General features: G+C 47.7%; 393 protein-coding genes, 7 tRNA genes, 1 pseudogene and 1 riboswitch (2 of these 402 running past the window's edge). Of the genes and pseudogenes, 232 read left to right on the top strand and 169 right to left on the bottom strand.

Translation table 11 applies throughout. The annotated features are described in order from the left end of the window. Both LZD49_RS14835 and LZD49_RS14830 read right to left on the bottom strand, forming a co-directional pair. Positions 1–944: the 5' portion of an aspartate-semialdehyde dehydrogenase gene (locus LZD49_RS14835; protein ID WP_234668347.1), read on the bottom strand. Its footprint begins 67 nt before the window's first position; the window shows 944 of its 1,011 coding nt (coding positions 1–944); the start codon lies at positions 942–944; its stop codon lies off the left edge, out of view. A gap of 187 nt (positions 945–1,131) precedes the next feature. Continuing rightward, on the bottom strand, positions 1,132–1,716 hold the full coding sequence (locus LZD49_RS14830; RefSeq protein WP_234668346.1) for a 5-formyltetrahydrofolate cyclo-ligase: 585 nt from the start codon (positions 1,714–1,716) through the stop codon (positions 1,132–1,134). A gap of 108 nt (positions 1,717–1,824) precedes the next feature. On the opposite strand from LZD49_RS14830, the gene LZD49_RS14825 reads away from it, so the two are divergent. The 4 genes from LZD49_RS14825 (at position 1,825) to LZD49_RS14815 (ending at position 4,893) form a co-directional block, all read left to right on the top strand. Next, positions 1,825–3,036 carry an NADP-dependent isocitrate dehydrogenase gene (locus LZD49_RS14825; RefSeq protein WP_234668345.1) on the top strand — a complete coding sequence of 404 codons (1,212 nt, stop codon included), beginning with the start codon at positions 1,825–1,827 and terminating at the stop codon, positions 3,034–3,036. Between the two features lie 114 nt (positions 3,037–3,150). After that, complete coding sequence (locus LZD49_RS14820; RefSeq protein WP_234668344.1) at positions 3,151–4,398, top strand: outer membrane protein assembly factor; 1,248 nt, start codon at positions 3,151–3,153, stop codon at positions 4,396–4,398. Positions 4,399–4,426: 28 nt separating this feature from the next. Further along, the gene (locus LZD49_RS36065) at positions 4,427–4,684 is read left to right on the top strand and encodes a type II toxin-antitoxin system RelE family toxin (RefSeq protein WP_409021322.1); all 258 of its coding nucleotides are present in this window, start codon (positions 4,427–4,429) and stop codon (positions 4,682–4,684) included. Then, positions 4,684–4,893 (top strand): prevent-host-death family protein, encoded by a 210-nt coding sequence (locus tag LZD49_RS14815; RefSeq protein ID WP_234668343.1) that lies wholly within the window; start codon positions 4,684–4,686, stop codon positions 4,891–4,893. The genes LZD49_RS36065 and LZD49_RS14815 overlap by 1 nt, the downstream gene beginning before the upstream one ends. Before the next feature lie 19 nt (positions 4,894–4,912). Here LZD49_RS14815 and LZD49_RS14810 read toward each other — a convergent pair whose 3' ends face one another. Continuing rightward, on the bottom strand, positions 4,913–6,439 hold the full coding sequence (locus LZD49_RS14810; protein ID WP_234668342.1) for an RtcB family protein: 1,527 nt from the start codon (positions 6,437–6,439) through the stop codon (positions 4,913–4,915). A 181-nt stretch (positions 6,440–6,620) separates the two neighbouring features. Between LZD49_RS14810 and LZD49_RS14805 the strand changes: the two genes are divergently transcribed. Further along, on the top strand, positions 6,621–7,850 hold the full coding sequence (locus tag LZD49_RS14805; RefSeq protein WP_234668341.1) for a pyridoxal phosphate-dependent aminotransferase: 1,230 nt from the start codon (positions 6,621–6,623) through the stop codon (positions 7,848–7,850). 150 nt (positions 7,851–8,000) lie between these two features. After that, a complete protein-coding gene (locus LZD49_RS14800) occupies positions 8,001–9,077 on the top strand; it encodes a ferredoxin--NADP reductase (RefSeq protein ID WP_234668340.1) in 1,077 nt (358 codons plus the stop codon). A gap of 60 nt (positions 9,078–9,137) precedes the next feature. On the opposite strand, the gene LZD49_RS14795 is transcribed toward LZD49_RS14800, so the two are convergent. The 10 genes from LZD49_RS14795 to lipB form a co-directional block, all read right to left on the bottom strand. Further along, positions 9,138–11,021, bottom strand: a complete 1,884-nt coding sequence (locus LZD49_RS14795; protein WP_234668339.1) for a M56 family metallopeptidase — start codon at positions 11,019–11,021, stop codon at positions 9,138–9,140. 2 nt (positions 11,022–11,023) lie between these two features. Continuing rightward, on the bottom strand, positions 11,024–11,398 hold the full coding sequence (locus LZD49_RS14790; protein ID WP_234668338.1) for a BlaI/MecI/CopY family transcriptional regulator: 375 nt from the start codon (positions 11,396–11,398) through the stop codon (positions 11,024–11,026). Between the two features lie 183 nt (positions 11,399–11,581). After that, entirely contained in the window at positions 11,582–12,706 is a 1,125-nt protein-coding gene (dnaN, locus tag LZD49_RS14785; protein ID WP_234668337.1) for a DNA polymerase III subunit beta, read from the bottom strand. A gap of 106 nt (positions 12,707–12,812) precedes the next feature. Continuing rightward, positions 12,813–14,465: a gliding motility-associated ABC transporter substrate-binding protein GldG gene (gene gldG, locus LZD49_RS14780; RefSeq protein WP_234668336.1), complete on the bottom strand. Its 1,653-nt coding sequence runs from the start codon at positions 14,463–14,465 to the stop codon at positions 12,813–12,815. Positions 14,466–14,578: 113 nt separating this feature from the next. Beyond that, positions 14,579–15,478 (bottom strand): DUF1080 domain-containing protein, encoded by a 900-nt coding sequence (locus tag LZD49_RS14775; RefSeq protein ID WP_234668335.1) that lies wholly within the window; start codon positions 15,476–15,478, stop codon positions 14,579–14,581. Positions 15,479–15,564: 86 nt separating this feature from the next. After that, entirely contained in the window at positions 15,565–15,696 is a 132-nt protein-coding gene (locus LZD49_RS14770; protein ID WP_234668334.1) for a GxxExxY protein, read from the bottom strand. Between the two features lie 54 nt (positions 15,697–15,750). Continuing rightward, positions 15,751–18,129 (bottom strand): ribonuclease R, encoded by a 2,379-nt coding sequence (gene rnr, locus LZD49_RS14765; protein WP_234668333.1) that lies wholly within the window; start codon positions 18,127–18,129, stop codon positions 15,751–15,753. 111 nt (positions 18,130–18,240) lie between these two features. Continuing rightward, on the bottom strand, positions 18,241–18,975 hold the full coding sequence (locus LZD49_RS14760; protein ID WP_234668332.1) for a 3'-5' exonuclease: 735 nt from the start codon (positions 18,973–18,975) through the stop codon (positions 18,241–18,243). A 260-nt stretch (positions 18,976–19,235) separates the two neighbouring features. Further along, positions 19,236–19,649 (bottom strand): hypothetical protein, encoded by a 414-nt coding sequence (locus tag LZD49_RS14755; protein WP_234668331.1) that lies wholly within the window; start codon positions 19,647–19,649, stop codon positions 19,236–19,238. 2 nt (positions 19,650–19,651) lie between these two features. Then, the gene (gene lipB, locus LZD49_RS14750) at positions 19,652–20,371 is read right to left on the bottom strand and encodes a lipoyl(octanoyl) transferase LipB (RefSeq protein ID WP_234668330.1); all 720 of its coding nucleotides are present in this window, start codon (positions 20,369–20,371) and stop codon (positions 19,652–19,654) included. A 182-nt stretch (positions 20,372–20,553) separates the two neighbouring features. On the opposite strand from lipB, the gene LZD49_RS14745 reads away from it, so the two are divergent. From LZD49_RS14745 to LZD49_RS14675, 15 genes and pseudogenes are all read left to right on the top strand, one after another. Beyond that, the gene (locus LZD49_RS14745; protein WP_234668329.1) at positions 20,554–20,784 is read left to right on the top strand and encodes a hypothetical protein; all 231 of its coding nucleotides are present in this window, start codon (positions 20,554–20,556) and stop codon (positions 20,782–20,784) included. Further along, positions 20,750–21,082 (top strand): hypothetical protein, encoded by a 333-nt coding sequence (locus tag LZD49_RS14740; RefSeq protein WP_234668328.1) that lies wholly within the window; start codon positions 20,750–20,752, stop codon positions 21,080–21,082. Before LZD49_RS14745 ends, LZD49_RS14740 begins: the two co-directional genes overlap by 35 nt. 24 nt (positions 21,083–21,106) lie before the next feature. Then, positions 21,107–21,466, top strand: a complete 360-nt coding sequence (locus LZD49_RS14735) for a YraN family protein (protein ID WP_234668327.1) — start codon at positions 21,107–21,109, stop codon at positions 21,464–21,466. An 80-nt stretch (positions 21,467–21,546) separates the two neighbouring features. After that, positions 21,547–22,407, top strand: a pseudogene (locus LZD49_RS14730) (sugar phosphate isomerase/epimerase family protein). A gap of 46 nt (positions 22,408–22,453) precedes the next feature. Next, complete coding sequence (locus LZD49_RS14725; protein ID WP_234668326.1) at positions 22,454–25,363, top strand: PVC-type heme-binding CxxCH protein; 2,910 nt, start codon at positions 22,454–22,456, stop codon at positions 25,361–25,363. 106 nt (positions 25,364–25,469) lie between these two features. After that, complete coding sequence (locus tag LZD49_RS14720; RefSeq protein ID WP_234668325.1) at positions 25,470–26,057, top strand: sigma-70 family RNA polymerase sigma factor; 588 nt, start codon at positions 25,470–25,472, stop codon at positions 26,055–26,057. A gap of 163 nt (positions 26,058–26,220) precedes the next feature. Continuing rightward, complete coding sequence (locus LZD49_RS14715) at positions 26,221–27,288, top strand: FecR family protein (RefSeq protein WP_234668324.1); 1,068 nt, start codon at positions 26,221–26,223, stop codon at positions 27,286–27,288. 164 nt (positions 27,289–27,452) lie between these two features. Further along, positions 27,453–30,890, top strand: coding sequence for a TonB-dependent receptor (locus LZD49_RS14710; protein WP_234668323.1), 3,438 nt, complete (start codon positions 27,453–27,455; stop codon positions 30,888–30,890). Positions 30,891–30,924: 34 nt separating this feature from the next. Next, the gene (locus LZD49_RS14705; protein WP_234668322.1) at positions 30,925–32,520 is read left to right on the top strand and encodes a RagB/SusD family nutrient uptake outer membrane protein; all 1,596 of its coding nucleotides are present in this window, start codon (positions 30,925–30,927) and stop codon (positions 32,518–32,520) included. A 250-nt stretch (positions 32,521–32,770) separates the two neighbouring features. Then, entirely contained in the window at positions 32,771–35,530 is a 2,760-nt protein-coding gene (locus LZD49_RS14700; protein ID WP_234668321.1) for a DUF1553 domain-containing protein, read from the top strand. Positions 35,531–35,707: 177 nt separating this feature from the next. Continuing rightward, on the top strand, positions 35,708–37,186 hold the full coding sequence (locus LZD49_RS14695) for a DUF1501 domain-containing protein (RefSeq protein ID WP_234668320.1): 1,479 nt from the start codon (positions 35,708–35,710) through the stop codon (positions 37,184–37,186). Positions 37,187–37,216: 30 nt separating this feature from the next. Further along, positions 37,217–37,537, top strand: coding sequence for an L-rhamnose mutarotase (gene rhaM, locus LZD49_RS14690; RefSeq protein WP_234668319.1), 321 nt, complete (start codon positions 37,217–37,219; stop codon positions 37,535–37,537). A 48-nt stretch (positions 37,538–37,585) separates the two neighbouring features. Then, positions 37,586–39,091, top strand: a complete 1,506-nt coding sequence (locus LZD49_RS14685) for a c-type cytochrome domain-containing protein (RefSeq protein WP_234668318.1) — start codon at positions 37,586–37,588, stop codon at positions 39,089–39,091. Positions 39,092–39,124: 33 nt separating this feature from the next. After that, positions 39,125–40,045 (top strand): sugar phosphate isomerase/epimerase, encoded by a 921-nt coding sequence (locus LZD49_RS14680; RefSeq protein WP_234668317.1) that lies wholly within the window; start codon positions 39,125–39,127, stop codon positions 40,043–40,045. A gap of 72 nt (positions 40,046–40,117) precedes the next feature. Beyond that, positions 40,118–40,564, top strand: a complete 447-nt coding sequence (locus tag LZD49_RS14675; RefSeq protein WP_234668316.1) for a barstar family protein — start codon at positions 40,118–40,120, stop codon at positions 40,562–40,564. A gap of 94 nt (positions 40,565–40,658) precedes the next feature. Here LZD49_RS14675 and pnuC read toward each other — a convergent pair whose 3' ends face one another. After that, entirely contained in the window at positions 40,659–41,267 is a 609-nt protein-coding gene (gene pnuC / locus LZD49_RS14670) for a nicotinamide riboside transporter PnuC (RefSeq protein WP_234668315.1), read from the bottom strand. 205 nt (positions 41,268–41,472) lie between these two features. Here pnuC and mfd point away from each other — a divergent pair, with 205 nt between their 5' ends. Then, positions 41,473–44,820 carry a transcription-repair coupling factor gene (mfd, locus tag LZD49_RS14665; protein ID WP_234668314.1) on the top strand — a complete coding sequence of 1,116 codons (3,348 nt, stop codon included), beginning with the start codon at positions 41,473–41,475 and terminating at the stop codon, positions 44,818–44,820. 131 nt (positions 44,821–44,951) lie between these two features. Further along, positions 44,952–46,208, top strand: a complete 1,257-nt coding sequence (locus tag LZD49_RS14660; protein ID WP_409021326.1) for an SUMF1/EgtB/PvdO family nonheme iron enzyme — start codon at positions 44,952–44,954, stop codon at positions 46,206–46,208. Between the two features lie 57 nt (positions 46,209–46,265). On the opposite strand, the gene LZD49_RS14655 is transcribed toward LZD49_RS14660, so the two are convergent. Continuing rightward, a complete protein-coding gene (locus LZD49_RS14655) occupies positions 46,266–46,958 on the bottom strand; it encodes a ComF family protein (protein ID WP_234668312.1) in 693 nt (230 codons plus the stop codon). Between the two features lie 70 nt (positions 46,959–47,028). Between LZD49_RS14655 and LZD49_RS14650 the strand changes: the two genes are divergently transcribed. Beyond that, entirely contained in the window at positions 47,029–48,390 is a 1,362-nt protein-coding gene (locus tag LZD49_RS14650; protein WP_234668311.1) for a dihydroorotase, read from the top strand. Here LZD49_RS14650 and LZD49_RS14645 read toward each other — a convergent pair. From LZD49_RS14645 to LZD49_RS14635, 3 genes are all read right to left on the bottom strand, one after another. Next, positions 48,373–48,798 carry a (deoxy)nucleoside triphosphate pyrophosphohydrolase gene (locus tag LZD49_RS14645; RefSeq protein ID WP_234668310.1) on the bottom strand — a complete coding sequence of 142 codons (426 nt, stop codon included), beginning with the start codon at positions 48,796–48,798 and terminating at the stop codon, positions 48,373–48,375. The genes LZD49_RS14650 and LZD49_RS14645 overlap by 18 nt on opposite strands. Before the next feature lie 88 nt (positions 48,799–48,886). After that, positions 48,887–49,912 carry a Holliday junction branch migration DNA helicase RuvB gene (gene ruvB, locus LZD49_RS14640; RefSeq protein ID WP_234668309.1) on the bottom strand — a complete coding sequence of 342 codons (1,026 nt, stop codon included), beginning with the start codon at positions 49,910–49,912 and terminating at the stop codon, positions 48,887–48,889. A gap of 100 nt (positions 49,913–50,012) precedes the next feature. Then, positions 50,013–52,832, bottom strand: a complete 2,820-nt coding sequence (locus LZD49_RS14635) for a PKD domain-containing protein (protein ID WP_234668308.1) — start codon at positions 52,830–52,832, stop codon at positions 50,013–50,015. A gap of 279 nt (positions 52,833–53,111) precedes the next feature. Here LZD49_RS14635 and LZD49_RS14630 point away from each other — a divergent pair, with 279 nt between their 5' ends. The 3 genes from LZD49_RS14630 (at position 53,112) to LZD49_RS14620 (ending at position 56,137) form a co-directional block, all read left to right on the top strand. Continuing rightward, a complete protein-coding gene (locus LZD49_RS14630) occupies positions 53,112–54,143 on the top strand; it encodes a type IX secretion system membrane protein PorP/SprF (protein WP_234668307.1) in 1,032 nt (343 codons plus the stop codon). Positions 54,144–54,242: 99 nt separating this feature from the next. Further along, complete coding sequence (locus tag LZD49_RS14625) at positions 54,243–55,031, top strand: NIPSNAP family protein (protein WP_234668306.1); 789 nt, start codon at positions 54,243–54,245, stop codon at positions 55,029–55,031. 95 nt (positions 55,032–55,126) lie between these two features. Next, a complete protein-coding gene (locus LZD49_RS14620; protein ID WP_234668305.1) occupies positions 55,127–56,137 on the top strand; it encodes a zinc-binding dehydrogenase in 1,011 nt (336 codons plus the stop codon). A gap of 3 nt (positions 56,138–56,140) precedes the next feature. On the opposite strand, the gene murQ is transcribed toward LZD49_RS14620, so the two are convergent. After that, complete coding sequence (gene murQ, locus LZD49_RS14615) at positions 56,141–56,941, bottom strand: N-acetylmuramic acid 6-phosphate etherase (protein WP_234668413.1); 801 nt, start codon at positions 56,939–56,941, stop codon at positions 56,141–56,143. Positions 56,942–57,267: 326 nt separating this feature from the next. Between murQ and ilvD the strand changes: the two genes are divergently transcribed. The 15 genes from ilvD (at position 57,268) to LZD49_RS14540 (ending at position 72,930) form a co-directional block, all read left to right on the top strand. Further along, positions 57,268–58,953 (top strand): dihydroxy-acid dehydratase, encoded by a 1,686-nt coding sequence (gene ilvD, locus LZD49_RS14610; protein WP_234668304.1) that lies wholly within the window; start codon positions 57,268–57,270, stop codon positions 58,951–58,953. Between the two features lie 12 nt (positions 58,954–58,965). After that, on the top strand, positions 58,966–59,118 hold the full coding sequence (locus LZD49_RS14605; RefSeq protein ID WP_234668303.1) for a hypothetical protein: 153 nt from the start codon (positions 58,966–58,968) through the stop codon (positions 59,116–59,118). A 49-nt stretch (positions 59,119–59,167) separates the two neighbouring features. Beyond that, positions 59,168–60,928, top strand: a complete 1,761-nt coding sequence (gene ilvB / locus LZD49_RS14600) for a biosynthetic-type acetolactate synthase large subunit (RefSeq protein ID WP_234668302.1) — start codon at positions 59,168–59,170, stop codon at positions 60,926–60,928. 19 nt (positions 60,929–60,947) lie between these two features. Then, positions 60,948–61,481 (top strand): acetolactate synthase small subunit, encoded by a 534-nt coding sequence (gene ilvN, locus LZD49_RS14595; RefSeq protein WP_234668301.1) that lies wholly within the window; start codon positions 60,948–60,950, stop codon positions 61,479–61,481. A 64-nt stretch (positions 61,482–61,545) separates the two neighbouring features. Beyond that, a complete protein-coding gene (ilvC, locus tag LZD49_RS14590) occupies positions 61,546–62,592 on the top strand; it encodes a ketol-acid reductoisomerase (protein WP_234668300.1) in 1,047 nt (348 codons plus the stop codon). An 80-nt stretch (positions 62,593–62,672) separates the two neighbouring features. Further along, positions 62,673–63,929 carry a threonine ammonia-lyase gene (gene ilvA / locus LZD49_RS14585; RefSeq protein ID WP_234668299.1) on the top strand — a complete coding sequence of 419 codons (1,257 nt, stop codon included), beginning with the start codon at positions 62,673–62,675 and terminating at the stop codon, positions 63,927–63,929. Positions 63,930–63,948: 19 nt separating this feature from the next. Continuing rightward, positions 63,949–65,112 (top strand): hypothetical protein, encoded by a 1,164-nt coding sequence (locus tag LZD49_RS14580; protein WP_234668298.1) that lies wholly within the window; start codon positions 63,949–63,951, stop codon positions 65,110–65,112. 16 nt (positions 65,113–65,128) lie between these two features. Beyond that, entirely contained in the window at positions 65,129–65,977 is an 849-nt protein-coding gene (locus LZD49_RS14575) for a response regulator transcription factor (RefSeq protein ID WP_234668297.1), read from the top strand. A gap of 57 nt (positions 65,978–66,034) precedes the next feature. Then, on the top strand, positions 66,035–66,241 hold the full coding sequence (locus LZD49_RS14570; RefSeq protein WP_234668296.1) for a hypothetical protein: 207 nt from the start codon (positions 66,035–66,037) through the stop codon (positions 66,239–66,241). Beyond that, on the top strand, positions 66,231–66,536 hold the full coding sequence (locus LZD49_RS14565) for a type II toxin-antitoxin system RelE/ParE family toxin (RefSeq protein ID WP_234668295.1): 306 nt from the start codon (positions 66,231–66,233) through the stop codon (positions 66,534–66,536). The genes LZD49_RS14570 and LZD49_RS14565 overlap by 11 nt, the downstream gene beginning before the upstream one ends. A gap of 180 nt (positions 66,537–66,716) precedes the next feature. Continuing rightward, positions 66,717–68,129 (top strand): 3-isopropylmalate dehydratase large subunit, encoded by a 1,413-nt coding sequence (gene leuC, locus LZD49_RS14560; protein ID WP_234668294.1) that lies wholly within the window; start codon positions 66,717–66,719, stop codon positions 68,127–68,129. A 16-nt stretch (positions 68,130–68,145) separates the two neighbouring features. Further along, positions 68,146–68,742: a 3-isopropylmalate dehydratase small subunit gene (gene leuD, locus LZD49_RS14555; RefSeq protein ID WP_234668293.1), complete on the top strand. Its 597-nt coding sequence runs from the start codon at positions 68,146–68,148 to the stop codon at positions 68,740–68,742. An 81-nt stretch (positions 68,743–68,823) separates the two neighbouring features. Further along, positions 68,824–70,392, top strand: coding sequence for an alpha-isopropylmalate synthase regulatory domain-containing protein (locus LZD49_RS14550; RefSeq protein WP_234668292.1), 1,569 nt, complete (start codon positions 68,824–68,826; stop codon positions 70,390–70,392). A gap of 50 nt (positions 70,393–70,442) precedes the next feature. After that, positions 70,443–71,513: a 3-isopropylmalate dehydrogenase gene (gene leuB, locus LZD49_RS14545; RefSeq protein WP_234668291.1), complete on the top strand. Its 1,071-nt coding sequence runs from the start codon at positions 70,443–70,445 to the stop codon at positions 71,511–71,513. A gap of 262 nt (positions 71,514–71,775) precedes the next feature. Further along, positions 71,776–72,930 carry a 2-isopropylmalate synthase gene (locus tag LZD49_RS14540; RefSeq protein WP_234668290.1) on the top strand — a complete coding sequence of 385 codons (1,155 nt, stop codon included), beginning with the start codon at positions 71,776–71,778 and terminating at the stop codon, positions 72,928–72,930. A gap of 141 nt (positions 72,931–73,071) precedes the next feature. Here the strand turns inward: LZD49_RS14540 and purU are convergent, their stop codons facing one another. Next, complete coding sequence (purU, locus tag LZD49_RS14535) at positions 73,072–73,905, bottom strand: formyltetrahydrofolate deformylase (protein WP_255721016.1); 834 nt, start codon at positions 73,903–73,905, stop codon at positions 73,072–73,074. Positions 73,906–74,049: 144 nt separating this feature from the next. Here purU and LZD49_RS14530 point away from each other — a divergent pair, with 144 nt between their 5' ends. Then, the gene (locus tag LZD49_RS14530) at positions 74,050–74,535 is read left to right on the top strand and encodes a GAF domain-containing protein (protein ID WP_234668289.1); all 486 of its coding nucleotides are present in this window, start codon (positions 74,050–74,052) and stop codon (positions 74,533–74,535) included. 64 nt (positions 74,536–74,599) lie between these two features. Here LZD49_RS14530 and LZD49_RS14525 read toward each other — a convergent pair whose 3' ends face one another. Beyond that, on the bottom strand, positions 74,600–74,896 hold the full coding sequence (locus LZD49_RS14525; RefSeq protein WP_015813116.1) for a muconolactone Delta-isomerase family protein: 297 nt from the start codon (positions 74,894–74,896) through the stop codon (positions 74,600–74,602). Between the two features lie 246 nt (positions 74,897–75,142). Here LZD49_RS14525 and LZD49_RS14520 point away from each other — a divergent pair, with 246 nt between their 5' ends. The 6 genes from LZD49_RS14520 to LZD49_RS14495 all read left to right on the top strand — a co-directional run bounded on the left by LZD49_RS14520 (position 75,143) and on the right by LZD49_RS14495 (position 81,107). Beyond that, the gene (locus LZD49_RS14520) at positions 75,143–75,712 is read left to right on the top strand and encodes an RNA polymerase sigma factor (protein ID WP_234668288.1); all 570 of its coding nucleotides are present in this window, start codon (positions 75,143–75,145) and stop codon (positions 75,710–75,712) included. Next, positions 75,681–77,231, top strand: a complete 1,551-nt coding sequence (locus tag LZD49_RS14515) for an outer membrane beta-barrel protein (RefSeq protein WP_234668287.1) — start codon at positions 75,681–75,683, stop codon at positions 77,229–77,231. The genes LZD49_RS14520 and LZD49_RS14515 overlap by 32 nt, the downstream gene beginning before the upstream one ends. A 98-nt stretch (positions 77,232–77,329) precedes the next feature. Next, positions 77,330–78,562: a serpin family protein gene (locus LZD49_RS14510; RefSeq protein ID WP_234668286.1), complete on the top strand. Its 1,233-nt coding sequence runs from the start codon at positions 77,330–77,332 to the stop codon at positions 78,560–78,562. A 188-nt stretch (positions 78,563–78,750) separates the two neighbouring features. Then, a complete protein-coding gene (locus tag LZD49_RS14505; protein ID WP_234668285.1) occupies positions 78,751–80,040 on the top strand; it encodes an LVIVD repeat-containing protein in 1,290 nt (429 codons plus the stop codon). A 1-nt stretch (position 80,041) separates the two neighbouring features. Beyond that, entirely contained in the window at positions 80,042–80,620 is a 579-nt protein-coding gene (locus LZD49_RS14500; protein WP_234668284.1) for a hypothetical protein, read from the top strand. Between the two features lie 10 nt (positions 80,621–80,630). After that, positions 80,631–81,107: a hypothetical protein gene (locus tag LZD49_RS14495; RefSeq protein ID WP_234668283.1), complete on the top strand. Its 477-nt coding sequence runs from the start codon at positions 80,631–80,633 to the stop codon at positions 81,105–81,107. A 14-nt stretch (positions 81,108–81,121) separates the two neighbouring features. Here LZD49_RS14495 and LZD49_RS14490 read toward each other — a convergent pair whose 3' ends face one another. Beyond that, positions 81,122–82,243 carry a glycosyltransferase family protein gene (locus LZD49_RS14490; protein ID WP_234668282.1) on the bottom strand — a complete coding sequence of 374 codons (1,122 nt, stop codon included), beginning with the start codon at positions 82,241–82,243 and terminating at the stop codon, positions 81,122–81,124. Positions 82,244–82,245: 2 nt separating this feature from the next. After that, complete coding sequence (locus LZD49_RS14485; RefSeq protein WP_234668281.1) at positions 82,246–83,112, bottom strand: UDP-2,3-diacylglucosamine diphosphatase; 867 nt, start codon at positions 83,110–83,112, stop codon at positions 82,246–82,248. A 172-nt stretch (positions 83,113–83,284) separates the two neighbouring features. On the opposite strand from LZD49_RS14485, the gene LZD49_RS14480 reads away from it, so the two are divergent. From LZD49_RS14480 to LZD49_RS14460, 5 genes are all read left to right on the top strand, one after another. Continuing rightward, positions 83,285–84,757 carry an energy transducer TonB gene (locus LZD49_RS14480; RefSeq protein WP_234668280.1) on the top strand — a complete coding sequence of 491 codons (1,473 nt, stop codon included), beginning with the start codon at positions 83,285–83,287 and terminating at the stop codon, positions 84,755–84,757. Between the two features lie 137 nt (positions 84,758–84,894). Continuing rightward, entirely contained in the window at positions 84,895–85,758 is an 864-nt protein-coding gene (locus LZD49_RS14475; protein ID WP_234668279.1) for an SPFH domain-containing protein, read from the top strand. Between the two features lies 1 nt (position 85,759). Beyond that, the gene (locus tag LZD49_RS14470; RefSeq protein WP_234668278.1) at positions 85,760–85,942 is read left to right on the top strand and encodes an Arc family DNA-binding protein; all 183 of its coding nucleotides are present in this window, start codon (positions 85,760–85,762) and stop codon (positions 85,940–85,942) included. Between the two features lie 55 nt (positions 85,943–85,997). Beyond that, positions 85,998–88,178: a DPP IV N-terminal domain-containing protein gene (locus LZD49_RS14465; protein ID WP_234668277.1), complete on the top strand. Its 2,181-nt coding sequence runs from the start codon at positions 85,998–86,000 to the stop codon at positions 88,176–88,178. Then, positions 88,178–88,924 carry a hypothetical protein gene (locus tag LZD49_RS14460; protein ID WP_234668276.1) on the top strand — a complete coding sequence of 249 codons (747 nt, stop codon included), beginning with the start codon at positions 88,178–88,180 and terminating at the stop codon, positions 88,922–88,924. Before LZD49_RS14465 ends, LZD49_RS14460 begins: the two co-directional genes overlap by 1 nt. A gap of 53 nt (positions 88,925–88,977) precedes the next feature. Here the strand turns inward: LZD49_RS14460 and LZD49_RS14455 are convergent, their stop codons facing one another. From LZD49_RS14455 to LZD49_RS14445, 3 genes are all read right to left on the bottom strand, one after another. Further along, positions 88,978–90,498 carry a M28 family peptidase gene (locus tag LZD49_RS14455; RefSeq protein ID WP_234668275.1) on the bottom strand — a complete coding sequence of 507 codons (1,521 nt, stop codon included), beginning with the start codon at positions 90,496–90,498 and terminating at the stop codon, positions 88,978–88,980. 89 nt (positions 90,499–90,587) lie between these two features. Beyond that, the gene (hemB, locus tag LZD49_RS14450; RefSeq protein ID WP_234668274.1) at positions 90,588–91,571 is read right to left on the bottom strand and encodes a porphobilinogen synthase; all 984 of its coding nucleotides are present in this window, start codon (positions 91,569–91,571) and stop codon (positions 90,588–90,590) included. 170 nt (positions 91,572–91,741) lie between these two features. After that, positions 91,742–92,428 (bottom strand): response regulator transcription factor, encoded by a 687-nt coding sequence (locus tag LZD49_RS14445; protein WP_234668273.1) that lies wholly within the window; start codon positions 92,426–92,428, stop codon positions 91,742–91,744. Positions 92,429–92,556: 128 nt separating this feature from the next. On the opposite strand from LZD49_RS14445, the gene LZD49_RS14440 reads away from it, so the two are divergent. From LZD49_RS14440 to LZD49_RS14430, 3 genes are all read left to right on the top strand, one after another. Then, entirely contained in the window at positions 92,557–93,576 is a 1,020-nt protein-coding gene (locus LZD49_RS14440) for a carboxylesterase (RefSeq protein ID WP_234668272.1), read from the top strand. A gap of 111 nt (positions 93,577–93,687) precedes the next feature. Beyond that, positions 93,688–94,515, top strand: a complete 828-nt coding sequence (locus LZD49_RS14435; RefSeq protein WP_234668271.1) for an enoyl-ACP reductase — start codon at positions 93,688–93,690, stop codon at positions 94,513–94,515. 145 nt (positions 94,516–94,660) lie between these two features. Then, positions 94,661–95,473, top strand: a complete 813-nt coding sequence (locus tag LZD49_RS14430) for a hypothetical protein (RefSeq protein WP_234668270.1) — start codon at positions 94,661–94,663, stop codon at positions 95,471–95,473. Between the two features lie 8 nt (positions 95,474–95,481). Here LZD49_RS14430 and LZD49_RS14425 read toward each other — a convergent pair whose 3' ends face one another. Then, entirely contained in the window at positions 95,482–96,156 is a 675-nt protein-coding gene (locus LZD49_RS14425) for a Uma2 family endonuclease (RefSeq protein ID WP_234668269.1), read from the bottom strand. Between the two features lie 41 nt (positions 96,157–96,197). Then, positions 96,198–97,739 (bottom strand): YifB family Mg chelatase-like AAA ATPase, encoded by a 1,542-nt coding sequence (locus LZD49_RS14420; RefSeq protein WP_234668268.1) that lies wholly within the window; start codon positions 97,737–97,739, stop codon positions 96,198–96,200. A gap of 133 nt (positions 97,740–97,872) precedes the next feature. On the opposite strand from LZD49_RS14420, the gene LZD49_RS14415 reads away from it, so the two are divergent. Continuing rightward, positions 97,873–98,871 (top strand): N-acetylmuramoyl-L-alanine amidase, encoded by a 999-nt coding sequence (locus LZD49_RS14415; protein ID WP_234668267.1) that lies wholly within the window; start codon positions 97,873–97,875, stop codon positions 98,869–98,871. 180 nt (positions 98,872–99,051) lie between these two features. On the opposite strand, the gene LZD49_RS14410 is transcribed toward LZD49_RS14415, so the two are convergent. Together LZD49_RS14410 and LZD49_RS14405 are read right to left on the bottom strand one after the other, a co-directional pair. Next, positions 99,052–99,900: a TIGR01459 family HAD-type hydrolase gene (locus LZD49_RS14410; protein ID WP_234668266.1), complete on the bottom strand. Its 849-nt coding sequence runs from the start codon at positions 99,898–99,900 to the stop codon at positions 99,052–99,054. Between the two features lie 37 nt (positions 99,901–99,937). After that, complete coding sequence (locus tag LZD49_RS14405; RefSeq protein ID WP_234668411.1) at positions 99,938–100,978, bottom strand: hypothetical protein; 1,041 nt, start codon at positions 100,976–100,978, stop codon at positions 99,938–99,940. Positions 100,979–101,114: 136 nt separating this feature from the next. Between LZD49_RS14405 and LZD49_RS14400 the strand changes: the two genes are divergently transcribed. Further along, positions 101,115–102,119: a 1-acyl-sn-glycerol-3-phosphate acyltransferase gene (locus LZD49_RS14400; protein WP_234668265.1), complete on the top strand. Its 1,005-nt coding sequence runs from the start codon at positions 101,115–101,117 to the stop codon at positions 102,117–102,119. A 1-nt stretch (position 102,120) separates the two neighbouring features. Here the strand turns inward: LZD49_RS14400 and LZD49_RS14395 are convergent, their stop codons facing one another. Further along, positions 102,121–103,176, bottom strand: a complete 1,056-nt coding sequence (locus LZD49_RS14395) for a VOC family protein (RefSeq protein WP_234668264.1) — start codon at positions 103,174–103,176, stop codon at positions 102,121–102,123. A 279-nt stretch (positions 103,177–103,455) separates the two neighbouring features. On the opposite strand from LZD49_RS14395, the gene aroB reads away from it, so the two are divergent. Together aroB and LZD49_RS14385 are read left to right on the top strand one after the other, a co-directional pair. After that, complete coding sequence (gene aroB, locus LZD49_RS14390) at positions 103,456–104,490, top strand: 3-dehydroquinate synthase (RefSeq protein ID WP_234668263.1); 1,035 nt, start codon at positions 103,456–103,458, stop codon at positions 104,488–104,490. A 92-nt stretch (positions 104,491–104,582) separates the two neighbouring features. Then, the gene (locus LZD49_RS14385; RefSeq protein ID WP_090149316.1) at positions 104,583–105,158 is read left to right on the top strand and encodes a DUF4136 domain-containing protein; all 576 of its coding nucleotides are present in this window, start codon (positions 104,583–104,585) and stop codon (positions 105,156–105,158) included. A 196-nt stretch (positions 105,159–105,354) separates the two neighbouring features. Here the strand turns inward: LZD49_RS14385 and LZD49_RS14380 are convergent, their stop codons facing one another. The 4 genes from LZD49_RS14380 to LZD49_RS14365 form a co-directional block, all read right to left on the bottom strand. After that, positions 105,355–106,239, bottom strand: a complete 885-nt coding sequence (locus LZD49_RS14380) for an NAD(P)-dependent oxidoreductase (RefSeq protein WP_234668262.1) — start codon at positions 106,237–106,239, stop codon at positions 105,355–105,357. Positions 106,240–106,265: 26 nt separating this feature from the next. After that, the gene (locus LZD49_RS14375; RefSeq protein WP_234668261.1) at positions 106,266–107,879 is read right to left on the bottom strand and encodes an acyl-CoA carboxylase subunit beta; all 1,614 of its coding nucleotides are present in this window, start codon (positions 107,877–107,879) and stop codon (positions 106,266–106,268) included. Positions 107,880–107,984: 105 nt separating this feature from the next. After that, on the bottom strand, positions 107,985–108,950 hold the full coding sequence (locus LZD49_RS14370; protein WP_234668260.1) for an MlaD family protein: 966 nt from the start codon (positions 108,948–108,950) through the stop codon (positions 107,985–107,987). A 146-nt stretch (positions 108,951–109,096) separates the two neighbouring features. Further along, positions 109,097–109,894 carry an N-acetylmuramoyl-L-alanine amidase gene (locus tag LZD49_RS14365; RefSeq protein ID WP_234668259.1) on the bottom strand — a complete coding sequence of 266 codons (798 nt, stop codon included), beginning with the start codon at positions 109,892–109,894 and terminating at the stop codon, positions 109,097–109,099. 75 nt (positions 109,895–109,969) lie between these two features. On the opposite strand from LZD49_RS14365, the gene LZD49_RS14360 reads away from it, so the two are divergent. Continuing rightward, complete coding sequence (locus LZD49_RS14360) at positions 109,970–112,885, top strand: putative LPS assembly protein LptD (RefSeq protein ID WP_234668258.1); 2,916 nt, start codon at positions 109,970–109,972, stop codon at positions 112,883–112,885. A 71-nt stretch (positions 112,886–112,956) separates the two neighbouring features. Here the strand turns inward: LZD49_RS14360 and LZD49_RS14355 are convergent, their stop codons facing one another. Next, a complete protein-coding gene (locus tag LZD49_RS14355) occupies positions 112,957–113,355 on the bottom strand; it encodes a DUF1573 domain-containing protein (RefSeq protein ID WP_234668257.1) in 399 nt (132 codons plus the stop codon). Positions 113,356–113,562: 207 nt separating this feature from the next. Between LZD49_RS14355 and LZD49_RS14350 the strand changes: the two genes are divergently transcribed. From LZD49_RS14350 to LZD49_RS14335, 4 genes are read left to right on the top strand one after another with little or no spacing between them, the layout of a single operon-like run. Further along, positions 113,563–115,977, top strand: a complete 2,415-nt coding sequence (locus LZD49_RS14350; RefSeq protein ID WP_234668256.1) for a thiamine pyrophosphate-dependent enzyme — start codon at positions 113,563–113,565, stop codon at positions 115,975–115,977. A gap of 4 nt (positions 115,978–115,981) precedes the next feature. After that, positions 115,982–116,563 carry a sugar transferase gene (locus tag LZD49_RS14345; RefSeq protein ID WP_234668255.1) on the top strand — a complete coding sequence of 194 codons (582 nt, stop codon included), beginning with the start codon at positions 115,982–115,984 and terminating at the stop codon, positions 116,561–116,563. After that, positions 116,557–117,147 (top strand): acetyltransferase, encoded by a 591-nt coding sequence (locus LZD49_RS14340; RefSeq protein ID WP_234668254.1) that lies wholly within the window; start codon positions 116,557–116,559, stop codon positions 117,145–117,147. The genes LZD49_RS14345 and LZD49_RS14340 overlap by 7 nt, the downstream gene beginning before the upstream one ends. A gap of 12 nt (positions 117,148–117,159) precedes the next feature. Continuing rightward, positions 117,160–118,278: an aminotransferase class I/II-fold pyridoxal phosphate-dependent enzyme gene (locus LZD49_RS14335; protein WP_234668253.1), complete on the top strand. Its 1,119-nt coding sequence runs from the start codon at positions 117,160–117,162 to the stop codon at positions 118,276–118,278. Between the two features lie 8 nt (positions 118,279–118,286). On the opposite strand, the gene LZD49_RS14330 is transcribed toward LZD49_RS14335, so the two are convergent. The 4 genes from LZD49_RS14330 to LZD49_RS14315 all read right to left on the bottom strand — a co-directional run bounded on the left by LZD49_RS14330 (position 118,287) and on the right by LZD49_RS14315 (position 120,837). After that, positions 118,287–119,147, bottom strand: a complete 861-nt coding sequence (locus tag LZD49_RS14330; RefSeq protein WP_234668252.1) for an FKBP-type peptidyl-prolyl cis-trans isomerase — start codon at positions 119,145–119,147, stop codon at positions 118,287–118,289. Positions 119,148–119,215: 68 nt separating this feature from the next. After that, positions 119,216–119,878: an endonuclease III gene (gene nth, locus LZD49_RS14325; RefSeq protein ID WP_234668251.1), complete on the bottom strand. Its 663-nt coding sequence runs from the start codon at positions 119,876–119,878 to the stop codon at positions 119,216–119,218. 136 nt (positions 119,879–120,014) lie between these two features. Further along, entirely contained in the window at positions 120,015–120,263 is a 249-nt protein-coding gene (locus tag LZD49_RS14320; RefSeq protein ID WP_234668250.1) for a hypothetical protein, read from the bottom strand. After that, entirely contained in the window at positions 120,238–120,837 is a 600-nt protein-coding gene (locus LZD49_RS14315) for an RNA polymerase sigma factor (protein WP_015813074.1), read from the bottom strand. The genes LZD49_RS14320 and LZD49_RS14315 overlap by 26 nt, the downstream gene beginning before the upstream one ends. A gap of 382 nt (positions 120,838–121,219) precedes the next feature. Here LZD49_RS14315 and LZD49_RS14310 point away from each other — a divergent pair, with 382 nt between their 5' ends. Then, positions 121,220–121,915: a YjjG family noncanonical pyrimidine nucleotidase gene (locus tag LZD49_RS14310; RefSeq protein ID WP_234668249.1), complete on the top strand. Its 696-nt coding sequence runs from the start codon at positions 121,220–121,222 to the stop codon at positions 121,913–121,915. Between the two features lie 2 nt (positions 121,916–121,917). Here LZD49_RS14310 and LZD49_RS14305 read toward each other — a convergent pair whose 3' ends face one another. From LZD49_RS14305 to LZD49_RS14290, 4 genes are read right to left on the bottom strand one after another with little or no spacing between them, the layout of a single operon-like run. After that, entirely contained in the window at positions 121,918–122,811 is an 894-nt protein-coding gene (locus LZD49_RS14305) for a trypsin-like peptidase domain-containing protein (RefSeq protein WP_234668248.1), read from the bottom strand. A gap of 26 nt (positions 122,812–122,837) precedes the next feature. Continuing rightward, the gene (locus LZD49_RS14300; protein ID WP_234668247.1) at positions 122,838–123,380 is read right to left on the bottom strand and encodes a DUF2911 domain-containing protein; all 543 of its coding nucleotides are present in this window, start codon (positions 123,378–123,380) and stop codon (positions 122,838–122,840) included. Positions 123,381–123,383: 3 nt separating this feature from the next. After that, positions 123,384–124,127: a DUF6089 family protein gene (locus LZD49_RS14295; RefSeq protein ID WP_234668246.1), complete on the bottom strand. Its 744-nt coding sequence runs from the start codon at positions 124,125–124,127 to the stop codon at positions 123,384–123,386. After that, on the bottom strand, positions 124,109–125,128 hold the full coding sequence (locus LZD49_RS14290; RefSeq protein WP_234668245.1) for a DUF6089 family protein: 1,020 nt from the start codon (positions 125,126–125,128) through the stop codon (positions 124,109–124,111). Before LZD49_RS14290 ends, LZD49_RS14295 begins: the two co-directional genes overlap by 19 nt. A gap of 239 nt (positions 125,129–125,367) precedes the next feature. Between LZD49_RS14290 and LZD49_RS14285 the strand changes: the two genes are divergently transcribed. Genes LZD49_RS14285 through LZD49_RS14275 form a run of 3 tightly spaced genes read left to right on the top strand, consistent with a single transcriptional unit; the run spans position 125,368 to position 127,804 of the window. Continuing rightward, complete coding sequence (locus LZD49_RS14285; protein ID WP_234668244.1) at positions 125,368–125,994, top strand: ABC transporter ATP-binding protein; 627 nt, start codon at positions 125,368–125,370, stop codon at positions 125,992–125,994. Positions 125,995–126,047: 53 nt separating this feature from the next. Continuing rightward, positions 126,048–127,292: an FtsX-like permease family protein gene (locus LZD49_RS14280; RefSeq protein WP_234668243.1), complete on the top strand. Its 1,245-nt coding sequence runs from the start codon at positions 126,048–126,050 to the stop codon at positions 127,290–127,292. A gap of 59 nt (positions 127,293–127,351) precedes the next feature. Continuing rightward, the gene (locus LZD49_RS14275; RefSeq protein WP_234668242.1) at positions 127,352–127,804 is read left to right on the top strand and encodes a DUF3299 domain-containing protein; all 453 of its coding nucleotides are present in this window, start codon (positions 127,352–127,354) and stop codon (positions 127,802–127,804) included. Here the strand turns inward: LZD49_RS14275 and LZD49_RS14270 are convergent, their stop codons facing one another. Continuing rightward, positions 127,805–128,890 carry a complex I subunit 1 family protein gene (locus LZD49_RS14270; protein ID WP_234668241.1) on the bottom strand — a complete coding sequence of 362 codons (1,086 nt, stop codon included), beginning with the start codon at positions 128,888–128,890 and terminating at the stop codon, positions 127,805–127,807. Between the two features lie 45 nt (positions 128,891–128,935). Beyond that, a complete protein-coding gene (locus tag LZD49_RS14265; RefSeq protein WP_234668240.1) occupies positions 128,936–129,946 on the bottom strand; it encodes a gliding motility protein in 1,011 nt (336 codons plus the stop codon). A 19-nt stretch (positions 129,947–129,965) separates the two neighbouring features. Between LZD49_RS14265 and LZD49_RS14260 the strand changes: the two genes are divergently transcribed. Further along, entirely contained in the window at positions 129,966–130,841 is an 876-nt protein-coding gene (locus LZD49_RS14260) for an NAD(P)-binding domain-containing protein (protein WP_234668239.1), read from the top strand. A 181-nt stretch (positions 130,842–131,022) separates the two neighbouring features. On the opposite strand, the gene LZD49_RS14255 is transcribed toward LZD49_RS14260, so the two are convergent. The 3 genes from LZD49_RS14255 to LZD49_RS14245 form a co-directional block, all read right to left on the bottom strand. After that, complete coding sequence (locus LZD49_RS14255; protein WP_234668238.1) at positions 131,023–132,174, bottom strand: TlpA disulfide reductase family protein; 1,152 nt, start codon at positions 132,172–132,174, stop codon at positions 131,023–131,025. A 30-nt stretch (positions 132,175–132,204) separates the two neighbouring features. Continuing rightward, positions 132,205–133,695, bottom strand: a complete 1,491-nt coding sequence (gene gatB / locus LZD49_RS14250) for an Asp-tRNA(Asn)/Glu-tRNA(Gln) amidotransferase subunit GatB (RefSeq protein ID WP_234668237.1) — start codon at positions 133,693–133,695, stop codon at positions 132,205–132,207. A 95-nt stretch (positions 133,696–133,790) separates the two neighbouring features. After that, positions 133,791–134,345 carry a hypothetical protein gene (locus LZD49_RS14245; protein ID WP_234668236.1) on the bottom strand — a complete coding sequence of 185 codons (555 nt, stop codon included), beginning with the start codon at positions 134,343–134,345 and terminating at the stop codon, positions 133,791–133,793. A 274-nt stretch (positions 134,346–134,619) separates the two neighbouring features. On the opposite strand from LZD49_RS14245, the gene rpmG reads away from it, so the two are divergent. The 6 genes from rpmG to LZD49_RS14215 all read left to right on the top strand — a co-directional run bounded on the left by rpmG (position 134,620) and on the right by LZD49_RS14215 (position 138,895). Beyond that, positions 134,620–134,802: a 50S ribosomal protein L33 gene (rpmG, locus tag LZD49_RS14240; protein ID WP_015813060.1), complete on the top strand. Its 183-nt coding sequence runs from the start codon at positions 134,620–134,622 to the stop codon at positions 134,800–134,802. A 103-nt stretch (positions 134,803–134,905) separates the two neighbouring features. Beyond that, a complete protein-coding gene (locus tag LZD49_RS14235) occupies positions 134,906–135,058 on the top strand; it encodes a DUF4295 domain-containing protein (protein ID WP_138482365.1) in 153 nt (50 codons plus the stop codon). Between the two features lie 168 nt (positions 135,059–135,226). Continuing rightward, entirely contained in the window at positions 135,227–136,189 is a 963-nt protein-coding gene (ftsY, locus tag LZD49_RS14230) for a signal recognition particle-docking protein FtsY (protein WP_234668235.1), read from the top strand. A 102-nt stretch (positions 136,190–136,291) separates the two neighbouring features. Further along, positions 136,292–136,906, top strand: coding sequence for a hypothetical protein (locus tag LZD49_RS14225; protein ID WP_234668234.1), 615 nt, complete (start codon positions 136,292–136,294; stop codon positions 136,904–136,906). 131 nt (positions 136,907–137,037) lie between these two features. Continuing rightward, positions 137,038–138,348, top strand: coding sequence for a 30S ribosomal protein S12 methylthiotransferase RimO (gene rimO, locus LZD49_RS14220; protein ID WP_234668233.1), 1,311 nt, complete (start codon positions 137,038–137,040; stop codon positions 138,346–138,348). Positions 138,349–138,418: 70 nt separating this feature from the next. Continuing rightward, positions 138,419–138,895, top strand: a complete 477-nt coding sequence (locus LZD49_RS14215) for a DUF4293 domain-containing protein (RefSeq protein WP_234668232.1) — start codon at positions 138,419–138,421, stop codon at positions 138,893–138,895. A 38-nt stretch (positions 138,896–138,933) separates the two neighbouring features. On the opposite strand, the gene LZD49_RS14210 is transcribed toward LZD49_RS14215, so the two are convergent. Then, the gene (locus tag LZD49_RS14210; RefSeq protein WP_234668231.1) at positions 138,934–139,908 is read right to left on the bottom strand and encodes an SIS domain-containing protein; all 975 of its coding nucleotides are present in this window, start codon (positions 139,906–139,908) and stop codon (positions 138,934–138,936) included. Between the two features lie 92 nt (positions 139,909–140,000). Here LZD49_RS14210 and recQ point away from each other — a divergent pair, with 92 nt between their 5' ends. The 5 genes from recQ to lhgO all read left to right on the top strand — a co-directional run bounded on the left by recQ (position 140,001) and on the right by lhgO (position 147,608). Next, the gene (gene recQ, locus LZD49_RS14205) at positions 140,001–142,208 is read left to right on the top strand and encodes a DNA helicase RecQ (protein WP_234668230.1); all 2,208 of its coding nucleotides are present in this window, start codon (positions 140,001–140,003) and stop codon (positions 142,206–142,208) included. Positions 142,209–142,263: 55 nt separating this feature from the next. Continuing rightward, on the top strand, positions 142,264–143,553 hold the full coding sequence (purD, locus tag LZD49_RS14200; RefSeq protein WP_234668229.1) for a phosphoribosylamine--glycine ligase: 1,290 nt from the start codon (positions 142,264–142,266) through the stop codon (positions 143,551–143,553). A gap of 117 nt (positions 143,554–143,670) precedes the next feature. Beyond that, on the top strand, positions 143,671–145,122 hold the full coding sequence (gene ricT / locus LZD49_RS14195) for a regulatory iron-sulfur-containing complex subunit RicT (protein ID WP_234668228.1): 1,452 nt from the start codon (positions 143,671–143,673) through the stop codon (positions 145,120–145,122). Between the two features lie 69 nt (positions 145,123–145,191). Then, positions 145,192–146,385: an anhydro-N-acetylmuramic acid kinase gene (locus tag LZD49_RS14190; RefSeq protein ID WP_234668227.1), complete on the top strand. Its 1,194-nt coding sequence runs from the start codon at positions 145,192–145,194 to the stop codon at positions 146,383–146,385. Positions 146,386–146,408: 23 nt separating this feature from the next. Further along, positions 146,409–147,608: an L-2-hydroxyglutarate oxidase gene (gene lhgO / locus LZD49_RS14185; RefSeq protein WP_234668226.1), complete on the top strand. Its 1,200-nt coding sequence runs from the start codon at positions 146,409–146,411 to the stop codon at positions 147,606–147,608. A gap of 69 nt (positions 147,609–147,677) precedes the next feature. Here the strand turns inward: lhgO and LZD49_RS14180 are convergent, their stop codons facing one another. The 13 genes from LZD49_RS14180 to LZD49_RS14120 all read right to left on the bottom strand — a co-directional run bounded on the left by LZD49_RS14180 (position 147,678) and on the right by LZD49_RS14120 (position 163,089). Then, entirely contained in the window at positions 147,678–149,327 is a 1,650-nt protein-coding gene (locus LZD49_RS14180; protein ID WP_234668225.1) for an amino acid permease, read from the bottom strand. 122 nt (positions 149,328–149,449) lie between these two features. Next, a complete protein-coding gene (gene secDF, locus LZD49_RS14175; protein WP_234668224.1) occupies positions 149,450–152,428 on the bottom strand; it encodes a protein translocase subunit SecDF in 2,979 nt (992 codons plus the stop codon). Between the two features lie 128 nt (positions 152,429–152,556). Next, positions 152,557–152,949, bottom strand: coding sequence for a hypothetical protein (locus LZD49_RS14170; protein WP_234668223.1), 393 nt, complete (start codon positions 152,947–152,949; stop codon positions 152,557–152,559). Between the two features lie 324 nt (positions 152,950–153,273). After that, positions 153,274–153,939, bottom strand: a complete 666-nt coding sequence (locus tag LZD49_RS14165) for a response regulator transcription factor (protein WP_234668222.1) — start codon at positions 153,937–153,939, stop codon at positions 153,274–153,276. A 222-nt stretch (positions 153,940–154,161) separates the two neighbouring features. After that, the gene (locus LZD49_RS14160) at positions 154,162–155,280 is read right to left on the bottom strand and encodes a P1 family peptidase (RefSeq protein ID WP_234668221.1); all 1,119 of its coding nucleotides are present in this window, start codon (positions 155,278–155,280) and stop codon (positions 154,162–154,164) included. An 89-nt stretch (positions 155,281–155,369) separates the two neighbouring features. Then, positions 155,370–156,281 (bottom strand): DUF4249 domain-containing protein, encoded by a 912-nt coding sequence (locus LZD49_RS14155; RefSeq protein WP_234668220.1) that lies wholly within the window; start codon positions 156,279–156,281, stop codon positions 155,370–155,372. A gap of 62 nt (positions 156,282–156,343) precedes the next feature. Then, positions 156,344–158,707 carry a TonB-dependent receptor gene (locus LZD49_RS14150; RefSeq protein ID WP_234668219.1) on the bottom strand — a complete coding sequence of 788 codons (2,364 nt, stop codon included), beginning with the start codon at positions 158,705–158,707 and terminating at the stop codon, positions 156,344–156,346. 288 nt (positions 158,708–158,995) lie between these two features. After that, positions 158,996–159,487, bottom strand: coding sequence for a 2-amino-4-hydroxy-6-hydroxymethyldihydropteridine diphosphokinase (folK, locus tag LZD49_RS14145; protein ID WP_234668218.1), 492 nt, complete (start codon positions 159,485–159,487; stop codon positions 158,996–158,998). 88 nt (positions 159,488–159,575) lie between these two features. After that, positions 159,576–159,815 carry a 50S ribosomal protein L28 gene (rpmB, locus tag LZD49_RS14140; RefSeq protein ID WP_031528537.1) on the bottom strand — a complete coding sequence of 80 codons (240 nt, stop codon included), beginning with the start codon at positions 159,813–159,815 and terminating at the stop codon, positions 159,576–159,578. Between the two features lie 92 nt (positions 159,816–159,907). Then, positions 159,908–160,594 (bottom strand): response regulator transcription factor, encoded by a 687-nt coding sequence (locus LZD49_RS14135; RefSeq protein ID WP_234668217.1) that lies wholly within the window; start codon positions 160,592–160,594, stop codon positions 159,908–159,910. After that, positions 160,594–161,844 (bottom strand): sensor histidine kinase KdpD, encoded by a 1,251-nt coding sequence (locus tag LZD49_RS14130; RefSeq protein ID WP_234668216.1) that lies wholly within the window; start codon positions 161,842–161,844, stop codon positions 160,594–160,596. Before LZD49_RS14130 ends, LZD49_RS14135 begins: the two co-directional genes overlap by 1 nt. A gap of 104 nt (positions 161,845–161,948) precedes the next feature. Further along, on the bottom strand, positions 161,949–162,818 hold the full coding sequence (locus LZD49_RS14125; RefSeq protein WP_234668215.1) for an N-acetylglucosamine kinase: 870 nt from the start codon (positions 162,816–162,818) through the stop codon (positions 161,949–161,951). A gap of 25 nt (positions 162,819–162,843) precedes the next feature. After that, positions 162,844–163,089 (bottom strand): cytochrome b5 domain-containing protein, encoded by a 246-nt coding sequence (locus LZD49_RS14120; RefSeq protein WP_234668214.1) that lies wholly within the window; start codon positions 163,087–163,089, stop codon positions 162,844–162,846. Between the two features lie 140 nt (positions 163,090–163,229). Here LZD49_RS14120 and LZD49_RS14115 point away from each other — a divergent pair, with 140 nt between their 5' ends. From LZD49_RS14115 to LZD49_RS14105, 3 genes are all read left to right on the top strand, one after another. Beyond that, a complete protein-coding gene (locus LZD49_RS14115) occupies positions 163,230–163,685 on the top strand; it encodes a hypothetical protein (protein WP_234668213.1) in 456 nt (151 codons plus the stop codon). 79 nt (positions 163,686–163,764) lie between these two features. Next, complete coding sequence (gene thiL / locus LZD49_RS14110; protein WP_234668212.1) at positions 163,765–164,787, top strand: thiamine-phosphate kinase; 1,023 nt, start codon at positions 163,765–163,767, stop codon at positions 164,785–164,787. 140 nt (positions 164,788–164,927) lie between these two features. After that, positions 164,928–165,785 (top strand): hypothetical protein, encoded by an 858-nt coding sequence (locus tag LZD49_RS14105; protein WP_234668211.1) that lies wholly within the window; start codon positions 164,928–164,930, stop codon positions 165,783–165,785. Positions 165,786–165,851: 66 nt separating this feature from the next. Here the strand turns inward: LZD49_RS14105 and LZD49_RS14100 are convergent, their stop codons facing one another. Beyond that, complete coding sequence (locus tag LZD49_RS14100) at positions 165,852–166,682, bottom strand: aminotransferase class IV (protein WP_234668210.1); 831 nt, start codon at positions 166,680–166,682, stop codon at positions 165,852–165,854. A gap of 154 nt (positions 166,683–166,836) precedes the next feature. Between LZD49_RS14100 and LZD49_RS14095 the strand changes: the two genes are divergently transcribed. Both LZD49_RS14095 and LZD49_RS14090 read left to right on the top strand, forming a co-directional pair. Beyond that, the gene (locus tag LZD49_RS14095; protein WP_409021325.1) at positions 166,837–167,808 is read left to right on the top strand and encodes a polyprenyl synthetase family protein; all 972 of its coding nucleotides are present in this window, start codon (positions 166,837–166,839) and stop codon (positions 167,806–167,808) included. A 25-nt stretch (positions 167,809–167,833) separates the two neighbouring features. Then, positions 167,834–168,451: a rhomboid family intramembrane serine protease gene (locus LZD49_RS14090; RefSeq protein ID WP_234668208.1), complete on the top strand. Its 618-nt coding sequence runs from the start codon at positions 167,834–167,836 to the stop codon at positions 168,449–168,451. Here LZD49_RS14090 and LZD49_RS14085 read toward each other — a convergent pair. Further along, positions 168,443–169,102, bottom strand: a complete 660-nt coding sequence (locus tag LZD49_RS14085) for a phosphatidylserine decarboxylase family protein (protein ID WP_234668207.1) — start codon at positions 169,100–169,102, stop codon at positions 168,443–168,445. The genes LZD49_RS14090 and LZD49_RS14085 overlap by 9 nt on opposite strands. Before the next feature lie 120 nt (positions 169,103–169,222). Next, positions 169,223–172,567 carry a preprotein translocase subunit SecA gene (gene secA / locus LZD49_RS14080; protein WP_234668206.1) on the bottom strand — a complete coding sequence of 1,115 codons (3,345 nt, stop codon included), beginning with the start codon at positions 172,565–172,567 and terminating at the stop codon, positions 169,223–169,225. A 282-nt stretch (positions 172,568–172,849) separates the two neighbouring features. Here secA and LZD49_RS14075 point away from each other — a divergent pair, with 282 nt between their 5' ends. From LZD49_RS14075 to bshC, 7 genes are all read left to right on the top strand, one after another. Then, the gene (locus LZD49_RS14075; protein WP_234668205.1) at positions 172,850–173,083 is read left to right on the top strand and encodes a PspC domain-containing protein; all 234 of its coding nucleotides are present in this window, start codon (positions 172,850–172,852) and stop codon (positions 173,081–173,083) included. 162 nt (positions 173,084–173,245) lie between these two features. After that, a complete protein-coding gene (locus tag LZD49_RS14070; RefSeq protein WP_234668204.1) occupies positions 173,246–174,424 on the top strand; it encodes an acetyl-CoA C-acyltransferase in 1,179 nt (392 codons plus the stop codon). 105 nt (positions 174,425–174,529) lie between these two features. Continuing rightward, positions 174,530–175,537, top strand: a complete 1,008-nt coding sequence (locus tag LZD49_RS14065) for a glycosyltransferase family 2 protein (protein WP_234668203.1) — start codon at positions 174,530–174,532, stop codon at positions 175,535–175,537. Then, positions 175,534–176,649 (top strand): glycosyltransferase, encoded by a 1,116-nt coding sequence (locus tag LZD49_RS14060; RefSeq protein ID WP_234668202.1) that lies wholly within the window; start codon positions 175,534–175,536, stop codon positions 176,647–176,649. The genes LZD49_RS14065 and LZD49_RS14060 overlap by 4 nt, the downstream gene beginning before the upstream one ends. Position 176,650: 1 nt before the next feature. Then, positions 176,651–179,539, top strand: a complete 2,889-nt coding sequence (locus LZD49_RS14055; RefSeq protein ID WP_234668201.1) for a putative Ig domain-containing protein — start codon at positions 176,651–176,653, stop codon at positions 179,537–179,539. Between the two features lie 167 nt (positions 179,540–179,706). Continuing rightward, positions 179,707–181,521 (top strand): acyl-CoA dehydrogenase family protein, encoded by a 1,815-nt coding sequence (locus tag LZD49_RS14050; RefSeq protein ID WP_234668200.1) that lies wholly within the window; start codon positions 179,707–179,709, stop codon positions 181,519–181,521. 249 nt (positions 181,522–181,770) lie between these two features. After that, positions 181,771–183,321, top strand: a complete 1,551-nt coding sequence (gene bshC / locus LZD49_RS14045) for a bacillithiol biosynthesis cysteine-adding enzyme BshC (protein ID WP_234668199.1) — start codon at positions 181,771–181,773, stop codon at positions 183,319–183,321. Positions 183,322–183,330: 9 nt separating this feature from the next. Here bshC and LZD49_RS14040 read toward each other — a convergent pair whose 3' ends face one another. The 3 genes from LZD49_RS14040 to LZD49_RS14030 all read right to left on the bottom strand — a co-directional run bounded on the left by LZD49_RS14040 (position 183,331) and on the right by LZD49_RS14030 (position 185,608). Continuing rightward, positions 183,331–184,392 (bottom strand): hypothetical protein, encoded by a 1,062-nt coding sequence (locus LZD49_RS14040; protein WP_234668198.1) that lies wholly within the window; start codon positions 184,390–184,392, stop codon positions 183,331–183,333. Beyond that, entirely contained in the window at positions 184,352–184,960 is a 609-nt protein-coding gene (locus LZD49_RS14035) for a hypothetical protein (RefSeq protein WP_234668197.1), read from the bottom strand. The genes LZD49_RS14040 and LZD49_RS14035 overlap by 41 nt, the downstream gene beginning before the upstream one ends. A gap of 84 nt (positions 184,961–185,044) precedes the next feature. Then, the gene (locus tag LZD49_RS14030; protein WP_090149524.1) at positions 185,045–185,608 is read right to left on the bottom strand and encodes an RNA polymerase sigma factor; all 564 of its coding nucleotides are present in this window, start codon (positions 185,606–185,608) and stop codon (positions 185,045–185,047) included. Between the two features lie 179 nt (positions 185,609–185,787). On the opposite strand from LZD49_RS14030, the gene LZD49_RS14025 reads away from it, so the two are divergent. Together LZD49_RS14025 and LZD49_RS14020 are read left to right on the top strand one after the other, a co-directional pair. Then, positions 185,788–187,011 (top strand): 4-hydroxy-3-methylbut-2-enyl diphosphate reductase, encoded by a 1,224-nt coding sequence (locus LZD49_RS14025; protein WP_234668196.1) that lies wholly within the window; start codon positions 185,788–185,790, stop codon positions 187,009–187,011. A gap of 141 nt (positions 187,012–187,152) precedes the next feature. Further along, positions 187,153–192,612: an alpha-2-macroglobulin gene (locus LZD49_RS14020; RefSeq protein WP_234668195.1), complete on the top strand. Its 5,460-nt coding sequence runs from the start codon at positions 187,153–187,155 to the stop codon at positions 192,610–192,612. 18 nt (positions 192,613–192,630) lie between these two features. Here LZD49_RS14020 and LZD49_RS14015 read toward each other — a convergent pair whose 3' ends face one another. Next, the gene (locus tag LZD49_RS14015; RefSeq protein WP_234668194.1) at positions 192,631–193,371 is read right to left on the bottom strand and encodes an MIP/aquaporin family protein; all 741 of its coding nucleotides are present in this window, start codon (positions 193,369–193,371) and stop codon (positions 192,631–192,633) included. Between the two features lie 155 nt (positions 193,372–193,526). Here LZD49_RS14015 and purB point away from each other — a divergent pair, with 155 nt between their 5' ends. Continuing rightward, on the top strand, positions 193,527–194,882 hold the full coding sequence (purB, locus tag LZD49_RS14010; protein ID WP_234668193.1) for an adenylosuccinate lyase: 1,356 nt from the start codon (positions 193,527–193,529) through the stop codon (positions 194,880–194,882). Between the two features lie 55 nt (positions 194,883–194,937). On the opposite strand, the gene LZD49_RS14005 is transcribed toward purB, so the two are convergent. From LZD49_RS14005 to LZD49_RS13980, 6 genes are all read right to left on the bottom strand, one after another. Continuing rightward, positions 194,938–197,490 (bottom strand): adenosylcobalamin-dependent ribonucleoside-diphosphate reductase, encoded by a 2,553-nt coding sequence (locus LZD49_RS14005; RefSeq protein ID WP_234668192.1) that lies wholly within the window; start codon positions 197,488–197,490, stop codon positions 194,938–194,940. A gap of 287 nt (positions 197,491–197,777) precedes the next feature. Then, positions 197,778–198,824 carry a hemin-degrading factor gene (locus LZD49_RS14000; protein ID WP_234668191.1) on the bottom strand — a complete coding sequence of 349 codons (1,047 nt, stop codon included), beginning with the start codon at positions 198,822–198,824 and terminating at the stop codon, positions 197,778–197,780. 35 nt (positions 198,825–198,859) lie between these two features. Continuing rightward, a complete protein-coding gene (locus tag LZD49_RS13995) occupies positions 198,860–199,672 on the bottom strand; it encodes a heme ABC transporter ATP-binding protein (protein WP_234668190.1) in 813 nt (270 codons plus the stop codon). Next, entirely contained in the window at positions 199,645–200,751 is a 1,107-nt protein-coding gene (locus LZD49_RS13990; protein WP_234668189.1) for an iron ABC transporter permease, read from the bottom strand. The genes LZD49_RS13995 and LZD49_RS13990 overlap by 28 nt, the downstream gene beginning before the upstream one ends. Before the next feature lie 7 nt (positions 200,752–200,758). Next, entirely contained in the window at positions 200,759–201,589 is an 831-nt protein-coding gene (locus LZD49_RS13985; RefSeq protein ID WP_234668188.1) for a hemin ABC transporter substrate-binding protein, read from the bottom strand. Positions 201,590–201,598: 9 nt separating this feature from the next. Then, positions 201,599–201,946 (bottom strand): DUF6686 family protein, encoded by a 348-nt coding sequence (locus tag LZD49_RS13980; RefSeq protein WP_234668187.1) that lies wholly within the window; start codon positions 201,944–201,946, stop codon positions 201,599–201,601. Between the two features lie 223 nt (positions 201,947–202,169). Here LZD49_RS13980 and dctA point away from each other — a divergent pair, with 223 nt between their 5' ends. The 7 genes from dctA to LZD49_RS13945 all read left to right on the top strand — a co-directional run bounded on the left by dctA (position 202,170) and on the right by LZD49_RS13945 (position 209,737). Beyond that, positions 202,170–203,441, top strand: a complete 1,272-nt coding sequence (dctA, locus tag LZD49_RS13975; RefSeq protein ID WP_234668186.1) for a C4-dicarboxylate transporter DctA — start codon at positions 202,170–202,172, stop codon at positions 203,439–203,441. Positions 203,442–203,473: 32 nt separating this feature from the next. Then, positions 203,474–203,668, top strand: a complete 195-nt coding sequence (locus LZD49_RS13970; protein ID WP_310590489.1) for a DUF433 domain-containing protein — start codon at positions 203,474–203,476, stop codon at positions 203,666–203,668. A 29-nt stretch (positions 203,669–203,697) separates the two neighbouring features. Beyond that, positions 203,698–205,431: a M3 family oligoendopeptidase gene (locus tag LZD49_RS13965; protein ID WP_234668184.1), complete on the top strand. Its 1,734-nt coding sequence runs from the start codon at positions 203,698–203,700 to the stop codon at positions 205,429–205,431. Between the two features lie 77 nt (positions 205,432–205,508). Next, complete coding sequence (locus LZD49_RS13960) at positions 205,509–205,763, top strand: hypothetical protein (protein WP_234668183.1); 255 nt, start codon at positions 205,509–205,511, stop codon at positions 205,761–205,763. A gap of 241 nt (positions 205,764–206,004) precedes the next feature. After that, positions 206,005–207,081 carry an NAD-dependent epimerase/dehydratase family protein gene (locus tag LZD49_RS13955; RefSeq protein ID WP_234668182.1) on the top strand — a complete coding sequence of 359 codons (1,077 nt, stop codon included), beginning with the start codon at positions 206,005–206,007 and terminating at the stop codon, positions 207,079–207,081. Positions 207,082–207,135: 54 nt separating this feature from the next. Further along, the gene (locus tag LZD49_RS13950; RefSeq protein ID WP_234668181.1) at positions 207,136–208,083 is read left to right on the top strand and encodes a glycosyltransferase; all 948 of its coding nucleotides are present in this window, start codon (positions 207,136–207,138) and stop codon (positions 208,081–208,083) included. Between the two features lie 4 nt (positions 208,084–208,087). Continuing rightward, entirely contained in the window at positions 208,088–209,737 is a 1,650-nt protein-coding gene (locus tag LZD49_RS13945) for a hypothetical protein (protein ID WP_234668180.1), read from the top strand. Here the strand turns inward: LZD49_RS13945 and LZD49_RS13940 are convergent. From LZD49_RS13940 to LZD49_RS13925, 4 genes are all read right to left on the bottom strand, one after another. After that, positions 209,729–210,172: an Rrf2 family transcriptional regulator gene (locus LZD49_RS13940; protein ID WP_234668179.1), complete on the bottom strand. Its 444-nt coding sequence runs from the start codon at positions 210,170–210,172 to the stop codon at positions 209,729–209,731. The genes LZD49_RS13945 and LZD49_RS13940 overlap by 9 nt on opposite strands. Before the next feature lie 144 nt (positions 210,173–210,316). Next, positions 210,317–212,722, bottom strand: coding sequence for a 3-hydroxyacyl-CoA dehydrogenase/enoyl-CoA hydratase family protein (locus tag LZD49_RS13935; RefSeq protein WP_234668178.1), 2,406 nt, complete (start codon positions 212,720–212,722; stop codon positions 210,317–210,319). A gap of 36 nt (positions 212,723–212,758) precedes the next feature. Further along, positions 212,759–213,226, bottom strand: a complete 468-nt coding sequence (locus LZD49_RS13930) for a MarR family winged helix-turn-helix transcriptional regulator (RefSeq protein ID WP_234668177.1) — start codon at positions 213,224–213,226, stop codon at positions 212,759–212,761. Between the two features lie 132 nt (positions 213,227–213,358). Beyond that, positions 213,359–214,606 (bottom strand): peroxiredoxin, encoded by a 1,248-nt coding sequence (locus LZD49_RS13925; protein ID WP_234668176.1) that lies wholly within the window; start codon positions 214,604–214,606, stop codon positions 213,359–213,361. Between the two features lie 140 nt (positions 214,607–214,746). Between LZD49_RS13925 and rsmH the strand changes: the two genes are divergently transcribed. From rsmH to mraY, 5 genes are all read left to right on the top strand, one after another. After that, entirely contained in the window at positions 214,747–215,664 is a 918-nt protein-coding gene (gene rsmH / locus LZD49_RS13920) for a 16S rRNA (cytosine(1402)-N(4))-methyltransferase RsmH (RefSeq protein ID WP_234668175.1), read from the top strand. A 164-nt stretch (positions 215,665–215,828) separates the two neighbouring features. After that, on the top strand, positions 215,829–216,239 hold the full coding sequence (locus LZD49_RS13915; RefSeq protein ID WP_234668174.1) for an FtsL-like putative cell division protein: 411 nt from the start codon (positions 215,829–215,831) through the stop codon (positions 216,237–216,239). Between the two features lie 24 nt (positions 216,240–216,263). Next, positions 216,264–218,408: a penicillin-binding protein gene (locus LZD49_RS13910; RefSeq protein ID WP_234668173.1), complete on the top strand. Its 2,145-nt coding sequence runs from the start codon at positions 216,264–216,266 to the stop codon at positions 218,406–218,408. A gap of 6 nt (positions 218,409–218,414) precedes the next feature. Further along, on the top strand, positions 218,415–219,890 hold the full coding sequence (locus LZD49_RS13905) for a UDP-N-acetylmuramoyl-L-alanyl-D-glutamate--2,6-diaminopimelate ligase (RefSeq protein WP_234668172.1): 1,476 nt from the start codon (positions 218,415–218,417) through the stop codon (positions 219,888–219,890). Between the two features lie 71 nt (positions 219,891–219,961). Beyond that, on the top strand, positions 219,962–221,176 hold the full coding sequence (gene mraY, locus LZD49_RS13900; protein WP_234668171.1) for a phospho-N-acetylmuramoyl-pentapeptide-transferase: 1,215 nt from the start codon (positions 219,962–219,964) through the stop codon (positions 221,174–221,176). A 110-nt stretch (positions 221,177–221,286) separates the two neighbouring features. On the opposite strand, the gene LZD49_RS13895 is transcribed toward mraY, so the two are convergent. After that, positions 221,287–221,571, bottom strand: a complete 285-nt coding sequence (locus LZD49_RS13895) for a hypothetical protein (RefSeq protein ID WP_234668170.1) — start codon at positions 221,569–221,571, stop codon at positions 221,287–221,289. 127 nt (positions 221,572–221,698) lie between these two features. On the opposite strand from LZD49_RS13895, the gene LZD49_RS13890 reads away from it, so the two are divergent. Next, entirely contained in the window at positions 221,699–223,609 is a 1,911-nt protein-coding gene (locus tag LZD49_RS13890) for an SGNH/GDSL hydrolase family protein (RefSeq protein ID WP_234668169.1), read from the top strand. A 160-nt stretch (positions 223,610–223,769) separates the two neighbouring features. Here the strand turns inward: LZD49_RS13890 and LZD49_RS13885 are convergent, their stop codons facing one another. The 4 genes from LZD49_RS13885 to LZD49_RS13870 all read right to left on the bottom strand — a co-directional run bounded on the left by LZD49_RS13885 (position 223,770) and on the right by LZD49_RS13870 (position 227,610). After that, entirely contained in the window at positions 223,770–224,684 is a 915-nt protein-coding gene (locus LZD49_RS13885; RefSeq protein ID WP_234668168.1) for a DUF1338 domain-containing protein, read from the bottom strand. 127 nt (positions 224,685–224,811) lie between these two features. Next, the gene (gene proC, locus LZD49_RS13880; protein WP_234668167.1) at positions 224,812–225,615 is read right to left on the bottom strand and encodes a pyrroline-5-carboxylate reductase; all 804 of its coding nucleotides are present in this window, start codon (positions 225,613–225,615) and stop codon (positions 224,812–224,814) included. 79 nt (positions 225,616–225,694) lie between these two features. Beyond that, on the bottom strand, positions 225,695–227,056 hold the full coding sequence (locus LZD49_RS13875; RefSeq protein WP_234668166.1) for a hypothetical protein: 1,362 nt from the start codon (positions 227,054–227,056) through the stop codon (positions 225,695–225,697). 23 nt (positions 227,057–227,079) lie between these two features. Beyond that, entirely contained in the window at positions 227,080–227,610 is a 531-nt protein-coding gene (locus LZD49_RS13870; RefSeq protein WP_234668165.1) for a hypothetical protein, read from the bottom strand. Positions 227,611–227,803: 193 nt separating this feature from the next. On the opposite strand from LZD49_RS13870, the gene LZD49_RS13865 reads away from it, so the two are divergent. The 5 genes from LZD49_RS13865 to LZD49_RS13845 all read left to right on the top strand — a co-directional run bounded on the left by LZD49_RS13865 (position 227,804) and on the right by LZD49_RS13845 (position 236,443). Continuing rightward, entirely contained in the window at positions 227,804–231,229 is a 3,426-nt protein-coding gene (locus LZD49_RS13865; protein WP_234668164.1) for a DUF2126 domain-containing protein, read from the top strand. Between the two features lie 29 nt (positions 231,230–231,258). Next, positions 231,259–233,811 carry a circularly permuted type 2 ATP-grasp protein gene (locus tag LZD49_RS13860; RefSeq protein ID WP_234668163.1) on the top strand — a complete coding sequence of 851 codons (2,553 nt, stop codon included), beginning with the start codon at positions 231,259–231,261 and terminating at the stop codon, positions 233,809–233,811. After that, positions 233,801–234,676: a transglutaminase family protein gene (locus tag LZD49_RS13855; protein WP_234668162.1), complete on the top strand. Its 876-nt coding sequence runs from the start codon at positions 233,801–233,803 to the stop codon at positions 234,674–234,676. The genes LZD49_RS13860 and LZD49_RS13855 overlap by 11 nt, the downstream gene beginning before the upstream one ends. A 208-nt stretch (positions 234,677–234,884) precedes the next feature. Further along, entirely contained in the window at positions 234,885–235,865 is a 981-nt protein-coding gene (locus tag LZD49_RS13850; protein WP_234668161.1) for a pyruvate dehydrogenase complex E1 component subunit beta, read from the top strand. 191 nt (positions 235,866–236,056) lie between these two features. Continuing rightward, the gene (locus LZD49_RS13845; RefSeq protein ID WP_234668410.1) at positions 236,057–236,443 is read left to right on the top strand and encodes a TraR/DksA C4-type zinc finger protein; all 387 of its coding nucleotides are present in this window, start codon (positions 236,057–236,059) and stop codon (positions 236,441–236,443) included. Positions 236,444–236,862: 419 nt separating this feature from the next. Here the strand turns inward: LZD49_RS13845 and LZD49_RS13840 are convergent, their stop codons facing one another. After that, positions 236,863–238,083 carry an exonuclease subunit SbcD gene (locus LZD49_RS13840; protein WP_234668160.1) on the bottom strand — a complete coding sequence of 407 codons (1,221 nt, stop codon included), beginning with the start codon at positions 238,081–238,083 and terminating at the stop codon, positions 236,863–236,865. A gap of 44 nt (positions 238,084–238,127) precedes the next feature. Between LZD49_RS13840 and LZD49_RS13835 the strand changes: the two genes are divergently transcribed. After that, positions 238,128–238,955 (top strand): polysaccharide deacetylase family protein, encoded by an 828-nt coding sequence (locus LZD49_RS13835; RefSeq protein ID WP_234668159.1) that lies wholly within the window; start codon positions 238,128–238,130, stop codon positions 238,953–238,955. Here the strand turns inward: LZD49_RS13835 and LZD49_RS13830 are convergent, their stop codons facing one another. The 4 genes from LZD49_RS13830 to LZD49_RS13815 form a co-directional block, all read right to left on the bottom strand. Beyond that, entirely contained in the window at positions 238,956–240,074 is a 1,119-nt protein-coding gene (locus LZD49_RS13830) for an acyltransferase (protein WP_234668158.1), read from the bottom strand. It abuts the gene before it with no gap. An 11-nt stretch (positions 240,075–240,085) separates the two neighbouring features. Then, positions 240,086–240,607 carry an HAD family hydrolase gene (locus LZD49_RS13825; RefSeq protein WP_234668157.1) on the bottom strand — a complete coding sequence of 174 codons (522 nt, stop codon included), beginning with the start codon at positions 240,605–240,607 and terminating at the stop codon, positions 240,086–240,088. Between the two features lie 64 nt (positions 240,608–240,671). Beyond that, positions 240,672–241,475, bottom strand: a complete 804-nt coding sequence (locus LZD49_RS13820; RefSeq protein WP_234668156.1) for a Rossmann-like and DUF2520 domain-containing protein — start codon at positions 241,473–241,475, stop codon at positions 240,672–240,674. A 191-nt stretch (positions 241,476–241,666) separates the two neighbouring features. After that, on the bottom strand, positions 241,667–242,449 hold the full coding sequence (locus tag LZD49_RS13815) for a DUF1080 domain-containing protein (RefSeq protein ID WP_234668155.1): 783 nt from the start codon (positions 242,447–242,449) through the stop codon (positions 241,667–241,669). A 20-nt stretch (positions 242,450–242,469) separates the two neighbouring features. Between LZD49_RS13815 and LZD49_RS13810 the strand changes: the two genes are divergently transcribed. The 15 genes from LZD49_RS13810 (at position 242,470) to ftsZ (ending at position 257,096) form a co-directional block, all read left to right on the top strand. After that, a complete protein-coding gene (locus tag LZD49_RS13810) occupies positions 242,470–243,174 on the top strand; it encodes a hypothetical protein (RefSeq protein ID WP_234668154.1) in 705 nt (234 codons plus the stop codon). 126 nt (positions 243,175–243,300) lie between these two features. Further along, positions 243,301–243,744, top strand: coding sequence for a 50S ribosomal protein L13 (rplM, locus tag LZD49_RS13805; RefSeq protein WP_234668409.1), 444 nt, complete (start codon positions 243,301–243,303; stop codon positions 243,742–243,744). A gap of 3 nt (positions 243,745–243,747) precedes the next feature. Continuing rightward, positions 243,748–244,134, top strand: coding sequence for a 30S ribosomal protein S9 (gene rpsI, locus LZD49_RS13800; protein ID WP_234668153.1), 387 nt, complete (start codon positions 243,748–243,750; stop codon positions 244,132–244,134). Positions 244,135–244,290: 156 nt separating this feature from the next. Further along, entirely contained in the window at positions 244,291–245,112 is an 822-nt protein-coding gene (rpsB, locus tag LZD49_RS13795; RefSeq protein ID WP_234668152.1) for a 30S ribosomal protein S2, read from the top strand. A 182-nt stretch (positions 245,113–245,294) separates the two neighbouring features. Continuing rightward, on the top strand, positions 245,295–246,131 hold the full coding sequence (gene tsf / locus LZD49_RS13790; RefSeq protein ID WP_234668151.1) for a translation elongation factor Ts: 837 nt from the start codon (positions 245,295–245,297) through the stop codon (positions 246,129–246,131). Between the two features lie 134 nt (positions 246,132–246,265). After that, on the top strand, positions 246,266–246,865 hold the full coding sequence (locus LZD49_RS13785; RefSeq protein ID WP_234668150.1) for an RNA polymerase sigma factor: 600 nt from the start codon (positions 246,266–246,268) through the stop codon (positions 246,863–246,865). Between the two features lie 99 nt (positions 246,866–246,964). Further along, positions 246,965–247,897, top strand: coding sequence for a DUF3078 domain-containing protein (locus LZD49_RS13780; RefSeq protein ID WP_234668149.1), 933 nt, complete (start codon positions 246,965–246,967; stop codon positions 247,895–247,897). Positions 247,898–247,922: 25 nt separating this feature from the next. Beyond that, a complete protein-coding gene (gene mscL / locus LZD49_RS13775) occupies positions 247,923–248,255 on the top strand; it encodes a large-conductance mechanosensitive channel protein MscL (RefSeq protein WP_234668148.1) in 333 nt (110 codons plus the stop codon). 148 nt (positions 248,256–248,403) lie between these two features. Further along, positions 248,404–249,750, top strand: a complete 1,347-nt coding sequence (gene murD, locus LZD49_RS13770; RefSeq protein WP_234668408.1) for a UDP-N-acetylmuramoyl-L-alanine--D-glutamate ligase — start codon at positions 248,404–248,406, stop codon at positions 249,748–249,750. Between the two features lie 25 nt (positions 249,751–249,775). Continuing rightward, positions 249,776–250,930, top strand: coding sequence for an FtsW/RodA/SpoVE family cell cycle protein (locus LZD49_RS13765; RefSeq protein WP_234668147.1), 1,155 nt, complete (start codon positions 249,776–249,778; stop codon positions 250,928–250,930). A 1-nt stretch (position 250,931) separates the two neighbouring features. After that, positions 250,932–252,029, top strand: a complete 1,098-nt coding sequence (murG, locus tag LZD49_RS13760; protein ID WP_234668146.1) for an undecaprenyldiphospho-muramoylpentapeptide beta-N-acetylglucosaminyltransferase — start codon at positions 250,932–250,934, stop codon at positions 252,027–252,029. Between the two features lie 17 nt (positions 252,030–252,046). Next, positions 252,047–253,450 (top strand): UDP-N-acetylmuramate--L-alanine ligase, encoded by a 1,404-nt coding sequence (murC, locus tag LZD49_RS13755; RefSeq protein WP_409021324.1) that lies wholly within the window; start codon positions 252,047–252,049, stop codon positions 253,448–253,450. A gap of 25 nt (positions 253,451–253,475) precedes the next feature. Beyond that, positions 253,476–254,252 (top strand): cell division protein FtsQ/DivIB, encoded by a 777-nt coding sequence (locus LZD49_RS13750; protein WP_234668144.1) that lies wholly within the window; start codon positions 253,476–253,478, stop codon positions 254,250–254,252. A 15-nt stretch (positions 254,253–254,267) separates the two neighbouring features. Beyond that, positions 254,268–255,614, top strand: a complete 1,347-nt coding sequence (gene ftsA / locus LZD49_RS13745; protein ID WP_234668143.1) for a cell division protein FtsA — start codon at positions 254,268–254,270, stop codon at positions 255,612–255,614. A gap of 33 nt (positions 255,615–255,647) precedes the next feature. After that, positions 255,648–257,096 carry a cell division protein FtsZ gene (gene ftsZ / locus LZD49_RS13740; protein ID WP_234668142.1) on the top strand — a complete coding sequence of 483 codons (1,449 nt, stop codon included), beginning with the start codon at positions 255,648–255,650 and terminating at the stop codon, positions 257,094–257,096. 37 nt (positions 257,097–257,133) lie between these two features. Here the strand turns inward: ftsZ and LZD49_RS13735 are convergent, their stop codons facing one another. Further along, positions 257,134–257,676, bottom strand: coding sequence for an NADPH-dependent FMN reductase (locus LZD49_RS13735; protein ID WP_255721012.1), 543 nt, complete (start codon positions 257,674–257,676; stop codon positions 257,134–257,136). Between the two features lie 249 nt (positions 257,677–257,925). Here LZD49_RS13735 and accD point away from each other — a divergent pair, with 249 nt between their 5' ends. Continuing rightward, positions 257,926–258,768 carry an acetyl-CoA carboxylase, carboxyltransferase subunit beta gene (gene accD, locus LZD49_RS13730; protein WP_234668140.1) on the top strand — a complete coding sequence of 281 codons (843 nt, stop codon included), beginning with the start codon at positions 257,926–257,928 and terminating at the stop codon, positions 258,766–258,768. Positions 258,769–258,852: 84 nt separating this feature from the next. Here accD and LZD49_RS13725 read toward each other — a convergent pair whose 3' ends face one another. Then, positions 258,853–259,326 carry a nuclear transport factor 2 family protein gene (locus LZD49_RS13725; protein ID WP_234668139.1) on the bottom strand — a complete coding sequence of 158 codons (474 nt, stop codon included), beginning with the start codon at positions 259,324–259,326 and terminating at the stop codon, positions 258,853–258,855. 57 nt (positions 259,327–259,383) lie between these two features. Between LZD49_RS13725 and smpB the strand changes: the two genes are divergently transcribed. From smpB to LZD49_RS13620, 21 genes are all read left to right on the top strand, one after another. Next, entirely contained in the window at positions 259,384–259,842 is a 459-nt protein-coding gene (gene smpB, locus LZD49_RS13720; RefSeq protein ID WP_234668138.1) for an SsrA-binding protein SmpB, read from the top strand. Positions 259,843–259,989: 147 nt separating this feature from the next. Beyond that, positions 259,990–260,499: an HNH endonuclease gene (locus LZD49_RS13715; protein ID WP_234668137.1), complete on the top strand. Its 510-nt coding sequence runs from the start codon at positions 259,990–259,992 to the stop codon at positions 260,497–260,499. 319 nt (positions 260,500–260,818) lie between these two features. After that, positions 260,819–262,624, top strand: a complete 1,806-nt coding sequence (gene rpsA, locus LZD49_RS13710) for a 30S ribosomal protein S1 (RefSeq protein ID WP_234668136.1) — start codon at positions 260,819–260,821, stop codon at positions 262,622–262,624. Between the two features lie 86 nt (positions 262,625–262,710). Beyond that, a tRNA-Cys gene (locus LZD49_RS13705) sits at positions 262,711–262,781 on the top strand. 294 nt (positions 262,782–263,075) lie between these two features. Then, the gene (locus LZD49_RS13700; RefSeq protein ID WP_234668135.1) at positions 263,076–264,350 is read left to right on the top strand and encodes a c-type cytochrome; all 1,275 of its coding nucleotides are present in this window, start codon (positions 263,076–263,078) and stop codon (positions 264,348–264,350) included. A gap of 46 nt (positions 264,351–264,396) precedes the next feature. After that, the gene (locus LZD49_RS13695; protein ID WP_234668134.1) at positions 264,397–267,492 is read left to right on the top strand and encodes a TAT-variant-translocated molybdopterin oxidoreductase; all 3,096 of its coding nucleotides are present in this window, start codon (positions 264,397–264,399) and stop codon (positions 267,490–267,492) included. A 51-nt stretch (positions 267,493–267,543) separates the two neighbouring features. Further along, complete coding sequence (gene nrfD, locus LZD49_RS13690; RefSeq protein ID WP_234668133.1) at positions 267,544–268,977, top strand: NrfD/PsrC family molybdoenzyme membrane anchor subunit; 1,434 nt, start codon at positions 267,544–267,546, stop codon at positions 268,975–268,977. A gap of 47 nt (positions 268,978–269,024) precedes the next feature. Further along, on the top strand, positions 269,025–269,555 hold the full coding sequence (locus LZD49_RS13685) for a DUF3341 domain-containing protein (protein ID WP_234668132.1): 531 nt from the start codon (positions 269,025–269,027) through the stop codon (positions 269,553–269,555). After that, on the top strand, positions 269,555–270,178 hold the full coding sequence (locus LZD49_RS13680) for a cytochrome c (RefSeq protein WP_234668131.1): 624 nt from the start codon (positions 269,555–269,557) through the stop codon (positions 270,176–270,178). Before LZD49_RS13685 ends, LZD49_RS13680 begins: the two co-directional genes overlap by 1 nt. A 34-nt stretch (positions 270,179–270,212) precedes the next feature. Continuing rightward, complete coding sequence (locus LZD49_RS13675; RefSeq protein ID WP_234668130.1) at positions 270,213–271,589, top strand: quinol:cytochrome C oxidoreductase; 1,377 nt, start codon at positions 270,213–270,215, stop codon at positions 271,587–271,589. Between the two features lie 21 nt (positions 271,590–271,610). Continuing rightward, the gene (locus tag LZD49_RS13670) at positions 271,611–272,720 is read left to right on the top strand and encodes a cytochrome c oxidase subunit II (RefSeq protein WP_234668129.1); all 1,110 of its coding nucleotides are present in this window, start codon (positions 271,611–271,613) and stop codon (positions 272,718–272,720) included. 28 nt (positions 272,721–272,748) lie between these two features. Beyond that, on the top strand, positions 272,749–274,632 hold the full coding sequence (locus LZD49_RS13665; protein ID WP_234668128.1) for a cbb3-type cytochrome c oxidase subunit I: 1,884 nt from the start codon (positions 272,749–272,751) through the stop codon (positions 274,630–274,632). Next, the gene (locus LZD49_RS13660; protein ID WP_234668127.1) at positions 274,607–275,635 is read left to right on the top strand and encodes a heme A synthase; all 1,029 of its coding nucleotides are present in this window, start codon (positions 274,607–274,609) and stop codon (positions 275,633–275,635) included. The genes LZD49_RS13665 and LZD49_RS13660 overlap by 26 nt, the downstream gene beginning before the upstream one ends. A 20-nt stretch (positions 275,636–275,655) precedes the next feature. Further along, on the top strand, positions 275,656–276,549 hold the full coding sequence (gene cyoE / locus LZD49_RS13655; RefSeq protein ID WP_234668126.1) for a heme o synthase: 894 nt from the start codon (positions 275,656–275,658) through the stop codon (positions 276,547–276,549). A 17-nt stretch (positions 276,550–276,566) separates the two neighbouring features. Beyond that, positions 276,567–277,154 (top strand): cytochrome c oxidase subunit 3, encoded by a 588-nt coding sequence (locus LZD49_RS13650; RefSeq protein WP_234668125.1) that lies wholly within the window; start codon positions 276,567–276,569, stop codon positions 277,152–277,154. A gap of 13 nt (positions 277,155–277,167) precedes the next feature. Next, positions 277,168–277,938: a cytochrome c oxidase subunit 3 gene (locus tag LZD49_RS13645; RefSeq protein WP_234668124.1), complete on the top strand. Its 771-nt coding sequence runs from the start codon at positions 277,168–277,170 to the stop codon at positions 277,936–277,938. Positions 277,939–277,968: 30 nt separating this feature from the next. Continuing rightward, on the top strand, positions 277,969–278,304 hold the full coding sequence (locus tag LZD49_RS13640; protein WP_234668123.1) for a cytochrome C oxidase subunit IV family protein: 336 nt from the start codon (positions 277,969–277,971) through the stop codon (positions 278,302–278,304). 9 nt (positions 278,305–278,313) lie between these two features. Then, a complete protein-coding gene (locus LZD49_RS13635; protein WP_234668122.1) occupies positions 278,314–278,910 on the top strand; it encodes a hypothetical protein in 597 nt (198 codons plus the stop codon). A 6-nt stretch (positions 278,911–278,916) separates the two neighbouring features. Further along, a complete protein-coding gene (locus LZD49_RS13630; RefSeq protein ID WP_234668121.1) occupies positions 278,917–279,456 on the top strand; it encodes a DUF420 domain-containing protein in 540 nt (179 codons plus the stop codon). Further along, positions 279,453–279,734 (top strand): hypothetical protein, encoded by a 282-nt coding sequence (locus tag LZD49_RS13625; RefSeq protein WP_234668120.1) that lies wholly within the window; start codon positions 279,453–279,455, stop codon positions 279,732–279,734. The genes LZD49_RS13630 and LZD49_RS13625 overlap by 4 nt, the downstream gene beginning before the upstream one ends. A gap of 131 nt (positions 279,735–279,865) precedes the next feature. After that, the gene (locus LZD49_RS13620; protein WP_234668119.1) at positions 279,866–282,388 is read left to right on the top strand and encodes a glycosyl hydrolase; all 2,523 of its coding nucleotides are present in this window, start codon (positions 279,866–279,868) and stop codon (positions 282,386–282,388) included. Positions 282,389–282,392: 4 nt separating this feature from the next. On the opposite strand, the gene murI is transcribed toward LZD49_RS13620, so the two are convergent. Further along, on the bottom strand, positions 282,393–283,202 hold the full coding sequence (gene murI, locus LZD49_RS13615) for a glutamate racemase (RefSeq protein WP_234668118.1): 810 nt from the start codon (positions 283,200–283,202) through the stop codon (positions 282,393–282,395). A gap of 127 nt (positions 283,203–283,329) precedes the next feature. Here murI and LZD49_RS13610 point away from each other — a divergent pair, with 127 nt between their 5' ends. From LZD49_RS13610 to LZD49_RS13500, 23 genes are all read left to right on the top strand, one after another. Continuing rightward, positions 283,330–283,920, top strand: a complete 591-nt coding sequence (locus LZD49_RS13610) for an RNA polymerase sigma factor (protein WP_234668117.1) — start codon at positions 283,330–283,332, stop codon at positions 283,918–283,920. Continuing rightward, a complete protein-coding gene (locus LZD49_RS13605) occupies positions 283,901–284,731 on the top strand; it encodes a hypothetical protein (protein WP_234668116.1) in 831 nt (276 codons plus the stop codon). Before LZD49_RS13610 ends, LZD49_RS13605 begins: the two co-directional genes overlap by 20 nt. An 11-nt stretch (positions 284,732–284,742) precedes the next feature. Further along, positions 284,743–285,864 carry a PorT family protein gene (locus LZD49_RS13600; protein ID WP_234668115.1) on the top strand — a complete coding sequence of 374 codons (1,122 nt, stop codon included), beginning with the start codon at positions 284,743–284,745 and terminating at the stop codon, positions 285,862–285,864. A 163-nt stretch (positions 285,865–286,027) separates the two neighbouring features. Then, positions 286,028–286,110, top strand: a tRNA-Tyr gene (locus LZD49_RS13595). A 63-nt stretch (positions 286,111–286,173) separates the two neighbouring features. Continuing rightward, a tRNA-Gly gene (locus LZD49_RS13590) sits at positions 286,174–286,246 on the top strand. Positions 286,247–286,327: 81 nt separating this feature from the next. Beyond that, a tRNA-Thr gene (locus tag LZD49_RS13585) sits at positions 286,328–286,399 on the top strand. An 88-nt stretch (positions 286,400–286,487) separates the two neighbouring features. After that, positions 286,488–286,673, top strand: a complete 186-nt coding sequence (locus LZD49_RS13580) for a hypothetical protein (RefSeq protein WP_234668114.1) — start codon at positions 286,488–286,490, stop codon at positions 286,671–286,673. Positions 286,674–286,768: 95 nt separating this feature from the next. Beyond that, positions 286,769–287,956, top strand: coding sequence for an elongation factor Tu (gene tuf / locus LZD49_RS13575; RefSeq protein WP_234668113.1), 1,188 nt, complete (start codon positions 286,769–286,771; stop codon positions 287,954–287,956). 102 nt (positions 287,957–288,058) lie between these two features. Continuing rightward, a tRNA-Trp gene (locus LZD49_RS13570) sits at positions 288,059–288,129 on the top strand. A 19-nt stretch (positions 288,130–288,148) separates the two neighbouring features. Further along, positions 288,149–288,340 (top strand): preprotein translocase subunit SecE, encoded by a 192-nt coding sequence (secE, locus tag LZD49_RS13565; RefSeq protein WP_082216649.1) that lies wholly within the window; start codon positions 288,149–288,151, stop codon positions 288,338–288,340. A 32-nt stretch (positions 288,341–288,372) separates the two neighbouring features. After that, positions 288,373–288,927, top strand: coding sequence for a transcription termination/antitermination protein NusG (gene nusG / locus LZD49_RS13560; RefSeq protein WP_015812908.1), 555 nt, complete (start codon positions 288,373–288,375; stop codon positions 288,925–288,927). 75 nt (positions 288,928–289,002) lie between these two features. Beyond that, a complete protein-coding gene (gene rplK, locus LZD49_RS13555) occupies positions 289,003–289,452 on the top strand; it encodes a 50S ribosomal protein L11 (RefSeq protein ID WP_234668112.1) in 450 nt (149 codons plus the stop codon). A 36-nt stretch (positions 289,453–289,488) separates the two neighbouring features. Continuing rightward, complete coding sequence (gene rplA, locus LZD49_RS13550) at positions 289,489–290,187, top strand: 50S ribosomal protein L1 (protein ID WP_234668111.1); 699 nt, start codon at positions 289,489–289,491, stop codon at positions 290,185–290,187. A 1-nt stretch (position 290,188) separates the two neighbouring features. Next, positions 290,189–290,719, top strand: a complete 531-nt coding sequence (gene rplJ / locus LZD49_RS13545) for a 50S ribosomal protein L10 (RefSeq protein ID WP_234668110.1) — start codon at positions 290,189–290,191, stop codon at positions 290,717–290,719. An 89-nt stretch (positions 290,720–290,808) separates the two neighbouring features. Beyond that, positions 290,809–291,195: a 50S ribosomal protein L7/L12 gene (rplL, locus tag LZD49_RS13540; RefSeq protein ID WP_234668109.1), complete on the top strand. Its 387-nt coding sequence runs from the start codon at positions 290,809–290,811 to the stop codon at positions 291,193–291,195. 279 nt (positions 291,196–291,474) lie between these two features. After that, on the top strand, positions 291,475–295,341 hold the full coding sequence (rpoB, locus tag LZD49_RS13535; RefSeq protein WP_234668108.1) for a DNA-directed RNA polymerase subunit beta: 3,867 nt from the start codon (positions 291,475–291,477) through the stop codon (positions 295,339–295,341). A gap of 87 nt (positions 295,342–295,428) precedes the next feature. Then, positions 295,429–299,751 (top strand): DNA-directed RNA polymerase subunit beta', encoded by a 4,323-nt coding sequence (gene rpoC / locus LZD49_RS13530; protein ID WP_234668107.1) that lies wholly within the window; start codon positions 295,429–295,431, stop codon positions 299,749–299,751. 140 nt (positions 299,752–299,891) lie between these two features. Then, positions 299,892–300,215, top strand: a complete 324-nt coding sequence (locus LZD49_RS13525; RefSeq protein WP_234668106.1) for a DUF3467 domain-containing protein — start codon at positions 299,892–299,894, stop codon at positions 300,213–300,215. Positions 300,216–300,624: 409 nt separating this feature from the next. Next, on the top strand, positions 300,625–301,086 hold the full coding sequence (locus tag LZD49_RS13520) for a (2Fe-2S)-binding protein (RefSeq protein WP_234668105.1): 462 nt from the start codon (positions 300,625–300,627) through the stop codon (positions 301,084–301,086). A gap of 2 nt (positions 301,087–301,088) precedes the next feature. After that, positions 301,089–303,233, top strand: coding sequence for a xanthine dehydrogenase family protein molybdopterin-binding subunit (locus LZD49_RS13515; RefSeq protein WP_234668104.1), 2,145 nt, complete (start codon positions 301,089–301,091; stop codon positions 303,231–303,233). A 138-nt stretch (positions 303,234–303,371) separates the two neighbouring features. Continuing rightward, positions 303,372–304,343 (top strand): hypothetical protein, encoded by a 972-nt coding sequence (locus LZD49_RS13510; RefSeq protein ID WP_234668103.1) that lies wholly within the window; start codon positions 303,372–303,374, stop codon positions 304,341–304,343. 53 nt (positions 304,344–304,396) lie between these two features. Continuing rightward, positions 304,397–306,340: a KUP/HAK/KT family potassium transporter gene (locus LZD49_RS13505; RefSeq protein ID WP_234668102.1), complete on the top strand. Its 1,944-nt coding sequence runs from the start codon at positions 304,397–304,399 to the stop codon at positions 306,338–306,340. A 294-nt stretch (positions 306,341–306,634) separates the two neighbouring features. After that, positions 306,635–307,006 (top strand): hypothetical protein, encoded by a 372-nt coding sequence (locus tag LZD49_RS13500; RefSeq protein WP_234668101.1) that lies wholly within the window; start codon positions 306,635–306,637, stop codon positions 307,004–307,006. Between the two features lie 84 nt (positions 307,007–307,090). On the opposite strand, the gene LZD49_RS13495 is transcribed toward LZD49_RS13500, so the two are convergent. Next, positions 307,091–307,372 (bottom strand): hypothetical protein, encoded by a 282-nt coding sequence (locus tag LZD49_RS13495; RefSeq protein ID WP_234668100.1) that lies wholly within the window; start codon positions 307,370–307,372, stop codon positions 307,091–307,093. Between the two features lie 371 nt (positions 307,373–307,743). Between LZD49_RS13495 and LZD49_RS13490 the strand changes: the two genes are divergently transcribed. Beyond that, entirely contained in the window at positions 307,744–308,562 is an 819-nt protein-coding gene (locus tag LZD49_RS13490; RefSeq protein WP_234668099.1) for a class I SAM-dependent methyltransferase, read from the top strand. A gap of 451 nt (positions 308,563–309,013) precedes the next feature. Here the strand turns inward: LZD49_RS13490 and LZD49_RS13485 are convergent, their stop codons facing one another. Further along, positions 309,014–309,151 (bottom strand): hypothetical protein, encoded by a 138-nt coding sequence (locus LZD49_RS13485; RefSeq protein WP_234668098.1) that lies wholly within the window; start codon positions 309,149–309,151, stop codon positions 309,014–309,016. Positions 309,152–309,263: 112 nt separating this feature from the next. Between LZD49_RS13485 and LZD49_RS36060 the strand changes: the two genes are divergently transcribed. The 8 genes from LZD49_RS36060 to LZD49_RS13450 all read left to right on the top strand — a co-directional run bounded on the left by LZD49_RS36060 (position 309,264) and on the right by LZD49_RS13450 (position 322,686). Further along, positions 309,264–309,383, top strand: coding sequence for a DUF5712 family protein (locus LZD49_RS36060; RefSeq protein ID WP_409021321.1), 120 nt, complete (start codon positions 309,264–309,266; stop codon positions 309,381–309,383). Positions 309,384–310,693: 1,310 nt separating this feature from the next. Further along, positions 310,694–311,887, top strand: coding sequence for a hypothetical protein (locus LZD49_RS13480; protein ID WP_234668097.1), 1,194 nt, complete (start codon positions 310,694–310,696; stop codon positions 311,885–311,887). An 18-nt stretch (positions 311,888–311,905) separates the two neighbouring features. After that, positions 311,906–313,129: a hypothetical protein gene (locus LZD49_RS13475; RefSeq protein ID WP_234668096.1), complete on the top strand. Its 1,224-nt coding sequence runs from the start codon at positions 311,906–311,908 to the stop codon at positions 313,127–313,129. 112 nt (positions 313,130–313,241) lie between these two features. Further along, positions 313,242–313,775, top strand: a complete 534-nt coding sequence (locus LZD49_RS13470) for a 3-coathanger stack domain-containing protein (protein WP_234668095.1) — start codon at positions 313,242–313,244, stop codon at positions 313,773–313,775. A 306-nt stretch (positions 313,776–314,081) separates the two neighbouring features. Continuing rightward, the gene (locus LZD49_RS13465) at positions 314,082–315,380 is read left to right on the top strand and encodes a kelch repeat-containing protein (protein WP_234668094.1); all 1,299 of its coding nucleotides are present in this window, start codon (positions 314,082–314,084) and stop codon (positions 315,378–315,380) included. 5 nt (positions 315,381–315,385) lie between these two features. Then, on the top strand, positions 315,386–318,622 hold the full coding sequence (locus LZD49_RS13460; protein WP_234668093.1) for a hypothetical protein: 3,237 nt from the start codon (positions 315,386–315,388) through the stop codon (positions 318,620–318,622). A 60-nt stretch (positions 318,623–318,682) separates the two neighbouring features. Continuing rightward, positions 318,683–322,291, top strand: a complete 3,609-nt coding sequence (locus LZD49_RS13455; protein WP_234668092.1) for a DUF6443 domain-containing protein — start codon at positions 318,683–318,685, stop codon at positions 322,289–322,291. A gap of 2 nt (positions 322,292–322,293) precedes the next feature. Then, the gene (locus LZD49_RS13450) at positions 322,294–322,686 is read left to right on the top strand and encodes a hypothetical protein (protein ID WP_234668091.1); all 393 of its coding nucleotides are present in this window, start codon (positions 322,294–322,296) and stop codon (positions 322,684–322,686) included. Here the strand turns inward: LZD49_RS13450 and LZD49_RS13445 are convergent. From LZD49_RS13445 to LZD49_RS13420, 6 genes are all read right to left on the bottom strand, one after another. Continuing rightward, positions 322,655–322,987: a helix-turn-helix domain-containing protein gene (locus tag LZD49_RS13445; protein WP_255721024.1), complete on the bottom strand. Its 333-nt coding sequence runs from the start codon at positions 322,985–322,987 to the stop codon at positions 322,655–322,657. The genes LZD49_RS13450 and LZD49_RS13445 overlap by 32 nt on opposite strands. Before the next feature lie 186 nt (positions 322,988–323,173). Then, positions 323,174–323,247 (bottom strand) — tRNA-Pro (locus LZD49_RS13440). Positions 323,248–323,373: 126 nt separating this feature from the next. Then, positions 323,374–326,805: an efflux RND transporter permease subunit gene (locus LZD49_RS13435; RefSeq protein WP_234668090.1), complete on the bottom strand. Its 3,432-nt coding sequence runs from the start codon at positions 326,803–326,805 to the stop codon at positions 323,374–323,376. Positions 326,806–326,904: 99 nt separating this feature from the next. Continuing rightward, the gene (locus LZD49_RS13430) at positions 326,905–328,035 is read right to left on the bottom strand and encodes an efflux RND transporter periplasmic adaptor subunit (protein ID WP_234668089.1); all 1,131 of its coding nucleotides are present in this window, start codon (positions 328,033–328,035) and stop codon (positions 326,905–326,907) included. Between the two features lie 45 nt (positions 328,036–328,080). Then, a complete protein-coding gene (locus tag LZD49_RS13425) occupies positions 328,081–329,442 on the bottom strand; it encodes a TolC family protein (RefSeq protein WP_234668088.1) in 1,362 nt (453 codons plus the stop codon). Further along, positions 329,417–330,058, bottom strand: a complete 642-nt coding sequence (locus LZD49_RS13420) for a TetR/AcrR family transcriptional regulator (protein ID WP_234668087.1) — start codon at positions 330,056–330,058, stop codon at positions 329,417–329,419. Before LZD49_RS13420 ends, LZD49_RS13425 begins: the two co-directional genes overlap by 26 nt. 550 nt (positions 330,059–330,608) lie before the next feature. Between LZD49_RS13420 and LZD49_RS13415 the strand changes: the two genes are divergently transcribed. Continuing rightward, positions 330,609–332,090: an arginine decarboxylase gene (locus tag LZD49_RS13415; protein WP_234668086.1), complete on the top strand. Its 1,482-nt coding sequence runs from the start codon at positions 330,609–330,611 to the stop codon at positions 332,088–332,090. A 243-nt stretch (positions 332,091–332,333) separates the two neighbouring features. Here LZD49_RS13415 and LZD49_RS13410 read toward each other — a convergent pair whose 3' ends face one another. Genes LZD49_RS13410 through LZD49_RS13400 form a run of 3 tightly spaced genes read right to left on the bottom strand, consistent with a single transcriptional unit; the run spans position 332,334 to position 336,380 of the window. Continuing rightward, a complete protein-coding gene (locus tag LZD49_RS13410; protein ID WP_234668085.1) occupies positions 332,334–332,858 on the bottom strand; it encodes an HAD-IIIA family hydrolase in 525 nt (174 codons plus the stop codon). Between the two features lie 2 nt (positions 332,859–332,860). Continuing rightward, entirely contained in the window at positions 332,861–333,889 is a 1,029-nt protein-coding gene (hemE, locus tag LZD49_RS13405) for a uroporphyrinogen decarboxylase (protein ID WP_234668084.1), read from the bottom strand. A 28-nt stretch (positions 333,890–333,917) separates the two neighbouring features. Further along, positions 333,918–336,380, bottom strand: a complete 2,463-nt coding sequence (locus LZD49_RS13400; RefSeq protein WP_234668083.1) for a TonB-dependent receptor — start codon at positions 336,378–336,380, stop codon at positions 333,918–333,920. Positions 336,381–336,449: 69 nt separating this feature from the next. Continuing rightward, positions 336,450–336,544, bottom strand: a riboswitch (TPP riboswitch). Between the two features lie 210 nt (positions 336,545–336,754). On the opposite strand from LZD49_RS13400, the gene rocD reads away from it, so the two are divergent. From rocD to LZD49_RS13355, 9 genes are all read left to right on the top strand, one after another. Further along, positions 336,755–338,005 (top strand): ornithine--oxo-acid transaminase, encoded by a 1,251-nt coding sequence (gene rocD, locus LZD49_RS13395; protein WP_234668082.1) that lies wholly within the window; start codon positions 336,755–336,757, stop codon positions 338,003–338,005. Between the two features lie 5 nt (positions 338,006–338,010). Next, positions 338,011–339,402 (top strand): S41 family peptidase, encoded by a 1,392-nt coding sequence (locus tag LZD49_RS13390; protein WP_234668081.1) that lies wholly within the window; start codon positions 338,011–338,013, stop codon positions 339,400–339,402. 114 nt (positions 339,403–339,516) lie between these two features. Further along, positions 339,517–341,031 (top strand): GH3 auxin-responsive promoter family protein, encoded by a 1,515-nt coding sequence (locus LZD49_RS13385; protein WP_234668080.1) that lies wholly within the window; start codon positions 339,517–339,519, stop codon positions 341,029–341,031. 168 nt (positions 341,032–341,199) lie between these two features. Further along, on the top strand, positions 341,200–344,343 hold the full coding sequence (locus LZD49_RS13380) for an AAA family ATPase (RefSeq protein WP_234668079.1): 3,144 nt from the start codon (positions 341,200–341,202) through the stop codon (positions 344,341–344,343). A 49-nt stretch (positions 344,344–344,392) separates the two neighbouring features. After that, entirely contained in the window at positions 344,393–345,592 is a 1,200-nt protein-coding gene (locus LZD49_RS13375; RefSeq protein WP_234668078.1) for a hypothetical protein, read from the top strand. 251 nt (positions 345,593–345,843) lie between these two features. Beyond that, positions 345,844–346,239: an FdtA/QdtA family cupin domain-containing protein gene (locus tag LZD49_RS13370; protein ID WP_234668077.1), complete on the top strand. Its 396-nt coding sequence runs from the start codon at positions 345,844–345,846 to the stop codon at positions 346,237–346,239. Then, positions 346,236–347,330: a DegT/DnrJ/EryC1/StrS aminotransferase family protein gene (locus LZD49_RS13365; RefSeq protein ID WP_234668076.1), complete on the top strand. Its 1,095-nt coding sequence runs from the start codon at positions 346,236–346,238 to the stop codon at positions 347,328–347,330. The genes LZD49_RS13370 and LZD49_RS13365 overlap by 4 nt, the downstream gene beginning before the upstream one ends. Next, complete coding sequence (locus LZD49_RS13360) at positions 347,327–348,247, top strand: glycosyltransferase family 2 protein (protein ID WP_234668075.1); 921 nt, start codon at positions 347,327–347,329, stop codon at positions 348,245–348,247. The genes LZD49_RS13365 and LZD49_RS13360 overlap by 4 nt, the downstream gene beginning before the upstream one ends. Beyond that, positions 348,244–349,011, top strand: a complete 768-nt coding sequence (locus LZD49_RS13355; protein WP_234668073.1) for a bifunctional 2-polyprenyl-6-hydroxyphenol methylase/3-demethylubiquinol 3-O-methyltransferase UbiG — start codon at positions 348,244–348,246, stop codon at positions 349,009–349,011. The genes LZD49_RS13360 and LZD49_RS13355 overlap by 4 nt, the downstream gene beginning before the upstream one ends. A 13-nt stretch (positions 349,012–349,024) precedes the next feature. On the opposite strand, the gene LZD49_RS13350 is transcribed toward LZD49_RS13355, so the two are convergent. After that, entirely contained in the window at positions 349,025–349,906 is an 882-nt protein-coding gene (locus LZD49_RS13350) for a PIG-L family deacetylase (RefSeq protein WP_234668071.1), read from the bottom strand. Positions 349,907–350,018: 112 nt separating this feature from the next. Between LZD49_RS13350 and LZD49_RS13345 the strand changes: the two genes are divergently transcribed. From LZD49_RS13345 to LZD49_RS13325, 5 genes are all read left to right on the top strand, one after another. After that, on the top strand, positions 350,019–350,813 hold the full coding sequence (locus tag LZD49_RS13345) for an SDR family NAD(P)-dependent oxidoreductase (RefSeq protein WP_234668070.1): 795 nt from the start codon (positions 350,019–350,021) through the stop codon (positions 350,811–350,813). Between the two features lie 85 nt (positions 350,814–350,898). Next, positions 350,899–351,477 (top strand): TetR/AcrR family transcriptional regulator, encoded by a 579-nt coding sequence (locus tag LZD49_RS13340; protein WP_234668068.1) that lies wholly within the window; start codon positions 350,899–350,901, stop codon positions 351,475–351,477. Positions 351,478–351,511: 34 nt separating this feature from the next. Continuing rightward, positions 351,512–352,513 (top strand): quinone oxidoreductase, encoded by a 1,002-nt coding sequence (locus LZD49_RS13335; RefSeq protein ID WP_234668066.1) that lies wholly within the window; start codon positions 351,512–351,514, stop codon positions 352,511–352,513. Between the two features lie 23 nt (positions 352,514–352,536). Continuing rightward, on the top strand, positions 352,537–353,127 hold the full coding sequence (locus LZD49_RS13330) for an NAD(P)H-dependent oxidoreductase (protein ID WP_234668064.1): 591 nt from the start codon (positions 352,537–352,539) through the stop codon (positions 353,125–353,127). Positions 353,128–353,139: 12 nt separating this feature from the next. After that, a complete protein-coding gene (locus tag LZD49_RS13325) occupies positions 353,140–355,017 on the top strand; it encodes a monovalent cation:proton antiporter-2 (CPA2) family protein (RefSeq protein ID WP_234668062.1) in 1,878 nt (625 codons plus the stop codon). Positions 355,018–355,022: 5 nt separating this feature from the next. Here the strand turns inward: LZD49_RS13325 and LZD49_RS13320 are convergent, their stop codons facing one another. From LZD49_RS13320 to LZD49_RS13290, 7 genes are all read right to left on the bottom strand, one after another. Next, positions 355,023–356,408: a sodium:solute symporter family protein gene (locus tag LZD49_RS13320; protein ID WP_234668406.1), complete on the bottom strand. Its 1,386-nt coding sequence runs from the start codon at positions 356,406–356,408 to the stop codon at positions 355,023–355,025. 4 nt (positions 356,409–356,412) lie between these two features. Continuing rightward, positions 356,413–356,661 (bottom strand): acyl carrier protein, encoded by a 249-nt coding sequence (locus tag LZD49_RS13315; RefSeq protein WP_234668059.1) that lies wholly within the window; start codon positions 356,659–356,661, stop codon positions 356,413–356,415. A 92-nt stretch (positions 356,662–356,753) separates the two neighbouring features. Continuing rightward, the gene (locus LZD49_RS13310; protein WP_234668057.1) at positions 356,754–358,409 is read right to left on the bottom strand and encodes a fatty acyl-AMP ligase; all 1,656 of its coding nucleotides are present in this window, start codon (positions 358,407–358,409) and stop codon (positions 356,754–356,756) included. Between the two features lie 82 nt (positions 358,410–358,491). Next, on the bottom strand, positions 358,492–358,791 hold the full coding sequence (locus tag LZD49_RS13305) for a hypothetical protein (RefSeq protein ID WP_234668054.1): 300 nt from the start codon (positions 358,789–358,791) through the stop codon (positions 358,492–358,494). Positions 358,792–358,999: 208 nt separating this feature from the next. Continuing rightward, complete coding sequence (locus LZD49_RS13300; protein ID WP_234668052.1) at positions 359,000–359,299, bottom strand: Dabb family protein; 300 nt, start codon at positions 359,297–359,299, stop codon at positions 359,000–359,002. A 31-nt stretch (positions 359,300–359,330) separates the two neighbouring features. Then, positions 359,331–360,422 (bottom strand): cell wall metabolism sensor histidine kinase WalK, encoded by a 1,092-nt coding sequence (locus LZD49_RS13295; protein WP_234668049.1) that lies wholly within the window; start codon positions 360,420–360,422, stop codon positions 359,331–359,333. A 190-nt stretch (positions 360,423–360,612) separates the two neighbouring features. Beyond that, a complete protein-coding gene (locus LZD49_RS13290) occupies positions 360,613–361,887 on the bottom strand; it encodes a Glu/Leu/Phe/Val dehydrogenase (RefSeq protein WP_234668047.1) in 1,275 nt (424 codons plus the stop codon). A 289-nt stretch (positions 361,888–362,176) separates the two neighbouring features. On the opposite strand from LZD49_RS13290, the gene LZD49_RS13285 reads away from it, so the two are divergent. Next, complete coding sequence (locus LZD49_RS13285) at positions 362,177–362,446, top strand: hypothetical protein (RefSeq protein WP_234668045.1); 270 nt, start codon at positions 362,177–362,179, stop codon at positions 362,444–362,446. A 289-nt stretch (positions 362,447–362,735) separates the two neighbouring features. Here the strand turns inward: LZD49_RS13285 and typA are convergent, their stop codons facing one another. Continuing rightward, complete coding sequence (gene typA, locus LZD49_RS13280; RefSeq protein ID WP_234668042.1) at positions 362,736–364,550, bottom strand: translational GTPase TypA; 1,815 nt, start codon at positions 364,548–364,550, stop codon at positions 362,736–362,738. Positions 364,551–364,836: 286 nt separating this feature from the next. Further along, a complete protein-coding gene (locus LZD49_RS13275; protein ID WP_234668039.1) occupies positions 364,837–365,046 on the bottom strand; it encodes a DUF4160 domain-containing protein in 210 nt (69 codons plus the stop codon). Positions 365,047–365,166: 120 nt separating this feature from the next. Between LZD49_RS13275 and LZD49_RS13270 the strand changes: the two genes are divergently transcribed. Together LZD49_RS13270 and LZD49_RS13265 are read left to right on the top strand one after the other, a co-directional pair. Further along, the gene (locus LZD49_RS13270; RefSeq protein WP_234668037.1) at positions 365,167–366,774 is read left to right on the top strand and encodes a M28 family peptidase; all 1,608 of its coding nucleotides are present in this window, start codon (positions 365,167–365,169) and stop codon (positions 366,772–366,774) included. A gap of 60 nt (positions 366,775–366,834) precedes the next feature. Beyond that, entirely contained in the window at positions 366,835–367,698 is an 864-nt protein-coding gene (locus LZD49_RS13265) for a TraB/GumN family protein (RefSeq protein ID WP_234668033.1), read from the top strand. 188 nt (positions 367,699–367,886) lie between these two features. Here LZD49_RS13265 and LZD49_RS13260 read toward each other — a convergent pair whose 3' ends face one another. After that, on the bottom strand, positions 367,887–369,344 hold the full coding sequence (locus LZD49_RS13260; RefSeq protein WP_234668029.1) for an NADH-quinone oxidoreductase subunit N: 1,458 nt from the start codon (positions 369,342–369,344) through the stop codon (positions 367,887–367,889). Between the two features lie 101 nt (positions 369,345–369,445). On the opposite strand from LZD49_RS13260, the gene LZD49_RS13255 reads away from it, so the two are divergent. Further along, a complete protein-coding gene (locus LZD49_RS13255) occupies positions 369,446–370,111 on the top strand; it encodes a hypothetical protein (protein ID WP_234668026.1) in 666 nt (221 codons plus the stop codon). 2 nt (positions 370,112–370,113) lie between these two features. Here LZD49_RS13255 and LZD49_RS13250 read toward each other — a convergent pair whose 3' ends face one another. From LZD49_RS13250 to LZD49_RS13200, 11 genes are all read right to left on the bottom strand, one after another. Continuing rightward, a complete protein-coding gene (locus LZD49_RS13250; protein ID WP_234668024.1) occupies positions 370,114–371,358 on the bottom strand; it encodes an alkaline phosphatase family protein in 1,245 nt (414 codons plus the stop codon). A gap of 110 nt (positions 371,359–371,468) precedes the next feature. Beyond that, positions 371,469–371,969 carry a hypothetical protein gene (locus tag LZD49_RS13245; RefSeq protein WP_234668023.1) on the bottom strand — a complete coding sequence of 167 codons (501 nt, stop codon included), beginning with the start codon at positions 371,967–371,969 and terminating at the stop codon, positions 371,469–371,471. Positions 371,970–371,982: 13 nt separating this feature from the next. Beyond that, positions 371,983–373,305, bottom strand: a complete 1,323-nt coding sequence (ffh, locus tag LZD49_RS13240; RefSeq protein ID WP_234668021.1) for a signal recognition particle protein — start codon at positions 373,303–373,305, stop codon at positions 371,983–371,985. Positions 373,306–373,424: 119 nt separating this feature from the next. After that, positions 373,425–374,237 carry a mechanosensitive ion channel family protein gene (locus LZD49_RS13235; RefSeq protein WP_234668019.1) on the bottom strand — a complete coding sequence of 271 codons (813 nt, stop codon included), beginning with the start codon at positions 374,235–374,237 and terminating at the stop codon, positions 373,425–373,427. Between the two features lie 221 nt (positions 374,238–374,458). Beyond that, positions 374,459–374,788, bottom strand: a complete 330-nt coding sequence (locus LZD49_RS13230; RefSeq protein ID WP_234668016.1) for a DUF6787 family protein — start codon at positions 374,786–374,788, stop codon at positions 374,459–374,461. Positions 374,789–374,898: 110 nt separating this feature from the next. Then, the gene (locus LZD49_RS13225) at positions 374,899–376,434 is read right to left on the bottom strand and encodes a PepSY-associated TM helix domain-containing protein (protein ID WP_234668014.1); all 1,536 of its coding nucleotides are present in this window, start codon (positions 376,432–376,434) and stop codon (positions 374,899–374,901) included. Further along, positions 376,431–378,785, bottom strand: a complete 2,355-nt coding sequence (locus LZD49_RS13220) for a TonB-dependent receptor (RefSeq protein WP_234668012.1) — start codon at positions 378,783–378,785, stop codon at positions 376,431–376,433. Before LZD49_RS13220 ends, LZD49_RS13225 begins: the two co-directional genes overlap by 4 nt. A gap of 44 nt (positions 378,786–378,829) precedes the next feature. Next, positions 378,830–379,207: a hypothetical protein gene (locus LZD49_RS13215; protein ID WP_234668010.1), complete on the bottom strand. Its 378-nt coding sequence runs from the start codon at positions 379,205–379,207 to the stop codon at positions 378,830–378,832. Between the two features lie 3 nt (positions 379,208–379,210). Beyond that, the gene (locus LZD49_RS13210; RefSeq protein WP_234668009.1) at positions 379,211–380,341 is read right to left on the bottom strand and encodes a cytochrome-c peroxidase; all 1,131 of its coding nucleotides are present in this window, start codon (positions 380,339–380,341) and stop codon (positions 379,211–379,213) included. Positions 380,342–380,358: 17 nt separating this feature from the next. Then, positions 380,359–381,183 carry an MbnP family protein gene (locus LZD49_RS13205; protein ID WP_234668007.1) on the bottom strand — a complete coding sequence of 275 codons (825 nt, stop codon included), beginning with the start codon at positions 381,181–381,183 and terminating at the stop codon, positions 380,359–380,361. 121 nt (positions 381,184–381,304) lie between these two features. Then, positions 381,305–381,700 carry a hypothetical protein gene (locus tag LZD49_RS13200; RefSeq protein ID WP_234668005.1) on the bottom strand — a complete coding sequence of 132 codons (396 nt, stop codon included), beginning with the start codon at positions 381,698–381,700 and terminating at the stop codon, positions 381,305–381,307. A 381-nt stretch (positions 381,701–382,081) separates the two neighbouring features. Here LZD49_RS13200 and LZD49_RS13195 point away from each other — a divergent pair, with 381 nt between their 5' ends. Continuing rightward, positions 382,082–382,762, top strand: a complete 681-nt coding sequence (locus LZD49_RS13195) for a MotA/TolQ/ExbB proton channel family protein (RefSeq protein ID WP_234668003.1) — start codon at positions 382,082–382,084, stop codon at positions 382,760–382,762. Positions 382,763–382,819: 57 nt separating this feature from the next. Continuing rightward, positions 382,820–383,212, top strand: coding sequence for a biopolymer transporter ExbD (locus LZD49_RS13190; protein ID WP_234668001.1), 393 nt, complete (start codon positions 382,820–382,822; stop codon positions 383,210–383,212). A 78-nt stretch (positions 383,213–383,290) separates the two neighbouring features. Here LZD49_RS13190 and LZD49_RS13185 read toward each other — a convergent pair whose 3' ends face one another. The 10 genes from LZD49_RS13185 to LZD49_RS13140 form a co-directional block, all read right to left on the bottom strand. After that, complete coding sequence (locus tag LZD49_RS13185; protein WP_234667999.1) at positions 383,291–384,319, bottom strand: Gfo/Idh/MocA family protein; 1,029 nt, start codon at positions 384,317–384,319, stop codon at positions 383,291–383,293. Positions 384,320–384,362: 43 nt separating this feature from the next. After that, complete coding sequence (locus tag LZD49_RS13180) at positions 384,363–386,021, bottom strand: TonB family protein (protein WP_234667997.1); 1,659 nt, start codon at positions 386,019–386,021, stop codon at positions 384,363–384,365. Then, positions 386,018–386,188 carry a hypothetical protein gene (locus tag LZD49_RS13175; RefSeq protein ID WP_234667995.1) on the bottom strand — a complete coding sequence of 57 codons (171 nt, stop codon included), beginning with the start codon at positions 386,186–386,188 and terminating at the stop codon, positions 386,018–386,020. Before LZD49_RS13175 ends, LZD49_RS13180 begins: the two co-directional genes overlap by 4 nt. A 26-nt stretch (positions 386,189–386,214) precedes the next feature. Next, positions 386,215–387,807 carry a TonB family protein gene (locus LZD49_RS13170; RefSeq protein ID WP_234667993.1) on the bottom strand — a complete coding sequence of 531 codons (1,593 nt, stop codon included), beginning with the start codon at positions 387,805–387,807 and terminating at the stop codon, positions 386,215–386,217. A 14-nt stretch (positions 387,808–387,821) separates the two neighbouring features. After that, complete coding sequence (locus tag LZD49_RS13165; protein WP_234668405.1) at positions 387,822–388,196, bottom strand: BlaI/MecI/CopY family transcriptional regulator; 375 nt, start codon at positions 388,194–388,196, stop codon at positions 387,822–387,824. A gap of 151 nt (positions 388,197–388,347) precedes the next feature. Further along, the gene (locus LZD49_RS13160) at positions 388,348–388,629 is read right to left on the bottom strand and encodes a hypothetical protein (protein ID WP_234667990.1); all 282 of its coding nucleotides are present in this window, start codon (positions 388,627–388,629) and stop codon (positions 388,348–388,350) included. Positions 388,630–388,729: 100 nt separating this feature from the next. After that, a complete protein-coding gene (pyk, locus tag LZD49_RS13155; protein ID WP_234667988.1) occupies positions 388,730–390,169 on the bottom strand; it encodes a pyruvate kinase in 1,440 nt (479 codons plus the stop codon). A 28-nt stretch (positions 390,170–390,197) separates the two neighbouring features. Continuing rightward, a complete protein-coding gene (gene priA / locus LZD49_RS13150) occupies positions 390,198–392,693 on the bottom strand; it encodes a primosomal protein N' (RefSeq protein ID WP_234667986.1) in 2,496 nt (831 codons plus the stop codon). Positions 392,694–392,735: 42 nt separating this feature from the next. Further along, complete coding sequence (locus LZD49_RS13145) at positions 392,736–393,329, bottom strand: aminotransferase class IV family protein (RefSeq protein ID WP_234667984.1); 594 nt, start codon at positions 393,327–393,329, stop codon at positions 392,736–392,738. Then, positions 393,316–394,320, bottom strand: a complete 1,005-nt coding sequence (locus LZD49_RS13140; protein WP_234667982.1) for an aminodeoxychorismate synthase component I — start codon at positions 394,318–394,320, stop codon at positions 393,316–393,318. Before LZD49_RS13140 ends, LZD49_RS13145 begins: the two co-directional genes overlap by 14 nt. A gap of 128 nt (positions 394,321–394,448) precedes the next feature. Here LZD49_RS13140 and LZD49_RS13135 point away from each other — a divergent pair, with 128 nt between their 5' ends. Continuing rightward, a complete protein-coding gene (locus tag LZD49_RS13135) occupies positions 394,449–395,456 on the top strand; it encodes a YpdA family putative bacillithiol disulfide reductase (protein WP_234667981.1) in 1,008 nt (335 codons plus the stop codon). A 76-nt stretch (positions 395,457–395,532) separates the two neighbouring features. On the opposite strand, the gene LZD49_RS13130 is transcribed toward LZD49_RS13135, so the two are convergent. Further along, positions 395,533–396,630 carry a YCF48-related protein gene (locus LZD49_RS13130; RefSeq protein WP_234667979.1) on the bottom strand — a complete coding sequence of 366 codons (1,098 nt, stop codon included), beginning with the start codon at positions 396,628–396,630 and terminating at the stop codon, positions 395,533–395,535. Positions 396,631–396,740: 110 nt separating this feature from the next. Between LZD49_RS13130 and LZD49_RS13125 the strand changes: the two genes are divergently transcribed. Continuing rightward, positions 396,741–397,043, top strand: a complete 303-nt coding sequence (locus LZD49_RS13125; protein WP_234667977.1) for a YtxH domain-containing protein — start codon at positions 396,741–396,743, stop codon at positions 397,041–397,043. Between the two features lie 68 nt (positions 397,044–397,111). Here the strand turns inward: LZD49_RS13125 and LZD49_RS13120 are convergent, their stop codons facing one another. The 13 genes from LZD49_RS13120 to tgt all read right to left on the bottom strand — a co-directional run bounded on the left by LZD49_RS13120 (position 397,112) and on the right by tgt (position 413,776). After that, a complete protein-coding gene (locus tag LZD49_RS13120) occupies positions 397,112–397,651 on the bottom strand; it encodes a DUF4136 domain-containing protein (RefSeq protein ID WP_234667975.1) in 540 nt (179 codons plus the stop codon). Positions 397,652–397,672: 21 nt separating this feature from the next. After that, on the bottom strand, positions 397,673–399,664 hold the full coding sequence (gene dnaG, locus LZD49_RS13115; protein WP_234667973.1) for a DNA primase: 1,992 nt from the start codon (positions 399,662–399,664) through the stop codon (positions 397,673–397,675). A 13-nt stretch (positions 399,665–399,677) separates the two neighbouring features. Then, positions 399,678–400,427: a TerC family protein gene (locus LZD49_RS13110; RefSeq protein ID WP_234667972.1), complete on the bottom strand. Its 750-nt coding sequence runs from the start codon at positions 400,425–400,427 to the stop codon at positions 399,678–399,680. A 486-nt stretch (positions 400,428–400,913) separates the two neighbouring features. Next, entirely contained in the window at positions 400,914–401,660 is a 747-nt protein-coding gene (locus tag LZD49_RS13105) for a hypothetical protein (RefSeq protein WP_234667969.1), read from the bottom strand. Positions 401,661–401,712: 52 nt separating this feature from the next. After that, complete coding sequence (locus LZD49_RS35825; protein ID WP_234667968.1) at positions 401,713–402,924, bottom strand: O-antigen ligase family protein; 1,212 nt, start codon at positions 402,922–402,924, stop codon at positions 401,713–401,715. 172 nt (positions 402,925–403,096) lie between these two features. Next, the gene (locus LZD49_RS13095) at positions 403,097–404,455 is read right to left on the bottom strand and encodes a CDP-glycerol glycerophosphotransferase family protein (protein ID WP_234667966.1); all 1,359 of its coding nucleotides are present in this window, start codon (positions 404,453–404,455) and stop codon (positions 403,097–403,099) included. Continuing rightward, complete coding sequence (locus LZD49_RS13090; protein ID WP_234667964.1) at positions 404,419–405,159, bottom strand: cytidylyltransferase domain-containing protein; 741 nt, start codon at positions 405,157–405,159, stop codon at positions 404,419–404,421. The genes LZD49_RS13095 and LZD49_RS13090 overlap by 37 nt, the downstream gene beginning before the upstream one ends. Further along, the gene (neuC, locus tag LZD49_RS13085) at positions 405,156–406,301 is read right to left on the bottom strand and encodes a UDP-N-acetylglucosamine 2-epimerase (RefSeq protein WP_234667962.1); all 1,146 of its coding nucleotides are present in this window, start codon (positions 406,299–406,301) and stop codon (positions 405,156–405,158) included. Before neuC ends, LZD49_RS13090 begins: the two co-directional genes overlap by 4 nt. Then, positions 406,294–407,304 carry an N-acetylneuraminate synthase family protein gene (locus LZD49_RS13080; RefSeq protein WP_234667960.1) on the bottom strand — a complete coding sequence of 337 codons (1,011 nt, stop codon included), beginning with the start codon at positions 407,302–407,304 and terminating at the stop codon, positions 406,294–406,296. The genes neuC and LZD49_RS13080 overlap by 8 nt, the downstream gene beginning before the upstream one ends. Positions 407,305–407,331: 27 nt before the next feature. Continuing rightward, entirely contained in the window at positions 407,332–409,584 is a 2,253-nt protein-coding gene (locus tag LZD49_RS13075; RefSeq protein ID WP_234667958.1) for a GNVR domain-containing protein, read from the bottom strand. Between the two features lie 148 nt (positions 409,585–409,732). Next, complete coding sequence (gene glf / locus LZD49_RS13070) at positions 409,733–410,839, bottom strand: UDP-galactopyranose mutase (RefSeq protein WP_234667954.1); 1,107 nt, start codon at positions 410,837–410,839, stop codon at positions 409,733–409,735. A gap of 120 nt (positions 410,840–410,959) precedes the next feature. After that, positions 410,960–412,414, bottom strand: a complete 1,455-nt coding sequence (locus LZD49_RS13065; RefSeq protein ID WP_234667952.1) for an OmpA family protein — start codon at positions 412,412–412,414, stop codon at positions 410,960–410,962. A gap of 228 nt (positions 412,415–412,642) precedes the next feature. Further along, positions 412,643–413,776: a tRNA guanosine(34) transglycosylase Tgt gene (tgt, locus tag LZD49_RS13060; RefSeq protein ID WP_234667950.1), complete on the bottom strand. Its 1,134-nt coding sequence runs from the start codon at positions 413,774–413,776 to the stop codon at positions 412,643–412,645. Between the two features lie 60 nt (positions 413,777–413,836). Between tgt and LZD49_RS13055 the strand changes: the two genes are divergently transcribed. The 8 genes from LZD49_RS13055 to LZD49_RS13020 all read left to right on the top strand — a co-directional run bounded on the left by LZD49_RS13055 (position 413,837) and on the right by LZD49_RS13020 (position 420,059). After that, on the top strand, positions 413,837–415,018 hold the full coding sequence (locus tag LZD49_RS13055; protein ID WP_234667947.1) for a glycosyltransferase: 1,182 nt from the start codon (positions 413,837–413,839) through the stop codon (positions 415,016–415,018). Then, complete coding sequence (rsmG, locus tag LZD49_RS13050) at positions 415,009–415,629, top strand: 16S rRNA (guanine(527)-N(7))-methyltransferase RsmG (protein WP_234667945.1); 621 nt, start codon at positions 415,009–415,011, stop codon at positions 415,627–415,629. Before LZD49_RS13055 ends, rsmG begins: the two co-directional genes overlap by 10 nt. 25 nt (positions 415,630–415,654) lie before the next feature. Next, positions 415,655–415,936, top strand: a complete 282-nt coding sequence (locus LZD49_RS13045; RefSeq protein ID WP_234667942.1) for a hypothetical protein — start codon at positions 415,655–415,657, stop codon at positions 415,934–415,936. An 85-nt stretch (positions 415,937–416,021) separates the two neighbouring features. Further along, positions 416,022–416,095 (top strand) — tRNA-Asn (locus tag LZD49_RS13040). Positions 416,096–416,189: 94 nt separating this feature from the next. After that, the gene (locus tag LZD49_RS13035; protein ID WP_234667939.1) at positions 416,190–416,648 is read left to right on the top strand and encodes a hypothetical protein; all 459 of its coding nucleotides are present in this window, start codon (positions 416,190–416,192) and stop codon (positions 416,646–416,648) included. Between the two features lie 339 nt (positions 416,649–416,987). After that, on the top strand, positions 416,988–417,611 hold the full coding sequence (locus tag LZD49_RS13030; RefSeq protein ID WP_234667936.1) for a hypothetical protein: 624 nt from the start codon (positions 416,988–416,990) through the stop codon (positions 417,609–417,611). Positions 417,612–418,248: 637 nt separating this feature from the next. Beyond that, complete coding sequence (locus tag LZD49_RS13025; protein WP_234667933.1) at positions 418,249–419,055, top strand: FkbM family methyltransferase; 807 nt, start codon at positions 418,249–418,251, stop codon at positions 419,053–419,055. Between the two features lie 116 nt (positions 419,056–419,171). After that, positions 419,172–420,059: a dienelactone hydrolase family protein gene (locus LZD49_RS13020; RefSeq protein ID WP_234667931.1), complete on the top strand. Its 888-nt coding sequence runs from the start codon at positions 419,172–419,174 to the stop codon at positions 420,057–420,059. 71 nt (positions 420,060–420,130) lie between these two features. On the opposite strand, the gene LZD49_RS13015 is transcribed toward LZD49_RS13020, so the two are convergent. Beyond that, positions 420,131–421,165 (bottom strand): hypothetical protein, encoded by a 1,035-nt coding sequence (locus tag LZD49_RS13015; protein WP_234667928.1) that lies wholly within the window; start codon positions 421,163–421,165, stop codon positions 420,131–420,133. Positions 421,166–421,956: 791 nt separating this feature from the next. On the opposite strand from LZD49_RS13015, the gene LZD49_RS13010 reads away from it, so the two are divergent. The 4 genes from LZD49_RS13010 to LZD49_RS12995 all read left to right on the top strand — a co-directional run bounded on the left by LZD49_RS13010 (position 421,957) and on the right by LZD49_RS12995 (position 428,476). Beyond that, entirely contained in the window at positions 421,957–423,243 is a 1,287-nt protein-coding gene (locus LZD49_RS13010) for an amidohydrolase/deacetylase family metallohydrolase (RefSeq protein WP_234667927.1), read from the top strand. 5 nt (positions 423,244–423,248) lie between these two features. Continuing rightward, positions 423,249–424,496 carry an amidohydrolase/deacetylase family metallohydrolase gene (locus LZD49_RS13005; RefSeq protein ID WP_234667924.1) on the top strand — a complete coding sequence of 416 codons (1,248 nt, stop codon included), beginning with the start codon at positions 423,249–423,251 and terminating at the stop codon, positions 424,494–424,496. A 12-nt stretch (positions 424,497–424,508) separates the two neighbouring features. Next, positions 424,509–426,272, top strand: coding sequence for a c-type cytochrome (locus LZD49_RS13000; protein ID WP_234667922.1), 1,764 nt, complete (start codon positions 424,509–424,511; stop codon positions 426,270–426,272). A gap of 248 nt (positions 426,273–426,520) precedes the next feature. Then, entirely contained in the window at positions 426,521–428,476 is a 1,956-nt protein-coding gene (locus LZD49_RS12995) for a tail fiber domain-containing protein (RefSeq protein WP_234667920.1), read from the top strand. 177 nt (positions 428,477–428,653) lie between these two features. On the opposite strand, the gene LZD49_RS12990 is transcribed toward LZD49_RS12995, so the two are convergent. From LZD49_RS12990 to LZD49_RS12950, 9 genes are all read right to left on the bottom strand, one after another. Next, positions 428,654–429,736, bottom strand: a complete 1,083-nt coding sequence (locus LZD49_RS12990; protein WP_234667918.1) for a T9SS type A sorting domain-containing protein — start codon at positions 429,734–429,736, stop codon at positions 428,654–428,656. Positions 429,737–430,120: 384 nt separating this feature from the next. After that, positions 430,121–431,026 (bottom strand): carbon-nitrogen hydrolase family protein, encoded by a 906-nt coding sequence (locus LZD49_RS12985; protein ID WP_234667916.1) that lies wholly within the window; start codon positions 431,024–431,026, stop codon positions 430,121–430,123. Positions 431,027–431,029: 3 nt separating this feature from the next. Next, entirely contained in the window at positions 431,030–431,632 is a 603-nt protein-coding gene (locus LZD49_RS12980) for a GNAT family N-acetyltransferase (RefSeq protein ID WP_234668404.1), read from the bottom strand. Beyond that, positions 431,632–432,033: a ketosteroid isomerase-related protein gene (locus LZD49_RS12975; protein ID WP_234667914.1), complete on the bottom strand. Its 402-nt coding sequence runs from the start codon at positions 432,031–432,033 to the stop codon at positions 431,632–431,634. Before LZD49_RS12975 ends, LZD49_RS12980 begins: the two co-directional genes overlap by 1 nt. A 52-nt stretch (positions 432,034–432,085) precedes the next feature. Continuing rightward, positions 432,086–432,484 (bottom strand): hypothetical protein, encoded by a 399-nt coding sequence (locus tag LZD49_RS12970; RefSeq protein WP_234667912.1) that lies wholly within the window; start codon positions 432,482–432,484, stop codon positions 432,086–432,088. Between the two features lie 241 nt (positions 432,485–432,725). After that, positions 432,726–433,763 (bottom strand): ABC transporter ATP-binding protein, encoded by a 1,038-nt coding sequence (locus LZD49_RS12965; RefSeq protein WP_234667910.1) that lies wholly within the window; start codon positions 433,761–433,763, stop codon positions 432,726–432,728. Continuing rightward, a complete protein-coding gene (locus LZD49_RS12960) occupies positions 433,760–434,812 on the bottom strand; it encodes an iron ABC transporter permease (RefSeq protein WP_234667907.1) in 1,053 nt (350 codons plus the stop codon). The genes LZD49_RS12965 and LZD49_RS12960 overlap by 4 nt, the downstream gene beginning before the upstream one ends. After that, the gene (locus tag LZD49_RS12955; RefSeq protein ID WP_234667904.1) at positions 434,809–435,984 is read right to left on the bottom strand and encodes an ABC transporter substrate-binding protein; all 1,176 of its coding nucleotides are present in this window, start codon (positions 435,982–435,984) and stop codon (positions 434,809–434,811) included. The genes LZD49_RS12960 and LZD49_RS12955 overlap by 4 nt, the downstream gene beginning before the upstream one ends. 72 nt (positions 435,985–436,056) lie before the next feature. Then, the gene (locus LZD49_RS12950) at positions 436,057–436,455 is read right to left on the bottom strand and encodes a DUF5618 family protein (protein WP_234667902.1); all 399 of its coding nucleotides are present in this window, start codon (positions 436,453–436,455) and stop codon (positions 436,057–436,059) included. Between the two features lie 158 nt (positions 436,456–436,613). Between LZD49_RS12950 and LZD49_RS12945 the strand changes: the two genes are divergently transcribed. From LZD49_RS12945 to pdeM, 4 genes are read left to right on the top strand one after another with little or no spacing between them, the layout of a single operon-like run. Further along, positions 436,614–437,723 carry a ligase-associated DNA damage response exonuclease gene (locus tag LZD49_RS12945; protein WP_234667900.1) on the top strand — a complete coding sequence of 370 codons (1,110 nt, stop codon included), beginning with the start codon at positions 436,614–436,616 and terminating at the stop codon, positions 437,721–437,723. Then, a complete protein-coding gene (locus LZD49_RS12940) occupies positions 437,720–439,318 on the top strand; it encodes an ATP-dependent DNA ligase (protein WP_234667897.1) in 1,599 nt (532 codons plus the stop codon). Before LZD49_RS12945 ends, LZD49_RS12940 begins: the two co-directional genes overlap by 4 nt. 21 nt (positions 439,319–439,339) lie before the next feature. Beyond that, positions 439,340–441,802, top strand: coding sequence for a ligase-associated DNA damage response DEXH box helicase (locus LZD49_RS12935; RefSeq protein ID WP_234667895.1), 2,463 nt, complete (start codon positions 439,340–439,342; stop codon positions 441,800–441,802). Then, on the top strand, positions 441,792–442,433 hold the full coding sequence (pdeM, locus tag LZD49_RS12930; protein WP_234667893.1) for a ligase-associated DNA damage response endonuclease PdeM: 642 nt from the start codon (positions 441,792–441,794) through the stop codon (positions 442,431–442,433). The genes LZD49_RS12935 and pdeM overlap by 11 nt, the downstream gene beginning before the upstream one ends. A gap of 105 nt (positions 442,434–442,538) precedes the next feature. On the opposite strand, the gene LZD49_RS12925 is transcribed toward pdeM, so the two are convergent. The 6 genes from LZD49_RS12925 to LZD49_RS12900 all read right to left on the bottom strand — a co-directional run bounded on the left by LZD49_RS12925 (position 442,539) and on the right by LZD49_RS12900 (position 449,661). After that, complete coding sequence (locus LZD49_RS12925) at positions 442,539–443,063, bottom strand: Panacea domain-containing protein (RefSeq protein WP_234667891.1); 525 nt, start codon at positions 443,061–443,063, stop codon at positions 442,539–442,541. A 176-nt stretch (positions 443,064–443,239) separates the two neighbouring features. Beyond that, on the bottom strand, positions 443,240–445,243 hold the full coding sequence (locus LZD49_RS12920) for a response regulator (protein WP_234667889.1): 2,004 nt from the start codon (positions 445,241–445,243) through the stop codon (positions 443,240–443,242). 32 nt (positions 445,244–445,275) lie between these two features. Then, positions 445,276–445,707, bottom strand: coding sequence for a response regulator (locus tag LZD49_RS12915; RefSeq protein WP_234667887.1), 432 nt, complete (start codon positions 445,705–445,707; stop codon positions 445,276–445,278). 31 nt (positions 445,708–445,738) lie between these two features. Next, a complete protein-coding gene (locus tag LZD49_RS12910) occupies positions 445,739–447,085 on the bottom strand; it encodes an ATP-binding protein (RefSeq protein WP_234667885.1) in 1,347 nt (448 codons plus the stop codon). Further along, entirely contained in the window at positions 447,085–448,206 is a 1,122-nt protein-coding gene (locus tag LZD49_RS12905) for an FIST signal transduction protein (protein ID WP_234667883.1), read from the bottom strand. The genes LZD49_RS12910 and LZD49_RS12905 overlap by 1 nt, the downstream gene beginning before the upstream one ends. A gap of 108 nt (positions 448,207–448,314) precedes the next feature. Next, positions 448,315–449,661, bottom strand: a complete 1,347-nt coding sequence (locus tag LZD49_RS12900) for a deoxyguanosinetriphosphate triphosphohydrolase (protein ID WP_234667881.1) — start codon at positions 449,659–449,661, stop codon at positions 448,315–448,317. A gap of 143 nt (positions 449,662–449,804) precedes the next feature. Here LZD49_RS12900 and LZD49_RS12895 point away from each other — a divergent pair, with 143 nt between their 5' ends. From LZD49_RS12895 to LZD49_RS12880, 4 genes are all read left to right on the top strand, one after another. Beyond that, positions 449,805–450,884 (top strand): DUF3500 domain-containing protein, encoded by a 1,080-nt coding sequence (locus LZD49_RS12895; protein WP_234667879.1) that lies wholly within the window; start codon positions 449,805–449,807, stop codon positions 450,882–450,884. Positions 450,885–450,994: 110 nt separating this feature from the next. Beyond that, positions 450,995–451,660 (top strand): pseudouridine synthase, encoded by a 666-nt coding sequence (locus LZD49_RS12890; protein WP_234667878.1) that lies wholly within the window; start codon positions 450,995–450,997, stop codon positions 451,658–451,660. 61 nt (positions 451,661–451,721) lie between these two features. Continuing rightward, positions 451,722–452,096: a YccF domain-containing protein gene (locus LZD49_RS12885; RefSeq protein ID WP_234667876.1), complete on the top strand. Its 375-nt coding sequence runs from the start codon at positions 451,722–451,724 to the stop codon at positions 452,094–452,096. Continuing rightward, positions 452,093–453,094 (top strand): NAD(P)H-quinone oxidoreductase, encoded by a 1,002-nt coding sequence (locus LZD49_RS12880; protein WP_234667874.1) that lies wholly within the window; start codon positions 452,093–452,095, stop codon positions 453,092–453,094. Before LZD49_RS12885 ends, LZD49_RS12880 begins: the two co-directional genes overlap by 4 nt. Here the strand turns inward: LZD49_RS12880 and LZD49_RS12875 are convergent. Together LZD49_RS12875 and LZD49_RS12870 are read right to left on the bottom strand one after the other, a co-directional pair. Further along, a complete protein-coding gene (locus tag LZD49_RS12875) occupies positions 453,069–453,842 on the bottom strand; it encodes an alpha/beta fold hydrolase (protein WP_234667872.1) in 774 nt (257 codons plus the stop codon). The two genes, LZD49_RS12880 and LZD49_RS12875, sit on opposite strands and share 26 nt — an antisense overlap. Positions 453,843–453,894: 52 nt before the next feature. Beyond that, positions 453,895–455,847, bottom strand: coding sequence for a TonB-dependent siderophore receptor (locus LZD49_RS12870; RefSeq protein WP_234667870.1), 1,953 nt, complete (start codon positions 455,845–455,847; stop codon positions 453,895–453,897). 69 nt (positions 455,848–455,916) lie between these two features. Between LZD49_RS12870 and LZD49_RS12865 the strand changes: the two genes are divergently transcribed. The 4 genes from LZD49_RS12865 (at position 455,917) to LZD49_RS12850 (ending at position 460,874) form a co-directional block, all read left to right on the top strand. Continuing rightward, positions 455,917–457,404 (top strand): PLP-dependent aminotransferase family protein, encoded by a 1,488-nt coding sequence (locus tag LZD49_RS12865; protein WP_234667868.1) that lies wholly within the window; start codon positions 455,917–455,919, stop codon positions 457,402–457,404. Positions 457,405–457,487: 83 nt separating this feature from the next. Beyond that, positions 457,488–458,831 carry a D-arabinono-1,4-lactone oxidase gene (locus LZD49_RS12860; protein ID WP_234667866.1) on the top strand — a complete coding sequence of 448 codons (1,344 nt, stop codon included), beginning with the start codon at positions 457,488–457,490 and terminating at the stop codon, positions 458,829–458,831. A gap of 63 nt (positions 458,832–458,894) precedes the next feature. Further along, positions 458,895–459,569, top strand: a complete 675-nt coding sequence (locus LZD49_RS12855) for a TetR family transcriptional regulator C-terminal domain-containing protein (protein ID WP_234667864.1) — start codon at positions 458,895–458,897, stop codon at positions 459,567–459,569. 3 nt (positions 459,570–459,572) lie between these two features. Further along, entirely contained in the window at positions 459,573–460,874 is a 1,302-nt protein-coding gene (locus tag LZD49_RS12850; protein WP_234667861.1) for an AarF/ABC1/UbiB kinase family protein, read from the top strand. Positions 460,875–460,901: 27 nt separating this feature from the next. Here LZD49_RS12850 and LZD49_RS12845 read toward each other — a convergent pair whose 3' ends face one another. Beyond that, positions 460,902–461,373, bottom strand: partial view of an AI-2E family transporter gene (locus LZD49_RS12845; RefSeq protein ID WP_234667859.1) — the 3' portion only. 677 nt of this gene lie beyond the right edge of the window; the window shows 472 of its 1,149 coding nt (coding positions 678–1,149); its start codon lies beyond the right edge, outside the window; the stop codon is at positions 460,902–460,904.

Below are 461,373 nucleotides of genomic sequence, written 5' to 3'. Positions count from 1 at the left end.
GTAGCAGCTCCCTTACGAAGGTTGTCAGCTACAATCCACAGATTCAGTGTTTTAGGCTGAGATTCGTCGCGACGGATACGGCCAACAAAAGTTTCGTCTTTGCCATGCGCTGTCAATGGCATTGGGTACAATGCATTTTTCGGGTCATCCTGAACGATTACGCCTTCGGTTTCAGCCAATATCTGACGAACTTCTTCCAAGTCATACTCATTTTCAAATTCGATATTAACGGCCTCAGAGTGACCGCCGATTGTCGGGATACGAACGGTGGTAGCGGTAACGGCAATGCTATCGTCGTTCATGATCTTCTTCGTTTCGTTCGTCATCTTCATTTCCTCTTTGGTATAGCCATTATCGAGGAATACATCGATGTGCGGAAGCACGTTCAGATCGATCTGGTGCGGGTACACTTTGTCCTTGCTGTGATCACCTGCACGTTCGGAGAACAATTGATCCACAGCCGCTTTGCCCGTTCCGGTTACCGATTGGTAGGTGGAAACGACCACACGCTTAATTTTATATTTTTTGTGCAAAGGGTTCAGAACCACCACCATTTGAATGGTCGAGCAGTTCGGGTTTGCGATGATTTTATCTTCTTTTGTCAATTCGCCTGCATTGATTTCAGGAACGACCAGTTTTTTGGTCGGGTCCATGCGCCATGCAGAGGAGTTATCTACCACGGTAATGCCCGCTTCCGCGAATTTCGGTGCAAGGGCCAGTGAAGTGCCACCACCCGCCGAAAAGATGGCAATTTCAGGTTTGGCTGCAATCGCATCCTCGAAGCCGATCACCTTTATCTGTTTACCCTTGAATGTAACTTCCTTGCCAACAGATCTTTCAGATGCAACGGCCAATAACTCCGTCACCGGGAAATTACGCTCTTCGAGCACTTTGAGGATTTCGCCGCCCACCAAACCGGTAGCGCCTACTACTGCGATTTTCATTCTTGCATTAAGATTAAAAATGGATAGAATATGATTTACCCTCGCTTAAAAGCTCACACCTCCTTGCGAAAAGTGCCGCAAATTTACGACCTTTTTTAGAATGATAGGCCAGGAAAGCTGTTTGTTGCATTAAAATTCAGGAAGGAAGCATCGGTGACGTACAAAACTGATTCCACTGCCAGGCTTCTCAATGACTGAAATGATAAAGCTGAGCAGGTGTAATGCAGGCATCCAGCGGGATGTCGAGCTCATGAATATCGTCGATGTTATCGCTTACCTCAAACATCGAAAGACCCATTCTGATGCATTCAGGGCGTGTTTGGGGCAGGAACCGATCGTAGTAGCCGCCGCCATAACCAACCCGGTAACCGCTTCGGTCGAACGCGAGGAGGGGAACCAGGACGATGTCTATTTCCTGGGGTAATATGCTTTGAGAGGTGACGGGATCCGGCTCAGGAATTTTCCATTGATTTACAACCAAATGCGTGTCAGGCGTTAAAAGAAAGTGCTTCATATCACGCGTACCAGGCACAATGTATGGGACCGCAATGCGCATTTCCGGCAGCGCTGCCCGAAACAGTTCGATGATATAAAACGTGTGCACTTCGCGGGAACCCAGTTGGGGCAGAAATGTATGAAGTGTTTTAAACCGGTTTTCCCGAACGTATTTTTCTAGATTCCGGGCGATCAATGCGTTTGATTCGGTTAACCAGGGCTCACCGGCATCCTTTCTTTTTTGCAAAAATTCCTTTCTCAATGCAGCCTTTTTCATGGGCGAATACCGTCTTTTTTAGGTCGCAAGTTGAGGAAATTTCGCCTTTTTATTCTATTGTTCGTACTTTCACGGTCTGATTTCAAAATCTTTAACTATTGTATAAGAATGAGCAAAATTAAAGTTGACAATCCCGTCGTAGAACTGGATGGCGATGAAATGACCCGCATCATCTGGAAGTTTATCAAAGAAAAACTCATCCTGCCTTACATCGACGTAGATATCAAATACTACGATTTGGGTATCGAGTACCGCGACGAGACTAATGACCAGGTTACCATCGATGCAGCGAACGCTATCAAAGAATACGGCGTGGGTATCAAATGCGCAACGATCACTCCTGATGAAGACCGCGTAAAAGAGTTCAACCTGAAACAAATGTGGAAATCGCCTAACGGAACCATCCGTAACATCCTTGATGGTACTGTGTTCCGTGAGCCGATCGTAATGCAAAATGTTCCAAGATTAGTTACCAACTGGACGGCACCAATTATCGTAGGGCGCCATGCATTTGGTGACCAGTACCGCGCTACCGACTTCGTTGTACCTGGAAAAGGTAAATTGACAATTAAATTCGAAGGCGAAGATGGACAGGTAATCGAGCACGAAGTATACCAATACAAAGGCGCTGGTGTAGCGATGGCTATGTACAACATCGACGAGTCGATCCGCGGTTTCGCACGCTCATGCTTCAACGTGGCTTTGGACAAAGGATGGCCTCTTTACCTTTCTACCAAAAACACCATCCTTAAAAAATACGACGGTCGTTTCAAGGATATCTTCCAGGAAATATACGAAACCGAATACCAAGGAAAAGTACATTATGAGCACCGTCTGATCGACGACATGGTAGCTTCCGCATTGAAATGGGAAGGTAACTTTGTATGGGCTTGTAAGAACTATGACGGTGACGTTCAGTCCGATACCGTTGCACAAGGTTTCGGTTCACTGGGTCTGATGACCTCCACTTTGGTTACGCCGGATGGAAAAGTAATGGAAGCTGAGGCAGCGCACGGAACAGTAACCCGCCACTACCGCGAGCACCAGAAAGGAAAACCAACTTCTACCAATCCGATCGCTTCCATCTTCGCATGGACACGCGGTTTGGCGTTCCGTGGCAAGCTTGACGGCAACCAGCCACTAATCGATTTCGCTAACGCGCTTGAAAAAGTGTGTATCGAAACTGTGGAAAGTGGACAAATGACCAAGGATCTGGCAATTGGTCTCCACGGAAATGATGTGAAACACGGGGATCACTACCTGTACACAGAAGAATTCCTTGAGGCGATTGATACCAATTTGAAGGCGGCATTAGCATAAAAGCCATATTTCATAGCATTAAGCCACCGGGTTCGTGAGAAGCCGGTGGCTTTTTTTGTGGCGGGTACTATTTTATTATATATTACTAGTAACGTGCTTAACAAACCCGACCTGGTGATCAAATTATTTCTCATAGCAACCTCGCTCATGATGCTGACCGTGAATGGTTTGTGGGCTGGAAACTATGTTGCCATAAGTCAGGCAGTATCTCAAGACACCGTCGCAACCGCCGACTCAGCACAAAAGGTGGGGCAGAAAGACCTGATTGATGTACTTCGGAAGTGGAAATCCAAGGACAAATCTGATTCCGTCAGGGTTCCGAAGATCGAATCTGGAAAGCCAATTTTTTCGCTTGTACCAGCAGGCGGCTACACACTCTCGTCCGGGCTCACAGGCTCGCTCAATGCGAACATCGCATTTTATACCAGCAGCCCCAAAACGACTAATATTTCCAGCATTACGACCAATTTCATTTACACCGAGTACAAGCAGATGACCATTCCTGTCCAGGCAAACATCTGGACGCGGCATAACAACTACAATTTCGTGGTAGATTGGCGTTTTTTCAAATACCCGCAGGATACTTACGGACTTGGCCCGGATTCGAAAATCGCCGATGCGACCGGAATAAAATACAAACATCTCCGCTTGCATCAGACCGTGCTGAAAAGGATCGGCAAATCATTTTTCGTCGGACTGGGTTTTGCTTATGATAAAAGGTGGCAGATCATGCAGTCGGATAATGAAGAGAAGCTTAATCAGGATGTGAAAGATTATGGATTGGGGAAGAAATCCTCCTCAGTCGGACCGCTTTTTACGCTGGCTTACGATAGCCGGACCAACTCCATTAATCCCTTGAAGGGCTTTTACAGTAACGTCCAGGTCCGCCCGAACATGAAGAAGTTGGGGAGCACCAACACCTGGCAATCGGTTGTAATCGACGTTCGCCGCTATTTCAACCTGCCAAACGGAAGCCAAAACACCCTGGCATTCTGGAATTATAACTGGCTTACCATCGGCAAGCCTCCCTACCTCGATCTTCCCGCGACCGGCTGGGACCCGACTAATAACATCGGTCGAGGCTATATTCAGGGCCGCTTCCGCAGCACCAACCTGCTCTATTTCGAATCTGAATACCGCTTCGCATTGACCAAAAACGGCCTTTTCGGCGGGGTGCTATTTGCTAATGCACAGAGCGTTTCGGACTGGCCTTCCAAAAGCTTCCGGAAAATAGCTCCGGCAGGAGGCTTAGGTATTAGGATTAAGGTTAATAAAACCTCCGGGGCGAATATTGGTATTGACTATGGATTTGGAATGGATGGGTCACGGGGGCTGTTTGTGAATTTGGGGGAGGTGTTTTAACTTTATAGAAAACACACTATGATCTCGAATGTACAGACTGATTTTCACGGATCGAGCTTTGAAGAGCCTGAAATCTATACCGAAGCGGGACGCTAAAAAAATTATTTCCGAGCTCGAAGAATCGGCAAAATTTCCGCTTTTAAAGAGTAACGTTAAATGTCTCCAAAATCACCCGCGAGCAGTGTATCGTTTAAGAGTTGGTCATTACAGGGTCCTGTTCAATAAATATAAGGAATTCGAAGTTTTAGAGGTTATTGATGTAGGACATAGAAAAGAGATATACTGATGAACCTAAATGCACAAATCATAGAAGAGAATGGTAAGCCTAAATTTGCCATTTTGCCTATCCAGGAGTACGAAACATTACTTCGTGAGCTTTCCGGTTTTGACAGCCTTGAAGACCTTTCAGATTATATGAGGGCCGTCAGGATAACATCTGAGATCAAAAATTGGCATAGCTTGGAGGAGGTGAAGGCACAACTAGGAATCGAATAAGGTCGTTGTCAACCCGAATCTAATCCTCTCTTCCTTCCTTCCGATTCGCGTCCGCCATTCTGACAATCTTAGGCGAAAACTTCGCCAGCACGTGCACGAGCTCGGATTGCGCCGCAATGACATCATCGATATTCTTGTAAACCATCGGCGATTCGTCCAAATCTCCGCCAATAAGCTGAATGCCATTGTCTTGTAAAATTTGGTTCATCTGGCTGCGCGTTGTAGTCGTGAACGCCTTCGTGCGTGACATGACGCGCCCCGCGCCGTGCGAGGCAGAATTAATGGACGAAGAATTGGCCTTACCGCGAATAACGTAGCCCGGCTGGCTCATGGAGCCGGGGATAATGCCAAGTTCGTCGGCTCCGGCGGGAGTAGCGCCTTTTCGGTGCACTATCACTTCGCGGCCATCGGCAAGCTTTTCTCTCCAAGCGAAATTGTGATGGTTTTCGATGATTTTAAGAGGCTTTTCACCCAAAGATTTCGCCATTTTGTTGTGTATCTCATGATGGTTGGCCGAAGCGTAGTCGCCGGCAAGGCTCATCGCGATCCAGTATTCCTGACCCTGTTCGGTTTTGAGATCGAGCCAGGCAAGGTGGGCGGCTTGCTTGGGGAGTACCGTTTTTTGCATGGCCAGTTTGGAATAATAATTGGCCACATTGCCGCCAAAGCCACGGGAGCCCGAGTGCGATAGTAGCGACAGGTATTCGCCTTTTGGTAAGTTTAAAAGCGCGTCATCTTCAAATACTTCCACAACTCCCCATTCTACAAAGTGATTACCGGTACCCGATGTGCCCAACTGCCGGTAAGCTTTATCTTTAAGTCCCCGGATCACTTTCGTGGCTCCCCATTCCGGCTGGTCCATGACACTTTCGTCGTATTTGCGAGCAATTTCTCCGCCCATGCCGAATTTGGTGTTTTCGGTCAGAATTTTTTTCAAAAAATGCGGCTCACGTTTCAGATAGTCCGTCGGAATGTCGAATACAGACATGCACATCCGGCAGGCAATGTCGACGCCTACCGCATAGGGGATAACTTTGTCGGATTCCGTAGCGAGCACGCCGCCGATGGGCAGACCATAACCCTGGTGCGCGTCAGGCATTAATGCGCCAGCGACAGAAATGGGTAAGCTAATGGCGGTTTCCATTTGCAGTAATGCACCTTCTTCGATATGTTCCTTACCGAAAACGGCGTAGTGCAATTTGTCCTCGCGGAGACTGAATGTGTCCTTATTTTGTGGTTTCTGTTCTTCCAACGTCAGTACAGCTTCTTCATTGGATAGCAATTCCCTACCATCGTCAGTCAGTGTGATTTCTGTTCCGTTCCTTCGAAGATCATAAACCGCTTGCGCCAGATTGGTTACCTTATTTCTCGAAAAAGCATGTTTTTTAGGTTCGCTCAGCATTTTGACAAGCATCAGCAAGACCTTCTCTTTCGGATATTTAGCACGTTGATGCAATCCATTCGCGACGCGCAGGAAAGATGCATGCAGGTTTTCAGGTACATTGGCCAAAAAAATGATTTCTTCAATAGTGATTGGTGTGTCCATATACAAATATCGTTGTTGGTGGGCTATTTAAGTGAGCCAGCGTTTGCCGCCTGCTAATTGGTACGATGAGAATAAATCTTTCTTCGCATAATACAATGCACCTATTAAAAAACCCGTACCTTTGCGGGCAATTTGTTGATACAGTTCGCAGTACCTTCTTTAACTTAATTAAAACATTGCAATGTCCGCAGTAGCAGAGCAAACCCGGTTGGAAACACGGTTGTTGGCTGACCGGATCAACGCCCTCGAAGAATCTTCGACGCTGGCGATGACCAAAATGGCCCGTGAACTGGCCGCCCAAGGCCATAAAGTGATCAGTCTGAGTGTTGGGGAGCCAGACTTTAAGACGCCCGCACATATTTGCGAGGCCGCTAAAAAAGCTATCGACGATGGTTTTCATGGTTACTCACCCGTAGCAGGCTATCCAGATCTGCGAAAGGCTATTGCTGACAAGTTAAAGCGCGACAATAATATAGATTGGAAACCAGAGAATATCGTGGTTTCAACTGGTGCCAAGCATTCACTGGCGAATGTGATCCAGGTTTTGGTAAACCCAGGTGATGAAGTTGTGATTTTTGCGCCTTACTGGGTGAGCTATTCAGAAATGGTGAAATTGGCCGAAGGAAAGTCGGTGGTTGTAGACGGTGCGTTTGAGAACGACTTCAAAGTCACTGCCGACCAGTTGGAAGCTGCAATTACGCCTCGTACCAAAATAGTGATGTATGCGTCGCCAAACAACCCGACAGGCGCTGTTTATTCAGAGCAAGAATTAAGGGATATCGCAGCAGTACTCGAAAAACACGAAGGTGTTTACGTGCTGGCCGACGAAATCTACGAATATATCAACTTCACAGAAGAGGGCCATTTCAGCATCGGCTCCATTCCTGCATTGAAAGACCGGGTGATCACCGTGAACGGTGTGGCGAAAGGTTACGCGATGACAGGCTGGCGGATTGGTTTCATCGCGGCTGCTAAATGGATCGCCGACGGCGTTGAGAAATTGCAGGGCCAGGTTACCTCCGGAACGAACTCGATCGCCCAAAAAGCGGCAACAGCGGCATTCAACGGCCCAAAAGAGCCTTCAATCGAAATGGCGAAAGCATACCATCGCCGTCGTGACCTGGTTGTAGGTTTGCTGAAAGATATTCCGGGCTTCAAAGTGAATGTACCACAAGGTGCGTTCTACGCTTTCCCGGATGTGAGCTATTACTTCGGAAAATCGGATGGAGAAACGACCATCAATGATTCAGACGATTTCGCGAACTGGTTACTGCACAGGTCTTATGTTTCAACCGTAGCAGGTTCTGGTTTCGGTGCGCCTAACTGCATCCGTATCTCGACCGCAGCTGCTGACGAGGCGCTGGAAGAAGCTGTAAAACGCATCAAAGACGCGGTAGCAACATTGAAATAATATAAAATGAAATCATAAAAGCCTCATGGGTGTTACCTGTGAGGCTTTTATGTTGTAGGTTGAAGCTACACACCAATAAATTTTAAACAAATCGGTGCCCAGGGCGAGATCACCGCCGACCGTCGACGATGGACCGCCGATGCATATACAATGAGCAAATACTATTTTCTAAAAGTAAAGGAGATTGAGAAGGAGACAGAGGAAGCTGCTACGATCCATTTCTGGCATCCGATCAACGAAGTAGTCCACTACCGTCCCGGGCAGTTCCTGACTTTGTTACTGCCGTTCGAAGATAAAAAGATCAGAAGGTCGTATTCTATGTCGAGTTCGCCTTATACCGACGTTTCGCTGGCCATCACTATTAAGCGCGTTCCCGGCGGCTATGCTTCCAATCTGCTGCTTGATACAATCAAAGAAGGCGATGTGCTCGAAACGTTGGAGCCAATGGGCCATTTTTTCCCAAAGCAGGCCGACGATCAGACCCGTCAGGCAGTATTTATCGGAGCAGGAAGTGGAGTAACGCCTTTGTTTTCCATTATGAAATCCATTTTAATGGTGGAACCGGAAAGTGAAGTCTTCCTGATTTATGGCAGCCGAAAGGAGAACACCATCATTTTCAAGGATAAGATTGGTGCTTTGCAGAACAAATATGGCAAGCGTTTGACGGTCGTCCATACATTAAGCCAGCCTGAGGAAGACTGGGAAGGTGAAACGGGACGTTTGAATAAAAGCCATTTGCTCAAAATAATTGAAAAACTGTCTGCACTGAACAAAAAAGAAGCCGAATATTTCATTTGCGGGCCCGAAGATATGATGGAAGAATCGCACCGGGCATTATCCATTCTGGGCATTTCCGATGCCAAAATTCGGAAAGAGAGCTTCATAACAGCTACATCGGCGAAACCCGGCGAGGTGACGGTAGAGCCGGAAGCAGAAGATGACGACTCCCCGAAAACGCGTGAAATCACGTTGTTTTATGAAGGTACCGAATACAAACTACCGGTAAAACCGCACGAAACTGTGCTGGAAGCAGCATTGAATATGGACATTGATCTGCCCTATTCATGCCAGGCGGGAATGTGTACCGCATGTATGGGCCGGTGTACCTCGGGAAAAGTGCAGATGGATGAAGAGGATGCATTATCAGAAGCGGAAGTTAAGGAGGGGTTCGTCCTCACCTGCGTTACCCACCCGATGAGCGATGATGTTGTGATTGAAGTGGAGTAAACGTCTTATATCAATATCAAAAAACAGACAGCGGGATCATCGCTGCCTGTTTAGTTTAACTTATCTGTCTTTTTTAGGCGGTAGCGGCGGTTTAGGCGCCGGTGCGGGCTTAGCTACTTTCGCTGGTGCCGCTGCGGGAACTGGCGGTGGGGGAGGGGGAGCTAAGCGTTGTACCCGCCCTGTTCGCGCCACGCGCATGCTTCGTGCTATCTTTGGTGCATTATGTCCTTGCAATTTCTCATAACTCAATGATTCCAATCCAATTCTCTTACCGAGTTCGCTGATCTTGAAATGCACCTCTTCGATTTCCCGTTGCAACTTCCGCTCGGGCTCGTCGGCTTTAACCGCTTCTTTTCTTGCATTGGAAATTTGGTTATTCAAGTCGGAAATAACCTGCTCCTGTGCTTTGATCTGCTGCTCGAAATCAGCCAGTTGCTTGTCAAGATCCACGTCACTCACTTTGGATTCCTTGGCGTCCTGATTGAAAATGACCGATCGTTTTTCCATCAGGTCCATTCTTAGTTCCGACGCGCGCTGCTTTTTCCATTCTATTTTCTGTATTTCGCGTTCGAAACGCTCTGTCTCGAACCTTTGCTTTTCCATTTGCAGGTTCAACTCTTCGAGTCTTGCATGATAAGGCTTCAATTCGTCATGCATAGCCCGGATCTTTTGGTTAATTGCCCATAACTTCTGATCCAAAGTATCGTTTCCGGTCTGCATTTCATCCATTTCGATCTCGCCGATATCCACATTTACCTCTGCTAACTCAGCCTCAACGTTGGTGATGACATCTTCCGCCATAGCCACTTCGACCCTTTCCTCCATTTCCTGTGCCTTGCGGGCTTCCAGTTTTGGCCTCCGTTTTTTCTCGGTCATGTGCTTGGCCGCTTTCCTGTCTTTATCCTTTTCAACTTTTTGCGCCACAGCATAAGCCGACACGCCGATTATCAGTCCGATGGCGAAAATCATTGCTGGCAGGCTGGAAAATGTGCGAACGGGCTTAGGATTTAACCCCAATACACGCTGCACCCGATGCAGGAGGAGTGGTTTTTTGGAGGCAAAAGCCATTGCCAATCCCGGTGCCGCCTGCCATTCGGCTACTTTTACCAGGGCGTGCGCCAGGGACATTTTGTCTCCACAGACGGACAATGCAATGTCGTCGCAGCAATGTTCGCGCTCTGCACGGACTTTTTCAGAGAGCCACCAAATAGCAGGATGAAAGAAGAAAATTACTTCCACAAACGATTGGAGCATATTTATCAGATAATCGTTCCTGCGGATATGGGCCAGCTCATGCGCTAGAATGGCTTCTACCTGGGCGGTGGAAAAGCCAGATAGCAGGCCAATTGGAATCAAAACTACCGGATTGAGTGCTCCAATTACCATAGGCGTCAGCACTTTGGCAGTTTCGCGGAATTCGACGGCTTTGGAAATATCCATTTTGGCAATGATCACCCCAAACCGGGCGCGCCATTCCTTGTCCATGACGACCTTCGCATTGATGCGCAGTCTTTCAGTGAAAATCCAGCCACCCGCAAATCGTAGCAGGAGAATGCCGGAGCCGATCAGCCAGCAAATGACCAATTCATGTAAATGGGCTGTGAGCCACATTTGCATTTTAAATGTAAAAGGCAGATCTCGGGAGACTTCCGCCCAGGTCCGGGATGCAGATAGGGCGGTGTAGCGCGCCAGAGACTGGGCAGTTGAAACGGCGGCGGCCGTTTTAGGATAGTAATAAATGAATGTCGCGACGGAGGCTAGTACCTGAGCGAAGAGGAAGCCGACGCCTGCCAGGTAGCGGGTGTTGGCCGATTTTTTCCTCAGAAAATAAAATGCGGCAACGCCAATCAGCATCAGCAGTGTTCCCTGCCAGATGGAGTGGATGAGCGTCCAACCGAATGCGGAAACGGCTGGACCGGGCAAAAGATTTACGAAGAATTTCATGGCTAACGATTGTTTTCCAGGTTATTTAATAACTCACGAATTTCATCCAGTTCTTCCTTAGAGGTAGTGTGATTCCCCAGTGCTTGCATGACCATTTGCGCCGCGGACCCCTGAAAAAGTGTCTCGACCATTTTGCCTACAAAATTTTGCTGTGTTTCTTCCTGACCGAGAAGCGCTACGTAAATGTGCGATCGTCCTTGTTCTGTGCGGTAGAGTAGCCCTTTGTCATGCATGATCTGCATCAATTTCAAGGTGGTGGTATAACCAACGTCCTTGGTTTCGGAAAGGGCATCATGCACGGCACGAACGGTGCTTGGACCTGCCTGCCAGAGGTAGTTCAGGATTTCCAGTTCAGAGTCGGTGGGCTTGATATACATGGTGATTTTTAATTACGATAATCTTCGTATCAAATGTCTACGAAAAAAATCGTACATGCAAGCGTTTACTACGATTTTTTTCGTAATTAAAAATGAAGTCTTTAATTTATTGATTTATAACGTATTAAAAAAGGAAAGCCCGATCGGGAGATCGGGCTTTATATCTTGAGAGCGATGTTAAGACTAAACGTAGGTGTTCAACATCACTGGCATTACGAGCATCAGGATGTCTTCGTTTTCTTCTTGATCCAACGGAATAATGAGCCCTGCGCGGTTAGGAGCAGAAAGTTCGAAGGTGACGGTTTTGCTGGAAAGGTTGCCCAACACTTCAATCAGGAATTTCGCATTGAAACCGATTTCCATATCGTCGCCATTGTATTCGCACATGAGGCGTTCGTTGGCTTCATTTGAATAATCAAGATCTTCAGCGGAGATCACCAGGTCGTTGAGCGCCATTTTCATGCGCACCTGATGGGTTGTGCGGTTGGAATAAATGGAAATACGTCTCAGCGAACTTAGAATTTCCATTCTGTTAATGGTGAGCGTATTCGGGTTGTTGGTCGGGATCGCGTTTTCGTAATCCGGGAAACGTTCGTCGATCAACCGGCAGATCATGCGGATGTTGCCGAAGCTGAAAAATGCATTCGATGAAGTAAATTCCGCTTTTACGGGAACATCGTCGGAAGGCAGACAGCTTTTTAGTAAGTTCAGTGCTTTCCGCTGGATAATCATCGATGTGTCAACATCCGATTTAATGTCGATACGACGATAGCGCACGAGACGGTGACCGTCCGTAGCGACAAAAGTAGCGCTTTCAGCTCCCATTTGGACAAATACCCCGGTCATTGCAGGCCGGAGATCATCGGTGCTGGTGGCAAATAATGTATTAGCAATAGCCGATCCCAATGCCGACGACGAAAAGTCAACCGACTGACCGCGGTTCACAACCGGTGTTTTAGGGAAATCAATCGGGTTTTCGCCGGACAATTTATAGCGTCCGTTATCAGAAATTATTTCGGTACCAAACGTTTCACCATTCACCTGCAACGTAATAGGTTGCTCGGGCAGGCCGCGAAGGGTATCGAGCAGCAACTTTGCGGGGATGGCAATAGCTCCTTTTTCGGATGATTCCACTTCAATTTCCGTGATCATCACGGTTTGAAGATCGGATGCGGTCACCGTCAGAGAATTTCCGTCGAGTGTTAAGAGGAAATTTTCAAGGATTGGCACAATTGGGTTCGTTGAAACGACACCGTTTATAGCTGACAGCTGTTTGAGTAGAACTGATGACGAAACGACAAACTTCATAATTCGTGACGTAAGTGTTTAGTTGATAGATTTATTTGTGGAGATTCCGAAAAATCATTTTGTAGGGAACAAAAGTATGAAAAATTACGGAAGCTCCGACCGCCTTTCACGCAAATTTTCGGACTCGCAGATAATACCTGATCGCTCCAAAAACGCCTATTAGTACTACAGGTAACAGGAGATTTAATGCCTGCCAGAACTTCCGGTTTTCCTGGATCTGGATTTTGTCCAAAGCCCGTATGGCGATTTGTTTGCTGCGTGAATTAATCAAACCGTCAGCATCGGTCATGTAATCCAATGCATGCAGCACGAAATCCTTATTTCCGAAAGTCTGCTTCGTTACGCGGTCATAGCCGAGCGGTAACGGCGCATTCCTTTTATAATCATAGTCGTTCACTATCAGGTCGCCGTCCGAGCAGATAATAACTTTCCCCGCATTGCCGCTCGGCTTGAATTTCGCTGCCCGCGGGTCACCAGCCAGAATGCGATTTTGAAAGAGCGAATTGAACGACCCTTCCAGCAACACGCCGGCTAGTTTGATCCCGGATCTGTATTCCGACGGTTCCGGGTCCTTGCGCGCTTCATTATACCCCACAAGTGCGGGGGCGCTCACAAGTTGGGTGTAAGGCGAGGTCATGAGCAACGGCGTTTTCGCAATGCCATTGGCTCCGCCAACCGTGTCGATCGAGCTCAGAAACCTTGTGTAAACTGCATTGAGATTTCGGGTGACGCTATGTTTGCCAAAGTTGTTCAAAAGGGGGAAGAACCGCCAGGGTATTGGTTGGATCTCAGGATTATCGCCTACACTTCCGACATTCAGAAGAATTTGGGCACAGTTGAGATCTTTGACAAGATTTGTATTTACACGGACGCCCCACTTGAAAAACAAGTCGCCCAGGTTCAAATCGAGAGGTTGAGCATAACTGCCGTCCAGGCTCACACTGTCTACGCGTGCACCGTCAACGAAAAACAACGCTTTACCGCCGCCGACAATATATTGGTCAAACTTGTATTTTTCTTCTTCCGAAAAGGCACTGTCAGGCTTCATCACGATCAAAGCGTCAAGTCCTTCGTAGGACTCCGGATTATTCATATCCAGGAAGACGTCGTAGCTCTGCTGGATCGTTGCGATCAGGTCGCTCAGGCGGGCAGGGGAAATTTTGGTATGACTTACCACAAATCCTACCTTTTTCCTTTCGGGGTTCGCGAGGACACGGATGGCAGAGGCGAGCTCAAATTCAACGCCTTCGTAAGATTGGTTGAGTTGTTCCTCCGGCGAGCCCGACTTGTTGCCTTTCAAGAGTTGCACAGGTACGGAAAGAGTATCCGCCTGTACGATTACGCCGGGGAAAATGATCTTTTCGGTGCGCTTGCCATCTTCGTTTGCGAAAACGTTGGTAGGATTTAAGCCGCGATCGATCAAGTTCATATATTGTTTCTGGCGCTGTTCCTCACTGGTTGCGTCTGACGGATCGGAATAATTAACGACGAGGTGACCGTTGGCGTACGTTTTGAATTCTTCCAAGGTCTCGCGCGTGGCACCTTCGAGGCGTTCGAAGCCCGCCGGGAAGTCGCCGGAGAGATATACATTTACGATCACATCCTTGTCAAGGCTGCCCAGAAGTCGTTTAGTAGCGTCGGAAATGCTGTAACGTTTGTCCTCGGTAAGGTCCCATCGGACGAAAAAGGACGAAGCCAGCCAGTTGACCCCGGCCAGGACAACCACGAGCAGTACAAACCGGGTAAGGATATTTTTCATTCGCGCACGGGCTGATTTCTAAACAAAAATGGACGATTCAGACGAACCGTCCATTCCTGCAAAAATATAAAAAACCGAAAATCAATCGGGTTTTATTGTCCGCCTTGTCAAGGTTATTTCTTTTTATAGGTGCACGTCGAGTTGTCGGCGGCAACGTAATATGACTTGTAATTGGTCGCTTTTGGGTCCATACAGCCTTTCAGGTTGAGCAATTCGATATTCCGGAAATCGATCGGATGGCTTTCTGCTTGTAATGCGATGTAGCCGCTGCCAAGCTTTGTGCCGTCTTTTTTGATCCACTCGGTCTCATTGCCCACTTTACCATCTTTGAATGTGTGGGTTTTGCCTACATAACCGCCGCCTATGCGGGGATTGGTGTAAACGAGTACCGTATCACCGCCGATCATGTGATAAATAATCGAATCACCGAGTACAATTGCCTCCGCATCGACCCACTGATCACCATTGTAGGTTTTGGAGGATGAATTAATGCAATGCGCTTCTGCCAGCTTTCCATCAATATCGACGATCGTGCCCGGCGTACAAAGATTTCCGGTATTACGCTCGCCGGCATTCAAACCCCCGAGATATTGCATTTCCAACGAAATCGGAAAATCCTGATCGAGCCCAAGGCTAGCCGCTGACTGCGAGTGAACCATAATGCCGCTGTTCCGCACATTCCAGGAGGCCCCGCCGGGAACCTGGTTGCCCGTGAAGCGATATTGTAACCTGATTTTATAGTGCGAATAGGGCTTATTGTAATACATATGCCCATACTCCGTCGTGAACTTATCGTACTCCTTGTAGTTCACCCGGATCATGTTGTCCTCGACGAGGAAGGTGTTTTTATAATTATCATTCACCTTATGCCCCGCGATTTTGACGTCCCAGCCGGTTAGGTCCTTGCCGTTGAAGAGGGATTGCCATTCTTCCTTTTCTTTATTGCTTTTTTGGGCGATGGTGAAGGTTGAAATCGATAATGTGAATAGTAAAAGGCTTAGTTTTCTGATCATGTTGGCTTCGTTTATTTTTAATGCCACGAAGGCAGGAACATTCACGAATAGGTTTCGTGCTTAATTCGTGTTTTCGTGGCATTAAATTAAAGGACAAGCCGCTTGTATTCTAACTTACCGCGTCCGAAATTCACCAACATTCCCAGTTTATTCCCAGAAACTTTGAGGTAGTTCAACGTCTGCGCAACATGTTCGTCAGTTAGGCAGCAGATTTCCATCTTACATAAGATTGCTTGTCCTATTTAAACGTAGAAAATCAAAAAGGGAACAAACTACCGCCGCTGCCGCTTAGGCTTCGGCGAACTATCACCGCTTGTGCCGCCACGTTTCACCCTACCAGAGCCACGTGGCTCCTTAGGCTTGCGGTCGCGTGATCTTCTATCACCATCCTTGTTGAAATCAGGACGGCTGAATTCGCTTCTACGGCCCGGTTTGGTGCCAGCCAGATAAAGGTCCATGCTGCGGCGGGCCAGGTTAGTTTCTTTTACCTTAACCTTCACACCATCGCCGAATGCATATATTTTCCTGGTATGCTGACCTATGATACGATAATTATCTTTCTCGAGCTCGTAATAGTCATCACCAAGGTCCGTCATGCGGATCAATCCTTCGGAAGCGGTTTCGGTGATTTCCACAAAAATGCCGAAATCCGTAACGCCGGTGATAATGCCGTCGAATTCCTGATCCGGGTCCATCATGCTCATGAACTCAACCTGCTTATATTTTATAGATGCGCGTTCCGCTTCGGCCGCAAGTCGTTCACGTTCGGAAGAATGCTTCGAAGCAAATTCATACGGCTCACTATCTACATTTTTCCCACCGTCCAGGTAATGCTGCAACAGCCTGTGAGCCATCACGTCGGGGTAACGGCGGATGGGCGAGGTGAAGTGTGAATATCTCCTGAATGCCAGGCCGAAGTGACCGATATCATCTGTACTGTAACGCGCTTTGGCCATTGTCCGCACGGCAAGGGATTCGATCAGGTTCTGCTCTGGCTTGCCTTCCACTTGTGCCAGCAGGGCGTTCATGGATTTGGCGATCTTCCCTTCTTCTTCCACTTCGAGTTTGAGGCCCAGTTTTGCGATGAAATTGGCAAAAGTTTGTAAGCGATCGGTATCAGGCGCTTCGTGAATGCGATATACCATGGTATTCTTGTCTTCGCCTTTGGAAAGCGAATACACATATTCGGCCACGCGTTTGTTGGCGAGCAGCATAAATTCCTCGATCAGCTTGTTCGAGTCGTGGCGTTCCTTGGTGTAGATGCCCAATGGGCGGCCATCGGCGTCGAGGCGGAAGCGTACTTCCGGTGTTTCGAAGTTGATAGCGCCCTTTTTGAAGCGCTCTTTCCGGAAAACTTTCGCGAGCTTATTCAGCGTGTCGAGTTCTTTAGGAAAATCGCCTTCTCCGGAATCCAGAACGGCTTGTGCTTCTTCGTAGGAAAACCGGCGGTCGGAATGGATGACAGTTCGTCCGAACCACTCTTTGAGCAATTTACCTTTTGAAGTAATCTCAAAAATGGCAGAAAATGCCAGTCTATCCTCATTTGGGCGTAGCGAGCAAAGATTGTTCGAAAGCTTTTCGGGTAGCATTGGCACGGTGCGATCGACGAGGTAAACGGACGTCGCTCGGCGGAATGCCTCTTTTTCCAGTTCGGTGCCCGGTAAAACGTAGTGCGAAACATCAGCGATGTGCACGCCTACTTCCACCACATCTTCATCCAGGTATCTTACCGACAATGCGTCGTCAAAGTCTTTGGCATCGACCGGGTCAATGGTGAATGTAAGCACATCGCGAATATCGCGGCGTTTGGCGATATCCTTTTTTGCAATTTTGCCCGGGATTTTCTGGGCTTCGGCTTCTACTTCGGCAGGGAAATGATAAGGCAATCCGAATTCAGCAAGGATTGCGTGCATTTCCACATCGTTGTTTCCGGCTTTGCCAAGTACGGAAACGATCTGACCTTCTGCCTGACTCCTGCGGGTAGGCCATTCGGTTACTTTTACAATTACTTTATCACCGTGGTTTGCCTCTCCGACCTCTTCCGGTTCAATAAAAATCGGGTCATACAGCCTTTTACTGTCTGGCTGGACGACGGCGAAGCGTGGATTAATCTCGATAATACCGACAATTTCCACATTCGAACGATCAATGATATCGGTAACGCGGCCTTCGGTACGGTTTCGGCCCGAATCACTGCGCGATTTTGGTCGGATACTCCTCGAAAGGGGCTGTACCTGCACTATATCACCGTCCCAGGCACCATTAAGCAATTCCAGGTCTACATAAATATCGTCCTCACGGCCTTCAACTACAACAAATGCGAAACCTTTGTTGACACGTTCAACGCGACCGGTGAGCCCTGTCTGTTTCACTTTCTGCGGAGCCGCGTGATAAGTGCCGTTTTTGTTATAAATCAACCTGCCGTCCTGTTCCAGTTCATGCAGGATTTCGTTGATAAGGAGCCGCACTTTTTTGTCGTGGATACCGAAATGATCGTGCACGTCGAATGGCCGGAACGCGTGCTCTGCATTCAGATCGAAGAACGCAGCGATATCCGCCTTTAAATTATCAATGTAAGAAACAATATGATGAGGCGTTGCGGCCTCCCTTTTTTCAGGTTGTTGTTTCTTTTTACTTTTATTATCTCTCATGTATTCAATATATAAAATGTCCCGCGTTTTCGCGGAAACTTATTTGGCTGCCGGGGTCGTAGGTGGCGGCCGACCGCCGATTGCTTGATTGTGTAATTTTAGTAGTGAAGATCACTCAACCCGTACGACATTTTGTTCCGGCACTTGGCTCATGCAATGCAGCCGCAAATACAGTTGTGCCAGCACTACCACATCCTCTCTGCAATATCGTGAAATTTTGGGCAGATCATTTTCTTCGTAATAAACCTTTGTCACCTGGGCGCCGCTCATTTCGTTTTTGCTTCCCGGAATATCAAAAACAGCAGCCAGCAAATCGAGCGAGGTATAGCTTTTATAGTCACCGAATTTCCATAGATCCATGGTGTCCTGGTGGAGAAGTTCCCAGGGTTTCTTGCCCGTGATCTGTAATGCTTTAGGGATTTCAATGCAGTGGATCAGCATCCGGCGACAAATGAACGGAAAGTCGAATTCCTTGCCATTGTGGGCGCAAAGGATCAGCTGTTCGGCAGGGTATTTTTCAATCAACGCCTTGAATTGCAGCAGTAACTGAACTTCATCGTCTCCGGCGAAGCTACTCACTTTAAACGCGATCTCATCTTTTTCGTTCCAATAGTAGGCGCCGAATGCAATGCAGATGATCTTGCCAAACTCAGCATAAATGGCTCCGCGGTCGTAGAAATAGTCGGCATTGGTAGTGGACTCGTCCCCTTTTTTGAGGCCGAGCGCCTTTTTGTCCCAGAGTTTTTGCATCCTCTCCGGGAGCTCGTCGTAGCCCGGGTGCGAGCAAACTGTTTCGATGTCGAGGAGCAGGAAGTTTTTGGCGCGGCGTTTGAAATCTTCTGTCATAGTGTGTGGTGGAGGAAAAGTGTTAGGTGTGGTCAATCAGTTATCGTCATCGAGCGTCAGGAATTGTCATGGAAGTAGCTTGATGTCAATTTCAATATTATGGAAAAAATGTCGGGACTTGCAACTCGAATTCCTCTTTTTCCAAGACTAATTACCAAACAGATCTCACTGTTTATCCAGCTGTACGAAACCAACGTCAACGCCTTACGATACCTGACGACCACAGGCTATCATTGCAAGGTCCCCAATCACCCTGCATGTCAATCATGCAAAACGCCTTGCAAACCCAGGGGATCGATCGTGATTAAGTTTGCCTCAATAATGCTGTCAGGCACGAAGATAAACTTCTTGTCGAAGATCTGGCTACCGATGAAATAGCTGATCCAGAACTCGTTGTTCAATTGAAAAACATCGGGCATGATTGGTTCCACTATTACGTGCCCTCCGGCAGGAATCTCTGGGAAGAAATGCCTTAATGTTGATGTCCGCTGATCGGTATTTACGCCCGACTCGCTGTTGCTGTACCCTTTCGAAGTCACAAACATGCTGGTAACCGGCTCGTCGTTACGGTTGATCACGATCACGTTCCATTCTTCCGCATTCAACGCATTGATACTCCGTACAATCGCTACTTGAATCCCCTTCACGGGGTGAAAAATAATATCCTTCTTCATTACTATCCTTGCAATTCCATGCTGAACAACTGTGCCAGATGGTTTTTCAATTTATTAGAAACTTCTTCCAAATCCACATCCCGCCCCAATTCCGCCGCAAGCGAAGTGACGGCCTTATCATCGATTCCACACGGCACAATATTTCCGAAATAAGACAAATCTGTATTGACATTCAACGCAAACCCGTGCATCGTCACCCACCGACTGGCCTTAACGCCCAATGCACATATCTTCCTCGGATTCTTTTGCTGCTCAAAATCCATCCAGACACCCGTTAGTCCGGCAATGCGACCCGCTTGCAAACCATATTCAGCCAATGTAAGGATAATGGCCTCTTCGAGCGTGCGCATGTATATGTGTATGTCCGTAAAGAAATTGTCGAGGTCGAGTATAGGGTAACCGACAATCTGTCCCGGACCGTGATAGGTGATATCACCACCCCGGTTGATCTTGTAATATTTAGCCTGTTTTGCCGCCAGATCATCCTCAGACACCAGCAGATGGTCCAACTTGCCACTTTTGCCCAGCGTATATACGTGGGGGTGCTGACAAAAGAGCAGAAAGTTTGGGGTCAATTGCTGGTTCTCCACGTCAACGCTGCGGTTTTGCGTCTTAACCGCAATAGTTTCTCCAAAAATTTTCTCCTGGTAATCCCACGCTTCCTGGTAATCGATCAGGCCGAGGTCCTGGAAATTCACTTTTTTATTAATCAGGGTATTCATTTCAATTTGTTCGAGAATTTTTGGGACAGGGGTGTTACCAATTTGTAGAAGTGACGTCTAAATGTCAGACCGTACGCTTCCGGCTCGGCGAAACGAATTGTACACACATGTCCCGGTTTCACAACGCTAATTTATTAGTTAAATGTTCGTTAAATTTGTTAGTGCAACTAAATTCTGTGGTTATGAAGGTTTTACTGGATATTAAAGACGAAAGAGCGAAGTTGGTTATGGGCTTGCTTCGAAAGCTTCCGTATGTAAAAGTAAAGCAGCTTGAGGCGATCCATTTCAGAATTTTGGACGACGCCATCCAGATTGTTGACGATGTGCATCTGCTCGAACAAGGTAAACTGGAAACCAGGGACGCAAAAGAGTTCCTGAATGAGTTACTTTGTCAGAACGACGCGAAGGTTTGAATCGGAGTTCAAACGACTTTTAAAGAAGTATCCTTCTCTATCAGACGAGTATTTGAAGTTGATAGATTCTCTTGAATCAAACCCGACGCAAGGTATTCCCTTGGGCCTGGGTTGTTACAAGCTAAGGCTTTCCATTAAATCCAAAGGAAAAGGGAAATTGGGCGGAGCGCGGGTGATTACACATCTTCACGTGACGAAGAAATCGGTCGACCTTTTGTCAATCTACGATAAAAGTGAACAGGAATCCATCCATGTCGCAGAATTGAAACAGCTTGTATCCGAGCTTGACCAAGATTAAAATTTACACCAAAACACACACATTATGGCCCAACACAATGACCTCGGCCGCTGGGGCGAAACCACGGCGGCATCCTTCCTGCTCGAAAAAGGCTTCAAAATCATCGCCAAAAATTACCGCAACTGGCAGTCGGAAATCGATCTGATCGTGACGAAGGACGATATGCTTGTTTTCGTGGAGGTGAAAACCAGAAGCGGCACCGCATTCGGTATGCCGGAGGAATTCGTAAATGCCACGAAAGCCAAACTGGTCATGCGCGCCGCGGAGCAATACATTTTCGATGCCGATTGGGAGAACGACGTTCGTTTTGATATTGTCTCGGTCCTCATCTTGCCCGACGGCTCCACCGATATCCGGCATATCGAAGACGCATTCAGCCGCTAACCTCGCTCAACGGGATAAGTAGAAAGCAAAAGATGGCAGATTTTGAAGATGTTTGATAAGTATTTCAAAATCTGCTAGTCATGAAAAAGGCATTGTTGCTTAGTCGGCGGGAAATGATTAAAAACAGCGCGCTGTTGCTGGCTTCGTCGACATTGGATATCCCCCACAATTATGCGCCAAAATTTCAAATCGGCGCTTGCGACTGGTCGGTGGGCAGGCAATTAAGTCCGGAGGCATTCGACCGGGCGAAGCAGATCGGGCTGCATGGCATTCAGGTGAGTTATAACACCGGTAAGGATGAAAAAGGGCTTTCGGTGCCCGAAACTTTGCAAATTATTCGGGATGCATCCGCACGTACAGGCGTAAAAGTGTCAAGTTTGGCCATTGGCGAACTCAATCGGGTTCCTTATAAATCGCAACCCAAAACAGAAGAATGGGTCTGGAACAGCGTTGACGCGGCGAAAGCCTTGGGGGTAAAAGTGATTCTGCTTGCATTCTTTTCGGATGGCGATTTACGCAACGATGACGCCGGGAAAAATGCCGTGATAGCGCGTTTGAAGAAAGTAGCGCCGCACGCCGAGAAACAGGGTATTACTTTGGGCATCGAATCCTGGTTAAGTGCACAGGAACATCTTGATATTATCAATGCGGTCGGCTAGCCAGCGGTAAAGGTTTATTATGATTTCCGGAACTCGACCGACGCAGGTCATGACATTTTTAAGGAAATACCAATGCTCGGAAAGGACAGGATCTGCGAAATACACATGAAGGAAAACGGCCAGCGCCTTGGCGAAGGCCCGCTGGACTGGCCTCGAGTTGCCAAAGCAGTCAAGGACATTGGCTACGAAGGTTGGATGCAGATTGAAGGAGCCACGCCCCAGGGAGCCGATATTATTGAATGCTATCAACATAATCGTAAATATCTCGAAGGACTGTTCTGACCCAGACCAGCATTTCCAGCTCACTAAGCCCCGCCCACGATACACTATGAATATCACCAGCACATTATCGATTTCGAAAACTGCCCTCCTTGCTGGAAGCACCCTGCTTGTTTCCATTTTCTCGACCACTTCTTTTAAGCAAAAGCAAATCCAGCCCTGGCAATCCGGCGCGGCTGCTTCGGTCGCCGCCGATTCCTCGCAATTATTCGTGCCCGACGACCTGGAAGCTACATTGTGGGCCGAAGCTCCGATGTTTTACAACCCGACCAATATGGATATCGATGCCAAAGGCCGGGTCTGGATCACGGAGGCCGTCAATTACCGCGATTTCAACACCAAACCAGCCGAACGCCTCAGCCACAAACAAAAAGGCGACCGTGTGGTGATTCTGGAAGACAAAGATGGCGACGGCAAGGCCGAATCCTCGAAAGTGTATGTGGAAGACTCGCTCCTGACTGCGCCGCTCGGAATTGCTGTGATCGGAAACAAAACGATCGTTTCCTGTGCACCTAACCTGCTTATTTATACCGATACCAATGGCGACGACAGGCCCGATAAGCGGGAGATCTTCCTGACTGGCTTCGGTGGTTTCGACCACGACCATTCGTTGCATTCGCTGATCGTAGGCCCGGATGGCCGCTACTACTTCAATACGGGCAATGCAGGGCCGCACAAAGTGACCGACAAAAGTGGCTGGACATTGCGCAGCGGCAGCTTATACACAGGAGGCACGCCGTATAATAAAACGAACCAGGGCAATCAGAAATCCGACGACGGCCGCATTTGGGTGGGCGGACTGGCTCTGCGCATTAACCCGGATGGTACGGGCCTGAAAGTGATGGGGCACAACTTCCGGAATAGTTACGAGGTATGTCTCGACAGCTATGGCAACATGTGGCAGAATGACAACGACGATCAGGTGATCACTTGTCGCGTTTCTTTTTTGCAGGAAAACGGCAATGCAGGCTATTTCTCGGCCGATGGCACCCGGTACTGGCAGGCGGACCGTCGCCCGGGGCAGGATATATTTACTACACATTGGCACCAGGAAGATCCGGGCGTAATGCCGGCAGGCGACAATTCCGGCGCAGGTTCGCCAACGGGGATTGTGTTTTATGAAGGTGATGAATTAGGAAAAAATTACCGGGGTACACTGCTAAGCTGCGAGGCAGGCCGTAATGTGTTGTTTGCCTATCAACCCAAGCCGCAGGGTGCTGGTTTCGAACTAAAGCGTCAGGATCTGATCAGCTCATTCCCGAAAGTTTCCGAACGTTACGAATGGTACGAAACCGACCAGGATTACCGCAAATGGTTCCGCCCGTCAGATGTGGCGGTAGGGCCGGATGGTGCGCTGTATATTGCCGATTGGTATGATCCTGTCGTAGGAGGGCACGCAATGAAGGACAAAAAAGGTTATGGCCGCATTTACCGCATTACGCCGAAAGGTAAGAAGCTGACAGTCCCACAGCTGGATTTTACAACAACAGTCGGCCTTGTGAATGCATTGAAAAACCCAGCTGTTAATGTCCGTGCGTTAGCTTTTGAAGGATTAGCGGCCAAAGGAGAAGCAGTGGTGCCAGAGGTAAAACAATTGCTGGTAGCTGAAAATCCCTACCATCAGGCAAGGGCGATCTGGCTTTTGGCGCAATTAGGTAAGCAAGGCAACGCGGAGGTCGTCAAATTGCTTTCCTCGCCCGACGCATTGCACCGGCTAGCGGCTTTCAGGGCGTTGAAATCAAATGGTAAGGCAAATACTTATTTAGAGCAAATGTCGAAAGACCCGGACGCAGCTGTGCGACGTGAGGTGGGTATTGCATTGCGGGATAGTCCTTATGATCAGGCTTTTGCCAGCATTATAAACTTAATCCAAGCCTATGACGGCAAAGATCCATGGATGCTGGAAGCGATCGGGACGGCAGCTGATGGCAAGGAAGACAAGGTGTACGCCTACGTGCGGGAAGCATTCAAGGCTGATCCACCGAATTGGAAATCGCAGCGCGCGAATCTGGCGTGGCGATTACATCCTGTGAATGCGGTGGATGAGTTGAAAGTCAGGGCCGGTTCGGCGAAAGTATCGGAGCCGGAGCGACGGAAGGCATTGACAGCCATTGGTTTTATCAAAGATAAAACGGCTGCCGAGACGATGATCGCATTATCAAAGTCCAGCCTGCCCGATGTTGCCTCGCAGGCGTCCTACTGGATCAACTTCCGCAAAAGCAATGATTGGGCCGATCTCATGAATTGGGAGGCGGCTACCGCGCAGGTGATGACGCCTGCGTACAAACGTATGCTCGAGCTGAAAAAAACGGTCACCGACAAAACCCAGCCTGTTCCGCAACGCATCGAGGTTGCCCGCCAAATGGCGGCAGACGTAAATGGTGGTAATATCCTGGTGGATATGCGTGTGCAAGGCCAGTTGCCCGATACCATTGCGAAGTCAGTCAGCGAGATCATTTTCAAAAATCCTGATCAGAATGTGCGCATTGTAGCGAGCCAGTTTTTCCCGCGGAACGGGAAAGTCCTGAAAACAGACTTTATCTCACGAATGAATGCGGACCCGGTGCACGGTGAAAAAATCTTCTCGACGACCTGCGCGGCATGTCATAAGCATGGCAAAAGCGGTGCCGAAATTGGGCCGGACTTAACCACAATCCATAAGAAATTCGACAAAGCTGCATTGCTGGATGCGATCGTTAATCCTTCTGCAAGCATGGTTTTCGGCTATGAAAGCTACACCATTGTGAGCAAAAAAGGCGATACCTATTTCGGCTTCCTGATGAGCGACGGGGCGAATGTGGTTTTGAAAGACGCCGCTGGCCAGCAGCATACCATCAAGGCAGATCAGATCAAGAGCAGGGAGAAAATGCCGTCGTCGCTCATGCCCGAACCTACTGCATTAGGTTTGAATGAACAGGATTTGGCGGACCTCACCGGCTACCTGTTAAACTTTAAATAATGCTGGTGGTTAAATTCCAATTAAATAAATTCGTCAAATAGAATTATTATAGTAAATAATATAACTTTGATAAAAATGTAAACTTGACACCTCTATCAGGAAAGTGATGTTGGACAGTATGCAATCGTCGGATCAGGAACTGGTAGGAGCGTTGCGGCGTGGCGATGAGCAAGCCTTTACCACTATTTATAATACGTATTGGTACCGCATGTTCGTGGTCGCTTACCGCAAGTTGCAACATCGCGAAGTGGCAGAGGAGCTCATTCAGGATATTTTTACCAGGTTGTGGAAAGAACGCGAGAAGATCGTGATTACCCGCCTCGACTATTATTTGTTCTCTGCCGTCCGCTTCGAAGTGATCGATTACATCCGCACGTTCGGTCCGCGGAACGAATATCTCGCCTATTACCGATCCTTCGCCGAATTGCAGGACCAAAGCACTGAAAACACAGTTGCATTCAACGATTTGTCCGAAACGATCGACAAAGGACTGGAAGCCTTGCCTGCCAAAACGCGAGAAATTTTCAAATTGAGCCGCATCGAAAATTGCCCGATTAGCAAAATTGCAGCGGAGGTACAATTGTCAGAAAAGGCCGTTGAATACCATATCACGAAGGCTACCAAGGCCATGCGTATTTACCTCCACGAGGCGCTTATCTTCCTCATTGTGCTCATCTCCTCCCTCATAGCCTGACCAGGCCAACATCTGACCACTCCCACCGCATTATACAATTCACAGAATATCCATAGTTATCCTCCCTGTTTATATAAACTTTCAAATATTTATTAAAATGTTTTAGGGCTTTTGTCTTGTCGGACGGCTTAGTGAGTAAAGCAGCAAAACTGAGCCCCGACTTATGAATCATCAGGATTTACAAACACTCCTTTTAAAATACCGGCAAGGTAAATGCTCCCCGGAGGAGGTCGACCACATTCATAAATGGTACGAAAGCCTCAATGCTGGATCGGAGCTGGCACTGGATGAACAGGAAAAGCAACAATTACAAAACAAATTATGGGCCGGCATCCATGGCGAAATGCAGGAGCCGGAAATCCTCATCCATCCCGAAACGACGCGTTCGAGAGCATTCCCATTTAGTGTCTTCTCCGGAGTGGCGGCTGCAGTGCTGTTGGCATTGGCTTATGTCTTCTTTTTTACGAAAAAGGATGCAGTTACCAAACCAGAAACCAGCGAGGTGCTGGTAGCAGCTCCCTCGGGCAAGTTGTTGACTTTCGTGAATAAACAAAAAATGCCGCAGGCAATCACGCTCGACGATCAAAGCAAAGTCATTCTGGCGCCTGGAACCGAGGTGATTTATCCCGAACACTTCCCGGCCAATAAGCGCGAAATCCAGGTTAAGGGCATCGCGTTCTTCGAGGTGACCAAGGATTCGCGCCGACCCTTCTGCGTGTACAGCGGCAAGCTTGTGACTCGGGTGCTCGGAACATCTTTTTGGGTAAAAACGCAGATGCACAACAGTAATTCCGTCGAAGTGGAGGTCGTGAGTGGAAAAGTTTCCGTTTTTGAAAACCGTAAAGTGCTCGGCGCCCAAAGCAAAGGCGAAAATGTGCATGGCCTGAACAACGGGGTGATCCTGACCCCTAACCAACGTGTAACTTATTTTGAAGAAAGCGGCCATCTAATGACCAGCCTCGTCGAAAAGCCGGTACCGATCGTGCATGAAGCCGCTCCCGCCAAAGTGGTGTTCAACAACGAATCGATAACCTCCATCGCCGAGCATTTGAGAAATGAATATGGAGTCGACATTGTACTCGCCGCCGACCAGCTCGAAAAATGCACATTTACCGGCGACTTGTCGGATATGGGCCTTTTCGATAAGCTCGACCTCATTTGCAAGTCGAACCACGCCAGTTACGAAGTAAAAGGCACCCGGATCCTGATCAGCGGAGAAGGGTGTGATTAAAGAAAAAGCCGGTAGTGTGCTACCACTACCGGCCCATAATGCCCCCTGCCACGATCCGCCAAGATGAAAGCAGGGAAGTTTCAATCAGTTTTTTTATTAAAAAACCTTTCTAAACTATGAAAAAAAACCGATACCGAAAAAATCGGGCATCACTCTGCTTGCTCATGAAAATTTCGTTAACCCAGATTATCTTTTCCATCGCATTCGGGAGCTTTACCTACGCCGCACACGACGGTAAGGCTCAGGAGATACTGGAACGTAGCGTGACATTACATGCCGAGAAATCCGAACTGCGCGATGTGCTCAGCCAGTTGGAGCAGAAGGCTGATGTCAAATTCGCGTACAGCCATAAGGCTATCAAGGCTGGTAGGGAAGTAGTCGTTCATGCCAATAATCAGAAGCTGTCTACTACGCTGAATTCCTTGTTGACACCCCTCGAAATAACGTATCAGGTGACGCCCTCGGGACGGATATTGCTCACTGCCAGTCGGCCGCCGCAGCCAAAGGAGCAGTCGTCCCTCCCTTTCAGAAGCGCCGACCTGTTCGCAGTGCGGGTCAACGGAAAGGTAAATGATGAAAAAGGCGAGGGCCTTCCCGGAGTGAGTGTGCGTCTGAAGGGAACGCAGCTCGGTACGCTTACCGACGCATCGGGTAATTTCGAGCTGGAAGTAGCGGACCGCTCGGCGGTGCTGGTTTTCAGTTTTGTTGGCTATAAAACGCAGGAAGTGGAAGTGGGTGAGAAATCGACACTGACGGTTTCGCTGCTGCCAGATGACAAGTCGCTGAACGAAGTGGTCGTGATTGGTTACGGTACTTCACGTAAAAAGGATGTAGTAGGTTCGGTAGACATCGTTTCCGCGAAGGATGCCGGCGCTACCACGGCTACAAATCCATCGCAGCTGCTGATCGGAAAATCGGCGGGTGTGCAGGTGTTGCAATCCAACGGGACGCCAGGCTCGGATGCTCAGATCCTGATCCGCGGTACCGGCTCATTCACGGGCGTGGACCCACTGTACGTGATCGATGGTATCCAGGGCAGCAAAACGATGTTCAACACGCTCGGAACGCAGGATATCGAAAACATCACTATCCTGAAAGACGCTTCTTCAACCGCTATTTATGGTTCGGCTGCGGCCAATGGTGTGGTGATCATCACGACCCGCCGGGGTAAATCGGGTGCACCGCGTATCAATTTCAATACGCAATGGGGCGTGGCGAAAGCTTGGAAAAAGCTAGATCTTCTGAATGCGTCGCAATATGTAGACCTGCTTAAAGATTTCGCAGCCACTACCAACTCGGCATTGCCGGAAAAATTCAACACCGCCGACATCCGCGTCGACAAAACCGATTGGCAGAACGAGATTTTCCGCTCGGCCCTGGTTTCGCAAAATGACCTGAATATCAGTGGTGGAAGCGAGAAAGTGGCTTACAACTTTTCATTGGGTTATATTAAACAGCAGGCCATTGTCAAAAACTTCACCAACAGCCGGGTAAATGCCCGTTTTGCATTGGATGAAACGCTGGGCCGCTTCCATTTAGGACAAAGCCTGAACATCCGTTATACGAAAGACGACGGACAGCTCGCGAGCATTTCCGATGCCGTTTACTACGCGCCTTACAAGCCTATTTATGATGCCAATGTGCCGGGAGGTTATTCCAACACCACCAACGTCGACGATTTCAGCAATGGTAACAACCCGCTCGCGGCTATCAATCTGAACCACCCTGTCAGTACCGGTTTCGTATTCTTTCCACAGGTGTTTGCGGAGGTAGACATCTTTGCCGGTTTGCGTTTCAGAACACAGCTTTCAGCAGAGATCGGCGGTAGTAAGAGCCGGGGCTATCAATATGCCTATACGGGCGGGAACAATCTGACGAACCCACAGCAGGCTACGCTCGGATTCAGTAACTATTCGTTTTATACGTTGGAAAACTACTTTTCCTACAACCGCGTTTTCGGCAAACACAGCGTTTCGGCTACGCTCGGCAACAGTTACCTCGACCCGGGCAACTCATCGGGCCTGAATGCGACGGGTACTAATATCCCGAACAATGCCATCCAGAATATTAGTGTAGCTCAATCGCAGGCGGTTACGGGCTCGAATTATGGCTACGCAAGATCGTCGGTGATCTCTTATTTCGCACGTCTGGGTTACACATTTGATAATAAATACATACTCTCGGGTAGCTTTCGCCGCGACGGCGCTTCGAACTTCGGTGCCAACAACCGCTTTGGCAATTTCTATGGCCTTGGTGTGGCCTGGCGCTTCGTGGACGAAGAGTTTATCAAAAACAACCTGAGCTTCGTAAGCGACGGTAAGCTCCGTTTCGGGCTTGGAAGAACGGGTAACAACACCATCCCGACCACCGGCGTCACATCCGTGCTTACTTACAGCGGCGCGCCGAATGGTAACCTCGTGTATTCGCTGGGTACCAATGAAGGTTTCAACCCCGGGACGACCATTAATACACTTTCGAACCCAAATATCCGCTGGGAATCGACCGATCAGACGGACATCGGCCTCGACCTGGGCTTTTTGAACAATCGCCTGAGCGTGACTTTGGATTGGTACAACCGGAAAAGCAGCGGTCTGCTCGTGAGTGTGCCCGTTTCGGGTAGCACTGGAGCATCCGGCAGTGGTGGGCAGCCCAGCAAATATGCCAATGCGGCCAGCGCGCAGAACAAGGGTATCGAGCTCTCCCTCGGCTTCCGTGACCAGACGAGCAGCGGGTTGCAGTACAATGTGAGCGCTAACATTGCGCATAACAAAAACATTGTGAATTCGCTTGGAAGCGAGTTTGCCGCACCGATCCAGGCAGGTGCATTCAGTAACCTTCCTACATTTACCTATACCGCGGCGGGTTCGGCGATCGGTTCCTTTTTTGGCTATGAGTTGAGCCACGTGGCGAAAGACCAGGCCGAAATCGATGCTTTGAACAAGCAGGCGGCCGAACAAAGCGGAGATGCAACAACCAAATACCAGGCCGGACTTTTGCCCGGAGATTTTATCTTCAAAGACCTCAATGGTGACGGAAAAGTGAATGCCGACGATCAGAAAATCCTCGGTAACCCTATTCCAAAAATCGTGTACGGATTTAATGCAGGGGTGAACTACAAAAGCTTCGACCTGAATGTGGTGGTATCCGGCGTTTCCGGTTTGAAAATACTGAATGCATTCAAATTCGTAACCGAAAATGAATCGACAGGACACAATGCTTCTACCGAAATCCTGAAAAGATGGCGTAACCCGGGCGATGTCGCTGAATTGCCGCGTGCAGGTCAGAGCGCAACCGGTGATGGTAACCTGAGACCGTCCGACTGGTGGCTTGAAAACGGGGCCTACATGCGTCTACGCAACATTACGTTGGGCTACACATTACCAGGCAGGATCCTTACCAATATCGGCGGTGGAAAGGTATTCAACAATATTCGCGTGTACGTTGCGGCGCAGAACCTGTTTACGATTACTAAGTACAAAGGTTACGATCCCGAAGTAAGCACCCAGAACGGCGGCAGCTACATTTTCTCGCGCGGTATCGACGACCGCCAGCAGTTGCCGCAGCCGAGAACATTGCTTGCCGGCTTGCAGCTTGGTTTTTAAGGATTTGGGATAAAAATTTATTTGAAATACGAACATGAAAAAGATCATATATTATCTCCTGGGGTTGACGGCCACTGTGCAGATCGCAGGCTGTGACGAATCCAAACTGGAACTGAAAAGCCAGAGTGCCTACGATTACGACACCTATTTCACCTCCGCCGACGGCCTCAACCAGGCCGTGGTGGCTACGTACGCTACATTACTGCACAATGGGCTATGGTCACGCGAGTACTACTTCATTTTCGACTTGCTGGGTTACGAAGCTAAAAAAACGACCAACCTGCAAGGCGATATGGCACAGCTGGCCGACTATTCTTTCGGTACCAGCCAGGCGCAGATCGGGCAGCTCTGGAACAGCCTTTACCGCTTGATCCTCCGCTCGAACGTGGTCATCAACCGCGCATCGGTTTGGGTCCCTACTACGGATGCGGACCAGCAAAAAGCGAAGCAGTACATCGCCGAAGCACGTTTTCTTCGGTCCTATGCCTATTTCAACATTGTAAATCTGTGGGGTAAGGCACCGCTTATTACGGCATATGATAGCACCGTAGCCAATAATTATCCGTCACGCTCGTCTGCCGAAGCAATTTGGAGCACGATTGAAAGTGACCTCACGCTTGCCGCCGCCGACCTGCCGCTCACTTACGACGCGGCTACGGGTTTGGGCCGGGCAACCAAAGGTGCTGCCATTGCATTGCTAGGTAAAACGTATTTATATCAAAAGAAATGGGCGCAGGCGCAGACTACTTTGGCACAATTGACGGCTGCGCCTTACACCTATTCGCTTGACCCGTCGTACGAAAACCTATTCAGTACCACCAATCAGAGCAGTCCGGAAAATATTTTCCAGATTATGAATGCAAAATGGACAGACTGGGGAATTGGAAACCAATACTACGTTTTCGGCGGACAAGAGACGTGGGGCGGCAAAGCTTCACATTCGGATCGGGCTCAGGAATATGGTTTTAAGGACTGGTTCAATGTGTATATTCCTACTACAACCGTTAAATCCTTCCAGTACCCGCACCCGACAACCGGCGCTAATTATGTGGATCCGCGTGCTAAATTCACATTCTATGGTAACAAGGAAAGTGGTGGCGACACTCAGTATTGCCAGAAATGCACAGGCGGCGCCATAGACTTCCCGTTTAAAGCCGATGATCCGCAGGGATATTATGTTTGGAAAAAATACCAATACTATAACGAAGTAGCTTCCTACGGCGGTCCGGCAAGCCCCATCAACGGGCAGGTGATCCGCTACGCCGATGTGCTGTTGATGCTTGCGGAAGCGTATGTTCAGCAAGGTAAGACGGGTACAGAGCCATTGGAGCTGATTAACCAGGTGCGCAAGCGGTCGGGAGCGGTGGCCTATACGGCCCTTGGCGCGCAGGCGGAGGCCATTAAACTTATCATGCGCGAGCGGCAGGTCGAGTTGTGCGGTGAACAAACCCGTTATTTTGACTTGATCCGTTGGGGAATCGCCAAGCAGACCATCAATGCACAACGCGCGGCAGAACCGGGCGACGGCAAACAGCCGTTCGAGGATAAGAATGTGTTATTCCCGATTCCGGATGTGGAGAAAAACTATAACCCAAATGTCGCAAAGGATATAGCAAACGCCTGGAACTGATACGGATACAAGGTGCCAACTCGTTTTATTAGTTGAGCATTAATTAAATAGCACAGGGATGCTCGGGAACAGATGGTTCCTGGCATCCCTGTTTGCTTTTCGGTGCCACGGCAGGATGGGTAATTTTCGGGAGACTGTTTCTTTTAGCCAGAGTAACAGCAGGATAATTGAAATATACATCTTGCACACATATCGATGCAGGTAATGGAAGCAGGGCATATATTGGCAGGCGGAATTTTTAACGATATCAATGGGTAACAGATCATTTATTGGCTTTGCCGCGCTTGCTGTCGCCATTGTTGCGATTTCCTGGTCGGCTGGCTGGGTCGGGGGCAAGCGTGTGGATTACAATGCGGACGTCAAACCGATCCTTAACAAGCATTGTATGGGTTGCCATGGCGGCGTAAAAAAGGCTGGAGATGTCAGTTTTTTGTTTGAACACGAAATGCTGGAACCGGGGAAGTCCGGAAAAATTCCCGTTGTGCGCGGCGACGCCGATGCCAGCGAAATGATCCGGAGAATTTTGAGCGACGATCCCGACGATAGAATGCCGAAAAATGGCACGCCGTTAAATAAAAGCGAGATCAGCATGCTCAAACAGTGGATCAACGAAGGCGCAGAATGGGAGACGCATTGGTCTTATAAAAAAATCGAAAGACCGGATGTGCCTTCGCTGAATAGTTTCAAGAATCTGTTTGGGTTATTTGATTCGGAAGACAAGACCTGGGCTAAAAACGAAATCGACTATTTTGTAGTCAAAAAATTGAAAGAAGAAGGCTTGAAAACCTCGCCGGAAGCCGACCGCGCGACGCTGCTCCGGCGTGTAAGTCTGGATATTACCGGTTTACCCCCTACTGAAAAAGAAGTACTTGATTTTGAAAATGACCAATCTCCCGACGCTTATGAAAAGGTCGTAGATCGCCTGCTGAAATCTCCGGCTTATGGCGAAAGATGGACATCGATGTGGATGGATTTGGCCCGGTACGCCGATACGAAGGGTTATGAAAGCGATGGCGGCCGAACGATGTGGCGCTATCGTGATTACGTAGTGAAATCTTTCAATGAAGACAAGCCTTTCGACCGCTTCACCATTGAACAACTCGCAGGTGATTTGTTACCGGAGAAAAAAGACGGCTTTCCCAAAGAGGAAAACGTCATAGCAACTGGTTTTCACCGGAATACGATGACTAATAACGAAGGCGGAACCGACGACGAAGAGTTTCGTACAGCTGCCTTGATCGACCGCGTGAATACGACCTGGGAAGTTTGGCAGGGGACCACTTTCGGCTGTATCCAGTGTCACAGCCACCCTTATGACCCTATCCCACATGAGGAATACTACAAATACGCGGCATTCTTCAACAATTCACGGGATGAGGATGTCTGGGATGAGTGGCCAAAGCTGCGGTTTTACAAAGGCGAAGATTCCGCGCGATTTGAAAGGGTAAGAGACTGGGTCAGGAAATTCGATCCCAAAGATCTCGAATCCAAAACACAGTTTATGAAGGTGGTAGAGCCGAAGATCAATGCGCATAATTTTATCAAAGGCGATCAATCTACTGTGCTTGTTATCTCCTATTATGGTGTAAAAGACAAAGGCAATGCCCGTATTCCGCAGGTAAACCTCACCGGTGCGGATAATTTGCTGATGAACATTGGTACCAAAGCCGAGAACGCCGTTTTGACCCTGCATTTGGATAAGCTTGATGGCCCTGTTCTCTCGACGGTCAAAGTGCCAACGAGGGACACAGTAATCATCGCTCCGATCACCAAAACGAGGGGAAAGCATGACATTTACCTTTCATTAAACAGTCCCAAAGCGCCGGAGGAATGGGTACGCATTACCTGGGCGGCATTTCAACGCGCCTTGCCCGGAGCCGGGCAGCCGGGATATGAGCAAATTGTCTCCGATTATGCTACCGCATTAACCCGGCCAACAGAAAGTATGCCGGTGCTATGGGAAGGTAAGGGCGATTTTGCACGGAAAACCAATGTATTCGTCCGCGGGAACTGGATGGTAAAAGGCCCGGAAGTGAAACCGGATGTTCCCAAACTGCTCGCCCCTCTCCCTGCAAATGCCTCTCGCGACCGGTTAGGCCTGGCCCAATGGATCGTAAGCCGCGATAATGCATTAACCAGCCGGGTGATCGTAAACCGTTTCTGGGAGCAGCTTTTTGGAAGAGGGATTGTGGAAACCGTCGAAGATTTCGGCTCACAAGGTGCCGAACCATCCCATCCCGAACTACTGGACTGGCTGGCGGTATCGTTTGTGGACGACTACAAATGGAGTTTGAAGAAACTCCTCAAAACAATCGTGATGTCGGCCACTTACCGGCAAACATCGCGCTCCGACAATACACGGAAAGAGAAAGATCCTTACAATGTGTGGCTCTCACGTGGCCCGCGTGTACGCCTGAGCGCCGAGCAGGTGCGTGACCAGGCACTGGCATGCAGTGGTCTCATTTCCAATAAAATGTATGGCCCGAGTGTAATGCCTCCACAGCCGGACAAGATCTGGCAATCGCCATATAGCGGCGAAAGCTGGGTGGTGAGCGAAGGCGAGGACAAATATCGCCGGGGCGTCTACACCTATTGGAAACGAACCGCGCCGTACCCTTCAATGACGACTTTCGATGCGCCGAGCCGAGAGTTCTGCCAGTCGAGAAGGATCATTACGAATACGCCTTTGCAGGCCCTGGTGACATTGAACGACCCTGTATATCTGGAAGCGGCGGAAAAACTGGCCTCTAAGATGAAAACCCGAGGCAAGACGCCCGAGCAGCAGTTGAAAGAAGGTTACCGCATGCTTACATTCAAGCCAATTGAACAAAGAAGCCTGAATGTGCTTATGAAGGTTTACAAGGACGCGCTCCAAGAATACCGGCAGAAACCCTCGGAGGTGGATAGTATTCTCGTTTATGGAAAGGAAAAAAAATCGCCTGAACTGGCCGCGCTGACCGTATCAGCAAACGTCTTGCTGAATCTCGATAACGTCGTGACTAAGGAGTAGTAACCCCAACCCGGTTGCTTCCCCGCCAGTTAAAACCGACGGTATTAGATTAAAATAAAAAATAACGATACTAATACAAGCCCCAATTCGGCAGCAACAGCTACACAGCGAAATTAGCAAAGAAAAATCCCCTGGGCGTCGATTTTAACCGCCGGAAGAAGGTAAAAGAGCTTTGAAATGGAGAAATTATTAAAAGAACTACAACATGCGGACCTGCACCGCCAGACTCGCCGGCACTTCCTGCAATCGACCGGCTTCGGGCTGGGTGCATTGGGTCTGGGTTCATTCTTAGGCTCGTGCGGCTCGTCAAAAGCTGGTGATTCCGCCGTCGCTGACCCGCTGTCAGCGGCCGGAATACCTCAGTTTGCCCCGAAAGCCAAAAGGGTAATTTATATCCACATGGCCGGTGCCCCGTCGCAGCTCGAACTGTTCGATTACAAACCTGAGCTCGAAAAATACCACGGCAAAGACTGCCCTGCGGAGTTTTTGGAAGGCAAAAAGTTCGCATTCATCCAGGGCGTGCCCAAAATGTTGGGACCGCAGGGGAAATTCAAGCAATATGGCCAGTCCGGCGCATGGCTGTCGGACTACCTGCCCCATTTGCAGACGGTGGCCGACGAAATTACGTTTCTGAAAGCAATGCATACGGATCAGTTCAACCACGCCCCCGCGCAGTTGCTTCTGCATACAGGCAGCGCGCGTCTTGGTCGCCCGAGCCTGGGTGCATGGGCGGTGTATGGACTGGGTTCCGAGAACCGCAATTTACCAGGCTTCATCGTGCTTGCTTCCGGTGGCCGCCAGCCCGACGCGGGTAAAAGCGTATATGGTGCCGGCTTTTTACCATCGGTATACCAGGGCGTGCAATGCCGTACAGGAGGCGATCCGGTACTATACGTGACCGACCCGAATGGAATGAACCGGAGTATCCGGAAAAAGACCATCGACGCCATCAACGAGATCAACAAGCAAACCTACGAAGAGGTACAGGACCCGGAAATATTGACGCGCATCAGCCAGTATGAAATGGCATTCCGGATGCAGATGTCTGTGCCGGAGGTGATGGACGTTTCCAAGGAGCCGCAATTTATTCTCGATATGTATGGGGTAAAAGCGGGTGAAGGAAGCTTTGGTATGAACTGCCTGCTGGCGCGGAAGCTTATAGAAAACGATGTCCGTTTTGTGCAGCTTTTCGACTGGGGCTGGGACGGGCATGGCACCACTGCAAGCGATAATATCGAGGGCGGGTTGCGGGCCAAATGCGAAATATCCGACCGGCCCATTGCCGCATTGATCAAAGACCTGAAAATGCGCGGGTTGCTGGAAGAAACGCTCGTGGTATTTGGTGCGGAATTCGGTAGAACGCCCATGCAAGAGAACCGAAACGGAGTGGTAATGCCCTACATGGGCCGCGATCATCACCTAGAAGCCTATACCATGTGGATGGCCGGTGGTGGTGTAAAGCGTGGGCATAGCCACGGAGAAACTGATGAACTCGGATATTATGGCGTGAAAGACCGTGTTCATGTTCATGACTTACAGGCTACGATCCTGCATTTAATGGGTTTTGATCATGAAAAATTTACTTACCCATTCCAGGGCCGCAATTTCCGACTTACCGACACCGAAGGGAAGGTAGTAAAACAGGTCATTGCGTAAGAATTTGTTTTAGCATTATTAACCCAACTCATGGCGCAGGAAACAGTAAAGGCATTCCGGATGCGGCTCAAACCCGGATTTGAAGCAGAATATAAAAAGAGACACGACGAAATATGGCCGGAACTGAGCCAGCTTTTGAAGGAAGCCGGAATTACGGAATACTACATTTTCCTTGACGAAGAAACGCTTGCACTTTTTGCATTTCAAAAACTGGGAAGTAACGACACTACCGCCACCCTGTCGGGCTTGCCGATCATGAAAAGATGGTGGGACCATATGGCCGATATTATGGAGGTTAATCCGGACAATTCTCCGAGGGCCGTCGAATGCCCTGAGGTTTTCAGATTGTAGTGCACTGAATTTTAAATACATCCTAACCCCTAAATATTAATTTCCGGTATGCTCATTCCCCTTTTGCAGGCATCGCCCTGGGCACTTTTTATCGGGCGGTTTCATCCGGTGCTGGTGCATTTGCCGATTGGTTTCCTGTTGATTGCTGCTTTGATCGAGATCGGTCGGCGGACGGGCAAAATTGCGGTAAGCGAATCGACCGTGGTGTTTGTGCTGTTCTGGTCGGCGGTGAGTGCCACCTTTGCCTGTATTGCGGGCTACCTGCTGTCATCGGGTGGCGGTTACGACGAAGATTTGCTTGATGCGCATATGTGGAAAGGCATCGGTGTGGCAGTGTTCGCGTGGGTCGCCTGGCTTGTAAAATCGGACCGGTTAAGAAATAAAATAGCTTTTGGTAAGGCGGTTTACCTGCCCGCATTTGCAGTAGCGGTCGTGCTGACTATGACCGCCGGCCACGATGGAGGCTCGCTCACGCACGGGGACGGTTATCTCACCCAATATACCCCTGAACCTTTCCGCACACTCGCGGGAATGGATCCGATCGAGGAAAAAGTGAAGGAAATCAAGCCCATTACCGATGTGCAGCAGGCGGTTGTTTACAAGGATATTGTTCAGCCGATCCTCGAAGCGCGTTGTACACAATGCCATAACGCCAGTAAGAAAAAAGGCGATTTGCGCATGGACGAGCTTGCATTACTAATGAAAGGCGGTGAAAATGGTCCAGCACTTGTGTCTGGCAAAGGCGCTGAAAGTGATATGATCAAACGCTGCCTGCTCGACGAAAGCGATGATAATCATATGCCGCCCAAAGGCAAACCGCAATTGAGCACCGAGCAGATCGCATTGTTATCGTGGTGGATCGATCAAGGAGCGCCCGCTGATAAAAAAGTATCTGAATTGACCGTGCCCGACCAGGTAAAACCTGCATTGGCGTCGCTTGGAGGTGGTTCGGCGACAGGAGGCTCAGGTAATGCGAAAAAACAGGAATCGGCCATTGCGACGTTGAAAGTGTCACCAGCGAAAGAGGGGGATATTCAGGCCTTGCGCAAGGCCGGGCTGATCGTCAATACATTGTCCCAAGACCAGAATCTGCTGGAAGTAAGCGCGGTGAATGCACCGCAGTTCAGCGACAAGGATATCGCATTGCTGTTGCCGGTTGCCGAGCAGGTAACCTGGCTGAAGCTGGGCGGAACGCAGATCACCGACAATGCACTGAAAGAAATCTCGAAGCTTAAAAACCTCACCAAACTACATTTGGAACACACGGGTGTTAGTGACATAGGCATTGCAGAAATCAAAGCATTACCACATTTAGAATACCTGAACCTGATCGATACCAAAGTAGGCGATGCAGGTTTTAAAAGCATAGCGACCGTGAAAAGTCTGCGCTCAGTCTATATCTGGCAATCCGCAGTAACGGATAGCGCCGTAGCACAAACCGGCAGACAAAATCCTGGCTTACAGATTGTAAGCGGTTTCAGCGCGGCCGAAGTAGCACAGTTCCTGAAAGCAGGCGATAGCACGGTAACAAAGCCGGTGGCATCTAAGAAGTAACTATACCTGACCATTCACTCATTCAAAATTAAAATGACCCGCCGGGACTTCATTAACACCGCCACTGCGGCGGGAACGTTGACCACATTTGAATCCATTGCGGAATCGAATAAGGCATCGGCGCAGTTCGAAAACAAGCTTTCATTGAAAGTACTCGGGACAAATTGGGGGTTCAAGGGAACGACCGATCAGTTTTGTGAAGCCGTCAAAAAGGAAGGTTACGACGGTATCGAAATGTGGTGGCAGGGTTCGAAAGAAAAGCAAAAGGAGCTTTTTGATGCATTAAAAAAACATCACCTCGAAATCGGTTTTCTTTGCGGATCGGGTGAAAAGGATTACCCGGCGCATTTGAATGCATTTAAATCGCAGATTAATGCTGCCACGACGGACTGGCCTGTCAAACCGCTCTATATCAATTGCCACAGCGGCCGCGACTATTTTACATACGAACAAAACAAGGCATTTATAGACCATACAACCGAAGCAAGTTCCAAAAGCGGCATTCCAATTTATCATGAAACCCATCGCGGGCGCATGCTTTTTGCGGCTCATATCTCGCGGAATTTTATTGAGAAAAATCCTGCACTGCGCCTTACCCTCGACATTTCACATTGGTGTAATGTGCATGAGAGCCTGTTGCAGGATCAGGAGGAAACCGTTCAGCTGGCATTGTCACGGGTGGGACATATCCATTCCCGGGTAGGGCACGAAGAGGGCCCGCAGGTGAACGATCCGCGTGCGCCGGAGTGGGAAGCGGCCGTGAAGGCGCATTTGGCGTGGTGGGACAAGGTGGTGGAATATAAGGTCAAAAGCGGTGAAACATTGACGGTACTGACGGAGTTCGGGCCTCCTAACTACCAGCCTACTGTGCCATTTACGCACCAGCCTCTTTCAGACCAATGGGGCATCAACGTGCATATGATGCATTTGTTAAGAAAGCGGTATTTGAAATAAAACACGACCGAAGGGGTAGACTTACATGTTCATTTTTCCCTAATTTGCAATGTTTTACAAATTAGCGAAATTATGAAAAACACACACTTCCTGTTGGCCCGGGAAGAATCCGATGTGCGTAAGGCATTCCTCGGCGCGTTTATAGCCCATATCGACGGTAGCAAGGCGACTTCCGTCAAGGATTTTCACGAAGCGATTGCCGCGGCAATGCATTTTCCAGATTACTCTGGCAAAAACCTCGATGCGTTGGATGAAATGCTGAATGACCTCGAATGGATCAAAGAGCAAAAAATCATTATTTACATTGACAAATCGGCAGAGTGGCTTTCCAAAGAGAAATCCGACGATAAAATTCTGACAATTATCGACCTCTTTGATGCTACTGCGGAAGACTGGAAATGGCTCGATGAAGAGGAGGAGGATGTTGCAAAAAAGGAACTGCAGATCATTTTCCAGGATTCTCCGCGCATCCGCACTTTGCTCGAAGATCAGGAAATTCCGTTCGATACAGTCGATTGAAAAGGGGCAATTAGTCAGTGATGGTCAGGTGTTGTCAGGATTTGAGAGGTTCTCTCATGACTGTACTTTATTATCAATGATAATAAACAAATCACTATCCCTGACCTCGAACATCCTTATGCCATTGAACATATCCTATAACCGCCAGCACGAGGAACACTGCGTACAAAATCGCAGTTAAATGCAGGTCTTTGTAAAAATACATGACCACATAGGCCGCGTCGGCGACGATCCAGATGATCCAGTTTTCGAGGTATTTGCGTGCCATCATCCATTGGCCGATCAGGCTGGCGACGGTCAGTGCGGAGTCTGCGTAGGTAAAGCTTGCATTGGTGAAGCGGCCTAGTAAGAAGCCCCAGGAGAGGGTTACGATGATAAATATTAGTCCGAATATCGGGTAAAGCTTGGCAGGCGTGAATGTAACCCGCACGCCGTCATGATTTCGTCCCCCAAATTTCCACATCCACCAGCCGTAAATGCTTGTGATAAAGTAGTAGCCCTGCAAACCCATATCGGCATATAATCTTACCTGCCAGAACACAGCCCCATACAACATCGCATTGATGATACCGAAAAACCAGCTGAGCACATTCTGGCGGGTATTGAGGTAAACGCAGATGGCACCTGTGACAAAACCAAAAATTTCGAGTATTGTCGTGGGCAGGCCGGCGAGAGAAACCGGTTGATTGAGCCAGTCGATCATGAGAATGGGGTAGTATGAAAGGTAAAAATAAAATGATATTCCGGATTTTTGAGCTGGGGTATTTCAGGCTATTTTTGCAACTCTTACATGACAGCAACAAAATTGGTACGACTGTTGTTATTAATTCTTGCCGGTCGGGAAATTCCCTGAAACGGCTTTTTGCGTTTACATTCACTGCGGCCCGGGCCGCACAGCATTTGATATATTGGAAGTTAAAGACTTATTAACGCTATATGGAGGCGACAGTTACCTGGATGTGCTGAGCACGCAGATCACCTCCAAAGATGCAGACGCTGCACATGTGCAGGTAAAGGGACTGGTAGGAAGCCTCGATGCCGTTGTTGCCGCCGCATTACAGCACAAAAGGAAATCGCCGGCAGTGTACATTCTGAGTGACAGGGAAGAGGCAGCTTATTTTCAGAATGACTTGCAGAACTTGCTCGGATCCACGGAGGTACTTTTTTATCCAACTTCTTATAAACGGCCCTACCATTATGAAGAAGTGGATAATGCGAATGTGCTGATGCGTGGCGAAATCCTGAACAAACTCAGCGCAGGTCGGAGCACACCTGTTCAGATTGTGACCTATCCCGAAGCATTGTTCGAGAAAGTAATCAACAAGCGCTCGCTTCGTGCGAATACCTTTTCGGTGAAAGTCGGCGAGAAACTTGACCCCGCATTCCTCACCGAATTTCTGAACAGTTACGGTTTTGAAATAACTGATTTTGTGTTTGAAGCCGGGCAATTCTCAGTTCGGGGTGGTATTCTGGATGTGTTTTCATTTGCCAATGAACATCCGTTCCGTATCGAACTTTTCGGGGATGAGGTGGAAAGTATCCGCTCATTCGATCCGGATACGCAGCTTTCGATCGAGAGCGCGAGGCAGATTAACATCGTACCCGATATCCAGCAAAAACTATCGCATGAAACGCGGGAGTCGTTCCTGAACTTCTTTGCCGATGAGACCGCGATCTGGTTTAAAGATGCTGAACTGACTTTGGAGGTTATTGAAAAATGTTTTGAAAGAGCCGAAAAAGCGCTGGAAGAAGTAACCGGCGGGGGCGTGCAGATTGTTTCGAACCCGCAGGAGCTTTTTGAAACGCGCCGCGGTTTTCTCAACCAGGTTAAGAAGTTCAAAACGGTTGAGTTCGGGAAGAAATCGTATTTCAAAACCGAAATGAAACTGCCTTATTCTTCGAAACCGCAGCCTTCATTTAATAAGGATTTCAAAAGGCTTTTGGATGATTTGTCTGAAAATCAATCCAAAGGTTACGTAAATATCATCGTCGCCGAGCAGCCCAAGCAGCTCGACAGGCTGGAAAGAATCTTCGAAGACCTCGATCCGTTCGTGAAATTCCGGCCAATGCACATCTCATTGCGTGAAGGTTTTGTAGACGATAACCTGAAAGTGGCCTGCTACACCGATCACCAGATTTTTGCCCGTTTTCATAAATACCGTTTAAAAGAAAAATTCAGCAAATCCAAGGCAATGACCTTGAAGGAGCTCAAATCCTTGCAGGTAGGCGATTTTGTGACGCACGTCGATTATGGGATCGGTCGCTTTGCCGGTATGGAGCGGAAAGATGTGAATGGCAAGGAGCAGGAGGCGGTGCGGCTCATTTACCGCGACAATGATTTGCTTTATGTGAGCGTACATAACCTGCACAAAATCGCCAAATATACTGGGAAAGAAGGCACGCCGCCAGCGATGAGCAAGTTAGGTTCGGGCGAATGGGAAGCCAAAAAATCGAAGGTTAAAAAGCAGCTGAAAGACATTGCGCATGAGCTGATCGCATTGTACGCCAAACGTCGCCAAGCGCCAGGGTTTCCTTTCTCGAAGGACAATTACCTGCAAGTGGAGCTGGAATCGTCCTTTATATATGAAGACACGCCCGACCAAGCGACAGCTACGGCTAATGTGAAGGATGATATGGAAAAAGGGCACCCAATGGACAGGCTGGTGTGCGGGGATGTGGGTTTTGGTAAAACCGAAATCGCGATCCGCGCGGCATTCAAGGCGGTCTGTGATAGCAAGCAGGTGGCTGTGCTCGTTCCTACGACTATCTTGGCGATGCAGCATTTCAAGACTTTCAGCGACCGCCTCGCCGATTTCCCTGCGAAAGTGGGTTACATAAACCGTTTTAAATCGACCAAGGAGATCAAGGAAACGCTGAGGGAGGCGGAGGAAGGTAAGATCGATATTCTGATCGGCACCCACCGCATTTTGAATAAAGATGTAAAATTTAAGGACCTGGGGCTGCTCGTTGTCGATGAGGAGCAGAAGTTTGGTGTGAAAGCCAAAGATCGGTTGAAAGAAATGCGTGTGAATGTGGACGTGCTGACACTTACCGCAACACCCATTCCGAGAACCTTGCATTTCTCGCTCATGGGGGCGCGCGACCTTTCGGTAATTGCCACGCCGCCGCCAAACCGGCAGCCGGTAACCACCGAAGTACACACATTCAGCGAGGAGTTTATCCGCGATGCGATCAGTTTTGAAGTACAACGGGGTGGGCAGGTATTTTTTGTGCATAACCGCGTCAATGACATCGAATCCATTGCTAATATCATCCTGCGTCTCGTTCCCGATGTGCGTATAGGCGTAGCGCACGGGCAAATGGACGGTGATAAGCTCGAAAAAGTAATGCTAAACTTTATTGAAGGGGAGTATGACGTACTGGTGTCGACCAATATCATCGAATCGGGGATCGATATTGCCAATGCGAATACTATCATTATTAACACGGCGCACATGTTCGGGCTCTCGGACCTGCACCAGATGCGCGGGCGAGTGGGGCGCTCGAATCGGAAGGCATTTTGCTATCTGCTAACCCCTTCGGTGTCGACTTTGGCGAGCGATTCCCGTAAACGTTTACAGACCCTGGAAGAATTTTCGGACCTAGGCGATGGCTTCAAAGTGGCGATGCGGGATCTGGACATTCGCGGGGCAGGTAACCTGCTGGGTGCAGAGCAGAGTGGTTTTGTGAATGATCTGGGATATGAATTATATCACAAAATGCTTGATGAGGCCGTTCAGGAGCTGAAAAGTAATGAATTCAAGGACTTGTTCGAAGGGGTATTCAGCCTGCCGAAAAAGCTGGTGCCGGACACGCAGATCGAGACCGATTTCGCTACGCTGATCCCGGATGATTATGTTAAAAATATTTCTGAAAGATTGTCGTTATATACCCGCCTCGATAATATTGCGACAGAGGATGAACTGAGTAAATTTGAAAAGGAAATTCTCGACCGTTTCGGCCCGGTGCCTCATGAAGTGCAGGATTTGCTGAAAACGGTCCGATTACGCTGGGAAGCAGAGGCTTTACAATTTGAAAAACTCACTTTGAAGAGCAATACGATGAAAGGCTACTTCGTTACTTCGCAGAATGACGAATTCTTTCAGTCGGCCAAGTTTGGGCAGGTGATTGATTACATTAAAAAACATCCGAAACAAATTTCGCTTAAAGATCAGAAGGGCAAGCTGATACTGATTTGTGAGAATGTAAAAAGCATCGATCAGGCACGCCAGATCCTTATGGAGATGACCCAATAGCTTTATAGGATTAAGTACCTGATAATTGATTTTTAGAAATAATACCGATTGATTTCATACATTTGCGGTTTCGCATACTATAAAATACCAAACACTTAAGTCACTTTAAAGCAATGATTTGCATGCAAAAGATGGGTACCCGGTCGATCGCGTTGATTCTGATTGTGTTATTGGCGGCAACTGCTTGTAGTAAAAAGAAGCCGACCAGCTTGAAACCTGGCAAAACAAGCTCAAAAACGGGCTTGGCTTACAACGGTAAAGACGGGTTCGAAGTAAAGCAATATAAAGCTTTGCCCGCCGGCCCCGACCTTGTGTATATTGAGGGTGGCCGTTTTACGATGGGTTCGCTAGAGGAGGATGTGATGACGCGCCGGGATAACCCCAAAAGAACCGTCAGTATCCAGTCTTTTTATATGGATCAGACGGAAGTGGCGAATGTTCACTACCTCGAATACCTGAATGCGGTTCAGAGAGACTCCTCGGAAGAGTTTTATGCCAAAGCGCTCCCAGATACAAACGTTTGGTTTAACGAATTGTCATTCAACGATTCATACGTAACAATGTACCTCCGTCACCCGGGCTTCCGACTTTATCCGGTAGTAGGTGTTTCATGGGTGCAGGCTAACGACTACTGCGCTTGGCGTACCGCTGCTGTTAGCTTGGCTAACAATAAGGCCGGTGCAGCTGCCGCGGGTGGTGGGAAGAAGAAAAGAGGATTCTCGTTTGGTAAGAAGAAAAAAGCAGAAGGCGAAGCAGTTGCTGCGGCACCTGATGCACCTGCTCCGCAGCTTAGAATCGAAAGTGGCTATGTAATGCCTCCATATCGCCTACCAACAGAAGCTGAGTTTGAATATGCAGCAATGGCGATGATCGGAACGCAATATTCGGACGAAAACCAGGCCAATTCAAGAATTTATCCTTGGGACGGTTCTACAATGCGTAACCCACGTGGACGTAAGCAGGGAACAATGCTGGCCAACTTCAAACGTGGTCCTGGTGACTATGCAGGTATTGCTGGTAAATCCAATGATGGCGCGATCATTACTCAGGAAATCCGCTCGTATCCTGCTAACGACAATGGTCTTTACGACATGGCTGGTAACGTAAGTGAATGGGTTTATGACGTGTACCGCCCGCTTTCCAACAGTGATGTGAACGATTTGAACTCGTTCCGTCGTGATGGTTATCAGGATGAAGCCAAAAACTATGATACCAAAAACAGCAACTCGATGGTTGACGATAAGCTGAGAGTTTACAAAGGTGGTTCATGGTCTGACGTGGCTTACTGGTTGTCCCCAGGAACCCGCCGTTACATGGATCAGGACTCGGCTACCGCAATGGTAGGTTTCCGTTGTGCGATGATCGCTACTGGAACTCACAAAGAGTAAGACTTAAAGATATTCATTCAAAATGCCGCTGTTCTTAGAATAGCGGCATTTTGTTTTTCAATGCTGCGCCAAAGCGATGGTAAGGATATGAAATTCTCTGCAGCCGGTTGCCAGTAATGTTCTCGCGCATTCTTCCAATGTGGCCCCGGTAGTGAGCACATCGTCGATCAGGATCACGCTTTTAGGCGAGAAGCCTTGTCTGATGGAAAATACACCCTGGACATTTTCCCTTCTTTCCATTTTGGTCTTACCTGTCTGAGTAGCGGTGTAGCGAACCCTTTTCAGCATTGTTCCTGACCAAGGAATGCCGGTTGCCTTGGAAAAACCTTCGGCAAGCATATCACTCTGATTGTAGCCACGCTGTTTTCGTTTTTTGTTATGTAAAGGAATGCTGAGGATAATCTCAGCATCTGGTAAATGTCCGGCGGCTCTCAGTTCCTGCCCGAACATATAACCGAGCAGAATACCTACATCCTTGTTTCCTTTGTATTTTAATGCGTGCAACAGCTTTTGAACTTTACTTCTCTTAGTAAAAAGCAGAAATGAATGCGTCGATAGGATTTCAGGCAGGTTCACAAATTTGAATTGCAAGGCTTCGTTATTGAGTCCGCCAATGCCGACACGCGGCAGTGAGATACGGCAAAGCGTGCAAATGGTCGCTTCATTACCTTGCAATGTCTGATCACAGCTTTCGCAGCAACGGGGGAAAAGTAGGTCGGCGAAATCACGGACGAGTTGTTTCAGGTTCATTTTTCCAAGTTTTCAAGGTGAATTTCAAGCTGTCTGAATACCTTTGCACGACAAACACCAATCGCCGCCCATGACAACGTTGATCGTAAATGCACAGGTCGTAAATGAAAACCAGGTTCAATATTTAGACGTAATAATTGAAAATGGTCACATTAAAAAAATCGGAAAGGACTTGCAGCATACAGCGGCCGACCGCGTGATCGACGCGAAAGGGCTTTACCTGATGCCAGGCGTGATCGACGACCAGGTGCATTTCAGGGAACCTGGACTTACGCACAAAGCAAATATCTACACAGAATCGAAAGCGGCCGTTGCCGGAGGGGTTACTTCCTTTATGGAAATGCCCAACACTGTACCAAATACGTTGACGCAGGAATTGCTCGAAGACAAATACCAGATCGGCGCTAACACTTCGCTCGCGAACTACTCTTTTTTTATGGGTGCCTCGAACGACAATTACAATGAGGTAATGCGCACCGATCCGACGCAGGTTTGCGGGATTAAGATATTCATGGGCTCTTCGACAGGCAATATGCTCGTCGATGCGCCTGAGGTGCTGGAAAAACTCTTCGCCAACGCGCCCTGCATTATCGCGACGCATTGCGAGGATGAGCCTACGGTGAAAGCTCGAATGGCTTATTTTAAAGATAAATACGGTGATAATGTGCCATATGACATCCATGCATTGATCAGAAATGAAGAAGCGTGTTTGAAATCGTCCACTTTTGCGAGTTCACTTGCCCATAAGCACGGGACGAGGTTGCACATTCTTCATATTTCCACAGGCGACGAAGTGCATTTATTCGAAATAGGGAACCGCAGCAATGGTGAGATTCTGCTCGCAAACGGCCAGCCGAAACTCGTTACTGCCGAAGCGTGCGTTCATCATCTGTGGTTCGATGCAGAAGATTACCGGACATTGGGTAACAAGATCAAATGCAACCCGTCCATCAAAGCGCCACATCATAAGGAAGCAATTTTACAAGCTGTGTTAGATAATCGTATCGACGTTATTGCAACTGACCATGCGCCGCACACCATCGAAGAAAAGGCGCAACATTACTGGCAGGCACCATCGGGGTTACCACTCGTTCAGCACACTTTAAATGTAATGTTGGAATTAAGTAAAACGGGTAAGATCTCGATTGATCGCGTCGTAGAGAAAATGAGCCACGCAGTAGCGGATCTCTTCGATATCGAAAATCGCGGTTACATTCGGGAAGGCTATTGGGCAGATTTGGTCCTCGTTGATTTGAATGCCAGGACTCGGGTAGAATCTTCAAATATCTACTCCAAATGTGGCTGGTCACCGTTTGAAGACACTGAATTTCATTCACGCATTACCCACACATTTGTGTCGGGACACCTTGTTTACGCGAATGGGCAATTTGATGAAACGGTGAAAGGAAAGCGGTTAACGTTTAGCCGCTAAGTAATCGTAGTAATATCCGATTATGTTCAGGTCGGCCTCTGTCCAATCGAGAGCAGGCAGGTCGGCGGGGTCCATCCAGAGAATTTGCTCGTGCTCGGTCAAAATAAAATCAATTCTGTCGACCTTGCACACAAACGGTACCAGCACGATCTCTCGCCAACCCTGGTCTTTGGAAGTTTCCGGAAGTTTATCAATGATTTGGACGGCTACATTGAGTTCTTCCATGATTTCACGGAATAATGCCTGCTCGTCTGTTTCGCCTTTTTCGAGTTTCCCACCGGGAAATTCCCATTGAAGGGGGAAGGACAATGCCGCGCTACGCTGCCCGGCGAGTACTTTTCCATTATGTTCAATCACAGCACAGGGCACTCTCACTACCAACTTTTCGGAAACCAGTACTTCAATCATAGGAGGCGGTTACGCTAATTCACCGCAAAATTACTATTTCTAATCTAAACTTGTATGTGATTGCTAAAACTTCTTAAAAAGTTAACGCTCAGAACAATTCGCCGGAACGATGCCGTGGCAAAATGCCAAGGTGCTTGAATGCTTTCTCAGTCACTTCCCGTCCGCGGGAAGTCCGCTTCATATAACCCTCCTGGATCAGGAATGGTTCGTAAACCTCCTCTATCGTTTCCGCTTCTTCCCCACAAGCCGTCGCAATGGTGGATAAGCCCACAGGCCCGCCTTTGAATTTGTGAATTATGGTGTTCAAAATGCGGTTATCCATTTCATCAAGGCCGTTTTGATCGACATCCAATGCCTGCAACGCCATTTCTGCAATAGCTACCGTAATGCGGCCATTGCCTTTTACCTGGGCAAAATCGCGAGTACGGCGGAGCAGGTTATTGGCAATACGCGGCGTTCCGCGGCTGCGGCGGGCTATTTCGAAGGCAGCATCTTCTTCGAGCGGCGTTCCGAGAATGGCAGCCGAACGTTTAAGAATCGACGTAAGCAGCTGTGCATCGTAATATTCCAGCCTTGCATTGATCCCGAACCTCGCACGCAAGGGCGACGTGAGCATGCCCGCACGCGTGGTTGCGCCGATGAGCGTAAAAGGATTAAGGCCGATCTGGATGCTCCGCGCATTAGGTCCGCTGTCCAGCATGATGTCGATCTTGTAATCTTCCATCGCCGAATACAGATATTCTTCTACAACCGGGTTCAACCGGTGGATTTCATCTATAAAAAGGACGTCGTGTTCCTGTAAATTGGTAAGCAAGCCGGCAAGGTCGCTGGGCTTGTCGAGGACGGGGCCGGAGGTGATTTTAATCCCTGAACCGAGTTCGTTGGCAATAATATTGGAAAGCGTCGTTTTGCCCAACCCCGGAGGTCCATGCAGGAGCACATGGTCGAGGGCCTCACCGCGCTGGCGGGCGGCCTGCACGAAGATTTTCAGGTTTTCAAGAATCTTGTCCTGCCCGGTAAAATCGTCGAAAGATAAGGGCCGCAATGCGCGCTCGATCTCTTTTTCGGTATTCGAAAGGGTTTCTTTATCTCCGGAAAGATAATCCTGGCGCATAGTCGGTTGAATAGACAGTGAAAACCAGTCGTCCGGTTGCGCGGACGGCTGGTTCGTTATATTTAGTCAAAAATAATTGTTTTAATCTGCAAAGGAAAGCCTAGCGGATTACCATCACCGATCCGCGCTTTACGATTGGATTGCGTTCAGGGTAATACAGAGCCTCGTAGGAAAGCACGTAAGGATAACTTCCCGGTTGAACTTTCAGGCCTTTGTAAGTTCCGTCCCAGCGTGCCTCGATATCCGTAGTAGCGTAAATAACCTCGCCCCACCGGTTGTAGATGCGTATGGAGAAGTTGGTATAATAGGCCCCGAATATTTCAAGAATCTCATTATGTCCTTCGCCATCAGGCGTAAAGGCATCCGGAATAAAGAATCGCGGCTCGCATTTGTCTATCACTTCGGTCGATTGCTCGGTTACGCATCCTTCCCTGTTGGTGGCGCGTACAATGTATTTCCCTTCCTGATTCACCGTAATTGTGCGTGTGGTATCGCCCGAATTTGGCCAGAGATACGAATAAGGCCCTTGTCCGGCAGCATCAAGAATCACCGATTGTCCATCCGGAATACAAATGAAATTTTCAGGTGCAAGGCCAAGGATGGGTGATGGAAGCTCGCCAACCTGGATTGTATCGGAATTGTAGCAATCGTTTCTGTCTTTCACAATCACATAATATTGGCCAGGCTTACCGATCGTCACCTCCCGGGTATCTTCGCCGGTATTCCATTTATATTCGATCCAGCGGTCGCTTTGGACACGCAGGACAATAGAGCTGTCGCGGCATAATGTGGTATCCGGACCGATCGAAAATTCCGGCGGCTTGCGTAGTATGATTTGAATGGTGTCGGCAGCATAGCAATCGCCTTGTGGGCCGTTGAATGCGACAGCGATGTATTGGCCGGTTGTGGTGGCATTATAAGTTCTTCCACGTCCAACCACCCGTCCGCGGCTGATCCACGCATACACTTCGGCATTCACCTTCATGTCCAGAGGTACAAACGCGCCGCAAGTGTCTTTGTCCGGTCCGAGGTCGATATTCGAAGGAGTTTCGTAAATAGTGATTTCCTGAACGATCGTGGTGTCGGTACATTTATTGGTGGCGCGCATGGCTACCATGTACTTGCCTGGTTGTGTGTAGGTATAAGTTGCCTGTTGCTGCTTGGATGGGGCAGTAAATGAGCCGTTTCCAAGAAAATCCCACGAATACATATCTTCAATAGGATCGCACATTGGGCTGGCCTGGAATGTCGTCGGCTCATTCGTACAAAATCCGTCGGCTTCAAACCCGGGGCCTTGCGATTCCTGCGTGAAATCCTGTACCATATTCGGTAAGCCCAGCTGGCTCTTTTTGCCACCCAGGTTCACACCGTCGCGTTCGTAATCTACACCTGTCAGCGAGTTTCCTTCCGGTTCGCCAATGACGGCGAGGTATTCACTGCCCTCAATGGCCATGTAAATCCGGCCGTCCGGCCCGAACTGCAATGCGCCGTATTTCTGGGTTGCCGAGCTGTCGATAGTAATGGCTGTCTCGGTGACAAGGCTGTCAGGAAGGGATAAATCGTATTGTTTCAACAGGGAGCTCGTGCCGTTTTCACCCTGGAACGACACATACATTTTTTCGCCGCTCGGCGAAAATTCGATACCGTAGGCAATCGGCGGCGCAGGGCCTAGATCCATTGTTTTCTTGTAGGTTAATGTACCCGTCGAATCATTGAAACTGAACAGTTCTACATAATTTCGTGCCGGGCCGGGAATCACCACTGCAAGCTGGCGTTCGCCAGTAGTGCTATCGGGCGATGAAAATTTCATGTAACCCTCAGCTTTGTTGGTACTGTCATGCGCCATACCTAACTCAGGAGCGCTTACTTCAACGAGGCCGCCTTCAGTAGCATGGAAAATGCGGAATTTATTGGTGCCGTAATCGTGCGAAACCACCCAATAGGTGCTGTCGCGGTCGTTCCGAACAGAAGCGATGCGCTCGGTAGTAGGCTGTTGCAGGGTGGTGTTTTGTTCGATGATCTGGCCTTTGCCATTATTCAGGCGCATATCCACTACGTTCACGGTCAGCAGCTTTTCACCGTTGATTTCCGTAGTCGTGAATACATTATATAAATACTCACACCCCTTACAAGTTGGCTGCGGCACGATTAATACGGACTGCGTGGAGTTGGGGCTCCCCTTCATGGGCGCACAGGGCCCGAAACTACACGTCATTTCATCTCCGTCCTTATTCCATACCTTGATACCGTCGGAGTAAAAGAGCAGTTGGCCTTTGGAATTGGCTATGGATGAGGTTCCTTCGGGAGTATTCAACTTGCCGTCCGTCAGTGGACTTGGCGGTGTATTCGAAAAATCAAGCCCGGCATTACCCCCAAAATACCATTTGGCACCTTCCTGTGCCTGAGGCTCCATACAAATCTTGACATTGATGCGATCCTGGATTTTACAGCCATTAGGCAGGATTACTTCCACCGAATAACAACCTGAACTGTCGACATTCAATGTCTGGGTCGTGTCGCCTTTGGGATACCAAATATACTTGGCGCCATCCGGTGCGCCATTGGGATAAGGATCGAGAATCAATGTATCTCCTTTACAGATTGTTGTGTCTGTTTTCCATTCCTGGAATTGTGGCGGTAGCTCACCGATTTGAACCACTTGAGAAACAGTTTGGTTAGTTCCGTTTGCTAAAGTCCTTACCAAAGTAACCGTGTATGAGCCGGGAGCCATGTAGGAATGTTGTGGATTGCGGCGGGAATCTGTGGCAGCGCCGTCGCCGAAACTCCAACGCCAGGCTCTGGCAGTACTTACCGTATCCCTAAATGAAGTAGAATCAGCCTCGCAGTCGGGGTTCTGCATGCATTGTCCTTGCACCACAAATTGGGCCTGAACTTGCTGGCACACCGAGGTGAACAGCATGAGCAGACAAAGGACATAAAAAAAGTGTTGGTACTTATTATAAAATCGCCCCATGTTTCGTTACTTGTTCAAACACCCCTAGCCGTCTCATAAAATATTCAGATTACCCGACATTACTAACGAAAATAAAATGTTAAAATTTTGTGCGGTAATGTCGTAAAAACCACTCTTATTTGAATATTAATACGCAATTTGATGATATTTTGTGAAATTAATCAGGTAAATTTTTTGCGCCAGGAACGTGGCCGTATTTCAAGATAACGGCAAGCCAACAAATCTATGATCAAGCGTTTACTTCCTCTTTTTTTACTGACACTGCTTTGCCTGAAAGGTTGGAGCCAGGACCCGCAATTTTCGCAGTTCTACGCCAATCCTCTATACCTGAACCCGGCATTGGCAGGAGGGGCTCTGGCGCCACGTGCGACCATCAATTACCGCAATCAGTGGCCTTCATTGTCGGCCAACTTTGTGACGACTTCCATTGGCGCTGATATGTTCCTGCCGAACTTCAATAGCGGTGTCGGTGTGTTGGTAACGATGGATAGCCAGGGGTTGGGCAACCTGAAATCCACCGAGGCAGCCTTACAATATTCTTATCAGATACAATTTAATGAACTTACCTCTCTTCGGCTTGGTATTCAGGGGGGAATCGCTTCACGCACACTCGATTATTTCGGACTTACATTCGGGGACCAATACAATAATGGCGGATTGACCGGGCAGCCTTCGGAGGATCCGTTCGCTAAAGGTGGGCCTAATGTGTTCTATGCGGATTTCGGTGCCGGGGCTATGCTTTATTCGGATTGGTATTGGGCAGGCGTTTCGGCGCACCACCTCAACCGCCCTAACCAGGCATTCTCTGATCTTACAGAAGCGCGCCTTCCCGTAAAGGCGAGCTTGCAAGCCGGTTTGCGCATTCCTTTTGCAGGGTATACGTTCCTGGGAGATGAAATCGACAAGGAAAAGACAATCTCGCCTGCGATTATGTACAAAAAGCAGGGCAAATACGATCAGTTCGATGCCGGTATGTATGTCACCCTCGAGCCGCTTGTGCTTGGGGCATGGTACCGTGGAATCCCATTCAAAAAATATGAGCAGAATATCAACAACCACGAGTCGCTGATATTCCTCGCGGGGTTCCGTCAGGATAAATTCTCCATCGGTTATAGCTACGATCTTACTATTTCTACCTTAGGCGCTGGCAGCGGCGGCGCGCACGAAATATCCCTTTCTTACGTGTTCGCGCCTTTGGATTCGAAACCGAAGCGTCCGAAAGCACGCAAGCGTCAGCTTTCTTGTCCTAAGTTCTGATTACTTCGAAAAAAATTAGTGGTTAGGTGCATAGGGTAAACTTGGTTTGGCAAGGTCTTTTCAGGTGGTTATCCACTTAAAAAATGATGCTTAAACAACATGCTTAACTACCGAAACCTCAATGTTCTTTTCACCCTGTTGATGCTCACAGTTGCCTTAAGCACCGTTGCTGCGCCACCCAAAAGGGAGTTTTACGAAATCAAAATTTACCATCTTAAAAATGCTGAGCAGGAATCTCGTGTAGAGGCTTTCCTGAAAGACGCTTATGTTCCCGCTGCCCACCGTGCAGGGATCAAGAATGTGGGTGTTTTCAAACCAGTGGCCAGCGACACCACAGCCGGAAAGCTGATTTACGTGCTCACGCCGCTGAAATCCCTCGACCAACTTCTTGCATTGCCGAAAACGCTGGATAAAGATGCGTCCTATGCATCCGCAGGCAAAGATTACATCGATGCGAACTACAAAAACGCCCCTTATGCTCGTTTTGAGTCAATCGTCCTGCAAGCATTTACGAGTGCGCCAATGCTTACGAAGCCCAATCTAACTGGTCCGAAAAGCCAGCGGGTGTATGAATTACGCAGCTATGAAGGCCATACCGAGAAAATTTACCAGAATAAGGTGAAGATGTTCAACGACGGAGGAGAAGTTCCGTTGTTCAAACGGCTCGGTTTCAATGCAGTATTCTATGCTGAGGTAATCGCTGGAAGCCACATGCCGAACCTAATGTACATGACTACTTTTGAGGATAAAGCATCCCGCGATGCGCATTGGAAATCGTTCAGCGACGATGCCGAGTGGAACAAATTGAAAGTAAATCCGGAGTACCAGAACAACGTCTCAAAAAACACCAGCTTCTTCTTGTATCCCACCGATTATTCGGATATATAGCATCTGAAACGGTTCATGTCATCTAAAAATGATGAATTGGCAGGTTCCGTTCAGGACAAGCCGGTTCATCATTTCTTTGTTTAAACACCAATATTATGAAAGCCGCTATTTTAAAAAATCTTCATGAGCCGCTGGTGATTGAAGATGTGCAGAAGCCTAATCCAGGCCCGGGAGAAGTGCTAGTTGAGGTAAAAGCCGCGTCGCTGAACCACCGCGATGTTTGGATACAAAAAGGACTTTATCCCAGGATCACGACGCCTATTATTCCCGGTTCCGACGGCGCGGGTATTGTAACAGAGGTGGGCGATGGGGTAGCCAAAAGCTGGATTGGAAAGGAAGTGATCATTAATCCTTCCCAAAACTGGGGTGATAATCCTGATTTTTACGGTGATGATCATAAAATCCTCGGCCTGCCCGACAATGGGACATTTGCAGGGTATGTGAAAACCGAGGCCAGATACCTGGCGGAAAAGCCTGCGCATTTGTCTTTTGAAGAGGCGGCTTCATTGCCGTTGGGCGCCCTTACAGCATGGCGCTCGCTGATGACACGTGGCCGGTTCAAAGCAGGCGACCGGGTGCTGGTGACAGGCGCGGGCGGTGGTGTGGCGCTTTTTGCCTTTCAGTTTGCGATTGCAGCGGGGGCGGAGGTTTGGGTAACATCCGGGTCAGACGAGAAAATACAGAAGGCGATCGAAATGGGCGCGAAAGGAGGGATCAATTACAAAAACCCAACCTGGTTCCGCGACCTGCTCGTGAAAGCCCGCGGGCCAAAAAAAGGCTATTTCAATGTGATTATCGATAGCGCAGGCGGCCCCGGCTTTGCCAAGCTGATTGACATTGCTGCGCCCGGAGCGCGCATTTGCTTCTACGGTGGCGGCACGGGCAACATTACCGACATTGTGCCTGCGAAAGTCTTCTTTAAACAGCTCAATATCCTGGGCAGCACCATGGGTACCGAGCAGGAATTTGCGGATATGGTGCAGTTCATCGCTGAAAAGCAGATCGTGCCGGTGATCGATAAGGTATTTCCGCTGGAAGAAGCCGAACAGGCGCTTCGTTACATGGACTCCGGGCAGCAGTTCGGCAAGATCGTCCTTGCGGTGTGACGCCTATTTGCGCACTGCTTCGATCGCGCCGCGAACGCTTCCATATTTATCGAGGAGCGATTGTGCCTCGTTCGGTGAGATATTCAGTTCATCTATAATCATATTTAATGCCCGGTTGACCAGTTTTTCGTTGGTGAGCTGCATATCGACCATTTTGTTTCCCTTCACTTTGCCCAGGCGGATCATTACCGAGGTGGAAATCATATTCAATGCCAGTTTTTGAGCTGTGCCCGATTTCATCCGCGTGCTTCCGGTCAGAAATTCGGGGCCAACTACTATTTCAACCGGATATTCGGCAGCCTTGGCCACGGCTGAGCCATCGTTGCAAACGACGCAGCCCGTCAGCAAACCGGCATTGCGCGCTTCGTTTAACCCGCCAATAACATAAGGCGTGCGACCCGAGGCGGCAATGCCTATTAATGTATCATTTTCATTTGGAGCGTAAACGGCCAGATCTTTCCATGCCTGATTCCAATCGTCTTCCGCATTTTCCACCGCCTTGCGGATCGCAGTGTCACCGCCAGCAATAATCCCGACCACGAGATCGAACGGCACTCCAAACGTAGGAGGGCATTCCGAGGCATCCACGACGCCCAATCTTCCGCTCGTTCCCGCACCAATGTAGAATAGCCGGCCCCCTATTTTCATCCTTGGCACGATCTGTTCCACCAATGCTTCAATCTGCGGAATAGACTTTTCTACGGCATGAGGCACTGTCTGATCCTCGCGGTTGATAGATGTCAGAATGTCGCCGACACTCATTTTTTCGAGATGGTTATAATTGGAAGGCGATTCGGTAGTCATCATGTCATTCGTCGTTTGTGAAATTCAAAATTAAATGTTTTCCCATAACCTTTAAGCACCGGGAGGAAATTTGGTATTTATCATAGATTAATAACAAAAAATGCTTTGAATGTTTGGAAAATAAAAAGAATGGCTTCTAATTTGTAACACCAAGTCAGAAACAGCGAAAATTCGCTAGACTTAAATGTTACGCTGATGAAATTAACATTGATCGTCCTAGTCCTACTAATTGTCACGCCCTGGGCGTGAGTGGGATGATCGCACATATCTGGCACCTCACTCACCCACCGAGTGGGGTGTTTTTATTTTAATTACAATCATTCACCATGGCGACAGAATTAAACAGATTTTCAAAGACCCTTACCCAGGAAGTAACCAACCCGGCCGCGCAGGCAATGCTCTACGGAATCGGGTTAAAGGAAGAAGATTTTGTTAAACCTCAAATCGGAATTGCGAGCACAGGTTATGAAGGTAACCCTTGCAACATGCACCTCAACGGCTTATCGGTATACGTAAAGCAAGGTGTGACGGCTAACGACATGGTGGGCCTGATTTTCAATACGATCGGCGTTTCGGACGGTATGACCAACGGTAACGACGGCATGCGTTACTCGCTGCCAAGCCGTGACATTATCGCGGATTCCATTGAAACGGTTGTTGCTGCGCAATGGTACGACGGCGTAATCGCCGTGGTCGGTTGTGACAAAAACATGCCTGGCGCCATTATGGCCATGGCACGTCTCGACCGTCCTGCCATCATGGTATATGGTGGAACGATCCGTTCCGGACATTATAAAGGACAAAAACTCGACATCGTTTCGGCATTTGAAGCATTAGGTAAGAAGTTCGCCAACAATATTTCCGACGAAGACTATAAAGGAATAATCCAGAACTCGATCCCTGGCCAGGGTGCTTGCGGCGGTATGTACACGGCTAACACCATGGCTTCCTCTATCGAGGCAATGGGGTTCAGTTTGCCATTCAGCAGCTCCTACCCCGCCACGCACGAAGGCAAGCAGGAAGAATGTAAGAAGATCGGCGCGGCAATGAAGAACTTGCTCGAACTGAATATTACCCCAAAAGATATTATTACTAAAAAGTCGCTGGAAAACGCGCTGACGGTGGTAATGGCACTCGGCGGCTCCACCAATGCGGCATTGCATTACCTGGCAATCGCCCGCTCAGCCGGACTTCCTCTGACATTGGACGACATCCAGGCGATTTCGGACCGCACACCGTTTATCGCCGATTTGAAACCGAGCGGTAAATATTTCATGGAGGACATCCTGGAAATCGGTGGTGTACCAGCTGTTACCAAATATTTGTATTCCAAAGGGCTGATCCACGGAGATTGCATCACGGTAACTGGTAAAACAGTGGCTGAAAACCTTGCAGAAATACCGGATTTAAATTTTGAAACCCAGAAAATGGTGTTCCCGATCGAAACGCCGATCAAATCCTCGGGACACATTCAGATCCTTTACGGTAACCTCGCCCCGAATGGTTCGGTAGCCAAAATTACTGGTAAAGAAGGTCTGACCTTCGATGGCGAAGCGAAAGTATGCGAGCACGAATCGGAGATTATCGACATGCTTTCCAAAGGTGAAATCAAAGCAGGCCACGTGGTGGTAATCCGTAATGCGGGTCCGAAAGGCGGTCCGGGCATGTCGGAAATGCTGAAACCAACTTCCGCAGTAATGGGAGCGGGACTGGGCGATAAAATCGCATTGATCACCGATGGCCGTTTCTCGGGCGGTACCCACGGTTTCGTGGTGGGCCACATTACGCCGGAAGCATTCGAAGGCGGACCGATCGCATTGGTGAAAGACGGCGACCGCATCAGTATCGACGCCAACACCCGCCAACTGACATTGCACATTTCCGACGAAGAACTGGCCACCCGCAAAGCAGCCTGGGTACAACCCGAGCCACGCTTTACCAAAGGAATGCTGGGAAGATATATCAGAACCGTGAAATCAGCCAGCGAAGGCTGCGTGACTGACGAAGCGTAAACATTGAACATTATGTCGGAAGGGAAATTCAAATTGGATAGAACGGCCTTCCATGCCGGGACGCATTCGCAGACTGAAAAGCATGATGCAAAAACGCAGCCGAAAACCTTCAAGGAGAGATTGGAAGCGGCGCATGGGAAGCAGCAGGAAGGCCGAGAGATATAAATGACATTGAGAATCTTGAAAATTCATCCGACTAAATAAATATAGAGTCATGGGATTTAATGAAAATCAAACTGCAACAATTCAGGCTTCGGAACCGGTGGTTTCGGTGGCTAAACCGGAGCTGATCAATGGCTCGCATGCGGTCATCCAGTCGCTGATCGCCGAGGGGGTCCAAACCATTTTCGGATATCCGGGCGGGGCGATTATGCCGGTGTACGATGCGATTTATGACTATCAGGACCAGGTCCATCACATTCTCGTGCGCCACGAGCAGGGTGCTGCCCATGCAGCCGAGGGTTTTGCCCGCATTTCGGGTGAAGTGGGGGTTTGTCTCGTAACGTCGGGTCCCGGTGCTACCAACCTGGTAACAGGCATCGCAGATGCGATCATCGACTCTACGCCGATGGTCTGCATTATCGGTCAGGTTGCCTCGCATTTACTCGGTACGGATGCATTTCAGGAAACGGACGTCATGGGGATTACCATTCCGATTACGAAATGGAACTACCAGGTGACCAATGCCGATGAAATTCCGGAGATCATTGCGAAGGCTTTTTATATTGCCAAATCCGGTCGGCCGGGGCCTGTACTGATCGACATTACAAAGGACGCGCAGCAAAAACTGATGACGAAGCCTTTTGTACATAAGAAAATTGAAACATTACTGAGCTACCACCCCCGTATTTCCCCGAAAGACGAGCAACTGGCGGCAGCGGCGAAGCTGATCAATCAGTCGAAACGCCCGTTCCTGTTTGTAGGGCATGGCGTGCAGATTGCTGGTGCAGAGCAGGAATTGATCCGATTCGTTGAAAAAACAGACATTCCGGTCGCTTCAACGTTGCTTGGGCTTTCTTCGATATCTGTTGACCATCCTAATTATGTGGGCTGGCTCGGAATGCACGGAAACTATGGTACCAACGTGCTGACTAATCAATGCGACCTCATTATCGCCGTCGGAATGCGTTTCGACGACCGCGTAACTGGTGATTTGAGCCGCTATGCGAAACAGGCAAAGGTCATTCACATCGAAATTGATCCGGCGGAAATTGACAAGATCGTGAAAGCGGACGCTCCGGTAGTAGGGGATGCCAAAAGAGCATTGGAATTGCTGCTTCCATTGGTGAATCAAAACAATCACGAGGCCTGGAAAGCGGAATTCAAGAAATACGACGCGATTGAAGACCTGAAAATTACGCAGCCGGAACTCGCGCCAACGACCGAGAAGATCAAAATGGCGGAAGTTATCCGCACGCTCTCCGATAAAACCAAAGGCGAAGCCGTGATTGTGGCGGATGTAGGCCAGCACCAGATGATGACTGCGCGTTATTATCAGTTTAAAAAACCGAGCTCGTTCATTACTTCAGGTGGTTTGGGAACAATGGGTTATGCATTGCCGGCATCATTCGGAGCCAAAGTGGCTGCGCCGGATCGTGAAGTAGTGGCTATTATTGGCGACGGTTGCTTTCAGATGACCATTCAGGAGCTTGGTACCATCGCCCAAAGCGGTCTGCCGGTGAAGATTATCATTTTGAATAACAACTTCCTCGGAATGGTACGCCAGTGGCAACAGCTTTTCCACCAGAAACGCTATTCGTTCGTGGAGCTGCAAAACCCTGATTTTATTACGATAGCCAAAGGTTTCGGCATCGATGGCCATACCTGCGCACAGCGTGAAGACCTGCATGCGTCACTGGACAAAATGCTCGCTTCCGACAAGCCTTACCTGCTGGAAGTATTGGTTGAAAAAGAAGAAAACGTGTTCCCGATGGTGCCGACGGGCGCTTGCGTAGCCGATATCCGTTTGGAATAATATAAAAGAGGAAGAAACTATGACATCATACACCATTTGTGTCTTTACGGAGAATTCAATCGGTATTCTCAACAAGATCACGACGATTTTCACCCGTAGAAGGATCAATATCGAAAGTCTCACCGTTTCGGAGACTGAGCGTAAGGGTATTTCCCGCTTCACGATTGTCATCCGTAGCGAGTCACGCGAGTCGGTAGAAAAGCTGGTCCGCCAGATCCGGAAGATCATTGAAGTGCTCGCCGTTTTTGGTTATCTCAATGAAGACATTGCCTACAACGAGATCGCGTTGTTCAAGGTGTCGACGCCTATCGGTGCGAAACCCCTCGATATCGAGACGATCAACAAGGTTTATAAAGCCTGGGTGGTTTACTGGCACCTTACTTACGTGATCATCCAAAAGACCGGTACCGAAGAGGAGATCTTCGAATTTTTCGACTATATCAAACCACACGAAATCCTCGAATTCGTCCGCTCGGGCCGTGTGGCGGTTAGCAAATCGCCTCAGACACTGGTAGATTATCTGCCGGAGGCCGAGTGGGAGTATTATCAATAGTCGGTCAACTTTTAGTAGTATTGCTTTTTAATTCGTAGTAAATCAATAATCCAATCAATAATCAATGGCAAAATTAAATTTCGGCGGGGTCGAAGAAGAAGTAGTAACCCGTGAAGAATTTCCACTTGAAAAAGCACGTGAAGTACTTTCTACTGAAACTATCGCTGTAATTGGTTACGGCGTACAAGGCCCAGGCCAAAGCTTGAACATGCGTGACAACGGTTTCAATGTAATCGTTGGTCAGCGTAAAGGTGGTAAGTCCTGGGACAAAGCCGTTGCTGACGGATGGGTGCCGGGCGAAACGCTTTTCGACATTGAAGAAGCGCTTTCAAAAGGAACCATCATTTGCTATCTTCTTTCTGACGCTGCTCAGATCGAACTTTGGCCGACTGTGAAGAAACACCTTACTGCCGGAAAATCACTGTATTTCTCACACGGCTTCGGTGTAACTTATAAAGATCAGACTGGCATTGTTCCTCCTGCTGATGTAGATGTGTACCTCGTTGCACCAAAAGGATCGGGAACATCACTGCGCCGTTTGTTCGTAGAAGGAAAAGGCTTGAACTCTTCTTTCGCGGTATTCCAGGATGCAACTGGCAAAGCGCGTGAAAAATGTATCGCAATGGGTATCGGAGTAGGTTCAGGTTACCTGTTCGAAACTGATTTCTACCGTGAAGTAACGTCTGACCTTACCGGCGAGCGCGGAACTTTGATGGGTGCTATCCAGGGTATTTTTGCTGCACAATATGAAGTGTTGCGTTCAAACGGCCACACGCCGTCAGAAGCATTCAACGAAACAGTGGAAGAATTGACGCAGTCGTTGATGCCATTGGTTGCTGAAAACGGAATGGACTGGATGTATGCCAACTGCTCTACTACGGCGCAGCGTGGTGCATTGGATTGGTGGAAACCTTTCCGTGACGCTACCAAGCCTGTTTTCGAACAACTTTACAACTCTGTAAAAAGCGGCGAGCAAGCTACAATCTCCATCACCCGCAACTCACAACCTGATTATCGCGTGAAACTGGAAGAAGAACTGGCAGAACTCCGCGAGTCAGAAATGTGGCAGGCAGGTTCCACTGTACGCGGTCTCCGTCCGGAACGTAGCTAATTCTTTGCCCCGGACTTAAGTCCGGGGCTATTGATAAAAATGGAGCTTTGCAAACAGCAAAGCTCTTTTCATTAATACTCATGACCACCACCCATTCACTCCCGACATTAGACAATATCTTCCTCGCTGCTGAGCGCCTGCGCGGCGTGATCAACCACACACCGATTTTTTATAACGCACACCTTTCCGAACAATATGGGGCCAACATTTACCTCAAAAGGGAAGATTTACAAACCGTTCGCTCCTATAAGATCCGGGGAGCTTACAACAAAATGGCAAGCATGAGTGCGGAGGCCCTTGCGGGTGGGATCGTGTGTGCGAGCGCCGGCAACCATGCGCAAGGCGTTGCCTATGCTTGTCGGAAAATGGAAGTAAAAGGGGCTATTTTCATGCCTACCACCACGCCGGCGCAAAAAGTAAAGCAAGTAAGGTTGTTTGGCCAGGAATGGATTGAAATCCATTTGGTAGGAGATACTTATGACGATGCCTACCATGCTTCAATGATTTACCGGGACAGCACGAATGCCGTTTTCGTGCATCCATTCGATGATTTGCAGGTGATCGAGGGCCAGGGAACAGTTGGTCTGGAAATTTTCAAGGATGCTGATTTCAAGATCGATTTCTTGTTAATGGCGATCGGTGGCGGCGGGCTGGCATCGGGGATTTCAACGGTTTTTAAACAACTTTCGCCCAAAACACAACTCATAGGCGTAGAACCGGAAGGCTCGCCGACCATGCACAGATCCATTCAGGAAGGGCATGTGGTGACTTTGGAAAATATTGATAAATTCGTCGACGGAGCCGCCGTAAAACGTGCAGGCGACCTTACATTCGAAGTGTGTAGCAAGAGTTTGAACCAAATCCTGCTCGTACCGGAGGGGAAAGTCTGCTCCTCTATTTTGCAGCTTTACAATGAAGAAGCAATCGTTGCCGAACCGGCCGGCGCATTAACAGTAGCTGCATTGGACCTGATCCGCGAAGATATTAAGGGTAAAAATGTAGTCGCACTCATCAGTGGAGGCAATAACGACATCACACGCACAGAAGAAATCAAAGAGCGCTCCTTGCTCTATGAAGGGTTGAAGCACTATTTCATTATCCGCTTCCCGCAGCGTTCTGGTGCATTTCGCGAATTCCTGAATGTGCTCGGGCCGAATGATGATATTGCCCGTTTTGAGTATGTAAAGAAAACCAACCGCGAACAAGGGCCTGCTTTGGTTGGGATTGAATTAAAGAATCGGGAAGATTTTGATCCGCTGATCGAACGAATGGATGCAAACCGGGTGGTTTATGAGTATCTGAATGATCAGCCGGATTTGTTTCAGTTTATGGTTTAAGTTTATCTCTATCATTTAAATGTCTTTGCTTTTACAAAACAGAATTGGCCATTGGATCATCTGCACCATTATTGCCAGCTTGTCTTCATTGCAGGGATTTGGTCAGGGAAGAGTATTAGAAGGGGTTGTGATTTCTCCCAAAGGGGATTCGATCAAAGGGTTTATTCGCTACGATAGCTGGGAATCCAGCCCCATGGCAATCGATTTTTCGCAGGCGGAAAATGGGCCATTCGAGAAGATAGGTCCTGATTTAGCAGGACGATTTTTTATTACATCATTGAAAGAGAATTACGTTAGTAAGAAAATTGGGATACTCAATATTGACCCTAGCAAAACATACGATATAGCGCCTTCTTTCGAAGCAAAGGATTCTCTAACCGTTTATTTGCGGGAAGTAACGTCGGGCCCCAAAGCAACTTTGCTAGAATATCTTGATTTGACAGAGAAATCACATTTTTTTCTTGAAAAGGATGGAAAGTTGACTGAACTGCTATATTATCCTTTTTACAGATTGATCCGTGGAAGAAAATATCTCATTCAATACGATGAATATGAGCGACAGCTGCCAGCATTACTGTCTGACGGCACCGATAAAGGTCCGGTCCGCCGCTATTCAGCAATGGATCTCGGGAATTACGTAGACCGGTATAACGGATTGTCTGACGTGGCAAAACGAAGGAAAAAGGATTCCTCCGAATCGGAAATGGAGATCGATGCCTATGTGATGGGTGGGGTAGAAGGCTGGAAAGAGACAGGAATTAATTTGCGGACAACGCCAACATTTGGAGTCGGTTTGAGAATTAATTTGCCGAGGCGATTTCATAACCGTTATTTCAAGATTCTTTTTTCAACAATGCGAGGTGTTTCTGAGAAAGAAGTATACCATTATCCATTTGGTGAGAAGGTAAATCTGAATACGATGGAGCTCAGCATTGGAAGCTATTTCGGATTCGGCAACATTCGTCCGAACCTAGGTTTCGAATACAGTTTTCCTGCGGATAACTGGCGTTCGGCGACTTTTGGACCGCATGCAGGTATTTCGTATCGGCGAAAGCTAAGCCTGGAAATAACGCATTTTGCGAATATAGGCTCAGTTTTTAACGATGTCCCGTTTTTTAATAATCCACGCGTGAATTTGAGCTACTACCTGAATCTTAACCAGTTTTTCAAAAGCAGACAATAACATAATCTGCAAGAAAATGCTCCGCGTACCATCCGACATCAGCTCGCAGGAATTTGAGTCCCTGAAAATTCAGGATATGACCTTTGTGGCGTATCGCAATGAGGTGTATCCTTCCAAATACGACGTGTTTTTTGAAGAGCATGCGGTGATTGTGGTGCTCGAAGGCGAAAAGAAATTTACAAGCCCGACACAAGAAGTACACGTTGATAAAGGTGACATTCTGTTTGTTCAGCGCGGGTTCTACCTCATGTCGGAATCCATTCATGAAGCCTACAAAAGCCTCGTTTTCTTTTTCGATGAAAAGCTTCTGAAAGAATTCGTAGGCCTTCATCCAGAACTTTTTAATGTGCAGAACGGTGCCGGACTTTTCGAAAACCCGATTCTGCTATTGAAGTCCGACGATAATTTCGAAAAATTCATCCAATCGGTGTTCCCCTATTTCCGATCGCGTACCGAGTTGAAGAACCATTTTCTGCGCCTGAAATTCCAGGAACTGCTGCTGCATTTGATGGAGCTGGATAATTCACACCAACTGCGGGGGATTTTATATAGTTTATATAAAGGCGAAAAGGTCGATCTACCGTTTTTAATGAATAGCTACTACCTGAAACCGCTGACATTGAACGAACTGGCACGCCTGTCCGGCCGGAGCCTTTCCGCCTTCAAAAGGGATTTTCAAGACGAATTCAACACCTCGCCCGCATTGTGGCTAAAAAACAAGCGCCTCGATTACGCGGATTTCCTGCTAAGAAACAGCACCAAAAACGTCTCGGAAATCAGCACGGAGATCGGTTACGAAAGTGTTTCTCACTTTATCAAGACTTATAAAGAAAAATACGGGACGACGCCTAAGCGGCAGGGGTGATAGCTGTCTTGATACGGCTAAATTGCTATATTTGTTTACACGAACTACCGACTGCGCATGGAAGCTATTCACATATATCCAACAAAGGACCAGGAAAGGGCCGTGATTGCTTTTCTGGAAGCAATGGAAGTTGCGTTTGACAGAGATGAAGAGCTGCCGGAACATGTTTTGAAAGGGATTCAGACTGGGAGAGAGGAGATACAAGCTGGTCGTTATATCACTTTGAACGAATTTAAAAACAGGAAACGAGATAGTGAGCTATGAAGTGATATTGGCACCGAGAGCAGTCGAAACATTCGATGCTATTTACGACCAAATTACACTAAGGTTTGGTGAGAAAGTTGCTAAGCAATTCAACCATAAGGTAATTCATATCTTAAATACGATAAGTATCACTCCCTTTATCTTCAAAGCAACCCGCGAGAATCCAAACGTTCGTAAGGGCTGGATTAATAAGAACTGCTCATTCTTTTATGAAGTCGCAGGTAAGCAAATACACGTTCTGTTCTTCTGGGACAATCGCCAGGAGCCGATGATGGAGCCGGATACTTTCCAATAAAGATTTCCGCTCAAAGGGTCTTCTCAAACCAAAATCACTACTTTTTGAACCTTTACCGTTATACTTATTCGTTTGAATTTGCGGTAATTTGTATTGTCGATATTCCTTTAAAGAAATGACCTGATTGTCAGTCGTTTCTTTGGAGTAATGCAGACGAGGCGAAATTTTAATTTTATCAAAATGAGTAATCAAGCGAGTACCCTTTTCGACAAAGTGTGGGATGCGCACGTTGTCCGTAAAATCGAGGATGGTCCGGATGTGTTCTTCATCGACCGCCATTTTATCCACGAGGTAACCAGCCCTGTTGCGTTTCTCGGACTCGAAAGCCGCAATATCGGCGTGATGTATCCCGAGCGCACTTTCGCCACGGCCGACCACAATACCCCGACTATCAATCAACACCTTCCGGTAGCAGATCCACTTTCTGCCAACCAGTTGAAAGCCCTTGAATCGAATGCAGCGAAATATGGCATCTCGCACTGGGGTTTGGGGCATGCCCGCAACGGGATTGTGCACGTAGTTGGACCTGAAAGCGGTATTACACTCCCAGGTATGACGATCGTTTGCGGTGATTCGCACACTTCTACCCACGGTGCATTTGGTGCGATTGCGTTTGGTATCGGTACTTCGGAAGTGGAGATGGTGCTTTCTTCGCAATGCATCATGCAGCCGAAACCGAAGAAAATGCGTGTCAATGTGAATGGTAAGCTGGGAAGAGGAGTTACGCCAAAAGACGTGACGCTTTATATCATTTCCAAACTCACCACTGCCGGCGCCACGGGTTATTTCGTGGAATATGCTGGTGATGTGTTCAAGAATATGAGCATGGAAGGCCGTATGACGGTCTGCAATATGAGTATCGAAATGGGTGCACGCGGTGGTATGATCGCTCCCGACGAAACTACATTTGCCTATATCAATGGCCGCGAGCAGGCTCCGAAGGGTGAGAAATGGGACAAAGCGCTTGCTTACTGGAAGACGCTGAAAACGGACGAAGGCGCTGTTTTTGATAAAGAATACAACTTCGACGCAGCGGACATCGAACCAATGATCACTTACGGTACTAACCCGGGAATGGGTCAGGGAATTACGAAAGCAATTCCAACTTCGGATCAGGTGGAAGGTGGTAAAGCTACTTATGATAAGTCACTCAATTACATGGGCTTTCATGAAAATGAGAGTATGCTGGGTAAAAAGATCGATTACGTTTTCATCGGCAGCTGTACCAATGGCCGTATCGAGGACTTCCGTGCATTCGCTTCTATTATCAAAGGCCGCAAAAAGGCTGATAATGTGACGGCCTGGATCGTTCCGGGGTCGCACATTGTAGAAGCACAAATCAAGGAAGAAGGGATTTTGGATATCCTGACCGACGCCGGTTTCGAACTGCGTCAGCCTGGTTGCTCGGCTTGTCTTGCGATGAACGATGACAAGATTCCGGCAGGGAAATATGCGGTAAGTACCTCCAACCGTAACTTCGAAGGTCGTCAGGGCCCGGGTGCAAGAACACTCCTTGCCAGCCCATTGGTGGCTGCGGCTGCCGCTGTAACCGGCGTAGTGACCGATCCGAGAGAATTATTGCAAGAAATCTAATCCGACCAGCAACACCATGGCTTACGATAAATTCACCATACTGAAAAGCTCGGCAGTGCCTTTGCCGATTGAAAACGTTGATACTGACCAAATTATCCCCGCTCGCTTCCTGAAAGCGACCAAGCGGGAGGGCTTTGGCGACAACCTCTTCCGCGACTGGCGCTATAACGGCGACGATACCCCGAAGCAGGATTTCGTTTTGAACAATCCGATTTACTCCGGAAAAATTCTGGTAGGGGGCCGCAACTTCGGGAGCGGTTCCAGCCGCGAACATGCTGCCTGGGCGATTTACGACTACGGTTTCCGTTGCGTCGTTTCCAGCTTCTTTGCGGATATTTTTAAAGGTAACTCATTGAATATCGGCATCCTGCCAGTTCAGGTGAGCGATGAGTTCCTGGACAAGATCTTCCAGGCTATTGAAGCGGACCCGAAAGCGGAACTCGAAGTGGATCTGGCCGCGCAGACCATTACCATTCTCGCAACCGGAGAAAATGAATCTTTTGACATCAACGGTTATAAAAAACATAACCTGATGAATGGCTTCGACGACATCGATTATCTGCAAGCCATGAAAGGAGAGATTAAGGAGTTTGAAGCAGAAAGGATCTATTAATATGCTGTCGGTCATCGGCAGTCGGCTGTCGAAACCGAGTTTCTGACCGCCGACCGCCAGAGCACCGACGGTTGAACGCCTATGAACAGCCGCTATATTGAAATAATGGATACGACACTCCGCGATGGTGAACAAACCAGCGGGGTGTCGTTTTCTGCATCAGAAAAATTAACCATTGCCCAGATCCTTTTACAGGAAGTGAAGGTCGACCGCATTGAAGTAGCTTCGGCACGTGTGTCGGAAGGTGAATTTCAGGCAGTTAAGAAGATCACCGACTGGGCGAAAAACAATGGTTTTCTGGATAAAATTGAAGTTCTCACTTTTGTAGACGGCGACGCGTCCATTAACTGGATGGTGCAGGCCGGGGCAAAAGTAATGAACCTTCTTACAAAAGGGTCGCTGAACCATTTGACCCACCAGCTCAAAAAATCCCCACAAGAGCATTTTGAAGACATTCGGAATGTAATTGAACTGGCGGAAGCGAAGGGCATCGAATGCAATGTGTACCTTGAAGATTGGAGCAATGGAATGCGCAGCTCCCGCGAGTATGTGTTTCAATCGCTCGATTTCCTTACTACAATGCCCGTCAAACGTATTTTGCTGCCTGACACGCTGGGTATTTTGACGCCTTTCGAGTCATACGCATTCGTGAAGGAAATTGTGGACCGGTATCCCGGTCACCATTTTGAATTTCACGCACATAACGATTACGATTTAAGCGTAGCGAATGTGATGGAAGCGCTTCGTGCCGGCGCGCATGGCCTGCACCTGACCGTCAATGGCATGGGTGAGCGCACAGGTAACGCACCCCTTGCAAGTACGATCGCAGTTTTGAACGATCTCATGCCCGAATGCACGACTTCAGTGAATGAAAGGTCGCTTTACTCGATCAGCAAGCTGGTGGAGACGTTCTCCGGTATTCGCATTCCGGCTAATAAGCCGATTGTCGGAGAGAGCGTTTTTACACAAACTGCCGGTATTCACGCCGATGGAGATAAGAAAAACAACCTGTATTTCAGCAAATTGATGCCCGAGCGCTTCGGTCGTCAGCGTTTGTATGCATTGGGTAAAACCTCCGGTAAAGCCAACATCGAAAACAACCTGCGCGACCTGGGCATTACGCTTTCCGACGGTGATCTTAAAAAGGTCACACAGCGGATCATCGAGCTTGGCGACCGGAAGGAAGCGGTTACCCCGGAGGATCTTCCCTACATTATTTCCGATATTCTCGACAGTGATGCGATCGAAGAGAAGGTCGTGATCACCAATTATGTGCTAACCCATTCCAAAAACCTGAAACCTTCCGCCACATTGCAGATTCGTTTTGGCGAGGAGGTTTTCGAGGAAAATGCGCAGGGCGATGGCCAGTACGATGCATTTATGAATGCTTTGAAGAAGATCTATTTAAAGAAATGCATCAGCTTGCCTATGCTAACCGACTACACCGTGCGAATTCCACCGGGTGGTAGAACGGACGCATTGTGTGAGACGATCATTACCTGGGAAATCCACGGAAAGGAAGTTAAGACACGTGGCCTAGATTCGGATCAGACGTTTTCGGCGATCATGGCTACGCAGAAAATGCTGAACCTCATTGGCGTTCCGGAAAACAGGATCACACCCGAACCATTAGCGGATGCATTGTCGTAAACCATTGTGTTCCATTTTTTCAATTTATTGATTATCAATTAAACCACTTAATGAAAAAGCATATCCTTATCGTTCCGGGCGACGGAATCGGACAAGAAGTTACAGAGGTAGGAAAGGCAGTATTGGTTAAAATTGCTGAGAAATTCGGTCACGAATTTACTTATGACGAAGCGCTGATGGGCCACGTTGCCATCGAAGCGACAGGGAATCCCCTTCCCGACGAGACACTTGAAAAAATGCGCGCTGCAGATGCTATCCTGTTCGGAGCAGTCGGTCACCCGAAATATGACAATGATCCAACCGCGAAAGTACGCCCCGAGCAAGGTTTGCTGAAAATGCGCAAGGAGCTTGGTTTATATGCTAATCTTCGCCCGATCAAGTTGTTCGACGAGCTGCTTGGCGCATCTTCCATCCGTCCGGAAATTCTGAAAGGTTCGGATATTCTATTTTTCCGTGAACTGACAGGCGACATTTACTTTGGAGAAAAAGGCCGTAAAAATGATAATGACACGGCTTACGACATTGCAGAATACAGCCGTTACGAAGTCGAGCGCATTGGCCGCAAGGCATTCGAAGCTGCCCGTACACGCGGGAAACGTCTCTGTTCTGTGGACAAGGCGAATGTTCTGGAAACGAGCCGTTTGTGGCGCGAGGTGATCCAGGCATTGGCTCCTGAATATCCTGATGTTACCGTTGAGCACCAGTTTGTAGATTCGGCTGCCATGATGCTTATCAAAGATCCCCGCCGTTTCGACGTGGTGGTAACCGCTAACTTGTTTGGAGACATCCTTACCGACGAGGCGAGCCAAATCGCGGGATCGATGGGAATGCTCGCATCTGCGTCTGTGGGTGACAGTACGGGGGTCTACGAACCGATCCACGGCTCGGCGCATGATATTACCGGCAAAGGCATTGCAAATCCCCTCGCATCGGTACTCTCCGCAGCGTTACTACTCGACATTTCATTTGGTCTGAAAGAAGAATCGGATGCGATTATTTCGGCCGTTGACCAATTGCTGAAAGATGGTTTCAGAACGAAGGACATTGCCGACGCGTCGACCCCGGCGGACAAGGTTTTGAACACGGAAGCCGCTGGTGCAGAGCTTTTGAAAAGAATTTGAAAAATATCAAAGTTTTGCCAAACAATATTTGTTGCAATCAAAACTTGTGCTTTCTTTGCAGAAGAAACTCGCGGCCAGCGAAATTTCGCAGCATCGGATGAGCCAGCAAAATAACCTCTTTATTCTCCTTCAAAGAATACCGTGAAACCGGGAAGGGTTATGTTTTGACAAGTTCTCAAACCCTTTCCCTGACACGGAAAGGGTTTTATATTGCTTGAAATATTGTTAAATTCGTGTCCCATAAAAAAATTAATACCCACCAATGAGTAATCGAGTTCAGATCTTCGACACTACTTTACGAGACGGCGAGCAAGTGCCGGGCAGCCAATTGACCACAGAAGAAAAGATTGTTGTTGCCACACAACTCGAAAAGCTGGGGGTAGACATTATCGAAGCCGGTTTCCCGGTTTCAAGTCCCGGGGATTTTCGTTCAGTGGTAGAAATTTCCAAAGCAGTGCGTGAGCCCATTATCTGCGCGCTTTCGCGTGCCGTGCAGGGTGATATCGACGCTGCTGCCGAAGCATTACAGTATGCACAGCGGGCACGTATCCACACCGGCATTGGTTCTTCCGATATTCATATCCAGCATAAGTTCAATACCACCCGTGAGAAAATTATTGAAAGAGCTATCGCGGCTACGAAATATGCTAAAACGAAAGTAGAAGACGTAGAATTTTACTGCGAAGATGCAGGCCGTGCCGACCTCATGTTCCTTTCCCAATTGGTGGAAGCGGTGATTGGCGCTGGCGCAACGGTTGTAAACATCCCGGATACGACGGGTTACTGCTTACCGGACGAATACGGCAACAAGATCAAATACATTTTCGAACACGTCTCGAACATTCATAAAGCGACCATTTCGATTCACTGCCATAATGACCTTGGCCTGGCAACGGCAAACTCCATTGCAGGTATCAACGCGGGGGCACGTCAGGTAGAGGTGACCATCAACGGGATCGGCGAACGTGCAGGTAATACTTCGTTGGAAGAGGTGGTAATGGCTTTGAAAGTGCATCAGGAGTTGGGTCTGGAAACGGGTATTAACACACAGCACATCTATCCAACCAGCCAGCTGGTTTCCAAAATGATGCGTATGCCCGTACAGGCTAACAAGGCAATTGTTGGTCGTAATGCATTCGCGCATTCATCGGGTATCCATCAGGACGGATTCTTGAAAAATAATCTGAACTACGAAATTATGAACCCGCATGATGTGGGCGTTGATAAATCAGACATTGTACTGACTGCCCGCAGTGGACGCCATGCATTGAAGCATCGTTTGGAATTACTGGGCTTTAGTTTTGAGAAACCTGTCCTGGATGAACTCTACACAAGGTTCCTGGAAGTAGCTGATGTCAAAAAAGAAGTGAACGATGGAGATCTGGTTGAGTTGGTGCGTACAGCAGAGACAGTTTAATTAGAATATCCTTAGAAATAGTTAACAGCTTGAATCTGAATTTGATGTTTTAAAGAATTTTTTGTAAGATTACACATTCAATAACATCCATCAGATTGCAAAAAGCCCTCGGTGATTCTGACTAAGGGCTTTTTCTTTGTTTTACAGGATAATGGTGCGGTTATGATGGATGAAAACACGGTCGTTGAAAACTAGCTTCAATGCTTTTGAAAGCACCGCCTTTTCTGTGTCTTTTCCCAAAGTAGCCATATCCGAAGCGGTCAGTTTGTGATCTACTTCCTTTACATCCTGCGCGATGATCGGGCCTTCATCCAGGTCGTTGTTAACAAAATGCGCGGTTGCTCCAATAATTTTCACGCCGCGTTCATAAGCCTGCCGATATGGGTTTGCCCCGATGAATGCCGGTAAAAATGAATGATGGATATTGACGATCCGATTCGGGAAACGGTCGACAAATTGTGGCGTGATAATGCGCATATATTTAGCTAGCACAACGTAGTCGGGTCGATAAATATCGAGCGTTCTCAGAATCGCCTCCTCATGCTCTTCGCGGGTTTTGTTCTCATGGGATATATAATGAAAAGGTATCCCGAATTTGCCTACAAGCGGTTGCAACGAATTATAGTTGCTGACAACCGCCAAAATAGTAGCATCCAGCTCGTTGAAAGCATATCTGATAAGCAATTCGCCCAAACAGTGATGCTCCCTCGTAACCATCAGGACGATATCTTTGTTCTTTTTCGGGTTAATGCGGAGGTTTAGTCCCGCCGGTAGCTCTGATTGTAAGGCATTCAGCAACTCAGTAATATCAGCATCTCCCTCAAATTCCGTTCGCATGAAGAAATAGCGTGAGGGGCTTACATATTCGTCGTTGCTGATGATATTCTGATTATGGGCAAAAAGAATACGGGTAACATGGTAGATCAAACCCTTGTGATCAGGACCGTCCATTAATAAAATATGTCTTTGACTCATTAGGGAGGTTTGCCTGTAACTTTAATGAATTCCAAATATAGCAGACGGCGCTGTTTAACTGCTCAAATTGAGCGCATTTTAACAGGGATCTGTAACTATTCAAATGGCATCTGTGTTACCTGAGAATTGATATGTATTTCAATTATGGCGGAAACATTATATATACCAACAGGTACAAATAGAGCGGAAGTTTACGAAACACTTTTTCCTCAAATAGAGGCTTTGATAGCTGACGAAAGTGATCTTACTGCTAACCTCGCGAATATAACAGCGGTTTTAAAGGAAGCTTTTGGTTTTTTTTGGATAGGATTTTACCTGGTAAAAGAAGGACAGCTGGTGTTGGGGCCGTTCCAGGGACCTATTGCGTGTACACGTATACCGTTCCATAAAGGCGTATGCGGCGCGAGCTACTCACGTGCTGAGACTATTATTGTTCCGGACGTCGATCGGTTTCCTGGTCATATCGCGTGCAGTTCGGCTTCCCAATCGGAAATCGTGGTGCCTGTATTTCACAGGAATGGAACGGTAGCGATGGTGCTGGACGTAGACAGTGATCAGCTAGACGATTTCAATAAAACGGATCAGGAACATTTGCAGAGAATTGCAGCCCTGATCACTCGAAAACTCTGATCTACGATAAATAGAAAAGCCCCTTCCTTTTAGAGAGGGGCTTAGCAAATGTCTTTAAATAGTGTCAGTTTAAAGAAAACATGGGCAACCGGAGTGCGACCACATTGTTAAACATCAGTTTGGTTATTTTGGGATCCATATAGTCGATTAGCGGAAATTCTGAAACGAGAGACATTACTTCAAATTCACTTTCCGCTCTTACCACGCACCAGAGTCTGGAGTAATCATCAGACAAAGCATAGGACATCAGCCTTCCCTGCTCCATCAGTTCATTAATCTTTTTTCTCTGAGCAGGTATTTTCGCTGTAAAATCTTCCGACATGACAGCCGGAAGCTGGATTTCAACCATATATTGGCTCATGGACGATAGATTTTAGGTTGTATTCATTAAAGGATATGAGCTTCGGATTAGTTCCTTGGCTTAAAGTAGCCAACAATTGGCAATAGTTTTTCAAAGTGTTCCAACCATTTTGATAATGAGTATGTCATGCTTCTTACGACGGCTTGAAAATAGAAAGCCGGATCATAACGCAACAGTAATCGTCTATCATATGGGTAGAGGTGCTGAATTTATTTACAAACCGAACGAAGCACCCCTAACCTTCGGATGACGTTTAACGAACAGGAATTGGTGAAAGGCTGCAAGCAGCGCAACCGGGTCGCCCAGAAACAGCTATACGATGTTTTTGGGGGCAAGTTGTTCGCTATTTGCATGCGGTACACAAAAAACCGCGCGGACGCGGAGGATGTGTTGCAGGACGCCTTCATCAAAATTTACGAAAATATAGATTCATTCAGGAATGACAGCCCGCTGGAATACTGGCTCAGGTCGGTGGTAGTTAATACCGCATTGAACCATTTGCGGCAGCAGAAATACCTGAAAGAGCTGGATGACATAGATATACACCATAATGGTGTGGCCGATCGGGAGTTTACGCTGGGCAATTTCCAAATGCAGCAATTGCTGGGAATGATACAAGAACTTCCACCGGGTTGCCAGACAATCTTCAATCTCTACGCGATTGAGGGTTATCAGCACAATGAGATCGCCCAGATGTTGGGTATCTCCGAAGGAACTTCCAAGTCGCAGTACTCGCGGGCGAGGATGTTGCTTCAACAAAAATTGAACAAAGAAAAAAGATTTGATGATGGATCCGTCCAACATAAACGGTTTTGAAGATCAGTGGAGAAGGGCCTTGCAGGAGGCTTCTGAAACTCCCCCACCAGCTGTGTGGGCGAGCATAGAAGCGCATCTTGATAAGGGACAGGAAAAAGTGGTTCCGCTGTGGTGGCAATCGCCGAAAATGTGGTATGCCGCAGCATCCATTGCCGCATTATTGCTTGTTGGCGGCGGTTTGTGGTATTCTGGTGTAAAAGATGAGAAGGTACAAGTAGCTGCCAATACGAAGCCGGTTCAGAAATCATCCTCTGAGGGTCAGGAATTGATAACGGAAAGATCTAAGGTGAACGAAGACCAAAATGTCGATCAGTTAGCATCTGCGCCTCAGAGTAAAATCGAACCCGCCAAAGCAGGTGAGCCGAACTTGGAGAATTCAAAAATTGGGATTTCAGGCACGGGCAAAGTGGATATCGCTGCCAGATACAATGCGACTGTTTCTGCTCAAAAGCCGTTAAATTCATTCAGTAAAGCCAAAGAGCCTGTTTTGGAAACTACCAACCTTGCGACTGCTGATATTCCCCAAAATGTATTGACGAAAGATGGCATAAATGAGGTGGCTGTTGAAACAAATATCTCAAATCCATTGACATCAGGTATTGCGTCGTCAAAAATTGCGGGCAATAGTAATGCCGCGGCGGCTGTGAATGAAAATCAACCGATATCGGCACAACTTCTGGCTTCCTTGCCATACAGTGATCTGGATATTTATGTACAGAAGCGTATCGTTTTCTTCCGTCCAGAGATACGGATTGAGGAACCTGTAAAAGCTTCGAAACCCAAAGAATATTATGCCGGAATAGGGGTCATGCCGGCATCATTCAACCCCGATGTACAGCTAAAAGAAGCGCCGATGGCTTTCTCGGCTCAATCGGTCAGTCAGAGACGGTCGGTAACCGGATCCAGTGAAGCACGGGCGTCCTATGCGGTGCAGACACAGGGCGGCGTGCGGCTGTCGAAACACTGGTCTGTTGAAACGGGTATCAGTTATCTCCGTGGAAATTCGGCTTATGAAGGTGGAGGGTACGTTTTGAATGCTTACAACAGCGCCGCTGCAAACGTCTTGGAAAATGCGTTGGCAGGATTACCCGCTGCGGCTAATGCCGACAAGGCAGCCAACTTCACGAACGGCGCCTTGTATATTGATGTAGCCAAGAAAGTGAGCAATAATTACCAGTATTTACAATTGCCCGTTCAGGCTGGATTTACATTAAATGCTGATAAGAAATTCAGTTACTCGCTATTGGGCGGAATCATGGCGAATTTCTTTTTGGCCAATGAATTGGAATCTGCATCAGGAGATATTATCAGGACAACCGCCAGCGATGAGATTTATCGTGGTATGAATTGGGCCGCTACAACCGGATTGAGATTGAATTATAAACTTTCTTCGAACTGGGGCGCTAACCTTACAGGTTCGTACCAAAAGGCTGTTTCTTCGGGTTTCAAATCTAATCAAAGCCTGGATTCACACCCTTATTTGTACGGTGTTTCGTGGTCTGTTCGCTATTCTTTTTGAGATAATCCTAAAAAGTTTCCAACCATTACCGGTTGATTTGAATCTATCGATTTGTGGGTTGAATGTGGAGAAGTAGAAAGTTCTTGCATCTGTTAGCCATGAAAATTTCAAAGAGATTAATCACCGTTCCGATGCTGGCAGCGACAATGCTGTTTGGCTGTACCAACGACAATGTCAATCCTGGTGCTCATGAGGTTAACCCGGTTGAAATACCGGAGTCAGTCTCAAATGGAACGACTTCATTTGCATTTGATTTTATTCATGCGCTGCAAACGACCCAATCCGTTGAGGAAAATCTGTTTGTTTCGCCTCTAAGCCTTCATATGGCATTGGGAATGCTTTTGAACGGAGCCGAAGAGGAAACAGCTCAGGAAATTAAGAAGGCATTGAAAATGGATGATGTGGCGCTTTCGGAATTGAATGCTGCATACAAAACATTAATAAACGATTTACCGGTTGCCGATCCCAAGGTTAGTTTAGGATTAGCTAATTCAGTTTGGTACCGGAATGATTTTGCAGTGGAGAATGATTTCCAATCGGTTTTAAAAGATGCTTTTGAATCCGAAGTAACAGGTTTGCCATTTGACAATACGGCGAAAGATCGGATCAACAAATGGGCAAGCGATAAGACAAACGGCAAGATCCAGAAAGTGCTTGAAAAGATCGAACCCAATCACGTGATGTTTCTTTTGAATGCATTGTATTTTAAAGGAAACTGGAAGTATCAGTTTGACCCGAAGAAAACTTTGGATACACCGTTCAAACTTGAAAGCGGACAGAGCAAAAATGTCAAAATGATGTATGCGAAGTCGGACTTTAAAGTGGGCTCAGGGACTAATTATGATGCGGTCGAGCTTCCTTACGCGAATGGTCAGTTCAATATGACATTGCTGATCCCGAAAGGCGAGAACAAGATTGATGACGTTTTGAAAGGGTTATCAGGAACGAGTTGGTCACAATTGACGTCAGGGTTGACGTCGCGGGGCGTAACCGTTGGCTTGCCAAAATTCACGCTCGACTATTCGGGCCAGTTGAAGGAGACTTTGCAAGGAATGGGCATTCAGCGGGCATTTCATGAAGGTGCGCAGCTGGGCAAAATTAACAAAGCCGCAAAACTGTACGTCGATTTTGTAAAGCAGGATGCCTATCTCGGTATTGATGAACAGGGAACGGAAGCAGCGGCGGTAACGACCATTGGGATCGGGCTTACTTCTGCCGGTCCGCAAGAGCCAAGGTACATTTGCGACAAGCCATTTGCGCTGATCATTAGTGAAAATACTTCCAATACAATTCTGTTTGTAGGAAGGATCAAGAATCCGGAATCGAAGTAAGGCCGGGAGGCTATTAAAATATCAAAGATAAAAAATACCGGTCCGCCGGTATTTTCGGGGTGCGTTATCGTCCGAAGGCCTTGCTTTCGGACGATTTTGTTTTGTGTTCCAACTAACTATACAAAACCAGTGTCATGCACTTGCCGAAGTTATTATATGATTTTTACTATCCTCTAAAACCTAACCGTATGAAACCTAAACTTTTACTATTAGGCGTCGTTGCCTGGCTTAGTTGGTCATGTAACGATCAATGCAAAGAGACGCGCGTTGTGCGCCGTTTTAGCACGGTAACGCATTCCCTGATGGAGCTCCGGACGATGGTGAAAGCGGAATCGCCCCGCGCGCTCGAACAGCCAGGGAAAATGTATGTGAAAGGTAAATATCTGTTTGTGAATGAAATTAAAAAAGGTATTCACATTATCGATAACGGAAATGCGGCCAGTCCCAAGTTTATAACCTTTATCAAGATACCAGGCAATGGCGATATCGCAGTTCGCGATAACATCCTTTACGCCGACAGTTTTTCAGACCTCGTCTCGATTGATATTACCGACCCAACCTCACCAAAAGAAGTAGGCCGAGTAAAAAATGTATTCAAGACCGGGCTTTTCGATGGTGGCGGCTGGTCACTCAATGAATCGGTGGGAGCGATCAACGACCAGAATGTTGAATGGGTAGAGGAAACAGTTACCGTAAATTGCGAGGAGAATGTTTCACCTACCTGGTGGTGGGGTGGCATTGTAGCATTTGCCGACAGGGCGTTTCTGAGCAATTCATCGGCTGCGTCGCCGCAGTCATCTTCCGGTGCAAACGGACAGGCGGGGTCCATGGCCCGCTTCGCGTTGGATCGCAATTTTTTATATGCTGTCGGACAGAATCAGCTGCACCTCTTCAATATCACGAAAGCAGCGCAACCGGTCGACTTTGCAACGGTTAATCTCGGTTGGGGTATCGAAACGATCTTTCCTTATGACAATAAGTTGTTTATCGGATCGTCGACGGGGATGTTTATTTATGACAACACTAATCCCGCAGAGCCTAAGCAACTTTCCACATTCCAGCACGGTCGCGCATGTGACCCCGTGGTGGTGAGCGGGGATGTGGCGTATGTTACATTACGCACCGGCACGGCGTGTGGAGGAGGGCAAAATCAGCTGGATCTTGTTGATATAAGTAATCCCGCAGCGCCGCAGCTTATTAAAAGTTACCAAATGGAAAACCCGCATGGTTTGAGTGTCGATTTTCCGACGCTTTTCCTCTGCGAAGGCGAGCACGGCTTGAAAGTATTCGATGTGGCCGACAAATTTTCAGTAGACCAGCATCAGTTGGCGCATTTCAAAGATATGCATGCCTACGACGTGATTTCTCTTGGAAAGACATTGCTGCTGATCGGAGAGGACGGTTTCTACCAATACGACTCTTCGAATCCGAAAAATTTGAAATTACTCAGCAAAATTCCGGTTGGCAGAGCGATTTGACATGAAAAAGATCGCATTACTAATGCTTATTCTGGCGGCTGTGAATGTAAATGCACAGACGGTGAGACGCGTAAAGTTTGTCAATCACACCGAGTTTGGTGGATTGTTTGGTCGGGTAAAGTATCAAAACCCTTATGTCGGAAACGAGGAGATTGTCGACAGCAAAACAAACCTGACGGTGCAGACATTTAACGGAATCCAACTAAACCGCAGTCTGTCGGCGGGCTTGACCTTGGGAATGGATTGGTATAAGGCGGCACTAGTGAATCCAATTGCCGGAGGTGTGCGGTACGACCTTTGTGGCCGCAAAAATGTGCAACTATATGGAACACTAGACGCCGGGTATGCATTCACCTGGTTTCATGATGATTCCGATGGCTTCAATACCAAAGGAGGGTTAATGGTCAACCCGGGACTTGGGATAAAGGTTGGTAAGCCGGGCGCGGCGGCATTCACCTTATCGCTTACTTATAAAAGGCAGGAAGCCCATGTGACGAAAGTGCCATTATGGGACCAGAAGGAACGTTTCGAAGATCGGGTTTATAACAGGCTCGCTTTGAGGTTAGGAATCAGTTTTTAAAATATATGCCATGAAAAGAATTACATCTTTGTTTGCTTTGGCTGTACTCATTGCACTAACCGCATTTGATTGCGAGAATGGCAGGGATTGCTGCGACCTCGGCCCTTGTTCTCAAATGGGGTCATTGAGTGGGACTTGGCGCCTCGACTATTTTCAGAACACCGCGACCGGAGCCGTTGACACAGACCCGGAAGTGAGTGGAAAAAGTGTGGTCTTCACTTTCACGGATGACACAAAGGAAGGGACTATTACCGGCCATACGTTCGTAAATACCGTTACCGGAAACTACGTGCTAGGGCAGGGCTGTACATTCCGGATCGTTAGTTTCGGCGGAAGCAAAGTCGGCGAGCCCGAATGGAGCCGGAAAGCGTGGTTTCCCTCCGATTCAACGGGTGGGAAGGGAAATTACCACGTCACATCGAATAAGCTCATCCTTAAATTCGATCAGAACCCTGAACAGTTTGTGTTCAGGAAGGAGAAAGAATAGCCCGGCGGGAAATGTCAGATTTCCGATTTCATTTTCCGTCTGACATTGATCGACTTCTCAAATTCGGCGATTTCCCGCACAAATACCTCCTGCCCGCGTTGATACCATGCCCTGAATTTTTCGGATTGGTCGATATGTTTGGGCAAATATTCGAAGATCACCGAGAGGTCAAATGATTTGGACATCACGCCAGCGCCGGAGATAACTCCGTCGATTGCATTGCATTCCTGCTCGAAATGATTGGGTACCGGCACCATCATCACGGGCTTGCCCAAATACATCGCCTCGCAGACCGATTCAAAACCTGCGGTCGTAACCAATGCACGGCAGGTAGCCAGCATTCGCAGGTATTTTTCGCTATTAATCTGGTGGAATGTCAGCGTTTCATCAAAAACGAATTCATCCGAAGCATCCGAATTATCCCAAAAGCAATGCAATTGCACCTCCGGATGTTTTAAATGCCATTCGACTACCTGTTTGCTTAAACTGTGGTGCGTCATATACACCAGTATGAAAGAGCCCTTGAGAGGCGTCAGGCGCGTCACCTCTTTGCGAAGTAATGGCGGCACCACGGTGATATTCAATTTCGGCGCGGAAGGGATTTCACGAAACGATAATGCAAGCTGTTTTGCCGAAAGCCATGACGTCGATTTGGAATTGAGATTCATCAGGAACCGGTTCAGGCCGCTGTTTTCAGGAAAAATGAATTTAGGATGAAGCAGCAGGTATTGGTGCGCAATGCACACCATCGGTATTCCTGAACGGTAGATCATGTTATAAAGCCCGCCGAAAGTATCATAAAAGCTTACGATCAGGTCGGGATTGATCTGTTTAACCGTTTGGTGAATGCTATGAAGACTTTTAAGATACTTAGGCAAATGAGCAAGGTGGGTAGCGATCGTGCGGCCCACATTCATACCGCCACCGTGTGCATTGTAAATAATGTTAGGGGCAGCGAAATGGTGTACCGGTGCGAATATTTGTTCCTGGAAAAACGAGGGAATATTCCGGCCCGGGGAAGTCCCAACCATTGCACCCACCACTTTATGTCCTGCACCCCGCAGGATCTGGCCGAGCGAAATGGCTTGCGTCAAATGCCCCCGGCCCTCTCCCTGAACCAGAAAAAGGATTCTCATAATTATAGATAGCGCTGTGTACGCCCCGTCAGAAAACCAGTGAATGCCACCTGCTTTTCCATGCCGGGGAAGTTTTCAACGACTTTTTTGGTATTTGCTTTCTTTACAGGCTTTTCGACGATCGTTTGCTGATCGTAGTATAGCAGGCTCCAGTTGCCATCGAAATCTTCGACCAATGCGCTCAGAGTCTCAACCCAGTCACCAGAATTCATGTATTTGATACCGTCAATCTCCCGAATGGCGGGGTGGTGAATATGCCCACATATTACGCCGTCGCAATTGCGCGAGCGGGCGAGTTCGGTGAGCTTTTCCTCGAAGTCAGTCATGTAATTGACAGCCATTTTCACCGATTGCTTCACACGTTGAGACAAAGAGTAATAGGAGAGGCCACGCCATGCACGGTATCTATTGTAAAATTTATTGACCCACAACAGGAACGTATAGCCAATATCGCCCAGGTAAGCGAGCCATTTTAAATGTGTAGTAATCGAATCGAAAACATCGCCGTGGGTAACGTAGAACCGTTGCGTGCCCGATGTCAGCACATAGTCCTTACGGATTTGGAAATGTTTGCCGAGGCGCAGGGGTATGATCTGATCCAGAAAATCGTCATGATTACCGCGGATATAGATCACTTTCGTGTTGTTTTCTTCTATCATTTTCAGAACGCGCTTGAAAAACAGCGTATGTTTGCGTTTCCACACACCATACTTTTTCAGTTGCCACGCGTCGATAATGTCGCCATTCAGGATCAGCTTTTTACAAGAGTAGCTTTTCAGAAAGTTGGTGACTTCTTCTGCTTTTGAACCTCCTGCTCCGAGGTGAATGTCAGAAATGATGATAGTCCGAAAGTGAGTTGTATCTCCCATGATACAAATTTTCTCATTTTATATTAACTGGATATTATTCGCAGGTTATCAGTAAGTTAAGTTTATTATCAAAATTAGTTCTACAAAACGATTTTGAAATATTTGCAGAGTAACTATGAGTTTATTTAAAAGAAAATATCCATTTTTACTGTTATCATAACTCATCAACCCAATGAAAAAGCTACTCACTCTTCTATTGTTTCTTAGTGCCCCCGGTTTTGCGCAAAAAGTATACTTACCACATGAAGTAGAGAAACAGGCGGAGCCTGGCGGGGGGCTTGTTGCGCTCAATCAGTTCATTAATTCCAACCTCGAAATTCCTTTCAAATCCTCTGTGGAAGGGGTGAATGGCAGAGTCTATCTTAAGGGTGTCGTGCAACCCGATGGCAGCATGAACCAGATTGAGGTTACGCGAGGCATCGATACGCTTTGCAATGCTGAGGCCGTGCGTGTATTGGCTCTTTATCGTGGCTGGAGGCCGGCTATGGTTGCAGGTGAGCGCGTATCGCAAGCAGTGTTTTTTCCGGTGACATTTAAAGCAAATGCAAAGCCGGGATATAATGCTGCGCGGCATGCGTTCGTCGATTATTTTGATAAGCAATTTAATCCCGCGGCTGATTCTACAATTGCGGAATACCGCCGCACGCTACCTGTGGATGACCGTGGTTTTGTATCGGGAAATGTCGCTTATGATGAGTTAAAAGGTAAAAAATGGAAAAAGCTGGGCGAAGCCAAATTTGCCAAAACGCAAATTCGCTATAAATCGCGTTTTGTAAACCCGAATGCCGATTCAATTCCTGCATACCGGATTTCCGCACGTGATTACAATGAAGGCAGTCACGCAGCAGAGGTTACATTCAACTCCGATGGCCGTAAGCTTTCGTATACAGACTACGGAGTGAATGGAAAAGCATCGCTTATCAAGGATTATGACCTAAATGGCATGGTAAGGCGCCAGCAACTCCTGACCGATTCGCTCGTTACGGACGTTTACTGGGACCCCAACGGGCAAATACGGGCCCACCGGGATTTCCCGATAAACAAAATGGGTGTGAAGGACAATCCATACCTGATGAATGCCTGGGGGCCTGATGGAACCCAATATGTGAAGAACGGAGATGGCTATTGGCGCGCTGTCGGGGAAACGCCGCACGGTAAATGGCTTTTCGAGCAAGGGAAGGTTGTGGATGGTATCAAAGATGGAAAATGGATCGGGAAGCTGGCCGATAGCACGCAATACTACGAGGAAATTTATGATTTGGGACAGTTCAAAAGCGGCGTAGCATGGGTAAACGGTGAAAAAACGGAATATGCCAAGCCACAGATCCAACCCGAGTTTAAGGGTGGTATCAAAGAATTTTACAAATTTCTTGCATCAAATATCCGCTATCCGCCGACTGCCGCGAAAAATGGTGTTACAGGTCGCGTAATGCTTTCTTTTGTGGTTTGTGAAGATGGCTCAATGTGTGACTATAAAGTCGAAAACAGGGTGGGTTATGGCCTCGACGAGGAAGCGCTACGCGTGGTTAAGTTAATGAACGGAAAGTGGGAACCCGGGGAGCTGCGGGGTGAGAAAGTAAAGGTTAAATACAATGTGCCAATTAATTTTCAGATGGAAACTCAGCGCATTGTTCAATACAGATAATTTAACAGGTTCTACCACTTGTCCCTTCCCGAAGCCGGTTACCGGCTCCGGGAATTTTTTTGTCCCAAATATCCTAAGAAGTTGTAAGGAGTTTGATAATATTGTGATATCAATCTAATATCAAAAATAAACCAACTATGATCGAAAAAGAATTACGCTCCATGTCCGGCTATCTGCTGTTTGTGATCGGCCTACTGCTGCTGTTTGGCGGCTTTGTGAGTATCTTCTCGGGAGGGAACCCGCTTACGGGAGGTCTTATTAGCGCGATCGGGTTTATCACTTTGATCGGCCTGACAGTCATTAACCCAAATGAGGCTGTCGTAACGACGTTTTTTGGTGACTATATGGGGACGATGAAGCAGAATGGTTTACGCTGGGTGAACCCGCTTTTTCGCAGAAAGAAAATCAGCCTCCGCGCACGCAACCTGAACGGCCAGAAACTCAAAGTGAATGACAAGCTCGGTAACCCCATCGAAATCGCAGCGGTGGTTGTATGGCGGGTTGGCGATACGGCCAAGTCATCTTTTGAGGTAGATGACTATGTAAAATATGTGGAAATACAGTCAGAGGCGGCGGTGCGGCACTTGGCGGGCATTTACGCCTATGATTCGATGGAAGACGAGGAAGCCAACATTCAGGAAGTGACCCTGCGCGACGGCAGCGGTAAGATCAACGAAATGCTAGAAGCCGAGCTCACCGAGCGGTTAAGCCGTGCAGGGATCGATGTGCTCGAATCGCGGATCAGTCACCTTGCGTACGCACCTGAGATCGCAGGCGCAATGCTGCAGCGTCAGCAGGCATCGGCGGTGGTCGCGGCCCGTCGCCAAATCGTGAATGGCGCGGTTGGTATGGTGGATATGGCGTTGGCCATGCTTTCAGAGAAGGGCATTGTCCAGCTTGACGAGGAGCGCAAGGCGGCGATGGTGAGCAATTTGTTGGTAGTTTTGTGTGGTGAGAAAGCGGCGACACCCATCTTGAACGCCGGTACCCTGTATCCATAATATGGCGGAGAAAAAAGCATTCGTATTGCGGATTAATCCTGATATGCTGCGGGAACTTGAAACTTGGGCACAGCAGGATTTTCGCAGTCTGAACGGGCAGATCGAGTTTTTGCTGAGCGAGGCATTGAAAAAACAAAGACGCTCAAAACCAAAGGGAAGCGGTGATGAAGGTGTAAAAAAGTAATTAAAATGTTAAAATTGCACTCATATAGTTGTCGTACTAATTTTTAAAGGCTCTTATGAAGCAAGTAATCAGGACACTTTCATTAACAATCCTTTCTTTTCAGCTTTTTGCGCAGATTCCGGGCACATTCCAGTGGTTACCCGACGGCAGCGGCTTCCGCGACGTAAGCGAAGGCGAGATCGTGGAGGTAACATTACCCGCCTATCAGGAAAAAATCATCGTTTCGTCGGCCCAGCTGACCCCTCAGGGTGGTAATGCATTACCGATCCGGAGCTACACCATGAGCAAAGCCGGGGATAAGGTGTTGGTTTATACCAATTCAAAGCGTGTGTGGCGGTACGATACCCGCGGGGATTACTGGGTATTCGATATTACCTCCAAAACTTTGAAGCAACTAGGAAAAGACCTTCCGGAATCGTCGCTGATGTTTGCGAAATTCTCGCCGGATGGCAAGAAAGTCGCTTATGTAAGCAACCATAATGTTTATGTGGAAGACCTTGCAGCCAATACCGTCAAACCGCTCACTACCGACGGGACTGACCGGGTGATCAACGGGACTTTTGACTGGGTGTATGAAGAGGAGTTCGACTGCCGTGACGGTTTCCGTTGGAGCGACGACAGCAAATCCATCGCCTACTGGCAGCTCGACGCGCGCAAGATCCGTAATTTCCTGATGATCAATACGACGGATTCCATTTACTCATTCAATGTGCCCGTCGAATATCCGAAAGTAGGCGAAACGCCTTCGCCATACAAAATCGGCGTGGTGGACGTTGCTTCGGCCCAAACGAAGTGGATGAACATTCCCGGCGACCCGCAAAATACTTACGTACCGCGTATGGAATGGTCGGGCTTACCGAACGAGCTTGTGATACAGCAGCTGAACCGTAGGCAAAACGAAAGCACATTAATGTACATCAATACCACTGACGGAAGCGCAAAGCCATTTTATACAGAAAAAGACGAAGCGTGGATCGATATTAAGAGCCGTTGGGAAAACGATCCGGTAGGTTGGGACTGGATCAATGGTGGTAAAGAGTTTTTGTGGGTAAGCGAAAAAGATGGCTGGCGCCACACCTACCGCATCAGCCGCGACGGAAAGAAGGAAACATTGCTCACCGTTGGGAATTTTGACATGATCAGCCCCGTGCGGATCGATGAAAAGAGCAATGCTTACTACTTCATGGCCTCGCCCGACAATGCGACACAAAACTACCTGTACAAGGCTTCCCTCGACGGCAAAGGCACGCCGGTGCGCATTACACCTGCCGATCAGTCGGGAACGCACAGTTACGACATCTCGCCTCTCGCCAAATTCGGAAGACACCAGTTTTCGAACGCCAAAACTTCTCCATTGGTAGAATGGCTTTCGTTGCCGAAACATGTCTCAATCGATCCGAACAACTCCATTGCACAATCGAAGGACAAGATCAATGCTTCCAAAATCAATATCGAGTTTTTTAGGGTGAAAACGGAGGAAGGTGTAGAAGTGGACGCCTGGATGGTGAAGCCGACGAATTTTGATGCCAACAAAAAATACCCGATCGTATTTACGGTGTATGGAGAAGCTGCCGGAAGTACCGTAAAAGATGTTTGGGGAACTGGAAAGAGCAGTTTATACAAAGGCAGCATGGCCGACGACGGCTACATTTACGCCTCCATCGATAACCGTGGCACGCCTTCACCTAAGGGAGCAAAGTGGCGTAAGGCGATCTACCGTAAGCTGGGTCGGCTTAATATCAAGGATATGGACGGTGCAGCTACCGCAATGTTCAAACAATTTGCGTTCATCGATACTAGTCGCGTGGCCGTACACGGGTGGAGCGGTGGAGGTTCGTCGACTTTGAACCTGCTTTTCCAATATCCGCACCATTTCAAAACCGGTATCGCAGTGGCCGCAGTGGCTAACCAGCTTACTTACGACAACATTTACCAGGAGCGATACATGGGCATTCCGAAGGAAAATCTCGAAGATTTCGTCGCTGGTTCGCCCATCACTTATGCCAAAAACCTGCGAGGTAACTTGCTGTACATCCACGGCACCGGCGACGATAATGTGCATTATCAGAATGCCGAAATGCTGGTCAATGAGCTGATCAGGGCTAACAAGGTGTTCCAGTTCATGCCTTATCCAAACCGCTCTCATAGCATTTCGGAAGGGGCCGGAACTTCGCAGCATTTGAAATCGCTGTTTACGGATTATTTAAAAAAGAACTGCCCTCCGGGAGCCAGATAATGATAGGGAAGATATTATGTACGATAAGTCTGATCGGACTGTTACCACTAGGCTGCCTCGCGCAGGTTAGCGAAGGCACGAAGGTCGGGATTAATACCGGAACAGGGCTGAATGCACCGAGGTCGGGGGTCTTCTGGACTTCGCCAACCAATACTTCGGGAGTTGTCGGCGATTTCTATATCGATTCACTCTGGCGTGAAGGAAACGTGAAATTGGCAAAGGCCGTCGCGCAAATAGGTGGCCATGAATCAGATACCATTGCAGGCGTCGATATACGTTACAATGTCCTCAACGACGAGCTGGAAGTGCTGGCCGACAAGGCCAAGAAGGACGTCAGGGTGATCCGTGGGAGCCAATTGAAAAGTTTCAAAACCGACAATGGGGTGGGAGCTGTCGAATACGTTAATCTCGCGGCGCGTGATCCGAAGGGTGAGCTGAAAGGGTTTGGTGCATTGCTGGCCTCTGGGAAGATTTCGTTTGTGAGGGCCTACAAACCGAAGATCACCAAGCCGAACTATAACCCCGGATTTGGAACGGGAGAAAAAAATACGATCGTACGACTTACATCAGAGTATTATCTGCTGACGGATTCCGGAGCGCAGAAAATAAGTTTGAGCAAAAAAAGCCTGCTGCCGCTCTTAGCTGACAAGAAGGCGGATATCGAACAATTTGTAAAAGAACATAACCTGGATTTCAAGGATGAGGCGCAAGTCACGGGCCTTGTTCGTTTCTACAATTCGAAATAAGCAAAAAGGCCTCTGAATCACTTCAGAGGCCTTTTTAACTTATAACTTATCAATTACTTTCCGTACAACTTCTTGGCAGCCGGTTCGTATTTATCGCCAGCGCTCCACTGCGGTGCGGCTTTACGATCGGCAATTAACCGGGTGGCGTAAGTATATGCCTGGCTGAATTTCAGCAAATAGTTGAAATCTATGGTTTCAGGATTATCAGTTACCTGGTGATAATTTTTCATGATATCCCCATTGAATTCCTTGAAGCCTGGTGTGAAGGTCGGTGCCGGGATACCTTCTTTGGCAAAACTAACGTTATCCGACCGATCAAAAAGCCCCTGCTCAGGAGATGGATCGGCAAAAATACCCAGGCCAAATGCTTTGCAGGCAGTCTCGATCTCCACGCGTGCGCCGGTGCGGTCGAGGCCCATTACCGATACGATCGTGGTGTCGTTATAACCTGCGCCGTCGGAGTTCATGTTGAAAATGCATTTATTCAAAGGCATGATCGGGTGGGAAGCATAGTATTTGCTGCCAAGCAGGCCCACTTCCTCGCCAGTCAAGGCTACAAGGACGATCGAACGCTTCGGCGGGTTTTTGGCCAATGCTTCCGCGGCAGTCAACAATGCGGTGGTACCGAATGCGTTGTCGCGGGCACCGTTGAAAATGCTGTCCTCGGGCGTATAGGTCTGTCCGCCCTGTTTACCCACACCCACATGATCATAATGCGCGGAAAGCAGAATGTATTCTTCTTTCAGTTTGGGGTCACTTCCAGGAATGTATCCAGCCACATTGTAGCTGTAAATCGGCTTTGCTACTCTTCCGGAAGTTTTAAAAGTTACTTCTTTGACTGCGCGGAGTGCACGTGCATATTTGGCTTCCTTGCCATTCACCCACGCGTGCGGGATCGTTTTGGCATCAGAGCCCTCGGCCAGCGAAATTTTCTCACCTGAAAAAAACTTGCTTACGACATTCCAGGGCACCGGCGCGTTGAATAGCTCGATTACCGCAATGGCACCTTTGTCCATCGCTATTTTGCGTTTTTCGGCAGAAGTAGCAAAGATTTCCGAGGGCGTTTGTGTTTCCGGCGTTCCGCTCTCCACCAACACGATCTTGCCTTTTACATCCAGACCCTTATAGTCGTCCCAACTTTTAGTCGTATTTTCCAGACCAAAACTCGCGTAAACGATAGGCGCTTTCAGATCGGCGGCTTCTCCGGCCATAAGGAGCCAGTCGGTGCCGCTTTTCATAATTTCGGCGTCCGCAGCAATTTCGCCCGCGCCATTAGCGCCCATTTTTTCAAATGGTACTCGCTGGAAGTAGCTCGAAGTACCGCTTTCGGTATTGCCAGGTACAGGCACTACACCCAATTTCCGGAATTGCTCGGCAATGTAGCGGGCTGCCACGAAGTTCCCCTGCTCGCCGGTTCGCCTGCCCATGAGCTCATCGCCTGCCAAAAACCGCATGTGCGCCTCAGGTTCCGATTTTTTGATCTGGAATTCAGGCAATGACGAATTCTTTTTTTGTGCCGTACCGGGGAGGGTTAATGCAAGCCCGAGTGGTAGCAGAAGTAATGATAATTTCATGACTGTTGTTGAATGATACAAAAAGAAAATGTGAAGATGTAAGATAATCAGACATCTTCACATTACTATATGACAGATTTTGGAATTCGTTACCGTTTGTTCAATATCACGGCTGCTTCTTTCGCGAAGTAAGTCAGAATGCATTTGGCACCGGCACGTCGAATACTCGTAAGTACTTCCATCATGGCACGTTCGCCATCAAGCCAACCGTTTTGTGCGGCTGCTTTAACCATCGCGTATTCACCTGACACGTTGTAAGCAGCGATTGGAATGTCGAAATTTTCGTCCAGCAAGCGGATAATGTCCAGGTACGACAATGCGGGTTTAACCATGAGCATGTCCGCACCTTCTTCGAAGTCCAGTTGGGCTTCGAGCAATGCCTCACGCTTATTGGCAGGGTTCATTTGGTAAGTTTTTTTGTCCCCAAACTTCGGAGCCGATTCCAATGCATCACGGAAGGGGCCATAAAATGCGCTGGCATATTTGGCAGAATAGGACATAATGCTTACATCCGTAAAGCCGTGCGCATCCAGATGTCGGCGAATGTAACCTATACGGCCATCCATCATATCGCTGGGGCCGAGAATGTCAGCACCGGCTTTGGCCTGGGCCAGCGACATATTTGCCAAAATTTCTAACGTGGCGTCGTTCATTATCTTACCGTTTTCCACCAGTCCGTCATGACCATCGGAACTATATGGGTCCATAGCCACGTCGGTCATGATCACAAGTTCGGGGAACTGTTCTTTAATGGCAGTGATAGCTTTTAGGTAAAAAGTGTCTGGGTGATAGCTCTCGGATGCAAAACGGTCCTTCTTGCGTTCCGGATAATTGGGGAAAAGATCAATGGCTTTGATTCCCAGGTCGGTCACTTCTTTGAGTTCTTCGAGCAGGTTATCGAGCGAGTAGCGGTAAATGCCAGGCATTGATTTGACCTCCGATTTCTGCCGCGTTCCTTCTACGACAAACATGGGGAAAATGAAATCAGACACCTGCAAATTGGTTTCCTGAACCAGATCACGCACACCGGCGGACTTTCTATTGCGTCGCGGACGACGGGATAATTGGATCATTTGGTATTCGGCGATCAGCACTGGGCCGTCGGCTTTTAAAGGGAATCAGAAAGAAATATCAAAGGAAAAACGACACAAAGAAAACGAGAGTTTCCCAAACCCCTCCTTTTCTTACCTAACCCTGCATTTGTAACCCCTCTTCCATCCACCTTTCATCCCTTCTCCCCTTTCTACCCCACCATCAACTTAAACCCCTCCCCATGCAGATTCATAATCTGTATCGAGGGGTCTTCGCGAAGGTATTTGCGGAGTTTGGTAATGTAAACATCCATACTTCTTGCATTGAAATAGGAATCGTCGCCCCAAATGGTTTTGAGCGCGAAGCTGCGGCTGATGGGTTGGTTTAAACTTTGGCAAAACAAGCGAAGCAATTCTGATTCCTTGCTCGTCAAACGTGCGGAATTTTCGCCGATAGATAATTGCTGGTGATTATAATCAAAGCTATACTTTCCGATTTGAAATACTTTGGTATCCTCCTGCTGGTCCGTCTGACGGGCATAACGGCGTAATATGGCCTGAATGCGCATTAATAATTCTTCACGGTCGAATGGCTTGGTAACATAATCATCGGCACCCACCCGGAAGCCCTGCATCGTATCTTCTTTCATCGATTTGGCCGTCAGGAAGATGATGGGGACATCACGTCCGCTCATTCTGACTTCCTTAGCCAAGGAGAACCCATCCTTTTTGGGCATCATCACATCGAAAATACACAGGTCATATTCTTTATCAACAAAATGTTGCCAGCCCTTTTGCCCATCAGTAGCAAGGTCGGTAGGAAAGCCTTTATCGGTCAGATATTCTTGAAGAAGCATCCCAAGGTTGGCGTCATCTTCAACGAGTAAAAGATTGGGCATCGTAAATCAGGTAGATCGGTTAGAGGCGCAGGAATAACAGAATTTGCTGAATGGTTACATCATGCGTAAATTAACCCGATAAAACTAGCGATCTTTCGTATCTCTAAAACCTTCTTAACTCATAAAAAATGTTAAAATTCATCCTCTGGGTCGCTGCGATCCTCGTGATCCTCGGTGTGGTGTTCATTTCCGGCCCGAAAGTGCCCGAAGCACATCTTACACCCGTTTTGCCAACGATAACCGGCGACCTTGTCAGTTTGGAAGAAGACATAAACCGCAAGGAGAAAGCCACCCGGTTGCTAAAACCCGACAATGAAGCACGAATTGTATGGGCAAATGACAGTTTGAAACAAAAAACGACATACAGCGTCGTATATATACATGGTTTCGGTGCCAGCTGGGCAGAAGGTGATCCTGTCCACAAGGACCTTGCGAAGAGATATGGAGCCAATCTCTATCTCTCGCGTATGCACGACGCCGGTATCGCCGACACCAATGCATTCGACGACCTCACGCCCGCCAATTTTCTTGCCGGAGCTAAAAGGGCGCTGGCAATCGGAAAAGTGTTGGGCGATAGCGTGATCGTGATCGGGACTTCGGCGGGAGGATTGTTATCGGTATATTTGGCGGCCACGCATCCCGAAATCAACGCACTGGTGCTTTATTCGCCATGTATGGCCATTGCAAACCCTTCTATGAAGCTCGTAACGGGGCCGTGGGGGCAACAAATTTTACGTAATGTAATGGGCACGCATAATATGGGTAAGGACTCTATTCCCGCTCAGGCACAATTCTGGTTGCAGGGATATCATACAAACGGACTTACGACATTGCAGCAGATGATCGACGCCATTGCCCGCCCGGAGATATATGAGGAGGTGAAAATGCCGGTATTTGTGGGTTACTATTACAAAAACGAAGAGGAACAGGATAAAGTGGTGTCGGTGAAGGCGATACGCAAAATGTTTGAAGGGCTGGGCACGCCTGCTGAGCTGAAAGAAGAAAAGGCATTCCCCGAAAGCGGCGATCACGTGATTGCGTCACACCTGCGCTCGAAGGACTTCCAGAGTGTGTACGAGGCCACAGACCGGTTTTTTCAGGAAAAGCTGCATATGAAACCAGTAGAAAAGCCTGTTGCACAGCCTTGAACGGATACGCAACGGGCATTGGAAGCGGGGGAATTGTGGTTAAAGCCGTCAAAAATGCTTTACTTTGCCGCCTTGAACGGACATCCGAATTAATCAACAATAAAAGGAAACATGGCTTACGGTTTATTAAAAGGAAAAAGAGGAATTATATCGGGAGCATTGGATGAAAATTCCATTGCCTGGAAAGTAGCGCTGAAAGCAAAAGAAGAAGGTGCCACGTTTGTGCTGACCAACGCGCCTATCGCGATGCGTATGGGGGCTATCAATGAGCTGGCGAAGCAATGCGAAGCCGAGATCATCCCTGCCGATGCTACTTCCCTGGAAGATATCGAAAACCTCTTTACCAAATCGACCGAGATCCTGGGCGGCAAAATCGACTTCGTGTTGCACTCGATCGGAATGTCGTTGAACGTACGCAAAGGCAAATCCTACGGAGATCTGAACTACGAGTGGTTTCAGAAAGGCGTGGACATTTCGGCCCTTTCACTGCACAAGTTCCTGCAGGTAGCTGAAAAGCTCGATGCAATCAACGATTGGGGATCGGTTGTGGCATTATCCTACATTGCAGCCCAGAGAACGTACTCTTTTTACAATGATATGGCCGAAGCTAAGGCCATGCTCGAAAGCATCGCCCGCAGTTATGGTTACCGTTACGGAAAAGCCAAAAATGTGCGCGTAAACACGATTTCTCAGTCTCCTACCAAAACGAAGGCAGGATCGGGTATCGAAGGCTTCGACGCATTCTATGATTTTGCAGAAAAAATGAGCCCGCTGGGCAATGCTTCGGCAGACGATTGCGCGAATTACGCGATCACATTGTTCTCCGACCTTACCCGCTTTGTGACCATGCAAAACCTCTATCACGATGGCGGTTATTCATCCACCGGTATTTCTGAAGAACTGGTAACAATGATCCAGCAGCAGGCAAAGCAGCAATAACAATCAAATTTAGCATTCAAGAAAACCCTTCAAGGCACACGTTTTGAAGGGTTTTCTTTTTGTACTAAAATAAATGCGTATAGCCACCGTTTGGCGTTGTGTAACATTTGTGAACCGATTAGTTTAGCCAAAATAAAATCCATTTATGAATCAGCAGACCCATCCCCCTTTTTTCAGCAAACTCGGGGCGCAGGCCAGTCGCCTGCTGCTCGCAGCAATGTTCCTGACGATATTTTCTTGCGGAGGCGAAAAAGAAGCTACCCAGGCAGCTCCCGATGCGCCGCTTTACACACTGGTATTTCTCGACAAAACGCAAAGCGTGCATGTGGACAAGCAATATGTGAATGAGAAATACCGCCAGGCGCTGACCGATATCATCGAAAACAATATGAAAAACAAGGGGGACAAACTGGAAGTATATTTCATCCACGAAAACACCTCCAAAGCCCGCGCGCTGTCCCTGACAGTACGGAGTGAAAGGGATAATCTGGAAGGCGCGAACGCTACCGACCGTGAAAGCATCGAAACCACATTTCAACTGGCTTTGCAAAAGGAAAAAGGCATTTATCTACGTCAGTTGCTTGGCAAACTCAACCAACAGAATACCGGTGCATCGAATCAATCGACCGACATCTGGGCCAGTTTGCCAGTCATTGCCAAAGCTGGTGAAAGCGGTTCGGACGTAAAGGTGTATTATTTCAGCGATATGGTAGAAAGTGTCAAAGGTGCCGACCGCCGCGATTTTCACATCAATCCGCCCAAAAGCGACGCGGAGGCAGAAACGGATGCCAAAGCAGACACCAAAAAGCTCGATCGCTACGCCATTGGTTCTCCACAGGTCACTATTGTATCCCCATTTGAACCGACAGCCTCAAGCAAGGAAAATAACCCGCACGTGACGCATTACTGGCAGACGCTCTTTCAGGAGCTGGGCGGGGTAAGTGTAGAGGAACTTTAAGTAGGATATTATAGATTTTGAATGGCTTTCAGATTCTCGGCATCGTCGAAAATGGCGCGAATGGGGATCCGGAAGCCTTCGACTGCGAAGCTTGATACGTCATTACTAGGCGCTTTAAGAATCAGCTTATATTCTTCGCCGACGAGGTGGTACTGTTCGAGTGTTTCGTTCTCTGGATCTATGATCCAATATTCCTCAATTCCGTGTGCTTGGTAATCGTCAAACTTTACGCCGCGGTCACGGGCTTCCGTTGATGCAGAGAGCACTTCCACAATCAAATCCGGCGCGGGGAAAAGAGTTTGATCGGCTGTGAGCATAATGGTCTTGTCTTTGCGAAAAAAGCAAATGTCAGGTTCATTATCGTTTCTGGTCAGCGTGATCATAATCTTTTCTATTCCAACAAAACCCAGATTATGTCTGCAAACATAAATGTTCAGAAGCTGAGCCAGTCTTAACGAAGCTTTATTATGCTTCATTTTAACCGGGGAGTGAACCACAATCTTGCCATTAATAAATTCCACTTTCTCCTGCTCGGTAATGTCATTATAGAATTTCAACCTAGTCTTCCGCTCCTCATCAAGCGCTTTTTGCACCGCGCCAAGTACCAGATAAGCATCCGGCACATTCATAATTTCTGAGACCATACGGTTACTCATCTCTTTTGTCAATTGTAGTGTTTCCAAATTTAATAAGTTTAAGGTTAAAAGATAGACTATTGGCGGTGTCACCCGGCCCAATTCTCCCGGTCCAAACTCCGGTATTGAATCGCCTCTGCCAAATGTTCGACTTTAATGTCTTCGCTATCGGCCAGGTCGGCGATGGTGCGGGATACTTTGAGGATACGGTCGTAGGCACGGGCGGAGAGGCCGAGGCGTTCCATGGCTTTGCGGAGGAGCATTTTGCCGGCGTCTTCGATAATGCAGATCTGTTTCACCATTTCAGGCGTCATCATCGCGTTGGAGTAAATTTCCCTGTGATCTCTGAACCGCTCCGTCTGGCGCTGGCGGGCTTGGATGACGCGCTCCCGGATCTGTTCGCTGCTTTCGGACTTGCGGGTGGAGGAAATCTGGTCGAAAGAAACGGGCGTCACTTCCACGTGTAAATCAATGCGATCGAGCAGTGGACCGCTGATTTTGTTGAGGTATTTTTGAACGACGCCCGGGCCGCAGACGCAGTCTTTTTCAGGGTGATTGTAGTAGCCACACGGGCAAGGATTCATGCTGGCAATAAGCATGAAGTTCGAGGGAAATTCAACCGCCATTTTGGCCCTTGAAATGGTTACTTTCCGTTCTTCCAGCGGCTGGCGCATTACTTCTAACACGGTTCTTTTGAATTCAGGCAGCTCATCGAGAAAAAGTACACCATTGTGCGCCAACGATATTTCTCCCGGCTGAGGATAGCTGCCGCCTCCCACCAATGCGACGTCACTGATTGAATGGTGCGGTGAGCGGAAGGGTCGGCGCGAGACCAGTGTGGCCTGCCTGCCTAATTTACCTGCTACCGAATGAATTTTAGTCGTTTCCAGTGCTTCGGGCAGACTTAGCGGCGGTAAAATACTGGGAATGCGTTTCGCCAGCATTGTTTTACCCGCTCCCGGCGGACCTATCATGATGGCATTATGCCCGCCTGCCGCGGTGATCTCCAACGCACGTTTGATATTTTCCTGGCCCTGCACATGCTCAAAATCGGCTTCATACTCACTTTGGGAAGAGAAAAAGAGGTCGCGCGTATCGATACGCAGGGGCTCGATATCGCGGGTACCCTTGAAAAACTCGATCGCCATTGCCAGCGTTTCAACAGGGATAACGTCGAGGTTGTTGACAATTGCTGCCTCATGTGCATTTTCTGCGGGTAACACAATGCCTTTAAAGCCTTGCTTGCGCGCTTCGATCGCGATAGGCAGGACGCCTTTGATGGGCCGGAGAATGCCATCGAGTGAGAGTTCACCGAGGATGATGTAATCCTCTGTGCTGCGGACGCAGACAAGCTGATCGGAACATTGTAATGTGCAAATGGCAATGGGGAGGTCGTACGCGGAGCCTTCTTTACGGATGTCGGCAGGTGCCAGGTTCACAACCAGTTTTTGTCGCGGCATTTTAAAGCCGAAGTGTTTTAGTGACGCTTCGACACGTTGCTGGCTTTCTTTTACAGCGCTATCGGCGAGGCCGACCATGTAGAATCCGAGGCCCTGGCCAACATTTACTTCGATGGTTATGATGGTCGCGTCGACACCGAACACGGCGCTTCCGTAGGTTTTAGCAAGCATAAAGTGTGTGCTTTGAGTAAGTGAAATTTTTAGACAAAAATAGCACGAAAATGGATAAACCCGGGAAACCGGCTGGAAGGCTTGCGCAACCGCCTGATCATTCCTAATTTATGAACCTATTATAATAATCCGCATGAACCGTATTCTCCTAACCCTTGTATTGCTCGCAGGCATTACGTCTGTTGTAGTTGCACAGTCACGACGAAAGCCTTTGAAAGGCAAAACCATTTGCATCGATCCCGGCCATGGCGGCACGGCAGCTACCGACAGTTACCGCGTCGGGCCTGGTGGGGAGCGGGAGGAATGGATCAACCTTCGAGTGGGGTTATTATTACAAAAAATGCTGGAAAGGAAAGGCGCGAAAGTGCTTATGACGCGCATTGAAGATCAGCAGGTACCGCTGCCCGACCGCGCCAAACTGGCGAACGACCGCAAGGCCAATCTTTTTGTTTCCATTCATCACAATGCAACCGCCGACTCGTCGGTAAACTTCCCGATTATTTACTTTCATGGAAACATGTCTGAAAATGTAGCGAGTGTGGATTTTGGCAAAGAACTCGCTGCGCAGCTGCTCAAACATTTACACAAACCCCATACGCCCGTTTCGCTGGTGTCGGATTTTACGATTTTTGCCGACGCAGGTGCTTCTGTTTTGCGCAATACCTACGGCATACCGGCGGTTTTGGCAGAAGCTTCCTTTTTTACGAATCCCTCCGAAGAGCAACGTTTGAAGCAGCCTGAACACAACCGCCAGGAAGCTGTCGCCTACACGGAGGCCATTATCGCATTTTTTGCAAAGCCAGTAGCCCCGATCGCAGCAAAGAATTCAGAAGTACCGGTTATCCCTGCATTCAAGGTTTTCCAGGAAGCCGAGCGTATGACGCCCACTGCCAGGCGCTGGCGGCAGGATTTTGAAGAAGGAAATGTATTTGTGACCAAAAAGGATACCGCATTGCTGCGGGAGTCCTACGAACTTTTCACACGCTCGGCCCGCTCCTTCCCCGATTCCCCCGTAGCCGGACAATGCCATCAAAACCGCGCAGTGTTGCTCAGAAAGCTTGGTAAAGCCGTCGAGGCACAGCAGGAGGATCAGCGGTTTAGGGAGTATTACGTTACTATGCCTGTCAAATAATGTTCAAGCCTCTTTTGTAATCAATTTACATTACTTGAATAATGTCCTGAGATCCATGGATATGTCTGTAACCGGGTCGGCAAAAGTGCATTCCGTGAAATTCTGCACGGGCTGCCCCGGTAGAAAAATCCGCACCGAACATCGGCGCGGACAGGGAAATGTGCAGGCGACAGTTTTGATTTATTCAACCACTGCCGACACGCAGATATAGGTAGGGATAATGCCCGTGGCGCGGATGCGGACTTCGGCGTCTTCGGCCTGTGTGTTACCCGTGAGCACAAGCGCGGTGTCGAGGCCGAACTTATTGCCGCCCAGGATATCGGTATGCAGGGTATCACCTACCATTAAAATGTCCTTTTTGCTCACATTAGGATAGTTTTTAATGTGTTGATAAGCAAAAATAAACATCTGAGGGTCCGGCTTTCCGAAGCGGATAAACTGCCGGCCGATGGTATCCTCGATCATTTTTGCCAATGCGCCGATCGCAATAGACAGGCGGCTTTTGGAAGCTGGATAGGTTTTGTCGGTATTGGCCACGATAACGGGAATATTGCGTTTTCGGAGCAAATTGAGGGTTCTTGTCAGATCTGTGTTCCAGTCGAAACCTTCGTCGTCCAGAAATACCAATGCATTAATATCCTGCACATCATTGAGGTCGAGCTGCCCGATGGAAAGCGTCTGGATATCGGATGTGGCAATGTAATGTGCCGAATTTTCCGTGCCAAGGTAGGCTACTGTTCCCTTTCTCACTTTCAGGTCCAGATATTCCCGCGCCAGCATACCCGATGAAATGATCCGATCGGGTGTAACGTCGTCGATGCCCAGGTTTATATAGCTTTGTGCCAGCTGCTCGGGACTGCGCGATGCGTCGTTGGTCACGACGTAGAAATCCTTATTATGATCGCGCAGGTAGGCAAATGTGTTTTCAATGCCGGGGATCAGCCCGTTATATGTTTTAAGCACGCCGAATGCATCAAAGAAAATCACATCGTACTTTGAAATGACCGATTTAAAATTATCAAGGATCATACAGTTGGTGTCTTGGAGTAAGTTTTAAGAGGGTGTGCTAGATTTTCAGTGTGCGCAGGATCTTTTCTGCATCGAAACCGTCAATCGACGGGAAATACAGCTCGTATGCTTCCCGCTGCAACTTGGTGCAGTACGAGCGGTGGAAGAAGTATTTACCATATTTGATCACATAATTCAAAATAAAAAAGCGGTAGGCCTCCTTCATAAAACGCACCTCATTCTCGGTCAGCGGGTATACCTTATGATATTCCTGCAAGAAAATCATAAAGCGCTCTTCCATCAAGGGACTAATGAGGTAACTGAACACCGTGCGGTCCCCGACGTTGGAACAAACGCGACTGAAAAAATAGAAGTCCATCACCCGCGACGACACGCGAAACCAGTCGTAATCCCAGCGGGAAAACAGCTTCATATCATCGGTAACCGAGAAATTCCCGATATTCCAGTCGACAAAAACGGGCATAAGGTCGAATGAACTGACATTCAGGCGCTGGATATTTTTCATGAAAATATCGCATTGCTTTTTGAGGATATTGATATACCCGCGATGCTCGTACTGGCCGGTGTCGGTTTCCAGGATATCGAGTAAATGCTGGATGTCGGTCCTCAGGTTTTTGGATGACTTTGGAATGGATTTGCTTGCCCGGAAACACGCTTGATGAAATTTGGCCGTTTCGGTACCCAGCTTGCGGATATGGTCTTCTTCCAGCCGGCGCGGCATACGGTTCATGGCGCGGATAGGGTTATAAAACACGACCCAGGTGTCCACAAAATCCTCCTGATAACGATAAGTGTAAACCTGATTGTTCTTCACCAATGATTTCGCAAGGACATTCTCAAAGGGATAGAGCATGTTGTTGGAAAGAGCCTGGATGATCCGGTGATCTTCCTTGAAGTGTTCGTATTTTCCAAAATAGGAAAGTTTCGCCACCACCTTGTCGTCGTTATCCAGCGTCACCCTGAACACGTGATTCGTAGAAACCTTGGCACTGATATCTTCTACAAACTTGACCCCGATAGAATTATCAAATCCTTCCCAGGCTTTCCGGATAATTTGGGGATAATCTTTTAAACGCATTCCTGTTCTCGCATTAGGCTTTACAATGTCGATACAACGCTCCGGAGAGTTCATTAATGGCACCAAAGGTAGCCAAACTAGGCGGAGCAGAATAGCCCGGGCACAGGGATTGAATAAAAAAATTAATCCCATAATTTTGCGAAAACTTACTTTTGATATTTTGTTTTACTATTTCTCGCGTTTTCTGATCCGTCTGGCGCTGCCTATTTATCTGAGAAAGCTTTGCGTCACCAATTTCGATAAGTTGCCCAAAGGTGCGCCATTGCTGATCGCCTCTAATCACCCCGATTCGTTTTTCGACGCCCTCGTGATCGGTTCCGTGCTCGAACAGCCCATTCATACACTCACGCGGGGAGATGTGTTTCGTAAAAAAACGGCGGCGTTCTGGCTGCGACAGATCAATCTGATCCCGGTTTTTCGTGGTTCGGAGGGGAGGCAATATGTTAAAAACCATGATGTTACGGCGGAGGAAAGCCACGATGCGTTGAAACAGGGCGATGCGGTAGTCGTGTTTTCTGAGGGTATTTGTGTAAATGAATGGCGTCTTCGCCCGCTCGGGAAAGGAACGGCACGGATGGCCTATAAAATCTGGTATGGCGACGATGCGCTGCAAAGCATGAAAGTGATCCCGACCGGATTAAATTACGAACACTTCCGTGGCCCCGGCAAGCGCGTTACACTGAATTTCGGGGAAGCTATTGCTGCGGAAGACATTCAAACCAGCCCGCAGGAATACGAAAAATGGCTCCGGGAATTCAACGAGACTCTGGACCGTAGAATGAATGCGGAAATCCTCACCATTCCTGCCGACGCGCCCCAAGCCGAACGCGACCTGCAGCTGAACGATTTTTTCGATAAATGCGCTGCTTCCAAAAAGAAATCCAACCCATTGCTCGGGGCAATAGGTTGGATCGGGCGTATCATTCATTTGCCATTATATTCTTTCTTTCATAAAAAAGCAGCCAAGCTTACCGCCAGGTCAGTCTTTTATGATTCCGTCCTGTTTGGTATGCTCATATACCTGTACCCCGTGATCGTTGGCCTGCTTTCGATCATTGTAGCCGCATTCGCGGGATGGGAAGCTGGATTGGGGTTGTTTGTTGGTTTACCATTGCTGGCCTGGGTGGGGAGTAAGTATTAACTCAATCTTTCACCTTATTTAATCCCATTGCCTTTAACATCCAGTTTGGCAATGGCTTGCGAAGTCCGCGTTTTTGCAAATCCATAAACCACCCGAGCTTTTTTAGAATAGGCACTTTGTGGGTTTCCACAAGTTCGATCAAAGTCCCGTCGGGGTCTTCGAGGTAGGCGAAACGGCCTGCGGCATTTTCCATTCCGAAGGAGCTTTCGCTGTCGATCGTGAATGGGTAGCCTTGTGCCTGGAGTTTATTTTTCAAAGTGTCCATATCCAATGTATCAAAACACAGGTGGATGTAGCCACAGTCGCCCCAATAGCGGTTTTCGAATATCTTTTTAGGCGTGCGGTCAAGTGCTTGCACAAGCTCGATCTGGACGTTGCCGAGGAGGCGGCTGAATGCGCCGTCGGGCGTGAATTTCTTGCGCAACAGCATCCTGCGGAAGCGTTGACCGGGAATGGAAGTTGGCAGATCTTCGAAAACACCGGTTTTGTCATAAACTACTTCCAGCGGTTGCAGTAGGTTTTGGTAAAAAACCACTGATTTATCGATGTCTGAAACACCAATTACGACGCCTGCCACACCGCCCACTGTTTTACCTTTAGTCTGGAACCAGCTTTCGTCGCCGGTGATCTGGAAAGTATTGCCGTAAGGGTCAGTTCCCCAGAAACCTTCGCCCTCGGGCAGCTTCACGAGCGGGCCGGTTGCTTCTCTGGAATAGCTTTTGACCCATTGGTGCGCCTTTGTTACGTCGGGAGCTTTGAAACGAATCGCATTAATGCCCAGATCGCCGATTTCAACTTTGAAATTCGCAGGTTGTGATGTTCGGCTGGTAAATGACCAGATTTCCAGTCCGCCGCCGCCAGCCATGTTGATCGCCAGGGCCGCTTGACGTGAATGTACCTTGCCTCCGGTGTAGGGTGTCATGAGTGGAGCTTCCGCTTTTTCATCAAACACGGGCACGTCGAAACCCAGCACCTGCCGGTACCACTTCCAGGTTTCGGGCACGTTTTGGCAACCAATTCCTACCTGTTGAATTCCAGAGATCAGCGGAGCACTCATTTGTTGAGATTGTATGAAGATAAAGGTGGATAATCGTTAAGAATCGGCAATTTTACGAAATAAATAGCAAACGAGCCGTGGCACCGACGTTTGAACTGCAAATGCGACCTGTGGAAAAATTTCTCGGAATACAAAAAGTAAATGTTTATTTGATAAGCATAATAATTGCTATATTTAAAATGGTTTTCCAAAATTTTATTTTAAAAAGCTGGAAATCAACGCATCCATTTGGTTGCACTCATCGTATGTGTGATGAGCCCGTCTCAATGATAGTTTAGAATGAATCAGTCAGTTGTAATTGCACCGATAGGCGAAAGCTTACCGGATTTTTTGAGCTTATCACAGTATTCAAAACTTGTAGTAATAGCCGATAACAATACCAAAAGGCATTGTTACCCTATTTTGAAGGCGGTTTTGCCCAAACATAGTGTCGTGACCGTTCCAGCCGGTGAGGCGCATAAGACATTGGCGACGTGCGAAAAAATCTGGGAAGCCATGACAAAGGAAGAACTCGATCGGCACGCATTGGTGATCAATGTGGGCGGCGGAGTGATCGGCGACATGGGTGGTTTTTGCGCCGCGGTGTACAAGCGTGGAATAGATTTTATTCAAGTGCCGACGACTTTGCTTTCGCAGGTCGACGCGAGTGTCGGAGGAAAATTGGGGATCGATTTTCAAGGTTTCAAAAATCACCTTGGTGTTTTCAATATCCCGAAAAGTGTGCTCATCGATCCGGTGTTCTTGAAAACATTGCCGGAGCGAGAAATACGATCGGGATTTGCGGAGATCATCAAGCATTGCCTGATCGCGGATGGTTCCAAATGGGAGGAAATCCGTGCGAAGGATTTTGAAAAACAAAACTGGGCCGACTTGATCGCGCATTCGGTGAAGATCAAGCAACAGGTGGTGGATCAGGATCCGACAGAGAAGGGCTTGCGGAAGATATTGAACTTTGGACATACGCTCGGGCACGCGGTCGAAACGTACTTTTTGAATAAGTCGGCCAACCAGCGGCTTTTCCACGGGGAAGCGATCGCAGTGGGGATGATTATGGAAGCGTACCTGTCGTTCGAGCGGAAAATGATCGACCAGCAAACGCTGACGGATATTGAAGAATTTTTGTTCGCGACATATGGTAAGGTAAAAATCAAGCCGGAGGATGTGGAGAAGATCATTGCGCTGACGCGGCAGGATAAGAAGAACAAAGGGAAGGAAATTAGATTTTCATTGCTAAAAGGGGCCGGGCAATGTGCCTTTGACATCGTAGTAACGGCAGCCGAAATGCGCAGATCAATAGCTTATTATTTGGGATAGATTTATAGGTTCGGCATAAGCTATTGGTAGTGTAGGAAGAGTATTCGAAATACATTCTTGATATATTTTAATTCACAACCTGACAAATTAAAATGCTTATGCTGAGGTCTATTACTATTTATGCCGCTTTACTGCTCGTAGTCGTGATTGCAGGGTGCTCCAGTGGCCGGAAAGTTTTTGTGGAGCATGATTACAGCTACGAAACCAATTTTAAAGACTACTCTTCTTATACGTTTCTGGAATGTGAGAGGGATACCAATAACCTCTGCACCGAAATTTACGAAGCGATCCGCCGCCAGATGCAGGTAAGGGGCTACAAGCTCACTGCCGAAAAGCCAACGCTGCTTGTTAATTACGGTATTTTCTACGATAACTTGCGTTATCAGGGTTATATGCAGCCGGTGATCAAAAACTGGGTGGATACCGAGAACGAAGGTTTCCGCTACGAACCGATCAAATACGCGCTTGACAAGGGTACGCTGATTGTTTCCCTCATCGACGCCGAAAGTGACCAGGTAGTTTGGAGAGGTTACGCTTCCGGTATATTTAAGGGAGTAGAAAGTTCCAATAACCATTACCGTAGCGTAGTAAGGCGCATTTTTGATCAATACCCGCTATTTGCAAAAGGTTACGACCCGCGACGTTATAGCGAGCAGGTAGGCCGATAAGTTAAGTCGTTGCCGGTATTGTTAGCCATTGCCGGTATTTTCGCCGGCAATACGAATTCTGCTGGTGAAACACCAACGGCGGCTTTTAGTTATGTTATAAAACAGGCAAAATGCAGTTGGTCACAGCACCAACTGCAGAGAAGGTAGCCGATCCCCTATGCTCTTGTCAGGGGCGTACGGGATCGGCATTTTTATTTCAAGGGTTAAGCCCTGCATCGTCCGAGGCGCCCAGCGCTAATGCGCCCCAGTCGAGATTTTCGCGGCCTTTCGCGAGACCGGCTATGAAGCGATTTTTGATAATATCTGCAAAAGGCATGGGCGTATTTACATTCGAAGCCGTTTGGAGCGTCAGGTTGATGTCTTTTAAACCCAATGGGAAGCGAAATGCGACGGGCTCATAGGCATGTTGGGCAACAATCTTTCCGTAGTTCTGGAAAATAGGTGCCGCAAATAGCGTAGAAGTTAGCATTTCGTAAATGCTTTGGCGCGGAATGCCGTTCTTTTCGGCCATTGTAAATGCTTCGCCCATCATTTCGAGGCTGCATGCGATCATGAAGTTACCAGCGAGCTTGATCACATTCGCTGCTCCGGGATCCTCTCCGAAATCAAAAACACCTTTTACAAAACTCTGGACGATAGGTTTGATCCGCTCTTTGGCGGCAGCGTTACCCGAAAGACATATGTTCCCGACTTTCGCGCGAACGGCTTCTGGCCGGGCGAATATGGGCGCGGCTACGTAATGTGCGCCGTACCAGTCGTGTATTTGGGCCAGTTGGCGGGAAGTTTCCGGGGAGATAGTGCTCATGGAAATGTGAACGCCGTCTTTCCCGAGTTTTTCCACCAATTCCATGGAGAATAGCTCTTCCACTGCTGCGTCGTCGGCGAGGACTGAAATCACCAGTCCGCCAGTGGTAATAGCTTCCATAGGATCTTCCACGACAGTGGCGCCTAATTTGGTTAATGGCTCGGCCTTGGACGCGGTCCTGTTCCAGACTACAAGTTCATAACCCGCTTCGAGCAGGCTTTCGGCGATAGGAGTTCCAAGGTTCCCGAGTCCGAGAAACGCTATTTTTTCAGACATAATCAGAGGTTTAGATAGTAAAAAAATTAAACTTGAATGACACCTACATTGAACGGTTTCTCAATGGGTGCCTGATTAGCGGCTTCAATGCCGGTCGAAATAATGCGCCGTGTGTCCACGGGATCGATGATGCCATCCACCCACAGGCGTGCGGCAGCGTAGTAGGGAGATAGCTCTTTGTTGTAACGGTCAGTAATCTGTTTCAGTAATTCTTTTTCCGCTTCGGGCGTAATGGTTTCGCCCTTGGCTTTGAGTGTAGCGGTTTGCACTTGTAACAATGTCCGCGCAGCAGTAGCGCCGCTCATCACCGCCATTTGGGCAGTGGGCCATGCAAATATCAGGCGCGGGTCGTAAGCTTTGCCGCACATGGCGTAGTTGCCCGCGCCATAGGAGTTGCCGATAATAAACGTGAACTTCGGCACCACCGAATTAGCGACGGCATTCACCATTTTGGCACCGTCCTTGATAATACCACCTTGTTCCGCACGGCTTCCTACCATGAAACCGGTAACGTCATGGAAAAACACGAGCGGAATCTTTTTTTGGTTGCAATTCATGATAAACCGGGCCGCTTTGTCGGCGGCTTCGGCGTAGATCACCCCGCCCATTTGCATTTCACCCTTTCCGGAACGCACCATCTTGCGCTGGTTAGCGACAATGCCCACTGCCCAGCCGTCCACGCGTCCATAGGCGCATATGAGCGTCTTACCGTAGTCGGGTTTGTATTGGTCGAGTTCAGAGTTATCCACAAGGCATTCGAGAATGGGAAGCACGTCGTAGGGTTTCAGGCGGTCCGTTGGCAGGAGCTTGTAAATTTCCTCGGGTTGGCGAGCCGGTTGTTGCGCGATTTGGCGATCGAAACCGGCAGACAGTGACCGGCCTATTTTATCAATATGCCTCTTAATGGCATCCAGGCAGGATTTGTCATCGGGAAACTTGTTGTCGGTAACACCGGAGATTTCGCAATGCATCGTAGCCCCGCCGAGTGACTCGGCGTCAATATCTTCGCCAATTGAGGACTTGACCAGATAGGGACCTGCTAAAAACACAGAGCCCGTCCCTTCCACAATGAATGCCTCGTCGGACATAATGGGCAAATAGGCCCCACCTGCGACACATGCGCCCATAATGGCCGAAATTTGTACAATGCCCATGGCGGACATTTGGGCATTATTTCTGAAAATGCGCCCAAAATGTTCCTTATCGGCAAAAACTTCTGCCTGCATTGGGAGAAATACGCCCGCGCTGTCGACAAGGTAAATGACCGGCAACCGGTTTTCCATCGCGATTTCCTGCGCGCGAAGGTTTTTCTTGGCCGCGATCGGGAACCATGCACCAGCTTTTACCGTGGCGTCGTTGGCGACGATCATGCATTGTTTTCCTGAAACGTATCCAATACCGATCACTACGCCACCGGAAGGGCAGCCCCCTTCTTCCTCATACATTCCATCACCGACAAATGCCCCTATCTCGAGAAAATCAGACCCCTCGTCGGTCAGGTACGAGATTCTTTCCCGAGCCGTAAGCTTTCCTTTCTGATGTTGTGCTTCGATTTTTTTCTTTCCTCCTCCGAGCTTGACCTGTTCGAATTTTTGGTTCAGGATCTCGATGAGATGTGGTAGGCTTTCCTGGCTGGTCATGATGATGAAGAATGGTGTGAGTAATGAAAATGGGCTATTTCAAAAGTAAAAAGTCGTTTACCGGTAAGCAAACGACTTTCATATTTATTTGAAAAATGTCAGACCCTATTTGATAGTAGTAGCGGTGTCAAGCGGCGACTCGGAAGGCCCCTTATCTTTTTTACCAAAAACCGAAACATTGATATAACGCTTTGGATGCTCGCGGAAATTGGTAAGGAGCTTGTTCATGCTGATCATCGTGCGGTTGAGGTTGTCGTATAATGTCTCATCCTTCACGAGCTTGCCCGCTGTGCCTTTGCCCGCTTCTACGCTAGCGAGTAACGTATGCAGCTCTTCGATGGTCTTCCTGGCACTTGTTACAGTTTCGCCGAGGCGCAATGCATTCAGCGAGTCGGCGAGGCTACCTGTTTTGGCGAGTAACGGTTTCAGTTCCTGTTCAGTTTCTATGAGCGAGGTCGAGAGTTTGTTGAGGTTTGAGGTCATAGCAAGCAGGTTCGTACGGTTCTCGTTCAGTAGGCCTTGCAAGCTGGTGCCTGTCTGGTTATAATTCTTCAAAACCTGGTTCAAAATCAGACCTGTTTCCTGGAAACCGCCTACTACGAGGTCGAGGTTTTTGATAAGCGAATCGGCGTGTGAGACGAGAGGCAACGCTTTTTCTTGTAAAACGGCCGAAATCCCGGATTCCTTACGTGAAACAAGCGTGTCGCCGTCTTTCATCGGAGCGCCTGCACCCATAGACAGGTGAATTACTTTCCCTCCCAACAGACCACCGTCGGCGAGCACCGCAGCAGTTCCCTGAGGTAAAACAATGCCTTTTTGAACGTCGATGGTCACCAGCAAATGGTTCTGACGATTTTGAAGCAGCTTTATTTCCTGTACTCGGCCCACATTCAAACCATTCAGCAACACCGGATTGGAAGCGGTGAGCCCGTCGATATTATCGTAGATGATGTAGTATTTATATGTTCTGGAAAAAACGTCGGAACCTTTGAGGATATGAAAGCCGAAATACAGCATAACGATGGCGAGTATCGCCATGAACCCGACTTTTACTTCTCTTGATAATTTCATGGACTGGCTATTTGACCTGCATTAAAAATGGCGCAGGCATATTTGTATTAAACTTTCAAAACGGCCTTATTTCAAGTGATTTTAAGGTTTAACACCAAAGTATCAAAAATTGTTTTAACAAATCAAAGCAATATGTGACCGGTTAGCTAGCGGTCCATATCTTTTTTGTACGCCATAAATGCCGCGTGAACGCATTTGGCTACTTCCTCCTGGCCCTCGTCTGAGCTCAGGTATTCTTCCTCATCGGGGGACGACAAAAAGCCGGTTTCGATCAGGACGCTGGGCATAGCACAGCGCCATAGCACGAGGAACCCGGCCTGTTTTACACCGCGGCTATCGCGCTCTGAAATCGATTGAAATTTCTTTTCGATCAGATCTGCCAATCGCAAGCTGCTGGAAATGAATGCACTCTGATAATTAGCAAGCATAATATGTGCCAATGGGGATTCGGGATCGAAGCCTTTATATTTCTGCTTGTAGTTGGTTTCCTGTAAGATTACTGAGTTCTCGCGCTTCGCCACTTCCAGGTTGCCTTCGGTTTTGTGCAAACCCATTACGAAAGTTTCTGTGCCTCTCACAGTCCGGGAACGCGGAGTAGCATTGCAATGGATGGAAATGAAAAGATCCGCATTGTTACGATTGGCAAACGCGGAGCGCTCACCGAGTTCTATGAAAACGTCTGTCGAACGGGTGTAAAGTACTTTGACGTCCGGCGTTTCTTCCTTGATTTTCTTACCAAGCTCCAATGCGACGGCCAGCGCTACATCCTTTTCCTTGGTATATTTGCCCCTGGTGCCGGGGTCTTTACCGCCGTGCCCGGCGTCGATCACGACTGTGTTAACTCTGCTACCCGACTTAGTAGTAGCCGGTTCTTGCTGAAAAACAAAGGCGACGCTCGCCAGCAGAAAACTTGCTACAATTACTAATTTAAGAAGTTTTAACATTATTTTTTAATTGGGGCCTTAGGCGAAAGGGGTTTCTCTGCTAATTTTGAAATTCGTTATGCAAAAATACGCTAATTGTTAGAACTGAAAAGAAAGGCGATTATTATATCGTCGGTAGTTGCGGCGTTTCTCCTGTTCAGCACTGTGGCATGTGTGCAGCAACGCTCCAAGGGTTCCGCGAAAAGTCAGGGTAAGCTAAAAAGTTCGACTTCTGCAAAGCAATCAGCGGACTCCCTTCTTACAGTGCAAAAGCGAGCAGGTGCGGATACTTCCCGAACCGGTAAGGCAGGTGTGTCCATTGCGCGAGGGGGGATTAATGCCGATAGCACCCTCGCTAACAATGCATTAGCGGACTCTACCGTCGCCGATTCACTTAAAAATCCCGACGATCTCGAAAATGCGGTCCAATATACCTCAGAGGATTCGACGATCATGGATGCGGTTTTGAAGCAGGTGCATTTATACGGAAATGCGGAAGTCACTTACGGAACTATCAATCTCAAAGCCAATTATATCCGCCTAAACTGGGTCACCAACGAAGTTTACGCCATCGGAACTTATGATTCAACGGCCAAAAAAATGGCGGGTGAGCCGATCTTCCAGGACGGGCCCGAGACCTATAACACCAAAGAAATCCGATACAACTTCAAATCCAAAAAGGCACTTATCCAGGGTATCGTGACTCAGGAGGGCGACGGCAATATCCGTGGTGAGAAAGTGAAAAAGGATGCGGAGGGCAACTTTTATATCCGGCATTCCATTTACACCACCTGTAACCTGACACACCCGCATTACTACATCAATGCGCCGAAAATCAAGATGGTAAACAAGAAGCAGGTCATCTCAGGCCCATTCAATTTGGTCATCAGTGATGTGCCGCTTCCGATCGCATTACCATTTGGTTTCTTCCCTTTTCCAAAAAAGAAGGAAAACGGAACCAGCGGGGTGATCTTCCCGACTTACGGTGAAGAGCCCAATGGCCGCGGGTTTTACCTGCGCGACGGGGGCTACTATTTTGCGATAAGTGAGTACGTCAATGCAATCCTTACCGGGCAAATTTATTCCAATGGTAGCTGGGGTCTGGGTGTTACATCGACCTATATTAGGCGCTATCAGTACTCGGGTAACCTTTCATTGCGCTTCAATAAAAATAAATCCAGCGATGAACTCGACAAGCTGTTCGGGCGAGGAGGAGCAAACGATTTCGCCATCGTATGGTCCCATGCGCCGAAAGCCCGCGGTAATTCTACTTTCTCCGCAAACGTGAATGTGAGCAGCAATAGCTACAATCAGTTCCAGGAGACGAATGTCAATAAATATACATCCAACGTCGCTAGCTCGTCGGTACAATACAACCGCACGTTCGGGCAATACATGCGCGCTGCGGCGTCCTTACGCGTGAATCAGAATTTCGGGCAGATCAATCCGACGACTCAGCGCAGGGAGAATGGCAAGACTAACGTTTCGTCGGATTTCAGTTTCGGCGTGAACCAGATCGCACCGTTCGCATTGAAAGGCGGTCGTGGCCGATGGTTTGAAAGCTTCCGTTTGGGACTCGATTTCAATGGAAATTACGCATTGGCCAACGCCCTGACGGCTATTGACACGTCTTACAGCCGCCTTGGATTTGTAGTTAGTGACGCTAAAATCGATACAAGCCGTCTCAACAAAACCAAGATTGTAGCATTCAACCTGGATAATTTGCCAGACATGTTGAAAGACGCACAGTTTACTGGCCGGTATAGCTTGCCCATCTCGTTGCCCAACTTCAAAGTGCTGCGATTTGTCAACATCACTCCAAGCATGTCGCTGTCCGGTGAAGTATTTACGAAGCAATACCGATATACACAAACCGGCCGGGATTCAATTCGCATAGATACCTTAAACAAAGTCGGGACAGAATATTCCTACAACTTTGGAGCAGGAATGAATACACGCTTTTATGGGACATTCTTTTTTGGCGGAAAACGCCTGGAAGCAATACGCCACACCGTAATTCCTTCGGTGTCATTTACTTATACGCCTGACTTTACCGGAGATGCATTCGGGTTTTATGAACGGATTAAGGTAATTGACCGAAAAGGTGTGGAGCGGGACTTGTCATTGTCCAGGTTTAGAGGTGTAGGGTCGGGCGTGAGTAACGGAAGGGCATCGAGTGTCATTTCTTTCAGTTTGAACAACTCTTTTGAAATGAAGCTAAAAACCAAGAGCGATACAGCTGCCCAGCAGTTTGAGAAAGTTTCGTTACTGGATAACCTGAGTCTAGGAGGAAGTTACAATCTGCTGGCAGACTCCCTGAATTTATCCAATATTACCGTCAATGCCAATGCGCGGATCGGGCGTAATCTGAACCTCAACTTCAATATGAACCTGGACCCGTACACTTACGAGGCGAATCCGAATATTGTGGGCAACCAGATCGGGACGAAAATCAACAAATATGCGATTACGTCGGGGCAAGGGCTTGCTAACCTGCAAAGCCTTGGTTTTACTTTGGGAACGAGTTTTTCTCCTAAAAGCGGCTCATCCAGCAACACTAATACCAATAATACCCAAGTAAACCCGAACGATCCGGATGCGGCTGCTAAAAAGGAAGCGATGGAATTTGTGAAGCAAAATCCCGACATGTATGTGGATTTCAATATACCCTGGAACGTGTCGCTGAACTATAACTTTGGACTTACGAAAACCGGTTTGTCGAAAGCAACGATCATTCAGGCTGTACAGGCTACGGGTGACCTTAGTTTATCCAAGAACCTCAAACTTACCCTGAGCAGCGGTTTCGATTTTGTTGCATTTTCACCAACCATTACGCAGTTGGGCCTGACCCGCGACCTGCATTGCTGGGATATGAGTTTTAACTGGACGCCGTTCGCGGGCAGCGCAGTCCGAGCCAGCAATTACAACTTCACGCTGAAAGTAAAGTCGGCGATCCTGCAAGATTTGAAAGTAAGCCGCCGCCGTTCGTTCTACGATAGCTCCGCCTATTAATCCTGATCCGGAATAGCAATAAAAAATGGCCGCCCCATAGGAACGGCCACTGCAATGACTCTGCTTAATGTTTATTTGGAAGATGGTTTCGCAGCTGCTTTAGGAACCACTTCTCCGTTCAGGTAAAGGGTAATTGAACCACCTTCTGTGTTACTGAAAACAGTTACAGGCTTGTTGAAAGGACCTGCTGCGGCAGCATTAAAAGTTGCTTTTACCGAGCCGTTTTTACCTGGAAGTACAGGCTCTTTTGACCACACGGGAGTAGTACATCCGCAAGAAACGGTTACGTTCGAAAGGATCACGGGATCAGTACCTGTGTTGGTAAAAACAAACTCGTGGGTAACAGGAGTGCCTTGTGGTACTTTGCCGAATTTGTGTGTTTCTTCTTTGAATTTCAAAACACCTTTCTGTGCAAAACTTGCGGTCGTCAGGCCGAGGATCAATACCAGCGCTGAAAAGAATACTTTCATAGTTATTACTATACTTTAAGTGGTGAAAAACTTACTGTTAAACAAGATTAGTGCTTAAAAAGTTAAATATAATAATCATTAACCAATATTAACAATGCCCCAAAAGTACATGGCCCGGTGTATGGTTTATTATTTTCCTGCCTAATTTTGGCTTGCATTCAAAAAAACGTAATTTAACTTACGGATTAAAACCCGTGATTTTTGCATATGCTTCAAAATGATAGTTTGACCGGTTCCAGTGTTTTGAGTAAGGAGGAGATTGTCGATGATTACCGCCTCGCGTGCGAAAGTCGTCAGGTAAGTTTGCTGGGCAGGAAGGAGACTATGGGTGGTCGGTCTAAATTCGGAATTTTCGGTGATGGCAAAGAGGTAGCACAGATTGCACTTTCCAAAGTTTTTCAACCAGGTGATTTTCGCTCGGGATATTATCGGGACCAAACCATCGAAGCGGCTGTCGGGAATCTTACCTGGCAGCAATTTTTTGCTCAAATGTATGCCCACGCCGACCTGGAACACGAACCTAACACAGGCGGTAGATCTATGAATGGCCATTTTTCAACCCGTTGGCTGGATGAAAATGGAAAATGGCTCGATCAGACAAAAATGTATAATTCCGTTTGTGACATATCTTCGACCGCAGGCCAGGTACCTCGCGCGTTAGGCCTCGGTTACGCCTCCAAATTATATCGTGAAAATTCTGAACTGCACCAAATGACCACCTTTTCCCGCAAGGGAAGTGAGGTAATTTTTTCGACCATCGGCGATGCCTCTACGTCTCAGGGAATGTTCTGGGAAGCAATGAATGCAGCGGGCGTTTTGCAGGTCCCTATGATCGTTTCCGTGTGGGACGACGGGTACGGAATTTCGGTACCCATTGAATATCAAACCACTAAGGGTAGTATATCAAAGGCGTTGGCAGGCTTGCAGCGCAACGAGGATGGGGAGGGTATCGAGATCATGACTGTAAGTGGTTGGGATTATCCTGCGTTAGTGGAGACTTATCAAAAGGCGGCCCGAATCAGTCGTGAAAACCATGTACCGGTGTTGGTTCATGTGACCGAACTGACGCAGCCGCAAGGGCATTCGACCTCGGGCTCACATGAACGTTATAAATCGAAGCAACGGTTGCATTGGGAGCGTGAACACGATTGCAATATGCGCTTCCGCGACTGGATATTAAATAACGGTTATGCAACGGATGAAGAGCTGGAGGAGATCGAACGAGAGGCCAAGGAAAAGGCGCTTAGCGAACGTAATGCGGCGTGGCAGGCTTACCGAAAGGAATTGGACGTGGAGTTCAACGAAACAGTCCATCTTTTGCAGGAAGTAGCCAGAGCCAGTTCTTTTACCACAGAAGTGAACAATGCGATTCTGGAACTCCAGAAGACTTACCTGCCTGTACGCAGGGATATGATTGCAACGGTACGAAAGGTTTTAAGAATCATTGGTAGGGAGGAAAATTCGGAGAAATACGCATTGCAGCTTTTCTTAAAAGATAATCTGAAAGCCAATAAAAAACGCTTCAACACGCATTTGTACAGCGATACACTGGAATCACCCATGCTGGTGGAGGCGATAAGCCCGGTGTTTTCGGACGAAAGTCCGGTGGTCGACGGACGCGAGGTGATCCGCACCTATTTCGATGCCCTTTTCGCAAAAGATCCTCGTGTGGTGGCATTGGGTGAGGACATCGGTTTCATTGGTGATGTGAACCAAGGCTTTGCGGGATTGCAGGAAAAATATGGAGAAATCCGCATTACAGATACAGGGATCCGTGAAACAACGATCATCGGCCAGGGAATAGGCATGGCGATGCGCGGTTTGCGCCCGATCGTTGAAATACAATATTTTGATTATATCTATTATGCATTGGCCACGCTTACCGATGACCTGGCATCGCTCAGGTACCGCACGGCAGGCGGCCAAAAAGCTCCGCTGATCATCAGAACACGTGGCCATCGGTTGGAGGGCATCTGGCACTCGGGTTCACCGATGGGCACCATGCTCAGCAGCTTACGTGGTTTGCATGTGGTAGTGCCCAGAAATTTCACACAGGCAGCGGGTTTTTATAATACATTAATGAAAGGCGACGATCCGGCGCTGATCGTGGAACCGCTGAATGCTTACCGTCAGAAAGAAATTTTGCCTGATAATGTGGGCGAATACTGCATTCCGCTAGGGCAACCGGAAATTTTAAGGGAAGGAAATGACATTACAATTGTGACGTATGGCTCGATGTGTCGTATAGTAATGGAGGCCGCTTCTCAATTGCAGCATTCAGGAATAGATGTTGAGGTAATCGACGTGCAGACACTCCTGCCATTCGATGTCGACAACAGGATAGTAGAGTCCATTAAAAAGACGAACCGGGTCATTTTTGCCGATGAGGATTTGCCCGGAAGCGCATCAGGTTTTATGATGCAACAGGTTTTGGAAGGGCAGAATGCGTACCGCTGGCTGGATTCGGCACCAGTAACCATTGCTGCCAAAGATCATCGTCCGCCTTATGGCTCGGACGGCGATTATTTTTCGAAGCCCAACATGGACGATATTTTCGAAATAGTTTACAAAATCATGCGAGAAGCGGCCCCAGATAAATATCCGGAGCTGTTTAACGTATGATCTTATGTATCGTTCAAAAGGAAAAAGAGTTTTAGACATTTTACTAGCGGCAATGGGGCTAATTTCCTCATTGCCGTTTTTTATTTTCCTGCCACCGCTTTTGTGGATGCATTTCAGCGGTAACCCGTTTTTTGTACAACACAGGCCCGGGCTGAATGGGCGACTTTTCACGATCGTCAAGTTCAGGACAATGCATGCTGAGGACTGCCCATTATCCTGGTCAGGCAAAATGCTCCGCAAGTCCTCGCTCGACGAGCTGCCGCAGTTCTGGAATGTGCTTCGGGGAGATATGAGTATCGTCGGGCCACGGCCGCTATTAGCGGAATATCTGCCGTTATACAGCCCTGAACAATTCCAGAGGCATGCTGTGAAGCCAGGTATGACAGGTTTGGCACAAATTAACGGACGGAATAGTCTCAGCTGGGAGGAGAAATTTAATTATGACTTAGAATATATCAATAATGTTTCCTTACACCTTGATGTGCAAATCATTTGCCTAACGGCTCGCAAAATGCTGCGTTTTAGGAAGACCAACAGCCGTGATATTGAAGTAGTCGCCCGTTTCAAAGGAAATGCAGTATGTTGATCTACGGAGCAGGCGGCCATGCCAGAGTTGTGGCGAGCATCCTCTCAGCCTGCGGAGAATTTATTAGTGGTGTCTTTGACGACAATTGGGTGGCCATTCCACCGTCAGTCCACCGTATTTTGGGCAGGTATGTTTCAAATTCAATGGAAGCGGAAAACCTGATCATTGCTATCGGTAACAATCATGATCGCAGGCGCGTGGCGGCAGGAATATCCCATCTTTTCGGTAAAGCTATTCATCCAACGGCCAGCATTGAACCGTCGGTGTCTATCGGTTTGGGAACTGTTATAATTCACAGGGCAGTAGTTCAAGCCGGCAGCTACCTTGGATGCCACGTGATCGTAAACACGGGCGCTATCATCGATCATGACTGTGTGCTGGCAGACTTCGCGCATATTGGCCCTGGCGCAACGCTTTGCGGGGGCGTACATGTAGGCGAATGCACGCTCGTGGGTGCGGGAAGCGTGATATTACCGCAAGTCTCAATTGGAAAGGAATGTGTAATTGGTGCAGGGACGGTGGTCGTATCTGATGTGCCGGATTTCACCACAGTGGTGGGGAACCCCGCGAGAATGGTCCATTAAAATTAACACACTATGACATACAAAATCTACCTCTCGCCGCCGCATATGAGCGGGCGGGAAATGAAATACATTCAGGAAGCTTTCGATAGCAACTGGATCGCTCCTGTCGGGCCGAATATTGATGCATTTGAGGAGGAATTGTGTCGATATACGGGTAGCAAATATGCGTTAGCAGTTTCATCGGGTACGGCAGCCTTACACCTTGCATTGTTGGCCCTGGGTGTTCAGAAAGGAGATATCGTCCTTTGCCAATCGTTGACATTCGTCGCGACGGCCAATCCGATCATGTATGTGGGTGCAACGCCGGTTTTTATTGATAGTGAACGTATTACCTGGAATATGTGCCCGAATGCTTTGGAGGAATCTCTTCGCCATTATATTCGGATAGGGAAGAGGCCAAAAGCGGTTATCGTTGTGCATTTATACGGAATGCCTGCAATGCTTGATGAGATCCTATATTTGTGTAATCAAAATGAAATTCCGCTGATTGAGGATGCCGCAGAGGCGTTAGGCTCGGAATATCGCGGAAGAAAAGTAGGGACTTTTGGAGATATTGGCATTATTTCTTTTAATGGAAACAAGATAATAACTACTTCTGGGGGAGGCGCAATGCTTTCAAATAATGCAGGTTATATGAAGAAGGCGCGCTTCCTCGCAACGCAGGCCCGTGAACCGACAGAGCATTATGAGCATTGCGAAGTCGGTTATAATTACCGGATGAGTAATGTGTGTGCAGGAATTGGCCGGGGACAGCTGGAGGTGATTGACGAACGTGTTGCCCAGCGACAAGCTAATTTTAACTTTTATGGAAGCGCTTTATCCGACATTTCAGGCATTCGATTTCAAACTGGCCCCGATCACAGGTTTTCAAACCGGTGGTTGACGGCGTTAACAATCGAAGACAGGCAAATCGACCCTACTGGCATTCAAAATGCGCTTTTGGGGCAAGGTATCGAATCCCGTCCGGTTTGGAAACCGATGCATTGTCAGCCTATATACAAAACGCTACCCCGGTTTGGGGGTAGCGTTGCAGAAAGTTTGTTTACCCGTGGAGTTTGTTTGCCGTCGGGGTCAAACCTGAATAATGACGAAACAAAGCTTATTTCGCAAATTGTAGGAACCTGCTTTTAGCTGTGATGCTAATTTTGAATTTCAATTTCAAATTGGAGAGGCGTATAAGGGAGAATGGAGTTACTACCACTTTTGCCATAACCCAGTGCGGAAGGGAAAATGATAAATGCCTTTTCTCCTTTTCTCATCTTTCTAAGCGCTCGGTCGAATCCTGGGATCGTGTTGGCGCTGCCAGTAACAAAACTGCTTGTACGCTCATCAAATTTTGTTTCGTCGAGGAATCTGCCGGTATATTTGACATTCACGGATTTGCCGGCACCAAGAGTGTCGCCAGTCACGGTGTTCGTTCTGACGATGACAAGGTTGTCAGCAGTTCTGTCGGATATGGTAAAGCCCTTTTTGGTAATGAAATCATCGATTTGCTGCACTTCCGTGCGGGTTTTGATGAATTCTACTTCCAGGCGGATCGGAGAATAGGCAGGAATATTTACCCGGTCAACATTTCCGGACGCCAGGTAGTAGGGCAGATAGAACGTCGCTTTTTCACCTGTTCTCATCAGGAAAATTCCCCGTTCGATACCGCCCCAGTACACGTATCCTCCAACCGGGAATGAAAATTCCGTTTTGCTGTCGTCGGTTGAGGAGATCACTTTGGTTCCATTCAAAAGATAACCCGTGTATTTAATCGTAGCCGCGTCGCCAAGTTGCGCTTTCGGAGCCGATGGGTTAGCTTTTCTGATAATATAATAAAGGCCGGAAGAGTCTCTGACAGCTTTTGAGCCTAGGCTATCCGTTTTCAGGGCAGCTTCTATAGCGGCTTCATTTTCGGCAATTTTCTCCTCGTCCTTGCTCGACACATCGTCCATACAAGACGACAAGCCGATCACCATCGTCAATAGTAGACACCACACCAAATTAATACGCTTCATTTCTTTAAGTAATTAATGGGATTGTTTTAGTTTCAAGATAGACGCCGCGAGAACCACATTGGTTGTAATCACGAATGAAAAACGTCGATTTTTACATTTTTTTCAAAGTATTTACAAAATGGCGATAGTGGGCATTGAAAGCATTGTGGGTTGCGCGCCGTGCACACATAGCGCCCGTGAAGGATGAGCCAATGATGTGCTTTGTGGATTAAATGCTTTGGAATATGAGCCACCAATTCTTTTTCCACCGCCAATGGTGTTGTTGCGGTCATTGGTACGAGCCCAAGACGCCGCGACACCCTAAAAACGTGCGTGTCAACCGCCATCGCGGGCATACTGAAAACCACTGAGGCAATTACATTGGCCGTCTTCCTGCCGACACCGGGCATCTTTTGCAGCTCTTCAACCGTTGAAGGCACCTCTGAGTGGAACTGTTCTACAAGCATTCGGGCCATTCCCACGAGATGCTTCGCTTTATTGTTGGGGTAGGAGATCGAGCGTATGTAGGTAAATACTTCTTCGGCATTGGAAGCAGCAAGTGATTCTGGATCCGGAAAACGTTCGAAAAGTTTTGGCGTGACCATGTTAACCCGCTTGTCGGTGCATTGCGCGGACAGGATCACGGCGACCAACAGTTCATATGGGCTGGAATATTGCAGTTCGGTTTCTGGCTCCGGGAAATTCTGGGTAAAATAGTCCAGGAAGAGTTTATAACGTTCTTTTCTTAACATAATAGGTTCATGGTCCTGCGAAGGAAATATCCGACACAGAAAATCTTAATGGCCGGGGTGCGGCCCAATCTTAAAAATAATGACAATTTCCAGCTACCGCGTAGATAGCTGGAAACAAAAGACCTGCTGACTAGCCTTAATAAAGGAGTGCAGCAGGTCTTTTAGGAGAGAATTGTCGCGAATATCTGAAAACTTCTGAAATCACATTTTCGGAAGGGGTCCGTGTGATTTTGTTCATCTGATTCTGGATTTCCAATGAATCGAGATAAAAGTTCATCAAGTTATCGTCAAGCGCGAGCGCCTCAACAATCTGTTCATTTTCGTTCTCAGTTGTTTCGGCATATAGATACCTTACAACATCATCGTAGGTAAAGGTTTTTGTCATACTGTGGGGCACGTTGGTTAAATTGCTTACGCAGGTTTATCAACGCGTAACGCATTCTACCCAATGCCGTATTAATACTCACACCCGTGGCGTCGGCAATTTCCTGAAAACTCATGTCCTCGTAATGGCGCATGATCAGAACCTGCTTCTGCACGTCGGGCAACCGCTGGATCATTTCCCGCAGCTGCTCATGTGTTTCCTGACGAATCTGGATCGACTCAACGGAATCTTCCGAAAAATCCAGCGTGTTGAAAACACTGCTCCCATCTTCGAACACTACATTGGGGTAGCGTTTATCGCGTCTGAAATAATCAATGGCGAGGTTGTGTGCGATACGTATAATCCATGGCAGGAACTTACCTTCGTCGTTGTATCTGCCACCTTTAATTGTGTCTACGGCTTTAATAAATGTATCCTGCAATAGATCTTCGGCTACATATTGGTCCTTGACAATCAAATAAATAGTGGTGTATATTCTCGACTTGTGGCGTTGAACAAGCTTCTCGAAAGCCTTTTCATTGCCCCGGATATACAATGTTACCAACTCACTGTCGCTAACTTGGACTTTCTCCATTTTCCTATTCGATTTAGTTAACGTAGAGCGGTTCGTCGATATTGTTTCTCCTTTCTTGTTTGGTGGAAATTAGATGTGACTTTTGGGCATTTCGAATTATACGAATCAAAGAAATGGATTTGGAAAATCAATTGCAAATGTTTCAGTTCCTTTTTGCAGAAAAATTATTTCCCGTTAACAGATGTTAACACGTTGTGCATCTTTTTGATAGGTGGTATTCGTTGCTGTCCATCGGTAGCGTTATTAGAATAAATAGTTGAATTTAACGAATAACTTACGATATTTTTGTCGAGATAGATCGATTTCAAAACTTGAAGTCTTACATTTTGTAGACGCGTATCGTAATTTAACTTTTTTTATAAAAATTGAATTTTTCCTAGATATGAAATACAAGCATATCTTCTTCGATCTTGACCACACACTTTGGGATTTTGAAAGAAATTCATCCGAGTCTCTCGAAGAGATTTTTCATTACCATGAATTGACGAAATACGGAATCTCGTCTTGTGAGGATTTTGTATGCTCTTTCCTGAAAATCAATACGGCGCTATGGGATGCTTTCGACAGAGGCCAGTTGCACCATAGCTATATACGTGAGAACAGGTTTCGGATGGTTTTTGAAGAACTTGGCGCAGAATACCCTGCAGATCACACCGAAATCGGAGAATTATATCTTAACTCATTACCCACCAAGAAGCACCTGCTTGAAGGTGCGCTGGATTTATTGAATTATCTTTCGGCTGCGGGTTACGGCATGCATATTATTACCAACGGGTTCAACGATATCCAGTCCAGAAAGATTGCCAGCTCCGAAATCGGACATTTTTTTGAAAATGTAGTGACATTTGAAACAGCGAATGCCAAAAAGCCTGACAGAAGAATCTTTGAATTTGCACTGGGGGTCGCCCAAACCACACCAAAGGAAAGTTTAATGGTAGGCGACAACTGGATCGCCGATGTTCTGGGTGCGAAACAGGTTGGTATGGACACCGTTTATCTCAATCCGGCCGGACTCAAGTTTGATGAAGAGCCGACTTACAATATCCGACGGTTGGAGGAACTGCTGCTGATTCTCTGACGTCAAGCCGGGTCGGCTTCGTAAAATCGGATGTTCTTTTCTTTCAAGAATTGCTTGATCACATCCACATGAACGCATTGCCCGACATTAAGGAACGGGTAATTGGAAACTTTTTTGCGATGTCCGTCTGTAATAACTTCCCGGTTCACCTGATCAAATCCCAAATGCAGGTGGCGTGTCGAGCTCTGCATGCCGTAAATAATACCGTTCTGATCGAATAACGGGCCGCCACTTTGGCCACGCAGACCTGGAGTACTCATTTCAATACCCACTACTTCATTGTTATCGCCGATGTGACGGGTAATAATACCGTCAATCGGAAAGCTGGGCGTTTTGATTTTCCCTTCTGTCGTCCATTCGATATCGGCCGTGTCCTTGTTATAGCGGTAGTTTGTGAATTCTGGAAACGGGTAGCCCAGGCGGCAAAGATACCTTCCCTGTTTTACCAGGCGTGAATCTCTCAGAAATTGGGCGTGTGACTGATACTGTTTGGATTCAAAATTCCTAAACTGGACAATGGCCAGATCCTGCGTAGGATGCAGATGGATAGTTAACCCTTTGTACGCAGACACGCAATGGATGAAGTTGAACAATATCCTGATAGGGCTGTCGGGGGTTATTTTGTATTTGCTTTCCAGCAAATTTCTTTGCGTACCTAGCCCGGGGTCTTTTTCAAATGTTCGGAGTTCGCCCTTGAATTTCAAGTAGTTTTCGTAAATGCTATTGGCATATAGTATCTGCCTTGCTACATGCCTGCAAGTGACAGCAAATCCATCTTCATTCACAAAAAACAAAGTGGCTGTGCCAGGAACGATGTCGCTTCCAGCGTAGTAACGGATGATAAAGTGAACCGGACGGGTAAACTGATCTATTTTTTCAATAGCATCAACGAACATAAGAAACTGGCCGAAGCCATGTGCAACTAAGGGTGGGTAAAGGGAATAAGTGCCTCGGTCTGATCCCAGCTCAGAATCATATTGACACCATTGGGGATTTGCTCAAAATAAATATGAAATATTTCCTGGACAGTAGGGCGAATGCGGATCGGTACTTCTACGTTCATGACGTTTTTGCCATCATTATATTCGGTTCCCCATTGACCGGTCTCGGAATTCAGGATAATCTTCCAACTACTTTGCCCGGGAACGGAAAACAGCGAGTAGCTGCCGGCTTTAACCCGTTTTCCTCCCATGATCACATCCTTTTCAAAGTCGATTATCGTAGCCTCATTGGCACCGGTGCGCCATACTTTGCCGTAGGGAAGTAATGCCTTATCCTGTTCCCGGCCAAAAATCAGACGCCCCTTTTTTCTCGGTTGTCCGTAGGTGATACTGATTTCGCTTCCATCCAGACGGGTTTCCGCCACGGCTTCCGGGCTAAAAGACTTTGTGTATTTACGAGCTCCCCAAAAGCCTGCCAAAGTAACTACGATTAACGCAGAAACAATCAGTAGATTTTTTTTCATAAATCAGGGACAAAAGATTTTGTAGAAGGTATAGGTGACCGAAAGGCGCACGTAAAAGTAGGTATCTTTTACCGAAGGGTCGCCCTGTTGAAACTTGTCGGTAGTAGTTGGTTCACCGCCCAGATTGTCGAGATAATCCGTGAATGTTTTTCTGGTGCCATATTCCAGCCCGATGTTCCATGGTCGGCGGATCTGGTATTTAATCCCTACACCATAAGGCAGCACGACACCCGAAGTTTTGTAGGAACTCGTTTGAACATTGGGATCGAATTTATTAAATCCAATTCCGCCAAATAGATAGGGGCTCCAATTGACCGCAAACCGGCGGTCCTGGTAATTCAGGAAGTTGTATTCTGCAACGGCACTGCCTTCAAAAATGGTTGTTCGGAATGACATATTCCGGGCTTGCTGGAAAGGATCGTCGCTGCGTTTGTCATCAGCACCGATAAAGCCACCAGCCACCTCGGCCCGAAGCGACAATGCCTGGTTAGGGTTGTAACGAAAGAAAAGGCTGCCCGCCGGCTTGAAAGAACGGAAGCGAAAAGTGGGAGAAATATCACCACGATAATTGAATCCTCCGAAACCTGCGCCTATTTCGATCCGTTGCGCCCTCACGTGGGTCGTGGCCAAAAAAAAACAAATACCTGCCAGCAGTATCGCAGGCAAGTATTTCCGCAACTGCGGCCGGTCATTCAAATGTTTAATATGATACTGCAACGGTAAATGAATTATTTCAGTGGCGGACATTTGATTTGCGAAGGCAGCATGTAATGGATATGGATCATGCCGAAGAGGTAGTTGTCGGTATAGGTGGGGCTATTTCCACGCGGAGTTCCCGCTGCGCCGAATCCTGTGGTAGGCAATGCAGCCAATGGATTAACGTTATCGAAATTATAATCCGGATAATTTACCTGTAAGAATTTTCTCACCCCTTCGGTACGATCGACACCCTTCCGCACAGCAATTTGCTCTGTTGTCCGGTTTGCCATATGCGCTGCTAATGGATCATCTGCAAACAGCGCAGGATCAGCGTAGTTTCCGTGAGCATCGTCGAGGTAGTCGGTGAAAGTCTTGCGGAAGCCTAGCTCAAAAGAAACGTCAATTTTGGAATTGATTTTATAACGGACCCCGACACCGACAGGGATCGCAAACTGAACCAATGAATAGGGCTTCGCATAACCTTCATTACCTTGCCCCTCAGTGCCCAGCGGCTGCAATTTCACCCAGTCGCCTTTCAGCGAATCCAGGGCTTTTGGATTATGCGCAGTGAGTGCAACACCTGCGAAAAGATAAACGCCCAATTGAGGCCTGCGATCGTAACTGCGGTTATCCGGAGTAAGTTTAAAAATACCTTGGATCGAAAATTCTTTCAGATCGTTGCGAAAATGCAGGTTACGTGCGTAGAAGATGCTGGTCTCGTGTTTTGCATCACGGTTCATAATGTAGTCGTCACCTGCGATACGTGCATAGATGAAACTGGCACGTGCGGCCAGGCGTGGTGTAAAGTGGCGTGTGTAGTTTCCGCCAACGCTCCAACGTATCATTTTGAAGGTTGAAGCCAGTGGGCGACGGTAAGGCGCAAAATCACCGTAGTAGTTGGAAGTACCAATACCAAAACCTGCCGTAGAATAAGGAACGAAGAAACCTCTGCTTTGTGCTTTTACGTCTTTAGCAGACAGCAAAAGTCCCAAAAACAGGGAAAAAGCCAACGCTCCGGATACTCTTCTTAAGTCGAAATTTCTACGCATTTTCAGATCGATTTTTTTGCAAAAATAGAATAGTTGTTGGTTTTCTTCAGGATGCAACACCATTTCAACGATTTTCCCAATATTTTATTTGTACGGACAGGTTTTTTTAGAAACCCAGCCCTGTTACGAATATTAAGACGCCGGAACTAAAGCTTTGAAAACGGCACATATGCAAACGGCTTGACTGGAAACGAGGTAAAACTTCATTATCATTGTGTACTAAAACAGCCCACACGAAGATGATTTCGAGTAACCAGCTCAGGTTTGCCTATTCCGCCCAGAAGAGTTTCACCTTCCCCGACATCCGTTGCAACGACAAAGAAACACTGCTGATATTAGGGCAATCGGGTAAAGGGAAGACGACTTTGCTGCATTTGCTCGCCCTGCTATTGAAACCTGAAGCCGGGGACGTTGTAATTGCAGGAAAATCGGTAAAAAGCCTCACGCCACAGGAAATTACAGCAACCCGCGCTAAGCATATCGGAATTATCTACCAGCGTCCGCATTTTGTTAGCTCGCTGTCGGTGATGGATAATATTCTGCTGTCCAACTACCTGGCCAATCAGAAAGAGGATCGGCAAAAAGCCTGCCAACTGGCCGAGCAACTTGGTTTTGTGGACCATTTGTCCAAAAAAACGAACCAGCTAAGCCAGGGAGAGCAGCAGCGCGTGAGCATCGCACGCTCGCTGATGAACAATCCCAATATCATCCTGGCCGACGAACCGACTTCCAACCTTGACGACGACAATTGTCAGCGGGTGATTCAGTTGCTGAAAAATCAGTCTGCTCAGATTGGCGCCAGCCTCCTGGTTGTCACGCACGACCAGCGACTGAAAGACGAATTTTCGAATCAGGTCTTTCTGTAAAATTGATAAAACGTTTGGCCAGGCCAAGTCTCATACCTAATCTCTTACTAGAAATGAATCTTTTCAAGATCAGCATTGCCAATCTTCGGGATAAAAAGCTTAACAGCTTTTTGAGCGCCTTGTTGCTGACGCTCGGTATTGGCATGATCTCATTGCTTTTACTGCTTAATAAACAGCTCGACGAGCAATTCAAACGGAACCTCAAAGGCATCGATATGGTGGTGGGGGCGAAAGGTAGCCCGTTACAGGTGATCCTTTCGAGTATCTACCAGATCGACGCGCCTACCGGCAATATCCCGCTGGCCGAAGTGAATGCATTGCGGAAAAACCCGTTTGTCAAGACGGTCATCCCGCTTTCGATGGGCGATAATTACCAGGGTTTCCGCATTTTAGGAACAACACCGAAATACATCGAGCATTTCAAAGTGAAACTGGCAGAAGGACATTTATATAATGCATCTATGGAGGTAACGATCGGCAGTAAGGTTGCGCGGGATTCGAAACTGAAAATCGGCGATCAATTTTCAGGCTCGCATGGCTTGGATTCGGAGGGAGAAAAGCATGAGGACAAAAAATATAGGGTAACCGGCATTTTCCAGCCAAGCGGCACGGTCGTTGATCAGCTTATCATAACCCGACTTTCGAGCATTTGGGATATTCATGGGCATGCCGAAGAAGGGAAAACACCTACAGTGGGCGAAATGGAACACAGCGATAAGCAGACGCACATCGATGCCGAGCCCGATGAAGAGGGCAAGGAAGTAACCAGCGCATTGATCCAGTTCCGTAGCCCGATGGGGCTTATCACCATTCCAAGGCAGATTAATGATAACACATCCATGCAAGCGGCATTGCCAAGCATTGAAATTAACCGCCTTTTCTCGCTGCTGGGCGTGGGAATCGAAACCTTGCGTACACTGGCATTGATTATCATTTCCATTGCCGGCGTCAGCGTTTTTATATCACTTTACAACTCATTGAAAGATCGGAAATATGAAATGGCGCTCATGCTTTCTATGGGTGCTACGCGCACGCGACTGTTCCTGATGTTGTTGATCGAAGGAGTGTCGTTGTCGGTAGTTGGCTTTTTCGCAGGTGTTATTGCGAGCCGGCTTGGGTTATGGGTGTTCTCAAATGCTGCCGAGGATGACTTTCATTATACATTGGGCAAATTTGCATTGCTACCTGAGGAAATCTACCTTTTCTTTGGTGCTATTGCGATCGGCGTGGTTGCAGCTGCATTGCCGTCGCTGGGTATTTACCGGCTGAATATCTCCCGGACGCTGGCGGAGGAATAATAATGTGTGTAAATTTGTTAAACCGGTACAAATCATTGTAATACAAAATTGGAATACTAATGAAATCTGTCAAAATCAGCATATTGTTTTTCTGCATTGTTTCATTGTTTGCTTTCAAACCAGCCGTCGAGCCGGTGAAACTGACCTGGGAAACCCTGCGGGATGTTACATTTAAAAAGAAATGGTATGCCGAAGAATCGATCTATATGCTCCACCCGACGTTCGGTCCGAGCGTGCAGAAGCTGAAAGGCCAGCAGGTTGCGATCACAGGTTATATTCTTCCGGTTGATCTGGAGGCGAACTTGTACGTGCTTTCAGCATTCCCGTTCAGTGCGTGCTTTTTCTGCGGCGGAGCCGGTCCCGAGACGGTAATGACGCTGAATTTCAAAAAGAAAGATGGAAAGAAGTTCAAAACCGATGAGCGCCTGACCTTTATCGGTACATTGAAACTGAATGCCGACGATATTTACCAGATGAATTACATTCTGGACGGCGCAGAGATCGCGAATTGATCAGACGCCGATGAGGCGCCAAACTCCTGAGATAAAAAACAATACAAGTCCGACGGGCGTCAGTACTTTCCAGCCAAGGTACATCAGTTGGTCCACGCGCAGGCGGGGAAGTGTCCATCTTGCCCACATCTGGATTAATATTCCGAACATGGCTTTACTCAAAAGCCAGAAAATGCCTGTCACATAACCAAACCATGAGCCGGGCTCACCGCTGGTCCAGTCAGCTAGTTTCAGCGGGCCTATATTTGGCAACGGTGTGTTCCAGCTTCCGAGGAAAAGAATAGCGCCCAGCAGCGACACCAGCAGCATCATTCCATATTCTGAAAGCATGAACAATGCCCAGCGCATACCCGAATATTCGGTGTGAAAACCAGCTACGAGCTCCGACTCGCCTTCTGGCAGGTCGAATGGCGCACGGTTGCATTCGGCCAGGGTGGCGATAAAGAAAACGACGTAGGCAATCAGTAGGAACGGATTACGGACAATATTCCAGGAAAGAAACCCACCCACGCCGGTAACGTCGATCCCCAGCTCGCGTATTCCAAAAAGATAAGTGGTATCGGGTGCGAAAATGCCCTGCTGGTAGCTGATAACCTGTAAATCGAGCGTCTGAGTGAGCATTACTACACACAATATCGAAAGGCCCAACGGGATTTCGTACGACACGATCTGAGCCACGGCGCGCATAGCGCCATATAATGCGAACTTGTTATTGGAACCCCAACCAGCCATGAGCAGGCCGATTACATCCACTGAAACGATTGTCAGCAGGAAGAAAACCCCGACAGACGCACCGGAACCGGCAAGTTCAGGGGCTAATGGCACCACTGCAAAACCCGCAAATACGGATATGAAGATGACAAAAGGCGCGATCAGAAAAAGTCGCCGGTCGGCGGCTTTGGGAACAATGTCTTCTTTTTGAAGTAGTTTGAGTAAATCCGCGAACAGCTGCAATAATCCCCATTTACCTACCTCCATCGGGCCCAGGCGGTCCTGAATAAAGGCCGAAACCTTCCGTTCCAGGTATACGCCGATCACCACAAAACCGGGGACAAGCAAGAGGAAAATGATGAGCGTAAAAGGCATTAAATGCTATCTGAACAATGGTATGACGCAAAAGTAAGTAAAAACCTACTGATCTTCGTCTGTTTGCCCCTTATATCCCGATTCCTGTAAAATTCGTCCGGCATTATCAATTTCCATTAGTTGCGTCAGGCTTACATTCGGATTTTCAGCCATAAAACGACTCACAATACGCCATCCGACCCAACGGCCAATAGCGCCTGGTACCTTGTTACCGATCTCCGTCGTAAATGGCCGGTCGTCGATAAACTTACGTTTTTTGAGACCGCTCTTTTCGTAAAGTAATTTGCTTGAAATGAAATAGGCCCAAATGTCCGTCTGACTGTTATAGGTTTTCCGAAGATCGTCGGCCGAATAACCAACAATGAGGCTATCAGGAGTTTGCGGCATTACCCGTTTTACAAATTCATAGCCTTTCCCATAACCAACCATATCCGAAAGCAGCGTCTGGTCGCCCGCATTCATGCGATTGTATTTGTTGGATTCAAAGAAAATAATGGAGGGCACAATATAGGCACGCTCGTAGCGACGTAGCTGATAGTCATATATGTTGGGCCGGTAACTCGCCGCAGGGCCACCAAAATAATCGAGACCTATGATAATCAGCGAATCGGAAATGTAGAGATCGTCGCCGGTAAAACCTGTGATAATAAACTGCACTTCGGGGATTGGAAAACCGGGGTAATGCGCTTTGATCTGCTTGAAAGCGTCGGAAAGCGGATTGAGAATGCGGGTTTTCCGGTTTCCAATAATCGAATCGAGCTGCGTGCGAAAGGCTTGCAGATCCGGATTTTGAAGGACTGAAAACAAATGCGCTGCCAGTTTCGTCGGTTCTACGGGCGCATTTGTAAAGTAAGCTTTCGCCAGGTAGGGATGGTTGTCGAGGAACTTTTGTACATCCCCGACGGATTTGCAAGAGAACAGCTCCTCGTCGAGGTTTTTGGAAACCAGTTCAAAACGAATATTGCTGGTGTCAGCTTCCTTGCGTTGATCGGTTTTACACGAAAATTGGAAGAGAGCTATAAAAAAAATGAATACAAAAGACCTGAAATAAACCATTTGTTGGAACCTGAATAATATGTCGGAAGAAGTCTCAAAAGTAGAAAAAAAACGCATTAGCATCCTGGGTTGTGGCTGGCTGGGGTTTGCATTAGCTAAACGGTTATCAGGCAGTGGTATTACATCTGAAATCAAAGGAAGCACCACATCGGAGGCAAAACTGGATAAGTTTGCAGGGGCGGGTATCGAGGGTTACCTGCTGGAACTGAACCCCGTAGCGGGATTGAATGCCACTATTTCGGAACCATTCTTCGATTCGGACATGATCGTTATCTCGGTTCCGCCGCGTATGTCGCAAAATGTAGCCGGTAACTATTCCGCGCAAATGCGGATGGTGGCAGAGGCAATCAGCAAATCGCCAGCGAAGGAAATTGTTTTTGTCAGTTCAACAGGAGTTTACCGGGATTTGAACCGCGTCGCGGTCGAAGGTGACGTGTATTTGCCTGAACATTCCGCGCAGCCGGAAATGGTGGCTGCGGAGAATTCGATCACCTCATTAAGACCGGAGAAAACAGTGACTATATTGCGTTTGAGCGGTCTTTTGGGCTATAACCGCATTCCTGGGAAATATGTGCAGGGGCAAAAGGATTTAACTACCGGCGATATTCCCGTCAACTACATTCACCGCGATGATGCCGCCGCCATCATTCACGCCATGATTGAGCAGGGTATTCAAAACGAAACGTTTAATATCACTGCCCCTTTTCATCCTGCACGCAGCCAGGTTTATGTCGATTCCTGCGCGCAATTTGGCTGGGAAGCCCCGACATTCAAGATACCGGAGCAGCGGCCGGCTTTTAAGGTGATTTCGGGGGACAAATTTTCAAAAGCGTATCAATTCGAGTTCAAATATCCCGATCCACTGCAATTCCATTATCAGCTGGAAGACCTGTAACGATTTCAGAGTTTATGAGTCGGGAGTCTATGAGTTCAAATTTTATGAGTTGAAGGTTTAAGAACTACTCATTGACTTTAAACTCATTAACTCTGAACTCCCAACTCAAAGACTCCGTTAAACGCAAAAAATCCGCAGTATCAACGCTGCGGATTTTATTATTTATAAACCAAAAAGTGAATTATTGAGCACCGAGCAGTTCGGTGAGCTTGGTTTCAAGCGCCGGGCCCCGGAGGTTTTTAGCAATGATCTTGCCTTCCTTATCGATGAGGAATGTTGCCGGAATCGCGTTCACACCGTAGGATTGTGCTACACCTGAATTCCATTTCTTCAATTCCGAGCCGTGAAGCCATGTGAGCTTGTCGCGTTCGATGGCTGTTTTCCAGGCCTTTTCATTATCGTCAAGTGAAACGCCGTAAATATCGAAACCTTTCTCTTTAAACTTTCCATACATCCGCACCACATTTGGGTTTTCCATCCGGCAAGGTCCGCACCACGACGCCCAGAAGTCGATCAGCACATATTTACCACGCAGGGACGACAATGCGATTGGTTTGCCGTCGGGGCTGTTAAGCGTAAAATCAGGTGCTTGCTCGCCGACTGCCACCCCGGCCATTCTTTTAACAGATCCGATAAAACCCTGCGCGAGCGTAGGAACAGGATTGACCTTCGAATAATCATCAGCCAGTTTTTTCAGCACATCCAGGTCGTTTTCAGGCGTCAGGAAGTTGTTCGCCGTAAAAAGTGCGATCAATGAAGTGCCCATTTCCGGAACCATCTGCCGCAATGCGGTTACCCTTTCCTTTTCTGCCTGCTGGTAAGCCAGCTGTATTTCCTGTATTTTCTTGGAATCTTTTTTCTCTTCGGCGGCGGCGTATTGCTCGTTCCAGCCGGTCACTTTTGCGGAGAATGACTGCATCAGTTGGTCAACCTTCGCGTAATACTCCATGTTTTTGGAACCGGTAACGGATACTTTTCCACCGTTGCCTTTATCGTCTCTTGTCGTCCCGTCGGCTACAACATTGAAAGTTTCCCCGCCTTCAACCAGCAGCGGAAATTTTTGACGGTCGGCGATGTTGAGGGTGAAGAAGCTCCCGCGGTCCTTCTCAATGCCTTTTAAGGCAAAGCTGCCGTCGGCGGCAAGTTGGGCTGAGTCGATTTTCACAGAAGACCCGGCGGCTGTGGATTGCGAAAGGATAACCTTTTCGCCTTTCGAACCACTTTTAACCTTTCCATTAATGGTAAAGTCCTTTGGTTCAATCTGCGCCATGGCCTGGAAGCTCAGCAACGCGCTGCCCAAAACCAATGCACTCCGTTTGAATAACTTCCTCATGATCTTCTATTTGTAATTTCTATGTGTGGTTTACAACTTTTGCGCCAGCAACTGGTTGACAAGCTTAGGGTCCGCTGCTCCATTAGATTTCTTCATTACCTCTCCAACGAACAACCCCATCAGCCCCTTTTTACCCTTTCGGTATGCCGCAACCTTGTCGGGCATCGCATTTATAACCTCATCTACCAACGTTTCCAGCTCATTGGTATTGCTGTTTTGCAGCCAGTTATTTGACGATGCGATCTCCGAAGGCTCGCGGGTTGGCTCGGATAGCAGCACCGGAAAAATCTTCTGCGCAGCCACCGAATGGCTCACCGATCCCGATTCATTGAGTTCAATGAGATCGGCCAGGCTTTGTGCGCTGATCGGCAAATGCTGAATGTCGCCGTTGTGGTCGTTCAGATAGGATTTTACAGGTCCCATCAGCCAGTTGGAAGCGGCTTTGTAATGCGATGTTTTCGCACAAACCGCTTCGAAATATTCAGCCAGCTCGCGTGTATCGGTGAGTACCGAGGCATCGTAAGCCGGAATGCCGTATTTGGTTATAAATTTCTCGCGTAGTTCCTGCGGCAATGCGGGCATGGAATCTTTGATGCTTGCCAGCCATTCTTCTGAAATTACTACCGGGCTCAAATCCGGATCGGGGAAGTAGCGGTAGTCGTTCATCGTTTCCTTGACGCGCATTCCGTAAGTTTGCCCGCTTTCCACATCGAACATCCGCGTCTCCTGCTGGATCGTCTCGCCGTTTTCGAGCATGGCTACCTGCCGTTTTTCCTCGAATGCAATGGCCCGCATCATGTTGCGGATGGAGTTCATATTTTTGATTTCGACTTTCGTGCCGTATTGTGGAGCGCCCTTTTTGCGCAGGGAGACGTTCACGTCCGCGCGCAGGGAGCCTTCTTCCATATTCCCGTCACTGATGCCCAGGTAGCGGACCAACCGACGGATTTCCGTCACAAATGCGCCCGTTTCTTCGGCGGAGCGTAAATCTGGCTCCGAAACCATCTCCACGAGCGGTGTTCCGGCACGGTTATAGTCGAGCAATGTCTCGGTGTAGCCGCCATCGTGCACCGATTTTCCCGCGTCTTCTTCCAAATGGATGTGGTGAAAGCGGATCGTTTTTTCTTGCAACTTCCCGTCGTGCTTGAAAGAAATGGTAACGCCGCCTTTGTCGCAGATCGGTTTTTTGTCCTGCGAAATCTGGTAACCCTTCGGAAGATCGGGGTAAAAGTAATTTTTACGGTCGAAAATGGTTTTTCTACTGATCGTCGAACCGCAGGCAATGCCCAGACGGATTGCATACTCAATAGCTTTTTTATTGACTTTGGGTAAAGTACCCGGCAATGCGATTGTAAGCGGACCGATATTAGTGTTCGGCTCAGTACCGAAAATGTTGAAATCGCGGGTAAACAGCTTGGATTCCGTCATAAGCTGACAATGTACTTCCAGGCCGATTACAGTTTCATAAATGGCCAGAAGTTCATCGGTAACGTCAGCGGGTTGCAGTGCGGTTTGACTCATATTAGATTACTGATGCTTTCGCAAAGATACAAATACGGGCCGTCCATAGCATGAACGGCCCGTATTTTATGGAATATAAACGGTTTTCGCTGTAATTATAGCGAGTTGATCCAGTTGGCGATAACCACGATATCAGCCTTCGGAACGTGTGCCAGCGGCGCCATCGGAGGGTAGCCAGGCCAGTGTTCCGATTTTGGGTTGTGTACCAGCTCTACGATTTGGTCAGGCGTATATTTCTTTTTCGCCACTTCCGAGTAAGCTGGGCCGATCACCTTGTCGTAAGCCTGGTGGCAGGCAAAGCAGGCATGTTTGTTGAGCAATGCAGAAACGTCCGCAGGAACAGGTTTGCGTTTTGGTGCCGCTGCGGTAGCTGGTGCAGCGATAGCTGGTACTGCGGTGGAATCGCCTGCTGGTGCAGCTGCGCTATCGCCTGCTGGCGCTGCCGCTTTTTCGGCTGCTGCCTTCTCAGCTTGTTCCGCCGCTGTTTTTCTATCGTTTTGAAGCTTCACCAGGGCCGATTCTTCCCTTGATTTGCTTCCGGAGCCATACCATTGGTCATACTTGTCACGGTCTTCCTTGGAGGAGCAACCGATGAAGAAAGAGACTGCCAGGGCCATCAGGGCCAAAGAAGCGCTTTTTTTAAGTGTCATTGTTTTAATTTTTAAGAATTTCCGCCAGATTAAGGTTGCGATGTCTAATCGACCACGAAGAAAGCAAGTTTGCACTAGATTTCCGTCATGTAACAGCCAGAAATTCGGGCATTTCTCTAAAAAGTAGTCATGTATCGACTTGTCTGACAACCTTTTAATAGGGAGAGGTCTGTAAAAAAATCCGCAAATTTTCCTGTTTATTTGTCTGTGATTGTTGCGATTAATATTAAAACGCCTTACTTTTGCACTCCTATTTGTAAAACGATGTAAAGCAATGGCTAAGAAAGGTAATAGAGTACAGGTCATATTGGAATGCACAGAGCAAAAAGAAAGCGGTGTTCCAGGCATGTCACGTTACGTGACCACAAAAAATCGGAAGAATACGCCAGGCCGTATGGAATTGAAGAAATTCAACTCTTTCCTGAGACGTTATACTCTCCACAAAGAAATTAAGTAAGTTCGTTTTGTTACCCGTTAACTGTCACGTGAAGCTGAGCAATAATGGGTAAGCGCGCAACAGTTAATTATTAACAATATAAACTTATAACTGATATACAGATATGGCAAAGAAAGTAGTTGCTACCCTGAAAAAAGAAGGCGGTAAATCATTTGCCAAAGTGATTAAGGCCGTAAAATCTCCTAAAACAGGAGCTTACACCTTCAAAGAAGAAATCGTACCCCTGGACGGAGTACAAGGCGCATTGAAAAACTAGTCTTCGGCCGCCCGGCGGCCCGGTTCGCTCAAGTCGTCTTCGACTTCGCTCAGACTGACATTGAGTCAAATATTCGTCACCCTGAGCGTAGCCGAAGGGAGAGTTTTAAAAAAGTCCCTTTCCGGGACTTTTTTGTTTTATTTTTGGGCCATAAATTGTATCAGTACTATGGGTTTATTTGGCTTTTTTTCAAAAGAGAAAAAAGAAACATTAGATAAGGGCCTCGAAAAAACGAAGGACAGCTTCTTTGGCAAGCTCTCGCGGGCGATTGTGGGTAAAACCACCATCGATGAGGAGGTCCTCGATGAACTGGAAGATATTCTGGTAAGCTCCGACGTGGGTGTGGAAACGACCGTGAAGGTCATCAAACGCATCGAAGACCGTGTTGCCAGGGATAAATATGCATCAGCTGCCGAGCTCGACAGCATCCTGCGCGAGGAAATCGCCGCATTGCTTACCGAAAACAAATCGGTGGATATTACCGACAGCTTCGAAACCGAGCATTTGCCCAAGCCTTACGTCATTATGGTGGTGGGGGTAAACGGGGTAGGTAAAACGACGACCATCGGTAAGCTGGCGCACCAGTTTCACCAGCGCGGGCACAAAGTGGTACTCGGCGCGGCGGATACTTTCCGGGCAGCGGCGGTTGATCAATTGAAACTCTGGGGCCAGCGTGTGAATGTGCCTGTGATCGACCACGGTATGAACACCGACCCGTCAGCAGTAGCTTATGACGCGATCAAGAAAGGTGTGGAATCAAATGCGGATGTGATCATTATCGATACCGCGGGCCGTTTGCACACGAAAGTGAACCTGATGAACGAGCTTTCGAAGATCAAGCGCGTAATGCAAAAAATACTTCCCGAAGCACCGCATGAAGTATTGCTCATCCTTGACGGCAGCACAGGCCAGAATGCCGTGATCCAGGCGCGCGAGTTCACGAAAGTCACCGAAATTACCGCATTGGCCATCACCAAACTTGACGGAACCGCAAAGGGCGGCGTCGTGATCGGTATTTCGGATGAATTCAAAATCCCTGTCAAATACATTGGCGTAGGCGAGAAAATGGACGACTTGCAGGTTTTCGACCGGTCGGAGTTTGTCGATTCGCTTTTCAAAAAAATAGGATAAAAGCCGCTGATCGAGTGATGTAACCGTTCGGGGCTTTGCTATTTCGAATGAATTTTTAAAAAGGTATCTTGAAACACGCTATGTCTCGGGATACCTTTTTTCATGGAAACACTGGTCGTATTTCTCATCATTTTCATTCCATTTGGCGGGTTCATGTGGATGGTACTGCGATTTACGCGGAATACGATCGGAGAGAATTCCCCGCTCAAAGTCAAACGCATTTACCAGATTGATGCATGGTCGTACTTTTTCAAGTTCGATAATCTATTCGCGGTCTTTTTTATTGTGATGGGTCTTTTGCTGTTTCAAGCAACAGTAACGGCCCGGATGGGTGCCGATATTAGCTATCCCGCATTAGCAAGGGGGACGCTTCTGATCGGAACGGCATTGTTTGCAGGTCTAGGCTTTGTTGTATTAGCTATTGATCTCAATCATTGGAAATATGTAGAGGGTGTGGTGCTTGAAACTTTTCCGGAAGAGCATGAGTTGGAAATAACTTTTGGCGAAACAAAACTGAGGTTAAAGGAGGGTGATATTCTGCGCGTCTTGATTACAAGCAATGAAGCAAGAATGCGGATCTCATTCATGACCTACTATCTCGCGAGCGGCAATCATTTCATTCTGTCCGACAAAATGCCAGGTGTGTGGGTTATTCATGAGTATTTCAAGAAGGTTCCGATCGAATATCGCAAGACTCAATTTCCTTTTATAGAATAGTGCTTCCTGTCTTATTTTTTCCGAACTTTGCACCCCATTTCGCCGTTCATTATCAGTCACTTTGATGTGTCAGAGGCGATTAATCAGTTCAAAGCATACGGCTTAGGGCTTCATGCCGAAAGCAAACTTCAATGAAAACCAAAGGAATAGTCAAGAATAAAGTCAATATAGTGACGCTGGGTTGCTCTAAAAACCTGGTCGACTCGGAGGTGCTTTACACGCAGCTCAAAGGTAACGGGTTTGCTGTGACGCACGAGTCAAAAAAAGATGATTCGCAAATTGTCGTGATCAATACCTGCGGGTTTATCGACAATGCAAAGGAGGAATCTATCAACACGATTTTGCGCTATACCGATGCCAAAGCGGCGGGTATGGTGGATAAAGTGTATGTAACAGGCTGCCTGTCACATCGGTACAAGGACGAACTTTCGGTTGAAATACCAACAGTGGATGCCTGGTTTGGCACAAATGAATTGCCGCGCCTGCTCAAAACCCTCAAAGCCGATTACAAACACGAGCTTGTTGGCGAGCGCCTGCTTACGACGCCCGCGCATTATGCGTACCTGAAAATCGCCGAAGGGTGCGACCGCCCATGTAGCTTCTGCGCAATCCCGCTTATGCGCGGCAGTCACATTTCGAGGCCGATCGACGAGTTAGTCAAAGAAGCAAAATCACTCGCAAAGCGCGGTACCAAAGAGCTCATTCTTATTGCCCAGGACCTGACTTACTACGGTCTGGATATTTACAAAAAAAGAAACCTTTCGGATTTAATGCGCCAGCTTTCCGACGTAGAAGGCATCGACTGGATCCGTTTGCAATATGCTTATCCGGCGGGCTTTCCGATGGATGTGCTCGACGTGATGAACGAGCGCAGCAACATAGCCAAATACCTAGATATGCCGCTGCAATCGGGCTCGACGGAAATGCTGAAACTGATGCGTCGCGGCATTACCCGTGAGAAAACCGAAGCGCTGATCCACTCGATTCGCGACAAAGTGCCTGATATCGCATTACGCACGACGCTGATCGTCGGCCATCCGGGCGAAACCGAGCATCTATTTGACGAAACCTATGAATTCGTTGAAAAAATGCGTTTCGACCGTCTGGGCGCATTCCAGTACTCCCATGAAGACAATACGCACTCATTCACCATGGAGGACGATATCGAACCGGAAGTGAAACAGGAGCGCGCCGATGCCATTATGGAATTGCAGCAAGGCATTTCCGCAGAGCTTAACCAGGAGAAAGTCGGCAAAACTTTTAAGGTGCTGTTCGATCGTAAGGAAGGCGGTTATTTCATCGGTCGCACCGAGTACGACTCACCGGAGGTTGATAATGAAGTGCTTGTACCTGCGAGCCAGTATGTGCGCCTGGGCGATTATGCAAATGTGAAGGTGACTTCTGCCGAGGAGTTCGACTTATATGGCGAGGTGATTTCGTAATGCGATTTCCGGGGAACGGTTGCATTGCCTAAATTTGCCTATCATTTGAAAAGAATAATTTTAAAAAAGCATGTTACAACGTATTCAAACCATTTTTCTCGCGATAGTGATCATAGGAATGGGTATTTTCCTCGCATTTCCAATCTGGTCGAAAGTAGCGATTGCGGGAGGACAAAGTGCAGACCTGACGGCCTTGAGGCTGCATCATCAGATCAACGAAGTGCAATCCAATGATAAGCCGGTATATTATTTCGTAGTGTTGGCGATTCTTACCGCCGCAGTGGCGGCTTACGCAATCATGCAGTACAAAAACCGCGTGCTGCAATCGGCATTATGTGCCGTGAACTCAATCCTGATGACCGTCACAATGGGTCTGATTATTTACTTTACTTTTTACCAGACAGCCAAGTTATTCGACCCCCAGCTAGCCGGAAAATACGATATTGGCTTTTTCGGACTGGTTGGTGCTATGCTAGCCAATGTGTTTGCGAACCGTTTCATCCGAAAGGACGAGCGTGAGGTGCAGCAATCGAAAAGGTTCAGATAACAATGTAAGAGGAGACAGGTCGTTAAGCCTGTCTTTTTTTACACCAATCCCTCCCGCAGCAAATCGTGCAAATGCACAAAGCCCAGTGCTTTGCCATCTTCTACCACCACCACCTGCGTAATGCTTTTCGACTGCATTACTTCCAGTGCATTCACCGCATATTCGTCGGGAGAAACCGTAATCGGCGATTGGGTCATGATATCGCAGGCTTTGAGATCAAGCAGCCCTGCTGCACCGTAAGTTTTTAGCATTCTACGGAGGTCGCCATCGGTAATAATACCAGCCATTTGCCCATTTTCGTGCACAACCGCCGTCGCGCCCAGTCTTTTTGAAGTCATTTCCAGAATAACTTCCTGTAAAGTGGCCTGATCATGCACGGTTGGCAGCGCATTATGCGGGTAAATGTCGCATACTTTCAGGTAGAGCCGTTTCCCAAGCGAACCGCCGGGATGGTAACGTGCAAAATCGTCATGCGTAAAGCCACGTGCTTCGAGCAGGCATATTGCAAGCGCGTCGCCGAGGGCCATTGTTACGGAAGTACTCGTGGTAGGCGCCAGATTGAGTGGGTCGGCCTCCGTCGGAGCGTGTGCATGGAGCGTCAGAATGCAGTTTTTAGCGAGATAAGAATCTTTGTTACTTACCATTGCAATCATTGTGACACCGGTCCTTTTGAGGAGGGGCACTAATACTTTGATCTCCGGTGTATCACCACTTTTGGAAATCACGAGCACCACGTCGTTGTCCTGGATCATGCCCAGATCGCCGTGAATGGCGTCTGCGGCATGCATAAACAATGCTGGTGTGCCGGTGGAGTTCAAAGTAGCTACGATTTTTTGCCCGACAATGGCACTTTTACCCACGCCAGAGACGACAACCCGCCCTCCGGCATGCAAAATGGCATATACGCACTTTTCAAATTCGTCGTCAATCAATTCAATCAGATTGCGTACTGCTTCCGCCTCCTGACGTAATACTTCTTTTGCGGTTGACTGAATATTTTTTATTAATTTCAAATCTGAAACACAGTTTAGAGCGACAAAAAGTCATTATTTATTTCAAAGCGCAAAGATAGGGAAGTTTGGAATAACCATTTTGTGAACAGAGTATGGTACAGCAGGTTGAGAAAGTCATTAACGACACATTGAAAGGGAAGCTTAAAGAAATATTTGGATACAGTCAATTCCGAGGAGATCAGGAAGTTATCATACAAAATATCCTTTTAGGTAAGAATACATTCGTGATCATGCCTACGGGCGCAGGTAAGTCACTCTGCTACCAGCTTCCTGCACTCGTCAGCGAGGGATTGACTATCGTCATTTCCCCCCTGATCGCTCTGATGAAAAACCAGGTCGACCAGCTTACTGCGTTCGGTATCAATGCACAATTCCTGAATTCCACGCTTACAAAGGCGGAAATGACGCGTGTAAAGTCCGACGCGCTCGATGGAAGCCTTAAACTGCTCTACATTGCTCCGGAATCACTCACAAAAGAAGATAATCTCGATTTTCTTAAAAGGGTAAAAATCTCTTTCGTCGCCATTGATGAAGCGCACTGTATTTCCGAATGGGGCCACGATTTCCGACCCGAATACCGTCGGATTTACGGTATAATCGAGAATATCGGCAGGCTACCTATTATTGCGCTCACGGCCACCGCAACGCCCAAAGTGCAGCAGGATATCCGCAAAAACCTGCAAATGGAGGAGGCCGAAACGTTTAAGTCCTCATTTAACCGAAAAAATCTTTACTACGAAATCCGTCCTAAAAAAGACGTTAAGAAGCAACTGATCCGCTACATCCGCAACAACAAAGGCAAATCCGGAATCGTATATTGCCTGAGTAGAAAAACAGTGGAAGAGGTGGCCGAGCTGCTGAATGTCAACGACGTACGTGCATTACCGTATCACGCAGGGCTGGACGCCGGCACGCGGATGTCAAATCAGGACGCGTTTCTGAATGAAGAATGCGACGTAATTGTGGCGACCATCGCATTCGGGATGGGTATCGACAAGCCGGATGTACGTTTTGTAATCCACTACGACGTGCCCAAGTCGCTCGAAGGTTATTACCAGGAGACAGGCCGCGCCGGTCGCGATGGGCTGGAAGGTAATTGTCTGATGTTTTACAGCTACGAGGACATCCAGAAGCTGGAAAAGTTCAATAAAGACAAAACTGTTACCGAACGCGATAATGCCCGCCATTTGCTGAATGAAATGGTCGCCTATTCGACATTGGGGGTTTGCCGCCGCCGACAATTGCTGAGCTATTTCGGGGAGTATTTCGAAAAAGATTGCGGTTACTGCGACAACTGTAAAAAACCAACCGAAAAAGTCAAAGTCCAGGAGGATGTTATCCTGATCCTCAAATCGGTCATGCTCACCGAGCAGCGTTTCGATGCAGATCATATTGCCGACCTTCTCACCGCCACCGATAACCAGTATGTAAAAAGCTATGAGCACGACCAACTGGAAGTTTACGGGAAAGGCCTGGAAATAAATGAATTGCGTGAATATTGGGTGTCTGCGATCCGTCAGCTGGTGATTTTTGGTTACCTCGAGAAGGACATCGAGAATTACGGGATTGTCAAACTAGGAGAAAAAGGCGCAAAATACCTCAACGACCCTTACCCGGTTACGCTTCACAAGGATCATAACTTCGAAGAGGAAGAAGTGAAATCCGAAGACGACGATAAGGATTCCGTGAACGGAAACGCGCATGCTTACGACGAGGCATTGCTCGGAATGCTCAAAGCATTGCGCAAGAAAGTCGCTAAAGAAAAGAACCTGCCGCCTTATGTGATCTTCCAGGATCCGTCGATGGAGGAAATGGCCACCACTTACCCTACCACCCAGCAGGAAATGGCGCAGATCAATGGCGTTGGAATGGGTAAGGTGCAGAAGTTTGGTCGACAGTTTATCGAACTGATTTCCCGTTATGTGGAAGAGAATGAGATCGAGACGGCCAAGGACGTGGTGATCAAATCGACCGTCAACAAGTCCAAAATCAAAATTTTCATCATCCAGCAGGTCGACAGAAAAGTCAGCCTCGACGAGATCGCGGAGGTGAAAGACCTTGCGCTGGCCGATGTGATCGAGGAAGTTGAACATATTTGCTACTCGGGTACAAAATTGAACCTGGATTATTATATTAATCAGGTGATTGACCGCGAGCGGCAGAGGGACATTTACGATTATTTTATGACCGCCGAAACCGACAACATTTCAACCGCGCTGAATGAATTTGACGGTGAGGAGGTGAGTGAAGAAGAATTACGGCTCATGCGAATCAAATTTTTGTCTGAGCTGGCCAACTAGCACCCTGTCGGCATACTTGCCGGATCATCAGTATTTTTGAATTTTAAAACCTCTTATGAACATACTCATCTTGGGATCAGGTGGAAGAGAACATGCTTTTGCCTGGAAAATAGCCCAAAGCCCTCTTTGCGATACATTGTTTATGGCTCCTGGAAACGCCGGGACTGCAAGTGTGGCAACGAACCTATCCATTTCTTACAACGATTTTGACTCCATTGCCAACGCGGTAATTGAAAATAGCATCGAACTCGTGATCGTAGGTCCCGAAGAACCGCTGGTGAACGGGGTGGTCGATTATTTCGGCGGCCGCGAAGATCTTGCCAAAGTGCGTATTATCGGGCCGGATAAGGCGGGTGCGCAACTCGAAGGAAGCAAGGATTTTTCGAAGCAGTTTATGCAAAAATACGGCATTCCAACCGCCGCTTCGCGGACTTTCACCGCCAATGAACTGGCAATTGGTTTGGAATACCTTGAAAACCATTCACTACCGATCGTTCTTAAAGCCGACGGACTCGCTGCCGGAAAAGGGGTGATCATCGCAGAGAAGCATTCCGAAGCGATACAGGCTTTCAAAGAAATGTTGGTGGATGGTAAATTCGGTAAGGCAGGTAATAAAGTTGTAGTCGAACAATTTCTAAAAGGGATAGAATTGTCGGTTTTTGTGCTTAGTGATGGTGAGCATTATAAAATCCTGCCCGAAGCGAAGGATTACAAGCGTATCGGCGAGAGTGATACGGGCCTGAATACGGGCGGAATGGGCGCGGTGTCGCCGGTAACGTTCGCAGACGCGAATTTCATAAGAAAGGTTGAAGAGAAGGTTGTAAAACCTACATTGCATGGGCTGCAAAGCGAAGGCATCAAATATGTAGGCTTTATCTTCATCGGTTTAATGAACATCAAAGGCGAGCCTTATGTGATTGAATACAACGTCCGTATGGGCGATCCCGAAACGGAAGTAGTAATCCCGCGTATCCAGTCGGATTTTGCGATGCTGATGGCGTCGACGGCGAAGGGTACCCTGCATGATTTCGAATTGCAGATTTCGCCGCAGGTAGCCGTTACGACAGTTGTGGTATCCGGCGGTTATCCCGAGGATTATGAAAAAGGAAAAGTGATTTCGGGAACAGATAAAGTGGAGGATGTGCATGTATTCCATGCAGGTACCACTTTTAATGGAAACGCCGAAGTCGTGACGAACGGAGGAAGGGTAATGGCATTGACAGGCCTTGCCAATTCCCTTGAAAACGCCGTGCATAAGTCACAGCGGGCTGCACAAGTGGTGCAATATGAAGGGAAATATTTCCGGCACGATATTGGCGTGGATTTAATTCGTTATAACGATTGATGAAGCGGAGTAATTATGGGATGTGGATCATGTTCATCCGGGGGCTGCGGTACTAGCGGTACGGCCGTCGCCGGGTGTGGAAGTAAAGGAAGCTGCGGAACAGGCGGATGCAATAAAATGAATGTGTTCGACTGGCTAAGTCACATGGACGTGCCGTCGGGACAACGTTTTGACGTAATCGAAGTCAAGTTCAAAGGAGGCAGAAAGGAATATTTCCGGAATATAAATCAGCTGGAATTTATTACAGGCGACTTTGTGGTCTGTGAAATGGCTTCGGGCCAGCATATTGGAACGGTATCGTTGCAAGGAGAACTCGTGCGCCTTCAGATGAAGCGCAAAAGCATCCAGATGAACGACGACCTGCACGTGATCTATCGCGTCGCAAGCGAGAAGGACCTTGAAAAGTACACGCAGGCGATGGCGCGCGAGATGCCCACGCTGTACCGCACGCGCGAGATTATCCGCGAGATGAAGCTCAATATGAAGCTTTCAGACGTAGAATATCAGGCCGACAATACCAAGACGACTTTTTATTACTCGTCCGAAGAACGTGTCGATTTCCGGGAGCTGATCAAATCGCTGGCTTCGGAGTTCAAGGTGCGGATCGAAATGCGGCAAATCAGCCTGCGGCAGGAGGCGAGCCGTTTAGGCGGACTGGGTTCCTGCGGACGCGAGCTTTGCTGCTCCACCTGGCTCACCGATTTCAAGAACATTTCAACTGCGGCGGCGCGTTATCAGAACCTGTCACTCAATCCCGCTAAACTTTCGGGTCAATGCGGAAGGCTGAAATGTTGTCTGAATTACGAGCTCGAAACCTACATCGATGCTTTGCGGGATATCCCGGCAGTGGATGCGCCCCTGAAAACAAAAAAGGGTGTGGCTACATTGCAGAAGACGGATATTTTCAAGAAAATCATGTGGTTCGGTTTCGATAAGGACACCAACTGGTATCCCGTGCCTATCGACAAGGTTTTGGAAATTATCGAGCTGAACAAAAAGGATATCATCCCCGAATCACTCGAAATCCTGACGCCCGAGTCCGAGAAAGGCGCCGACAAGGTGCCCGGCAAGCTCAATAGCGACCTGGAAAACCTGGACAAGAAGTACAGCGACGAACAGAAGAAAAAGAAAAAGAAGAAGAGCCGTTCGGGAAAGAACCGCGGCGTTGAAAATAGCGCAGAAAACCAGGGGCCAAGTAACCCGGGCAACAATGCCACCGACGAGCTGAAGAGCAAGGATAGTAATCCGAACGAGGGACCAAGGAACAAAGGTAACAACCCAGGCGACGGGGGTCGGAACAGGGGCAACAATCCCAACCAGGGCCTTCGGAACAGGGCTAATAATTCGGGAGAAGAACCTAAAAGCAACGGCAATAGTCCTGGGGAAGAACCAAAAAATAAGGGCACTAATCCCAACGAAGGAAACCGGAACAAGGGTAATAATCCTATTGAAATACCCAAAAACAGGGCAAATAACAATAACGAGGGAAACCGGAACAATCGGAATAACAACAACCGAAGACCTCAGAAACCTTCCGGGCCAAAGCCGGAGGGGGAAAACAACGGTTAAAAAAGTTTCCATCGAATCCTATCGGGCCAGCTCATTCAAATGCTGGCCCGTTTTTTAGCAATACCATCCGTGAAAGAACACGTTGAAAAGCTTTATGTGCTGAGCCGGAAGCCCTCACGAAGGATAATCGGGCTTATGTCAGGAACCTCGCTCGACGGCCTCGATGTGGCACTTTGCCATGTGCAGGGCAGTGGCCCGGAAACGGCGTTGCAAGTGGAGCATTTCAAAACAGTTTCTTATGAGGATGATTTCCGCAATGCGGTGCGTGAGATTTTTGCCAAAAGGCAGATCGATTTTCAGCATTTATGCCTGCTCAACCCATTCATTGGCTTGCAACACGCGCAAATGATCCTCGGCTGTCTGGCGGAATGGGGTGTCGATACAAATGAAGTAGATCTGATAGCCAGCCACGGGCAGACCGTTTTTCACGCTCCCCAAAAACAGCACGGACTCCCTAATTTTCCCAATGCAACCCTGCAAATCGGCGATGGCGACCACATTGCCGTCAAAACCGGTATTTTAACGGTCAGTGATTTCAGGCAAAAACACATTGCGGCCGGTGGTGAAGGTGCACCGCTCGCGGTGTACGGTGATTATTTTCTTTTTTCCAAAAAAGGCGAAAACAGGGTGTTGCTGAATATGGGAGGCATTGCCAACTTTACATTTCTGCCCGGAAACCTCGATGCTGCATTAGTTTTTACCACGGACACGGGCCCTGGAAATACATTAATCGACGCATTTACGCGCCAGTTGTTTGGAAAGCCATTTGATGAAAACGGAAACATTGCTTCGAGCGGATCTGTTGATCAGGCATTGCTCGGTGCATTGAAAGACGCGCCGTTTTTTGTGCAATCTTTTCCTAAAACTACCGGCCCGGAGGTTTTCAGTGTTAATTATGTTGAGGAGGCTAAAAAGCGGTCAGGCCGAACTTCAATTTCATCTGCCGATCTTATCGCAACATTGACGCGGTTCAGCGCCGAAACGATTTCGGAAGCAATCCGTAGCGCAATGTCGGAGGGCGAAACATTTGAAATTTATGCGAGCGGCGGCGGGGCGCATAATCCGGTCTTAATGGAAGTGATTGGGAATTTGTTGGGTCTGAATATTCGTCTGATTAATGAACTGGGCGTAGCAGGCGATGCCAAGGAAGCGGTTTTATTTGCAGTTCTGGCTAATGAGGCAATTGCCGGCGAGGGCACATATTTTGGTGAAAGGAAAGGCGTGCCTGGTGTGTCGATGGGGAAAATTTCCTTTCCCGGTTAAGTAAGAAAACGAGTTTTTGAAATATGTACGACATTACCATCATAGGCGGCGGCATTGTAGGCCTCGCGACGGCCCTCAGGATCAAAGAGCAACGGCCTTCTTTAAAGGTTCTTTTGCTCGAAAAAGAAAACGAAGTGGCCAAACACCAGACCGGTCACAATAGCGGAGTTATCCATTCGGGTTTGTATTATAAACCGGGTAGTCTGAAAGCTACTAACTGTATCCGAGGGTACCAGATGCTCATTGATTTTTGCGAGAAGGAAGGCGTCGCTTATGATTTGTGTGGAAAAATAGTAGTTGCAACTACAGAGGAACAGCGGCCGTTGCTGCGGAATCTCTTCGAGCGGGGAAATCAGAATGGTTTGGTTCGAAACCGGATGATCTCCGGGGGAGAAATGAAGGAGATTGAACCACATGTGAAAGGGTTGGAAGGGATTTGGGTGCCTTATACCGGCATTATCGACTATAAAACGGTTTGTGAAAAATATGCGGAATGCGTGAGAAAACTGGATGGTGAAATTCGTTTTGGCGAAAAAGTAACCAACGTCAAAAATCGTAATACGCACTCGGAAGTAGTAACTGCCACCGGGAGGGTATTTGAAACCAAACTTATTGTGAACTGCGCGGGACTTTATTCCGACAAAGTTGCGCAGCTGACACAGCCTGAAAACATCAATGTCCGCATTATTCCTTTCCGTGGAGAATATTATAAGATCCGGCCCGAGAAACATCATCTTGTCAAAAACCTCATTTACCCGGTTCCCGATCCAAATTTTCCGTTCCTGGGCGTGCATTTTACGCGCATGATCGAAGGCGGTATAGAAGCTGGTCCGAATGCTGTTTTTGCATTTAAAAGGGAAGGCTATAATAAGCTGGATATCGACTTGACGGAGATGATGGAATCGCTCTCTTGGCCTGGATTCCAGAAGGTGGCGATGAAATATTGGCGCACCGGCCTGGGCGAATATTATCGCTCATTTTCGAAGGCCGCATTTACAAAAGCATTGCAAGGCCTGATCCCCGAAATCCAGAGCGACGACCTTATACCCGGCGGCTCCGGCGTGCGCGCACAGGCATGTGATTATGACGGCGGATTGCTGGATGATTTTTCCATTATCGAAAACAAAACAGCCATTAACGTCTGCAATGCGCCTTCACCCGCTGCGACCTCATCGCTGTCGATTGGGCAAACGGTTTCGGAAAAGGTGCTTTCAAGATTTTAGGATAATATCCATCAAACGAAACGAGGCCATACCAGAGCGGTACGGCCTCGTTTCGTTTTTATAGTCAGGTTAATCTTTCTTGTTTTGAGCCATACCGAAAGTTATCACGTGGATCAGGGCAAATATCAGCGAAAAATAATAGATACCGGTATCTGTACCTTCGGTTTGCAAATGGTGGAAATAGGCGATAACAGCCAGTAATACCGACAGCACGATACCCACGAGTGCTACCGTCTTGCTGCCCTTCGCAATAGAAGCTGGTAACCTGTCTGACAGGAAGCTGTTTTTGATTCCATAGAACAAATACACGTCGAAACCGATGATCATCCAGACAAACAGACGGATCCAGGTATCGAGCGGCAGGAACGCCATCATGAAGAAGCAGGTAAAGATTCCCAGAATGGGTACCAGCGGAACCATGGGTGTCTTGAACGCTCGCGGCGCATCGGGCATTTGCTTGCGCATCACGATGATTCCGATACAAACAAGGATAAACGCGAACAATGTACCGATACTGGTCATTTCACCCACCACACGCGCAGGCACGAATGCGGCGAAGAGGCTCACGAACACCAGGAACATGGTATTGTTTTTAACAGGGGTCTGAAATTTTGGATGTACTGCTGAGAAAACGCGCGGCAGCAGGCCATCTTGGCTCATACTGAAAAATACACGGCTCTGGCCCAAAAGCATCACGAGGATCACAGAGGCGTAACCTGCAAGGATCGCTACAATAATTGCGCGGTTCAGCCAGGGATAGTCGGGGTGAATGGCGCCGCTGGCGTCAGTCGTACCCATAGACTCGATCGCTACCGCAACTGGCGCAATACCATCCTGGCCTTTGAAAGCAGAATAGTTGGTAACACCCGTCATAACGTGTGCAAAAAGAATATAAAGGACAGTACAGATAACAAGTGAGCCCAGAATACCGATTGGCATGTCTTTTCTGGGGTTTTTAGCTTCCTGCGCGGCAGTACTCACGGCATCAAAGCCGATATAGGCGAAAAACACAATCGCGGCGGCCCTTATGATCCCGCTAAAACCATATTCACCGAATTTACCGGTGTTTTCAGGGATGTAAGGAACATAGTTGGATTCGTTAATATATTTCCAGCCGAGAATGATGAAGATGATCACAACGGTCACTTTCAAGCCGACGATGATACCATTTACCAGAGCACTTTCCTGTGTTCCTTTCATCAACAACAAGCTCATCAGGATCACTATAAAAATAGCCGGAAGGTTGATCACACCGCCATCCCACGGACCTACCGTCAGGGCGGTGGGTAAGTGCACATCGAAGCCTTCGCAGAACTTGACCAGATACCGGCTCCAACTGATGCTTACCGTGGCTGCACCTACCGCATATTCAAGAACAAGGTCCCAGCCGATGATCCAGGCAATGAATTCGCCCATGGTGGCATAGGAATAAGTATAGGCACTTCCCGCAACGGGGATCATAGAAGCAAATTCGGCATAACAGAGACCGGCAAACGCACAGCCCAGCGCAGCTACGATAAAAGAGATAGTGATAGCTGGCCCGGCCTGGTTGGCGGCCGCCCCACCTGTAATGGAAAAAAGCCCTGCTCCGATAATGGCTCCAATCCCCAGCGCTACCAGGCTTCCGGGGCCAAGTGTGCGTTTGAGCTGGTTCCCCTCACCGGTGGACTCCTGCATTAGTTTTTCAAGTGGTTTTTTAATCCAGAGTTGACTTGCCATATTAGGTTCGTTGTTGTAGAAATGATGGTCTGATAAAGCTAAAAGAAAATTCGCTAACTACGTATAGACACAAAATAAAAAGAGGGTAAGTACAAAACTTACCCTCTTTTATTCTCTAATAATTATGCTTTTACTTTTTTGGTTGCTACCGGAGCCGTGGCGTCGGCTACCGCTGGTGCAGGCTCATTTTTCTGCTGACGTTGCAGGAGGTCAACCACGATAGGTGCCGCTACGAAGAGAGAAGAATAAGTACCCACGATTACCCCAAGGAGCATACAGAAGGTAAATCCGCGGATCACAGCTCCACCGAAGATCATCAACACGATCAATACGAGGATTACCGAGATACCCGTTACAGCCGTACGGCTCAAAGTACTGTTCAATGCATTGTTAATAACCGTTGACAGGCTCTGACCGCGTGATTTCTCGTCCGCGAGGTAGTCACGGATACGGTCATAGATTACGACGGTATCGTTCATCGAATAACCGATCATGGTCAGGATCGCACCAATAAATGCCTGGTCGATATCCAATGACCATGGCAACCAGCCATTGAAGAGCGAGAAGATTGCGAGGATGATCACCACGTCGTGCGCAAGTGACATTACTGCACCGTAAGAGAACGCGACGCGTTTGAAACGGATAAGGATGTACACAAAGTTAGCCGCTAATGCAAGTAATACCGCGTAAACAGCGCTCCAGAGCGTGTCTGTCGCCATGGTAGGCCCAACTTTGTTCGAGCTTACGATAGTGGCCTTGTTGTTGGCAACTTTTTGTGTTGCTTCCCGGATCTTCGCTTCTGCTTTCTGGTCAGCTTCTGGCGTCGTATCCTCGATCAGGTATGGAGTGGTGATTTTCACCTGATCCTGCCCACCGAATGTTTTTACCTCGGTAGTAGAGCCAAGCACTTCGTCCATATTCGTACGGAGCGCGTCGGCATCCACATTGTTTTGGAAACGAACCACATACGAGCGGCCGCCTTTGAAGTCGATACCCAAGCCGAAGCCTTTGAAAACAAATGAACCTACACCGATTGCGATGATGATCGAAGAAATGATGTAGAAACGACGACGTTGCGAAACAAAATCGAAATGGTTGTCCTGGAACCAGTTTTTGGTTAGCGCCGAATAGAAATTGAATACTTTACCTTTCTTGATCTGTTGTTCGAGCAACAACCGTGTAATGAAGATCGCGCTGAAAAGAGAGGTAAGCAAACCGAGCACAAGAGTTGTCGCAAAACCAAGTACCAGACCTGTTCCGAATGTATACAAGATGACACCGGTCAAAAGAGTCGTTACGTTGGAGTCGATAATGGCGGTGAGGGAGTGTTTAAAACCGTCACGGATTGCCTGTCCGAATGGTTTACCGGAGGCAAGTTCTGTCTTGATACTTTCATAGATCAGTACGTTCGCATCCACGGCCATACCGATCGAAAGCACGATACCCGCGATACCCGAGAGGGTCAGTACAGCACCAAGAGACGCCATTACACCCAACAGGAAGAACAAGTTGATCAACAACGCGATGTCAGCGATCCATCCTGCTTTGTTATAATAAGCAATCATAAATACAAGTACGATCACCAAACCTACCGCAGATGAAAGCAAACCATCATTGATGGCCTCTGCTCCAAGTGATGAACCAACAACAGCCTCTTCTACTATGTGGGTCGGAGCAGGCAGTTTACCTGCTTTCAACACGTTAGACATATCTTTGGTCTCTTCCACAGTGAAGCTACCTGTGATAGATGAGTTACCGTTAGGAATCTCGCCTTGTACTGTCGGAGCTGTGTAAACCAGGTTATCGATGATGATCGCGACCGGGCGGCCTACGCTGCGTGCAGTGAGTGAGCGCCATTTACGGGCACCTTCGCCGTTCATACGCATGGTTACTTCCGGACGGCCACGCTCGTCGTAGTCATGCGTTGCATCCACTATTACGTCACCTTCCATAGCAGCTTCTCCATTGGTTTTCTTGATGAAATACAATGGCAGGATCAATTGGTTGTTGCCGGCTTCGGTGCCTTTGCGGTCCCACATGAACACGAGATCAGCAGGGAACAATGAACGGACTTCCGGACGGCCCAGGATTTCGCTTGCGCGTGCGGTGTCTTTCAGATAAACACCCAATCCTTGCGGCATTGGTACGAAAAGGCTGGTCAATGCGGCGCTTTGAGCGGCTATTGCAGCAGAATCAGTTTTAGTAGAGTCAGACTTCTGCTCCAATTGAGCGGCCAGTCCGCCTTCAGTCGATTTCTTGGTGGTGTCGGTAGATGCCACAGCAGCAGGTGCAGCGGTTTTCTTACTAGCCTTTTCGATTTCGGCTTGCTGGGTCAGGTAGCGGCCCAGGCCTTCCAGACCCGCACCAAGTTCGTTAGTCAGGTATACTTCTGCAAATTCCAGTTTTGCAGCACCAGAAAGCAGGCGGCGTACACGTTCTGGGTTATCCACACCCGGAAGCTCCACCAAAACACGGTTTTGGCCAGGCAGACGTTGGATGTTAGGGTTAGTTACCCCGAATTTATCAATACGTGCCTGAGTGATCTGGAATGCGCGGTCGATAGAACCGTCGATTTCTGTGTTCAGCATTTTGATCACGTCGGAATCCGGCGAGTTGCTGTTAATCTTGCCACGGTTGGCGCTGGTTGCGAATACGGAAGCAAGGCTTGTATTAGGCGCTGCTTCCTTATAAGCTTTTACAAAACGGTTGATAAATGAGCTGTTGCTTGCCGATTTGTCTTCGCCTGCTTTTTTCAATGCGTTCTGGAATGTCGCGCTGCGTGCGTTACCGCCAGCCATGCCTTTCAGTATGTCGGCAGGAGCTACTTCCAATACCACGTGCATACCGCCTTGGAGGTCAAGGCCGAGGTTCAGCTCGCGCTCCATTACTTCTTGCAAAGTATGGCCCAGGTACACGTCTTCACGCCAGAGCGAGTCGATGTAGTGTTGTTTTTTAGTCATATCGACCTCGCCTTTCGCGTCAGTTGCATAGGCTACTGCCTTGCTTTTAATATTACGCGACACAAAAGTGAAGGAGAGATAATAGACGCTAATAAGGGCGATGACGATCGTCAACGCGATTATCCCGTTCTTGTTGGTCATGAAATGAGAAATTTAATTGAAATGCTTGAAATATAACTGGGAACAGCCCGACCGGGATTGGAAACGGCACAGGCATCGAAACTTATGCACGACCATCCGTATGGACGTATTGCGCATGCCGAAGTACGTTAGGGGGCGTTGGTGACCACAAAGCGGCCGAAAATTCGCTGGAAATAGGATACCAGGAACACTGGCTCGATGAACGAAATGCGCGCAACAAATCGTTTGGCAACAAAGTGCCAGATGGGTTGCGGTACAAAATATAGATATTGGTAGAAGTCGAAGGAAATGGCGGGCGTAATGACCGCATCGAGGCTAAGGGCACTTACTTCCGGCTGTTCTGCCTGGCCGGACTGAGCGTCCGAATGCTTGGCCAGCCCTTTGGCCGCAGCTTCCGTTTTAGCGCCATGGAAATGCCCCAGTTCCGCGTGATCCGACCATGACCGCGCGCCTGCCACCATCAATAGCATGACGGCTAGCATTAAGCTGATGGCCTGGTTAATTACGCGTTCGGTTTTCACCTTCCTATTTGAGATTTCAATGAAACCGCAAATTTGATTGTAAAAAACCAGAATCGCAAGATAAATTTCACTGGAATATATGTTACGATTCCGTTAATATCTTGTGTTTTGCAGATTTTGCATCCAAAATAGGTACTTTGGCTTGTGTTTTAGCAAATGAGAATTAATAAACGGACAATGGCTAAATAGAGATGCGGCTATTTGCCGACCGTACGAGTGGCTCTTTAAGCGTCTGCGATGTTCGTGAATCGAATAAGCTTCGGGATACGGTTCAGTTTTCCTATTTCCCGGAAGTCCGCGCTGCCAGTGCGGATGAAGCTGTTGTTATAATTCAGAAACCTGCACTACACCCATACGAACGGCTATTTTGGTAAGGCCAACTGAGTTTCGGACACCCAGTTTCTGAAATAGGTTCCGGCGGTGGGTTTCGACGGTTTTATCGCTGATACATAATTCGCTCGCAATCTTGTTCGTGGAGTATTCACTTGCTACGAGCCGAAGCACCTCCACTTCTCTTTTACTTAAAGAATTGCAGCTGGAAGGTACGGGATCTTCGGCGTATCTATCTGTCGACGACTCGGCCAGTTTGAGCATTATTTCCTGTCCGTAATACACTTTTCCATCCGATACGGCCCTTACTGCACGTTCCCATTCATCGAGCTCGGCTTCGAAAATGATGTAGCCACTCACGCCGGAACGCACAACTTCGCGGACGGAATCAGTCGACGGGCTCGGTGCAAGCAGCAAGAATTTTAATTTGGGGTATAGTTTTCGGATCTTTAAAATCTGGTCAGCCGTCTTCTCGGCATGATGGGCGAATACTACAACGATATCAATATCTTTAAGTTGGGGTAACCGCGTGATTTGTTCCAAATTGCCGCACTTGCCAACCAGCTCAATGTGAGACCTCCTCTTTAGCCATTCTGCAACCGCCTCGCATTCTAAGGGATGAGGATGAACGAGCCACGCGCGTGCAATAGAATGTTCCATACTTTTTCGGAGTTGAGTATTAGAATTTACACACAAATTTAGGCTTTGGAGACACATCCGGTCAATACGGGAAAGTACAGGAAAAGCCGGGTAAGACTACCTGGTTTCGTAACAGGTTGGAATTAGCTTTTGTAGGTAAAATCCCAGCTAATTGTTTGCATTGGGCTTAATTATGAGGGTTTTTAGTGACTGTTCATATTATACGTTGAAGCATTTCGCAGGTTACTCCTTGATCCGGCCATACTTGCGCATGATTTCCAGTACTTTTTCTTTTGGTAGCTCCTCCACATGATGTCCTTGGGTGCCCTCGGAAGTTTTAGCCATAAATAGCGAATTGATGATGGCCTCCTCAGTGGCCTCTATGGCCGCCATGAAGAGTGGTGAAACGTAGTCGTTGTGCAGAAAGGCCGAGCTAAAAATAGGTTCGGCCGTTTCGTGTAAGACTTTGTTGGCCGTCGAGAATGCGATCACGTAATCGCCGCTCCCATTGGCTGCTATACCGCCCGTTTGTGCCATGCCGAGCATGACTCTTTTGGCGAGCCTTTTCAAATTGCGTGCGTCGAGGGGGGCATCGGTCGCGAGGATCATCATGCAGGAGCCGTCCGATGACTTGTCTAGTGACTCCTTGAAGGCATATTTGCCCAGTTCCTGGCCAACTGGGACGCCGTTAACCTTTAACACCCCGCCAAAATTGGTTTGGACGAGAACGCCCACGGTGTAGTTACCTAACTTTCCAGGCAGCTTTCGTGATGCTGTACCTATGCCACCTTTCCATCCGAAACAAACCGTTCCATTACCTGCACCAACATTACCTTCGGCGACGGGTCCGCTTTCGGCCTGCGCCAATGCGTTCATGACATGGTCTTTTCGGACGTATCGGCCACGGATGTCGTTGAGGAAGCCGTCGTTAGTTTCGCCGACAACCGGGTTCACCGACCTTACATTTTCGTTGCCTTTCATCGAGAGCGTCCAGTCGATTACTGCGTCGGCGGCGGTGGGCACGCTCAACGTGTTGGTGAGCACAATGGGCGATTCGATCGTGCCGAGTTCTTCCACTTGCGAATAGCCCGTCATTTTGCCAAAACCATTACCAATGTACATGGCTGCCTGTACTTTTTGCTGAAAGATATTGCCGTCGTGTGGAAGAATGGCTGTTACTCCCGTGCGCACGTCCGCACCTTCTGTAAGTGTTACCTGCCCCACTTTCACCCCCGCCACATCCGTGATCGCATTCAATGTGCCGGTGGGCAGTACGCCGATTTTGATACCCAAATCGCGTGGGCGTTTCTGGGCGGTAAGGGTGAGCGGCAACAGGAGCAAAAGTGTAAGGAGGTTCTTCATAGGTCAGTTCGATTCAGATTGAAATATAACAAAAAATCCACTGCGAACCGGAGCTCGTCAGTGGATACATTCGCTGTTGAAGTGTAATCTTAATCGTTGTCGGGACGGGCCTTTTCAGGATCGATCACCGTTTCTTTGCGGCTCACCGCCGATGCGGAGAAGAAACCGAGTGCTTTGGGGCCATTGGGATTTGCATTAACCACATTGGACCTTACATTGGCGATCGGCGTCGCAAATAAGCCGCCATTCGCTGCCTGCTCGCTTACCTGTTTAAGGAATTCAAATGCCTCGTAAGTAATACTATGCAACTCTACCCCTATTTCTGCTCCGGCCGAATACAAGGAATCGGTCGTGATGGATTCTCGCAATGGTAAAATGAATATCAGTCCGTCGGATGGCGCTCCCGCACCGAATGCTGCGTCATAGGCAATGGAGATATTAACCGCCTTGTCTACCACCGGCTTGCCACGGATTATCGGTTTAATCCAGTAAGTATCACCCTCACCTTCGATATCGCGGGCGTAGAATGACGCTACAAATCCTTCACGGGGACCTTTATCTGGCTCAAAAGGCCATTTTTCGTGCCGATAAACTACCGAGTCGACAGTAGGAACACGCTTCAGTTCGGATTTGGCGGTGAATATGTCGGCCCCATTCACAACTTTCAGCGAATAGGTGCGGCCTATGTGTCCAAACGTATCGGCATTGGTTTTGCCCCAGGTGTATGCACCGTCGCTGTCGGTATCTTCGAATTTGTAAACTTTGCCCTGATCATCGGTAACGGTCACTTCTGCACCGGTTACTGGCTTGGGAGCGCTGTTATCGAAATAGGGTGACGTCCACGATAGTCTGATAGTTTGCTGGCCGGGCTCGTTGGTGAGCCAGCCGTCAACCACGAGTTGGGAAGGGCCGGCACCCGTGTTAAGATCGATCACGTCCTCGCAACTCGTGAGCGTCATGAGCGCCAGTACGAACAATGCGGGAATTTGGATGTATTTCAAAATGTTAAGATTTTTCATCATTACTGTTGTTTCAGGCGGAACAATGATTTCCGTGGATGGTGTCAGAATTTGAAGTTATAGGTGATGGAAGGAATAAAATTCCCGATCACCGAATAGCGTACAGCCTCTGCTTTCAGCGGGTTATCTTCATTAATCCGCGTATAAACCGAGAATGGGTTGCGGCGGTTGTACACGTTGTAAACCGAGAATACCCATTCGCCTTCACCTACTTTAAACAGCTTTCTCTTAGCTTTTAAAGTCGCAGCCAAGTCCAGGCGGTGGTAGGCGGGAATGCGGCTATTATTCCGCAGACCATTGTAATTGTTGCCGATCACGATGCCGCCGACGGTATATCGGTTGGTCGGGAATGTGGCTGGCGTTCCGCTCTGGATCGTGAAGTTGGATGAAAGGGAGAGCCGTTTGGTGAGTTCATAGATTGCAACCGCGGTAATATTATGCGGTTTATCGAAACGGGCCGGGAACCAGTCGTCGTTGTTGATGGATTCCACCAGACGTTCTGTTCTCGACAGCGTGTAACTTACCCAGCCGGTCAGTCTCCCTTTATTTTTCTTTAGATAAAACTCCGCTCCGTAAGCGCGGCCTTTGCCAAACAGCAGGTCGCCGGCGGCATATTCATTCAGAAGCAGGTCAGAAGCCGGTACGTAGTCGATCTGGTTATACATTTTTTTATAATACAGCTCCACCGATGCTTCGTAGGTATTGTCATTGAAGTTCTGGAACCAGCCTAATGCAACCTGGTCGGCCTTTTCAGGCTTGATGTTTAACCCGCTCAATGTCCAAACGTCGAGCGGCGAACTGGCTGCCGTGTTTGAAAGCAAATGCAAATATTGCGAAGTGCGGTTATAGCTGGCCTTAATGGATGCATTATTTGTAATCCCAATATTCAACGCCGCGCGTGGTTCCAGGTTACCGTAGCTTTTAATGACGTCGCCTCTTTCGTAGGTGGTACCGGGAAAGATTGGCTGTTTCCGGGCGCCTTTCTCGGTTTCGGCATATTCATACTCTGTCGCGGGGCCGAGACTGCGGAAGTAGGAATAGCGTACACCATATTGCAATGAAAGACGATCGCCGAATTTCAGTTCATTACCAACGTATAATGCGGATTCGTCGGCATAACGTGGCTCAAGGCTAATGTCGGTAAGCTCGCCTTCCGAAACAGCAGTGGCTTTGCCAGGGCGGGTATCATAATAAATATACTGGCCTCCGAACGTCAGCTGGTTGTTCGGCGTAATGTAGAATGTAAAATCAGGTTTAATGCTGGAGCTAATGATCTTGGATTTCCAGTCGAACTTGTCTTTTGCATCAGGCTTGTTCTGATTTTGGCCCAAATTATAGTCATAGTTGCTGTAATATCCCGTCAGGTTCATGAAAAGCTTGTTGGAGAAAATGTGGTTCCAGCGGGCCGTGGCGGTTTTGTTCCCCCATCCGAAGCCGAAATCGCCACCACCGAAAACATCTTTTCCGAAATAGCCTGATGCGTAAAATGTATCCTTGTTACCCAATTGATAGTTAACCTTAGCCGTCAGATCGTAGAAATAGAATTTCGAATCCTTCAAATCAGAATTCAAAAATGGTTTCGCCAAAATATCGATGTAGGATCTGCGGCCTGCCACGATAAATGACCCTTTACCTTTTGCAAAAGGCTGTTCATAAGTCAAACGTGAGAATATCGAACCGATACCGCCGTTGATTTCACGTTTCTTGGCATTGCCTTCTTTCATACGCACATCAAGGATCGAGGAGATACGGCCGCCGTACTGCGCGGGAATACCGCCTTTGATCAATTTCACATCCTTAACCGCGTCCGGGTTGAACACCGAGAAAAAACCGAAAAGGTGAGACGAGTTATAAACCGGTGCCTCATCGAGCAAAACCAGGTTTTGGGAAACATCGCCACCACGTACATTGAAACCCGAAGCACCTTCTCCAACTGTTGTCACACCGGGAAGCAGCTGAATGCTGCGGATCAGGTCTACTTCGCCGAGCAATGCAGGCATTTTGCGGATGGTTTTCATTTCCACCTTGTTCACCGACATTTCGATGCTGCGGACGTTTTCGTCTTCTTTCTGGGTAGAAATCGTCACTTCCGAGAGCTGGTTGCTTTCGTCGGACATTTCGATGCTGACGGTCTTGTCACCATCCAGCACTACTTCGCGGGTCGCTTTCTGGTAACCGATGTAGGTAAATACGAGTGTGTACTTCCCGTCGGGAAGCGTGAGCGAGTAAAAGCCATACGGGTTGGTGACTACGCCTGTCTCGGCCTCACGCACATAAACGGAGACACCGATGAGCCCTTCACCATTCGAATTGTCTTTCACGTAACCGCTCACCGAGTGCCGGTTCTGTGCGAGGGCCGGCAGACTAATCAAGGCTAATAGAAGGCATTTGAGTACTTTGTTTTTCATGGACTTTATGGTAGTTACTATAAACTGGTTTATTCTGTGGCTCGCAAAAAGTAAAATGGCCGTTTTTAAAGTAGACGATCAAATTGAATTTTTCCTTTTCTCCGAGACAACTCAGTGTGGATATACCCTCTGCATATTTGAAAAAAATATTTCAGCAATGGTTACAAAGGCCAACAAAGCACGTGTTAATCAGTTTAAAATGACAGCAAAAAATGATGAACTGGTAAAAAACCTGAATAAATGGCCAACTCTACAAAGTGAAGCGTCAAATACGCCAATAGTATTTTTTCAGGATATTTTTGATACGGCAGACGTATCGGGGCAATCTTCCAGAAGTTGCGCGGAAGTTTTTTGCAGGAGAGGGTGAATGAAACCGGACGCAATTTCGGCTAGGGGTGCCAGTACAAAACGGCGGTCCTGAATGCGTGGATGAGGTAATGTAAGACGCGGGCTGTCCATTATGGTTTGCCCGAAATACAGCATATCGATGTCGATCACCCGTGCGCCCCAGCGCTCGTAACGCACGCGGCCCAGTTGGTGTTCTATATTGAGACTGATCCTGAGCAAATCCTCAGGCAGGAGGGAAGTGGAGATCTCGAGAACCTGGTTCAGGAAGGCTGGCTGATCGGTAATTCCCCAGGGCTCGGTTTCGTAAATCGCGGATTGTGAATTGATGTTTCCGGCTTCTTGGGCAATAGCCTCACGCGCTGCTTCGAGCACCTGAAAACGATCGCCCAGGTTGGAGCCAAGTAATAGATAGACGCGATCGGTTATTGCCATACCAGATTCCGTTTTGGGATATTAATCCACGAAAAAAAGGACTTCCCGATCGGAGGAAAGTCCTTTTCCAATAAATTCGTAAATCCTTTTAGAACGTAAGCGTTCCTTTGTCGTATGCTTTTTGTATAGTTGCTTCGATACCATTTTTGTTGATGGTACGAAGGGCAGAAGTTGCTACCTTCAATGTAACCCACTCTCCTGATGAAGGAAGGAAGAAACGTTTCTTTTGCAAATTCGGGAAGAATTTACGTTTCGTTTTATTATTAGCGTGAGAAACGTTGTTTCCGACGCGAGTTCTTTTACCTGTTATTTGACAAACCTTAGCCATGACTTACAATTTTTCCAAATGAGGGTGCAAAGATGCGTAATTAATTTTTTTTGAGCAAGTAACGGTAAAATAAATTTTCAAAAAAATGCATTTTACCACCTCATTCTGAAGCCTACGCCGTGCACATTATCGATACGGATGTCGGGATCGCCCGATAGATATTTGCGTAGGCGGGAAATGAATACATCAAGGCTTCTTCCCATAAAATAGTCATCGTCGCCCCATATCGCTTTTAAAAGTTCGTCGCGACGGATTACCTGGTCGGTGCGTTCGGCCATGAATTTCAAGACTTCCGCTTCCCGGAAAGTGAGGCTTTGCGATTTGCCTTCCAGAGTTAATGTCAGTTTTTGAAAATCAAACAAATATTTTCCGATTTGCTTATTGCCGGGCTTTACAACGAGTGTGGAATCCGCTTTGCTACGGCGGAGGAAAACATCTATCCGCAGTTTAAGTTCTTCAATACTGAATGGCTTGGTAATGTAATCGTCCGCACCGAGTTTGAGGCCCTTGATTTTGTCTTCCTGCATAGATCGTGCAGAAAGAAAGAGAATAGGCACCTGGCTGTCGGAACTGCGGATCTTTTCGGCTAATGTGAAACCGTCCATTTTGGGCAGCATAATGTCGAGTACACAAATGTCGAAATGCTCTCTGCCGAAAAAATCGAGCGCTTCGGCACCATCCGTAGCGTGCACTACTTCGTAATCGTATTCTTCGAGATTGTCTTTTGTGGCAAATGCAAGGTTAGGATCGTCTTCGACGTACAGGATTCTCTTTTTCATCAAGCGTGTTTCTGCGGAATAGTGATTTTGAAAGTACTGCCTTTGCCCAGGGCGCTTTCCAGTCCGAGGTGCCAGTGGTGGGCGCGAACGATCTGCTTGACATAGCTCAGCCCGATTCCAAAGCCTTTCACATTATGCACATCGCCGTACGGAATGCGGAAAAACTGGTTGAAAACTTTCTTTTGGTATTCGGGTGCGATGCCTATACCCTGGTCGCGGACAGCTATAACGAGGTTTTCCCCCTTATTGTATGTTTCCACGACCACATCCGGCACATCATCCGAATATTTGAGCGCATTATCGACCAGGTTGCTGATCAGGCAGCGGAGATGGAACGGGTCGGCGTCGATCTCATGACCGCCCGCATTGGCGTGAAACCTGACCTTGTTTTCATAGGGCAAGAGAATGCTTTCGATCATTTCCCGGGCATCGAGCCGCTCTTTGTGTAATGTCAATGCGTTGCGTTCGGCCTTGGCCATGGACAGTACCATTTCCACCTGGCCCTGCAGGCGAAGAATTTCGTCCTGTACAATCTGCACGTAACGCTTATGCCGCGTGGGCTGTGTAACAATATTGTCCGAGTTGAGCACATCGGCGGCAATGCGGATAGTCGAGATCGGTGTTTGCAATTCGTGGGTCATATTATTGACAAAATCGCGCTGCACTTCCGAAAGCTGTTTTTGCCGCAGAATCACAAATAACGCATACGCGAAGAACGAGACCGCTACCAACACCAGTGCCGATGACCAGATAGCACCGCTAATGCTGCCGGCAAAATAAGTTTCCTGCTCGGGAAAACGAACGCCGAAGTAATAAGGGTATTTGTCGGTTTTGATCCAGTTGGTGGTTTTGGTCGGAACCTTGTCGTTATTTTTAGTGCTCAGCGACATTCCGTAGCGCATCCGGTTGGTGGTACAATCGTAAATGCCGATCTCAAAATTTGTGATCAGGTTATGTTTCTGGAAACTGTCCTTGATAAAATGTTCCAGCATTTCGGGCTGTGTGGTCGCATTGGTATTGACAAGGAAATATTCCGGCGAAAGTTGTTCTACGGGATTCGTGGTTTGCATTACACCGCATACAGACGCCAGTTTTCCGGCCACATCCTGCAAGGCAACGTGTGCATTCTGATTAAACTGCCGATGCCGCAGGTCAAGCGCCTGCTTTACCCAATAAATCTGCGTGATAACCACGCCTATAATGAGCAGTGCTGAAAAAACCGTAAGGGACTGAATGGTGCGTCTTGACATAACTTAATCGATATGACCATTAAAGATAAGGTCATTCGCCCAATTAAACAGCCGTGCGGGCAGATACATGACGGTCAAGGCCGTGTTTAACATTTCATTAACTTTTAAGCTTTTAAATCGGCCAGGTGGTAGACGACCAGTCCTTCCAGCGGTGATTTCAAAATGCGGCCTGATTGTAATCCCTCACTTTCGAGTACGCCAAGGAGAACATCCTGATAATAATAGGCAATGGAACCGGTAAAATGCACGGGGTATTTCTCCGCATTATGGTGTTTCAAAATGTATTTTTTTACAAAAAGGCCAAATGCATTCTTAAGAAGTTCCTGCATAAAACCATGCGACCGGTGCTCAGCAATGAATTCCGAAAAAGAGGCGAAATACCGGTTAGGGTAAGGTTTTTTGTAAGCATGATCCAGCACAGTGAGGCGGTCGAGACCGGGATACTCTTTGATAAAAATTTCGTGGAGGTCCTGTGGCAGCTCGTTTTGCAGATAATGTACGACGAGTGTTTTTCCCAGATAAGAACCGCCCCCTTCGTCCCCCAGCCAGAAACCCAGTGAACCGATAGAATGCGTGATGCGCTGACCGTCGAAGAATGCATTGTTGGCTCCTGTACCTAATATGCATGCAAGCCCAGGTTCGTGCCCGCATAGCCCGCGTGCGGCCCCGAGCATATCTGAGGCGACTTCCACAGCGGTCGCAGACTGGAAGCAGTGCTTTAATGCATTGGTAACCGGCATGCTCGATTTTTCATCGGCACAGCCCGCGCCGTAAAAATGTATTTCGTGAATATCGCCTGCTATTTCTGGAAGCACCTGATTTTGTAAAACCGGGATGATTTCTTCGGCAGTTTGATAGAAGGGGTTAATGCCGGCAGACTGTAGAACTTGCTGGTTACCTGATTGATCGTCGATCGTAACCCAGTCTGTTTTGGTGGAGCCGCTGTCGGCGATCAGGATATATCTGGAAGACATTGGAAAAATTTTCGGCCTTGGTTCGTCAATTCGATTGTTCGGGCAATTGCAGTTTGCCGATGATGTTGAAGCGCTCAAAAACACGTTCAGTATGCGGGGCATCGCCCAGCTCCTTGGTAAGGTCCTGGCCTGCCCAGTGCTCGTAGTGGTGGCCATTACGCCAAAGACGTGATGAGGTCATATCGTAGATCATTCCCTGATAGGCACACCAGATTTCCTCCCTGTCCTGTCCATTCCGAAGCGCCAGTTGTGCCCTGGTATATACTTTCATTTTTAGGTTTTTTCTCGGCAATTTAACGATAAGGGTATTCCGTTGGAAAATTAAGGGCCGATCTGCAATGAATATTTTGATTATAAGACTAAAATGTAAGAACTTGGCGTTTTAAAATAGAGATTCACGAAAAATAAAATATGAGAAAAAATTACGCTCTTCTATGGTGTTCAATCGTCGTCCTGGGATTGATTACGGTGGGTTGCAAAGATAAAGTGAAACCCGTTTCTGAAAGGATCGCAAAGGCCTGGACGGCAGAATCTGTTAAGCATGGCGCTACGGTAGTTTATACCCGAGGCGGTTCTGGTAATATCGAGGCGGCCTATTCCGGTTTCCGTTTGACGCTCACCAATAGTAACGGTACTAAAACCGTAAGCCTGACGGATGTCGATGCCAAAACTTTTACGGGTACGTGGGACCTGGAAGGTGATACGAAGCTTATCCTGAAAGACCTGACACCCCAGCCAACCGGTTCGGGAGGTACTTTGGAATTTACGATTTCAGGATTGGAAGATTCCAAAGTTGTTCTTACACGCCTGAAAGCAAGTCCCAAAACCGGTGGTACAATTAACGAATACACATTGACTAACCCGTAAGCGGAAGTCGATCTTATATATCAGGGCGAAGCCATTCTCAATGCGGGAATGGCTTCGCTTTTTTGTCTAATTTTGCGAAATGGAAACAAGAACTGAAATAAGCAGCCTGGGTGAATTCGGGCTGATTCAAAGGATAAATAAAGGGATTAAAACCGTTTTGCCCGACACGGTGCGAGGCATTGGCGATGATGCAGCGGTGATCGATATGGGCGGGGAATATGGGTTGCTAACTACCGATATGTTTCTCGAGGGAATCCATTTCGATCTTACATTTTTCCCGCTCAAACATTTAGGTTATAAGTTCATTTCCACCGGCGTCGCCGACATTGCGGCGATGAATGGCATTCCCCGCCAGGTTACAGTAAATATCGCGTTGAGCAACCGCTTTTCGGTAGAAGCTGTGGATGAGCTTTATGAAGGCATGAAGGTGGCCTGCAAAGATTTCAATGTAGATCTGGTGGGTGGCGACACCACTTCTTCACGTTCTGGCCTGATCGTTTCAGTAAGTGTTTTTGGAAAAGTAAAAAAGGAAAAAATCGCTTACCGGAACACGGCAAAACCTAATGACCTGCTTTGTGTGACCGGCGACCTCGGTGGTGCTTACCTGGGTTTGCAGCTGCTGGAACGAGAAAAGCAAGTTTTTCTGGCCAATCCGAATATGCAGCCGGAATTGGAAGGAAAAGATTACGTGATACAGCGCCAATTGCGGCCCGAGGCACGAATGGATGTAGTGTATGAGCTTGAAGAAGCGGGCGTGGTTCCCACATCGATGATCGACCTTTCGGATGGCTTGGCATCAGATCTCCTGCATATATGCGCGCAGTCGGGTGTTGGCGCAGTAGTCTTTGAAGAGCGCCTGCCGATTGATGACCAGACATTCCTGGCAGCATCTGAACTGAATATAGCCGCAGCTACGGCGGCACTAAACGGAGGAGAGGATTATGAATTGCTTTTCACCGTTTCACAGTCGGCCTACGAGCTAATCAAGGATAACCCCAAGATTACTTTCGTTGGTTACATTACTGATAAACAAGGGGAGGTGGAGCTCCATACCAAAGGCGATACCAGGATACCACTTACAGCCCAGGGCTGGAACGCATAACCTATTTTTCCATCGGATATTTCAAAGCATAGCCATCCCGGTTATGCTTTTTGTTTTGCCGGGGGCACGCAACCATCGGAATGTTTTGGTCGTAATCGCGACGTATTCAATTCATCTCTAACAAATCATAATTAAATCCGATGAAAATTTTTTCAACTTCCAAATTGCTGGTAGCAATAGGATTGTTAATGGCCGTCAGCCTTTCCTGCTCGGACGATGACGACGCCGATCCTATACCAACACCAACCAACGATGTTCAATTGAAAGACAATGCGAAAGTGGGCGGTAAAATCCTCACTGACAAAAACGGCAAAACACTTTATTTCTTCTCGAAAGACGCTTCCGGTACGTCGGCTTGCTCGGGAGGCTGCCTGACCAACTGGCCGATCTATTCGGCGGGCGACCTGACGGCCCTCAAACTCGATACGGGGCTCGACAAGGCCGATTTCGGCACGATTACGACGGATGGCAAGCCGCAAACAACCTACAAAGGCTGGCCGCTTTACTATTACAAGGACGACGCCGCTCCCGGAGATGCCAATGGGGAGAACGTAGGTACCGTTTGGTTCGCCGCCAAAACCGATTACAGCATTATGATTGCGAGCGGACAACTCGTTGGCAATGATGGTAAATCATACAAATCGGATTACACCGAAGGAACCGGGGAGACCCAGTTCTTCACCGACGGAAAGGGAAGAACCTTGTATGCGTTTGCCAACGACAAAAACAACAAGAACAATTTCACAAAAGCCGATTTCTCAAATGACGCTGCTTGGCCTATTTACACGGCCGACCTGAAATCCCTGCCCTCGACCGTTGACAAGACATTATTCAGTACAATTGATGTATTTGGTAAAAAACAGCTGACCTACAAAGGCTGGCCGTTGTACTATTTTGGTCAGGACGGAACCGGAAGAGGCGCTACTAAGGGTGTAAGCGTTCCGAAACCAGGCATCTGGCCGATTGTCAACAAAGAATCACCGAATGCGCCTAACTAAATAAGTGCTTATTACACGTGTAGTTGAAAAGTGGCTTTCCGAAGAGGATCGCCACTTTTTTTGTCGTTATTTACCCCAGTGGGACACGAGTTCTTCAAATTGATGTTGCAACTGCAAAGTCCTCTTACCGGCTGTTCCGCTCCCCACGGGCTGTTCGCCGATTTGTACCACCGGCATAACCCACTTGGTGGTGCTGGTAGTGAAAACTTCATCGGCCGTGATGATTTCTTTGTAGGAAACCGGGCGAATCTCCACGTCGAAATTCGCTTTGGCAAGCTCGATCACCACGCGTCGCGTAATGCCATTGAGGATATTCCGGTCCGAGGTAATGAGTTTGTCCCCCTGGAATGCGAAAAGGTTGCTTCGCGTCAGTTCGCTCACTTCCCCGTCTTTGTGAAAAAGCAGATCGGCTGCATTCTGGCGTTTCAGTTCGTCGGCCATGAGCACCATATGCACATAATTGGTCGTCTTGATTTCCGGCAAATCGCGAACATATTCATAAGGCAGCACTTTGATGCCTTTCAAACGACCGGCTGGATTGTCCTGTGGCAAAGGCTCTGTCCTGATCAGAAAATTGGGCTGTATCACATGTACACTATCCGGTGCGTAACCGCCCGTGAGCACGAACCGAAATGCAACTTCCGCTTCTCCCGACATCGAATGCAAATCCGCCAGGATTTTTTCTGTTTCTGCTTGTGTAACTGGCAATGGCAGTTTCAGTAACCTTGCCGAATTCTCGAAACGCTGCCAGTAGTCGTCCCAGCGGAACGCCACACCATTGTAAGTCCTGAAATAGTCGAACAGGCCGTACCCGCGGAGGATAGTAAGGTCGTTAGTCTGAAAAACCGGCTGGTCGACAGCAACGATTTCACCGTTGAAATATTGGTAAAAGGGCATGAAAAGCTGGATTTGTTGATTGAGGTAAAGTTATTGATAAAGGCAGGGCAAATACTGCTTTTGTAAATGTAAATGCCAATTTTTAGGTTTTATCTTTGCAGTTCATATAACCCGCCGGGCCAGCCATGGGCCAGTCAACATTACGCTTCACATGATTGATTCCACATTGTTACTTGAAAAACTTCAGACAGAATTTGACCTGCATTCATACGGAGAGGCTCCCGTAGAACTTTATGAGCCAATTACATATATCATGTCCCTCGGCGGAAAGCGCTTCCGACCGTTGCTGACATTGCTTGCCACTTCCATTTTTGATACGGATATTACGAAAGCCTTGAAGCCCGCAATGGCTGTTGAAGTGTTTCATAACTTTACCCTCATGCATGACGACATCATGGACCGCGCGCCTTTGCGCAGGGGTATGCCTACGGTGCACGAGAAATGGAATGCTAACACGGCCATTCTCTCGGGCGACGTGATGCTGATCAGGGCTTATGATCTGTTGCTGGATGTGCCAAAAGATAACCTGCGGGCTGTTTTGAGCCGGTTTAATCAAACGGCTGCGGAAGTGTGTGAGGGACAGCAGCTCGATATGAACTTCGAGACACGCTGGGATGTGACGGAGGAAGAATACATTGGTATGATCCGCCTGAAAACGTCGGTACTGCTGGGTTTTGCGCTGGAACTGGGCGGGATGATTGCCGGAGCCGACGAGGAAACGGTGAAATTGCTATACGCAGCAGGCGAGAATATGGGTATTGGTTTCCAGCTCAAAGACGACCTGCTGGATGTCTACGGAGATCCCGCGAAGTTTGGAAAGCAAGTTGGGGGTGACATTATTGCCAACAAAAAAACATTTCTGCTCATCGAAGCATTGTCGAAGGTGGAAGGTGATTTAAAAGTTGAACTGGATCGCTGGATCGCGCTCGAAAAGTTTGATAACACAGAGAAAGTGAATGCGGTAACCGCCATTTATAATGCGCTGGATATTCGCGCATTTACCGAACATAAAATAAATGAATATTTTTCGCGGGGAATAGCTAGTTTACGGCAACTGCGTTCGGATAGTATTCAAAAAGAAGTGCTCTTGCAGTTTGTGGAGCAGCTTGTGGCGCGGGAAAAGTAATTTTATTTAATCAATAAACTATTCTATGTCGATCACCCTCATTCTGATCATTATAACTTCTGGTATCAGCTATTATGCCTTCAATAATTACAGCTTGATGGACAAGTTGATCCTGAATCCTTATCGCGTAACGCAGCGTAATGAGTATTACCGGTTTATAACGTCCGGCTTCATTCATGCGGATTTTGGGCACCTTATTTTCAACATGCTGAGCTTGTGGTTTGTGGGCGAAAGTATCGAGCGGCTTTTCGCAATGCTCTTTGGCCCGAGCGGCACATTCTACTATCTGTTCCTGTATCTGGTGGGCATTATTGTTTCAGATATCCCTACATTTCTGAAACATAGGAAAAACTCGCAATACAATTCGCTGGGAGCATCAGGCGGGGTCTCAGCCATCCTTTTTGCAGCGATTTTGTATGCCCCGCTGATGGAAGTTGCACTATATTTCTTCATCCGTATGCCCGGATTCATATTTGGTATCCTGTTTTTGGGCTACTCTTTCTATGAGGCCAGAAGGGGTACCAGCTATGTCAACCACAGCGCGCATTTGTACGGCGCAATTTTTGGGATGGTGTTTATGGCGGTGGTGTATCCAAGTTCAGTGCCGATGTTTTTTCAGCAAATCCTGGGTTGGCTATTTTAGCTTCGCCAGCACAGTTACGCTGCCCACCGTTTTGTCTTGAAGATTAACCTTGATTTCGGCGTCCAGGGGAACATAAATATCGACTCTGGACCCGAATTTGATAAAGCCCATTTCGGTGCTTTGCTCCACTTTATCGCCTTCCTTCACATACCAGCGGATACGACGCGCAGCGGCACCCGCGATTTGGCGAAATAGTACATCTATGCCCTCGATCGTGCGAATCACGACCGTGGTCCGCTCATTTTCAGTACTTGATTTCGGATGCCAGGCCACCAGGTAAAGGCCGGGATGGTATTTGAAATATTGAATAACCCCGCTGATAGGGTTCCAGTTAATGTGTACATTCAATGGCGACATGAAGATGCTGATCTGGCGGCGTGGCCCTTTGAAATATTCGGTTTCGACCACCTCTTCAATTACCACAACTTTGCCGTCACAAGGCGCCACAATTTCGCGGTCGCTTTTGTGGACGATGCGTGTTGGAACGCGGAAAAACTGCACCACGAGGAAGAAAACGATAATGCTGCCGATCAGCACCAAGCGCGGGATCCAGTAGCCATCGGGAAGGAGATAGTTGATCCCTAAATTTATGAGGATCAATATGATGGCAGTGATAGCCATGATAGCATATCCCTCTCTGTGCAGTTTCATGAAGGTTTATTTTCGTTAATGATAATCTCTGAATTGCAAATATCGCATAAATCCTGATTTTCCGGTCATGAAAAAGCCCTGGCAATAGCGTCAGGGCTTTTTCTGTAACGTCATAAGTGACTACGCCTCATGTGCGTCGATCACCACACAATCGCCGTTTTTAACTTCATGTTCCACTTTCTTGAACTTTACGTCACGCACAATACGTCCGTCGCGGTATTGAACTGATACCTTCTGGTTGCGATCGGCGATTTTGATTGTCCGTACAGGTTGCGCTTTGGTTGTTGACTCCTGTGAGTGGAAAATATCAGTTTCCACATCGAAATCTTCTTCACGGTTCGTGTGCAGCTCAGGCGCAGGCTCCGGACGGCGAACCTGCTGCGGAACCGCGGTTGGTGGCGCCGCTTCTTCTTGCGGAATATCTGCTTTCATGAGGAATGAAATCATATCGAAATTCACCTTGCTCAGGAAGCGTTTGAAGAGTTCAACGGATTCGAATTTGTAGATCAACAACGGGTCTTTTTGTTCGAATACTGCATTCTGAACGGATTGTTTCAAATCATCCATTTCACGCAAATGCTCTTTCCATTCCTGATCAATGAGCGAAAGCACGATCGCTTTCTCCATTTCGCGGGTGATGTCCTTACCCTCGCTCTCGATCGCTTTTTGCAAGCCTACTACCACCCCGGCCTGACGAATACCGTCGGTAAAAGGAATCATGATCTCGGAAATCACCGCGCCGCGTTCCGCATGAATAGAGCGGAGCACGGGTAATGCTTTGCCTGAGATCGAATCGTTTTTTTCCTGATATTGCTTCTCGGCGGCATCGTATAGCTTTTGCGAGCGATCGGAAGGTTTCAATGCTACGTATTCATTTTCGCTGAAAGGTACTTCCATTCCCAGTGTAGTAATGGCAGCCAGCTCAAGTTCAGCATAGCTTCCTGCGGTAGTTGCGATTTCATCGCACACATCGTACAACGTGTTGGCAATATCCACTGCCAGACGATCTCCGAACAATGCATTGCGACGACGAGTGTAGATCGCGTCACGCTGATAGTTCATGACATCATCATATTCGAGCAGGCGTTTCCGCATACCGAAGTTATTTTCCTCGACTTTTTTCTGCGCTCTTTCAATCGATTTCGTGATCATCCCGCTCTGGATCACTTCACCTTCTTCGAGGCCCATGCGGTCCATTACCTTGGCCATACGGTCGGAACCGAAGAGGCGCATCAGGTTATCTTCCAGGGAAACGAAGAATTGCGATGAACCCGGGTCACCCTGGCGACCTGAACGACCTCGCAACTGCCTGTCGACACGGCGGCTTTCGTGACGCTCCGTACCGATGATCGCCAGACCGCCCGCTGATTTCGACTCTGCGGTCAGCTTAATATCGGTACCACGACCTGCCATGTTGGTAGCGATGGTTACAGTTCCCGGTTTACCGGCTTCCGCAACCACTTCCGCTTCACGCTGGTGTTGTTTCGCATTCAAAACCTGGTGTTGGATCTTGCGGAGCGTAAGCATCCGGCTGATGATCTCGGAGTTTTCGACCGAAGTTGTTCCCACGAGTACCGGTCTTCCAGCTTCTACTAATTCTACGATCTCGTCGGTAACGGCATTATATTTCTCGCGAACCGAGCGGTAAACTTTATCTTCCTGGTCTTTACGAACAATACCTCTGTTGGTAGGGATTGAAACGACGTCAAGTTTGTAGATTTCCCAGAACTCTCCCGCTTCGGTTTCCGCCGTACCGGTCATACCGGCCAGTTTGTGGTACATCCTGAAATAATTTTGCAGGGTAACCGTCGCATAAGTTTGCGTCGCATCTTCCACGCGCACACTTTCTTTGGCTTCGATCGCCTGGTGCAAGCCGTCGGAATAGCGGCGACCGTCCATGATACGGCCAGTCTGCTCATCAACGATCTTCACTTTTCCGTCCATGATCACGTACTCGACGTCTTTTTCGAAAAGCGTAAATGCTTTCAAAAGCTGGTTCACAGTGTGGATACGTGCCGTTTTTACGGAATAGTCGCGGATCAATGCCTCTTTCTGAATCACACGGTCGTGCTCGTTGAGCGAGGCGTCTTTTTCTATGGCATCGAGGTCAACCGCAATATCGGGGAGGATGAAGAAGTTGGATTCTTCTGATTCGCCGGTCAGGAAGTCGATTCCTTTTTCGGTGAGTTCGATGCTGTTGTGGCGCTCGTCGATGGTAAAATACAGCGGCGCATCGGCTTGCGGCATCAATTTTTGGTTTTCTGCAAGATAAATCGATTCCGATTCCTGCATGATCGCTTTAACCCCCGATTCGCTGAGGTACTTGATAAGCGGTTTGTATTTCGGCATACCGCGGTGTGCACGGAACAAAGCCAGACCGCCTTCTTTTTTGTCACCTGCGGCAATTTTCTTTTTGGCGTCGTTCAGGAATTCCATTGCGAGGCGCTTTTGTGCTTCCACGATCCTCGAAACGCGCGGTTTCAGTTCTAGATACTCTTGCTCGTCGCCACGTGGTACAGGCCCGCTGATGATCAATGGTGTACGCGCATCGTCAATCAGAACGGAGTCAACCTCATCCACCATCGCGAAGTGGTGTTTGCGCTGAACGAGCTCTTCCGGCGTCCGTGACATATTGTCACGCAGGTAATCGAACCCGAATTCATTGTTGGTTCCGTAGGTAAGATCTGCTTTATATGCATTGCGGCGTGCAATGGTATTTGGCTGATGACGATCGATACAGTCGACGCTTAGTCCATGGAACTCAAAAAGCGGGGCATTCCATTCGGCGTCACGTTTCGCGAGATAGTCGTTTACGGTTACGATGTGCACGCCCTGACCTGCGAGTGCATTCAAAAACGAAGGAAGGGTTGCTACGAGGGTCTTACCTTCACCCGTTGCCATTTCCGAAATTTTACCCTGGTGCAGCACCACACCACCGATTAGCTGCACATCGTAATGGATCATGTTCCATTTGATCGGCTGGCCGATCACATCCCAGGTAGTATTCCAAACCGCTTTGTCGCCGCTAATTGTCACGTGTGACTTTTTCGTTGCGATTTCGCGGTCAAAATAATTGGCAGTTACTTCCAGGCTATCATTTTCTGTAAAACGGCGGGCCGTATCTTTGACGATCGCGAATGCTTTCGGAAGAATATCGAGCAACACCTTTTCCAGCTCTTTATTTCTTTCCAGTTCGAGGGCGTCAATTCTCTTGAAAATCACCTCCTTGCTATCTACATTGGGTTCGTCGGCAGCCTGCTGTTTTAATGCAGCGATTTGCTCGTCGACAGATTTAAGTTGGTCGGCAATATGTTGTTTCAGGTTTGCGGACTGTGCCCGGAGCTCATCATTCGATAGGGAGGTCAGGAGGGTATATTCAGCACTGACTTTATCAACGTACGGGGTCAATTCTTTTAAATCCCGTTCTGATTTCGTACCAAATAGCTTGGAAAATATTTTAAACATGATGTGTTGTATGTTTTTTAACCGATTTTTCCGTAAAAAATATTGCGCCTGCTGATAATCGCGTGTCAGATTGTCAGCAAAACCTGCATTTACAATCCCAAAGGTAATTCATTGCCAATAGTATTACGCAACAACTGGCATAATCCTAATGCATATCTAATGTTTTTGATCACCAAAAATAACCCGTGCTACCGTGGTTGGACCGTCTGTATAGATTTTTAACCACTACTAGGTAATGCATAGTACCTTTGAATCATCAAAACGACATAAACAGATTTAGCCATGAACCACAATAGATTGTTCCGAAACACCAGCAACAAAATGATCGGCGGCGTTGCTTCCGGATTAGCCGACTACTTCGAGATCGACGTTACCATTGTCCGCGTATTGTTCGTCCTCGCGATATTCATCCCGGTTACTTTCCCCGTCTTTTTGTTTTACATCATCCTTTGGATCGTCATGCCGGATATCGCAAAACGACCCAGAGAGCTGGAACAAGGGCATATCCCTTCCTGATTTTTAAAGCTCCATCAGCAAAGACTTGGTAGTTACAAACCGTCGGACAACAAACTCCGGCGGTTTGTTGTTTTAGGATTAATACCTATTTTTACCAATGGTATGCAGGCATACTAACATGGGTGAGCCTGCATTAACGTCGATTTCAAACCAGATTCAAATATGAACGCATACATTGTTGCGGGCTATCGTACCGCGGTGGGCAAAGCGCCGAGAGGCGGGTTCCGGTTTACACGTCCTGACGACCTCGGAGCGACGGTAATTAAACATTTGCTGGAACAAATCCCACAGCTCGACCCGACCCGCGTGGATGATGTAATTGTTGGTAATGCCGTGCCGGAGGCCGAACAGGGAATGCAGATGGGTCGTTATGTGGCCTTGCTTTCACTACCGAAAAATGTTTCAGGCATTACAATCAATCGCTATTGTGGCTCCGGTGTGGAGGCGATTGCCATGGCATCCGCGAAAATCCATGCCGGAATGGCCGAGTGCATTATTGCTGGTGGTACTGAATCGATGTCACTCGTGCCGACTATGGGCTGGAAAACTGCATTGAACTACGAAATAGCGCATACCAATCCTGATTATTACCTGAGTATGGGTCTCACCGCTGAACAGGTGGCAAAGGACTTCAATATTAGCCGGGAAAAGCAGGATGAATTTTCATTACAGTCACACCAAAAGGCGTTGCGTGCGCAGAAGGAGGGCTGGTTTGCCGATGGCATTGTGCCGGTAACCGTGAAAGAAACCTATTTTGATGCGGCGTCGGGCAAGAAAAAGACAAAAGAAATGGTCATTAGCCAGGACGAAGGGCCGCGTGCCGACACGACTATCGAAGCATTAAACAAATTAAAACCCGTTTTCGCGGCCGGAGGATCGGTTACCGCCGGGAATTCTTCGCAGACTTCGGACGGGGCGGCATTTGTATTGGTGATGTCGGAAAGACTTGTGAATGAACTGGGCCTGAAACCGATCGCACGCATGATGTCCTATGCGACGGCAGGTGTCGATCCGCGGATTATGGGTATTGGGCCAGTTGCTGCAGTGCCACTGGCATTGAAACAGGCCGGATTAAACCTGAATGATATTCAGCAAGTGGAACTGAATGAAGCCTTCGCGGCGCAGTCGCTTGCGGTGATCCAGGAGCTCGGTATTGATCCGGAGATTGTCAATCCAAATGGCGGTGCGATTGCATTGGGACATGCATTAGGGTCTACCGGCGCAAGGCTTTCCGTGCAGCTTTTCAATGAAATGAAGCGCCGCGACCAGAAATATGGCATGGTGACTGCCTGCGTAGGCGGAGGCCAGGGCGTTGCGGGTATCTATGAGCGGCTCAACTAGGCCGTAGACTAACAATCAAAGCGAATTTAAAGGTCTCCCCGGAAGTGTTAACCATCTTCCGGGGAGATTCTTTATTTTTGCCCTTTCAACATGCACGCCTTTTTCATGGATGTATCCATCGTTATTATCAATTACAGGACGCCTCAACTCATCATCAATTGCTTAAATTCTATCAATCGATTTACGTCAGGAGTAACTTTCGAGGTAATCGTTGTTGACAATGATCCTGAAAACGGTGGTAGAGCGTTGGTGAAGGAGGCTCACCCTGAAGTGCGATGGATCGATATGGCATACAATGCCGGATTTGGCATTGCCAACAACCAAGGCATGGAAATAGCGCAAGGGGAATATCTGTTGCTGCTGAATGCGGATACACTCGTGACCGACAATGTGATCGGTCGTTGCTTCGAACGGATGAACCAACGCCCCGACATTATCGCGTGTGGGGCATTGCAATATTATCCGGATGGCACTCCAATGCCCTTTTACCAGAGCTTTAACGAATTCCGGAGAACGTTTTTCATCCTGCCCCCGAGCGGCCTGGTAGACAAGGTCGTTAACAAACTCTACCCCGAACCGACCTACGATGATCCCGACCAACACGATTGGCTGGTAGGGGCATTTATGTTTGTAAGGCGGGAAGGTTTTGAAAAAACGGGAGGTTTCAGTAAAGACTTTTTTATGTATGGTGAAGACGTAGAATGGTCGGGGAGATTGGGAAAGCTGGGTAAGCTGTGCTATTTTCAGGATTGTACTTTTATCCATCTTGAAAACAACAACCCGTTCCGGCGGACGCATATTTCGTGGATTAACCGTTTCAGTACTCAAATGCAGGTTTCCAATTTCCTGTGGGTACGGAAACAATATGGTATTTTCCAGTACATCCTGCTAATCCTGCATTACATTTTCATGGTGCCGGTAGTGTATGGCTGGAAAATGCTTTTAAATCTGCGAAAAAGCGGGAATCCATTCTCGGAACTTCGCACACAACATATATATGTAAGGAAGACTCGCGTTCTGTTAAAGTATTTCTGGAAAACGCTGTTTCTCAAACAGGAGCTGTATAAGATCAAGCCTCACGAGAACATCGACCTCTTAACTGCCTCTGCATGAATCAATCGAAAAAAAGAATCCTCTTTTTTACACCCTATGCCACACGGACAGGATCAGAAATGATGCTGTTATACATTTTGAAAAAAATAGACCGTTCCCGTTTTGACGTCGGTATAGTCAGTTTTGCAAACGGCGAACTGCTGACCGATTTTCCGCAAGACATTCCTGTTCACATTGCCCCGCGCAAATTCAATACGATTGAGAAAATTTCCTTTCACCTCGGGATTAACCCAACGCTTCGTGCATTAAGAAAGCTTGCCAGGAGTTTCCAGGCAGATTTTTGGTATGTGAATACTACGATGATCCCGGAGACGATCGTGGTGGCAAAGGAATTTGGGATAAAAGTAATTACCCATTTTCACGAAATGCCGCTCACATACGCATACCTGAGTGCGCCCGATTTTAAGAGCATTGTCGACTACTCGACGCTCCTGATCGGTTGCTCTCAAACGACCTGTGATTCGCTCAAAGATGCTGGTGGCAAAAATGTCGGGTTGCTTTATTCATTCATTGATCCGTCGCTGGTCAGAAAGGACGATATTCGTTCGGCTGAACTCAGAAAGAAACTGGGCATTCCGGCCGATGCATTTGTCTGGATACTGTCGGGGATGACATCCGAGCGGAAAGGTTTCGATATGCTGCCCGATATCGCCACCGAGGTGAATGACCCGCGGGTTCATCTGGTGTGGGTCGGTGCAACGATCGACGACGGATTGGTGTATTATACCGAGCAACGGTGCGCCAGCAACAAGTCGGCCACCAAAATTCATTTGGCCGGCAAGCAAAAAGAAGATTATTATGCCTATCTTAATATGGGAAATGGTTTCCTGCTTACCTCTAGGCAAGACCCTTTTCCATTGGTGATGATAGAAGCTGCGTTGCTGGGTAAACCCATTGTCGCTTTCCCGTCGGGAGGTGTTTCAGAGTTTGTCAAAGATGGAATGGGCGTTGTTACTGATGATCTAAGTGTCAGGCAGATGGTCGAGGCCATGCGCTCGGTTATGAGCGGCGAATTGAAAACCAACAGCGCTGTGAGCGTTGAGGTAGCGAGCCGTTTCAATGTGGAAAACGGATATAATGAGTGGATCGAATTAATTGACAAAACCCGTTAGTATGCTCAATTCTACGTTTGTGTATAAGTTTTTGACCCGAATTGCATTATCGCTGATCGTTCTCACGACAGCTAACCGCGTGTTCGGACAAAGCCAGGAAAGAACGACGGAGATAGATACCCAGCGCTACCTTGCGCTTATGCTCCTGAATTTGACCGACCCTGATGACATCGGTCCTGAACCCGACCTGATCCGATCGGCGCAGCAATTTGGATTGAACGCAGTTTACATCACCATTCCGTGGGACAAAGTGTATTTCAGCTCGCCGACCGAGCAGCCGCAATGGGCCAAATACGACCAGCAGATCAAGATCGCGACGGATCTGGGCATGAAAGTCGCGCTCCGGATCCATATAGGCAGGCACAGCACACGCATTAAAGGCTTCTGGGAGGTGTCGGACAGCCAGTTTAGCCATTCAAATAAACCGTTGCTAAGCGGTTATCAGGACACATTTTTCGGATTTGACAATCAGACTATTCTGGATAAAGGCGTTTCTTTCGTGAAGGAAGTGACAACCCGTTATAAACATTTACAGACTGAGAAAAGACTGCTGTATGTTTCAGTTACCAACACCGGTACACAGGAGGGGGAATACCCGGGAGGTTTAATCGAGAACGGTAAGGAAGATGCCGCCGTTTACGACTACTCACCTTCTATGGTGAAAGGGTTTAAAGATTTTGTTAAACAGCATTACAAAAAGATAGAGCGGATCAATTTCCTCTGGGGGATGACTTTCAAGTCGTTCGACGAAGCCAATCCGCCCGCAACGGCATGGGAACCTAACCTTTCTTTCCGCCAGCGCTACGGGAAAGACTGGTACATCTACCGCCATATGATGCTCAAAAGATTTACGGAGCAGATGGTAACTGCTGTGAAGGGCATTGACCCGACGATCAAATATGTATCCGACTACGGCTCCGTGTTCGATTCGCAATCGGCGTCGCGGGGCACGTTGGGCTTTCGTGATCTGAATGAAAAAACAGATGGCATCAAGGTGAACGACAACCTTGCTTCACACGATCACCGTTGGTCTGTCGATATTCTGAAAAGCGATGCGCCTCCGGGCTTTATTACGGCTAATGAGCTGTTTGTGAGTTCCTACCTCGATAATAACGCCCATATGAAGCAGATCAACGAGAACTTCGAGCATGGCGCGAACGTAGTAGCAGTGGTAATTTCGCAGAAAGAACAGATGGCGCGGGCAGAGGGTTTCCTCAGGCAGGGTGCAACGGCCTGGCTGAATACGCCGATGAAACCGATTGTTTATGCAGATTCGGTGTCCTATCGCTTGTCGGCTGCCACGGAAAAAGGCGGCGCACAAGGCGTAATTTATGACGAATGGGCCAAGAGAGCTTATCTCGATCCCGCTCACCCGCGACCTATCCGTATCAGGCTCATCGAAGATATACTGTCGCCGAGTTATTGGGAGGATGCGTCCAATCATGCACCTTATGTATTCAGGCCTGTACCAATGCAGATCATTCCGGTAAACAAGGACTTTGAGTACCGGCTGCCGATCGACACTTTTTCGGATGTGGACGGAACGATCGTACGCGTAGAAGTGGGCTCTTTACCGGCGTGGCTTCGTTACGAAGGCGGTGTTCTGCGCGGCAGGCCATCGACGCTTGGCGATTATCGTATTTCGGTGAAAGGAATTGACGATGAGGGTGGTTCGTCGGAGGCGTTTTTCACTGTCCGTGTGGACACGCGGGAGAATGCCAACAAGCCTCCGACCGTCGATAGCAATTTCTCGAACCAAATGGTGGCCGTGAACAAGCCGTTTACTATTACGATTCCTAAAACCGCTTTTGTTGATCCCGATGGTGAGATCACCAAAGTAGAAGCCAGCGGGCTGCCGTCCTGGTTGACCTTTACCAACGGCGTGTTGAGCGGTACCCCGACAACATTGGGCGATCACCGCATTATTCTCAAAGCTTACGACGACCTGAATGCATTCGTAGAGACGTATTTTACGGTCAAGGTCGTGGAGCCGCAGTTCCTGAATGCACCGCCTTTCGCGACCACCACACTGTCGGTTAAATATGGGCAGATCAACATGCCTTTCAACTACATTCTCCCGTCAAACCTATTTGGTGATCCTGACGGGTACATTTCTTCTATCACAGTTCAAAATCGGCCTTCCTGGCTGAATTTCGCACTGAATGTATTTTCGGGAACGCCCACAGAAGAAGGAGAGTACCGACTGATCATCCGCGCCTACGACAATGCGGGTGCGTATGTTGAAATTCCCTTGATCCTGCTGGTGCAGATTCCGGAGATCCGTTTTGAACTTGTTCAGGCGGGAAGCAAGGTGGACCAGCGGGTGATCCGGAAACTCTCCGGCGATGATGTGATTCCTTACGATTCCTTGCCGTCTAAGTTGAACATGTATGCTTACGGAAACTTTGAATATGACAGAGTTTCTTTCGACCTGAATGGTCCTTACCGCCGTAAATCGACAACTGCTATTTTCCCTTATGCCTTGTATGAAGACGCCTCTGGCTTTGCGCCTTACGTGGGAAGGTATACATTGACTGTGACGGCTTTCAAGGAAGATTCAGCCGTTGTGACTAATTCCATCGAGTTTGGTATTTCAGCCGGAGATAAAAGCGATATCACAAAAGACATGGAAGATTGGGCATTCTATCCCAATCCGGTGGAAAGTATCCTGAATATCAAAGTTCCTGAGTATCAGCCAGGGGACAGTTTATCCTGCGAAATCATCACAGTGTCCGGCAAACGTATTCCGATCGCTGATGGGCTGATAGAAATGTCGGACGAACTGTTAAATCTGGATCTTGATGCCATAGGCCTTTCCTCGGGAATCTATTTCATCCGAATTGAAAATAACGGGGAGTTTTTGAAGCAGTTTAAAATATTCAAGAAATAGGATTCGATTTCAAGATGTAGATAAAAAGAAGGGCGGTCGGGAACGGTCGCCGTTTTCATTTATTTTGGCGATAGTATGCTTGCATAATATTTTTTCTGACTTATCTTTGCATTAACCTGAAATGGTAGGCAAGCATACTCCACATTCCGACTAACCCGCATTCAGATATGTCCGTTGCAGCAGTAAACCAGACATCCATCAAAGGAGGTGAATTCCTGATCAATGAAACCTCTTCAAGCCAAATTTTCATCCCTGAAGAATTTACTGAAGAGCAGCGGATGATCGCTGATACCTGCCGGGATTTCCTTTCCAAAGAAGTATGGCCGCGGCTGAATGAAATCGATCAGGCTAAAAGTCCCGCATTGATTTCGGGTTTGATGGACAAGGCGGGAGAGCTCGGCTTGCTAGGGACTGCCGTTCCTGAGGAATTTGGCGGTTTTGGAATGAATTTTAACACCTCTATGCTGGTAGCGGAAGCCACTGGCGCTGGAAACTCTTTTTCCGTAGCACTTTCGGCACATACAGGTATCGGAACACTACCTATTCTGTACTACGGCAATGAGGAGCAGAAGACGAAATATTTGCCAAAATTGGCCTCCGGGGAATGGAAAGCCGCCTATTGTCTAACAGAACCGGATTCTGGCTCGGATGCTAATTCGGGCAAAACTAAGGCGAAACTAAGTGAAGACGGAAAGCATTACCTGATCAATGGTCAGAAGATGTGGATCACAAATGGAGGCTTTGCGGATGTGTTTATTGTTTTTGCCAAAATTGAAGAAAATGGCCAGATTGATAAAAACCTGACCGCATTCATTATCGAAAAATCGTTTGGCGGCATTACCATGAACGAACCTGAGTACAAAATGGGCATCAAGGGATCGGATACGCGTCAACTGTTTTTTAATGATTGTCTGGTCCCTGTTGACAATCTGCTTTCTGAAAGGGGTAACGGATTCAAAATTGCTGTTAATATTTTGAATATAGGCCGCATCAAACTCGCTGCAGCGGCTTTGGGCGGGGCTAAGAAAGTTGCTTCGCAGGCGATCCAGTATGCCAATGAACGAAAACAATTCGGCACGGCTATTGCTAATTTTGGCGCTATTAAGCACAAACTGGCTGAAATGGCGGTGGGAATGTTCGCGACCGAATCGGCGGCGTACCGCGTAGGACAAAATATAGATGACTTAATCCAGGCCTTCAAAGAGAAGGGAATGAGCGATGCGGAGGCCAAATTGAAGGCTGTGGAAGAATTTGCGATTGAATGCGCGATCATGAAAGTGCACGGCTCGGAAGTGCTGGATTTTGTGGTGGACGAAGGTGTGCAAGTATATGGAGGGATGGGTTTTTCGGCCGATGCACCCATGGATCGCGCCTATCGCGATAGCCGGATTAACCGGATTTTTGAAGGTACCAATGAAATAAACCGTTTACTGGTGGTGGATATGCTGCTGAAACGTGCCATGAAGGGCCAGCTGAACCTGATGGGTGCGGCCGCGGCGGTAGGTAAAGAAATCCTTTCGATTCCCGATTTTAGTGCCGTTGAAGACGAGACCCTATTTGCAGCCGAGAAAATGGTAATCAAAAACCTGAAAAAGGCGGCGTTGATGATTGCGGGAGCGGCGGTACAAAAATTCATGATGAAACTTTCTGAGGAACAGGAAATAATCATGAATCTCGCTGATATGGTCATTGAAATTTATGTGGCGGAATCGGTGTTATTGAGGGTGGAGAAACGTATCGGCTTACTGGGTGACGACGCCAGCGCATTACAGAAAGATATCGCGCTTATCTATCTGAACCGAGCGGTGGAAAAAAGTAATAATGCGGGTCGGGCAGCGATAACCAGCTTTGCCGAAAGCGACGAGTTACGTGTCATGCTGATGGGATTGAAGAGGTTTACGAAAATTGAACCGGCGAATTTGAAAGACGCGCGTCGCCGTATCGCCGACGAACTGGTCGCCAGGAATGACTACGTTTTTTAACAGCTATAAAATATTTCAGGCGAATAACCTGCTACAACTAAAAACCAAAATGTATCCGTTGAAAGCCGTGTCTGACTCAGATGCGGCTTTTTCGTATCTTGGTAAAAGGTTTCCGATTATCGGGCAAATTGCGCAATTTTGGGAAACCAAAATCAGCGGCTTTCTCGTTAGATAGTAGGTTTCTTTTTTGACTCAAATAGCAAAATAATTACGTTGGATTCTCTACTAGCTACTGAAAAACCACCTTTCATGACATTGCATTCCGTGGATCTGCGTACCACAGGCCAGTTCCCTGCATTACTACTCGATTACCTGGACCAGAAACCGACGCTCGAATCTTTTTACAGCGTTTTCCCAACCTTGGAGAATGCGGAGAAGGCTATTTTGAGCAAAAGAGCATTTGACGCTGAGAAGCGCAAAACCCTTGTGGATGTGCTGAACAAGCAATACCACGGCCTGCCTTACCTACCCGATTTTTCGATTTTATTGCAGGAGAATACTTTTACTGTTACAACCGGGCACCAGCTGAACATCTTCACCGGCCCCTTATACATCATATACAAGATCGTCACGATCATCAAACTTTCCGAGGCTTTAAAAGCCAGATATCCCGAATACAATTTCGTGCCTATTTACTGGATGGCTTCGGAAGACCATGATTTTGAAGAAATTGCTACTTTCCACCTTTTCGGCCAAACGCACAAATGGACGGGCGAGCATAAAGGTGCTGTCGGGAAACTGAATCCAAGGGAGTTGTCGGGTATTTTAAAGCAATTGCCAGACAAGATGCTGCTTTTTACCAAAGCCTATCTCGAAAACAATACATTGGCCGATGCCGTGCGATGTTATATGCATGAGCTTTTCGGACGCTACGGGCTGATTAGTCTGGACGCCGACAATGCCGATCTCAAACGCCATTTCCTGCCTGTCATTCAGGAAGAACTCAAAGACTCTATTTCGGAAAAACTCGTTACGGAAACCACCTCCCGCCTAAACGCGCTGGGCTATCATACTCCCCTGCACGCGCGTGAAATCAACTTTTTCTATCTCGACGACAATCTCCGCGAGCGCATTGTGCGCGAAGGCAATGTGTTCAAAGTGCTGAACACCGAGCTGGAATTTACCAGTGAAGGGCTGCTGGCACTTGCCGAAAGCAATCCCGAGCGTTTCAGCCCGAATGTGATCCTGCGGCCGTTGTATGAGGAAGTCATTTTACCAAATATTGCGTATATAGGAGGACCGTCAGAAGTGCCTTACTGGATGCAGTTGAAAGGCGTTTTTGATCATTTTGGCGTGCCTTACCCGATGCTCCTCCCGCGAAATTTCGCGTTGTACATGAACGGTCATCAATATAAGAAGGCGCAGAAGTTGAAAATCGACTATAAGGATCTCTTTCTGGACGAGATTGCGCTGCGCAAGACCTTTATTGAGCGCAACACCGAGCATGAACTCAATTTAGGTGAGCAAAAGGACGCTTTCAACGCGATTTTTGATCAAATCCTGATAAAAGCCACGGAAGTAGATCAAACCATGCACGGAGCTGTGAAAGCGGAACAAACACGTCTGCTGAATTCGCTGAAACAGCTCGAAAAGCGCATTATCCGTGCCGAGGAGCGGAATCACGAATCAGAAATCGAGCAATTACTGACCCTCAAAAACAAACTGTTCCCGAACGGAATCGCCCAGGAACGGTATGATAATCTGCTCAATTTTTATATCAACGATCCTCAGTTCATCCAGAAGCTTTACAACGCTTTCGATCCGCTGGATTTCAGGTATAATGTGCTGCTGGAAGAGTAGGAGAGCGCTTTACTCTTTCAACTTGACATCGCCAAAGAGTGAGGTAATGGTAATCTTCGTTCCTCCGCCGGTGCCGATTTTGCCCTGATAATGCTTCATTTTATCGGGCCGGCCATCTTTCTCAGGTTGCATGGAAAAGTTGACATTCTCCGCCGGGTAACTGAACTTTCCATAAGTCACGCTTACATTGAACTGATTAGCCTCAGCCGGCAGCACCACCGATGAGTAGGATGCTTGAATATCTACATTCTGTGCCGAGTTTGTCAGTTCATCTATCTTGAAATTGCCTGAGTAATTCAGCTTGATTTTGCCGGTACCGCGGATCGTCCCGATTTTCGCCCCGGAATAATCGATAGCCGCGTCCAGATTGACGACATCACCAATGCTAAGCTCGCCGAACTTGTTACTTAACCACACTTTTTTGGCCAGGTCAAGCTTCACATTAGAATATTGGCAATCGAGCCTTCCGCCATCCATTTTGCCTATTTTGGCGCTTCCAAACTGAATGTCGATCACATTATCCGGGTTTTCGAGCAGCGTGGCCACGAAATTACCATGTTTGGAGTCGACGGTCAGCGGCGCGTGAAATGTATGGATGTCGGTATTCCCGAATTTATTGCGGACGGTAAGCGCATTCTCTTTCGGCATATAAATCGTGTAGTCGATCTGGATAAAGTTTTTGTCGCCTTTGCTTTTGTTCCAGCCATTGTTGCCAAATTGGTTGCGGTCGATGCGAGTGGTGATGCTGATGAGGTTTTTCACCCGTTTTTCATCAATATTCACCGATCCGAGATATTCCGAAGCGCGGGTATCGGATGGTGCGTTGGCGGTTACCACAATTTCAACCTTAATCTCTTCTTTCGCCCAAAGGTTTACCTTCACAAGTCCGAACTGGTTATCGACTTCGAGGGCATCGCTTTTTTTGACGTCAAATATCTTTACAATATTCCTTCGCTTCTCTACCAGCCCATTTTGTTCGGAATCGTCGGGACTGGGCATTGCGCTGGCTACCTGCGGCAGTGCGATCACACTAAATAACAGGAGCGTTGCTATTTTCTTTATTGTTGTCATTTTTCACTTTGTTGATACGTTGCAAAATTTCCAGTTGTTGGTTCAGCAGGTCCACCTGTAACTGGAGGTTCTGAACCATTGCTTCAAGCAGTGCTTCCTGGTTAGGGGCATTCGACAAGTTGGAGCGCAGGTTTTTATAATTCGCTTCCAGACTTTCCAAATCAGTGGAAAAATCTTTGTACAGCTCCGGATTGTTCCGGGCCAGTTTGATGATCTCCTCCCTTTTTTGGTCTATTGCAACATTGTATTGATTGAATTCACGGGCGTAGGCAGGGACTTTCAGGGCCACGCGCGGATCACGGGTGATGCCGTATTCGTTATTGAGGTAAACCAGAAATCCGATCCCGAGGGCCAGAAATACCCCGGCGGCGATCCGCCAGTCGAAATAGGGGTTATTCAGACGCCTGATTTTTTTTTTCGCTTTCTCCGGTACTATCGGAATCTCGTTATGTAGTTGGCTCTCAATTTGGCTCCACAAAGAATCCTGCGGTAAGAAAGTATCAAATCCATCCCTGTTATCTCGCACAAACCGCTCCAATCGATCCTTTTTATCAGAAGAATTTTTCATAGATTAATTAACTTGTCAAGTGTAAATAATAGTCTCAAATCCGTAAGAGTTTTAGGTAAGTATCATTTCCAACTATTGAAAAGCTTATCTGACCAGCATTTCGGTCAGCTTCCTTTTCGCCCGCATATATTGCGTTCGGGAGGTTGTTTCGCTGATCCCGAGCACTTCGCCGATCTCTTCGTGGTCGTAGCCTTCAAACAAATACAGGCTTAATACCACCCGGTAACCATCTGGCAATTTCTGTACCGCGTTACGAACCCTTTCTATTTCGAGCGTCGTGTCGCTCTCATCCAGTCCGAAAGAATCCTCATTCCGGTCGCTTTGCTCTAATGTCTCGTGGAATTCTTCAATTTCCACCCATTTTACCTTCCTGCTCCGCATGTGGTTGATCGCCTTATTGACCACGATTTGCTTCAACCACGCCCCGAACGTAGATTGCTGCCGGAACTGGTGCAGGTTCGTGAACGCGTCCACGAAAGCCTCCTGCAGAGCATCCTCGGCCTCTCCCAAATGGTTCAGTATCCGCATGCAGATGTTGAACATGGCCTTAGAGTAATGTTTGTAAAGCTCGTACTGCGCTTTGCGCTCGCCGAGTTTACAACGCTCTACCAGTTCGACGTGCCGGTCGGGGTAAATTTGTGTTTTCAAGCAGAAGGTTTATATTTTGAACGTTCTGAATCAAAGACAAGCGATTCTTCGGCATGTTGCATTCATTTTAAAAATTTTTTCAAAATGCCGCACGCCGAACAAAGGGGCATACCGTGTTGTTCTTAGAAAAAGGCGGGGTTATCTTTGTGCCGCCTGATGCAATCTACTGATTTAAGTACATGAAAACTTTCAATATCCCTGATTTTTACCGGAGCCGCATTATCACGCCGATCAAGGAATTCCGTCGTAAAAACGACAAGTTAAAAAGGGATTATTCACCCACAGTACTCGATTTCGGGCCTGTGCAGTTTCTCATTGCACGGCATTTTGGATTTTGCTACGGGGTAGAGAATGCCATCGACATCGCTTATAAGGCCATTGCCGAGAATCCGGGCAAGCGGATCTTCCTTCTGAGCGAAATGATCCACAATCCGGATGTAAACCACGATCTGATAGAACGCGGTGTACAGTTTATCATGGATACCCAAGGCTCACAACTGATCGCTTGGGAAGAGTTGACAGCGGAAGATATTGTGATCGTTCCGGCATTTGGAACTACGGTCGAAAATCAGCAAAAGCTCTCGGAACTGGGCGTAAATGCGTATGTGTACGACACGACTTGCCCGTTTGTAGAAAAAGTCTGGAACCGTGCCGCGCAGATTGGCGAGAAGAACTATACGATTGTAGTGCACGGCAAACCGAATCACGAAGAAACTCGCGCCACATTCTCGCATAGTAAGGAAAATGCACCGACGGTCGTAGTGGAAAATATGAAGCAAGCCCAGCTCCTGGCTGAGTATATGGCGGGTTCCAAGCCCACCGACCAGTTTTTTGAAGATTTTAAAAACCAGTATTCAGATGGTTTTGATCCCAAGAAGGACTTGCAGCGCATTGGAGTAGTAAATCAGACGACCATGCTGGCGTCAGACACCCAGGGCATTGCTGATTACCTCAAAAATGTGATGATCCGGCATTACAGCCTTCGCCCGGAACAGGTGGAAGAACGTTTCGCGAACACGCGCGACACATTATGTTACGCGACGAACGATAATCAGGATGCTACCTACGCTTTGCTGACGCACGATGCGGATCTGGTTGTGGTGGCCGGAGGTTATAATAGCTCCAATACATCCCATTTGGTAGAGCTTTGCGAGCAAAAATTCCCGACTTATTTTATCGAATCGGTCAATAAAATTCTCGACAAGCACCTGATCCGCCATTTCGATCTCCACAAAAAAGAAGAAATGGTGACAGAAAACTACCTACCGGAAAAGTCTCCCGCGCGCATTATGCTCACTTGTGGCGCGTCATGTCCGGATGCGGTCGTGGAAGGTATTCTTGTGCGGTTATTGTCATTTTTTGAAGGTGCGAAACCGATCGAGGAAGTGATGCAGGCATTTTAGTAGTTCTTTTACCGTTTAATTTCGCAGGAGCGCCGTTGAATCATTTGAAAGAGGTTATTTAAAGCGAATTAACTTATATAGTCTAATTTAGACGGATGGTTTTGTTCATAAAATCATCCGTTTTTTTATATCTTCTTTCCTATGAAAAAGACTGCCATCCTGAGTTCTTTTTGCTTCCTCTTTTTTGCCTGGTTTTTTAGCAATTGCTCTTCTTTCAACGAAATCCGTGTTGCCAGCACCAACTTCACCGAAGAGGTCGGCCAGTCGCAGAATTTAGTATTTACTTTTAACAAGGACCTTGTTTCGAAGGCCGAGTTGAACAACTGGGATTCGACGCAATTTGTGACGTTCGAACCGGCGGTCCGGGGAAAATTTAAATGGACCGCGCCAAATGAACTCGTTTTCTCGCCAGTCGCAGGGTTTGGCGCTGCAACCTCCTATAAAGCGCAACTTACGGATCTGCTGACAGAGAAACCGGAAGGGGGTAAGAAATATAAAGTCTCGAAAGATCCGGTCACATTCCATACACCTTACCTGCAACTGGCTGAAACGGAAAGCTGGTGGACATTGTCACAGGAAAGCGGCAGACAGGAGGCTAGGCTGCGGTTGAATTTCAACTATCCGGTCAATAGCCAGAATGTGGCTGAAAAGTTGAAAATCTTATCAGGAAGCAAGGCTTTGGATTTCAGGATATTGCCTTCCCAAAGTGAATCTTCGGTAACGCTGGCGTTGGCCAATGTCGGAAAAGCGGATAACAATGAAATGCCAATTAATATTTCGATCGACAAAGGGGTGAAGGTACAAAACACATCTTACAGCAGTCAGGAAGCATTAACAAAAATGGTCAGCTTTCCTTCTCCGCTGCATCTGGAAGTAGTCGAGATCAAGACCGGTTTTGAAAATAATGAGGGCTATGCGAGGATTATCACGACCCAGGAACTCGACAAGGAAAGCATCGCAAAGAGTTTTGCAGTGAATCCGGAAGCGTCCGTGCAAGCAGAAGCTACTGAAAACGGATTCGTTATCCACGGCGCTTTTAACGAAACAGATACTTATGTTTTACAGCTGAACCAAACGCTGAAAGGCATTCTCGGGCAGACATTGGAAGAAGTAACATCCCGCGATCTGTTTTTTGGCAAAATGCCCGCTGCGATTTCGTTTTCGAACAAAAAAGGATTGTATTTATCCACCAAAAGTTCGCGGAATATTGGTGTGCAGATCGTGAATGTGCCCAAAGTGCAGGTGCGTATTTCGAAATTATATGCGAACAACATCCTGCATTATATTCATAGCAACCGTTGGAACGACTACGCTTACGTGGGTGACGATTGGCAGCCAACGGGAAATTTCAATTACAGCGACGACCGGGATAGTCAGTTGAGCGATGTTATCGTCAGCAAAACGGTAGAAACCGAGAATCTTTCGAAAAGCAAAGGTATTTCGGCGTTGAACATCGCATTGCCGGATGATAACAAGCGGCAGGGCGTGTATTTGGTAGCAGTGAACTCGGAAGAAGAAGCTTACCTGGGTGCTACCAAACTGGTTTCCATTTCAGATATTGGTCTCATTCTCAAACAAGGCAAGGACGAACTTTGGGTTTTCGCCAATTCCATCAAAACGAACGAGCCTATGGCCGATCTGGAATTAACGCTTGTTAGTTCAAACAACCAGACGGTCCATACACTTACGACCGATAAAGACGGCATTGCGCATGTCGACAAATTGAGCGAAAAAGCGCCCGGTTTCAAGATTGCGATGATCACGGCCAGCTCAAAGGATGATTTCAATTTTCTGTTACTGGAAGATTCCCAGGTACCTACGTCGCGGTTCGATGTGGATGGTTTATGGGATAATGCTTCTGGTTATCAGGTATTTATTTATGGCCAGCGCGACATTTACCGTCCCGGAGAAACGATGCATTTCAATACAGTGCTCCGAACGCAGAATTGGGAAACCGCAGGTAAGGTTCCTCTGAAATTACGGTTGTTAACTCCTAACGGACGCGAATTCAGGACCTGGCGTAAAACAACCAACGAGCAAGGCGCTGTCGAATCCGAAATTCCCTTGGACGCGGGTGTACTAACTGGCACCTATATTCTTGAAGTATACAATGCCAACGAAGTATTATTGGGCTCGCAGGCTGTGAGTGTGGAGGAATTCATGCCCGATCGCATCAAAGTGGAACTCAGTGGTGCGGCAAAGGATTACGTTTCCGGGCAGAAAGTATCACTTACAGCTACGGCGACGAACCTCTTTGGCCCTCCTGCAAGCAATCGGACTTATCAGATGGATTTCGAGCTGCGGCGAAAAGCATTTTCAGCCGAGGCATTTTCGGAATACGTATTTGATATCCCGGACAAAACCACTTTTGAACGCGACAGCCGTCAGGGAACAACTAATGAACAGGGGCAGGCAAGCGAACAATTTACACTTGCCTCCGGCATACAGGATATTGGAATATTACGGGGTGCTATTTATGTCAACGTTTTTGATGAAAACGGGAGGTCTGTTGGCAGAATTCAGCAGTTCGACGTGTATACCCAGCCGGTATTTTATGGCATTCGTCTACCCGACTCCTATGTAGGAACCAATGCGCCTGTTCCTGTTGATATTGTGGGAGTTAGTAAAAACGGTGCACTGCAAAATGGTGCTGTGGCAAATATCGAGGTCGTGCGTCTTGAATATCAGACCGTGGTTGAGAAAAAATACGACCGCTTACAATATACTTCCCGGAAAAGCGAAAAACTGGTGTATTCGAACAAGCTCATGCTAACAGGTGGAAGAGGCACATTCCGTTACGTGCCGACGGTGTCTGGCGAATATGAAGTGCGCGTAAAACGGCCCGGCGCTGCGCATTACACGCTGGCTAATTTTTATGCTTACGGCTATGGTTACACACAATATTCGTCTTTCGAGGTAAGCAATGAAGGCCGGGTGTTAATGGAAACCGATAAAGACAAATATAAAACTGGTGAATCTGCGAAGGTTTTGTTTAAAACACCTTTTGACGGAAGATTGCTCGTGACAGTGGAGCGCAATCATGTACTTGAACAGCATATTTTAACGACCGAAAAAAAGGCTGCCGAATTGACATTCAAAATTAGTGAAGAACATTTGCCAAACGTATTTGTTACGGCAACACTTATACGTCCGCTAGATGCGTCGGATATGCCGTTGACAGTCGCTCACGGCTTCCAGCCTATTTTGGTTGAAGATACCGAGCGGAAATTGCCGGTCCGCGTAGTCGCGGTTGAAAAATCAAGATCGAAGACAAAACAGCAGATTAGGATCAAAACAGCGCCTGATGCTGAGGTAACGCTGGCGGTGGTTGACGAGGGGATTTTACAGATCAAGAATTCGAAGACACCGGATATTTACGGCCATTTTTACCAAAAACGAGCATTACAGGTAAATAGCTACGATTTATACGCACAACTGTTTCCGGAATTGACCGTTTCGGGAACATCCAGCTCTGGTGGTGACGGTTATGATCTCGAAAGAAGGATCAACCCGCTCAGCAATGGCCGCACTGAACTCGTATCCTTTTGGAGTGGGCATTTGAAAGCGAATGGCAGCGGCGACATAACTTTCGACGTGAATATTCCGCAGTTCAGCGGGGATCTCCGCATTATGGCTGTGGCTTATAAGGACAATGCATTTGGCTCGGCAACCAGAAACATGAAAGTGGCTGATCCGATCGTGATCAGTGCCGGTTTGCCGCGTTTCCTGAGTCCGGGTGATGAACTGGTGCTGCCGGTGAACATTAGCAATACCGAGGCAAAAGCAACAACGGCGACGGTATCCGTACAATTGGCTGGGCCTCTGGCGGCGGGCGCAACTCCTATTACACAGAGCATTACGATTCCAGCCGGTAAGGAAAGCCGGGCGGTATTCGCCGTAAAAGCCCAGGCTGCGATCGGCGTTGGCAAGGTAACCGTAAAAGTGAATGCTTTTAAAGAAACATTCATCAACCAGACAGAGATTTCGGTTCGCCCTGCATCGCCATTATTGAAAACAAGCACATCCGGACTGATCGCGGGAGACAAACAGGGGCTGATCGATCTACGGTCGTCATTCATTCCTGCGACGAGCAGCAGCCAGGTGGTTTTGAGCCGCTCGCCGCTTGTCCAGGGAGGTGGAAAGGCATTGTCTACATTGCTAGGCTATCCTTATGGTTGTTTGGAACAAACCGTTTCGAAGGCGTTCCCTCAGATCTATTTCGCCGACCTTACCAAGGCCATGGCAGCGCCGGTTTACACAGTGAAAACAGGCGATAGTGATTTCAACCCGATGACGAATGTGCAACAAGCCATCCGAAAGGTCGAATCGCAGCAGTTGTTCAACGGCGGAATGGGCATGTGGCCCGGTGCTGCACAAGAGGATTGGTGGGCGACCGCTTATGCTGTTCATTTCCTGGAAGAAGCGCACAGGGCCGGGTTTGAAGTAAATGCCAAAACACTTAGCCGTGCTGTGGAATATCTGACTGCACAAAGTGGTACGACTGCAAACAAGGAGATCGTTGTTGCCAGTACGAACAATGGCCTGGCCTATGAAGGACAACCTAACGGTAGCCAGACAAGAAAGACAGTCGCACGCCGTGAGGCTATTTATTCACTTTATGTACTTGCGCTGAACGGCCACCCAAACCGCGCGTCCATGAACTATTACAAGCAAAACCCCCATTTGTTAACCCAGGATTCGAAATACCTGCTGGCAGGCGCATTCCAGTTGGCGGGCGATTCGAGAAGTTTTAATGCATTGTTACCTAAAAAGTACGTTGCCGAAAACACGGGTAATTTCTTTGATAACAGTTATTCGTCCCCGCTTAGGAATATGTCGCTGGTGTTGAATACACTATTGGAATCGGATCCTTCGAACCTGCAAATTCCGACATTGGGTCGACAGCTTTCACAAGCCATTCAATCGGCTTCCTACCTGAACACACAAGAGGCGGCATTTGCGGTTTTGGCGCTGGGGAAGCTGGCCAAAAAGACTTCCAATTCGACGGTCACAGCTTCGGTTTCCGCAAATGGAAAGCCGCTCGGCCAGTTTTCCGGCAAGGAGTTGAAAATTTCGAAAGGTATTATAAATCAGAAGTTGTTGGTCAACACGCAAGGCAAGGGTGATTTGTACTGGTTTGCACAAACGGACGGTATGTCGGCTATCGGGAATTATGTAGAAGAAGATCAGGGCCTTAGCATTCGTCGTCAGTTTCTGACACGTAACGGCACCCCGGCCCAATCTTTTAAACAAAACGATTTGGTCGTGGTCAAACTGACATTGTCTAGTACGAATGGCCTACCGGTCGAAAACGTGGTGGTAACAGATTTGCTACCCTCGGGCTTTGAAATCGAAAACCCGCGCATTACCGAGCCGCGTGACATGCCGTGGATTACGAAGGCTGCCGTTCCCGAATATTACGACATCCGCGACGACCGCATTCACTTCTTCACCACGGCCAATGCGCAGGAAAAGACCTTCTATTATCAGGTGAGGATCGTTTCGAAAGGAACATTTACAGTAGGGCCGGCCGCCGCAGACGCCATGTATCAGGGCGAATACCGCAGCTATTCGGGTGGCGGCAAGATTACCGTTGAATAGAGATCAGGCCGAATAAAATCACATAGAAAAGCCACGCAGAATCAATCCACCGATGATGGCTCCCGCAATGGGGGCCGCCACGGGGATCCAGCCATAGCCCCAGTCAGAGCTGCCCTTATTGGGAATCGGCAGAATGGCGTGGGCAATGCGCGGACCGAGATCGCGCACAGGATTAATGGCATATCCGGTAGTGCCACCCAATGACAGACCAATGCTCCAAACCAGCATTCCGACAAGATACGGTGTTACGCCCGAGGGGATGCCGCCTTTTTCCGGATCGGAAGTTCCGGCATAGCCAATAGCCACAATGCCGACAATCAATACGACGGTAGCGATGAATTCACTCAGGAAGTTGGCCCCTGTGCTTCTGATGGCCGGATCGGTGGAAAAACAGGCCAGCTTCGCCCCGCCATCCTCCGTCGCTTTCCAATGTGGTAGATATTGCAGCCACACCAGCACTGCACCCAGAAATGCCCCTATAAGCTGTGCCGGAATGTAGCTTGCCACGAGGCTGTAATCATTTTTAAGGACCGCAAAGCCTACTGTTACCGCCGGGTTCAGATGCGCGGCAGCGCTTCCGAATGCGTTGGCAGTAAAAACCCCGATCATCACCGCGAATGCCCATCCCGCCGTGATCACGATCCATCCGGCGCTTTCCCCCTTTGTCTTTTTCAATACGACATTGGCGACTACGCCATTGCCTAATAAAATGAGGACCATGGTTCCGACTAATTCTCCGATAAAAGGGGAAGGCTGCATAAGGTTTGGATAATCAAAGGTTAATGAGCGAATATGCGAATTGTTTTATAATTTCTATTTCCAATCCCAAAAAGAATTTTTCGTTTCCGTTTTACCATTTTAGCACGCTTAATTCTGCTAACTTTGCCTGATAATCAATTTTTGTATTGAAAATCATGTCATTAAATCAGCTTACGGCTATCTCTCCGGTTGATGGTCGTTATTACAAACAAGTATCTGAACTTTCGGCCTATTTCTCGGAATATGCCCTGATTTATTACCGGGTGTATGTGGAAATCGAATATTTCATTGCACTCTGCGAAATTCCCCTTCCACAGCTATCAGAATTTGACAAGAAAAAATACGCGTTGCTCCGCAAGATATATGAGGATTTCAGCGAGGCTGACGCACTGCATATAAAAGACATCGAAAAGGTAACCAACCACGATGTAAAAGCGGTTGAATACTTCATTAAGGAACAGTTCGAAAAGCTCGGCATAGAATCCTTTCAGGAATTTATCCACTTTGGTCTAACTTCACAGGACATCAACAACACGGCGATTCCGCTGTCGTTGAAAGACGCGTTGGAGCGGAATATCAAACCATTATTCCGTCAGGTGCTGTTTGTATTGAAAAGAATGTCGATCGAATGGAAAAACGTACCGATGCTTGCGCATACACACGGGCAGCCTGCTTCTCCTACACGCGTAGGTAAGGAGTTCCTGGTCTTTGTGGAGCGTCTGGAGCGGCAGTTGGAAATGCTCGACAAAATTCCCCATTCGGCAAAATTCGGTGGAGCTACGGGAAATTTCAATGCGCATCACGTGGCCTATCCCAAGCAGGATTGGATGGCATTTGGTCACCATTTTGTGGAAGGTTTAGGTTTGAAAAGAAGCCGTCATACCACGCAGATCGAGCATTACGACAACCTGGCTGCCACATTCGATTGTTTGAAACGCCTGAACACAATCCTCACAGATCTTAATCGGGATATGTGGACGTACATTTCGATGGGTTATTTCAAACAAAAGATCAAGGCGGGAGAAGTTGGTTCATCGGCTATGCCACATAAGGTAAACCCAATCGACTTCGAAAACTCGGAAGGTAACCTCGGACTGGCATCGGCATTATTCGAGCATTTCGCAGCAAAACTTCCTATTTCCCGTCTGCAACGTGACCTCACCGACTCAACCGTACTACGGAATATCGGCGTCCCTATCGCGCATTTGGCCATTGCTCTAAACTCCCTGCTCAAAGGATTAGGCAAAGTAGAACTGAATGGTGAAAGACTGAAGGGGGATCTTGAAGAAAACTGGGCGGTAGTTTCCGAAGCGATTCAGACAATCCTGCGCCGCGAAAGCTATCCGAAACCGTATGAGGCGCTAAAAGAGCTGACGCGTACCAACGAAAAAATCACCCACGATTCTATTTCCCGCTTTATAGAGACATTGGACGTGTCCGAAAAAATTCGCGAAGAACTCCGCGCGCTAACGCCTTTTAACTACCTGGGCGTGGTGGAGGATACTTTTTAAATGATTGAATGAGTGAATAAATAGTAATTATTCACTCATTCAATCATTTAAATTATTATCCACACTTCGACGAGCCGCAATCTTTGCAAGTCAGGCAACCTTCCTGGTATAGAAGATTCGTCGAGCCGCAGTTCTGGCATTTCTGCTTTATGGCTTCGGTGCCGTCGGGGATATAGCGTTTTAATGCCCGGGCTACGCCAGCTTTCCAGGTGTTGATGGCCTCGTCGAGTTGAAGGCTGCTGATCAGGTCAACTACCTTTTCAATAGGCATTCCGTGACGCAATGTGCTGGAAATTAGCTTGGCATAATTCCAGTATTCGGGATTAAATTTATGGGATAGCCCTTCGATGGTAGTCTTATAGCCGCGGGTATTTTTATATTGAAAGTCATAGCGTGAGCTGCCGTCAGACTCCCGGTTTTTGATGATCACCCCTTCATTCACCCACCTAGGGATCAAAATGCCATCTTCGTCATCCGCAAAACCGGTGAAGATCTCATAGGGCCGACCTTCGATCAGACCGATGAACGCGATCCATTTGTCCTTTTTGTTTTGAAAACGCACTACATCGGCTGCGAGTGTTTGAGGGCGTTCGGTCGGAAAAGGAGTCTGGACACCTTCGGCATGTTCTTCTTTTTTCTCGGTGTTGGCAATCAATACACCTGAACGCGAGCCGTCACGGTAGACAGTAACACCTTTGCAACCCGCTTTCCAGGCTTCCATGTAGCATTCGCCGACGAGCTCTTCGGTCACATCGTTCGGCATATTGATGGTCACGCTGATCGAGTGATCTACCCATTGCTGGATCGCCCCCTGCATTTTTACCTTTTTGAGGTAATCCACATCGTTGGAAGTGGCTTTGTAGTAAGGCGACTTTTTAACCAGTTCATCAAGATCTTTTTGCGAATAATTTTTGGTGATATCGAAGCCGTTCACCTCCATCCATTCCTTGAAACGGTGGTGAAAAACAACATATTCTTCCCAGGAATCGCCTACCTCGTCCACAAAATCGACGCGAATGTCCCGATCATTCGGATTAACCTTCCTTCTTCTTTTATAAACAGGCAGGAATACGGGCTCGATACCCGATGTGGTTTGCGACATCAGACTGGTTGTTCCGGTGGGAGCGATCGTCAGCAATGCGATGTTCCGGCGGCCGTATTCCAGCATTTCGTAATAAAGCTGGGCGTCGGCCTCTTTCAAGCGGAGAATGAACGGGTTGTTTTTCTCCCTTTCCGAATCGAAAATCGAGAATGCGCCTCTTTCTTTCGCCGTATGAACTGATGCGCGGTATGCTTCCAGGGCAACATTTTTGTGGATTTCAACGGCAAATGCATTGCCCTCGTCGCTGCCGTAGCGAAGGCCCAATGCCGCCAGCATGTCGCCTTCAGCCGTGATGCCGATGCCAGTGCGGCGGCCTTCTTGTGCTTTGGTCTGGATATTGAGCCAGAGGTTACGCTCTACACGTTTTACTTCGGCGTCTTCGGGATCTTCATCGATCTTTCGCAGGATCGCGTCTATTTTTTCAAGTTCCAGATCGATAATGTCGTCCATCATGCGCTGGGCTGCGGCAATATGCTTCTTAAACAGCTCCCAGTTGAATTTCGCCTTGTTAGTGAATGGATTCTCAACGTAGGAGAACAGATTAATAGCCAACAAACGGCATGAGTCATATGCACAAAGCGGGATTTCTCCGCATGGGTTAGTCGAAATGGTCTGGTAACCGAGGTCGGCGTAGCTATCAGGTACGGATTCGCGAATGATCGTGTCCCAGAACAGAATACCCGGTTCGGCCGATTGCCAGGCATTATGGACGATCTTTTTCCAGAGTGCTGTCGCGTCGATGTCCTTGGTATGGGTTGGGCTGTCGCTTTTGATCGGGTACTGCTGGCGATAGCTCGCTCCCGAATCCACAGCTTTCATAAATTCGTCGTCGATCCGCACCGACACATTGGCGCCGGTAACCTTGCCCTGTTCCAATTTGGCGTCGATGAAACTTTCGGAATCAGGGTGTTTGATGGATACCGAAAGCATTAATGCGCCCCTGCGACCGTCCTGCGCTACTTCGCGTGTGGAGTTGGAGAAGCGTTCCATAAACGGCACGATGCCGGTGGACGTTAATGCGGAGTTCTTTACCGGAGAGCCTTTGGGGCGGATATGGGAGAGGTCATGGCCCACACCACCGCGACGTTTCATGAGCTGCACCTGCTCCTGGTCGATCTTCATAATGCCGCCATAGGAGTCGGATTCACCATTGTTGCCGATCACGAAGCAGTTTGAAAGCGAGGCGATCTGGTAGGGATTACCGATGCCCGTCATCGGGCTGCCTTGCGGGATAATATATTTGAAATCCTTGATCAAATCGAAAATTTCGGCTTCGCTCAAAGGGTTTGGATAGCGTTGTTCGATGCGTGCGATCTCGGAAGCGATGCGGCGGTGCATGTCGTCGGGAGTTGCTTCGTAGATCGCCCCAAACGAGTCTTTCAAGGCATATTTATTGACCCACACCCGAGCTGCGAGATCGTCCCCTTTGAAATACGCCAGTGATGCCTGAAATGCTTCGTCACTCGTATAGGTTCGTTCTGATTGTGAAGATTTTATGGTTTCCATTAGTTGGCGTCAGTGAAGATATGCTGAGTTTTATATATTCAAATGTAAATATTTTGAGGGGTTATAAAAATTAATTTTTAAAAAAGTTTACAAAAAAAATGATTTAATATTTTGTTTATCAAGAACTTAAATTCTTTGAAAAATTTAAATGTTTGCAAATTTATTTTTCAGGTTGCTGATTGCCAGCACTTTTTATTAACAAAAAAAACCGGCTCATGAGGAAGCCGGCAATTTTTAATTACTATGGCGAAATTTTATCTTAAGTCATTTTTACTGTGACGATGCAGTTAAAGTCTGATCGCGTATTGCTCAATCAGCGCGGGCCATTCTGCTAGTTCGGGAATGCCCGGCTTGCGCTTTCCGAAGAATTGATTGAACATCACACCGTTCTTGTCGATCAGCTCGATGCCGGTTACAATACCGTCTTCGGTAGGTTTTCTGACAACCCACGCCTCGTCGATGGCATCTTCCCGCAAATGCAGATTGAATTCCGGATCCATTACATTCAGCCACGGGCCCATGACGAAGATTTTCTTAATCGGGCCGGTGTGTATCTGGATGCAGTTCGGATTGGATACAAAAACCATGATCGGTAGTTCTGTTTCTGAAATCGCATCGAATAGGATTTTCATGCTCTCCGGCTTAATGCGGTGTGCGTAGCCTTCCGGCGCATTGCTCAATGCCTGTTTTCTGGATAGGTTGTATTTGCGAAGTAATGTAAAGAAATCGTGTGTGTCTTTTAGTGCAAGCCATTCCTGCTGGAATGCGGCCTTATCGAGGTCAAAGGCCTCGTCGGGCTCAAGAGACTTTTCTTTTTTCTCACTTACAAAAAGATTTACTTCCTGGTCCGCGGCGAGGTATTTTGTTACCAAGGCGTCGTAGGCCTCTTTATTGCTTTTTTCGGTGAGGTAAATTTTATGTGCCGCTTCGCCGAAGCTGTTGAAGAATTGCAGGCTGAAACGGTCATTTTCTGAAACGGCAAAGCCAAATTTCCAGTCGCCCAGAAACAGACGGAGGTCGATATCCTCGCCCAGGACCAGGCCGACGTGGTTATTAAATGAAATTTTCTCGTAAATACCTTTGCGCTCATGCACGACGTGGTCGTTGCGTGTAAGTGCCATCACGTGCCCGAGGGTGCCCATTTCTTTGATCAGCTCCCTGAAATCGCCGTCGAGCAGCTGCACGTTTGCTCCAATACCGGTTGCAAGGAGTTCCGCTTCCGAGGTGCCCAGGGCTTTGGCGTCATCACGGATGCGCGTTTTAGGGTTGGCGAGCTTGTACTCCGCCCAACGTTCTTTCAATTCAGTTCTTTCTGGTGATAGGGTTGACTTCATGTCTTGCTATTTTTGGATAGTGATAAATCAGGGTATTAAAATGAAACTGGTGCCACATGGGGCACGATTACCGGATAGGGCGTTAGTTCCGGCTGGATAATCTGCACCGGGAGGCCAAATGCTTCATGAATGGCTTGCTCTGTCAAAACATCTTCCGGTGCACCGACGCCGTGTGTGCGTCCGGCTTTAAGCATCAGTACACGGTCTGCATATTGTAATGCCTGGTTTAGGTCGTGGACCACGGCGATTACTGCGAAATTTTTCCGGGTCAGCTCTTTGGCCAGTTGAAATGTCTCATACTGGTGCAAGAGGTCCATCCCGGTCGTAGGTTCGTCGAGGAGCAATAGGCCGTTTTCGATCTCCCACACCTGCGCCAACGCCCGTGCGAGTTGCACACGTTGCTGTTCGCCACCGGATAGTGTAGGGTAAAGACGTTTTTTTAAATGGCCAATTCCCACTTTTTTCAAACACAAATCAACGATCCCGATGTCACGCGGCGTCGGGTCGGCGTCATAGAATGGGTAGCGGCCCATCAGCACGATCTCCTGGGAGGTAAAGGAAAGCGTGATATTGTTCTGCTGCGACAATACCGCCCGCTTCTTGGCCAGCTCTTTTAGTTTATACTTTCTCAGGTCACGCTCATGGAACTGCACCGATCCCGAAGTAGCAGTTTGCTCCGCCGAGAGCAGCTTGATCAGCGTCGATTTGCCGGCACCATTAGCCCCGACAATCGCCCAAAACTCGCCTGGGTTGACTGAGAAACTCACGTTTTCCAGCAATTTTCTGCTACGAACCTCAAAACCCGCACCTCTCACCTCGATCATAGCCGCTTCCGTTTTTGTTCCCATAAAATATAGATGAAGAAAGGCGTGCCTAGCATGGCCGTGAGAATGCCGATTGGGAGCTCTGATGGTGCTACGATAGTGCGAGAGAGCGTGTCGGCTAATGTGAGCACAATAGCGCCCGACAAGGCCGACCCGATGATGAGCGTCCGGTGGTTGGGCCCGAACAATGTGCGTATAATATGTGGTACAACCAATCCTACAAACCCGATCGTCCCGGCTACGGCCACCGATGCGCCAACGCCCATAGTCGCGAGGATGATCACTTTTTGTTTCAATGATTTCATATTCACGCCCAAACTGGCGGCCTGGCTTTCGCCAAGCACGAGCAGGTTCAATGCTTTGGAAAGATAGGGCATGAAAAGAATGGAGACCGCTACAAACGGCCCCACGGCCATGACGGAAGTCCAGCTGGCGCCGCCCAGGCTGCCGAGGTTCCAGAATGTGATATTGCGGAGCTGTGCGTCATCGGCGAGGTAGGTCATCAGTCCTGTCATAGCACCTACAAATGCGTTAATAGCAATCCCGCAAAGCAACAGCGTGGTGATGCCGCCGTCGCCGGTCACTTTCGAAAGCTGGTACACGAGGAATGTCGTGCATGCAGCGCCGAGAAATGCGACGAACGAAATGCCGTATGCGCCCGCAAGCTCATTCAGCATTCCGAAATATTTAACGTTGAGCATAATGACAAATACCGCAAAAAGCGACGCACCGGACGTGACGCCAATTAGCGTGGCATCAGCGATCGGGTTGCGAAAAAGCCCCTGAAGCGAGGCGCCCGCAATGCCCAGGGCAGCACCGATCAGCACGGCGAGGCATACCCTTGGCAGTCGGATGATCCAGAAGACGATCGATTTTTGTTCTTCGACCTGCGTTTGCGAAATCCAACCCAATTTGAAAGCAATAATCTCCCAAAGCTCACGCACGGAAATGGACAAAGCGCCGGTGCAGGCAGAGAAAATGACGCAGGCAAGCAGGATCGTTCCCAATATCCATGCCATCTTGCCTGTTGTGGAAGGCAACATGTGTTTTTGGAAAGTTTCCGACGTCCTCGTTTCCCGCTCGTTTACCGTTTCTGTCAGCATCGCCTCGTCATTTTACTTTTTGGGAAAGTTCAATGGCGGCTTTGCCGAGCCGGGGCCCGAAGCCGGTGAGAAACTGGCCGTCCATGGTTACAATCTTCCGGTTTTTACCCGCATTGGTGTTTGCGATGCCGGGTACTTTCAATAGCCCGTCTATGCCTTCGAGGCTTTCGAGTCCGCTGGAAAACAGGACCAATACATCGGGATTGGCGGTGATCAGTGATTCGGCTGTCAGTGGTTTAAAATCGGGGAAACCGGTAACGGCATTTGTATGTCCCGTCAATGCAAACATTTTGTCCAGCGAAGTACCTGTTCCTGAAACCATTAATGTGCCTGTTCCCCGGGCGTAAATGAACAGTAATTTTTTCGGGTCTGAAGGCGCGGGGATCTTTGCGAGATCAGCTTGCAGTGCTTTGACCATTTTTTCGGCCTGCGCATTAGTGTTGAAATGTGCACCTACTTCGCGGATCAGCTTAATCGCACCTTCTTTGGAGTATTCATGTTTGAACATGACCAGCTTTTTACCGCTGCTGGTAAGCTGCTTCACAACGGTCGGTGAGATCATGCTCTGGTCGGTGTAAAGAATCACGTCCGGATTCAATGCAAGTATTCCTTCGGCCGCGATGGTGCGGTTATGGCCGATTTTAGGGAGTTTTTCAAGGGAAGCGGGGTAGGTACTGGTGACGTCCACACCAACGATCTGCTTTTCCAAACCAAGCCCGACAAGGATTTCGCTCAATGTGCCGTTGGTAGAGACGATCCGCAGTGCTTTGGCAGACGAAAGCCCGCATGCGAAGAAAATCGGGAAGAAACAGATTATAATTCTCGAAACAGAAAGCATTTCAGGGTTTTACTTTTTATAGGAAAATATTTTATCCACTTCCAAAACCAGCAGCGCTTCCTGAAACATCGTTCTGATCTCTTCTAATTCGACATCGTCAAAAGAAAGCATGAAATTCGGGATGGGCGATGGTAGTAAATGGGTTTTGCCATGCGGAAGCGGTTCCGCAAGGCTATGCATGGGGTAGTCGCCATACAATACGGATTGAAATCCCCTCAAACCATCCTCTGTAAACACAAAAAGGACATTTCCGTAGGCAAAATTGAAATGCGTACAGCAGTGACACTGTCCAACGTAACCCTTAGCCGTTTGGCTCAAAATCCGTAGTGAATTGTATGAATGCGAATCCTCTTGCATAGACTTTTAATAATCATGGATTTGAGTGCTTTCCTGAATTTCGCCATTTGTCTAAGGCAAATATATGTTATTAATTTAGACCAAGTATAAATAACTAATAAAAATTTCACCCTGCCTTCCGGAAATCGTCTGACAGACTTCTTATTATTGTAAATTGATAAGTTGCCCAACTCTCTGGGGTGACGGCCGATACGATCTGTTTCATTCCTATACCTTATCGCTGTTGAAAAAGCTTGCTACCAACCTGACCTTCTGGGTCCTGACCGCCATTACCTCCGGGGCATTGCTCGGCCACTACTTGCCCGACAAGGCGGTTGAAATGAAATTTCTCGGCGAGGGATTTATCTCGGTAGTGAAGCTTTTTATCAATCCCATCATCTTTTTGACCATCACGCTGGGCATCGTCGGAATGGGCGATCTGAAAAAGGTAGGAAAAGTGGGTGCCAAAGCACTGCTTTATTTTGAAGTAGTGACGACGCTCGCGTTGCTCGTAGGCGTTATCGTCGCCAACATTATCCGGCCCGGTGACGGCGTGGTGACAACTTCGCTTGAAAGAGGGGATATTTCCAAATATGCTGGTAAGGCACACGATTTCAGCTGGCTGCAATTTTTTTTGGATAATGTAACATTGCAGGTATTGCTTTTTGCCCTGGTGTTCGGCTCGGTGTTGAGCCGGATCGACGCCAAGCAGCGCATTATCGACGGCTTGAATTTTATCTCCAAATATGTGTTCCGCGCGTTGCACCTCGTGATGATCTTCGCACCCATCGGGGCATTTGGCGGGATGGCATTTACCATTGGCAAATACGGCATCCATACACTGCTACCGCTCGCCAAATTGATGGGAACCGTGTACGCAACCATGGCTGTGTTTATTTTCGGGGTATTGGGATTGATATTGAGGACTTACAAAATCAGCCTGTGGCGGTTTTTGAAATACATCCGGGAAGAGTTGCTGATCGTGCTCGGGACTTCCTCTTCGGAAGCGGGCTTGCCCTCATTAATGGACAAGTTGCAACGAATGGGCTGCTCCAAGCCGGTGGTTGGTCTCGTAGTGCCGGCAGGATATTCATTCAACCTAGATGGAACGACCATTTACCTATCGATGGCGACAATCTTTCTTGCGCAGGTTTTCAATGTGCATTTAAATATGGGCCAGATATTTTCGCTGATCGGGATATTAATGGTTACCTCCAAAGGCGCAGCGGGTGTGACGGGCAGCGGTTTTGTTGTGCTAGCATCGACATTGACGGCTATTAAGGTGATTCCTGTCGAAGGCCTGGCACTTCTGCTGGGCGTGGATCGTTTCATGTCCGAAGCGCGCGCAATCACCAACTTCATCGGCAACGGTGTCGCGACCATCTGGCTGGCCAATAATGAAAAAGAGTTCGACCGGAGTAAAATGGAATATGCGTTCAATAATATTCAGGAAACGGAGAATGTGGTGACCGATAATTTGAGCGATGTTACGCAGCCGGAGGGGAGGAAGTTGTAGTGACAGGAGAAGACATTGAGAGCTGTTTGTTAATGATGAGTGATCAGCAATATATTACTTCCAATCCTGGCATCATGCAAGGCAAGCCGGTAATCAAAGGAACCCGAATATCGGTGGAATTGATTCAAAGAAAACTGCGCGAGGGCGCGACGGTTTTTGACTGGATGAGAATGTATCCTGGTTTAAGTCACGAATGCATTCTGGCGGCATCGATGTATCAAGTGTAAATTTGAATTTCTAACAAAGTACCTTTTATATGTCCAATCAGGAAACACTTCACATACCAAGCCGGTCGAAAAGGCCTTTCATTGGGGAAGAATTTGATTTGAAGAAATGGGATGATGTCCAGCCTTTCTTCGAAGATCTGAAAAACAGGGAAATCAAGTCCGCAGAGGATTTGAAACAATGGTTTTCCGATCGCAGTGAAATCGAGTCCTATCTGTCGGAGAATTTTGCTTGGCGCTACATCCGCCAGACTTGCGACACGGCGAATACCGGCCTCATTAATGCGTTGCAATTCTTTATTACTGAAATTCAGCCAAAACTGGCAGAATATGGCAATGCGCTCGACAAGAAGGTTGTAAATAACCCGTTCCTCGGCGAGCTGACTGACCCCGGTTTCACGATCACACTCCGCGGAATGAAGAAGGCGATCGAGATTTTCCGCGACGAAAATATCCCGCTGATCACCGAAATGCAGACCGAAGAACGCAAATATGGCGCGATTGCCGGTGCAATGACTGTCACGCTCGATGGCGAGGAAATGACCTTGCAGCGCGCCGCCGACCGTCTGCAATCAACGGATAGAAATGTGCGTGAAGAAGCCTGGCGTGCCATTAGCGGTCGTCGTTACGAGGACCACGAGAAACTGGATGATTTGCTGAACAAACTCGTAGGTGTACGCAATCAGGTCGGCATTAATGCCGGCTTCAGCAACTACCGCGATTATATGTTCGCTGCAATGGGCCGTTTCGATTACACACCACAGGACTGTTTCAACTTTCACGGTTCGGTGAAAAAGGCCGTGGTGCCGATTTTAAATGAAATGGCAGCAGAGCGTAAGGCTGCACTGCAAGTGGAGGCGCTCCGCCCGTGGGATACGAAAGTCGATCCAAAAGGATTACCGCCTTTGAAACCGTTTGAAACCGGCGAAGAGCTGCTGGATAAGACAATCCACGCATTCTCGCGCCTCGATCCGTTCCTGGGCGATTGCCTTAGGATTATGAAAACCATGAAGCACCTCGACCTCGAATCACGGAAGGGCAAGGCACCGGGTGGCTACAATTATCCGCTGGACGAAATCGGTGTGCCGTTCATTTTCATGAATGCAACCTCAAATCTGCGCGATATGGTAACGCTCCTGCATGAAGGCGGGCATGCGGTGCATTCGCTCGTGACGCGCGACCTCGCATTGAATTCGTTCAAGCATACGCCTTCGGAAGTGGCCGAGCTGGCATCGATGTCGATGGAGTTGATCACAATGGATTTTTGGGATGAATTCTTTGAAAATGAAGAAGATCTGAAACGTGCGAAGATCACCCACCTCGAATCGATCATCGAAACGTTGCCGTGGGTAGCGACTGTGGATAAATTCCAACACTGGATGTACGAGAACCCGCAGCACACGCCCGAACAGCGTACCGAAGCTTGGACGGGCATTTATGAAGAGTTTACCGACTCGGTCATGGACTGGTCGGAATTGGAAAATTTCAAAAAGTATCTTTGGCAGCGACAGTTGCACATTTACGAAGTGCCATTCTATTACATCGAATACGGTATTGCTCAACTGGGGGCTATCGGGGTTTGGAAAAACTACCGCCAGGACCCGGCGAAAGGTCTGAAAGGTTACCTGGATGCGTTGAAGCTGGGTTATACCGCTACAATCGGCGAAATTTACCAGGCAGCAAACATTCCGTTCGATTTTTCGGAGCGGAACATCGCTGAGCTGATGCAGTTTGTACGCGACGAACTGGCCGTGTTAAAAAAATAATATTTCAGTAACCTGTAATTTGGTGGTTATGAAATTGGCGGTTATTTTTGCGCACAATACTATGAACGATCAAAGAAATGAAATTCAATAAAATAGTTGCTTTTGTTGCGTGTGTGGTGCTCCTTTCTTCCTGCGAATACCAAAGATTCAACCGCAAGGAGCAGAAAGATGTGAATGCCGGTAACGAATGGGTGTACGGCGTAAGCCCCGATTCTCTGCCACGTCAGATGTCATTCAAGTATGATGCACAACCTGAGCTTGATTCACGCGTGAACGACATTCGTGCAAAGCTCTACGGTGGTAAAATTCCTAGCTCGCTGGTGAAAGAATAGCAACCATTGATTGAGAAAATATATCAGATATCCCCACAAAATGGGGATATCTTTTTTTTGCACAGTTTTCTCCCGTATTGAACAATTTTAATATTGCACCAGGCGTATTATCCTTCTGGCATCCGTCCATTGACTAAGTGAAGTTGTGACAATTGAACATTTTTAATTTACTTTACGTACTCGAGGTAGGGCGAAGCCGAAATTTTAGAAAAGATATAAGCGATTAAAAAGTCTTCAAAATATGAACATAGCTTTGGTCACCGGCTCGGCCGGACTAATTGGAAGTGAATCGGTTGCTTTTTTGGCAGACAAGTTTGATCTGGTCATCGGAGTCGATAACAACCTCCGTCAATATTTCTTCGGAGCGGACGGGAATACAGAATGGAACCGGAACAGGATTGAAGAGGCATTTGGCAACTACAAGCACTACTCTGCCGATATCCGTGAGGTAAGCCAGCTCGAACCGATCTTCAAAGAGTACGGGACGGATATTAAAATGATCGTTCACGCCGCAGCGCAGCCAAGCCACGACTGGGCAGCGCGCGAGCCGTTCACCGACTTCGGTGTAAATGCGGTCGGTACATTGAACATGCTGGAAATGACCCGTTTGCATGCACCTGAGGCCGTATTTATTTTCACTTCTACTAATAAGGTTTACGGAGATAATCCGAACTATCTGCCACTCGTAGAGCTCGAAACCCGCTGGGAAATCGACGAAAGTCATCCATATTTTATCAATGGAATCGACGAGAACCATAGTATCGACCATACAAAACACTCGATCTTTGGAGCATCAAAAGTAGCTGCCGACATTATGGTGCAGGAATATGGTCGTTATTTTGGAATGAAAACGGCTGTTTTCCGTGGAGGTTGCCTTACAGGACCTAACCACTCCGGCGCTCAATTGCACGGCTTCCTGGCTTACCTGATGAAATGTGCCATTACCGGAACGCATTACACAATTTTCGGGTACAAAGGCAAGCAGGTACGCGACAATATTCATAGCCACGACCTGGTGAACATGTTCTGGCACTTCTATCAAAACCCACGTCCGGGCGAAGTTTATAATGCGGGCGGCGGCCGTTTTGCCAACTGCTCAATGCTGGAAGCGATTGCATTGTGCGAGCAGATTACTGGTAACAAACTTTCCTACTCATATTCGGAAACTAACCGCGTCGGAGACCATATCTGGTACGTGAGCGACCTTTCGAAGTTCAAATCCCACTATCCCGACTGGAACTGGGAATACGGTCTGACGGAAACACTTACGCAGATCCACGACGGAATCTCTTCCAGACTAGGCGTAAAAACTGTTTAAATCACACTCAAAGCCTCCGGAATCGCCTTCCGGAGGCTTTCGTAACTCTCTCCCATGCCAGAAAATTACGTCATTATTATACCCCAATTCAATGACTGGGAGGCGCTGAATCTGCTGATTCAAAAGATTAATGCGGATTTAAATACCCCAATCCTTCAAAATACGACGCTGCTCGTCGTGGATGATTGCTCTTCCACGGCAAGAACCCAACCCTTTGCTGCATTCGGGGGCAAGGAAGTTAAACTCCTGCGGCTTTATCGCAACCTGGGCCATCAGAAGGCGATTGCCATCGGACTTTCGTACGTGGCCGAACACTTGCAATGCGACAAGGTGATCGTGATGGATGCAGATGGAGAGGATGCACCCGGCGATATCAACAAGCTGGTAGCGAGGTCAGTAGAGGTGCCAGACAAGATCATCTTTGCGGAGCGCAACAAGCGTACGGAGGGCCTTTTGTTCAGGTCCTTTTATGTGATTTACAAATATGTGTTCAAGCTGCTGACAGGCAAGGTGATCACTTTCGGGAATTTCAGCCTGATTCCCCAAAGCCGTTTGCAAAACCTCGTTCGCGTTTCCGAGATATGGAACAACTATCCGGGTGGCATTATCAAATCGCGCATTCCGTATGATTCGGTATTGACTAACCGCGCCACCAGGCTCGCCGGTGAGAGCAAAATGAACTTTGTTTCGTTGGTGCTTCACGGTTTGAGCGCTATTTCGGTTATGGTCGATACCACGGCCGTGCGCATACTGATCTTCTCGATCTTTATGTCGGGGATTGCCATCACTTTCATTTTCTTTATTCTTTTCCTGAAACTGATCGGAAATGCTACGCCGGGGTGGGCTTCGACATTGGGCAGCACACTGGTTATCCTGATGCTGCAATCGTTTCTGATTTCTCTTTTTCTGGTGTTTATGGTGTTGCAATATCGTTCGCAGCAACATTTTATCCCAGCTGTACACTACCGCGATTTTGTCGAAAAAGTAGAGTCTTTCAGCTAATCGTATGTTCAGTTTCGACAGTTCCCCCACGGTATACTGGTTTATCGGCTACTTATTGGCGGGGTTTGTCATTTTTGCTTCGCAATCTCAATCGATATCGAATAGGGTTTACCTATGTACCGGTATTATCCTGCTGGTTCTCATGCGGTTGCCGATTATTGTTTTCAACCGTGAACTCAATGTGGATGAAAGCCAGATGGCAAGTCACGCACTGACGCTCGTGCAAGATCCGGTGTTTTGGCGTTCTGTAGATGGGACTACCATCGGTCCGTTGGACAATTATCTGCTAGTCATTCCGAAACTACTTGGCTTCCAGATTGATTACAGCTCCGGCCGCCTTATGGGGCTATTGTGTATCGCAGGAGCATGGCTTTTGCTGTTTTCGGTGCTAAAGAACTGGTTTGGAACATCCATAGCGCGACGTATTTCCATTGTCCCATTATTGTTCCTGGCATTCACACAGGAAATCGATTTTGTGCATTATTCGAGTGAGCAGCTTCCCGTGTTACTGCTGGCATTTTGCATTTATCAACTTTCACAGCTCGATCCAAAAAATGCGTCGTCTGCCAGCGGCCTCTATTTCCTTGGCCTTGTCGCAGGCGCGGTTCCTTTTAGCAAACTGCAAGCTGTTCCGCTCGTTGCTGTGATCGTGGTATCGGCCTTCTGGGTTCTGTTCCAACGTTTTCAACGATTCGGGGAGCTCAAATCTGCTATTGCATTGATAGTGGGCGGGCTCACCGTGCCGCTCCTTTTCCTGGCATTCACTTTAACGTTCGATGTTTTCGATGATTTGATTGATTTTTATGTGCTTGGAAACGCGATTTATGCTGGCGGTGCCACCTTTGGAGAAATTCCTGCGCAATTTTACAAAATCGTCGCCCTGTCGATAGACTTTCAGTTTTTTTCGCTTGCACTGATCGTCCCGATGGTAATCGGCCTGGTTAGGATCATAAGGCTGTATGTACCCGGTAAATTGGATTTTTACGTCCCATTCACGATCCTTTTTCTAGTTCTCACAAGCATCTACGCAGTTACCAAATCGGGCAACGATTTTATACATTACCTCAATTTCTGCATAATTCCCTGGACATTACTCGCTGCTTATGGCCTATCTGCCGTTGAAAGCTGGTCACCGGCGTTTCCGGCAGTAATAGTGCTTTGGTTCGGCGGCTACGATGCTTTACATTTCGTAAAAGAGCGCCGATTGAACGCCTTCGATTCAGTAGGCAAGACAACACTTCGCGAAAGCCCGGTTGTGACGAGAATTTTAGAAAGGAAACAAAAAGGTGACTATATGGCTGTGTGGGGCTGGAACTGTACCTATTATGTTGAAGCTCAACTAGCGGAAGGTACCGCAGAGAACCATTCTGAGCGCTCGATTTTCGAACATCCGATGCGCGAGACTTACCGTAAACGCTACCTATCGGACCTTGCGCGAACCCAACCCGCGTTTGTACTGGACGCGGTGGGAAAAAATAGCGTTTGGGTACAGGACAAAAAAACTCAGGGCATCGAAAGTTACCCTGAGTTGAATCAATATATTCGTAATCACTACACTTTCCTGGGCGAATTCGACGATGTGCGGCTCTACGTCCGCAACGACCGCTACGCGGCGGACCGCCGCCCGACGGACCGCCGTCCGGCCTTACGATAAAATATCGGTCGCGGTGGTGTTTTCGGCCTGCAAGAGGTCGCTTAGCGTAGTTCTGTCAAGTACCGCGAGGTTGGCATCGCGCCATCTTTCCAGCACGGTGCGCAGGCTGCATGTTTCTTCGTCTTTGCAATCATCACATTTACCATAAAAAAACATGGAAACGCAAAGTGCCGGCGCGATGGGGCCATCGATGATCCGCAGTACTTTGGAGAAATTAACTTCCCCCGGAGGCACGCGCAACAGGTAGCCCCCGCCTTTGCCTTTCTGGCTTTGGAGCACGCCGTTGTTCCGTAGGTCAAGCAGGATTGCTTCCAGGAATTTTTTCGGAATCTTCTCTTTTTCAGCGATATAAGATATCAATACCGGTCCTTTTCCGTATTGTTCTGCCAGAACTTTGAGGGCCTTAAGCGCGTATTTAGCTTTTTTAGAAATCATTGTCGATCAAATGTACTTTGGGTCAGCAAGCGTAAAGATGAACCGGTTTCTGCAAATTTTTGCTTTGACTAGTTCTAAATTTCGGATTTTTAAACAAATATCCTATCCAACAGAACATAAATTGGTGAAACAATAATTCCGTGATTAGTTTCTGGGGGGCTTTCCGCCGTTCAGAAGCCCCTGCATTCTTTCGAGGGTTTTCTTTTCGCCGCAAAGCGATAGGAACGCTTCTCTTTCCAGATCGATCAGATATTGTTCCGAAACAAGTTGCGGATAACTCAAATCACCGCCATTGATCACATAAGCCAGCTTACCCGCGATTTTCGCGTCGTGATCGGTAATGTAATTGGCCAGACGCATTTGGCTTATGCCCGCCAGGAATAATGCGATACCCGTTTTACCCTGTACCTTGATGTCATTTCGCGGTTTCGGCTGGGTGTAGCCATTTTCTGCAAGATCAATAGCGGCCTGTTTTGCCTCGGCAATCAGTCTGGAACGGTTGAGTACGATCTGATCCTTTTCTTGCAGGTAGTTCATGGCTTTCGCGTCATGCGCGGAAGTGGATACCTTCGCCTGTGCTATGTTCATGAATGCATTTTGGAGAATGTTCAGCTCGGGATCGCCGGACTGGTACATGTCAGAGCAACGCAATGCCATTTCCTTCGTGCCGCCGCCCGCCGGGATCAAGCCAACGCCGAATTCGACAAGCCCGATATAAGTCTCCGCATGTGCGACTACCTTGTCCGCGTGCAATGTGAGCTCGCAACCACCTCCGAGTGCGAGCGTGTGAGGTGCCACCACCACCGGGATCGATGAATACCGTGCCCGCATCATCGTTTGCTGGAACTGGGCAATCACCATATTGATCTCATCAAACTCTTGCTCGACAGCATACATGAAGAGCATCGCCAGATTAGCGCCCGCAGAAAATGCCTCAACCGACTCATTACCAACCACCAATCCGCGGAAATCCTTTTCCGCTATGCTAATCCCTCTCTGGATTCCTTCGATCACTTCTGAACCCATCGTATTCATTTTGGATTTGAATTCGAGGTTCAGTATACCGTCACCAATGTCATACAGGTTTGCCCCGGCGTTATTCCAGACGATGTTGTTGGAAAGGTTGCTGAGGTAAATGAAGCTGTCCTGACCAGGTATCTTTTTGTAAGATTTGGAAGGAATGTCATAATACAACCGCTTGCCATTCTCGACCTTGTAAAAGGATTCGTTACCGGCAGCCAGCATTTCGTAGACCCATTCGGCTGGTTTGAGGTCCGACGATTCCATGATCGCCAGCATGCTTTTCACGCCGATGGCATCCCAGGTTTCGAAAGGGCCGTATTGCCAGCCGAAACCGGTGGTTATGGCCTGATCGATGCGGAATATTTCGTCGGAAATTTCAGGAATGCGAAAAGTGGCATATTTGAAAATGTCGGCAAATGTCTTTCTGTAAAAATCGCCGGCTTTATCCTTGCCCGCTACCAAAGCGCCAAACCGCTTGTACACATCGCTGATAGACTTGGTGCCTTCGAGCGTGTCGAATTTGACCTTACCAGACGGCGTATATTCCAGTGTTTTAAAATCCAGCGCGAGAATTACCGATTTGCCTTTGTCATCCTTGATCTTTTTGTAAAACCCCTGGCCCGTTTTATCTCCCAGCCATTTGTTTTCAAACAGCTTTTGCATGATTTCGGGCAGCACAAAACCGTCGCGTGATTCATCCTTCCCTTCACCGGCAGCGTAAAGGTTGTTTGCAACATGTATGGTGGTATCCAGTCCGACAAGATCCGAAAGTCGGTAAGTCCCCGATTTGGGCCTCCCGGCTACCGGGCCGGTTAGTTTATCCACTTCATCTACGCTCAGGCCCATTTCTTCGGCCACGCGGATGGTTTGTATTAATGCGTAAATGCCCAGTCGGTTGGCAATAAAGCCTGGCGTATCCTTGCTGAGAACGGTCGTTTTTCCGAGAAAAAGCTCGCCATAATGCATCAGGAAATCGATCACGGTTTGATCGGTGTCCGCCGTCGGGATGATTTCGAGCAAGCGCAGGTAGCGCGGTGGGTTGAAAAAGTGCGTGCCAGCAAAATTCTTGCGGAAATCCTCGCTCCGGCCTTCCGCCATTAAATGAATGGGGATTCCCGAAGTATTGGAGGTTACCAAGGTGCCCGGCTTGCGAAGCGCGTCTACCTTTTCGTGAAGGCTTTTTTTAATGTCCAACCGTTCCACTACCACTTCGATAATCCAGTCGTAATTTTTGATATCGGCCAGGTTGTCCTCGAAGTTGCCAAGCTTAATCCGCGACGCGAATGCCGGGCTGTATAACGACGCCGGCGTCGCTTTTAAGGTCTGTTGGAAAGAATCATTCACGATCCTGTTGCGGAACGCTGGATGATCGGTGGTAATGCCTTTTGCTTTTTCGGCGTCGTTAAGGTCTTTCGGGACAATGTCGAGCAAAAGCACTTCAACACCTATATTGGCAAAATGGCACGCAATGCGCGAACCCATAATGCCTGAACCAAGAACAGCTACTTTACGAATGGAACGATTCATTTTTACTAAGGTTGGTTTTCAGGATTGGATTGATGGTTATTGAAAGTCTTCGGTGATCTCCCCAGCTTTCAGTTTTTGGTTTTCATCTTCCACCAATCGGTTTATTTCTTTGATGACGTCAAAAAATACGACGAGCTTGTCGAGTGGGATCTTGTCCCGGATCAAGGTGTTGAACGAAATTACACCCTCGCGTGCCACTTCACGTTTCTCCATGCCGAGCTCAGTGAGCACGATCCGCACGAAGCGTTTGTCATCTTTACTCACCTCGCGTCGGATAAGTCCCTTTTCTTCGAGGTTTTTCAGCATCCGCACAAGGCTGCGCGGCTCCATACCAAGCAAGGGAGCTATTTTAGTGGCCGGGGTGCCGTTTTCGATGTCAATATTTAACAGGACATACCCGACGGCCATGGTGGTGTCAAAACGGGCAGCGTAGGCATTGTACATTCGTGAAATGGAATGCCAGGCCCATTTAATCTGGAAGTCGATTGTTTTTTCCTTGCGCATCGTGTCAAAAAGCTATTGGTATCAGAGAATGCCCTTATCACAAATGTAAGCAATGTGGCCAGTATTATGCAAGCATACCAATTTGACACCAATAAAAAACACACCGCCTCAGCATGTGACGGTGTGCTGCTATTACTTTTCGCTGATGAGCTTATCCATTAAGCTATTGAAATCGGCCACGAACTCGTCGTAATAATGGCCGGTGCCCGGGCCATTGAAGCCGGTATGGATCTCACGGACCTTGCCGTTTTTATCGATAAAAATCGTCGTCGGATACGACATTACTTTGTTCAGCATCGGCAATGCCTTGGCGGTGGAAGCGTCGGAGCTTGTTCCGGCAAGCACTACCGGGTAGCTGATGCCGAAGCGGGTTACCATGCGGTCAATTTTAGGGTTGGCGATTTCGGGTTTATCCGAACGTTCGAAGGAAAGTCCGATGATCTCAACGCCGCGTTTTTTGTTTTTTTCGTACCAGGGAGCCAGGTAGTTGGTTTCATCCATACAATTGGGACACCATGAGCCCATGATCTGGATGATGACGGGCTTGCCGACAAAACGGGGATCTTTCAATGTCCATGTTTTGCCCTTGGTATCCGGAAGTGAAAAATCGACGCTTTCGAAGCCCGGTTTCAGGAATGTCATTTTGGTAGCATCCGGGAGCTTGGCTTGTGGGTCTGGCTTCGCGGTCCAGGTTTTAAATGCTTTTACGCCGGACCATTGATTGCCTTTCAGAGAGCCGTCAGGCTGGAAGCCAGCTTTAAAAAGCATGGCAAAGGAGCCGTCGAAAGTTGATAAATAGAGGCTGTCGCCATTCACGCTGCCGGTGAGGAAGCGGTAATCGCCGGTGGGTGTCAAAAATGAACCCGTCACATCGGTGCCTTGCTGGGTGAAGTTTCCAACAGCAATGGTTTCGTCTCCGCTTGCAGGGTTTTTAAGTGTTGTAGCCCATTTTCCAGCCACATTACGGGTGCTTTTGGCTTCACCTTTTTTGTAAAACTTATAATTTTCTCCTTGTACCGCTTCAAATGGCAAAGAGCCTGTTACGGTGCCGTTGGCATACCGGTAGTATGTTCCTTTAAGCCCGTCGCCGGTGGATTTGGCGATGATTTTGGCATCGAACATCATCATGGGAATTACCAGAGAGTCGTTCTGGAAATAACTGCTGTCCATTTTCAGCTTCTCGGTTCCATTGATGATATTGACGGTGTAAGTCTTACCGTCGCTGTTTCTGGCAATGTCCAGAATAAGAGGGAGTTTCTGATTGTCACGGCTCAATGTGGCGCGCCAGATACCGTTTTGTGGCGGGGTTACCGGACCAGACCGGAAGGCAGTGATAATGGCGAAAAATGAAAGTATTCCGAACGATAACAGGAGTCTCATATTTAACATAATGGTGTTTAATGACATGAGTGGTGTTAAAATTAATTCCCAAGTCGGGCGCGATTCCTACGCTTGAAAATTGCTAAGTTTGTAACTGCCGCTTTGCCGGAAATAGTTCCTCAGTACATTGCTTTTAACAAATGGATTCACCTAGTACTTACCACGTTCCCGTCATGTTACCCGAGTGTCTGGAAGGCCTTCAAATACAGCCCGATGGCATTTATGTCGACGTTACTTTCGGAGGTGGCGGGCATTCGCGGGCCATTCTGGAAAAGCTCACGACAGGCCGGCTGCTGGTGTTCGATCAGGATCCCGATGCGGTCGCTAATGCCCTGGAATTTAAGGATGACAGCCGGTTTACATTCATCCCGGCCAATTTCAGGCACCTCAAACGCTACCTGAAACTGAACAAGGCCCCGCAGGTAAATGGCATTCTGGCGGACCTCGGTGTTTCGTCGCACCAGATCAACACGCCCGAGCGGGGGTTTTCTACCCGTTTTGACGCCGACCTGGACATGCGCATGAACCCAAATATCGAGAAAACAGCGCGGGAAGTGCTCAAAACGCGCTCGGCAGGGGAATTGCAACGTATTCTCGGCATGTATGGAGAGGTGACGAATGCGCGCACGGCCGCGGAAGCCATTCTCGCTGCCAGATATAATTCGCCAATCGAAACCGTTAATGACCTGAAGGGCATTCTTTTGCGTTATGCGCCGAAACATCGTGAAAACAAGTATTTCGCGCAGGTGTTTCAGGCATTGCGTATTGAAGTGAACGATGAACTGGCGGTGCTGGAAGAATTCCTGGCACAGGTGCCGGAAGTGCTGGCGCCCGACGGCAGGCTGGTGGTGATGTCTTACCACTCGCTGGAAGACAGGCTGGTGAAGAATTATATCCAGAAAGGGAAGTTTTACGGAGAAGTCGAAAAAGACTTTTATGGGAACGAGGTCAAGCCGCTGAAAAGCGTGACGCGCAAGCCGATCGAAGCGACAGCGGAGGAGGTGGCGCTGAACCCGCGCGCCCGAAGCGCCAAGTTGCGTGTTGCGGAAAAGGCGTAACCGTACCGGTGTATATAAATGGTCAGGCGCTGTCGGAAGTAGTTACTAAAATTTATTGAAAGAGAATAGTTGCCATCAATGCCATTTCCTGACAACACCTGACGAGGAATGATAATCTCCTGGTTAAGTGCAAGTTGATTAAATACTTAACGTAACGTTGAAACATGGCTGAAAATAAAAAACGTCCTAAGCCTGTTCCCCCGAAGCCGCCCAAGCGGAAGCGGGAATATCATTTATTCAACTGGCTGAACAAGTTTTTGCCACTCGATAAAGTTTTCGGCGAAAAAGTGCCGGGCCAGGAAGAGCGTTTGCCCGTTAAATACTTTTACTATTTCGGTTGGGTGATCGTGTTGCTGGTAGCTTACGAACGGATTGGTTTTCAATCAGAAGAATATGTGCGTAAGGCGATCAAACTTAAAAAGGAGGTCGACGACCTGAAAGCAGAATATACTTCCATTCACGCGGAATATGAACGGGCCGGTAAGCAGTCGGTGGTCGTGGAAAAGGTCCAGGCGGAAGGGCTGGTCGAGAATTTGACCCCGCCTAAAAAAATCATTTTAAAAGAAGACGAATAAGCCGTTTTTTTCTCTCAACACCTCATGAAAAACGAAGTCGAAAGCGGCCAGAATAATAAAAAAGCGCTGATCAGCCGGGCCCGTCTTGTGGGCTGGTTGCTATTTGCGTTGGCGATCATGGTGTTCGCTAAGCTCATACGGGTTCAGTACTACGATACTTTCAAAGGAAAGACCTGGGCTGAATATTCAGAAAAAAACGATCTGAAACTGGATACGATTCCGGCCATGCGGGGCAATATTTATTCCAGCGACAACAGTTTGCTGGCTACGTCATTGCCCTATTATTATGTGGGGTTTGATACCAAAGTAGCGGATTCGGCTTATTTCAACAACCATATCGACGAGCTGGCAGCGCTGCTGGCCAAAAACTTCAAAGAAAATACGGCGGAAGGTTACAAAAGCAAAATCATGCGCTATCGCGTGAGCAAGAGTAAGCGCTACCTGCGCCTGAAAAGCAGGGAAATCACCCATTTGGAGCGTGAACGGATCAAGCAATGGCCGTTTTTCGCCAAGGACCGCAAAGGTGGCGGTGGCAAGTTCGAGACGATTTACAAACGTTACAAGCCTTTCAGCCCAATGGCCGACCGCACGATCGGCGGCATCGATCCAAAGAGTGGTCGGGGCTACATTGGCCTGGAAGCCAGTTTTGACAAACAACTCGAAGGAAGGCCGGGCATTGGTTGGGTGGAGAAAGTGGAAGGCGGGTTGAAAATACCGGTAGGGGATGCATTCAACGTCCAGCCCGAGGCCGGCCGCGATATTTACACAACGCTGGACATGAATTACCAGGAGCGTACCGAGATCGCATTGCGCAGAAAGTTGCTCGAGATGGACGCGGATTTCGGCTCCGTGATCATTATGGAAGTGGCTACCGGGGAAATCAAGGCAATGGCTAACCTGACCAAGCGAGGGCCGGGGAAGTACGAGGAAGTATTTAACTATGCATTGGCAGGCAGCAACGACCCCGGTTCAACATTCAAGCTGGCAACAATGATGGCTTTGCTGGAAGAAACACATATGGATCCCGACCAGGTGATGGTGAATACAGGCAATGGATCCATGAAGTTTCGTAACCATACTATCCGCGACGCGCACCGGGGCGGTTTCGGTACGATAACGGCTTCGCAGGTTTTAGAAAAGTCGTCCAACATCGGCATTGTGCAGTTAATGCAAAGGTATTTTGCCAACAAGCCCGACAAATACCTGCAATATCTGAAGCAATTCCATCTGAACCAGCCCACTGGTATCCATATGAAAGGCGAAAAGCCACCATTGATCCGTGATCGGAAATCGAAGCAGTGGAGCAACTACTCGATGTATTTCATGGCGCATGGCTACGAAATGCAGATGACCCCTTTGCAGACGCTGGCCTTTTACAATGCAGTGGCCAATAATGGTTACTGGGTACGGCCGATGATCGTGCGGGAGATACGCAATGCGGAAGAAATTGAAGACAAAATCCCTGCATATGTAGAAGAAAAACCGATCTGCTCGCCGGAAACCATTCGGAAATTGAAGAAGATGCTGGAAGGTGTGGTAAATGCCGGTTTGGCAAAACATATCAAAAGTGATTTGTACCAGATTGCCGGGAAAACCGGGACGGCGCGGAAGTTGATCAATGGCGTGTATACCGAGGGCAAAAACTACACCTCGTTCGCAGGTTATTTTCCAGCCAATAAGCCAAAATATAGCTGCATCGTGATTATCGACAATCCCAAAAGCGCGGGAGCCGATTACACCCGTTATGCGGGAAGCGTTGCAGCGCCTGTTTTCAAAGAAGTAGCCGACCGCATATATGCGTATGACGTTGCGATTCAGAACCCGGTGAAAGATTCAATACCCGAGACATCCACGGATGTGAAATGGACGGGTATGACGAGCGACCTTAATGTAATCAGCAAGTCATTGAATATGACACCCGTTGCCGATGAAAGCGAATATGCCGCGGCATCGCTCTACAAACAAGGTAAAACGAAATGGAGCCCGCGTGATGTGGAATCGCGGGATGTACCTAACCTGGAAGGAATGTCGATGCGCGACGCCTTGTACGTAATGGAAAACAAGGGTTTCAAGGTGACGTTCAAAGGCTCCGGCAAGGTGATCGAACAATCATTGCCTCCGGGCATCAATAAAACGGGAAGCAAGGCGATCCTGCTTACATTACAATAATCCTTCATGGAAAACGATCCAATTTTGAGCAGCCTGCTCGGCGAAGTAAAAGGGGCCATTATCCATGGTTATGCCGATGTCAAGGTCAAGAATATCATTCTGGATTCCAGAAAAGTTATCCCCGGAAGCCTGTTCGTCGCATTACGCGGGACACAGGTGGATGGACATCAGTTCATTGGAACCGCTACCGGGCTAGGTGCGACCGCTATTTTATGCGAAGAACTTCCCGAAAGTGTAAGAGAAGACATTACATATATTGAGGTTGAGGATTCGGCTGAGGCGATGGGACTTATCGCGGCGGCTTTTTATGGTCATCCTTCCAAAAAAGTGAAGCTGGTTGGCGTGACGGGCACCAATGGAAAAACATCGGTGGCGACATTCCTTTTCCAGCTTTTCAGGGCATTGGGTTATCGTTCCGGCTTGTTGTCGACGGTTCAGAACCAGATCGAAGACGAGATCATCCCTTCCACACACACCACACCCGACGCCGTGGCTCTGAATGCATTGCTCGCCGAAATGGCTTCCCGCAATTGCAGCCACGTGTTTATGGAAGTGAGCTCGCATTCCGTCGCCCAGCACCGCATCACCGGTCTGCATTTCGCCGGCGGCATTTTTACCAACATTACCCACGACCACCTCGATTTTCACAAGACATTCGATAACTATATCAAGGCCAAAAAAGGCTTTTTCGACGCATTGCCGAAGAACGCATTTGCATTGGTGAATATTGACGACCGCCGCGGCACCGTGATGGTTCAGAACACCAAAGCGCGCGTCGAAACTTACTCGCTCCAAACGCTGGCGAGCTTCAAGGGGAAAATTATCTCAGATACGCTCGCGGGGATGCACATGGACATTAACAACCAGGAAGTATGGTTCCGTGTGATTGGGCGTTTCAATGCTTATAATCTGCTCGCAGTATATGGTGCAGCGGTGCTTTTGGGGGAGAAGGAAGAGGCTGTTTTAACGGAACTTTCTAACCTGAAAAGCCCTCCGGGCCGGTTCGAGCAATTCCATTCGGCCGATCACATTGTGGGCATTGTTGATTATGCACACACACCCGACGCGCTTGAAAATGTACTCGAAACAATCGCACATTTGCGTCAGGGCAACGAACAGGTGATCACCGTGATAGGCTGCGGAGGCAACCGTGATGCGGAAAAGCGGCCTAAAATGGCGGAAATCGCCTGCCGGTATAGCAATCGTGTGATCCTGACATCGGACAATCCGCGTTTCGAAGACCCAATCGATATTCTCGACCAGATGCGGAAAGGTGTGCCGCCATTGGATTACAAAAAAACAACCGTGATCGAAGACCGCCATGAGGCTATTTTGAAAGCCGGTTTTGAAGCGGAGGCCGGTGATATTATCCTGATCGCGGGTAAGGGACATGAAAATTACCAGGATATTAAAGGTGTAAAACACCATTTCGACGATAAGGAGGTGTTAATGGAAGTATTCGCAAAGCGGGCGGGGAATTAAAAATCACCGTGCTTTTGGCGTAGTCTATTAAAAAAACCAATTTTGCAGCCGTCATCCCAACAAGCTTTTTCATGCTCTATTATCTCTTCGATTACTTAGACAAGCACTTCAACATTCCCGGGGCCGGGGTATTTCAATACATCTCGTTCAGGGCGCTGGGGGCGACGGTTTTGTCGCTATTTATCGCTGCCACCTACGGAAAGTCTATTATTAATCTGCTACGGAGAAAGCAAATGGGTGAGTCGATCCGCGATCTCGGGCTGGCCGGGCAACTGGAAAAGGCCGGTACGCCAACCATGGGTGGCTTCATCATCCTGGCGTCATTGCTGATCCCGGTGTTGCTATTTGCGAAGCTGAGCAATGTCTACATTGTTTTGCTGATTATAACGGCCATTTGGACAGGTGGAATCGGCTTTCTGGACGATTATCTTAAGAAGTTCAAGAATAATAAGGACGGGCTGGCGGGGCGCTTCAAAATTGTAGGCCAGGTAGGTTTGGGAGTGATTGTAGGGATTACGCTTTCTTTTAATGATAATGTTAAGATCCGCGTGTATGATCAGCCACTTCTAAGCTCGAACCTGGGCGAAGTACAGCGATACCACGATATTATTCATCCGACCATTACTACTATCCCATTCATTAAAAACAATGAATTTGATTACAGGGCATTGCTTTTCGGTTGGTTACCAGAGGAATATACCTGGGTGATTTACACCATTATCGCAATATTCATCATCACCGCCATTTCGAACGGCGCCAATATTACCGACGGCATCGACGGCCTGGCTGCGGGTGTTTCAGGCATTATTGCATTGACACTCGGTGTGCTGGCGTACTTGTCCGGTAACACCAAGTTTTCGCAGTACCTGAATATTATGTACATCCCCAACTCGGGAGAATTGGTTATTTTCTGTGCGGCATTCATAGGGGCCTGTGTCGGGTTCTTATGGTATAATGCGTATCCTGCGCAGGTTTTTATGGGTGACACGGGGAGCTTAATGCTCGGTGGCGTGATTGCGGTTGTGGCGCTGGCGATCCGTAAAGAGTGGCTGATCCCGGTCATGTGCGGCATTTTTATTGTCGAGAATGCATCCGTGATCCTGCAAGTCAGCTATTTTAAATACACCAAAAGGAAATACGGCGAAGGGCGAAGGATATTCCTGATGTCGCCGCTACACCATCACTATCAGAAAAAAGGCATTCACGAGGCGAAAATCGTGACACGTTTCTGGATTGTGGGGATTATTCTGGCGATTTTGACGCTTGCCACGTTAAAGTTGCGTTGAAAAAGGCCCTACTTTCTCCCTTCTTCCCTTTCCTCCCAAAACTAAAAGAGCCCCAATTCATGCGAATCGGGGCTCTTTGCTGGTTTTTAGTCTGTCGATATTGGGGTAATTTATTCTCTTATTTCAAGTAACATCTCATCAGTGATCTTATTCCTGTCTTTAAAATCAGCGACGGTTTCGGTGAACTCGTTTTGTAGGTTCTCCACATTCTGAAGATTTTTATAAACACCGTCGTAGATCTCATTCAACGACTTGTCGAGGTTCTGGACGTTGACATTCATATTCTCTGTTTCAATCTGACCAATCTTCTTAATCACGGCAGTCTCGCTGTTTTTCAAATCCTCGATCTCTCGCAGGATTTTCTCCATGGTCTTAAACTTTTCGATCTTATCCATAAGTCTTCTTCAAGATTGTTTTGATTGTAATATTTAAAATATCGTACCAAAGCGAATGTAGCTGGCGGTAAAATAACCGGATTCGCTCCTTTTCGATGTTATGAAAACAAAGCGCTCCGTATTATATATGCTGTTGATTTTTTCGCTATCAGCATCTCATATTTTAGCTCAAACTGCCAAAAAAACAACTTCCTGGAAAGGTTTTGAGAAAGTAGAATTCACATTTCAGGGCCGTGATGCGTGGTATGTGAAACCCAAAACGGCGATCGAAGGAAACCCATGGGTATGGCGGGCACATTTCCCCACATGGCACACAGATATGGACAGCATTTTGCTCACTCGGGGATTTCACGTGGCTTATGTCAACACCAACGACATGTTCGCGCATCCAAGAGCCATGCAGGTTTGGGACGCATTCTACGATTACTTGGTTAAAGAAGAGCATTTTGCCCCCAAAGTAGCTTTGGAAGGTGTAAGCCGGGGCGGGTTATATGTGTATGGCTGGGCAAAGCGCAATCCCGACAAAGTAAGCTGCATTTACGCCGAAGCACCCGTTGCCGATCCCAAAAGCTGGCCAGGTGGCAAAGGAAAGGGTAAAGGTTCACCCAAAGATTGGGAAGCCTGGAAGAAAATCTTCAATATGACCGAGGAGCAGGCCGCCAATTTCACGGATATTCCATTGGACGACCTCGGCGGGCTGGCATCCTTCAAAGTACCGATTATTCACGTTGTCGGTTTAAAGGACGAACACGCTCCCGTTGATGAAAATACCGGTTTATTGGTTAAAAATTACCTCGCATTGGGCGGTCCCGTGAGCGTGTACCCGATGACACGCGGCGAACAGACGCTCGAAGGTCACCATTTCCCCATCGAACATCCCGAATTTTTCACAAATTTCATTGAAGAGAACAGCGTTCCGGTGCAGAAGCCATTGCCACACACACCTTATATTACATTGAATAAAGGTTTAGGCAATGCGTTCGAAAAATTCCGGACATCTAAAAAGGGGACGGTGGCTTTCCTGGGGGGCTCCATTACCCATAATCCTGGCTGGCGGAACAAAACTTCCCAATATCTTCAGGAGCATTTCCCTGATGTCGAATTCACATTCATCGCTGCGGGCATTCCGTCGCTCGGGAGCACGCCGCATTCAATGCGTTTCAGTGCTGATGTGCTTGCCAAAGGAACGCCGGATTTGCTTTTTGTAGAAGCTGCGGTGAATGATCGCGGAAATGGATTTAGTGAAAAGGCGCAGATTAAAGCGTTGGACGGCATTTTGAGGCAAATGTATGCGGCTAACCCAAAGGCGGACGTCGTGATGATGGCGTTTGCGGAGCCGAAAAAGAATGACGATTATGACCAGGGCAAAGAGCCAATTGAAGTAGGCGTGCATGAACGCGTCGCAAAGCATTATGGCGCGGCTTACATTAATCTCGCCAAGGAAGTCTACGATCGCATCAAAGCAGGAGAATTTAGCTGGAAATATGATTTTAAAGACCTGCATCCATCACCCTATGGCCAGGAAGTGTATTCCCAAACCATTAAGGAAGTGCTGAAAATGGAATATCCGGTAACCGGCGACATTCAATTACCTGCTCCTATGGACCGTTTTAGTTACGACAAAGGCAGCTACCACAAACTCGAAGAAGCTAAAAACCTCAAAGGCTTCACGCTCGACCCCGATTGGAAACCAAAAGTGAAGTTCCAAACCCGCCCGGGCTTTGTAAACGTTCCAATGCTCGTCGGCGAAACGGCCAACGCATCCCTGGATTTTGAATTTAAAGGTCGCGGAGTTGGGATTGCCATTATTTCCGGTCCCGATGCCGGGAAAATCACCTATACCATCGACGGCAAAAAGCCGCAAACATTAGATACTTATACCCAATGGAGTAACCAGCTGCATTTGCCCTGGTATTTAATGCTCAACGATGAACTTCCGGCCGGGAAGCATAAGTTGCATTTGAGCATTTCGCCCGAGAAGAATGAGAAGAGTGAAGGCAATGCGTTGCGGGTTGTGCATTTTCTTGTAAATGAGTAAATAGCGTTTGTCATGCCGAATATGGCGGGCAGGAAGCTTAGTTTTCGATTGAAACCGGGAATGTGATCGTCGGAGATTTACCTCGGAAACAGATTCGGCAGGTTATACCAGCTCCGCTAGATTTCTGTCCCGACGTCTTCTTTCTGCATTCAACTCCCGCCTAATTCCGCCCTGTCTGCGTAGTGTAAGTACTCTCAAAAATCTTATCCGCATTACCGGCTTCAAAACCATCCCGGCGGTGTTTTCTTTTAATTTCACCAGCTGGAAGATTGGCAAATTCAGGTAGCACTTTGCGTTCCGCGAATTCGACGTAGGAACCGGAAATCCGTAGTTTTTCACCATTTGCAAACTCTGCATCCAGCATTTCGGCCACGGTTGCACTTTGTAGCAAACCTCCATCCGGGCTGATCTTAATCTTCCCGCCGGAAGTATTCAGTTTAATGCCGTGCTTTTCCAAAAATTCGTTGAATTGCGCGACTGTGTTATAGCCTTCGGGAAGGTTATGGACGCTGATCGTGAAATGGTTGAGATAATAGCGGTTGTAGATTACCCAAGCGGCATATTCGCTTTCTTTGAGCAGTGACTGATAATCCTCGACGGTGGGCGTACGCCATAGGGGCTGGTGCAGGAATGCGTCTACGGCGTCGCCATTGGCCAGGTCGAGGGAGTCGACAGGGTCGGTGGTGACTTCGTCGGTGTAGCTTCGGATGATTTGCTGGCTTTTCTCGGATAGGTCGTCTACGCGGAGTTCGCTTACGAAAATGCGTGGGTCGGTTTCGCGGGGTGGGCTATACCACCAGGCGTCGAGTTTTTTGCCTTCAAAGAAATAATGGTCGCGCTTCTCGTAACCGTAATCCAGGAAAATCTTTTCAAACGACTTCACCCCGAGTTGTGGAACGCCCATGGTACGGAATGCAATATGGTCGTTTTCGATCTCGTCGGCACTTTTTACAATGCCGTCGGTCACCATGGCATCCAGTATCACTCCAACATCGGGCACACGTTCCCTGTACCGGCGCATGAGGCCGTTCAAAACGATATCCAGGGCGGTTAGTTTGGCTGCTGACGTTCCCATATTTTTCAATGTTTGATGATTTGTGAAGAGTCTCTTGAGGTTAAATGCAGCTAAGATGTCAGCCTGAGGGAACGAGGCCGCCCGGCGGTCGAAGGCCATTTGCACTGTCAGGCTGACAACAGGAGTTTTATCCCTTCGACAATTCGGCCGATCTTACCTGGGCCGCGAAAATGCCTTTTTCGAGTGTTTTATCTAATTCGCCTGCTTCAAATTGCCGCAATGCAGCCTCGGTTGTGCCACCTTTTGACGCGACAGCCTTAATAAGATCGTCAAGTGATTTATCTGCTGTATTAATAAGGTGGTAAGAGCCCAACATGGTCTGCTTGACGAGCAATGCGGCTACCGATTCCTCAAATCCCATTTGTTTGCCAGCCTCGATCATCGCCTTCACCACATAAAAGAAATAGGCTGGCCCGCTTCCGCTCAATGCCGTTACTGCATTCAGTTGTTCTTCGTCTTCCAGGAACACCGAGCGGCCAGTAGCATTAATAAGGTTCTCGATTTTACGCAATTGATGGATATCTACTTCCGGAGAGGCCGAATAGGCTGTGATGCCCATTCCGAGCATAGCAGGCGTGTTAGGCATCGCGCGGATCACCGCTTTATGGTTCAATGCATGCTGAATACCTTCGATCGTCACACCGGCCATGATCGACAAAACTACCTGGTTGGGCTGGATAACTTCTTTCAGAGAACCGGCTACCGAAAGAAAATCCTGCGGCTTTACGGAAAGAATGATCAGGTCATATTCCCCGATCTGCGGACCGATAATGCCCGTGATAACGCCTGGCTGGAAGCTCGTAAGGCTTTCCATGCGGTCGGTACTTTTTTCAACGAGCAAAAAATCCTGGTTTTTGACAAGGTCAAATTTCAGAAAGGCGCGGGCGAAGGCCATACCCATATTGCCGCAGCCGATGATAGCGATTTTCATTTTAAACTAAACTAATGGTAAGGAACTCGGCGAATTACGCAACTTTTAAGGAATAATGGTCAATTCACCGGGGGATTGTTCATCCTTTGTCCGTCGCCGTTGCCGCGGTCGGCTTTTTGCGTGTTTGCAGAAAATGAAGACGCCCGATCATCAGGCACATGAGCAGCAGAAATTTCATAATGGCCCTTCGGAAAGTGTATTCGATATTCATCAATGTGAAGTGGTGCAGCATGATGAAGAAGCAGAAATAGAAAGCTATGAGCCAGACCAACGGCCAAAGTGCTTCTTTACGACGTGTAAATACCACATTGACAAGCCATAGGCCGAGAAAAATGTAAATAAAATAGCCCCAGTAGCCTGTATCGAAAAAGTATTTGTTCATCCCGTTCAGGATTTCCGTGGATTTTTCAATGGAATACAAACCTGTCCAATTGATCTGATCCTTCATGTCGGGTACCACTGGGAAGTAAAATTTGAAAAAGACCAAGTTCCACAATGCAGTAAAAAGTACACAAAAGCCAGCATAGCCTGCTGCATATCGAACGGATTGCACCAGAGATCCGGAAAACGAAAGGCCAGAAACGACTATTGCCACAGGAATAACCAATACGATCGTTTCCGTTCTCGACCAGCAGGCGGCAGCCATGAACATCGAACCAAGGATGAGATGTGGCGTTTTCTTCGAATCCAGAAACTCAATCGTGAAAATCATGGCTATTGCAAAGAAGACCGCATTAGAAAAGTCGGTTTGCAGCAAGAATGTATAGGCATAAAGCTCGGGAACAGTGACCAGTAGCAACACAAAAAAGCCAGCAAGCACCGGGCTGATTGTTTCACATAATTTGCTATATGTGAATATAAAAAAGGAGACGGTCAGAATGCCCAGCCAAAGTTGCCCGAATGGCAGCCCGATAGACCTGTAAATGACCTGCATCAACATCGTAAACGGCGCGTAATACGGCTGGGTTGATATAAACGCACGAAAATCGGAGCGGAAAAAGAAAGAGGAAACAATGTGGCCTTCCTTTATGGCTTGCTTAGCAACCAGATCAATTCCCACGATGGAATCGTAAGGCGTAACAGGAATGGCGTAGCTTCGCCATACACTGAAAAAAAGGAGGTAGCAAATGGCACCTAAAAAGATCGTTTCATAGACGTTTATCGTGTAGTGATATTCTGTAAAAACCTGCCGTAGCCGTTTAAACAGGCACGACAAATTAAGATTGACGGCCAGGGCGGTAACAGCGATAGCCAGATAAATGCTAAAAACGGTAAGCGTAATGTGAACCAGCTCTAACGCGAAAACCGGGATGGTGGAAATGAAAAAGCCAAGAATAATCGAAAGTGATATTTTTTGAGGAAACCTGCTGATAACCTCAAACTTGTCGATCAGGCCGAAGCCTATCAAGAATTGGAGCAGAAATATTCCGGCTAGAAGCATTTTTAATGTGTGTAAAGTGGATGTTATTGTTTGGAAGGCCGGTATGGCTGGTCGCTTTTGAAAAGCCTTACTATGGATTCCAGATCCGCCTTTGATTTTATTTTCGTGGGATAGCATTGTCCCTTCTGATCAATGAGCACGGCGCAATTCGCTTCGCGAAAATCAGGGCTATCTACGCACACAATCCTGACCTCGCTGTTCATATAAAACATATAAATGGGGTTTGTGAGCGAGAATGAGGAACTTTGCCTGATGTATTTTCGGATATAGGCGGCAGGCGGCGTCAGTAGTACCGGCTTTTGGGGTTTCATAAACTCCACCATGTATTTGGGGAGCATGTAATCGAGGCCAAACCTGTCGGCCATGAGTGTATCGAGCGAAACGGAGCGGGCACGATATTCTTGTTTGTATCTTTTTACCCGTTCGAAAACTTGTGCTCCCAGGAAACGCTGGACCAATAGAAATAACGCTAACGCCGCGACTGTCAGAAGTGTATGAAGAGTATAATCGGTTTTGTCAGAGGTGTTTATAAATGATTTTTTCTTTTGCTGCATTGCTTTTCCACGACTTGTTTGGACAAAGCAAGGGAATCGGAAAGTGTCCTCGAAAATTGATGTGCAAGCGTACCGGGCAAATGATCAAAAGGTCGTCGGCCAAAAATTTTGAAATGTTACCAGAACCGAGTTACTTATGTAATTGTCATTGCCGGTTCCCCGATTACCTATACTATATTGTAATACTCCTATTATGGCTATTAAAGTTGCTATTTCGCACAAGACCCGTTACAAATTTGACCGGAGCGTTTCTCTCTCCCCGCATATTTTCAGGCTTCGTCCTGCCCCGCATTCGCGTACGCCGATCGAAGGATATTCTTTGAAAATCACTCCGGAGAACCATTTTATCAATTGGCAGCAGGATCCTTTCGGCAATTATCAGGCACGGGTCGTTTTTCCCGAAAAAACGACGGAGCTAAGTATCGATGTGGAAGTGATCGCTAAAATGCAAGTAATCAATCCATTCGATTTCTTCGTGGAGGATTATGCGGATAAATACCCTTTCAAATATGAGGCAACACTGGAAAAGGAGCTCGGCCCTTATCTTGAACCCCGCGAGGCAGGGACGCTTTTGATGGATTTTATTCAAAATCTGAAAATTCAGCCGGATATTAAAATGGTCGATTTTCTGGTTTATCTCAATCAGGAGCTTTACAAAGCCATTCATTACAATATCAGGATGGAAGTGGGCGTGCAGACATGTGAGCAGACACTTACCATCCGCAGCGGCTCGTGCCGGGATTCAGCTTGGCTTTTGGTTCAGATTCTGAGGCATCTGGGCATAGCGGCGCGCTTTGTATCTGGTTATTTAGTGCAGCTTACCTCCGACATCAAGTCGCTTGATGGGCCATCGGGGCCGGAAGAGGATTTTACCGATTTGCACGCTTGGACTGAAGCATACGTTCCCGGCGCTGGATGGATCGGTCTGGATCCTACATCGGGGCTTTTTGCCAGCGAGGGGCATATTCCGCTCTGCTGTACCCCCGATTATGCCAGTGCGGCACCAGTTACGGGTGCTACGGATATTGCACAGGTTACTTTTGAATTCGACAATAAGGTCTTCCGCATTCATGAAGACCCGCGTGTGACCAAACCCTACTCGGAAGAGCAATGGGCTGCGATTATGCAGGTGGGATATGATGTTGAAAAGGATTTGCAGGAAGGCGACGTCCGGCTTACCATGGGTGGCGAGCCGACCTTCATTTCGATAGATGATTTTGAATCACCGGAGTGGAACACCGCCGCCGACGGGCCGTTGAAACGGCAATTGGCTTACGATCTAGCATTGAGATTGAAAAACCGCTTTGCCCATGGCGGATTGCTGCATTTCGGTCAGGGTAAATGGTATCCCGGAGAACTCTTTCCCCGCTGGCAATATGCGTTGTACTGGCGCAACGACGGTCTTCCGATCTGGAAAAACGATAATTTGATTACCAAAGAAGGGCAAACAAAATACACCTTCCGTGAGGCAGAAACTTTTACAACAGAGCTAACCAAATACCTCGGAATCGATACCAACAACATTACCCCAACCTACGAAGATCCCATTTATTGGGCCATGGAAGAGGGAAAAATTCCGGTGAATGTCGATCCGTTGAGGGTGAACCTTAAAGATTCGGTGGAGCGAAGGACTTTGGCGAAGCTTTTGGAAAAAGGTTTGAATAATCCGGCCGGTTTTGTGATCCCTGTCAAATGGGAAGAAAGCGGAAAGCATTGGACGAGTACAGCCTGGCAATTCCGCCGGGGTAATTGCTTTCTGATCCCCGGGAATTCGGCGCTGGGTTATCGTTTGCCATTGACCTCACTTCCTGAAATTGCCAAAGAGCACCGCGAACAGCCGGTGGAGCGCAGCCCTTTTGAAGATTTACCAACATTAGCGGATTACCAGCCCATTGTACAGACGCGGTATGGTTCGGTGGCATCGGCATATCAGTTGCCGCTGAATGCAGAGCCGGTTGACGATGATGAAGAACCGAAGAAAAAGAAGGAGGAAGAGCCACAAAATAGCCTGCTCTTCGATGTGCCGGTGATCAAAACCGCGATTTGCGTGGAAGAACGCGACGGCATTATTTACATTTTCCTCCCACCAACCGATTACCTCGAACATTACCTCGACCTGATGGCTTCAATCGAAGCGACCGCTGAAAAGCTGAAAATGCCGGTCAGGATCGAAGGATATCCGGCACCTTCTGATTACCGGGTACAAAAGCTGATCGTTACACCTGATCCGGGTGTTATTGAGGTAAATATCCATCCTGCCAAAAATTGGACGGAACTGGTGGATAATATCAGCGCGTTGTATGAAGAAGCATTCTTTTCGAGACTAGGAACCGACAAGTTCATGGTCGATGGCCGGCATACCGGCACCGGCGGCGGTAACCATGTGACGATCGGAGGTGCCAAACCGGCCGACAGCCCGATATTACGCCGTCCCGATCTCCTCCGGAGCCTTTTGACCTACTGGCAGCACCATCCGGCACTGAGTTACCTTTTTGCAGGACCATTTATCGGCCCTACGAGCCAGGCACCGCGTATTGATGAGGGGCGCGACGAGCGCCTTTATGAAGTTGAAATTGCATTCGATCAGATTCCCGAACATGGTGAAGTACCGTTCTGGATGGTCGACCGTATTTTCAGGAACCTGCTTGTCGACATCACCGGCAATACCCACCGCTCGGAGTTTTGTATGGATAAGCTCTATTCACCCGATTCATCGACCGGCAGGCTGGGCATTCTCGAGTTCCGGGCATTCGATATGCCGCCGCACAAGCATATGAACCTCGTGCAGACGCTACTGATACGTGCGCTCATCGCGAAATTCTGGAAGGAACCTTACAAGCATAAGTTGATCCGCTGGGGCACCGAGCTCCATGACCGTTTCCTTTTGCCGCACTTCGCATATCTGGATATGGTGGATGTGGTGAACGATCTGAAGGAGGCGGGATATAAGTTCGATATCTCCTGGTTCGATTCATTCTTTGAATTCCGTTTTCCGCATTATGGCGGCATAACGGTAGACAATATTCAGCTTGAACTACGACTCGGCATCGAGCCGTGGCATGTTTTAGGAGAAGAATTGTCGAATGCAGGAACGGCGCGGTTTGTGGATTCCTCGCTTGAAAGATTGCAGGTAAAAGTGAGTGGTTTTGTGGAAGGAAGGCATATTTTAGTTTGCAACGGTTGCCGCGTACCGCTGCGGAGCGCAGGCATTAAGGGGGATTATGTGGCAGGTATCCGCTATAAAGCGTGGAACCCGCCGTCGGCATTGCACCCCACGATCGGGGCCGACGCGCCGCTGACGTTTGATATTGTGGATACCTGGAATAACCGTATATTGGGAGGTTGTACCTATTTCGTTTCGCATCCCGGCGGGCGTAGTTTCGATACTTATCCCGTGAATAGTTTCGAGGCCGAATCGCGTAAGATCAGCCTTTTCCAAGGATTCGGGCATACACCCTCGGCGAGCCGTGAGGTGCCGGTGATGGAGAAAATTACTTCCGGCGTATCACGTTTTGTCGCCGAAACGAAAAAGGAAATGAAAGGCGATACACCTATTGAACTTATTAATCCGGAGTATCCCAATACTTTGGATTTACGTAAATACTGGAAATCGAAATAGATTATCAGTAATAACCCTGTTTTTGATACATGCTTACCGAGGCTTCCGTGAACCTGTTACAATCTTACCAAGCTGGCCTGACTTCCTACGATGAGGTGCTGGATACCAACGGAAAATTGAAGCCGCACTGGCGCGCGCTTTTTGCTACGCTGGAAAAGCTCGGTATCGGGGAGCTTAAAAACAGGAATCAGGAGATCATAAGTAAATTGCGGGAAAATGGGGTAACCTACAATGTCTACGGAAGCCCCGACGGCATGAATCGCCCCTGGCAGCTTGACCCCATTCCGTTTCTGATCGAACAAAAAGAATGGAATGGCATCTCAAAAGGCTTGCAGCAGCGGGCGATACTGCTGGATTTGATCTTAAAGGATTTATACGGCCCTCGTAACCTGGTGAAGGATGCGATTATCCCCGCCGAACTGGTTTTCGAAAACACAGGCTTTTTTCGTCCCTGTATCGATATCAAAGTCCGCGGCCCCCGGCAATTGACCCTGTTTGCGGCCGACATGGCCCGCGGGCCGGATGGTCAGATGTGGGTTGTCGATAACCGGACGCAGGCGCCTTCAGGTTCGGGATATACGCTCGAAAACCGCATTGTAATGAGTAAGCTCCTGCCCGAGTTGGCCGACGGCATGTATGTGAGCAAACTCTCGCCTTTTTTTAACAGTATACAAAATACGGTACTGAGGCTTTCCGATAAAAGCAAGGATGCTCCTAACATTGTTTACCTCACACCCGGACCGGGAAACGAAGCATATTTTGAGCACGCATACCTGGCTTCGTACCTGGGTTACACGCTTGCGCAGGGCGACGACTTGCTCGTACGCAATGGCAGTGTTTGGTTGAAGTCCATCGATGGCCTGCAAAAGGTAGATGTTATCATCCGCCGTGTTGACGATGAATGGTGTGACCCGTTGGAATTGCGGGAGGACTCGCGCCTCGGCGTGCCTGGACTTCTGCAGGCGATCCGCCTCGGGAATGTGCAGGTCATAAATCCGCCGGGATCGAGCGTGTTGGAAAATCATGCTTTTCTGGCATTTATGGGGAATATATGCCAGTATTTTCTGGGAGAAAAGCTGCTGATGCCAAATGTAGCGACCTGGTGGTGCGGGCATCAGAAAGAGCTGGATTATGTGTTCGACCATTTCGACGAGCTAATTATCAAGAAGGCCAACCGGAAATCGAGGTTCAGCTCTATTTACGGGCGGATGCTGACGAGTGCCCAAAAGGCGGAGTTGAAAGCGATGATCGCCCAACGACCACACGACTTTATCGCCCAGCAGGAGGTAAGTCTTTCCACTACACCTTCGTTGATAGACGGAGTCCTTGAACCACGTTACGCGGCTCTGCGGGCATTTATGGTGGCCGACGAAAATGGCTATCACGTAATGCAAGGCGGGCTTACGCGCAGTTCGGCGGTGAAGGACCGGTTTGTAATCTCCAACCAGCAAGGCGGCTTTTCAAAAGATACATGGATCGTTTCCGACAAATCGGACGAGCCACAGGAAAGGATCGTGCTGAACACCCCGGCGGCTGTGAACAAGCACATTTCGCTTCCTAGCCGGAGCGCCGAAAACCTGTTTTGGGTCGGGCGCTATTGCGAGCGGGCCATGGCGGTGATCAAGTTCATGAATATTACCATTAACGTGCTCAACCTTGACCGTAATTTCGGCGGATCGGCGAAGCAGGAGCATATCAAGGTACTTTTGCAGTCTCTTACACACGTTTCATCGACTTACCCCGGTTTTCTGGATGGGGATGAAAAGCTGAATGAACCTTATAAAGAGATCATCGCATTGATTTCAGACCATTATCGTCCGGGAACCATTGCTTCCAACATCGGCTCGTTCCTGAGTGCGGTGGGAGCTGTGCGTAACCAGTGGGAGCTGGAAATATGGCGGATCGTGGATTTGATCGACAATGGTTACCACGAGATCCGGAATGCGTCGCATATGAACAGTACCAATATTCAGCGGACGCTCGATGGATTGTTCAATAATATGTTCACGTTCCTGGGCGTCATCGCAGAAAGTATGCCGCGGGATAACAGTTATTTGTTGCTCGAAACAGGAAAACTAATTGAAAGGATATTATCACGGATTAGCGTGATACAGTCCAACTTTGGCGTGGGGCGCAGCATGGCAGTGGAGAATGAGCTGATCGAAGCGACTTTGATCAACCATCATATGCTCGTGAACTACCGGCAGATCTACAAGTCGCATCTGAGTGTGGAGGCGATGCTGGATATGATTTTGCTCGAAACGCGATTGCCGTACTCGCTGGCTTATATGCTCGATGAATTGCAGAAAAATCTCAGTGAATTACCGGCGACCACACGGGGCGAGCGATTGAATGAGGCCGAGAAACTGGCATTGCGGGCTTCTACGCTGATCAAATTGTCGAATATCCAGGATTTAACTAAATGCAATGCCTACGACGAGCGCGAGGAGCTTTTCAACCTGCTCGCTGAAGTGGCACGGCTGATGGGGTCGGTATCCATTTATCTGACCAACCAGTATTTTAGCCACACATTGATACACCACTCTTTTGAACCGATAGACTACGATACGGATGAAGTATAAGCTGATTCACAAAACGGAATATAAATACGCGGAGGCTGTCAATAATTATCACAGTCTGTTGTGTTTGACGCCGCGCGTGCTGCCCGACCAGCTTTGCCAGGATTTTAGTATCAAAATAACGCCTGAGCCGACTCAAATCAGCGAGCGCGTTGATTTTTACGGCAATACCACGCACTACTTTTCCCTGCATTCCCCCCATAAAACGCTGACAGTGCTTACTACGGCGATCGTGGAACGTTTGCAAGAGCGTACGGGCTCGCTGTTCATTCCGTCGTCGGTAAAGAGCGGGGAGGCACGGGAGCGGCTGATGGGTGATCGCGCGTTGAAGATTTCGGTTTTGGAATACACGTTACCGAGCCCGCTCGTAAAATGGGATGCCGATATCAGGGCATTTGCGAGCGACTGCTTTGACGACAATGTGCCTTTGTACGAATGCATTGCCAGGCTTTGCCGGAAGATTTATACCGAATTCAAGTTTGTGGCTGATTTCACGACGGTAAATACGCCCATCAAGGAGGTTCTGGCTGCAAAAAAGGGCGTTTGTCAGGATTTTTCGCATTTGGCCATTGCTTGTATCCGGAGTTTCGGTTTTGCGGCGCGCTATGTGAGCGGGTATCTCGAAACACTTCCGCCGCCTGGGAAGCCCAAGTTACAGGGCTCCGACGCCTCGCACGCGTGGGTCTCGGTATTTGTACCCGATTACGGCTGGTGCGATTTCGATCCGACCAATAATGTGGTGCCCGGGGAGCGACATATTGTCACAGCCTGGGGGCGTGATTACAGCGACGTGCCGCCATTAAAAGGCATCATTTTCAGCTACGGTAAACATACGCTCACGGTAGAAGTAGATGTGATCCCGGTATAATATTGCATCCGGCCGTATTTGCGACGTTTTTAACAGAATGGTTCTCTGAAAGAATTTGAGAATTGAGCGTTGTTCTCTAATTTTACCAGATCATTTTGAAATAAGTATACAGAACCTCTTTTAATGTAACCGCGCAGGTCGGTCTGTTATAGATGAAATGATTTTGCGGTTGGTTTCTTCTAAGAATTAATAATTATCAGAATTACGAATGAAAGAATTAGCATTTAGAGATGCCATTCGCGACGCTATGTCGGAAGAGATGCGCCTTGACAAGAGTATTTTTTTGATGGGGGAAGAGGTTGCGGAATACAACGGTGCTTATAAGGCGAGTCAGGGAATGCTCGATGAGTTCGGTCCCGACCGTGTGATCGATACGCCTATTGCGGAGCTTGGCTTTGCGGGGATTGCGGTAGGAGCTGCCGGAAACGGCCTGCGCCCGATCGTCGAGTTCATGACGTTCAACTTCTCGCTGGTAGCGATCGATCAGATCATCAACAGTGCTGCGAAAATTCTTTCAATGTCAGGAGGCCAGTACGGCTGTCCGATCGTTTTCCGTGGACCGACCGGTAATGCTGGTCAATTAGGTGCACAGCATTCGCAGAACTTTGAAAACTGGTTTGCGAACACACCTGGTTTGAAAGTGGTGGTTCCTTCAAACCCTTACGATGCGAAAGGCCTTCTGAAATCGTCTATCCGCGACAACAACCCGGTGATCTTTATGGAGTCGGAGTTGATGTACGGTGATAAAATGGCTGTCCCTGAGGAAGAATATCTTATTCCACTTGGGAAAGCGGACATTAAGCGCCAAGGTAAAGACGTAACCATCGTTTCTTTTGGTAAAATGATCCCTCGCGTGGTAATGCCGGCGGTGCTTCAATTGGAAAAAGAAGGGATCGATGTAGAAGTGGTAGATTTGAGAACGGTTCGCCCTATCGACTATCCCGCTGTCATCGAATCCGTTAAGAAAACAAACCGTTGCGTGGTGGTAGAAGAAGCGTGGCCCCTGGCGTCCATTTCTTCTGAAATCGCTTACCACATCCAACGCCATGCATTCGATTATATGGATGCGCCGGTGATCCGTGTCACCAGCCGCGATGTACCTCTTCCATATGCGCCGACGCTCATTGAAGAGATCCTGCCAAACGTGAAGCGCACGGTGGACGCAGTGAAATCGGTCCTTTACAAATAATCCCCAGAGATTTATAACAAAGCCATTACCGTATCAGGTTTTGGCTTTGTTGGTTATAGCCCCTGATATCAGTGTTGGTAAGTTTCTTATTTGAAAGTGGTTATTAATAAATACTATTCCGAAAATAGGCAGAATACTAGTACTTTTGTGCTTTGAACGCCTCCCTGATGTAGACCAACAAATCAATTCAGATTATGCAAGAAGAACGAACAAGATATTCAGAGGAAGAGTTAAAGGAGTTTGAGGAGCTGATCCGTGGGAAACTGGAAGCGACAAGAAGTGAGCTCGATTACATTAAAACAGGACTTAGTAAAAAGAACGATAGTGGCACGGACGTAACAGCCGGAGCAGCCAAATTAGTGGAAGATGGGGCAGATGCCAGTGAAAGGGAAAATTTGAGCCAGTTGGCCGCACGTCTCCAAAAATATTCGGTACAGCTCGAAAACGCGCTGATCCGCATTAAAAACGGCACTTACGGTGTTTGTATTGATACGGGCAAACTGATTCCGAAAGAGCGTTTGCGCATCGTACCGCATACACAGCAAACTATCGAAGCGAAGCTTAGAAGAGCCAGCTGATATTTATCGAATCAAACGCATGACAGGCTATTCCGGAGCGGGGTAGCCTGTTTTGTTACTTTCACGCTGAATGGACCCGGATGGTCGAAGCGTTTTCGGGTATGGACGTCTTCGACTGCGCTCAGACTGACATGGGCGTTTTCGGGTATGGACGTCTTCGACTGCGCTCAGACTGACATGGGCGCTTTAGGGTATGGACGTCTTCGGCTGCGCTCAGACTGACATGGGCGCTTTCGGGTATGGACGCCTTCGGCTGCGCTCAGACTGACATGGGCGTTTTCGGGTATGGACGTCTTCGACTGCGCTCAGACTGACATGGGCGTTTTCGGGTATGGACGTCTTCGACTGCGCTCAGACTGACATGGGCGCTTTCGGGTATGGACGTCTTCGACTGCGCTCAGACTGACATGGGCGCTTCTTCATTCCGCTTCGCTTCCCAATACTTCCCGAAACACTTCCATCAGTCCTTCGGATGGCTCCTGGCCTTTGTTTTTCGTTTTAAAATATTCCTGAAATAACTTTTCCATGCTCAGCGAAAGATCCACCTCCGAGGAAGTATCTGCAACCTCGCTTTTTTTGATCTGCGGAATAATCTGGATTATCCCTGAATGGGCCTCTATTAGCCGCTTTTTATCGGAAGCTTCGAGGTAATTATCGGAAATGATGGTCAGCTCAACCAAATCTTCCTGATGTTCAGCAAGCCATTCAATGGCTTCATCGATGCTGTGGAAGCTTTTACGACGAAGTTTCTTGCCTTTCAAAAGCTCAATAGGCTTGTAACCGACCAGTTTTCCTGCTTCCGCTTCGATCAGGATCACATATTTCGTTTGATTGGCTTCCGAAAAGCTGTATGCCAACGGGCTGCTTGAATATACCACCGGGGCGGGCACCTTATCCACCTGATGAAAGCGGTGCAGATGACCTAAGGCAATGTAATGCACCTGCTTTGGGAAATTTTCGGTGTAAATGGCTTGTGCACCGCCAATATGCAGGATCGGACGCTCGTCGTCAGGTTCTTCGGGCATGGGGCCGCCTTTTTGCATGACGAACAAATGGGTTGCAAGGAGGTTGAAGCCTTTATCGTCGAGATATTCGTCGGCCAGATGTTGCCAATGTTCCTGCAAATGCACGCGTAGGGCTTCTTCTGATTCCTCTACACCGAGGAAGGTTTTTAGGCGTTGCTCATTTGCATAAGGTGTGTGCAGTATGCGTAATGGAAAAGAAGCATTCGGAAGATTGATTTCAATAAATCCGGGCGCTGTCTTGGCAATATCCACTTTTCCTTGCGTGCAAAACGGCTTCACTTCCGTATTCGGAAACCCGACGAACAGAATACCGCATACCTTTGCGAGCGCGTCGGGCACCTGAATGCGTTCGGGGGAATCGTGGTTGCCTGCAATGGCGATCACTGCGCGGGTGCCATTGGCGGAAAGCCGGTGCAAAGTGCTGTACAAAAGTTCAGTAGCTTCGGACGACGGGTTGAAATTGTCGAACAAATCGCCCGCAATCACAATCGCGTCGACCTGCTCGCGCTCGGCAATTTCGCAGATTTCTTCCATCACAAAGCGTTGCTCGTCGAGGCGGGAGAAGTTGTCGAGCTTTTTGCCGATATGCCAGTCGGCGGTGTGTAGTATTTTCATCCGTGTCATTAATTTAGCGAAAATAACAGATCATTTTTGAAGTTTTGAAATATCCAGACGAGCGTTCAAAGGCATTTGCCGGGATTTTTTTGCTGCTGCTGTCAGCCATAGCAGCTGGTATTTGCGGGTGCGGGCCTAAATCCGGCAAGCCTGGCGCGGGTGGTATCGCCATTTCATTTGACGACCATTTCATTAAAGAGTGGTACGAATTGCGGCCATTATTCCAGAAGTACAACGCGAAAGTGACTTTTTTCATTACCTGTCCCGACAGTCTGAATGCGGAAGAGGTGGCCATGTTAAAAGAACTGGAAAAGGAAGGGCACGAGATTGGCTTCCATGGCACAGTTCACGCCAAGTCGACTGAACTAATGGCCGCAGGCGGCCCGAAGGGATACATTGAATCCGAAATCGAGCCGGGTTTGCGCTACATGAATGCGGCAGGCTTTCAACCGACTTCGTACGCTCACCCGGGCGGGAATCACAACGATCGCGTCGATTCGGTGCTTTTAGCCAAGGGCTTTACTATTTTGCGTGATGTCGCGATTTCGAGAAGGAAATACAATGGGTTCCAGTTTTACGCGTGGCCGCCGCGATGGATGAATACTATCTTCTATCCGTTTGAGGCAGAACAAAAGGTCGATGCATTAATAATTGACATGGATGAAGTGGCAGAGGAAGAGATTACCGAGGCTATTCAAAAGGCGAAAGAAACGGGCACTGCATTGATGGTTTTCGGGCATGAGCCGTTGTACGGAGCCCCACAGAACGGCGAATACGGCTTCAATGTAAGTTTCCTGGCCGTAACCCTGCGCGAGGCACAGAAGCAAGGCCTTCGATTTTACACGATGTCGGAGTTACCGAAAATCCGATAGCTATCGGCCGAATTTACGGTCTTTGTAAGCCAGTAGCGGTTTTTCGATATAGTTGTAAGAAAAAGTAGCTACCGCAACAGATCCGATAAAACTCAGAATATAGAGCACGATCTGATAAACAGCCCCTTCCCATTTCGGAGAATACATCATTAGCAGGTTGATCACCACCACAATCACTGCCACGTGATAAAGGTACAGACCATAGGAAATCTTGCCCAAATGATTCATCACCGGGTGGCCCAGGTGTATGATCGTATTCGGATTACAGGAAACATTCAGCACGAAGAATGCGAAGAAAAGCGCATATACTTCAAGAAAGCCAAAGAAATGCACGCCGGAAAAAAACAATGCGAGCAGGATCGCGTAGGCGACGATTTGCACATCTTTTCTGAAAATGAAATTCAGGATTTGAGTTTTATCCTTGTAAACCAGCCACGCGCAGAAACCGCCTAATGCCATTGTCTGGATACGGAACTGCCCCAGGAACGTAGTAATCATCGATTTGCGCGTTTCTTCCGAAGGATCAACCATTTCAATCCCCAGATAAAGCAATGCGGCCGTCAGCAAAAGGAAGAATAGTAAGATCGGAATGCGCTTTTTAGGATACTTGATCAACCAGGGCCAGAGGTAGTAAAATTGCTCCTCCACGCCAATAGACCACGTTTGTGCACACCAGTAGGGCAAATCGTAGAGGACGAACGCAAAGTTTGGCAATACTAATAGCAGAAGCGTAAGCCGCTCGGGCAGATTGACAGTGAGCTTTTCTTCAATGCCTGGATAATCGAAAATAGGAATATGTGGAAAAACAAAGAATGAGAGCCCGATGATCAGAAAGTAAATGGGCCAGATTCGGAATACGCGGCGCAAATAGAACTTTTTGGCATCGACATTCCCAAAACGACCACGCTCTTCGAGCAACAGATAGGTAATGAGAAACCCGCTCAATACAAAGAATAATCCAACACCAAGTCTGCCAGCGTGTTGTATAATGGGGATGTCATATACATGGGCAATACCCAATGCATGCTTAGCTTGCTCGAGATGGTGAAATACCACCAGCGATGCCGCAATAGCACGGATACCGTTCAGATTCGGGAAATAGCGCTTTTTTTTGTCCACCACCGAGCTTATTATTCAAACCAGGCCATCCATTTTCCCTGCACTTTCATGACCTGTTCGATCAGATCGCGAACGGCCCCACGGCCTCCGTTTTTCGGGGAAATATAATCGGCGATGGCGAGGATTTCATCAGCCGAATCGGCCGGGCATGCGCCCATGACGCTGGTGCGCATGACTTCGTAATCGGGCAGGTCGTCACCCATGAATACAATCTCGTCTTCGGTAAGGCTGGTTTCGGCAAGATATTTTTTGAAAACGGGCAGCTTACCGTCAGGTGAAGTACCGATAAAAATGTCGGTCACTCCAAGGTATTCAAGACGTTTACGGACGCCTACCTGGCTCTGTGCGGAAATAATGGCAACGCGATAGCCCATTTTAATCGCCCGGTTGATGCCGTAGCCGTCGCGTACATTGAAAATGCGGGGCTGCTCGCCAGTTTCAAGGGCGATGACGCTTCCGTCGGTCATGACGCCGTCTATATCGAAAATGAAGGTAGTAATGCGCTTGAAACGTTCCGTTAGAGTCGAATTCATGAATAGCCGAATTGTGAATCCTGCAAATATAGCCTAACTTTTTTCGGGACGGTGCGGCATCGTATTATTTTGAAATGTAGAGGTTGCGGATCTTATCGGTGAGCAGGCGGTAAATTTCGGTATAATCCTCGTTGGTTTCTTGTAAATATTCGAGATGACGTGCCGTTGTCTTCCAGTCGCCACGCCTCGCCGGACCGGTCTGTCCGATCGATGGGTCGTCGGATAACATAGCTTTATAAATGGTTGTCTGGATGAGTGGTTTCAGCAGGTCGAATTTGAGCTGTTCCCGTTCGAGGAGGTCGTGCGAGATGGTCAACATGTAATTGGTGAAATTGCTGGCAAAAACGGCTGCTACATGCAAAATAAAGCGCTCATCAGAATCCATCCGTGTTACATTATTGCTCACGCTCGATGCGAGCTGCATTAATTTAGCTTCTATCAATTCATTTCGCGATTCAATGCAGAAGGGCAGTTCGCTGTAATCCATCTCGACCCCCTTGGTGAATGTCTGCAAAGGATAAAAAACGCCCGTGTGAACATATACGTCGCTATAAATCTCCACAAGTTTCTGAAATTCAGCGAGCGAATGTGTACCCGAGGTGTGTACAAGGATCACTCCTTCCGGGAGTACAATGCGTTGGATGATGCTCTCGATAGCATCGTCCGTCACTGCGACCACGATTATCTCGGCCTCGCTTTCGGAGAAATTGAGATCCGGCTGGATATTGGTGTCATACATTGACGAAGCCAGCTGACGCGCCTTTTGCGTATCGCGGCTATACACCTCACAAATCCAGTGCCCGGCGTCCTCAAATGCCTGCGCCAGATGCCAGGCCACGTTACCCGCGCCGATGAAAGATATTTTCAATTATCTATCCAATTTTCAAGCTGAATATCAGCCAGGTTTGCAAAATCTTTATGTTTCTGGTCGCCAGAATTAGATTATATCTCAATGCGGTCGTGCATTGATCTGAAATGTCTGCTGCATAGCGTTTTCAGTTGTTATTCATGCTAATATAATGCTTTTCGCCGACACAGGAGGCAGGGCATGCCGATACGTCAATGCACCACCGGTGCCACTTGCTCAGGCGTAGTAATCCCCGAGGGCAGCTCCATAATGCGCATGTTCCGGAAATGGATTTCGGCACCTTCGGCTTCCAGGCAGATGTAGCCCTTCTTGCGCTCGGAGGCGCGGAGGCCGTTGACGAACTTACCGTTCACCGAGAGTTTTACGGTGCCGTCCACGGCTACGACCACATACTTGTTCCATTCTCCTTTGCCTTTGCAGCGTTTTTCGAGGGATTTGCTGCGGATGCCGCGCGGATTGTCCGGAATCGCGGTCATACCCATGGTTGGAAAAAGTTCGCCGTGAACGTAATCGTCGGTAGCGTTGTGTTGCGGGGCGTAGTCCAGTTCGAGCATTTGTACTTCTATGGCTTTGGTCAACGGGTCGTGCTCCTGGGGCGTTCCTTCACTCCATATGAATACGCCCGAGTTGCCGCCTGCCTCCATATGTTTCCATTCCACTTCGAGGATGAAATTTTCGTATTGCCGATCGGAGCGCATGACGCCTATAGGTTTGCCGGAACAGATCAAAGTCCCATTTTTAACCTTCCACGTATCTTTGGATGTGTTGACATCCACCCAGCCGTTCAGGTTTTTACCATTAAACAGCTGAACGAAAGATAATTGATCGTTACCTTGGGCTAACAGCCTGCTACCGTACATAGTAAAGAGCAACAATATTGCCAGTTGTACGGGCGTATGGCTTAATTTCTTACCTGTATCCGCTAATATTGTGAAAAAGACTTCATTCATCGCTCTGCTGACTAAATTCTTCATTTAAACGAATGGTTCGACCCATGAAAATTTTAAAAGTACTGGTTGTCGCTTTATTACTGAATGCCACTGTCACACACGCGCAAAACACATCCCCGATCGCAGCAGGCGTCGATATCGGAGCTGGTTTTGGCAGCAACGAGTTGGCTCCTTCACTGATGTATCATGAGGAATTAGGTTCTCAAAGGTTACCCTGGTTGCGTATCGGGCTTGGTTTTCGGGCTTGGGGATATTCCGCTGGCAGGACAAATCTGGAAACCGAGCGCATCGCAGGGGTAAAAGATTACCTTGAATACCGGAATGTGTCAATCAACGGGGTGAGCTTTCTCGCAGGCATCAGTATGACTTTCTGGAAGTTTGATATCGGGGTCAATACAGACCTTTTGGGGCTGACTTACGGAACAAAAAGACATGGGTACTATGAGAAGGGCACTGTGGAACGGCCTGGCACCGGAGCACGGTATTACGACAAGTGGTTGAGTACCAAGCCGACCTTGTTTAACGCTTTGCCTCTGGCGCTTCGCGATAACAGCGGGCAGTCGGAAGCATTTGTGCGGTTCAGGGCGGGAAGAAGCCTGGGCTTGAAACTCGGTTATGTTTACGGAAGGGTTACTTACACGACCAGAAAAATCAACGATTTAAATGTTTACCTCGATAACAGCCAGCGACATGTGTCCACAGTTTACGGCCTGCCTTACGTGGCGTTGGCCTTTGCGGTGGGGCAATAACAAATGAATTTCTCAAACATACTTGTAATTCAATTTGTTAAACTCTATATTTGCACTCCCATTTTGCGATGGACTGTCTTGTTACAGTGTAAATAATTGAAAATCAATTTAATTTTTTTGTTAATCGTGGATACGTTAAGCTACAAAACCATCTCGGCGAACAAAAACACAGTAAACAAGGAGTGGATTGTTGTGGATGCTGAAAATGCAATTCTTGGTCGTTTGGCCAGTGAAGTTGCTAAAATTATCAGAGGCAAACACAAAGCAAGCTACACTCCTCATGTGGATTGTGGAGATAACGTAATTGTTATCAACGCCGATAAAATCAAGTTGACAGGTAAGAAAATGACGGACAAAGTTTATGTTCGTCACACAGGTTACCCAGGAGGTCAACGCTTCCAGACTCCCCGTGAGTTGCTCGAAAAACACCCTGAGCGTGTGATTGAGAAAGCCGTAAAAGGTATGCTTCCAAAGAACCGTTTGGGACGTCGTTTATTTACAAACCTGTTTGTTTACGCTGCTGCAGAACATCCGCACAGCGCTCAGCAACCAAAGCAAATCCAATTGTAATTCATGGAAGTGATCAACACAATAGGTAGAAGAAAAACAGCCGTTGCGCGTATTTACATGACGCCTGGCAAAGGAGATATTAAAGTAAACGGTCGCGATTACAAAGAATATTTTCCATTTGAAGTACATCAGATCGTTCTTCAGCAGCCGTTTGCTGTTATCAGCGGAGGAAACGGTTATGATCTTAAAGTAAACGTAAGAGGCGGTGGTATTTCAGGACAGGCGGAAGCAATCCGCATGGCTGTTTCCCGTGCGCTTTGCGAATATAACGGAGAATTCCGCCCGGCACTGAAAAAAGAAGGATTTCTTACCCGTGACCCACGTATGGTTGAGCGTAAGAAATACGGACGTGCCAAAGCCCGTAAGAGATTCCAGTTCTCGAAACGTTAAGAGTTCAAAGCGGTCCGCCGCGTGGTTTAGAGTCCATGAGTTCAAAGTAGGATTGTCTTTAAACTTAAAACTAAAATTGTCCAGACGTCGCTTATCGTGCCCGATGCTTCGTGCTGCGTAACAAGTCAAAAAAATATTTTCTAATCAAATTCGGCAATGGCACAAATAGAATACAAAGAACTATTGGATGCAGGTGTCCACTTTGGTCACCTTACCCGCAAGTGGGATCCACGTATGGCTCCATATATCTTCATGGAGAAGAACGGGATTCACATCATTGACCTGAACAAAACTTTGAGCTGCCTCAACGACGCTGAAGCCGCTCTGAAACAAATCGTTCGTTCAGGACGTAAGATCATGTTTGTTGCTACTAAAAAACAAGCACAGGAAATCGTAACGGAAGAGGCAAAACGCCTTAAAATGCCTTACGTGACCGATCGCTGGTTGGGCGGTATGCTTACAAACTTTGGCACGATTCGCAAGTCTTTGAAAAAAATGCAGACTCTTGAGAAGATGCTCAAAGACGAATCCACGGTTAGCAATATAGCGAAAAGAGAACGCCTGATGCTTACACGTGAAAAGGACAAGCTGGAAAGAGTACTAGGTGGTGTAGCAGACCTTACTCGCCTTCCCGCAGCACTTTTCATCGTTGATGTAAAACGCGAGCACATTGCGGTTTCAGAAGCAAAAAGATTGAACATCCCCATTTTTGCAATCTGTGACACCAATTCAAATCCTGAATTGGTTGATTTCCCAATCCCATCAAATGATGATGCTTACAAAGCGATTTCGTTGGTTACACTGGCGATCGGTAAAGCTATCGAAGAAGGTTTGATGGAACGCAAGCAAGATAAAGACGACCAGCGCCTGGTAGAAGAAGAAGAAGCGAAACGTTTGGCCGACAAAGGTGAAGAGGCAGCAGCGCCTCGCGCCGAAGTAGCCGCGGAAGCTGAGGTTGCTGAAAGTGACGAAGAGTAAAAAGGGCAATATGGTCTAGTTTTCAATGACTCGCCATACTTGACATATACCGTAGCCCATGGCCTCTTGCTATGGGCTACATTTTTTTAAAATTCTCGAGACCGGATTCTTTAACTGTTTGATAATCTTCGGTTAAAGGATTTATCGCCACAAAACATTAATACATAATATTTATCACGATCATGGCAATTACCGCACAAGATGTAAACAAACTCCGCCAGATGACCGGCGCGGGCATGATGGATTGTAAAAAAGCCCTGCAGGAAGCAGATGGCGATTTCGACAAAGCCGTTGATATTCTCCGTAAGCAAGGACAAAAAGTAGCCGCAAAACGTGCTGACAACGCAGTATCGGAAGGAACTGTTCTGATCAACATCAGCGCGGATGGTAGCAATGGTAAGCTCGTTGCCCTGGCATGCGAAACGGAACCTGTTTCCAACGTAGAGGATTTCAAAAACCTTGCGCAGTCTATTCTTGACAAAGCAGTAGCGGATAACATCGCTGACAAAGATGCCCTTTTGGCTGCAATTTTGGCAGACGGTCGTCCGGTAAGCGAGCACATGATCGAGCTTACCGGTAAACTGGGAGAGAAACTGGAAATCAGCGCTTACGAAAATCTTTCAGCTGACCAGGTTGTGCCGTACATCCACTCTAACGGTAAATTGGGCGTATTGGTCGCATTCACCGGCGTAAACGGAGCGGATGTTGCTGAACTGGGCAAAGACGTGGCTATGCAAATCGCTGCTATGAAGCCTGTTGCTTTGGATAAAGATGGCATCGATGCTGCTACTATCGAGCGCGAAATCGAGGTGGGTAAAGAACAGGCTCGTGCAGAAGGCAAGCCGGAAGCAATGCTTGAGAAAATCGCTCAGGGGAAACTTCAGAAGTTTTACAAAGACAGTACCCTGTTGAACCAGGAGTTCGTAAAGGATTCTTCATTGACTATCCGTCAACTGTTGGAAAAAACCGCGAAAGGTTTGACAGTATCTTCATTCAAACGTGTAGCGATCGGCGGATAAGCCATTCTTCATAAAATATCTTGACAACGCCTGGTATCTAATTTGTATACCAGGCGTTGTTTTTTCATATTTACGGAAAGTTAAATGCAATTTAATTTTCAGCACACGCTATCGGCGGCATTTCATCAGGCAGAATGGTTGAAATACGGAACAATCCATGTTCGGAGCATAATTCGACAGACGAAGAACTAGTTAGGCTTTTCCTCGAATCAAGGGACAATCGTCACTTTCGGAAACTTTATGAGCGGTATGCCGTGAAAGTTTATCAGAAATGCCTCACCCTTACCAGGGATGCTGCCCGGGCCGAAGACATTACACAGGACGTCTTTGTTAAACTCATCGGTAAGATGAGCACTTTTAAGACAGGCGCTAAATTTTCAACCTGGCTATTTACCATCACATATAATCACTGTATGGATCTCGCGCGCGGAAGCAAGCGCAAGGTCGTTCTCGTCCATCAGGAATGCACCGAATTGGAAGAATGCGGGGAGGTGAACCTGCCGGGGCTTTTTGGAGAGGAAATTAATCTGGCAATGCTGAAAGAAGCCCTGGATCAGTTGGACCTCGAAGATAGGGCCATGGTTTATCTGCGGTATCTGGATGACCGCAGCATCCGGGACATTGCACGGATCTTTCACACAACGGAAAGTGCGGCCAAAATGCGGCTGCTACGTTCCCGCAGAAAGCTTAAAAAGTGGTATCAGAAACTTGCTGGAAGAGGTGATTTCTTTTGAAAGCGTCAAAAATTGCTTTACTTTAACCGCTGCCTCCTCATCCATCAGTCTGGAAAACGATGATAAATTAATGAGTATGTTCCACTTAACACATTAACAATGAGGAAGAAATACCAACGCTCATCCTTTATTGCTCTAACGTTACTCGCACTTCTGAATTTCCCGGCTTTTACCCAAAACAAAGTTGATCTTTCCAATTCAATCAGTTCCGGCCGGCTAAAAACTGCCAACGATACCGCCTGGCATAAAATCGAATTCGGGGCTAACCTCAATCAAGGATCTTTCAGCTCAAACTGGACCGGCGGTGGTGTCAATTCGATCGCATTAGGACTTTTTCTGAACGCATTGAGTGAGAAAAAGGTTGGGAAAGATTCCTGGCGGAACGACTTTCAGGGCCAATATGGAATCGTACGCAACAAAGGCCAGCAAAGCCGCAAAAATGTCGACCGGCTGTTTTTTGACACCAAATATAACCGCGAACTTACAGCTAAATGGAGCCTTTTCGCGAACCTCAACTTCCTGTCGCAATTTGGCAATGGTTATGAATTTTCTTCGGACCCTGATTCAATAAATGTCAAGAGGAAGGTATCAGGCATACTCGCTCCCGCATATCTCACCGAGGCGATTGGTATTGAATATCGCCCGGTTCCTTACTTTTTCATCGACGTGGCACCAGGCGCGTTGCGGCAAACGATCGTAGTTGATGAAGATCTGTATGTCAATACACCGGATCAGAAAAACTACGGCGTGCCCATTGGCAAGCGCGTACGTACAGAAGCGGCACTGATCCAAATCGTGGCCAACTTCGATAAGGATATTGCCAAAGATGTAAACCTGAAATTCCGGTACCTGATGTTCTCGAGTTTTAAAGAGCCACTCAATATTGATAACCGTCTGGACGCTCAGTTGACGGCGAAGATTAATAAATACGTCAATGTAAATATGGGCGCTATTATGGTGTATGATGAAGACCAGAGCAACAAGATCCAGTTCGCTCAGGCGCTCAGCATAGGATTTTTGTTTGCCTTTTAATCCATTCAACTAACCTCAACTTGTTATGCTTCAGGAATTCAAGACGTTTATTGCAAAGGGCAATGTGCTCGACCTTGCTGTCGGTGTGGTCATTGGAGCCTCATTCGGAAAAATCACGACCTCGTTGGTGGAAGATATCATCAACCCGATCCTTGGCCTAGTTATTGGCGGTGTTGATTTTACACAACTCAAAATCGTATTGAAAGAGGCAGTCGGCAAGACGCCGGAAGTCGCGGTCAAGTATGGTAACTTTATCCAGGTCCTGATCCAGTTCCTGATCATCGCCTGGGTGATATTCATGGTCGTGAAACTGGCTAACCGGTTGAGGTTGTCGGAATCCTTGAGGAAGGAAGAGTAGAACTAGTTAAATGTTCATAAACGGCGAAAGAGAGGCATATTTTCTGTGCCTCTTTTTTTATCCATGTTATTGGGAGGGCATTAAAAAAAGTTTTCGTCAAAAGATTTACCTTCGTGGTCAGGGCAGGTTTTTGAACGTTTTTAAATTGATTCTTGTGCAAAAGGTAACTATTCTGGGTGGCGGAGAAAGTGGTGCCGGCGCCGCGATTCTGGCAAAATCCAAAGGGTTTGATGTTTTTTTATCGGATAAAGGCCTGTTGCATCAGAAATACAGCGACATTCTGAACAGTAAAAATATACCTTTCGAGCAAGGGCAGCATTCGGAAGAGCGGATCCTCGAAAGTGGCCTCGTGATTAAAAGTCCTGGTATCCCTGACACAGTGCCTCTGATCGTTGCATTGAAGGAAAAGGGCATTCCGGTGATTTCTGAAATCGAATTTGCTTCGCGTTATACCGACGCAAAGCTTATAGCGATCACCGGCAGCAATGGTAAAACCACGACCACTCTACTTACTTACCATTTATTGAAAACCGCGGGTCTGAACGTGGGTTTGGCGGGAAATATCGGCGACAGCTTCGCATGGGCAGTCGCAGAGAAGCGGTTCGATTATTATGTATTGGAAATCAGTAGCTTCCAGCTCGACAATATCATCGATTTCCATCCTTATATTTCCATTCTCCTCAATATCACTCCCGATCATCTCGATCGTTATGGATATGATTTTCAGAACTATGTGGAATCGAAGTTTAATATCATCCGGAACCAGACTGCCGGTGATTATTTCATTTACTACAAAGAAAGCGAGGTAATCAATAGTGAGCTCGAAAAGCGGAAACCGGTTGTCGGCAAGGTCGAAGTCTCACTTGAACAAGAATTGGGTTCGGGTTCTTATTTAGAGAATGGCCAGTTGATTTCGAAAATTAATGGCAGTGCATTTCAACAGGCATTCAACGAGTTGCCGATCAAAGGGCCGCACAATGCGATTAATGCACTATCGGCCATATCGGTAGCGCAATTACTGGGCATCGGTGCGGAGACCATCAGTGAAGGGTTGAAATCCTTCACCAACGCCCCGCACCGTCTCGAACAGGTAGAAGTGATCGACGACGTGACTTACATTAATGATTCCAAAGCGACCAACGTGGACTCAGTTTTTTACGCATTAGGCAGCTTCAACCAGCCGGTAATCCTCATTGCCGGAGGTGTGGATAAAGGCAATGATTATTCACAAATCGAAGAATTGGTTAGGAGTAAAGTGAAGGGACTGATAGTTTTGGGAAAAGATCCTGAAAAACTGGAAGGTTACTTTTCGGGCAAAGTCCCGCAAATATATGCCACCGAGGATGTCCAAGACGCCGTCGACAAAGGACGGGAGTGGGGCGTACCGGGGGATATCGTTCTGCTTTCACCCGCCTGCGCGAGTTTTGACTTGTTCAAAAACTACGAGGACCGGGGCGACCAATTCAAAGCTGCTGTCAGAAATCTCATTTCATAACATCCATCATCAGTCGGCACCCAATATGGATTTCCTGAACAAAACGAGGGAGGATACACAGGCGTGGTTTAGCAAAAACCTCAAAGGCGACCCCTGGATCTGGGGAATATGCATCATCATGTTGCTGTGGAGCATCGTGGTGGTATATAGCGCCTCGGTGAAGGACGCGTATAGCCAGATGGACGGTAATACCGAATATTATCTTTACAAACACGCATTGCTATGTGTGCTGTCGTTGATGGTAATGTATTTTGTCCATCGCGTGCCTTACATCAAATTCGTGTATGTAACGCGGCTCGCGGTTTGGAGCTCCATTCTTCTGCTGATCTTCACCATGTTTTTCGGAACGTCAGTCAATGATGCTGCCCGGTGGATCGAAATACCTGTACTGGGGCAGCGGTTTCAGCCATCAGAATGGGCGAAAGTAGCATTAGTGGCGCATTTGTCGCTGATATTGGCGAGGCATATCAAAGGGGGTTGGAATACCCGGGAGCTCTTTATGGAACCGCTCGCACTTGTAGGCGTTGTGTGCGGTCTGATCTTCGTGAGCAATGTATCCACGGCAGTTATGCTGGCGGGTATTTGCTTTTTGCTGATGTTCGTGGGTAAGGTGCCATTGCATTACCTGGTATTCACAGCAATGGGCCTGGTGTTCTTTGCAGCCATCGCAATCCTCCTCAATTCCACACAACGCTCCGGAACTGCGCAAAGCAGGATTTCTAGTTTTTTTGACAAAGATGTTGTGGTTTATCAATCACAACAATCCTATATGGCTATGGCCCGCGGCGGGTTATACGGGGAAGGTGTTGCCAAAAGCCGCCAGCGCCGCTTCCTGCCGGAGCCCCAAAAAGACTTCATTTTCGCGGTGGCGGTAGAGGAATACGGCACCCTTGGAGGCACAGCGTTGATTATCCTTTATCTTATCCTTTTATATAGAGGCCTCAAAGCCATAGAGGCTACCAAGAGGCCATTTGGTGGGTTGCTTTCAGCCGGACTTACATTTATTGTGGTGAGCCAGGCGTTTTCGGCCATGGCAGTGACGGTCGGGCTGGTACCTGTGACGGGGCAGACACTGCCTTTTTTTAGTCAGGGTGGCACATCTCTGCTTTTTACGGGGATTGCAATGGGTATGATCCTGAGCGTGAGCCGGGGCGAGATCGTCGAGGAAAAACGCATTTAATATGGCAAATAGAATCATCATCAGCGGAGGAGGCACCGGAGGACATATTTATCCGGCCATTGCCATTGCCAATGCATTACAGCATAAGGAGCCGGACACCGAGATTCTGTTTGTAGGCGCTTTGGGTAAAATGGAGATGGAAAAGGTGCCACGTGCCGGTTACAAGATTGTAGGGCTGCCTATTGCAGGTATTAAAAGAAGCCTTTCGCTCGAGAACCTGACATTGCCATTCAAAATGTTCCGTAGCCTGATGAAGGCCAAGGAAGTGATCAAAAATTTCAAACCGGATGTGGCCGTGGGCGTAGGAGGTTTTGCCAGTGGACCGTTGTTAATGATGGCATCCATGGCCGGCATTCCGACTTTAATTCAGGAGCAAAATTCTTATGCGGGCATCACCAACAAATTTTTGGCTAAAAGAGCTGCCAGAATATGTGTAGCCTATCCGGGAATGGAAGCCTTTTTCCCAAAAGAGAAAATTACGATGCTTGGCAATCCGGTGAGGAGTGACATTACTTACGTGCATTTGAAAAAGGCGGCGGCGTTGGAGCAATTCGGATTGGATGAGCGATTGAAAACATTGTTCGTCATGGGCGGAAGCCTGGGCGCACGCTCGATCAATGAAAGCATTACGGATGGTTTGGCGAAAATTGTAGACGCGGGATATCAGGTACTTTGGCAGACGGGAAAGAACGATGTAGACAAAACCAAAGCTGCCATTGAGAAACTGGGGACCGACAAGGTAAAGGCATTTGATTTTATCTACACGATGGATCTCGCCTATGCTGTGGCCGATGTGGTCGTCTCGCGGGCCGGGGCATTATCGGTGTCGGAGCTGTGCCTTGCGGCAAAGCCAGCCATTCTCGTGCCGTTTCCTCATGCTTCGGAAGATCATCAAACCAAGAATGCGATGAATTTGGTAGATAGTAATGCAGCCATTCTCGTAAAAGATTCGGAAGCACGAGAAAAGCTGGTCGATCAGGCATTGATGTTACTCGACGACGTCACCCGCCAGCGCGAATTGCAAACCAATATCAACAAGCTTGCCCGTCCGAGTGCAGCCGACGATATTGCCGCGGAAGTTTTAAAATTGATTCAGTAACCTAAGATTTGAATATGATGTCATCCTCTGTGACAAACTGGAAATATATCTATTTTGTAGGAATAGGCGGGATCGGAATGAGCGCGCTGGCACGGTGGTTCAAGGCCAATGGCTTTGAAGTGGCGGGTTATGATAAAACCATGACGCCGCTTGTTGAAAAATTGATTGAGGAAGGAATTCCGGTGACGCTGGAAGATGAGGTTTCGACGATTCCCGCGGAATTTACAGCCGATTCACAACAAACGCTGGTAGTATACACCCCGGCAGTTCCTGTGCAGCACAAGCAAATGCTTTACTTCCGGGACGAAAATTTCATGATCCTGAAGCGTTCGCAAGTTTTAGGTATTTTGACAAAAAACCTCAGAACGATCGGTGTCGCGGGTACCCACGGGAAGACCACCACATCGTCGCTCGTTGCGCATATCCTGCGTCACGCGCAGGTGAATAGCGCGGCGTTTTTAGGTGGTATTACCCAGAACTACGGTACAAATCTGCTTTTGAATGAACCAACCGATAAGCTGGAAGAAGTTTTCTGCGTGGTTGAGGCTGATGAGTTCGACCGCTCATTCCTTACATTATTCCCGGAGATTGCCATTGTAACCTCCACCGATGCCGACCACCTCGATATTTACGGTAAACATGAAGCGGTACTTGCATCCTTCCGGGATTACGTAAGCCAGATCGACGAAGATGGTGCATTGTTCCTCCGCGACGGACTCGAAATAGCAGACAGTTCAAAAGCAAAAGTATTTACCTACTCACTGAACAGCGGCTCCTATCATTCTGCCAACATCCGCATTGAGAATGCACGTTTTATATTCGATCTGATCTATCCGGATGGCCTGATCGAAGGTATTGCGATGAAAATCCCGGGGTATCACAATATTGAAAACTCGGTTGCGGCCAGTGCCGTCGCATTATATATTGGTGTTGCGCCTTCCAAAATAAAGCAAGCACTGGAAAGTTATGGAGGTGTGAAACGGCGGTTCGAATATCAGGTGGAGGAGGAAGGAAATGTCTATATCGACGACTATGCGCATCATCCTACGGAAATCGAGGCATTTCTGTCGTCGGTAAAAGGACTCTATCCCAACCGTCACGTCACGGCGGTCTTTCAGCCGCACTTGTTCACGCGTACCCGTGACTTTGCGGATGGTTTTGCAGAAAGTTTGTCGCTTGCCGACCGTCTTTTGCTGCTCGATATTTACCCTGCGCGTGAGTTGCCGATAGCGGGCGTGGATTCGCAAATGATTCTGGACAAAGTTACCTCTGCGGATAAACAACTGGTTGCAAAAGAAGAAGTTTTGCAACTGTTAAAAGAATTAAATACGGATATTGTGGTCACGATCGGTGCTGGGGATATCGATACTTTGGTAGGTCCGATCCGCGAATTGCTGCAAAATGCGGTTGCGAATAATTAGTCAAAGCATTTTTAATATTACTAAGATGTTACGTAAATTTGACTATTCATGGCTTTTGTTGAAACGTAGTTTGTGGCTTATTTTGCCAATCGCCGGCATTGGCATGGCGGAAAGCAAGCTTGGTCAACAGCGTTGTACGAATCTCGTAATATCGATCCAGGGCGATTCAGGTACACGATTCCTGAACCAAATGGATGTACGAACGCTGCTGACAGAAAACGGTGGGGACCCGTTGATTGGTGCCAGGCTCAGTGATGTAGCCTTGCATGATCTGGAAAACCGCGTCAGGCGCAACAAACTCATCAAGAAATGTCAGGTTTTTCGTGACCTCAAAGGCAATATAGTAGTCGAAGTAGAGCAGGAGAAACCACTCGCGCGCTGGATCAATACTTCGGAGAATGGAGAAATGCGGAACACGTCGGGATACTATATCAACCACGAGGGCGTTTTTTTTCCTCTATCAGAAAGTTATTCAGCAAGAACGTTACTGGTTTCAGGGGCGTATTTCCAGAACCCTCAAAAGCTGAGGTCCGAAAAGGGCACTCAGGTTTTGGAGTTATTGCGTTTTCTGAACACCGACCCGTTCTGGAAAGCGCAGGTGACGCAACTGAAGGTGGATAAGGATGGTGAAATCGATCTGACGACATTGCTGGGCGATCAAAGCGTCGAGTTGGGAATGGCGGAAGATTTCGAGCCGAAGTTCAAAAAGCTCCGCATCTTTTATGACAAGGTGCTGAGCAAGGACTGGAGTCGGTACAAGAGAATTAGTGTTAAGTTTCAAGATCAAATAGTTTGTGAATAATAATTCACCATCAGCATGGCACACGATAAGATTGTAGTTGGGGTAGATATTGGAAGTACTAAAATAACGGTGGTCGCCGCGCAGGGATCGGCAAACCGTCGGAACAATATCGAGATTCTGGGCTTCAGCGAAGTCCCTGTGCCGGCGGGAGCAGTAGTAAATGGCTCTGTCGAAAACATCAAGCAGGTCGGCAGCGCCATCAAGGAAGCATTGGCAGAAGCAGGATCACGATCCGATCTCGACATCGGGATTGTGAATGTGAGTTTCAGCGGAACCCATGTAAAAGTAAGTTCGCAGAGCGACGGAGTGATCCGGCCCTCAGCGTCTTCGGGCGAGGAGGTAACACAGCGGGATGTTGACCAGCTGGTAGACGATATGTATCGCGCAAAGATTGAGCCAAACTTCGACGTGTTGCATGTCCTGCCAATGGATTTTATTGTGGATAATTCTGTGGGCATACGTGAGCCTGTGGGCAGGACGGGGATCAAATTGGGCGGTAACTTCCTGGTAGTGTCTGCGAATAGCCAATCGATCCTGCGCACCAAGAAAAGTCTGGCCGATGCCGATCAGGCTTTGAGATGCGATAAACTTGTGCTGGCACCTTTGGCAACCAGCCTTGCCGTGCTTACGGATAATGAAATGAAAGCTGGCATCGCGATGGTGGACATCGGCGACCATACAACGGACGTCATCATTTACCACGACCGTATCGTTCGCCACATCGCGTCGTTCCCGATCGGTGGCCGGCACATCACCGCCGATCTTGAAGTAGGATGTGGAATCCAATTCGAAAATGCGGAACAGTTGAAAAAGGAATATGGCGTAGCGGTGTCCGCTGATGTCCCATTGAATGTGGAGATACTGATTAACTACCTTGCAGGCCGTCAGCCAAAGCAGGTGTTGAAAAAGAATGTGGCGCTGATCATCGAAGAGCGGCTGAAAGAAATCGCGGCGATGGTTTATGCGGAGATAATCAAGTCGGGTTTTGCAGATAGGCTGATCGGCGGGCTTGTGCTTACCGGCGGTTCGGCAAACATTCCCGAGATCGAGATTTTGTTCGAAAAAATCACCGACATGTCGGTGAGGGTAGGCTATCCCGAAAACCTGGAACGGACAGCCAAGGCTGACGCGGTAAGCAATTCTTCTTTCAGCACAGCCATTGGCCTTGCCTGGGCAGGACTGAAATTGGTCGACCCACGCGTGAAATCGGTTTGCAAGCCTTCATCTGCATTCAATACGGGTAATGTCGTTCATAAAGAGCCTGTCAAGGAAGTGAAAGAGCCGCCAAAGCGGAATGGAACGTTTTGGGATAACATTACCGGCATTATCGGAAAGAAGGACGATAGTATCGGAGACTATTAATCACATTTTACGCATACTCAACCCCGAAAGACTATGAACAAGAGCAGCTTGTTGCACGCATTAGACCAGGACTATATAGTGAACGAAATCATCAAAGACCAGCCAGACGGAGAGGGCCACGGCGAACCGGCTATCATCAAGGTGATTGGTGTTGGGGGAGGTGGCAGCAATGCGGTGAACTACATGTTTCAGAAGAAGATCAAAGATGTGGAGTTCGCGGTTTGTAATACCGACAGGCAGGCTTTGGCTAACAGCCCCGTTCCGGTGAAAATCCAACTCGGTGCCACGCTGACGCAAGGCTTAGGGGCGGGGACCGATGCAACTAAGGGAAAGGAAGCGGCCCTGGAAACTATCGAGGAGATCAAAGGCCTGCTGGGAGGATCGACGCAAATGGTTTTTATCACTGCCGGTATGGGCGGTGGCACAGGTACCGGTGCAGCACCGGTGATCGCGCAGCTTGCCAAGGAAATGGGTAAACTGACCGTCGCTGTCGTAACCGCACCTTACACCTGGGAAGGACTTGACAAGAAGGAGCAGGCGCTTGAAGGTATAGAGCAACTCAAAGAATACAGCGATACCGTGCTAGTCGTTCTGAATGATAAACTGGAAGAACTTTATGAGGATATGACATTGACCCAGGCATTTGCAGAGGCCGATGGAATCCTTTTGAACGCGGTAAAAAGTATTTCCGAAATTATTACGACAAACGGTAACATCAACACCGACTTCAAAGATGTGGAGAAGGTGTTGAAAAGCGCCGGCCAATCGGTAATGGGCACTTCGGAGGCAACCGGCGCGGAACGCGCTCAGAAAGCGATCAAAGAGGCGTTGGATTCTCCTCTGCTCAACGACCGCGATATCCGCGGCGCGAAACGGATTCTCGTGACATTGGCAACCAGCAAAAAGAAGGAAGCCACGATGAAGGAGCAGCGCGAGATCTGGCAATACGTGCTGTCGCAAGTAGGCGGTGAAGCCAGAATGTTCAAACTAGGTACCATTACCGACGATTCACTGGACGACAAGTTGCGTGTTACCATCGTGGCAGCCGGTTTTGACAGCATCGAATCGCCTATCCCGGGAATTCAGCTCAAAGGATTAAAAAACAAGCCTGAGGAAAAGCCGGTGGTGATAGCAGCACCCAAAGAGGAACTTCCTGAACCCGTAGCGGTAGAAGGGGAGGAGCTGATTTTGACTGGCGAGGTGGCCGAAAACACGCCAACCGGCTCTATTGACATCGTATTGGAGGATGAAACAGTGACCCGCGGCTTTGATCCTATCAATATTTCACTGACCGAGGTGGAGCCCCAGGACGACTGGACTGATGAGGATGCGTTGAAGATGGAAATGATGGTAAAGTCGTTCAAAGACGGACTCGTCAAATATTCGGATCTCGAAGGTCCTGCATTCAGAAGGAGTAGGGTAGAGCTTTGGAGACGCCCCGCCATTCCTGCGCACGAAATGGAGCAGCACTGGCTGAAATAGAATATGAAAAGGGAGCTTCGAGCTCCCTTTTCGCTTATCAGAAATGGATGATTTGTCCTGCCTGTATTTCGAGTAATTCCTTATAAAGCGCATTGGAAATCATATTATCGCTGTAATGCGAGCGTATCTGTGCCAGTTTGACCCTCAATGCTAATGTGTTCATTCCCAGATAACTGAAAACGTCGTTCAAATGGCTCAACGCGATGGCTGCGCCTTGCATATTGGAGGATAACCCTACCAATGCGGCCTTTTTGTTTGAAAAACTATTAGGGTAAGGCAGCCCGTCGATAAATGCTTTTAAAACACCCGGGTAAGAGCCATTGTATTCCGGAACGATGAACACGAACTTGTCGGTTTGTTCCAATAATGATTTCAAATTATTGAATGCCTCATTCCTTCCTGAATTCGCGTACAATGCCGAGACCGTGAAATCATCCGGCAGATTGACCAGATCGAGAACAATGCTTTCAGCGCCGTGCTGTTGGAGGATGCCTTGGTAATAATCTGCAATTTTCCGGGACATTGAATTGGGCCGGTTTGTACCAACGATAATTACTATTGGCGATGTAGATGGAGTCATTTGAAAGCCCTTGTAAACGGCGCATCGGGCTGTGCCGGTTTATGTTAGTTGTCCTTAGTAACAAATAATGGATAAAATTGTTCGAAATGTGCCGCTGCGAGAGGCAAAACTAAACGTCAAAATGACACGTTAGCAGCGGGTTTTCATGATACACAACAATTATTCTTATATTTGAACCCGTTATTCATCGTGAAATCTCAATAATCGTCTGGCTTTCAGATTGTTATATATAAATCAACCCACATAAATATGTCCTGGTTTATTCGGAAAGAAAAAGGTATTAATACACCGACTGAAATGAAGCGCGAAGCGCCGGACGGTTTATGGTATCAATGTCCTAATTGCAAAAAAATTACACCTACCAGGGAACATAAGCAGAATGCTTTTACCTGCCCACACTGTAATTACCACGAGAAGGTCGGGTCGGATGTGTATTTCAACCTGCTTTTTGACGACAACGAGTTTATCGAACTCGACGCTAATCTAACCTCAGGAGACCCGCTGGGCTTCGTGGATACCAAGGCTTACCCGGACCGTATAAAATCGACCATGAAGAAGACTGGGTTGAAAGACGCGGTTCGTACAGGTCACGGAAAAATGAACGGATTGGACCTTGTGATCGCCTGTATGGATTTCAGTTTTATCGGCGGATCGATGGGCTCGGTAGTGGGAGAGAAAATCGCCCGCGCGATTTCTTACTCGCTCGAAAAGAAGGTTCCATTTCTGATGATTTCGAAGTCGGGAGGAGCCCGTATGATGGAGGCGGGGTTTTCGCTCATGCAAATGGCTAAGACCTCGGCACGCCTGGCGCAATTGTCGGAGGCCAAAGTGCCTTATATTTCGCTGCTTACTGACCCTACAACCGGTGGTGTAACAGCTTCTTACGCGATGCTCGGTGATTTTAATATTTCTGAGCCCGAAGCCTTGATCGGTTTTGCGGGTCCGCGTGTTATTCGCGAAACGATCGGCAAAGATCTGCCAAAAGGTTTCCAGAGTGCGGAATTTGTGCTGGAACACGGCTTTTTGGACTTTATCGTCGATCGCAAGGATTTGAAAGATAAATTGACAAGCTTGCTCAGTATGCTGAAATAGCCAATAGCATTTAGCAAAGCGGCCCGTCAGGTTATCTGGCGGGCCGCTTTGCTGTTATAATGTTGAATGCGATTAAAGCATTGATCACGGGCAAAAATCTTTACGACGCGTGTCGGTGATGTCGTTGATCTTCCAGCCTGTACTGGTTTTGATCAGATTGAAAACGTTCACGCCGCAATGTGAGAACTTCCCGCCAAGGTGGAACTTATAAGGTGCCCAGACCACGGCCATGGGCCCGTCGATGGAAACCTTTACGTCGTAAATGCGCTCGTCCCATTGATCTTTATGCGGCGAGCCCACGGCTTTCACAAAGCCATCGACGCTGCCTTTGTGCGTGATTACCGAGTCGGCGGCGTTTTTGGAAATGGAAGTCAATGTAGCGGTTTTGGTAAATACGCTTCTGACGGCGGTGGAGTCGCCATTCCGCATGCCGTCAAAAAGCCGGTCTACGACCTGTCGGGCAGTATTTGCCTCCGCTTGTGCGTGTGCGTGGTTTGCAGCGGAGATAAGGATCGTGATGAACAGAACCAGTGTCAGGAAATGGCTAATAGGTTTCATTTGTATAGTTTTAACAAAAACTTAATTTTGAGACCCTTCAAAAATTTGGGAATCGATATGTCGGAAAAAATAGTTAAAAAAGTAGATATAAAGAACAGGCGGGCCTCATTCGAGTACTTCTTCCTGGAAGAGTTCACAACCGGTATGGTGCTGACTGGCACGGAAATCAAGTCAATCAGGCAGGGGAAGGTCAATTTTCAGGATGCCTATTGCCTGTTTATGGATGGAGAACTCTTCATTCGCAGCCTTCACATTTCGCCTTACACCGAAGGTACACATTACAACCACGAGCCGACGCGGGACCGCAAGCTGCTGATAACCAAACGCGAGCGGAGGAAGCTGACGGAAGGTTTAAAGGATCAGGGTCTGACGATTGTACCCGTCCGGTTGTTTACCAGCGAGCGCGGTCTGGCGAAGCTGCACATTGCCTTAGCAAAAGGTAAAAAACTTTACGACAAGCGTGACAGCATTAAGGAGCGGGATGTTAAGCGTGAAAACGATCGGGCAGGCTACTGACGAGGTCTGTTTCTGAATCTCCGAAAAGTGCTAATATGGTGATAATGGGGACTTTCGCGTAAATTCTTTCCACAATATTTGAAAATACCGGATCGTTTTTTCTGGTGAAATATTCTTATATTGTGGGAATTAACTACCACAGAGCTCATGGGTAAAGTACTGGTTCTGAATCAAGATTATAGCGCACTAAGTGTTTGCACAGTTCCGAAAGCGTTCCTGCTGGTTTACATGAAAAAAGCGGAAATGCTCGCCGAATCACAGCAGGAGCATTTAAGGACTATTAACGACAGGTATCCCATGCCAGTCGTCATCCGTCTCCATCGTTACATACACATACCGTATAGAGGCGTAGTCATGACCAGGCAAAACCTCTTCAAGCGGGACGGCAACCGATGTCAGTATTGCGGAACACATGATAATCTGACATTGGACCATGTAATGCCAAAATCGAGAGGAGGCAAAACTACATGGGATAATCTGGCCACCGCCTGTAAAAGATGCAACTCCCGTAAAGGAGACCATACGCCGGAAGAGGTTGACATGCCCTTAAAGCAGCGCCCTTTCCGGCCTTCTTTTTTAATGTTCATTCGTGATTTTTCCGGTATGGCCGACGATGAGTGGCTGCCGTATCTCGGATCGAAGGAGCGTTCGTGTTAACATCGTTCCTTGACGGTGCTGAATTGCGTGATGTCATTTGTTGTCATGTATAGTCATTAATTGTCAGGCAATGTGGCGCTAGTCCGTTACTCCAAGCCAAATTCCCTTCCCAAGTTGCTTTATCTGACCACACCTGGCAACCTCTGACCTTCCCCCTACGCCGTATATCTTCCGGTGTAAAATTAAATCGCCCAACCATTCGGAAGTTGCCTCTGAATCGCGTAATTTTGCGCTCTAATTTTTCAAAAAATACTTGTTGAACTAATTTTCAGCCGGTTAGCTCGGCGGCTGATGTATCGAAGAGCCATTATTCCTATTTATGTCTAAGGAAAAGCAAAATCAACCACTTCCCGAATTCGATTGGGATAAAGCATCAGACAAAGGTTTCGGAACCGCTTATTCATCAGCTGACCGTAATCGTCTGGAACAAATGTATGAAACTACCCTTTCGCCTGTTTCGGAAAAAGAAGTAGTTAAAGGTGTTGTAGTGGGTATTACAGACCGCGAGGTGATCCTGAACATCGGTTTCAAATCTGATGGTATCGTTTCATCCAATGAATTCCGTGACATTCCCGGTTTGAAAATCGGCGATGAAGTGGAAGTCTACGTAGAGAACCAGGAAGACGCACAGGGTCAGCTGGTACTTTCACGCAAAAAAGCAAAAGTTATCACTGCATGGGATAACATCCAGAAATCATTCGACGAGGATGTGGTTATCGATGCAAACGTGAAGAGAAGAACCAAAGGTGGTCTTATCGTTGATATATTTGGCATTGAAGCATTCTTGCCAGGTTCACAAATCGATGTGAAACCAATCCGTGACTTCGATGTTTTCGTTGGAAAGCGTATGGAGGTGAAGGTTGTGAAAATCAACTACGCTAACGATAACGTAGTAGTATCTCACAAAATCCTGATTGAAAAAGATCTTGAAGCACAACGTCAGCAAATCCTGAACAACCTTGAAAAAGGACAGGTTCTGGAAGGTGTGATCAAAAACATGACCAACTTCGGTGTGTTCATCGATTTGGGTGGTGTTGACGGTCTGTTGCACATTACCGATATTTCATGGGGCCGTATCAACCACCCATCTGACCTCCTTGCATTGGATCAGAAACTGAACGTGGTTGTACTCGACTTCGACGAAGAGAAAAAACGTATTTCTTTGGGTCTGAAACAACTTCAGTCACACCCATGGGATTCTCTGGACGAGCAAATCCAGGTTGGATCGAAAGTTACCGGCCGCATTGTGAATGTTGCTGATTACGGTGCTTTCCTTGAAATCAAACCAGGTGTGGAAGGTTTGATCCACGTTTCTGAAATGTCATGGTCTCAACACCTGCGCAATCCTCAGGAGTTCATGAACGTGAACGACGAGATCAGCGCGGTTGTCTTGACTTTGGATCGCCAGGAGCGCAAAATGTCATTGGGTATCAAACAACTTACCGAAGATCCATGGACACAAGGTTCATTGAAAGAGAAATATGCGATCGGTACCCGTCATAAAGGTGTTGTTCGTAATCTGACCAACTTCGGTCTCTTCATCGAACTTGAAGAAGGTATCGACGGTCTGGTACACGTATCGGATCTTTCATGGACTAAGAAAATCAAACATCCTTCCGACTTCGTGAAAGTAAACGACGAACTGGAAGTAGTTGTTCTGGAACTCGACGCGGACAACCGCCGTCTTGCTTTGGGCCATAAACAGCTTGAAGAAAATCCATGGGATACTTTCGAAAGCATTTTCGAAGTAGGTTCCGTACATAAATCTACGATCGTTGCGAAGGGTGATAAATTCGCTACACTCGAACTTCCTTACGGAATCGAAGGTGTTGCTTCTATCAAGAACCTGGCGAAAGAAGACGGAACATTTGCTGAAGTAGGTGAAAGCCTTGACTTTACTGTTCTTGAATTCCTGAAAGACGAGAAGAAAATCGTTCTGACGCACTCGAAAGTGAAAGGCGTACCAGCTGAGGAAAGAAGAGAAGAGAAGCCTAAGGCTCCTAAAAGTGCTCCTGCTTCTGAGTCGGCAAGCAAAGAAGCAGAGAAATCTACTTTTGGTGACCTGAGCGTTCTGTCTGCTTTGAAAGAGCAAATGGAAGAAAGCGAGAAGAAAGGAAAAAAGTAAAATAAAATAGGAGCAGAAGAATTTTTTAATACTTTTGCACCCGGATTAGCTGCCAGCCCCGTGCGGGCAGCTAATCTTTTCAAAATGGTTCCGTGGCCGAGTGGCTAGGCAGAGGTCTGCAAAACCTCGTACAGCGGTTCGAATCCGCTCGGAACCTCCCCTGAATTTGTGGCGCTTTTCCCCAGTTTAAGCACACAAAAAAATGCCTGAAAAATACCATTTGGAACAAGCTTTTTAGACGAGCTCCAAATGGTATTTTTTTTGCTATTTGTTTGAAAATCAGTCTTTAATAAATTTGTAACTACTGTTAAATCAGTGCGGCAAATTAGACAAATTATAAATAAGAAGGTGGGGTAAAATATCCCTTAAATACTTTTGTGGATAAAAAATCGTGAGCTAGTTTTGTCTGTTGAAGAATAATGAATAGTTGATTATGAATATACCATTCCGAATGGACGCTAAGTTTTGTTCCTTCTTTAATTACCCCAAAACCTTTCTAGCTCTCGTTTTAGCTATCTTATTAAGCGTACCAACTTTAGTGTCTGCTCAGGATAGCACTGCGGCAGCGGGCGCTGCGGCACCGGCCGGAGGTGGTGATGCTGCAAAGGGTGAGTCGATCTTCAAAAACAACTGCGCTCAATGCCACGCACCCACTGATGAGCGTGTAGTTGGTCCCGGTTTGAAAGGTGCAAGTGCTCGTCACGATTTTGCCTGGCTTGCGAAATGGGTACGTAACTCGCAAGCGGTGATCGCATCTGGCGATCCTTACGCTGTTAAAATTTACAACGAATATTCGAAAGCTCAGATGACGAGCTTCCCGAACCTTTCGGATGATGATATCAAGGCGATCTTCGCTTATGTAGACAAAGCGTCTACTGCTGCTCCTGCCGCTGCGGCAGCTGGCGGTGGTGGTGGCGCAGCGGCTTCTGGTGATGCCAAAGGCGGTGCACCTTCCGATTTGTTTGTGATCGTATTAGTTGCATTGGTAGTAGTAATGGTACTGGTACTCGGCGTTTTGCTGGTGATCGTATCGCTTCTTTCCAAGGCTGTTAAGGGCGGAGATGCAGGAACTGAGGCTCCCGCCGGTGAAGGTTTCGGAGGCTTGCTTAAAAGAATTTCTGTTGATCCGGCCATCCGTTCTGCAACACTTTGGATCTTCGTGCTGCTCGTATTGAAATCAACAATAGACGGCGCGTTTAATATAGGGGTTCAGCAAGGATACGCTCCGAAGCAACCTATATCATTCTCTCACAAATTGCACGCAGGCGAATACAAGATCGACTGTAACTATTGCCACACCGGCGTTAATCGCGGTAAGTCGGCGCACATCCCGTCTGCTAACATCTGTATGAACTGCCACGGTGTTATCAAAAAGGAATCTCCTGAAATTCAAAAGATTTATACTTCTATTGAGAACAACCAGCCTATCGAATGGGTGCGCGTTCACAACCTGCCTGACCTGGCTTACTTTAACCACGCACAGCACGTAAATGTGGGTGGCCTGGAATGTCAGAACTGCCACGGTGATGTTGAGAAAATGGAAGTAATACAGCAACGTTCGTCATTGACGATGGGATGGTGTATTGATTGTCACCGTAAAACCGAGGTTAATACCAAAGACAATCAGTACTACGACAAGCTGGTACAGTTGCACGCTTCTGAAAGCAAAGAGGCTTTGAAAGTAGCGGATATTGGTGGCCTGGAATGTTCTAAGTGCCACTATTAATCAAGGAAATTAATACCGGATACAACTCATTGTATTGAATAGTTTTATGGAAAATTCTAATAAAAGATACTGGCGGGGACTTGAAGAGCTGAGGAATGATGAGAAGTTTGTAAAAGATGCGAGTTCAGAGTTCCCAAGTGCGCCGACAGAGAGTCAGTATGAAAGTTTGGTGGATGGCGTAGGCACCCATCGCCGTGATTTTCTTAAAGTTTTGGGCTTTGGAATGGCAGCGGTATCCCTGGCTGCTTGCGAAACACCGGTAAAAAAAGCCATCCCCTACGTTAATAAGCCAGAAGGCGAATTTCCTACAATATCTAACTGGTATGCATCCACTTACGCCGAAGGTGGAGACTACGCGAGCATCCTGGTCAAAACCCGTGAGGGACGGCCTATTAAAATAGAAAGCAATTCCCTTTCAAAGGTGTCTTACGGTGTAAGTTCCCGCGCTCACGCGTCGCTTCTTGGCCTATATGATAACGAAAAACTGAGAGGTCCTAAAAAAGGAGAAGATACCAAAATCAGCTGGGAAGCTGTCGACAAGGAGATCGCTGATCAACTTGCACAGATTGCAGCCAAAGGTGGAGCAATCCGAATTCTTACTTCCACGATATTGAGCCCGTCGACCAAGGCGGTTATCGCAGATTTCACTGCAAAATACCCAACCACAACACACGTGGTTTACGATGCCAACTCTTCTTACGCGCTTGTAAAAGGAAATGAGTTGTCATTCGGAAAAGCCGTTATCCCCACTTACGATTTCAGCAAAGCGAAAGTAGTGGTAGGCATCGACGGCGACTTCCTTGGAACATGGCTTGCTCCTGATACATTCTCGAAACAGTTTGCAGACACCCGTCGTGTAAGCAGTGATAAAGAAGGTAAAAAAGAAATGTCACGTCTGTATCAATTTGAGTCGACGCTCTCATTGACCGGTGCTAATGCCGACTATCGTATAGCAGTGAAGCCTTCGCAAATTGGTCTGGTTGCAACTGCATTATACAATAAGGTTGCGGCGAAATTGGGCGGAACTCCCGTTGCAACGGCGGCACTCAACATTCCTGAGCTGGACAAGGCGGCGGCGGACCTCGTTGCAGCAAAAGGCCAGGCACTCGTTGTATCCGGAATCAATGATCCTTCGGTACAAGTGGTGGTGAATGCATTGAACAGCCTTCTGGGTAGCTACGGCTCGACAATCAATCTTGACAAGCCTGCTTATTACCGCCAGGGTAATGATATCGCTACCAACCAATTGATTGATGAGGTTAAAGGTGGCAAAGTTTCAGCATTGATTTTGTGGGGCGCTAACCCGGTTTATGATCACCCGCGTGGTGCTGAACTGGCGGCTGCATTGCCACAGGTTTCATTGAGCGTGTCTTTCAACGACCGTCCTGATGAAACATCCTCACTTTTGAAATACATCCTTCCTGCTTCGCATTACCTGGAATCATGGGGTGATGCAGAACCAATCGCCGGATCATATAGCTTAATGCAACCAGCTATCAGTTTGATTTTCAGTACACGTCAGGCGCAATCGAGTCTCCTGAAATGGGCTGGGGCCTCCACTGATTTTCATGAGTATGTGAAAGCATATTGGAGAAAGAATATTTATCCACAATCGGGAGGTGGTGACTTCGAACAATTCTGGATCAAGTCGTTGCATGACGGTGTTTTTGAGGTAACTTCTACTGCTCCAACAGGAGCAGGGGCTGCATTCTCTGGAAACCTTGCTGCTGCTGCTGCAGGTATTGCTAAAAAATACAAGGCTTCTTCATCAGGTCTCGAACTTGCGATCTTCGAAAACGTAGGTTTGGGTACAGGTGCTTCCGCCAACAATCCATGGTTGCAGGAGCTTCCTGATCCGATCACTAAGGCCTGCTGGGACAACCATGCCGGCCTCTCTCAAAAAACAGCAACAGAACTCGGCCTTGCGCAGGGCGACGTTGTAAAGGTTGATTTGAAAGGAAAATCGGTTGAATTACCGGTGATCATTCAGCCGGGACTTGCACAAGGCACCGTAGCGGTCACAATCGGTTACGGTCGCGAGAAAGCAGGTAAGTCTGCAAATGGTGTGGGTAAAAATATTTACCCGTTTGCAACATTCACCGACGGCTTCCTGAACTTCACACCAGGTGAGGTAACGCTGTCGAAAACAGGTGATACCCGCGAAATAGCACAGACTCAGACGCACAACACAGTGATGAACCGTAAATCGGTTCTTCAGGAAACAGTGCTGGCTCACTTCCAGAAAGACCCGATGGCCGGCCGTTTCGTTCCGAAAATCCAGACTTCCGATGGTGAAGTGGACGCAACTGACCTGTCACTTTGGAATGGCCACAAATACAAAAACCACTCATGGGGTATGGTGATCGACCTGAACACTTGCTTCGGTTGCGGTTCATGTGTGGTAAGCTGCCAGAATGAAAACAACATCCCAGTTGTAGGTCGTCAGGAAATTATCAATGCACGTGAAATGCACTGGTTGCGTATTGACCGCTATTACAGCAGCGATGCAGATGTGGAAGATCTGAGAGGATTGGAGATCGCTTCTGAAAATCCGGAAGTTACATTCCAGCCGATGCTTTGTCAGCACTGTAACAATGCACCTTGCGAAACGGTATGTCCGGTATTGGCTACTACCCACAGCTCCGAGGGCTTGAACCAGATGGCTTACAATCGTTGCGTAGGTACAAGATATTGTGCAAATAACTGCCCATACAAAGTACGTCGTTTCAATTGGTTCAAATATTTTGATAACGACAACTTCGATTACGCATTCAATAATGACCTTGGTAAAATGGTCATTAATCCTGATGTAACAGTACGTTCAAGAGGAGTTATTGAGAAATGTTCGATGTGCGTTCACAGAATCCAGGAGGCTAAGCTTACTGCGAAGAAAGAAAGAAGACGCATTGTCGACGGTGAAGTAAACGTAGCTTGTGCATCTTCCTGCCCGACAGATGCTATCACTTTTGGAGATATGAACGATCCTGAAAGCCGCATTTCGAAATTGCTGGAAGTAGAAAGAGAAGGACGCGCATTCCACATGCTGGAAGAAATCAACGTTCGTCCACAAATTTCTTACCTCACCAAAGTCCGTAACAAGGACTTGGCAGCAGCCAAGGCGGTTGAGAAAGAGCACGCTTAATTTTCAGAGTTAGAATTATTGACGATCCAATCATTATAAATAAATAGTAGTATGCATGTTACTTCACCTGTAAGAGAACCGCTGATTCAAGGTGGGAAAACGTACGCGGACGTAACGGAAGACATATGCCGCCACGTGGAGGCAACTCCAACGAAAGAATGGAAGATCGCTTTCGGACTTTCGCTCATCGTTTTGGCATATGGATCTGTGTGTCTCGCGTGGACCTGGTGGGAAGGCCTCGGAGTTTGGGGTTTGAATAAAACAGTTGGTTGGGCCTGGGATATCACCAACTTCGTATGGTGGGTAGGTATCGGTCACGCGGGAACGTTGATCTCCGCGATTCTCCTGCTCTTCCGTCAGAAATGGAGAACTTCCATCAACCGCGCGGCAGAAGCGATGACGATCTTCGCCGTAATCTGTGCAGCTTCTTTTATTTTGATGCACATGGGTCGTCCCTGGATGGCTTATTGGGCGCTTCCATTACCCAACGCGTTCGGATCCCTTTGGGTCAACTTCAACTCACCGCTCGTTTGGGACGTATTTGCGATCAGTACTTATTTCTCGGTATCGTTGGTTTTTTGGTATATCGGTCTGATTCCTGATCTTGCTACCATCCGCGACCGTGCCACGAGCAAAGTTTCCCGCTTCATGTACGGAACTTTCGCAATGGGCTGGGACGGTTCAGCTAAAACCTGGGCGCGTTACGAATACATTTCTTTGATCCTCGCGGGTCTTTCTACGCCACTTGTACTTTCGGTACACACCATTGTAAGTATGGACTTTGCTACCTCGGTAATCCCGGGATGGCACACGACGATCTTCCCTCCGTACTTCGTTGCAGGTGCGATTTTCTCGGGGTTCGCGATGGTACAAAACCTGATGTTGATCACGAGGGTTGTTTACAAACTGGAAGATTACATAACCCTCGAGCACATCGAGACTATGAATAAGGTAATCACTCTTACCGGTTCAGTAGTAGGTGTGGCTTACATTACCGAGTTCTTTATTGCCTGGTACGGTGGTGTTGAATATGAATACTACGCATTCTTTAACCGTATGACTGGTCCTTATTGGTGGGCATACTGGGCGATGATGACCTGTAACGTAATCTCCCCGCAGCTATTCTGGTCAAGAAAACTGCGCCGCAGCATTACTTTTACCTTTTTCATTTCTGTGATTGTAAACATCGGTATGTGGTTCGAGCGTTTTGTAATTATCGTAACCTCCCTGCACCGTGACTACATTCCTTCAAGCTGGGCAATGTTCTCGCCGACCAGATATGATATCGGGGATTACATTTTCTCTTTCGGTTTGTTCTTCACATTGTTCCTATTGTTTTCAAAATACCTGCCGGTTGTAAACATGGCCGAAGTAAAAGCGGTATTGCGTTCAACTTCTGCACAAATGCCTGCTAAGATCGCCGGTGTTGCCAAAGTAAGACAGCGTGGAACTGCTGAACCCGCTTACAACAAGGATCAGGAATAAAAGCATAGCGAAATAGCGAATTATAGAGATTATAATTAAGTAATAGTATGGCAGAATTATCTGGTAAATATTTGGTCGGAGTTTACGACGATGACGATACTGTTCTTCACGCGGTTCCCAAGTTGAGAAAGGCCGGTGTGAAAATCAAAGAAGTATATTCTCCATTCCCTATTCACGGGTTGGACGAAGCATTAGGCCACCCAAGAACCCGTATCGGTATCGCTGCCTTTATGTTTGGTGTAACAGGATGCTGCGTGGCATTGACACTGATGATCTGGACAATGGGTTACGACTGGCCAATGATTATCGGCGGTAAAGATCCGATCTCAATCCCCAACTATATCCCGATCACATTCGAATTGACAGTACTTTTCACTGCATTCGGGATGGTAACTACATTCTTCATTTCAAATGGCCTTGGACCAGGTACGCATTTTCACCCGCGTTTCGACGTCCGCTCGACTGACAACAAATTTGTCATGGCGATCGACATGAGCAGAAACTCAATGACCGAAGACGAAATATCGAGAGCATTGAAAGACAGCGGTGCGGAGGAAGTCAACATTAAGCAATTTTAATGGAGTTTAAAACGATGAAATTCAAGAGTTTATATAAATATCTATTGGTTGCCGCTGTATTGATTACTGCTGCCGCTGGTTGTAAAAAGGATCCTAACAATCCCGGAAAGGAATATGCGCCAAATATGTACCTGCCCGTAGGTTATGAACCATACAAACAGGAAAAAGCCAACCCGATCAATCCGCAGGGCCTTACCATGCGTTTGCCGGTGGCTGGAACGGTTGCGAGACGTAACTACCGCACCAATTTCGGTGAGTCGGATTCAGCAGTTGTAGACCTGATGGTTTACAATATTCCTGCCGACAGCATTGAGATCGCAGAAAGAGTACTTAAAAACCCAGTTCCCTTGAATGAGAAAACTCTCGCAGAGGGAAAGGTATTGTACGACAGATATTGTCAGCATTGCCACGGTGCAACCGGCGCCGGGGACGGAAAAGTAGGAGCGATGTACAAAGGTGTTCCCAACTATGCGAGCGACGCTTACAAGAACCTGAATGAAGGACATATTTTCCACGTGATCACACACGGAAAGGCACGCATGTGGCCTCATGGATCGCAGATCAACCCGGAGGAGCGATGGAAAATCGTACACTATGTACAGAAATTGCAGAAAGGGGCTTAAGTACAATTTTGAAAACAGAGAAATAATTTAAATAATGGCATCAGCACATTCGATTCCTTCTATTGAAGAACGGTTTGAATTTACATCGGGAGCTAAGAAAAGTTTGCTCATTGGTGGCGGTGTAGGACTGGCTCTTGTACTATTAGGAGCATACCTCGCAGCCAATGGCGGTGGTGGTCATGAAGTGGCTGCACACGGAGCAGAGCACGCTGCGGCGGCAGGCCACGCGGCTGCCGAGCATGGAGCGGCTGCGGCTCACGGAGCCACGGAAGCACACGGAGCTGCCGCTGAGGGCGGTCACCATGCCAAGAGCTGGGTTGCGCGCATTTGGGCTAACCTTTGGGTGAATGGTGTATATTTTACCGGAATGTCCGTTGTGGGGATGTTCTTCCTTTCCTATAACTACCTGGCGCAGGCTGGCTGGTCGGCGGTATTTAAAAGAGTACCCGAGGCGTTACCCGCATTCCTTCCTTTTACAGGCGCCGTATTGATCATTACTTTCCTTTTGGGTGGGCACGATCTGTTCCACTGGACACATAAAGGTCTTTTCGAAGTAGGAGGTCCCGAATATGACAAGATCATCGCTGGCAAGCAGGGATATTTGAATACACCCTTCTTCCTGGGCCGTCTGGTAGCGTATTTCGCGGTCTGGTATTTGATGTGGAAAAAGCTTCGTAACCTGTCATTACAGGAAGATGAGATCGGTGGAACTGAGTTCTATGAAAAATCGATCCGTCTTGGAACAGCGTTCCTGGTTGTATTCGGTGTTACATCTTCTACATCAGCCTGGGATTTTGTGATGTCGATCGACACACACTGGTTTAGCACCATGTTCGGTTGGTATACTTTGGCTAGCTGGCACGTAGCTGGTCTGGCTGTGATTACCCTGACTATCGTAACATTACGCGAAAAGGGTTACCTGAGAGCCGTTAATTCAAGCCACTTACGCGACCTTGGCAAGTTTATATTTGCATTCAGCATTTTCTGGACTTACGTATGGTTCGCTCAATTCCTTTTGATCTACTACGCTAACCTTCCTGAAGAAACGATCTATTTCATTGAGCGTTTCCGCGGACACGGTGGATTTTTCAAGGCACCATTCTTTATCACCTTGTTCCTTAACTTTTTCTTCCCATTCCTGGTATTGATGACCCGTGATGCGAAGTTTACACATTCAATTCTAAAAGTGGCTTGCTGGAGTGTGATCGTCGGACACTGGTTCGATTTCTACACGAACGTTATGCCTGGAACAGTTGGTGCAAGTGCTGAGCTTGGTCCTTTGGAGTGGGGCTTCTTCCTGATCTTCCTTTGTGCATTTGCATATTCAATCGCAAATCAATTGACTAAGGCAAATCTGATCCCGAGAAATCACCCGATGTTGGAGGAATCACTGCATCACGATATCGCCTAATTGCAAAACCAGTAAATCATCATGTATATTATTATCGCATTAGTTGCTCTTGTATTCATTGTCCTCACCGGGGTAGTCATTTCCAGGTTGCAGGGTGTTTTGAAGAGTATCAACAAAACCGATTCGGACGAAGTTGTAACAACTGGTAATAAATTCAACGGTGCCATGTTTATCGTGGTGTTGGTGGGCGGTGCTATTTCCATTACCTGGTCATATCTGCATGCCCGCGAATTTTTCCTTCCCGAAGCGTCTTCTATCCATGGACGGAGAACGGATGACCTGTTTTGGTTTTCGATGGGTATCCTGACAATTCCTTTTATCCTGGTGAACTTCCTCGTATTCTTCTTTGCCTGGAAATACCAGCATAAAAAAGGACACCGTGCAACATTCTATCCTGACAACCATAAGCTCGAATTGATCTGGACTATCATCCCGGCTATTGTAATGGCATTGCTGGTGTTTACAGGTTGGAAAGCATGGTCGGACATCACTTCCGAGGCCCCACGAGACGCGGAGGTGATCGAAATCACAGGTAAGCAATTCAACTGGATCGCTCGTTACGGCGGTGTTGATAATAACAAGCTTGGTGACTACAACTATAAATTGATTGATGCACAGAACGAAGTAGGTATCGATTTGTCGGACGAAAATTCTTTCGATGACTTTACCAACCCGAGTGAAATGCACATTCCGGTGGGCCGTCCGGTGCTTTTAAAAATTCGGGCCCGTGATGTATTGCACAGCGTATTTATTCCGCACATGCGTGTGAAAATGGATGCGGTTCCAGGTATGCCGACCAAATTCTGGTTCGTACCGGACAAGACAACCGCTGATATGCGCGCCGAAACCGGTAACCCGAAATTTGACTATGAGATTGCTTGTACGGAGGTATGTGGACAAGGTCACTTTTCAATGAAAATGAGATTGATCGTGGACGACGAGGCTACATACAAAAAATGGGTTTCTGAACAGGCAACTTTCTTGCAAACTTATCCTGAGTATCTTGCAAAAGTACCTGAGAATCTGAAAGCGAAGGCCATGAAATATGTGCCTGCCGAAGCAGCGACTCCTGCCGCAGACAGTTCAGCAACATCTGCTGGCGGTGCCGGAGCAAGTTCTAGTCTACGATAATTCTATTAATTAAATACAATAAAAGTATATGTCAGCTATTGAAGGATTGGAAACAGCTCACCACCACGCAGACGAGCATGACCACCACCATGAAGCACAAAGCTTTTGGCAGAAATATGTATTTTGTGAAGACCACAAAGTAATTGCCAAGCAGTATCTGATCACGGGTATTTTGTGGGCTGTTATCGGTATTACCATGTCGGTGATCTTCCGTATCCAGCTTGGTTTGCCCGACTCTAACCTGTCCTGGTTGAAGCCTATTTTAGGTGGGTGGATCAGTGATGCAGGCAAACTAGATCCTAACTTCTATCTGGCCCTTGTTACGATGCACGGTACCATTATGGTATTCTTCGTATTGACGGCCGGTTTGAGCGGTACTTTCAGTAACTTCCTCATTCCACTTCAAATAGGTGCCCGCGACATGGCGTCGGGTTTTATGAACATGTTGTCGTACTGGTTCTTCTTCCTGGCCAGCGTGATCATGTTTGCTTCGCTGTTCCTGCAACAAGGACCGGCGGCTGGTGGTTGGGTAATTTACCCTCCATTGAGCGCATTGCCACAAGCGCACCCAGGCTCCGGAATGGGTATGACATTGTGGTTGGCTAGTATGGCATTGTTCATCGTATCGCAGTTGTTGGGTGGTATCAATTACATTACTACTGTTATCAACTTGCGTACAAGAGGTATGTCTTTCGACCGCCTGCCTCTGACGATCTGGTCGTTCCTGATCACGGCGGTATTGGGTCTGATTTCTTTTCCTGTATTGTTTTCATCGGTATTGCTCCTGATTTTTGACCGTCACTTCGGTACGAGCTTTTATCTTTCTGACATTTATATTAATGGTGAAGCGCTGCCAAACGTGGGTGGTAGCCCGATCTTGTTCCAGCACTTGTTTTGGTTCCTCGGCCACCCTGAGGTATACATCGTGTTGTTGCCTGCTTTGGGTATCACTTCCGAAGTTATAGCCACAAACTCACGTAAGCCTATTTTTGGTTACCGAGCGATGATCGCTTCGATGTTGGGTATCGCATTCCTTGCATTTATTGTATGGGCTCACCATATGTTCGTAACAGGTATGAACCCGTTCCTGGGTTCGGTCTTCATGTTCCTTACTCTGATTATCGCGGTTCCTTCTGCGGTGAAGGGCTTTAACTACATCACAACACTCTGGAAGGGTAACATCGTGTTCACGCCAGGTATGTTGTTTTCAATTGGTCTCGTTTCATTGTTCGTATCAGGGGGTTTGACCGGTATTATTTTGGGTAACAGTGCACTGGATATTCAATTGCACGATACCTACTTCGTTGTTGCTCACTTCCACCTTGTAATGGGTGCGGCGTCGGCATTCGGTTTGTTCGCGGGGGTTTACCACTGGTTCCCTAAAATGTTTGGACGGATGATGAACACGTCGTTAGGGCAGGCGCACTTCTGGATGACTTTCATAGGAATTTACCTGGTGTTTATTCCAATGCACTACGTAGGTATTGCAGGCTTCCCTCGTCGTTACTACCAGTTCACCAGCTACGACTTTACGCATAAGTTTATGGATATGAACATGTTTATCTCCGTCGCGGCGATATTCACGTTCCTTGCGCAATTCATATTCCTTTGGAACTTCTTTTACAGCATTTTCAAAGGAAAGAAATCTCCGCAAAACCCCTGGCATTCAAATACGCTGGAATGGACTGCTCCAATCATTCCGGGTCACGGAAACTGGGAAGGCGAGATTCCTGCGGTGTACCGTTGGTCATATGATTACAGTAAACCAGGTGCAAAAGAGGACTTCATTCCTCAGAACATTCCGTATTCTCAAACGCCAGAATCGAACTTACCTCATGAGAATGAGCTGATCGCGATCGAGAAGGTGATTGAGTCCCAAAACTTTAATGACCAGTTCAAAACACATCATTGATCTTAAAGCCAATCGCCGGTTCCGGCGATTGGCTTTAAATACGCTGATTACGCTCTATCTCGTAGTTGTTGCGGGGGGAGTCGTAAGGAGTACCGGCTCAGGAATGGGCTGTCCCGACTGGCCGAAATGCTTCGGCAGATGGGTGCCTCCGACCGAAGCATCACAACTTCCTCCCAATTACAAGGAAATTTATGGTGTGAAACTGAAAGGGGAGGTGGAGTTTAATCCCACCAAAACCTGGACAGAGTACGTCAATCGACTTGTGGGCGTCTTCACGGGGATTATGATATTCCTGACGCTGCTGGCTTCCATTCCTTTTCTGAGATCCGGAAACAAGCAAATATTCTTTTTAAGCTTGGCGGCTTTTTTGTTGACTGGCTTTCAAGGATGGCTCGGAGCGAAGGTAGTATCATTTGAATTGCATCCGGTGATCGTAACTGTACACATGTTACTGGCCATCGTGATAATTTTCATTCTGCTCTATGTATTTACATGGGCCGGATATGTTGAGAATGTTTTAACGCTGCGTGAAGGTAGCGAAAAGGTACTCAACGGAATTGGAATCCTGGTGATGGCGTTGTCGTTGTTCCAGATTCTCCTGGGTACGCAGGTACGTGAAGCGATGGACGTAGTGATCATGGAGCTCGGTTACGGGGCGAGATCACAATGGATCGAAGGGCTGGGAGTTAATTTTTATATACACCGCTCTTTTTCAATATTGGTTTTTGTCGTTAATGCGGTCTGGATCAACAAAGTATTGAAATCGGGTAACAAAGGCACAGTAGCAGGCAAAATTGCAACGGCCTGCCTCTGGATACTGATCGCGGAGATCGCGACGGGCGTGCTGATGGCTTATTTCGGAGTTCCCGCATTCGCACAGCCGATTCACCTGACATTCGCTATTTTGCTGATCGGCTTGCAGTTTATTGTCTGGCTGGTCGTAAATGGCAAAAAGTATTTAAAATACAAAGGCGTGGCCGTAGCTAGTGGCAGCCAGTTTTAGAATATTCAATTTCTGTAATAATGATTTCAGTAGAGGAAAGTGTCGGCGGGGTTGGAAAGATCAGAGAGAGATTAGGGGTTTTATTTGAATTATTGAAATTCCGGTTGGCGTCATTGATAGCTTTTTCCGGAGCAATGGGATATTGTTTGGGATCACGCGATGTAAAGACCAGCGATCTCGTGCTTTTTGTTCTTGCTTCTATTGGTATTACTGGTGCTGCCAATATCATCAACCAGATCTTAGAGAAGGATCTGGATAAAATGATGAAAAGAACGGCCTCGCGTCCACTGCCAAGCGGAAGAATAACAATAGAGCAGGCAGCTATCTGGGCGGTCATCCTGGGCGTGTCCTCGCTTGTGATATTTGTAACGGTATTCAACCTGACGACTGGATTGATTTCTTTGTTGTCACTCGTACTTTACGGGTTTGTATACACGCCGTTGAAGCGTGTGGGGCCGATTGCCGTGTTTGTAGGAGCATTCCCCGGCGCATTTCCTCCGATGATCGGGTGGGTGGCCGCAACGAACCATTTCGGTCTGGAACCTGGCATCCTGTTTGCGATCCAGTTTTTCTGGCAATTCCCGCATTTCTGGGCTATTGCATGGGTTTTAGATGAAGATTACAAAAGAGCAGGTTTCAAATTGTTGCCAGCTAACGGTTTGAAAGACTCCGATACGACATTGCAGATTATGATCTATACGTTGTTCCTGCTTCCGATCGGGTGGTTGCCGTACGAGCTGGGAATGACGGGTATTAACTCCGCATTTATTGCAACGGTTTTCGGAGTGTTGTTCCTCGCACAGACGTTCCACCTGATGCGCAAATGCACTGACAAGACGGCAAGACAGCTGATGTTCGGATCGTTCATTTACCTGCCTATCGTACAAATTGCTTTTTTGTTGGATAAATTGTGATATAGATTTAAGTGAAAATGGAAAACGTTCAGCAGTATAAATTGGAAAGAGGGCCGCAGGAGACGCTTGCAATGGACCCGAAGAAATTCATTCTTTGGTTGTTCCTCGTAACGATCATCATGCTTTTTGCCTCTCAGAGCAGTGCCTACCTGGTCCGCCGTGCCGAAGGTAACTGGCTTGAATTTGAAATGCCGCAGATATTCTGGTATAGCACGGCCGTGCTGTTAATGAGTAGCGTAGCCATGCAATGGGCCTATTTTTCGGCAAAAAAAGATCAGTTCCAACAATTGAAAATAGCAATTTCTATTACTTTTGTACTCGGCCTGCTCTTCCTTTGGATGCAGTTTGAAGGCTGGAAAGAGCTGGTGGCAATGAATGTCTATTTTGTTGGAAACCCGTCCGGTTCGTTCTTTTACGTATTCACCGGGCTCCATGGTTTTCACATTATTACCGGCCTGGTTGTTTTAATGTTTGCATTGTTGTCCGCATTCAGGTTGAACACGCATTCCAAAAATCTGAGAAGAATTCAGATCAGTGCTACTTACTGGCACTTTCTCGATATACTCTGGTTATACCTTTTTGTTTTTTTATTGACCTTTAATTAATATTTCTTTATCAATGGCGGCACATGTAACAACACCCGGCGCGGTAGAACCCAAAATGTGGTTGGGGGGTATTGAGCCTATGAAAGCAAGTTACGGCAAACTGATGATGTGGTTCTTCCTTATCTCAGATACCTTTACTTTCTCTGCCTTGCTGGTGGCATATGGTACAGCCCGGTTTAGTTTCCCCGCTTTCTCCGGAAATCACGAAGATTTTACATTCTCCAATATGTACTGGCCCGTGCCTGAAAGGGTTTATGAGTCGGTGCCGTTCCTGCATGGCGTTTCCCTGCCGCTGGTTTTTGTTGGTATTATGACATTCATCCTGATCGCAAGCTCCGTAACAATGGTACTTGCAGTGGAAGCCGGTCACCGCATGGACCGCGCGAATGTTGAGAAATATATGCTTTGGACGATCCTGGGTGGTTTTACCTTCCTTGGTTGCCAAGCTTGGGAATGGAGCCACTTTATCCACGGTACCGATGCTGGTAGCGTCATGAAGGTGATGGAGAACGGTGCTTGGATTGAAAAGACGATCTTTGGAGCTAACCTGACAGAAAACCAGTACGGCCCTCCCGCATTTGCGGACTTCTTTTTCTTCATTACAGGTTTCCACGGAACCCACGTATTCAGTGGTGTGATCCTGAACATTCTGATCTTCTTCCGTGCTGCAACCGGTTTTTATGATAAAAGGGGAAGCTACGAAATGGTTGAGAAGGTAGGTCTTTACTGGCACTTTGTGGATCTGGTTTGGGTGTTTGTATTTACATTCTTCTACCTGGTTTAAATTATCAGACAATATTAAAATTGAACTAAAATGGCGGAAGTACACCATCACCACGTACACAACCAGGATCCCGAAGCAGGAGCTGAACAACGCAAAGCGATTTGGAAAACCTTTTGGATCCTTTTGATTATCACCTCACTGGAGTTCGTGATCGCTTTTACTGTCCCTCACGGAGTTTTGAAGGTGTCGATTTTCATCGTCATGACGATCGTGAAAGCGTTCTACATCGTAGGGGAGTTTATGCACTTAAAACATGAAACGAAAACGCTGATCTGGTCGATACTTGTACCGGTGATATTCGTAGCCTGGTTGATCCTGGCACTCCTGCTCGAGGGAAATGCAATTTTCGAGGCGATTTTTGGATAATAGATTATAATGAAGAAATTCCCCAAAGCCGGATTACTGATTATCACATTAGTAATACCGGCTTTGATTTTTACTTTACTAAAACTGTTCGGGACCAACCATTATGACCTGCCGTATTTTGTGGCGGAACGTAATGCAGACAGCTCGGTGATCGTTCAAAGCGGCGATACGCTGTTCCATCAGGTTTCCGCAGACTGCGGTGTTTTCGGGGCCGTTAATCTGGACGCACGTTTAACGTTAGTAACCCGAATGCCGTCCCGCTGTGGAGAGCCTTGCGATCGGACGATGGACGAGTTGGAGCGAATAGCAGCCTTAAAGAGCGCCATTCCTGAATTGCAGATACTGGTGATTGCCACGGATACGATTCGAAGAGGAGATTGGCAGTCGGTGAAGGCAGACAGCATTACGATTCAGGGCTGTTTTGCAAAAGAATTGTCGGATCCGGAAAGAGGGAGTGAGAAAGCAAATGGTGCGGCGGGACAAATCGTATTGATAGACCGCAGCAAGCACGTGAGAGGCTTTTATAAAGCCGGAGATGCGGAGGAGACCGACCGGCTTATGGCCGAGATCAAGATTCTCGATTACGAAAAGAAGAATGAGAAATAAGTGAGCATGGCTACATTAACAATCGAAAGAAAACCGAAATACGAACGTATTATCAACATTTTGGCAATCGTCATTCCGGTGGCTGTTGCATTGCTGCTGGGAATCCGGCAGAAAATCGATCTGGGTACCTGGACGAAAGTGCTCCCGCATATTATAGGTGTGATCAATACACTGACGGCCATGTTGCTGATCATGGGGTTCTATTTTATCAAACAAAAGAACATCTCCGCGCACCGGCAGGCGATGACCGGCGCATTCGTACTCGGTGCGGTGTTCCTGGTATGCTATGTGCTTTATCACATTTCAAATGAGGCCACGCCATTTGGCGGCAAAGGCTTTATTCGCCCTGTTTATTACTTTTTGCTGATTTCGCATATCGTGTTGTCGATCGGGGTCGTTTGGTTTGTATTGCGTGCGGTGTATTATGGTTATACTAATCAGATCGCGCAGCACCGGAAGGCTGTGAAATGGGCGATGCCGATCTGGCTTTATGTAAGTGTAACCGGTGTGATCGTTTACTTGATGATAAGTCCTTATTACGTATGAAAAGGTTTTTGGTAATATCCGGATTAGTGATTCTATTTGTGATGAACAGTGCTGGCGCGTTCGCACAATGCGCGATGTGCCGTGGGTCGGTAGAAAGCTCCATGGGCAATGGCCGTAATAATGTTGGCGTCGGACTCAATACCGGCATTATGTTTCTCTTTGTAATGCCTTACCTGCTTGTAGCCGTGATCGGTTACCTTTGGTATCGTAATTCAAAGCGTGCACAGCACGAGCGTCAGTTTGTAGCGACGCGTGTGAGACAGGCATACGAGGGTTAATCAGCAAGAAGGTATTTAAGGGCGGACCATAGCGGTTCCGCCCTTTTTTTGTGGTTTTGTTTTAACAAAATATTCCGTTGTAATGGCGTAGATACCGCATTGCGCGTCTTTAAAGAGAAACACCTGCCACCATGCGTCGTCTCTTTGTTTGCCTTCTCTTTTTGCTAATTCAGTTTTTCGACACCTATGCGCAGACTTTTTCAACTACCAAGCCCTGGACTTACTGGTGGTGGATGGGCAGTGCGGTCAATAAGGCCGACATTACTGCGCAGCTTGAATATTTCGGCAAGTCTGGTTTGGGGGGTGTGCATATCATTCCGATTTACGGGGTCAAAGGTTATGAAAAGGAAAACATATCATTCCTCAGTCCGCAATGGCTGGAAGTAATGCGGCATACGATTCGTGAAGGCAAAAGGATCGGGCTGGGTGTAGATATGACCACCGGCACCGGCTGGCCATTCGGCGGGCCTAATGTAACTTCGGTCACCGCGGCGCAAAACATGACCGTCGTGGACGGGAAGCCGGTTGTTAAGCCAACAGGGCAGAAGGTAAAGCGGCCCGCACCGGGCGGCGACGGTTTTGTGCTGGATCCATTCAATGCCACAGGAATGTCACAGTATTTGTCGCGATTTGATTCTGCATTCAGCAAATCGCCTGATAAACCCAGGTCAATGTACAATGATTCCTATGAAGCATATGGTGCGAATTGGACGACGGATTTCGTAAAGGAATTTCAATCAAGACGAAAATATGACTTGCTAGGCAAGCTGTCAATGCTTAGCGATTCGACCGGAAATCCGGAGGCTACATTAGTAAAGATAGATTATCACCAGACCCTGGCGGAACTGCTTTTGGAGCGGTATGCCGTTCCATGGTCTGATTGGAGCCGCACACACGGTTTCAAGACGCGGTATCAGGCGCACGGCTCACCAGGTAACCTCCTGGATTTATATGAAACGGCCGACATTCCGGAAACTGAATCATTTGGAACCAGTCGTTTCAGTATACCCGGTTTACGTATCGATCCGGATTACTCCATTGATCAGTTTGGCACGCCGAATGTTTTGGCGATGAAATTTGCGTCGTCGGCAGCGAATTTGTCAGGGAAGAAGCTGGTGAGCTCCGAAACGGGTACCTGGCTTGCTAACCATTTTAAAGTTTCGCTTTCGCAGATCAAGCCGCAGATTGACGAGCTTTTTACGGCAGGTATCAATCACATTTTTTACCACGGAACGACATATTCTCCGGAAAAGGAAGGGTTCCCAGGCTGGCTGTTTTATGCCTCGACCAATTTTGGAAAAACCTCTCATTTCTCAGAATATTTCTCATTACTGAACAACTATGTCGAAGCGTGCCAAAAGCTGTTGCAGGATGGCAAGCCGGACAACGATGTGCTGGTCTATTTCCCGATCCATGATTTGTGGGCTACCAAAGCGAAGTCCGGCGGCGGTGTGCATTTGCTGGAAGTGCACCACGTAGATCGTTGGTTACTGGATTTGCCATTTGGAAAATTGTCTGGGAAGCTTTGGAGGGAAGGTTATGCTTTCGACTTCGTGTCGGATTTACAGTTGAAGAAATTGAATGTCGGTGCAAATGGTGTATTGAGTTCAGGCGACGCTAACTATAAAACTTTGCTTATCCCGTCGGTGACCTATTTGCCGGAAGAGACATTGAAGGAGCTGCAAAGACTGGCTAATGCGGGTGCGAAAATCATTTTTGATGGAAAGTTGCCGACAACTGTGACGGGTAATGCGAGCCATGAGCAACGGCAGCAATTATTCTCTGAAAGTTTAGCCCAAATTTCAAAACTCAAAACTGTACGCGTTTCAACCGACCTGAATGCTGACCTCTACCAGTATGGTGTGGTGAAAGAGCAATTGGCCGAAAAGGGACTCACATTTATTCGGAAGAAAGCAGCCAGTGGTTTGCCGCTGTATTTTGTGACAAACCTTGGCAATACATTTCAAAGCGGATGGGTACGGATTGGGAAGGGTGAAACGATGTCGCGGAATACACCGTTGAAGGGAGAATCCATGATGTTCATCCGAACGGCCGCTGGGCACGATGAGGTGTATTTAAACCTGCCACCCGGAGAATCGTGTTTCCTGGAAGGTGCTAAGGATGGCTCGGATTTGCCGTTTGCCAGCAAAACTTCGAAAGAGTTGGAGATAAAAGGAACCTGGGAGGTCACATTTCTTCAAGGGAAACCATCATTGCCAGCACCAGCGAAGCTTACTACACTTAAATCCTGGACAACTTTGTCCGATTCGGCGGAATACTTTTCTGGAAAAGCCCGCTACCGGATCATTTTCGACCTAAAAGGGCCATTGAAGCGATTCGAAGATGCCGGAATTAATTTAGGTGATGTTCGGGAAGTGGCGCAGGTGACTTTGAACGGGAAAGACTTGGGTACGGTTTGGCATATTCCCTTCCAATTGTATGCGGGTCATGCATTAAAATCAAAGGGTAATGTCCTTGAAATAGAAGTAACCAACCTTTCAGCCAACTACATGCGCCTCCGCGACCAGCAGCAACCCGACTGGAAGAAATTTTACGACATTAACATCGTGGATATTACCTACAAAAAATTCGATGCGACGCGCTGGCAGCCGATGCCTTCGGGCCTCCTCGGACCTGTAAGGCTGATTTACTAGTCGATTACTCCCATAATGGATAATGTTCCAGCTGGATCTGGCGACCAAAGAAAATATTTGTCGATTGCTCGAATGACAATGTATAATCCGATACATAAAACTGCCGCTTACCCTCTCCTTTTTCATTGATGAGGTAATGCTGTTCCAGCCAGGCCCTGAGTGATCGCGCAACAATCTCGGAGGTGTCCAGCGTTTCTATCGCTTCGCCGTAGAATTTGAGAATTTGGGTTTTGATCAACGGGTAATGCGTGCAGCCTAGTATAAGTGCTTCAATGCCATTCAAAGAAGGATCGGACAGGTAATTGGCAATCACACTTTCGCTGATGTTATTGTCAAAAAAACCCTCCTCTATCATAGGTGCCAGCAATGGCGTCGCCAGGGATTTCAAATGAATGTTACGATCCAGCGCGTCAACCTTCTTTTTATAGACATTAGAAAGGACGGTCTGCTTGGTGCCAATAAGCCCGATGGTTTTTCCCTCATAATGCTCCTTGACATAATCTACTACCGGATCGATCACATTCAGGACTTTCGCCTTACTTCCTACATACTCACGTACGAGTTCATACGCGGCAGCAGACGCGGAGTTACAGGCGATGAGAATCAGCTTGCAGTTTTGCTGTAAAAGCATATTGCATATTTTGATCGAATAAGCCTGAATGGCGGCTGTCGATTTATCGCCATAGGGCAAATGCGCCGTGTCGCCGAAATAGATGGTATTTTCCTGAGGTAGCAGTTTGGTTACGGCGCTGGCGACGGTCATACCGCCGATTCCGCTGTCAAAAATTCCGATGGGTGCAGAGGAGTCGAGCATTAGAAGTGCTTTTGATAGTCAATGAATGATATTCGCATCAAAGCTAAAAAAATATCAAAAAACTTTTTCGACACATGCAACCTCACGCAGAGGAATGCGCATCTTGCTATCGAAACCACCAATAAGAATGGGTCGAATTTTAGCATTATTTAGCCAGGAAGCACAGCTCGTTAAAGCCCTTCGAAAAGAAGATCCAAAGGCGCAGCGACAGCTTTATGACAAGTACAGCAACAGGATGCTGGCTTTGTGTTTCCGCTATGTGTGTGACGAAATGGCGGCTGAGGATGTGATGGTAGAAGGTTTTTTGAGAGTATTTGAGAAAATAGGTCAGTTCAATAGCGAGGGAAGTTTTGAGGGATGGATCAGGAGGATCATGGTGAATGAGTCGCTGGGTTACCTGCGAAAAAAGAAGCGGATTTTGGAGGATAATCTTTCTGATGAGGCCAATAACATTCCGGATTACACCCATGCAGATCAAAACCTTGAGACGGAGGAGCTGATGAGTTTAGTCGAATCGTTGCCTGTTGGCTATCGGACGGTATTTAACCTGTACGCCATCGAAGGCTATGCACACATTGAAATCGCCCAGATGCTGGGCATTACCGAAAGTACATCGAAATCACAATTGCACCGCGCCCGGGCATTATTGCAAAAAATGGTGGCGGAATGGCAGAATGATTATAAAAAAAAAGTAGACTATGAAAAAGCATCCTGTTGATGATCTTTTCAAACGCAGACTTGAAGGATTGGAAAGAGCGCCTTCGGAAAACGCGTGGCTGAAAATTCAGGAAAAGCAGTTGGCGAGAATTCGCCCGGTGAAACACCGTTCGGCTGTGTGGGGTTGGTATGCTGCAGCCGGTGTGGTCGCAGCGGTGATGGGGGGATACCTGGTTTGGCAAAATCAACAGGGCGTTTCACCGGGTACTATTCATTCACAACAGACCGTAGCCATTACAAAGCCGTTACGGTCTGATTCAGCGGTTTTGCCGAAGGCTAATGCAAATAAGCCTGTCGAACAATTAGCCGCAGTTGAAAAAAAGGATTATGGATTGGTGAATAGCGAGCCTAAGGTATTAAGTCAAACCACCGAAGCACCTGACATTGCCAAAAAGCAAATAGCCCAAAGGCCACTCGCCATACCTGCCCCTGTTCAGGATGCGCCGGTTGCAGCTATTAATGAAAGACCATCCGTTTCGGTGAATGCAATCCAGCCGGAACCTGTGAATATTCCTGTTACACAGGATATCAAGATTTTGCCCGATGAGCCAGCTGTTAGTCAGGTGAACAAGCCGGAGCCGACGAGGACGATTGTCGTCACCGTGGAGACCGGCAGTAATGAAGCGGAAGAAAAGCCACGTAACACCCGGTTCGCGAGAGTTTTCCGCCAGCTCAAAAATGCAAGGGCAGGAGAAAAAGTCGATTGGGACGAAGTTGGTTTTAATCCAAAAAACCTTGTAGCACGTGTGGACGATCGCCTGCGTAGCAAGGACGAGAAAAAAGATCACTCTAAAGAGAAGACAAAACTGTAATCTATTGTGCCATGAAAAGTAAAATATATGCAATGGCGGCGCTGTTTATATTAGCAGCCATTGGCACGCGCGCTGATTCACTGAAGTTCAGCAATGAGTTTTCACGTCCCGGCGCCCGGGACAAGGATTCGATTATCGTGACATTCGGAGACAAAACGAGATTGATTATTTACGGTGAAAACCGGGCAGAGTTGGAAAGGATCATGAAATATGATTTGAACGCCCTATTGAGAGATCTGAAAGTAAGACTGGACAGCACGCGGGCCGACACCACACTCCTGCGAGAGGAATTCGACGGAAACAAATACCTGAAAAATCCCGGCGATGTGGTGGAAAAAGATTATGTCAGGATCGGGCTTCGGGGAATCCACATCAAAGACGGGGACACAAAAGTTTCGATTGATGGCAAAGGAGTTGAAGTAAAAGAAGGGGATGAGGTAGTTGCATCTGATTCTTCCTACCGGCGAATTGGCAAGCGCTTCCATCGGGCTTCATGGGGCGGATCGAGCCCGCGGAAAGGATTTAATGTCGCATTTGGACTGAATACCTATGGTGCCAACGAAGCTACGCCGGGTTATGACAAAGCTACCTATGACCTCAAACCATTCGGTTCGCGTTATGTCAGTTTAGGTTACGTCGCCAGTGCCAATGTCATCCGCGGCAAAAATGCCCGGTTGCATCTGGATTTCGGAATCGACTTTTCTTGGTACAATATGATGTATGACGGAAACAACACGATAGAAAAAACAGATGACGGTGTAGAATTTAATGATGTTGTAAACGGTCAGGGGCAGCCGGTAGAGGTGAGGAAATCGAAATTGGTCGTACCCTACGTAAACCTATCCATCATGCCCACGTTAAGCTTCTCGAGATCATTCATATCCTACATCAGCGCGGGTGTTTACGGAGGTTACCGGATTGGAAGTTATACAAAGGTCCGTGTATACGGAACCAAGGATGTGGAACACGACAGAAAGAACTTTTATATCGAAGATTTGCGCTACGGCCTGGCCGCGGAAATAGGTATCCGTAACTTTCCTGACTTCTTTGTGAACTATGATTTGAACAATCTTTATGAGGCCAACCGCGGTCCGTCGGTACGGATGTTGAGTTTTGGAGTGAGATTGTTTTAAGTCAAAATGTGCCCTAGTGTCCTGGAATCGACGTTTTTGATTCCAGGACACTTTTTTTTGTAAAAATTTTTCAAAACAATTTGAGAATCTAAAAAATGGGTATAATTTTGCGACTCCAAATTGTGAAACAAACGGTTTTCACGCTTGTGTTGAAATGTTGTCTGGGGGTGTACCAGAGTGGCCAAATGGGGCAGACTGTAAATCTGCTGGTGTATGCCTACGGTGGTTCGAATCCATCCGCCCCCACAGTTTGAGTCTGTAAAAGTGCTTCAAATCATACCAGTTTTGAAGCAGAAGACGAAGACAAATGCGGAAGTAGCTCAGCTGGTAGAGCGATAGCCTTCCAAGCTATAGGTCGCGAGTTCGAACCTCGTCTTCCGCTCAAAAGAAACATCATCGAAGCGATTAGCGAAAACTTGCCATATATTTTTCGCTAATCGCTTTTTGGTTCTAATTAAAGATTGCTTTTGTAGCTCAGGGGTAGAGCACTTCCTTGGTAAGGAAGAGGTCAGGGGTTCAAATCCCCTCAAAAGCTCAGGTAATTTTGAGCATTTCCTTGATAAGGAAGAGGTCAGGGCCGGGCGGCCGGTGCCGTTCAAATCCCCTCAAAAGCTCAGGTAATTTTGAGCACTTCCTTGGTAAGGAAGAAGTCAGGGCCGGGCGGCTGGTGCCGTTCAAATCCCCTCAAAAGCTCAGGTAATTTTGAGCACTTCTTGGGTGAGGAAGAGGGCGGAAGGTTAGTCGGTGCCGTTCAAATGCTCAGAAAGCAGGGTTTTGTGCCTGCATTGATTTTGATCCTGGTTTGGTAGATGATTGCGGTGTTTGATTGCAGTAAAGCCAGCAGGATCAATTAGTAGTGTATAATAAATTCGTAATAACTTTAAATTTTAAGCGTACTTAAGTCATGGCAAAAGAGACGTTTGACCGCTCGAAACCCCACGTAAATATTGGTACTATCGGGCACGTTGACCACGGTAAAACTACCCTTACAGCGGCGATTACAACTGTATTGGCTGAAAAAGGATTTGCACAGAAACGCGACTTCTCATCAATCGACAATGCTCCTGAAGAGAAAGAGCGCGGTATCACAATCAACACTTCCCACGTAGAATACCAGACAGCCAATCGTCACTATGCGCACGTTGACTGTCCAGGTCACGCTGACTATGTGAAGAACATGGTAACTGGTGCTGCTCAGATGGACGGTGCAATCATTGTGGTTGCAGCAACTGACGGTCCTATGCCACAAACTCGTGAGCACATTCTTCTTGCTCGTCAGGTAGGTGTTCCTCAGCTGGTTGTGTTCATGAACAAAGTGGACATGGTTGATGATCCGGAACTTCTTGAACTCGTTGAGATGGAAATCCGCGAGCTTCTGAGCTTCTACGAATTCGATGGTGATAACATTCCTGTTGTACAGGGATCTGCCTTGGGTGGCCTTAATGGCGATCCGAAATGGGTGAAAACGATCGAAGAGCTGATGGATGCTGTCGATAGCTGGATTCCAATTCCTCCACGTATGACTGAACTTCCATTCTTGATGCCTGTTGAAGACGTGTTCTCGATCACTGGTCGTGGTACTGTTGCAACTGGTCGTATCGAGCGTGGTATTATCAACTCAGGGGAAGCAGTTGACATCCTTGGAATGGGTGCAGAAGGTCTTAAATCAGTAGTAACTGGTGTTGAGATGTTTCGCAAGATCCTTGACCGTGGTGAAGCTGGTGATAACGTAGGTTTGTTGCTTCGCGGTATCGATAAAGAAGATATCCGTCGTGGTATGGTAATCTGTAAACCAGGTTCAGTTAAGCCTCACTTGCACTTCAAAGGTGAAGTTTACGTACTTTCGAAAGAAGAAGGTGGACGTCACACTCCATTCTTTAACAAATACCGTCCTCAGTTCTACTTCCGTACCACTGACGTGACAGGTGAAATTTCACTTCCTGCTGGTGTTGAAATGGTTATGCCAGGTGACAACATCACAATTGAAGTGAAGCTGATCAACAAAATCGCTATGGAAAAAGGTCTTCGTTTCGCGATTCGTGAAGGTGGACGTACCGTAGGTGCTGGTCAGGTAACTGAAATTCTTGACTAATCAAGATAGCAATATTAAAACAAGTGCATTTCTTCTGAGATGCACTTGTTTTTTATAAAAAAATCGTATCTTTGCAGCCCGAATGAGTGAGTTGCACGATAAACGGGTGTAGTTCAAGGGTAGAATAGCGGTCTCCAAAACCGTTGATGGGAGTTCGAATCTCTCCACCCGTGCATAAATCGAAAAGGTGAAATGGAAAAATTTACTTCTTTTTTGAAAGCGTCCTGGGAGGAAATTACCCAGCATGTAACATGGCCGCCTTTCAACGAGCTGCAAGCCAATACCACGCTGGTGCTTGTGGGTTCGCTCATTTTTGCCTTTGTGGTAGGTGTGATGGATTTCGTTTTCGAAAACGCACTGAATCTGTTTTACCAGTCTTTCTAAGGCTATTTTATTAAAGATAACCCCCGAAAGGTATGAGTAGTCTAAATTGGTTTGTATTAAGGGCGGTGTCTGGACAAGAAAAGAAGATCAAGTCCTACATTGAAAATGAAATAACACGCCAGAAGCTAAACGAATTCGTTCCGCAGATCCTAATCCCTTCTGAGAAGATTTACGAGATGCGCAACGGTAAGAAGCGTGTTCGGGAAAAAAACTTCTTTCCTGGGTATATCATCATTTCGGCGGATCTGTCCAAGGGTGAGGTATTGCACATCATTACAAGCATTCCCGGCGTAATCGGTTTCCTGGGCAATGCCGAAGGAAATTCTAAAGTACCTGTTCCGCTTCGTCAATCTGAAATTAACCGGATCCTCGGTAAGGTAGATGAGGCAGAGCAACACGAAGAAGCGCCAAGCATGTCTTTCATCAAAGGCGAAACCGTGAAGGTTGTAGATGGTCCGTTCAGCGGATTTATCGGTCTGGTGGAAGAAGTATTCGATGAGAAGAAAAAACTCAATGTAGTTGTAAAAATATTCGGGCGTAATACACCCGTGGAACTCAGTTACGCACAAGTAGAAAAGGATAGTTGAGCGAATAGCGGGCAGGTAGGCTTCCAACTGCATGTAAGCCGCTAGTCAATCAATGAACCGACAAATTCCAAAACAATGGCAAAAGAAATAGGTGGATACGTCAAACTGCAGGTGAAAGGTGGCCAAGCCAATCCATCACCTCCAATTGGTCCTGCATTGGGATCGAAGGGTTTGAATATCATGGAGTTTTGCAAGCAATTCAATGGCCGTACCCAGGATAAAATGGGTGTGGTATTGCCGGTAGTTATTACATACTACAAAGACAAGTCTTTCGACTTTGTCATCAAAACCCCCCCGGCCGCTATTCTTCTTCTGGAAGCCTCAAAAGTGAAAACCGGTTCGGCTCAGCCAAACCGTATTAAGGTGGGATCAGTTTCATGGGATCAAGTTAAGACGATCGCTGAAACAAAAATGCCCGACCTGAACTGCTTCACCGTAGAGTCTGCTTTGAAAATGATCGCGGGAACGGCTCGTAGTATGGGTATCACCGTGGCTGGCAAGGCCCCATGGGAAGAAAACAACTGAGCGTAGATTAATTATTACGCCAAAGAAACAAAGAACATGGGAAAATTGACCAAAAAGCAAAAAGAAGCTCTTTCGAAATTCGACGCGACCCAGGTGTTTAGCCTGGAACAGGCTGCGGACGTTCTGAAGACGATTTCCTATACCAAATTTGATGCTTCCGTAGATATCGACGTTCGTTTGGGCGTGGATCCGCGTAAAGCAGATCAAATGGTGCGTGGCGTGGTAACATTGCCACACGGAACCGGAAAAGAAGTTCGTGTGCTTGTATTGTGTACTCCCGACAAGGAGGCAGAAGCGAAAGAGGCAGGAGCGGATTATGTTGGTCTTGACGAATACATTACAAAAATCGAGCAAGGCTGGACAGACATTGACGTGATTATTACAATGCCAAGTGTAATGGCAAAAGTAGGTAGACTTGGTAAAGTATTAGGTCCTCGCGGTCTGATGCCTAACCCTAAGTCAGGAACTGTAACTCCGGACGTAGCAAAAGCTGTAAAAGAAGTGAAGGCTGGTAAAATTGACTTCAAAGTTGACAAAACCGGCATCATTCATACCAGTATCGGAAAAGTATCTTTCGGAACTGATCAGCTTGCACAAAATGCAACCGAAGTTATCAACACCTTGGTTCGCCTTAAGCCTTCATCGGCAAAAGGTACTTACGTAAAAAGCATTCACTTGTCAAGTACGATGAGCCCGGGTGTTATTATTGACAAAAACACGATTCCAGGACTGTAATATGACACGGGAAGAAAAAGCAGTAATTATTGACGAGTTAAGTCAGAAATTCGCCAGCACGCCATACTTCTACATAACCAACGCAAACGGTATGACCGTGAGTGAGGTGAACACATTGAGAGGCCTTTGCTTCGAGCGTGGTGTTGAGTATCGTGTTGTGAAGAATACATTGATTAAAAAAGCGCTCGAGACATTAGAGACGGACTACTCTTCTTTCGACGAAGTGTTGAAAGGATTTTCCGGAGTAATGTTTCACCCGGAGTCAGGTAAAGTTCCTGCACAACTGATCAAGGATTTCAAAAAGAAATCAGGTAGCGACAAATTGAAGTTCAAAGGAGCTTCTGTTGACACTGCCCTTTTCGTTGGAGAAAGCCAGCTTGATGTTCTGATTTCTCTGAAATCTAAACAAGAACTGATCGGCGAAGTGATCGGATTGTTGCAATCACCTGCCAAAAATGTTATCGGTGCTCTTACAAGCGGCGGACAGAACCTGGCTGGTATTCTGAAAACTTTATCTGAAAAAGAAGACTAATTAAATAACCAGGCCTTGCTCTCCGGGTTAATAATTAAAGGAGCCTTTTTAAATCATCTTATTGTATAATCAAAAAAATCAAAATAGAAATGGCAGATTTGAAAGCTTTCGCAGAACAGCTTGTTAACCTTACGGTTAAAGAAGTGAACGAATTGGCTACAATTCTTAAAGACGAGTACGGCATTGAGCCAGCTGCTGCTGGTGCAGTGGTAGTAGCAGGTCCTGCGGGTGGTGCAGGTGCTGATGCTCCTGTTGTGGAAGAGAAAACATCTTTTGATGTGATCCTGAAAGCAGCTGGTGCAAGCAAACTTGCTGTTGTGAAGTTGGTTAAAGACCTGACTGGTCTTGGTTTGAAAGAAGCGAAAGAACTCGTTGACGGCGCTCCAAAACCTGTAAAAGAAGGTGTTGCTAAGGATGAAGCTGACGCTTTGAAAAAGCAACTTGAAGAAGCTGGTGCAGAAGTTGAAGTGAAGTAATTTGCTCCATAGCATTAGAAGATAAAATTCTACGGAATAGGCCTGACAACCGTCAGGTCTTTTCCTGTTTTGTATACAAACCAAACGAAAAGTACTTTTTTATCGTTTGGAATAAAGGTGGTAACGAGTTTACCGCCGAAATCCCCTTCAAGCTGATTGCCCGAAACACTTCTTTACTCGTAGGAAAGGAGAAAAGGGGCATCAACTTTACTCTTCTACGAGGCAATAGATTAGGTTAAAACTAATTAGTTTTTCTGCTAACCCAAATCACACATAGCCTTGGCTACAATTAATCCAAAAACACCAAGAAAGAACTTCTCTCGGATTAATCAGATTATCGATTATCCGGATCTTTTGGGAATCCAGGTACAATCGTTCCGTGACTTCTTTAGTCTGGATACATCGGTTGAAGACCGTTCCGGAGAAGGATTGTACAAAGTTTTCGCTGAAAACTTTCCCATCGCCGACTCACGTGAGAACTTCGTTCTTGAGTTCATCGATTATCTCCTTGAACCACCAAAGTACTCCGTTGACGAGTCCATCGATCGTGGTCTGACTTACGCAGTGCCTCTGAAGGCGAAACTACGTTTGATCTGTAACGACGCCGATCATGAAGAATTTGAAACCATTGAGCAGGAAGTGTTCTTAGGGAACATTCCTTACATGACCGAAAGAGGTTCGTTCGTAATCAATGGTGCTGAGCGTGTAATCGTTTCTCAGCTTCACCGTTCACCAGGCGTGTTCTTCTCCATGAGCAAGCACACCAATGGTTCTAAACTATATTCAGCGCGGATTATTCCATTCAAAGGTTCCTGGATTGAATTCTCTACGGACGTTAATAACGTAATGTATGCGTACATCGACCGTAAGAAGAAATTCCCTGTAACCACCCTTCTGAGAGCTATTGGTTTCGGATCTGATAAAGATATCCTTGACCTGTTCGGCCTTTCTGAGGAAATCAGCGCAACACCTGCTAACCTGAAAAAGGCAGTAGGACGCCGCTTGGCGGCAAGGGTTCTCCGTACATGGACTGAGGACTTCGTGGATGAGGATACCGGTGAGGTAGTTTCTATTCAGCGTAACGAAGTATTGCTGGAACGTGACTCTACGATTTCAGCAGATGATATCGATGTAATCCTGGAATCGGGACAGAAATCGATCATCATGCACAAAGAGGATATGAATGTTGCGGATTATAACATCATTTATAATACGCTTCAAAAAGATAGCTCAAACTCCGACAAGGAAGCTGTTGAGCAGATTTACCGCCAGCTGCGTAACGCAGAAGCACCGGATGAGCAAACTGCACGTGACGTGATTCAGAGCCTGTTCTTCAGTGACAAACGTTATGACCTGGGTGATGTGGGCCGTTACCGGATCAATAAAAAGCTCGGTTCTGATACTAGCCTCGACGTTCGTGTACTTACAACAGGCGACATTGTTTCGATCGTGAAATACCTGATCGGTCTGATCAATGCGAAAGCAGTAGTCGATGATATCGATCACTTGTCAAACCGTCGTGTACGTACAGTTGGCGAACAGCTTTATGCACAATTCGGTGTTGGTCTTGCACGTATGGCGCGTACCATCAAGGAGCGTATGAATGTACGTGACAATGAAGATTTTAAACCTGTTGACCTGATCAATGCAAGAACATTGTCGTCAGTAATCAACTCGTTCTTCGGTACCAACCAGCTTTCTCAGTTTATGGACCAAACAAACCCATTGGCTGAGATTACCCACAAACGCCGTATGTCGGCATTGGGGCCTGGTGGTCTTTCCCGTGAGCGGGCAGGTTTCGAAGTTCGGGACGTTCACTACACCCACTACGGGCGTCTGTGTACGATCGAGACTCCGGAAGGTCCGAACATCGGTCTGATATCTTCACTTTGCGTATTTGCGAAAGTGAACGGAATGGGCTTCATCGAAACACCATACCGCGTGATTGATAGCGCTGGTAAGCTGACAAATGAGCTTATTTATATGACTGCCGAAGAAGAAGATTCCAAATACATCGCACAGGCGAATGCCTCCGTCGATAAGGAAGGAAACTTTACGGTAGAAAAGATCAAGACGCGTTTTGAAGGTGACTTCCCTATGGTGGATCCTTCGCAAGCGTCTTATATGGACGTCGCTGCCAACCAGATCGTATCCGTTGCTGCTTCGCTGATTCCGTTCCTTGAACATGATGATGCGAACCGTGCCTTGATGGGATCTAACATGCAGCGCCAGGGTGTGCCTTTGTTGCGCCCACAGGCCCCTATCGTAGGAACTGGTCTGGAACGTCGCGTAGCAATGGACTCACGTGCATTGGTAGTAGCGGAAGGTGATGGTGAAATAGAATTCGTAGATGCGAAGAAGATCGTCGTTAAATATGACCGTACAGACGACGACCGCCTCGTGAGCTTTATCGAGGACAGCGTTTCTTATGATCTGGTTAAATTCCGTCGTACCAACCAGGATACCTGCCTTAACCTTCAACCAATGGTTCTTAAAGGCCAGAAAGTGAAGAAAGGCGAGCCACTTTGCCAGGGCTATGGTACAGAAGGGGGTGAACTTGCATTGGGCCGTAATCTTTTGGTTGCATTCATGCCTTGGCAGGGATACAACTTTGAGGATGCGATCGTAATCTCTGAAAAAGTAGTACGCGAAGATATCTTCACTTCAATCCACATCGAAGAATTTGAGCTTGAAGTGCGTGATACCAAACGCGGAGAAGAAGAATTGACTGCGGAGATCCCGAATGTAAGCGAGGAAACTGTTAAGAACCTCGACGAAAACGGTATCGTACAAGTAGGTACAGAAGTAAAAGAAGGTGATATTCTGATCGGTAAGATCACTCCAAAAGGAGAATCTGATCCTACTCCGGAAGAGAAACTTCTTCGTGCGATCTTCGGAGACAAGGCTGGTGATGTGAAGGATGCTTCGAAAAAAGCACCACCATCGATGAAGGGTGTGGTAATCGATACCAAACTTTTCTCCCGCCCAACCAAAGAAGAGCGTGCAAAACACAAAGACGAGCTCCGTCTGTTGATGAAAAAATACAGCCGTGACCTGACTGCATTGCGCGGTCGCGTAATCGATAAGCTGGTGACATTGACTGAAGGCAAAACGAGCTCTGGTGTAAAACATAAATTCGGTGACGAGTTGATCAGCAAGGGAATGAAGTTCAACGTGAGAAACATCTCCGAGAACCTTTTCCCTGCCAACAACCCATACCGTGACGAAAGCCAGTATGCAGTTCCCGAGGAGGTTAACCTTATCGGAGACGTTCTGACTGACTCATGGAGCGAGGACAGCAACGTAAACCTTCAGGTTTCATTGGTGTTAAAAAATTACCTGAATGCCCGTAGCGAACTGATGGGTCGCTTCAAACGCGATCGTTTCGCGTTGGAAGTGGGTGATGAACTTCCTGCTGGTATCGTGAAATTGGCGAAAGTATATATCGCTAAGAAACGTAAACTGAAAGTGGGAGATAAAATGGCGGGTCGTCACGGGAACAAAGGGGTTGTTGCCCGTATTGTTCGTGATGAAGATATGCCATTCCTGGAAGACGGAACACCGGTAAACATCGTGTTGAACCCACTTGGGGTACCTTCACGTATGAACATCGGACAGATTTACGAAACCATCCTTGCATGGGCTGGTCTGAAACTCGGCCGCCGTTACGCAACACCGATCTTTGACGGTGCTACCGAAGCGGAAGTTGCTGCCGAGCTGAAAGAAGCAGGTCTGCCGGATTGGGGACGTACTTATCTGTACAATGGTTTGACTGGTGAGCAGTTCGACCAACCGGTAACAGTCGGTCTGATGTACATGATGAAACTGGGCCACTTGGTTGACGATAAAATGCACGCGCGTTCGATCGGGCCATACTCGCTTATTACGCAGCAACCGCTGGGTGGTAAAGCGCAGTTTGGTGGACAGCGTTTCGGTGAGATGGAAGTGTGGGCGCTTGAAGCGTTCGGTGCATCCCATATTCTTCAGGAGATCCTTACTGTGAAATCCGATGACGTGGTTGGCCGTGCGAAAGCGTACGAAGCGATCGTGAAAGGTGAAAACCTTCCGAAACCAAATATCCCAGAGTCATTCAACGTACTTGTTCACGAGCTCCGTGGACTAGCATTGGAGATTACACTGGACTAATTTTTAGTCGTAAGCGGCGCATTGAAAAATGCGCCGCTTAGAAATGCAATCATTTAGTTTCGACTAACAGACAAACGACTCTTTATTATGTCTTTCAAAAAGAATAAAAAATTAAATAGCGACTTTTCCAGAATGACGATCAGTCTGGCGTCACCGGAGTCTATCCTAGAAAGCTCCTTCGGTGAAGTAACCCAGCCTGAAACCATCAATTACCGGACCTACAAGCCGGAGATGGGCGGTCTGTTCTGCGAGCGCATTTTCGGTCCTGTAAAAGACTGGGAATGTCACTGCGGGAAATATAAGCGCATCCGTTATAAAGGAATTATCTGCGACCGTTGCGGTGTAGAGGTAACTGAGAAAAAGGTTCGCCGCGAGCGCATGGGCCACATTGAATTGGTGGTTCCTGTTGCACATATCTGGTACTTCCGCAGCTTGCCGAACAAGATCGGTTACCTGTTGGGACTTTCTACCAAGAAACTCGACCAGATCATTTATTACGAACGGTACGCGGTTGTTCAGCCAGGTATCAAAGAAGAGGACGGCGTTAGCTACCTCGACTTCCTGACCGAAGATGAATACCTGGATATCATCGACAAGCTCCCTCGTGAGAACCAGTTGCTTCCAGACGCGGATCCCAACAAATTCATCGCGAGAATGGGTGCCGATGCATTGGAAATGTTGTTGAGCCGCATTAAGCTCGATGAACTTTCTTATGAACTCCGTCACCAGGCTGCTACCGACACTTCTCAGCAACGTAAAGCGGAAGCTTTGAAACGTCTGAAAGTGGTTGAAGCATTCCGTGATGCGAATACCCGTATCGAAAACCGCCCTGAATGGATGGTGATCAAAATGGTGCCGGTAATTCCACCAGAATTGCGTCCGCTTGTGCCCCTGGATGGTGGTCGTTTCGCGACTTCGGATTTGAACGACCTTTACCGTCGTGTGATTATCCGTAACAACCGTCTGAAACGTCTGATCGAGATCAAGGCACCGGAGGTGATCTTGCGTAACGAAAAAAGGATGTTGCAGGAAGCGGTTGACTCGCTTTTCGATAACAGCCGTAAAGTGAATGCAGTACGTTCGGAAGGTAACCGTGCATTGAAATCACTTTCAGATATGCTGAAAGGAAAGCAAGGCCGTTTCCGTCAAAACTTGCTTGGTAAGCGTGTCGACTACTCTGGTCGTTCGGTTATCGTAGTAGGTCCTGAGTTGAAACTGCACGAATGCGGTTTGCCAAAAGATATGGCGGCAGAACTTTTCAAGCCGTTCATTATCCGCAAGCTCATCGAGCGGGGTATTGTTAAAACTGTAAAATCAGCGAAGAAGATCGTAGACCGTAAGGATCCTGTGATCTGGGATATTCTCGAAAACGTTCTGAAAGGTCACCCGGTATTGCTTAACCGTGCTCCGACACTTCACCGTTTGGGTATCCAGGCATTCCAGCCTAAACTGATCGAAGGAAAAGCGATCCAGCTTCACCCATTGGTTTGTACGGCATTCAACGCTGACTTTGACGGTGACCAGATGGCGGTACACGTACCACTGGGTCAGGAAGCCGTATTGGAAGCGTCTATGCTGATGCTTTCTTCACACAATATCCTCAACCCTGCCAACGGTGCGCCGATCACGGTACCATCTCAGGACATGGTTTTGGGTCTCTATTATGTGACTAAAGGACGTGTTAGCACACCTGAATATCCGATCATCGGAGAAGGCAAGATCTTCTACGGTCCTGATGAAGTAATCATCGCGATCAACGAAGGCAAACTTTCAAAACATGCCAATATCAAATGTCGTCTGCGTGTCCGTAACGACGACGCGACATTTGAGACCAAATTGATTGATACCGTTGCCGGACGTATCCTGTTCAACCAGGCGGTTCCAGAAGAAGTTGGTTATATCAACGAATTGTTGACTAAAAAGAAACTTCAGCAGATCATCGGTTTGGTATTCAAACAAGCTGGTGTGGCCCGTACCGCACAGTTCCTTGACGAAATCAAAGAACTTGGTTTCCAAATGGCCTTCAAAGGCGGTTTGTCAATGGGATTGGACGATGTAATGGTTCCAAGTGAAAAAGAGAAACTCATTGAGCAGGCAAAAGGCGATGTAGAAAACGTCTGGAACAACTACCTGATGGGTCTTATCACGGAGAACGAACGTTACAACCAGGTTATCGATATCTGGACGCGCGTTAACTCACGTATTACAGAGACGTTGATGAAGCAGCTGGAAACAGACAAAGGCGGATTTAACTCAATCTATATGATGATGCACTCCGGAGCCCGCGGTTCACGCGAGCAGATCCGTCAGCTGGGTGGAATGAGGGGTCTTATGGCCAAGCCTCAGAAAAACATCGCTGGTGGTGCGGGTGAAATCATTGAAAACCCGATCCTTTCCAACTTTAAGGAAGGTCTCGACGTTTTGGAATACTTTATCTCTACTCACGGTGCGCGTAAAGGTTTGGCCGATACAGCGTTGAAAACTGCGGATGCGGGTTACCTGACCCGTCGTTTGCACGACGTTGCACAAGATGTGGTAGTAGTTGAAGAAGACTGCGGCTCGCTCCGTGGTATTGCGATTTCAGCGTTGAAAGACAATGAGGATATCGTTGAACCATTATCAGAGCGTATCCTTGGTCGCGTAAGTGTACACGATGTGTTCGATCCGTTGACTAACGAATTGATCCTTACATCGGGTCAGGAAATCACAGAGGAAATTGCTTCTTACATTGATGAGACTGCAATTGAAACTGTCGAAATCCGTTCGGTACTGACTTGCGAAACCCGTGACGGTGTATGTGCGAAATGCTACGGGCGCAGCCTTGCATCCGCCTACATGGTGAACATCGGTGAGGCAGTAGGTGTAATCGCTTCCCAGTCGATCGGAGAGCCAGGTACGCAGCTGACACTCCGTACATTCCACGTGGGTGGTACGGCTTCCAACATTTCTGTTGAAGCCAACATCAAAGCGAAATTCGACGGTTTGATCCAGTTCGAAGACCTTCGTCTGGTACAATCTGTAAACTCGGAAGGTGACGAAGTAACAGTAGTAATGGGCCGTTCAGGTGAGGTGAAAGTCGTTCATCCTGAAACAAAACAACTGCTGATCTCGAATAACGTACCTTACGGTGCGCACCTGCAAGTGAAAGAAGGCGATACCGTATCCAAAGGACAGGAACTTTGTACCTGGGACCCTTATCACGCGGTAATTCTTTCAGAATTCACCGGAACAGTAGCTTTCGACGCAATTGAAGAAGGCATCACATTCCGTGAAGAATTTGACGAGCAAACAGGCTTCCAGGAGTCGGTGATCATCGAAACGCGTGACAAAACCAAAAACCCGGCGATCGTGGTGAAAGGAAAGTCTACGCTGTTGAAAGAGCAGACCGAAAAAGGCTATAACCTTCCTGTTGGAGCACGTCTGGTTGTAAAAGCGGGTGCAGCTATCAAAGCTGGTCAGCCGTTGGCAAAAATTCCTCGTGTGGTTGGTAAAACCCGCGATATTACGGGAGGTCTGCCACGTGTGACGGAGTTGTTTGAAGCACGTAACCCATCTAACCCTGCAACGGTTTCCGAAATCGACGGTGTGGTATCTTATGGTGGCGTAAAACGCGGTAACCGTGAAATCCATATTGAATCAAAAGACGGAACACAGCGTCGTTACATGGTGCCGCTTTCGAAACACATTCTTGTTCAGGATGGTGACTTCGTAAGAGCCGGTGACCCGCTTTCTGATGGTGCAATCACGCCTGCGGATATCCTTTCAATCAAAGGGCCAACCGCAGTTCAGGAATACCTGGTGAACGAAATTCAGGAAGTATACCGTCTGCAGGGTGTGAAGATCAACGATAAACATATCGAATGTATCGTGCGCCAGATGATGCAGAAAGTGGAAATTCTGGATGCTGGTGATACCAACTTCCTTGAAATGCAGGCCGTTGACCGTGTTGTATTCCGTGAGGAAAACGACAAGATCCTCGATATGAAGGTAGTTGAGGACCCAGGCAGCTCCGAAACATTGAAGCCGGGTATGATCGTTTCAGTACGTCGTTTGCGCGATGAAAATTCAAGCTTGAAACGCCGTGACCTGAAACTCGTAACAGCTCGTGACGCACAAGCTGCGGTTGCGAAACCTACTTTAATGGGTATTACGCAAGCGTCTTTGGGTACAGAAAGCTTTGTTTCTGCGGCTTCGTTCCAGGAAACAACCAAAGTACTGAGCGAAGCAGCGGTTCGCGGAAAACGCGATGAACTGAAAGGCTTGAAGGAAAATGTGATCGTTGGTCACCTGATCCCTGCCGGTACAGGTATGCGTGTCTATGAAAACCTGCTCGTCGGATCGAAAGAAGAGTTCGATGCGCTGTCCGATTCTCGCGAGAGACAATCACGTAAGAAAAAGGAATTGGCATAATCCGACTGAATATAGTCATCAAGAAGCCGGACCGCATGAGCGGGGCCGGCTTCTTGCTTTTTCAAGCGGCGTATTTTTAGTAATTTCCCCAGTAAAAACAAAATTCCTGATTCAATAGCACCGCTATTAAAACACCAACAATGGAAAATAAGGAAAACGAACAGCAGATTAATGTGGAACTGTCGGAAGAAATGGCAGAAGGTGTTTACTCCAACCTTGCCATGATCGCCCATTCCAATAGCGAATTTATTCTTGACTTCATTCGCCTCATGCCAGGCGTTCCCCGCGCAAAGGTGAAGGCCCGCATTATCGTAACGCCCGAACACGCCAAGCGTCTCGTAGCAGCATTGCGTGACAATATCCAGAAATATGAAGATCAGTACGGTCCTATTCAGAATTCACAGGACAGCGAGCCAACCTTCAATTTCCCGATCAGTTTCGGTGGCCCGGGTGGCGAAGCCTGATTGTTGATCGGGCTAGATGAGAAAGAGATAGGAGGAGCGTTTTCGGAGATGGTCATATAAAGTTGGTATTTTAAACTGGACTTATTGAAAATGGCCAGTCTGGACCACGAAGAACTTAGCAGGAAAGAGAACGAGTATTGTGACGTTAAGAGGGCATATTGAATTAGAGAGCTAACTAATATTATTCTAAGTAACCAAGATTGCATTATAATGCAGGATTTCGAGTTTTTTGTAGCGACATTATAATGTGTTCCGGCTGTTATATCTTATCGACGCAGCAAAGTAAACTTTTGACATCCTGTACTTCTGGAAGGGTAATCCGGTGATAGCAAGCAAGTTTAGTGCAAATTGATTAACTTCGGTATCAGCTGCCCTCAGATGGATTATTTCTAAACTCAATTTACTCACCATGGCATTGTTCAAACTTTCAATCAACAATCGTGCATATAGCGCAGAGGTAGAGGGTGATACCCCGCTTCTCTGGGTTTTACGCGACAATCTGGGCCTGGTAGGCACCAAGTATGGCTGCGGTATCGCGCAATGCGGCGCTTGCACCGTTCACCTGGACGGCAAGGCAGTCCGTTCTTGTGTATTGCCTGTGTCGGCAGTAGGCAAGGCCAAAGTAACTACTATCGAAGGATTATCGGAAAAAGGGGATCATCCCGTTCAAAAAGCTTGGGACGAAGTGGATGTGTCACAATGTGGCTACTGCCAGGCAGGCCAGATCATGACGGCCGCTGCATTTCTCAAAGAGAAACCCAAACCGACAGAAGAGGAGATCGTCGGTGCGATGAGCGGCAACCTGTGCCGTTGCGGAACCTATCACCGTATCCGCGAAGCCGTCAAAGTTGCAGCCACTAAAACGAACTGATCATGAGTACATTAAATCAAGCATCGCGTCGCGACTTCATGAGGATCGCGGCAGCGGCCGGGGGCGGATTGTTCCTGGGCTTCAACTGGTCGGATTCGGCAGCGGCACCGGTGGTAGTCGACGCAAAATCGATCGTAGCAGGATCGGTAAAATTCAATAGTTACTTATCCATTGGCTCAGATAACAGCATTACTATTGTTTCGCCTAACCCGGAAATCGGGCAGGGCATTAAAACGGCGTTTCCAATGATCGTAGCGGAAGAACTCGATGCGGATTGGAAACTGGTGAAAACGGTACAAGGTAATCTGGATCCGAGCCAGTTCGAACGCCAGGTAACCGGAGGTAGCGGGGCTGTTCCGCATTCATGGGAACGCTTACGCAAAGCAGGTGCCACCGCCCGCCACTTGCTGATCGAAGCTGCCGCCGCCAAATGGGGCGTGCCCGCGTCGGAGATTACGACTGCCGACAGCAAACTTTTCCATAAGGCAGCGGGTAAGTCTGCGGCTTATGGCGATTTCGCAGAAGCGGCCGGTAAGCTCTCTGCGCCTAAAGACATTAAGTTAAAAGATGAAAAGACATTCAAGCTGATCGGACAGTCGGTCAGGAATGTCGATAACAAAAACATAGCTACCGGGAAGCCACTGTTTGGCTTGGATTTCTACAGGGAGGGAATGCTCTTTGCCATTATCCAGCGACCCAAGGCATTTGGTTTCAAACTAAAATCGGTAGATTCGGCCGCTGCCAAAGCAATGCCTGGCATTGTGGATGTAGTTACTTTTGAAAACAGTGTCGCGGTGGTTGGTAAATCGACATGGCAATGTAAAAAGGCACGGGAAGTACTTAAAATCGAGTACGAGAAAGCTGCCGATCTGGAAAGCTCGGAAGATCATAACCGTATTTTCTCGAATCTGATGGATAATGGCGAGGCCACGGTTCGCCGGAAGAACGGGGATGTAGAAGCTGCATTCAAAAGCGCTGCCAAAGTTATTAAGGCCGAATATCAATGCCCGTTCCTACCTCACAGCCCATTGGAGCCGATGAACTTCTTCGCGCATGTTCGAGAGGACGGCGTCGAGCTCGTTGGTCCTACGCAAACGCCCGATCGTGCGCGTGGGGAAGCGGCCAAAATAACGGGTCTTCCACCAGAAAAAATCTCGGTCGAAATTACGCGGCAGGGGGGTGGATTTGGACGCAGGCTTTCAGCCGACTTTGCTATTGAGGCCGTTCATGTCTCCAAATTGGTAAAAGCGCCGGTGAAGGTGATATGGACGCGAGAAGATGATATGACCGGCGGTACTTACCGTCCGGCCGTTCGATACCGTTTTGAAGCCGCATTGGATAAAAACGGTGAAATGATCGGCTATAAACTCCGTGGTGTCGGGATCAATTCTGGTAACCCTACGCGCGAGGACAACTTCCCGTCAGGCTCTGTGGATAACCTGCTGATCGACTCGGTAGAACATAAATCGGCCATCACAACAGGCCCATGGCGTGCGCCGATCACCAATTTCCTGGCCTATGCCGAGCAGTCGTTTATCGACGAAGTAGCGGAGGCAGCGGGTAAGGATCCGGTGGAATTCCGGCTGGCACTTTTGGAAAAGGCAAAAAAATCCCCTGCCGGAGAAGTGAAATATGACATAGACAGAATGATCGCCGTGATCAAGCTGGCGGCGGAAAAGAGCAATTGGGGCAAGAAAAAGGGTGTTTTTCAAGGCTTCTCTGTTTACTTCTCACACCGTTCTTACGTAGCCCAGGTAGGGGAAGTGGTGGTCGAAAAAGGAAAACCAACATTAAAAAACGTCATCGCAGCTGTGGATTGCGGCATTGTGATCAACAAGAGCGGATCATTGCAGCAGGTTCGTGGCGGCGTGGTGGATGGCATCGGACACGCAATGTTCGGGAACATGACTTTTAAAGCAGGTACGCCGGACCAGAGTAATTTTAACGGATTCCGGCTGATCCGTATGAATGAAATTCCGGAGGTAGATGTCCATTTTGTCGATAACGGCATTTCACCGACCGGACTAGGTGAGCCCGCATTGCCGCCGGCCGGTGGGGCGGTAGCGAATGCTTTCTACAAAGCGACGAAACAGCGCCTTCGAAACCAGCCGTTTATTAATGAAGGAGCATTCAAAGGCATTTCGTAGATATTAAATCATGCCAAATTGTAAGACAGTAAGATGAAAATGTGATACCGCATTTTTATCTTACTGTTTTTATTTAAAGCCGGGTTGGATTAACCCAATTTAATCCCTGATTATTGTTCCTAAACCATTGAAAACAAGATGAAAAAGATTATTGTGTTATTTTTTGCTTCGCTTTGCGTCGGCATTGCTGCATTTACGATCGCCGACTTTCCGGGAGCCGAAATTTCCAACGGGATAGTCAAGGCGAAACTTTATTTGCCTGATGGGAATGAAGGTTATTACCGCGGTGTTCGGTTCGATTGGGCCGGCGTGGTGCCGAGTTTGGAATACAAAGGGCACACCTACTTTGGTGCATGGAACCAGGCACCCTACGATCCGAAGTTGCACGATGCGATTATGGGGCCGGTTGAAGAATTCACACCGCTGAATTTTGATGAGGCGAAGCCAGGTGATCAGTTCGTCAAGATCGGCGTCGGAGTTTTGACTAAACCGGACGACAAAAAGTACTCCTTTGCTACAAATTATGAGATCAAGAACCCTGGTAAATGGTCGGTGACCAAGGCAAATGATCAGGTGGCATTTACACATGAGCTGAAAGACGAGACTGGTTACGGCTATGAGTATCATAAAACATTGAAACTGGTAAAAGGCAAACCGCAGCTCGTTTTGGAACACACATTAAAGAATACCGGCTCCCGACCAATCGTGGCGAGTACCTACAATCACAACTTCTTCATGATCGATAATGAGCCGTCCAATGAGAACATTCGAATCGTGTTTCCATTTGAAGTGAAAGGCGAGGGAAGGGGTTTTGGAACCATTATCAATGCAAATGGCAAAATGCTGAACTACTCACGCGAAGTGGTAAAGGGTGATCAGGTCTTTAGCGCAGGTTTGCAAGGTTTCGGCCCGACGGCAAAGGATTATGACATTCGGATTGAAAACACAAAAACCAAAGCGGGAGTGAGGATCACTTGCGACCAGCCGCTAGAAAAGCTCGTTTACTGGGCATGCCCGACTACTTCGTGCCCAGAACCATACATCAAGATCACGGCTCAGCCAGGGCAGGAAATCAAATGGAAGGTTAATTATGAGTTTTATACCTTTTAGCATAAGACGCGCGTATTTGCCTAAATTCGCACCGCATTTTAATAAATTAGTCAATGGGTTCGCATAAACACCTCGATAAAGCTTCGGCTGCGGGACTTTTGGTTGCATTAGGAATTATTTATGGGGATATCGGAACCTCCCCGCTCTACGTAATGCAGGCCATCATCGGAACAAGCAAAATTACCGATGACGTCGTATACGGAGCAGTTTCCTGTATTTTCTGGACGCTCACGCTGCAAACGACCATCAAATATGTAATCCTCATCCTTCGCGCCGACAACAAGGGCGAGGGCGGAATCCTCGCATTGTTCGCGCTGGTACGCCGGCGGGCGGCCTGGCTGACAATCCCGGCCATCATTGGGGCCAGCACACTTCTCGCCGACGGGATCATTACTCCGCCCATATCCGTATCATCTGCGGTGGAAGGGTTACGTATATTATATCCCGAAATCCAGACAATCCCGATCGTTATCGGCATTCTGACGCTGCTTTTTATCATTCAGGTTTTTGGGACAACTATCGTCGGCCGTGCATTCGGCCCGGTGATGGCAATATGGTTTCTGATGCTCGCTGTGCTGGGTGTTTCGCAGGTTATCGACCATCCGGAGATCATGAAATCTCTCAGCCCGGTTTACGCCTATCGGCTCCTCGCAGACCATCCCGGTGGTTTCTGGATGCTTGGAGCGGTTTTTCTTTGCACCACCGGGGCAGAAGCCTTGTATAGCGATTTGGGGCATTGCGGACGGGGAAATATCCGTATTAGCTGGGTTTTTGTCAAGACTTGTTTGATCCTGAATTACTTTGGCCAGGGTGCGTGGCTGATTGTTCATTCCGGTGATTTACTGAATGGCAGGAAGCCATTCTACGAGATCATGCCCGACTGGTGGCTGCTACCGGGGATCGGTATCGCTACCACGGCTGCCATTATCGCCAGCCAGGCACTGATCAGCGGTTCATTCACGCTTATTTCGGAAGCGATCCGGCTTAATTTCTGGCCAAAAGTCCGTTTGGTCTATCCCAGTGACCAGAAAGGTCAGCTATATGTCCCCAGCGTAAACTGGCTGCTTTGGGCTGGATGTATCGGTATTGTGCTGTATTTCAAGGAATCCTCGCATATGGAGGCGGCTTATGGGCTCGCGATCACGCTCACGATGATCATGACGACGGTCCTGATGTCGGTGTATTTGTATGTCAACCGGGTAAGTAAGTGGATCGTAGCTGTATTTCTGATCGTTTATCTGGCCATAGAGGGCTCTTTCCTGGCGGCGAACCTTTTGAAGTTTACTCACGGCGGCTGGGTGTCGCTGCTGCTGGCAACCATTATCGGGCTTGTGATCACCGTTTGGCTGAGGGCATATTACATCAAGTTGCGGTTAACCGAGTTTGAAAGTCTCGAAAAGTATATCGGCCCGTTAAAGGCATTGAGTAACGACATCAGTATTCCGAAGTATTCGACGCATTTGATTTTTATGTCGAATGCGTCCCGGGAGAGTGAGATTGAAAATAAAATCATTTACTCGATCTTTTACAAAAGGCCAAAGCGCGCCGATATTTATTGGTTTGTACACGTTGAAACGACCGACGAGCCCTACACGATGGATTATCACGTGAATATTCTGGCGGAAGACGATGTAATCAAAGTAACATTTCGATTGGGCTTCCGTATTGAACAGCGCATCAACCTGTTTTTTCGCAAAGTGGTGGAAGATATGGTGCTGAATAAAGAAGTGGATATTACGAGTCGTTATGAGTCCCTCAACCGGCAGAATATCACCGGCGATTTCCGGTTTATCGTACTTGAACGTTATCTGTCGCTGGAAAACAACCTGCCTTTTATGGAAGAAATGATCATGAAGGTCTACTTTGGGATAAAAAGCATTACTACGTCGGAAGACAAGTGGTTTGGTCTGGATAGTAGTTCGGTGAAAATCGAAAAGGTGCCGTTGGTACTAACACCGAGTGAGAAAATACGCATGAAAAGAGTGTATAGTCAATAAATTATTTCCGAAGTATTTCGTATCGTAAAATTTATTTTAAAACTGCAACTGATTCAGTGGTTATAGGCACTTTGGGTATATCGCTACGCAATGTGGGGACAGTAGGTTTTAAAAGATTCAGAAAGGACAGGCGTCAAAACCGGCCTGATTCACTGGAAAAGATCTTTGCTTAATTAAATTCGGGCTATGCAAAGTTATATTTGGTGTGTTTTGAACCACTCACTTCTGGAACAATTTTAGTGCAGCAAGCGCCATAGTATTGGAAATTTTTTGTTCACTAAACCGGAATGAACCATGAAATATCTTGCATGCATATTCACAATGCTTTTGGGAATAGTGGGGGCGTTTGCACAAAATCCGGTTACCCCGGAACCGTCCGTGCCACAGCCTGTACCTCAAACAAGTCCTGTACCAACTACAAGTCCTGAAACGAAACCTGTATTTAATTCGCCGCAATCGCCTGCCCGCCCTGCCCAGGTTCCATCGGAAGATACACTCATTAAGGGACAAAAAAGCTCCGGCGCTGTCATACACGATACGCTGATGCCGACGACAACCGATAAGAAAAAGAGCCGGTCTGAAAGACGCAAAAACCGCAAAGGCACCGCAGAAACCGATGATACTACATCGGCACAGCCACAAACAGCCCCTGCGAAAAAGCCTTGAAAGTGTACAGGTTGATCAACAAGAAAGCCCGGGAATCTTCCGGGCTTTCTTGTTGATTGTCGCGAAGAGAATAGGCTTTGGTTTTCAGTGCGCGTGATTGAGCAAGGTATGGGTATTAAGATCGCCCTGTTGGTGAGCGGTAGCTTCGAGGTCCTCTTCCCAAAACGGTTGTGTAATAACCGCCTTGTTCCCATTGACCCAAGTACACCAAACCTTGCCGCTGAATACCCGCTTCGTGATTGGACGCGAACCAAACCCGTTAGGGTGAACTACGGTTTCCACGATCTGGTATTCGTCAACCTGCATTAGCTGGTTGCCGCCCCTTTCTTTTACCCAATCGTCCTTCATAAACTTAAAAGTGTCCATTGGTCTCGAGTTTTTTTCTGCTTTGCAGGTAAAATTCAAATCCTATGCCAGAAATTATACATTTTCAAGAATGTAAAGGGTTGCAAGCGGGTCGTCGAATTATTTAGTAGAAATATTTCAATAGAATTGTGACATTAGAAACTTTGATGATTTCCGATAAATAATCTATACTGCATGTTTGGTAGATAGGAAAATCAGACCTAACAGAAAATGTTTTATTGAGACCTCAAACGACATACTTCAAATATCCGCAGCTCGGTGGGCATGCTTGTTGCAAATCAAATGTTAGTGACAACCGGGGCAATTGTATCTTTCGAAGGTGCCAGCTAGCACGGCTTTCGCTTAATTAATAATCATAACTACAAGATTTCATGAGTTCAAAAGATAGAACTGCCTCAGACAATTCCATGAAGGATCTATTTTACAGCCATTCGGGTAATCTAATTCATAAATGGGACCATTATTTAGATATCTATCCCACCTATCTATCGCAATATCGGGGCCGCCGACCGACAATACTCGAAATAGGTGTCTCTCATGGTGGCTCTATCCAATTATGGAAACAATTTTTTGGCAATGATTGTCAGATTTTTGCCATCGACATCAACCCTGAATGCAGCAGACTGGAAGAGGAAGGAGTTAAGATATTTATTGGATCACAGGCAGACGCCAATTTTTTAAACGAAGTTGCCCATCAAATTCCCGATTTGGATTTTGTGCTTGACGATGGTGGACACTTTATGGATCAACAGAGTTTGTCCTTTGAGATATTATTTCCAAAAGTCAAACAAGGAGGACAGTACATTGTTGAGGACACTCACACATCCTATTGGCCTGAATTCGGAGGAGGGCTCCGAAAGGATGGGACGTTTATTGAAAAGTCAAAAGCATTAATTGATTCGTTGTACAACTATCATTTATTTGAAGGAGATAACGTCAGAACCGATAACATTACTCAAAACATCGAATCGATCTCGTTTTTCGATTCAATGGTCATTTTTCAAAAGAGACTTCGAGCACAACCTTTCCACAAGCAAATTGGGAAAAAGACGATCAATCCCTATGTAGTACCGGAGATTAAGAAGCCTAAGTCGCTATCCGAGAGGATATTGGCTATGTTTTCGAAAAAGCAAGCTGAGGAGATTCATCCGTTTGTGCGTAATGATGGGGGTATTGACGAGATTAAGTGACAGATTTTAGTTTATCGAGCTTCTCAATCCATTTATCGCTTAAATATTTCCTTATAGGCATGTCGTAAATTACCATCATCACGTACGCCGCTCCAACCAGTAGAATTAGCCCGGCTGTGATGATGAGAGCCAGTTGCGCAGTGCCCGGGCTTATGACTGGTGTAATAATTGCCGAACATCCATAACAGGCATAATGTGTCATGGCAGCTCCATCCGCCCAATAAGTTGCCTGAACGGTAAGCAACAAAGCCAATAGCCGCAGCCGAAAGTATGGTCAACAGCAGCGGGTAACTGCGACTAGTTCGATAAAGCACTACCGATCCTGCCACGACCAGCGGATGTAGCCTGATCATCCTTAATATAAAAAATTTGCGTAGGCCAATTTTCGCGATACGATCATCATAAACGTAGCCAATCACAAATCCCGAAAGGCAGAAAAAGAAATCGACAGCTAAAAACCATGACCGATAAAGTTCTTTCCAGGGTCGGGATAAGCCCACTCCATAAAATGAAACGTTACAACGGCCAGTGCAGCAACACCCCTTAATCCGTCGAGAATTTCGAAGTGCCGTTTTGTTTGCAGAAGCATCGTGGTGGTGTTGTTCGTGGCCAAATTGGAAAACTATCATTATTATGAGTACAATGAACCTGAGGTCGAAAAAGGAATCAGAAAGAGCGGCGAGTGTAAGTAGGGAGAGTAGATGCATGTACAGGCCATTGTCAGCAGGAAAGATGCCACAAAGAAGATCAAGCTTAGCCGTATGAACACCTCACGGGTATCTTCGGCAGCATCAAGCAGTAGCGCCTGCACGCTGCTATGATTTTAAACAGGGGTGTTCCAGGCAGAAGGCGGTGGAGTCGTTGTTAAATCAGCCTAGGATGAAAGCCATCGACAAGAAATTCCTGAAATGTCCATTTATGGAATGGAGCAGATGATCGATTATCTGTGCGGTTTGGGTCTCTAATGGCGCCAAACGAATCAGAAGGATTTATAAGGTCATGAATTTGCGTGCCATTTAGACTGATCGAGGCAAACCAATTTACTAGTCCAATCTTTTAGTCATTATTGATCAAGGAGCCAGGATAGCTATGTATGTCAAAGGAGGATTTCTTGACTTTACCTTTAGATTTTGAAATCCCTAAAATACGACACCGTTTATCTAAATCCTCCTAATGTTGCATGGGCCTGTATCGGGGGGGTAAAAGCATTTGTAGAATTATACAACCGTCGACGCGAACATACCGATGCCAGGTTTATCCCTGAAGAATTGCTCGCTGAGTCAATCAAATCTGTAATCAATTGAATATTAGTAACTTTTAAAATAGTATAATTGCCTTCAATCACTTCCGTTAAAAGACTGACATCGTACTAGTGAATATTATTTCAGTTTTATAAAATAATTAGCTAGTTCATTTGCAAAGTTATTTATTATTGCTTTAACTTTACATCAGTTACAAAGCACCCGTAAATTTCTGTTTAATGTTTGGATACACCGAGTATCCGGTTAATTATTTGCCGAGCCTTTACTGGCTTGGCTAACATTAATATATTTTATCCTACTCTATATGTTGAAGTGTTTACCCGTGCTTATTTCTGTATCCAGTGCCTTTTTTTTTATTTCCTGCTTATTCCCAGCGCTTTGTTTCAGGATTAGCTGTACTCGCGACACTGCTGAAACGTAAGTTGGTCAGCTCAAAACCGACAAGAAAAAGTTTGCGTATATTGTATATCGTTTTGTTTTCTCGGAGCTTATTGAGCGGCAACAAAGTCAGTTACAACCAAGCTTCCATTGATTTGAAGTGCGCGTTTTATGGCCAATATCGATGTAATCAATACAACGAATGTTGCGTATTTCAATGCGGATCAGTATAACTATGGTATATCAAATGATTTCATGGCATAGCGAAAAGATCCTTCACCGAGACTATCTTGGTTGTTGGCTATTGGGGTAATCCGGACAATCTATCATACAGTCATTTGAATCTGGACCTGTTCTTAGAAGCCGGCAAACCAGTAATAGATGGAGTTACAAGCCGCTGCTGAGAAGAGAGTGACAATCTTTGAAAATTAAATAGCCTTGCGTCGTTTTTCAAATAGCTGTATCGATCAATTAAATTCAAGAAATCGCCGATGAAAATAAGGAATAAGATTTTATTTGCTTTTATGCTTTCCTACGGTGCTTATGCGCAAAACGAATTGATTACACCCGCCAGCCAACTCTTGCGCCTGAACGCTGACAATGTGAATATTAAGCAAAAGATTTCACTCAACAGCGACACGGGTTATGTGTCAATTGGTGGCTATCGGTTTCTAAGTATCAAAAAGACCGCCGCCGGAGAGCTGAATACTTTTGCCGGACCTAATAGTGGTAATTTCACGATGACCGGGCGGTGGAATACTTTTATGGGAGAAAATGCGGGCCTGGTCAATACTACCGGTTATAGTAACCTGGCAATGGGTGCGGAGGCAGGAGCTGTTAACACAACCGGTTATTCGAACATATTCGTCGGTGAGAAGGCGGGACGAGCCAATACCACTGGGTTTTTTAATACAATGGTCGGGGGAGGGACTGGGTTTTTCAGTGCTACATCTTCTTCAAACGTGTTTTTGGGGCTTAATGCCGGTTCCACAAACAATTCCACTGCAAATGTCTTTATCGGCAGGGCCGCTTCCTATTACACGGAAAACGGCTCCAACAATGTGAGTATTGGTTTTGCAGCGGGATCAGGTACAGGTGCTACTAACACGAATGGGACGGGTAATGTTTTGATCGGCCCCTTTGCCGGATATTACGAGACGGGTAGCAATAAGCTTTACATCGCCAACAGTAACACCACGACACCGATGATCTACGGTGAATTCCCCACCACAAACCCTGCTAATGCTGGCAAACTCGTTTTCAATACCCGTGCTGGAGTGGGGGTAACCACGTTTCCTACCTCAGTGACAATTAATGGTGTTGCCACCAATGTTTCCAGCTTTAAAATGTTTGTAAACGGCGGATTGGTTACCAGGTACTCAATTTTGACCGGTCCGGGTGCTTGGGCCGATTATGTTTTCAATGATAACTATGCATTACGCCCACTCAATGAAGTCGAAAGCTTCATTCAAGTTCATGGGCATTTGCCTGGTGTTCCTTCGGCACGACAAGTGGCTCAATGGGGAATTGACGTCGGGAAAATGGCGCGCATTCAGCAAGAGAAAATTGAGGAGCTGACTCTCTATATTATTGCCCAGAACAAGAAGTTAGAAGAGCAAAAGGTGCGGATCAAGGAGAAAATGGAACAATTGGTAAAGCTTTCCAAGGAAATAGATCATTTATAAAGAATTTAACTCTCTGGCATGAAAAAGACATTTTTAAAAGGATCGAAGCTTGTGACTATTTTAGCTTTGATAACTTGTTCATTGCAGACCTATGGCCAAAACCAGGTGACTACTCCAGTTGGTCAATCGCTAAGACTCAATTCGGACAATGTGATCGTAAAGCAAAAGATCTCGATCGAAAGTGACACGGGATATGTCTCCATCGCCAATTACAAATTTCTGAGCATGTCCAAAGCATCTGGTGGAGAACTAAATGCATTTTTGGGCCCTAACAGTGGCAACAAAACGATGACTGGCGGCAGGAATACATTCTTCGGAGAAAACACGGGCAAGGCTAATACCCTTGGATATAGTAATCTTTTTGCGGGGACCTTTGCAGGTGCAGCGAACACGACTGGGTACAGCAATACGATGCTTGGCTATAACGCCGGTGCGGCAACTACAACAGGCTACTTCAATACTTTTGTTGGAAGTGGTGCAGGTATGTCCAATGTATCGGGTCAATCGAATGTGTTTGTAGGGCTATCAGCAGGTTCCTCATCGAACGGAAGTAACAATGTTTATATTGGGCGCGCTACGGCGTATTATAACGCGGGCGGCTCCTATAATGTCATGGTTGGATTTGGTGCTGGTGGTGGGACAACAACAACAACCGGTTCTAATAATGTGTTCCTGGGCTACATGGCAGGCGTAAATGAGGCAGGGAGCAATAAACTTTATATTTCAAATAGTAATACTTCGAGTCCACTTATCTACGGTGAATTTCCCACCACGAGCCCGGCTTACGCAGGAAAGCTCGTTTTCAATACGCGTGTTGGCGTGGGGGTCACGAATTTCCCCACAACTGTAATGGTAAACAGTGTGTCCAACAATGTCAGTACGTACAAGATGTTTGTGGACGGCGGCATGGTAACGCGCGACCTAATTGTCACAGGCGCCGGGACTTGGGCGGATTATGTTTTCCAAAAAGACTATAAACTGAGAGATTTGACCGAAGTTGAGGCATTCATTAAAGCCAACGGACATTTACCTAATATCCCGGCAGCGACCGAAGTTGAAAAATGGGGTATCAACGTAGGTGAAATGAGCCGCTTACAGCAGGAGAAAATAGAGGAACTTACCCTCTACATGATTGAACAAAATAAGAAGCTCGAAAGCAACGACCGGCTTTTGACAGAGTTTGACGAAAGAATGGGAAAGATTTCAGGCCGATTGGATGAGCTGAAAGCCCGCAAAAATTAAGGGCTGTAAAAAAATAACAATCGAACAAGAGAAAAAATTTATGGGAAAATCTTTGATCTTCTTATCATTCCTTTTGCTGACTGAAGGGTTATGTCAAGCTCAAATGAAGCTTATGGAATATGAATACATTCCTGAAAAGGTGGTCCTGACCAAGCTATCAATGCATTCTCAGTTGATAAGGGCACGTAAATACATGAATGTAAATGTGCAGATGCAATCAGGAAGCCTGGTTGCCATAGCGGGCGAGGCTATCGTTTTAGAACCTGGATTTTCAGTGACTAACGGTGCCCAGTTTCATGGTAAAATCGAAGAAGTACATGCGGACCAGCGGGACGTTGTACTCGAAGAAGCCGGCCAGATGAAAATGGAAGTCGAATTTGATCAGGAGAAATTGTCGATCAACAACTATCCAAACCCATTCGTCAAAAACACCGAAGTGCAGTATTGGCTGCCTGAGGATTCCAAGGTTAGCCTGTTAATCTATGACGATAGTGGTATTCTGGTATCCAAGGTTTTTCAAGATAGTTTTCAGTCCCGCGGACTTCATAAGATCAGTCTGGAAGGACAGCAACTGACCTCAGGAACTTATAACTGCGTTTTAACTACCCCTTTATACAGAACAGTCAGGAAGATTGTGAAGTTGTAATATGAAACCTTTGAACGCTAAAGTGGTTATTTCGGACTGTGACGCTCTCCTAGGTAATTGAATTGTCACATCTTTTGACTCATACGATAGGAATGATGTATTAACGCCCTGGTATACACCGGATTTATACGAACACTATTCCATGTATCTCGAACAGGGCATCCTCCGCGTACTTGGTCGCAGAGTACAGTTTGCCCAACTAACGTCTTTACGAACAGAATTGGTCAGAGCTTGCATAGCTAGATAGAAACTAAATGTGCGTCGATTGACGAGCAGATACTAGAATTCAATATTAAAATAATCATTATGAGGATATTAATTGGCTGTTTGCTGAGTTGGTTCTTTTTAGTCAGCACACATACTCGATCTCAAAGCATCCATTGGAAAAGGGTAGGCAAGCCCTCAAAAAACACCTCGGAATTTGTGAAGGGCGATGTAAAGGAGGGCCAAGCGTTTATAGCTGCCCGGACGCAGGAATGCAGGTGGGCCGACGCAAAAGGAAATTTGTGGGTGTTTGGGGGTAGTGGCTATGACGTAGATGGTCAGTACGGGATTTTTCAGGATTTATGGAGGTTTAACCCAAAGAATAATAACTGGCAGCTCATTAAAGGAAAGGGCAACAGCTCTGAAAAGGAAATTGACAAAGATCCGAGTTGGCCAGCGGGCAGAAGAAACGCTTCCACCTGGTGTGATAAGAATGGAAATTTGTGGCTTTTTGGAGGTAAGGGTATGGGTGATCTCTTCCATTTAAATGATATGTGGGTTTTTGAAACTAACAAAGGTCAGTGGCGAAAAATCCAAGGTTCAAACTCTGTTAACGATAAGCCTACCTATGATCGGTTAAATGAGTCTGCGAAAAACTCATCGCCGGGTGGTAGGTCAGGTTCTTCAACCTGGGTGGATAATGATGACAATCTATGGCTGTTTGGAGGCGAATCGCAGGAGGGGAAAAATATGATTGCCTATAATGATTTATGGCAATTTGACCAAAAAAAGGAATTATGGCGTAAGATTGCTGGGGCGGATAAACCAAACCAGACCTTAGACTCAAACTCAATATCAACGGGCTCGAAAAAAATAGATCCATCTTCGCGACGGGGCGCAATCGCGTGGTATGACAAGACAAAAAACCAACTGTATTTGTATGGTGGGTTTGGGTTTGGTGTTTCTAGTGGCCAGCAGGGAGGATTGGCCGATATGTGGGCGTATGATATTAAAGGTAACAGCTGGTCAATAAAAAGTAGAAACTTTCAAGTAAACAGTGATCAGGTAAATTTTTCTGCGGGGGCTTTATCACCCAAAAATACGCCGGGAAGTAGGCATGGGGCAGTCAGCTGGATAGACGGCGCGGGAAATTTTTATCTTATGGGCGGACACAGCATCCTATACAGCGAATCGACGTTCGTAGATCCATACGTATGGAAATATGATATTACCAAGGGAATGTGGGTTATGGTATTAGATTCCGAATCAGTTGTTTTAAACGGAGGGACGGTTTTCGCGGCGGCTGATGGGAGTGTATACCTGTATGGAGGAAACGAATTCGATAAACAAAAAAAGCAATCGTACCCGGTGACTTCCATCTGGTTGTTGGAACAAAAGTAAATAAAATGAAAAATTTGTTACAAAGAACGAGCACAATTCTACTGTGCATAGTATTGTGCGTACTAAGTTGGACGCAATGTGAAGGTCAAATGCCGACAGTCGGTGGCAATGTTGCATTTAGTTCCCCTCAGGCGGCTTCCATCTCTAAATTTGGTGGACATTCGCTCAATTATAGTACCGGAACACCCAATATAGACATTCCTATCGTAACTGTTAGTGAAGGGGCGCTCTCGTTGCCTATATCACTTCACTATACGTATAGCGGGTTCCGTCCGAGCGATCAGGCTTCGTGGGTCGGGCTAGGGTTTTCTTTGATGTCGGGTGGTGTCGTTTCACGGACTATTCGTGGTCTGCCTGATGAGCTCGCTGGACATGGTTATCTTAACGAACCCCAAAAGATCACTAATTTCGTAAGCCAATCTTCATTCGGCATTGCCTCCTTTAAAAACAATGGGATTGAAAATTTGGATGATCCATCACCTGATAGTTACAATTTCCAATTCAATGGATATTCGGGGAAAGTAGTGATTGACAATCAGGGAAACGGCCGCGTAGTATCGTCGGCCCCCATTGTCGTGAAGTATGAAAGAGCAACCGACTCTTTTGCTGGCCTCAACTACGTGATCAGCAAATGGATATTTACGACAGAAGATGGAACAATCTACACATTTTCCAACAGGGAATACACTGAAACTAACATGGAATTTTCTCCGGTTGGACCAAACGCGGAATATATGCCTTCCGCCTGGTATCTGTCGGAAATTGCAGACAAAACAGGGAACAAAATTACATTCGAATATACAACGGCAGAGAAAACCACAACAGGCAGCCGCCTTCAATATGGACGTTCCGAGCAGTATGAATTTGTTACGTTAAATGCGGGCAGTAATGATATAACAAACAGCAGAGTACAAGTATCTGAAAATAAAACCTCAGAAATTTATCTTACAAAGATCTCTGGATCCAACTGGCAACTGGTATTTAATTCTGAGTCGTACAATAGGCTATCGGATCAGTTTGGTATTCTCTTGTATGCCAGAAAGCTAAACAGTATTGAATTGAAAACAAATACAGCCTCGCCTACGACGATAAAGCAATTTACATTTGAATATACGACCCAAAGCAGTTATCGGCTGCATCTATTAAAAGTTAAAGAGGAGGGGTCAAATCCTTATACAATGACCTATGATTCGTATGCGAGCTCCAACATACTTGGCCGGGATGCTAATGTTGACTATTGGGGTTACTATAACGCCGTGAATAACGCCACACTTGTCCCGCAATTGGGGGCGGACCTTGAGCCCAGAGAGTATGCAGCAAAAATGGGCGCATTAGTCAGGTTAACATATGCGACAAAAGGTTACACAACAATTGATTACGAGCAAAACCAGTATAGCTATTTTCGTGACTTGGTCCGTACAGACACAGCAACAACCATTCTAACCCGGGTTTATCGACGCTTTTGGAACCATGAATTTTCGCACCCGGACAGCAGTGGTATGTACTCGCTCGTACTCACTAAACCAACGCTTGTTCATGTCAGGCTAAACAACAACACTACGAACACCAGTCTCCCAGCTTGTGCGAATCAGGGGACGTTTTGGCCCAGAACATTGCAGGCAGGTACTTACACGATGAACGACATTATGGCAATTTATAATTTTTTGCCGTGTGACCGTCCAGATATCGGTAGTTCTCCTGGTTTCGATATTACACTTGAATTCAAGATTTTTGAGAAAACGGCATCTAATCGGCATAAATTCGGTGGTCTGCGGGTCAAAAGCATGACTGACTTTACGGGCAATGCGAATGAATCCTATACTAGTACTTTTTCTTATCATGATACAAGTGACACAACATTATCTAGCGGAGTAGTTGGTTTCATTCCTTATTACGAACTTGTATTGGTCAACACGGTGGGAATTATCAGGGTTTACAGAGCAACTCCATTTAATCCGGAAGCATTATCGCAGCTTTATTACAGGTCGGTATCAGTTACGCGCGATGGTTCGGTGACTAATTACAAATATACTTCACATTCTAATCAGAATGATTATCATGGAAAATGGGCTTTCGTATATGATAAGGGAGTATCGACACTTAGCGGGGTACTTGCCGAAGATTACACAGTTACAAACTTTTACGGTATGGGAAGTTATGGTGATTATTCCTTTCTACGTAGCCTGCCATCGGAAATTGAAGTGAAGGATAGTAACGGGAATTTGAAACAAAAGACGTCGTATCAGTATTCGGGATGGGGCGAGAACACGTTGAATATTCCCTCGTTGCATTACGAATTATTTGCCCAATATGACAATTATCCTGACCCCTTAAGCCTTGACCCATCTCCGCGGCTTGTCTTTTATGGTAAAGCCTATTACCAGGTCGGTGGGTGGCCCCGTAAGACATCGGAGACCGTTACAACGTATGGCTCAAACAATACTGATCCGGTGGCAGTGACGACTACCTATGAATATGGCAGCAACCACTTGCAATTAAAGAAACAGCAGGTGACGCAAAGTAATGGAGCCGTCAAAGAGACCACCTATACTTATCCGCTCGACTACTCGGCAGCAACTGGCAACGCGGTGCTTCAGGCGATGATTGCATCCAATATGGTCGCCTATCCAATTGAGCAGGTAACAAAACTGGGCGCCAAAGTCGTCGATGCGTCTCTGACAACTTACAATTCATTTGTGGTGGAGTCCGGTAAACCTGCAATAGTTCTACCCTATAAAAAATTCAGGTTTAGTGGATTTAATAATTCAATCCCAAGTTTTACGGCTTACACAGGTTCAAACAACGAGGCAACTACCTCTTACTATGAAACTACAAAGTACGTCGCATATGGTAAAAAAGGGAACCTGCTGAGTGTACTGCTAAACAATTCGCACAAGGTCTCCTACCTGTGGGCTTATAAGAGTCAACATCCCGTGGCGGAAATCCAGAATGCGGACAATGCACAAGTGCTGTCGGGACTAGGGGGGACTTCATTCGATGCAATGGCGGATGAGACAAGTTCAGCCACAATCCTTTCAAAAATAAACAGTCTGAGGAGCAACTTGGGAAGCTCTTTGGTGACAGGTTACTTATATGAACCGTTGGTAGGGTTGACACAGAAAATTGCGCCTAACGCGCTGAGCACTTATTACACCTACGATGTATTGGAGCGGCTGGAGAAGGTTAAGGATACAAACAGTCAGACAGTCAAGTCCTATAAGTATAACTATGCGACGCCCTAAACGTCCCATAGTTTTCTTGAATAGCTAATTAAGTTATTACATCTTCTTTCCTAATATTACATGAAGCGGTTTTTGACCCTGATCATCTTTTGTGTGTCCTCCTGTGTCGTTTTTGCACAAACCAATACCTGGACAGGGACAACCAACGACCACTGGGAAACCGGTACAAACTGGTCTTTGGGCTTGGCTCCTACCCCATGTCATGATATAGTCATTCCGGCTATTTCTGGCAAACCTTCGCCGAAGTTGTACGCGAACATTTCCATCTCGAATATTACATTTTCGGGCGGAAACCTAAGTACGAATAATTTTGATATTACATATGTATCGGCGGGGAGTGAATGTGGTACGGGAGTTAATTGTGGGTGTACAGACTGCGACCTGGCTACTGTTAAAGACGTGAGCAACCCTTCGGTAGGTGAATCGGCGTCAGGTAGTTCGACGGCTAACTATGTGATCGAAAATACCCATTTGACGTCCGATGGTTCCTCGGTCGCCCAAACGATAACTTACCTGGACGGGTTGGGGCGACCTAAGCAAAAGATAAGTCGGCAAGCCGGCGGCTTTTTATTATCCGATCCTACCCAGATCTCCGATCTTATTCAGCCAATTGTGTACGACGCATATGGCCGGGAAACTCAAAAATACCTGCCATATGCAAAAAATGGCTCTTCCGGCGATCTGGTGGGCAGTCCTGTTTCGGCCCAAGCTGCTTACTTCACAGGCATTGGTAAAGTAGGTAATGCGTATACAGATATCGTTTATGAAAATTCACCATTGAACCGGATCGTTTCGCAAAAAGCGCCGGGAAGTTCAGTTGCTCAAACATTCTTGTATAGGGGCAATACGAGTGGAGATAACGTTAAGCGATTGACTTATAATTTTGGTACTAACAAAATCGACATCGGGACGTATGGCGCAGGGACCTTGTTCGTCACAGAGAGTACCGATGAGAAAAATGTCAAAACGATTGAATTCAAGGACTTTGAGGATAGGGTCGTCCTTCGCGATGTTGCAGGCAAAAAAACTTACTACTGCTTTGACGATTTTGGATTGCTGAGGTGTATAGTGCCGCCAGCAGCAGCAGGTTTGCTTAGCCAAACAAATGTCGATCCTGCGAGCGGCGAGCTCCTATTTGTTTATGGATACGATAGCCGGGGAAGGATGACATCGAAGAGAATACCCGGTGCCGGGACTACTTCGATGACCTATGATAGCCGGGACCGACTGGATGTTACGACCGACGCTAAGGGACAAGCTGTGAAAAATAACTATGACGATTTGAATCGTGTAACGAGTGTTACGCTAGCGGGGGCTGAAATAACGCGTAATTATTATGATGCTTATCCGGCAGCAACCGGCGGTACTTCGGAAAGCTTCGATCAAACGCATGCTTTCGGCGCGGCCAGGCTCACTAATTTAAAAGGAATGTTGGTTGCCACAGAGCACAAAATTCTCGACAGCACCGCGTATCTACGTACTGTAACCTATTACGATAACGTGGGGCAGGTAATCCAGGCGGCCTCCCAAAATCACAAAGCAGGTTGGGATCGGCAGTCGAGCAAGCTGGATTTTTCCGGGCGGGTGTTGGAAACGAAGCTTTCGACGCTCAATGGCCTGGTTGTTGAGACGCGGACCTCCTACGACCGAGGCGGGCGTACGAAAGCGGTTTGTCAGAAAGTTAGTGACGGAACTACGGGAACGGTCGGCGCTTACTGGGAGCCGGTGGGCAGGTACAGCTACAATGGTATCGGTGAAATGGTATCTAAAACCCTGGGCTGTAACATTCAGAAAGTGGACTACGCCTATAACATCCGTGGCTGGATGACCAGTATGAACGATCCGAGCAACTTGTCTACGACCAGCGAAAAGGATTTTTTCGGCATGTCGTTAGGCTATGATGCGGTTGGAAACGTAACAGGCTGGAACTACCGTGCCGCGCAACGGACGGGGACCTATGGCGCCACCTATGCTATCACCCCCAAAGATCCATATGCTTACACATTTACTTATGACGACCTTAGCAGGATAAAAACTGCCAGCTTGCTTAAATCAGGTAGCACAAACGTATTTACGCTGGGCGGATCAGACAACGGTTCGGTAAAATATGACGACAATGGCAATATCCTGAATATGAAGCGGACCTTCAATGGCACCGGCAATACGGTGGATAACCTTGCCTATAATCTTGCGGCGAATAGCAATAAGCTTAGCAGTATTACTGATACAGGTACCAATCCGTCGACACCAAATGAATTTTTCGGATCAAATTCCAGCTATACCTATGATGCAAATGGGAACCTGTTGACCGACACCGGAAAGAGCATTACGGCCATCGCTTACAACCACCTGAACTTGCCCAATCAGGTTACGAAATCGGGTCAAGCCATTAAGTACAAGTATGCGGCCGACGGGAGTAAGCTGAGAGCTAATTTCGGTACTGGAAAGCTTTACGACTATGTAGCAGGCCTGGTATATGAAAACAATACACTCGAATTTATCCCGACGGCTGAGGGGCGTATTCTTCCTCCCGGGAAAGCGGTCAATCCGCAGTTGAATGGAAGTACTGCGGCACCTGCTGGCGTAACCAACACATTTTACCGATATGAGTATCAGATCAACGACCATTTAGGTAACTTGCGCGTAGCATGCCGTTGCGGGGAAAAATCTGGGGCAACAACTCCAGGCGATGCGTATGCGCCGATTATAGTGCAGGAGAATCATTATGATCCTTGGGGCTTGGGCTTGCCGCTGAATGCGGATGCGGAGAAGGTTGGCGGGAGTCCGGAGGATCGGTTTAAGTTTATTGGACGGGAAAATCAGCAATCAACCGGATGGGTAGACTTGCAGGCTAGGTTTTATGATCCGCAGGTTGGACGTTTTTTGGCGGTCGATCCGTTAAGCCAAAAGATGCCTGCCTGGTCTCCATATAGTTACGGCTTCAATAACCCTGTTAGGTTTATTGATCCGTTGGGTATGGCACCTGATGATTATTATAACAGGGAAACAGGCAAATATCTTGGAAGTGATGGAGCTGCAACAACTGATTCGCGTCTTATATCTGTTGATCAGTATAGCCAAATCAGCCAGGCCAACGGAGGTACAACAAGTTCTCAGGCTACGGCAGCGTTACAGGGGAGCAGCCAAGTAGTCGCAATTCAGGATGGGCAAATTCAAACAACTCTTCAAGGCGTCAGGGATAATTCCAGAAGCTCGGGAGTGGAGCATTCAGCATATTTGACATTAAACCCGGAAACAGCGACAATATCGGCTGTGGCTGGGCCTACGGGTAAAAATGGTGAAACTACCATGGAATATGAGCGGCCCGGAGAAACTTCCTATATGACTAGTGGCGAGACAAATCAAGTGACGGGTTTAAGTATATTGATAGGACAGGTCCATGGTCATCCTTTAACTCAGGAGGCCGGAATGGTAAACGAGTCGGGTACTTCATTGAAGGATAAAAATGCGGCATCCAGCTCTGGTGTTCCAATTTACTCAATAGATTCATACGGCGGCAAGAAAACAGGCGGTGTAGGCACAATAAACAGAGTTACACCAGGCGGTGTTCAAACTAACGGGGTTGGCAAAACTATCGGTACAGGGACAATTGGTAATTTCAATATTGGCCTTGACGCTTTACAGCGTTCGGGCGGTAGAATAAGATAGAAATGAGAAAAATATTTTTAATAATACTCTTGTTAGTCAGTGTAGATACTTTTAGCCAAAAGGGGATTGAATATACATTTCCTAAAGAAGTAACAGATAGTCTGACTTCATTTATTAATCAAAATTCATTTAAAAAGCATTATATCGTCATGGACAAAACCAGTCCAAGTATTTATAATATAATGGTACTTCCATTACAAAAAGTAAATAGATATATTAAGCAAACAAATAGATACGTAAAAGTTAACAAGAAAAAAATACCCATTATTTTTATGACAGATACCGATTTTTTTTCAAAGGGAATTGGTGTTAGAGGCGGCATTATTCGAACAGCAGTAATGTATCATGGCTTTACTATCCATTTTAATTACTCGGGTGAGATTCTAAGAGAATAGCTTTAAGTTTTACATTATTGATCATGGCATCGAGCGCATAGAGGATATGTGTTTTGTCCAGCTCCGGAAACTTGGCGATATCGTTGAGCCGCTTCATCATGGAAGGGTCTTTTAGAAGTTCTCTGTCCTCAGTCTCCCCCAACAAGTAACCCACGGTGGTATCCAGTACATCGGCCAGTTTTTTGACCACATCAATAGTAGGCTTCACTTCGTCCCGCTCATACTTCCCTATAATGGAATGGTAAGACTTTATTTGCCTTTCCTCTTCTGCCTGAGAAAAACCATTGGCTTCCCTTGGCAGCTCGGTGAGATACTAGACCTCATTAATTGAAGAAGGTGAGGGAGCTAAATAATCGTAAAGCCAACTGCGGCAATCTGTTCAGACGCAATAAAATGTCGATGAATATAGGAAAAAATGTTCGACCTATGTTCGACCTAATGAAAAAACCACCCACAACATTACGTCGTAAGTGGCTGATAATCAATGTCGGGATGACAAGATTCGAACTTGCGACCCCTAGCACCCCATGCTAGTGCGCTACCGGGCTGCGCTACATCCCGAACTTTTTTGAGAATGCCCTAAGGCATTCTTTGGGGTTGCAAATCTATAAATGTTTTGGATTATTGTCTATTTCTGCTCCAAAAAAATTGTCGGACGCCAGAAACAGACAATAATCCATTTGGTTATCAGATCGTTTCGTTCTGCCAGTTCGGATTTACGACCTCTGCCTTTCCTTTCCTAAACCATTTATCGCGAACGCGCTCGTTCACATAATACATGCATGGCACCATGATCAATGTGAGCAATGTGGAGAAAGTCAACCCGAAGATGATTGTCCAGGCCAGAATATTCCAGAATACAGAGCTTGGTCCGCCAATGATGAGGTCTGGCTCAAGATTACGGAAAAGGCCTACGAAATCGACGGTAATACCCAAAGCCAGAGGAACAAGACCAAGTACCGCTGCGGACGCCGTCAGTAATACCGGAGTAAGCCTGATCGCACCGCCTTCGATGATTGCCTCCCGCATCGGGTAACCCCGCCCTCGGAGCTCTTCGATAAATTCAATCAGCAGGATACCGTTTTTCACCACAATACCTGCCAGTGCGATGATACCCACACCTGACATGATGATCGAGAAGTCTTTATTGAATATGATAAAGCCCAGCAGTACGCCGATAAGCGATAGCAAGATCGTAAAGAAGATGATGAATGGCTTGATCACGGAATTGAACTGCGTTGCGAGGATCAGATAGATCAACAGGATTGCAGCCCCAAAGGCCGTTCCGAGGAATGCCATCGATTCGTTCTGTTCTTCCTGCTCACCGCCCATTTTGATGATATAACCGTTCGGAACTTCCATATCCTGGATCAATGCCTCGATCTGTCCAACGATTTCATTCGCATTGTATCCTGGCAATACATCGGAGCCCAACGTTACGATCCGGCTCTGATCCTGACGGTTGATCTGGCTGAATGTGGTCGAATAATGAATGTTCGCAACAGAAGTAATAGGCACTTGCCGCAATGCTCCGCCCATGTTCATATCACGATAAACCACATTAAGGCTCAACAGTTTTTCGATTTGCTCACGGTCATCTTTTTCAAGTCGGACCATGATCGGATATTCGTCCTTCGCGTCTCTGAATTTGGAAACTTCGAGTCCGAATAATGCGGTACGTACCGCCAAGGCAACTTGTTGAGAACTGATCCCCTCGCGCTGTGCTTTCTCACGGTCGATATCGATTACGATTTCAGGCTTGTTAGTTACCAGGTCCGAACGAAGCTGGTCGATACCTTCAATGCCCGACTGCTGTACTTTCTGCAACACATCTTTTTCGAGTTTTTGCAGGACCGCAAAATCATCTCCGGAAATCTCGATCGAAATCGGTTTCCCGGTCGGAGGGCCGACGGCTTCGCGCTCAACGGAAATCTCGGCTCCCGGTATTCCTTTTACTGCTTCGCGGATTTTACGCAAAATAGCTTCCGACGAACGTCCGCCACGTTCGGTACCATAAACAAAAGCGACGGTTACCTTAGATTTATGAGGTGTAGCAGAACGGTCCGGGTTATAAGGGTCGCCTGCGTTTTTGCCTACGTTGGCAATTACCGAATTTACCATGTCCATGGCTTTTTCCTTTTCCAAAACATCAAAAACACGTTTCTCGATGATCCTGGTCACAGAATCGGTTACGCGGGCATCGGTACCAATTGGGAGCTTATTGTAAACATAGACGTAATCCGGGTCGCCACTTGGGAAGAAAAGGACTTTGGGCTGTACAATGCCTGTCAGGACAAATGTGAAAATCAACAACCCGAATACCAGTACGATCGCAACAATCGGTCGCCAACCTCTTAATAACCAGTCGATCAACTTGCGATAGCCGTTTTTAAGCGCGGGCAACAGGCGGTCTTGAAACGGAACGAGTATTCTAGGTGTCAGGATATAATGGTTGAAAACCCAGAGGATCAGAATAAATACGAAGAAGTTTCCGATACCGCGGTCGATGGCATAACCAACCAATGCGGCTACGACCAGGATGATCAATGGCCTGCGGATCGCTTTGAAACTCGTGTCGTGCGCCTCTTTTTCATCCTCATGGCGGCCCATGAACGACACCGCAAATACCGGGTTCATTACATAAGCTACGAAAAGAGACGCTCCGAGCGTGATAATGAGCGTCAGCGGCATGAATTTCATAAATTCCCCGACTATACCCGTCCAGAAAAGCAACGGGAAGAATGGCGCAATGGTGGTGAGCGTTCCGGAAAGTACCGGAATAAATACTTCACCCGCCGCCGCTTTTACCGCTTGCTGGATAGTCCAATCCTTATGCTGGTTAAAAAGCCGGTGCGTATTTTCGATTACCACAATCGCATCATCCACTACCAAACCAATCCCGAGCAGAAACGCGAAGAGTACGATGGTATTCAATGTAAATTCAGTCCCTACCATGGGGCCGATGATCGGCATCATCACAAATGCAACCAATGCGGATAATGGCACCGAAAGCCCCACGAAGATCGCGTCGCGCACGCCCATAAAGAACATGAGCACCATTACCACGAAAATAAAGCCGAGTACAACGGTGTTAATTAAGTCATGAAGGTCAGCGCGGGTTTGGATCGATGAATCGGCGGTGATGTTAATGTCGAGTCCGGAAGGAAAACGATTTTCCTTGTAATCAGCGATCACGTCCTCGATCTTGTCGGCCGCTTCCACCAGGTTTTCACCGGAGCGTTTGATGACGTTCAGTGTGATAACCGTTTTACCAGCCAAACGCGCGAAGTCCTGCTGCTCTTCAAAGCTGTCGGCCACTTCGGCAATGTCGCCGAGACGGACCGTCGCGCCGGTGGCGGTGCGGATGCGGATATTGGCCATGTCACTCACATTGGTATACTCGCCTTTCACGCGCAATGTCCGGCGTACACCTTCCACTTTGAGCTCACCACCCGAAACGTTGATGTTTTCACCCTGGATCGCCGTTTGCACATCATAGAATGTCAAGCCGGTCGATTTCATACGGTCCAGATTTACATTGATCTGTATTTCGCGGTTCAATGCGCCGAGGATATCCACACGGGTAATTTCCGGCAACGCCTCGATCCCATCCTGCAAATCTTCGGCATATTGCTTCAGTTGCTTCAGGGAATAATTACCGGCAATGTTGACGTTCATGATCGGGAACTCCGAGAAATTTACATCCTGGGCGGTGGGGCCGGAGTCGAGGTTTTGGGGCAAATCTGTTTTTGCCTTATCGACGGCATCCCTTACCCTTTGCAATGCGACTTCCACAGCCACATCAGGCGTAAACTCAACCAGAATGACCGAAACGTCCTGTAATGCATTGGATTTGATCTTTTTGACGCCGCTGAGCGATTTCAACTGTTTCTCGATCGGCTTGTTGATTGTATTCTCGATATCGGCCGGCGCCGTTCCGAAATAGACGGTATTAATGTAAATCTGCGGGATCTTGATGTCTGGGAACTGCTCTTTCGGCAGGTTATTGTACACCATGAACCCTGCCAACGTAATGATGAACGTAAAGATGTAGATCGTCGTCCTGTTCTCTACGCACCAGTTGGTGAAGCTTAAGGTTTTATATTCGCTGAATTTCATAATGTTGAATGAGAGAATGAGTGAATGACTGAATAAAGGAACTGTTCAATCAGTGACAATTCCTGACTACAAATGACCCAATGGCCGTCACTCTTCATTTCAGTAGCTAATCGGCTGACCGTCGGAAACTTCCTGGTAGCCAAGCGTGATCAGCTGATCTCCTGCCGAGAGACCCGAACGGATTTCGATCTTGCCATTGTAGGCCAGACCGGTTTTCACTTCACGTGCTTTGGCTACTTTTTTGTTGCCTTCGGTCACAGCTACGTATACCACATCCCCTTTTTCGGTGCTTTGCACGTAGTTCTGATCAATTGCCAGGGCATTTTTGCTGGTCGCATCGTTAATTTGCACCTGCGCCATCATGTTGGGTTTGATATCCCGGTCGGAAGGCAGGTTGGCCTCGATCGTAAATGTCCGTGACAATGGATCCACAGCCGTACTTACGAATGTTACGCGGGCTTTGTATTCCTTTTTCAAATCCGGAAATTTCACGATCACTTCGTCGCCCTTTTTCACGCTGGCAGCATAAACGTCCGATACTTTGGCCGAAACTTTGAGGTTGCTCAGGTTCACAACGCGCACAACGCCTACACCCGGGGAAGCCATTTCACCTACTTTTACATTCACCAGGTCTACAACTCCGGCCATTGGTGAAACGATATTCGTTTGAGCAATCTGGGTATTCAATGTCGACAGCTTTCTTTCCAGCCCCTCTTTGTTGTTTTTGGCCTGAAGATATTGCAGCTCCGTACCGATCTTCTGGTCCCAAAGATTTTTCTGTTTGTCGTAGAGCGTGTTAGCCAGGCTCAATGATGTTTTCAGTTCCTCAATGGACTCGGTCAGGATGCTGTTATCGATCTTACCGATCACGCTTCCGGCTCTTACGGCGTCGCCTTCTTTCACATACATGGCTACGATCGCTCCGCCGGTTTTAGGCGTCACGAGCACGTTGTTTTTTGCGTCAACCGTACCTTGGAGCTCGACATAATGCTTGAAAGTCTCGGCATTGAGTGTGTCGATCGAAACGGGCTTCACTTTGGCTTCAGTCGTCTTTTTAGGATCGAGCTTCCCGATCTCGATTTCGAGTGCCTTGATTTTCTTTTCATTTTCGGCTTGTTCCGCTTTCAGCGCTGCAAGCTCTTCTTTTTTTCCTTCGACGCCTTCTTTTTTCGCAGAGCATGCGGCCAGCAATGAGGCTAAGGCGATTATGATCAGAATATTACTTTTCATGATATTGGTAAGTAGCTGTTTCAAATTTTGTTAAGTGTTAATGTGTCATTCGGCGTAAAGCTCGCCTCTGGCCTTGCTAAGATCAACTTTTGCGATCATCAGGTCGTATAATGAGGTGAAGTAGTTCGTTTGCGCTTCTTTCAGTGACGATTCCGCATTGACCACTTCGATGTTTGAGCCTACTCCTTCTTTATATTTGATTTTTGTCACCCTTACGATTTCTTCCGCCAGCGTAAGGTTACGCTTCTGGGTTTCGAGCGTAGCGAATGCGTTCTTGATATTAATGCTTGCCTGATTGTTTTCCAGATCGATCGACTGTTTCAGCAAGTTTTGGCTGTTCTTAACCTTATCGATAGCAATCTTTTTTTGAGCTATCTGATATTTTTTGGTAAAGCCATCGAAGATCGGAATGTTCAGGTTGACTGTCAGCACCATGTTGTTGAACCACTGGTTAGTAAACAGCTGGGAAAACTTGTCCATACCCGCATTATACCCGTAGCCGAGCGAGGCCGACACGCTGGGTAGGTATCCGCTCCGCACATTGCGTAGGTCAAGAAATGCCAGTTTTTCCTGCGTATTCAGCAAAGAATACTCGATCCTGTTCTCATAGCTCACATCCAGACTTGCTGACTGAGCTTGAAGCTCATTCACATTCACGGCGTTGATGTCGTCCGTCAGCTTGATGGGCTCATTCACCGGCATTCCCATCTGGAACCGCAGTAATGAATAGCTTAACTCAATGAGGTTCTGTACCTTTTGACGTTCGGTTTGCAGGTTGTTGATCTGCACCTCCAAACGGTTAACATCCAATAGTTCCACAAAACCGCTTGCATTCATGGCCTTCGTCTCGCGCATGGACGAATCCACGCGGGAGATATTCAGGTCGAGCAGCTTAGCGCGTTCCTCGGCTACCTGTGCAGAATAATAAGCTTTCGTAACCGCCTCGGCTACTGTCACTTTGGATGAAGTAGTAGTTTTCTGTGCAAGTTCCCGATACGTCGCTGCCGCTTTTAATCCAATAAAATAGGACCCATTAAAAATCAGCTGGTTCAAAGTAGCAGACGCTGAGCCTTGCCACGGAATACCGAATTCAACGGCAGTAGGGGGTGCATCCGCTGGTGCTGTCGGGTCAAAGGCATTGGCAGGGAAGAAGAACTTTGGGATAATAATGTTGTTCGTTAGCGAAACGGCCCCGGTCACTTGCGGCAAACCTGTCGCGCGTATTTCTCCGATTCGCGCCTCTGCCGAAACCGCGTCGAGCTGTGCATTTTTGATGTTCAGATTATGCTTGATCGCATAATCCACGGCCTCCTTGAGCGAGTAGCCGGTTTGCGCATATAAGGGAACAACGCTTATCAGTGCCGCGAGCAGAATCAGTGTACTACGTATTGTTCTGGCATTTTTCATGGATATTGAATTCAGTTGTTGGTTTATCTTTTATGGTGTTGTAGTATTCAAATCCTTTTTCCGAAAGTATACCCCGCAAAAAATGCATGAGAAACTGTGTTTGCACGTGCATCATAGTGAACTTCTTGGCAGGATAAACGGTCGGGTCGAAAGCGAGCACGATCTGTTCTACACGCAGGAGCGCCAGCACATCAACGTCTATATCAGGCCGGTACACGCCCATTTGGATGCCCTTTACGAGGTTGTCGCGGATATTTTTAATAATGTACTCGTGCTTGTAGTCCTGAAAAAGGTCCCAGGCATTGGGATAATATTTTTTCAGGTCGTACAAAAGCGTCGGGTTCATGTTCGCGAGCGTTTCCTGCATTTGCACCGTGGCATACATCACTTCCTCGATGGGATTTTCGGCTAGTTCTTCCATTTTTTGCATCTCGCATTTCTGCGACTGTATTTCTTCCTGAATCACCAATGCAAGAATGGCTTCCTTGTCGGAATAATGCTGATAAATGGTACGCTTCGAAATTCCCAGGTCACGGGCAATGTCATCCATGGTGACGCTGCGTATGCCATAGCGCCAGAACAGGTTCAATGCCGATTTTATAATTCGCTCTTTCACAGCGACAAATTTGAAATTTTCGAATGAAAAAAACCAAGAAAACTTTAAAAATGTTTAAAGTTTTCTGTTCGCTAGTAGCCCGTTATCGGCAAAGAGGGCACATGGGTATTGCTTAAAAGCATTTAAATGCTGTCTACTGGCAGGATTGGCGCGTTTCAGGTCCTGTTTTTGGTGCCGCCGTTTGGAGAAAGATCATAAAAAATGGTTTTTAGCTGTTGAGAAATATTTTAATCTTAAATAGGATTATACAAAGGGTAATAGGCTCAATGCGGCATCGTTAGACTATTTCGATTGTGGCTTTATTGGCCGGGAGGATTTCAAATTTTAAGCTGAAAATAGACAGCTGTCAACCGCTTGGTCAATTAAAAAATTATTAAGTGGTGATTTTTAGGTATGAACTTGGCAAATAGAAAGATAAATTGCCCTCTGATGGGAATGATTTGCCATTGATCCGTGTTTGGAAATGACACATATTCTGACCAATTTTCGGATCATTTTCGTTCCTATTTTAACACCCAATTCACTAATTGCTATCGCGACAAACAAATCAATGAAAAGCTACATTGACCTGATTCAGCAGACGTTCGAGTTTCCGACCATGGAATTTAACGTTGATAATAATGAATTGCTGTTCAACAATGTACCTCTGATGGATATCATCAAGGAACATGGTACGCCGTTAAAGATCAATTATCTGCCCAAGATCGGAGAGCACATCGAGAATGCGAACATGTTCTTCAGGAATGCCTTCAAAAGACATAACTACAAGGGGACCTACACCTATTGTTATTGCACTAAATCGTCGCATTTCAGTTTTGTACTGGAAGAAGCCTTGAAGCATAATATCCATATCGAGACGTCATCGGCTTTCGATATCCCCATTATCCGGGAGCTTTACCGCCGTGGCAAGGTCAACAAAAGCACTTATATTCTTGCAAACGGATACAAGCTGCCGCGTTACACGCAATACCTGAGCGAGCTGATCAACGAAGGCTTCAATGTAGTACCGATCCTGGACAATTTGAAAGAGATCGAATCGTACGAGCAGCAGGTAACAGCCGACACCGTTCAATTTGGAATGCGGATTGCGACGGATGAGGAACCGAATTTCGCATTCTATACCTCTCGCCTGGGTATCCGCTATAATGACGTTCAGCAACTTTATAAAGAGAAGATCGAGCCAAATCCTCGTTTCAAACTCAAAATGCTGCACTTCTTCATTAATACAGGCATTAAAGACAGCGCGTATTATTGGAGTGAGCTCACCCGCTTCATGTTCAAGTACTGCGAAATGAAGAAACTCTGCCCCGACCTCGATTCGATCGACATTGGCGGCGGGCTTCCGATCCAGACTTCATTACAGGCAGGATACGATTACCAGCAGATGATCGACGAGATCATCGAGAACATCCAGTGGATCTGTAACAAGAACAATGTGCCTGTTCCGCACATTTTTACAGAATTTGGAAGCTACACGGTAGGTGAAAGCGGTGCGGTGATCTATGAAATCATCGACAAAAAGCTTCAAAACGATAAGGAGTTGTGGTATATGATTAATGGCTCATTTATTACCCAGCTTCCCGACTCATGGGGCATGAACCAGAAATACATCATGTTGCCGATTAACAACTGGGATAGTCCCTATCAAAAGGTTAACCTCGGTGGTCTGACATGCGATTCGCAGGATTTTTACAACAGCGAGATGCACAGCGCAGATTTGTACATGCCGATCTTTGAAGATAATGAGTCACAATACATCGGTTTCTTCCATACGGGTGCTTATCAGGAATCACTAGGAGGATACGGTGGCATTCAGCACTGCCTGATCCCGGCGCCTAAGCACGTGCTCGTGGATCGAGACGAAGAAGGCCGCATTACCACGCGCGTATTTGCCGATGAACAAAACAGCGACTCGATGTTGAGGATTCTTGGTTTCAAGGAAGAGCCCTACGGGTCACAGGACGGAAAGCCCGTGGCGGTGGAGAAGAAGCGTAAGGAGCCTGTGGAGGAATTGGCAGAAACAAAAATCTGATGTCCTATATAAAGTTCTTTGAATGAGTTCGTTATTAGTTCGACTAAAACGCTCGTTCAAAGAACTTATTTTTATATTTTTGTAGTGATAAAATCTTATACGAACTGGAAAATGAAAAAGATCTTACTTCTTTTAGCTGTCTGCGGAACATTGGCGGTGGCGTCATCCTGCACCAAACACGCCTGCCCTGCTTACGGTTCTCTGCAGAAAACGCAGCCTGCACCAGCGTTAAAAGCTTAATATTTACTGCTGCAATATCAATTTAGCGGCTTCCAGTAAATTCACAGCGGCATAATCTCCCGTCGATTCTTCTGCATCCGGGACAATATGAACCGTTTTCAAACCCACATTTTTTCCTGCTTCCATATCCCGGTCACGGTCACCGATCATCCATGATTGATCAGGATCAACATCGTATTTAGCCATTGCCTTCTCAATCAGCAACGAGCCGGGCTTCCGAGATAATGAATTGCCTGAATAGGCTGGGTGATAGGGAGAAAAATACAGATCGTCGAGTGCGTAATCCGAAACCTGTTGCATTGCTTCGTGGATTGCATACACACTATCTGCCGTGTAAAGCCCTTTCGCGATGCCTGCCTGGTTCGTGATTACGATCAGCAGGTAACCCGCCTCTTTCAGCATTCGTAGTGCTTCTGCGACGCCTTCGGGGATTACCAGTTCTTTCAGGTTGTAGAGATAGTCCGGGCAATCCTCGTTCAGTACTCCGTCACGGTCGAGGAATACGCATTTGTTTGGATGAACTGCCATATTTACAGAGAGGAATACTCTTTAACCGCCTCGATAAAGCACCGAACCTTGTCGGGATCAGTATCTGGGTACACGCCGTGACCAAGGTTGGCAATGTACCGTTGCGTGCCGAATTGGTTGACCATGTTCTTCACTTCCGTTCTGATCTGATCGAAAGACGAATACAATACGCAAGGGTCAAGGTTGCCTTGCAAGGTCTTGTTCGGGATCAGCTCGCGTGACTCGGCGATGTCCATATTCCAATCGAGGCCAACGACCGAGCAACTAAGCTCTCCAATCTCTTTCCTCGCAAAGAATGCGCCTTTGGCAAAAACAGTCACCGGAACCTCGGTAATGGCATCGCAAATCTGTTTGATATAGGGCAAGGAAAACTCGCGGTATTGTTCCGGCGACAAAATGCCTGCCCAGGAATCAAAAAGCTGGACAATATCGGCACCTGCGGCGATCTGTGCTTTAAGATAAGCAATCGTACTATCGGTGATTTGTTGTAATAATGTGTGTGAAAACTTGGGATCGGCGTAGAGATGTTTTTTGGCTACCGAGAAGGTTTTCGAGCCTTTGCCTTCTGTCATATAGCAAAAGATCGTGAACGGTGCGCCGGCGAAACCGATCAGTGGAACACGTCCAGCCAGACCCTCTTTCGTGAGCTTAATGGCGTCGAGCACATATTTCAGATCCGTTTCCGGCTCCGCGATATGCAGCTTTTGAAGGTCATCCAGCGTGTGCACCGTGCTCGGGAAAACGGGCCCGCGTTGCTCGATCATCTCATAAGGTAAACCCATTGCTTCCGGGACCACGAGGATATCGGAAAATATAATGGCAGCATCCACGCCCAGCAAATCAACAGGTTGCAGGGTCACTTCTGCTGCCATTTCAGGTGTAGTGGCCAATTTGATAAAGCTTCCGGCCTTCTCACGAACGGCCCGGTACTCGGCCAGGATTCTTCCGGCCTGGCGCATCATCCATACAGGCGTACGTTCGGTCTTCTCCCCCCGCGCCGCCCGAAGTAAAAGGTCATTTTTAAGATTCATGCGGCAAAGGTAGGGAGAAAGTGGTTATTCAAAACCTAAAATTAACCCCAACCAAAAAATTCCGCCCGGCTTGCGGGAAGTAGAAATTCTCCTGCGTCAGCGCGCCGCCGGCGATGTAGCCGTAGGTGTAGCCATTCGATTCGAACTTCTTATCCAGCACATTGTTGACGAGCAGATTGAATGCTATTTCCTTCGCCCAGGTTGGTTTGATGGTCCATGAAAGGCGGATGTCGTTCGTCAGATAGGCGTCAAGTTTGCGGGTCTCGGTGGACGTATTGTCCAGGTATTGGTTGCCCACATATTTAGTCAGCAATGCGAGTTCGAGGTTCTTACGGAGGGAGTAGGTGAACTGGCTCCCGGCGATCACATCAGGTGAAAACGAAATGTCCGATTTGCCGTGATCGACGGTTTTATAGCCGCCATTATCATAGTCGACAATGTATTCCGTAAAGTTTTTGATCTTGTTCTGGCTGAAAGTAACATTAGCGTTCCATTTCAGGAAGCGGTTGAAAACCACAGCGCCTTCTAGTTCGATGCCGGTGCGGTAGCTTTTAGGCACGTTCACTCGTACGGAACTACCTACGTCGTTGATCTGGCCGGTGAGTACGAGTTGGTTTTTATAGTCCATCAAATAGTAGTTAGCCGCGAACGCCCATTTGCCTTGCTGCGTACGGAAACCGGCCTCGACATTCTGTAATCGCTCGTTTTTCGGGAATAGATTGGCGGTAGAAGAGGTGAAATCATCGCGGTTAGGCTCGCGGTTGCCAATGCTGTAAGAGGCGTAAACGGAACTTTGTTCAGCCAATTGATAAGTAAGCCCAGCCTTTGGATTAAAAAATGAATAGGACTGATCGAACGCGAGCTGAACGAGATCATTATCCGTGCCGTGAATCGCGTGACTTACCCTCCGGTATTGCAGATCCGCGAATGCGGTCAGTTGGTCTGTGAATGCGTAATATATCTTTCCATACAGGTTAAAATCCTTTTTCTTGCCCGTGCTGAAATAATATTGATGCTCATTTTCGATGCTTCCGGCATTGCGTGCCCAGATGATTTGTCCATAGTGGTCGCCATCATACTGGTTCCAGCCTCCGCCGAAGCTGGCCGTCAGCTTTTTGAAACTGTTATAGTCAAAGGAGAATGTCGTTCCATAAAAATAGTTGTCGAGCCAGCGGCGACGGATGAGGTCGGTGCTGGTAAGCGTATCACTACCGATGGTCACATTCGGCAAATTGTACTTGCTGTATTCGTCAGCCGTGCGGTATTGCTCGTAATAGCCGAGCCCGCGGACGAGGAAGGCGTTGAGGTTGAATGTCAGTTTATTGCTCAAATTATGAGAAGAAACGATCTGGTAATGGTCCTGGCGGTAATTGTCGACCTCGTTTTTATAAGTGTAGGAATTATAAGTCCTGTCGTCGGAATTGAGCAGGTTTTGTGCATCTTTTTCGCCCAGGCCATTCCGGTCGATGTAAGCGAGGATACCCTGGCGGTCACCACGTAATTTCGCTTCCGGTACGCCGTTCCAGGATTGGTAAGTACGCTCTTTTCCCGAAAACACATTGACCCGCACAAAACTCTTTTTACCAAAATAACCACCTGACAAATAGTACGAGTGCAATTCCGAAGACGCCCGATCCACAAAACCATCCGACGAAACACGCGATAACCTCGCATCGAAGGTAAATTTGTCCTTAATAAGCCCCGAACCTACCTTCAATGTGTTTTTAAATGTATTAAAAGAGCCATACGAGTTGTTCAGTTCTGCATAAGGTTCTTCACGAAAAGCGTTGGTATTGATATTCACCGAAGCGCCAAATGCACCGGCCCCGTTTGTCGAAGTCCCCACCCCGCGCTGGATTTGGATGCTGCTTACCGACGAAGCAAAATCAGGCATATTGACCCAGAATACACCCTGGCTTTCGGCATCATTGTAAGGAATGCCATTCACGGTTACGTTGATGCGTGTGGCGTCGGAGCCCCGGATGCGAATACCCGTGTAACCGACGCCACCGCCCGCGTCGCTCGTGCTCACCAGGGATGGCGAAAAGTTGAGCAATACCGGCAGGTCCTGTCCAAGATTTTGCTTGTCGATCTGTGCGGCCGTTACGTTGGTATAAGCCATCCCCGACTTGTCGTTCACTCGGGTGGCATTGATAATCACCTCGTCGGCCTGGTAAGTGCTTTTGTTAAGCTTGATGTCAACTTGATTTAAGCTTCCAATCGCTACTTTCAAACTTTGGTAACCGATGTAGGAAATTTCCAGGGTTTCGATCGTTTCGGAAATGTTTTTCAAAACAAAATTTCCATCCTTGTCCGTGCTTGTACCACGGATTTCACCGGCTTTGACCGTCGCGCCGGGTAGCGGTTTGCCATCTTCGGCATCGGTCACACGGCCAGAAACAGTTAATATTTGCTGTGCCTTTTGAGCAAAAGAGAGGAGTGAGGAGGCGCTCAACAGCAGCGCCAGCAGATAGGTAGTAATTTTTCGCATTGCGATATATCATTACAACAGGCAGGGGCCACCTATCAGATGTTCAAAAAATATAAATGTAGAAACAGCCGGTTCCGGCTTTCTCTCCCTACGCCGGCATTACCCGGATCAGGTTAAATGGGTATGATCTCAGCCCGTTCGGTAGGGCACCCCTTGAGATTATGGTGTAAAATTAGTGTTTGAAAGCCGGGGATTCAAGAGAACGCCTGCTATTGTTTGCGTTCATGCCATTTCTTGGGGCTCATAGTCATGTGAAAGATTGCGCTGATCGCAGCGATTTGCTGTTTCGGCGATTTTAAAATGGATCATATTCAAGTGCTTTTCCTTAAATTTACGATCTGCTACAAGAACTTATTAACTGCCTGACTTTCAAAATGAAAAGCTATACAGACACATATATCAGTCCCTCTCAACACGCCATGGAACTGGAATACCGGTATGGGGCACACAACTATAAACCGATGCCGGTAGTGATCGAGCGGGGCGCTGGAGTTTTTTTGTGGGACGTGGAAGGGAAGCAGTATTTCGATTTCCTTTCGGCTTACAGCGCGGTGAGCCAGGGACATTGCCATCCGAAAATTGTGAATGCAATGATTGGGCAGGCGCAAACACTGACACTCACTTCCCGAGCATTTTACAACAATCGCCTCGGCGAATGCGAGAAGTTCCTTTGTGAATATTTTGGCTATGATAAGGTGCTGATGATGAATTCCGGTGTGGAGGGCGGAGAAACGGCATTGAAACTAACCCGCAAATGGGCTTATAAAGTAAAAGGGATCGAGCCCGGAAAGGCTAAAACGGTGTACGCGTCCGGTAATTTTTGGGGAAGGACATTAGCCGCGATCTCATCCTCGACAGACCCATCGTCTACCAACGACTATGGTCCTTTCCTGCCGGGTTACGAGATTATTCCCTACAATGACCTCAATGCATTGGAAAGCCTTCTAAAAAGTGACGCAAACATTGCCGGTTTTATGGTAGAGCCCATTCAGGGCGAGGCGGGTGTGGTGGTTCCTGAGGAAGGTTACCTCCGTGGCGTGCGCGATTTGTGCACAAAATACAATGTCCTTTTCATCGCTGACGAGGTACAAACAGGCATCGGTCGTACTGGTAAGCGGCTGGCTTGTGACTGGGAAGGTGTGAAGCCCGACATTCTCGTTCTCGGAAAAGCATTGTCGGGTGGCACGATGCCAGTTTCCGCGGCATTCGCGGATGATGAGATCATGCTAACGATCGCTCCCGGCGAACACGGCTCTACCTATGGCGGGAATCCATTGGCTTGCGCGGTGACGATCGCTGCATTGCAGGTAGTAATAGAAGAAAACCTTGCCGGGAATGCCGAGGACATGGGACGCGTTTTTCGTGCACGAATGGAAGCACTTCAAAAGCAATGTTCTCTGATCGAAAGCGTTAGAGGAAAGGGCCTGCTGAATGCGATCGTGATCAACGATTCCGAAGAGAGCGGCATAGCGATGGACCTTTGTTACAAAATGATGGAAAAAGGCCTGCTATGTAAACCCACCCACGGCAATAAAATCCGCTTCGCGCCGCCACTTGTCATTTCGGAGACGCAAATGGATGAAGCTTGCCGCATTATTGAAGAGGTATTTTTAGAAATGAACTGAAATTTATGAGACTTAGACTTTTCCTGCCTGTCATTTTCCTGGCCGCGCTTGTTTTCTCATGTAAGGACAAAAACGTCGATCCGGCTACCGAAACCCAGACCAACCAGTGGATCTACACCAATATGAAATACTGGTACTACTGGACGGATCATATCACCGATTCACCGGATTACAACAAAACACCCAGCGATTTTTTCAGCTCGCTTCTTTACAAATACGACGCCACGGCCCGTCCCGACGGCGACCGGTTTTCTTGGATGCAGGAAAGCGCCAAGGAACTGGAAGCTTCATTGGGCGGATCGTCCAAGACGACCGGCATGGAGTACAAGCTGGTTTATTTCCCAGCCAATACGAGTGATGTTGTTGGCATTGTGCTGTATGTGATACCGGGCTCACCGGCCGCACAGGCGGGTTTCGCCCGGGGCGATGTGTTCAGCAGTGTGAACGGACAGAAAATGACCGATTCCAATTACAGCAAGTTGCTGAATACGGATGAAAAGAAAACCTACACGTTGGCCAACATCAAGGACGGAACGGTGGAGGAAACGGCCACGAAAAGGGATGTTACGCCGGTTGAATTACAGGAAGATCCCGTGTTTTTCGATTCGGTTTATACCATTGGCGCCAATAAAATCGGTTATGTGGTTTATCACCAGTTTATACCGGAGCCTTACCAAACGAACAATAAGGCTTATGACAAGAAGCTGGATGCCATCTTTTCGGAATTCAAGAATAGCAATGTCAATGCATTGGTGCTCGATTTACGGTATAATCCGGGGGGCTATGTAAGTTCAGCCACCAACCTCGCCAGCCTGATCGGGAAGGTTACTTCCAACGACATATTCTACTATAAAGAATATAACAAGCAGGTGACGGAAACGAACCTCAAGAAATACGGTGAGTCCTATTTCTACGACAAGTTTGTGGCTAAAAGCGAAAACATAGGAGGTAATCTAAAAAATCTGGTCGTCTTAGTTTCCTCGCGGTCGGCGTCGGCCAGCGAGCTAGTGATCAATGGTTTGAAGCCTTTTATGACCGTTACATTGGTTGGCGGCAAAACGGTCGGCAAAAATGTGGGTTCTGTTACGCTGAGTGATGAGAAGAACGGCATTAAAGTAGGTTTGCAGCCGATTGTTTCCAAATCTTTGAATAAGGATAAAAAATCCGACTATCATGTTGGTTTTGAGCCCGACGTGAAGGTAAGCGAAGGGAACATCCTCTATCCTTACGGCGATCCTCGTGATCCGTTGCTTGGCGAGGCGTTGTTCCAGATCACCGGTACGCATGTGACACGTCAGGGCCGCAGCGCACGTGTGTTGCAGGAAGAAGCGCAAAACGAACTGTCATCGACCATCAGCCGTAAAGCTGGCGGAAGTAATATGTTCTACGACAAATAGCAGGAAATAATCTGTTTTGAGATGGTGAGAGAACTGCCCGACGCTGTACTCTCACCATTTTTTATTCTATTTTTACAGTCTTGCATTAGCGTATTTCTAACTAATTGACCTTCTATGAAGCTGGTAAATGATATGACTGTCTGGTTTTTGAAGCGGCGCTTCGAAAGGATCGAACAGTTTATGAAGTACCCCATCGAAACCCAGCAGCGCATATTTTCAGAATTGATCGAAACGGCCCGTTATACCGAATTTGGCAGCCGTTATAATTACGGGCAGATCAAGTCTGTAAAGGAATTTCAGGAACAGGTGCCCATTTCCGCCTATGAGCAGCTTTACCCGTATATCGAGCGGGTACTAAGAGGTGAGCCGAATGTGCTCTGGCCGTCAGCGATCGAATGGTTTTCCAAGTCGTCGGGTACCACCAATGCGCGCAGCAAGTTTCTGCCCGTGTCGCCAGAAGCCCTCGAAGAATGCCATTACGAAGGCGGGAAGGATATGATGACCTTGCTGATCAACAACAGACCTGACACCCGTGTTTTTGACGGTAAAGGGCTGTCGATCGGCGGAACCTTGCATGCCAATCCTTTTGATGATTACACCCAGATCGGCGATGTATCGGCCGTTATCATGCAAAATTTGCCCTCCTGGGCTGAATTCATGCGCACACCACCGCTGGAAGTAGCTTTAATGGATCATTGGGAAGGCAAGCTGGACAAAATGGCTTCGATTTGCTCGCAGGAGAATGTGACCAGCATTCTCGGCGTGCCCACCTGGACGATTGTTTTGTTGGACCAAATTCTGGAACGTACAGGCAAAAAGAATATGCTCGAGGTATGGCCCGATTTTGAAGTTTTTGTACATGGTGCGGTGTCTTTTGAGCCTTATCGTGACCTGTTCATGAAAAAATATTTCCCATCGGATCAGGTACTTTATCTGGAAACTTACAGCGCTTCCGAAGGCTTTTTTGCAATCCAGGACGATATCAACCGCGTTGGTGAAATGTTGCTGATGCTTGATTATGGCATATTTTATGAGTTTATACCCATTGAAGAGTTGGGCAAGGAACATCCCCAGGCCTTACTATTAAATGAAGTGGAAGTTGGAAAAAACTATGCGATGGTCATTTCTACTAACGCAGGTTTGTGGCGCTACCTGATCGGCGATACCGTCAAGTTCACATCCATTTATCCGTTCCGCGTAAAGGTAAGCGGGCGCACAAAGCATTTTATCAATGCATTCGGCGAGGAAGTGATTGTGGAAAATGCAGATCACGCCATTAAGGTGGCGGCGCATCAAACCGACGCGTCGGTTGCGAACTATACCGCCGGTCCCGTTTACATGGGCGATGGCTCGCGTGGCTGCCATGAGTGGGTCATCGAATTTAACAAGGAACCGGACGACCGAGAAGCATTCATCCAGTTGCTCGACAATGCGTTAAGAGAAGTCAACTCGGACTATGACTCCAAGCGCTACAAGGATATGGCCCTTACCCGTCCGATTATTCATTTCGCTCCCGCTGGCACTTTCTACGCCTGGCTTGGCAAGCAACACAAGCTCGGTGGCCAAAACAAGGTGCCGCGGCTTAGTAATTCCAGGGAGTATCTGGATGATTTGCTGGCGGGGTTGTAGGGGAGTTTAGGAGGAGTGACCATGGACGATGGACCGCCGACCATGGTCGGCGATTTCTTGACCGCTGACGGCAGACCGTTGACGGCCAGATTCTTGATTATGATTGTTGTATAATAAAAATTCCAAAGTGCCGCACTATAGTAATCGGTGGTATATGGTCGGCGGTCCATGGTCAAAACCCCAAATGCCACCACACAAGCCACAACGCCTACAATGATCCCCAAACGCTTAAAAATAAAAGGACTTTATTCTTACCAGACCGAACAGGAGATCGATTTTGATCCGTTGACCGATGCTTCGTTATTCGGCATTTTCGGAGCGGTGGGGAGTGGAAAGTCTTCCATTCTCGAAGCGATTACTTTCGCATTGTATGGTGATACCGAACGGCTAAACAAGTCGGGTGACGACCGTACTTATAATATGATGAACCTTCGTTCGGATGATTTGCTGATTGATTTCGAATGCATTGCAGGAAAAAAAGGGGATCGGTACCGGTTTACGGTCCGTGGCAAGAGGAACAGCAAGAATTTCAAGGATGTCAAGACATTTGAGAGAAGGGGTTATATATGGCAAGAAAACGACTGGATACCGCTGGCGGAAAGCGAGTCGGCGGAAAGCATTATCGGACTGAGTTACGACAATTTCCGGCGGACGATCATCATTCCGCAGGGCCGTTTTCAGGAATTCATTGAATTGAGGGACGCGGACCGGACACGGATGATGAAAGAGCTTTTTCAGCTCGAAAAATATGATTTGAGCCGTAATGTCGGCTCGCTGAGCAAACAGAACGACCTTGCATTGTCGAATGTGGACGGTCAACTTCTTGGCTTGGGCGAGGTAATGCAGGAAATGTTGGCGGAAGGTGAGCGGAACCTTGAATCACTAAGGCAGCAAATCCTCCAAACGACAAATGAGCTGGCTTTCCAAACTGAATTGGAGGGCAATTTGCAAAAACTGAAACTGGCAGGCGAAAAGATACAAACGCTTCGTGTGAGGCTGGAAGGGCTGGAATTGGAGCGGGAAGCCATGCGCGAGCGCGAGGCTGCATTGAAGACTTTTGAAACCTGTTCCCTGCATTTTAAATCAATTCTGGACCAGAAAAGCAACCTGTTGACGGCTATCAACCGTGATCAGAAAATCGTTGCCGACAATCAGGAGCGACTAACGACATTAACCGGGTTGCTCGAAAACCAACAGCAAACCTTGCTATTGCTGAAACCACGCTACGAGAAACGGGAAGACTTGCTTGCTACCGCAGAAGAACTGGAAAAGGTCATGCGCATTTTAGAACATTCGCAAGCGGTTATCAAGCGGAAGGAAGCATTGGTTCGTGGCGAAGAGCAATTGAAGGAAAAGGGAAGTGCCATCGAAATACAAAAACAACAAAAGCAGGAGCTGGAAGCAGCTAATGAACAACGTAAAACCGGCCTGGGCGATGTGCTCGAATTGGGAGTTGTAAAATCCTGGTTTACAACAGCAGACAGCCTTGCCGAAAACCGCCAGGTTATCAAAACGGAAGCCGAGGCGCTTGCATTGGAAATAAAGACGCTTATTGATGGTTTAGGGCTAAGACTGAACGATATTACCAACGATTTTGCGATCCAATTTGGTGAGGATAGATCATTGGAAGCTTTTCAGAAAGGCATTGCGGAATACCTGGAAGCCGGAGAAAGCAAGCGGAAGGAACTGAACCGTCAGTTGTTGCATATTAATACAAAAGTCGCGCTGCACCAATATGCGGGTGATCTCGAAGACGGAGAGCCTTGTCCCCTTTGCGGTTCGTTGCACCATCCTGAGGTGTTGGGTATCGACGGTGCTTTGAACGGAGAAATAGCGGCAATCGAAAATCAGTTGAATGCATTGGAAGGGAATGAAAGGCTGCTAAGAAAATTACAGTCGCCGGTGGAACGTATTTTTAATCAAATCGAAAATCTTGAAAAGCAGAAAATATCGATAAAACAACGTTACGCGGAAGCCCAAGGCAGGTTGAAGACGCACGATGAGGCATTCGCATGGCCGACATTCAGCAAAGCAGACCGGGAAGGGTTCGAAAAGCGGTTTGCCGAGAGCAGCCGCGTGCAAACTGAAATCAAAGCGAATGAAGCGGCTTTGAAAGCCTTGGGCGAACAAATCGAAACGGCTATAAAGGAGAAGGCTGAAAAGATCGAAAAGCCGCTTCAAGCATTGAGGGATGAAATATTGAAGTTGGAAAACACGGTTTATACATTGTCGGGGCAGTTGTTGAGAGTAAATCTTGCGGAGTTCGAGATGACGGCTACAACTACGATTGCTGAAAAAATCACTGCATTAAAGGCGGATTATGAACAACTTTCGGTAGCTTTCATGGAAGCCGAAAAACAAGTCGATGCACTCGAAAAAGAGCATAATACTATTTTAGGAAGCCAGGCTACGCTTCAAGTTGCATTGGGGGGTAACCAGCGCGACCTCGCGGTGGTTCAGGAAAAAATGGATAGCCTGTTGACTACCTACGCATTCGAATCGGAGGCGCAAGTGGCGGAAATCCTGCAAAAGCCAATTTACATTGAAACCGAGCGACAGGCGATCGACGCATTCAAACTGGCATTGGAAACAACAGGTGTAGAATTGAAGAACCTTTTGGAAGAGCATGCAGGAGACCAGTATGATGCAGCCAGGCACGAAGCGGTAACCGCGTTAAAAAATACATTGTCCGAAACCTTGAACAGCCAGCGGAAAGAAGAGGGCAACATCGGCGGGCGACTGAAACAAATGGCGGAAGATCTTGCGAAAAAAGCATTGCTACTCAAAGAAAAAGGCCGTTTGTTGCTCCGGAAAGAACATCTTGATGATCTGGCAAAGCTCTTCCGGTCCAGCGGTTTTGTGGATTACGCATCGAGCATCTACCTGCAAAACCTGATCCAGGCAGCCAACCACCGGTTTCACCAAATGACCCACCAGCAACTTCACCTCGAACTGGGGGAAGGAAACAGTTTCTGGGTGCGCGACTTGCTGAACGGCGGGCATATGCGGCTACTGAAAACCTTGTCGGGCGGACAGAAATTCCAGGCGGCGTTATCGCTGGCACTGGCGCTGGCAGATCACATCCACATTCGGAATGAGTCCACACATAACTTCTTTTTCCTGGACGAAGGCTTTGGCTCACTGGATAAAAATGCCCTGCAAACCGTTTTTGAAACATTGAAATCATTGCGAAAGGAAAACAGGATCGTAGGCGTGATCAGCCACGTGGAAGAGCTCCAGCAGGAAATCCAGGCTTACCTCAGGATCATCGAAAGCGAGGAAGGCAGCCGCATCGTACCGAGCTGGAAATAAGTATCACGCATTAAAATGTATATTTGGGTCTATTTGCCCAAGCCGTCCTATGCTTTTGGAAAACTTTTACGGGTCGTCACTACTTTGGATTGAAGCACAGTTATCGGGAAAGAACTGGTTGTGGAAGCTCACTTTTTTTGCCGTCGCGCTATCGCTGTTTATTGCATTTCCACCCTATTCCCTGCTTATTAACCACCTGACAAATAATGGCGTAAGCCTGGATGCCTGGGTTTTTATCCAGAACCAGGCACAGGATCTGCTGCATCCGAAAGACATGGATTTTGACGTCCGTCGTGAGAACATGATTTTCCGTTGGACATTGCCATTACTTTCCTTCCTGACGGGTCATAATGTACTCATCATCCTCATCATTCAGGCGGTGCTGGGCGTGCTTTTTCTTTACAAAATCGCAGGTTATGTCTATTTAATATCTGGCGATAAAGTAACTACTGCATTCTTTGTAACGGCTATCGCCAATATTTTCGTAAGTGTATGGGCGTTCGCCGATGTGCATGGGTACGGCGATGAATTTGCCTTTTTCTTTCTCCTGCTGGCATTATTGAGCAAAAATCCGCTCGTGATATTCCTTTCACTTCAAGTAGCTTTTTTTACCGATGAGCGTGCGGTGGTGGCGGGAGGTTATCTGTTGCTTTGGTGGATGGGGACCAAAGCTTTTCAAAAAAATGATTTTAGCCTTTGGTCTATTTTGCGCTGGGCATTTACGGGTGAAAGCCTCGTTGTGTGGGTTGCCTGGGCGATTTATTTCACGATCCGTGAATATGTACAGATTACTTATTTTCCCCATCATAGCTATTCCACGATCGGTACACCCGTGTTGTTTGCCAACGCGCACCGGAATGGCTTGGGAAGCAGCATTTGGGGTGCATTTGAAGGAACGTGGCTTATACTGATAGCCGCTTTTCTGATACTATGTTTCTCAAAGCGCTACTGGCTATTATTGGCATTGATAGCCGGTTTCGTCACACTGGTTGCGACCGGCATTTACGTGCATGATATCGACCGGGCTTTGTCTTATGGTTTCCCGTTCATTCTGCTCGCGGTTTTTATATTAATCCACACTACATCTACATCCGCTGTCCGACTCATCCTGTTTTTCGTGATGATTGTCTGCGTAACTCATCCGCAGGTATTTTATATGGGTTATAATAAGATACTGTGGCTGGAACCGCTGCCCGTTAAATTATTCATGCTGCTCGATCACCGGTTGCATTGGGGACTTTTCAGTTAGGGGGCTTGTCCATTATTTTCGTCATTTCCCAACCAAAGCCGGTAAACATTAGTCAATGCTATGATGGTGGGTATGGTACGATTGCGTTAAATGATCATTAAGTCATGCCTAAGGGTAATCGATTTTTTTATCTGAGAGGTATTTTTGTATTTTGGACAAAAAATGTCTGACATTTACTAAACGGTTACTTTTGAAGAGAGGATCGCATTTCGAGTGAGTTCAGCCACACCCTAACATTCAAGAATTTCAATATGCCGCTACTAGTAAAGCTGGATACATTTAATACCGGATCGGGTAACCTCACAGTCTTTGAAAAAATGATTCCCGGGACGATCAAGCGTGTTTTTTACATTTATGGCGCGGGAGAAACGCAGCGCGGAGGCCACAGGCATCACAAAACATGGAATGCGCTGGTATGCATCCACGGAAGCTGTCGTATATACTCCAACGACGGCGAAAAAGAGGAAATATTCATTCTGGATAATCCTGTTTCCTGCCTGATCCTCGAACCTAAAGACTGGCACATCATGGATTCATTCTCGGATGACGCGATTTTGTTGGTATTGTCCAATGAATATTACGACAAAGCCGACTATATCGACGAGCCATATCCATTGAATCAGCTGAACCAGACTGTATCTCAATGATCCCTTTTCTGGATTTAAATCAGGTAAATGCCCCATACCTGCAAGCTATTGAAGACGCTTCCCTGCGTGTGATCCGATCTGGCTGGTTTATCCTGGGCAATGAGCTGAAATCGTTTGAAAAAGCATACGCGGAATATTGCGAGGCAATGCATTGCATTGGCGTAGCTAATGGTCTGGATGCGATCACGCTGATCCTACTGGCCTTGGATTTGCCAAAAGACAGCGAGATCATTGTTCCTGCAAATACTTATATCGCTTCTGTGCTGCCTGTCAGCTACTTGCATCTGATACCTGTTTTCGTAGAGCCCAATCCGCGCACAATGCTGATCGATCCTGCATTGATCGAACAGGCGATCACGCCTCGGACAAAGGTCATTATCACGGTCGATTTGTATGGACGGAGCTGTGAAATGGCCCCGATTCTGGATCTGGCACGCAAATACGATTTGAAAGTGGTTACCGACGCCGCGCAGGCGCATGGTGCTACCTATGAGGGAAGGAAAGTTGGATCACTGGCGGATGCCACCGCATTCAGTTTTTATCCTACCAAAAACCTGGGCGCATTAGGTGACGCTGGCGCCATCACGACCAATGACGACGCACTGGCCGAAAAAATACGGTATCTGCGGAATTATGGCTCTGTAATCCGCTATCAAAATGAATATCAAGGGATAAATAGCCGCCTGGACGAAATGCAGGCTGCTATCCTAGGCGTGAAACTGCCTTATCTGGACGGAGAAAACAGACGGCGGCGTGAAATAGCAGTCCGTTATTTAAAGGAATTGAAATGCCGCGACCTGGTATTGCCTCCTGGCGACAAGGTTTCAGACGACGCGTGGCACCTCTTTGTAGTCCGGCATCCGCGCCGTGCAGACTTGATTGCTTATTTGGATCGGTATGGCGTGCAAACGAACATTCATTATCCTCAGCCTATTCATAAACAATTGGCTTACAAAGAGTATAAAGATTTACATTTGCCTTTGACAGAGCAAATCCACGAGCAAGTGATCAGTTTGCCCCTTAACCCCGTTTTGACGGATGACGAGGTGGCACATATCATTCAAATCGTCAATCAATTCGATCTCCAATGAAGTTATCGGTCATCATTCCGGTTTACAATAGCGAAAAAACCATCCGGCCGCTGATCGAAAAGCTGCAAGCGACTTTATCGCAGATATCATTTGAAATCGTATTGGTCAACGACGGTAGCCGCGATCGCTCGGAGGGAGTTTGCATGGAATTGTGCAACACGTATTCCAACGTCCGTTTTATCTCATTACGAAGAAATTACGGAGAATTTAATGCGGTCATGTGTGGCCTTAACTGGGCTTACGGCACTTATTGCGTGATGATCGACGACGACTTCCAGAATCCCCCCGAGGAAATTCTGAAACTGGTGGAAACCGCTGAAAGTGGAGATCATGATGTTGTTTATACCCACTATGCCAAAAAACAGCATTCAGTAGGACGTAACCTGGGCAGCCGGTTTGTGAACTGGATGACGAGCTACCTTTTAAACAAACCCAAAGACCTTTACCTGTCGAGTTTCAAGCTGATCCGGCAGGAAGTAGTGCAAGAAATTATCAAATACCACGGGCCTTATCCATATATTGATGGATTGGTATTCCGGATTACGCGGAATATCGGAACAGTGCAAGTGGCGCATCAGAAACGGGAGGAAGGATCGTCCAATTACACTCTGCACAAGCTTGTATCGCTGTTTCTGAACATTCTTTTCTGCTATTCATCATTGCCCATCCGATTTTTTGTGCCCATTGGCGTCGGATTGTTTAGCCTTGGGTTTTTCCTTTTGCTATTTCTTACCATCCAATGGATAATCGGGCCTGATCCCAAAGGCTGGCAGGTAGTCACGGCGACCATCATTTTCATTGGAGGCATTCAATGCATGCTGCTCAGTGTATTGGGCGAATATATCGGCAAGAGCTTTATGGCGCAAAGCGGGCAACCGCAATATGTGATCAAATACAATAGCTCCGAAACCGTATGATCGACAACCGGCTCGAATACCAGCGGATGTACGAAACCGAGCGGAAACTTTGGTGGTACCAGGTTTTGCATGGCAAGGTTTTGCGGCAGATCCGTAAGCATTTTGGAACGACTGGTGCTGACCTTAAAATCCTGGATGCGGCCTGCGGGACGGGCGGGCTTTTGTCTTTTTTAAAAGAAAAAGGCTATTCCAACCTGCGCGGCTTCGACTATTCCAGGCACGCCACCGATTTCTCTAATGAACGGGGATTAAATGTGGTATTCGGCGACCTTCGGAACGTGGATGCATTCGAACCGGGTGAAACTTTCGACATTATTACCTGCAACGACGCACTTTATTTCCTGACAGACGAGGAAATCATCGAGGCATTAATTGCATTCAGGAATCGACTGGACTCGAATGGGCTGATCATTGTCAATATCCATGCATTCGAGGCCTTTTCTGGTACGCATGATTTGGCGGTAGGTAGTTCCCGCCGCTTCAAATTGGCTCAGTTTGAAGCATTTTCCCAAGCCGCGGGATTGCGGATCGATTACAGCACCTATTGGCCTTTTGCACTTTCATTGCCTATCCTGGCGGTACGGCAATGGCAGAACTATCAGATCAGGAATAAGAAAGTGAATGTGGAGGAACTGGATTCCGACGTGGAGTACCCTGGCGATGCAGTGAATGCTATTCTTAAAACCATCACAAAAGCGGAATCCGCGATTCTCAGTAAAGCACCTTTCGGCAGTTCGCTGTTTATGACCATGCGTTCTGCCTGATCATTGGCTTCTTTCACTTGCTTCTGGAGTACCCCGACGAGTTCACAGCATCGAATAGCGCTTTCGTTTTAGCGACCCCATCCTCACCATTGATCCCGAAATACCAGAATACTTCCAGATCGCCACGGTGCATGGCCTGATTCATATCGCCGCTCTGCGATTTGTGCGATGCCTTTACCCAATCGGCGACGATCATATAGCTGTGCTTTTTGTCTTCACCGAAACTGTGCGAGCGGTCAAATTCGAAGACCGGGGCACTTTTGAGGATATTCGTTTCGGGATAACCGCTGAGTCCTGCGAATTGGAAAGAGTAGTCCTTGTTTTGAGATTGCCCGCCCAGTACAATCGGTTTTTTAGCCCCTTTGAAACGCTGCGCAGCCCTGATCGCACTGATAGAAGCGGTTTTGTGATGTGCGTGCTGGCCGTCGTGCGGTACGAGGCAGAATATAAAGTCGTAGTTGCCATTGGCCAGGATATTGTCGAGTTTCTTTTCGACGTAGGCAATGTCCCAGTTTTTACCTTGCAAATAGGGCTTTTCATCACGGTTATAGTAATCATCGAGCTGGTCGAGGAAAAAGAAATTGCCGACACCTAAAACTTCGCCTGACGCCATAAGCTCTTTTTTACGGATCAATGGCAAATGCTTTCTTCCGGTGGCCGAATCTACCAGATTCACTCCGTAGTAGCTCGACGCCACGAGCCCATTATACCCACCCGACGCATCGGTGATCAGGGCCAGGTCGGCGGAGCCTTTCAGTTCATGGGTGATTTTGAAAATCGTTACCGGGAACATGGTTTCATCATCAGGATGCGCGGTAACGATCAGCACGCGTGGTCCCTGCGCATTTGCGGCCAGCGAAAGCAGAAAAAGTAACGAAAGATAAATGTGTCTCATGCGATGATTTTGTATAGTCATGTGTTATAAAATTATAGAATCCCGGGAGCATTGCAAGGGCACCGGATCGTACCTGTTCAAAGTTTAATTACGCTCTTATTATCAAACTATTATGGATTTAAACCTTAACGGAAAAACCGCGTTTATCAGTGGTTCTACACAAGGCATAGGCTTTGCGATCGCACAAGGTCTTTTGAAGGAAGGTGCCAACGTTATTATCAATGGCCGTTCCGAAAATAAAATAGCGGAAGCCGTCCGAAAATTGCAGGACTCTGCGCCAGGGGCATCAGTGAGCGGTGTAGCGGCCGACTTTTCAAAGGTTGAGGAAGTGAATGCATTGCTGGAAAAGCTGCCGGACATTGATATCCTCGTAAACAATGCAGGCATATTCGAGCCGAAGGCGTTTACGGACATTTCAGACGAAGACTGGTTCCGTTTTTTCGAAGTGAATGTGCTGAGTGGTGTTCGCCTCTCGAGGTATTTCTTTCCAAAAATGATCGCGAAAGATTGGGGCAGGATTATCTTCATTTCCAGTGAATCGGGCGTGAATATCCCGGAAGAAATGATCCATTATGGCACCACCAAAACGGCCCAACTGGCGGTCAGTCGCGGTTTGGCGGAACTTACAAAAGGTACCAATGTGACAGTGAACACGGTAATGCCCGGCCCAACGAAATCGGAAGGCGTCGCGGATTTTGTAAAGCAATTGGGAGAAGCCAATAGTATGTCGGCGGAACAGGCAGAGAAAGATTTCTTTAAAAATGCCCGGCCAACGTCACTTTTGCAGCGATTTGCATCAGTTGAAGAGATTGCAAACCTGGTAACTTATGTGGCTAGTCCGCTATCTTCCGGCACCAATGGCTCGGCGCTGAAAGTGGACGGAGGCGTAGCGAAGTTTATTATCTGACAATGTCACAATATCTTTTCGAAAAAGGGTATCCGAATCTTCTATTATTCTGGAACGTTCATTCTGAAATAATTGTCTGATAGTCATGGCACGCAACAAAGCATTCGAACCGGAGCAAAAACTGGAAATGGCCAAATGTCTTTTCTGGGAGAAAGGGTATAACGCTACTTCCATGCAAGACCTTGTCGACACGATGGGCTTGAATCGCGGAAGTATTTATGATACTTACGGCGACAAGCACACCCTGTTCGTGCAATGCCTCCGGAGCTATACAGAAAGCACCTTCGAGGACTATAAAACCGTGGCGGAGGAAACGAAATCACCGATTAAGGCGGTTGAAAAGATCATCAAAAAGGCGGTGCTTCGTACGGTGGAGGAGGGAAAGACTTGTCTGGGTGTCAAATCGACATTTGAACTTGCCTCTGTGGATGAAGAGGTGCATGCCATTTTGAAAGAAAACACCACGAAACTCGTCACCGTATTGAAGGACCTCCTCAAAAAAGCCCAGAAAGCGGAGGAGATTGGCGGAAAGCGAGATCCGGGTATGCTAGCCAACTTTATTGTAGCCAACTTTACTGGTTTCTGGCAGTTCTTTCTGGTGTACGGCGACGCGGAGCTCTTGCAGCAGCAAGCCGAATTTTTAATTAAATCTATCAAAAAATAATGTTGCTCCTGTACGGAGCAGACATTTTAAAGTCATGTCAGGAATAATCACAGAAATAGCTAAGAAATCAGGTATAGTAAAAATCTACAAGCAAGGAACGCCATCGGTACTGGGTTATGAAAGAGAGAATATTTCAGAGCCGGGGCCGGGGGAGGTGAGAATTCGCCAGGAGGCGATCGGACTGAATTTTGTAGATACCTATTATCGCGACGGTAAATTTCCCGTCAGATCGTTCCCATATACGCCGGGCGTTGAGGCAGCAGGTGTGATCGAGGCCGTCGGGCCATGGGTTACCGAATTCAAAGTAGGTGACCGGGTGGGCTATCACTTTATTACCGGAGCGTATGCAGAGAGCCGGGTCGTATCGACTCAACAGCTCATCCATATTCCAGACGGGGTTTCCGCTGAGGAAGCGTCGGCTATAATGGTTAAAGGGTTTACGGCAAGAATGTTGGTGAAAGTGGTCCGCCCTATTTCGCCAGGAGACATCGTGCTGGTTCACGCAGCGGCTGGCGGCGTGGGGACGCTGGTTACCAAATGGGCCAAAGCGCTTGGGGCAACGGTGATTGGTACAACGGGTTCCGAGGAAAAAAAAGAAGTGATACTTGCCAATGGTGCCGACTATGCATTTCTGGCCGAATGCAGTAACTTCTATCATTCTATTCTCGACATTACCGGCGGCAAGGGCGTCGATGTGGTGTTCGACGGAGTTGGCAGGGATACGTTCACGCATTCGCTGGACCTGATCCGGAGAGGGGGCACAATTGTGCTTTACGGCTCGTCGTCTGGTCAGCCCGAACACATCGATCATGCCGTACTGCGCGCGAAATCGATCATTATGGCCACTCCCACACTCAGCGCATATATTCCCGATCGCGAGGCGTTGGAAACCTATGCCGCAGATACTTTTAAGGCATTGCAGGAGGGGATCTTCGGCCAGCTGGCCATTACCCGCTACCCTTTGTCACAAGCGGGCCAGGCACAGGCCGATCTGGAAGCGAGAAAAACGGTTGGTTCCGTAATTTTGGTGCCGTAAGTTTTCGCATTCGATTTAATATTATGGCCAAGGTCCTTATTCAGTTTGCCCATCCTACCCTCAGCAAATCCAATGTGCAGAAGACATTAGAAAATTATGCCCGGAAGGTGCCGGGCGTGACTTTCAACGATCTTTATGAACATTACCCCGATTTGTTCATAGATGTTAAAAGAGAACAGAAACTGTTGCTGGAGCATGATATCGTGATTTTTCAACATCCGTTCTATTGGTACAGCAGTCCTCCTATTCTGAAACAATGGCAGGATCTGGTATTGGAATATAACTGGGCTTACGGGCCAAAAGGATATGCATTGAAAGGCAAAAAGATATTCAATGCGATGTCCTGTGGGGGCGGACGTGATGCCTATGCTTCATCGGGCTACAACCGTTTCCCTGTCAGCCAGTATCTGCTTCCATTTAACCAGACGGCTTTTTTATGCCGGATGGAGTATTTGCCCCCATTTGTCGTGCATGAAACTTACACGATCGAAAACTATGAACTAAAAATGTACGGGGAGCACTATGCCTCACTTCTGGCGGCCCTCGTTCACGATGATCTTAATCTTGCCGAATTAGGCCAAGTAGAATATCTCAACGAACTTTTTAAGGAATAAACAGCACCCGATATGCAGGAAACCTTCTTTTTTCAGGCAATGATTTACCTGGCGGCGGCTGTCGTGATGGTGCCCGTTGCCAAGCGGCTCGGACTGGGATCCGTACTGGGCTATCTGGTTGCGGGGGTGATCATTGGTCCGGCTGGCCTTAAATTCATTGGAATGGAGGGCCAGGATATCATGCATTTTGCCGAGTTCGGGGTGGTGATGATGTTGTTTGTGATCGGCCTGGAACTCGAACCTTCCCGGCTCTGGCGCTTGCGAAAGAGCATCGCAGGGCTTGGTGGCTTGCAGGTAGGAATCACAACGGTCGTTGTAACAGGCATTGCTATGCTTTTCCAGATAGGCTGGAAGGAAGCACTTGCATTGGGAATGATCGTGGCAATGTCGTCTACCGCGATTGTTATGCAAACTTTGGACGAGAAAGGCTGGCTTAAAACGGTGGCGGGGCAAAGCTCATTTGCGGTGCTGCTGTTTCAGGATCTGGCGATTATTCCTATGCTGGCGATATTTCCCTTGCTGGCGGATCATGTTGGAGCAGCCGATGGACATGGAGCTGGTAGCACCTCACTGGTCAATGCATTGCCGGCCTGGCAGCAGGCGGTGGTCGTGTTGCTGTCGGTGGCGGGAATTGTGGTTACCGGGAAATATCTGTTGAGACCGGTTTTCCGGGTGATGGCGCGGACGGGAATGCGGGAAATGTTTACTGCGACAGCATTGCTGCTGGTAGTGGGGATTGCCGTGCTGATGACTTCCGTAGGGCTGAGTCCTGCATTGGGTGCATTTGTAGCAGGCGTCGTACTCGCCAACAGCGAATACCGCCATGAATTGGAAAGCTCGATCGACCCGTTTAAAGGATTACTGCTGGGGTTATTTTTCATTTCCGTAGGCTCTTCGATCGATTTTCCCTTGGTAGCGTCCAAGCCAGCGGTCATTATCGGCTTAGTGGCCGGCCTGATGATTCTCAAGATGGTTATCCTTTTTGTTTTAGGTAAAATATTCGGAGTACGGAATGCACAGAACTTTATATTCAGCATAGGGCTAAGCCAGATCGGCGAGTTCGCATTCGTGCTGCTCAGTTTTTCCGTTCAGGAAGGTGTGTTGGGGAAAGAATTAACCGACACGATGACTGCCGTGGTGGCTATCAGCATGGCCATGACGCCGTTGGCAATGATGGTCAATGAGAAATGGATCTTGACGCGGTTTTGCCTCGTCAGTGCCGGATTGCAGGTGCAGCAGCGGCTCAGCGATGTGGAGGAGCAGGATAATCCGGTCATCATCGCAGGTTACGGGCATTTTGGCAATACAATTGGGCGGTTTTTAAGGGCTAATGGCGTGGAGGCAACCGTTCTCGATAACGATAGCGACAATGTTGATTTTTTGCGACGAATGGGGCAGAAAGTCTATTTCGGGGATGCTACCCGATACGAATTGCTGGACATAGCCGGTGCGGGTCGTGCGCAGGTGATCATCATCGCTATCAGCGACGAAGAGAAACGGCTGGAATTGATCGAGACGGTGAAAAAGCATTTTCCCAATCTGCACATGCTGGTGCGCTCGAGTAACCGTAATGATGCCTATGACCTGATGAATGCAGGCATGATGCACATTTACAGGGAAACTTTCGATACGAGCCTGAGATTGGGCGTCGATGCGTTGAAACTGCTCGGGCACCGTGCACATGAGGCTACCAGAATGGCCAAAACATTCTTTGTCCACGATGAGCGGACGTTGAAACATTTATCGAGTATTCGGAATGATGAAGAATACATTCATGCTGCCCGGAAGCACATCGAAGAGCTGGAACTGATCATGCAAGCCGACCGGGAAGCAGTTCATCTCAATGCTCTTGCAGGTTGGGACCGCAGGGCGGAAGTCGAGTCGGCCTGATCGCCTCAGGATGCGGCGCTGGGATTGCTAGCTTTTTCCCAAATCAGGCCAGCTGCCATGCCAAGAAAACTGGCGAGTAATCCGTAAACGAGGGCGGGATATTCGGTTTCAATATGTACACATATCAGCCACACCGCGAGGCCGGCCACCATCGACAGTATGCAGCCTAGTGTATTGCTCGCTTTCCAGTAAAGCCCCGCCGCCAGTGGGACGAAAAGTGATACCAGGCTGAACGCTGAGGATTCCGCGACGAGTTCAAAAATGCTTTCCCGCGTTGCGGCCAGGAAAATGCATACGGCTGTAATGCCGACAATACCTGCACGAATCGTTTTCAGCAACTGCTTGTCGGTGAGTTTTGGATTAAAAAACTTGACAATATTTTCTCCCAATACCACTGCCGGTGCCATAATGGCGCTGCTCGTCGTGCTTAGGATCGCAGAAACCAATGCGCCGAAAAACAAGATCTGAAGCGGCAGGTTCATATGCTTCAATACCATGTTCGGAATGATCATTTGCCCATCCTTTTCTTCACCGGGGTACAGGTAATGTCCGCACAGACCAATGAATAACGGCAATAATGCAATCGTAAGGTACATCAGTGAAGACAGCAATGTCGATTGCACAGATACGCGGGCCGATTTGGCCGACATTACCCTTTGAAATACATCCTGTTGCGGAATCGAGCCCAGGCCAATCGTAATCCAGGCAGCGAAATATTCGAGATAACCTTTGAACGTATTTTCCGGAAAGAACCGGAAAAAGCCCTCCGGCGCAGCTTTGACTAAGGGGCTAAAACCTCCCACTTTTTCATATAAGACAGCGGCTACGACCAATAGCCCTATAATGATCATGAGTGTTTGGATGAAATCGGTGATCGAGATCGACCACATACCACCCCAGATCGTATATAAAATGACAACGAATGAACTTAACAGAATGCAAATCAGCAACGACCAGCCCAGCACAACCTGTAGAACAATGCCCATCGCAAGCAATTGAGCAGCAATCCAGCTAAAATAGGAGGGGATGATGAGGATAGCGGAGAGCAATTCGGCATTGCGGCCGTAACGTATCCTGAAAAAATCACAAAATGTGATAATATTCATTTCGTAAAATCTCCTGGCGAAGAATACGCCGACCAGAAAAAGGCATAGCGAAGCCCCGAAAGGGTCTTCTATAATTCCCAGCACACCATGTTTTACGAATTCGGTAGGAGCGCCCATAATGGTCTCCGATCCAAACCAGGTGGCAAAAGTTGCCGAAGCCGCCAGCATCAGCGGAAGCTGACGGCCAGCCAGTACGAAGTCTTGTGTAGACGAGATTTTTTTGGAAGCCCAAAGACCTATTCCCAAGTTGGCAACCAAGTATGCGAGAATGGAGAAGGCCAGCATACTTTCAGACTTCCTGGTTTTCCACAATCCATTGAGTAGTAGCATTAATGGTGCCCATTTCCCAAAAAATGGAAGGGCTTAGCTCGACCCCGATCCATTCTTGTAACTCGGTGGTAATGTCAACCATAAGGAGGGAATCCAGACGGTAGTCGATGATTTCGGCGTCCAGATCTATTTGGGAAGGGTCTATTTCCGCATGGTGCGCGATGCGCTCTACTATCCAGTCGGAAATCTCGGTAGATGTTTTATTCATTTAGTTGATGTTTGTGGCAAGTCCTATTGCTAGGGTGAAAATAGTACTTTCGCAGGTTTTTCAAAAGCACAGGACTTATTAAGTAACCGGTGTTAATCTATGGTGGTCTTTTTAGCAAATAACTCACGGGCCTTAAGGCGCTGTATCTTGCCGCTCGATGTTTTTGGCAATTTTCCGGGCGGGATCAGGATAATGTCATGGGGGATAAGCCCAAAAGCCAGTCCTACACTTTGCGCCATTTTTGTTTTAATCAATTTTTCGTCATCCGGCGTCTGCGTCACGCGTTTTATCTCGCTAACGATCATCAACGCCTCTCCCTGCGCTGTTTCGACCGAGAAAGCTGCTGCTGCATTAGGTTGAACGTCGGGATGGCTTTCGCTCACAACTTCTTCGATGTCCTGCGGATAGTAGTTAACCCCGCGGATGATGATAAGTTCTTTAGTGCGTCCCGTAATGAAGAGCAGGCCATTGTCCATAAATCCTAAATCCCCGGTTCGCAGATAAGGCCCTTGGCCGTCATTGGTATATGCCTGGAATGTAGCTTTTGTGACATCGGGTTTTTCCCAGTATCCTGCGGCAATGGCTTTATTTTTAACCCAAATCTCACCTTCCTCACCTCCCGGCACGGGCACCTTATCGGCAGGATTTACAATGACAACTTCTGTGAATTCGACAGGTGGCCCACACGCAACCGCCTCTTTGGCATTCGCACCGCCCGTTCTCTGGTAAGTCATATCTGTGCCATTCAAATGCAGGCTTACAGCGAGGGTTGCCTCAGCAAGGCCGTAGGCAGGAACGAGGCTGTTTTTTCTAAAACCGGCTGACGCAGTAGCGGCGGCAAATCTTTCCAAAGTAGCAATGCGGATCGGCTCGGCGCCTACATAAAGCACGCGCATCGAACTGAGATCGAGCGCTTGTATTTGATCCTCAGGGATACGGGCCAGGCAATGGTCGAGTCCGAAGCCCGGTCCCCCACAAAAGCCGGCCTGATAGGTGCTGATGGTCTGAAGTAGTAATGCTGGTTTTGTGATAAATAGCAGGGGCGATATTACAAAACCGGTTCCTCCCGTGAAAAGTGGGGATAAAAGACCGTCCACCAGCCCCATGTCGTGGTAATGGGGAAGCCAGGTGACGGAAACGTCGTCGACCGTGCGACCGAAACAGTTATTAATGGCGTGGAGGTTGGCGATCAGGTTAACGTGGCCAATCATCACGCCTTTGGGTTGGCTCGTTGAGCCCGAAGTATATTGGAGGTAGGCCGTTTCGACCAGTTCCTTGTGACGCTTTATTGCGCCGGGCGCAGGCGGTGCCGACATGAGGTCATCAGTGAAAGACCACTGGATATCATAGTCCTGTAATGCTGAAGAGGCTGCATTCTTCCTCTGAAATAGCATTTTATAGGTTTTTTTGTTGGTAATGATCCCAGCCGCGCTGCAGTCCTGTATAATGCTGAGTATCCGGTTAATTCCAGGCTCCGAATAACTGATCGGCGTGGGCACTGCTATAATGCCCGCATGGAGGGAAGCGAGGAAAGAGCACACGAAGGCCGCTTCGGCGGGCAGCAGGATGATCACCCTGGCGTTGACGGGAAACTTGGCGCTTAACTGATGTGAAGCTGCCAGTACACGTTGATGAAGTTCGTTATAACGAAGTTGCTCGGACAATTCACCCTCCTTGCCTACATAGCCGTAAGCAAGTTTGTCTGGATGTAAACCGGCATTGGTTTTTAGTACATCGATTATATCCATAAACTGCAAAATAAAGAGAAAAGGCCAGATAAAAGTGGCTTAATGCACAGTATCTGGCCTTATTTATCAAAAGGTTTACTAATTATCGTCTGGGGCCACGCTGACGCCCGTTGTTGCCATAGTGATCATTACGGCGATATTGCTTGCGATAAGCCCTGCTGTCATGTCGGCGGTACTGGTGACGGTCGGCATATATGACACGTCGGGGAGCCGGTCTGACTACAACCACACGGGGTGGCGGCGGAGGGGCATTGTAGTACCTGTAACCCTGCCGATGGCCATAGTCGTAGCCTGGGCTGTATGATCGATAAGTACAGGATGATATTGTTATCGCCGCGACCATCGCTATGATGACCGACAGCAGTACACTGTTTCTTTTCACGGTTCTAATTCGTTTTGTACTGTTTAAAGAACGAATTGGATGGTCGAATAGTGCCGTGAAAGAGCGTAACCCACACTCATCTGGAGGTTATCCACATTGTGGATAGGTGGTAAATGCGGGTTAACGTATTGGTAGTTAGTGATTTTTCGGGTTGTTAACAAGTTATGCACATTTTGCCTGTGGATAACTTGTTAACAAATATTAGACTTTATGCCTCTACATCATAAATCAATACGCGCTCCCAAAGGTGTGCGTAATCCTCTACGAATTTCTTATGCAGCGGGTGAACCTGGTAAACATCGTGTGCGGCTTCATCCTTGAAAATAAGGATTTCCGCGAAATCATAAGTAGCGTCGATAACCGGCCTGCGTGTTGCAGCCGGAGGGCCGATGTATGCCGATTCGATGGATTCAATCGCTTCGAGTGACTTGATACCAGCTAGCAGGGTTTGTCTCGCTTCTTCGTTGTCTTTCTCCTTTAACCAGAAGAATACATTGTGGATAAACATGGATAATGGTTTATGGTGTTAGAAAAATGATTTAAGGATTCATCTGATTGACGACACCCTCGGCCTTAGCCTCTGATATAGATTGCGGATACGCCTTTTCCAGCTTGAACGAGAAAGTGGTACCCTTGTCCGGTTTAGACATTACTGCAATTTTAGTGTCGTGGGCGTTCAATATATGTTTTACAATCGCAAGTCCCAAGCCTGTGCCACCAATTTCTTTACTCCTGCTTTTGTCGATGCGGTAAAAACGCTCGAAAATGCGGTTTAGATGCTCATGGGGGATTCCCGGACCGTTGTCGCGCACCTCTACTTCGATGTATTTTTTCCCTTCACTGAAATGGACGATTACTTTTCCTCCCTCATTTCCATATTTGATTGCATTTTCGATCAGGTTAAGCATCACCTGCTCCATCCGGTCGGCGTCGGCCTTCACCCATACTCCCGGCATATCCTCTGGCTTTACCCTCAACGTCACATTGCGGCTTTTTGCAATGTTTTCAAGTCTGCTGAATATGCTGATCGTCAATTTGCGGAGATCCATTGGCAGGATATTCATTTTAATGTCGCCGGTTTCCATTTGCGACAACACAAGCAAGTCCTTCACCAGCACATCCAGGCTATCGAGGTTGTTGGCGGCTTTCTTCAGAAAACGTTCTCGCACGTTTTCATCATCCATCGCGCCGTCCAGCAATGTGTGGATAAATCCCTGGGCAGCGAAAATCGGTGTCTTAAATTCGTGTGAAACATCGGCCAGAAACTCGCGGCGGAACAGTTCCAGCTTTTTTAGCTCATCGATCTCCTTTTGCTTCTTGGTCACGTACACAAAGATTTCATCGTTAATCGTCTTCAGGGGATTCGACTCGCGGATCAGCCTTTTACGGGGTGCCATATTGAAATCCTTCATTTTTAATTTGTGAATTGTACGGTACATCTTATTAACCTCCCTGAAAACAAGGATGTCCACGGTATACAACACCAGAAAAAATGAAGAAATAAATGAGGAAATGGCGGAAACAAACAGCATCCCTTTAGAAACCCCATCCACAAATGCAAGGAATGTAGTGGTAATGAGGGAAATCAGGAACGCCAGAATGACGGCAATGAAACGGGGACTTAACGACATGTTACTTTAAAGCTTATTGCACGCCGGGACGTGTTTCCCGGCGTGCAATGAATCTGTTGAAATTTCTGCCTTAAAGTTAACACTTTGAAACCGGTTTAGATTCGGTTTAGATGCGGAAGTGGCTTGTTAAGAAATTGTTAAGTGTTGGTGATGTCTCGTCAGATGGGGTCATTAACGACCGGAACAGACCTCAGAACCCTCCACGATACTTATATGTACTTGCGACTTTATCGATTGCAACAATGTACGCGGCAATGCGGAGCGAAACTTTGTATTTCAGTGAAGTTTCATACACTTTGTCGAAGGCGTCTTTCATGATGCGATCGGTGCGGCGGTTGATGCGTTCGAGCGTCCATTTGTAGCCGATCCGGTTTTGGACCCATTCGAAATAGGACACCGTTACGCCGCCTGCATTAGCCAGGATGTCGGGTACTACCATGATGCCTTTTTCATTAATAATATCATCGGCTTTGGCGGAAGTAGGGCCATTGGCGCCTTCCACGATCATTCGGGCCTGGATACTGGCTACATTTTTGCGGGTGATCACGTCTTCTTTTGCTGCCGGCACCAATACGTCTACGGGCAATGTAAATAAATCATCGCCGGAAATGGGCTCTGCCTTGGTATAACCTTCAAGTGAACCGTTATTGGCCTCGCGGTAAGCAACGGCGTCAGCCACATCGATTCCCTTGCTGTTATAATAAGCGCCGGAAATATCGCTGATCGCGTGGATGGCCACGCCGCGTTCGCGCAGAAGCAGGGCCGCATGCGAGCCCACATTTCCAAAGCCCTGCACTGCTGCCGTAGCACGGTAAGGATTAATGCGAAGTTTTTCCATGCCCGCCAATGCGGATACCATCACGCCGCGACCTGTGGCTTCGGTGCGTCCGAGCGAACCGCCCAAAACGAGCGGCTTACCTGTAACGACAGCCGGGATGGTCATACCTTTTGATTTGGAATATTCATCCATAAGCCACGCCATCTCACGCGGGCCAGTGCCCATGTCGGGGGCCGGGATATCCTGATCGGGACCAAAAACATCTAGTAATGCGGTAGTATAAGCGCGCATCAGACGTTCGATTTCGCCGGACGACATTTCCCGCGGGTTACACGCGACACCACCTTTGGCGCCACCATAAGGAATGTCCACAACGGCGCATTTCCAGGTCATCCACGCGGCTAATGCACGGACTTCATCCAGGTTTACATCAGGATCGAAACGGATGCCGCCTTTGCTGGGGCCGAGAATGGTAGAGTGAATTACGCGGTAGCCTTCGAAGGTCTGGATTTTACCGGAATCCATCATTACGGGCAAGCCAACTGTCACTTGTTTACGAGGTACTTTGAGGATATAATACATCTCTTCCGAAATGCCGAGGAGGTCTACTGCCTTGTCGAATCGTTGCATCATTGACTCCAAGGGATTGTCTTTATCCTTGATTGGAGCCGGTTCTATGTAAGACATTTTCGATTTATAATATGTTGATAAATAAAAAGTTAGCCCAATATCTATGAGTTGCTTATGCAAACTACGGTATTTGTTGTTATAAAAACAAAAAACTAATTTTTCTTGAAATAGTATAATATATCGTCAGGCCGTATAAAGTTGCAAGGGGTGGGGCTTCCATGAAACCATGACTACTCATTTCAAGTAATTGCCAAATATCCTGTCGGTTTTAAGTAAGAACTCGAAATCACGAAAACTTGCAAAAGGCTGTAAATAGGAGATTAGAGCATGTGCTAATTACGCGGGATTGAAATGCCTTTTTGCCGATTGTACATTTGCCCCAATTATTTGCTTGTTTCTACTTGTAGCAATTTCATGTGACAGCGAAAAAGGTGATAAAGCAAACCTTGGCCCGATTGATAATTTGGGTACAACGGAATTAATCGACTCATCGAATTTATCGAATGAGGAAGCGGCTTTAATACTAACAGATTTGGTTTGGAGTATCAAAGCCAATTTGGCATCGAATAATCGCCGTCATTTGTCGGATCAAGATATAGCACTTTCCGGCAAGTGACAACCGAGCCAGACTTGAAACGCTCCATAGCGGCACTTGGCGGTGATGATACAAAGGTGATGGAAGCTAGTTCTTGTTGCGGGAGCGATTTGCGGTAGAATAGCAGGAGCGGGCGGGCTAGTTATCGCGGTCAGTTTGTATTGTGTTGGCATTACTGACCTATATTGTAATTACAAAGAAATCACATAGGCGCCATGTCAGAGCACTATCAGAATTGATAGTAAATCAGGAAAAATAAAAAGGAGGCAAAAAATTGCCTCCTTTTCGGGTTTGGAATGTCCGGCTTGGATTAAGCCATTTCCATTTTAGACGCATAGCGCTTGCGCTCGTTTTCGTCCAGGTATATTTTCCGCATACGCATGCTTTGCGGTGTTACTTCCAAATATTCGTCTTTCTGGATGTACTCCATGGATTCTTCCAGAGAGAAGTTGATTTTCGGAGCGATACGCAGACCGTCATCCGTACCAGAAGCACGCATGTTGGTCAATTTTTTCGCTTCCTGCAGGTTTACAACGATATCGTTCGGGCGGTTATGCTCTCCGATAACCTGTCCACCATAAATTTCATCACCCGGCTCTACGAAGAAGCGACCGCGATCCTGCAATTTATCAATGGTATAACCCGTAGCAGGTCCTGTATTTTTTGAAATAATAGAACCACTGATACGTCCCGGGATTGGTCCGCGGTAGGTGCCGAATTCTTTAAAGCGGTGTGTCATTACGGCTTCACCTTGTGTTGATGTCAACACGTTCGAACGAAGTCCGATCAAACCTCTTGAAGGAATCAGGAATTCGAGGTGTTGCAAATCTCCTTTCGGTTCCATGATCAGCAATTCGCCTTTACGCTGCGTCGCCAATTCGATCACTTTACCAGCAGTTGCTTCCGGTACGTCCACTACCAATGTTTCGATTGGTTCCAGACGCTCGCCGTTTTCATCCTCTTTGAAAAGTACTTGTGGCTGACCCAACTGCAATTCGTAACCTTCCCGACGCATTGTTTCGATCAGTACCGACAAGTGAAGGATACCACGTCCGAAAACGAGGAATTTATCTTCTGTATCAGTAGCTTCCACACGAAGAGCAAGGTTCTTTTCAGTTTCTTTCATCAAACGGTCACGAAGGTGTCGTGATGTAACAAACTTGCCTTCTTTACCGAAGAATGGGGAGTTATTGATCGTGAAGAGCATGTTCATTGTAGGCTCATCCACGGCAATACGCGCGATTGGCTCGGGATTTTCAAGATCAGCAAGCGTATCACCGATTTCGAAATCTTCGATACCGGTTACTGCGCAAATATCTCCGGCTGTAACTTCTGAAACCTTCACTCTTCCAAGTCCTTCAAATGTCTGAAGTTCTTTTACTTTCACTTTCTTGATCACACCGTCCGCTTTGCAAAGCGACAATGTAGCTCCTTCTTTGATGGTTCCTCTTTTCACACGACCGATGGCGATACGGCCAACGAATGCGTTGTAGTCAAGCGAAGTGATTTGCATTTGCAATGTACCTTCGTCGATAACCGGAGCAGGAATGGATTCGATGATCGTATCCAGCAAATAGGTAATGTTATCAGTTGGTTTCTGCCAATCTGGGCCCATCCAACCTTGTTTTGACGAACCATAAACGGTCACGAAATCCAATTGGTCTTCGGTAGCGCCCAGGTTGAACATCAAATCAAAAACGTTTTCCTGAACTTCTTCCGGGCGGCAGTTTTCTTTATCTACTTTATTTACAACCACGATAGGTTTCAGACCTAAATCGATGGCTTTTCCCAATACGAAACGGGTTTGAGGCATAGGTCCTTCAAATGCATCGACCAGCAACAACACGCCATCAGCCATTTTAAGAACACGCTCCACCTCACCACCGAAGTCTGCGTGACCTGGTGTATCAATTACATTGATTTTAACGTCTTTGTAACGCACCGATACGTTCTTGGAAACAATTGTAATCCCACGCTCACGTTCCAGATCGTTGTTATCGAGAATCAGGTCGTCAAACTCCTGGTTGTCGCGAAACAGCTTTGACGCGTGGATGATTTTGTCAACCAAAGTGGTTTTACCGTGGTCAACGTGCGCAATGATTGCGATGTTACGAATGGCTTGCATTGTTTTATGGATCAGATGTTTACGGCACTGGCACGAAATGATCGATTTGCGCGGCAATGGCCGATTTGGCTTTTGTCTGGATTTAATTTGGCCAAACAGGGTGCAAATGTACGCAGGTTTTCCCTGAATAACAGTATTTTACAATTAAATAATTGTTATGCCGTGAAAAACAGGCTTTAATCTAAAAGAAGTGCAAAAAGTGCATAAAAATATCAGAAGGTTGCAATTTCGCTTTCTGAAATTTGATAAAGGTTATCGGGATCAAAATCGACACCATTATCCCAGGTCAGCGTGCCGTAATGCTTTTAAAATCCTTGCCCAGGTTGATAAAGTTTTCTATAACTCTTGCTGATGAGGAAGATGTCCATCCAGCAGCATTGCATTTTGAATATCGATGATCGCCCGGTGTTCCTGAAATTGCATGAAAATGGGGAGGATTGTGGTCATCAAAGTACATGCTGATGATAATACCGAAAAAGCGGCTGATTTCTGGCATTGTATAGTGTGCATGTTTCTTGTTATTCAAAGATAAGAAGAATTCGTGTAACCCGTCCATTTTGCATTCGCCTCGGCGTTTCGTTAATTTGTGAAGATTGAAATACCATTAAACTCGACTATGAAGAAAAATATGCTGGCTGGATTACTCCTGTCTATCAATACATTGGCCTTCGCACAGGAACGCCTGCCGCAGGATGATGCAGCCAAATATGGCGCAAGTATTACACCCACCGATCTCAAAAAACACCTCGTCATCATAGCGTCCGACAGCCTTGAAGGACGCGACACTGGATCACCCGGCCAGAAAAAGGCAGCCGAGTACGTATCTAAATATTACAAGCAATACGGTTTGCTGCCCGTTGCGACCGATGCCGACGGCTCGAAAAGCTATTTGCAGAAATATAAATTATACAAGCGGAGCTGGGGAGACGTGTATGTAAAGTCGGATGGCAAGAAGTACGAGTTCAATAAAGATTTTTATTTGAATGGCCTGCTGGACGTCCCTGAGGAGGTAAGTACCAGTCTGGTAACGGCTGGTTATGGCGTTCAGGATGGGGAATACAACGATTACGCGGCTATGGATGTAAAAGATAAATCGGTGGTAATCTTTGAAGGCGAGCCTAAAATGTCGGGAGGTAAGTTTCTGCTAAGCGGCAACTCCGAAAAAAGCAAATGGAGCGGTTCGGTCTCCTGGCAGGTGAAAGCGAAACTGGCGCAGGAAAAGGGGGCTAAATATGTCTTCATTATCACCGACAAAACCGGTGAAGATCTGGATAAGGAGATCCGGCAACGCGCAGTAATGGCCCGTCGCTTCAGTGCACCAACGCTGAAACCTGTGCAGGAAAGCCCGTCGGGCATTGCTGCGTTTGTAGTTTCTGCCAATGTGGCGGCAGAAATGCTTGGAACATCTGTCCAGAAACTCAATAAGCTGAAATCCGAGATCGACAAAACAGGCAAACCAGTGTCCAGGAGCTTTACCGGAAAGGCGACATTGAAGGTCGGCCGTGTGAGCGAAACCATCGATACTGAAAATGTGGCGGCGTTCATGGAAGGTTCGGATAAGAAAGATGAAGTACTGGTAATCAGTGCACATTTGGACCATATTGGCATTTCGGCTAATGGGGAAATCAATAACGGCGCGGACGACGATGGGTCTGGCACGGTGTCATTATTGGAACTGGCAGAAGCCTTCGGCAAAGCGAAGGCGGAAGGGAAAGGGCCGCGCAGAAGTATTTTGTTTTTGAATGTAACAGGGGAGGAAAAGGGACTTTTTGGGTCGGAATACTATTCTGAAAATCCGTTGCTACCGCTAAAAAGCACGATCGCAGACCTGAATATAGATATGATCGGCCGCGTAGATGAAGCACACAAGAATGATCATAAATATGTGTACCTGATCGGTTCTGACAAGCTTTCTTCCACACTGCACGAAATCAGCGAGGAGGCTAACAAGAAATATGTCAACTTCAAACTCGACTATACTTTCAACGATCCGAAAGACCCTAATCGCTTTTACTATCGCTCCGACCATTACAATTTTGCCAAAATGGGCGTTCCGGTGATTTTCTATTTTACAGGCGTTCATGAGGACTACCACCGTCCGGGTGACGATGTGGAAAAAATCCTTTTTGACAAACAATCAGAGATCGTGAAGCTGGTGTTTTATACAGCCTGGGACTTAGTAAACCGGGACGAGCGGATTGTGGTAGATAGTCATAAGGAATAGTTTTACGGAAGGGATGATGGAGGAAGGGTGTAAAGGAGATTTGATTTAAATATCGGGATTATGAGAAGGACGGTATTATCGGTTTTGTTTCTGTGTTCTTTTTGTGTCGGGTCGTGGGCGCAGGTGCCTGCGGAAAATTCGCTGCTCTGGGAAATTACCGGGCCGGGTTTAAGCAAGCCATCGTATCTGTTCGGCACCATTCACCTCATTTGTCCAACCGACTTCTCGTTGAGTGACTCGCTGAAAAGCACCTTGGCACGCACGCAACAGGTAGCATTGGAAATGGACATGGACGACCCGGGTATGATGGCCGGGATGATGAAAGCAATGAACATGACTGCTGGTAATGAGTTGAAAAAGCTTGTTACCGGGCCAGAGTATGAGAGGCTGGGGCAATTTTTTAAGGATTCCGTGGGCATTGGCCTGGCAATGTTCGAGCGGGCAAAGCCGTTCGTGCTGATGGGGCCGCTTTTCAATTCCGTGCTCGATTGCCAGCCGCAATCTTATGAAATGGCACTGGTAGAACTGGCAGGAAAACAAAAATCCGAGGTAATAGGGATCGAAACATTAGAGGAGCAAATGGCTATTTTTGACACTATTCCCTACAAAGACCAGGCAAAAATGCTACTCAATCTCATCGACAGTTTACCCGCCGCGAAGAAGGAGTTCAAAAGCCTTGTGGCCTTGTACAAAGCACAAAATATCAACGAGCTTTACCGGATGACTATGAAAAGCGAGTTTGGAATGGAAGGCAATGAGGAAGTAATGCTTTTCGACCGTAATCGGAAATGGATACCACGCATGCGGAAAATTGCGAATGGGAAGCCGACGTTCTTCGCCGTCGGTGCGGCGCATTTGGGAGGGGAGAGAGGGGTAATTGCCTTGTTGAGAAAGGAGGGGTACCAGGTGAAGGCGGTTAGATGATATATTGCCGCAAAAATCAGAAGCTACGTTTTCAATTTTATAGGCGAAGGGCGCGAGGCAAGATTCAGAACCATAGCTATTTTAAAATAACCTAAAACCGGCAAGTATAGAAAATGAGCGAGCCGAAGTTCTGGAAGACAGGACAGGAATTCGGAGACTGTCGCTGACAGACCTAGCCAATGCCTACTTCAAAACGCTGAAATCCAACGCGTCAGCCACTCAGGGCTGAAAAATAGCATTATCACGGCAGCCAGAAACAACCCGGCGATCAGTTTGCCGGAAGCACTGTTATTGCTGACAACGGCTTCGGCCCTTACTGTTTTAAAGAACAATAAATAAGGCAATCGCATGTAATAGGCGAGAGAAATAGCTGCGTTCAGAATGCCACCAACAAGCAGCCACAGCATCCATGTCAGTTCCTGATCATGGTAACTTTCCCAAAGTGCTGAAAATACGAGCAGTTTGGATGTAAAACCTCCGGTAGGGGGCAATCCGGCCAAAGCGACCATTACAACGGTTAGAATACCTGAAATCCAGACGTAATTACGACCGAGGCCTTCATAATCTTTAAGCTCCGTTTCCTGCCGGGGTTGTAGCAGGTCGACGAGGAAGAAGGCCGCCAGGTTGATTACGAGATAGGCGGCTGTGTAAAATACGGCAGCTTCGAAACCAAAACGGCTATACGCTGCAATCCCAACGAGCAAATAGCCAGCCTGGGCTATGGATGAATAGGCAAGCAGCCGACGGGCATTGCTTTGCCAGAGCGCTGCAACGTTGCCAACGGTCATGCTGATCAATGCGATGCCTCCTAAGACAGGGAAGTACTGCGCGGGTAAAATGCCTGCCAGACGCATTAACACAAGTATAACAGCTGCTTTGGGCGCTACGGAGAGGAAAGAAACCAATGGTGTAGGGGCAGCTTCGTATACGTCGGGCGTCCAGATGTGGAATGGCACGAGCGACAGCTTGAATAGCAGCCCGGCTAGTGTCAGTACAATGGTGACCGTTACTACTAGATCAGAATTATTACTGAGGGCGACGGTCATATCGTCGCTGGTAATATCGAGCGTGCCAGTGAGACCGTAGATCAGGGAAATGCCGTAGAGCATTATCGCCGAACACGCCGTCCCGAAAAGCAGGTATTTGATGCCGCCTTCGGCTGCTTTTCTGTATGGTGACAACGCCACAAGCAGATAAGAACTGATCGAAATCAGTTCAAGCGACAGGTAGATAGACAACATATGTGTGGACATTACCAACAAATGCATTCCTGTCACGGCGGCAATTAGCAATGCGTGATATTCGGCAGGAAAGTCGTATTTTAGTATGCGAACGTGAAGTAGGGTAAAAATCCAGGCGAGTGTGATCAGGATTTTGAAAAATACAGCTTGCCTGTCGAGAAACAAAAGTGGTTGGAACCGGTATGATGGTTCAGTATCCCATTGTCCTGCCACGAGCAATAATGTGATCAGGCTGCCCAACAATGCAACATTCAACAAATAGGGTGAAACTTTCTCTTTGCCAAACCGTTTCGCGATAAGCAACTCGGCAACGAGGAACAGACAAAAAAATATGGCCAGAAATATTTCAGGGATAATGCCGCCGAGGCTCTGGCGTATATGAATGAGCTGATCGTTGATATCCAAGAGAGCGGGTACAATTTTTATGCAAAAGTAAGGAAAGATAGCAGGGAATCCACCCTATCCGTTTCCAAACCTCGAACTTATCAAATTAACCAATTTAAATTATGAAATATCTGCTAAGAATTTTTTCGCTGGTATTATGTTTTATGGGCATTGAGGTAAATGCCCAGGATTCAACCGGATTGGCAGGCACACCCTATCAGGAATCACAGATGGCCGCTGGAGAGAAATCCCCCTATCTTTTGAAAGAATGGTATTCGGGAACGGTAAGGACGAGTGACGACCGTGTCCACGATGGGGTTCAGCTCCGCTATGATTATGTGAAAGACGAAGTTGAATACAAGGCAGGCTCAGCTCTGTACCGCGTTTCGGTGGGTGTTACGGAATTTTCTATCCCGAGCGGCGTCGAGTTATATACTTTCAAAAGCGGTTATCCTGCGGTTGGCGAGTATACCGATAAAAGCTTCTATCGCTTGCTTTATGACGGTAATACCAAGCTTTTGAAAAAATATACCAATGCTATAAAAGTAGAAAAAGCCAGCGCCACAAGGGAAATGGACGCTGGCGCAAAGCTTTTCTTATTGAAGGACGGCAAAATGAACCCGGTACAGCTCAATAATCGTAATAGCTTCCTCAAACTACTTACTGACGAGCGCAATAAGCTGAATTACGTCATCAAAGAGCAGCAGCTGGATTTTGCCGGCGATGATGATCTGATCCGCTTGCTAGAAGAATACGATTCCTATAAAGCCGGAAGAGGAGGCAATTAGGCCTATTTTTCCACAATCCAGCGATTGACGCTGTTGTATTTGCCTTCAAGAACGATCTTGAAAAAGCCGGAAGGGTATTTTGAAATATCTATTTCGGCTTTTTCATTGGTAACCTCCACTTCATCCATCAGGTAATAGAGCTCACGGCCGCCTTTTTCGAAATGATTGGTAGTGGCGAGCCATATCTTCACTTTTCCTTCCTTTTCAACGGCTTTCCACGATATGCTCACCTTGCCGGCGGCTTTTTGCATCACCGGCGAAGAAACGGAGAGCTTGCCCGTCAATGCAACGCCATCTACTTCAAAGGCCTGCTCTTTCGGAATGTTGATGTCCATATGCCGCGCCACGGTCGGGAAAATATCGACCACGCCAGGTGTGGATTTGAAATTGGTATTCAAATCTTTTGCATTGGTGACGATCCAGGTGCTGCGTTCGCGATCGCTCTGGCCGCCGTGGCCTTTGCCTGTTTTTGCATCGCGGCCATGGTCAGTGGTAACCACGATCAGCCAGTCTTCATTAAAGGTTTTTTCACGATAATTAATGGATTTCCAAAGGCGGCCCATTTGGTCGTCCATCATTTGAATTGCTTTATGGAACTGCTCACTATCGCCGTATCTATGTCCCATGTCGTCGGTGTATTCCAAATATACCCATGACATATCCGGGCCATTTTCGTGAATATAGGCGGCTGCTTCATCCACCACTTTTTCGTCAATCTGATGAATGTATTCGCTTTGCTTGTCATGCTTGAAATGCACAGTGTCGAGTTCGAAGCCATCGAATGAATAATCGATTTGCAGCTTGTCGGTCTGGGGCAGGTTGGTGCCGACTAGTTTGGTGCGATTATCGAGCCAGGTAGAGAAAATAGCCGTTCTTTTTTGTGGATATTGCTCTTCCAGAAAGCGGAATAGCGTCCAGTAGTTATAGTTTGGGTCTTTAATATCATTATCCCAAACATTATGCTTGTTCACCCACGTGCCGGTAAGAAGACTGTTGTAGCCTACGGCCGAAATGGTTGGTGTTTGCGAATAAGTGCCTTTTGCTCCACCCACGTGTGCACGTGTGTAGCCACCCACTTTCGCGATCGCGTCCAGGTGCGGCGTTGCGATTTTTTCCTTACTGTCGCTGGAAATGCCGTCCACGATCACAAAGACGACCTTTTTGGGTTTGACGTTTTGAGAAAATGCATTTGAAAGGGTGAACATGACCAGTAACACCCACGAAAACAGGTAAAACCGCTTTTTCATAAATTGAATGACTGTTTAATAAAAAATCCCCCAAATTAACGGCTAATTCACCGAATTTGGGGGATTTTAAAGCTAAGAAATTATTATTAAATCATAATTTTCTCACAATGTTATGGGCTCACCGGTTGCTCCGGTGCAGCGTCTGTTTTCTTCTTTTTACCAAATGCATATACTATCCCGAAGTGGCTTTTAAGTACACCGCTATCAAACTTGTCCTTTACATAAGGGTTCAGCTCCAGGGCAAGCATAATGCGGCGGTTCATGGGGAGTGGCGAGATGCGCACACCTACGTTGACTGAGTAGCCGTCGATCGTGATAAGATCGGCATCCGAATCGGCAATGCGGTAGAGCGGGTTCAGCCGGAGGCCGCCACCGATGTACCATTGGGCAATTTCACCTCTTTTGAGGTTAATCATCGGAAGCAGGTCGATGCTCAGGCTGCTGAAAAGGGAATTGGTCTGCATCCGTGTATCCAGCCAAATCGCCCTTTTTGCATTAGTGCTGACTGTTAGCAAGCTGCTCCATGGATAGTAACCCACCGATGCCTGCGCCCGCAGTTTTTCCTGGCCCAGTAAGAGCAAAAGCATCAGTACAAAAAGAACACGTTTCATGGAGGAGTGTTTATTAGCGGCGCATTGCTTTGGTAAGCTTGCCTGCAGCCTGCATGGTATTCATTTTCTTCATCATTTTCCGCATCTCGTCAAACTGTTTGATCAGATTGTTGACTTGCAAAATAGTAGTCCCGCTACCCGCAGCAATGCGTTTTTTGCGGCTTCCATCGATGAGGTCGGGATTTTCGCGTTCTTTTTTGGTCATCGACTGAATGATCGCCTCAATCGGTTTGAACGACTCGTTGTCGATATCAAGGTTTTTGATGGCGCTGCCCATTCCGGGGATCATACCGATGAGATCTTTTACATTACCCATCTTTTTGATCTGCTGCAACTGGCCGAGGAAGTCGTCAAAATCGAATTTGTTCTGACGCATTTTGGCATTAATGCGCTTGGCCTCGTCTTCGTCGAATGCTTGTTGTGCGCGTTCAACGAGGGAGATCACGTCACCCATGCCGAGAATCCGGCTCGCCATACGATCGGGGTAGAAGGAGTCGAGCGCCTCCATTTTCTCCCCTGTACTGATGTATTTAATGGGTTTTTCGACAATTTGACGGATCGAAAGCGCCGCACCACCGCGTGCATCACCGTCGAGTTTCGTCAGGACCACACCGTCGAAGTCGAGCCTTTCATTAAATGTTTTGGCCGTGTTCACCGCATCCTGCCCGGTCATGGAGTCGACCACGAAGAGGATTTCAGATGGTTTGACAGTAGACTTAATGTCTTCTACCTCTTTCATCATCACTTCATCCACCGCTAAACGACCGGCGGTATCGACGATCACGATCTTCTTACCGGTTTTCTTAGCATGCGCAACTGCATTCTGCGCGATGTTTACCGCATTTTTGTTCTCAGGCTCTGAATATACTTCCACGCCGATCTGCTCTCCCAGCACTTTCAACTGGTCGATCGCCGCGGGGCGGTACACGTCGCAGGCTGTGAGAAGTACCTGACGGCCTTGTTTTTTGAGCAGTGCGGCCAGCTTACCCGAGAATGTCGTTTTACCGGAACCTTGTAGGCCGGCGATCAGGATTACAGCGGGATCGCCTTTGATATTAATCCCTTCTGCATTCCCGCCCATCAGTTCGGTAAGCTCTTCCTGCACGATTTTGACGAACATCTGGCCGGGCTCAACGGAAATCAGGATTTTTCTATCGAGGGCCTTTTCACGGATGCGGTCGGTAATTTCTTTGGCTACCTTAAAGTTAACATCGGCGTCGACCAATGCTTTACGTACTTCCTTGGTAGTAGCGGCAACATTTATATCGGATATCCTGTCCTTTCCTTTTAGTGTGCGAAAGGCGTTGTTGAGTTTGTCCTGTAAGTTTTCAAACATGGAATAATATCTATGGATCTGAACCTGAATTTGAAATAAAACACAAAGGTATAAATAAAATAAGGAGTACAGGAAAGTTACCTCCCATACTCCTCATTATTCGGTTACCCGAAGTCGGATTATTGCTTCAACGCGACGCTTACTTCTGCCGGTTTGGGTGCCTGAATGCCGTCCAATGCGAACTGGCGGCTGATGCCTTCGTGTACATTGTAATAGGTATCCCAAAAGGTCGCGCTGGGCGTCCACACGCGCACGTCGAAAAAGATGGCGTTTTCAGTCAGTTTGGTTACAAGTATGTCATGCGGAACATCCTTCAAAGCCGTGGGGCAGGCTTCTATTACTTTTTGTACTGATTCCCTGATTTTATCCACCCCATTCTGGCTCCCCGCTGCAAAAACCATATCAACACGTATTTTTCCCTTTCCGGAAATGTTGGTGATGGGTGAGGTAGATAGAGAGCCGTTTGGCAGGATGATCGTCCTGTTATCAGGTGTCACCAATATCGTGTTAAAAATCTGCACACCTTCGACCGTCCCCGTAAACCCCTGGGCGCTGATGAGGTCACCGACACGGTAGGGCTTGAAAATGAGGATCAGCACCCCACCCGCAAAATTTGCCAGGCTGCCCTGCAAAGCCAGACCAATCGCCAGACCGGCCGCACCAAGGACCGCCACAAATGAAGAAGTTTCGATGCCTACAATACCCGCAATACTTAGCAGCAGCATAACATTGAGCAGCACGACGATCAGCGAAGTCAGAAACGGCTGTACGTCCTGGTCGACTTTGCGTTTCTCCATCACATTGCTCAGCATCGAACTGATTTTGCCGATAATGAAACGGCCTATGATAAAAGCCAGGATGGCAAGCAGGACTTTACCGCCATAGAGCGTCGCCAGCGTCCAGATCTGCGCTTTGATAATGTCAAAATTCATGTCTTGTAGAGGTTTTGTTGATAAGATATGGGATGTGTGAAGGAATGGTCGCAGGTGAATGCTTCCGATTGCAAAGTCACTCATTTTGCGAACATTAGCAATGGGCGCACGCAAATATTAAAGTAGAAATATCTCGATATTTGCAAGAATTAAAACGAAAAAAGGGTGAGCAATGGTTGGTTACCATTCACTCACCCTTAAGTATATACTTTGTGTTGCGCTTATTTCCTGAATTTTGCGGCTATCCAGCGGAACATTTTCTTCTCTTTCTCCCAGAAAAATGAAAACTGGCCTAGCAGGAACCCGTAAAGAAGCAGTAAACTCTGATAGGTTGGGAAGATAAAGAGGATATAGGTTATGGTTTTAAGCCACATCGGGGTGGCGTCGTCATATCCTAACAGGTAGAAAAGCCCTTTTCTAAGCCAAACCACCGACGATCCCGACAAACTGAAAACCGCGAGCACCAATAAAACCTGTCTGGTTGTTTCCAATCCCCATTTTTCCTGCATTTTCCCCAACCAGGGCTGCGCATTCTTTTCACCGCTTTGCATATATGTACTATCGATTGCTTCTGAGATTTCCTGCAAAGTAACAACCTGAATCGCAAAAATCCTTGGTTTTAATGAAGGTTTAATAGCTGAGTTCGTGAAAGGCCGGCCATTTATTTGATCTTCAAAAACACCAGCAATCCCAGCACGCTCACGACTAAAACACTCGCCGCCGCAGCCGTCATGATGCCGTCGCGGGCATTCTTACCCAGGAAATCCAACCCGCTGTATTTGTGCAGGAATGCGAAACTGAATCCTTCGCGTCGGTTACGATCTTCGACCTTCGTGGAAAGTCGGCTCGTGGTAGTCTCAATGTAATAAGTAGTATGATCCGGCGTGTCATAGGCGAGTTTCACTACGGGGAGCCGCTTGTTTACAAAGCCGTATTCGCCCGCAAAGCTCGTCACTAGTGAAGCTTTTTCCACTTCCGCGTCCGAGATCGGCGATGAGATTTGGGCTTCCATTAAGTCACAGCAGCTTTCTGCATTCCGTTCTTCCTGTGCCGCGAATTTGCGGGCGAGGTATTTGGCAAAGCGGATATTGCCGTCTTCCAGCTTCTTGCCGTCGCGGATATTGGTGTAATCGACTACGGTTTTATCCGTTTCCCAATCCTTGTGCACTGTTTGCCAGAAAATGCTCTCACCCCATTTGATCAGGCCTATATTGGAAACACCTTTCAGATCGATCATCGATGCCTGGGCTATTTCCTCGGTTTTGATCACCGGATCGTAAACGTATTTTTGCCGCTGATCGGGATCGAGCTTTTGAACGGCGTGGTAAGCACCCGACAATGCAAAAGTGAAGGTGAAAATACTACACCAGATACCGATCGATCGGTGGTATTTGCGGAGCACTCCCCGCTGAATGCCCGATCGGCCCGATTTGAACTTCTTCCACATCAGTCCATACACCATGATACCTGCAACCGCCGAAAGAATGATAAGGCTTAGGAAGGTCACCATCACCGCAATGCGGATCGTATTATTGGTGATCACATCCATAAAACCCCAGTTATGGAACGTACTGAATACCCAGATGAATGCTTTGCGCCCCCTGTCATTGAAGGTAGCGAACCGGCTTTGACTGGTTTCTACATAAATGTCCATTTGGCGGCCGTCATCAAAACTGATTTTCCAGATGGGTAAAAAGCGGTTTACATATTTGTATTGGTCGGTAAATTCGGTCAGCAATGTGCTGGAAACAATTTTCGGTTGCTCGTCGCCGAGCATGTAACGAGCCATATGTTCGGCATATTTGCGGTCGCCGTCGGATAGCTCGGTACCCGAAGAGGCGTTGAAATACCGCAACTTGTTCTCGGTACCTTTGATCTGGTACCAGGTATTTCCTTTGAATTTAACCAGTCTGAAATTCTTGAATTCAGTGATTTTGTTTTGTGTTAAAACCCGCCCGAGCGGCAATGTCACATCCGCCTGCGTCACGGGATCGGCTTTGAAGAACTCATGCGCAATACTGGTTTTGAACCAATGTGACATGAATGGGTGCATGACACCCGACGCGGTCCAGAAGATGGTGGGCACCAGTGCCAGCAAACCCAGCCAGCGGTGCCAGCGATAAATGTTCTTGCGGATGGTCTTTTCGGCCTTTGCCTTAAAAGACTCTTTTGGCTGAATGGCAATTTCCTCGATCATAACCTGCTACTTTTACCTGTAAAAGTGTATTGAACGCCAAAAACAAATGTTCTCGGTGCCGCAGCATTGTAAGTCGTGCGGTCAGTCGCGTTGTTGCCTCGTGTTGCGTTGGTCGCATAAAGCACATCGGTCATGTTGAGGACGTTGGTAAATAGCTCAATCCCCTTCCAGTTATACCCGAGTCTCAAGTTGAGGACGTCATAACCTTCATATTTGACGGTATTGATCTGATTCTGATAGTAGGAAGCGACATGCTGCCATTCGACGGCCGAGCGGAAATTTTTGAACCATTTGGGATAATAACTAAACTCGGTGTTCCAAAGCCAACGCGGCGATGAAGGCATATCCTTTCCATTCACGTTCTTAATAGCATCGGATTCACGGTTGCTCAAAATGAACTCCTCGTACCTGTGAATGGCGCTCGTCCCGCCAAAACGGAAGAAAAGCTCCTTAGTCGGTTTATACGTTACGCCGAACTCGACGCCGCGGTGCAATGTCTTTCCGGCCGATTGGTAATCGTAAGAATTATCGGGCAGCCTGACGTTGAGCAGCTCGTTCCGACCATTCATTTGATAGAATGCGATGTCGAGATAAACTTTATTGGCGAACAGCGAAGCCCATCCGCCGATTTCGGCATTGTTGAACTGCGCAGGTTTGAGGTTATAGTAGAACAGATCGCCATTATCCAATGGTACAGTGCGTTTGCGAAATACCGAGGTCAGCCCCGGAGGTGAAAAACCCCTGGAATAGTTGGCATAAATCCCTTTTCCTTTGCCCAAATCATAAGTTGCACCGATTTTCGGGGTAACCTTACTGTACGATTTCCCGCCCGAAGTGCTGTCGAGAAAATTGGTGTAGTTAAACGACATCCGATCATAACGCAGGCCTGCAGAAACGCGTAGCTTCGGCAAAAGCTGGAAATCATACTGCGCATAGGCAGCGGTATTCTTAATGTCGGCGTCGTAATCCGAATTTTTAATATCCGGCCGCTCTTTTACGATGGTGTATTTTTCGACCGACTTCTGATCCGGCCGCAGCTGAGCAGCCAGATCGATCTGATAGGACCAGTAATTGGACGGCGAAAAGTCAAACACCGTACCGGTAATCAGCTTGGAATTCAGAAAGTTGAAGCGCTGGCTATGTTGGGCAATGAGGCCAAGGCTTTTGAAATCGCTGGAATTGATTTCCCCTTTCGCGGTTGTTTGGCCGCTAATCCAGCGAATGCCGTAGTTTGGATTCTGGCCATGCTCATTTTTGCGTGCAAATGCGGTGATAAATGTTTGCGAGCCATTTTTCCAATCCTTCTCATAGGTGAGGCGACTGCGCAATGCATTGGATTTACGGTAGGTAAAGTCGGTGGTGCTCACATATTGGCGCGAGTAAAATGCCACACTATCGACGCTGCCGCTGGTCTGCGAGTCGTATTTGCTGTAAGCAATAGTGTAGATCAGTCGGGACGAAGGTGTGAAATGGTATTCTAAACGTGCATTGATGGAATTTTTGTCGTAGTCGGTACTCTTCATCCAGCTGTCTCGCTGCTTTGCCACAAAACCACCCACATAAACGCCAAACTTCCCGATCATGCCACCCGCACCATATTGAATTCGCTTGTAGCCCCACTGATCAGCCTGTACACCAATTTTGGCTGTCGGTAAAATGGTCGGCCGTTGCGTGATGAAATTGATCGCGCCACCCACCGCTTCCGGGCCGTAAATCGATGAAACCGGGCCTTTTACCACTTCCACCGAGCTGATCGCAAACTGATTGAATTCCAAAATGGAGTTGTGGTTGAAAACGCCCATCGGACGGATCGGCACACCATCCTCCATATAAAGGAAATAGGCATTCGTGGTGAACGGTTGGCGAATGGCCATCGAATGCTGCTCGTTGCCGAGGTTCACCATCATCACGCCCGGGACCTTATTCACGATCTCGTACATAGCCGTCGGTTTGGCTTCGTCGATCATCCGTGGAGTAAGTTTAGAAATGGCAATCGGGCTTTCGGTTCGTAATGTCGCCTCCCGGTTGCCGGTAACAACAACGGATTGAAGATTTTCCGTGGCGGCTTCCAGTCCTATTTTAATGCGCCTGCTTCCGTCTATCTGCACTTCACGCGCAGAAAACCCGACGCTCGAAATGCGTATTGTTGCATTTGAAACTGGACCGGTGAACGCAAAATGGCCATTATTGTCGGTCGTGGTACCCATATTCGCGGAAACAATCTGAACATTTGCACCGGGAATGGGTTCTTTCGTTTGGGTATCAAAGACATCGCCTTCGAAGCCCTGCGCGACAGCTGCATGCGCGCAAACATACAGGAATAGGGCCTGTAAAAATATTTTCAGGTTCATTATAATGGTATAAGAGATTAAAATTCAGTTAGGTATCGTGAATTTTATCTCTTGGGCGGGCGCAATAATTTGCCGACGGGGGCAGAATAGAAGGGTAACTGATGGAAAAAACTCACCAGCTCGCGAAACATCCTTGTTTCTGGTTCAAAATGGTAGAAATAGGGTTCGGGAGTAAAAAGCTGAATAACAGGCATGTTATGGACTTTCTCCGAAGTTTCTTTATCCTGCTTCTCCTGTTGTTGTTTAAGTTTTTTAGCTAAATAACATTTACCGTCGCAATGCAGCTCGGGCCGTTTTCTGTTTTCGCAAAGGACCTTAGCGATGTATTCCCGGTTCAGTTTGAAATAAGCGATCGTTCCCCACGGGCTGAGCGTGGGTAGCATAATGGCTGCAAGCAGGATATATGCTATAAATGAACGCATAGTTTAAAAAGATGTCCCTACGCCGGGATCAGAAAAACGTTTGTCTTTGATAAAATCGTCGTCATTCAATGTTTTCAGAAAGGCAATGATCGATTGCTTTTCTGCACTTGTCAGGTTGATTCCACGTTTTTGACCAGCTACATTTAGCAGTGGGTCCAAAGTGGGTGAAACGTAAATGCTGTCCTTACTGCCGGGCTTGTCATTCGCGTAATGGTCAAGCACCTGTTCCAGCGTTGTAAAACGGCCGTCGTGCATGTAAGGGGCTGTCAGGCCCGCATTACGCAGGCTCGGTACCTTAAATTTCAGCCGGTCGTCGGCATTCAACGTAATGGCATACCTTCCCTGGTCGTTGATCCTGTTGGGTGTCAACCCATTGTTTCTGAATGCCTGGTCGGTAAAAAGCTCACCTGCATGACAGGAACTACATTTTTGCTTGAAAATGGACATGCCGTCCTTTTCCTGGGCTGTCAATGCGGAAGCGTCGCCTCTTACAAAATAATCATACCGCGAGGTGGCTGAAACCATCGTCATCATAAACTGGGATAGCGCGTGCATCATGCGATCGGCTGTAATGCTATCACTACCGAATGCTGCTTTGAACATTTTAGGATAGTCCACCTGCTTGGTGGCACCCGCCACCGGCGTTTTCTTTAACTTTTCGATGACATTAGCAACCCGTTCGTCCATTTCAACCTTGTTCTGAATGGGGACGGGCGGTACCATGTCCAAATTATGCACGCCGCCATCCCAGAAGAAAGAAGTGCTCCAAGCCATATTTTGTACGGAAGGGGCATTCCGCGTGCCGATTTTGTCATCCACACCATGGCTAAGGTCGTGGCCGTGGTGCGTGAATGCAGCCTGCTGCTGGTGACACGTCCCGCAGCCGATATTATCCGTTCGGGAGAGAATACCATCGTAAAACAGGAACCTCCCAAGTTCGACACCTTCGACGGTCAACGCGTTTTTGGACAAATCATAAACCGGGTCGGGGAAATAGGAAGGTTTCGTCCATTGCAAGGGTGTGGGCGTATTGTCCACTGGCTTGGGTTCCGGCTCGCTGGTGCTCTTTTTGCAAGAAACCGCCAAAGCCAGCAGGGCTGCCAAAAAACTCAATATGCCTGTAAACTTCCTCATTTCGCTTATGTACGCGATTATTTGATTTTTATCTCCTTGACATTAAACATCCCGGCGTAGTTGTCGGCGATAATCTTCGAAGAGTCGGAAAACATTATTCCGGAGCTTTTCTTAATGCTCAACTGGGTAGGGCCGTTGAAGATTTTCAGGATATCGGCCTGGATAAGCACATTGGAAACAATGCTCGTCGTGACGATCGCCTTCTGGCCGGGAAAAGTCAGTTTAATGGTTTTGAGATTGTTGATCGTTCGTGATGTCCGGCCGCCAAAGCCGCCGATGTGGTAATAGTACTTGCCATTGGCAGTCGTTGCCGAATCGGAAGAACCTTCGAGCATCAAAAATATGTAGCCGGGGTTCCAGTCCCAATACATCGCTTCCTCGTTGGTCGGCCCTGAGTAGGGGTCGAGAATCCCCTTGCGTTGCGTGCTATCCGCGACGCTGCGTGTGCTGTCGACGCCCACCACGAACTCGATACCGGTATAGTCGCCTGTCAGCACATTTCGGATCGTCAGCTTCTGCGATTCGTTATTCGCTTCCCGGATCAGGAAGTAGCTCGAATCCTGCGGCACCGTGAACACGCTGCCATCCATTTTGATTAGTTTGATATTCGAAATGTAGTAGTTGAGCTTACTGACCGTAAAATCCTCGCCTGCCGCATTCATATACCTTGTGCTGTCGAGCTGCAAATCCTGGTTGCCTGCGATATTGTCAAACTGCAACTGAATGGTGCCGGTTTCGACGGGATCGGTATCGTCTTTTTCGTCGGGGAAAGAGCATGAAACTATGAGCAGCCCCGACGCAAATGCGCATGCCAACAGCCATGAAAATGTTCTTTTCATCATGTGTATTTTGTAAAATAATAGTTCACACGCAGTAGATAGGCGTGCTTTGAGCCGACAAAATTGCAAACAGAATCAGTTCTAACTAATGATAGAACTGCAAACGGGGTGATTTTATGCTAAATCAGACGAGCGGGGGATGAAAAATATCGTCCACCGCGATGCGGGGTGTGAAAGTCGATAGAATGGAGATACCGGCCTTGGGCAATATTTCAGCGGCAACCGGTGGTGGGGTAAAAGTGAAGTCTGCGCGTTGATCCATTACCTGGTCTATGAGCCGCGTCATGTATGTTTTCTCGGCCTGCCGTTTTTCCTGTTCATCGAGCGACGCGATACGTTTGGCGAGATAGCATTTGCCATCACAATGCATCTGCGGCCGGTTTTTATTCTCGCAAAGATTGGAGATAATGTATTGCCTTCTGATCTCAAAATCCAGGTACAACAACGGTATCACCCATACTTTGACAAGCATGAGGCTCAGCAGACTGAGGGAGATCCATTGTTTGGCAGAACTTCTCACAATTTCAGAAACGGACAACCCGGAGTAAAAGGTGTTTCGGGGCAAAGGTAATCATGAATACGCAAAAATAGGCCGAAATGTTGATAAGGGCGTTGGATTTGCAAGGAGAACCGACCAGAATACAAGAAGCGGTTGTTCACGCCATTGGGCGTGCAACCGAATCCGGGAAGATGCCGGACGTACGGATTAGCGGGGCTAATAGCCGATCTTTATGACGGTACCGAGAATGTAAGCAGTCTCTTTCCGGCGTCCAAAGAGTAATTTTCCTATATTTGCCCTTTGAACAATAAGGGGCTTTTTGCTCCGTTTAAGATCAAAATTGTTTTTGAATAGAATCGACCTCAGTTTCATTCGCTTAACCATTCACTTTTTATTTCTGATATGATGCTTCTGCAAGCACTTACTGACTCTACTGCGGCTGCACCCGTCGCTGAGCAGGGCCTTTCTGTAATTGATCTGCTCGCCAAAGGGGGGTGGGTAATGTTGCCGCTCGGATTGCTGTTCCTGGCTACCTTGTTCCTCATCATCGAACGTTTCCTGGGTATCGGTGCCAACGGTAAGATCGAGCCGCAAGTTGTGGATAATGTGAAGGATTTTATCCAGCAGGGCAACCTGAAATCAGCTGAGTCGCTTTGCAGGAACCAGCGTAACGCTGCCGGCCGCATCCTCGAAAGAGCGATAGGTCGCATTGGCTACCCGATCAAAGACATTGAAACTACGATCGAAAATGCAAGCCAGATCGAGATCCAGCGCATGGAAGGTAACTTGCCTTACCTCGGGGTGATCGCGGGTATCGCACCAATGCTCGGGTTTGTGGGTACGATTTCCGGTATTATCCGTATTTTCTACGATATTTCAATTTCCAACGACTTCAACATCAGTACGATTGCGGGTGGTATGTATGAAAAAATGATCACATCGGGTTCCGGTCTGATCATCGGTCTGATCGCTTACGCAGGCTACCACTTGCTGAACATGAAAATCGACCGTTTTGCATTGCGCTTGCAAATGGCGGCTTCCGATTTTCTGGATGTCCTTCAAAAGCCTGTTGCTGCAAAATAGATATTTACGAGCCTGGCAGGTCTTTGAGATTTGACAGGTCTACAACTCATTTCCAATATGAAAATACGTCGGAAGAGCCGGTTTGCCCCGGAGGTGTTCACGCACTCGCTCAACGATATCATGTTCTTCCTGCTGTTATTCTTTTTGATCATCTCTACGATGTCCAATCCGAACGTGATCAAACTGATGCTGCCTAAGGCGTCGGCCACACAGCAGATGTATAAAAAGCAGATCACACTTTCGATCGACGATAAGAAGGCTTATTTTATTGATAAAGAGCCGATTCCATTTGATCGCCTCGAAGCCGAATTGCAGAATATCTTTGCCAATGTAGAAGAGCGCACGATCGTGCTGCGGGTAGACAAAAACCTGGCGGTGCAGGATCTGGTGGATGTGCTCGAATTGGGAGCCAAGAACGATATCAAGATGGTAATGGCTACGGCTAAGTAAGTTTTTTGGGAGAAAGGAAGAGGGAGGAAGGAAAACGAAAAGGGTTTGAAGATTTTGGTCTTCAAACCCTTTTCGTTACTATTGATTTGCGGCGCTTTGGTAGATTTGCTCCACAATAGATTGTAAAACGGCACCTTGCTCGCCATCGCAAATGTTGGCAGGCTTCCCTTCGCACAAGTCAAGGAATGCAATGGTGTTTTGCAGTTGAATATCAACATCACCTAAATAGGGAAAGCGAATATCGGCAAGCTCGCCGGCTACTTCCGTGTGAATGGACAGCGGGTATAGTTTGGCTCCGCCTTTTGTACCGAATATTTCCACATCGACGGCCTCTTCCTGCTCCATGTTTAAGGCAAAGGAAGTCGATAGCATGATGCTCAAATTGCCTGGAAACGACAAATAGGCGAAACATGCGTCTTCCACTTCAAATGCGGCCGGATTCCAGGATCCTTTTAAGCCTTTTCCGCCTGTTTTTCCAATAAAGTCATAAGTGTTAGCAACAACGCGTGTAGGATTTTGATAACCCGTCAAACCCAATGCGAGATCGAGGACATGAACGCCGAGATCGATCATGGCACCGCCGCCCTGAATGGTTTTGTTGGTAAAATTACCCCAGCCGGGAATACCGCGCCGGCGCAGGTAATTGGCTTTAATGTGGTAAATGTCGCCCAGGTTGCCTTGCGCATGATAGTTTTGTAATGCCGCGTATTCGGAAGAATGGCGGCGCTGGAAGTTGTAGGCAAGCATAAGTCCTTTCTTTTGTGCCAGATCGGCCATGTTGCGTGCCTGTTTCGCATTCATTGCTGGGGGCTTTTCACAAAAGACATGGCATCCGTTTTCGAGTGCCTGCATGGTAAATGGATAATGCAGATGATTCGCCGTACAGTTGATGACGATGTCGGGCTTGCCCTCGTTCCGGTACATTTCATCAGGATCGTCGTATGCGAATAAAACGTCATACTTGTCGGCCAGCGCCCGGGCCTTGTGAATATCGCGGCTGCATATCGAGATAACTTTTACCCGTCCGGGTAGTTTGGCTAATGCAGGCAGGTGGTTTTGATCGGCGATATGCCCGCCGCCGATAATCGCCGCTTTAAGTACTGACATGAACTGGAAGAAATAGATTTATATTAATTCTTCCAAAGATCAATTATTTGTCGTCTATTTTCTTCCACTTGTAAGGAGGATTTTTAACATATTGACCTCCATAATTAAGAAATCTGTATTTCCCGGCTTGTTCTGCCATATACTCGTTGGCCGGATTGCGTGACGTGACATTTGCCGCCGGGTAGTAATATAGTTCGGGAGCTTTTCCCGAAGCCGACAAATTGGGAGAGCCAGTCAGGAACGATCCGATTTCGGACATCGACGACAACATAGCCGCGCTTTGTTTTTCCAAATTTCCGATATTAAAATCCAGAAATCCCTGCCGCTTGTCCGCTTCGTTTTTTTCAAGTTTAAAATCAATTTCCAAAGTATACTCCATTTCAACCGGCTTTCCGTTTTGAACCGCCGAGTTCCAGCGCGGCATTTCATTTACGACCCGCAATGCCTCTTTATCGATGCCGTAGCCGATGTTTTTGAGGCTTTTCGCATTCCGGATTTCACCATTTTTGTCGACCGTAAAAGAAACCAGTGCAACGGCTTCCACATTGGTTTTGCGGGCGATTTCGGGATATTTAAGATTTTCAAGAAGGTAAGCCATCAATGCCTCTCTGCCACCCGGGAATTCCGGTTGCTGTTCAGCCACCTTCATGTCAGTATTTCCTAAGGCAGGATTTGAAGCGGCCTTCGCAGCGCTTCCCGCAGCTATCGGGTGGCCTACAACCACTGGACCCGTAATCTTGTTAACTGCCTTCTTCATGACCAGCAAAAGCTCCGTTTCCGCATTGGTAACAATTATTTCCTGCGTTTCATAGGCGACATGTGAGACTACCAGTTTGGCGTTTGCCGGGACATCGTCCAGCTCAAACCAGCCGTTTCCGTCAGTGCTTGCACCACGGGTAGTTCCGGCAATCACAACAATCGCATCCTGGACTGGTCCGCCGGTTTCATCCCCGACGTTTCCTTTGACACGGATATTCCGCTCGATGATCGCATTAAGCCGCTTGATGGATTGGAGCGGTGCTCTGGATGCTGTAATAGCAAGCGAACATCCTATCACGGGGAGAATCAGAAAATACCGCGAAAGCAGCCAACGCGAAGTGCGTTTTTTGTAAATCATTTGGATCCGGCTTTTAAGCAATGATGTGTTGAAGAAATGATTGGCAATCGCAATATCCGGGCTGCGCATGGCATACGCGACCAAAAATGACGCATAATCGTTTTGGTTAGGAACAGGCAGGTCGGCCAGGTATTCGTGAACGGTTTCAACCGAACGCTTATAAAGCCAGATAGCAGGATTGAACCAGAAACATATTTTAAGCAGCTCGATGACAACCACGTCCACCGAATGCCATTGCCGGATATGCTCATGTTCATGCCGGATAACTGTGTCGGCATGATCGCGATAATCACGAGGGCTCAGAAATAGCCAGTTGAAAAATGAAAATGAGCTTCCGGTCTGATTGTCAGGGAGCATTAGCAATGTGTAATGTCCCATATCAATACGCTGACTCTGACTGGCTAATTTGCAAAGGTTGAACAGGCCGGAAAGGAATTTCCAGGTTAAGATCAGCGCGACGGCCACATAAATTCCGGCGATCCAAAGCGATAGATCCACACCCGTTTCCGGTGTCTTACCGGCAATCACGGCCACAGAGATCGCGGTTTTCTGATAGATCGTTTCCGGGACGTAGATTGTCTTCACCGGATGCGCGAAACGGATTGAGGGTAATAGAGTGCGGTCAGCAGTGTGCCCAGCAGATAGAACCGGTTCAGGTGAAAAAAAGTATGCTTTCGAAGCAAAAGCCAGTAGCAGGCATAAAATAGTAGCCAGTATGCATTGATTTTTGCCAGATAGAGGAGCGTTTCCATGCCGGGCCGTGGTATTGAAAGAGTGGCTATTGGTCTTTGGTATGGATGGAAACGACACCGTTGGCACCTTTTGAGCCGTAGAGTTTCGACGCATCCGGCCCCTTGTAAACGCTTATACTCTTAATCGTATTAGGGTCTATCGTATTAACAGTAAAGCTTTGCTCCATCACCTCGCCGTTTAGCACGTAGAGTGGCTGGTTTTCAGCTATAAATGGTCCTGATGTGCCGCGAATTGTAATTCTGGAATCTGATCCTTCTCCCACAGTAAGGTCGGTTCTTCCTTCGAAGGTTTCGGCAAGCAATGGTAACTCTCCCGGGTTCTTTTGCGAGATGGGTTTTCGAACAGATTTGAATCCCACGACCTTTATCTCTTTTTCAGTAGAGGTGTCTTCACCTTCTTCTGCCAGCTGGAAATTGATAGGAACTATAAATTTCGTGTTGACTACCTTTCCGCTTTGCTTACCGGGAGTCCATTTCGGAAATTTGGAAACTACACGGGCTGCCTCTTCGTCACAGCCAGACCCAATACCTTTCAGAACCGTTACGTTTTCGATTTCGCCGGTCGTAGTGACCACGAAACTGACGAAGACCTTTCCTTGTACATCGGCATCGGACGCAGCCCTGGGATATTTGATATTCCGGCCAAGAAACTTAAACATCTCCTGATTACCTCCCGGATACTCGGGCTGCACTTCTACTGCGTTGAAAATGCGTCCGTTGTTGTCCTCTTTTTGCAATTCCGTTTTCACAACATCGTTTTCCTTCGAAACCTGGCTCTCGCAGCCCGCTACGAAAAGCGCACTGGTTCCGATCATTGTTGCGGCGGCCACGTAGGTGCCCAGCATCCATTTGGATGTGCGGTTCTTATAGATCATCTGGATACGGTTTTTAATTTGAGACGGTTTGAAAAAATGATTTGTCAGCGCGGCAACAGGTGCATTAAGTGCATAAGCCACGAGAAATTTGGCATAATGTTCGCGGTTCGGTGCTTCGGCATCGGCGAGGTATTCGTGGGTTTCCTGCAATGAGTGCTTGTAAAGAGGAAGTATAGGATGGAACCAGAAGACCGCCCGCAGAACTTCGACGAGCAGGATATCGAGACTGTGCCGCTGGTGCGTATGGACCATTTCGTGCCGAAGTATCGCGTCGAAATGATTTTCGTAGTCATTCCGGTTGATGACGATCCATTTCAAAAATGAAAATGATCCTACCTGGTTGGAATCTATAAGGACAACCGAGCAGTCGTCCAGCTCAATGAGTTCCCCGGACCTGAGGTATCTGACCAGCTTCGATATTTCCAGGACCAGATTTGAACCGACAATCACCAGCCCGATCGCGTAAATCACTGCAACGCCCTGCCACCATGTAAATCCGATAGATTGTTCCTGAGGCGCGGCCGAGACCGTAAACGTGGCTGCATTAACCTGATAGATAACGGGCAGCTCAGGGCCGGAAGCGGGATAGATGACTTCCGGAAGCAGAAATGCAGCGAGTAATGATCCGATCAGATAGGCGCGGTTCCATTGGAAGAAAGTGTTCCTTCGCAGCATAAGCCAGTAGCAACCGTACAACAACGTCCAGTAAAGGCTCACCTTGCCGATGTATATTAGAATTTCCATGGCTAACAGACGATTTATTGATCCTTTTTATGTTGGTCGATCAGCTTCATGATCTCATCCAGATCTTTGGTATTCAGATCATTATCCTTCACAAAAAAGGACACCAGGTTCGGTAGCGAATTATCAAAATAGTTGACCATCAACTGCTTCATCTCGTGGCGTTTGTATTCCTCCTCTGAAATCAGTGGGTAGTATTCATGCGTTTTTCCATAGGCATTATATCCAACAACCTCCTTTTTTTCCAGAATGCGGATGATCGTCGATACGGTGTTATAAGCGGGTTTAGGCTCGGGCATTTCCACCAGAATGTCTTTAACGAACGCCTTCTTCAACTGCCAGAGGATCCTCATGACCTCTTCCTCAGCCCTGGTCAGGTTACGGATTTCCATGTTGTTCTTGTCTTTAAAACGAGTTATCATTAATGATTAATTCAAATTTATGACTATTTAATTAGTTTCAAAACTATTTTATTAGTTATTTAATAAAATAAAAAACCGCTACATGGCGGTTGGACAATTTGTCTTGATTTCAATATTACCATTAAGCGAATCTCGATCCTTTGCTCCGAAGGTACTGGCCAACGTTGCACATCGCACCTGGCATCAGCACCACTTCATGATCCCAGTCAAAGGTTGACCAGTTGCCAGGTGTGGCGATCGTTACTTGTTTTGTTTCTGTGAAAAACCAGATGACTTTCTCTGTTCCGAATTCCAGGAGTTTCATGGTTTTTAAGGTTACATATTCGCTTTCTGTAAGATCTTCCAGCTCAACATCGGTATCCACTTCGACAGATATCGTGGGAGGAACCTGCGCATATTTCAAATCGATTTTGTCGCTTCCCCCGCTCGATGATCAATCGGCGGACATAAAAAAGGGCGGCGGAAATGAATCCGTCGCCCTCTCTTATAATATTGATATCGAATTACTCCACTACGCTCAATTTCACAGTATTCGTTTTGCGTTGTCTTGAAACCGGCATGCTCAAAGTATTAATGAACACATCGCCTTTCTGCAATTCGCCTTTTTCAACGAGGAAGGTTTTGATATCCTCGATCAGATCGTCGGTTGAAACGCCCTGGTCGCGGTCGTAAAAGAATACCTTGGTTCCCCAATACAGCGCCAACTGGTTCATCAACATCTTGTTGGATGTGAAAATCAGCAGGTTAGCTTTCGGACGGTGGTGCGAGAGGCGGAATGACGTGTAACCCGAGCGGGTAATGCCAATGATCGCCGCAGCTTGCGTATCACGTGCCAGACGGCAGGCGCTCATTACAACATTATCATTCAGTTTGTAAGTGCCAGGGGTGTCGTTAACAGCCGCATGGTGTTTGAAATAAATGCTTTTGCTGTTAGCTTCTACCTTTTCAATGGTTCTGGTCATGCTTTCTACGGCCAGAAGCGGGTACTTACCGGAAGCCGTTTCGGCCGATAGCATCACTGCGTCAGCACCGTCGAGTACCGAGTTAGCTACGTCGTTCAGCTCGGCGCGGGTTGCACGTGGGCTTTCGATCATGCTTTCCAGCATTTGCGTCGCCACGATCACGGGCTTGCCGGCGCGGTTACATTTTTCAACGATCATTTTCTGGATCATCGGAACCTCTTCCGCAGGAAGTTCGACCCCAAGGTCACCACGGGCCACCATGATACCATCCGTAACTTCGATGATCTCATCGATATTGACGATTGCCTCAGGCTTCTCGATTTTCGCTACAACGCGGGCGGTTTTGCCTTTGTTGGCAATATATTCCTTCACTTTTGTGATTTCTTCGGCTGTGCGAACGAATGACAATGCAATCCATTCCACATTGTTTTCAAGACCAAAGTCCAGATCTTCCCAGTCTTTCTGCGTTACCGACGGCATGGAAACTCGCGTGTTAGGCAGGTTTACACCTTTTTTCGATTTAAGCAAGCCACCATAGATAACCTCTGTGATTACATCCGTTCCGTCGATTCCCGTTACCAGCACTTCCAGTTTCCCATCATCCATCAACACGCGGTCACCGATCTTCACATCATTGTACATCCCATCGTAAGGCGTGCTTACCTTTTCAGCGGTACCAAGCACTTCAGTATTCGAAAGGATCAGTTTCTTGCCTGATTCGATCAGAACGCCATCTTTCTCAGCCACCAGGCCGATTCGGATTTTAGGGCCTTGTAAATCCTGAAGAATAGCCAGGTTAAGGCCATGCTCTTCATTGATCTCGCGGATGTTGGTGAGTCTTTCCAGGTGGTCGGCGTGGGTGCCGTGGGAGAAGTTCAAACGGAATACGTTTACTCCTGCTTTGGCCAATGCGTATAACGTTTCTTTAGATTCCGAGGTCGGGCCTACGGTTGCAACAATTCTGGTTTTTTTGGAAGACATAAAGTTAACGTGCAGTGAAAATGATGTTTTATAAACAATCCACGTCTATCACGACCTGGATGCTTTTTAGTGTCTTGTCAGTCAGAGTGTCAATTACTTTTTCCTGTATAAATGACTTTGCCGCCTTAAAATTAATCTTTTCTCGTTCAAGTTTGATGAGAATATCGAACAAAAACTGATTTCTTACTCTTTCGACCAGCGGTGGCTGTGGTCCCAAAACCCTGCTTGCCCCTAAATGTGCGGTCAATTTCTCTGCTAAAACTTTTGCGGCCCGCAAAGCCGTCCCTTCGTCAATGTGCTTTACAGTCACCTTAATGAGCCGGGTGAACGGCGGGTAGTTAAACTTTTCACGCTCCGCGATTTCGGCCCCATACATTCCCTCATAGTCGTTGTTGATGACCTTTTCAAGCAGAGGCTGCGAGGGGTTTGCTGTTTGGATCAGTACTTTCCCAGGCTTGTCCGCTCGCCTTCCTGCGCGCCCACTCACCTGTGTAAGCATCTGGAATGCCCGTTCCGAAGCGCGGAACTCGGGGAAATGGATAATGCGGTCGGCATCAAAAATACCAACAATACTCACATTGTCGAAATCCAGCCCTTTGCTCACCATCTGAGTACCGACGAGGATGTCGATCCCACCTTCTTCAAAATCCTGGATAATTTGCTGATAAGCATTTTTGGCACGCGTCGTGTCGAGGTCCATGCGTTGTACGCGCGCCTCAGGATACATCACATTGATTTCCTCCTCGATCTTTTCGGTGCCGTACCCCATGGTTTTGACCTTGGTAGACCCACAATGCGGACAGGTCCGGGGTACCTCTTCCTTATGTCCGCAATAATGGCAACGCAGCTCGCGCGCCTTCATGTGGTAGGTCAGGCTTACGTCGCAATTAGCGCATTCCGAAATCCAGTTGCATTCCTCGCATTGCAGGTACGGTGAGTAACCGCGGCGGTTCTGGAAAAGGATGGTCTGTTCCTTGTTTTTAAGATTGTATTCCAAATGACTGAGTAGCACGGAAGAAAACTCGTTCTTCATTTGCTTTTGCCGTTTCTCCTTCTTGGTATCGATCAACTCAAAACGCGGCAATGCAGCATTTCCGAAGCGTTGCTTCATTTCCACCAGGCCATAACGGCCATTTTGTGCATGGAAATAGCTTTCCAGCGAGGGTGTGGCTGATCCCAGGACCGTTTTGCCTTTGTGCATGTACGACATGATCACCGCCACATCGCGTGCGTTATAGCGCGGGGCCGGGTCGTGCTGTTTGTAGGAGGTTTCGTGTTCTTCGTCCACGATGATCAATCCTAGATTATCAAATGGCAGGAAAATGGCCGACCGCACTCCCACCACAAACTGGAATTTCCCATCCAGAATGCCCTTCCAGACCTCTACGCGCTCATTATCCGAGAATTTGGAATGGTATATGCCCATGACGTCGCCAAATACCTTCCGCAGCCGCACAACAATTTGGGTTGTCAATGCAATTTCAGGAAGCAGGAAGAGGACTTGCGATCCGCTTTCAAGAGCCTGTTTGATCAGTTCGATATAAACTTCCGTCTTGCCGCTGCCGGTAATGCCATGTAAAAGCACCACTTCCTTTTCCTGGAAAAGTGCGTGGATTTGTCTTGTGGCTTCTTGTTGGGTATCGGTGAGCGTGATAGTGCCCATAGTGCCCGTCGGAATGTCGTCGAAGCGTGAAATGAATATTTCAAACTGTTCGAAAATGCCTTTTTTAATTAGTGTGTTCAAAGAGGCATCGGAAATGCTATCGTCCTGGCTAAATATCGATTTGTCCAAACCTTTGTGGTTCAAATCGGGATTATTGTAAACCGGGATGAAGCTGAGGTACTTCAAAAGGATCTCCTGCTGCCTTGGCGTCTTATCGAGATCGGCGGCTAGCCTGGAGAGTGCCTCATTCGTGGTGTACGCGGATGCCAGCCTGACCTTTTTCGCTACTTTGGGCTTATAGCGCTCTTTTACCTCTTCATACAAAATCACGGCCCGCTTGCCCACGAGCGATTTGATGATCGACGTGATATTGGATTTCTGCAAAAGCCTTTCTACTTCTTCATAGGAAAGGGTCTGATGCTTTTTGATTTCATCCAGGATAATGCGCTCCTGGTCGGTCAGCAGGTCATCATATTCAAACTCGGGGTTCAATTGAATGCGCGACTGGCTGGTAATTTTCAGGCCGGCCGGCAATGCCACATTCATCACCTCGCCGATATTGCAGAGGTAATATTCGGCTACCCATGCAAAAAGTTCGAGTTGGTGAGCGGTAACTATCGGCTGCTCGTCCAGCAATTCGAGAATGTATTTGGCCTGATATTTCACCGGCGGATTGGTGTGCAACTGTGCCACCACGGCTGTAATGACCCTTTTCTGACCAAACTGCACGATTACCCTCGCCCCGACTTTGATCAGTGACGCCATTTCGCGAGGAACCCGGTACGTAAACAGGCTCGGAATCGGCACGGGCAGGATCAGGTCGGCAAAAAGGGTGATTTCTTCCTCAAAAAGGGAGGTCATTGTTTCAATTCTTTAATTAGGCGGCAAGTTCGCAATTTGTGGTCAAGCAATCAACGAAACATCGAGGGTTGCCGCATTAGCCCAATCAACCATCGCATTGAAAAGCCTTATCTGGCTAAACGAATTAATGTCGGTTTCGCAGATTTCGGCCGTCCGGATAACACCTTGATCGAGCAAAAATGCCCGTTGAGTGCCAGGTAAGAGCGGACTGTCGGGAGTAAGCCATTGACTTCCGTTCCAAAATGCAACGTTGCAATAATTGGAATCAGTCACGAGGCCATTTTTAATAATCAGAATTTCGTCCGCGTCCCCCCGTTGCGCAAAGAGCGTGTTGAGGGTGTCGCGGTTATCGTATTTGTATTGATAATCGATTTCATTATGATAAACCCGGCGGATTTTACCGATTGTGCGGCGGGAGTAGGGCTCCCATTTGATGTTGTCGATGTCTTTGCCATAGGCGACGCGACACTTATGGATGTTGTGATCGACCAGATCGGGTATTTCAAGCAAAGCCGAAAGGTCCCATTCATTGGTACAGCCCCATAATTCCCGGCGGGTTTTATTAAGACGTGCTTGGTGGTACGACAGGTTTTTTAATTGACGGTTTTCGACGCGGATCGTTTCAAAGCACAGCATGCGGGACGTAGCTAAAGGGGAGATAAACTTTATCAATGACTTCCTGGTACTCGCTCAACGCATTGCTCCGCGCTGTAACCCCACCACCACTTTTGAAAATCAGCCCGTTTTCCTGTTGCTCGATGAAACGGATCATCACCGCACTCTCGAAGTTTTCCCCGTCAAAATAACCCATTATGCCGGTGTAATAGCCGCGGTCGTAGGCTTCGGCTTCCTGGATAATTTCCAGAGTGCGGGGTTTTGGCGCACCTGTAATCGAACCGGCGGGTAATAATTTTGTCAGGAGATCGCCATATTGACCATTAAAAGTACCCGGCAGAGTGCCCGCAATTTCAGAGCTCACTTGTAACAGGGTTTTGTCATAAGTCTGAATGCGATCGATATAGCGATAGCGTTCAACCCATACTTTCTCAGCCACCATACTGATATCATTCCTGATCAAATCCACTATAGTAGCATGTTCAGCGGCTTCTTTATGATCCGAAAGAATTACCTGCGCGGCATTAGGAATGGATGCGTCGATGGTGCCTTTCATTGGAAACGAAGCAATGCGGTTGCCCTGGATGCGGACGAATATTTCCGGCGAAAAGCAAACAAACTGATTTTTATAAAGTAACCGGTAAGACGCCTCGCTATACCGGAAAATTTGTTCCAGCGTCAGGTTTGTATCGATCGGAGTCGGGACGGAAAGATTTACCAAAAACGAGTTCCCTGCATTCAAATGGCGTAGTACGCAATCGAATTTTGACTGATATGCTTCGAATGGAATGGGATGTTTGCCAAAACGGATATGCTCCGGAAGCTCGTCGCGGAGCTGCTGGTGATCATTCGTAAAACCATTCAGGTAGAATAGGATCTCGTTTGGGTCGATGTCGTCGAGTTTCCAGGCTTGCGGTTGTTGAAACTGGTAATCTACCAAAAAAAAGAAAGGGGTTTTGGTCCTGCCCCATTCATTCAGCTTCTTCGCAAAGTAGCAGGCCGCGTTTTCCAATCTAAAATGAGTATAATCAGGCTTTGAGAACAGTTAGCTAATTTACAAAGTTCAGAAACCAATAGCTAAATTAGAGGGTTAAAAGACCAGGACGGCTACAAGCTAAATAGGTCGTCGGCACCATTCAAATGCACATTTACGACGCAATTATCATAGGAGGGGGCCCTTGCGGCCTCGCAATGGGTGTCGAACTGGCCAAAAGCGGCCTCGATTACCTGATTCTCGAAAAAGGAAATCTCACCGAATCGATTCGTCGCTATCCGAGGCGGATGAAGTTTTTCTCAACCGCGGAAAATATTGAGATCGGCGGGATACCATTCGCAATCTCGGATGTAAAGGCAAACCGAAACGAGGCACTTCAATATTATCGGAAGGTAGCCGGTTACTATCATTTGAATTTCAAGCTCTTCGTAGATGTAGACCGTGCGGAAAAGCAATCGGACGGTACTTTTCTGACGTATTCCAACGATGGTCAGGTATTTCAGTCTAAAACCGTGATCCTGGCAACAGGCTATTTCGATGTGCCACGCATGCTGAATGTGCCGGGTGAGAACCTGCCACATGTTTCGCATTATTACGACGAGCCTTTCAAATATTCTTACACCAATGTCGTGTTGGTAGGAGGTTCCAATTCATCGGTGGAGGCCGCTTTGGAGCTGTACCGGCACGATGCGAAGGTGACGATCGTGCATAAAGAGGCAGATTTCCGTACCAAAGTGAAATACTGGCTCGTACCCGATGTGAAAAACCGCGTGAAGGAAGGTAAGATCCATACGCGATTCAACTCGGTAACGAAAGCCATCGAGCAGGGGAAAATGCTCATTGAGAACATTGAAACGGGTGAGCAGGAGTGGCTTCCAGCGGATTTTGTGTTTTTGTTAGTGGGCTATTTACCCGACGAACATTTGCTGGCGCGATGCGGGGTTACGCTCGATCCGGGCACGAAAGTACCGGAATATGATGCGGAAACCTTTGAAACGAATGTGCCCGGACTCTACCTGTGTGGAACTGTGATGGCTGGTGTTTTTACTGAAAAAGTCTTTATAGAGAATGGACGCGAACATGCGGCAGCTATCGCCGATCATTTGGCGGGCCGCGAAGTGAGGAAGGTTAAGGAGTTGATTGATCGGATTTAGATGTTATGGCCGTGGCCGACCGTGAAGGCATTGCTGCGGCGGACCGCCACAACGCCCGACTTTGAATTGATGCGAACTATTGATCTACAAATACCAGTTTGCGCGTCTTCTTTTTAGTTGAGATCTTTTCGATTTTAGCTATCAGACCGTTGGATCCAACGCCATAGCCTACATTTCCGGCGAAGCTCAATGAGTGAAAGCCTTCGGTTCCCAGCGAAATCCAGCTTTTACCGCGGTCTAAGGAAACACTGCTGCCGGAAGGTCCGGACGCTACTATTGCATAATTATCGGAACGGATCTGGGTGTCGCCATTCCAGGTGGCGTTGGTTTTGTGGTAAATGGCCACGGATTCTTTCAGGCCTGTGGGTTTGGTCATCCCGGCCAAAGTCCAGTTAAGGCCGCCATCATTGGTTAAAAGCACATTCTGGGTCGAATCGGTGGTTTTTTTGTAATTCCCGCCTACTGCCATGCCGTTATTTTTAGACCAGAATCTTAGACCGAAAATTCCGCTAGTGGGACCTGCGGGAAGTGGCGTGGACGATACATTCCACGATCGTCCATAATCTTCGGATTTGAAAACCCTCGCCATTTTGCTGCCGCCGGTGCCGATGAATACGGTTCCTTTACCGTTGACGACAATGGAAGTGCCACTGGCTGCAAAGCATGCTTCGCCGGGTTCTGCAGCCGGGCGCTGGTCGAGTGGCAGTTCCTGCCAGTTGTTACCGCCGTCCTCAGTAGTTAAAATGAAGAGTTTGCCTTGTGTAGGATCGCCGAGACAAATGCCCTTATTTTTATCCCAAAAGTCGATTCCATCCAGAAAAACCCCATTTTGTGTAGTTTGGTACACAAGCTTCCAGCTTTCTCCGCCGTCTTCGGTCTTGTAAATTTTTGCTTTGTCTTTTTCGGATTCGCCAGCGCTCATGGCAATGGCAACTTCCTTGTCAAAAGCATGAATGTCCCGGAAGTCGAGCGAGTCTGCACCGGAGACTTTATAGGTGGTCCAGGTATGACCGCCGTTCGTTGTTTTCAGAACAGTGCCCCGCGTGCCCCCGATCCAGCAGATTGTGGGTGATACCGCGTGTACTGCACGCATATGAATCTTCGTTTTGATATCGATGACCTTCCATTGGGCCTGACTTTCGACCGCCGTAAGGGAAAGTAGCCATGGTAACATGACAATAAAAAGACCGTTCAATGGAAATCGGAGCGATTGCTTGCTAAGTGGCACAGTATTTTGTTATTTTTCAGTTCTAATGTTTTTATTAACACAAAATAGGGATTCGTATGAACAAGAACCAAAAATTTTTGATCGGCTCAATCGGAGCATTGTTGACAGGTATCGCGATTGGCCTTTTGGTAGCTCCTAAAAATGGCAAAGAGACTCGCAAATTGATCAAGAATAAGGCAAACGACCTGGGCGGATCTGCCAAGGATACCTATGAAAAAAGCCTGGAAGAACTTTCTCATCTTGCCGAGAAACTTAAAGATGGTTTTACCAAAAACTTGAATACAGTAAAAGATAAAGCAAACGGTGTGGCCGATAATGTGAGCGAAAACGTTCGTAGTGCCGTTAACAATAATGCTTAGTAACTCCGACATCACGACATTGAAAAGGGTTGTTTCTCATGAGAAGCAACCCTTTTTTATGCGTTATATCAAGGAATTTTTGCAACAACCTCAGCGATTACCTGATTGATATCCTCCGTAAAATTCTTTGTTTTCTCCGAGATTATTCCGCTTGCACCACCCTGCCACACCATCCGGTTATTGGCCGCGTCCACCAGATCGATCACGATCGTTCCTTCACGGTATTTGCCGGTTACCACCTCTTCGCTTTTCCACGAGTAACGGCGCTGGCCCATGTAGCGTGGCAGGCCATCGGTGCGAAAATCGGTCTGGCGTGTTTGTAATTGCTCCTGCACATTAAGTGCGATGTTGATTTTCAAGCCCGGGTCACGGGCTTCGTCAAGGCCGCGCGTTTGCAGGTTTTTGGCAATCGCGTCCTTGATAATGCCGACATTTTTTTCAAAATTTTTCGAAACAGTATCCCCGGTGGCTTCAATATCGTAGAAGCCGTAGGTAGGAAAGTCTGCAAGTTTAAATGTGTTTTCTTGCTTAGTTTTCAGGAGTTTATAAGAAGGACTGCATGCCGAGATCAAAACGGCAAAGCACAAAAGGAACAGTGCATTTTTCATAAGGACGAATATTTAGGTTAATTATCCGATTACACTTCCCAGTTCTTTGGCGGCTGCCATACTAATGCCCTTATAAAACATGAATTCGGTCATAACCGCATGTTGGTCCTCTTCCGTTTGCGCGTGTGCAGCCTGTTGAAGGCAAACCTTCATTTTTTCTTCGATGAAGGCTTTTTTGAGCCTCAGAATGTTATTGAACGCCGTTTTGTCGAGCACGTCAGTCTCGAACGGGACATAAATTTCATATTTCTCCTTCCACAACTCGCTCAGTTCGTGCTTCTGCGTTAGCCATTCGATGGTCATATTCCTGATATCCGCTTCGTGATGGTTCAGAAAGTAATCGGTAGGGAGTACCTGATTTCTATTGAAATTTTCACGGAACAAAGTCAGCAAATGGTTGTATACAGGATCTCTTAATTCAATTCCCTCGATTTGCCCAAGTACGTACTGACATACGGAAATGGTAGGTTCGAGCTCGCGCGCTCCATGTACAACAAGCAACCGCACGAATGCTTCTTCCTGATAATGCAGCTTGGTACGTTGAAGTGGTTCCGGGGCTTCTTCGGTAACAAATGGGCCTGCATCAGGCTCGCCTCCGAACGGGCCGAAACCGTCGCTGAACAATGCATCCAGGTCGTTCGGGCCTTCTGGCGCCGCATTGGTTTGGCGTGGTTGCCGATCCGCTGGCTTTGCCGAATGTTGCTTTCTAAGGAGCTTATTGCCCTCGGTAATCAGCATTTGCTCATCCACACGCATCATTTCTGATGTGCGATGGAAAAATACCTGCCTTTTGATCGCGTCAGGAATCTTTACAATGCTGTTAACCACCTCCTGTATGACAGCCGCCAGCTTGAAAGGGTCGTTACCTGCATCCTGCAAGAGGATTTCCGTTTTAAAAGTAATGAAATCCTTCGCTGCCTTTTTAAGGTGTGCTTTAAATGCTTCCGCACCTACTTTACGGACGTAGCTGTCAGGATCTTCATTATCCGGGAACAGGACGATATTGACATTCAATCCTTCTTCCAAAACCAGATCGAGCCCGCGCAATGCCGCTTTGATACCTGCCATATCACCATCGTAAAGAATGGTGATATTTGGCGTAAAACGGCCTATCAGCCGAATTTGCTCGACCGTCAACGATGTACCTGACGACGCGACGACGTTTTCTATTCCTGCCTGATGCAGCGAAACAACATCGGTATAGCCCTCGACGAGATAGCAATGTTCAAGGTGCCGGATCGCGTTTTTGGCCTGATAAATGCCATACAGGACCTCGCTTTTATGATAAACCTCAGTCTCGGGAGAGTTGAGATATTTGGGTTGGTTCTTGTCCGACTTTAATATCCTTGCCCCGAATGCGATGGTTTTGCCTGCAATGTTATGGATCGGGAAGATAACCCGGCCGCGGAAACGGTCATAACCAGCCGAATGGCTGCCTTCCTTGTGAATGAGCAATCCTGCTTTTTCTAATATTTCTGCGGAATAGCCTTTTTCCAGGGCCTCTTTAGAAAAAGAATCCCAGTTGTCGAGACTGTAACCAAGCTCGAATTTTTTCCGGATTTCACTCGTAAAGCCCCGCTCACGGAAGTAACTCAGACCAATTGCCTGGCCCTCGTCGCTGTGATGAAGCTGATGCTGATAGTAATTTTTGGCGAAGTTGAGGATAATGTACAAACTCTCGCGCGCATTTTGCCGGATAGTCTCTTCGTCCGTCAGTTCTTCCTCCTCAATCTCGATATTGTATTTACCGGCCAGGTACCGGAGCGCTTCGCCATAGCCGATGCCGTCGACATCCATCACAAACTTGATGGAATCACCTGCGGCTCCGCAACCAAAACATTTATAAATCTGTCGTGATGGATTGACGTTGAAGGACGGCGTTTTTTCGTTGTGAAACGGGCAGCAGGCCGAGTAATTGGCCCCTTTTTTCTTCAAGGACACAAAATCCCCGACCACCTCCACGATGTCTGCGGCGTGCTTGATCCTTTCGACGGTTTCGGGATTAATGCGCATGATTTTCTGTTATTCAATTTACACGGTCGCGGAGCTTCACCGGATCTTTCTTTTTATCCAGTTTCATATTCAACAGTTCCACGAAGAATGAGAATGCCATGGCAAAATAGGCATAGCCTTTCGGAATTTCGTAGTGGAATGCTTCTGCCACGAGCAGCGTGCCAATCATCAACAAAAATGAGAGCGCTAAAATTTTGATGGACGGGTGATTATTTACAAAATCCCCGATTTTAGCCGCAAATGCAATCATTATAAACGTCGACAGGACTACGGCTACGATCATGATCGGCACTTCCTTTACCAAGCCAACAGCCGTGAGCACGGAGTCAAATGAAAAAATAATGTTCAGCAATGCGATCTGTATCAACGCGCTGCCGAATGTCATTGACTTTTTATTGGAAATATCGCCGGATGGCAGATCCTCGGCTTCGCCCTCCAGTTTGTGGTGGATTTCTTTGGTTGTGCTGTAAAGTAGGAATAAACCCCCTCCGAGGAGGATAAGGTCCCGGCCGCTGAAACCATGTCCGAAAAGGGTAAGGACATCCTCTTTCAGGCCTATAACCCATGAAATGGCAAAAAGCAGGGCGACCCGAAGAACAAGTGCAATGAGCAAGCCATTGTTCTGTGCTTTTTTTCTCTGATCGACCGGGAGCTTGCCGGAAACAATTGTGATAAAAATTACGTTGTCAATTCCAAGGACGACTTCAAGAAGGGTCAATGTGAGCAAGCTGATGAGTGCGTCGGTGGTGAAAAGTGATTCCATGAATGAGTTGTGAGCGTTAGTTGCACGAAAGTAATCAGGCAGAGCAGCTTGAACAATAATTACGCCAAATTTCCGTAATTTTGGGCTTGGCCGGAATCTAAAGGAAAAGTTTTAGAGAAATGTCCATTATTTTCTCATTAGAATTTAGAAATTCGCATCTTAAAGTTTTTTTCTCATTACTTTAGTTTGTTATTTTGCGGTATTGAAAATCAAGTCGAAATTTATTTTAGCGATATATAGATATTAAAAATATAGTGTGTGTATAGTGTGAAACAGGGCATGGAAATTTTTCTATGCCTTTGTTTTTTATGTTGATTGTGAATTAATTAGCTCGCCGGCTCACCACTTTCCAATAAAATAAGATCAGTTCGCCGACGGCATCGGGAATGTTTCCTGAAAGAGCTATCAATTGCCTTCCTTCTTCCAAATTCCGTTTCAGATCTGTTTTAGAAAAATCCCGAAAAACGCAGCAAAATGGTGGCCGCTCTACGGCCGCGGATGCCAGAACGGGTATTCTAAGTGCCTGTGCTTCATGGATAGACAAAGAAACACCATCGGTGGTCGTGTTCCGGATGAATGCATCTGAAAGAGAAAGGATGCACCGGAAATCATGTAAACAACTGATAAAAAATGTGTTGCTGGGAATGTGCGACATGTTTTGCTCAATGTACGAACGGTAGTTACCGGAGGGATCGGATATGAGTAATTGATACTCTGGATATCCGTAAACCGCTCGATCAATTCGGAAATCCCGTAGGTTTCCTTGCCATTTTTGTCGAATACCACGTCCCAGGCATTGGTGCAGAATGTCGCGGCGTAGTGCTTGCAACGTTCATTGATTTCGTGGTCCAATGTTGCCGTAAGGCGCTCTATTTTACCGCCGCAAATGTAGGTGGAAATTTGCTGTGACCTCGGATTGAGCCGAAGCGCTTGTTGCAGGCTTTCGCGATCTTGTACAATAGCGGCATGGGCGAGGTGGGCTGACAATTTAACAATTGCATTGTTAAGAGGGTCGTATCTGCCCCATTTGCCATGATAAGTAATAAGCAATGTTTTGAAAGTGAGTCGGCAGAAAGCTGCAAAAATAAGCTGGTATGCAGGGTTTGAGACATGAATGTGAATGACCCGGTGCATTATCAGCGCACGTAAAACGCTAATTAGACGATCTTTCCCAAGGTCGCAAAAGCGGAACGGAAAATCGCGACTATGCAGGTTTTCTATTAACCTTTTCATGTGCATTGTCACGCCACCAATAGGCGGCGGCGTTCTCCCTATGATCAGAATTTTAGGCATTATTGCGGATCGGCGGATGTTGGCCGACGGTTTTTGAATAGTAATACAAGCAGATTAACAGTAGAGGTGCGATGCAATTGATCGTAAGGCTTTTAGAAGGAAGAATTACAAAAACGGAGCCTACTGAATGCACAAACACGAGGTAAGCGGCCAATGCGAATAATAGCAGCCAGTTTTTGCCACTGCATTTGGCAGCTTTGAACAAGCAATAACTAAGCCCGACAAAAAGAGTATATAGGTAGAGCGTTCCGAGAAGTCCCTGTTCGGCCAGTGATGTGTAAAACACGGAATGAGCTTCGCGATAACCGGGACCTAAAATCTCGAAACTTGCAGTTCCATGCCCGTAAAGAGGGCTTTCGAGGAAAAGCTCATAGGCGAACGCGCGGATATTTGACCTCCCGCTCGCTTCCTGCAATTTTTGTAACACCGGACCAGCCGAATGTATTTCTCCGAAACGAAGCTGCCAGGGATAGGTAAGATCCGCATTGAAGCTTTCGATTATCGGACTGAAAATAACAAAAGTCCCAATTCCAGCAGCAGTAAGCCATACCAGCCTTTTTTTTGAGACACCTATCAAAAGAGATGCCATCAGATAAGGCGTGACAATAAAGACAGCTCCCCTTGAAAATGAAAGGACGACAACAGCTACAAATAGCAGGACGAGTATGAAAGTAGGGAGAACCGGACTACCAATACGCTTTAAATGTAGCAACACGAATGGCCACAGAAGGATGAAATAGGCCATTGTCACATTGGTATCCGAAATATTGCGGGTTACCAGAAGATTATCGGCTCCTTTATACTGTATGCCTAAAAACACCAGTCCGAACGTACCAATAGCCAGGATTATAAACAGCAATGCAAGGGACCTTTCCAGCTCCGGACCGAAAGATGGATTTCGAGAACAAATACTGAAATACACGAAATATGCTGGCAGGGTGACGAGGAGTAATACAATTGCGCCAATTAATATGCCCGTCAGGTTGGGCGAAATAACAATGAAGGCGAATTGAACGATAATCCAGGAGGCTGCCAGGCATTTTTCTGTGAACGTACCCCCCGGTTTGAAACGCACGATCGCGGCTGCAAGGTAGAGATCGGTGACTATGAATGGTAGTAGTCGCCACAGAGAGTTTGCACCAGCCGGGAAATCGTATTTCTGAAACAGATGTAGAAATTGTGTCAGAACCGGAATGGCTAGCACGTGGAAAACTTGTGCTCTGAGGGGGTTACCAATACAATCACGCAGTAGAGATAAAAGCCGAAGACAACCACAGTTTGGACTCTGCTTTCCCCGAATAATAGCAGCGAATCAAACAGTGTTATCAATAGGCACGTGATTCCAATGGACATCCCGGCTTTAATGCATATCTCGTTTATCGGTCTAAGCATACTTGAATATACTGGGTGGTCAGATGTGTGGAATCAGGTGCGCAGTGATGGATGATTGGCTTTGCGGTTTCCCAGGAATTGCCGGTAGTGTGTGGGCATTTTAATGCTTCATCCAGTTTTACAAACAATTCGGCTTTATTATAGGCAATGTGACCTTCCAAAAGTTTGTGCAACGGGAAGTGGTGGGAATAATCGTAAAATCGTCTGACGGAGCTTATGTACGGAGTGCCGGGGTGAGCGTCATAAGCAATGCTGATAACAGGCTTGTTACAAGCTGCGGCATCCAGGAACATCGTCGACGCGACCTGCACGCACACGTAGCATGCTTCTAATTGTAATTGCAAAGTTTCAAGAAAGTCAACAGGCGGTACTGGGGATTTCATGTTGAATGGTTGGTAGAAAACCAGTTTTTTTGAGCAGCTATACTGCCGGTACCGATCCGGATCGTCACCTGGATGACACCTTACCAAAATCAGAATATCCCGTTTTTCTTTCCCGTATTCCAACAAATCGTCAATGATATAGTTTTGACAGGAATGATGTTTGACAGCACCGGTAGCAAACAAGATGACTCGCTTGTCGGGATCAATTCCTGACAAGCGTGTTAAAATGGCGTTAAAGGGCATTTTTTTGAAGTAAATATCAAACCTTGGAACGCCCGTCACGCAAACGCAGCCGATATCGCCAAACATCTGATAGAATCGATTGTATTCAGCAGCCATCAATTCGTTCCACACCAGGACCATATCGAAATTTGTATTAATTATGCCTTTGGAGGTCAGATTGTCCCAGCTAATGAGCATTGAAATACATTTTATTCCACAGCTTTTTAATGAATTAATGATCTTGTTTTCACGCAAATCAAGTGGGGATGTCGATAGAACAGCCCGAAAGTTGTGTCTAAGAAGCGCCTGGTATTCGTCGGGTCGGGTCGTGTGTCGGATTAGCCATCCTCTTGTTTGTAACAATAGCCAGCCAGTGAATAATCTGATAAGGTAGCTACCGCGTATCGTATGGAAAACCCACTGGACGGCGCGATGGCGTTCAAAGAGTTTGATGCGAAACGTAGCCAGATTAAAAAAATGGCCGAAGAGTAACACCTGTGAGGAGCGAACCCGTTTTTCAAACCACGAAAGAGCTGGAACAGGCGTTTTTAGCAGCTCCATATTTAAACAAAAATGGTGGTTGAAATGAACGATGTCAGATTCGGTCAGCAGATTTGACAGGATTGAAATGTGCCATCTTTTACCAAGTTCTCCGATCAAGCCGGAGTGGATAACGTTGATCATCGCAAATGGATTGGTAATTAACACCAGGATACGAGGCTTGTATGGTCTTTCCATGCTTGAAGGAGGTTTTCGGCCCTAGCCCAATCGGCCGGTGTGTCAATATTGATTCCGAAGCTATTTTCGTTGATCCAAGGCGATATGCTGCCGCCGGTTATTTGCCCTGCACGGATAAGGGACGTGCGAGCAATGTAAATTTCTCCATCGCGAAAGTAGGTGTCGGGAAGATCCTGTCTCCTCGTGATGATCGATCGATTCACATCCGGTAGTGCTTTCACGAGCGATTTATCGGCGTATGTGTAGGCCCAGAACGGATGGAACATGTGCGGGATTTTTCGGACGCTGATCAGGCTATCGGCGTCTTCGCAAATAATCTGCCTGATGGCTTTGTCGATGATATCAATGGCCCGAAATGGGCAGGTTGGTTGGAGTAATACCACATATTTGAACTTGCCCCATTCTGTTTCAGCATAATCGATGGCATGCACAATTACATCGATCATAGGTGAATGATCGGTCGCCAAATGCGGCGGGCGGAGGAAGAATGCCGAAGTCCCGTCAAAACGATTAGAGAAATCGGCTGTTTCGGGGCTATCCGTTGAAACAATAACCTTATCTAGCAGATCGGATTGTCGGGCAGCTTCAATCGTATAGCGGATAAGCGGCTCACTGCCAAGCAGCCTCATGTTCTTGTTGCTAACTCCTTTTGATCCTGCCCGTGCGGGAATCAGGCCGAGAATCTTTGGAAATGGTTTAGTCATGCCGGAAGAATGTGTTTTTTCAGAATAAAAGGAATACGGGCAAGCTGTCCGGCGATCAATTCCCCGGCATCGCCATTACCATAAATTGATACGGGCTTGTAGGGTCCATGCCTGAGCTGCTGTTGAATGGCCGATACAATCGCTTCCGTGTCGGGCACGCAATCGATCACATTGCACCCGCGCTCCCTTCCCCGTTGCCTGCTCCCGATATTTACCGAAGGCACACCTAGGGCGCTGCACTCGCGTATGCCGACACTCGAATTGCCAACAAAGCATGCGGAGTTTTTTAAAAGCTGAATGAAGTGGCGGGACTCCATATGTTTGAAAAAGTGAAACGGGATATCGGCGTGGCTTTCACGGAATGCCCTCATGCCTTGGGAGGTTCCGTCTGTGCCCGGATCGGCGTTGGGCCAAAACCAGATGCATGGGATATTCAACGCAGCTACCGCCTGCAATGTATTCTCTACCTGCCATTTGGAGTGATCGGCTTCGGTAGTTACCGGATGTTGCAGGGCTATGAGATAAGGCCCGTTCAGCGTGGGTTGCGCTCCCACGCCTCCGTAGGTAAGGTATGGATCAAAATTAAAAGACCTGTGCTGGCAGACCAGATCGATCGACGGGCACCCGGTGCAAAAGACTTTTTGTGGAGAAAGCCCCATTTCAATCAATCTGTTACGCGCGTTCTCTGTGGCTACGAAATGCAAGTCGGCGAGTTGTGAAATGCTGTTTCGGATGCGGTCGTCGATATTCCCTGTAATTTCCCCACCCTGAATATGCGCAAGCGGGATATTCATATTCACCGCTGCAATGGCTGTCGCGATAGTTTCGAAGCGATCGGCGACGGTGATCACCGCGTCGGGACTGTTATTAGTGAAAAATGTGGCCAATTCGATCACCGCCAAACCCGTTGTTTTAGCTGATGCAGTTGCATTTTCGACGTCCAGCAAAGTGGGGATGATCGCTGAAACGGGCAGGTTTTCTGCTTCCAGGTGCGGCAAAATATTGCCAAATTTTTCGACAATGGCGCTTCCGGTCACGACGATTTGCAATGCGAGTTGTGGATGTGCATCGATGGCCGTCAATACGGTTTTAATCCGACTATAACTGGCCCTGGCAGTGATAACAACGCAGATTTTACGCATGGCTGAGATGGTTTTCAGTAAGAAATTCCCATTGGGCAATGTCCCTTGCCAGCGTTTTGCCTAACACTTCCTGGTAGCGAGCCGCTGCTACGCCAAATCCGGCCGGCTTTTTGGTTTCCAGATCGCCACATTGGATCCGCTCACCTTTTCGCAGATCACGGCTTACGGCGAGGGATTTACCAAATGTGCTTTTCAGCCTTGAAAAGGTGGCATTTGCATTTTTATTGACAGGAAAATTCAGCGCTGTCTCAATGCGGCGGACACCGGCAACCAGGGTACTAGCTTGTCGCACATTGAGGGAAGACGACGCGTCGGGGCCGCTCATTCTCTTGTCGAATATAATGTGAAATTCGAGTATGCGCGCGCCGAGTGTGGCTGCTGCCAGGCATGCGAATATGTCACCTGAATGATCGGAGAAGCCTACGGGAACCTGATATCGCTGAATGAGCTCGCTTAGCACATTTAAACCCCATTGATGTGGCCTGGTAGGGTAGGCGGTAGTGCATTGAAGAATCGAAAAGATTGCTTCTTGTGTTCTCAGGAGTGCCACCGCCCGGTCGAGTTCTGCCCAGGAACTCATACCCGACGACAGTATTACCGGCTTGCGCGTCGCAACAATTTTGTCCAGCATTAGCAGATTATCCATTTCGCCCGACCCGATTTTAAACGCCTTTACATCTAGCTCGTTAAGCAAATCCACAGCTGCTATCGAGAATGGGCTGGCGAGGAAGTCCAAACCTGCACTTTCACAGTGCTTTTTAAGTTCCTCCCATTCATTTCGCGAAAATTCCATTCTCTTCCAATACTCGGTACGATTGCCGGTTTCGTAGGGAATCCGGATCCTGAAATCCTCATAAATGCTACTTTCCGCATCGGCAATGTGTACCTGGAATTTGGCTGCATTGACACCCGCATAGGCCAGTGCATCGATGTACGAATGCGCCAGGCCTACACTCCCTTCGTGTGCCTGGCCAATTTCTCCAATGATGTAAATCGGATTCATAAGTGTGTTGGTTTATTAATAAATGATTTAATAGTAGCCGTATTGATACTTGTGCAGATTCCGCGTGCCGTTGAGGATAATGTACATCTCGGGGAGTTGTGACCCTGTGTGCAATGCTTGAATACCAGCCACTTGATGCCGGAAAGTAAAATGTTGCCGAACGATGTATAAAGTCATATCGGCGTGGATGCCCAGCAAGCGTGCATCGCCGACAAGGCCGACGGGGGGGCTGTCTAAGAGGATGTAGTCATATCTTTTTTTGAGCGCAAGGACCAGTTCATTCATTTTCGAAGAGAGTAACAACTCGCCGGTTTCGGGGCATTGTTTTCCGGAGGCGAGAAAGTCGAAAGGATATTGGGTTCCGTATCGCTGAATATGCGGTTCATTACCGAGCGCAATCGCTTCGGTGATGCCTTCGGTTTGAAGATTCAGGATTGTGGCAAGAGTCGGTTTTCGAAGATCGAAGTCGATAAGTAACACCTTCTTATTGGCGAGCGCCAGCGATTGTGCGAGATGGGCTGCTACGAATGACTTGCCTTCGCCGGCCATTGCCGAGGTGAGTAAAATAACAATATTTTGTCGCGCCCCGGCTATAAAATGGAGGTTCGTACGCAATGAACGGAACTGTTCCTTTACAAGGCTTCGGGGGGCGGGTTTTAATAAAAGGTTTGATTGATTTTGCTTGCTGATTTCGCCGATTACGGTTACATCGCATTGTTGAATTATGTCATCTTTCGAAGTGATCTTTTCATCGATGAGCAGCCCTACGTATAGCGCGCCAGCGGGAATAAGAATTCCTGTGAGCAGAGCTACAAGCAGTGTAAGCTGACGATTTGGATATGTGGGCGTGGGGCTGGCCTGGGGCGGGTCGATGATTCTTGCGTTGGCGATGTTTGCGGATCTGGAAATCGCTGTTTCCACCCTCTTTTTGAGCAAAAACAGATACAGCTCCTGCTGAATGCCTTGCTCGCGTGATTGTGATAGGAATAGCCGTTCCTGACCCGGTATTTGCGCTATTTTAGCATTGAAATCTCTGGCGTAGTTCCGGATGGCGGCGATACTGAGCGTCAGTTCCTGCTTCTGATACTGAATAGCATCAGACAGATTGTTTCTGACGACATTTAGCTGTTTATGCAGTGACTTTACATCGGGATGGTGATCGGAGAGGGAAGTCAAGGTTTTGGCGAGCAACAACTGCATCTCATTATACTTTGTGATCAGTTCGGAGAAGTTGTTGTCTTGTGGGTACAGCGCCGATGGAATGGCTGTTGCAGGTTTTTGACTCAAATGCGTTTCTAATGCCTGTACGAGTTTGAAGCGAATAGACAGCTCTTTCTCTTGTGATTCGTTTCCATTCAACTTTTGCAGAACCAATCGGCTATTCTCATCCATATCGATGACCTTATGCCGTTTCCGGAAATGTTCGATGTTGGTCTCAATTTTTGCGAGGTCGGACGAAACCCGGTTCAAATTGGTATTGATGAAAGCGATCGTGTTGTCGGCTGCCTTGTTTTTCTCCGCAATGCTTGCCTTCTGATATCTGAAAATGAGTTGTTTTAAAATCGCTTCTCCCTTTTTGGGTAGTTCATCCTGTATAGACAGCCCAACAAGGCTTGCGGTTTTGTTGGGTGCCTGAACGGTCAGTACATGCGCATAATGTTCCAGAATAGATTCATTATTCGATATGCTGAATGAATATTCATAATCTGCGGCCGGTTTGAAGTGGGTGGTGTCGATCGTGGCGAGCCCATGTGGCAATAGCAGTTTGCCGCCAAAAGTGCCGGAGAGACTGTTAGCTCCTGTTTGAACCTTAAAGGAATTGCCAATTCCTTTGCTAATATGATAGGTTTCGGGTTTTGCAGTTCGCCTTTTCAGGAATTTGACCTTGAAGGGTGTTTTGTCGTATAGCTCGGTTGTTTTGACATGACCGGAGGCGAAGTACTGAATGGTTAGATGCAAGTCGTCGACGACCTGGCTGAGCAATGTTCTGCTTTTCAGTATTTCGATTTCATTCTCAACGCTACTGGATGCGTCCGGAAACCCTAATTCTTCCAGGAGGGCAGTTTCACGAAAGTCGCTGCCCCGGGCATCGTCGCGTATCAGAAGTGAAGCCGTAATGCCATAACGCGGTGTTTTGTATCTCAGAAATAGTAGCCCCAAGGTCACGAATAGCATTGGAGAGAGGAGAAACCAATGCCGGCGGTACTTGATGGCCTTCCAAAGCGGGTCATTGGCCCAGTCCCGACGTTGTGCAAATTCTGATATTTGAAATTTCGGCATCGGATACGGATCTAAGTTCGTACCCGTTTAGACGCTGACTTGTAATTTTGGTAACGCGACTTCTACAATTTTTTTTTCCAAATTTCTGGATAAAACAAAAATCCCCGTCTCAGAGGCTTGAAACGAGGATTTTAAAGTAAAAGATATTTTATGAATCGAAATGCACCTTTACCTTTTTCAGCGCCGATGCCACCACCTGGTGCATGTCATAGTAGCGATATTCAGCCAATCGTCCTCCAAAAATGACTGCCGTCTCTTCGGCTGCCAAGGCTTTGTACTGATTGAATACCGTAGTGTTCTTATCATCATTCACGGGATAATACGGCTCGGCGCCCTTTACCCATTCCTGGGGATATTCGTGTGTAATGACAGTCTTGGGTTGTGTGCCGAATTCGAAATGCTTATGCTCGATGATCCGCGTAAATGGCGTTTCTCCGTCGGTGTAATTGACTACCGCATTGCCTTGGTAGTTTTCGACATCGAGCAGTTGGTTTTCAAAGCGCAAACTGCGGTATTCGAGTTGACCGAAACGGAAATCGAAGTACTCGTCGATAGGGCCGGTGTAAACGATCGTCTCTGCCAATGTCATAAGCGCTTCCTTGTCTTTAAAGAAGTCAACACCAAGTTTTACATCGACATCTTTTAAAAGGCCTTCGGTTAATTTATTATAGCCACCGATCGGTATGCCCTGGTATCGGTCGTTGAAATAATTGTTGTCGAACGTGAATCTTACTGGCAGCCGTTTGATAATAAATGCAGGCAGTTCGGTGGCTTTTCTGCCCCATTGTTTTTCTGTATATGCCTTGATAAGCTTTTTGTAAATATCGGTCCCCACCAGTGAGATCGCCTGCTCTTCGAGATTGCCGGGCTCCTTGATTCCCGCTTCTTCTACCTGTTGCCGAATCTTCTCTTTTGCTTCTTCCGGTGTGCGCACTTTCCACAATTGGTAGAAAGTGTTCATGTTGAATGGAAGATTGTAAAGTTCGCCATTGTAGTTGGCCACAGGCGAGTTGGTGTACCGGTTAAATTCTACGAACGAGTTGACGTAATCCCAGATATCCTTGTCGTTGGTGTGAAAGATATGCGCACCATATTTGTGCACATTAATGCCCTCGACGTTCTCACAATAGACATTTCCGCCTATGTGATTGCGGCGATCAATGACCAGGCATTTTTTGCCGCGTTTGGTTGCTTCATGAGCGAATACCGACCCCCACAAACCTGCACCTACTACCAGATAATCATATTGTTTCATTGAATTCCCTGTTGCTTTGTTTGTGATGTGGCTAACTTATTCCGTGATGAACGCGTGAATATATTGAAAAGAGAAAGGCTCCCGACGGGAGCCTTTCTCTTTAAGTCATTTATCCAACTATTAAGGAAGAAGTTTCAATTCTACGCGACGGTTTCTTTGCAAACCTGGGCGGGTTGCACTGTCCGCGATTGGTTTGAATGATCCGAAGTAGTCTACGATCACTTTGCTTGGGTCTTGCAAACCAGCTTCGTTGATCAGGTAGTTTTTCACTGCATCTACGCGGCGTTTAGAAAGCGCGATGTTGTAACGGTCAGATGCACGACGGTCTGTGTGACCTGCCAGTTGCAAACGGCATCCGTTTTTGTTCATCAATGCCGCTACGTTTTTCAGCAATTCCTGGAATTCAGGTTTCAGCACGTTTTTGTCGGTATCGAACGTAACATTTGCAAAGATTTCGCTACAAGCAGCACCGGTTGCCAATGCATTTTTCACGTAGGAGTCGAAGTCGAGTACGCGGCCAGCACCATCAACAATGCTTCCTGCTGGTGAGTTTGGCTCTTTATCGAAGAAGTCGGATACACCATCACCGTCAGTATCAAGCAACAAACGTGGGTCGATATCTTTTGGACGGTTTGCTTTTGCAACAGAGTCCATTTCTTCGAGTGTAAGAATTTTCGGTGGCTTAACCAGTACGCGTGGATCTGTGTAGCGCAGGTGGTAGTATCCACCTTCATCTGGTTTGTAATCCCATTTGCCGTCCACTTTCGCAACTTTCAAAGGCTTTTTGCCCAATTTGTAAGTTACCTGGATTGCACCGTATCCATAGCTGTCAAGTTCAGAGTTTCCTTTGCGGGAAGTTTTCTGGTCAGCGATATTGAAGCTGTTCGGAGTTCTGTCGTAGTCACCGCCGTAAGTAGCGTCGAGGTAGTCAGAGTTAGTGTGGGTCAGACGGAAGTCAACACCGATATCGATTCTTGGAGTTACCTCGTAGTTTACGTTCAATCCTGTCGGAATGATCCAATCATTCATATTGCCTGTTTTACGAAGCTCAACGCCACCTGTCAGATCATAAGCAGTCGCGTCATAAAACACTTGACCTACACCTGCATACGCATCGATTTTCCACCGCTTCATTTTGTTGGGACCCATCAAAAGTCCTTTCAGGTTAACAGTTCCTGAAAGAGAGACGTCGAAATAGTTACCCTCAAAATAGCGGTTATAGTTACGACGTTTCATACCTCTAAGGTTACCGATAGAAGCGTCCAGACGAGCGCCAAACAGGTATGAAAGTTGCTTGTTCAATGTGAGGCCTCCTTGAAAAGTTCCGGATTCCTTGTGGCTATCAGAATTGGTTTTAGTGACAGGCCAGAAGTCATACTCTCTTAAATCGCCAAAGAACATGGATGGGCCAAAGTGTGCTGAAATTGACCAGGTGTTCAATTTGTAAGGGCCATCGTACGTCGCTTTGGGGTTGTAATCCGGAGAATTCGGTTGCACCAGCGGTTGTGCGAATGAAGGCAGCGCCATCATTGCTCCCAAGGCAAACGAACCAATCAACTGGGATACTTTTTTCATACTATTCAAGTTAGCGTTATTAAGATTAACTAGGATTGATCTATATCCAATTTTATGAGTAAAGTTATATTATTTGTTTCACGGCTAATCGCAATATTAACCAGATGCCTAGTGCGCACAAAAATAGGTTAACAATATCACTTAATCAACCGCAAGTTGATACAAATGGAAAAGTTTCCTGATATTTAATTCAAATTTTACCCGAAAGAAACCTCCTTTTTTGAACTTTCAAAGCCGTTGATTCAATTTTTTTTCCATTTCCCGCTTCCAGGAAGCGAAAGTCCCATCGATAATTTTCTCTCTCGCACTGTTAACCAGCCACAAATAGAACGTCAGGTTATGGACGCTGGCAATCTGTGCGCCGAGCATTTCGCTTGATTTTACAAGATGCCTTAAATAGGCCTTACTATAAAATGTACTAACATACCCGCCAAGCCCCGTATCTATCGGTGACAAATCATCTTTCCACTTTTCGTTGCGGATGTTGATAATCCCTTCCGTTGTAAAAATCATGCCATTACGTGCATTGCGCGTCGGCATCACACAATCAAACATATCAACCCCAAGCGAAATGCATTCCAGGATGTTGGCAGGCGTACCCACGCCCATCAGATAGCGTGGTTTATCCTTTGGTAAAATGTCGCATACAACCTCGGTGAGCTCGTACATGATTTCGGCTGGTTCGCCTACCGAAAGACCACCGATCGCATTGCCTTCGCGCCCGGCAGAAGCAATAAATTCGGCCGATTGCTTGCGCAGGTCTTTGTACACACTTCCCTGAACAATAGGGAACAAGGTCTGACTGTGACCATACTTCGGTTCAGTGCTGTCAAAACGGTCGCAGCAACGCGTAAGCCAGCGGTGGGTCATTTCCATGGATTTCCTTGCGTAGGTAAATTCACAGGGATATGGCGTACATTCATCGAATGCCATGATGATGTCGGCGCCGATGGTACGCTGTATATCCATTACGTTTTCGGGCGTGAATGTGTGTACCCCACCATCAATGTGTGACTTAAATACCACACCCTCTTCATTGATCTTGCGGCCGGTTCCGGCTAACGAATAGACCTGATAGCCGCCACTGTCGGTCAGAATGGGCCGGTCCCATCCATTGAACGCGTGCAGCCCGCCTGCTTTTTCAATAATGCCGAGCCCGGGACGGAGATATAAATGATAGGTATTCCCTAATATGATTTGTGCTTTGACGTCTTCTTTCAATTCGCGTTGATGAACGGCCTTGACAGTCCCGGCAGTGCCAACAGGCATGAAGATGGGCGTCTGGATTACCCCATGATCCGTCTCGATCAACCCGGCTCTTGCTTTCGAATGGGGGTCCTGGACTTGTAGTGTAAACTTCATTAAAAGGTTTTAAATTGCTGGTGTGCAAAAATAGAAGGAACGTCTCGAACATTCCTGTCAATGACAGTATATTTGCATGAATTTGGAAAAATTTTACATCTCTCTTCTGTTGTGGCCGATTCTTTACTCTATGCGCTGGCGGCGTTTGTAGCTGTTCAGTTATTCTATTATCTCTTCTTTTTTACACGGCTGGCATTTTATGGGAAAGGCGCTAATTATGGCAATGCAATGCCTGGCGTGACCGTGTTGGTGTGTGCATGGAATGAAAGAGAAAACCTGACGGAGCTTATTCCTTTGCTGGACGCGCAGGAGTATCCTGAGTATGAAGTGATCCTGCTCGACGACCGGTCCGATGACGGCAGTGAAGAGTATATTCGCGAAAACATCAACGGCTGGACGCACATTCGCTACATCCGTATCAACGACCAGTTCGACCACGTTACGCCCAAAAAGTATGCGCTGACCGTTGGGATGAAGCAGGCTAAATATCCCATTGCCCTGATGACCGACGCGGACTGCCGCCCTTCTTCGAACCATTGGATAACGGCTATGACCTCCCGGGTAACTGACTATAAGGACATAGTACTCGGTTTTTCTCCTTATTTCAAACAAAAGGGTCTGCTTAACTGGTTTATCCGCTGCGAAACGTTTTATACCGCCGTGCAATACCTGTCCTTTGCACTGGCGGGGCTAACCTACATGGGCGTAGGCCGTAACATATTATATAAGCGCTCCGTTTTCTTCGCCAACAAAGGGTTTTATACACACAAACATGTTTTCGGTGGCGACGACGACATTTTCCTGAACGAGGTCTCCACTAGTTCGAACACCACGGTTTCAATAGAGGAAGACTCATTTGTATACTCAGTCCCTAAAACCGACTGGAAGAGCTGGTTCCGCCAGAAGCGCCGGCACATTTCCGTGAGCCGGTATTATAAGCCGCGCAACAAGGTGTTGCTGGGAATGCTTTCTGCGACGCATATAGCCAGCTGGTCATTGGGTCTCATTATACTGGCTTGGGGGCTCATCACAAAAGATTACTTGTTGTTGCAGTATCTCGGGATCATCTTCGGTGTTAGATGGGCCATTCAGTGGTTCCTGCTCATCATTATTAATGTAAAGCTGGACAAAACCGTGGAGTGGTTCAGCTTTTTACTGATGGATTTTGCACTTTTCGTTTATTATCTCGTTTTCGGGTTTTTGACCATGACGAGCAGAAAACCCCGTAAATCATGGAATTGATTGATAAATACTTCCCCAACCTCACTGCCGGGCAGCGTGATAAATTGGGGCAAATGGGCGAGTTGTATGAATACTGGAATGCCCGGGTAAATGTAATTTCCCGCCAGGACATCGATACATTATATGAACGTCATATCCTGCATTCACTGGGCATTGCGAAAGTGCAGCAGTTCCGTAGCGGCACAAGCATTCTGGATGTGGGCACGGGAGGCGGTTTTCCGGGTGTGCCGTTAGCCATTATGTTCCCGGAAGCACAGTTCCATCTTGTAGATAGTATTGGCAAGAAGATCCGGGTTGTGCAGGAAATTGCCGATGCATTGAAGCTGGACAATGTCCGGGCCGAGCAGGTGCGGGCCGAAAGGCTCGACGACAGCTATGAGTTCGTCGTGAGCAGGGCGGTAACGCGCATGGCGCCTTTTGTGGGTTGGGTTAAAAAAAATATCAGCCGCAACTCTTTCCACGACCGCAGGAACGGAATTTTATATCTCAAAGGTGGCGACTTAGCCGAGGAGTTGTCGGAGATTCAAGAAAAGGCGCAGATTTACGCCCTTTCAGACTTTTTCACCGAGGAATTCTTTGAAACTAAGAAAGTGGTATACGTACCTTTGTAACGCATTTATTTTAATAACCTATCATATGAACGAACGATTCAGCGCCAGTGGACTCATGAACCCGTTTTTCCCCGACGAGATCACTTTCGGAGAAAAGGGCGTAACCTTCAAAGTCAGGAAACTTTTCAAAAGCAACGACAACTTTGTTTTCTATTCAGACATCTCGGGGGTAGAGATTGACAGTAGTATCTTCTTTTCGACCATCCGGATTATTCCGAGGATGCGCCCTGAAATTATTATCAATAATTTTACAAAGGGAGATGCGAAGAAAGTCAAGGAGTTAATACTCTCCAAAGTGCAGGCGTGACAATTTTTTAAAGATTAGACTTGCGCTGTATAACTTGAATTACTAGATTTGCACCACAATTCGAGTACAACAACCGGATAATGATTCCCGAATAGCTCAGCCGGTTAGAGCATCTGACTGTTAATCAGAGGGTCGCTGGTTCGAGCCCAGCTTCGGGAGCTTTGAAAATCAAGCGCTTAGCAAGAAATTGCTAAGCGCTTTTTTTCTTTTGTTGCAATAAAAGTTGCAATACTTGACTAGCCTTAGAATCGGCATGAAACGCCTCGCCACGTTGATAGTTATCACGGCCAATTTAATTTTCGGCGTCCACCTTGTCCTGAATGGGACACTTGGAGCAGAAGACGTGATGTTTTTTGTTTCTTCGGCACTTGTGTTGTGCTGGATCAGAAGTGGACTCCTTAGCCGCGATCTCAAATTCGACGAGGAGTTTTTTCATTATGATAAGGACATCAAAATTCCTCTTTCCTCTATTACGGCGATTAAGCTTGGTCTGAGTTCCAACCTTCAACATGATCGTTATTGGAGAATCCAATATAAGGTAAGTGACAGTGATGAAAAATCTATCACAGTTTTGCCGTCAGTGACCAACGATAATTTTATGAAATTTCTTAGGGCGGTGGAAGCCAGAAATCCGTCAGTGGAGACAGACATGTTTAAATTTGAGCTGTTATGGGGTTTTATGCCTAAAATAACGTGGAGGGTGAGGGGCTAACCTAGTCTCTTCAGTACGGAGATTTTTTTGTCGATTTTTATTATAAACAAGATTCAATGCGATAGCTTGAAGCCCGGGGATATAGTAACAGTCTTCTTTTACGAAACCGGAAATACTAAATCGATTTCTTTAGTATCTTGAAAAAGACGGCAAGGTGTACTTTGGGAGAGGAGATTTTCAAAAAACGCTTGGTTTCATTGTGGCTGGGCTCGCTTTATTGCTAATTATTTTTGGATTCATCTTGTATAAAAAGAACAAGATAGCTTACTAAACCTAAATCGTTAGATGCCAGGGCATTCAGAGTTCTCACATTAGGGAGCTATACCAGAAAAATTGAGGATGGTCCAGACAAAAAGCATGATAACGGTCAATAAAAAGAAAATTAGAGGCTGGAAACGGCGGATCAAGGAGATCGACCGATGGTTTGAGGCATATAAAATGCCTGATCTTGATAGATTCAAGACTAAGGGTGAGGACTATGTCAAAATAAGGATTTCACCATGGAATCTTGTATGCGAGCGCATACCACCAAACTGGTACTTTCGGTTAATCGCACAGAAGCTAGTCTTGATCCATGATATTTGGAAAGACATTTTCGAGAGCCAACAGATTCCGTACGACCTTCAAATTTGGCTAAACTATCCTAATACCATACGAAGCCGAATAGTCTGCGCGAAGGTTGAGAGCTTTGGAGAAATTAGAGACAACTATTACAGAGAAAGTACTAAAAACAATATACTGCCACCAATGTGGGCAAGTCATGTTAAGGAGCTAAAGAACTTCACCTGGCAACAACATGATGATGAGGATTTTGCTTTTAAGAACCTTGAATACCTTGATAGCCAAGAAATTGATGAATTGTTAAAATTTGGTTTTAACGAAGACAAGATTATCATTGATGGCGTCGAAGACACTAGATATAGCAGAAAAGTCGGGAATGTATGGATCGGTCGAAAAATCTGAGGTAAGTTTTGAGAAAGCGTTCAGGTTTTGGTCCGGCAACTTCTTGTAAGAGAACGTTCCCTTCATATTGAGTTTAACCACCCTTTTTGCCTCTGTCAATAGCAATCAACGCAATTTCACGAGATCCGCTCTCGATCACTGCCAAATTGGAGACTTGCAAATTTTAACATCTGATGAGATTATCCCATTAAGATAACCCGTAGTGAAGGATTTCGCATGGGAATTGGAAGCGTACTGTTTTGATTACCCCTGGTCGACCGGGCAGTTTGCCATTAAATCATTTACTTACTCCCTTATATTAAATCCATTCCGATGAATCCGAATCGGCAGAGGCCTGGTGAAAAAAAGGCGGGTCGTGTGCAAGGCTGGCACTAAATATTAATATATTGCGGCCAGAAACCCCCTCGGTCACGGGTGGCGGTATCTCATACAAACGAGGCGTTCCCACAAAATTTCCAGATCCTGATAGTCTACAATATAGCGCGAGCACCTTTAACGGTTAGTAAGCTAACAGGCATTCATGATAGATCCCAATCTCGGCTTTAAAGGGAGGTTGGCCAGGGTTCTATTGGTTAAAGATTTCGTTTTTCCCAAAGCTGTACACAGTTTTAAACACTATAAGTCCGAATATTGAAGTATGAAGAATTTGGTAAGATCCCTGGCAAAAAAATGGTTTTTAGAGGGGAAAGGAAATGCGATCATTAAACAGACTCCCGAGGAAAAGATACTCGCATTAATAGCACGCTTGCGTCCTTACAACCCTGGCATCGATTTGATCAGGGTCGGCCCCAATGGTGATGGCGGCTACCTGGTGCCCGATGATCTTGAAGACATAGGTGCGTGCTTTTCCCCTGGTGTTTACACCGTAAGCGAATTTGAAATGGAATGTTTCAGAAGGGGAATGCGGCTTTTTCTCGCAGATAAATCTGTCGATAAACCCATATTATCCCTCGACGACAGTAGTTACCATTTTTTAAAAAAACATGTAGGCTGTACCAATACAGACGATTTGATTACGCTGGATACCTGGTTCAATGATTTTTATGGCAAAAAAGACAAGGATATCCTTTTGCAAATGGATATTGAAGGCAGTGAATACCTGACGCTTACCGCAGCGTCGAACGACCTATTGGAGCGATGCCGCATCATTGTGGTAGAATTTCACGATTTGCATAAACTGTGGAACCCGGAATTTTTCAGGCTTGCCAATGAGGTGTTTGGTAAAATACTCCAAACACACACATGCGTTCACATACATCCGAATAATTGCATCGGATTGTACAAGAGATTAAATATAGAAATCCCGCCGATCGCTGAATTCACTTTTTTGAGAAACGACAGATTTGTAAAAAAATCGAGACAGACCGAATTTCCGCATCCCCTGGATTTTGACAATATGAAAAGAGAACACATAGCCCTTCCAAAGCAATGGTATGCCGGATAGAACAGGCCCGATAACTCTTTCAATTTATTGAGTAAAACCACGCCCTCGCGTGGTTTTCTGCTATGTAGCAGGTTGTTTTCAACTTAGCTTAAAAACACTTCAACCATCACCTGAATATGTCGCAGCTCAGAAAAGAAGATATCAAACAGGAAGTATTCGATCTTTACGACGACTATGCGCACGACCGCATTGATCGCCGCAATTTTGTGCAAAGCTTGTCGGCCTATGCCGCGGGTGGCGTCACGGTAGCATCGCTGATGAGCTTTCTGATGCCCGATTATGTGGGAGCTATCCAAGTGCCTGCCAATGACCCGCGTTTGCAGTCTGACTATGTCAATTATGAATCACCGAAGGGTGGAAAAACGATCAAGGCGCTGTTGTCGAAGCCGACGGATGCGAAGGGAAAATTGGGCGGTATAGTGGTAGTTCATGAAAACCGGGGATTGAACCCTCATATCGAAGACGTCGCGCGCCGGGCGGCGCTGGCTGGGTTCATTTCTATCGCACCTGATGCCCTTTCGCCATTGGGAGGTTATCCGGGAAATGACGATGCAGGACGCGAGTTGCAAAGCAAGCGCGACCGCAATGAAATGCAGGAGGATTTTATCGCAGCTTATGAATATTTAAAAAATCACAAGGATTGCAATGGAAAGATCGGCGTGGTGGGCTTCTGTTTTGGCGGCGGCATTGCCAATATGATGGCGGTACGCATCCCCGGTCTCGCGGCTTCGGTACCTTTCTATGGTGGCCAGCCGGCTACAGAGGATGTTCCCAAAATAAAGGCGCCGTTGCTTTTGCATTACGCAAGCCTGGATACGCGCGTGAACGAAGGCTGGCCGGCGTATGAAAAGGCTTTGAAAGAAAATCAAAAGGAATATACGGCATTTATGTATCAGGACGCGAACCACGGTTTTCATAACGACACGACTCCCCGTTATGACAAAACGGCCGCCGAATTGGCCTGGAAGCGCACCATCGATTTCTTTAAAGAAAAACTGGCATAGGTAGGTTGAAGCCAGAATGGAAACAGTACAGTTCCCATTCTGGCTAACAAATTGAATCATCCGCCTGACGATTAAATACCGCTGCCCTGGTTGTGGCAGTTTTCGATCATTTTGTCTCTCAATTCGATCGCTTTGGCAAGGGCTTCGTTATAAGCCGCCTCTACATTCGCGGTGTTGGAGCTTTTAACTTCTTCCGCACGTGCTTTCGCAATCGCAGCGATTTCAGTACAAGTACCGATCTTCGCAGCCTCGAGCTGGTTTACTTTGTTCAGATAATCGAGCAACTGGATGTTGATCAGTGCTTTCAAGTATTCGTACTGGCCTGGGCGCAGGAATGGTTTCGCCTTATCTAATGCAGCCAACGCGTCATTCGCGATTTTGATACCTACCTGGCGAAGCGCTTCAAAATGCCCCGCACTGTTTTCGCCGGTACATTGTTCGAGATTCCGCTGGATGCGCTCCAAATCTTTGATGTAAGCCCCATTGATTTTTTCAAGCCCTCGAGATTTAGCTTCATCGAGGCGATCCTTGGTTTTTTCGAATTTCTCGTTGGCGCGTGCGATACAGTCATCGCTGTTGCCTGCTTCGATGGCCGGGCCCGAGGAAGTGCCCCCCGTTACCCCGCGGGTGCGTCCGCCGTCAGGAAGCCCTTGTAGCCTGGCCGCTGTGAAAAGCGAAAGGTAGCTTTGGAGCTTGGGGTCCGCCGATACCCTATTCAGAATGGAGCGTACCTGCTGTGAATTAAGAACAGTTTTGGAGGCCTGTGAAGGAGAAACCTCGTTCAACGCTTTAATCTCGGCGTCGGAAAGTGCAGCTGATACTTCTTCAGCGGCCTTGGACACGCTTGCAGGAATGTTTCCGGAAGTAACTGTTCCCAAAGATTTGTTCAATTCCAGTGTTTTCGCCGTAGGATCTACTTTCCCGGGCACCAGTTTAATGTCCGGCGTTTCTTCTAGTTTGGTTGGAGCCAGTTCCAGCTTGTCCAGTTGGCTGGAAAGCTCCGTGTTGGCAGGTTCAAGTGAATCCGCTTCTTTGTCCTTGCAATCATAAAGGAAGAATGTGAGGAAAGTTAGAAGTGTAAGTAACCTCAGTGTACGTGTTTTCATACGAGTTAGATTTGGTGAAAAGAAATTGGCGGATTATCAACTTGTTTTTTTAAGGGCATAATTTTCCTATGTCAGCTAGCGTGTCAAAGCCTGACGTATTCCTTGGCTGATTACTTGTTGTAAACAGTCTGGTGTCCCCGAATCGCACAACAGTCTGCATTGCCTTTCCAAAGCAATCTGAGTGAGCGAACGGATACGCCTATATGTGCCTGTCACGCCATCGCGCAACCCGGTTGGAAACCCGGTTGGAAACCCGGTTGGAAACCCCGTTGGTTGTTAAGCATGATCAGGGCCGCACGTGCCTTTCCTGCATTAAGAGGAATTTCTGCAATTATCAGTGAGAGGAAGGTGGTGTGACGTCCGAGGATGGAAATCACGGATTTTCAATGGTTATTTGTAGACTTTATTTTACTAGCAACTACATAGATGTAAAATAATATCTACAACAAGTTTAAAACATTTGATTGCTATTTCAAAATCAAAATATCACTACAAGTCTGTAATACGCTGAAATTCATCTCCGTAAATTTTTGTGAGAGTGAATATTTAAACTTGTTCTTCGAAAATTTACACGCAGGCATTGCCATTTCTTGTCTTTTTCACAGATAGTCTTTTCAAATGTTATACGTCTACCGTGTGCAATTGTCCGGTTATGTATATTCGTTGGTTCTTTTGCAACCATGCGATATGATAGTTGGCAATCCGCATTTTTTTCGAAATAGGCGGCTATATTATTGCCACTTGGTGCTTTTTTGAAAGTGTCCAACTCCTAAATCCTAATCAGGACTTCCATGAAGCTTATCCATTCGCATCGGCTGAAATTCATCCGGTTTTTAGCAGTGTCGCTGCTTATTCCGCTTTTAACAGGGCTGTCCAATGCCCAGTCCGTTGACCTGCTCCTGAAAGGCGGACATGTCATTGACCCTAAAAATCGAATCGACGGTGTAATGGATGTAGCTGTAACGGCAGGCAAGATTGTGCGTGTAGCCGCAGACATTCCGGTTTCAGATGCTAAAAGGGTCGTGGATGCAAAGGGATTGTATGTTGCACCTGGGTTTATCGATATGCATGTGCATGTTTTCAACGGTACCACGCCCGATGCTTACATTGCCAATGGTCACACCAGTGTTGCCCCCGATGGTTTTACATTTCGAACCGGCGTTACTACGGTAGTAGACGCGGGTTCGTCGGGCTGGCGAAATTTCAAAACCTTTAAAGCCCAGACGATCGATCGCGCGCAGACGCGCGTGTTGGCTTTTCTGAATATCGTCGGTACGGGCATGGCTAGCCGCTTCGAGGAACAGGACATGAGCGACATGAACCCGGTTATGACGGCCAATATGATTAAAAGATTGTATCCCAATATCATTGTCGGTATCAAATCCGCCCATTACTGGGGAGATTATAGCCAGGTACAGCGCGCCGTAGAGGCCGGGAAGCTTGCAGACGTGCCCGTGATCGTCGATTTTGGGGAACACCGTCCGCCGTTGTCGATCGAAAAGCTTTTCAGGGAGTATTTACGGCCTGGGGATATTTTCACGCACACCTATGCGCACGGGCCGACCGATCGCGAAACGGTGGTTGATGAGCAGGGTAAAGTAAAACCTTTTGTACTCGAAATGCAGAAAAAAGGTATTGTGTTCGATGTTGGCCATGGCGGTGGGGCATTTGCATGGCGACAGGCGATCCCTTCCATTAAACAGGGTTTCCTCGCCAATGTCATCAGCACCGACCTCCATACCGACAGTATGAACGGCGGTATGAAAGGACTGGACAATGTGATTTCTAAATTTCTGAATATGGGTGTTACGCTTTCGGACGCCATTCTGCGGGTGACGTGGAATCCCGCGCAGGTGATCAAACGCCCGGAACTGGGTAGTCTTACAGTGGGCTCTGAGGCGGATATTACCATTTTCAGCGTACGCACAGGCAATTTTGGCTTTATCGACGCCCGAAGACTGAAATTGAAGGGCGACAAAAAACTCGAAGCCGAGCTCACGATCCGTGCCGGAAAAGTGGTGTGGGACCTGAATGGCATCAGCGTGGCAGGATGGGAGTCAGAAATGCAAGGTAAATGATCGTCATGGAGAAAATGGTTTTCCACAAGCGGTTTTTAGCCGGAATATGGCTTGCGTTGGCAGCGGTTATGCCTCAGAGTGCAGAGGCGCAATATTATGAGCTCGTCATCAAAGGCGCACACGTGATCGATCCAGCCAATTCACTGAACAAAATAATGGACGTTGCTATCACAGGCGGTAAAATTGCGAAAGTGGCCCCGGTGATCAGCGATAATGCGGCACAAATCATCGAAGCGAATGGCCTGTACCTCACACCCGGCTTTATCGACCCGCATACGCATGTGTTCGTAGGGCCGGAGGCGGGCTTATTTGCGAACGGCGTGAATAGCGTTTCGCCCGACGATTTTACATTCCGGTCGGGTGTAACTACCGTTGTGGACGCCGGGACTTCGGGCTGGCGCAGCTTTCCATTGTTTAAAAAGCAGGTGATCGATCAGTCCAAAACACGCATTCTTGCATTCCTGAACATTGCGGGCGGGGGAATGACGGGTGCCGCCCATGAGCAGGATTTGAAGGATATGAACGTCGATTCGGCCGTTGCGACGATTCGCAGATATCCGGAAATCATAGCCGGCGTCAAAATCGGACATTATAACGGGAACGAGTGGACGCCCTTCAACAATGCATTGAAAGTGGCAGAGAAGGCTGGTAAACCACTTTTTGTAGAATGCCATTTGCCTGAATATTCGTTGGAAGATCAGTTGGCGAAAATGCGTCCCGGTGACATGATCACCCATACTTTCGAAAACATTAAAGAGCGAATGCCGATTGTTGGCGAGGACGGGCAGGTCCGTCCTTTTGTGCTCGCTGCCCGGAAACGCGGTGTGTTGTTCGATCTCGGTCACGGTGGGGCAGGTTTCTGGTTCGACCAGGCCGTGCCTGCCGTGAACCAAGGTTTTTATCCCAATTCCTTTGGTACCGATCTGCATCGCTTCAGCATGAATTCGGCAATGAAGGATATGGGGAATGTTATGTCCAAATTTATGGCAATGGGGCTGACATTGAAACAAGTGGTGGGCATAGCAACCTGGAATGTCGCGCGTGCCATTGGTCATCCCGAATTGGGGAATTTGAAGGAAGGTAATCCAGCCGATATCGCAGTATTCCGGGTTCGGGAAGGGTATTTCGGCTTCATGGATTCCGCAGGCAATCGTATAAGCGGAAGCCGCAAGCTGGAAGTCGAACTGACCGTTCGGCAGGGCAAAGTAGTGTGGGACCTGAATGGTATGGCAGCGAAGAAAAAAGGACTTTAACCAAAACTCACCATGTATTCTCATAAATTGAAATTCAAAAGGTTCGGACTATATCTGAGTCTTGTTATGCTCGTACTCGCGCTAGCGGGCGCTATGCATTTGCAACAGGACAAGCTTCCGGCCGGTGACCCCGACAATGGCGGACTGACAACGCCCGATGGTTTTGAAACACTCGTGGTCGCCGACAGCACCGGCCTCGCTCGCCATATCGCGGTGAACGACAATGGGGATATTTATATTAAACTTCGATATTACGGCAAAGGCCAGGGTGGCGGCACCGTGGCCCTCAGGGATACCAATGGCGACGGGAAGGCCGACATGATAAAGAATTTCGGCAGTTACCAGGACCATAGCAGCCTCGCTAATGGCATTACGATCCGCAATGGTTACCTGTATTACAGCTCTTCACTGGCCATCTATCGCAGCAAACTGATTCCCGGACAGCTTCTCCCCGACGAAAAAACCGAGCTGATCCTGAAAGACGACCACGAGCACGGCGCCCATTGGCATATTACCAAACCCATGGCATTCGACGACCAGGGCAATATGTTCGTACCTTTCGGCGCCCCATCGGACGCGTGTCAGGATATGGTCAACTCGCCGGGAGGAAAACCGGGCAGTCCGGGTGTTAATCCTTGTCCGGATCTTGAAAAGCATGGCGGCATCTGGAAGTTCAGCGCCGACAAGCCCGATCAAACCCAGGCCGATGGGACTTTATATGCAACCGGACTTCGCAGCATTGTGGGAATGCGCTGGAATCCGGCAGACAAAGGCCTTTACGCCGTTGTTCATGGGCGCGACAACCTCCATCGCCTTTTTCCCGAGCTGTTCACCTCCTGGCAAAGCGCGGTGCTTCCCGCGGAGGAATTTGTAAAAGTAACGCAGGGCACCAACGTGGGTTGGCCATATTATTATTACGATCAGATGAAAGGCAGGAAAATGCTCAACCCCGAATATGGCGGCGATGGAAAGAAAGAAGGAGAAGGGGCCAAGTACCAAAAGCCGCTTTTTGGCTTTCCTGGGCACTGGGCACCCAACGATGTGCTGTTTTATCGCGGCAATCAGTTTCCCGACCGCTATAAAAATGGCGCATTCATAGCCTTTCATGGCTCGACCAACCGGGCGCCCTACCCGCAGGCCGGTTACTTCGTATGTTTCGTACCGTTCAAAGATGGCAGGCCATCCGGCAACTGGGAAGTTTTTGCCGACGGCTTTGCCGGTATCGATCCAATCATCAATGTAAGCGATGCTAAATTCAGGCCGATGGGTCTTGCCGAAGGACCTGACGGTTCGCTATATATTACCGATTCCCGAAAAGGCAAAGTGTGGCGGATCATGTTCAAGGGGGACAAACGGGACTTCGGCACAAACCAGCTTGCCGCAATGGAAAAACATAAAGAACTGGCTCATATCCGTACGCCCGACGAAGTCGCAGACAATCTGGATATCAAAACTAAAGAGCTTGGGCAGCGCATTTACAATACTTACTGCACGCCATGCCACCAGCGCAACGGCCTGGGCGACGGAAGCCGCTTTCCGCCTCTTGCCGGGTCAGAATGGGTGACGGGTAATAAAAAACGATTGATAGAAGTTGTGGCAAAAGGATTAGAAGGCCCCATTCAGGTTGCGGGAAAGCCCTACAATGACCTAATGCCACGACACGACTTTCTCAAACCGGAAGAAATGGCCCAGGTCCTGACTTACGTTCGCCAAAATTTCGGAAACGATGCCGATGCCATTTCGGTGAGTGATGTGCGGCGGGCTTTGGGAAATTAATAAGAGGTTACAGTTCTGTTGCCTTTTGTACATGCGCTTCTAACCACTTGCACATTGATTTTGGAATAGAAGCTTGCCCGGATTCATCTTGAGTAGGAAATGCCGGTCGCGGAGTAGCGGGCGGCATTTTTGCTGATCGATAGCTTTTATAAAACACGCCCTGCCGTCCAGGAATGTGTTGGCGGGGTTCGTGAAAGTGTTGAGGCAGCCGGTGAATTGTTTAAAGGTAGCTCAAAACTCAAATTGACATGAATGTAACAAGTAACCACTTCCATTATCTCTTTATTTTCTTGGCAATAATACTCTTGGGGTTTTGTCCTAAGAATGCCAATGCACAGGCTCCCCAGCGATTTAGTTTCCAGGGAGTTGCCCGGAAAGCGGACGGAAAACCGGCAGCCACTACTTCGGTTAGCCTGAGGGTTTCCATTCATACGGAAAGTATAGCAGGTACCATCGTTTATCAGGAAACCCATAATACCCAAACCAATGCCGAAGGAATATTCAATATTTCAATAGGGGGCGGAACGGTGACCTCAGGAGATTTTACAGGAATCTTGTGGAAAGCGTCCGCGCAATTTTTGCAACTTGAACTGGATCCCGGAGGAGGTAATAACTATGTCGATCTGGGTACAACGCAACTTTTAAGCGTACCTTATAGTATGCATGCCAAGGAGGCCGAGCACTGGGTCAACGGGTATCCTGTAATCCAGAAAAGTGACCAAGTTCCCGTGGGAGACCCTAATATGCCAAAATATTATCTTCCGCAAGTGGGGGCCGGCGCGAGGCTGATCTGGTATCCTTTCAAAGCAGCATTCAGGGCGGGATTGAACGGGAACGGCACGTGGGAGGATGCTCAAATCGGGCAAAGCTCTGTCGCCTTTGGTATCGATAACTTAGCCAGCGGTGAAGGCAGTGCCTCGTTTGGATCGAACTCACAGGCAACAGGCGTGAATTCATTCGCGATGGGGAAGCAAGTTGTTGCGTCGGGCTGGGAAAGCTCTGCACTGGGAAGTCACACAATAGCTAAGGCGCGGGGATCCTTTGTTGCTGGAACTTACAATGAGAATAGGGACAGTCCGGATATTGGGGTCCCGGATCCCTCGGATCGTATTTTTCAGATTGGGAATGGCGACCAGAATGTGAGAAAGAATGCCTTGACGATATTGAGGGGAGGTAATGTCGGAATCGGCAGTACCGCGTTATCTCCAGGCTATCTTTTGGACGTAGGCGGCCGGGCGCGAATAAGGCACAATGGTGCTACGGCAGGTATTCATTTTAATAATTCTACCAATGGCGTTGCCGGATTTGTAGGAATGGTTAATGATCATAAAATTGGGTTTTATGTCGGTAATCAATGGATGTTTCAAGTTGCTGACAACGGAGCGATAGCCAGCGGCAATGTGGCCATTCCGCTCGGAGTATCTTCGGTTTCTCTCGGAACGGAAACGGCATCCATCGGCGACGGTTCAGTTGCACTAGGTGCCGGTACAGTTGCGAAAGGCTTCGGGGCGACGGTCGTCGGCGCTTATAACAACCTGCAAGACAACAATACAGTGGGAAGCCAGGCGGGTGCGAAAAGTTCAGACCGTGTATTTCAAATCGGCAACGGACTGGGCCCACAATCACTTTCCAATGCTCTCACTGTGTTGAGGAACGGTTATGTGGGTATCGGTAACAATGCATTGTATCCAACCCATATTTTGGAAGTGGGGGGGAGGCCACGCATTCACCATAGCGCAAGCACCGCTGGAATTTATTTCGACAATTCTCAGCACCTGGTCGATGGCTTCGTGGGCATGAAAACGGATGATCAGGTAGGGTTTTATCTTGGGAATTCCTGGAAGTTCTGGGTTGACAATGCAGGGAATGGATACCTTAATGGCGTTATTGTACAGACATCGGATCGTCGTCGGAAGCGAGATTTTAAGCAACTTTCCGCAAGTCTTTCAAAAATTATCGATCTCAAAGGATATCACTTCCATTGGAATGATAAAAGACAGGATCCATCTCTTCAAACGGGGCTAATCGCGCAGGAGGTTGAAACATTGTTTCCGGAATTAGTAAAGACAGACGATAAAGGTTACAAGGCGGTCAATTATATTGGTCTAATCCCCCACTTGGTCGAATCTGTAAAAGAGCTCGCAAAGGAGAATGCAGTGCTTAAATCTGAAAACGCTGATTCCAAAATTGAGAATAGCGGGTGAGCGAGAGGCTGGCGGATTTAGAATCAAAAATGAACTTATTGATGTCGCCACCCTTACCAGCTAGTAGTAAATAATAGGCATAGGGTCGCTATCCGGCAGGCAACCGATTTATATGTAAGAACTGTGATTACCGGACCAGGCCCGGCATCACAGTTCTTATTTGTAGGGGTAATTCAGCTACGGCATCAGGACTTTCTTTGCCATGGTACCTGCCTTATCGCGTCGCAATGAGAGGATGTAAATGCCGGATGACTGATTACTTCTGGGTTTCAACACAAACTCATTTCCCCATTGGCTGAGCGAAAATGTAACTGCGCGTCCCGACATGTCCAGAAGTTGGATACCAGAAACGTCTTCATTTTTGAGCAGAAACTTGATCTCGCGGTTCAATACCGGATTGCCAAGCAGCTCGAACGCCACGCTATTAGGGCCATTATCAATCGTAATTACTCTTGAGTATTCCGAGCTCCCATTCTTATCGACCATCCTGAGCCGATAGTAATTGTGCCCGCTCAGAGGCAGTAGGTCGAGGAACCGGTATTGTTGCGAAGTCGATGAATTCCCTTTCGCTTGCATACGTCCGAGTTGAACAAATTCTTTGGCATCCGCACTTCGTTCGATGTCAAAATGGCTGGCGCCGGTTTCTTCAGCGGTTGTCCAGGAGACGCTTATTGCATTGTCAAGCAAGCTCCCCTGGAAACGCGCTAATGTAACTGGAAGCGGAGTGTCGTTACCTTTCAAGAGGCAGTGTACAGGGGGCGTTACCTTGTCATTCGATTGTGTAGCCCAAACATCGGCGATCAAATTCGGCAGGCCGGAACAGGCTCCCGGCACAGTTAGGAGAATATTGTCGACTGTGATTCTATACAGGCCACCGCCGAGGTCAACCTGGCTGATCGTAAGGCCTGCAAACAGAGGGTTGACGGTATTGTCGGGATATGTGGATAGCAGGCTCACTGGGTCATCTGTGCTGATCGCTATTGTCCCGAGCACGTTGCCGAGTTCGCTTTTTACAGGCCCTTTTTTGTAGTCAGGGTTTGCATAACTACTTGCCTTCCAAAAATGAATGTATGCGAACTTATTCCCTTTATTCTTATCAAGGCTGAAAGAATACTTCAAATTCAGAATGCAATTTCCACCGGAGGCTGAAACATTGTTTAGTTCAATCTGACCATCGCTCAAAGTACAAGGGTCGGCGACGGCCAAACTTGTGGAGAGGCCCACAATTAGAATCCAATTCAAAGCATAAACTGTTTTCATGATAGAGGAAGTTTAGTAACGTTTTGCTATACATTAATATACCACCTTGATCTTGAAATAGTTAAACTGTGAAAAAATAAGAATGCTGTTATCGGAGAAAAAAATTGGAAGACGACTTATTGTAAAGCTATATTTAAGCGTCTCGCGAAATATTTAATTTGATTATAGAAATAACTCATTCTAACGCTACGAGATATATTTTATATTTCTGATTATGAATTAGTTACACTTATCGCGTACTATTTTTGCATCTGTTTTAATGTTAATGAGACTATTTCTAAATGAATTTTCCGTATTCAGCGCACACATTTTTGTACGAAGGATTGATGCCGTTAAAGTTATATTCCTTTTTAAAATGCTTCTTAGAAACGTGCTATTATGCGACTAGGTAGTTCTGTGTATGACAGAAATTTCCTCTCCCGCCATTCTCATCTCCACGCGCGCCTGATCCTTAAAATTAAACACGTGCCCGTCGTTTCTGGCTTCATCGACAAGAGAGAAATCCAGCTTTTGAACCAGCCAGCCCTCCTGTTGCACTGGCATGGAGGCGATGATGCCTTCTTCGGGCATGTCTTTGTCGGGGGTAGTGTAGAAGGCCGCGTAACCATAGTTGATGTCAACGGCGGGAGACCATAAAGCTTCTCCGACGGTTTGAGAAACCACGGTGTAGACCTGGTTTTCGAGCGCACGCGCTCGTGCGCCTATGTGTACGCGGGCGGCACCGCGAATGGTTTCGGTGCAGCTTGGGGCGAGGATAAGTTTAGCACCGGCTTCGCACATTTTTTGTGCGCCGAGCGGGAATTCAACGTCGTAGCAGATCTGAATGCCGAATTGTCCCCATGCAGCTTCAAAAACGGTGAGTTGCTTTGGAGCGCTTTCGACGCCCCAATGTTCGTTTTCGAAGCGGGTCATGAAAAATTTATCCTGATAGCCGGCTAAGCCGTTTGGCGAAAATACAAAAGTCCGGTTCAGGTTTCGGCCCCTTTCGATCACGGGAATGCTCGGGGCAACGATGATGACGCCACATTTCCGGGAAAGCGCTTCAAAAGTAGCGCAAAAGTCGTCTTTCAATGCATTCAATCCATGGATTTGCCGGCGGATGTCGTTGCGGATTTCGGTTTCAAAGATGCTTACCAGCTCCATAGCCCCATATTCCGGGAAAAGCAGCAGCTCGGCATCGCGGTTGGCGGCATCGGTTACCCAGTTTTCGGTGTGCTGTTGCCACGATAGGAAATCGGCGTGCTCGGTAATAGGATATTGGGCCGAAGCAATGGTTACTTGCTGCATCATGTATCAGTCGTTGAGACGCTTGGTCCAGAAAATCATGGTTTTGGGTGTGTAAACGGCTTCTCCTAAATCGGGCCATTCCATAACACTTTGTAATACGGCCTCTCTCTTGTAACCCCTTTTGAGCCAGAATGCGTCGTTGGGGCGGTAGTCGGCTGGTTTCAATGGATGATGTTCGCCTCGGTCGACAGAGCAGAAGCAGCAGATTTCAAAGTCTTTAAAACTTCTTGCGTGCGCTTCCCGTTCATCGAAAAACCGGTTGCCAAGGCCCATCCCGCGATAAGCCGGCAGTAGAATGCTTTCTCCAAAATAGCAGATCGATCCAATATCGAAACCGGCATCCTCAAATGGCTTTCTTACTTCGGCCGTTTCGTCTGCCAGCGGAATGCAGGTGGAGGCACCCACCATTTGATCGCCGTCATAAACCGCGAACAGGAAAGACCGCTCCGATTGCAGGTAGGTTTGCAAATAGCCTTTTTCATAGTCCACGCTGCCTTCGTACAAATACGGATAATCCCTGAAAACAGCAATGCGAAGTTGCGCAAGGTCGTCGAAGACCTCCGCAATGGCCGCACCGGTTTTGCTGATGAATGTGAGTTGCGCGGTCATCATTTTGAAACGAGCTCAATCCAGAGCGGCAGGTTGTAGTAAGTGGTTACCCGGCTGATCTTGCCCTCGGTCACTTCCAGAAATGCACCGGCTGGCAGCACATAGGATTGACCGTGCGCCTCGGGAAGGCCTTCTTCTGTTTGTTTGTAAATACCGTTTACGATAAACTCCACAGCCACGCGCTTGTCCTCCGGCTCGCTGAAAAACACCATGTCAGTGAGTGTTTCCTCGTAGGTTTCATCCATTTTTTGTAGGAATGCAGTGAATTTTTCAAGACCCAGGCGGACTTCTCCTTGGTTGGCCTCGTGCCGTACTTCGGGGTGCAGCAGGGCCAGCATGCCTTCCCAGTTTTTCGCATTGAAGGCCTCGTAGTATTGCTGGACGGTTTCTAGAGCAGTCATTTATTTTTAGTATTTATTTAAAAAATAGTCGGTAAAGATAATTGCCACTGGCTCAAAAAGGCCCTTTTGCCAATGAAACCTGTCCATTGGCGTCCTTCCGGTACATAGCAAGGCAGTTGGCTGAAAATTGAGCGTCGAAATGCGGTTCGGTCGCTGTGAGCGTACTTGGGAACGCCTTTGCCGCATTAAAAAAGTATACGGTCGTGGAGCCATATTTGGTGTACGGCATGAGATCCCCGTATTGGGCCATGTCCTTTGAAAGCGTATCCTCGACGGTTACCGCATACACCCTGACGATTGGCCCGGTATTGTTCTCGTTCCGGTACATGGCGACTTCGCGGAACCCGCCGGGAAGATCGTCGACTGTCGGCTGCGATGTGGAATCGTACACTATGTACCCAATAATGGCCGCGAGTATCAGCAGCAACAGATTTTTTTTATTCTTAAACATAATAACAATCAATCACGGTTTCTGTCCATTACGTGTCCAAAAACACGACTAGCTTTTCGGAGCAAAATTGGCAGGCCTAGTAATAACTGGCCTCGGTAAACTCAAAACCGATTTTTTGGGGATTGAGTGCGTTTACCCTTTCTGAAAAAACTTCCTTGTCCGGCTAATGGCCGCCCCGGAGTAGTGGGCCACTTGTGGTATAAAGGACTATTTCTTGCTAAGAATCGGGTTAGTTCCGAAGTTAGAAATGATCCGGTTCTGGGAAGAACACGCATAATTGCATTAAAAGCGCCTGAACCGACGATACTTTCAGCGAATGATTTTCAAAGCTAATTTCGGCTTCGAACCCATTATCATTATCAACAACGCTTATGCGACATGGCGCGTTGCGGTATTTGCTGATGCCCAAGCCTTCCCTCATAAGCGCCCGTTTCGCCCAGAATACCAGCCGTTCCGGGCCTTCGATGTAGATGTTGGCAGGCGCCGCGGGTTGATGGATCGTGAAAGTACCGGTTAAGCGGTCGAAGGAGAAACCATTACGTGCGAAAGTCTTTTCGAAAGAGCCATTGAGCACCAAATCTTCTGGCAAGCCGGTTAGCAATGTGCCGTCGGCGTGCATCAGCCAGAGCTCGTCGGCGGTTTGCAATGCGAGGTCCAGTTCGTGGGTGCTTAGCAGAATGGCTTTGCGTGCATGGCGGGCGAGTGTGTGCAGGAGCCGCATCATTTCCACGCGGTTGGGCAGGTCGAGATGGGCTGTTGGTTCGTCTAAGAGGATCAGCGGCGTGTCTTGTGCGAGTGCACGGGCGAGCATTACCTTTTGCCTTTCACCGTCGCTAAGCTGGTGCATAGGCCGGTCGAGCAACGGTTGAATACCCGTTTGCTCAATGCTCCGGGTAATTTCCCGGTGATCATTTTCAGAGAGCGAGCCCAGCCAGCCGGTATAGGGCGTCCGGCCCAGCGCGACAACTTCCCGTGCAGTGAGGTTACCCGCGTCGACGCGGTCGGTCAGCACCAGACTGAGTTGCTGTGCAAGTTCAACGGGTTTCAGCGAACCTATTGGTCGGCTACCGATGCTGATGTCACCTCCCAGGGCTGGCTGTAAACCACTCAATGTGCGCATTAAGGTGGATTTTCCTGCTCCGTTTGAGCCTAGCAGGCAAACAAGGTCGCCAGGCCGGAGCTGTACATTCAAATACGAAGCAACCGTTCGCTCGTTGCCCGATGAGCGGTATCCGATAGCCAATGCACGGGTTTCGAGTATTGCGGAAGACGCTTTCATGAAAATGTGGAACGAAGGTTATTGCGCCGGATAATGATCCAGATCACGACTGGTGCGCCGAGCAGGGAAGTTACAATGTTGATCGGAATGACGGTTTGCGTTCCGGGAAGCTGGGCAATAACGTCGCAGACCAACAATAGCACAGTTCCCGTCAGGCAAGTGGCCGGAATGAGTATCCGGTGGTTGGATGTGCCCAGAAGTGAGCGGGTTATGTGTGGAATGGCAATGCCTACAAAGCCTATTGGCCCGCAGAAGGCCGTCACGCTGCCGGTGAGCAGGCTTGTGCTCAGCATGATCAGCAACCGGGTGCGACCGACGGAGAGTCCCATGCTTCTTGCATAATTTTTACCCAGCAGCAATGCATTCAGGGATTTGGAAGAAGCAAAAGCAAGCAACAGACCGATTACCACCACGGCTGTTAGTACATATAGATGGTAGCCGGTAACACCACCCAATGACCCGAAAGTCCACATGATGTATTCCTGTAATTGCTCCGGCTGGCTGAAATATTGCCAGATGCTAATGATCGAAAGTGTTATAGTGCCGATCATCACGCCGACGATCAGCAGGATCACGTTGTCGTGTATGCGCCCGGCAATGAGGACGATTAATGCTAAAACAGATGCAGAACCCAGCGAAGCCATGCCGATTATGAGCCAGCTGCCGGTAATGCCCAACTGACTGATCGCGTACATACTCGCGCTGCTGCCACCTGCGAGCATCACAGCCGCGACGCCCAAACCAGCCCCTGCGGTAATGCCCAGTTCTGCCGGCCCGGCCAGTGGATTTCGGAACAACGTTTGCATTTGCATCCCACTGACGGACAGCGCACATCCAACCAGAACGGCCGTGACGGATTTGGGTAATCGTATTTTTTCAATGATGAATAACCATGCGCGGTTTTCCGACTCGCCCGTTGTGACGATCCGGAAAACTTCTTTGAATGGGATGGCCACCGAGCCCAGCATAATGTCCAGGCAAAACAATGCAATGGCCAGAATGCCCAACAAGACGAATACCCAGCTTCTGTTATGAAACGGCTGTATCATTCCGGAAGCTGTTTATAGTACACAAGCTGATGGTTAGGGAGCAAATCGGGATGGAAAATATGGATCATATCAGCCAATACCGTGTGCGGGTTCACGCTGCCTGATTCGAAAAAGTCGTTGGAACCCTGATCGCTTACAAGCCGGTTGTAGCTGTACACTTTACCGCCGCGCATCGCATTGAAATCAGCATAGCGCGCATCTTGGGTTATGATGCTTTTTCGGGTATCATGGCTGTCAAAACCAACATTGAGCCAGTAATCCGCCTTCAATGCAAAGGGGTAAACGGCTTCGAAGCTTAGCGGAAGGCTGCCGGTTTCCGGCCTTTCGTTCCAGGGATAATCCGCCCCTGCATCCCTGAAAAACCGCGCCATGTAGCTATTGCCGCCCGGCAGGAACCAGGCATCTTTGGTGTTCAATCCGGACAATACGGTGGGTTTTTTCGTCGCTTTCTGCGCCAGAGTCGCCAGGCGTTGGTATTCCGATTCAACCTTTCCGAACTTTTCATTCACGAGTGCTTCCTTGTCGAGCAGCGCGGCCATTAGTTTTACCCATTCGGCCCTCGCCAGCGGCGTTTGTTCCACCCATTCAGAATTGATCAATACGGGAATGCCAGCTTCTTTCAGCACCTGGTAATGGTCCATCTTGCCGCCGGGATTACCGACCGTCATCACCACACCGGGCTGCATTTCAATCAGTTTCTCATCATTAAGTCCCTGGTCGCGCCCTACACCGACAACCTTCCCCGCCTTAATCATCTCGATGACCTTCGGAGCATACACATACTGCAAACTGCCCAGCCCCGTCAACACATTTTCAGAGTCGAGAAAGCCCAGCAAGCCAACATGCATCGAGGACATGACCGCCAGGGATTTGACAGGAATTTCGATCCGCTGCGCGCGAGGATAACCCTCCGGTGCCTTTGCGCCGGGCCGTTGCAGTATATATTGCAAAGTATCGCCATTCCCGCCGAACGGATTGATAATGCTGACGAGTTTGAAATCTTTGAAATATTGAATATTAAACCCTCTCGCGTGATGGATTTCGGTGGTCTGAAACGAAGTGCCTGCTTCTGAATGGCTGCCCGCCTCCTTATGTTCCTGATTTTGACGGGATCTGTCGCAACCCTGCAAGAGCAACAAAAAGAGGATAATCAGAAAAGGGCGTATGAGCATGTCGGGAAGAATGATTGGATCATCAAAATTAAGAAAAACCTTCCCTTATCGTTACTTGGGTGTTATTTTAAACTAAATGTAGGTTAGCATTTGCCTGACATTTTCTAATCCTGTCTGGATCGTATTGACGGAGCGGGTTCCATGATAATATCCTGCTAAATGGAGTTCGTCATAAACGTCGGTGAGCAACGTCAGCAACTTCTTATTATGCTTGCGAAGCCGACTGGTGTAATCTTCAATGCTTTTAGGTTTTGTGAAATGAATACCCTCTTTGCGCCTCAGATATTCATCCAAAATAAGCAATGACGCCGAATAAGCGGTGCCTGCGGCCATTTTTACATACTTAATATCCGCATATAGTCCATCTCTCTTGCCAGCTTTCTTGGTCAGGATCTGTCTTGCATTTTCGAGATATCGCTCTGCTTCCTGCGCCGGTGTAAGGGAAAGATCGTATTGCTCCAATTGTTCCATAGTGTTGTATTAGTTTATCCAATCTTAATACGAACGATTTCAAACAAAGTAACACTCAAATTACCAATAAATTTCCAAAGCGCTAGTGTGTTAGCAACAAGCTCTCTTTTTAGCGGCAGGCCCATGTCGTTTGGCATACTTTTGATAAATTCCCTATTATGCCAAAACAGCCACTCTTACAGTTTACCGGAAAAAGTATATACTGTGCCGTTGCCGACGTCCATATCGATCCGTGGATTCCTGTTGGCCGAGCGATCATCACACACGCGCACAGCGACCACGCGCGCTGGGGAAGCCAGCATTACCTTGCACACAAAGACAGCGAGCCTATTCTCCGGTTGCGGCTTGGGCAGGATATTAACCTGCAAACGGTGCAGTATGGGGAAAAATTTATGATCAATGGCGTCAAATTCTCCCTTCACCCGGCCGGGCACATTGTCGGCTCAGCGCAGGTGCGGGTCGAATACCAGGGCGAGGTTTGGGTGGCCAGCGGCGACTACAAGCTCGAAGACGATCATTTCGCAACGCCCTACGAGCCCGTCAAATGCAATGTGTTCATTACCGAATCCACGTTTGGATTACCCATTTACAAATGGCAGCCCCAGCAGCAGGTCATGTCTGAAATCGACAACTGGTGGGCGCAAAACCGGGCCGATGGGAAAGCCAGCGTGCTCATGGGCTACTCGTTGGGGAAAATGCAGCGAATTTTGAAGAATATCCACTTGCAGGATTCGGTGCTTTATGCGCATGGGGCTATTTATACGGTGAATGAGCGGCTGCGGGAAGCGGGTTTTGATTTGCCCGAACTTACCCTGGTGACCAAAGAGACAGACAGAAAGCTATTCAAGGGCGCACTGGTGCTCGCGCCTCCTTCGGCCGATGGTACGACCTGGATCAAAAAATTTGCGCCTTATTCCGTCGGGTATTGTTCGGGCTGGATGGCATTGAGAGGCGCCAAAAACCGCCGCGCGGTGGATCAGGGGTTCGTGTTGAGCGACCATGTGGACTGGCCCGACCTTAACCGGGCCGTCAGGGAATCCGGTGCTGAAAAGGTGTATGTGACCCACGGTTATACGAGCATTTATTCCCGCTGGCTCAATGAAAATGGCATTGAAGCCGCCGAGGTAAGTACGATGTATGGCAATGAGGATGAGAATGAGGAAGAAGAAACCGTGCAGGATGCGGCGGCTGGCCTGGATGCTTATCAGGAGCATAAGCGAGAGCTGGATGGAGAGGTTAATGAGGATAAAACCGGTGCCGCGCTATGAAACAGTTTGCAGAACTATTCATGAACCTCGACCGCACGAACAAGACGAACGCGAAAGTCGAACTACTTAAAAATTACTTTCTGACGGCCTCCGACAACGACAAACTGTGGGCACTGACGTTGTTTACCGGCCGCCGACCGTCCTTCAAAGTAAACCGGACGCAGGTCAAAGAGTGGGCCGCAGAAGAAGCAGGCGTGCCGATGTGGCTTTTCCAGGAAAGCTACCACAGCGTGGGGGATTTGGGTGAAACGATTTCGCTGCTCCTGCCGCGCACGAGTACCGGCGGTTCTGATAAATCGCTTTCCGAATGGTTCCACTACCTCGGAATGCTGCCCGGAATGACGGACGAGGAAAAGCACGACCATATTTTGCAAGCCTGGATGCAGCTTTCCCAGCACGAGACATTCGTGTTCAACAAGCTGCTCATGGGTAGTTTCAGGATCGGTGTTTCGCAGACGCTCGTTGTACGCGCCCTCGCCGAAGCCACCGAAACGGATTCGAATGTGATCGCACACCGGGTCATGGGCCAGTGGGACCCGCTCGAAACGACATTCGAACAGCTAATTCTCGACAAGGGAGAAAACGATAATGCGTCCCGGCCTTACCCGTTTTTCCTCGCCTATCCGATCGAAGGCGACGTTTCGGGATTGGGCGAGCCGGAGGACTGGTTTGCAGAATGGAAATGGGATGGCATCCGTTCGCAGATCATTTACAGGCACAACGAGCTGTTTATCTGGACGAGAGGGGAGGAACTATCCACCGAAAAATTCCCCGAACTGCATTTCCTGAGTGATGTTTTGCCTGATGGAACTGTACTCGACGGCGAAATTGTGACTTATGCCGACGGCCGTCCGATGCCTTTCAATGTGCTGCAAACCCGCATTGGACGTAAAAATCTCTCTAAAAAAGTGCTGGAAGAAGCACCGGTTGCATTTCTGGCTTACGACATTCTGGAAGCAAACGGCGTCGATATCCGCGGATTGACGCAGGAACAACGTCGCATTCAACTGGAAACAATCCATGCGAATGTACCAGCGCAGTTACATTTCAACCTTTCACCATTGATCAATTTCAAAGATTGGCAGGAGTTGCGGGACCTTCATCCGTTGTCCCGCGAGCATATTGCGGAGGGCTTCATGATCAAGCGCAAGGCGAGTACCTATCAGGTCGGCCGGAAGAAAGGTGACTGGTGGAAATGGAAAATCGATCCATTAAGCGTCGACGCCGTGCTCATTTACGCCCAAAAAGGCTCCGGCCGCCGCGCAGAACTTTTTACCGACTACACCTTTGCTGTCTGGGGTGAAGACGGCAAGCTCGTTCCGTTCGCCAAAGCCTATTCCGGCCTTACCGACGTTGAAATCGGCCAGGTAGATTATTTTATCAAACGCAATGTCCTTGAAAAATTCGGCCCCGTCCGGACGGTAAAACCGGAGCTGGTTTTTGAGATTGGCTTTGAAGGGATCAATGAATCTTCGCGACATAAATCTGGAATTGCAGTGAGGTTCCCACGTATTCTAAGGTGGCGTAAGGACAAAAAGGCCGATGAGGCGGATAGTTTGGAGAGTTTGAAGGAGATTTTGTATAATTATAAATAATAATCCAAAATAATTTTTCCCTTGACCAAATCCCGCGGACATAGCATTGTTGAGCAATGGTTTAAAAATAAAAAGTGGAAGTGGGCGGCCTTTCAGAAGGAGGCGGCCGCGGAGTATCTGGCAGGGAAAAGTGGGCTGGTGAATGCACCTACGGGTAGCGGGAAGACCTATTCGCTATGGCTGCCGATTTTGATCCGGCATATTAATTCGCTTCCTAAAAAGCCGTTAAAGACCAAAAAAGGCTTGCAGGTAATTTGGATCACCCCGCTCCGGGCGCTTTCGAAAGACCTTTTCCGGAATATGGAAACAGCGGCGCTGGAAATGAACCTTACGTGGCGTGTCGGCATCCGAACCGGTGATACGGGCATGCGCGAGCGCAACCAGCAGAAAAAGCAAATGCCCGATGCGCTCATCATCACCCCGGAGAGCCTGCACCTGCTTTTCACCCAAAAGAATGCCTCCGAATTCTTCAAAAACCTGCATACCGTCGTGATCGACGAGTGGCATGAGCTCATGGGCAGCAAGCGCGGCACGCAGACGGAGCTCGCATTAGCACGCCTGCGCACCATCAATCCAGGTTTGCAAACGTGGGGCATCTCAGCTACGATCGGTAACCTCGAAGAAGCGAAGAAGGTGCTGCTCGGAATGAATTTCCCGGAAGAAAACGCTGTGATTGTCCGGGCCAATACCGAGAAAAAAATCCTGGTCGAAAGTATCATTCCCGAGCGAGTGGAGACGCTTCCATGGTCGGGGTATATGGGGATCAGGCTGGTGGACCAGGTTGTGGAAGTGGTGAACAAGAGCCGGACGACGTTGCTTTTTACCAACACCCGCTCGGGAACCGAGATTTGGTACCGTACCATTATTGAAAAATACCCTGAATTTGCGGGCATTATGGCATTGCACCACGCGTCGCTCGATCGCGAGATCCGCGACTGGGTGGAGGAAGCATTGCACGATGAGCGATTGAAACTGGTGATATGCACGGCAAGTCTCGATTTGGGCGTGGATTTCCGACCTGTGGATACGGTTATTCAGGTAGGCAGTCCCAAAAGCATTGCGCGGTTTGTGCAGCGGGCGGGGCGGAGCGGGCACCAGCCGGGTGTGGATAGCAAGATTTATTTTTGTCCCACGAATGCATTGGAACTGATTGAAGCGGTGTCGTTGCGAGAAGGCGTGGCGCAGAATATGATCGAAGACCGGCCACCGGTGGCTCACGCATTCGATGTATTGGCTCAATGGATGATGACTTTGGCAGTAGGCGAGGGGTTTGACGAGGCCGAGTTGTTCGAGGAAGTTCGCAATGCGTATGGTTACCAATATCTTAACCGCGAGGAATGGGAATGGCTTTTAGGCTACATCACCACGGGCAGCTCGTCGCTCACGGTGTATGACGAATACAAAAAAGTGGAGCGGGTAAATGGGCGCTATATGGTCACGAGCCGCCGCATTGCCCACCGGCATTTGCTGAGCATGGGCACCATTGTATCGGAAGTTTCAATGAAAGTAAAGTTGCAGAGCGGCAAATATCTGGGGTCGGTGGAAGAGTCGTTTGTGACGTGGATGAAAGCGGGCGACGTGTTTTTCTTTGCAGGAATGAGCGTAGAGTTCGTCCGTATCCATGAACTGACGGTGACGGTGAAAAAGGCAGAAGGCAAAAAGGGTTTCCTCGTGCGTTGGGCGGGCGGGCGCATGCCGCTATCGTCTCAACTTTCCGCATTCATCCGTGAGCGCCTTGCTGATGCCATTGAAAACCCGCATAAGGAGCTGGAATTGGCCAAAATGCAACCGCTGCTCGAATTACAGGCAAAGCGTTCGGTAATCCCGAAAACCAATGAACTGCTGATCGAGCAATGCGAAACACGGGAGGGATATCATATCTTTATATTTCCGTTCGAAGGCCGGCTTGTGCATGAGGGAATGTCGATTTTGCTCGCCTACCGTATCAGCCAGTTGCGGCCGATCACATTTTCGGTGGCGATGAACGATTACGGGTTTGAGTTGTTAAGTGATCAGTATGTGAATATCGCCGAAATTCTGGGTGAAACGGATCTTTTCTCGACCAAGCACCTGGTAGACGACATTTACCAAAGCGTGAACGCGACGGAGATGGCGAAACGAAAATTTCGCGAAATAGCAGCCATTGCCGGCCTGATGTTCCAGGGGTATCCGGGCAAGTATCTCAAAACGAAACAGTTGCAGGCTTCCAGCTCGTTGCTGTTCACGGTAATGAGCAAATATGAAGACGCCAATTTGCTCGTGAAGCAGGCATACCAGGAAGTTTTGACTTACCAACTTGAAGAAGTCCGCATGCGCGAGGCGCTCAAACGGATCGAGCATCAGAAAATAGTCATACAAAATACCGACAGGCCGACGCCATTTTCCTTTCCGATCATGGTTGACAGGCTGCGGGAACAATTAACTTCGGAAAAACTGGACGACAGGATCCAGAAAATGATCAAACAGTACGGGAATGCAGATTGAGATCAGAGGCAACCATTTTTTATTATTGACGCAAAGGGCCATTTTTTGGGAAGAAACGCAAACATTACTGATCGGCGACCTGCATTTAGGTAAAGTAACGCATTTCAGAAAAGAAGGCATCGCCATCCCGAACAACGCCGCCGCCAACAATTTTGAGCGGCTCAATGAGGTTGTACAGCAAACCGGCGCTACCCGTATCATCTTCCTGGGCGACCTTTTTCACAACCAATACAACTCCGAATGGGAAACGTTCCGCGAGTGGCGCGCCGAGCATCACTACATGGAAATGATCATCGTCATGGGCAACCACGATATTCTTCCGGTAAGCCTGTTGCTTGAATGTGATTTGCAGGTTTATGTAAATGATTATGAGGAGGATATATTCGTCTTTACGCACCATCCCAAAGAGCATTTCGATCCTGTAAAATTCGTCTTCGCCGGCCACGTTCATCCCGTTTTTACCTCCTACGGCAAAGGCCGCCAAAGCGTGCGGCTACCATGTTTTGTGATCGACAAGCACCAGGCGATTCTGCCAAGTTTCGGGGTTTTTACCGGCGGTTATCAAATGGGCCTCGCAGATGATCGGAAGATCTACATTACCACGGACACGAAGGTGTTCTCGGTTTGTTAGTAAGGTTGCATCAGTAACCTCTATCCGGAGCCCAAAATCATGTTTTTTCGTTCAGCAACAGCTCGCGGAGTGCGTCTTTAAATTCCTCATCAATACGCCTGCTAATCAAAAGTCCTCGAACGATCTTTTGAAATTCAAAGTCGGTAACGCTTCCACACAGTTAATGTCCATCTTGTAGCTAGATCCCGACTCTTCGATCTTTTTCTGAAACCGTTTCCATTCAGGAAAGTGGTGGGAATAATCTGCCAGTTCGAACTGGTCGAGTTCGTTGTAGTTGTTCAAAATTTCATCGGCCACTTCAAGGTCAGTTTCCGAGAAGACCTTCTTATTTACCTCTTGTTTTGTTTTGACATTGTGCCCGTCTAATGTCAGGTATTGATCAAAATAAAGGTTTTCGATTGATTGGACAGGCGTTTTACCTTCAATCATATCCTTAGTATTGGAGGGAACCGCTCCCCATTCCATGGCATAATGAGTGTCACCAGTTACTGTTCTCGCATATCTTCGGAGGTGCAATCGATTAACCAGCCAGATCAATTTAAGCGCTTTCATTTTGTTGATAGTGCCTTTATTGTATGCGGCGAAGTAGCTGATTAGCTGAACTGCTTTTTTGTAGTTATAAGTTTTCATGATGATAGTGCATAGTTACTAACAAGTATAATCTAATTTGAAGTCAGAAGAAGTGTCCTGATTTTGCATACTTGCAAATCTACGAGGCTACTTATCAGCCGTTGCATGTCAATAGTCAACCGGTTTAGGCTGCCCATGTCGAAGGGGGTGAGAGCCTGGATATAGGAGCAATTACGTCACCCAACCGCTACCTGTTTCGTAGAAACCTTCACCTCCAGATGCTGATTAATCGCCCTGATCAGCTCATCAGCTTTAAACGGCTTGGTAACGAAACCGCTGAAATTGCAAGCCACAATTTCAGGTGTGGTCTCGGCAAAAGTATCGGCGGTAAGCGCGATAACAGGCACGTTATGATGGCGCGGATATGAGCTGCGGATTTTCTTCATAGCCGTTACACCGTCCATCACCGGCATTTGAATATCCATTAGTATCAAATCGAAATCGTCGGTTTCGAGTGTGTGTAACACTTCCTTACCATTGTTGCAGATCACAAATTGGGCTTCCCATTTATTGAGCAGGTGTTTTAGCAAAATCTGGTTGGCGAGAATGTCTTCGGCAGCCAGAATGCGATAGCCTTTTAATGACAATGTCAGCGGCGCATCGGTTTTTTCCTCTTCATACGAAGTCCGTCCCCTACCAACCCGCAGCACCACAGTAAATGTGCTGCCTTCGCCTAGCTTGCTCCTGGCGGAGATAGAGCCGTTCATAAGCTGGGTGATTTTGCGGGTAATGCTCAAACCCAGCCCTGTACCGCCAAAATTGCGGGTTGCATTATTATTATGGGCTTGTGAAAAACTGTCAAAAATGAGATTCAAATTGTCCTCTGAAATGCCTATCCCTGAATCGGATACATCAATCTTCAGGTCGACGTTGTCGCCATGGTCTTCATCGAGGTGCACTGATACCTTTACAAATCCGCCTTCCTCGGTGAATTTAATGGCATTACCGATCAGATTAACCATGATCTGGTTGAGCCGGTAGGGATCTCCCATGACGATCTGCGGCACATCGCGGGCGCACTCGAAGGAAAAGTCGATCGACTTTTCCCTTGCGCGGATCTCGAAAGTTTTCATCAGATAACCCAGCTTCTCACGCAGGTCGAATTCGAAGTTTTCAAGCCCGAATTTACCCGCCTCGATCTTCGAAAAGTCGAGAATGTCATTTAATATAACCAGCAAATTATCAGCGGAATATTTAATCGTGTTCAAATATTGCTGTTCCTGACCGGTAAAGCCGCTCGAAAGAAGCAAGTCGGTAAAACCGATGATCGCGTTCATTGGCGTGCGGATCTCGTGGCTCATTGTCGAAAGGAAATCCGATTTGATCCGGGTCGCCTCTTCGGCGTCCTTTTTGGCCTGGATCAGTTCCCGCTCCGCAATTTTACGTGACGTAATATCGATAGCTGTGCCCAGCACTTCCTGGACCCGCCCTCTTGCATTTCTCTTAAATGGTACTTCACGTGTAATGATCCAGATTTCCGAGCCATTCTTATGTTTTAGCCGGAATTCTTTCTCGACCACTTCGGCATCCTTTACGTAGTACCGCATATGGTTGTAATGCTTTCGAAAAGTGTGCTGGTCTAACTCATTGATAATGAGTGCCAAACCTTTTCTGGTGTCGGTTTCCACCTCGTATTCCGAATAGCCTAATATCTTCCAGATCTGTTTGTTATGAAAAATATTAGTCCAGTTTTCTATGTCTATGACATAGATGATGTTAGGCGATAGTAAGGCAACTTTATTAATGAATTCCTCTTTTTCAGCCAATTCGTGCTCCGCTACTTCGCGGCCTTTCTCCATTTCGAGCATATGGCTCATAGTATGGAAGGCTTTCGTGAGCTTTTCGGAGTTGATCTCCGATTTGGGAAAGTAATCCAGCGCGCCAGCTTTCATCATCTCCACGGCAATGCGCTCGTCGCCATGTGATGTAAGCACGATCACCGGCAGGTGAGGCGCACGCTTCTTGACCGTTTTGAGCAATTCAAGCCCATTTGTCCTGGGTAATTGGTAATCGAGAAAAATACAACCTGGAGTCCAGACGTCAAGCATCCGGAGTGCTTCCTCGGCATATTTGCATATTCTGATTTCCCCCGTTTCAACTTGCGCCCTGCTGATCGCACGGCTTAGTTTCATGGCGTCAATTTCATCGTCTTCAACGAGCAGGATGGATAGGGGGCTCATATTGTGCTTAAGATTATAGTGGTGAAATGATGTTACTCAGGAAACTCACACAAAGTCCAATAGCTGTTTAGAGTGGATACCGCTGCTATAAACCGATCCATCGACAAAGGTTTGAGGATATAACCGGCCACGTTCAGATTGAATGCATCGATTTTGTCACTGTCTTCGTTGGAGGTGGTCATTACAAAAACAGACAACTTGCTGAGCGCGGGGTCCTGTCTGATCTCTTTCAGGAATTCTATACCGCCCATTTTAGGCATGTTCAGGTCCAGCAATACGATTTTTGGTTTCGAATATTCGGGATTTTCTGACCGGAGCAAGGTCAGGGCTTCAATGCCGTTGGATGCGACAACGAGCTGATTGGAAATATTGTTCTTCTTGAACGCCCGCTTGACATTCATCACATCTACTTCATCGTCTTCTACCAGTAATATGGTCATCGGAACAGGATTGGAAAAGGACATTTTATTGTATTTTGTTATTAATTGAGATGGGTCATTTGACATGCTCGATGTCCTTTCCTTCGTTTTTCGGCCAGGTGAAAAAGAACTTCGCCCCTTCGCCCATTACCGAGTCGATTCTGATTGTGCTATGTTTCTCGTCGAGGATTTTTTTAACAATGGCGAGCCCTACCCCGGTACTTTCCACTTCGTCGCGGGCTTGTAATGTCTGGAAAATGATGAATATCCGCTCATGAAACTCGGGGCTGATTCCCGGCCCATTGTCGCCTACGTAAAATTCGAACTGTGTCCCAAGGTCCTTCCAGCCAATGGTAATGTCGATTTCGGCCTTGTCGTTATATTTGATACCATTGGAAATCAGGTTTTGCAGAATTTGGGTTAATGCAATTTTCTCCGCCTCGATTTCTGTGCCTGCATTTCCTTCAATCTGGAATGTGAGCGGCTTTTTGGTACTGAATGATTCACACAATTCATCCACCAGATTCTTAATGAGAAACTTCTCTTTCACGGTCTTCATCCGTCCCGCCCGTGAGTAGGAGAGAATGCCGTTGATGAGGTTCTCCATCCGGTGCACGCGCCCTCGAAGTAACCTGAACTGGTCCTTAGTCTCTCCTTCAAGCATATCACCGATGTCTTCCTCGATCCACTCCGACAGGTTGTTGATAGCCCTTAACGGTGCCTTCAAATCGTGGCTTACCACATAAGCGAACTGGTCGAGTTCTGCATTGATGCGTTCCAGGTCGCGGGTATAGGATTGCAGTTTTGTTTCGGCTGTCACGCGCGCCGTGACGTCGGCAAGTGTGCCTGTGAAACCGATATGATCGTCATTGGCATAATAGGGACTTAATGAAATGCCCAGCCATTTTTCCTGTCCGTCGGCGGTAATCAGTCGCACGGTTTCTTCGTTGGTGTCGGTTTCCACTGTAAGTATTTCAACAAGCTTTTCCCTCGATTCGAGCGTCGCGAAAAAACCTGTAAAACTTTGCCCCAGGCTGGCACTCACCGGATAGCCGGTTATGCTTTCCCAAGCCGGGTTGAGGTAGGTGAAATTCCCCTCGCGATCCAGCTGCACGAGCACCTCGGAAATACTGCCTACCACTTCTTCGAGCCTCTTGCTCGTCAGCGCGGCCTCTTCGGTTTTTTCCTGTGCAATGCGGCTTAGCTCGCGGTTGGCTTTAAAAAGCTCGCCCGAACTTTGTTCCAAAATCAGCTCCATCCGCGCCAGGTCATCCTGGTACTCGGTATAGGCTTGATTTACAGTCAGTAAAAATTCTTGAATATCAGGATGTTCGGCAAGCTCAGGAGGCAATGATTTCCTGATTTGCCGCTTTAAGAGCCGGTGGTAGTTGGTTTCGGTCAGTTCCAGGGTTTGCATGGACATTATTCACGGAAAGTAGTGATCGTCATGGTCTGGTTATGCAGTTCGCACAGCGAGCCGCGGTTAAATGGCGCCAGTTCGCCATAGGAATAAAAGCCGGTCATAACAGGTCCATTCAGCACTTGCGAAACGCATTCGACTTCTTCTTCCACCATTTGTTTCAGCACCAGTTTACGTCCTACACAACTTACCAGAATCGCAAATTCCGGATTATTACCGAGGCCTCGCGCCGCCTCCTGGGCCGCCTCTTCCGCGCCGTTGATAAGCCGGTCGTTATTAGCTTTCATTAGCCGTACAAACGAACCTTCGGGGATATCGCCGGCAAACGTCAGGCTTTTTTCATCCTCGTTAATGCCCAAAATCGTCCGTACCACAGGCACACGGTCTTCTTTGTCCCGCATACTTAACGGAAACAGGAGCCCTGATGCCGGCAAGTCCTTCGCTTTTTCTCCCAGAAACGATTTATAAAGATCCAGCGCGGGCTGTCCGTCGATTTCATAAAGTATATTGTCTTTGGAACGGGTCACTTGTCTGTCGAGACCAAAACTGTCCCAACCACCGCGCGAACCGAAGCCGATCGAAAGTTTATCACCATAAAACCCAATTGCAGCCACACTTTCGGTCGCCACTTTTCCATCGGGTTCTATAATTATTGTACGGGAGAATTGCGAACCGTCGCCAGCCAGGCCACCCGTAATGGTCACTCCATCGGTTAATCCCTCCGACATGCCTTTTACGAGGTCGGTGCCGTTCACTTTCAGGCCGTCCGAAATAACGAAAACGTGTTTGAGATCTTTGGCTGAAAGCTTGGAAACCAGTTGCTTTCCAGCTTCGGAGCTATCGAAGCCAATGTCTTCGAGGCTGATCTTCGAGCTTTCGACGGCGACATGATCAAAAGCAATACCCGTAACGACCATAGAATGATTCTTTACCGATACATTGGCGATCTCACCGGCGGTGGAGCATCCCGAGAAAATGGCTTCGGGATATTGCGCTGCCAGATGCTCTGAAATGCCCGTAGTTTCCAGCAATTCCCTGTTGCCGAATATGAAAAGCAATTGCGGGGAAAACGAAAACGGGATTTCAGACGGCTTATCGGAATAGACAAACTGTTCAATCTGCATAAGTACAGGTGGTTGCGGCTTTTAATTCGATCTACAATTTACATAAAACTTTTGAGAACGAACTACTTTTACGCTTGGCACTGTACGCATACGGTAAATGGAAAACCACTACGAAATAGATGGGAATGAAATCCCTTTGATTTTGCGGAATAATTCTACTGCATAGAGGTCGGTCATGCCCGATACGAAGTCGAGAACGGTCTGGATCCTTGTATAGGTATCAGTGCTTTTTGTGATAAATTGTTTAGGAATAAGGTCTACCAATTTCCGTGTGTAATGCGAGTTATTGTTGAGATATGCAGGAATAAACTCTTCCAGCAGCCCACCCATTACCTTATAACCCGCCACTTCGATCTGCACCACGGATGAATAGTTGTAAATCTTTTGTACTGAAACCCGTGCAATCTCTTTCATAGCCGAACGGTGAGGTTCAGGAATGCGGTCGACCAGGCTGGCATTGAAATCACCATTCAGAATGGTCTGTTGTTCATTGATAAACAGTTCCGAACAGACGCCGATAAGCGTGCTGATTGATTTGGCGCGCAGCAGTCCGATTTTTGCATCGTCATCTTCAATCTCCGCAAGGCGTGCCGCCATCCGCGGATCGTTGCAGAGCGCGAGCAATAACGCTTCTACTTCCTGGTAAGAGAGGATTTTGAGCCGGTGTGCGTCTTCCAGGTCAATAATATTGTAGCAAATATCGTCTGCCGCTTCCACCAGGTATACCAGCGGATGTCGTTTATAAACCAGCGGCAAATCCGAGACCTGCGACTGGCCCAGCTCGTTGGCGATTTTCTTAAAACCAGCCTGTTCGGACTGGAAGAAACCATATTTTTTGGTATAAATATTCGCTTTCTGATGCCCGGCGAGCGATTCGCACGGATATTTGGCGATCGCTGCGAGCGTGGAGTAGGTCAATGCAAAACTGCCGTAACCCTTGCCGGCATACGGATGCGTGAGAATGCGGATGGCGTTCGCATTTCCTTCGAAATGGGTGAGGTCTGCCCATTGCACTTCGCTGACCTCACTTTGGTATTTCAAACCGTCATCATCTGTGAAATAATGCGAAATAGCGGCCTCCCCCGAATGCCCAAAGGCTGGATTACCGAGGTCGTGCGCGAGGCAGGCGGCCGACACAATATTCCCGATCTCGCTGATCAGTGGTAGTGTCTCATCGACGTGCTGATCATGGGTTTTTAAATGATTATAGAATATCCGCCCAAGCGATTTACCCACGCTGGCCACTTCCAGGCTGTGTGTAAGTCGGTTATGGACAAAAATGCTTCCGGGAAGGGGGAAGACCTGCGTTTTGTTCTGCAACCGGCGGAAAGGAGATGAGAAGATGAGCCGGTCGTAATCGCGCTGGAACTCCGAGCGCGCTTCTGCCGGATCGGCATTGTATTTGTCTTCACTGCCCCAGCGTTTCGCGGACAGCAGTTGTTCCCACTTCATCATATTGATTTCAAATAAACCGCAAAACTAATGGCTTTCACGGAAAAAATGACCGAAATGGGGTAATGTGGTTTTCAGGTAGAAACGGATAAGGAGCGGGCTTTTAACGAGATAATACACAAAGATTTATTTCAAACCGAAGCGATATGAAAAAGTTAGTCTGGTATTTCTGTTTAGGATTGATGATAGCCGGAATCGAAAGTCGAATAACTTTGGCCAAACCATTATTGAGCAGGAAAGTAACGCAAAATGACGACCAGCTCGCCCGCGAAATGCATACTGCGGTAACCGCGTTTTTGAAAACCCTGTCTGCCGAGCAGCGAAAAGAGACCGAACTTCCCTACCCCGACCTCGCCCGTTTCGACTGGAACTTCACGCCGCGCGCCCGCAAAGGGATTACTTTCAAAACTATGAACCCTGCGCAGCAAAAAGCTGCAATGGCGATGATCCGTGTGGTGCTCAGCCAGGAAGGTTACAGCAAAGCCGAGCAGATCATCGACCTTGAAAACGTGCTCCGCGTAGTCGAATCACGCCCGGCCAACGACACCTACCGCGATCCTGAAAACTATGCTTTCCTCGTTTTCGGCACGCCTGGGAAAGAGCCCTGGGGTTGGCGGGTGGAAGGGCACCATTTATCGCTGCACTTCTCGTCGGTCGACAATCAGATCACCTACACGCCCAGTTTTATGGGCAGCAACCCAGGTCAGGTCATGGCCGACGTGCCCCAGAAAGGCAAGCGCATCCTGAAAGCAGAACAAGATATGGCGTTCGAACTGCTCCACAGCCTCGATGCCTCACAGCTGGCAAAAGCAAATCTCGGTGCCAAAGCACCTAACGAGATATTTACTTCCAATGCAAGAAAGGCTTCGCTGGCTAAAGTGGAGGGCATTGCGATGGGCGAATTGAATGCGGCTCAAAAAGCGACATTTAAAAAACTCATCATGGCATATTTGCAACGCTACCACGTCACGCTCAAAAGTCAGCAGTGGGCCGAACTCGAAAAGAACGGCCTCGACAAGATCCATTTCGCCTGGCTCGGCGACCAGCAACCCGAAATCGGCACCGGCCACGGCCACTACTACCGCATCCACGGACCGACATTCCTCATCGAGTTCGATAACACGCAGAATGGGGGAAATCATATCCACTCGGTTGTGCGCGATTTGACGAGTGATTTTGGGGAGGATTTGTTGCAGGCGCATTATGAAGCGGGGCATAAGAAGTGAGGAAGTGCGCACGAGAGCTCGACGAAGAGACGGAAACAAAAATTCACATCCTGGCTATTTGGAATAGTCATCAGGATCCCGAACATTTGGAGTGGAAATTTTAAATATCAATGACTCCAACACCACACCGTTACTTCATTATCAACAAACCACCCAATATGGTTTCCCAATTCGTGAGCTCGGACGAGGTGCGGTTGCTGGGGGATCTGGATTTTGAGTTTCCGGAGGGGACGCATGCGGTGGGGCGGCTCGATAATCTTTCGGAGGGCTTGCTGATCCTGACTACCAATAAAAGAGTTACAAGCCTGCTGTTCCAGGGCGAAGTGCCGCACAAGCGTACTTACTGGGTGAATGTAGGCCATATCGTTTCGCCCGAAACGGTGGAATTACTGCGCAGCGGCATTCCTATCCGCATTAAAGGGGGTGTTTACTACACAACCACACCTTGCGAGGTGGAGATCATCGACCGGCCTGCAATTTTAAACAAACATCAGAACGAGACCCAATCCCATGTGCCGAATACCTGGCTCAGCATTACTTTGACAGAGGGGAAATTCCACCAGGTGCGAAAAATGGTGCGTGTGGCCAGGCATCGCTGCAAACGGCTGATCCGTGCCAGTATCGAGGATTTGGAACTGGGCGACCTGCCCTCGGGGGGCGTGAGAGAGATCGAAGAGGAGGAGTTTTTCAGGTTGTTGAAAATAGATAACTGGAAGTCACCGATTTCGGCCGACCGTTCAGCTAGGGAGCCGTCCATCGAAAATCCGGCACATTAGTTGCCGGCAGGATTAGTTTTAGCCTATTAGTTACATATCGGACTTCTAAACTGATCACGTCATGAACTTCATCGGAAACATCATCTGGCTTATTTTTGGCGGATTTGTCGTTTTTCTCGAATATATGGTCGCCGGGCTCGCCCTTTGTCTCACCATCGTCGGCATTCCTTTCGGCATTCAATGTTTTAAGATCGGGATCATGACGCTGTTCCCGTTCGGCCAGCATGTACGCGATATTCCGGGCGACTCGGGTTGTTTGTCCACCATTTTCAATATCGTCTGGATCTTCCTGGGGGGCATCTGGATTGCCCTTACGCATTTGATTTTCGGCATTTTACTCGCCATCACCATCATCGGATTACCTTTCGCGAAGCAGCATTTCAAGCTCATGAGCCTGTCGTTCGCGCCGTTTGGAAAAGAAATATACTCGTCATGAAAGCCATTGTCATTACCCAGCCCGGTGGACCGGAAGTATTGCAGCCCCGAGAAGTAGAAATGCCGTACCCGACTGGTTCAGAGGTGCTCATCCGGGTATTTGCCGCGGGCGTGAATCGGCCGGATGTTTTCCAGCGAAAAGGAAATTATCCGCCACCTCCGGGAGCGCCTCAGGACATTCCGGGACTGGAAGTAGCCGGGACGATTGAGGAAGTGGGCCCGGATGTAACAGCATGGAAGCCGGGCGACGCCGTATGCGCATTGCTTACCGGTGGTGGGTACGCGGAATACGTGATTGCGCAAGCAGGCCATTGCCTGCCCGTGCCCGAAAGTTTTGACCGCGGCGATCGCTTTGTAAAAGCCGCTTCGTTGCCGGAAACCGTGTTCACTGTTTGGCATAATGTATTCCAAAGAGGGCGTTTGCAGGCCGGTGAGCGGTTTCTTGTGCATGGCGGCAGCAGCGGAATCGGCATTACAGCCATTCAGCTGGCCAAGGTATTCGGTGCACAGGTTTTCACGACAGCAGGCTCGGATGAAAAGTGCAGTGCCTGCGATGCATTAGGCGCTGATATCAGCTTGAACTACAAAACTGCCGATTTTGAAGAACAGCTCAGGGAACTCGGTGCCGACGTGATCCTGGATATGGTAGGAGGCGATTACATTCCCAAAAACCTGCGTTTGCTACGAGAGGAGGGCCGTTTGGTGTTTATCAATACCATGAACGGTTCCAAGGTAAAAGGGCCCGACGAAGTGGATTTCGGACTGGTTATGCGCAAGCGGTTGACCATCACCGGAAGCACGCTGCGAAACCGGGATAACGCATTTAAAACTGCATTGACATCAGAGATCAGAACACAGGTGTGGCCGGTTTTGGAAAGCAGACAATTCCAGACGGTAATCGCACAAACGTTTCCGCTTGACGAGGCTGCCAAAGCGCATGCATTAATGGAAAGCAGCGATCATATTGGAAAAATCATTCTACTGAATGAATGGTCGTGAGCCGGTCGTTGAGGATCTTTGAAATCTGATCGGCCTGGGCGTACACCATTAAATGTCCGCCGTCTTTGATGACCATATCGGGCTTTACAATGACGATAGGGATCAGTTTATCGGCGGTTCCGTGAATGTGAAACAGGTTTTCCGCACGATCTTTTCTTCCCCAGCCACTCATCCGGATCAATGCCCATTTCAGGAATTTGCTGTCGGTATCATGCAGAATATCTTTGAGTAGCTTTTTTAATTCCGGCGTGTCGGCTCCAAAATAGCTGTACGTCAAGCGGTTGGCTGATTTCAGCGTCGGAGCCGATAGTGGCGAAAACAAAAAGAACCGGATCACTAACTGATAAAAACGCGAAAGCGGGACGCCGGTAGACATGCTCGAAATGAGCGTAACCTGCTGCGGACAAGCGACATCTGCGATTTCCGAGGCAATCACGCCTCCAAAAGACAATCCTACCAGCTGGAAGGGCTGCGACATGTCGATCTGCTTGCTCAAACGGGCTGCATAGTGCTGCAACGTTTCCCTTTTCAGCGGCTTGACCCACTTAATATACTTCACATCCAGCCTTGGATCGAGCTTCAATTTGGTAAAAACGCGCTCGTCGGCGCCGAGGCCGCTAATGAAGTAAACATTCATTTTTTTAGCCGCAGAATGTTCTTCCGCGCTGTCAATTCCACCGTTGGCCTCTAAGCCGGAAAATGAAAGTAGTGCCAATAGCAAGCAGGAGTTACAGATATTCGAAAACATAAATGGGTGCGTTCACTTCGAATATACGAACTCCTGCAAAAACGGTGCCCTGCTATCTGGCAAAATTAAACCGCACGCCTCCCATCAGCCAGCGGCCCGGCATGACCGACCCCAGCACGTCGCTGTACTGTTTGTCGAAAGCATTGTCGGCCTGGACAAATATCCCCAACTGCCGTTTTAGGAATGCATATTCGGCGCGGGCGTTGAGCAGGAAGTAATTTTTTGAAATAACCGCTTCAATGGCAGACGCTTCCCGCTCTGCACGTTTTTTATACAAACCAGTCAAACTCAATGAGAAACCGCCGATCTGGTAAATGGCCGAGAAATTGGCCAGGAATTTGGCGTGTGACGACAGGTAAAATGATTGAATCTGACTTTTATTGTCGCTATCAAGCCAGGTAAGGCCTGCATTGAAAAGCAATTTTTGATTGTCGGAAATCGTATTAGCGGATTGGATATCAAGCTCAAAACCGGTTGTATTCACTTCGGCGATGTTCAATGCAAGGCCGAATGTGCCGGTCGGCGAGAGGTTATCCTTACGCGGCATTTGCGCATATGGGGTTGTAACGTAGTCGATCAGATCTTTTTGGCGGCGCTGGAAGAATGTACCCGAAACTTTGAGCTGCGACGTCGCATTGCTCGTCAGAAACCAATCGGCCCCTGCTTCATAGCTGAATGAGCGTTCCGCTTTCAGGTCGGGATTGCCGACGCTGCCGCCGGTGACGAGTGTTTTGGCGTAATTGTTAAACCGCTCCGTAAAATCGGCGTCGCGGATAGTCTTGCCGGCGCTTGCCCGCAGCTGCCAGCTTGCTTTTTTGTAAGAAAGGTTGATTTGAGGTGAAGCTTCGGTGCCGATATGCTCCCGCCAATCGACGCGGACGGAAGGAGTAACCGTGAAATGCTCACCAATGCTTTGCACTACCGAAACGAAGGGCGCGAGCTGGTTCAAGGTATGGTTACCGCGGTCGTTGGAGGCGATATTGCGTTGCTGGAAGTTGATACCGGCAATCAGGTTGGCGCTTGCAGCAATGCCCTGCTGCAAGGTAGCCAGGCCCTGCCAAAGTTTCGATTTACTGCTATTGGCAATGGAATGTGGGTTGAACAAATAAGTGTCCTGCACCGATTTATAGCCCGCATCCACTGAAAAAGCCGTTTTGTTCTTTTGATAACCTAATCTTACCTGGTTCCACGACATTTTTACTTTCTCACTCGCCGTGTCCGATTTTAACACTGTATAGAAGTTCTGCGCTGCAAAATCGCGGTGGTCGTATGCGCTGCGAACGGCAATGTTCCAGTTGGGGGAAATGGCGTAGCTAAGCGACAATGAGGCTGTATTGTTGTGGAAATAGCCCTTGATGCCTCGTTGCTGCACACCGGAAGCATGGTTGGACAAATAGCCACCCGAAATTGCGAGCTTATTGCGTTGCACAAATGCACCCACATTCGCATTGAACGCGCCGTATTCCCCGGCGCCTAATGCTCCGTTCACCTGCGTTTTTTGCACCGGATCACCATCTGCATTGCCCGAAAGCCGCGCGGCAAAGGTTTTGGATATCACATGGATTACCCCGCCCACGGCATCCGAACCATACAATGCGGACGATGCGCCTTTCAGCACCTCGATGCGGTCGATTTCGGCGGGTGAAATGGGAATGTAGCTATTGAAATGGCCCGTATTCGGGTCGTTGAGACGGATACCGTCGAGAATGACCAGTACTTGCTGGAATGTGCCGCCGCGCAAAACGATGTCGCTTTGCGAACCCTGTGGGCCGCGGGTCTGGATTTCAACGCCCGGAACGTAGCGCAACAGGTCATCAATACTGTGCACGGGCAATTGCTGAAAATATTCGCCTTTAATGACGGCAATGTTCCGGCCGGTTTGCGAAGCGCGTTTTTCGATCAGCGACGAGGTGACCGTGACCGGGTCGAGCGATATTTCCTGGGCCAGGCAGAGCGTACCGGTCAGTAGCAAAAACAAGGTGGTGGCGATGTAATGTGGTTTCATAAAGGGGTATTGATTTCGATACAAAACTATTACCTTGCCGGACTGTATCCATGCTCCGGTTTGAATCTAATGAGTAGTCCGGTTGAAATTCCTTTTAAAAATGTGATCCTGCTGGATCGCCAGTCCGGCACGCCAGTTTACTTGCAGATCGCCCATCAAATGATCAATGCCATCCAGCGTGGCGTGCTAGTGACGGGTGTGCAACTGCCTGGTACCCGTTCACTTGCGGAAATGCTCGATGTGCACCGCAAGACCGTCGTTGCTGCCTATAACGAACTCGACGCCCAGGGCTGGATCGAGATGCTGCCCAACCGTGGCACATTCGTGACCCGGAAGAGCCCGGTAGTCCGGGGCAGCGCGTTGCCTGCCCATGTAAGTGATTTAAAACAATATCCCCGGCAGACGGGCTTTGCATTCGAAGAAAGTATGCTGCTCGACCGGCCCGTATCGCTTTCGCGTGTAGATTTGGAGTTTACCGACGGTCTTCCAGACGTACGCCTCGCACCGATGGACAAGCTGGCCAAAGCCTATTCCAGCGTTTTAAGAAGGAATAATAACCGAAAATACCTCTCTTATTCACACGTAGAAGGCAATATCTGGTTCCGCGAGCGGCTGGCGGCCTACCTCAACAATACCCGAGGCCTGCACATTGGCGCAGAGAATATTATTACGACCCGGGGCATTCAAATGGGCATTTACCTTGCTTCGACGCTATTGCTCAAAAAGGGCGACAATGTGGTGGTTGGGGATCTGAGCTATTATGTTGCCAATATGATTTTTCAACAGGCTGGCGCGAATATCCTTTCGGTGCCGGTGGATGACCAGGGCATTTCGGTAGATGCAGTGCGGCAGCTTTGCGAACACACGCCGATCCGGATGTTGTACATTACGCCGCATCACCACTATCCGACGACGGTTACCCTGAGTGCCGAGCGGCGGGTGGAGTTGCTGAATTTGTCCGTGCAATATGGTTTTATCATTCTCGAAGATGATCACGATTACGATTTTCACTACAACAGCAGCCCGGTGCTGCCGCTGGCGAGTGCCGATGGCGCCGGGATGGTGGTGTATGTCGGTTCATTCTGCAAAGCGCTGGCGCCCGGGTTGCGCTCCGGCTACCTGGTGGCGCCTCAGAACCTGATCCGCGAATTGGGAAAGATTCGGCGCATTATCGACCGCCAGGGCGACCTGATGATGGAACAGGCTTTGGCCGAATTGCTCGATGAAGGTGAAATTCAGCGACATATCAAAAAAGCTCAGAAAGTGTACCATCAGCGACGCGACCTGTTTGCGCAGTTGCTCGAAAACGATTTCCAGGCATTCCTTTCTTTCAAAGCCCCGCCGGGCGGCCTGGCGATCTGGACCGAGTGGCGGCGCGACGTGAACCTCATGCGCGTAAGCAAGGAATGCCTGCGCGAAAACTTGCATTTACCTCAAACATTGCTTTTCCAGACCGGCAGGCTCAGCGCCATGCGGCTGGGTTTCGGAAACCTCGACGAAAAGGAACTGCGCGAAGCCGCCGACATCTTGAAAACCGCATTGGAAAAGACAGCCTGATCCGCCTGCGCCGGGTTGGAATGCTGATTTATTCAACTAATTTGGGATAAATTCCTATTCGTGCATTTCAACCTGACTGCCGCATGAACAAACGTACTTTCATCAAAATTTCATCCGCATTAATGACGGCTCCATTACTTTCTCCGCTGGCCGGCTGGGCTAATGCCGACAAGCTCCGCAACTGGGCAGGCAACCTCGAATACAGTACCGAAAAATTGGATTTAGGCAAAAACGTCCAGCAGGTCCGCGATCTGGTGAAGAAGTATCCCAAACTGAAAGTGCTCGGTACCAGGCATTGTTTCAATGACATTGCCGATACAAAAGACCAGTTCATTACGATAGTCGGTGCCGACGAACAGATCGATCTGGACACCAAAAACAAGACGGTGACCGTCAATGGCGGGCTGAAATACGGGCAATTAAGCCCTTACCTGCATCAGAAGGGATTTGCATTACACAACCTGGCATCGCTGCCGCACATTTCAGTGGCGGGCGCGTGCGCCACGGCCACGCATGGTTCGGGCGAGAAAAACGGAAACCTGGCTACGGCGGTAACGGCTATGGAAATGGTGACGGCGGAGGGCGAAGTGGTCAATTTGAGCAGGGAAAAAGATGGAGAAAAATTCAATGCGGCGGTAGTGCATCTGGGCGCATTGGGGGTCATTACAAAATTGACGCTTTCGGTGCAGCCGACGTTTTTGATGGGGCAATATGTGTATGAAAACCTGCCATTAGCCCAACTGAAAGCGCATTTTGATGAAATAGAGTCAAGCGGGGACAGTGTGAGTTTATTTACAAACTGGGCTACCGACGACATTACCGAGGTGTGGGTGAAGTTCAAAACAGGCCAGGGTCAGCCTTCGGGAGCGAAAGAGTTTTTCGGGGCGAAACTGGCCACCAAAAACATGCACCCGATCCCGGAGCTTTCGGCCGAAAACTGCACCGAGCAAATGGGTGTGCCGGGGCCCTGGTACGAGCGGATGCCGCATTTCAAAATGGGTTTCACGCCCAGCAGCGGCAAGGAATTGCAGACGGAATATTTTGTGCCGCGCAAAAATGCAGTGGACGCTATCCTGGCGATTTCCAAATTGGGCAGTCAGATCAGCCCGCATTTGTTCACTTCCGAGGTGCGGACCATTGCGGCCGACAACCTTTGGCTGAGCCCGTGCTACAAGCAGGATTCGGTGGCGATCCATTTCACCTGGAAGCAGGATTGGCCGGCGGTGAGCAAGTTGCTGCCGGTGATCGAGAAAGAGCTCGCGCCGTTCAACGCGCGGCCGCATTGGGGCAAACTGTTTACCGTTTCACCGGGAATACTCGAAAAACGGTATGAAAAACTGCCCGAATTCAGGGAGCTGGCGGCGCAGATGGACCCGAAAGGAAAATTTCGCAATGCATTCCTGAATTTGAATGTGTTTGCGAATTAAATCACTGCGTGAAGCGTTTACCTAGATGTGACTCATCTTCCATAAGTAAACCAAATACTTCTGATGGCTACCAAAATGAAGGCATTACCACCCGCGAGCGTGGAACTGACTGCCGACAAAATTACCGAGTTGTATATGCACTACTGCCTGGAAAACCACAAAAAGCCGGAATCGGTGTACCTGTTTTGCAAGCAGCATGGTATGGTGGAAAAGGAATTTTATCAATTCTTCACTTCCATCGATTCGCTTGAAAAACGCGTTTTTGTGAGTTTTCATAACCTGGCCGTAAACCTGATCAATCAGAGCGGCGAGGTACATGGCCTGGGCTTCCAGGAGAAGCTTCTGACCTACTATTTCACGCTTTTTGAAATCTTCACCGCCAACCGCAGCTATGTGGTTTTTGCATTGAAAGAAGACAAAAACAGGTTGAGCGGCATGCTGAAACTGAAAGAATTCAGGAACAGCTTCAAGGCATTTGTCCACCAAATCAGCGACGGATACCTCAAAACCAGGAGCGAACGCATTCGCAAAGCGCAGCAGGATGCACTGGAAGAAGGCGCGTGGATCCAGCTTTTGCTTACATTGAAATTCTGGCTCGATGATGAATCTGTAGGTTTTGAGAAGACGGATCTCTATATAGAAAAATCTATCCGGGCTACCTTTGACCTGATCGATACGACGCCACTTGAAAGCGTGATCGATTTTGGAAAGTTTCTCATTAAAGAAAAAATGAAGTAAGGAATGGAGACAATTGATAGCATCCCTACTTCCAAAATACGGCGTGCCACCCGGCTTATTTCAACAGGTGTTAAGATTGGGGGGAATTATTTGAAATACTACGGCGAGAAAATCACGAGTCCGGAAACGGCCCGGGATAACCTCAACAATAACAATGCCGAGGATATTTACGATAGCCTCAAAAGCCTGAAAGGCAGCGCGTTGAAGTTGGCGCAAATGCTGAGCATGGAAAAAAACTTCCTGCCGCAGGCTTACGTCGAGAAGTTTTCGCTTTCGCAATTTTCTGTTCCCCCGCTATCGGCCCCGCTGGTAGTGAAAACGTTCCGGAAATACTTCGGGAAATCACCGCTTGAACTGTTCGATACGTTCGATCCCAATGCGATCAATGCGGCCAGCATTGGTCAGGTGCACAAGGCGACGCACGAAGGCAGAGAGCTGGCCGTTAAAATCCAGTATCCCGGCGTGGCAGAAAGCATTTCGTCGGACCTGGCGCTGGTGAGGCCGATCGCTATGAAAATGTTCAATATCCAGGCTAAGGATTCGGACAAGTATTTTAAGGAAGTCGAAACGAAACTGACCGAGGAAACGAATTACATTCTTGAAATAGCGCAGAGCAGCGAAATTGCCGAGGCTTGCAGCCATATCCCGAATCTGCGTTTTCCGAAATACTATCCGGAATTTTCGTCCGAGCGGGTGATCACGATGGACTGGATGGAAGGAAAGCACCTTTCCGAGTTTTGTAAAACCAATCCTGAGCAGGAGGTGGCGAACAAGATTGGCCAGGCATTATGGGATTTTTACATGTTCCAGGTGCATCAGTTACGCAAAGTGCACGCGGACCCGCATCCGGGCAACTTCCTGGTAGACGAAAACGATAACCTGATCGCCATTGATTTTGGTTGTATCAAGGAGATTCCCGAAGAATTTTATATTCCCTACTTCGAACTGGCCGAGCCGGAAAACCTGAATAATCCGGCGTTCTTCCATGCCCGATTAGTTGAGCTTGAAATTCTCACGGATAAGGATACGAAAGCGGAAACCGTTTATTTCTCGACCCTGTTCAAGGAAATACTCGCATTACTTACCCAGCCATTCCATGCGGAGACGTTCGATTTCTCGGACGAAGAATTCTTCCTGAAACTGGCTGCATTAGGCGAGAAATATGCCAACGACAAGGAGCTTCGCAAAATGAATATGAACCGCGGCTCCAAGCACTTTATTTACATTAACCGCACATTCTTCGGGCTTTTCAGCCTGTTGCATGACCTGAAAGCGGTGGTGGATACCCAGCAATTTGTAAGCTGACATCCATAACGACCAGTCGTGAAAACTTCACGACTGGTTTTTTTCTTCTCTATCCGAAGCTCCGGCACCGGGCGCACCGGCGGCAGGCCTTTTCAGGTTCACAAAACGAAACAGATTGTTGTTGGCCTGCTCGGGCGTTTGATCGCCCAGTAAGATCCCCCAGGGTTCCAGTCCTTCTACGCGATCAAAGACGACCTTCATCATCGCAATGGCCGGAATCGACAAAAACATACCCGACAACCCAGCCAGCGCGCCGCCCACCAGCACACCTACGATCGATACCAATGCATTGATCCGCACTTTTGAGCCAACGATAAACGGCACGAAGAAGTTATTATCGATCACCTGCACGACAATAAAAATGCCTACCACACCCAGCAGCACATCAATTTCCGGGTGGCTGATAAAAGTTACCATTACCGCCAACGCCGTCGCAACTAACCCGCCAATGTAAGGCACCAGGTTCAGAATAGCGGCCATTACGCCCAGCAGAATGGCA

It is taken from the genome of Dyadobacter sp. CY261 (genome assembly GCF_021440085.1).
Classification (GTDB): Bacteria; Bacteroidota; Bacteroidia; order Cytophagales; family Spirosomataceae; genus Dyadobacter.
Note: the sequence above shows the minus strand (reverse complement) of the source record. Positions and strands in the feature narration are given on the sequence as shown.

Bases quoted from the DNA above. Each gene is read 5' to 3' on its own strand.
- glf (WP_234667954.1), bottom strand. From the start codon at position 410,839: ATGAAACAATATGATTATCTGGTAGTAGGTGCAGGTTTGTGGGGGTCG.
- rplA (WP_234668111.1), top strand. From the start codon at position 289,489: ATGGGAAAATTGACCAAAAAGCAAAAAGAAGCTCTTTCGAAATTCGAC.
- LZD49_RS13640 (WP_234668123.1), top strand. From the start codon at position 277,969: ATGGCGGAAGTACACCATCACCACGTACACAACCAGGATCCCGAAGCA.
- LZD49_RS13045 (WP_234667942.1), top strand. From the start codon at position 415,655: ATGAACGAACGATTCAGCGCCAGTGGACTCATGAACCCGTTTTTCCCC.
- LZD49_RS13685 (WP_234668132.1), top strand. From the start codon at position 269,025: ATGGCAGAATTATCTGGTAAATATTTGGTCGGAGTTTACGACGATGAC.
- LZD49_RS12910 (WP_234667885.1), bottom strand. From the start codon at position 447,085: ATGTCCATGCAAACCCTGGAACTGACCGAAACCAACTACCACCGGCTC.
- LZD49_RS13430 (WP_234668089.1), bottom strand. From the start codon at position 328,035: ATGAAAAGTAATATTCTGATCATAATCGCCTTAGCCTCATTGCTGGCC.
- rsmH (WP_234668175.1), top strand. From the start codon at position 214,747: ATGGATTCACCTAGTACTTACCACGTTCCCGTCATGTTACCCGAGTGT.
- LZD49_RS13295 (WP_234668049.1), bottom strand. From the start codon at position 360,422: ATGTCGTTAAGTCCCCGTTTCATTGCCGTCATTCTGGCGTTCCTGATT.
- LZD49_RS13475 (WP_234668096.1), top strand. From the start codon at position 311,906: ATGAAAAAGACATTTTTAAAAGGATCGAAGCTTGTGACTATTTTAGCT.
- LZD49_RS12970 (WP_234667912.1), bottom strand. From the start codon at position 432,484: ATGTTTAAGAATAAAAAAAATCTGTTGCTGCTGATACTCGCGGCCATT.
- LZD49_RS13105 (WP_234667969.1), bottom strand. From the start codon at position 401,660: ATGAAAAGGTTAATAGAAAACCTGCATAGTCGCGATTTTCCGTTCCGC.
- LZD49_RS13995 (WP_234668190.1), bottom strand. From the start codon at position 199,672: ATGGGAACAAAAACGGAAGCGGCTATGATCGAGGTGAGAGGTGCGGGT.
- LZD49_RS13815 (WP_234668155.1), bottom strand. From the start codon at position 242,449: ATGAAGAATTTAGTCAGCAGAGCGATGAATGAAGTCTTTTTCACAATA.
- aroB (WP_234668263.1), top strand. From the start codon at position 103,456: ATGAATCAGTCAGTTGTAATTGCACCGATAGGCGAAAGCTTACCGGAT.
- LZD49_RS14520 (WP_234668288.1), top strand. From the start codon at position 75,143: ATGACGTTTAACGAACAGGAATTGGTGAAAGGCTGCAAGCAGCGCAAC.
- LZD49_RS14800 (WP_234668340.1), top strand. From the start codon at position 8,001: ATGAGCAAATACTATTTTCTAAAAGTAAAGGAGATTGAGAAGGAGACA.
- LZD49_RS14180 (WP_234668225.1), bottom strand. From the start codon at position 149,327: ATGGCAAGTCAACTCTGGATTAAAAAACCACTTGAAAAACTAATGCAG.
- proC (WP_234668167.1), bottom strand. From the start codon at position 225,615: ATGAAAATCGCTATCATCGGCTGCGGCAATATGGGTATGGCCTTCGCC.
- LZD49_RS13930 (WP_234668177.1), bottom strand. From the start codon at position 213,226: ATGCGCAAGGAAAAAACAATCGACTTCCAGATTAAATGGGCCTGGCAT.
- LZD49_RS14235 (WP_138482365.1), top strand. From the start codon at position 134,906: ATGGCAAAGAAAGTAGTTGCTACCCTGAAAAAAGAAGGCGGTAAATCA.
- LZD49_RS14075 (WP_234668205.1), top strand. From the start codon at position 172,850: ATGAACCACAATAGATTGTTCCGAAACACCAGCAACAAAATGATCGGC.
- LZD49_RS14705 (WP_234668322.1), top strand. From the start codon at position 30,925: ATGAAAAAGATCATATATTATCTCCTGGGGTTGACGGCCACTGTGCAG.
- LZD49_RS13315 (WP_234668059.1), bottom strand. From the start codon at position 356,661: ATGAATAAAACATCTACCGAGATTTCCGACTGGATAGTAGAGCGCATC.
- LZD49_RS14415 (WP_234668267.1), top strand. From the start codon at position 97,873: ATGAACCGTATTCTCCTAACCCTTGTATTGCTCGCAGGCATTACGTCT.
- LZD49_RS13465 (WP_234668094.1), top strand. From the start codon at position 314,082: ATGAGGATATTAATTGGCTGTTTGCTGAGTTGGTTCTTTTTAGTCAGC.
- LZD49_RS14320 (WP_234668250.1), bottom strand. From the start codon at position 120,263: ATGACAAAAACCTTTACCTACGATGATGTTGTAAGGTATCTATATGCC.
- rhaM (WP_234668319.1), top strand. From the start codon at position 37,217: ATGGCGCAGGAAACAGTAAAGGCATTCCGGATGCGGCTCAAACCCGGA.
- LZD49_RS14280 (WP_234668243.1), top strand. From the start codon at position 126,048: ATGAATCTTTTCAAGATCAGCATTGCCAATCTTCGGGATAAAAAGCTT.
- LZD49_RS14395 (WP_234668264.1), bottom strand. From the start codon at position 103,176: ATGAGTGCTCCGCTGATCTCTGGAATTCAACAGGTAGGAATTGGTTGC.
- LZD49_RS13245 (WP_234668023.1), bottom strand. From the start codon at position 371,969: ATGAAACGTGTTCTTTTTGTACTGATGCTTTTGCTCTTACTGGGCCAG.
- LZD49_RS13785 (WP_234668150.1), top strand. From the start codon at position 246,266: ATGGTTGAAATACGGAACAATCCATGTTCGGAGCATAATTCGACAGAC.
- secA (WP_234668206.1), bottom strand. From the start codon at position 172,567: ATGTTTAAAATATTTTCCAAGCTATTTGGTACGAAATCAGAACGGGAT.
- LZD49_RS13275 (WP_234668039.1), bottom strand. From the start codon at position 365,046: ATGCCAGAAATCAGCCGCTTTTTCGGTATTATCATCAGCATGTACTTT.
- LZD49_RS13695 (WP_234668134.1), top strand. From the start codon at position 264,397: ATGGAAAATTCTAATAAAAGATACTGGCGGGGACTTGAAGAGCTGAGG.
- LZD49_RS14160 (WP_234668221.1), bottom strand. From the start codon at position 155,280: ATGAAGAACCTCCTTACACTTTTGCTCCTGTTGCCGCTCACCCTTACC.
- LZD49_RS13380 (WP_234668079.1), top strand. From the start codon at position 341,200: ATGGTCAAAACCCCAAATGCCACCACACAAGCCACAACGCCTACAATG.
- LZD49_RS14770 (WP_234668334.1), bottom strand. From the start codon at position 15,696: ATGGAAATCTGCTGCCTAACTGACGAACATGTTGCGCAGACGTTGAAC.
- LZD49_RS12885 (WP_234667876.1), top strand. From the start codon at position 451,722: ATGAACTTCATCGGAAACATCATCTGGCTTATTTTTGGCGGATTTGTC.
- LZD49_RS14105 (WP_234668211.1), top strand. From the start codon at position 164,928: ATGAAAATTTTTTCAACTTCCAAATTGCTGGTAGCAATAGGATTGTTA.
- LZD49_RS14285 (WP_234668244.1), top strand. From the start codon at position 125,368: ATGATTTCGAGTAACCAGCTCAGGTTTGCCTATTCCGCCCAGAAGAGT.
- LZD49_RS13455 (WP_234668092.1), top strand. From the start codon at position 318,683: ATGAAGCGGTTTTTGACCCTGATCATCTTTTGTGTGTCCTCCTGTGTC.
- LZD49_RS12880 (WP_234667874.1), top strand. From the start codon at position 452,093: ATGAAAGCCATTGTCATTACCCAGCCCGGTGGACCGGAAGTATTGCAG.
- LZD49_RS13520 (WP_234668105.1), top strand. From the start codon at position 300,625: ATGGCATTGTTCAAACTTTCAATCAACAATCGTGCATATAGCGCAGAG.
- leuD (WP_234668293.1), top strand. From the start codon at position 68,146: ATGGCTTACGATAAATTCACCATACTGAAAAGCTCGGCAGTGCCTTTG.
- LZD49_RS14620 (WP_234668305.1), top strand. From the start codon at position 55,127: ATGAAAGCCGCTATTTTAAAAAATCTTCATGAGCCGCTGGTGATTGAA.
- LZD49_RS14020 (WP_234668195.1), top strand. From the start codon at position 187,153: ATGAAAAAGACTGCCATCCTGAGTTCTTTTTGCTTCCTCTTTTTTGCC.
- LZD49_RS13320 (WP_234668406.1), bottom strand. From the start codon at position 356,408: ATGCTGGCCTTCTCCATTCTCGCATACTTGGTTGCCAACTTGGGAATA.
- mscL (WP_234668148.1), top strand. From the start codon at position 247,923: ATGCTTCAGGAATTCAAGACGTTTATTGCAAAGGGCAATGTGCTCGAC.
- LZD49_RS13750 (WP_234668144.1), top strand. From the start codon at position 253,476: ATGTTACGTAAATTTGACTATTCATGGCTTTTGTTGAAACGTAGTTTG.
- LZD49_RS14660 (WP_409021326.1), top strand. From the start codon at position 44,952: ATGGGTACCCGGTCGATCGCGTTGATTCTGATTGTGTTATTGGCGGCA.
- LZD49_RS13230 (WP_234668016.1), bottom strand. From the start codon at position 374,788: ATGCAAAGCGGTGAAAAGAATGCGCAGCCCTGGTTGGGGAAAATGCAG.
- LZD49_RS13025 (WP_234667933.1), top strand. From the start codon at position 418,249: ATGAAGAATTTGGTAAGATCCCTGGCAAAAAAATGGTTTTTAGAGGGG.
- mraY (WP_234668171.1), top strand. From the start codon at position 219,962: ATGCTCTATTATCTCTTCGATTACTTAGACAAGCACTTCAACATTCCC.
- LZD49_RS14505 (WP_234668285.1), top strand. From the start codon at position 78,751: ATGAAACCTAAACTTTTACTATTAGGCGTCGTTGCCTGGCTTAGTTGG.
- LZD49_RS14135 (WP_234668217.1), bottom strand. From the start codon at position 160,594: ATGAAAAAGAGAATCCTGTACGTCGAAGACGATCCTAACCTTGCATTT.
- LZD49_RS12855 (WP_234667864.1), top strand. From the start codon at position 458,895: ATGGCTACCAAAATGAAGGCATTACCACCCGCGAGCGTGGAACTGACT.
- LZD49_RS13400 (WP_234668083.1), bottom strand. From the start codon at position 336,380: ATGCGAAAAATTACTACCTATCTGCTGGCGCTGCTGTTGAGCGCCTCC.
- LZD49_RS12975 (WP_234667914.1), bottom strand. From the start codon at position 432,033: ATGACTGCTCTAGAAACCGTCCAGCAATACTACGAGGCCTTCAATGCG.
- LZD49_RS13675 (WP_234668130.1), top strand. From the start codon at position 270,213: ATGGCATCAGCACATTCGATTCCTTCTATTGAAGAACGGTTTGAATTT.
- LZD49_RS13725 (WP_234668139.1), bottom strand. From the start codon at position 259,326: ATGAAACCTATTAGCCATTTCCTGACACTGGTTCTGTTCATCACGATC.
- LZD49_RS14125 (WP_234668215.1), bottom strand. From the start codon at position 162,818: ATGTCTTCCAGATATATCCTGATCGCCGACAGCGGCTCCACCAAAACA.
- LZD49_RS14515 (WP_234668287.1), top strand. From the start codon at position 75,681: ATGATGGATCCGTCCAACATAAACGGTTTTGAAGATCAGTGGAGAAGG.
- LZD49_RS13165 (WP_234668405.1), bottom strand. From the start codon at position 388,196: ATGGAAATCCGTAACCTGACCAGGGCTGAGGAAGAGGTCATGAGGATC.
- LZD49_RS36060 (WP_409021321.1), top strand. From the start codon at position 309,264: ATGCATGTACAGGCCATTGTCAGCAGGAAAGATGCCACAAAGAAGATC.
- rocD (WP_234668082.1), top strand. From the start codon at position 336,755: ATGAAAAGCTATACAGACACATATATCAGTCCCTCTCAACACGCCATG.
- LZD49_RS13135 (WP_234667981.1), top strand. From the start codon at position 394,449: ATGCACATTTACGACGCAATTATCATAGGAGGGGGCCCTTGCGGCCTC.
- bshC (WP_234668199.1), top strand. From the start codon at position 181,771: ATGACATTGCATTCCGTGGATCTGCGTACCACAGGCCAGTTCCCTGCA.
- LZD49_RS13890 (WP_234668169.1), top strand. From the start codon at position 221,699: ATGCTGTTGATTTTTTCGCTATCAGCATCTCATATTTTAGCTCAAACT.
- LZD49_RS13035 (WP_234667939.1), top strand. From the start codon at position 416,190: ATGAAACGCCTCGCCACGTTGATAGTTATCACGGCCAATTTAATTTTC.
- LZD49_RS14830 (WP_234668346.1), bottom strand. From the start codon at position 1,716: ATGAAAAAGGCTGCATTGAGAAAGGAATTTTTGCAAAAAAGAAAGGAT.
- LZD49_RS13600 (WP_234668115.1), top strand. From the start codon at position 284,743: ATGAAAAGTAAAATATATGCAATGGCGGCGCTGTTTATATTAGCAGCC.
- LZD49_RS14790 (WP_234668338.1), bottom strand. From the start codon at position 11,398: ATGTATATCAAGCCCACCGACTCTGAACTGGAAATCCTGAACTACCTC.
- dnaN (WP_234668337.1), bottom strand. From the start codon at position 12,706: ATGAAGTTTGTCGTTTCGTCATCAGTTCTACTCAAACAGCTGTCAGCT.
- ffh (WP_234668021.1), bottom strand. From the start codon at position 373,305: ATGTTTGAAAACTTACAGGACAAACTCAACAACGCCTTTCGCACACTA.
- LZD49_RS13015 (WP_234667928.1), bottom strand. From the start codon at position 421,165: ATGAAAACACGTACACTGAGGTTACTTACACTTCTAACTTTCCTCACA.
- LZD49_RS12870 (WP_234667870.1), bottom strand. From the start codon at position 455,847: ATGAAACCACATTACATCGCCACCACCTTGTTTTTGCTACTGACCGGT.
- LZD49_RS14460 (WP_234668276.1), top strand. From the start codon at position 88,178: ATGATAGGGAAGATATTATGTACGATAAGTCTGATCGGACTGTTACCA.
- murG (WP_234668146.1), top strand. From the start codon at position 250,932: ATGGCAAATAGAATCATCATCAGCGGAGGAGGCACCGGAGGACATATT.
- LZD49_RS14710 (WP_234668323.1), top strand. From the start codon at position 27,453: ATGAAAATTTCGTTAACCCAGATTATCTTTTCCATCGCATTCGGGAGC.
- LZD49_RS14305 (WP_234668248.1), bottom strand. From the start codon at position 122,811: ATGTTCGTTGATGCTATTGAAAAAATAGATCAGTTTACCCGTCCGGTT.
- LZD49_RS14385 (WP_090149316.1), top strand. From the start codon at position 104,583: ATGCTTATGCTGAGGTCTATTACTATTTATGCCGCTTTACTGCTCGTA.
- LZD49_RS13605 (WP_234668116.1), top strand. From the start codon at position 283,901: ATGAAAAAGCATCCTGTTGATGATCTTTTCAAACGCAGACTTGAAGGA.
- LZD49_RS12850 (WP_234667861.1), top strand. From the start codon at position 459,573: ATGGAGACAATTGATAGCATCCCTACTTCCAAAATACGGCGTGCCACC.
- LZD49_RS14040 (WP_234668198.1), bottom strand. From the start codon at position 184,392: ATGACAACAATAAAGAAAATAGCAACGCTCCTGTTATTTAGTGTGATC.
- LZD49_RS13250 (WP_234668024.1), bottom strand. From the start codon at position 371,358: ATGAAAAAGCGGTTTTACCTGTTTTCGTGGGTGTTACTGGTCATGTTC.
- LZD49_RS14810 (WP_234668342.1), bottom strand. From the start codon at position 6,439: ATGGACACACCAATCACTATTGAAGAAATCATTTTTTTGGCCAATGTA.
- LZD49_RS13480 (WP_234668097.1), top strand. From the start codon at position 310,694: ATGAAAATAAGGAATAAGATTTTATTTGCTTTTATGCTTTCCTACGGT.
- tuf (WP_234668113.1), top strand. From the start codon at position 286,769: ATGGCAAAAGAGACGTTTGACCGCTCGAAACCCCACGTAAATATTGGT.
- LZD49_RS13515 (WP_234668104.1), top strand. From the start codon at position 301,089: ATGAGTACATTAAATCAAGCATCGCGTCGCGACTTCATGAGGATCGCG.
- LZD49_RS14605 (WP_234668303.1), top strand. From the start codon at position 58,966: ATGTCGGAAGGGAAATTCAAATTGGATAGAACGGCCTTCCATGCCGGG.
- LZD49_RS14070 (WP_234668204.1), top strand. From the start codon at position 173,246: ATGAACGCATACATTGTTGCGGGCTATCGTACCGCGGTGGGCAAAGCG.
- rpmG (WP_015813060.1), top strand. From the start codon at position 134,620: ATGGCTAAGAAAGGTAATAGAGTACAGGTCATATTGGAATGCACAGAG.
- LZD49_RS14435 (WP_234668271.1), top strand. From the start codon at position 93,688: ATGGCTTACGGTTTATTAAAAGGAAAAAGAGGAATTATATCGGGAGCA.
- priA (WP_234667986.1), bottom strand. From the start codon at position 392,693: ATGACCTCCCTTTTTGAGGAAGAAATCACCCTTTTTGCCGACCTGATC.
- rpsA (WP_234668136.1), top strand. From the start codon at position 260,819: ATGTCTAAGGAAAAGCAAAATCAACCACTTCCCGAATTCGATTGGGAT.
- LZD49_RS13005 (WP_234667924.1), top strand. From the start codon at position 423,249: ATGGAGAAAATGGTTTTCCACAAGCGGTTTTTAGCCGGAATATGGCTT.
- ruvB (WP_234668309.1), bottom strand. From the start codon at position 49,912: ATGCGCCAGGATTATCTTTCCGGAGATAAAGAAACCCTTTCGAATACC.
- LZD49_RS12940 (WP_234667897.1), top strand. From the start codon at position 437,720: ATGAAACAGTTTGCAGAACTATTCATGAACCTCGACCGCACGAACAAG.
- LZD49_RS13970 (WP_310590489.1), top strand. From the start codon at position 203,474: ATGATGAGTGATCAGCAATATATTACTTCCAATCCTGGCATCATGCAA.
- LZD49_RS14005 (WP_234668192.1), bottom strand. From the start codon at position 197,490: ATGGAAACCATAAAATCTTCACAATCAGAACGAACCTATACGAGTGAC.
- LZD49_RS13765 (WP_234668147.1), top strand. From the start codon at position 249,776: ATGGATTTCCTGAACAAAACGAGGGAGGATACACAGGCGTGGTTTAGC.
- hemE (WP_234668084.1), bottom strand. From the start codon at position 333,889: ATGAATCTTAAAAATGACCTTTTACTTCGGGCGGCGCGGGGGGAGAAG.
- nth (WP_234668251.1), bottom strand. From the start codon at position 119,878: ATGTTAAGAAAAGAACGTTATAAACTCTTCCTGGACTATTTTACCCAG.
- LZD49_RS13220 (WP_234668012.1), bottom strand. From the start codon at position 378,785: ATGAACCTGAAAATATTTTTACAGGCCCTATTCCTGTATGTTTGCGCG.
- LZD49_RS13625 (WP_234668120.1), top strand. From the start codon at position 279,453: ATGAAAAGGTTTTTGGTAATATCCGGATTAGTGATTCTATTTGTGATG.
- LZD49_RS14540 (WP_234668290.1), top strand. From the start codon at position 71,776: ATGAGTAATCGAGTTCAGATCTTCGACACTACTTTACGAGACGGCGAG.
- gldG (WP_234668336.1), bottom strand. From the start codon at position 14,465: ATGAAAAATATCCTTACCCGGTTTGTACTGCTCGTGGTTGTCCTGGCC.
- LZD49_RS13185 (WP_234667999.1), bottom strand. From the start codon at position 384,319: ATGTCAGTACTTAAAGCGGCGATTATCGGCGGCGGGCATATCGCCGAT.
- LZD49_RS14060 (WP_234668202.1), top strand. From the start codon at position 175,534: ATGAATCAATCGAAAAAAAGAATCCTCTTTTTTACACCCTATGCCACA.
- LZD49_RS13650 (WP_234668125.1), top strand. From the start codon at position 276,567: ATGGAAAACGTTCAGCAGTATAAATTGGAAAGAGGGCCGCAGGAGACG.
- LZD49_RS12890 (WP_234667878.1), top strand. From the start codon at position 450,995: ATGACTCCAACACCACACCGTTACTTCATTATCAACAAACCACCCAAT.
- LZD49_RS14630 (WP_234668307.1), top strand. From the start codon at position 53,112: ATGATCAAGCGTTTACTTCCTCTTTTTTTACTGACACTGCTTTGCCTG.
- LZD49_RS13810 (WP_234668154.1), top strand. From the start codon at position 242,470: ATGAAAATTTTAAAAGTACTGGTTGTCGCTTTATTACTGAATGCCACT.
- LZD49_RS14510 (WP_234668286.1), top strand. From the start codon at position 77,330: ATGAAAATTTCAAAGAGATTAATCACCGTTCCGATGCTGGCAGCGACA.
- LZD49_RS14825 (WP_234668345.1), top strand. From the start codon at position 1,825: ATGAGCAAAATTAAAGTTGACAATCCCGTCGTAGAACTGGATGGCGAT.
- LZD49_RS14100 (WP_234668210.1), bottom strand. From the start codon at position 166,682: ATGCCCTTTTACCAATATTTCAACGGTGAAATCGTTGCTGTCGACCAG.
- LZD49_RS13985 (WP_234668188.1), bottom strand. From the start codon at position 201,589: ATGCTTTCTGTTTCGAGAATTATAATCTGTTTCTTCCCGATTTTCTTC.
- LZD49_RS13935 (WP_234668178.1), bottom strand. From the start codon at position 212,722: ATGAATCGTTCCATTCGTAAAGTAGCTGTTCTTGGTTCAGGCATTATG.
- LZD49_RS14760 (WP_234668332.1), bottom strand. From the start codon at position 18,975: ATGACAGAAGATTTCAAACGCCGCGCCAAAAACTTCCTGCTCCTCGAC.
- LZD49_RS14370 (WP_234668260.1), bottom strand. From the start codon at position 108,950: ATGAAATTATCAAGAGAAGTAAAAGTCGGGTTCATGGCGATACTCGCC.
- LZD49_RS14650 (WP_234668311.1), top strand. From the start codon at position 47,029: ATGACAACGTTGATCGTAAATGCACAGGTCGTAAATGAAAACCAGGTT.
- LZD49_RS13490 (WP_234668099.1), top strand. From the start codon at position 307,744: ATGAGTTCAAAAGATAGAACTGCCTCAGACAATTCCATGAAGGATCTA.
- LZD49_RS14805 (WP_234668341.1), top strand. From the start codon at position 6,621: ATGTCCGCAGTAGCAGAGCAAACCCGGTTGGAAACACGGTTGTTGGCT.
- LZD49_RS14130 (WP_234668216.1), bottom strand. From the start codon at position 161,844: ATGTCAAGACGCACCATTCAGTCCCTTACGGTTTTTTCAGCACTGCTC.
- LZD49_RS13495 (WP_234668100.1), bottom strand. From the start codon at position 307,372: ATGGACACTTTTAAGTTTATGAAGGACGATTGGGTAAAAGAAAGGGGC.
- pnuC (WP_234668315.1), bottom strand. From the start codon at position 41,267: ATGATCGACTGGCTCAATCAACCGGTTTCTCTCGCCGGCCTGCCCACG.
- LZD49_RS14485 (WP_234668281.1), bottom strand. From the start codon at position 83,112: ATGGGAGATACAACTCACTTTCGGACTATCATCATTTCTGACATTCAC.
- LZD49_RS13255 (WP_234668026.1), top strand. From the start codon at position 369,446: ATGAAATATCTGCTAAGAATTTTTTCGCTGGTATTATGTTTTATGGGC.
- LZD49_RS14275 (WP_234668242.1), top strand. From the start codon at position 127,352: ATGAAATCTGTCAAAATCAGCATATTGTTTTTCTGCATTGTTTCATTG.
- LZD49_RS12980 (WP_234668404.1), bottom strand. From the start codon at position 431,632: ATGACCGCGCAACTCACATTCATCAGCAAAACCGGTGCGGCCATTGCG.
- LZD49_RS13990 (WP_234668189.1), bottom strand. From the start codon at position 200,751: ATGCTGACAGAAACGGTAAACGAGCGGGAAACGAGGACGTCGGAAACT.
- LZD49_RS14330 (WP_234668252.1), bottom strand. From the start codon at position 119,147: ATGAAGCGTATTAATTTGGTGTGGTGTCTACTATTGACGATGGTGATC.
- LZD49_RS14165 (WP_234668222.1), bottom strand. From the start codon at position 153,939: ATGGAACATTCTATTGCACGCGCGTGGCTCGTTCATCCTCATCCCTTA.
- LZD49_RS13020 (WP_234667931.1), top strand. From the start codon at position 419,172: ATGTCGCAGCTCAGAAAAGAAGATATCAAACAGGAAGTATTCGATCTT.
- LZD49_RS14065 (WP_234668203.1), top strand. From the start codon at position 174,530: ATGGATGTATCCATCGTTATTATCAATTACAGGACGCCTCAACTCATC.
- ilvB (WP_234668302.1), top strand. From the start codon at position 59,168: ATGGGATTTAATGAAAATCAAACTGCAACAATTCAGGCTTCGGAACCG.
- LZD49_RS12955 (WP_234667904.1), bottom strand. From the start codon at position 435,984: ATGCTCATACGCCCTTTTCTGATTATCCTCTTTTTGTTGCTCTTGCAG.
- LZD49_RS14775 (WP_234668335.1), bottom strand. From the start codon at position 15,478: ATGATCAGAAAACTAAGCCTTTTACTATTCACATTATCGATTTCAACC.
- typA (WP_234668042.1), bottom strand. From the start codon at position 364,550: ATGCAAGCCATTCGTAACATCGCAATCATTGCGCACGTTGACCACGGT.
- LZD49_RS13840 (WP_234668160.1), bottom strand. From the start codon at position 238,083: ATGAAAATACTACACACCGCCGACTGGCATATCGGCAAAAAGCTCGAC.
- smpB (WP_234668138.1), top strand. From the start codon at position 259,384: ATGTCGGAAAAAATAGTTAAAAAAGTAGATATAAAGAACAGGCGGGCC.
- LZD49_RS14315 (WP_015813074.1), bottom strand. From the start codon at position 120,837: ATGGAGAAAGTCCAAGTTAGCGACAGTGAGTTGGTAACATTGTATATC.
- LZD49_RS13505 (WP_234668102.1), top strand. From the start codon at position 304,397: ATGGGTTCGCATAAACACCTCGATAAAGCTTCGGCTGCGGGACTTTTG.
- purU (WP_255721016.1), bottom strand. From the start codon at position 73,905: ATGAGTCAAAGACATATTTTATTAATGGACGGTCCTGATCACAAGGGT.
- leuC (WP_234668294.1), top strand. From the start codon at position 66,717: ATGAGTAATCAAGCGAGTACCCTTTTCGACAAAGTGTGGGATGCGCAC.
- LZD49_RS13110 (WP_234667972.1), bottom strand. From the start codon at position 400,427: ATGGAATCACTTTTCACCACCGACGCACTCATCAGCTTGCTCACATTG.
- LZD49_RS14430 (WP_234668270.1), top strand. From the start codon at position 94,661: ATGAATCAGCAGACCCATCCCCCTTTTTTCAGCAAACTCGGGGCGCAG.
- LZD49_RS14740 (WP_234668328.1), top strand. From the start codon at position 20,750: ATGAGTTACTTTGTCAGAACGACGCGAAGGTTTGAATCGGAGTTCAAA.
- folK (WP_234668218.1), bottom strand. From the start codon at position 159,487: ATGGCAATAACCGATCGCGTCTATCTATTACTTGGCTCCAACCTGGGC.
- LZD49_RS13635 (WP_234668122.1), top strand. From the start codon at position 278,314: ATGAAGAAATTCCCCAAAGCCGGATTACTGATTATCACATTAGTAATA.
- LZD49_RS14265 (WP_234668240.1), bottom strand. From the start codon at position 129,946: ATGGTTTATTTCAGGTCTTTTGTATTCATTTTTTTTATAGCTCTCTTC.
- LZD49_RS13645 (WP_234668124.1), top strand. From the start codon at position 277,168: ATGGCGGCACATGTAACAACACCCGGCGCGGTAGAACCCAAAATGTGG.
- LZD49_RS13225 (WP_234668014.1), bottom strand. From the start codon at position 376,434: ATGATCGAGGAAATTGCCATTCAGCCAAAAGAGTCTTTTAAGGCAAAG.
- secE (WP_082216649.1), top strand. From the start codon at position 288,149: ATGGAAAAATTTACTTCTTTTTTGAAAGCGTCCTGGGAGGAAATTACC.
- LZD49_RS14245 (WP_234668236.1), bottom strand. From the start codon at position 134,345: ATGACACTTAAAAAAAGCGCTTCTTTGGCCCTGATGGCCCTGGCAGTC.
- LZD49_RS13290 (WP_234668047.1), bottom strand. From the start codon at position 361,887: ATGTCTTACATAGAACCGGCTCCAATCAAGGATAAAGACAATCCCTTG.
- LZD49_RS14725 (WP_234668326.1), top strand. From the start codon at position 22,454: ATGAATATCACCAGCACATTATCGATTTCGAAAACTGCCCTCCTTGCT.
- pyk (WP_234667988.1), bottom strand. From the start codon at position 390,169: ATGTCTTCCAAAAAAACCAGAATTGTTGCAACCGTAGGCCCGACCTCG.
- LZD49_RS14350 (WP_234668256.1), top strand. From the start codon at position 113,563: ATGCTTCAAAATGATAGTTTGACCGGTTCCAGTGTTTTGAGTAAGGAG.
- LZD49_RS13205 (WP_234668007.1), bottom strand. From the start codon at position 381,183: ATGATGAAAAGAACATTTTCATGGCTGTTGGCATGCGCATTTGCGTCG.
- LZD49_RS13215 (WP_234668010.1), bottom strand. From the start codon at position 379,207: ATGCGTTCATTTATAGCATATATCCTGCTTGCAGCCATTATGCTACCC.
- LZD49_RS14445 (WP_234668273.1), bottom strand. From the start codon at position 92,428: ATGCCCAATCTTTTACTCGTTGAAGATGACGCCAACCTTGGGATGCTT.
- LZD49_RS13825 (WP_234668157.1), bottom strand. From the start codon at position 240,607: ATGAATTCGACTCTAACGGAACGTTTCAAGCGCATTACTACCTTCATT.
- LZD49_RS14440 (WP_234668272.1), top strand. From the start codon at position 92,557: ATGTTAAAATTCATCCTCTGGGTCGCTGCGATCCTCGTGATCCTCGGT.
- LZD49_RS12895 (WP_234667879.1), top strand. From the start codon at position 449,805: ATGAAAAAGTTAGTCTGGTATTTCTGTTTAGGATTGATGATAGCCGGA.
- LZD49_RS13735 (WP_255721012.1), bottom strand. From the start codon at position 257,676: ATGACTCCATCTACATCGCCAATAGTAATTATCGTTGGTACAAACCGG.
- LZD49_RS12925 (WP_234667891.1), bottom strand. From the start codon at position 443,063: ATGAAAACTTATAACTACAAAAAAGCAGTTCAGCTAATCAGCTACTTC.
- rplJ (WP_234668110.1), top strand. From the start codon at position 290,189: ATGACACGGGAAGAAAAAGCAGTAATTATTGACGAGTTAAGTCAGAAA.
- LZD49_RS14635 (WP_234668308.1), bottom strand. From the start codon at position 52,832: ATGCTGTTCACCTCGGTGTGCCAGCAAGTTCAGGCCCAATTTGTGGTG.
- LZD49_RS14530 (WP_234668289.1), top strand. From the start codon at position 74,050: ATGGCGGAAACATTATATATACCAACAGGTACAAATAGAGCGGAAGTT.
- LZD49_RS14655 (WP_234668312.1), bottom strand. From the start codon at position 46,958: ATGAACCTGAAACAACTCGTCCGTGATTTCGCCGACCTACTTTTCCCC.
- LZD49_RS14375 (WP_234668261.1), bottom strand. From the start codon at position 107,879: ATGACCAGCCAGGAAAGCCTACCACATCTCATCGAGATCCTGAACCAA.
- LZD49_RS14575 (WP_234668297.1), top strand. From the start codon at position 65,129: ATGCTCCGCGTACCATCCGACATCAGCTCGCAGGAATTTGAGTCCCTG.
- rpsI (WP_234668153.1), top strand. From the start codon at position 243,748: ATGGAAGTGATCAACACAATAGGTAGAAGAAAAACAGCCGTTGCGCGT.
- LZD49_RS13310 (WP_234668057.1), bottom strand. From the start codon at position 358,409: ATGGATATAATCGATGTACTAAAAACCAATGCCGGTTTACATCCAGAC.
- dnaG (WP_234667973.1), bottom strand. From the start codon at position 399,664: ATGCGCATTAATCCCGAAACCGTCGAAAGGATCAAGCACGCCGCAGAC.
- LZD49_RS14035 (WP_234668197.1), bottom strand. From the start codon at position 184,960: ATGAAAAATTCTTCTGATAAAAAGGATCGATTGGAGCGGTTTGTGCGA.
- LZD49_RS14490 (WP_234668282.1), bottom strand. From the start codon at position 82,243: ATGAGAATCCTTTTTCTGGTTCAGGGAGAGGGCCGGGGGCATTTGACG.
- LZD49_RS14270 (WP_234668241.1), bottom strand. From the start codon at position 128,890: ATGCCTTTTACGCTCATCATTTTCCTCTTGCTTGTCCCCGGTTTTGTG.
- LZD49_RS14470 (WP_234668278.1), top strand. From the start codon at position 85,760: ATGGCGGAGAAAAAAGCATTCGTATTGCGGATTAATCCTGATATGCTG.
- LZD49_RS36065 (WP_409021322.1), top strand. From the start codon at position 4,427: ATGTACAGACTGATTTTCACGGATCGAGCTTTGAAGAGCCTGAAATCT.
- LZD49_RS14335 (WP_234668253.1), top strand. From the start codon at position 117,160: ATGACATACAAAATCTACCTCTCGCCGCCGCATATGAGCGGGCGGGAA.
- LZD49_RS13360 (WP_234668075.1), top strand. From the start codon at position 347,327: ATGAAGTTATCGGTCATCATTCCGGTTTACAATAGCGAAAAAACCATC.
- LZD49_RS13660 (WP_234668127.1), top strand. From the start codon at position 274,607: ATGACCAGTTCAAAACACATCATTGATCTTAAAGCCAATCGCCGGTTC.
- LZD49_RS14085 (WP_234668207.1), bottom strand. From the start codon at position 169,102: ATGAAACTGCACAGAGAGGGATATGCTATCATGGCTATCACTGCCATC.
- LZD49_RS13335 (WP_234668066.1), top strand. From the start codon at position 351,512: ATGTCAGGAATAATCACAGAAATAGCTAAGAAATCAGGTATAGTAAAA.
- LZD49_RS13055 (WP_234667947.1), top strand. From the start codon at position 413,837: ATGACAGTATATTTGCATGAATTTGGAAAAATTTTACATCTCTCTTCT.
- lhgO (WP_234668226.1), top strand. From the start codon at position 146,409: ATGTACGACATTACCATCATAGGCGGCGGCATTGTAGGCCTCGCGACG.
- LZD49_RS14500 (WP_234668284.1), top strand. From the start codon at position 80,042: ATGAAAAAGATCGCATTACTAATGCTTATTCTGGCGGCTGTGAATGTA.
- LZD49_RS13940 (WP_234668179.1), bottom strand. From the start codon at position 210,172: ATGATTTCTAAAAAAGCTAAATACGCGCTTAAGGCCCTCAAAGTTCTG.
- LZD49_RS14000 (WP_234668191.1), bottom strand. From the start codon at position 198,824: ATGAAGTCAACCCTATCACCAGAAAGAACTGAATTGAAAGAACGTTGG.
- LZD49_RS14410 (WP_234668266.1), bottom strand. From the start codon at position 99,900: ATGATCCTTGATAATTTTAAATCGGTCATTTCAAAGTACGATGTGATT.
- LZD49_RS13510 (WP_234668103.1), top strand. From the start codon at position 303,372: ATGAAAAAGATTATTGTGTTATTTTTTGCTTCGCTTTGCGTCGGCATT.
- LZD49_RS13960 (WP_234668183.1), top strand. From the start codon at position 205,509: ATGAAATTCAATAAAATAGTTGCTTTTGTTGCGTGTGTGGTGCTCCTT.
- LZD49_RS13680 (WP_234668131.1), top strand. From the start codon at position 269,555: ATGGAGTTTAAAACGATGAAATTCAAGAGTTTATATAAATATCTATTG.
- LZD49_RS14795 (WP_234668339.1), bottom strand. From the start codon at position 11,021: ATGAAATTCTTCGTAAATCTTTTGCCCGGTCCAGCCGTTTCCGCATTC.
- purB (WP_234668193.1), top strand. From the start codon at position 193,527: ATGTCATTAAATCAGCTTACGGCTATCTCTCCGGTTGATGGTCGTTAT.
- LZD49_RS13235 (WP_234668019.1), bottom strand. From the start codon at position 374,237: ATGAATTTTGACATTATCAAAGCGCAGATCTGGACGCTGGCGACGCTC.
- LZD49_RS14355 (WP_234668257.1), bottom strand. From the start codon at position 113,355: ATGAAAGTATTCTTTTCAGCGCTGGTATTGATCCTCGGCCTGACGACC.
- murI (WP_234668118.1), bottom strand. From the start codon at position 283,202: ATGCTCGACTCCTCTGCACCCATCGGAATTTTTGACAGCGGAATCGGC.
- LZD49_RS13780 (WP_234668149.1), top strand. From the start codon at position 246,965: ATGAGGAAGAAATACCAACGCTCATCCTTTATTGCTCTAACGTTACTC.
- LZD49_RS13665 (WP_234668128.1), top strand. From the start codon at position 272,749: ATGTCAGCTATTGAAGGATTGGAAACAGCTCACCACCACGCAGACGAG.
- LZD49_RS13425 (WP_234668088.1), bottom strand. From the start codon at position 329,442: ATGAAAAATGCCAGAACAATACGTAGTACACTGATTCTGCTCGCGGCA.
- LZD49_RS13270 (WP_234668037.1), top strand. From the start codon at position 365,167: ATGAAGAAAAATATGCTGGCTGGATTACTCCTGTCTATCAATACATTG.
- LZD49_RS13955 (WP_234668182.1), top strand. From the start codon at position 206,005: ATGAACATAGCTTTGGTCACCGGCTCGGCCGGACTAATTGGAAGTGAA.
- purD (WP_234668229.1), top strand. From the start codon at position 142,264: ATGAACATACTCATCTTGGGATCAGGTGGAAGAGAACATGCTTTTGCC.
- LZD49_RS13385 (WP_234668080.1), top strand. From the start codon at position 339,517: ATGAAGCTGGTAAATGATATGACTGTCTGGTTTTTGAAGCGGCGCTTC.
- LZD49_RS13375 (WP_234668078.1), top strand. From the start codon at position 344,393: ATGCTTTTGGAAAACTTTTACGGGTCGTCACTACTTTGGATTGAAGCA.
- LZD49_RS13340 (WP_234668068.1), top strand. From the start codon at position 350,899: ATGGCACGCAACAAAGCATTCGAACCGGAGCAAAAACTGGAAATGGCC.
- LZD49_RS13000 (WP_234667922.1), top strand. From the start codon at position 424,509: ATGTATTCTCATAAATTGAAATTCAAAAGGTTCGGACTATATCTGAGT.
- tgt (WP_234667950.1), bottom strand. From the start codon at position 413,776: ATGAAGTTTACACTACAAGTCCAGGACCCCCATTCGAAAGCAAGAGCC.
- LZD49_RS13075 (WP_234667958.1), bottom strand. From the start codon at position 409,584: ATGCCGAAATTTCAAATATCAGAATTTGCACAACGTCGGGACTGGGCC.
- LZD49_RS14495 (WP_234668283.1), top strand. From the start codon at position 80,631: ATGAAAAGAATTACATCTTTGTTTGCTTTGGCTGTACTCATTGCACTA.
- leuB (WP_234668291.1), top strand. From the start codon at position 70,443: ATGAAAAAGCATATCCTTATCGTTCCGGGCGACGGAATCGGACAAGAA.
- LZD49_RS13325 (WP_234668062.1), top strand. From the start codon at position 353,140: ATGCAGGAAACCTTCTTTTTTCAGGCAATGATTTACCTGGCGGCGGCT.
- LZD49_RS14405 (WP_234668411.1), bottom strand. From the start codon at position 100,978: ATGCGTTTAAAAGATTATCCCCAAATTATCCGGAAAGCCTGGGAAGGA.
- ftsA (WP_234668143.1), top strand. From the start codon at position 254,268: ATGGCACACGATAAGATTGTAGTTGGGGTAGATATTGGAAGTACTAAA.
- rnr (WP_234668333.1), bottom strand. From the start codon at position 18,129: ATGAGAGATAATAAAAGTAAAAAGAAACAACAACCTGAAAAAAGGGAG.
- LZD49_RS13195 (WP_234668003.1), top strand. From the start codon at position 382,082: ATGATGCTTCTGCAAGCACTTACTGACTCTACTGCGGCTGCACCCGTC.
- secDF (WP_234668224.1), bottom strand. From the start codon at position 152,428: ATGACCAACAAGAACGGGATAATCGCGTTGACGATCGTCATCGCCCTT.
- LZD49_RS13265 (WP_234668033.1), top strand. From the start codon at position 366,835: ATGAGAAGGACGGTATTATCGGTTTTGTTTCTGTGTTCTTTTTGTGTC.
- LZD49_RS12985 (WP_234667916.1), bottom strand. From the start codon at position 431,026: ATGATGCAGCAAGTAACCATTGCTTCGGCCCAATATCCTATTACCGAG.
- LZD49_RS13915 (WP_234668174.1), top strand. From the start codon at position 215,829: ATGGCTGAAAATAAAAAACGTCCTAAGCCTGTTCCCCCGAAGCCGCCC.
- LZD49_RS13410 (WP_234668085.1), bottom strand. From the start codon at position 332,858: ATGGCAGTTCATCCAAACAAATGCGTATTCCTCGACCGTGACGGAGTA.
- LZD49_RS13700 (WP_234668135.1), top strand. From the start codon at position 263,076: ATGGACGCTAAGTTTTGTTCCTTCTTTAATTACCCCAAAACCTTTCTA.
- LZD49_RS14715 (WP_234668324.1), top strand. From the start codon at position 26,221: ATGAATCATCAGGATTTACAAACACTCCTTTTAAAATACCGGCAAGGT.
- LZD49_RS13095 (WP_234667966.1), bottom strand. From the start codon at position 404,455: ATGGAAAGACCATACAAGCCTCGTATCCTGGTGTTAATTACCAATCCA.
- LZD49_RS14455 (WP_234668275.1), bottom strand. From the start codon at position 90,498: ATGAAATTATCATTACTTCTGCTACCACTCGGGCTTGCATTAACCCTC.
- LZD49_RS13610 (WP_234668117.1), top strand. From the start codon at position 283,330: ATGGGTCGAATTTTAGCATTATTTAGCCAGGAAGCACAGCTCGTTAAA.
- LZD49_RS13925 (WP_234668176.1), bottom strand. From the start codon at position 214,606: ATGAGACTCCTGTTATCGTTCGGAATACTTTCATTTTTCGCCATTATC.
- LZD49_RS13895 (WP_234668170.1), bottom strand. From the start codon at position 221,571: ATGGATAAGATCGAAAAGTTTAAGACCATGGAGAAAATCCTGCGAGAG.
- LZD49_RS13905 (WP_234668172.1), top strand. From the start codon at position 218,415: ATGGAAAACGATCCAATTTTGAGCAGCCTGCTCGGCGAAGTAAAAGGG.
- rsmG (WP_234667945.1), top strand. From the start codon at position 415,009: ATGGAATTGATTGATAAATACTTCCCCAACCTCACTGCCGGGCAGCGT.
- gatB (WP_234668237.1), bottom strand. From the start codon at position 133,695: ATGAGTCAAACCGCACTGCAACCCGCTGACGTTACCGATGAACTTCTG.
- LZD49_RS12945 (WP_234667900.1), top strand. From the start codon at position 436,614: ATGCCAAAACAGCCACTCTTACAGTTTACCGGAAAAAGTATATACTGT.
- LZD49_RS13945 (WP_234668180.1), top strand. From the start codon at position 208,088: ATGTTCAGTTTCGACAGTTCCCCCACGGTATACTGGTTTATCGGCTAC.
- LZD49_RS14025 (WP_234668196.1), top strand. From the start codon at position 185,788: ATGAAAACTTTCAATATCCCTGATTTTTACCGGAGCCGCATTATCACG.
- LZD49_RS13190 (WP_234668001.1), top strand. From the start codon at position 382,820: ATGAAAATACGTCGGAAGAGCCGGTTTGCCCCGGAGGTGTTCACGCAC.
- recQ (WP_234668230.1), top strand. From the start codon at position 140,001: ATGGTACAGCAGGTTGAGAAAGTCATTAACGACACATTGAAAGGGAAG.
- nrfD (WP_234668133.1), top strand. From the start codon at position 267,544: ATGCATGTTACTTCACCTGTAAGAGAACCGCTGATTCAAGGTGGGAAA.
- ilvD (WP_234668304.1), top strand. From the start codon at position 57,268: ATGGCGACAGAATTAAACAGATTTTCAAAGACCCTTACCCAGGAAGTA.
- LZD49_RS14815 (WP_234668343.1), top strand. From the start codon at position 4,684: ATGAACCTAAATGCACAAATCATAGAAGAGAATGGTAAGCCTAAATTT.
- LZD49_RS13875 (WP_234668166.1), bottom strand. From the start codon at position 227,056: ATGCTTCTAGCCGGAATATTTCTGCTCCAATTCTTGATAGGCTTCGGC.
- LZD49_RS13450 (WP_234668091.1), top strand. From the start codon at position 322,294: ATGAGAAAAATATTTTTAATAATACTCTTGTTAGTCAGTGTAGATACT.
- LZD49_RS13715 (WP_234668137.1), top strand. From the start codon at position 259,990: ATGGGTAAAGTACTGGTTCTGAATCAAGATTATAGCGCACTAAGTGTT.
- LZD49_RS14345 (WP_234668255.1), top strand. From the start codon at position 115,982: ATGTATCGTTCAAAAGGAAAAAGAGTTTTAGACATTTTACTAGCGGCA.
- tsf (WP_234668151.1), top strand. From the start codon at position 245,295: ATGGCAATTACCGCACAAGATGTAAACAAACTCCGCCAGATGACCGGC.
- LZD49_RS13865 (WP_234668164.1), top strand. From the start codon at position 227,804: ATGGCTATTAAAGTTGCTATTTCGCACAAGACCCGTTACAAATTTGAC.
- LZD49_RS14580 (WP_234668298.1), top strand. From the start codon at position 63,949: ATGTCTTTGCTTTTACAAAACAGAATTGGCCATTGGATCATCTGCACC.
- LZD49_RS14310 (WP_234668249.1), top strand. From the start codon at position 121,220: ATGAAATACAAGCATATCTTCTTCGATCTTGACCACACACTTTGGGAT.
- LZD49_RS13460 (WP_234668093.1), top strand. From the start codon at position 315,386: ATGAAAAATTTGTTACAAAGAACGAGCACAATTCTACTGTGCATAGTA.
- LZD49_RS13390 (WP_234668081.1), top strand. From the start codon at position 338,011: ATGAGACTTAGACTTTTCCTGCCTGTCATTTTCCTGGCCGCGCTTGTT.
- ricT (WP_234668228.1), top strand. From the start codon at position 143,671: ATGAATGTGTTCGACTGGCTAAGTCACATGGACGTGCCGTCGGGACAA.
- LZD49_RS14675 (WP_234668316.1), top strand. From the start codon at position 40,118: ATGAAAAACACACACTTCCTGTTGGCCCGGGAAGAATCCGATGTGCGT.
- cyoE (WP_234668126.1), top strand. From the start codon at position 275,656: ATGATTTCAGTAGAGGAAAGTGTCGGCGGGGTTGGAAAGATCAGAGAG.
- LZD49_RS13120 (WP_234667975.1), bottom strand. From the start codon at position 397,651: ATGAAAAATGCACTGTTCCTTTTGTGCTTTGCCGTTTTGATCTCGGCA.
- LZD49_RS14115 (WP_234668213.1), top strand. From the start codon at position 163,230: ATGAGAAAAAATTACGCTCTTCTATGGTGTTCAATCGTCGTCCTGGGA.
- hemB (WP_234668274.1), bottom strand. From the start codon at position 91,571: ATGATCCAATTATCCCGTCGTCCGCGACGCAATAGAAAGTCCGCCGGT.
- LZD49_RS13370 (WP_234668077.1), top strand. From the start codon at position 345,844: ATGCCGCTACTAGTAAAGCTGGATACATTTAATACCGGATCGGGTAAC.
- murC (WP_409021324.1), top strand. From the start codon at position 252,047: ATGTCATCCTCTGTGACAAACTGGAAATATATCTATTTTGTAGGAATA.
- LZD49_RS13365 (WP_234668076.1), top strand. From the start codon at position 346,236: ATGATCCCTTTTCTGGATTTAAATCAGGTAAATGCCCCATACCTGCAA.
- LZD49_RS12995 (WP_234667920.1), top strand. From the start codon at position 426,521: ATGAATGTAACAAGTAACCACTTCCATTATCTCTTTATTTTCTTGGCA.
- LZD49_RS13910 (WP_234668173.1), top strand. From the start codon at position 216,264: ATGAAAAACGAAGTCGAAAGCGGCCAGAATAATAAAAAAGCGCTGATC.
- LZD49_RS13080 (WP_234667960.1), bottom strand. From the start codon at position 407,304: ATGAATCCGATTTACATCATTGGAGAAATTGGCCAGGCACACGAAGGG.
- lipB (WP_234668330.1), bottom strand. From the start codon at position 20,371: ATGAATACCCTGATTAATAAAAAAGTGAATTTCCAGGACCTCGGCCTG.
- LZD49_RS12915 (WP_234667887.1), bottom strand. From the start codon at position 445,707: ATGTCCTTTTCCAATCCTGTTCCGATGACCATATTACTGGTAGAAGAC.
- pdeM (WP_234667893.1), top strand. From the start codon at position 441,792: ATGCAGATTGAGATCAGAGGCAACCATTTTTTATTATTGACGCAAAGG.
- LZD49_RS13855 (WP_234668162.1), top strand. From the start codon at position 233,801: ATGAAGTATAAGCTGATTCACAAAACGGAATATAAATACGCGGAGGCT.
- LZD49_RS13630 (WP_234668121.1), top strand. From the start codon at position 278,917: ATGGCTACATTAACAATCGAAAGAAAACCGAAATACGAACGTATTATC.
- LZD49_RS12865 (WP_234667868.1), top strand. From the start codon at position 455,917: ATGAGTAGTCCGGTTGAAATTCCTTTTAAAAATGTGATCCTGCTGGAT.
- LZD49_RS14015 (WP_234668194.1), bottom strand. From the start codon at position 193,371: ATGCAGCCTTCCCCTTTTATCGGAGAATTAGTCGGAACCATGGTCCTC.
- LZD49_RS14700 (WP_234668321.1), top strand. From the start codon at position 32,771: ATGGGTAACAGATCATTTATTGGCTTTGCCGCGCTTGCTGTCGCCATT.
- LZD49_RS12905 (WP_234667883.1), bottom strand. From the start codon at position 448,206: ATGCAGATTGAACAGTTTGTCTATTCCGATAAGCCGTCTGAAATCCCG.
- LZD49_RS14290 (WP_234668245.1), bottom strand. From the start codon at position 125,128: ATGCGTAGAAATTTCGACTTAAGAAGAGTATCCGGAGCGTTGGCTTTT.
- LZD49_RS14465 (WP_234668277.1), top strand. From the start codon at position 85,998: ATGAAGCAAGTAATCAGGACACTTTCATTAACAATCCTTTCTTTTCAG.
- LZD49_RS14055 (WP_234668201.1), top strand. From the start codon at position 176,651: ATGCTCAATTCTACGTTTGTGTATAAGTTTTTGACCCGAATTGCATTA.
- ftsZ (WP_234668142.1), top strand. From the start codon at position 255,648: ATGAACAAGAGCAGCTTGTTGCACGCATTAGACCAGGACTATATAGTG.
- LZD49_RS14295 (WP_234668246.1), bottom strand. From the start codon at position 124,127: ATGTCCGCCACTGAAATAATTCATTTACCGTTGCAGTATCATATTAAA.
- LZD49_RS13345 (WP_234668070.1), top strand. From the start codon at position 350,019: ATGGATTTAAACCTTAACGGAAAAACCGCGTTTATCAGTGGTTCTACA.
- LZD49_RS14645 (WP_234668310.1), bottom strand. From the start codon at position 48,798: ATGATTGAAGTACTGGTTTCCGAAAAGTTGGTAGTGAGAGTGCCCTGT.
- neuC (WP_234667962.1), bottom strand. From the start codon at position 406,301: ATGCGTAAAATCTGCGTTGTTATCACTGCCAGGGCCAGTTATAGTCGG.
- LZD49_RS13470 (WP_234668095.1), top strand. From the start codon at position 313,242: ATGGAATATGAATACATTCCTGAAAAGGTGGTCCTGACCAAGCTATCA.
- LZD49_RS13145 (WP_234667984.1), bottom strand. From the start codon at position 393,329: ATGCTGTGCTTTGAAACGATCCGCGTCGAAAACCGTCAATTAAAAAAC.
- LZD49_RS14550 (WP_234668292.1), top strand. From the start codon at position 68,824: ATGAACAGCCGCTATATTGAAATAATGGATACGACACTCCGCGATGGT.
- LZD49_RS13435 (WP_234668090.1), bottom strand. From the start codon at position 326,805: ATGAAATTCAGCGAATATAAAACCTTAAGCTTCACCAACTGGTGCGTA.
- LZD49_RS14755 (WP_234668331.1), bottom strand. From the start codon at position 19,649: ATGAAGAAGGATATTATTTTTCACCCCGTGAAGGGGATTCAAGTAGCG.
- LZD49_RS13415 (WP_234668086.1), top strand. From the start codon at position 330,609: ATGAAAAGCTACATTGACCTGATTCAGCAGACGTTCGAGTTTCCGACC.
- LZD49_RS13090 (WP_234667964.1), bottom strand. From the start codon at position 405,159: ATGACTAAACCATTTCCAAAGATTCTCGGCCTGATTCCCGCACGGGCA.
- ilvA (WP_234668299.1), top strand. From the start codon at position 62,673: ATGACCACCACCCATTCACTCCCGACATTAGACAATATCTTCCTCGCT.
- LZD49_RS14695 (WP_234668320.1), top strand. From the start codon at position 35,708: ATGGAGAAATTATTAAAAGAACTACAACATGCGGACCTGCACCGCCAG.
- LZD49_RS12990 (WP_234667918.1), bottom strand. From the start codon at position 429,736: ATGAAAACAGTTTATGCTTTGAATTGGATTCTAATTGTGGGCCTCTCC.
- LZD49_RS12960 (WP_234667907.1), bottom strand. From the start codon at position 434,812: ATGATACAGCCGTTTCATAACAGAAGCTGGGTATTCGTCTTGTTGGGC.
- murQ (WP_234668413.1), bottom strand. From the start codon at position 56,941: ATGACTACCGAATCGCCTTCCAATTATAACCATCTCGAAAAAATGAGT.
- LZD49_RS13485 (WP_234668098.1), bottom strand. From the start codon at position 309,151: ATGCTTCTGCAAACAAAACGGCACTTCGAAATTCTCGACGGATTAAGG.
- LZD49_RS12860 (WP_234667866.1), top strand. From the start codon at position 457,488: ATGAACAAACGTACTTTCATCAAAATTTCATCCGCATTAATGACGGCT.
- LZD49_RS14570 (WP_234668296.1), top strand. From the start codon at position 66,035: ATGGAAGCTATTCACATATATCCAACAAAGGACCAGGAAAGGGCCGTG.
- LZD49_RS13965 (WP_234668184.1), top strand. From the start codon at position 203,698: ATGTCCAATCAGGAAACACTTCACATACCAAGCCGGTCGAAAAGGCCT.
- LZD49_RS13330 (WP_234668064.1), top strand. From the start codon at position 352,537: ATGGCCAAGGTCCTTATTCAGTTTGCCCATCCTACCCTCAGCAAATCC.
- LZD49_RS14420 (WP_234668268.1), bottom strand. From the start codon at position 97,739: ATGCTTGCTAAAACCTACGGAAGCGCCGTGTTCGGTGTCGACGCGACC.
- LZD49_RS14225 (WP_234668234.1), top strand. From the start codon at position 136,292: ATGGAAACACTGGTCGTATTTCTCATCATTTTCATTCCATTTGGCGGG.
- LZD49_RS13885 (WP_234668168.1), bottom strand. From the start codon at position 224,684: ATGGGAACGTCAGCAGCCAAACTAACCGCCCTGGATATCGTTTTGAAC.
- LZD49_RS13300 (WP_234668052.1), bottom strand. From the start codon at position 359,299: ATGTTTATCCACAATGTATTCTTCTGGTTAAAGGAGAAAGACAACGAA.
- LZD49_RS13010 (WP_234667927.1), top strand. From the start codon at position 421,957: ATGAAGCTTATCCATTCGCATCGGCTGAAATTCATCCGGTTTTTAGCA.
- LZD49_RS14255 (WP_234668238.1), bottom strand. From the start codon at position 132,174: ATGAGGAAGTTATTCAAACGGAGTGCATTGGTTTTGGGCAGCGCGTTG.
- LZD49_RS14260 (WP_234668239.1), top strand. From the start codon at position 129,966: ATGTCGGAAGAAGTCTCAAAAGTAGAAAAAAAACGCATTAGCATCCTG.
- LZD49_RS13525 (WP_234668106.1), top strand. From the start codon at position 299,892: ATGGAAAATAAGGAAAACGAACAGCAGATTAATGTGGAACTGTCGGAA.
- LZD49_RS14525 (WP_015813116.1), bottom strand. From the start codon at position 74,896: ATGAGCCAATATATGGTTGAAATCCAGCTTCCGGCTGTCATGTCGGAA.
- rpsB (WP_234668152.1), top strand. From the start codon at position 244,291: ATGGCACAAATAGAATACAAAGAACTATTGGATGCAGGTGTCCACTTT.
- LZD49_RS12920 (WP_234667889.1), bottom strand. From the start codon at position 445,243: ATGAGCCCCCTATCCATCCTGCTCGTTGAAGACGATGAAATTGACGCC.
- LZD49_RS13870 (WP_234668165.1), bottom strand. From the start codon at position 227,610: ATGCAGCAAAAGAAAAAATCATTTATAAACACCTCTGACAAAACCGAT.
- LZD49_RS14745 (WP_234668329.1), top strand. From the start codon at position 20,554: ATGAAGGTTTTACTGGATATTAAAGACGAAAGAGCGAAGTTGGTTATG.
- LZD49_RS14090 (WP_234668208.1), top strand. From the start codon at position 167,834: ATGTCGATCACCCTCATTCTGATCATTATAACTTCTGGTATCAGCTAT.
- thiL (WP_234668212.1), top strand. From the start codon at position 163,765: ATGGAAACAAGAACTGAAATAAGCAGCCTGGGTGAATTCGGGCTGATT.
- rpoC (WP_234668107.1), top strand. From the start codon at position 295,429: ATGTCTTTCAAAAAGAATAAAAAATTAAATAGCGACTTTTCCAGAATG.
- LZD49_RS14365 (WP_234668259.1), bottom strand. From the start codon at position 109,894: ATGTTAAAACTTCTTAAATTAGTAATTGTAGCAAGTTTTCTGCTGGCG.
- LZD49_RS14120 (WP_234668214.1), bottom strand. From the start codon at position 163,089: ATGAAAGTATATACCAGGGCACAACTGGCGCTTCGGAATGGACAGGAC.
- LZD49_RS14720 (WP_234668325.1), top strand. From the start codon at position 25,470: ATGTTGGACAGTATGCAATCGTCGGATCAGGAACTGGTAGGAGCGTTG.
- LZD49_RS13620 (WP_234668119.1), top strand. From the start codon at position 279,866: ATGCGTCGTCTCTTTGTTTGCCTTCTCTTTTTGCTAATTCAGTTTTTC.
- LZD49_RS12950 (WP_234667902.1), bottom strand. From the start codon at position 436,455: ATGGAACAATTGGAGCAATACGATCTTTCCCTTACACCGGCGCAGGAA.
- rpmB (WP_031528537.1), bottom strand. From the start codon at position 159,815: ATGGCTAAGGTTTGTCAAATAACAGGTAAAAGAACTCGCGTCGGAAAC.
- LZD49_RS13170 (WP_234667993.1), bottom strand. From the start codon at position 387,807: ATGGAAATTCTAATATACATCGGCAAGGTGAGCCTTTACTGGACGTTG.
- LZD49_RS13030 (WP_234667936.1), top strand. From the start codon at position 416,988: ATGGTCCAGACAAAAAGCATGATAACGGTCAATAAAAAGAAAATTAGA.
- rplK (WP_234668112.1), top strand. From the start codon at position 289,003: ATGGCAAAAGAAATAGGTGGATACGTCAAACTGCAGGTGAAAGGTGGC.
- LZD49_RS14380 (WP_234668262.1), bottom strand. From the start codon at position 106,239: ATGTCTGAAAAAATAGCGTTTCTCGGACTCGGGAACCTTGGAACTCCT.
- LZD49_RS12875 (WP_234667872.1), bottom strand. From the start codon at position 453,842: ATGTTTTCGAATATCTGTAACTCCTGCTTGCTATTGGCACTACTTTCA.
- LZD49_RS13950 (WP_234668181.1), top strand. From the start codon at position 207,136: ATGCCAGAAAATTACGTCATTATTATACCCCAATTCAATGACTGGGAG.
- LZD49_RS14340 (WP_234668254.1), top strand. From the start codon at position 116,557: ATGTTGATCTACGGAGCAGGCGGCCATGCCAGAGTTGTGGCGAGCATC.
- LZD49_RS13350 (WP_234668071.1), bottom strand. From the start codon at position 349,906: ATGAGACACATTTATCTTTCGTTACTTTTTCTGCTTTCGCTGGCCGCA.
- LZD49_RS12965 (WP_234667910.1), bottom strand. From the start codon at position 433,763: ATGAAAGCGTCTTCCGCAATACTCGAAACCCGTGCATTGGCTATCGGA.
- LZD49_RS13670 (WP_234668129.1), top strand. From the start codon at position 271,611: ATGTATATTATTATCGCATTAGTTGCTCTTGTATTCATTGTCCTCACC.
- ilvC (WP_234668300.1), top strand. From the start codon at position 61,546: ATGGCAAAATTAAATTTCGGCGGGGTCGAAGAAGAAGTAGTAACCCGT.
- LZD49_RS13860 (WP_234668163.1), top strand. From the start codon at position 231,259: ATGCTTACCGAGGCTTCCGTGAACCTGTTACAATCTTACCAAGCTGGC.
- ftsY (WP_234668235.1), top strand. From the start codon at position 135,227: ATGGGTTTATTTGGCTTTTTTTCAAAAGAGAAAAAAGAAACATTAGAT.
- LZD49_RS14480 (WP_234668280.1), top strand. From the start codon at position 83,285: ATGAAAAAGCTACTCACTCTTCTATTGTTTCTTAGTGCCCCCGGTTTT.
- LZD49_RS14735 (WP_234668327.1), top strand. From the start codon at position 21,107: ATGGCCCAACACAATGACCTCGGCCGCTGGGGCGAAACCACGGCGGCA.
- rplL (WP_234668109.1), top strand. From the start codon at position 290,809: ATGGCAGATTTGAAAGCTTTCGCAGAACAGCTTGTTAACCTTACGGTT.
- nusG (WP_015812908.1), top strand. From the start codon at position 288,373: ATGAGTAGTCTAAATTGGTTTGTATTAAGGGCGGTGTCTGGACAAGAA.
- LZD49_RS14685 (WP_234668318.1), top strand. From the start codon at position 37,586: ATGCTCATTCCCCTTTTGCAGGCATCGCCCTGGGCACTTTTTATCGGG.
- LZD49_RS13355 (WP_234668073.1), top strand. From the start codon at position 348,244: ATGATCGACAACCGGCTCGAATACCAGCGGATGTACGAAACCGAGCGG.
- LZD49_RS13175 (WP_234667995.1), bottom strand. From the start codon at position 386,188: ATGGAAACGCTCCTCTATCTGGCAAAAATCAATGCATACTGGCTACTA.
- LZD49_RS13210 (WP_234668009.1), bottom strand. From the start codon at position 380,341: ATGAGGAAGTTTACAGGCATATTGAGTTTTTTGGCAGCCCTGCTGGCT.
- LZD49_RS13980 (WP_234668187.1), bottom strand. From the start codon at position 201,946: ATGCAAGAGGATTCGCATTCATACAATTCACTACGGATTTTGAGCCAA.
- rimO (WP_234668233.1), top strand. From the start codon at position 137,038: ATGAAAACCAAAGGAATAGTCAAGAATAAAGTCAATATAGTGACGCTG.
- LZD49_RS14050 (WP_234668200.1), top strand. From the start codon at position 179,707: ATGTCCGTTGCAGCAGTAAACCAGACATCCATCAAAGGAGGTGAATTC.
- LZD49_RS12900 (WP_234667881.1), bottom strand. From the start codon at position 449,661: ATGATGAAGTGGGAACAACTGCTGTCCGCGAAACGCTGGGGCAGTGAA.
- ilvN (WP_234668301.1), top strand. From the start codon at position 60,948: ATGACATCATACACCATTTGTGTCTTTACGGAGAATTCAATCGGTATT.
- LZD49_RS14150 (WP_234668219.1), bottom strand. From the start codon at position 158,707: ATGAAAAACAAAGTACTCAAATGCCTTCTATTAGCCTTGATTAGTCTG.
- LZD49_RS14300 (WP_234668247.1), bottom strand. From the start codon at position 123,380: ATGAAAAAAAATCTACTGATTGTTTCTGCGTTAATCGTAGTTACTTTG.
- LZD49_RS14625 (WP_234668306.1), top strand. From the start codon at position 54,243: ATGCTTAACTACCGAAACCTCAATGTTCTTTTCACCCTGTTGATGCTC.
- LZD49_RS13130 (WP_234667979.1), bottom strand. From the start codon at position 396,630: ATGTTACCATGGCTACTTTCCCTTACGGCGGTCGAAAGTCAGGCCCAA.
- LZD49_RS13500 (WP_234668101.1), top strand. From the start codon at position 306,635: ATGAAATATCTTGCATGCATATTCACAATGCTTTTGGGAATAGTGGGG.
- LZD49_RS13850 (WP_234668161.1), top strand. From the start codon at position 234,885: ATGAAAGAATTAGCATTTAGAGATGCCATTCGCGACGCTATGTCGGAA.
- LZD49_RS13065 (WP_234667952.1), bottom strand. From the start codon at position 412,414: ATGAAAAAAGTATCCCAGTTGATTGGTTCGTTTGCCTTGGGAGCAATG.
- accD (WP_234668140.1), top strand. From the start codon at position 257,926: ATGTCCTGGTTTATTCGGAAAGAAAAAGGTATTAATACACCGACTGAA.
- LZD49_RS14215 (WP_234668232.1), top strand. From the start codon at position 138,419: ATGTTACAACGTATTCAAACCATTTTTCTCGCGATAGTGATCATAGGA.
- LZD49_RS13125 (WP_234667977.1), top strand. From the start codon at position 396,741: ATGAACAAGAACCAAAAATTTTTGATCGGCTCAATCGGAGCATTGTTG.
- LZD49_RS14475 (WP_234668279.1), top strand. From the start codon at position 84,895: ATGATCGAAAAAGAATTACGCTCCATGTCCGGCTATCTGCTGTTTGTG.
- LZD49_RS14680 (WP_234668317.1), top strand. From the start codon at position 39,125: ATGACCCGCCGGGACTTCATTAACACCGCCACTGCGGCGGGAACGTTG.